The 461,373-nt window shown below is 69.1% G+C and carries 393 protein-coding genes, 2 tRNA genes and 5 pseudogenes (1 of these 400 only partly in view); 218 read left to right on the top strand and 182 right to left on the bottom strand.

Features of this window, described 5'->3' with window-relative positions; all coding sequences use genetic code 11:
- The first annotated feature begins 166 nt into the window (after positions 1-166).
- The 3 genes from NQK81_RS05905 to surE are packed head-to-tail and all read left to right on the top strand — an operon-like array spanning position 167 to position 1,997.
- Entirely contained in the window at positions 167-337 is a 171-nt protein-coding gene (locus NQK81_RS05905) for a hypothetical protein (RefSeq protein ID WP_257487391.1), read from the top strand.
- Positions 334-1,257, top strand: coding sequence for a 1-phosphofructokinase family hexose kinase (locus tag NQK81_RS05900; protein WP_257487390.1), 924 nt, complete (start codon positions 334-336; stop codon positions 1,255-1,257). The genes NQK81_RS05905 and NQK81_RS05900 overlap by 4 nt, the downstream gene beginning before the upstream one ends.
- Complete coding sequence (gene surE, locus NQK81_RS05895) at positions 1,242-1,997, top strand: 5'/3'-nucleotidase SurE (protein ID WP_257487389.1); 756 nt, start codon at positions 1,242-1,244, stop codon at positions 1,995-1,997. Before NQK81_RS05900 ends, surE begins: the two co-directional genes overlap by 16 nt.
- A gap of 194 nt (positions 1,998-2,191) precedes the next feature.
- On the opposite strand, the gene NQK81_RS05890 is transcribed toward surE, so the two are convergent.
- Together NQK81_RS05890 and NQK81_RS05885 are read right to left on the bottom strand one after the other, a co-directional pair.
- On the bottom strand, positions 2,192-3,196 hold the full coding sequence (locus NQK81_RS05890) for a ferritin-like domain-containing protein (protein ID WP_257487388.1): 1,005 nt from the start codon (positions 3,194-3,196) through the stop codon (positions 2,192-2,194).
- Positions 3,197-3,379: 183 nt separating this feature from the next.
- Positions 3,380-3,877: a CPBP family intramembrane glutamic endopeptidase gene (locus NQK81_RS05885; protein ID WP_257487387.1), complete on the bottom strand. Its 498-nt coding sequence runs from the start codon at positions 3,875-3,877 to the stop codon at positions 3,380-3,382.
- Positions 3,878-3,909: 32 nt separating this feature from the next.
- On the opposite strand from NQK81_RS05885, the gene NQK81_RS05880 reads away from it, so the two are divergent.
- The 4 genes from NQK81_RS05880 (at position 3,910) to NQK81_RS05865 (ending at position 9,123) form a co-directional block, all read left to right on the top strand.
- On the top strand, positions 3,910-4,233 hold the full coding sequence (locus NQK81_RS05880; protein WP_257487386.1) for a hypothetical protein: 324 nt from the start codon (positions 3,910-3,912) through the stop codon (positions 4,231-4,233).
- Positions 4,234-5,003: 770 nt separating this feature from the next.
- The gene (locus tag NQK81_RS05875; RefSeq protein ID WP_257487385.1) at positions 5,004-5,555 is read left to right on the top strand and encodes a hypothetical protein; all 552 of its coding nucleotides are present in this window, start codon (positions 5,004-5,006) and stop codon (positions 5,553-5,555) included.
- A gap of 125 nt (positions 5,556-5,680) precedes the next feature.
- Positions 5,681-8,338 (top strand): hypothetical protein, encoded by a 2,658-nt coding sequence (locus tag NQK81_RS05870; protein WP_257487384.1) that lies wholly within the window; start codon positions 5,681-5,683, stop codon positions 8,336-8,338.
- Positions 8,335-9,123 (top strand): hypothetical protein, encoded by a 789-nt coding sequence (locus NQK81_RS05865; protein ID WP_257487383.1) that lies wholly within the window; start codon positions 8,335-8,337, stop codon positions 9,121-9,123. Before NQK81_RS05870 ends, NQK81_RS05865 begins: the two co-directional genes overlap by 4 nt.
- Positions 9,124-9,639: 516 nt before the next feature.
- Here NQK81_RS05865 and NQK81_RS05860 read toward each other — a convergent pair.
- A complete protein-coding gene (locus tag NQK81_RS05860) occupies positions 9,640-13,353 on the bottom strand; it encodes a YobI family P-loop NTPase (protein ID WP_257487382.1) in 3,714 nt (1,237 codons plus the stop codon).
- 1,050 nt (positions 13,354-14,403) lie between these two features.
- Between NQK81_RS05860 and NQK81_RS05855 the strand changes: the two genes are divergently transcribed.
- Together NQK81_RS05855 and NQK81_RS05850 are read left to right on the top strand one after the other, a co-directional pair.
- Positions 14,404-17,853 carry an NB-ARC domain-containing protein gene (locus NQK81_RS05855; RefSeq protein WP_257487381.1) on the top strand — a complete coding sequence of 1,150 codons (3,450 nt, stop codon included), beginning with the start codon at positions 14,404-14,406 and terminating at the stop codon, positions 17,851-17,853.
- Positions 17,854-18,589: 736 nt separating this feature from the next.
- On the top strand, positions 18,590-19,354 hold the full coding sequence (locus NQK81_RS05850; RefSeq protein ID WP_257487380.1) for a DUF5131 family protein: 765 nt from the start codon (positions 18,590-18,592) through the stop codon (positions 19,352-19,354).
- 104 nt (positions 19,355-19,458) lie between these two features.
- Here NQK81_RS05850 and tcmP read toward each other — a convergent pair whose 3' ends face one another.
- From tcmP to NQK81_RS45340, 3 genes are all read right to left on the bottom strand, one after another.
- A complete protein-coding gene (tcmP, locus tag NQK81_RS05845) occupies positions 19,459-20,580 on the bottom strand; it encodes a three-Cys-motif partner protein TcmP (RefSeq protein WP_257487379.1) in 1,122 nt (373 codons plus the stop codon).
- Between the two features lie 562 nt (positions 20,581-21,142).
- Positions 21,143-21,319 carry a YaaC family protein gene (locus tag NQK81_RS45345; protein ID WP_371878886.1) on the bottom strand — a complete coding sequence of 59 codons (177 nt, stop codon included), beginning with the start codon at positions 21,317-21,319 and terminating at the stop codon, positions 21,143-21,145.
- 254 nt (positions 21,320-21,573) lie between these two features.
- The gene (locus tag NQK81_RS45340) at positions 21,574-22,206 is read right to left on the bottom strand and encodes a YaaC family protein (protein WP_371878852.1); all 633 of its coding nucleotides are present in this window, start codon (positions 22,204-22,206) and stop codon (positions 21,574-21,576) included.
- A gap of 284 nt (positions 22,207-22,490) precedes the next feature.
- Between NQK81_RS45340 and NQK81_RS05840 the strand changes: the two genes are divergently transcribed.
- Positions 22,491-23,039: an NUDIX hydrolase gene (locus NQK81_RS05840; RefSeq protein WP_257487378.1), complete on the top strand. Its 549-nt coding sequence runs from the start codon at positions 22,491-22,493 to the stop codon at positions 23,037-23,039.
- On the opposite strand, the gene NQK81_RS05835 is transcribed toward NQK81_RS05840, so the two are convergent.
- Positions 23,025-23,939 carry a helix-turn-helix domain-containing protein gene (locus tag NQK81_RS05835; RefSeq protein ID WP_257487377.1) on the bottom strand — a complete coding sequence of 305 codons (915 nt, stop codon included), beginning with the start codon at positions 23,937-23,939 and terminating at the stop codon, positions 23,025-23,027. The genes NQK81_RS05840 and NQK81_RS05835 overlap by 15 nt on opposite strands.
- A gap of 197 nt (positions 23,940-24,136) precedes the next feature.
- Positions 24,137-24,406 (bottom strand): MarR family transcriptional regulator, encoded by a 270-nt coding sequence (locus NQK81_RS05830; RefSeq protein WP_257489702.1) that lies wholly within the window; start codon positions 24,404-24,406, stop codon positions 24,137-24,139.
- Between the two features lie 443 nt (positions 24,407-24,849).
- Between NQK81_RS05830 and NQK81_RS05825 the strand changes: the two genes are divergently transcribed.
- Complete coding sequence (locus NQK81_RS05825) at positions 24,850-25,134, top strand: hypothetical protein (protein ID WP_257487376.1); 285 nt, start codon at positions 24,850-24,852, stop codon at positions 25,132-25,134.
- A 189-nt stretch (positions 25,135-25,323) separates the two neighbouring features.
- A complete protein-coding gene (locus tag NQK81_RS05820; RefSeq protein ID WP_257487375.1) occupies positions 25,324-26,796 on the top strand; it encodes a helix-turn-helix domain-containing protein in 1,473 nt (490 codons plus the stop codon).
- Here NQK81_RS05820 and NQK81_RS05815 read toward each other — a convergent pair.
- The 3 genes from NQK81_RS05815 to NQK81_RS05805 all read right to left on the bottom strand — a co-directional run bounded on the left by NQK81_RS05815 (position 26,785) and on the right by NQK81_RS05805 (position 29,213).
- On the bottom strand, positions 26,785-27,135 hold the full coding sequence (locus tag NQK81_RS05815) for a signal peptidase I (RefSeq protein ID WP_257487374.1): 351 nt from the start codon (positions 27,133-27,135) through the stop codon (positions 26,785-26,787). The genes NQK81_RS05820 and NQK81_RS05815 overlap by 12 nt on opposite strands.
- Entirely contained in the window at positions 27,132-28,688 is a 1,557-nt protein-coding gene (locus NQK81_RS05810; RefSeq protein ID WP_257487373.1) for a transcriptional regulator, read from the bottom strand. Before NQK81_RS05810 ends, NQK81_RS05815 begins: the two co-directional genes overlap by 4 nt.
- Positions 28,689-28,832: 144 nt before the next feature.
- Entirely contained in the window at positions 28,833-29,213 is a 381-nt protein-coding gene (locus NQK81_RS05805) for a helix-turn-helix domain-containing protein (RefSeq protein ID WP_257487372.1), read from the bottom strand.
- A 156-nt stretch (positions 29,214-29,369) separates the two neighbouring features.
- Between NQK81_RS05805 and NQK81_RS05800 the strand changes: the two genes are divergently transcribed.
- The 9 genes from NQK81_RS05800 to NQK81_RS05760 all read left to right on the top strand — a co-directional run bounded on the left by NQK81_RS05800 (position 29,370) and on the right by NQK81_RS05760 (position 41,942).
- A complete protein-coding gene (locus tag NQK81_RS05800; protein ID WP_306856032.1) occupies positions 29,370-29,582 on the top strand; it encodes a helix-turn-helix domain-containing protein in 213 nt (70 codons plus the stop codon).
- Entirely contained in the window at positions 29,558-29,893 is a 336-nt protein-coding gene (locus NQK81_RS05795; protein ID WP_257487370.1) for a WhiB family transcriptional regulator, read from the top strand. Before NQK81_RS05800 ends, NQK81_RS05795 begins: the two co-directional genes overlap by 25 nt.
- Positions 29,890-30,219, top strand: coding sequence for a hypothetical protein (locus NQK81_RS05790; protein WP_257487369.1), 330 nt, complete (start codon positions 29,890-29,892; stop codon positions 30,217-30,219). Before NQK81_RS05795 ends, NQK81_RS05790 begins: the two co-directional genes overlap by 4 nt.
- Positions 30,216-30,917 (top strand): hypothetical protein, encoded by a 702-nt coding sequence (locus tag NQK81_RS05785; protein ID WP_257487368.1) that lies wholly within the window; start codon positions 30,216-30,218, stop codon positions 30,915-30,917. Before NQK81_RS05790 ends, NQK81_RS05785 begins: the two co-directional genes overlap by 4 nt.
- Positions 30,910-33,039 carry an FtsK/SpoIIIE domain-containing protein gene (locus NQK81_RS05780; RefSeq protein ID WP_257487367.1) on the top strand — a complete coding sequence of 710 codons (2,130 nt, stop codon included), beginning with the start codon at positions 30,910-30,912 and terminating at the stop codon, positions 33,037-33,039. Before NQK81_RS05785 ends, NQK81_RS05780 begins: the two co-directional genes overlap by 8 nt.
- A gap of 150 nt (positions 33,040-33,189) precedes the next feature.
- On the top strand, positions 33,190-35,145 hold the full coding sequence (locus NQK81_RS05775; protein ID WP_257487366.1) for a recombinase family protein: 1,956 nt from the start codon (positions 33,190-33,192) through the stop codon (positions 35,143-35,145).
- 1,334 nt (positions 35,146-36,479) lie between these two features.
- Entirely contained in the window at positions 36,480-37,253 is a 774-nt protein-coding gene (locus NQK81_RS05770; RefSeq protein ID WP_257489701.1) for a serine/threonine-protein kinase, read from the top strand.
- Positions 37,253-40,654: a serine/threonine-protein kinase gene (locus NQK81_RS05765; RefSeq protein ID WP_257487365.1), complete on the top strand. Its 3,402-nt coding sequence runs from the start codon at positions 37,253-37,255 to the stop codon at positions 40,652-40,654. Before NQK81_RS05770 ends, NQK81_RS05765 begins: the two co-directional genes overlap by 1 nt.
- Positions 40,647-41,942, top strand: coding sequence for a hypothetical protein (locus NQK81_RS05760; protein ID WP_257487364.1), 1,296 nt, complete (start codon positions 40,647-40,649; stop codon positions 41,940-41,942). Before NQK81_RS05765 ends, NQK81_RS05760 begins: the two co-directional genes overlap by 8 nt.
- 320 nt (positions 41,943-42,262) lie before the next feature.
- Here NQK81_RS05760 and NQK81_RS05755 read toward each other — a convergent pair whose 3' ends face one another.
- From NQK81_RS05755 to istA, 4 genes and pseudogenes are all read right to left on the bottom strand, one after another.
- Positions 42,263-43,246, bottom strand: a complete 984-nt coding sequence (locus tag NQK81_RS05755) for a pentapeptide repeat-containing protein (RefSeq protein ID WP_257487363.1) — start codon at positions 43,244-43,246, stop codon at positions 42,263-42,265.
- A 103-nt stretch (positions 43,247-43,349) separates the two neighbouring features.
- Complete coding sequence (locus tag NQK81_RS05750; RefSeq protein ID WP_257485486.1) at positions 43,350-44,069, bottom strand: ankyrin repeat domain-containing protein; 720 nt, start codon at positions 44,067-44,069, stop codon at positions 43,350-43,352.
- A pseudogene (gene istB, locus NQK81_RS05745) lies at positions 44,032-44,849 on the bottom strand (IS21-like element helper ATPase IstB). The gene NQK81_RS05750 and the pseudogene istB overlap by 38 nt, the downstream one beginning before the upstream one ends.
- Positions 44,846-46,474, bottom strand: a complete 1,629-nt coding sequence (istA, locus tag NQK81_RS05740; RefSeq protein ID WP_257485485.1) for an IS21 family transposase — start codon at positions 46,472-46,474, stop codon at positions 44,846-44,848. Before istA ends, istB begins: the two are co-directional and overlap by 4 nt.
- Positions 46,475-47,967: 1,493 nt before the next feature.
- Between istA and NQK81_RS05735 the strand changes: the two genes are divergently transcribed.
- From NQK81_RS05735 to NQK81_RS05725, 3 genes are all read left to right on the top strand, one after another.
- Positions 47,968-48,426 (top strand): hypothetical protein, encoded by a 459-nt coding sequence (locus NQK81_RS05735; protein WP_257487362.1) that lies wholly within the window; start codon positions 47,968-47,970, stop codon positions 48,424-48,426.
- Positions 48,427-48,467: 41 nt separating this feature from the next.
- Positions 48,468-51,368 (top strand): tetratricopeptide repeat protein, encoded by a 2,901-nt coding sequence (locus tag NQK81_RS05730; protein ID WP_257487361.1) that lies wholly within the window; start codon positions 48,468-48,470, stop codon positions 51,366-51,368.
- 348 nt (positions 51,369-51,716) lie between these two features.
- Positions 51,717-53,114: a recombinase family protein gene (locus NQK81_RS05725; RefSeq protein ID WP_257487360.1), complete on the top strand. Its 1,398-nt coding sequence runs from the start codon at positions 51,717-51,719 to the stop codon at positions 53,112-53,114.
- A gap of 27 nt (positions 53,115-53,141) precedes the next feature.
- On the opposite strand, the gene NQK81_RS05720 is transcribed toward NQK81_RS05725, so the two are convergent.
- Positions 53,142-53,225, bottom strand: a tRNA-Leu gene (locus NQK81_RS05720).
- 230 nt (positions 53,226-53,455) lie between these two features.
- Between NQK81_RS05720 and NQK81_RS05715 the strand changes: the two genes are divergently transcribed.
- Both NQK81_RS05715 and NQK81_RS05710 read left to right on the top strand, forming a co-directional pair.
- Positions 53,456-54,478: an LLM class flavin-dependent oxidoreductase gene (locus NQK81_RS05715; protein ID WP_257489700.1), complete on the top strand. Its 1,023-nt coding sequence runs from the start codon at positions 53,456-53,458 to the stop codon at positions 54,476-54,478.
- A gap of 76 nt (positions 54,479-54,554) precedes the next feature.
- A complete protein-coding gene (locus NQK81_RS05710) occupies positions 54,555-55,214 on the top strand; it encodes a S1 family peptidase (RefSeq protein ID WP_257487359.1) in 660 nt (219 codons plus the stop codon).
- Here NQK81_RS05710 and NQK81_RS05705 read toward each other — a convergent pair.
- Positions 55,211-56,584, bottom strand: a complete 1,374-nt coding sequence (locus tag NQK81_RS05705) for an alpha/beta hydrolase family protein (RefSeq protein ID WP_257487358.1) — start codon at positions 56,582-56,584, stop codon at positions 55,211-55,213. The genes NQK81_RS05710 and NQK81_RS05705 overlap by 4 nt on opposite strands.
- Positions 56,585-56,645: 61 nt before the next feature.
- Positions 56,646-56,990, bottom strand: a complete 345-nt coding sequence (locus NQK81_RS05700) for a hypothetical protein (protein ID WP_257487357.1) — start codon at positions 56,988-56,990, stop codon at positions 56,646-56,648.
- 102 nt (positions 56,991-57,092) lie between these two features.
- Between NQK81_RS05700 and NQK81_RS05695 the strand changes: the two genes are divergently transcribed.
- The 5 genes from NQK81_RS05695 to NQK81_RS05675 all read left to right on the top strand — a co-directional run bounded on the left by NQK81_RS05695 (position 57,093) and on the right by NQK81_RS05675 (position 63,715).
- Positions 57,093-58,250, top strand: coding sequence for an acyl-CoA dehydrogenase family protein (locus NQK81_RS05695; RefSeq protein WP_257487356.1), 1,158 nt, complete (start codon positions 57,093-57,095; stop codon positions 58,248-58,250).
- Entirely contained in the window at positions 58,247-59,413 is a 1,167-nt protein-coding gene (locus NQK81_RS05690; RefSeq protein WP_257487355.1) for a CaiB/BaiF CoA transferase family protein, read from the top strand. The genes NQK81_RS05695 and NQK81_RS05690 overlap by 4 nt, the downstream gene beginning before the upstream one ends.
- Before the next feature lie 44 nt (positions 59,414-59,457).
- On the top strand, positions 59,458-60,297 hold the full coding sequence (locus NQK81_RS05685; RefSeq protein ID WP_257487354.1) for an LLM class F420-dependent oxidoreductase: 840 nt from the start codon (positions 59,458-59,460) through the stop codon (positions 60,295-60,297).
- Between the two features lie 201 nt (positions 60,298-60,498).
- Positions 60,499-62,127 (top strand): GMC family oxidoreductase, encoded by a 1,629-nt coding sequence (locus NQK81_RS05680; RefSeq protein ID WP_126731264.1) that lies wholly within the window; start codon positions 60,499-60,501, stop codon positions 62,125-62,127.
- 13 nt (positions 62,128-62,140) lie between these two features.
- Positions 62,141-63,715: a succinic semialdehyde dehydrogenase gene (locus NQK81_RS05675; RefSeq protein WP_257487353.1), complete on the top strand. Its 1,575-nt coding sequence runs from the start codon at positions 62,141-62,143 to the stop codon at positions 63,713-63,715.
- A gap of 105 nt (positions 63,716-63,820) precedes the next feature.
- Here NQK81_RS05675 and NQK81_RS05670 read toward each other — a convergent pair whose 3' ends face one another.
- Entirely contained in the window at positions 63,821-65,110 is a 1,290-nt protein-coding gene (locus NQK81_RS05670) for an MFS transporter (RefSeq protein WP_257487352.1), read from the bottom strand.
- Positions 65,107-66,768 (bottom strand): amidohydrolase, encoded by a 1,662-nt coding sequence (locus NQK81_RS05665; RefSeq protein WP_257487351.1) that lies wholly within the window; start codon positions 66,766-66,768, stop codon positions 65,107-65,109. The genes NQK81_RS05670 and NQK81_RS05665 overlap by 4 nt, the downstream gene beginning before the upstream one ends.
- 209 nt (positions 66,769-66,977) lie before the next feature.
- Between NQK81_RS05665 and NQK81_RS05660 the strand changes: the two genes are divergently transcribed.
- Together NQK81_RS05660 and NQK81_RS05655 are read left to right on the top strand one after the other, a co-directional pair.
- Entirely contained in the window at positions 66,978-67,646 is a 669-nt protein-coding gene (locus tag NQK81_RS05660; protein WP_257487350.1) for an AsnC family transcriptional regulator, read from the top strand.
- The gene (locus NQK81_RS05655; RefSeq protein ID WP_257489997.1) at positions 67,534-67,884 is read left to right on the top strand and encodes an Lrp/AsnC ligand binding domain-containing protein; all 351 of its coding nucleotides are present in this window, start codon (positions 67,534-67,536) and stop codon (positions 67,882-67,884) included. The genes NQK81_RS05660 and NQK81_RS05655 overlap by 113 nt, the downstream gene beginning before the upstream one ends.
- On the opposite strand, the gene NQK81_RS05650 is transcribed toward NQK81_RS05655, so the two are convergent.
- The 3 genes from NQK81_RS05650 to NQK81_RS05640 are packed head-to-tail and all read right to left on the bottom strand — an operon-like array spanning position 67,881 to position 71,385.
- A complete protein-coding gene (locus NQK81_RS05650; RefSeq protein ID WP_257487349.1) occupies positions 67,881-69,410 on the bottom strand; it encodes an AMP-binding protein in 1,530 nt (509 codons plus the stop codon). The genes NQK81_RS05655 and NQK81_RS05650 overlap by 4 nt on opposite strands.
- 17 nt (positions 69,411-69,427) lie before the next feature.
- Entirely contained in the window at positions 69,428-70,555 is a 1,128-nt protein-coding gene (locus NQK81_RS05645; RefSeq protein ID WP_257487348.1) for a DUF5938 domain-containing protein, read from the bottom strand.
- A gap of 26 nt (positions 70,556-70,581) precedes the next feature.
- On the bottom strand, positions 70,582-71,385 hold the full coding sequence (locus tag NQK81_RS05640; protein WP_257487347.1) for an SDR family NAD(P)-dependent oxidoreductase: 804 nt from the start codon (positions 71,383-71,385) through the stop codon (positions 70,582-70,584).
- 164 nt (positions 71,386-71,549) lie between these two features.
- Here NQK81_RS05640 and NQK81_RS05635 point away from each other — a divergent pair, with 164 nt between their 5' ends.
- The gene (locus NQK81_RS05635) at positions 71,550-72,158 is read left to right on the top strand and encodes a TetR/AcrR family transcriptional regulator (RefSeq protein ID WP_257487346.1); all 609 of its coding nucleotides are present in this window, start codon (positions 71,550-71,552) and stop codon (positions 72,156-72,158) included.
- A 46-nt stretch (positions 72,159-72,204) separates the two neighbouring features.
- Here NQK81_RS05635 and NQK81_RS05630 read toward each other — a convergent pair whose 3' ends face one another.
- A complete protein-coding gene (locus NQK81_RS05630) occupies positions 72,205-72,912 on the bottom strand; it encodes a hypothetical protein (protein WP_257487345.1) in 708 nt (235 codons plus the stop codon).
- A gap of 161 nt (positions 72,913-73,073) precedes the next feature.
- Between NQK81_RS05630 and NQK81_RS05625 the strand changes: the two genes are divergently transcribed.
- From NQK81_RS05625 to NQK81_RS05610, 4 genes are all read left to right on the top strand, one after another.
- Positions 73,074-74,327, top strand: coding sequence for an HNH endonuclease signature motif containing protein (locus NQK81_RS05625; protein WP_257487344.1), 1,254 nt, complete (start codon positions 73,074-73,076; stop codon positions 74,325-74,327).
- A 235-nt stretch (positions 74,328-74,562) separates the two neighbouring features.
- Positions 74,563-75,726 (top strand): epoxide hydrolase family protein, encoded by a 1,164-nt coding sequence (locus tag NQK81_RS05620; RefSeq protein WP_257487343.1) that lies wholly within the window; start codon positions 74,563-74,565, stop codon positions 75,724-75,726.
- Positions 75,727-75,810: 84 nt separating this feature from the next.
- Complete coding sequence (locus NQK81_RS05615) at positions 75,811-77,106, top strand: choice-of-anchor B family protein (RefSeq protein WP_257487342.1); 1,296 nt, start codon at positions 75,811-75,813, stop codon at positions 77,104-77,106.
- A gap of 13 nt (positions 77,107-77,119) precedes the next feature.
- Positions 77,120-78,001, top strand: coding sequence for a DUF8832 domain-containing protein (locus tag NQK81_RS05610; protein WP_257487341.1), 882 nt, complete (start codon positions 77,120-77,122; stop codon positions 77,999-78,001).
- 50 nt (positions 78,002-78,051) lie between these two features.
- Here the strand turns inward: NQK81_RS05610 and NQK81_RS05605 are convergent, their stop codons facing one another.
- On the bottom strand, positions 78,052-78,690 hold the full coding sequence (locus NQK81_RS05605) for a GntR family transcriptional regulator (RefSeq protein ID WP_257489699.1): 639 nt from the start codon (positions 78,688-78,690) through the stop codon (positions 78,052-78,054).
- A gap of 76 nt (positions 78,691-78,766) precedes the next feature.
- On the opposite strand from NQK81_RS05605, the gene NQK81_RS45260 reads away from it, so the two are divergent.
- The 5 genes from NQK81_RS45260 to NQK81_RS05575 all read left to right on the top strand — a co-directional run bounded on the left by NQK81_RS45260 (position 78,767) and on the right by NQK81_RS05575 (position 82,937).
- Complete coding sequence (locus tag NQK81_RS45260; protein WP_306856031.1) at positions 78,767-79,765, top strand: YbhB/YbcL family Raf kinase inhibitor-like protein; 999 nt, start codon at positions 78,767-78,769, stop codon at positions 79,763-79,765.
- An 18-nt stretch (positions 79,766-79,783) separates the two neighbouring features.
- Complete coding sequence (locus NQK81_RS05590) at positions 79,784-80,395, top strand: SecDF P1 head subdomain-containing protein (protein WP_257487340.1); 612 nt, start codon at positions 79,784-79,786, stop codon at positions 80,393-80,395.
- 67 nt (positions 80,396-80,462) lie between these two features.
- Positions 80,463-81,518 (top strand): LLM class flavin-dependent oxidoreductase, encoded by a 1,056-nt coding sequence (locus tag NQK81_RS05585; protein WP_257487339.1) that lies wholly within the window; start codon positions 80,463-80,465, stop codon positions 81,516-81,518.
- A 10-nt stretch (positions 81,519-81,528) separates the two neighbouring features.
- A complete protein-coding gene (locus NQK81_RS05580) occupies positions 81,529-82,413 on the top strand; it encodes an AraC family transcriptional regulator (protein ID WP_257487338.1) in 885 nt (294 codons plus the stop codon).
- A gap of 59 nt (positions 82,414-82,472) precedes the next feature.
- Positions 82,473-82,937, top strand: coding sequence for an SRPBCC family protein (locus NQK81_RS05575; protein ID WP_257487337.1), 465 nt, complete (start codon positions 82,473-82,475; stop codon positions 82,935-82,937).
- A 7-nt stretch (positions 82,938-82,944) separates the two neighbouring features.
- On the opposite strand, the gene NQK81_RS05570 is transcribed toward NQK81_RS05575, so the two are convergent.
- The gene (locus tag NQK81_RS05570; protein ID WP_257487336.1) at positions 82,945-83,907 is read right to left on the bottom strand and encodes a M64 family metallopeptidase; all 963 of its coding nucleotides are present in this window, start codon (positions 83,905-83,907) and stop codon (positions 82,945-82,947) included.
- 93 nt (positions 83,908-84,000) lie between these two features.
- On the opposite strand from NQK81_RS05570, the gene NQK81_RS05565 reads away from it, so the two are divergent.
- The 3 genes from NQK81_RS05565 to NQK81_RS05555 all read left to right on the top strand — a co-directional run bounded on the left by NQK81_RS05565 (position 84,001) and on the right by NQK81_RS05555 (position 86,081).
- On the top strand, positions 84,001-84,969 hold the full coding sequence (locus NQK81_RS05565; RefSeq protein WP_257487335.1) for a LysR family transcriptional regulator: 969 nt from the start codon (positions 84,001-84,003) through the stop codon (positions 84,967-84,969).
- Positions 84,970-85,042: 73 nt separating this feature from the next.
- Positions 85,043-85,795 carry a trypsin-like serine protease gene (locus tag NQK81_RS05560; RefSeq protein ID WP_126731294.1) on the top strand — a complete coding sequence of 251 codons (753 nt, stop codon included), beginning with the start codon at positions 85,043-85,045 and terminating at the stop codon, positions 85,793-85,795.
- Positions 85,796-85,850: 55 nt separating this feature from the next.
- Positions 85,851-86,081 carry a hypothetical protein gene (locus NQK81_RS05555; protein ID WP_257487334.1) on the top strand — a complete coding sequence of 77 codons (231 nt, stop codon included), beginning with the start codon at positions 85,851-85,853 and terminating at the stop codon, positions 86,079-86,081.
- Here the strand turns inward: NQK81_RS05555 and NQK81_RS05550 are convergent.
- From NQK81_RS05550 to NQK81_RS05535, 4 genes are all read right to left on the bottom strand, one after another.
- On the bottom strand, positions 86,071-86,202 hold the full coding sequence (locus NQK81_RS05550; protein ID WP_257487333.1) for a hypothetical protein: 132 nt from the start codon (positions 86,200-86,202) through the stop codon (positions 86,071-86,073). The genes NQK81_RS05555 and NQK81_RS05550 overlap by 11 nt on opposite strands.
- A gap of 366 nt (positions 86,203-86,568) precedes the next feature.
- Positions 86,569-87,567: a LuxR C-terminal-related transcriptional regulator gene (locus NQK81_RS05545; protein WP_257487332.1), complete on the bottom strand. Its 999-nt coding sequence runs from the start codon at positions 87,565-87,567 to the stop codon at positions 86,569-86,571.
- A gap of 65 nt (positions 87,568-87,632) precedes the next feature.
- Positions 87,633-88,286, bottom strand: a complete 654-nt coding sequence (locus tag NQK81_RS05540; RefSeq protein WP_257487331.1) for a S1 family peptidase — start codon at positions 88,284-88,286, stop codon at positions 87,633-87,635.
- 314 nt (positions 88,287-88,600) lie between these two features.
- On the bottom strand, positions 88,601-88,933 hold the full coding sequence (locus NQK81_RS05535; RefSeq protein ID WP_257487330.1) for a hypothetical protein: 333 nt from the start codon (positions 88,931-88,933) through the stop codon (positions 88,601-88,603).
- Between the two features lie 269 nt (positions 88,934-89,202).
- Between NQK81_RS05535 and NQK81_RS05530 the strand changes: the two genes are divergently transcribed.
- Positions 89,203-92,901: a CARDB domain-containing protein gene (locus NQK81_RS05530; RefSeq protein ID WP_257487329.1), complete on the top strand. Its 3,699-nt coding sequence runs from the start codon at positions 89,203-89,205 to the stop codon at positions 92,899-92,901.
- Between the two features lie 48 nt (positions 92,902-92,949).
- On the opposite strand, the gene NQK81_RS05525 is transcribed toward NQK81_RS05530, so the two are convergent.
- Positions 92,950-93,504 (bottom strand): TetR/AcrR family transcriptional regulator, encoded by a 555-nt coding sequence (locus NQK81_RS05525; protein WP_257487328.1) that lies wholly within the window; start codon positions 93,502-93,504, stop codon positions 92,950-92,952.
- Positions 93,505-93,601: 97 nt separating this feature from the next.
- Here NQK81_RS05525 and NQK81_RS05520 point away from each other — a divergent pair, with 97 nt between their 5' ends.
- The 4 genes from NQK81_RS05520 to NQK81_RS05505 all read left to right on the top strand — a co-directional run bounded on the left by NQK81_RS05520 (position 93,602) and on the right by NQK81_RS05505 (position 96,653).
- A complete protein-coding gene (locus NQK81_RS05520; RefSeq protein WP_257487327.1) occupies positions 93,602-94,504 on the top strand; it encodes an NmrA family NAD(P)-binding protein in 903 nt (300 codons plus the stop codon).
- 17 nt (positions 94,505-94,521) lie between these two features.
- Positions 94,522-95,271 carry an aminoglycoside adenylyltransferase domain-containing protein gene (locus NQK81_RS05515; RefSeq protein ID WP_257487326.1) on the top strand — a complete coding sequence of 250 codons (750 nt, stop codon included), beginning with the start codon at positions 94,522-94,524 and terminating at the stop codon, positions 95,269-95,271.
- 96 nt (positions 95,272-95,367) lie between these two features.
- Positions 95,368-95,886 (top strand): PadR family transcriptional regulator, encoded by a 519-nt coding sequence (locus NQK81_RS05510; RefSeq protein WP_257487325.1) that lies wholly within the window; start codon positions 95,368-95,370, stop codon positions 95,884-95,886.
- Positions 95,883-96,653 carry an alpha/beta fold hydrolase gene (locus NQK81_RS05505; protein WP_257487324.1) on the top strand — a complete coding sequence of 257 codons (771 nt, stop codon included), beginning with the start codon at positions 95,883-95,885 and terminating at the stop codon, positions 96,651-96,653. The genes NQK81_RS05510 and NQK81_RS05505 overlap by 4 nt, the downstream gene beginning before the upstream one ends.
- On the opposite strand, the gene NQK81_RS05500 is transcribed toward NQK81_RS05505, so the two are convergent.
- The 4 genes from NQK81_RS05500 to NQK81_RS05485 all read right to left on the bottom strand — a co-directional run bounded on the left by NQK81_RS05500 (position 96,595) and on the right by NQK81_RS05485 (position 98,471).
- Positions 96,595-96,894 (bottom strand): S66 peptidase family protein, encoded by a 300-nt coding sequence (locus NQK81_RS05500; protein WP_257489697.1) that lies wholly within the window; start codon positions 96,892-96,894, stop codon positions 96,595-96,597. The two genes, NQK81_RS05505 and NQK81_RS05500, sit on opposite strands and share 59 nt — an antisense overlap.
- 8 nt (positions 96,895-96,902) lie before the next feature.
- Positions 96,903-97,562: a S66 peptidase family protein gene (locus NQK81_RS05495; RefSeq protein ID WP_257487323.1), complete on the bottom strand. Its 660-nt coding sequence runs from the start codon at positions 97,560-97,562 to the stop codon at positions 96,903-96,905.
- 12 nt (positions 97,563-97,574) lie between these two features.
- The gene (locus tag NQK81_RS05490; RefSeq protein WP_126731312.1) at positions 97,575-97,970 is read right to left on the bottom strand and encodes an ATP-binding protein; all 396 of its coding nucleotides are present in this window, start codon (positions 97,968-97,970) and stop codon (positions 97,575-97,577) included.
- Positions 97,971-98,045: 75 nt separating this feature from the next.
- The gene (locus NQK81_RS05485) at positions 98,046-98,471 is read right to left on the bottom strand and encodes a Rid family hydrolase (RefSeq protein WP_257487322.1); all 426 of its coding nucleotides are present in this window, start codon (positions 98,469-98,471) and stop codon (positions 98,046-98,048) included.
- Between the two features lie 92 nt (positions 98,472-98,563).
- Here NQK81_RS05485 and NQK81_RS05480 point away from each other — a divergent pair, with 92 nt between their 5' ends.
- From NQK81_RS05480 to NQK81_RS05470, 3 genes are all read left to right on the top strand, one after another.
- Positions 98,564-99,040, top strand: coding sequence for a MarR family winged helix-turn-helix transcriptional regulator (locus NQK81_RS05480; protein ID WP_257487321.1), 477 nt, complete (start codon positions 98,564-98,566; stop codon positions 99,038-99,040).
- A 103-nt stretch (positions 99,041-99,143) separates the two neighbouring features.
- The gene (locus NQK81_RS05475; RefSeq protein ID WP_257487320.1) at positions 99,144-99,686 is read left to right on the top strand and encodes a hypothetical protein; all 543 of its coding nucleotides are present in this window, start codon (positions 99,144-99,146) and stop codon (positions 99,684-99,686) included.
- 332 nt (positions 99,687-100,018) lie between these two features.
- Positions 100,019-101,893, top strand: a complete 1,875-nt coding sequence (locus NQK81_RS05470; protein WP_257487319.1) for a Calx-beta domain-containing protein — start codon at positions 100,019-100,021, stop codon at positions 101,891-101,893.
- A 52-nt stretch (positions 101,894-101,945) separates the two neighbouring features.
- Here the strand turns inward: NQK81_RS05470 and bla are convergent, their stop codons facing one another.
- The gene (gene bla / locus NQK81_RS05465; RefSeq protein ID WP_257487318.1) at positions 101,946-102,839 is read right to left on the bottom strand and encodes a class A beta-lactamase; all 894 of its coding nucleotides are present in this window, start codon (positions 102,837-102,839) and stop codon (positions 101,946-101,948) included.
- Between the two features lie 75 nt (positions 102,840-102,914).
- Here bla and NQK81_RS05460 point away from each other — a divergent pair, with 75 nt between their 5' ends.
- The 11 genes from NQK81_RS05460 to NQK81_RS05410 all read left to right on the top strand — a co-directional run bounded on the left by NQK81_RS05460 (position 102,915) and on the right by NQK81_RS05410 (position 121,689).
- The gene (locus tag NQK81_RS05460; RefSeq protein WP_257487317.1) at positions 102,915-103,796 is read left to right on the top strand and encodes a LysR family transcriptional regulator; all 882 of its coding nucleotides are present in this window, start codon (positions 102,915-102,917) and stop codon (positions 103,794-103,796) included.
- Entirely contained in the window at positions 103,793-104,695 is a 903-nt protein-coding gene (locus NQK81_RS05455) for a serine hydrolase (protein WP_126731323.1), read from the top strand. The genes NQK81_RS05460 and NQK81_RS05455 overlap by 4 nt, the downstream gene beginning before the upstream one ends.
- 62 nt (positions 104,696-104,757) lie before the next feature.
- The gene (locus tag NQK81_RS05450; protein WP_257487316.1) at positions 104,758-105,213 is read left to right on the top strand and encodes a flavodoxin family protein; all 456 of its coding nucleotides are present in this window, start codon (positions 104,758-104,760) and stop codon (positions 105,211-105,213) included.
- Positions 105,214-105,223: 10 nt separating this feature from the next.
- Positions 105,224-106,219 carry a polyphosphate kinase 2 gene (ppk2, locus tag NQK81_RS05445; protein WP_257487315.1) on the top strand — a complete coding sequence of 332 codons (996 nt, stop codon included), beginning with the start codon at positions 105,224-105,226 and terminating at the stop codon, positions 106,217-106,219.
- A gap of 242 nt (positions 106,220-106,461) precedes the next feature.
- Entirely contained in the window at positions 106,462-108,231 is a 1,770-nt protein-coding gene (locus NQK81_RS05440) for an alpha/beta hydrolase (RefSeq protein ID WP_257487314.1), read from the top strand.
- Between the two features lie 175 nt (positions 108,232-108,406).
- A complete protein-coding gene (locus NQK81_RS05435; RefSeq protein WP_126731328.1) occupies positions 108,407-109,324 on the top strand; it encodes a helix-turn-helix transcriptional regulator in 918 nt (305 codons plus the stop codon).
- A gap of 106 nt (positions 109,325-109,430) precedes the next feature.
- Entirely contained in the window at positions 109,431-110,807 is a 1,377-nt protein-coding gene (locus NQK81_RS05430) for an MFS transporter (protein ID WP_257487313.1), read from the top strand.
- 170 nt (positions 110,808-110,977) lie between these two features.
- Positions 110,978-112,738, top strand: a complete 1,761-nt coding sequence (locus NQK81_RS05425; protein ID WP_257487312.1) for a fatty acyl-AMP ligase — start codon at positions 110,978-110,980, stop codon at positions 112,736-112,738.
- On the top strand, positions 112,735-119,136 hold the full coding sequence (locus tag NQK81_RS05420) for a type I polyketide synthase (RefSeq protein ID WP_257487311.1): 6,402 nt from the start codon (positions 112,735-112,737) through the stop codon (positions 119,134-119,136). Before NQK81_RS05425 ends, NQK81_RS05420 begins: the two co-directional genes overlap by 4 nt.
- The gene (locus tag NQK81_RS05415; RefSeq protein ID WP_257487310.1) at positions 119,133-120,698 is read left to right on the top strand and encodes an acyl-CoA carboxylase subunit beta; all 1,566 of its coding nucleotides are present in this window, start codon (positions 119,133-119,135) and stop codon (positions 120,696-120,698) included. The genes NQK81_RS05420 and NQK81_RS05415 overlap by 4 nt, the downstream gene beginning before the upstream one ends.
- Before the next feature lie 13 nt (positions 120,699-120,711).
- Positions 120,712-121,689, top strand: coding sequence for an alpha/beta hydrolase (locus NQK81_RS05410; protein ID WP_257487309.1), 978 nt, complete (start codon positions 120,712-120,714; stop codon positions 121,687-121,689).
- A gap of 430 nt (positions 121,690-122,119) precedes the next feature.
- Here the strand turns inward: NQK81_RS05410 and NQK81_RS05405 are convergent, their stop codons facing one another.
- Genes NQK81_RS05405 through NQK81_RS05395 form a run of 3 tightly spaced genes read right to left on the bottom strand, consistent with a single transcriptional unit; the run spans position 122,120 to position 124,066 of the window.
- Positions 122,120-123,079: a pyridoxal-phosphate dependent enzyme gene (locus NQK81_RS05405; RefSeq protein ID WP_257487308.1), complete on the bottom strand. Its 960-nt coding sequence runs from the start codon at positions 123,077-123,079 to the stop codon at positions 122,120-122,122.
- Entirely contained in the window at positions 123,076-123,720 is a 645-nt protein-coding gene (locus NQK81_RS05400) for a helix-turn-helix transcriptional regulator (RefSeq protein ID WP_126736995.1), read from the bottom strand. The genes NQK81_RS05405 and NQK81_RS05400 overlap by 4 nt, the downstream gene beginning before the upstream one ends.
- Positions 123,713-124,066: a RidA family protein gene (locus NQK81_RS05395; protein WP_257487307.1), complete on the bottom strand. Its 354-nt coding sequence runs from the start codon at positions 124,064-124,066 to the stop codon at positions 123,713-123,715. The genes NQK81_RS05400 and NQK81_RS05395 overlap by 8 nt, the downstream gene beginning before the upstream one ends.
- Before the next feature lie 245 nt (positions 124,067-124,311).
- Between NQK81_RS05395 and NQK81_RS05390 the strand changes: the two genes are divergently transcribed.
- Positions 124,312-124,515 carry a hypothetical protein gene (locus NQK81_RS05390; RefSeq protein ID WP_257487306.1) on the top strand — a complete coding sequence of 68 codons (204 nt, stop codon included), beginning with the start codon at positions 124,312-124,314 and terminating at the stop codon, positions 124,513-124,515.
- Positions 124,516-124,571: 56 nt separating this feature from the next.
- On the opposite strand, the gene NQK81_RS05385 is transcribed toward NQK81_RS05390, so the two are convergent.
- Together NQK81_RS05385 and NQK81_RS05380 are read right to left on the bottom strand one after the other, a co-directional pair.
- On the bottom strand, positions 124,572-126,140 hold the full coding sequence (locus NQK81_RS05385; RefSeq protein WP_257487305.1) for a multicopper oxidase family protein: 1,569 nt from the start codon (positions 126,138-126,140) through the stop codon (positions 124,572-124,574).
- Complete coding sequence (locus tag NQK81_RS05380; RefSeq protein WP_126736991.1) at positions 126,137-126,544, bottom strand: hypothetical protein; 408 nt, start codon at positions 126,542-126,544, stop codon at positions 126,137-126,139. Before NQK81_RS05380 ends, NQK81_RS05385 begins: the two co-directional genes overlap by 4 nt.
- Before the next feature lie 80 nt (positions 126,545-126,624).
- On the opposite strand from NQK81_RS05380, the gene NQK81_RS05375 reads away from it, so the two are divergent.
- The gene (locus NQK81_RS05375) at positions 126,625-127,521 is read left to right on the top strand and encodes a LysR family transcriptional regulator (RefSeq protein WP_257487304.1); all 897 of its coding nucleotides are present in this window, start codon (positions 126,625-126,627) and stop codon (positions 127,519-127,521) included.
- Between the two features lie 21 nt (positions 127,522-127,542).
- Here the strand turns inward: NQK81_RS05375 and NQK81_RS05370 are convergent, their stop codons facing one another.
- From NQK81_RS05370 to NQK81_RS05360, 3 genes are all read right to left on the bottom strand, one after another.
- Entirely contained in the window at positions 127,543-128,637 is a 1,095-nt protein-coding gene (locus NQK81_RS05370; protein ID WP_257487303.1) for a S1 family peptidase, read from the bottom strand.
- 326 nt (positions 128,638-128,963) lie between these two features.
- Positions 128,964-130,112: an SGNH/GDSL hydrolase family protein gene (locus NQK81_RS05365; RefSeq protein WP_257487302.1), complete on the bottom strand. Its 1,149-nt coding sequence runs from the start codon at positions 130,110-130,112 to the stop codon at positions 128,964-128,966.
- 8 nt (positions 130,113-130,120) lie between these two features.
- On the bottom strand, positions 130,121-130,693 hold the full coding sequence (locus tag NQK81_RS05360) for a TetR/AcrR family transcriptional regulator (protein WP_257487301.1): 573 nt from the start codon (positions 130,691-130,693) through the stop codon (positions 130,121-130,123).
- A gap of 120 nt (positions 130,694-130,813) precedes the next feature.
- On the opposite strand from NQK81_RS05360, the gene NQK81_RS05355 reads away from it, so the two are divergent.
- Together NQK81_RS05355 and NQK81_RS05350 are read left to right on the top strand one after the other, a co-directional pair.
- Entirely contained in the window at positions 130,814-131,662 is an 849-nt protein-coding gene (locus tag NQK81_RS05355) for a hypothetical protein (protein ID WP_257487300.1), read from the top strand.
- Between the two features lie 12 nt (positions 131,663-131,674).
- Positions 131,675-132,670, top strand: a complete 996-nt coding sequence (locus NQK81_RS05350; RefSeq protein ID WP_257487299.1) for a hypothetical protein — start codon at positions 131,675-131,677, stop codon at positions 132,668-132,670.
- On the opposite strand, the gene NQK81_RS05345 is transcribed toward NQK81_RS05350, so the two are convergent.
- Entirely contained in the window at positions 132,650-133,087 is a 438-nt protein-coding gene (locus NQK81_RS05345) for a Dabb family protein (protein ID WP_257487298.1), read from the bottom strand. The genes NQK81_RS05350 and NQK81_RS05345 overlap by 21 nt on opposite strands.
- Positions 133,084-134,256 carry an MFS transporter gene (locus NQK81_RS05340; RefSeq protein ID WP_257487297.1) on the bottom strand — a complete coding sequence of 391 codons (1,173 nt, stop codon included), beginning with the start codon at positions 134,254-134,256 and terminating at the stop codon, positions 133,084-133,086. Before NQK81_RS05340 ends, NQK81_RS05345 begins: the two co-directional genes overlap by 4 nt.
- A gap of 81 nt (positions 134,257-134,337) precedes the next feature.
- Between NQK81_RS05340 and NQK81_RS05335 the strand changes: the two genes are divergently transcribed.
- The 3 genes from NQK81_RS05335 to NQK81_RS05325 all read left to right on the top strand — a co-directional run bounded on the left by NQK81_RS05335 (position 134,338) and on the right by NQK81_RS05325 (position 138,327).
- A complete protein-coding gene (locus NQK81_RS05335; protein WP_257487296.1) occupies positions 134,338-135,681 on the top strand; it encodes an FAD-binding protein in 1,344 nt (447 codons plus the stop codon).
- A gap of 28 nt (positions 135,682-135,709) precedes the next feature.
- A complete protein-coding gene (locus NQK81_RS05330; RefSeq protein WP_257487295.1) occupies positions 135,710-136,456 on the top strand; it encodes an EI24 domain-containing protein in 747 nt (248 codons plus the stop codon).
- Positions 136,457-136,533: 77 nt separating this feature from the next.
- A complete protein-coding gene (locus tag NQK81_RS05325; RefSeq protein ID WP_257487294.1) occupies positions 136,534-138,327 on the top strand; it encodes a carboxypeptidase regulatory-like domain-containing protein in 1,794 nt (597 codons plus the stop codon).
- Between the two features lie 195 nt (positions 138,328-138,522).
- Here NQK81_RS05325 and NQK81_RS05320 read toward each other — a convergent pair whose 3' ends face one another.
- Positions 138,523-141,507 (bottom strand): 3-keto-alpha-glucoside-1,2-lyase-like domain-containing protein, encoded by a 2,985-nt coding sequence (locus tag NQK81_RS05320; protein ID WP_257487293.1) that lies wholly within the window; start codon positions 141,505-141,507, stop codon positions 138,523-138,525.
- 153 nt (positions 141,508-141,660) lie between these two features.
- Between NQK81_RS05320 and NQK81_RS05315 the strand changes: the two genes are divergently transcribed.
- Genes NQK81_RS05315 through NQK81_RS05290 form a run of 6 tightly spaced genes read left to right on the top strand, consistent with a single transcriptional unit; the run spans position 141,661 to position 149,821 of the window.
- Positions 141,661-142,974, top strand: coding sequence for a hypothetical protein (locus NQK81_RS05315; RefSeq protein WP_257487292.1), 1,314 nt, complete (start codon positions 141,661-141,663; stop codon positions 142,972-142,974).
- Positions 142,971-144,026, top strand: coding sequence for a hypothetical protein (locus NQK81_RS05310; protein WP_257487291.1), 1,056 nt, complete (start codon positions 142,971-142,973; stop codon positions 144,024-144,026). Before NQK81_RS05315 ends, NQK81_RS05310 begins: the two co-directional genes overlap by 4 nt.
- Position 144,027: 1 nt before the next feature.
- The gene (locus tag NQK81_RS05305; RefSeq protein ID WP_257487290.1) at positions 144,028-147,045 is read left to right on the top strand and encodes an ATP-binding protein; all 3,018 of its coding nucleotides are present in this window, start codon (positions 144,028-144,030) and stop codon (positions 147,043-147,045) included.
- Positions 147,046-147,103: 58 nt separating this feature from the next.
- Complete coding sequence (locus NQK81_RS05300) at positions 147,104-147,631, top strand: hypothetical protein (RefSeq protein ID WP_126736976.1); 528 nt, start codon at positions 147,104-147,106, stop codon at positions 147,629-147,631.
- Positions 147,632-147,640: 9 nt separating this feature from the next.
- Positions 147,641-148,486: a DUF3592 domain-containing protein gene (locus tag NQK81_RS05295; protein WP_257487289.1), complete on the top strand. Its 846-nt coding sequence runs from the start codon at positions 147,641-147,643 to the stop codon at positions 148,484-148,486.
- A 21-nt stretch (positions 148,487-148,507) separates the two neighbouring features.
- Positions 148,508-149,821 (top strand): MFS transporter, encoded by a 1,314-nt coding sequence (locus NQK81_RS05290; protein WP_126736974.1) that lies wholly within the window; start codon positions 148,508-148,510, stop codon positions 149,819-149,821.
- On the opposite strand, the gene NQK81_RS05285 is transcribed toward NQK81_RS05290, so the two are convergent.
- The gene (locus tag NQK81_RS05285) at positions 149,814-150,629 is read right to left on the bottom strand and encodes an MBL fold metallo-hydrolase (RefSeq protein ID WP_257487288.1); all 816 of its coding nucleotides are present in this window, start codon (positions 150,627-150,629) and stop codon (positions 149,814-149,816) included. The genes NQK81_RS05290 and NQK81_RS05285 overlap by 8 nt on opposite strands.
- An 85-nt stretch (positions 150,630-150,714) precedes the next feature.
- Positions 150,715-151,311 (bottom strand): DUF6801 domain-containing protein, encoded by a 597-nt coding sequence (locus tag NQK81_RS05280; RefSeq protein WP_257487287.1) that lies wholly within the window; start codon positions 151,309-151,311, stop codon positions 150,715-150,717.
- Positions 151,312-151,538: 227 nt separating this feature from the next.
- Between NQK81_RS05280 and NQK81_RS05275 the strand changes: the two genes are divergently transcribed.
- Positions 151,539-152,324 (top strand): adenylate/guanylate cyclase domain-containing protein, encoded by a 786-nt coding sequence (locus NQK81_RS05275; RefSeq protein WP_257487286.1) that lies wholly within the window; start codon positions 151,539-151,541, stop codon positions 152,322-152,324.
- Between the two features lie 98 nt (positions 152,325-152,422).
- Here the strand turns inward: NQK81_RS05275 and NQK81_RS05270 are convergent, their stop codons facing one another.
- On the bottom strand, positions 152,423-153,811 hold the full coding sequence (locus NQK81_RS05270) for a Gfo/Idh/MocA family protein (protein ID WP_257487285.1): 1,389 nt from the start codon (positions 153,809-153,811) through the stop codon (positions 152,423-152,425).
- A 172-nt stretch (positions 153,812-153,983) separates the two neighbouring features.
- Positions 153,984-154,679, bottom strand: coding sequence for a nitroreductase family protein (locus NQK81_RS05265; RefSeq protein WP_126736970.1), 696 nt, complete (start codon positions 154,677-154,679; stop codon positions 153,984-153,986).
- 279 nt (positions 154,680-154,958) lie between these two features.
- Here NQK81_RS05265 and NQK81_RS05260 point away from each other — a divergent pair, with 279 nt between their 5' ends.
- Positions 154,959-155,678 carry a S1 family peptidase gene (locus NQK81_RS05260; RefSeq protein ID WP_257487284.1) on the top strand — a complete coding sequence of 240 codons (720 nt, stop codon included), beginning with the start codon at positions 154,959-154,961 and terminating at the stop codon, positions 155,676-155,678.
- 142 nt (positions 155,679-155,820) lie between these two features.
- Here the strand turns inward: NQK81_RS05260 and NQK81_RS05255 are convergent, their stop codons facing one another.
- Together NQK81_RS05255 and NQK81_RS05250 are read right to left on the bottom strand one after the other, a co-directional pair.
- A complete protein-coding gene (locus tag NQK81_RS05255; RefSeq protein WP_257487283.1) occupies positions 155,821-156,630 on the bottom strand; it encodes a dioxygenase family protein in 810 nt (269 codons plus the stop codon).
- Between the two features lie 152 nt (positions 156,631-156,782).
- Positions 156,783-157,343: a CGNR zinc finger domain-containing protein gene (locus NQK81_RS05250; RefSeq protein ID WP_257487282.1), complete on the bottom strand. Its 561-nt coding sequence runs from the start codon at positions 157,341-157,343 to the stop codon at positions 156,783-156,785.
- Between the two features lie 64 nt (positions 157,344-157,407).
- On the opposite strand from NQK81_RS05250, the gene NQK81_RS05245 reads away from it, so the two are divergent.
- The 6 genes from NQK81_RS05245 (at position 157,408) to NQK81_RS05220 (ending at position 165,255) form a co-directional block, all read left to right on the top strand.
- The gene (locus NQK81_RS05245; protein ID WP_257487281.1) at positions 157,408-158,046 is read left to right on the top strand and encodes a haloacid dehalogenase type II; all 639 of its coding nucleotides are present in this window, start codon (positions 157,408-157,410) and stop codon (positions 158,044-158,046) included.
- Positions 158,047-158,117: 71 nt separating this feature from the next.
- The gene (locus tag NQK81_RS05240; RefSeq protein WP_257487280.1) at positions 158,118-158,615 is read left to right on the top strand and encodes a hypothetical protein; all 498 of its coding nucleotides are present in this window, start codon (positions 158,118-158,120) and stop codon (positions 158,613-158,615) included.
- The gene (locus NQK81_RS05235) at positions 158,615-159,994 is read left to right on the top strand and encodes a hypothetical protein (RefSeq protein WP_257487279.1); all 1,380 of its coding nucleotides are present in this window, start codon (positions 158,615-158,617) and stop codon (positions 159,992-159,994) included. Before NQK81_RS05240 ends, NQK81_RS05235 begins: the two co-directional genes overlap by 1 nt.
- On the top strand, positions 159,991-161,361 hold the full coding sequence (locus tag NQK81_RS05230; protein WP_257487278.1) for a VWA domain-containing protein: 1,371 nt from the start codon (positions 159,991-159,993) through the stop codon (positions 161,359-161,361). Before NQK81_RS05235 ends, NQK81_RS05230 begins: the two co-directional genes overlap by 4 nt.
- Positions 161,362-161,380: 19 nt before the next feature.
- Positions 161,381-162,493, top strand: coding sequence for an ATP-binding protein (locus NQK81_RS05225; protein WP_126736964.1), 1,113 nt, complete (start codon positions 161,381-161,383; stop codon positions 162,491-162,493).
- Complete coding sequence (locus NQK81_RS05220) at positions 162,490-165,255, top strand: DUF5682 family protein (protein ID WP_257487277.1); 2,766 nt, start codon at positions 162,490-162,492, stop codon at positions 165,253-165,255. The genes NQK81_RS05225 and NQK81_RS05220 overlap by 4 nt, the downstream gene beginning before the upstream one ends.
- A gap of 42 nt (positions 165,256-165,297) precedes the next feature.
- Here NQK81_RS05220 and NQK81_RS05215 read toward each other — a convergent pair whose 3' ends face one another.
- Positions 165,298-166,755 (bottom strand): carotenoid oxygenase family protein, encoded by a 1,458-nt coding sequence (locus tag NQK81_RS05215; protein WP_257487276.1) that lies wholly within the window; start codon positions 166,753-166,755, stop codon positions 165,298-165,300.
- 83 nt (positions 166,756-166,838) lie between these two features.
- On the opposite strand from NQK81_RS05215, the gene NQK81_RS05210 reads away from it, so the two are divergent.
- Positions 166,839-167,558: a TetR/AcrR family transcriptional regulator gene (locus NQK81_RS05210; protein WP_257487275.1), complete on the top strand. Its 720-nt coding sequence runs from the start codon at positions 166,839-166,841 to the stop codon at positions 167,556-167,558.
- Here the strand turns inward: NQK81_RS05210 and NQK81_RS05205 are convergent.
- Complete coding sequence (locus tag NQK81_RS05205; RefSeq protein ID WP_257487274.1) at positions 167,542-168,147, bottom strand: TetR/AcrR family transcriptional regulator; 606 nt, start codon at positions 168,145-168,147, stop codon at positions 167,542-167,544. The two genes, NQK81_RS05210 and NQK81_RS05205, sit on opposite strands and share 17 nt — an antisense overlap.
- Positions 168,148-168,236: 89 nt before the next feature.
- Between NQK81_RS05205 and NQK81_RS05200 the strand changes: the two genes are divergently transcribed.
- Positions 168,237-169,112 (top strand): alpha/beta fold hydrolase, encoded by an 876-nt coding sequence (locus NQK81_RS05200; protein WP_257487273.1) that lies wholly within the window; start codon positions 168,237-168,239, stop codon positions 169,110-169,112.
- Here the strand turns inward: NQK81_RS05200 and NQK81_RS05195 are convergent.
- Both NQK81_RS05195 and NQK81_RS05190 read right to left on the bottom strand, forming a co-directional pair.
- Positions 169,063-170,211, bottom strand: coding sequence for a hypothetical protein (locus NQK81_RS05195; protein ID WP_257487272.1), 1,149 nt, complete (start codon positions 170,209-170,211; stop codon positions 169,063-169,065). The genes NQK81_RS05200 and NQK81_RS05195 overlap by 50 nt on opposite strands.
- A gap of 248 nt (positions 170,212-170,459) precedes the next feature.
- Complete coding sequence (locus NQK81_RS05190) at positions 170,460-171,068, bottom strand: TIGR03086 family metal-binding protein (protein WP_257487271.1); 609 nt, start codon at positions 171,066-171,068, stop codon at positions 170,460-170,462.
- Positions 171,069-171,138: 70 nt separating this feature from the next.
- Between NQK81_RS05190 and NQK81_RS05185 the strand changes: the two genes are divergently transcribed.
- Complete coding sequence (locus NQK81_RS05185) at positions 171,139-171,567, top strand: MarR family winged helix-turn-helix transcriptional regulator (protein WP_257487270.1); 429 nt, start codon at positions 171,139-171,141, stop codon at positions 171,565-171,567.
- A gap of 1 nt (position 171,568) precedes the next feature.
- Here the strand turns inward: NQK81_RS05185 and NQK81_RS05180 are convergent, their stop codons facing one another.
- Together NQK81_RS05180 and NQK81_RS05175 are read right to left on the bottom strand one after the other, a co-directional pair.
- A complete protein-coding gene (locus NQK81_RS05180) occupies positions 171,569-172,234 on the bottom strand; it encodes a GIY-YIG domain-containing protein (protein WP_257487269.1) in 666 nt (221 codons plus the stop codon).
- Entirely contained in the window at positions 172,231-172,848 is a 618-nt protein-coding gene (locus tag NQK81_RS05175) for a YaaA family protein (protein WP_257487268.1), read from the bottom strand. Before NQK81_RS05175 ends, NQK81_RS05180 begins: the two co-directional genes overlap by 4 nt.
- A gap of 93 nt (positions 172,849-172,941) precedes the next feature.
- Here NQK81_RS05175 and NQK81_RS05170 point away from each other — a divergent pair, with 93 nt between their 5' ends.
- Both NQK81_RS05170 and NQK81_RS05165 read left to right on the top strand, forming a co-directional pair.
- Positions 172,942-175,938 (top strand): DEAD/DEAH box helicase, encoded by a 2,997-nt coding sequence (locus NQK81_RS05170; protein ID WP_257487267.1) that lies wholly within the window; start codon positions 172,942-172,944, stop codon positions 175,936-175,938.
- Positions 175,931-176,635, top strand: coding sequence for an SWIM zinc finger family protein (locus NQK81_RS05165; RefSeq protein ID WP_257487266.1), 705 nt, complete (start codon positions 175,931-175,933; stop codon positions 176,633-176,635). The genes NQK81_RS05170 and NQK81_RS05165 overlap by 8 nt, the downstream gene beginning before the upstream one ends.
- Here the strand turns inward: NQK81_RS05165 and NQK81_RS05160 are convergent.
- The gene (locus tag NQK81_RS05160) at positions 176,623-177,621 is read right to left on the bottom strand and encodes an enoyl-CoA hydratase/isomerase family protein (protein WP_257487265.1); all 999 of its coding nucleotides are present in this window, start codon (positions 177,619-177,621) and stop codon (positions 176,623-176,625) included. The genes NQK81_RS05165 and NQK81_RS05160 overlap by 13 nt on opposite strands.
- Before the next feature lie 53 nt (positions 177,622-177,674).
- Positions 177,675-181,019 (bottom strand): DUF3376 domain-containing protein, encoded by a 3,345-nt coding sequence (locus NQK81_RS05155; protein ID WP_257487264.1) that lies wholly within the window; start codon positions 181,017-181,019, stop codon positions 177,675-177,677.
- A 153-nt stretch (positions 181,020-181,172) separates the two neighbouring features.
- Here NQK81_RS05155 and NQK81_RS05150 point away from each other — a divergent pair, with 153 nt between their 5' ends.
- Positions 181,173-182,828 (top strand): DUF885 domain-containing protein, encoded by a 1,656-nt coding sequence (locus tag NQK81_RS05150; protein WP_257487263.1) that lies wholly within the window; start codon positions 181,173-181,175, stop codon positions 182,826-182,828.
- Between the two features lie 22 nt (positions 182,829-182,850).
- Here NQK81_RS05150 and NQK81_RS05145 read toward each other — a convergent pair whose 3' ends face one another.
- Together NQK81_RS05145 and NQK81_RS05140 are read right to left on the bottom strand one after the other, a co-directional pair.
- A complete protein-coding gene (locus tag NQK81_RS05145; RefSeq protein ID WP_257487262.1) occupies positions 182,851-185,304 on the bottom strand; it encodes a LamG-like jellyroll fold domain-containing protein in 2,454 nt (817 codons plus the stop codon).
- A 278-nt stretch (positions 185,305-185,582) separates the two neighbouring features.
- Positions 185,583-186,092 carry an HAD domain-containing protein gene (locus NQK81_RS05140; protein WP_257487261.1) on the bottom strand — a complete coding sequence of 170 codons (510 nt, stop codon included), beginning with the start codon at positions 186,090-186,092 and terminating at the stop codon, positions 185,583-185,585.
- A gap of 84 nt (positions 186,093-186,176) precedes the next feature.
- Between NQK81_RS05140 and NQK81_RS05135 the strand changes: the two genes are divergently transcribed.
- Positions 186,177-187,760, top strand: coding sequence for an FAD-binding oxidoreductase (locus NQK81_RS05135; RefSeq protein ID WP_257487260.1), 1,584 nt, complete (start codon positions 186,177-186,179; stop codon positions 187,758-187,760).
- On the opposite strand, the gene NQK81_RS05130 is transcribed toward NQK81_RS05135, so the two are convergent.
- Positions 187,735-188,658, bottom strand: a complete 924-nt coding sequence (locus tag NQK81_RS05130) for a LysR family transcriptional regulator (protein ID WP_257487259.1) — start codon at positions 188,656-188,658, stop codon at positions 187,735-187,737. The genes NQK81_RS05135 and NQK81_RS05130 overlap by 26 nt on opposite strands.
- A 119-nt stretch (positions 188,659-188,777) precedes the next feature.
- Here NQK81_RS05130 and NQK81_RS05125 point away from each other — a divergent pair, with 119 nt between their 5' ends.
- Positions 188,778-190,160: a M20 family metallopeptidase gene (locus tag NQK81_RS05125; protein ID WP_257487258.1), complete on the top strand. Its 1,383-nt coding sequence runs from the start codon at positions 188,778-188,780 to the stop codon at positions 190,158-190,160.
- On the top strand, positions 190,160-191,434 hold the full coding sequence (locus NQK81_RS05120) for an MFS transporter (protein WP_257487257.1): 1,275 nt from the start codon (positions 190,160-190,162) through the stop codon (positions 191,432-191,434). The genes NQK81_RS05125 and NQK81_RS05120 overlap by 1 nt, the downstream gene beginning before the upstream one ends.
- 260 nt (positions 191,435-191,694) lie before the next feature.
- On the opposite strand, the pseudogene NQK81_RS05115 reads toward NQK81_RS05120, so the two are convergent.
- Positions 191,695-192,940 (bottom strand): annotated as a pseudogene (locus NQK81_RS05115) (HNH endonuclease signature motif containing protein).
- Positions 192,941-193,185: 245 nt separating this feature from the next.
- Positions 193,186-193,719, bottom strand: a pseudogene (locus tag NQK81_RS05110) (AMP-binding enzyme); the annotation flags it as partial.
- Between NQK81_RS05110 and NQK81_RS45255 the strand changes: the two are divergent.
- The 3 genes and pseudogenes from NQK81_RS45255 to NQK81_RS05100 all read left to right on the top strand — a co-directional run.
- A pseudogene (locus NQK81_RS45255) lies at positions 193,716-193,961 on the top strand (alpha/beta fold hydrolase); the annotation flags it as partial. The pseudogenes NQK81_RS05110 and NQK81_RS45255 sit on opposite strands and share 4 nt — an antisense overlap.
- Positions 193,962-194,024: 63 nt before the next feature.
- Entirely contained in the window at positions 194,025-194,669 is a 645-nt protein-coding gene (locus NQK81_RS05105) for a flavodoxin family protein (RefSeq protein ID WP_126737763.1), read from the top strand.
- Complete coding sequence (locus tag NQK81_RS05100) at positions 194,670-195,689, top strand: LacI family DNA-binding transcriptional regulator (protein ID WP_257487256.1); 1,020 nt, start codon at positions 194,670-194,672, stop codon at positions 195,687-195,689.
- Here the strand turns inward: NQK81_RS05100 and NQK81_RS05095 are convergent.
- From NQK81_RS05095 to NQK81_RS05055, 9 genes are all read right to left on the bottom strand, one after another.
- The gene (locus tag NQK81_RS05095; RefSeq protein ID WP_257487255.1) at positions 195,686-196,987 is read right to left on the bottom strand and encodes a protein kinase domain-containing protein; all 1,302 of its coding nucleotides are present in this window, start codon (positions 196,985-196,987) and stop codon (positions 195,686-195,688) included. The two genes, NQK81_RS05100 and NQK81_RS05095, sit on opposite strands and share 4 nt — an antisense overlap.
- A gap of 16 nt (positions 196,988-197,003) precedes the next feature.
- Positions 197,004-197,636, bottom strand: coding sequence for an SGNH/GDSL hydrolase family protein (locus tag NQK81_RS05090; RefSeq protein WP_257487254.1), 633 nt, complete (start codon positions 197,634-197,636; stop codon positions 197,004-197,006).
- On the bottom strand, positions 197,633-198,394 hold the full coding sequence (locus NQK81_RS05085; protein WP_257487253.1) for a sugar phosphate isomerase/epimerase family protein: 762 nt from the start codon (positions 198,392-198,394) through the stop codon (positions 197,633-197,635). Before NQK81_RS05085 ends, NQK81_RS05090 begins: the two co-directional genes overlap by 4 nt.
- The gene (locus NQK81_RS05080; RefSeq protein WP_257487252.1) at positions 198,391-199,428 is read right to left on the bottom strand and encodes a LacI family DNA-binding transcriptional regulator; all 1,038 of its coding nucleotides are present in this window, start codon (positions 199,426-199,428) and stop codon (positions 198,391-198,393) included. Before NQK81_RS05080 ends, NQK81_RS05085 begins: the two co-directional genes overlap by 4 nt.
- A 68-nt stretch (positions 199,429-199,496) precedes the next feature.
- Entirely contained in the window at positions 199,497-200,939 is a 1,443-nt protein-coding gene (locus NQK81_RS05075) for a polysaccharide lyase 6 family protein (protein WP_257487251.1), read from the bottom strand.
- 13 nt (positions 200,940-200,952) lie between these two features.
- Positions 200,953-202,254, bottom strand: coding sequence for an alpha-L-fucosidase (locus NQK81_RS05070; protein WP_257487250.1), 1,302 nt, complete (start codon positions 202,252-202,254; stop codon positions 200,953-200,955).
- 31 nt (positions 202,255-202,285) lie between these two features.
- Positions 202,286-203,152: a carbohydrate ABC transporter permease gene (locus NQK81_RS05065; protein ID WP_126737756.1), complete on the bottom strand. Its 867-nt coding sequence runs from the start codon at positions 203,150-203,152 to the stop codon at positions 202,286-202,288.
- Positions 203,149-204,105: a carbohydrate ABC transporter permease gene (locus NQK81_RS05060; protein WP_257487249.1), complete on the bottom strand. Its 957-nt coding sequence runs from the start codon at positions 204,103-204,105 to the stop codon at positions 203,149-203,151. The genes NQK81_RS05065 and NQK81_RS05060 overlap by 4 nt, the downstream gene beginning before the upstream one ends.
- Positions 204,102-205,430, bottom strand: a complete 1,329-nt coding sequence (locus tag NQK81_RS05055) for a sugar ABC transporter substrate-binding protein (protein WP_257487248.1) — start codon at positions 205,428-205,430, stop codon at positions 204,102-204,104. The genes NQK81_RS05060 and NQK81_RS05055 overlap by 4 nt, the downstream gene beginning before the upstream one ends.
- 182 nt (positions 205,431-205,612) lie before the next feature.
- Here NQK81_RS05055 and NQK81_RS05050 point away from each other — a divergent pair, with 182 nt between their 5' ends.
- The 3 genes from NQK81_RS05050 (at position 205,613) to NQK81_RS05040 (ending at position 208,052) form a co-directional block, all read left to right on the top strand.
- Positions 205,613-206,620 carry a hydroxyacid dehydrogenase gene (locus NQK81_RS05050; RefSeq protein ID WP_257487247.1) on the top strand — a complete coding sequence of 336 codons (1,008 nt, stop codon included), beginning with the start codon at positions 205,613-205,615 and terminating at the stop codon, positions 206,618-206,620.
- 245 nt (positions 206,621-206,865) lie between these two features.
- Entirely contained in the window at positions 206,866-207,000 is a 135-nt protein-coding gene (locus tag NQK81_RS05045; protein ID WP_257487246.1) for a hypothetical protein, read from the top strand.
- Between the two features lie 278 nt (positions 207,001-207,278).
- On the top strand, positions 207,279-208,052 hold the full coding sequence (locus NQK81_RS05040) for a hypothetical protein (protein WP_257487245.1): 774 nt from the start codon (positions 207,279-207,281) through the stop codon (positions 208,050-208,052).
- A 454-nt stretch (positions 208,053-208,506) separates the two neighbouring features.
- Here the strand turns inward: NQK81_RS05040 and NQK81_RS05035 are convergent, their stop codons facing one another.
- Together NQK81_RS05035 and NQK81_RS05030 are read right to left on the bottom strand one after the other, a co-directional pair.
- Positions 208,507-209,598, bottom strand: a complete 1,092-nt coding sequence (locus NQK81_RS05035) for an aldo/keto reductase (protein ID WP_257487244.1) — start codon at positions 209,596-209,598, stop codon at positions 208,507-208,509.
- Between the two features lie 11 nt (positions 209,599-209,609).
- Positions 209,610-210,086 carry a DUF6130 family protein gene (locus tag NQK81_RS05030; protein ID WP_257487243.1) on the bottom strand — a complete coding sequence of 159 codons (477 nt, stop codon included), beginning with the start codon at positions 210,084-210,086 and terminating at the stop codon, positions 209,610-209,612.
- 146 nt (positions 210,087-210,232) lie between these two features.
- On the opposite strand from NQK81_RS05030, the gene NQK81_RS05025 reads away from it, so the two are divergent.
- Complete coding sequence (locus tag NQK81_RS05025) at positions 210,233-210,469, top strand: hypothetical protein (RefSeq protein WP_126732254.1); 237 nt, start codon at positions 210,233-210,235, stop codon at positions 210,467-210,469.
- 6 nt (positions 210,470-210,475) lie between these two features.
- On the opposite strand, the gene NQK81_RS05020 is transcribed toward NQK81_RS05025, so the two are convergent.
- From NQK81_RS05020 to NQK81_RS05005, 4 genes are all read right to left on the bottom strand, one after another.
- The gene (locus NQK81_RS05020; RefSeq protein WP_257487242.1) at positions 210,476-211,477 is read right to left on the bottom strand and encodes a LysR family transcriptional regulator; all 1,002 of its coding nucleotides are present in this window, start codon (positions 211,475-211,477) and stop codon (positions 210,476-210,478) included.
- Positions 211,474-212,100, bottom strand: a complete 627-nt coding sequence (locus NQK81_RS05015; protein WP_257487241.1) for a sigma-70 family RNA polymerase sigma factor — start codon at positions 212,098-212,100, stop codon at positions 211,474-211,476. Before NQK81_RS05015 ends, NQK81_RS05020 begins: the two co-directional genes overlap by 4 nt.
- Positions 212,085-213,431, bottom strand: coding sequence for an alpha-lytic protease prodomain-containing protein (locus NQK81_RS05010; RefSeq protein WP_126732252.1), 1,347 nt, complete (start codon positions 213,429-213,431; stop codon positions 212,085-212,087). Before NQK81_RS05010 ends, NQK81_RS05015 begins: the two co-directional genes overlap by 16 nt.
- Before the next feature lie 342 nt (positions 213,432-213,773).
- Complete coding sequence (locus NQK81_RS05005) at positions 213,774-215,348, bottom strand: tannase/feruloyl esterase family alpha/beta hydrolase (RefSeq protein WP_257489696.1); 1,575 nt, start codon at positions 215,346-215,348, stop codon at positions 213,774-213,776.
- Positions 215,349-215,483: 135 nt separating this feature from the next.
- Here NQK81_RS05005 and NQK81_RS05000 point away from each other — a divergent pair, with 135 nt between their 5' ends.
- On the top strand, positions 215,484-218,195 hold the full coding sequence (locus NQK81_RS05000) for a helix-turn-helix transcriptional regulator (protein ID WP_257487240.1): 2,712 nt from the start codon (positions 215,484-215,486) through the stop codon (positions 218,193-218,195).
- A 383-nt stretch (positions 218,196-218,578) separates the two neighbouring features.
- On the opposite strand, the gene NQK81_RS04995 is transcribed toward NQK81_RS05000, so the two are convergent.
- Positions 218,579-219,010 carry an organic hydroperoxide resistance protein gene (locus NQK81_RS04995; protein ID WP_034316469.1) on the bottom strand — a complete coding sequence of 144 codons (432 nt, stop codon included), beginning with the start codon at positions 219,008-219,010 and terminating at the stop codon, positions 218,579-218,581.
- 139 nt (positions 219,011-219,149) lie between these two features.
- Here NQK81_RS04995 and NQK81_RS04990 point away from each other — a divergent pair, with 139 nt between their 5' ends.
- Positions 219,150-220,715, top strand: a complete 1,566-nt coding sequence (locus tag NQK81_RS04990) for a BTAD domain-containing putative transcriptional regulator (protein WP_257487239.1) — start codon at positions 219,150-219,152, stop codon at positions 220,713-220,715.
- On the opposite strand, the gene NQK81_RS04985 is transcribed toward NQK81_RS04990, so the two are convergent.
- The 6 genes from NQK81_RS04985 to NQK81_RS04960 all read right to left on the bottom strand — a co-directional run bounded on the left by NQK81_RS04985 (position 220,716) and on the right by NQK81_RS04960 (position 228,001).
- Positions 220,716-222,314, bottom strand: coding sequence for a glycoside hydrolase family 13 protein (locus NQK81_RS04985; protein WP_257487238.1), 1,599 nt, complete (start codon positions 222,312-222,314; stop codon positions 220,716-220,718).
- 51 nt (positions 222,315-222,365) lie between these two features.
- Positions 222,366-223,235 carry a carbohydrate ABC transporter permease gene (locus tag NQK81_RS04980; protein ID WP_257487237.1) on the bottom strand — a complete coding sequence of 290 codons (870 nt, stop codon included), beginning with the start codon at positions 223,233-223,235 and terminating at the stop codon, positions 222,366-222,368.
- Positions 223,232-224,206 carry a carbohydrate ABC transporter permease gene (locus NQK81_RS04975; protein WP_257487236.1) on the bottom strand — a complete coding sequence of 325 codons (975 nt, stop codon included), beginning with the start codon at positions 224,204-224,206 and terminating at the stop codon, positions 223,232-223,234. Before NQK81_RS04975 ends, NQK81_RS04980 begins: the two co-directional genes overlap by 4 nt.
- Complete coding sequence (locus NQK81_RS04970; protein WP_257487235.1) at positions 224,184-225,557, bottom strand: ABC transporter substrate-binding protein; 1,374 nt, start codon at positions 225,555-225,557, stop codon at positions 224,184-224,186. Before NQK81_RS04970 ends, NQK81_RS04975 begins: the two co-directional genes overlap by 23 nt.
- Before the next feature lie 210 nt (positions 225,558-225,767).
- Positions 225,768-226,772: a LacI family DNA-binding transcriptional regulator gene (locus NQK81_RS04965; RefSeq protein ID WP_257487234.1), complete on the bottom strand. Its 1,005-nt coding sequence runs from the start codon at positions 226,770-226,772 to the stop codon at positions 225,768-225,770.
- Positions 226,773-226,804: 32 nt separating this feature from the next.
- Positions 226,805-228,001, bottom strand: coding sequence for an MFS transporter (locus NQK81_RS04960; RefSeq protein ID WP_257487233.1), 1,197 nt, complete (start codon positions 227,999-228,001; stop codon positions 226,805-226,807).
- Between the two features lie 57 nt (positions 228,002-228,058).
- On the opposite strand from NQK81_RS04960, the gene NQK81_RS04955 reads away from it, so the two are divergent.
- Positions 228,059-228,604 (top strand): hypothetical protein, encoded by a 546-nt coding sequence (locus NQK81_RS04955; protein WP_257487232.1) that lies wholly within the window; start codon positions 228,059-228,061, stop codon positions 228,602-228,604.
- A 113-nt stretch (positions 228,605-228,717) separates the two neighbouring features.
- Positions 228,718-230,103: a PepSY-associated TM helix domain-containing protein gene (locus NQK81_RS04950; protein WP_257487231.1), complete on the top strand. Its 1,386-nt coding sequence runs from the start codon at positions 228,718-228,720 to the stop codon at positions 230,101-230,103.
- A gap of 59 nt (positions 230,104-230,162) precedes the next feature.
- On the opposite strand, the gene NQK81_RS04945 is transcribed toward NQK81_RS04950, so the two are convergent.
- Both NQK81_RS04945 and NQK81_RS04940 read right to left on the bottom strand, forming a co-directional pair.
- Positions 230,163-231,470 (bottom strand): MFS transporter, encoded by a 1,308-nt coding sequence (locus tag NQK81_RS04945; protein ID WP_257489695.1) that lies wholly within the window; start codon positions 231,468-231,470, stop codon positions 230,163-230,165.
- 121 nt (positions 231,471-231,591) lie between these two features.
- On the bottom strand, positions 231,592-232,233 hold the full coding sequence (locus NQK81_RS04940) for a TetR/AcrR family transcriptional regulator (protein ID WP_126732242.1): 642 nt from the start codon (positions 232,231-232,233) through the stop codon (positions 231,592-231,594).
- 111 nt (positions 232,234-232,344) lie between these two features.
- Here NQK81_RS04940 and NQK81_RS04935 point away from each other — a divergent pair, with 111 nt between their 5' ends.
- Both NQK81_RS04935 and NQK81_RS04930 read left to right on the top strand, forming a co-directional pair.
- Positions 232,345-233,193, top strand: coding sequence for a shikimate dehydrogenase (locus tag NQK81_RS04935; protein ID WP_257487230.1), 849 nt, complete (start codon positions 232,345-232,347; stop codon positions 233,191-233,193).
- Positions 233,183-234,946: a bifunctional sugar phosphate isomerase/epimerase/4-hydroxyphenylpyruvate dioxygenase family protein gene (locus NQK81_RS04930; RefSeq protein WP_257487229.1), complete on the top strand. Its 1,764-nt coding sequence runs from the start codon at positions 233,183-233,185 to the stop codon at positions 234,944-234,946. Before NQK81_RS04935 ends, NQK81_RS04930 begins: the two co-directional genes overlap by 11 nt.
- 18 nt (positions 234,947-234,964) lie before the next feature.
- On the opposite strand, the gene NQK81_RS04925 is transcribed toward NQK81_RS04930, so the two are convergent.
- From NQK81_RS04925 to NQK81_RS04910, 4 genes are all read right to left on the bottom strand, one after another.
- Positions 234,965-237,640, bottom strand: a complete 2,676-nt coding sequence (locus NQK81_RS04925; protein ID WP_257487228.1) for an ATP-binding protein — start codon at positions 237,638-237,640, stop codon at positions 234,965-234,967.
- A 193-nt stretch (positions 237,641-237,833) separates the two neighbouring features.
- The gene (locus tag NQK81_RS04920) at positions 237,834-239,009 is read right to left on the bottom strand and encodes a 4-hydroxybenzoate 3-monooxygenase (RefSeq protein ID WP_257487227.1); all 1,176 of its coding nucleotides are present in this window, start codon (positions 239,007-239,009) and stop codon (positions 237,834-237,836) included.
- Between the two features lie 32 nt (positions 239,010-239,041).
- Positions 239,042-239,812: an IclR family transcriptional regulator gene (locus NQK81_RS04915; RefSeq protein WP_257487226.1), complete on the bottom strand. Its 771-nt coding sequence runs from the start codon at positions 239,810-239,812 to the stop codon at positions 239,042-239,044.
- Positions 239,813-239,824: 12 nt separating this feature from the next.
- Positions 239,825-241,063, bottom strand: coding sequence for an ArsB/NhaD family transporter (locus NQK81_RS04910; RefSeq protein ID WP_257487225.1), 1,239 nt, complete (start codon positions 241,061-241,063; stop codon positions 239,825-239,827).
- Between the two features lie 71 nt (positions 241,064-241,134).
- Between NQK81_RS04910 and NQK81_RS04905 the strand changes: the two genes are divergently transcribed.
- Entirely contained in the window at positions 241,135-242,358 is a 1,224-nt protein-coding gene (locus NQK81_RS04905; protein ID WP_257487224.1) for an FAD-binding protein, read from the top strand.
- On the opposite strand, the gene NQK81_RS04900 is transcribed toward NQK81_RS04905, so the two are convergent.
- On the bottom strand, positions 242,355-242,705 hold the full coding sequence (locus NQK81_RS04900; RefSeq protein WP_257487223.1) for a hypothetical protein: 351 nt from the start codon (positions 242,703-242,705) through the stop codon (positions 242,355-242,357). The genes NQK81_RS04905 and NQK81_RS04900 overlap by 4 nt on opposite strands.
- 111 nt (positions 242,706-242,816) lie before the next feature.
- On the opposite strand from NQK81_RS04900, the gene NQK81_RS04895 reads away from it, so the two are divergent.
- Positions 242,817-243,986 (top strand): aminotransferase-like domain-containing protein, encoded by a 1,170-nt coding sequence (locus tag NQK81_RS04895; protein WP_257487222.1) that lies wholly within the window; start codon positions 242,817-242,819, stop codon positions 243,984-243,986.
- A 261-nt stretch (positions 243,987-244,247) separates the two neighbouring features.
- Here the strand turns inward: NQK81_RS04895 and NQK81_RS04890 are convergent, their stop codons facing one another.
- Positions 244,248-245,138 (bottom strand): alpha/beta fold hydrolase, encoded by an 891-nt coding sequence (locus NQK81_RS04890; RefSeq protein WP_257487221.1) that lies wholly within the window; start codon positions 245,136-245,138, stop codon positions 244,248-244,250.
- A gap of 93 nt (positions 245,139-245,231) precedes the next feature.
- On the opposite strand from NQK81_RS04890, the gene NQK81_RS04885 reads away from it, so the two are divergent.
- Positions 245,232-245,840, top strand: coding sequence for a TetR/AcrR family transcriptional regulator (locus NQK81_RS04885; RefSeq protein ID WP_257487220.1), 609 nt, complete (start codon positions 245,232-245,234; stop codon positions 245,838-245,840).
- On the opposite strand, the gene NQK81_RS04880 is transcribed toward NQK81_RS04885, so the two are convergent.
- A complete protein-coding gene (locus NQK81_RS04880; protein WP_257487219.1) occupies positions 245,837-246,541 on the bottom strand; it encodes a FadR/GntR family transcriptional regulator in 705 nt (234 codons plus the stop codon). The two genes, NQK81_RS04885 and NQK81_RS04880, sit on opposite strands and share 4 nt — an antisense overlap.
- Positions 246,542-246,686: 145 nt before the next feature.
- Here NQK81_RS04880 and NQK81_RS04875 point away from each other — a divergent pair, with 145 nt between their 5' ends.
- Genes NQK81_RS04875 through NQK81_RS04860 form a run of 4 tightly spaced genes read left to right on the top strand, consistent with a single transcriptional unit; the run spans position 246,687 to position 251,478 of the window.
- Entirely contained in the window at positions 246,687-247,964 is a 1,278-nt protein-coding gene (locus tag NQK81_RS04875) for an SLC13 family permease (RefSeq protein ID WP_257487218.1), read from the top strand.
- Between the two features lie 11 nt (positions 247,965-247,975).
- Complete coding sequence (locus NQK81_RS04870; protein ID WP_257487217.1) at positions 247,976-249,394, top strand: acyl-CoA synthetase; 1,419 nt, start codon at positions 247,976-247,978, stop codon at positions 249,392-249,394.
- Complete coding sequence (locus NQK81_RS04865) at positions 249,387-250,643, top strand: carboxyl transferase domain-containing protein (RefSeq protein WP_257487216.1); 1,257 nt, start codon at positions 249,387-249,389, stop codon at positions 250,641-250,643. The genes NQK81_RS04870 and NQK81_RS04865 overlap by 8 nt, the downstream gene beginning before the upstream one ends.
- A 22-nt stretch (positions 250,644-250,665) precedes the next feature.
- Positions 250,666-251,478 (top strand): SGNH/GDSL hydrolase family protein, encoded by an 813-nt coding sequence (locus tag NQK81_RS04860; protein ID WP_257487215.1) that lies wholly within the window; start codon positions 250,666-250,668, stop codon positions 251,476-251,478.
- 96 nt (positions 251,479-251,574) lie between these two features.
- On the opposite strand, the gene NQK81_RS04855 is transcribed toward NQK81_RS04860, so the two are convergent.
- Complete coding sequence (locus NQK81_RS04855; protein ID WP_257487214.1) at positions 251,575-252,501, bottom strand: helix-turn-helix domain-containing protein; 927 nt, start codon at positions 252,499-252,501, stop codon at positions 251,575-251,577.
- Positions 252,502-252,600: 99 nt separating this feature from the next.
- Here NQK81_RS04855 and NQK81_RS04850 point away from each other — a divergent pair, with 99 nt between their 5' ends.
- Positions 252,601-253,602, top strand: coding sequence for a saccharopine dehydrogenase family protein (locus NQK81_RS04850; protein WP_257487213.1), 1,002 nt, complete (start codon positions 252,601-252,603; stop codon positions 253,600-253,602).
- Here the strand turns inward: NQK81_RS04850 and NQK81_RS04845 are convergent.
- A complete protein-coding gene (locus tag NQK81_RS04845; protein WP_257489694.1) occupies positions 253,592-254,098 on the bottom strand; it encodes a M15 family metallopeptidase in 507 nt (168 codons plus the stop codon). The genes NQK81_RS04850 and NQK81_RS04845 overlap by 11 nt on opposite strands.
- A 154-nt stretch (positions 254,099-254,252) precedes the next feature.
- On the opposite strand from NQK81_RS04845, the gene NQK81_RS04840 reads away from it, so the two are divergent.
- The 16 genes from NQK81_RS04840 (at position 254,253) to NQK81_RS04765 (ending at position 278,665) form a co-directional block, all read left to right on the top strand.
- Positions 254,253-254,987 carry a response regulator gene (locus NQK81_RS04840; protein WP_306856030.1) on the top strand — a complete coding sequence of 245 codons (735 nt, stop codon included), beginning with the start codon at positions 254,253-254,255 and terminating at the stop codon, positions 254,985-254,987.
- Complete coding sequence (locus NQK81_RS04835; protein WP_257487212.1) at positions 254,984-256,390, top strand: ATP-binding protein; 1,407 nt, start codon at positions 254,984-254,986, stop codon at positions 256,388-256,390. The genes NQK81_RS04840 and NQK81_RS04835 overlap by 4 nt, the downstream gene beginning before the upstream one ends.
- Entirely contained in the window at positions 256,387-256,848 is a 462-nt protein-coding gene (locus NQK81_RS04830) for a GerMN domain-containing protein (protein ID WP_257487211.1), read from the top strand. Before NQK81_RS04835 ends, NQK81_RS04830 begins: the two co-directional genes overlap by 4 nt.
- A 234-nt stretch (positions 256,849-257,082) precedes the next feature.
- Positions 257,083-257,832: a 2,3-dihydro-2,3-dihydroxybenzoate dehydrogenase gene (dhbA, locus tag NQK81_RS04825; protein WP_257487210.1), complete on the top strand. Its 750-nt coding sequence runs from the start codon at positions 257,083-257,085 to the stop codon at positions 257,830-257,832.
- A gap of 136 nt (positions 257,833-257,968) precedes the next feature.
- Entirely contained in the window at positions 257,969-259,165 is a 1,197-nt protein-coding gene (locus NQK81_RS04820; RefSeq protein ID WP_257487209.1) for an isochorismate synthase, read from the top strand.
- Positions 259,162-260,784 carry a (2,3-dihydroxybenzoyl)adenylate synthase gene (locus NQK81_RS04815; RefSeq protein WP_257487208.1) on the top strand — a complete coding sequence of 541 codons (1,623 nt, stop codon included), beginning with the start codon at positions 259,162-259,164 and terminating at the stop codon, positions 260,782-260,784. The genes NQK81_RS04820 and NQK81_RS04815 overlap by 4 nt, the downstream gene beginning before the upstream one ends.
- Positions 260,781-261,452, top strand: a complete 672-nt coding sequence (locus NQK81_RS04810) for an isochorismatase family protein (RefSeq protein WP_257487207.1) — start codon at positions 260,781-260,783, stop codon at positions 261,450-261,452. Before NQK81_RS04815 ends, NQK81_RS04810 begins: the two co-directional genes overlap by 4 nt.
- Positions 261,449-261,682 (top strand): phosphopantetheine-binding protein, encoded by a 234-nt coding sequence (locus NQK81_RS04805; protein ID WP_192744624.1) that lies wholly within the window; start codon positions 261,449-261,451, stop codon positions 261,680-261,682. Before NQK81_RS04810 ends, NQK81_RS04805 begins: the two co-directional genes overlap by 4 nt.
- A complete protein-coding gene (locus tag NQK81_RS04800) occupies positions 261,679-262,533 on the top strand; it encodes a siderophore-interacting protein (protein ID WP_257487206.1) in 855 nt (284 codons plus the stop codon). The genes NQK81_RS04805 and NQK81_RS04800 overlap by 4 nt, the downstream gene beginning before the upstream one ends.
- Before the next feature lie 29 nt (positions 262,534-262,562).
- Entirely contained in the window at positions 262,563-263,564 is a 1,002-nt protein-coding gene (locus NQK81_RS04795; RefSeq protein ID WP_257487205.1) for an ABC transporter substrate-binding protein, read from the top strand.
- On the top strand, positions 263,561-264,544 hold the full coding sequence (locus NQK81_RS04790; RefSeq protein ID WP_257487204.1) for a FecCD family ABC transporter permease: 984 nt from the start codon (positions 263,561-263,563) through the stop codon (positions 264,542-264,544). Before NQK81_RS04795 ends, NQK81_RS04790 begins: the two co-directional genes overlap by 4 nt.
- Complete coding sequence (locus NQK81_RS04785; protein WP_257487203.1) at positions 264,541-265,563, top strand: FecCD family ABC transporter permease; 1,023 nt, start codon at positions 264,541-264,543, stop codon at positions 265,561-265,563. The genes NQK81_RS04790 and NQK81_RS04785 overlap by 4 nt, the downstream gene beginning before the upstream one ends.
- Entirely contained in the window at positions 265,560-266,336 is a 777-nt protein-coding gene (locus NQK81_RS04780; protein WP_192744619.1) for an ABC transporter ATP-binding protein, read from the top strand. Before NQK81_RS04785 ends, NQK81_RS04780 begins: the two co-directional genes overlap by 4 nt.
- Entirely contained in the window at positions 266,330-276,241 is a 9,912-nt protein-coding gene (locus tag NQK81_RS04775; protein WP_257487202.1) for a non-ribosomal peptide synthetase, read from the top strand. The genes NQK81_RS04780 and NQK81_RS04775 overlap by 7 nt, the downstream gene beginning before the upstream one ends.
- Positions 276,238-277,635, top strand: a complete 1,398-nt coding sequence (locus tag NQK81_RS04770; RefSeq protein WP_257487201.1) for a DHA2 family efflux MFS transporter permease subunit — start codon at positions 276,238-276,240, stop codon at positions 277,633-277,635. The genes NQK81_RS04775 and NQK81_RS04770 overlap by 4 nt, the downstream gene beginning before the upstream one ends.
- On the top strand, positions 277,622-278,665 hold the full coding sequence (locus tag NQK81_RS04765; RefSeq protein WP_257487200.1) for a 3-deoxy-7-phosphoheptulonate synthase: 1,044 nt from the start codon (positions 277,622-277,624) through the stop codon (positions 278,663-278,665). The genes NQK81_RS04770 and NQK81_RS04765 overlap by 14 nt, the downstream gene beginning before the upstream one ends.
- A 363-nt stretch (positions 278,666-279,028) precedes the next feature.
- Here the strand turns inward: NQK81_RS04765 and NQK81_RS04760 are convergent, their stop codons facing one another.
- The 5 genes from NQK81_RS04760 to NQK81_RS04740 all read right to left on the bottom strand — a co-directional run bounded on the left by NQK81_RS04760 (position 279,029) and on the right by NQK81_RS04740 (position 283,243).
- The gene (locus tag NQK81_RS04760) at positions 279,029-279,652 is read right to left on the bottom strand and encodes a hypothetical protein (protein ID WP_257487199.1); all 624 of its coding nucleotides are present in this window, start codon (positions 279,650-279,652) and stop codon (positions 279,029-279,031) included.
- Positions 279,653-279,794: 142 nt separating this feature from the next.
- The gene (locus NQK81_RS04755; RefSeq protein ID WP_257487198.1) at positions 279,795-280,340 is read right to left on the bottom strand and encodes a hypothetical protein; all 546 of its coding nucleotides are present in this window, start codon (positions 280,338-280,340) and stop codon (positions 279,795-279,797) included.
- A gap of 100 nt (positions 280,341-280,440) precedes the next feature.
- Positions 280,441-281,097: a response regulator transcription factor gene (locus NQK81_RS04750; RefSeq protein ID WP_126732207.1), complete on the bottom strand. Its 657-nt coding sequence runs from the start codon at positions 281,095-281,097 to the stop codon at positions 280,441-280,443.
- A complete protein-coding gene (locus NQK81_RS04745; protein ID WP_257487197.1) occupies positions 281,076-282,146 on the bottom strand; it encodes a histidine kinase in 1,071 nt (356 codons plus the stop codon). The genes NQK81_RS04750 and NQK81_RS04745 overlap by 22 nt, the downstream gene beginning before the upstream one ends.
- The gene (locus NQK81_RS04740; RefSeq protein WP_257487196.1) at positions 282,143-283,243 is read right to left on the bottom strand and encodes a sensor histidine kinase; all 1,101 of its coding nucleotides are present in this window, start codon (positions 283,241-283,243) and stop codon (positions 282,143-282,145) included. The genes NQK81_RS04745 and NQK81_RS04740 overlap by 4 nt, the downstream gene beginning before the upstream one ends.
- Before the next feature lie 220 nt (positions 283,244-283,463).
- Here NQK81_RS04740 and NQK81_RS04735 point away from each other — a divergent pair, with 220 nt between their 5' ends.
- Positions 283,464-285,074, top strand: a complete 1,611-nt coding sequence (locus NQK81_RS04735; RefSeq protein WP_257487195.1) for a choice-of-anchor A family protein — start codon at positions 283,464-283,466, stop codon at positions 285,072-285,074.
- Here the strand turns inward: NQK81_RS04735 and NQK81_RS04730 are convergent.
- A complete protein-coding gene (locus NQK81_RS04730) occupies positions 285,071-285,949 on the bottom strand; it encodes a DUF2268 domain-containing putative Zn-dependent protease (protein WP_257487194.1) in 879 nt (292 codons plus the stop codon). The two genes, NQK81_RS04735 and NQK81_RS04730, sit on opposite strands and share 4 nt — an antisense overlap.
- A 62-nt stretch (positions 285,950-286,011) precedes the next feature.
- The gene (locus NQK81_RS04725; RefSeq protein WP_257487193.1) at positions 286,012-287,397 is read right to left on the bottom strand and encodes an alpha/beta fold hydrolase; all 1,386 of its coding nucleotides are present in this window, start codon (positions 287,395-287,397) and stop codon (positions 286,012-286,014) included.
- A 132-nt stretch (positions 287,398-287,529) separates the two neighbouring features.
- Here NQK81_RS04725 and NQK81_RS04720 point away from each other — a divergent pair, with 132 nt between their 5' ends.
- A complete protein-coding gene (locus NQK81_RS04720; protein ID WP_257487192.1) occupies positions 287,530-288,423 on the top strand; it encodes a helix-turn-helix domain-containing protein in 894 nt (297 codons plus the stop codon).
- A 164-nt stretch (positions 288,424-288,587) separates the two neighbouring features.
- On the opposite strand, the gene NQK81_RS04715 is transcribed toward NQK81_RS04720, so the two are convergent.
- Positions 288,588-289,259 (bottom strand): GntR family transcriptional regulator, encoded by a 672-nt coding sequence (locus NQK81_RS04715; protein WP_126732276.1) that lies wholly within the window; start codon positions 289,257-289,259, stop codon positions 288,588-288,590.
- Entirely contained in the window at positions 289,256-290,689 is a 1,434-nt protein-coding gene (locus tag NQK81_RS04710) for an aldehyde dehydrogenase family protein (RefSeq protein WP_257487191.1), read from the bottom strand. Before NQK81_RS04710 ends, NQK81_RS04715 begins: the two co-directional genes overlap by 4 nt.
- Before the next feature lie 138 nt (positions 290,690-290,827).
- Here NQK81_RS04710 and NQK81_RS04705 point away from each other — a divergent pair, with 138 nt between their 5' ends.
- On the top strand, positions 290,828-292,273 hold the full coding sequence (locus NQK81_RS04705) for a GMC family oxidoreductase (protein WP_257487190.1): 1,446 nt from the start codon (positions 290,828-290,830) through the stop codon (positions 292,271-292,273).
- Here the strand turns inward: NQK81_RS04705 and NQK81_RS04700 are convergent.
- The 3 genes from NQK81_RS04700 to NQK81_RS04690 form a co-directional block, all read right to left on the bottom strand.
- Positions 292,257-293,180: an alpha/beta hydrolase gene (locus NQK81_RS04700; RefSeq protein WP_257487189.1), complete on the bottom strand. Its 924-nt coding sequence runs from the start codon at positions 293,178-293,180 to the stop codon at positions 292,257-292,259. The genes NQK81_RS04705 and NQK81_RS04700 overlap by 17 nt on opposite strands.
- Positions 293,177-294,133, bottom strand: a complete 957-nt coding sequence (locus tag NQK81_RS04695) for an aldo/keto reductase (RefSeq protein ID WP_257487188.1) — start codon at positions 294,131-294,133, stop codon at positions 293,177-293,179. The genes NQK81_RS04700 and NQK81_RS04695 overlap by 4 nt, the downstream gene beginning before the upstream one ends.
- A 182-nt stretch (positions 294,134-294,315) precedes the next feature.
- Positions 294,316-295,419 carry a zinc-binding dehydrogenase gene (locus NQK81_RS04690; protein ID WP_257487187.1) on the bottom strand — a complete coding sequence of 368 codons (1,104 nt, stop codon included), beginning with the start codon at positions 295,417-295,419 and terminating at the stop codon, positions 294,316-294,318.
- 50 nt (positions 295,420-295,469) lie between these two features.
- On the opposite strand from NQK81_RS04690, the gene NQK81_RS04685 reads away from it, so the two are divergent.
- On the top strand, positions 295,470-296,849 hold the full coding sequence (locus tag NQK81_RS04685; RefSeq protein WP_257487186.1) for an amidohydrolase: 1,380 nt from the start codon (positions 295,470-295,472) through the stop codon (positions 296,847-296,849).
- On the opposite strand, the gene NQK81_RS04680 is transcribed toward NQK81_RS04685, so the two are convergent.
- The gene (locus NQK81_RS04680; RefSeq protein ID WP_257489692.1) at positions 296,766-297,482 is read right to left on the bottom strand and encodes an SDR family NAD(P)-dependent oxidoreductase; all 717 of its coding nucleotides are present in this window, start codon (positions 297,480-297,482) and stop codon (positions 296,766-296,768) included. The two genes, NQK81_RS04685 and NQK81_RS04680, sit on opposite strands and share 84 nt — an antisense overlap.
- Positions 297,483-297,551: 69 nt before the next feature.
- Here NQK81_RS04680 and NQK81_RS04675 point away from each other — a divergent pair, with 69 nt between their 5' ends.
- Entirely contained in the window at positions 297,552-298,493 is a 942-nt protein-coding gene (locus NQK81_RS04675; RefSeq protein ID WP_257487185.1) for an aldo/keto reductase, read from the top strand.
- 88 nt (positions 298,494-298,581) lie between these two features.
- On the opposite strand, the gene NQK81_RS04670 is transcribed toward NQK81_RS04675, so the two are convergent.
- The 5 genes from NQK81_RS04670 to NQK81_RS04650 all read right to left on the bottom strand — a co-directional run bounded on the left by NQK81_RS04670 (position 298,582) and on the right by NQK81_RS04650 (position 304,488).
- Entirely contained in the window at positions 298,582-299,235 is a 654-nt protein-coding gene (locus tag NQK81_RS04670) for an alpha/beta fold hydrolase (RefSeq protein WP_257489691.1), read from the bottom strand.
- 75 nt (positions 299,236-299,310) lie between these two features.
- Positions 299,311-300,231 (bottom strand): ABC transporter permease, encoded by a 921-nt coding sequence (locus NQK81_RS04665; protein ID WP_257487184.1) that lies wholly within the window; start codon positions 300,229-300,231, stop codon positions 299,311-299,313.
- On the bottom strand, positions 300,228-301,172 hold the full coding sequence (locus NQK81_RS04660; RefSeq protein ID WP_257487183.1) for an ABC transporter permease: 945 nt from the start codon (positions 301,170-301,172) through the stop codon (positions 300,228-300,230). The genes NQK81_RS04665 and NQK81_RS04660 overlap by 4 nt, the downstream gene beginning before the upstream one ends.
- The gene (locus tag NQK81_RS04655) at positions 301,169-302,749 is read right to left on the bottom strand and encodes an ABC transporter substrate-binding protein (RefSeq protein ID WP_257487182.1); all 1,581 of its coding nucleotides are present in this window, start codon (positions 302,747-302,749) and stop codon (positions 301,169-301,171) included. Before NQK81_RS04655 ends, NQK81_RS04660 begins: the two co-directional genes overlap by 4 nt.
- A complete protein-coding gene (locus tag NQK81_RS04650; protein WP_257487181.1) occupies positions 302,746-304,488 on the bottom strand; it encodes a dipeptide ABC transporter ATP-binding protein in 1,743 nt (580 codons plus the stop codon). Before NQK81_RS04650 ends, NQK81_RS04655 begins: the two co-directional genes overlap by 4 nt.
- 233 nt (positions 304,489-304,721) lie before the next feature.
- On the opposite strand from NQK81_RS04650, the gene NQK81_RS04645 reads away from it, so the two are divergent.
- Both NQK81_RS04645 and NQK81_RS04640 read left to right on the top strand, forming a co-directional pair.
- Entirely contained in the window at positions 304,722-305,708 is a 987-nt protein-coding gene (locus NQK81_RS04645; RefSeq protein ID WP_257487180.1) for a methyltransferase, read from the top strand.
- Positions 305,705-306,649: an alpha/beta hydrolase gene (locus NQK81_RS04640; RefSeq protein WP_371878851.1), complete on the top strand. Its 945-nt coding sequence runs from the start codon at positions 305,705-305,707 to the stop codon at positions 306,647-306,649. Before NQK81_RS04645 ends, NQK81_RS04640 begins: the two co-directional genes overlap by 4 nt.
- Positions 306,650-306,873: 224 nt before the next feature.
- On the opposite strand, the gene NQK81_RS04635 is transcribed toward NQK81_RS04640, so the two are convergent.
- From NQK81_RS04635 to NQK81_RS04620, 4 genes are read right to left on the bottom strand one after another with little or no spacing between them, the layout of a single operon-like run.
- On the bottom strand, positions 306,874-307,461 hold the full coding sequence (locus NQK81_RS04635) for a TetR/AcrR family transcriptional regulator (RefSeq protein WP_126732189.1): 588 nt from the start codon (positions 307,459-307,461) through the stop codon (positions 306,874-306,876).
- A 41-nt stretch (positions 307,462-307,502) separates the two neighbouring features.
- Positions 307,503-309,137, bottom strand: coding sequence for an amidohydrolase (locus NQK81_RS04630; RefSeq protein ID WP_257487178.1), 1,635 nt, complete (start codon positions 309,135-309,137; stop codon positions 307,503-307,505).
- A 3-nt stretch (positions 309,138-309,140) separates the two neighbouring features.
- Positions 309,141-309,932: a molybdenum cofactor biosynthesis F family protein gene (locus NQK81_RS04625; RefSeq protein ID WP_257487177.1), complete on the bottom strand. Its 792-nt coding sequence runs from the start codon at positions 309,930-309,932 to the stop codon at positions 309,141-309,143.
- A gap of 10 nt (positions 309,933-309,942) precedes the next feature.
- Positions 309,943-311,808 (bottom strand): primary-amine oxidase, encoded by a 1,866-nt coding sequence (locus NQK81_RS04620; RefSeq protein ID WP_257487176.1) that lies wholly within the window; start codon positions 311,806-311,808, stop codon positions 309,943-309,945.
- Between the two features lie 114 nt (positions 311,809-311,922).
- Here NQK81_RS04620 and NQK81_RS04615 point away from each other — a divergent pair, with 114 nt between their 5' ends.
- Both NQK81_RS04615 and NQK81_RS04610 read left to right on the top strand, forming a co-directional pair.
- Positions 311,923-312,642, top strand: coding sequence for an SDR family NAD(P)-dependent oxidoreductase (locus NQK81_RS04615; protein ID WP_257487175.1), 720 nt, complete (start codon positions 311,923-311,925; stop codon positions 312,640-312,642).
- A gap of 14 nt (positions 312,643-312,656) precedes the next feature.
- The gene (locus tag NQK81_RS04610) at positions 312,657-313,454 is read left to right on the top strand and encodes an SDR family NAD(P)-dependent oxidoreductase (RefSeq protein ID WP_257487174.1); all 798 of its coding nucleotides are present in this window, start codon (positions 312,657-312,659) and stop codon (positions 313,452-313,454) included.
- A 61-nt stretch (positions 313,455-313,515) separates the two neighbouring features.
- Here the strand turns inward: NQK81_RS04610 and NQK81_RS04605 are convergent, their stop codons facing one another.
- The 9 genes from NQK81_RS04605 to pdxR all read right to left on the bottom strand — a co-directional run bounded on the left by NQK81_RS04605 (position 313,516) and on the right by pdxR (position 322,327).
- Positions 313,516-314,211 carry an ABC transporter ATP-binding protein gene (locus NQK81_RS04605; RefSeq protein ID WP_257487173.1) on the bottom strand — a complete coding sequence of 232 codons (696 nt, stop codon included), beginning with the start codon at positions 314,209-314,211 and terminating at the stop codon, positions 313,516-313,518.
- Positions 314,208-315,911: a branched-chain amino acid ABC transporter ATP-binding protein/permease gene (locus NQK81_RS04600; protein ID WP_257487172.1), complete on the bottom strand. Its 1,704-nt coding sequence runs from the start codon at positions 315,909-315,911 to the stop codon at positions 314,208-314,210. Before NQK81_RS04600 ends, NQK81_RS04605 begins: the two co-directional genes overlap by 4 nt.
- On the bottom strand, positions 315,898-316,758 hold the full coding sequence (locus NQK81_RS04595) for an ABC transporter permease subunit (RefSeq protein ID WP_192744586.1): 861 nt from the start codon (positions 316,756-316,758) through the stop codon (positions 315,898-315,900). The genes NQK81_RS04600 and NQK81_RS04595 overlap by 14 nt, the downstream gene beginning before the upstream one ends.
- Positions 316,759-316,882: 124 nt before the next feature.
- The gene (locus NQK81_RS04590) at positions 316,883-318,061 is read right to left on the bottom strand and encodes an ABC transporter substrate-binding protein (RefSeq protein ID WP_257487171.1); all 1,179 of its coding nucleotides are present in this window, start codon (positions 318,059-318,061) and stop codon (positions 316,883-316,885) included.
- On the bottom strand, positions 318,058-318,450 hold the full coding sequence (locus tag NQK81_RS04585; protein WP_257487170.1) for a nuclear transport factor 2 family protein: 393 nt from the start codon (positions 318,448-318,450) through the stop codon (positions 318,058-318,060). Before NQK81_RS04585 ends, NQK81_RS04590 begins: the two co-directional genes overlap by 4 nt.
- Before the next feature lie 9 nt (positions 318,451-318,459).
- Positions 318,460-319,227: a MoaF C-terminal domain-containing protein gene (locus NQK81_RS04580; RefSeq protein WP_257487169.1), complete on the bottom strand. Its 768-nt coding sequence runs from the start codon at positions 319,225-319,227 to the stop codon at positions 318,460-318,462.
- Between the two features lie 40 nt (positions 319,228-319,267).
- On the bottom strand, positions 319,268-320,248 hold the full coding sequence (locus NQK81_RS04575) for an AraC-like ligand-binding domain-containing protein (RefSeq protein WP_192744582.1): 981 nt from the start codon (positions 320,246-320,248) through the stop codon (positions 319,268-319,270).
- A gap of 81 nt (positions 320,249-320,329) precedes the next feature.
- A complete protein-coding gene (locus NQK81_RS04570; protein WP_257487168.1) occupies positions 320,330-320,812 on the bottom strand; it encodes a hypothetical protein in 483 nt (160 codons plus the stop codon).
- Positions 320,813-320,944: 132 nt separating this feature from the next.
- Positions 320,945-322,327 carry a MocR-like pyridoxine biosynthesis transcription factor PdxR gene (gene pdxR / locus NQK81_RS04565; RefSeq protein ID WP_257487167.1) on the bottom strand — a complete coding sequence of 461 codons (1,383 nt, stop codon included), beginning with the start codon at positions 322,325-322,327 and terminating at the stop codon, positions 320,945-320,947.
- 91 nt (positions 322,328-322,418) lie between these two features.
- On the opposite strand from pdxR, the gene NQK81_RS04560 reads away from it, so the two are divergent.
- A complete protein-coding gene (locus NQK81_RS04560; RefSeq protein WP_257487166.1) occupies positions 322,419-322,871 on the top strand; it encodes a carboxymuconolactone decarboxylase family protein in 453 nt (150 codons plus the stop codon).
- 72 nt (positions 322,872-322,943) lie between these two features.
- A complete protein-coding gene (locus NQK81_RS04555) occupies positions 322,944-324,116 on the top strand; it encodes an MFS transporter (RefSeq protein ID WP_257487165.1) in 1,173 nt (390 codons plus the stop codon).
- Positions 324,117-324,132: 16 nt separating this feature from the next.
- Here NQK81_RS04555 and NQK81_RS04550 read toward each other — a convergent pair whose 3' ends face one another.
- Complete coding sequence (locus NQK81_RS04550) at positions 324,133-325,458, bottom strand: cytochrome P450 (protein ID WP_257487164.1); 1,326 nt, start codon at positions 325,456-325,458, stop codon at positions 324,133-324,135.
- A gap of 149 nt (positions 325,459-325,607) precedes the next feature.
- Here NQK81_RS04550 and ilvD point away from each other — a divergent pair, with 149 nt between their 5' ends.
- Positions 325,608-327,287 carry a dihydroxy-acid dehydratase gene (gene ilvD, locus NQK81_RS04545; protein ID WP_257487163.1) on the top strand — a complete coding sequence of 560 codons (1,680 nt, stop codon included), beginning with the start codon at positions 325,608-325,610 and terminating at the stop codon, positions 327,285-327,287.
- Between the two features lie 306 nt (positions 327,288-327,593).
- Complete coding sequence (locus NQK81_RS04540) at positions 327,594-328,712, top strand: PucR family transcriptional regulator (RefSeq protein WP_257487162.1); 1,119 nt, start codon at positions 327,594-327,596, stop codon at positions 328,710-328,712.
- A gap of 4 nt (positions 328,713-328,716) precedes the next feature.
- On the opposite strand, the gene NQK81_RS04535 is transcribed toward NQK81_RS04540, so the two are convergent.
- Positions 328,717-331,029, bottom strand: a complete 2,313-nt coding sequence (locus tag NQK81_RS04535) for an ATP-binding protein (RefSeq protein WP_257487161.1) — start codon at positions 331,027-331,029, stop codon at positions 328,717-328,719.
- A gap of 88 nt (positions 331,030-331,117) precedes the next feature.
- A complete protein-coding gene (locus NQK81_RS04530) occupies positions 331,118-331,351 on the bottom strand; it encodes a hypothetical protein (protein WP_192744574.1) in 234 nt (77 codons plus the stop codon).
- A gap of 157 nt (positions 331,352-331,508) precedes the next feature.
- On the opposite strand from NQK81_RS04530, the gene NQK81_RS04525 reads away from it, so the two are divergent.
- From NQK81_RS04525 to NQK81_RS04510, 4 genes are all read left to right on the top strand, one after another.
- Positions 331,509-332,693, top strand: a complete 1,185-nt coding sequence (locus NQK81_RS04525) for a sensor histidine kinase (protein ID WP_257487160.1) — start codon at positions 331,509-331,511, stop codon at positions 332,691-332,693.
- Entirely contained in the window at positions 332,694-333,365 is a 672-nt protein-coding gene (locus NQK81_RS04520; RefSeq protein ID WP_192744572.1) for a response regulator, read from the top strand. It abuts the gene before it with no gap.
- Positions 333,366-333,451: 86 nt separating this feature from the next.
- Positions 333,452-334,027, top strand: a complete 576-nt coding sequence (locus tag NQK81_RS04515) for a dihydrofolate reductase family protein (protein ID WP_257487159.1) — start codon at positions 333,452-333,454, stop codon at positions 334,025-334,027.
- A gap of 39 nt (positions 334,028-334,066) precedes the next feature.
- Positions 334,067-334,900, top strand: a complete 834-nt coding sequence (locus NQK81_RS04510) for an ABC transporter ATP-binding protein (protein WP_257487158.1) — start codon at positions 334,067-334,069, stop codon at positions 334,898-334,900.
- A 16-nt stretch (positions 334,901-334,916) separates the two neighbouring features.
- Here the strand turns inward: NQK81_RS04510 and NQK81_RS04505 are convergent, their stop codons facing one another.
- On the bottom strand, positions 334,917-335,330 hold the full coding sequence (locus tag NQK81_RS04505; protein ID WP_126732166.1) for an ATP-binding protein: 414 nt from the start codon (positions 335,328-335,330) through the stop codon (positions 334,917-334,919).
- 154 nt (positions 335,331-335,484) lie between these two features.
- Here NQK81_RS04505 and NQK81_RS04500 point away from each other — a divergent pair, with 154 nt between their 5' ends.
- Positions 335,485-335,835: an STAS domain-containing protein gene (locus NQK81_RS04500; RefSeq protein WP_126732165.1), complete on the top strand. Its 351-nt coding sequence runs from the start codon at positions 335,485-335,487 to the stop codon at positions 335,833-335,835.
- 12 nt (positions 335,836-335,847) lie between these two features.
- Here the strand turns inward: NQK81_RS04500 and NQK81_RS04495 are convergent, their stop codons facing one another.
- Both NQK81_RS04495 and NQK81_RS04490 read right to left on the bottom strand, forming a co-directional pair.
- A complete protein-coding gene (locus NQK81_RS04495) occupies positions 335,848-336,288 on the bottom strand; it encodes an STAS domain-containing protein (protein WP_257487157.1) in 441 nt (146 codons plus the stop codon).
- Between the two features lie 229 nt (positions 336,289-336,517).
- Complete coding sequence (locus tag NQK81_RS04490; RefSeq protein WP_126732163.1) at positions 336,518-336,856, bottom strand: winged helix-turn-helix transcriptional regulator; 339 nt, start codon at positions 336,854-336,856, stop codon at positions 336,518-336,520.
- 68 nt (positions 336,857-336,924) lie between these two features.
- On the opposite strand from NQK81_RS04490, the gene NQK81_RS04485 reads away from it, so the two are divergent.
- Entirely contained in the window at positions 336,925-337,482 is a 558-nt protein-coding gene (locus tag NQK81_RS04485; RefSeq protein ID WP_257487156.1) for a carboxymuconolactone decarboxylase family protein, read from the top strand.
- Here the strand turns inward: NQK81_RS04485 and NQK81_RS04480 are convergent.
- On the bottom strand, positions 337,479-337,691 hold the full coding sequence (locus tag NQK81_RS04480; RefSeq protein WP_257487155.1) for a hypothetical protein: 213 nt from the start codon (positions 337,689-337,691) through the stop codon (positions 337,479-337,481). The two genes, NQK81_RS04485 and NQK81_RS04480, sit on opposite strands and share 4 nt — an antisense overlap.
- Positions 337,692-337,744: 53 nt before the next feature.
- Entirely contained in the window at positions 337,745-338,725 is a 981-nt protein-coding gene (locus NQK81_RS04475) for a LysR family transcriptional regulator (protein ID WP_126732160.1), read from the bottom strand.
- 90 nt (positions 338,726-338,815) lie between these two features.
- On the opposite strand from NQK81_RS04475, the gene NQK81_RS04470 reads away from it, so the two are divergent.
- On the top strand, positions 338,816-340,231 hold the full coding sequence (locus NQK81_RS04470) for an aminopeptidase P family protein (RefSeq protein ID WP_257487154.1): 1,416 nt from the start codon (positions 338,816-338,818) through the stop codon (positions 340,229-340,231).
- A 454-nt stretch (positions 340,232-340,685) separates the two neighbouring features.
- On the opposite strand, the gene NQK81_RS04465 is transcribed toward NQK81_RS04470, so the two are convergent.
- A complete protein-coding gene (locus tag NQK81_RS04465; protein WP_257487153.1) occupies positions 340,686-341,816 on the bottom strand; it encodes a metalloprotease in 1,131 nt (376 codons plus the stop codon).
- A 226-nt stretch (positions 341,817-342,042) separates the two neighbouring features.
- Here NQK81_RS04465 and NQK81_RS04460 point away from each other — a divergent pair, with 226 nt between their 5' ends.
- From NQK81_RS04460 to NQK81_RS04430, 7 genes are all read left to right on the top strand, one after another.
- A complete protein-coding gene (locus NQK81_RS04460) occupies positions 342,043-342,642 on the top strand; it encodes a helix-turn-helix domain-containing protein (RefSeq protein WP_257487152.1) in 600 nt (199 codons plus the stop codon).
- Positions 342,643-342,720: 78 nt separating this feature from the next.
- Positions 342,721-343,893 (top strand): NAD(P)/FAD-dependent oxidoreductase, encoded by a 1,173-nt coding sequence (locus NQK81_RS04455; RefSeq protein ID WP_257487151.1) that lies wholly within the window; start codon positions 342,721-342,723, stop codon positions 343,891-343,893.
- Positions 343,890-344,198 carry a (2Fe-2S)-binding protein gene (locus NQK81_RS04450; RefSeq protein ID WP_185927040.1) on the top strand — a complete coding sequence of 103 codons (309 nt, stop codon included), beginning with the start codon at positions 343,890-343,892 and terminating at the stop codon, positions 344,196-344,198. The genes NQK81_RS04455 and NQK81_RS04450 overlap by 4 nt, the downstream gene beginning before the upstream one ends.
- Positions 344,195-345,556 carry an FAD/NAD(P)-dependent oxidoreductase gene (locus NQK81_RS04445; RefSeq protein WP_257487150.1) on the top strand — a complete coding sequence of 454 codons (1,362 nt, stop codon included), beginning with the start codon at positions 344,195-344,197 and terminating at the stop codon, positions 345,554-345,556. The genes NQK81_RS04450 and NQK81_RS04445 overlap by 4 nt, the downstream gene beginning before the upstream one ends.
- The gene (locus NQK81_RS04440) at positions 345,553-346,464 is read left to right on the top strand and encodes a dihydrodipicolinate synthase family protein (protein ID WP_257487149.1); all 912 of its coding nucleotides are present in this window, start codon (positions 345,553-345,555) and stop codon (positions 346,462-346,464) included. The genes NQK81_RS04445 and NQK81_RS04440 overlap by 4 nt, the downstream gene beginning before the upstream one ends.
- A complete protein-coding gene (locus NQK81_RS04435) occupies positions 346,465-347,466 on the top strand; it encodes a proline racemase family protein (protein ID WP_257487148.1) in 1,002 nt (333 codons plus the stop codon).
- A 119-nt stretch (positions 347,467-347,585) separates the two neighbouring features.
- The gene (locus NQK81_RS04430; RefSeq protein ID WP_257487147.1) at positions 347,586-348,956 is read left to right on the top strand and encodes an aldehyde dehydrogenase (NADP(+)); all 1,371 of its coding nucleotides are present in this window, start codon (positions 347,586-347,588) and stop codon (positions 348,954-348,956) included.
- A 66-nt stretch (positions 348,957-349,022) separates the two neighbouring features.
- Here the strand turns inward: NQK81_RS04430 and NQK81_RS04425 are convergent, their stop codons facing one another.
- Genes NQK81_RS04425 through NQK81_RS04415 form a run of 3 tightly spaced genes read right to left on the bottom strand, consistent with a single transcriptional unit; the run spans position 349,023 to position 352,062 of the window.
- The gene (locus NQK81_RS04425; protein WP_257487146.1) at positions 349,023-350,237 is read right to left on the bottom strand and encodes a metal-dependent hydrolase family protein; all 1,215 of its coding nucleotides are present in this window, start codon (positions 350,235-350,237) and stop codon (positions 349,023-349,025) included.
- Positions 350,234-350,674, bottom strand: coding sequence for a GAF domain-containing protein (locus NQK81_RS04420; RefSeq protein WP_257487145.1), 441 nt, complete (start codon positions 350,672-350,674; stop codon positions 350,234-350,236). Before NQK81_RS04420 ends, NQK81_RS04425 begins: the two co-directional genes overlap by 4 nt.
- Complete coding sequence (locus tag NQK81_RS04415) at positions 350,671-352,062, bottom strand: MFS transporter (RefSeq protein ID WP_257487144.1); 1,392 nt, start codon at positions 352,060-352,062, stop codon at positions 350,671-350,673. The genes NQK81_RS04420 and NQK81_RS04415 overlap by 4 nt, the downstream gene beginning before the upstream one ends.
- Before the next feature lie 144 nt (positions 352,063-352,206).
- On the opposite strand from NQK81_RS04415, the gene NQK81_RS04410 reads away from it, so the two are divergent.
- From NQK81_RS04410 to NQK81_RS04390, 5 genes are all read left to right on the top strand, one after another.
- Positions 352,207-353,133, top strand: coding sequence for a MurR/RpiR family transcriptional regulator (locus tag NQK81_RS04410; protein ID WP_125678451.1), 927 nt, complete (start codon positions 352,207-352,209; stop codon positions 353,131-353,133).
- Positions 353,134-353,213: 80 nt separating this feature from the next.
- Entirely contained in the window at positions 353,214-353,378 is a 165-nt protein-coding gene (locus NQK81_RS04405; RefSeq protein ID WP_257487143.1) for a hypothetical protein, read from the top strand.
- 95 nt (positions 353,379-353,473) lie between these two features.
- Entirely contained in the window at positions 353,474-353,779 is a 306-nt protein-coding gene (locus tag NQK81_RS04400; protein ID WP_257487142.1) for a hypothetical protein, read from the top strand.
- On the top strand, positions 353,772-354,878 hold the full coding sequence (locus NQK81_RS04395; protein WP_257487141.1) for a VanZ family protein: 1,107 nt from the start codon (positions 353,772-353,774) through the stop codon (positions 354,876-354,878). Before NQK81_RS04400 ends, NQK81_RS04395 begins: the two co-directional genes overlap by 8 nt.
- A 380-nt stretch (positions 354,879-355,258) precedes the next feature.
- Entirely contained in the window at positions 355,259-355,687 is a 429-nt protein-coding gene (locus NQK81_RS04390) for a hypothetical protein (RefSeq protein WP_257487140.1), read from the top strand.
- On the opposite strand, the gene NQK81_RS04385 is transcribed toward NQK81_RS04390, so the two are convergent.
- The 4 genes from NQK81_RS04385 to NQK81_RS04370 all read right to left on the bottom strand — a co-directional run bounded on the left by NQK81_RS04385 (position 355,660) and on the right by NQK81_RS04370 (position 359,421).
- Positions 355,660-356,754 carry a S1 family peptidase gene (locus NQK81_RS04385; protein WP_257487139.1) on the bottom strand — a complete coding sequence of 365 codons (1,095 nt, stop codon included), beginning with the start codon at positions 356,752-356,754 and terminating at the stop codon, positions 355,660-355,662. The two genes, NQK81_RS04390 and NQK81_RS04385, sit on opposite strands and share 28 nt — an antisense overlap.
- Before the next feature lie 318 nt (positions 356,755-357,072).
- On the bottom strand, positions 357,073-357,978 hold the full coding sequence (locus NQK81_RS04380) for a M56 family metallopeptidase (RefSeq protein ID WP_257487138.1): 906 nt from the start codon (positions 357,976-357,978) through the stop codon (positions 357,073-357,075).
- Positions 357,975-358,337 carry a BlaI/MecI/CopY family transcriptional regulator gene (locus NQK81_RS04375; protein ID WP_192744547.1) on the bottom strand — a complete coding sequence of 121 codons (363 nt, stop codon included), beginning with the start codon at positions 358,335-358,337 and terminating at the stop codon, positions 357,975-357,977. Before NQK81_RS04375 ends, NQK81_RS04380 begins: the two co-directional genes overlap by 4 nt.
- A gap of 37 nt (positions 358,338-358,374) precedes the next feature.
- Complete coding sequence (locus NQK81_RS04370; protein WP_306856029.1) at positions 358,375-359,421, bottom strand: C40 family peptidase; 1,047 nt, start codon at positions 359,419-359,421, stop codon at positions 358,375-358,377.
- 528 nt (positions 359,422-359,949) lie between these two features.
- On the opposite strand from NQK81_RS04370, the gene NQK81_RS04365 reads away from it, so the two are divergent.
- Together NQK81_RS04365 and NQK81_RS04360 are read left to right on the top strand one after the other, a co-directional pair.
- Complete coding sequence (locus tag NQK81_RS04365; RefSeq protein ID WP_257487136.1) at positions 359,950-360,999, top strand: PLP-dependent cysteine synthase family protein; 1,050 nt, start codon at positions 359,950-359,952, stop codon at positions 360,997-360,999.
- Positions 360,996-362,228, top strand: coding sequence for an MFS transporter (locus NQK81_RS04360; RefSeq protein WP_257487135.1), 1,233 nt, complete (start codon positions 360,996-360,998; stop codon positions 362,226-362,228). The genes NQK81_RS04365 and NQK81_RS04360 overlap by 4 nt, the downstream gene beginning before the upstream one ends.
- Here the strand turns inward: NQK81_RS04360 and NQK81_RS04355 are convergent.
- From NQK81_RS04355 to NQK81_RS04345, 3 genes are read right to left on the bottom strand one after another with little or no spacing between them, the layout of a single operon-like run.
- Positions 362,207-362,773, bottom strand: a complete 567-nt coding sequence (locus NQK81_RS04355) for a vitamin K epoxide reductase family protein (protein WP_257487134.1) — start codon at positions 362,771-362,773, stop codon at positions 362,207-362,209. The two genes, NQK81_RS04360 and NQK81_RS04355, sit on opposite strands and share 22 nt — an antisense overlap.
- Positions 362,770-363,438 carry a DsbA family protein gene (locus tag NQK81_RS04350; RefSeq protein WP_257487133.1) on the bottom strand — a complete coding sequence of 223 codons (669 nt, stop codon included), beginning with the start codon at positions 363,436-363,438 and terminating at the stop codon, positions 362,770-362,772. Before NQK81_RS04350 ends, NQK81_RS04355 begins: the two co-directional genes overlap by 4 nt.
- A 55-nt stretch (positions 363,439-363,493) precedes the next feature.
- Positions 363,494-363,856, bottom strand: coding sequence for a hypothetical protein (locus NQK81_RS04345; protein ID WP_257487132.1), 363 nt, complete (start codon positions 363,854-363,856; stop codon positions 363,494-363,496).
- Positions 363,857-363,972: 116 nt separating this feature from the next.
- Here NQK81_RS04345 and NQK81_RS04340 point away from each other — a divergent pair, with 116 nt between their 5' ends.
- The 5 genes from NQK81_RS04340 (at position 363,973) to NQK81_RS04320 (ending at position 367,762) form a co-directional block, all read left to right on the top strand.
- A complete protein-coding gene (locus NQK81_RS04340; protein ID WP_257487131.1) occupies positions 363,973-364,326 on the top strand; it encodes a VOC family protein in 354 nt (117 codons plus the stop codon).
- Positions 364,327-364,421: 95 nt separating this feature from the next.
- Complete coding sequence (locus NQK81_RS04335) at positions 364,422-365,225, top strand: endonuclease/exonuclease/phosphatase family protein (protein WP_257487130.1); 804 nt, start codon at positions 364,422-364,424, stop codon at positions 365,223-365,225.
- The gene (locus NQK81_RS04330) at positions 365,222-366,370 is read left to right on the top strand and encodes a family 43 glycosylhydrolase (protein ID WP_257487129.1); all 1,149 of its coding nucleotides are present in this window, start codon (positions 365,222-365,224) and stop codon (positions 366,368-366,370) included. Before NQK81_RS04335 ends, NQK81_RS04330 begins: the two co-directional genes overlap by 4 nt.
- Before the next feature lie 136 nt (positions 366,371-366,506).
- Complete coding sequence (locus NQK81_RS04325) at positions 366,507-366,638, top strand: hypothetical protein (protein ID WP_257487128.1); 132 nt, start codon at positions 366,507-366,509, stop codon at positions 366,636-366,638.
- 302 nt (positions 366,639-366,940) lie between these two features.
- On the top strand, positions 366,941-367,762 hold the full coding sequence (locus NQK81_RS04320; RefSeq protein WP_257487127.1) for a S1 family peptidase: 822 nt from the start codon (positions 366,941-366,943) through the stop codon (positions 367,760-367,762).
- Positions 367,763-367,818: 56 nt separating this feature from the next.
- Here the strand turns inward: NQK81_RS04320 and NQK81_RS04315 are convergent, their stop codons facing one another.
- Complete coding sequence (locus NQK81_RS04315) at positions 367,819-368,796, bottom strand: hypothetical protein (RefSeq protein WP_257487126.1); 978 nt, start codon at positions 368,794-368,796, stop codon at positions 367,819-367,821.
- Positions 368,797-368,913: 117 nt separating this feature from the next.
- Complete coding sequence (locus NQK81_RS04310) at positions 368,914-369,570, bottom strand: DsbA family oxidoreductase (protein ID WP_257487125.1); 657 nt, start codon at positions 369,568-369,570, stop codon at positions 368,914-368,916.
- Between the two features lie 86 nt (positions 369,571-369,656).
- Between NQK81_RS04310 and NQK81_RS04305 the strand changes: the two genes are divergently transcribed.
- A complete protein-coding gene (locus tag NQK81_RS04305) occupies positions 369,657-370,136 on the top strand; it encodes a MarR family winged helix-turn-helix transcriptional regulator (protein WP_257487124.1) in 480 nt (159 codons plus the stop codon).
- Positions 370,137-370,152: 16 nt separating this feature from the next.
- Positions 370,153-370,320, top strand: coding sequence for a hypothetical protein (locus NQK81_RS04300; RefSeq protein WP_257487123.1), 168 nt, complete (start codon positions 370,153-370,155; stop codon positions 370,318-370,320).
- Between the two features lie 36 nt (positions 370,321-370,356).
- On the opposite strand, the pseudogene NQK81_RS04295 reads toward NQK81_RS04300, so the two are convergent.
- Positions 370,357-370,538: pseudogene (locus NQK81_RS04295) on the bottom strand (MFS transporter); the annotation flags it as partial.
- A 393-nt stretch (positions 370,539-370,931) separates the two neighbouring features.
- Here NQK81_RS04295 and NQK81_RS04290 point away from each other — a divergent pair.
- The 3 genes from NQK81_RS04290 to NQK81_RS04280 all read left to right on the top strand — a co-directional run bounded on the left by NQK81_RS04290 (position 370,932) and on the right by NQK81_RS04280 (position 373,099).
- The gene (locus NQK81_RS04290) at positions 370,932-371,357 is read left to right on the top strand and encodes a VOC family protein (RefSeq protein ID WP_257487122.1); all 426 of its coding nucleotides are present in this window, start codon (positions 370,932-370,934) and stop codon (positions 371,355-371,357) included.
- 31 nt (positions 371,358-371,388) lie between these two features.
- A complete protein-coding gene (locus tag NQK81_RS04285; RefSeq protein WP_257487121.1) occupies positions 371,389-372,309 on the top strand; it encodes a methylenetetrahydrofolate reductase in 921 nt (306 codons plus the stop codon).
- Positions 372,310-372,424: 115 nt separating this feature from the next.
- A complete protein-coding gene (locus NQK81_RS04280) occupies positions 372,425-373,099 on the top strand; it encodes a S1 family peptidase (protein ID WP_257487120.1) in 675 nt (224 codons plus the stop codon).
- A gap of 316 nt (positions 373,100-373,415) precedes the next feature.
- Here the strand turns inward: NQK81_RS04280 and NQK81_RS04275 are convergent.
- The 4 genes from NQK81_RS04275 to NQK81_RS04260 all read right to left on the bottom strand — a co-directional run bounded on the left by NQK81_RS04275 (position 373,416) and on the right by NQK81_RS04260 (position 378,247).
- Positions 373,416-373,489, bottom strand: a tRNA-Pro gene (locus NQK81_RS04275).
- Between the two features lie 139 nt (positions 373,490-373,628).
- Positions 373,629-374,798: an alginate lyase family protein gene (locus NQK81_RS04270; protein ID WP_257489690.1), complete on the bottom strand. Its 1,170-nt coding sequence runs from the start codon at positions 374,796-374,798 to the stop codon at positions 373,629-373,631.
- A 133-nt stretch (positions 374,799-374,931) separates the two neighbouring features.
- Positions 374,932-375,957 carry a lactonase family protein gene (locus NQK81_RS04265; protein WP_257487119.1) on the bottom strand — a complete coding sequence of 342 codons (1,026 nt, stop codon included), beginning with the start codon at positions 375,955-375,957 and terminating at the stop codon, positions 374,932-374,934.
- Positions 375,958-376,030: 73 nt separating this feature from the next.
- The gene (locus NQK81_RS04260) at positions 376,031-378,247 is read right to left on the bottom strand and encodes a glycosyl hydrolase family 18 protein (RefSeq protein WP_257487118.1); all 2,217 of its coding nucleotides are present in this window, start codon (positions 378,245-378,247) and stop codon (positions 376,031-376,033) included.
- A 220-nt stretch (positions 378,248-378,467) separates the two neighbouring features.
- On the opposite strand from NQK81_RS04260, the gene NQK81_RS04255 reads away from it, so the two are divergent.
- The gene (locus NQK81_RS04255; protein ID WP_257487117.1) at positions 378,468-379,070 is read left to right on the top strand and encodes an RNA polymerase sigma factor; all 603 of its coding nucleotides are present in this window, start codon (positions 378,468-378,470) and stop codon (positions 379,068-379,070) included.
- Positions 379,063-379,968: a CU044_5270 family protein gene (locus tag NQK81_RS04250; RefSeq protein WP_257487116.1), complete on the top strand. Its 906-nt coding sequence runs from the start codon at positions 379,063-379,065 to the stop codon at positions 379,966-379,968. The genes NQK81_RS04255 and NQK81_RS04250 overlap by 8 nt, the downstream gene beginning before the upstream one ends.
- Positions 379,969-379,972: 4 nt before the next feature.
- Here the strand turns inward: NQK81_RS04250 and NQK81_RS04245 are convergent, their stop codons facing one another.
- Positions 379,973-380,752, bottom strand: a complete 780-nt coding sequence (locus NQK81_RS04245) for an enoyl-CoA hydratase/isomerase family protein (RefSeq protein ID WP_257487115.1) — start codon at positions 380,750-380,752, stop codon at positions 379,973-379,975.
- Between the two features lie 34 nt (positions 380,753-380,786).
- Positions 380,787-381,563 (bottom strand): PaaX family transcriptional regulator, encoded by a 777-nt coding sequence (locus NQK81_RS04240; RefSeq protein WP_257489689.1) that lies wholly within the window; start codon positions 381,561-381,563, stop codon positions 380,787-380,789.
- Positions 381,564-381,823: 260 nt separating this feature from the next.
- Between NQK81_RS04240 and NQK81_RS04235 the strand changes: the two genes are divergently transcribed.
- A complete protein-coding gene (locus tag NQK81_RS04235) occupies positions 381,824-383,461 on the top strand; it encodes an ABC-F family ATP-binding cassette domain-containing protein (protein ID WP_257487114.1) in 1,638 nt (545 codons plus the stop codon).
- Positions 383,462-383,794: 333 nt separating this feature from the next.
- Here the strand turns inward: NQK81_RS04235 and NQK81_RS04230 are convergent, their stop codons facing one another.
- The 6 genes from NQK81_RS04230 to NQK81_RS04205 form a co-directional block, all read right to left on the bottom strand.
- Positions 383,795-384,616 (bottom strand): carbohydrate ABC transporter permease, encoded by an 822-nt coding sequence (locus tag NQK81_RS04230; protein WP_126732117.1) that lies wholly within the window; start codon positions 384,614-384,616, stop codon positions 383,795-383,797.
- Positions 384,613-385,500, bottom strand: coding sequence for a carbohydrate ABC transporter permease (locus NQK81_RS04225; RefSeq protein WP_257487113.1), 888 nt, complete (start codon positions 385,498-385,500; stop codon positions 384,613-384,615). Before NQK81_RS04225 ends, NQK81_RS04230 begins: the two co-directional genes overlap by 4 nt.
- Before the next feature lie 7 nt (positions 385,501-385,507).
- The gene (locus NQK81_RS04220; protein ID WP_257487112.1) at positions 385,508-386,779 is read right to left on the bottom strand and encodes an extracellular solute-binding protein; all 1,272 of its coding nucleotides are present in this window, start codon (positions 386,777-386,779) and stop codon (positions 385,508-385,510) included.
- 126 nt (positions 386,780-386,905) lie between these two features.
- Entirely contained in the window at positions 386,906-389,011 is a 2,106-nt protein-coding gene (locus tag NQK81_RS04215) for an alpha-galactosidase (protein ID WP_257487111.1), read from the bottom strand.
- 231 nt (positions 389,012-389,242) lie between these two features.
- A complete protein-coding gene (locus NQK81_RS04210) occupies positions 389,243-389,680 on the bottom strand; it encodes a PPOX class F420-dependent oxidoreductase (protein WP_257487110.1) in 438 nt (145 codons plus the stop codon).
- Between the two features lie 33 nt (positions 389,681-389,713).
- Entirely contained in the window at positions 389,714-390,661 is a 948-nt protein-coding gene (locus tag NQK81_RS04205) for a methionyl-tRNA formyltransferase (RefSeq protein ID WP_257487109.1), read from the bottom strand.
- Between the two features lie 137 nt (positions 390,662-390,798).
- Here NQK81_RS04205 and NQK81_RS04200 point away from each other — a divergent pair, with 137 nt between their 5' ends.
- The 4 genes from NQK81_RS04200 (at position 390,799) to NQK81_RS04185 (ending at position 415,710) form a co-directional block, all read left to right on the top strand.
- Positions 390,799-392,142 (top strand): lysine N(6)-hydroxylase/L-ornithine N(5)-oxygenase family protein, encoded by a 1,344-nt coding sequence (locus NQK81_RS04200; RefSeq protein ID WP_126732111.1) that lies wholly within the window; start codon positions 390,799-390,801, stop codon positions 392,140-392,142.
- 43 nt (positions 392,143-392,185) lie between these two features.
- Positions 392,186-414,379, top strand: coding sequence for a non-ribosomal peptide synthase/polyketide synthase (locus NQK81_RS04195; RefSeq protein ID WP_257487108.1), 22,194 nt, complete (start codon positions 392,186-392,188; stop codon positions 414,377-414,379).
- On the top strand, positions 414,376-414,585 hold the full coding sequence (locus NQK81_RS04190) for an MbtH family protein (protein ID WP_007029404.1): 210 nt from the start codon (positions 414,376-414,378) through the stop codon (positions 414,583-414,585). The genes NQK81_RS04195 and NQK81_RS04190 overlap by 4 nt, the downstream gene beginning before the upstream one ends.
- A gap of 99 nt (positions 414,586-414,684) precedes the next feature.
- Positions 414,685-415,710, top strand: a complete 1,026-nt coding sequence (locus tag NQK81_RS04185) for a metallophosphoesterase family protein (RefSeq protein ID WP_257487107.1) — start codon at positions 414,685-414,687, stop codon at positions 415,708-415,710.
- A gap of 395 nt (positions 415,711-416,105) precedes the next feature.
- On the opposite strand, the gene NQK81_RS04180 is transcribed toward NQK81_RS04185, so the two are convergent.
- The 3 genes from NQK81_RS04180 to NQK81_RS04170 all read right to left on the bottom strand — a co-directional run bounded on the left by NQK81_RS04180 (position 416,106) and on the right by NQK81_RS04170 (position 420,744).
- Entirely contained in the window at positions 416,106-417,191 is a 1,086-nt protein-coding gene (locus NQK81_RS04180; protein WP_257487106.1) for an iron-siderophore ABC transporter substrate-binding protein, read from the bottom strand.
- A gap of 113 nt (positions 417,192-417,304) precedes the next feature.
- Positions 417,305-419,062, bottom strand: a complete 1,758-nt coding sequence (locus tag NQK81_RS04175) for an ABC transporter ATP-binding protein (RefSeq protein WP_257487105.1) — start codon at positions 419,060-419,062, stop codon at positions 417,305-417,307.
- Positions 419,059-420,744 (bottom strand): ABC transporter ATP-binding protein, encoded by a 1,686-nt coding sequence (locus NQK81_RS04170; RefSeq protein ID WP_257487104.1) that lies wholly within the window; start codon positions 420,742-420,744, stop codon positions 419,059-419,061. The genes NQK81_RS04175 and NQK81_RS04170 overlap by 4 nt, the downstream gene beginning before the upstream one ends.
- A 105-nt stretch (positions 420,745-420,849) precedes the next feature.
- Here NQK81_RS04170 and NQK81_RS04165 point away from each other — a divergent pair, with 105 nt between their 5' ends.
- Entirely contained in the window at positions 420,850-421,893 is a 1,044-nt protein-coding gene (locus NQK81_RS04165; protein WP_257487103.1) for a FecCD family ABC transporter permease, read from the top strand.
- Between the two features lie 23 nt (positions 421,894-421,916).
- Positions 421,917-422,954 (top strand): FecCD family ABC transporter permease, encoded by a 1,038-nt coding sequence (locus NQK81_RS04160; protein ID WP_257487102.1) that lies wholly within the window; start codon positions 421,917-421,919, stop codon positions 422,952-422,954.
- Here NQK81_RS04160 and NQK81_RS04155 read toward each other — a convergent pair.
- Complete coding sequence (locus NQK81_RS04155; protein ID WP_257487101.1) at positions 422,935-423,786, bottom strand: DMT family transporter; 852 nt, start codon at positions 423,784-423,786, stop codon at positions 422,935-422,937. The two genes, NQK81_RS04160 and NQK81_RS04155, sit on opposite strands and share 20 nt — an antisense overlap.
- A 154-nt stretch (positions 423,787-423,940) precedes the next feature.
- Between NQK81_RS04155 and NQK81_RS04150 the strand changes: the two genes are divergently transcribed.
- The 3 genes from NQK81_RS04150 (at position 423,941) to NQK81_RS04140 (ending at position 426,498) form a co-directional block, all read left to right on the top strand.
- Positions 423,941-424,465, top strand: a complete 525-nt coding sequence (locus tag NQK81_RS04150) for a DinB family protein (protein ID WP_257487100.1) — start codon at positions 423,941-423,943, stop codon at positions 424,463-424,465.
- Between the two features lie 17 nt (positions 424,466-424,482).
- On the top strand, positions 424,483-425,193 hold the full coding sequence (locus NQK81_RS04145) for an MBL fold metallo-hydrolase (protein ID WP_257487099.1): 711 nt from the start codon (positions 424,483-424,485) through the stop codon (positions 425,191-425,193).
- Positions 425,194-425,394: 201 nt separating this feature from the next.
- Positions 425,395-426,498 (top strand): LLM class flavin-dependent oxidoreductase, encoded by a 1,104-nt coding sequence (locus NQK81_RS04140; protein ID WP_257487098.1) that lies wholly within the window; start codon positions 425,395-425,397, stop codon positions 426,496-426,498.
- Positions 426,499-426,503: 5 nt separating this feature from the next.
- Here the strand turns inward: NQK81_RS04140 and NQK81_RS04135 are convergent, their stop codons facing one another.
- Complete coding sequence (locus NQK81_RS04135; RefSeq protein ID WP_257487097.1) at positions 426,504-427,271, bottom strand: IclR family transcriptional regulator; 768 nt, start codon at positions 427,269-427,271, stop codon at positions 426,504-426,506.
- A 41-nt stretch (positions 427,272-427,312) separates the two neighbouring features.
- On the opposite strand from NQK81_RS04135, the gene NQK81_RS04130 reads away from it, so the two are divergent.
- Complete coding sequence (locus NQK81_RS04130) at positions 427,313-428,215, top strand: acetaldehyde dehydrogenase (acetylating) (protein ID WP_257487096.1); 903 nt, start codon at positions 427,313-427,315, stop codon at positions 428,213-428,215.
- Complete coding sequence (gene dmpG / locus NQK81_RS04125; protein ID WP_126732099.1) at positions 428,212-429,246, top strand: 4-hydroxy-2-oxovalerate aldolase; 1,035 nt, start codon at positions 428,212-428,214, stop codon at positions 429,244-429,246. The genes NQK81_RS04130 and dmpG overlap by 4 nt, the downstream gene beginning before the upstream one ends.
- Positions 429,247-429,324: 78 nt before the next feature.
- Here the strand turns inward: dmpG and NQK81_RS04120 are convergent, their stop codons facing one another.
- Positions 429,325-429,960 carry a TetR/AcrR family transcriptional regulator gene (locus tag NQK81_RS04120; RefSeq protein WP_257487095.1) on the bottom strand — a complete coding sequence of 212 codons (636 nt, stop codon included), beginning with the start codon at positions 429,958-429,960 and terminating at the stop codon, positions 429,325-429,327.
- A gap of 90 nt (positions 429,961-430,050) precedes the next feature.
- Between NQK81_RS04120 and NQK81_RS04115 the strand changes: the two genes are divergently transcribed.
- The 13 genes from NQK81_RS04115 (at position 430,051) to NQK81_RS04055 (ending at position 442,741) form a co-directional block, all read left to right on the top strand.
- Complete coding sequence (locus NQK81_RS04115) at positions 430,051-430,971, top strand: oxygenase MpaB family protein (protein WP_257487094.1); 921 nt, start codon at positions 430,051-430,053, stop codon at positions 430,969-430,971.
- 12 nt (positions 430,972-430,983) lie between these two features.
- Positions 430,984-432,009 (top strand): LLM class F420-dependent oxidoreductase, encoded by a 1,026-nt coding sequence (locus tag NQK81_RS04110; RefSeq protein WP_257487093.1) that lies wholly within the window; start codon positions 430,984-430,986, stop codon positions 432,007-432,009.
- Between the two features lie 370 nt (positions 432,010-432,379).
- Positions 432,380-434,395, top strand: a complete 2,016-nt coding sequence (locus tag NQK81_RS04105; RefSeq protein WP_257487092.1) for a neutral/alkaline ceramidase — start codon at positions 432,380-432,382, stop codon at positions 434,393-434,395.
- Between the two features lie 16 nt (positions 434,396-434,411).
- Positions 434,412-435,371 (top strand): sphingomyelin phosphodiesterase, encoded by a 960-nt coding sequence (locus NQK81_RS04100; RefSeq protein WP_257487091.1) that lies wholly within the window; start codon positions 434,412-434,414, stop codon positions 435,369-435,371.
- 34 nt (positions 435,372-435,405) lie between these two features.
- Entirely contained in the window at positions 435,406-436,710 is a 1,305-nt protein-coding gene (locus tag NQK81_RS04095; RefSeq protein WP_126732093.1) for an MFS transporter, read from the top strand.
- Complete coding sequence (locus NQK81_RS04090; protein WP_257487090.1) at positions 436,707-438,107, top strand: pyridoxal phosphate-dependent decarboxylase family protein; 1,401 nt, start codon at positions 436,707-436,709, stop codon at positions 438,105-438,107. Before NQK81_RS04095 ends, NQK81_RS04090 begins: the two co-directional genes overlap by 4 nt.
- A 75-nt stretch (positions 438,108-438,182) precedes the next feature.
- Positions 438,183-438,614 carry an SRPBCC domain-containing protein gene (locus tag NQK81_RS04085; RefSeq protein WP_257487089.1) on the top strand — a complete coding sequence of 144 codons (432 nt, stop codon included), beginning with the start codon at positions 438,183-438,185 and terminating at the stop codon, positions 438,612-438,614.
- The gene (locus NQK81_RS04080) at positions 438,604-438,939 is read left to right on the top strand and encodes an ArsR/SmtB family transcription factor (protein WP_034306386.1); all 336 of its coding nucleotides are present in this window, start codon (positions 438,604-438,606) and stop codon (positions 438,937-438,939) included. Before NQK81_RS04085 ends, NQK81_RS04080 begins: the two co-directional genes overlap by 11 nt.
- Positions 438,936-439,385 (top strand): SRPBCC family protein, encoded by a 450-nt coding sequence (locus NQK81_RS04075; RefSeq protein WP_257487088.1) that lies wholly within the window; start codon positions 438,936-438,938, stop codon positions 439,383-439,385. The genes NQK81_RS04080 and NQK81_RS04075 overlap by 4 nt, the downstream gene beginning before the upstream one ends.
- Positions 439,382-440,074: a DUF899 domain-containing protein gene (locus tag NQK81_RS04070; protein WP_257487087.1), complete on the top strand. Its 693-nt coding sequence runs from the start codon at positions 439,382-439,384 to the stop codon at positions 440,072-440,074. The genes NQK81_RS04075 and NQK81_RS04070 overlap by 4 nt, the downstream gene beginning before the upstream one ends.
- A gap of 9 nt (positions 440,075-440,083) precedes the next feature.
- On the top strand, positions 440,084-441,490 hold the full coding sequence (locus NQK81_RS04065; RefSeq protein ID WP_257487086.1) for a class I adenylate-forming enzyme family protein: 1,407 nt from the start codon (positions 440,084-440,086) through the stop codon (positions 441,488-441,490).
- 49 nt (positions 441,491-441,539) lie between these two features.
- Entirely contained in the window at positions 441,540-442,391 is an 852-nt protein-coding gene (locus tag NQK81_RS04060; RefSeq protein ID WP_257487085.1) for an LLM class flavin-dependent oxidoreductase, read from the top strand.
- Between the two features lie 53 nt (positions 442,392-442,444).
- Positions 442,445-442,741: a hypothetical protein gene (locus NQK81_RS04055; RefSeq protein ID WP_125794207.1), complete on the top strand. Its 297-nt coding sequence runs from the start codon at positions 442,445-442,447 to the stop codon at positions 442,739-442,741.
- Between the two features lie 229 nt (positions 442,742-442,970).
- Here the strand turns inward: NQK81_RS04055 and NQK81_RS04050 are convergent, their stop codons facing one another.
- From NQK81_RS04050 to mrf, 4 genes are read right to left on the bottom strand one after another with little or no spacing between them, the layout of a single operon-like run.
- The gene (locus NQK81_RS04050) at positions 442,971-444,044 is read right to left on the bottom strand and encodes a GTP-binding protein (RefSeq protein ID WP_257487084.1); all 1,074 of its coding nucleotides are present in this window, start codon (positions 444,042-444,044) and stop codon (positions 442,971-442,973) included.
- Positions 444,041-444,199 carry a 50S ribosomal protein L32 gene (gene rpmF, locus NQK81_RS04045; protein WP_005149940.1) on the bottom strand — a complete coding sequence of 53 codons (159 nt, stop codon included), beginning with the start codon at positions 444,197-444,199 and terminating at the stop codon, positions 444,041-444,043. Before rpmF ends, NQK81_RS04050 begins: the two co-directional genes overlap by 4 nt.
- A complete protein-coding gene (locus NQK81_RS04040; RefSeq protein WP_034306403.1) occupies positions 444,199-444,456 on the bottom strand; it encodes a type B 50S ribosomal protein L31 in 258 nt (85 codons plus the stop codon). Before NQK81_RS04040 ends, rpmF begins: the two co-directional genes overlap by 1 nt.
- Positions 444,453-445,706, bottom strand: a complete 1,254-nt coding sequence (gene mrf, locus NQK81_RS04035) for a ribosome hibernation factor-recruiting GTPase MRF (protein ID WP_257487083.1) — start codon at positions 445,704-445,706, stop codon at positions 444,453-444,455. The genes NQK81_RS04040 and mrf overlap by 4 nt, the downstream gene beginning before the upstream one ends.
- An 84-nt stretch (positions 445,707-445,790) precedes the next feature.
- Here mrf and rpmB point away from each other — a divergent pair, with 84 nt between their 5' ends.
- The 6 genes from rpmB to cobA all read left to right on the top strand — a co-directional run bounded on the left by rpmB (position 445,791) and on the right by cobA (position 448,488).
- Positions 445,791-446,027, top strand: a complete 237-nt coding sequence (gene rpmB, locus NQK81_RS04030) for a 50S ribosomal protein L28 (RefSeq protein ID WP_005149951.1) — start codon at positions 445,791-445,793, stop codon at positions 446,025-446,027.
- The gene (rpmG, locus tag NQK81_RS04025; protein WP_016334057.1) at positions 446,027-446,194 is read left to right on the top strand and encodes a 50S ribosomal protein L33; all 168 of its coding nucleotides are present in this window, start codon (positions 446,027-446,029) and stop codon (positions 446,192-446,194) included. The genes rpmB and rpmG overlap by 1 nt, the downstream gene beginning before the upstream one ends.
- Positions 446,194-446,499: a 30S ribosomal protein S14 gene (gene rpsN, locus NQK81_RS04020; protein ID WP_034306410.1), complete on the top strand. Its 306-nt coding sequence runs from the start codon at positions 446,194-446,196 to the stop codon at positions 446,497-446,499. Before rpmG ends, rpsN begins: the two co-directional genes overlap by 1 nt.
- On the top strand, positions 446,496-446,744 hold the full coding sequence (gene rpsR / locus NQK81_RS04015) for a 30S ribosomal protein S18 (protein ID WP_126732084.1): 249 nt from the start codon (positions 446,496-446,498) through the stop codon (positions 446,742-446,744). Before rpsN ends, rpsR begins: the two co-directional genes overlap by 4 nt.
- Positions 446,745-446,808: 64 nt before the next feature.
- On the top strand, positions 446,809-447,216 hold the full coding sequence (locus NQK81_RS04010; protein WP_126732083.1) for an ankyrin repeat domain-containing protein: 408 nt from the start codon (positions 446,809-446,811) through the stop codon (positions 447,214-447,216).
- 54 nt (positions 447,217-447,270) lie between these two features.
- Positions 447,271-448,488: a uroporphyrinogen-III C-methyltransferase gene (gene cobA, locus NQK81_RS04005; protein ID WP_257487082.1), complete on the top strand. Its 1,218-nt coding sequence runs from the start codon at positions 447,271-447,273 to the stop codon at positions 448,486-448,488.
- On the opposite strand, the gene NQK81_RS04000 is transcribed toward cobA, so the two are convergent.
- Positions 448,476-449,030: a GNAT family N-acetyltransferase gene (locus tag NQK81_RS04000; protein ID WP_257487081.1), complete on the bottom strand. Its 555-nt coding sequence runs from the start codon at positions 449,028-449,030 to the stop codon at positions 448,476-448,478. The genes cobA and NQK81_RS04000 overlap by 13 nt on opposite strands.
- Positions 449,020-449,907, bottom strand: a complete 888-nt coding sequence (locus tag NQK81_RS03995; RefSeq protein ID WP_034306424.1) for an alpha/beta fold hydrolase — start codon at positions 449,905-449,907, stop codon at positions 449,020-449,022. Before NQK81_RS03995 ends, NQK81_RS04000 begins: the two co-directional genes overlap by 11 nt.
- Positions 449,908-450,036: 129 nt before the next feature.
- Between NQK81_RS03995 and NQK81_RS03990 the strand changes: the two genes are divergently transcribed.
- From NQK81_RS03990 to NQK81_RS03980, 3 genes are all read left to right on the top strand, one after another.
- A complete protein-coding gene (locus tag NQK81_RS03990; RefSeq protein WP_257487080.1) occupies positions 450,037-450,879 on the top strand; it encodes a crotonase/enoyl-CoA hydratase family protein in 843 nt (280 codons plus the stop codon).
- A gap of 40 nt (positions 450,880-450,919) precedes the next feature.
- Complete coding sequence (locus NQK81_RS03985; RefSeq protein ID WP_306856028.1) at positions 450,920-452,623, top strand: AMP-binding protein; 1,704 nt, start codon at positions 450,920-450,922, stop codon at positions 452,621-452,623.
- 273 nt (positions 452,624-452,896) lie between these two features.
- Entirely contained in the window at positions 452,897-453,655 is a 759-nt protein-coding gene (locus tag NQK81_RS03980) for a D-Ala-D-Ala carboxypeptidase family metallohydrolase (protein WP_257487079.1), read from the top strand.
- 1 nt (position 453,656) lies between these two features.
- Here NQK81_RS03980 and NQK81_RS03975 read toward each other — a convergent pair whose 3' ends face one another.
- The 4 genes from NQK81_RS03975 to NQK81_RS03960 are packed head-to-tail and all read right to left on the bottom strand — an operon-like array spanning position 453,657 to position 457,421.
- Positions 453,657-454,289, bottom strand: a complete 633-nt coding sequence (locus NQK81_RS03975; protein WP_192744482.1) for an NUDIX domain-containing protein — start codon at positions 454,287-454,289, stop codon at positions 453,657-453,659.
- Positions 454,286-455,479, bottom strand: a complete 1,194-nt coding sequence (locus NQK81_RS03970) for an adenylosuccinate synthetase (RefSeq protein WP_257487078.1) — start codon at positions 455,477-455,479, stop codon at positions 454,286-454,288. Before NQK81_RS03970 ends, NQK81_RS03975 begins: the two co-directional genes overlap by 4 nt.
- Positions 455,476-456,450: a hypothetical protein gene (locus NQK81_RS03965; protein ID WP_257487077.1), complete on the bottom strand. Its 975-nt coding sequence runs from the start codon at positions 456,448-456,450 to the stop codon at positions 455,476-455,478. The genes NQK81_RS03970 and NQK81_RS03965 overlap by 4 nt, the downstream gene beginning before the upstream one ends.
- A gap of 2 nt (positions 456,451-456,452) precedes the next feature.
- On the bottom strand, positions 456,453-457,421 hold the full coding sequence (locus NQK81_RS03960; protein ID WP_257487076.1) for an adenylate cyclase: 969 nt from the start codon (positions 457,419-457,421) through the stop codon (positions 456,453-456,455).
- A 137-nt stretch (positions 457,422-457,558) separates the two neighbouring features.
- Between NQK81_RS03960 and NQK81_RS03955 the strand changes: the two genes are divergently transcribed.
- On the top strand, positions 457,559-457,966 hold the full coding sequence (locus tag NQK81_RS03955) for a hypothetical protein (RefSeq protein ID WP_257487075.1): 408 nt from the start codon (positions 457,559-457,561) through the stop codon (positions 457,964-457,966).
- Positions 457,967-457,981: 15 nt separating this feature from the next.
- Here NQK81_RS03955 and NQK81_RS03950 read toward each other — a convergent pair whose 3' ends face one another.
- Both NQK81_RS03950 and NQK81_RS03945 read right to left on the bottom strand, forming a co-directional pair.
- Positions 457,982-458,362 carry a hypothetical protein gene (locus NQK81_RS03950; RefSeq protein ID WP_126732073.1) on the bottom strand — a complete coding sequence of 127 codons (381 nt, stop codon included), beginning with the start codon at positions 458,360-458,362 and terminating at the stop codon, positions 457,982-457,984.
- Between the two features lie 32 nt (positions 458,363-458,394).
- Positions 458,395-458,913: a hypothetical protein gene (locus NQK81_RS03945; protein ID WP_257487074.1), complete on the bottom strand. Its 519-nt coding sequence runs from the start codon at positions 458,911-458,913 to the stop codon at positions 458,395-458,397.
- Positions 458,914-459,221: 308 nt separating this feature from the next.
- Between NQK81_RS03945 and NQK81_RS03940 the strand changes: the two genes are divergently transcribed.
- The 5 genes from NQK81_RS03940 to ftsR form a co-directional block, all read left to right on the top strand.
- Positions 459,222-459,455 (top strand): hypothetical protein, encoded by a 234-nt coding sequence (locus tag NQK81_RS03940; RefSeq protein WP_199745527.1) that lies wholly within the window; start codon positions 459,222-459,224, stop codon positions 459,453-459,455.
- A 37-nt stretch (positions 459,456-459,492) separates the two neighbouring features.
- Positions 459,493-460,128, top strand: coding sequence for a cardiolipin synthase ClsA (clsA, locus tag NQK81_RS03935; protein WP_371878850.1), 636 nt, complete (start codon positions 459,493-459,495; stop codon positions 460,126-460,128).
- Between the two features lie 61 nt (positions 460,129-460,189).
- Positions 460,190-460,573 (top strand): glycine cleavage system protein GcvH, encoded by a 384-nt coding sequence (gcvH, locus tag NQK81_RS03930; RefSeq protein ID WP_192744476.1) that lies wholly within the window; start codon positions 460,190-460,192, stop codon positions 460,571-460,573.
- Positions 460,574-460,697: 124 nt separating this feature from the next.
- The gene (gene garA, locus NQK81_RS03925; RefSeq protein WP_005150023.1) at positions 460,698-461,165 is read left to right on the top strand and encodes a glycogen accumulation regulator GarA; all 468 of its coding nucleotides are present in this window, start codon (positions 460,698-460,700) and stop codon (positions 461,163-461,165) included.
- Positions 461,162-461,373, top strand: the start of a protein-coding gene (ftsR, locus tag NQK81_RS03920; protein WP_192744475.1) for a transcriptional regulator FtsR. 559 nt of this gene lie beyond the right edge of the window; the window shows 212 of its 771 coding nt (coding positions 1-212); it begins with the start codon at positions 461,162-461,164; the stop codon falls past the right edge of the window. Before garA ends, ftsR begins: the two co-directional genes overlap by 4 nt.

Here is a 461,373-nt window from a genome sequence, read left to right as displayed (position 1 = left end):
ACGCGTGGTGAGGGCCGGCCACGGCGCCTTCGCCGCGACGCATCCACTGTCCGCGGCGTGATCCGTTGTGGGACAGCGGTGTTCTGCGTGCCGGGTTCAGCACCACCATGATCGCCTTTCCGATGGTGGTGTTGGCGATCACCGGCTCCGGTTCCAATCCGGACTCGTGACCGGCCTGGGCGGCGGGCTGGACGAGTTCCTGCCCGGCTCCGTCGCGGTCGTCACGCTGCTCGCCACCTTCAACCGCACGCTGCGCGGGCTTTCCGACGGGCACCCGCCAGGAGTGCACCGCCCCCACGAGTGGAACCCGGCGAAATGGGTAAAGAGACCGGTATGACGGAAGGTCGAGTGGCGGTGTTCGCGCCGTCTCCGCAGCTGACGGTGACGGTGGAGGAACTGGACGGGGCGCCGGACGTCCACGTGCACGCGGGCGGACAGGGGGTATGGCAATCGCGGATGATCGACGCACTCGGCGGGCAGGCGGTGTTGTGCTGCGCGCTCGGCGGGGAGACGGGACGGGTGTTGCGGCATCTGATCGGCGTGGCCGCCGAGGTTCGTGAAGTCGCGGCGCGCAACGGCGCCTACGTGCACGATCGGCGTGACGGCCGTCGCGACGAGGTGGTGAGGATGCCTGCTGACGCGTTGACCCGGCACGAACTCGACGATCTGTACGAGCTGACCCTGGTTCAGGCATTGCGTGCGGACGTGGCGATCCTCAGCGGGCCGGACGAGGACGACGTGCCCGTGCCGCATTCGGTGTACGAGCGGCTCGCCCGCGATCTGGGCACCCACGGCACTCCGGTCGTGGTGGACCTGTCCGGGGAGCGGCTCGCCCGTGCGCTCGCGGGTGAGCCGGCGGTGATCAAGGTCAGCCACGAGGAGATGGTCGAGGACGGGCTGGCCAAGTCTGATTCGCTGACCGATCTCGCGGACGGTTGCCGAGAGCTGGCGTCGGGCAACGCGCGCGCTGTCGTCGTGTCCCGTGCGGCCGAGGAGACGCTCGCTTACCTCGAAGGACAGCTGGTCCTGGTCGAGTCGCCCGACCTGACCCCGGTCGACACCCGCGGCGGCGGCGACTCGATGACCGCGGGGCTGGCGGTCGGCCTGGCACAAGGCCGGTCACTGGAGGACGCGGTGAAGCTCGGGGCCGCGGCCGGCGCGATCAACGTGACCCGGCACGGTCTCGGTTCGGGGAGCGATGAGGCCGTGCGTGAACTCACCGGACGAGTACGGTTGAAACCGTGGGAGGCGTCCTGATGCGCGCCCTGATCACCAATGACGACGGTATCGACTCGCCGGGCCTGGCGGCGCTGGCCCGCGGTGCGGTGGACCACGGCTGGGACGTGGTGGTGGCCGCGCCCGCGGCGGAGGCCAGCGGAACCAGCGCGGGCCTGACCGGCGCCGGCGGCGAGGGCCGGGTCGCGGTCGAACGGCGGGAATTGCCCGGCCTGCCCGATGTCCCGGTGTTCGCCGTCACCGCGCACCCCGGCCTGATCGCCTTGGCGGCCGCGCAGGGATCGTTCGGTGAGCCGCCGGAGATCGTCCTGTCCGGGGTGAACCACGGGGCGAACGTCGGGCGCGCGATCCTCCATTCGGGCACGGTCGGCGCGGCGCTGACCGCCTCGATCAACGGCGCCAGGGCACTCGCGGTGTCCCTCGACGTGGGACTGGATCCCGGGCCGCGACCACACTGGGACACCGCCGTCTCGGTCGCCGCGACGTTGTTCGACAAGCTCGCGGGACTGCCCGCCGGCACCGTCTTGAACCTCAACGTGCCCGATCGTGCCGAGACGGGACCGGTGAAGCGCACCAGGCTGGCCGAATTCGGTGCGGTGCGCAGTCACGTCCAGAATGGCGAGGACGGCGCGTTCACCCTCACCGCCGTCACGGGCGAGGGCGCGCTGTCGCCGGGCAGCGACGCCCATCTGCTCGGTCAGGGCCACGCGACGGTGACCCCGCTGAAATCGGTCGCCGAAGACAGTGCCCTGGACTGGTGATCGCGCCCGCACGGCCGAGCCGGACACGCCGGTGGGAACAACGGATACCGGGATCGGCATGGCGTGTTTCCACCGCGGATCGCTCCAGTCGTGGCTACCTGGAAGCGTTGGCCAGATGGATTTCCGCCTTCGATCGGCGTCGCCGAGGTGGTGCGGCTCGCGCGCGACCCGCACCACCTCGGGGTCCGGCGGGACTAGCCGTTGGGGTCGCTGGTGTTGACGTCTCCGTTGACGCCCTTGGGGAAGAATCCGCCGGAGGTGACGGCCTTGGGGTTGAGGTAGACGATATTGAGGACCTGGCCAGGCGTGCGACTGTAGGCGATGCCGTTGCCATCGGTGGGCACGATGTTCGCCTGGCCGTTCCTGTCGACGACGCCCTGGTCGAGGTCGGTGGTGCCGTCGAGGCTGTCCCGGGCGTTGGAGAGTTTGACGCTGGCCTCCCGGAGGTCGCGGCCGAGCAGGCCGAGCCCGAGGATGCCGCCGCTGTGCTGGTAGAGCGCGGTGCGGATGTTGGCGGCGTGGTAGGCCTCGACGGCGAGGATGCCGGCCGCGGCTTCGAGGTAGGCCTTGTTGGTGATCAGGGGTGCGGCGCCCTTGTAGGCGGTGACGCCGACGTCTTCGAAGAGGTAGGCGGCGAGGAGGAAGTTCTCCTCGCAGGCGAACGCGTCGAAGCTCTGCCCCTTGCGGACGAGCCCCGCGGCCTGCGCGGCGGCGGTGAAGCTGGCCTGCAGGTCGATTGCCGGGCGGCTGACCGCCGCGGAGCCCAGCGCGGTGCGCAGGAACTCCACGTGCGCTCTCTCGTCGCCGGCGATCTCCTGGGCGTACTGCTTCGCCGCCTTGGTCTTGAACCGGACGGCGCGGCCGCCGGTGACGCCGCCGCGGGTGCCGGTGCCGGTGGTGAGCGAGTCGGCGAGTCCCTTGCCGGTGACGGCGTGGAGGTAGAACTCGGCTTCGAGGTATTCGAGGTTGAGGGCGAAGTTGAGCACCGCGCCGTCACTGACTCCCTCGGCGGCCGCCGCTTCCCCCGCGGCCTGCCGGACGGTCCCGGCCGACGCGGCGGGCCCGGCAAGGCCACCGAGCGCACCCGCTCCGATCACCCCCAGGCCCGTTACCCCGGCCGCGCGCAGAAAACGACGCCGGTCTTGCTGGTTCTCCGCACTCCGGTTGATCATCGACGCGGCATAGCGCTTGCCAAACACGAGTGATCTCCTTCCCACCCGGCCGTCACACGACACACCGGATGTGTCCCGCGCGTCGTCCCGGCACGCGGGCGTGGGTCTACGTTGACCTCCGCTTTCGGGGCCGTCGCGGTATCGGATTGGTCGACATCGCTGGAAGAGGTGAACCGCCCGCAGCAGCCGAGTACTTCGCCTGACAGCCAGTCACCTTGTACTGGCCACCGTGATGACGGCGATGGTCGCGTCGGCACCGATGTGCGCGAGGTAGGGCAACAGGAGCCCGCGACTCCGCACCCGCAAGACGCCGAGAAAGGAGCCCCAGACGCCTGCCATCAGCATTCCGGTCCAGCCGGATGGGAACCCTTGGAAGTGGAAAAACCCGAACGCGACACCCCGCACGATCAGGGCCGCTTGCACCGTCAGATCGCGGCCATCCCGTCGAGCAGCACACCGCGGGAACAGGCTCTCTTCCAGTGCGGCGTTGAAGAGGGAGAAAGCGATGACGGCGAGCGCAACCTGCCAAAGCGGACTGTGCTCGGCCGCGACGATGTAGCCGGGCAGACCGCGCGGCGATCGCCGAAACCGTGCGGCTGTGCGGCGAGCTGCCGCTGGCCATCCGGATCGCCGGAGCCTGGCTGTCCCGGTCCGTGCCGCTGACGGCACTGTGGGCCAGAACCCCAACGGGGGGCAGTACCAGGGCATCGTGATCTGCGAAGGAAGCCATCGGGGAAGGGGTGGATCCCACAGCCGTCGTCGATGCCACGAACCAGGCCCACGCGGAGCGAGTTGCGGCCAAGGCCGAGCTGGACGGCGCGCCGGCGAGCCGGCGAGTCACGGACGGAGAGGTCTACGCCATGATCGATTCGCTCGGTGATGTCGGAGCGATGGTCGCCGACGCAAAGCCAGCCGGGCTGGCCCGGCTCTACCAGCGGTTGAATCTGGAGTTACGCTACGAACCAAAAGAGCTGGCCATCTATCCGATGACCATCCCCGGTGTAGATACTGCGTGTGTCCGAGGGGCGACTTGCTCACTATCCACACGGCTCAGGCTTACGTGACATTCAGTAGCTTGATGCGAGAGCAGCGGGCAGATGAGCGCTCTGTGCAGGGAAGATCGAACTAGCTCCTAGCCAGTCGATTCCTCTGTTTCCGCAGGTCTGTGGCCTCTCGTTCCTCACCGGGGAGGCTTCGAACGCTTTTCGGCGCGTTGCGGTCGCCCGAGTATCACCAGTTGATCTTAGATTGCTGGTTACGAGGAGTGACTTACGAAATGTGGTAGGGCTAGTTCGGGTCTGCCGGCACCCTCGACGCGGCGCGGTAGCCAGAACGTTCACGGGTACGGCGCCAGTGGTTCGGTCAGCTGTCTTGGCGAATTGCGCACTGTCTTGATCGAATATGATCGCTGGCCGTCTCGATCGCTCAGAATATAACTTCTAATGTCATGGTTGCCAGTTCAAAGCGTACTTACCGCTGGGCGTTCTTGTTCAGCGTCACTGACTACAAGGTGTTTTGCTTTGCATTTGAGTAGATCGAGGTCGACTGATCTCTGATGTGATGTATCTGCTCGACGGGTGACGTAAGGTCGCACAGCATGACCGCATGGCGGTTCCCGTGCTGCCGGTGCCGGTTGGCCCTAGAGTGGTCGTGAACCATGACTATGCGCGTGCTGATGCGAGAGAAGATGTGGTAGTAAAAGTGGACCTCGCTCCGCGCTGCTCCGATCGAGTGGACAGTTCGTGTAACGGCTGATGGGTCGAAAAGGTTGTGATCCGATAGCACCTTCAAGACCTCGTCAGGATGCCTTTAATATCGTGGGAGTCGTTGGTTCATGGATCCGTTGTCGTTGACCTCGCTTGGTGCCGTCGGCTTGGGGTATGCCGTGAAGTTCCTGTTCGACCGCGGCAACGCTGCTCTTGATCGCCGAGCTCAGCGGCGCTCTGCTGACGCGTCGGTGTCCACCAGTGGTCCGGTCACTGAGCCAACCAGGAACACCGTGCAGGATTCGGGACAGCGCGACGTGGTGGAGACGGATAACAGAGACAAAGCCGCCGCGGAGGCCGAGGTTGCTGGCGCGATGCGAGTGTTGGAGGTTTACCGCGAGAAGCAACTCGCGCTGAAACCTGAGGACGCCGTGCTGCTGGACACGATCCAGCGGCTTCACGCGGCAATCGAGCGTTTGGAGGGAGCGCCGGTTGACCTCGATCAGGCCGTGCGCTCGTTGATCGAGGTCAACCAGGCTGCCGATCATGTCCGAGGGACGATGACAGGAGCCGACCTGGGTGAACCGACCCCGGGGACAGAGGCGCACATCGTTCAGAAGATCGGCACGCTGCACGAAGGCGGGTCAGTCACCGGATTCCGTTCGGGAGATCGCAGGTGAGCGAGACGGGGGGTAATTGGTTCAACCGCCGCGGCGCACGCGGGGACTCAGGTGCTGCTCAAGGGCCTGGTAGTGCGCCCGAGGAGGGACGCGGGCCTGAACGCGATCCAGGTGCCGGGCAGCGTATGTCCGACCAAGCACAGGTCCTCGAGAAGCTCGTCGCTCCGGTCGAGACGACTGGTGTCGAGGCAGAGAAACCTCCGGCCTCAGACGTGCCCGACGAAAAACTGGCCCTCGAAGCCCAAACTGGCGGGACAGGGCCGGGTGACAAGCCGGAGGCCGGAGCTGACACCCCGCCCACCCTGCCGGTTGAGTCGCTCACCGGCAGAAACCCTGGCGTCCCGCCATTCGACGACGCTCCAGAACCTGTCGGCCTCCACATCGAACAGGCGAGTCCGCCTGGAACGCCCCAGTCCACCGCGTCGATCGGCATCAAGTCGATGTCCGGCGGTTCTGTCGTCGGGGCGGTGTCGGTGACCCAAGGCTTGGTGCCGTTGGACCAATCTCCGGTGCGGGCGGCTCATCTGAGTAGGGTGCTGGACACATACGCAAGGCCAACAGGATTCGATCGTCTTGTGAGCCTGATACGCGAGCAGACGCGGATTGTTGTGTTCGATATCGAGGAGAACTCTGGCCGCACCACTCATGCCGAGGCGCTCGCTGCGCGCCTGGCTGGTTTGTCCGCTGCAGCGGACCGACAGGGGCCGGAAAGGCCGTCCAGTGAGGACACCTCGAGTTGGAACGGCACGCCGACGACCAGTTCCGATCCGTCCGATCACAGGGCGTCCGGAACCGCCGAAATGGCTGTTGACCTGTCATCAGTGCCGGAGGCCCGGCATGCTAGAGCAGTCTCCTTCGACGTTCGGCAAACCCAGGCTGCAGCGGCGTCAGAGAGTGACACGGTGAGCGGGCAGAATGAGTTGTTCGACGTCGCACGGTTGATGTTCGGCGGATCTGAATATTTCCCGGACAAGCGGTTGCCAACGGATCAACTCCGGGTATGGCTCTTGGAACTGCCGGCTGACGACGAAGAGGGCTTCCGTGTCCACGATACTTTCGGTGACTGCTTGCCCGACTTGGACCGGATGCTCGCTTCGCAGAACAGTCGATTGATCGTACTGACTCGGCCCGATCAGTGGCGTCGTATCGGTGCCAAGCCGTCGCCAAGGTGGCCCAGCGCGCGCGAGGTGCTGCCCGACGCGGTCGAGTCGACCGCGTTGGCACGTGCCCAATTGATCGGCCGGAAGCCGGACATCGATGTGAAAGGATGGCTTGAAGATCCCGACATTGCCGGAATGTTCGGGCAAGGCGGCAACGCAAACGCCATGGAGGTGGTCGCCGATATCTTGGCCGCCGAACAGACTCCGGTCGGTTTGTTGCCCGCCGACCCCAAGGCGGGAAGCGCCGAAGGAGCCCTGGACGATCAGGTATTGCTCGCCCGCAGGATCGCGATGGTGGTCGACTCGCGCGGTAAGTGGCGCCGGCAATTACTCGAGTGGCACCGTCAGTCCTCCCGCACCGCCTTCGAACGCGACTTTCAAGTAGCCGCGGCTACCCTGACCGGACTACCAGTGACCCACGTGTATCACGGTGCGAACCAGCTCAACACTAAACTCGGCGGCAAGGGTGTCGTGGACGCGGCAGGGCAGCATGCGCCTGGTGTGATCGCAATGCTCGACGCGATCGGCGGCGAGGTCGTGTCCGGAGACCTTATCCAGTTCCCGCGTCCCGGCTGGGCAGACTCTATCCTCGAATACTTCTGGGCCGACCGGCCTCTGGCGCGTACTACGTTCCTTGAATGGCTCGCCGGCGCCCCTGCTTCCAGTGCCGGAGAGTCGCTGGAATCCGTCAGCAATGAGCAGCGGCGAGCCGCAGCACGACGGATTACACGGTTCGCGCTGGGCTGGGCCGCGCGCCACAACCGCGAAATGCCCTTGGCCAAACTCGCCGAAGCTTGGCATGACACACACCCCGCCTTGTGGCAGGACCTGGTCGAGGTCCTCGAGGCCGTCGCTTGTGCTCCAAGCGCTGACCCCACGGAAGTCGGCGCCGACATCGCACCTCTCGTGGTCCACCAGCGTTATGTGCACCGTCTTCTTCTGGACTGGGCAAAATCTTCCGCGATCGAGCGGGTACACGCTGTGCTACGTGTCTGCGCTGGCCCATTCGCGGTTCGCTACACAGGCAAAGCCTTAGTCCGGCTCAAGTACGCCGGCCGCCATGGTGACGAGAGAGTCAAACCCGCGCTAGGTGACGTCATAGACCGGTTGTGGCAGGAGTCTTCCGCCCGCTCGACCCTCATCGCGGAAATCGCTGATTGGTGTGACAACGCTGCCGTGTCTCGCGTGGCTGGCAGCCACGCCTTCGCTCGTCTCGCAACTGCCACCGTGGAGGGGTCTCCCAACAGCGCGGGTGGTCACGCGGTCGCTCTGCTGCGAGAGTCTGGTGACTACGTCCCCGACTACCGGTTACTGGCCCGATGCTGGCGCGCTCATCTCGCGATCGCACCCCAGGCCGAGAGCGCCGCGCTGGTGGCACTGTGGCTTGGTGCTGCGATCGATCACCCAGTACAACGCCACGCCGTGATCGACATCTTGCGCCTGGCGGTCAGCGGCACCACCGTTGAGGACCGCACCACTCGAGACATCGTTCGTGGCATCGCCCTGACCTGGTCTGCCGACCGCCCTGACCGCAAGGAGCTCTACCACGACCTGACCGGCGCGCTCGACAAGGACATCACGCACACAATGCATGCACTGCTCGCAGACGAGGGCAGGTCGTGAACTGGTGGCGCCGACGTCGGGTACTGCCGCCGCTCGAGCACAGCTGGCATGACCGCTTCACAAGCAGTGACGAACACATCGGATTCACCGCACGTGTACACATCATCGTTCAGACCGGCGATACTTTCGACGCGGGGTGGCGCAATGACGAACCCCTCGAACTGAGGCCCGGGATCGATCAAGCCATCGCTTACGTACGCAGCGAGGTGGAATGCCTGCTCAAGCAATGGGAGGTGATGAAACGTAGCGCGGCTCAGCATGCCGTCAACCACCATCTGTCGTCCAAGCTCCCTCATGAGCTGGACGACGGTGCGCTGACCGTAGCGGCCGTGGCGCTCTCGGTAGCCGACGACGATGCCCACGCGGCCGAGGAAATGCGACAAGCGCGTCACGAGGAACATTTGGATGAACTGGCCCGGCGCCGGGTCGCCGCCAATATGCGTTTCTTGCGTGACGAGTGCTTCGACAACCCTGCATCCGCGCGGTTGTTCCTCATGCTCAACACAGCCACACGGTTGGGTGTATTCCCGGACGCGCAGCAGGCGGATGCCGTCATCGCCGAGGTCAACCAGTGGCATCCCGACAGCCTCTGGGTTCAACTCGCCGGGATCCTGCAGCCCGTAGTGCGATCGCTCTCACCCAGCCAGGCTGACGAACTGGTCAGGATTCTGTCCGCAGCGTTGCGCAGTACCGGGCATCCGGAGGAAGCTGACGCCGTCGTAGATTTGTGGTCAGACGCGAGGCGTGGCCCCGAGGCCGATTCGACAGTGACACCTGAGCGATGATCGCCCCTTTCGGATTCTGGCAGTCGTGCAGGTGGCCGCGGTTGCCGCGCCATCGCCATAGGGAACCGGAATGTTGTCACTGGTCCTACCTGGACAAGGTCCATTCAGCTCGTCCCGGGTCTCGATCGTCAGCTCCGTTGACGTCGAGGTCTGGGTACGACGTTGACAGAGTCGCTGGGTCACGGAAACGTCGAGAGCTCGAGCTCACCGATTACGCCGCGGCCTGAGTGATGCTGATGCCTTCGAAGTCGGCGAGTGCACGAGTTGCCGCAGGCGGGCGAATCTGCTGTCTATAGTCCCCGTAGAACCCTATCGCTACAGTGTCAGCGATGGCCGCGTCGCCGTGGCGGTCGCCTGTGAGGCAGTCCTGAAGTGCAGGAACCCAGGCACTCAGCGGCGATCACTCGCGACGACCTGCTGCCCGATGCCGTGCACACACAATCCGCGCCATCACGCCTCCCCACGTGAGAGTGCACGACGACCCTATCGTGCTCCGGCGCTTTGCTTATCCAGCCATCAGAGAAGTCTCACGGTGATCGGGCGATCAAGCAGTCGAGGACGTGTGACGTCGGCGATCGCCCCAGCTTGCTTGAGATAGGCGAAAATCTTCTTGTGTGGCTGGTCGTTGGGCACACTGAAGCTGTCCGCGGTGTGACTCACGAGATTGCTGTAGGGCTCGCCCAGCTCGCCGAGCACTGCGATGACGTCGGCAGTCGACGGCAGGGACGAAGCTTGGGAGAGCAGTTGCAGCGTGAGGTTCGCTTCGCGGGTGACTCGTGCGATTCTGCGGAGCTGTGGCCAGGGAGGCGTGAAGTTGCGCCTCACGGCAAAGTTGCCGGCCTCAGATAGCGCGCGGGCGTCGTCACCCAGAACGTACTGCTCGAGCTCGGTGATCACAGTGCGTTTGATGGTGCTGGGCACGTCTGGGCTGAGGAGGAGGTCCTCGACGTGGCCGCTGACCAGCGCGGGGGTCATGAATTGCGTGAACTTCGACGACTTCGCGATCGCTGGTTCGAGCGCATCCCAGCCTGCCGACGTGAACCGTGTGAAGGAGGCAAGGGTGTCTGGCACGAGGTCGTGCTCAAGGAGGATGGCGAGGAGTTCGCCAGGTTCCGGCTCGATCTCCTCTGGGTCGACGTGGTCGTCGAGGGCGAGGCTCAGGACCAATTTGACTCTCAGGCCTGGGTTGGGGAGGACGTGCGCCGCGTTGAGGATGGTGACGGCGACCTGCATGCACCGGGCGTCGTTTTCGTCATGGGCGTCGATCGCTTGTGCTTGGTTGAGCAGTTCGGCGAGGGGTTGGTCGACGGGCTTGGTGGTGTCGAGGTAGGTCAGGATGTTAGCCACGGTCGGCCGGAAGAGCCCGTGGGCGGCCAGGAGCGTCCAGTATGGTGTAGGGACGGTGTCCAGTTGTTCGAGTGTGGCCGCGAGCGAGGTGAGCTCGAGGAGTTGCCGGACCTGGTCGCTGTCCCAGGTCTCGTCTACATCGGACAGGACGGTGGTGAGAGTGTCGGTGGACTGGATCGCCTGGGCTGTGGCGCCGGTGTCGTTCTTCGCCGCGGTCAGGTAAGCATTCGGGTTTTCTAGGCAGTGGCGGTATACCGCCGGGCTTTGCCGAACTCGATCGAGACTGATGTCACCTGGGCCGCCGAGGGCGTGCCGGAGGTTGTCGGCCGTTATGGCGTAGAGATGTTGCTGCACGACGCGGTTACGTATCGGCGTGGAGAGTGGGGCGAGGTCGGTCAGGGCAATGCCGGTCGCCTTGATGAGATCGACGACCTTGCGTGTCACACGAGTTGGCTGGTGTTCGGTGAAGACGGTCATGGCCTCGTAGTGAGTCCCGATGAACTGGCCGATCGTCGTGTCTAGGTGATACTTCCCGCCGTCGACAGACGACTTGAGCGCGATGCTGACCAGGTCAATGCGGATGGTTTCCGGGACACTGTCCTCTTGAACCAAGTAGGTGAACAGGAGTGGCCACTGGAGCCGGCTGAGCAAGCCGATGAGTTCCTTTGCGCTCGAACCGGCGTTCAGGTAGGCCCTGAGGAAGATCCGTGCGTCGTCGTTGAAGTTCGCCGTGATGCTCGTCGCGATCGACGTCGCGCGAGGATCGCTTCTTTCCAGGAGATAGTCGACGACCTGGAGGTTGTAGGCGCTCGTCGTCTGCGGGAAGTCCTCAGGTGCCTCGGCCAGCAGGTTGGCGATCGCCTCGGGTCCGCTGAATGAGAAGTCGACGTCCATGACGTTGGGCTGCACGCTCTGCACTATGAAGGTGGCGACGTCGACCCCGGTGAAGTCGCCGTAGAACTGTGCCGCGTACAACGTGAAGTTGCGGTCCAGGAAGCCCTGCTCGACGAGCTTGACGGCCAGCTTCGACTTGAGCGTCGTACCAACGAAATCCGCGAAGATCTTACCGGCCTCTGTAGACGGTGCGGCGCTGCAGTCAGACAGGAGATCGCTGAAGTCGGCACGCCGAAGGAACGTGATCTCGTTGTCCAGATCGAGGATCGCCGCCTGGTGGGCGCGCTCGTCGAGCTCTGCCCACCTCCCGGCGTCCATTGCTTCCGGAAACAGATCCTCGACTCGCTGATGGCTCAGTGATCCGAACTCATGTGTACTCCCGCCTGCCCTGTCCGACGAGGCCATGAGGGCAACAGTGTCGGCCTTGATGGCCTCGCGCCAGAAGTCACACGAGCGAACCTCGTCCTCAGTGCTCCAGGCCATTGCCGTGTTGAGGCGGAAACTGACATAGGGCCACCTCCGGATACCGGGACTGTTCGATGACCCTTCCTTGATCGCGTGGCCGACGGCGACCAGGCGGTCTCCGAGTTTCCTGGCCAACGGTTCCATCATCTCTATCCTGACCGGCTCCTTCAGCAGGTCACGTCTGCGCTGCTCACAGCTGTCAATCGCCGCGCGCACAATCTCCCTGCGCCGCTTGTACAGCAGGTCGAGGTCACTGTCGCGGCGCGCGATGTTCTCGAAGTCCTTCAGATGGAAGTTCTTGTAGGCGACCAGGGCGAAGAGACTGCTCCCGGTCAGTCCCGGCGCGACGTTGTCGCCGGACAGCAGCCGCTCGGCGAACACTGTGTATTCGTTGGCGATGTTCTTCAAGAGGCGCATGTCCGTCGCGTTCTGCGCGACGAGCGCGATCAGTCGCCGGTCGATCCCGGTGACGCCGGCGGTGTCGAGAATCCCCGCGAGAAGTTCGCGGGCGTTGCGATGGGAGACGAACGGGACTACCGGGATGACAATGTCGAAGAACTTCGTGCGGTTGGCGCGGATCGTCTCAGCGTGGGCGGCATCCGGTGCTACCGGCTCGATCTCCTCACCCAGGGTTTCGAAGAGACTGTCCTTGATCGCGTACACGAACCTTAACGGTTTCTTCTTCTTGACGCGCTTCGCCGTGTGGTTCAAAAGACCGTTCAGCTCGCGGAGGGCCTCGAAGATGTGAGGGTCGTCGAAGCGGTCAAGGTCCTCGAAGATCACGATGGCCGGGAACTTCTCGTCGAAGAAGTAGACGATCTCGTCCAGGTATTCGTCGAAGTAGGTGGACGTTCGCTGCGTCAACTTCACTGTGGCGCCCGCGGCTGAGACGTCGGAGACGACGAGCCGTCCGTGGATCACCCGCCGCAATGTCGCGACGACCGCCACGGCCACCACGACAAGGCCCAGCACCGACAATGCGCTGACCCAGCCAGGATTTCCTGGCCCGGTCCCGTTGAGCCGGGGGAACCATCCGAGCAGTGCTAGAGCCCCGGCGATCATTCCTACGGCGACGATCGCCTCGCCGTATGCCCGTTTCCATGACAGTGGCACGATCCGGGTGAACCGGGAGAAGCGCATCGTGCGAGGCGCGGCCCGGTACAGGAGTTGCTTGACGAGCTCCTTCTGGATCCGGTTGCTCAGGCTCTGCCGCTCGGACTCGCCGTCCGGTGTGGCGTCGGGCTGCGGGCCGAGTGTGGAGATCGAGATACGAAGGGTCGTCTTGGCGCCGCACTCGGCCTCGAACTCGTCGAGGATGCTGGACTTGCCTGTGCCATACCGGCCGGTCAGCGCGATGTTCAGGTTCTTCGGTCCCGCGACGGCCTGCTGTAGGTGCCGCAGGTAGGTCTGATGATGCTCTGCGGAGAATCCCGATGCCAGTGTGCTGAGTCCGGTGGCTTCGCCCTTGTCGCGGACCGCCTCTGGAGAGCTGTCGCCGGACGTGCTGTCGGTGCTATCGATCAACTGCGGTCCTCGTGGTGAAATCAGGTATCGGCCAGGGCCGCGACGACGTGGGGACGTGACTACCGGCGAGGTTCGGTCAGTAGCGGCACGACAGGGTCAAGTGTGAGGCGGTGCCGGCGGCCGTCAAACCGACACGCCGAGATGCCTGTGCCGTCGCCGCGGTGCGGCGTCCGGGCGGGCGGCGGACGGACGACCTTAGCACCGGCCAGCCTGCGCGGCGGAGCGTCAGCTCAACCGCTTCGAGTCGCTCAGCCGCCGCCGATACAGCATCGCGAACCGGTCCTCGGCCGTCTTGACGAACTGCGCCACCGACGCCTCGATCGCGTCGGCGGCCTTGGCGACCGACCCCTATGAACGAACATGATCAAAGAGGTACCAGACGACACCGACGAAACCAGCGCCTCAGTCCGTGTCGCCTGACGTAAAGCCTTCATCGCCGCTAGGAGACCGAGCCCGACGAGTTGAACCCCCCGTGTCTGAGGCGTTCCTGTTCGCTAACCACAACGCTTAGGCTGGCCTGATGATGCGCGTTTAGCAGTTCATCAGGGCCGTATTCGTGCTGCTGGCTTTCGCCTTGAGACTTATTCGCTAGTTCCCGGCCGAAGCAGTTCGTACGCGGAGCGGCTGACACCACCGTGGGCTGGCACATCGGTACAACCATCGATGCGGCGAAGTTCCTCGATCTTCTCGCCGCCAGCTACCTATGAACGGCGACAGACGCAGCCTGCTCCAGCCGAACAGCAATTTACCCGCTGTCGGCCGCCTGGCGAACAGGTGGGTGTACGTGCCCGCACCTGCATGACCAGTGCGCAGCTCACGTGGCTTCACGGAAGATCCGCAGCGACATGCCGCTGCGGTTACCGAGTCAAGGACGCACGCGTGTCGATTATGCACTGTGACTGGGGCCGGTTCGCGCACCCATTTTCCCCGAAACGTAGCCTGTTGACCCGATCGAAGGGGGCAGTTCACGTGCGGGGTCGATGGTGGCCGATATGGATAGGAGCAACATTCCTTGTGGGCGCGGTGGCGACCACGGCCCTAGCAGCCGTGGTGAACGTCGCCACGGGGGGAACCAGCCCATGGTTCGAGCCATTCGAGACCCACCCGCTCTGGTGGATGGCCGGTGGGGTTCTCGCCACAGCTGTCGCCGGGGTGCTCCTATGGTGGGTACCGCGGCGCTATGACCGTCGGCTGACCGAGCTCTTGCCGGCCGCACAGCGACCGAAAAGTTGGGTGGTGAATCGGCCAGCTGAGGTGCACCAAGTCGTCTCGGCGTTGCTGCCGCGGGCAACGGTCGGGATCACGACTGCGGTGCACGGAGCGGGCGGATTCGGCAAGACGACCGTTGCGACGCTGGTGCGGGCGAACACGAGAGTTTTGCGGCAGTTTCGTGGCGGCGTCTACTGGGTGACACTAGGCCGCGATGCGCGCTCCAGGGAAGCGATCGTCGAAAAGGTCAACGACCTACTCAAGCAGCTGGCTCCCGAGCGGCCGGTGACGTTCACCGACCAGCTGCAGGCAAGTGACCACCTGGCGGCTGTACTAGCCGCCGGCCCGCCGCGCTTGGTAATACTTGACGACGTTTGGTATCCGGCGCAGGTGGCGGCGTTCCCGGTGGCAGGCCAGTGCGCGCGGTTGATCACCACCCGCACGGAGTTCCTTGTCGACGACGCTGTCCGCGTCCGGGTCGATCAGGTCACCGCGGGGCAGGCCGAAGCACTACTGGTCGCGGGGCTTCCCGCGATGCCGGCCGCACTTCGAGACGAGTTGATTGAGGCGACCGGGTGCTGGCCGCTACTGCTTCGCTTGATCAACAAGGTGCTCGCCGACCAGCTCAAGACGACGCCGGACATCGCCGCCGTAGCTGGCGAACTGCTGCGACGCCTGCGTCGGCGCGGCGCCGCGCACATCGACCAGCTGAGCGGTGCGACTCGCGAGCATCTCGACGTCGATGATCCCGAACAGCGGCGGCACGCGGTCGCAGCCACGATCGAAGCCAGCCGGGGGTTGCTCCGGCCGGCAGAACGAACCCGGTTCCGCGAGCTGGCGATCTTCGCCGAAGATGAGGCGATCCCTATCGCCTTGATCAGCCAATTGTGGAAGGTCACCGGGAAGCTCGATTTGACCGAGACGCGCACGCTTTGCGCGCGGCTCAACGACCTCGCGCTCCTGACCAGCGGCGACGAGACGGTGACCCTTCACGATGTGGTCCGGGATTTCCTGGGCAGGGAACTCGAGGACCACGTCGGAGCCGGAACAACCGAGCTGAACCGGGTCTTGGTCGAAGCCGTCGCCGGGGGATTGCCCACGGCACCAGTCCTGCCTTCGTCAGACGGCTTTGGCGAGGTCGCCGAACGAACCGCGTGGTGGGAATTGGACGGGTCAGCCCGCTACTTGGCGGACCACCTGGTCGAGCACCTTCTCGCTGCGGAGCGGGACAGTGATGCCGAAGCCGTGGTGAGCGATCTCCGTTGGGTGGCTTCTCGACTTCGCCAGGCAGGACCGATCGCTCCTTACGCCGATCTGGCACGGGTGGGGACACCGTTGTGCGGCCGTTTGCAGCAGTTGCTCGGCCAGACCGCTCATCTGCTGGCTCCGACGACCCCCGCGCACTCCCAACTCGATGTGCTGTATAGCAGGGTCGCGCACGATCCCTTTTGGGGCGGCCAAGCCGCTGCGCTTGCCGAGGGTGCTTGCCACCCCCGGTTGGCGAACCGCTGGCCCTTGCCCGACCTGCCCGATCCCCTGCTTCGTCGCATCCTCTCCGGTCATGCCGGAGTGAAAGCGCTGGTGATGGAGCCGGGCGGTACATGGCTTGCCGCCGCCACGTGGGACGGAACCGTGCGGCTATGGGATGTGACGACCGGACAGGAACTGAACCGGCTCGACACCTCGACTGTGGCTACGAACGCCTTGGCTGTGGCGCCGGACGCAACCTGGCTCGCAGGCGCAGGCAGCGACGATCTCGTCCGGATCTGGGAAGTGGCCACGCGGCGAGAACGCGGCGTCCTGGAAGGCCACAGCAGCGAGGTTACTGCCATGGTGGTGGCACCTAACGGAGAATGGCTCGCCAGTGCAGATCGCGATGGGGTCGTGCGCATCTGGGACGTGCGGACGCGGAAAGTACTACGACGGCTAACGGGTCACACCGGCGTAGTGAACGCGCTGGCCGTCGCGCCGGACGGAGCCTGGCTCGCTTCGGCCACGCAGTGTCGCGCTGTACAGGTGTGGGACACGATGACCTGGCAGAGGCGGACCACGTCGCCGGGCGAGACCTGGGATTTCACGACGTTGGCCGTCGCGCCGGACGGAAGTTGGCTCGCCGGAGCCGGTGATCGCGGCGTTGTCCAAATCTGGGATATGCCCGCCATGCGGGAACGAGCGCAGCTGACCGGGCACGCCGGCGTAGTGAAGGCTCTCGCAGCCGCGCCAGACGGAACCTGGCTGGCTAGCGCCGGTGGCGAGGGAACCGTACGAATTTGGGATGTGGCCACACAACGCGAGCGGCTTAGGCTACCGAGCCGTCACAACGGGTGCGTGACCGCGCTCGCGGCCGCCCCGGACGGGACCTCTCTCGCTATTGCGGGTTTAGACGGGCTCATCCGAATCTGGGACGCCAGTTCGGAACGAGGCCGATCCGACGTCCGCAGCCACCACATGGCTAGTGTGACCGCGCTAGCGTCTGGGCAGCCATGGCTGGCGGGCACTGACGGAGAAGGGGCAATCCGGATCTGGGATGGTGAGTCCGGAAAGGAACAGACGCGGATCAGGGAGTCGGCAACCATCATGGCGGCAATCACGCGCACGCCATGGCTTGCCACGGCGATCAGCGGAGGGCGGGTGCGGCTATGGGATACCGAGACCGGCCGGGAACACGCTTTGCTCGGCTACTGCCCAGGCGGTGTATCTGCGATGGCGTTCTCGCCAGGCGGAAACTGGCTTGCCGCAGCATCCGCCGCCGGGATCATTCGCATCTGGGACCCGATCACCTTCGAGGAGCTTCGGCGCATCGAGACGTCGAGGGGCCTCCACACTTTGGCGGTGGCGGCCGATGGGAGCTGGCTCACCACGGGCCATGAGAGCGGAACGGTGCAGCTCTGGGATGTCGCAACAGGGCAAGCGCGCGCCAAACTAACAGGCCACTCGGGGATCGTCTCGGCCTTGGCAGTTGCCCCATCAGGTGAGTGGCTCGCCACCGCTGGCTGGGACGGCACCGCCCGGATCTGGGACACCAGTACGGGTACGGAGCGGGCCGTGCTCACCGGTCACCGGAGAACGGTCTCGGCTATAGTGATCGCACCGTCAGGTGAGTGGCTCGCCACCGCGGGCTGGGACGGTACCGCCCGGATCTGGGACACGTCAACATACCGCCCGATCGCGATGATGAGAGTGTCCCAAGCTGTTCACACCTGTGTCGTGACGTCCGATGGTCACGGTCTCGCCGTCGGCGGCCCGGCGGGGCTATACATGTTCGGCTTCCATCCGGGGCGCCGCAGATGAGCTGATCAGCGGACTCAGTAAAGTCTGTCCAAGCGAACACGCTCAAGGCATACAGAGACCACCAACCGGCCAGCGACGGCAATCACGCCTAAAGCCGATCACCCAGGGATGCGTACTCCTACGCCTTGGAATCGCCAGGGCGTCCGAGGGCGACTTGCGCACTACCCACACGCCTTTTGGCCGACATGAAATTTAGTAGCTGGTGACAGTCGGAACCATCCGCCAACGGGGTCGCCGCCGCAGCATGCCCGGCGAACAGGCTCACCTTCCCCCGAATCTTCTCGATCTCCTTCGGTTCTACGCTGTCCCGGTCGTCGTTAATGATATGCAGCTCGAGGAACTCAGCTAGGGGGCCGGCGTGGCGATCTGCTCGCCGAACTTGGCGTCTACCAGCACACCCGCGACTCTGCCGGACGGCACTGGTGGCGCGCGCCCCAGGACATCCCCCGGCTGCCGGATGTGTAGCCACTGCCCAGCTACTGGGTCGAGTGCGAGGGGAAGGTCCGGTTGATCAAGGAGACATCGGATGCTGGCCTGATCCTGCAGCTCTCGAACGCGCGGCGGAGAACAGGCAGGTTGTCACATCGAGCTTGCTTTGCTCGAACATTAGTTCTAATTTGGGGTAGTTGTCGCTGTTGGAGGCGGTAAGTCGAAGACGGGTGAGCGGGGGTACCCCCGTAGGTGTGGTGCACGGGCCTCTAGTGTTCGAGCCTGATCTGAACGAGGAGTGGCGGATATGGCTGACGGCAGTTCGATCGAGTGGACAGAGGCGACCTGGAACCCGACGACAGGTTGCGATCGAGTGTCGGCCGGATGCGATAACTGCTATGCCCTCACTCTGGCCAAGCGGCTGAAGGCGATGGGAGTGGCGAAGTATCAAACAGACGGTAACCCGAGCACATCGGGGCCTGGGTTTGGTGTCACCGTGCATGAGGATGCGCTGGCGCTGCCGTATCGATGGCGGCAGCCGCGGCTCGTTTTCGTCAACTCCATGTCGGATCTGTTCCACGCGAAGGTGTCGATCGGGTTCATCCGGGACGTACTCGCGGTCATCGCGGACACCCCTCAGCACACGTATCAGATGCTGACGAAGCGGTCGCTGAGGTTGCGGCGGCTGGCGGACCGCCTGGACTGGCCCGCGAACCTGTGGATGGGCGTGTCGGTCGAGGACGAGTCGCAGCTCTATCGCGTTGACCATTTGCGCGAGGTCCCTGCTGCGGTCAGGTTTATATCAGCTGAGCCGCTGCTTGGCCCGCTAGATGGGTTGTCGCTGTCGGGAGTCGGCTGGGTGATCACGGGAGGTGAATCCGGCCCACGGGCGCGGGCGTGTGACGCCGCGTGGGTTCGTGGCATTCGGGACGCGTGTGCAGATGCCGACGTTCCGTTCTTCCATAAGCAGTGGGGCGGTATTCGTCCCAAGTCCTTAGGGCGAGAATTGGACGGCCGCACACACGACGGCATGCCTGTGCAAGCTGCGCAAGCCGTCGTAAACATCAGCTGAGCGATCCGCTAGGCGAACGATGCTGCCACGCGGTACATGCTTTGTCGGTCGCCCTCGCGCCACGCTTCGATCCGTCACTTTTTGTACAGTCGCGTCCCCGCAGGTTAATTCCGCGTGCGCTCAATTTTCTTGTTTAAGATATCACCCATAGAGTTGGTCTGAGTCAAACCTATGGCGTGAAGATTCTTCCAAGCCTTACGCAAGTGCAAGGTTCGCGCCTTTCCTAGCGCTTCGCCGAAGGTGTCTGCATAGTTTTCTCCAACAATAAATGCACCCTTTTCCTGAAGTAATCTTTGCAAATTTTCTTGAATCTCAGAAATCCAAGCCTCCTTCAGCTCGACCTCTGCGGCTTTGAAATCCTCTTCCGAGGAAAAGAGTGTTCCGTCGTTGTCGACCTCATAAAGATGCTTCCGCCACTTGTCCAATGCGATCGACTGAGATTCTCCGTATAATGCTAGGCCATCGAAATGGCGACTTAGGAACACGAGGTAGTAGACTGGCTTATGGTGGCGCTTATTTCGAACCTCCGTAGTCCAGCCGCCTGATCCTGCGGCCTTGGATAAGCGATGCATGTAGCCCTCGACTACGGCTAGTTCTGCCTTCTCCCTGTCTGGAAGGCTGTTCAGCCAGGCCTCTCGCCACCAATTTCCGCCGCAGACATTGTCCATCCTGCAGAGCGTAGCCTCGCTAGGTGTAGCGCTGGTTAAATGTCCGGCGATTCGACGAAGGCCAACGGCGGTAAAGTTGATTAATGCTTCCGATATTGGAGTTCGACCACCGATCTGTCTTTTGAAGAGGCTGACAATGGTCTCAAAGGGTACGGCAAGCCCAAATGGATCCATAAAAGTGAATGTTGGAATATTTGTCGTCAGTGTTAAAAGCTGTGATATATGGTCAGTAATTTCCCCATGAAACGTCCTTACGTCGAGGCCGGTACCTCGGTCATTGACGAGTAAGTTAAGCTTGGCGAGGGTTTGGGGATCGGCTTCTACGAAATAAGCTTTCAGCTTCCTGCGCGGTGCAAGGCTTCGAGCGGTTGACAGTACTAGGGCAGGAGAGCCATCAGATCCGTCCTCGTAGCGTCCTGCGCCTGCGTATCCGTCGATAAAGGCCACTTCGTTGTTAGGTGAGGCCGAACCCGTCTTCATAGCGAATGGGGTTAGATAGCTCCCGAGTAGCGCATGCTTGAAGACAGCAGCAGCCTTTCGTTCGTTGAAGAAATTCATTCACGCACCTCCATCCTCACACTGAATCAGGCGTAGACCTGCTGGTCAATGGTCGATATGATGTTGATACGAGCGATACGGCAAGACGGGCGCGTGGCGTTGAGGTGCTGAATGGCGCGAGAGCTGTCATAACGCCTTCAAGTCGCCCTGTCGGGCAGGGTGCGCAGTCCGAACCGTCGCGCGGCCGCCTTGTTTGACTCTAACTTGAGCGGCCGCGCCGATGTCGCTATGCATGCGCACAGGACGCGGTTGGGCTTGGAGACGCCGCCCAACTCGATCACTGAAGTAGCGAAGCCGGGCCGGACGGGGAACCCTGCTCCACTCCGATCCCACACGTGGTCACCTTCAGTAATATCGATCACCTTGTGTAGGTCGTTTCGGGCACAACGTCGGTTACAGGGTTGACCGTGTCCGGTATGGCCTGGCCTACACGAGCCCCTCAGACTCGACTTAATCGTCGAGGTGGCGACTACCCGTCAGTGCACCCAGATAGCTAGTTTCGAACCAAGAATGACCACAGACCGCCGCCGTCGATGTAATGGCTCGCTGCGTCGGGCAGCGTTCAGCAACCCCTCAAGCTCTCGAGTATTCGGGTCGGGAGCCGATCTTCGGCGATTTCAAGCACTTGTTCGAGTGGGACGGCTAGCTCTGAGGCGTCGAGGTCTATCGCCGCAGACCAGGCCGCTGGCTCGTACCGTGTGAGGCTTGACAGCCCGAGGAGGAGAGCCCACCACAACATGAGGGGATGTGGTGATGGACCGCCAGCGATTTCCGGAAGGGCGAAGCCCACAAGCTGTGGGGGTTCCGTGCGCGGTTGCGCACGATCGGTCTCGACGATGGATGCAAACGCGCGTTGCCGGTCCCATATCTCCGTCATGGTCGTCGTGCTAGGACAAGGCAGGCCGATCGTTGCAAGTGATCTGCCGAAGCGGTCGTCACTGCGCACAACGACGTCGCTGGGCCCAGCTTCTTCCCCTCCCGTCAGTCCTTGCTTTACACCGAATGCCTCTCGAAGCGACGGGTAGCCACAGAGGGCGGTGGTGATCTCGGCTCCGGTGGTTGCCTGGATGTCGACCGCAGTGGAACCGTCCCGTCCGTGGAGACTGCACTCGTTCCGTATCCAGGATCCGAACCTGGCGGAGGCTTCAGAGTTCCCAGCGGGATTGTGATTGCAGGCGGCCATTGCCCTGCTGTGGCTGGAGGAGAGACTTCGAGGAGGTCAGGGTTCGCTGTCCAGAGTGCGCCGAGCGATGTGGGGCCGCTGAGGCCGGGAGACCCAATCGCTGTAGCGGTTCCCTGGTACGAATCCTGCGCACGGGATGCAGGGCTCACGATCGTGTCGAGAATCTGTTCGGCGTCTTCCCGGACGCTCAGTCCATGCCAGCGGAGCCGCCAAGGATCAGATAGGTGCGCTGCGGCGATTGCACGACCCGCTTGGCTCAATGAGTAGAAGAGCGGCAGAGCTTTGGTAGCGTAACTGGCGCTCGACGCAGCCTCGGCGAGCTCTTCAGCCTGCCGCAGTGCCGCTACAAAAGTCTTCTTGCGCTCGGAGTCACGTGCAGCTTCACCAGGTGGAGCTGCACGGAGAGCTCGGATGTCCCGCCAGCCTGTCAACCGCGTCAGCACCGAATCTTTGCATAGTAGGCAAACCGATTTAGATCGCTTGGCTGGAGCAGGGCGGAACGAACGCTGGCCGGCACTGGGATGTGGCGTCACCAGAGAACGAAACCGCGCGGTTGCATTGCGACCCACGCTACAGTACTCGATGCGGCGTTCCAAATTGGCAATACATTCTTGATATCAGCCGTTCATAGGACACGGAAGAGTTAGATTTCCGGGTTCTTTCATGGGGGTGCCGGTAGTTGTGCTTCAGTGGATAGTTGAGCCGCCACCCAGATTAAGCTCCCGGCATGACTGACGATCGTGGGTCGTGGAAGACGTTCGGTGAGAGGCTGGTCTACGACAACCGGTGGGGCCAGGTCGGATTGACCGACGTCGAGGCGCCGAACGGTGAACGTTGGGATCACCACGTGGTGCATCTCGCTCGGATAGCTATCGCGTTGATCGTGAACGACCAGGACGAGGCCCTGATGTTGTGGCGCTACAGGTTCGCGACGAAGCAATGGGGCTACGAACTACTGGGTGGAATGGTCGAGGCTGGCGACGATTCTGTCGGGACGGCCGTGCGGGAAGCTGTTGAGGAGTCCGGCTGGCAGCCGATCGGTGAAGCGGAGCATCTGGTGAGCTTCGAGCCATTGCCGGGCCAGGTCACGGCCCCGGTGGATGTGTACCTTTGGCGCAAGGCCGAGCACATTGGCGAGCCCACTGACGCGGAAGAGGTCGGTCAAGTGGAGTGGGTGCCGTTGTCGCAGGTGAATCAACTCGTGCAGCAGCAGAAGTTGCTCGGATCGGGCACGTTGGTTCCCCTCCTCTATTACCTCAGTTCACGACTGAGGTAGGCGATCTGGATGAGAGATGCTCAGCTGGCGGTGCCGATGATCAAGTTCCAACTCCAGCTCGGCCAGGTGACTCATGAGCCAGCCGCGGGTTTGTTCGCAAGTTAGGGCCTCGCGGGCGATGCGTTCAAGCTGACCTTCATAGAAGTCAACGTCATCATCGTTCTCGAGGAACAGGCTGGTTGTGGGCTGTTGGTGATGAACGAGTGGAAGGTGCTGATCGTGTCGATACAGGGTGAAACCTGTCTGGAGGCTGGCCAGAGCGAGGTGGTCGGGTACGAGGTGGATGTGGTGATGAGGTAGCGACGATGTGATCAGCAGGTGCAGTATCTGCTCGTGTTTGACGACGGGGTCTTCATGGCGTGCGAGCAGCGTGGGTTCGTGCAGGTAGAAGGTGAAGGGCCCAGGTGTCCGGAGAGATGCTGCCTGGCTGGCGAGGCGCGTACGCACTGCCGTATCGAGAGCGGGACCGTCCGCATGCCCATTCCTGGCGAGTGCTTCGCGGATGTATGGCTCGATCTGGAGTTGCCTTGGGATTTCGACAGGGTTGTAGGTCGTGATGGACTGGCTGCCGCTGTCGAGCACCTTGATGAGCGGAAGGTCATCGGGGAAGCCTGCAGGGTGGCTTCTGACCTGGTAGCCGTTGTCGGGGAGGCGGTCTAGGGCCACGAGGTCGTTGAGTTCGTGAGGGGTTGCCTTCGCGCGGGCGAGGTAGATGGCGACGTCGCCGGCTTGGTAGTTGCGGAGGCCACTTTCCAGGCGCGAGATGGTGGAGGCAGGCCAGCCGAGCACGCGACTCATGTCAGTTGCGAGGTAGCCAGCGCGCATGCGGATCCGCCGTAGCTCGACGCCGAGCTCCCTCTGCTTTGCGGTCGACAGCTGCTGTGTCTTCTTCGCTTTCACCGGCTCCTGCTTAAGGTCGTTGCGGGAGGCAGGCCGTCCCACGACTGCTTGGGCCGTCACGGGCGCTGTGACGGCACGAGATAGCGGCCTACCTGCGGAAGCAGCGCGTGTGACGTCTGCGTCGGCTTGCTTCGCGTCGTCACATCTGCCGTGAATCGGCCACGGGAAGGGCGGTAACGAGAGATAACGGTCAGCCGTCACGTCGGCGAACGAGGAACGCCGTGTCGTGCGGTGACGAGTAGCGCGGCTGTGCCGGCGACCTCCTGGAGGGCCGTTACGTGTCCGGTCAGTCGGTCGAGCCCGAGCGGGGTAAGACGCATCTTGGTACGGCGACCAGCGACCCGGATAGACACATAGCCGGCCGCGGCGAGGAGCTCGGCATGGAGAGAGACGGAGTGCGGCTTGATTCGCAGTGTGTTTGCCAGAACCGCGGTCTCGTGCCAGTGCAGGTTCGCGAGAAGGCACATCACGAACAGGCGGACCGGCAAGAGGAGAAGCGGGTCGAGGTCGCGGTGGGAGGACGGAATCGCATGGCGTGTTGGCCGCATCACTGCTCACCACTCGTCAGCTCATGAGAGCCGGGTCGTCGGAGATGAAGGGCTAGGGGCGACCCGGCTGGGCTTTTCTGCAGCTCAAGTGGGTCGGCGCCTAAGGGTTTGCCGCAGTGCGTGGTCGGACTGTGCGGTGCACCGCAGTCCTGAGGGAGGCGACGTGCGGCCTGCTGGGACTCAACCGCGGTTCCGGTCCGTGGAGCGATGATCAGCTGGTCCGTCGCCAGGCGACTCGTCGTTCCTGGTGAACGGAGGGCGCGATGCTGTCCTACGTTCGTCGATGTGGTGGTCCGGCCGTCCCGCTCGGGGGTAGCACGCGCGCGTTGACGTGGGCGCGACTGCGGGACGGCCGGAGTCTGATGGCGGCCGAAGAGGCGGCACCAGCGGTGAGCCTTCCGGTGTCGTCCGGGCTCAGCCGTGGAAGCGGCGGGGCGATTGAGGATCCGGAGCAGCGCCACGCACGCGACGCATGGAGGTCCAGGCGGTACGAGGCACGAGCCGATGAGTACAACATGACCGCAGACCGCCTGGTAACGGCCCTCTTGGAGATCAAGCCCTTGGGCGAACGCCTCATCGGTGACGGCGTGATCGAGGCTGTCACCTGCACAGCGGTACCAACTGACGTAGAGGCGGGATCGCCGTGACCTGCGCGTATCGCTCATCTCATCCGCCCCTGTGTCTGCTCAATGTGTTGAAATCATCAAAGATTGATCAACGCCGAGAGGCCAGGGCGGAAGTGTCAGAGTTTGGTGACAGGCTAGTGACATGTATTGCCTTCACCTGCATATATAGCTGATATGCTCAGGTGCAAGTCAAGTAGTGCGAGGTGATCGATGATCGGCGTCCGACGACGCGAAGGGCTGGTTTCAGCTCGTAAGACTGTGGGGCTGAGTCAGGAGAAGCTCGCCGAGATCATGGACGTCGATCGCCGGACGGTCATTCGCTGGGAGGCAGGCGACTTCGCGCCCCTGCCGTTCCAACGGCCGAAGTTGGCGAGAGTGTTGGGACGCTCCCAAGAAGAGTTGCGCGTGCTGATCGACGGCTCGCCGGCGGCTGATCTGCCGCATGAGCTTGAACCTGCGTTCAGCTGGCTGGATCGTCGTGTGGGTTGGAACCCTGGCACTACGCGCGAACGGGTGGGGGCACGTGTGTCGCCAGACGGGCGTCGCGGACCGCGGGTCGATCGGAGCCAGGCTGCCGACGCGTTGGCCAGCTACTACGGGGAGCCGCCTGTCGACTACACGCTCTACCAGGCGCGTTATGGGAAGCAAGACGTCCGGACCAGCATTCTGAGTCGGTCAGAGTGGCTGGACCTGAGCTGCCAGCTGACGCCGGAGAACGACCAGCTGCTTCTGCGGCCTGGCCTCGAGGGCCACTCTTGCGGCATCAACGAGAAAGCGGCCGTTGGAAGGCTCGCGGAAGTGGCTGAAGGCGGCGTTCGGCTGGCTGACGTGCCGATCTACCGTCTGATGGAGCTCGATGTGGGCGGTGGCGCTCTATCGGGCAGCTTGGACGTCGTGCCCTTCGTCGAGTACGCCTTGACCTTGGATCTGCTTGAGCGCGAGTTGTCCGAGATGCTGGCGGCAGGTAGAGGACTGCGTCCTGGTCACGCGCCCCTGCGGGACAAGTATTTGCCGGACGTCGCGACGGTGCTCGACCTGGCCGACCGGTTGTGCGCGGGCGGCGTGCTCGCCTTGACTGCGATCGCTCGGCCTGCGGACCCGTATCGCGGTGGTCGCGACTACCTGCTGCTCATCCAGGAGCGGTCCAGGAACGTGCTGAACGCAGCCGGCAGCTTGGCCGTGATCCCGAAGGCGTTCCACCGGCCATCGACGGAGCAACGCGCGGATGCTCGGATCGGAGCGACCCTGCGGCGTGCGCTGGAGAACGAGCTGTTCGGACGGGTCGACGTCGACAACACCGCGGGCAGCCAGCGAGCAGCTGATCCGATGCACCCACACAGGCTGTCCGCGCCGATGAGGTGGCTGACCGAGCAACCGGGACGGCTACGGATGGAGTGCACTGGGTTCGGTCTCAACCTCGTTAGTGGGAACTACGAGTTCGCCAGCTTGGTCGTCATCGACGACGAAGAGTTCTGGTCCCGCTTCGGCGGTGAGGTCGAGGCAAATTGGGAGTCGGCTGAGTTGCGCTCGTATTCGACGCTCGATGGCGATTTGCTCGGCGGACTGATTGCCGACGAATCGTGGAGCAACGAAGGTTTGTTCTCGCTGCTCCAGGGGTTGCGTCGGCTCACCGAAATTGGCGGTGATCGGCTGGCAGTTCCGAGTATTGGACTATGTTGCTGAAGGCCAGCGCACAGTCATGACAACCGAGTCCGCAATTGCTTCCCATGAATGGTCGACTCCTGGCCCCCACATGACGTAGTCGCCTTGCCTGGTCATGGTCTTGCCGCCGCCTGTGACGTCGACGCGAAACTCGCCGGAGATGAGCAGCACGAGTGTGGTCCGTTGGTCATCGGACGTCCACTCTGGGCGCTTGTCGCCTGCGGGATGGTTGGCCCACTTGACTTCTACGTCTTTCGACGAACGTACGCCCTGGGACGGGTCGATGAAGTGCCCGACCAACCAGCCGCGGGTGTCAGCTGCGTCTTCGTTGGCATTTCCGGCGGTCCAGCCGTCGCTCACTTGCTGAGCTCCCATTCGATCGGCGGTAACTTCACGCGTTCTCCTCCGATTTCCGCCAGGCGCCGTAATCCCTGCATCATCGCGAAGAGTCCTTCGTTGCTCCACGCTACATCACTCAGTAGCTCGGTGACGAGATCTGAGTCGGTCGTTGAATACTGGCGAAGTGTCGCTGATTCCCAGTTCGCTTCAACCATGCCGCCGTAGCGTTGCCAAAATTCTTCGTTGTCGATGACGATCAGGCTGGCGAACTCGTAGTTTCCGCTGACCAGGTTCAGACCGAAACCTGTCGACTCCATCCGTAGCCGTCCTGGTTGCTCGGTCAGCCAGCGCATCGGTTCGGAGTGGCGTGCCGGGTGCATGGGGTCTGCTGTCAGCATCTCGCCGAGCGTGTTGTCGATGTCCGGGCGTCCGAAAAGCTCCTCTTCCAACTCTCGCCGGAGCGTCGCGCCCACCTGAGCGTCCCGGCGGACGTCGGTCAGTGGCTGGTGAAAGCCCTTCGGGATCACGGCGAGCCGTCGCGCGGCGTTCAGAACGTGGCCTGAACGTTCCTGCACGAGCAGCAGGTAGTCCGCGTCGCCCCGGTACGGATCAGCCGGCCGGGCGATGGCGGTGAGTGCGAGTACGCCTCCCGCGCAGAGCCGGTTGGCGACGTCGAGCACTGATCGAAGGTCAGGTAGGTGTCGGTCGCGAAGTGGCATGGACGGTGAGCCGGCCGCGATGGCATCCATGAGTTCGCCTTCGAGCAGGTCCATCGTCAGCGCGTAATGCGCGAAGTAAGTAATTCCAAACGAGCCGCCGAGCTGGTGTTTGCGGATGTCCGTGTCGAGCAGGCGGTAGATCGGACTGTTCACGAGCCGGGTGTTCATGGCCAGCGTCTCGGCCAGGCGCTGAACGGCGAGACTTGCCGCGCGTTCATCAAGCACGAGGCTCGCGTCCGACCGGGTATTCGTCGCCGTGAACCGCTCTTGATCTGGCCGCAGCTCGCAGGCCACATCCAGCCAATCGAAGCAGGTCAGGACGCTGGTGTTCACGGTGTCAGCGCCGATCCGTCCGCTGTACAGGCCGTGATTCTCGATTTGATGCCCGTAATACTGGCGGAGCGCGTCGACGACCTCGCGCTGGCTCACCCAACTACGCCGGGTTCCGCGGTTGTGGAGGTCTTGGACGCTCACGTCGGCGACGCGCGCAGCGACCGCGCGGCGAGCTGCGCCGGGAGTCCAGCGGGCTGAGCGGTCGAGCCATTCGAGAGCTGCCTCGATGTGCGGATCAGTCGTAAGCCGCTCGTCCTCAGCGATGCTCGATACCGCCTGAGCGGCGGGTGCTTCGCCGACCAGTTCGGCGAAGCGCGCACGCTCCGCTTCCGACGCTTGCTCAAACGCGGTGTCGAGCACCTGTTGCATCTCGGACTGCTGGACCAGGTCCGGCTTCTTGCGCCATGACGCCACGGTGCGAGCGCCGACGCCCAGCTTCTCGGCGAACCGCTCATTGCTTAATCTCAGTGCGGCTTGAAGTGCCGACGCTGATCGACCGGTCCATTCGTTGGTCCGGCTCATCGGCGCGCCGAAAAGTCGATGTGCTGCGGATATGCAGTGGTTGTGCAGTGCCTCCGCACTGGTTGTGCATGGGATCGTGCGCCGATTCGGCCTTGAATTCTAGGTATGGAAATCACCTGGATCACCAGCCCGAATCGCCCACCCTCAACGCTTCGAGCGGACATGCTCGACCACAATCGCGAGATTCGACTGAACGTCTTCGAGGCGCTCGGTGAGCTCAGCCAGCCGCTGTTCGAGCGCGTCCAGTCGGGGCCAGAGATCGTGCCCATCGTCGGTTGGCTCGTCCGGGTGCGGCGGAGTGCGATTTTGCAGAACTGCCAACAGATGCTGCGGGTGCCAGCCCAATGTCGTCGACAGTGCTTCGAGCGTGCGGGCGCTCCGTCGACGCTCCACGGTGTGGTGCTGCAACTCCCGCACGATCGCCTGCGACACATGCGACCGCTCGGCCAGCTCGCGTTGCCGCCAGCCGAGTTCGTTGACGCGCATGCTGATCGCCTTCGCGACTGCCGCCCAGTCTTCCGACACGTATCCCTCCGCGCTCCGCCTCAGCGCTGAGATTAGCGGCTCATCGAGCTTTTATCGCGTCGCCTAGCGCATTAGCGGCGGCGCGTCGGATGAACGCGCCATTCGAAGCGCTGAAATCAACAACATAGTCTTGAAATCATCAGATTGGTCTTTCTTATGAACTCGCAAATGACTTTCCACACCATTCAGCAGGCCGCCTGGATTCTGGGTGTTCCGCGCTCGGCTGTGAGTCGGGCGATCCGTACTGGACAGCTGCGGGCGACTCGCTCGCGGTCCGGTCTGCGGGTGTCGTCGACCGAACTCGCTCGGCTGCTCGGCACCACGAAGCAGGGCGGAGGTGCGGCATGCACGCCGATGACCTCCGGCTGATCGGGATCGCGTGGCGGCTGGACCGCCTGCGGTGGATCCCCTCGGACGTCCTGACCGCCATCGTCACCAGCGAAGGGGTCTGCATGTGGCCTTCGGCGGAGAGCGAACCGCCGCCGGCGCAGACCGATCAGCAGCTCGCCGACCGACTGTGCGGAGGATGTTCGGTCCGGGACGAGTGTCTGGAACTGGAGCTGCGTACTGCCGGGACGGACACGGCCGGTGTCTGGGGCGGGATGACCGACGACGATCGTCGGGAGCTTCATCCGCACTGGCTTCGACGCGGTGAACGGATCGAGCGAGGTGCGCGATGAGCGGCCTCAGCTTGACGCCAACGCAGATACTCGCCGGACTCGGCGCGCTCGTCGTGCTGCTCTGGGTTTGGAGGGCCGGCGCTCGCCGGGCGAAGGCCGCGGTGGAGAAGACGCGCAGTGGAGCACGTCTGGTCTCCTTGGCCGGCCGCGTGGTTTTCAATGCCGGGTTGATCGTGGCTGTTCAGTGGGTCGTCATCTCACATCCGAGCAGCTCCTGGCTGCGCCTCGCGGTACTCGGGCTGCCCGCGCTGTTCGCGTCTCATGCGCTGACTCGTGCTATGACCGTGACGACCGTCGACACCTCGAAGCGGGGTGGTCGCCGATGACGCGGGCGCAACGGCTAGCCCAGGATGCGGCCGAAGCTGCAGAGGTTCGGGCGTACGAGACCGATCCGGACGTCGTTGCGCTCCGGATCGAACGGGTACGTCGGCAGGTCGACTGGATGTGCTGGACCGGGGTTGTCCTCGGACTGGCGTTCACGATGACGAACGTCCAGACCTTCGCATCGACAGGGACCCAGCCGTGGTCGCTGCCGTGGCTGGCTGCGTGGGTCCTGGATCCGACGGTGTCCCTCGTACTGCTAGCGATCCTTCGCGCGGAGCAGGTGACTGCCCGGTACCAGGTTCGCACCGGGGGATGGGTTCGGCGGGCGAAGTGGTTCACGCTCGCCGCTACCTACGTCATGAACACGTGGACGTCCTATGCGAAGGGAGATCCAGCGGCGATCGTCCTGCACTCAGTGCCTCCGCTGGTCGTCTTCGCCGCGGTCGAGGCGATCACTGATCTGCGCGACAAGCTGACCGATGCTGCCATCGTGGCTGCCGGTGAACGGCGAGGTGTTCAGGGCGATTCCATGAACGCCGGGCGCCGGAAGCTGTTCGCCGACTACCTGGCCGACGCTCGGCGACGCTGGAAACCCGATGTCGACGTCACGCCGGCGTGGATTCGGCAGGCGACCGGATGTTCGCGCGGGCTGTCGCCGCGGTTGGCGCGTGCGTTGCGCGCGGAGGTGGCCGATGACTGAGTCGGACGCACTGCCAGTGAAGGCCGATCCAGTGCTGGATGGCGAGCTGATCGATGACACGTTGCCGCAGCCACGTCGGCGCACACGTCGCAACCGGCTGGTGACGTGGTGGCTGCACTCGCAACGCGTGCCGTTGTGGCTCAAGAGCAAACCGCAAGCGGTTCAGGCCGCGAAGGACGCGGTTGTCTGGCTGGTTATGTCGCCGGTGCGCTTCCTCGGGGCGGTTGTCCGTGGGGGAGTGGTCGGTACGCGGTGGTGGCGTGGCTGGGTGACGGTGCGTGACTATCGAGCTGCGGCAGAGGAGTCCGAGAAGCTGGCCGAGAAGTTCACGGAGATTCGCGGGCTCACGCTGTTCCGCTGGAAAGTCACGGGATTGGTGCTCGCCGTCGTTGCTCTGGTGATCGCGATGGTGGATCTCCTGCACGGCGCCGGTCCATTATGGATCGCGGGCGCTGGCGCATCGGTCGCCTTGGCGATTCTTGGTCGACGCAAAGACGGAAGGCCGGGACGGAAACCTGCGCTCGCAGGTCCGCGCACGCTGACATGGACGATGGACCCGCAGGTGCTGGTGGACGCGTTTCGGGATGCGAAGCTCATCGGCAAGGACGAGTCGCTGAGGTTGGTCGAGCGGGCAACTCGGGTCGGTGATGGCTGGGCCGTCACAGTCGACCTTCCCGCCACCCGCAAGGCCGCGGATGTCGTGAAGAACCGGGACGCGCTCGCGTCAGCCTTGGCGGTCGATGAGGTGCAGCTCATCGTGGAACGCGTCCGAGGCAACGGCGGTCACGCTGGCCGGGTCTCGATGTGGGTTGCCGACGAAGACCCGTACGCGTCGCCACCGCTACGGACGCCGCTACTCGGGGCGGTTCAGTGGGATGCGTGGCGTCCGGTTCCTTTCGGTCGAGACGCGCGGGATCGGCGGATCGACCTCCCTCTGGTGTGGACGTCGTTGCTCGTGGGCGCGATTCCTCGGCAAGGCAAGACGTTCGCTGCCAGGCTCGCTGCCTCTGGACTCATCCTGGACGCGTGGGTGCGGCTGTACGTCGCGGACTTCAAGGCGGGCAAGGACTGGGACTCGGCCGGCAAGGTCGCGCATCGGTTCATGGCGGGCGACGAATCCGAGCATGTCCTGGCCCTCATCGGCTGGCTCGCCGAGCTGGTCGCGGAGGTTCAATCGAGGTTTCGGCGGATGCGGGATCTCGATGATCTGACGTGCCCGGAGTCGAAGGTCACGCCGGAGATGTCTCGCGACAAGGCGCTGAACATGCCGATTACGGCGATCTTCATCGATGAGGTCCAAGTCCCGCTTGAGGACCGCACATCTATTGAGGTGCAGGGGAAGAGGCTGACGGCGGGCGAGTACGTCGGCGAGTTGCTGACGTGGTTGGCGAAGAAGGGGCCAGCTGCCGGGATCGTGCTTGTACTGGCGACGCAGCGGCCGGACTCGAAGACGATTCCGTCCGGCTTACGTGCGGTGCTCGGCTCGCGGTTCGCGCTCCGAGTGATGGACTGGCGCGACTCGAACATCGTGCTCGGCGAGCAGATGAACACGCGCGGGTTCGATTCGTCTCGTCTGCTGCCGTCGCACAAGGGCGTGGGCATCCTGCGCCCGGACGGCGACACCGCAGCCGGAGCCGATGTGCTCGCGATGACCGTCCGGACCTATTACATGCCGAACGAGGACTGGCGGACGATCTGCGAGCAGGGCCGGGCGCTGCGGGAAGCGGCCGGGACGTTGACCGGGCACGCGGCAGGCCAGGACCTGACGCCAGTGCTCGACCACGCTGTGGTGGTCAAGGAAATCGATGCAGGTGGCGGCAGTGACGCGGTTGGCGAGTTACCTGAACCGTTCGCGTCGATCGTCGACTACTTCGGCGATGACCTTGGTCCGGAGGGGCGCGAGTTCGTGCCGACTGCGGAGCTTTTGGACGCGCTGAAGATCGACCGGATGACGCTCGCGCAGCAGATGAGCGAGGTGGGATGCCGGCCGACGCGGGATCGGATCACGACTGAAAGCGGCGAGACACGGCAGGTTCGCGGGTATCTAACAGCTGAAATCAAGAGTGCTGTAGCCCGCATGGTCAGCGGTGACGCGTCGGAAGAGCTCGGTGATCAGGCATGAGCGCCGAGTATTCGAAGAATCGGGGCGTTCAAGTTATCCTACCTGCTGGATTGCCTGCTGTGTCGCCTGCGGTCGCACGCGGATTGCTCGCCATCCTGATCGAGCTGACCGAGGTGCCTGTCCTGGACGGACCGGCGGAGGGGGTAAGCAGTGACGGCTGAAATCAGTAATGACCCGTGGTCAACGCTGGACGCCATTCTGGGGCTCCAAGCCGCGGACCCGGTAGAAGAAGGAATCGGAGAGCTTGCGGTCTACGGCCGGTGCTCGACCGAGGACAACCAGGATCCGGAGACCTCGCGAGGCTGGCAGTTCGGGAACGCGCGCAAGTTCGTCGAGCCGCTCGGCGGCCGGATCGTGGCGGAGTACTTCGACATCGGGCAGTCGCGCTCAGTGCCGTGGGAGCGCAGGACCGAGGCATCCCGGTTGCTCGCCGAGCTGAAGAATCCGCGTCGGACGTGGAACGCCCTGGTCGTCGGCGAGGGCACCCGTTGTTGGTTCGGCAACCAGTTCTCGCTGATCGCCCCGCGGTTCGCCGCCTATGGGGTGGAGCTGTGGGTGCCGGAGCTCGGCGGGCGGTTTGATCCGCGGAACCCGTCACACAAGATGCTGATGAGCGTGCTCGGAGGCATGAGCGAGTCGGAGCGGCAGCACGTTCAGGCTCGGGTGAGGGCAGCGATGGACGCGCAGGTCCTCAACGAGGGAAGGCACCAGGGCGGCCGCGCGCCGTACGGCTACGTGGTCGCAGACGGCGGACCTCATCCGAACCCCAGGAAGGCTGCGGAGGGTTTCCGGCTGCGAGTGCTCGCGATCGACGAGCCTGCTGCCGAGGTCGTGCGGCGGATCTTCGCCGAGTACCTCGACGGGAAGGGTGATCGAGCGATCGCCAACGGGCTCAATCTCGATGGGATCCCGTGCCCTTCCGCTCGGCGGCCGGAGCAGAACCGGCATCGGCTCGCCGACGGATGGCAGGGCAGCACGACGCGATCGATTCTGGAGAATCCGCGCTACACCGGGTACGCCATCTTCGGCCGGTGGGCGAAGCACGAGACGCTCCTGAATCCCGACGACGTCGGTGCCGGGCATGTGGTCCGGTTCCGGCGTGCGGCACCTGACCGCATCGTGCGCTCACGGCAGCCGGCGCATCCGAAGATCGTTTCGGTGGAGGACTTCACACAGGCCCAGCTCATGCGCCGGTCGCGGGCTGCTGGTGGCCTGCGCGGTATCGCGAAGCTGGAGCGCGAGCGGCCCGCTGCCAAGCACACGTACCTGCTGAAAGGGCTAGTGCGCTGTGACATCTGCGCTCGGAGGATGCAGGGTGCGGTGATTCGGAAGGGCATCTACTACCGGTGCATCGCGCGGACGATGGCGCCGGGGTCGCCGGTGCTGGCCGATCATCCGAAGACGGTGAACCTTCGCGAGGACGTCGTGATCCCACCGCTCAATGCCTGGCTGTGCCAGGTCTTCGACCCGGACAACCGCGATGAGACCGTGGCCGCGATGGTCGGAGCCCAGCCGGGTGGGTCGGGAACGGGACGCGAGACCGTTGAGAAGCGGTTGAAGGACGCAGAGGCGCGGTTGCGGCGGCATCAGGCGGCGATCGAGGCTGGCGTGGATCCGGCGGCGCTCGTGGATGCGATGAACCTTGCTCAGGCGGAGCGCCAGGCGGCACGAGAGGAGCTGGAGAACCTGCCTGAGTCCGCCACGATCGACGCGGCGGAGGTGTACGCCATGCTGGACTCGCTGGGTGATGTCGAGCGAGCACTGAACTCGCGAAACCCGGACCGCATCACGCAGGTCTACCGGGATCTCGGGCTGCAAGTGCTCTACGACAACAAAAAAGAGGCGGTCGTAGTGACCGCCTCTCCACGTGTGGATAACGTGTGTGTCCGAGGGGGGACGACTACCCCTCCGCGCAGGAAATCTACCGTGATACGGGAGATCATCCGTGAACCGTATCAGAAGGCACGCAGTACCTTGATTCTAGCCGTCCTCGAGTGGCCGTGGTGTCGGCGAAAGCGTCGTGCACCTTCGGTCGGCAACAGTCCTAAGCTGTACCGCCGCGTCGATGATCGGACTGTCCGCAGCAGTGTGCGGCAGCGTGAATAGTCACGCCAGGCGTCGTTCCCTGATCGACCCACTGGTGAACATTCTAAGCGCATCGTCGGCATCCGCGACTCCATCGCTCAACGCAACGCCACCTAACGCGACATCTGTGGTTCTCGAACGCCGAATCTCCCGTCAACTAATCTTGGCCACCCACCAACTCACTTGCGGTTGGTTGGCTCCAGCACGGCTTGTTCGGTCTAGCGTCCGCGAGGGCGCAGGTCGAATAGCCTGGCAGCGGCGTCGACGGCCGGATCGACAGAGATCGTCAGCGCCAGGGCCTCGTTCTTCCTGGCCAGAGGAGAGCTTTGGCAGTCTCGACAGCCGCCCCGCTACTGAACTCGTTCTTGATCGCTTGAGGCTCCAGGCCGCGCGACCGTGCTGCGGTGTTTAGCTTGTCGATGCGTTCCTTCAGCGGGGCTAGGACGCGGTGTCCGGCACCGACCGCAGCTTTGCTGTCCTAATGTCCCTGCCGGCCCAGCATGGGGCGCGGCGGATGCGTTCGTCGCGTGCCGGCGGCTCGGCGAGCCTCCAGCGCTCCTCGTGTTACCGACGCGAGCGCGTGGAGGTGCAGGTATCCCGAGTTCACGGCCAGGGCGTACAGCGAGTGCAGATGGTCGATGGTCGAGCCCAGGGACGTCATTGGATGCTAAACCAGGAAAGGCACGCTGCCTCGGTCGTCACCGGCCATCGCCCTACCCCGTGCCGAACGAACCCGCCGGGAGACCCCAGCCGGTCAGCCCAGACCGCGGCGCGCAAAGCCATCTCGCCAACTGGGCTTTTGTTCGACGCTCTTGCTGTTTCACCGCCACTATATCGACCGGCGTGCTACTGCAAGAGATGGTCACAGCGAGGACGGGCACGGCCCTGTTCAAGACCGGAATTGCCCAGCAGTTCGGGGGACTACTGCGCGGTTCTGATGACGGGCATACCGACGCCCGCCGATCCCCTGCGGGCGGAGTCCATGGTGTGCCGATCGAGTGTGGCCAGCTTCAAAGGGGTTGCCTTGAGACTGAGGTAAGGTTCTAGGCTCATCTGCTCGCCGCGCCCGAGGCGGCATGCGTGCGCAGCAGCACGAAGAGGCGTTCATGCTGCTGCGGACGAGGTGCTGTAGTCGTCTGTTGGCGTCTTGAGCTGTGTCGTCAGATCGGTGGTCCGGGCTGGTCGTGTGTCAGCTTGACGGGGGTTTCGCAGTCGTGAACCGGTGCGCCGCGCCTGCGAGTGCTGGAAGGGCTCGGTTCACCGCGAAATCTTCCGAATCGTCATAATCACTGTGCCGAAGATCGGTAATGTCTCGGACTTCGTGCGCGATGTGCAGGCGCGAGGAGAGAGGCGTGATGAAAGAAGTTCTGGGCGATCACCCGAGGAACAATAAGGCTGACTACCGGTTGGCCGCGCGGCCGTTGGGAGAAGGTGGGCAAGCGCGGGTGTTCCACGCGACGCACAAGGCGACTGGCATTGAGGTAGCCCTAAAACGGCTGACCTCCTGGGGGGTCGATGCGGTGGCGAGGATGAACCGGGAGATTGACTTCGGACTGAAATTCCCCAGCCACGACAACATCATGCCGGTACTTGACTACGGCATGATGCACGACTGGTTCGTTATGCCCTTGGCTCAAGGCAATGCCGAAGATTTCAAGTCCGATGTAGCGACGGATGAGGGGCTCAGTTCGCTGATTACGGCGGTGTGCGCCGCGCTGGAAGCCGCGCACCAGGTGGGCTGGCTGCACCGGGATCTGAAGCCCGCTAACCTATTGTCGGTGGACGGGCGCTGGGTGGTCGCGGATTGGGGCTTGGGCAGGCGTCCGCGCGGCGAGACCACGCACACCGGCCGGACCACGACGGACCAGCCGTTCGGCTCCTTTGGCTTCGCGGCGCCGGAACAGGCGATCGACGCTCACGAGGCTACGGCGAGTGCCGACCTCTACAGCCTGGGCCAGATCATCGGTTGGGCGCGGACCGGCGAGGAAGCGTGGAACCCGGCTTCTTGCGTGCCGGAGGACGAGCCGTGGCGGTCGATCGTCCTTGCCACGACGCAGAAGGATCCAGCCGCGCGGCCGCAGAGCATCCGCGAGTTCCGCGAACTGCTCACCTCGGGAGGCGGCAACTGATGGAGTTGGTGGGAGGGCGTTATGTCCTCGTGCAACAACCGGCTCGGCGCGGCGGGTTCGCCGTCGTCTATAAGGCGATTGACTCACACGACGCGACAACGGTCGCAGTCAAGCTGGTGGAACGGACCGACAATGAGAAGCGCGAACTGGCCATCCGCAGAGAGCTGGAAAGCCTGCGCAAGCTGAGCAACCCCAACATCGTCCGGCTGAAGAACGCCGGGGTCGACCAAGAGCGGAACGCGCACTTTCTGATCCTCGACTGGGTCGAGGACTCGCTATTCAGCATCCTGGAGGACAAAGGTCCCTACGAGTGGGACGAACTCGCGAACGCGATCGCGGTCCCGCTGGCGCAGGCGCTGTCGTACGCCCATCTTAAGGGAGTTGAGCATCGCGACATCAAACCGGAGAATGTCCTGGTCACGGAGTCGGGCACGCCGCTGTTAGCCGACTTCGGCATCGCGAAGGTCGCGCAAGGGACCCCCAGCGAGCACACGCTCATCGCTTCTCATTCCGGCGTCTACACGCCGCCGGAGCAGGACGGAGCCGGCAAGTACGTGCGTGACGTGTACTCGATGGGCGTCCTGCTGATCCGCTCGCTGCATAAAGAGCCTTTGCGGAACTTCTCCGACATCATGCCAGCCCTGCAGGCGATCAACGTGCCGCCGGACGTGCGCAAGCTGCTCGCCCGGTGCGTTGACACTGACAGCGCCCAGCGTCCGGCCTACGGAGCAGTCTTCGCGGACGAGTTGAGCAACGTGCTGCGTGGACGTGCTGCTCTTCCTGTCGAGAACCGGAGCATGCTGTGGCTAGCGCTCACCAACGCCGCGAAGCAGCAGCTCCTGGCTCACCCACACGAGCCAGGTGCCACTGCAGAGGCTGTTGTCCAGCAAGATCTCAGCGACGATGTGCACGCCGAGTATCGGTATGACCCGGCCAAGCGCGCAGCTGACCGATCCACCGTCTCCATCACTGGCAAGCAGTGGAAGCTCACGGTGAAGCTGGACCGGCTACCCGCGTTGGTGGTCACCGGAGCCAGGCTGCTCGAGTATGAGCAGCTCGAACGCTTCCGCAAGCACGCCCTGAACATTGCGGACTTCGCCTCGTGCGTCTTCGCTGAGCCGCGGAACCGTCAACGGTCCGTGACAGGGAGCGACGATCTGCTGCGTGCGCTCGATGATCACGACGAGCAGAAAGACCAGCAGCGGCACGGCGACCTCACGGCTGGATACGACGGTCTGGACATCCTCGAAGAGTGGAACAAGGTCCTTCAGGCTCGCGAAGACCTCGCCCGCGGATCCCAGATGACGATCACTTACACCAATCGTCACCTGCGCGGCCGCGAAGTCGATCTTACCCTCGGCGAACCGGTCGAGGAGGACCTCATCGCCACCGACTGGGAGATCATCAACGAGTCGGGGCGACCGATCGTGTACGGCCAAATCATCAGCCAAGAGGACGCCAGCCTCACGTTGCGCGGCAGCAAATCCATCACAGGCCTTCCTCGCACGGGAGTGGTGCGGCCATACCTGGGACCGGCCACCAAAGCCCTGCAGCGGCAGCGCGACGCCGTCTCCGCCTTCCGGGACGGAACCGCTGCACGGCCGGAGCTGCGTGACAAGATCCGGAATCCGGAACTCGTGGACCCACCTGCTCCGCGCGAGGTCAAGGATTGGAGTAAGGACCTCGACGAAAGCAAACGAGCGGCTGTAGAGTCAGCGCTCGGCGTCGCCGACGTGCTCCTGGTGGAAGGTCCTCCTGGCACCGGCAAGACCGATCTCATCGCCGAGATCGTGATGCAGGCGTTGCGGGATAGGCCGGATGCACGCATCCTCATCGTCAGTCAGACACATGTGGCGGTTGACAACGCGTTGACGCGGTTGGAGCAGGCTGGCGTCTCGGGCATTGTCCGGCTTGGCCATCCCGACGACCCGAGGGTGGATCCCTCTGTCCGGCATCTCCTGCTGGACCAGCGGATGGCGAAGTGGTCGGAAAGAATCCGACGCAGCGCTCAGCGGCACCTGGAGAAGCTCGCCGATCGGGAGGGCGTGGACGTGCGGCACCTGCGTGCCGCGCTGGCATTGCGTCAGCTCTCGGAAGTTGCGACAGAGCGCGCGGCGGTCGAAATCGAGATCGACCGCCGCGCGCAGGGCAAGAGCAGCACCACCGAACTGGCCACGACGCTGGAGATCGTTGAGGACGACAGCCATCTCCAGGAGCGCGTCGACGACCTCACGACGAGGTCCGAACAGCTGTACAACGAGGCTGTCGAACACATCAGGGGTGACCTGACACTGCTTCCAGATTTCTCCGCGAGCACCGCTCTCGAGGCTGCGGAGGCGATACTCGGCGCGTCGACTTCGATTCAACGACTACTCGACCTTGTCGAACTGCAGGCTGAATGGCTTCAGCGGACGAAGTCCGATCACCGGCTCGCCGAGGCCTTCCTCGGCACGGCCAAGGTCGTCGCCGGCACCTGTGTCGGGTTCGTGGGGCAACGCGCCGCTCGCGATTTGGAGATCGATCTCTGCATATTGGACGAAGCATCCAAGGCCACCGCGACGGAGGCCCTGGTGCCGTTGTCGCGGTCACGGAGGGCGATTCTGGTCGGGGACATCAACCAGCTCCCGCCTCAGGAGGAGGAACTCCTGCGATCACGGGAAATCCTCGAAGAGCACGACATCGACCAGGAACTGGTCCAGGAGACGTTGTTCAAGTGGTTCTCCGACCGGTTGCCGGAGCACTCGAAGTTCCGGCTGCGCGACCAGTACCGCATGGTCGCGCCGATTGGGAACTTGGTGTCCACCTGCTTCTACGAGGGAAAGCTCAACTCTCCGCGCACCACCGGGCTGCCTGGTTACGAGCTGCTTGGCAAACCGGTCCGCTGGCTGGACACCTCCCGGCTTGGCGAGGCGCGGAGGGAGACCCCCGGACCAGGCGGGATCAGTTATGCCAACCGGACCGAGGTCAAGATCGTTTTTGATCGGTTGCAGACGTTGGAGAACGCCATCGCCAAGGGCGTGGTCCGCGCGCCTGAGTCCGACGGCAAGCTCGAGGTGCTGCTCATTGCTCCTTACCGGCGGCAAATGGCCGAGATGAAGCGACGGCTGTCGTCCATGAGCTTCGAGCGGTTGCACGTTGACGTCTTGTCCGTGGATGCGGTGCAGGGACGGCAATGCGATGTCGCGATTTTCTCCGTGACGCGCAGCAATTCCAAGCTTAGGACAGGATTTCTCGGATCGGAGCACTGGCGGCGCATCAACGTGGCGGTGTCGCGTGCGCGGTTCGGTCTGACCATCGTGGGCGACGCCGAGTTCTGCCGTTCTGCGGATAGCAAATTGCGGGAAGTCCTGCGATACATCGAGAAGCATCCGGAAGACTGCGAGGTGGTGGACGGTGCCTAACCCGGAGGAGCTGCTCACGAAACGGTTCAGCGGTGACCGTCCAGGGCTGGCCCTGCTCGGCATCGAGAAGGCGGCTGTCCCGGTCACCGTCATCTCGACCGATGTGCTGGCGCAAGAGGTCAAGCAACTTCCTCTCCTGGACGAGTTCGTGCTGCGACTGCTCAACGTCGGGGTGGGGGACTCGGAGGAAATGGCTGCGTTCCTCGGTCTTGATCATGATCTGGTCGAGGCGGCGGTCGCCGACCAGTACCGGGAGGGCGCGGTGGCTTTCGGAGACCATCCAGGTGAGCTGGCGCTGACCGTTCGCGGGAAGCAGCTTGCTGTCGAGCACGAGTCGGTTCGGCCGATCCGGAAGACCTTCAAAGTCGTCTTCGACCGTCTCACCTGGTCGGTCGCGACATACGAGAACCGAGAGCTGATCAACAAGGCGGTCGCGGTGGCGGAAGGCCGCATTTTGTTGCCCGGTCAGCACACAACGCGTATCAAGAGAGAGGACGTTAGCCCGGCGGCGGTGAACTCGATCCTTCGTTCGCCTGGCCGAGGTGCGTCGATTGACGTGCTGGACGTCATCGACGTCACTCCGTCGACCTACAAGTACATGCCGGTCGACGTGCTGGTCTACGGAGATCCGGAAAGCGGAGACGTCGAGACCGCAGTTGTCGTAGACGGCGATCAGAGTGACAAGCACGAATCGGTGTTGAACAAGCTGGGCGGGATGGAAAAAATCGGCTTCAGCGTGGAGCGCTCGGAGCCGCGTCCAGGCCTGCCTCGGCACCTGGAAATGCAACGTGTGTATCCGGCTCAGGGCGGGCCACTGGAAGAGAATTCGCCACGCGTGTGCGGGATCGGTCTCCTCGACCATCCGCTCGTGCTGACGGCAGCATTGCAGACCGCTGGCTCTCGCCTTCTGATCGCGACTGGCCGCGCAGTCTGCTCGGTGGTGGACGCAACCTTCCTCAGCAGGCTCGAACAGCGGTTGCGGTCGCATGTCGAGGTCACGCTTGTGGTACCTGAGTGCGACGAGGTGACCGATGCGGCACTTAACCGGCTGGCGCAGCGGGGCAGGAACAGGCTGACGTTGTACCGGCCGGAGGAGAATCCGCGGAACCTGCTGGTGTACGACAGCTACTGGGTCGAGTCCGACTTTCCCTGGCTGTCATACCGAGGTGCCGGTCGGCCGTTCCGCGACTATGAGGGAAGCGTTGTGGCGGTGCCTGACGAGGTGGATCAGGTGTACGAGAGCTTCCTGTCCCAGATTGTGGGTGAGGGTTCCGCGCGGCGCCGCTAATTCCACTGGCTGGGGTCGGAGGGCGCGGTACAGATCTGGTGGCGTCATGTACCGCGCTAGGCCTTGCCAGCTTGCGGTTCGGCGTGAAATTCCATTTGAGGTGACCATATAGCAATTCACTCTCATGCCGCTTACCGGGAGTTTGCTGAATGCGCTCAAATGCCGCAGGTCGAGCGCTTGAGAGAGCGGGCGCGCGCCGAGACGAGCATCTTCAACTGGGCTTCGGTGAACTCGAAGTGGTTACAGGGGACGCTGCGGGGCGACTGCTTCCCTGGAGCCGGCCTCGTTTGCTCATCGACGATGCGGCGTCTCATTCACCGTCATGCGCTGGAGGGCTTCGGCTCAAGCGTCGCCGCGCGAACGATGCTCGATCCCTGGAGTTGCCAGCCAGACGGCAACGTCACCGGTGTACCGAGCGATGACACATCCGCCACGGCGCCGGTGAGATCGATCTCGGGCGATTCCCAGCCGCGCTCTCGCATCCCTTCAGCCGCGTAGCGGTCCATGTCGAGCACACAGTCCTCGAACTCGATGCCTGACTTAAACGTCACCTGTGACATGTCCGCCTTTCCTGCAAATTTCGACTGAATGAAGGACGCACCGCCCGCGAAGGCGGCGTCCTGGAGGCATAGTTTATAGAACGCGCAGCGGGTGAAGATGGCCCGATCGAGGAAGGTCGCACCTTCCAGCCGCGCAACGGTATCGAACGACGTGTCGAAAACCCAAACCTCGTCATGGAATGTCGCGCCCATGAACTTCGGAGTGGAGATGAACTGGGCGTCGTGAAAGAGTGCCTTGCCGATCGCGCATTCCCTGAGGTCGAACTCAATGAGGGTCGCTCCACGGAGGTCCAGGTCGTACGGTTGATCCCGAAGCAGGTTTCCGAGAAGGTGCTGGACGGTGATCCGGACTTGCCACTCCTCATGCTGTCGCAGATCGGAAGCAGCAGGAAGCCGGTATCGCCCGTTCTTGAGTTGCTCCGGGACGAGATACGGCATCCGCAGGTAGGAACAGAGCACGTTGATCACAACCGCGCGGCGATCGACGTCATCCCACGCTAGCCGTTCGAGTGCGTAGAGCCCGCCGAGTCGGACCGCTGCCTTGTCAGAGCCGATCTGTTCCACCGCTTGGACGTAGAGGTCCGTCAGCCGTCGCTCACGCGAGTCGAGTTCAGCGGCGTCCGCAGCTCTAGCACTCTCGTGCAGCTGAACCTCTGTGGACCGCTGCCTGCGGGCGGCCATCCACAGAGCGAACGCCCCACCGGTTCCCACGCCGACAGTCAGCGCGGTACGGATCGCCTCCATGGCTATGACTGTTTGAGTTGACCGCAGATGTTCGTGGGTTGTGACCGCACTTGCGGGTCGAGTTCATGATCAATGTTGGTGGGAATTGACCGCGCTGGTGAGGCTAGGGCGGCTGGTGTCCTCGGTTGATCCAGCTGTGCATGATTTCGGCGGCGAGCCAATGCCCGCGGCTTTCTGCCTCCTCGACGACCGGGATGCCGTTGCAGCGCCGGAGTGGGTCGGCCCCGCGAGCGAGCAGGAACGCGGTAGCGTCGGCGTGTAGCGGCTCGCCGGTCTGGATGTGACCGTCGTGTTCGACGTCGATGGCGTGGCGGAGAAGGGTCCAGCCGTCGCCGTTGTCGTCCTCGATGTCGTGACCGGCATCGAGGAGGTCTCGTAGCCGGGGTAGGTCTTCGAGTTCGATGGCTTGGTGAGCTGGTGACCAGGACATGGCGTGCCTCTGCAAGATCGATGCTGGTTCTGTCGCACGATATCCGGCCGAGGCAGATGAGAAGTCGCTGGGTTGCGGCGATCTCGACCTGTGCTCGTGAGGCCAGCGGCTGTCCGCGATCGGTGTCCCGGGGTCGAAACGGAGCTGCGCGTCATCGGGGCTGGTGCCGAGGGCGTGGCCAATCTCGTGCCAGGCGCTGCCGCTGGCTCGTGCGTCGTGCACTAGCTGCGGCAGAAATCGTTCGGCCTGTTCGATCAGGCTAACGACCAGGGCGATCGTGGCGAGGTCGTCGCCGAGCCAGCAGCGGCGGCGTTCAGCGAGGGTGGCCAAGGCCTCATCGATCAGGTCGAAGGTGTCATCGCCGCTTCGCGGGCTTGGAGCGTTGCTGGTCATGGTCCTCTGCCTGGGCTCGGCTGTGGGCGAGGCGATAGGAGTCGGTGCCGGTTTCGATGATGTTGCCGCCGAAAGTGAGGCGGTCGACGATGGCGGCGCAGAGCCGTGGGTCGGTGAAGGTTTTGGTCCAGCCGCCGAAGCTTTCGTTGGAGGCGATCGCGACGGACGCCTTCTCTTCGCGTTCGGTGAGAACCTGGAAGAGCAGTTCGGCGCCGCGGCGGTCGAGTTCCATGTAGCCGAGCTCGTCGATGCAGAGCAGGTCGACGCGGCCGTAGCGGGCGATGGTCTTGGCGAGCACCATGTCGTCGGCGGCCTCGACCAGCTCGTTGACCAGCTTGGTGGCCAGGGTGTAGCGGACCCGGAACCCGGCCATCGCGGCTCGGTGCCCAGTGCGATGAGCAGGTGGGACTTGCCGGTGCCGGAGTCGCCGATCAGGCAGAGCGGCAGGCCTTTCTTGACCCATTCGCAAGTGGCGAGAGTGTGGATGACGGCCGGGTCGACGCTGGGGTTTGCTTCGAAGTCGAAGGCGCGCAACGACTTCTCCCGCGGGAACGCGGCTGCTTTGATGCGGCGCTCGGAGCGGCGACGGGCTCGGTCGTCGCATTCGGCCATGAGCAACTCGGCGAGGAACCCGCGGTAGGACATCTGCTCCCGGGTCGCCGCCTCGGCGATGTCGGGGAACTGGGTGCGGATGGTGGGCAGGCGCAGCAGGCGGCAGGCCTGATCGACTGCGGCGTCGGCAGCTTGCTCGGTCAGGCCGCGATGGCGTTGAGCGGTCATGTGTTTGTCCCTTCTCTGGGAGTTCGGTGGCTGGGCAGCAGCTGGTCGTAGATCGCCACCGACGGCAGCGGCCGGGTGTCGGGCGGCAGCTGGGTCAGCCGCCGTTCGGTCAGCGAGGCCACCGCCGCGGCCGGGACGACCCGGTCGGAGGCCGACGGTGGTGTGATGTCGGTGTCGGCGGCCTTACGGGCTTCGAGCGCGACCGCGTCCGCGGTCAAAGCGCCGGCGCGCAGCGCCGCGGCCAGACCGGCGACGACGTGTTCGTGGGTCATGTGCCGGTGCAGCAGCAGGACCTGGATCAGCGCGCGGGTGCCGTCGCGGTCGCCGTGGGTCTTGCGGGCAGCGGCCCACCAGGCGTCGTGCACCGGCGTGAACTTGCCCGCCGCGCGAGCCTGCTCGAGGGCGGTCGCCCCGGGCAATGCGCCGGGCTTGCGGACCAGCGCTTCGAGGTAGTGGTCCAGCTCGAGACGGCTGCCGGCCTTGGCCAGCAGCCGTTCGTGCCGGGCGACCTCGGTGCGGCCGTCGAACACGATCAGCTCGGAGGCATGCAGCAGCACCCGGACCCGGCGCCCGATCACCCGAACCGGCACCGAGTAGCGGTTGGTGCGGATGCTGATCTGGCTGAACCGGTCGACCCGCGGGGTGAACCAGCGGCCGATCTCGAACGGCTCGTCCGGCAACGGCCGCAGCAGCGGCGCCTCGATCGAGAACATCTCGCCGACCGTGCGTGGCCGCGCCCCGATCCGGCGGGTCTCATCGGCGACGTCCCAAGCGTCAACGCAGGCGTTGAGCTCGGCCAGCGAGCCAACCTCGGGAACCGGGACGAGGTGAGTGCGGCGGAACCATCCGATCTGGCCCTCGACCCCGCCCTTCTCGTGCGCGCCCTGCGAACCGGGCTGGCAGTAGAAGGGCTCGATAGCCCAATGCGACCGGAACGCGGTCCACCGCTCGGTTTCCACCCGCTGCCGCGAGAACCCCAGCACCTGGGCGACGACCGCGGCCTTGAGATTGTCATAGCGGATCTGGCCAAGCGGGACACCACCGAGCACCCGGAACGCATGCTCGTGCCCCTCGAAGAACGCCTCCTGTCCACCCGACAGGGAAATCTTGTGGACGGCCTTGCCGGAAAAGGACAGCCGCAGCGAGAACAGGAAACACGTCACGAGCGTGCCGCGCCGCCGCACGGCCACCTCACCGAAGTCGACCTCCGCCTCCTGCCCCGGCCGATGCGACTGCGGTATGAACACCTCGGCAGGGCCGCGGCCGACCTCGGTCCGGATCTCAGGCTTGCGGATCGCGACGTAGGCGCGGACGACCTGATACGACACGTCGGCCATGGCGTGTTCGTCGATCAACCGGTCGAAGATCCGCTTCACCGTGTGCCGCTGTTTCCGCGGCGCATCCAGATCAGCGCGCAGGATTTCGTCGATCACCGACTTGAACGAGTCCAGCTTTGACGGGCGAGGCGGTGGCTTCTTCCTCGGCTCCGGCCACGCCGACGTCAACGCCTTGACCACCGTACGTCGGCCGACGTTGTACTTCCGCTCCAAAGCACGCCCGGACATACCAGCCCGGGCGTCCCGGCGGATCGCCGCGTAGAGCTCTACCTTCGACAGTGGGGACATACGTGCTCCGCCATGCACACGTAGCCGCCCACTGCAAGGGTTCACCCGCGGTCAAATCTCACGAACACCAACTTCGCAACCGCACCGGCCGCGGTCGCAACAGACGAACATTCGCGGTCACATCACGCAGACAAAACCACCTCCAGCTGGGCTTTTGCCTCCTCAGTGCTCGCTTGCCTGCCCAACACGACCAGCAACAACCAGATCGCCCCGCCCGTCAGGAGAATTGCGGTGGCAGCAGCAGCCGCTACCCACCACCACTTGAGGACAGGAAGCCGATGCCGCGCTCGTTCCACCCCATCGGTCACGTCTCAGTATCGCCCATCGGGCACGCCGTAACAGCTCCCGCCCCTGGCAATTCCGTGCCCTGGACCAACGAGCGCTGCGGCTCCTCGCCAAACGCCCTGTCATGCCGCGATGTGGCTGAGAGGCGCGGCCCTGCTGGGTTCAGGCTTGGCTCTCTGAGGCTAGGTCGTCGATGATCCATCGCAGGGCGCTTACTGGGTTCGAGTACCGCAGGTATCTCGGGTTCTGGTTTGTCTTGGGTTCACAGTGCTCCCGCATTCGCCGGAGTTCGTCGATCATCGCCTGTAGCCGGTCCGTGTCCGTCATGCCAGCAAGCCTGTCCGGTCGGCGGGCACAGGCACAACGCCGTGGTTCATCTGGTTTGGTGTTCGGCGCGTTCGTGCTCAGCCTGGATGGTCATGGAGCCTTCAGACCTCAATGACACGGTGTTACGACTGGCGGCCCTTGCCTACCTCTCTCCTGGGACTTGCTTCAGCAGAGCGTCCGTATTCGGTACACACGGGGTTCGGACCTCATTGTCGATGTCTACCGCGAACAGGCGACCCTACTTACGGTCGACGACCGTAAGGCCGGACCTGTCGTCGCGTTGGAGTATCACGCGGAAGGCTGCCGTGGCCTGGCACTCGTGCGGACTCATCCGACGCTTGCCTTGACGGACACTTTCCTGCGGACGCGACTGTCCGCTCATGCCGATGAGCGGGCATTCGGCACCAAGGTAGGCCGTTCCGTAACGATCGTATGGAGGCAGCTCCAGGTCGTTCGTGCCCTGACGAGGTTCGCGCAGATGATCTGAGTCCTGGGGTGGTCGGGCCCTAGCACCCGCTCGTTGTCGGCAAGAGTGACCTCGGATAGAGAGGTCGCCCGCGCAAGGTCACCCGCAAACTCGCATACGTGGGCCAGGTTGTTGTGCAAGTTCAGCCTGTCGTGGTTGGTGGGCCTGCGAGTCGTTGGTAACTGTCGCAGGCAAGGGTGTAGTAGCCAATGGCGGTGTCTATGTCGGCCTGCCCTATGAGGTTATGGCCCAGCTCATTGAGCAGGTGTCCTCAGCATGGTGGTGGCTTGCCGAGTGTGCGGGCCCCATGGTGGCCGGGCTCGTAACAGTGGGTTACCGGCTAGCGATCCTAGGCGTAGGTTTCGGCACTCGTCGAGCTTTGAGTCGTCAGGGAGGTTTCGTGTTGGAGGAAGCGTTGGTCGCGTTGGCGGCCGCGGGTGGCACGGCGCTGGTGGAGGCCGCGGCCACGGATGCGTGGACGAAGACAAAGGAGAGGTTCGCTCGATTCCTGGGCCGTGGCGACCAGCAGCAGGCAGTGGTGGTGGAAGGGCGTCTGGAACGTACTCACACGGAGTTGCTGCCCTTGACGGGTACGGAGTTGCAGCAGGCGCGGGAGGTACGCGCGACGGAGTGGGCAACACGATTGCGCGACGTACTGGAAGACCACCCCGAGTCCGCCGACGAGCTGCGCGATGTAGTGGAGCAGTCGAAGGCGGACGGGGTGTCGGTCACGGCGGTCACCGGTGACCACAGTGTCGTCGTCGGTCGTGATTCCACGACATCGGCGACCTCGGGCGGTGTCGCGGCGCAGGTGATCCACGGAAACGTGTCGACGTCGGGAAACCCTCCCCAGCCCGGGACGGATCAGGACTGACTGTTCCCGGGGGGACAACCCTTCACGCCAAGACCATCTACATGGCCGGTTCGGGCGGTGTCGCAGCAGGCGCCATCGGTGACTTCGGGACGAGTCCCGCAGTGCCATTCTCGGTGGAGCGGGCGGCTTTCGCCCAGTCGGTGGCCGTGCCACCGGACATCATCGGGGGCGAGTACCTGCGTGGCCGGGGCCGGGTCGTTCAGGAACTGCTCGACAGTTTCGAGGGTGCCGGCGACGGCGGGCGTTCCCTTCTGCTGCACGGGTTGGGAGGCAGCGGGAAGACCTCGATCGCCGCGGCGGTAGGACGAAAACTGTCGGCCAAAGGAGTGGACGTCTGGTGGGTGTCCGCGGTCGACCATGCGCGGCTGGTGGCGGGCATACACGCCGTCGGGCGTTTGATCGGGGCCAGCACAGAGGAACTCCAGGCCGACGATGCAGCAGAAGCGGTGTGGCGCCGGTTGAATGCACAAACTCAGCCGTGGCTATTGGTCGTCGACAACGCCGACGACCCCGAGGGGTTCGACGTTACCGCGGACGGGGCGGGTTGGGCAGACGGGTGGATCCGCCCCGTCCTTAACCAGACTGGTCTGGTCTTGGTGACCAGCAGGCGCGGCGGTGGCCGGACACATGCGGGCCCGCGGCTGCGGCAGATACCAGTGGACATGCTCAATCCCGCAGACGGTGCCCAAGTGCTGCTCGACCTCACACACGGCCGCGGCGGGGACCACAAGGCGGCGTGCGCTCTGTCCGAACGGCTGGGCGGGTTGCCGTTGGCGTTGACAGTGGCCGGTCTCTATCTTGCTCGGTCAGTGGATGACCTCTCGGTCGATGACGGTGCCGTGATCACGTTCCAGGACTTCCATGCCGCCCTCGACCGGGGCCGGGCGGACCTCATGGACACTGCTCCGCAGGATCCGGCCGGCGGCACCGCTCTGGTGGTCGACGAAGTCTGGCGGATGGCGGTCCGCTTGTTGGAGAGGCGAGGCCTCTCACTGGCGGCCCGGTTCATGCGGTTGCTCGCCCACTTCGCTGCCGCCCCACTGCCTTACCGCGATATCCTGCGGCAACGTGCCCTGTTCGACTCGCCGGTGTTCGCCGAGCTGGACCGTGAGCAGGCCGGAACGTTGCTACACGAATCGGCGAACCTTGGCCTTCTCACTCTGACCGCCGCCGCCCTGGACCCTGACGACACTGCTGTGCCGGTGCTGCGGTTGCACCCACTGATGCGCGACGCCAGCCACCGCTACCACGATCCTGTCCACGGTGACGACGCCTATTTGACCACTGCCGCGCGATTGCTGGTCGACTCGGCCGCGGGCGAGCCCGACTGGTCACCGAAGGACCACACCAGATGGAACTTCTGGACCCTGCTCGCTCCGCACGCTTTTCATCTACTCCCCGCCCTCGCACGAACCGAGATCGACCCGACGCTGGTCGACCGCGTAGCGCACACGGTCGACCTGGCCGCCCGGCACTTGTACGTCCGCGGTATGCGCGCACAAGCCGAAGCCGAGTACCAGTCCATGCTGCGGACCTGCCGCCACACCCTCGGCAGCGAACACGAACGCACGCTCGCGGCACGCCATGGCATAGCCCTTGTCTTTGAGGGCAAGGGAGATCTCGCGGGAGCGGAGGCTGAGTTTCAGGCTGTCCTCGGTCTCCGCCGGAGGGTGCTGGGCGAGGAACACCCCGACACTCTCACCACCCGGCACAATCTCGCCGGAGTACTGCAGGATCGGGGCGATCTCGCGGGAGCGGAGGCTGAGTTTCAGGCTGTCCTCGGCATCGAGCGGAGGGTGCTGGGCGAGGAGCACCCCGACACTCTCGTCACCCGAAACAATCTCGCCGGAGTACTACGGGACCGGGGCGATCTCGCGGGAGCGGAGGCTGAGTTGCAGGCCGTTCTCGGCATCGAGCGGAGGGTGCTGGGCGAGGAACACCCCGACACTCTCACCACCCGAAACAATCTCGCCGGAGTACTACGGAACCGGGGCGATCTCGCGGGAGCGGAGGCTGAGTTGCAGGCCGTCCTCGGTCTCCGCCGGAGGGTGCTGGGCGAGGAACACCCCAGCACTCTCACCACCCGAAACAATCTCGCCGGAGCACTACGGGACCGGGGCGATCTCGCGGGAGCGGAGGCTGAGTTGCAGGCCGTTCTCGGCATCGAGCGGAGGGTGCTGGGCGAGGAACACCGCGACACTCTCGTCACCCGAAACAATCTCGCCGGAGTACTACGGAACCGGGGCGATCTCGCGGGAGCGGAGGCTGAGTTGCAGGCCGTCCTCGGTCTCCGCCGGAGGGTGCTGGGCGAGGAACACCCCAGCACTCTCACCACCCGAAACAATCTCGCCGGAGCACTGCAGGATCGGGGCGATCTCGCGGGAGCGGAGGCTGAGTTGCAGGCCGTTCTCGGCATCGAGCGGAGGGTGCTGGGCGAGGAACACCCCGACACTCTCACCACCCGAAACAATCTCGCCGGAGTACTACGGAACCGGGGCGATCTCGCGGGAGCGGAGGCTGAGTTGCAGGCCGTTCTCGGCATCGAGCGGAGGCTGTTGGGCGAGGAGCACCCCGACACTCTCGTCACCCGAAACAATCTCGCCGGAGCACTGCAGGATCGGGGCGATCTCGCGGGAGCGGAGGCTGAGTTGCAGGCCGTTCTCGACATCGCGCGGAGGGTGCTGGGCGAGGAACACCCCAGCACTCTCACCACCCAACACAACCTGGCAATAGTCTGCGCAATCGCAGGTCGGTACCGAGAATCCGACACTACAATGCGAGCTGTCCTCGCTGCACGTCAACGGGTCTTGGGTGAGAACCATCCCACCACCCAGGCCACTAAGGAGGCCCTCAGGAATATCAGACACAATGCTGCCAAAGCCAAGCAGCCGATCCTGTGGCATGGCCCAGGAAAGCGCAGAAAGAAGGGAAAGAAGCGGTAGTCGACTAGTCTCTTGAGAGGTTACGGCCTCCGCGCGTTCCGCAGAACACCAAGCCACAACAACATATGTGAGTCGGTCACTTTAATGTAAAGTGATTCTAGAGTCAGCGAACATCCGCTCATGCCGCTGGTCGCGCGTTCGCGAGAACGTCCAGTTGCGGCCGTAGTCCGTATGTCTTGGGCTGGCTTATCCGGCACGTTGCTGGAGAGATTCTGGGGATGCGGTGCTCGGAGGGTTGTTCGGCGGTGCTCGGCTGGTTGGGCTGTTTGAGCGAATCCGTCCTTGAGGGTTGTCATACCTGGCTGTGTGCTGCGTCCGGTCTGCACATGGGTAGAGATGGACGGAGTCATGATGGCATCGGTGGCCTTGACAGATGATGGGGATGGCTTGGAGCTGTGGGTCGCGGGAAAGAGGCGGCTTACTGACCGGACCGGGGGATCGTCGACCTCGACGGGGTTGCGGTTTGCGTTTTACGGGAGGACGTCGACGGTCCGGCATCAGGACCGGACGACGTCGCAGGGCTGGCAGCGGGAAGCCGCCGAGCTGTTGGTCGCCGGGCGGGGGACCATCGTCGGTTCGTTCTTCGATGCGGGCTGCTCGCGTCGTGTGCAGTGGAAGGGGCGTAGGCAGGCCGCCCGATTGCTGGATCTGGTTGCGGACGGTGGTGTCGATGCGATCGTTGTCGGTGAGTATGAGCGTGCGTTTTCCGGTACCCAGTTTCAGTCGATGTATGGCTGGTTCGCGAGGCATGGTGTGCAGGTCTGGCTTCCGGAAACCGATGGCCCAGTGGACTTGGGCGATCCGGATCACCGGGCGTTGTTGTCGTTGCTGGGTGCGCAGTCGCAGCGGGAGGTGCTGCGTGCTCGGCATCGAGTGCTCGCGGCGATGCACAATCAGGCGGCGCAGCAGGGGCGGTATCTCGGTGGTCGGCCGCCGTATGGCTACCGGCTCGTCGACGCCGGTCGGCATCCGAACCAGGACCAGGCGCACTGGGGCCGGCGGCTGCAGCAGCTCGCACCCGACCCGGTGACGGCACCGCATGTGGTGTGGATGTTTGCTGAGCGTCTCGCGGGCCGGAGCCGATCTCGGATTGCCCGGGAGCTCAACGCCAGGGGTGTGCCGTGCCCGTCGAAGGTAGATCCGGGCCGTAACCGGCACCGGACAGGAGGTGCGTGGACGTTGCGGACCGTCGCCGTGATTCTGGCCAACCCCCGCTACACCGGCCGGCAGGTGTGGGGACGACGTCCCACCACTCCAGACTCATCCCGTAGCCCCGCGGTGTCCCGAGATCTCGCCCATCCTGCGTTGGTCAGTGAGGAGGATTTCCTTGCGGCCCAGCAGGTTCGCTCCGCACGTACCGCCCAAGACGGCGCGATCCGGAGATACGCTCTCGCCGGATTGGTGCGGTGTGGCGTATGTGCGCGGCGGATGGACTCGCACTGGGTGCACGACCGGCCCGGCTACCGCTGCCGCCACGGCCACTCCAGCGCCCGCCAACCCGCCACCGGACGTCCCAAGACGATATACCTTCGTGAAGACCATCTAATCGACCGCATCGCCGCGCACTTCGGCGACCTGGACGATCACGATGCCCGGGATCACGCACGCGCCCGTGTTGTCGCCGCGGAACTCCGGGCTACCGGGGCGATAGTGGTCTGCGACAGCGAGGGAGTGACCCGCGTGAGTGAGTGTGGCTTCTCGTCGTATGGTGGACGAGCACCAAAGACAAACGCCTCGCTCAAGTGATCTTGAGCGAGGCGTGGGGTAGTGATGTGTCCGAGGGGGGACTTGAACCCCCACGTCCGTTAAGGACACTAGCACCTCAAGCTAGCGCGTCTGCCATTCCGCCACTCGGACTTGCTGATGTGAGAAGAGTATACGTCGCCCTGGAGGCCTCAATCAGGGGGGTCCGTATCGTCACGCAGACCTACATTGAGACGATGATCGGTTACCCTCTGACAACCTCCGCGCGCCCAGATGGTCACATATCCCCAGGTCGGAAGCATAAAGTGCGAAGCGTGACGGCTTGTCGCAGTAAGTAGCAGGCCATGGGGAATCAAACCCGGGCACCGGGCGCTTACAACGGCGTGAAGAAGATTGGTTTCCTGTCCTTCGGCCACTGGTCGCCGAGCGCGCACTCCGAGACGCGGTCCGCCGCCGACTTCCTGCATCAGTCGATCGACCTGGCCGTCGCGGCCGAGGAGCTCGGCGTGGACGGCGCGTACTTCCGGGTGCACCACTTCGCGCGGCAGGCGGGCAGCCCGTTCCCGTTGCTCTCGGCGATCGGGGCAAGGACGTCGAGGATCGAGATCGGCACCGGCGTGATCGACATGCGCTACGAGAACCCGATGTACATGGCCGAGGAGGCGGGCGCCGCCGACCTCATTTCGAGGGGCAGGCTTCAGCTCGGGGTCAGCCGGGGATCCCCGGAGCAGGTGATCGACGGCTGGCGGTACTTCGGTTACGGGCCGGAGGAGGGGCAGACCGTCGCGGACATGGCCCGGCAGCGCACCGAGGTCTTCCTCAAGCTGCTCGAGGGCGAGGGGTTCGCGCAGCCGAATCCGCGGCCGATGTTCGCCAACCCGCCGGGGCTGTTGCGGCTGGAGCCGTACTCCGAGGGGCTGCGCGAGCGGATCTGGTGGGGTTCCAGCTCGAACGCGACCGCGGTCTGGGCGGCGGAGCAGGGCATGAACCTGCAGAGTTCCACGCTCAAGGACGACGAGACGGGCGAGCCGCTGCACGTTCAGCAGCGCAAGCAGATCGAGGCCTACCGCGAAGCCTGGAAGGAGGCCGGCCACCAGCGCGAGCCGCGGGTGTCGGTCAGCCGCAGCATCTTCGCGTTGACCAACGACCTGGACCGCGCGTATTTCGGCCGCGATCGGAACTCTCGGGACCAGGTCGGCATGATCGACGAGACGACCAGGGCGATCTTCGGGCGGTCGTACGCCGCCGAGCCGGACGAGCTGGTGCGGGCGCTCAAGGAAGACGAGGCGATCGAGGCCGCGGACACCCTGTTGCTGACCATCCCGAACCAGCTCGGCGTCGACTACAACGCGCACGTCCTGGAGAGCATCCTCACGCACGTGGCACCGGAGCTCGGCTGGCGCTGAGAATGCGCGGTTCGGCGGTGGGTAGAGGCCGTCCCGCTCGTTACGATCGGGGCATCCCCGGCCATCGGAGGGTCCCGTGAGACTGCCCCGATCCCTGTCCTGCCTGGTCCTGGCGTTCGGCCTGGCGCTCCCGGCGACCGCGCACGCGAGCGCTCAAGCCCCGCTCGGCGGCGGGAGTGTGTTGCAGAGCAGCGCCGCGACGCGGTGCACAGCCGGGTTCGCCGCCGTCTCGGGCAAGACCGGCTACCTGATCGCGAGTTCCGCCTGCGGCAGGCCCGGCGACACCATCCGCAGCGCGGGCCGGGTGGTCGGGGTGGTCGTCGGCACTCAGGTCCCGCCGACCGGCGCGATCGTCATCCGCGTGACCAATACGACCGACTGGCGGCTGGTGGGCTCGATCCCGCCCGTCGACAGCCGGGTGACGATCACCGGGTCGGTCGAGGCCCCGGTCGGATCGTCGGTGTGCCGGTACGGCGCGACCACCGGCTGGCACTGCGGGATCATCCAGGCGAAGAACGTGTCGATCACTTTCCCCGAAGGAACGCTGACCGGCTTGACCCGCACGTCCGTCTGCGCCGAGCCGGGTGACCACGGCGGGCCGTTCGTCAGCGGGACGCAGGCGCAGGGAGTGCTGGTCGGCGGCAGCGGGAACTGCTCCAGCGGCGGCACGACCTACTTCTACCCGGTCAACCGCGTCCTGTCGGCTTACGGGCTGACGCTCGTCACCGGCACCTAGAACGGCAGGACCCTCGGATACGGGGGAGGGGAATGCCGGGCGAACGCCGGGGTGGTCGTCACCCGGGCTTCCCCGACGGCGTCGAAGATCGTCTGGTGTTCCGGCGCGAGCTTGCCGGCCTCGGAGTTCAGCGCGGCGGGCGCGTCCGACGGCCAGTGTCCGGCGTCCAGCCGCCGCTCCAGTGTGCGCAGGGCGGTGATCTCCTCGGACGCGGTGAACACACAATGCCCGGCGCGGTTCACGAACAGCTGACGGAGATCGCCGTCCGGCCCGGCTCGTTCGGCGTAGGTGCGTTCGTGCGCCGCCGGCGCGGCGCCGTCCGCGACGGTGTGCATGGTCAGCACCGGGACCGGCGTGCGTCCCAGCGGTAGCCCGAAGCGCGCCAGATACCCGACCGCGGCCGGATCGGGCGCGACCCGCGGCGCCTTCGCCAGCCTGTCGAGGTCGGCGTCGAGGTCGAGTCCAGCCTCCGCGTAGGCCCGTTCCACGAGTGGCCGCTCGCCGGCCTTCGCGAGGATCCGCCGGTAGTCGACGCCCACGTTCCAGCTCGGGTTGCCGCCCGCGCGCTGCTCCAGCGCGACCCTGTCCACGCCGAAAGCGCTGACGCGGTAGAAGCGATCCCATACGCCCTGCCAGAAAACCTGATCGGCGACCGCCTGCGGCCGGGGCCGGGTGGCGTCGAACCAGCCGGGGATTCCGGCCAGCGCGTTCGCCAGCGCGAGCCGGGCCTGGCCATGCGGGTTCGCGGTGGCGGCCCGCACCACGTCGGTGAACCGGCCAGCGTTCGCCGCGGGATCCGCGATCCGCACCAGGTCCAGCCTCGCGTCGAGCAGCGTGTTCAGCGCGAACCCGAGATCGAGACCGGAGTTCCAGTGCGCGGCCCCGCCGGCGAGGTTGCCGCAGAAGGTCATCAAACCGGCGAACCGCCGCGGGTTCCGCTCGGCGAGCAGGGTCGCGGTGATCGCTCCCACCGATTCGCCCGTCGCGATGGTCCGCCGCGGCTTGCCGACCGTGCGGGAAAACCAGTCGTGCAACCGGATCTGGTCGCTCAGCGCCTCCTCGATCGACCAGCCGCGCACGGTCCGGTACTGGGACGCGGCCAGCGCGTACCCCTGCTCCAGCAGATACGACTCCGTCGTGGGCTGTGAGGTCAGCGCGATCCGCTCCGGCTCCGGATACGCCAGGGAGTACATCCCGTGACTCCACAGCATGAGCGTGCCGTTCCAGTTTTCCGGAACCAGCACCAGATAGCGCGCGCCTTCGAGTTCGCCCTCGTACCTGGCGACCGGCTCGGCGGCCGCGGCGCGGGGAACCAGCAGCCCCAGGAAGATCGTGAACAGGGCCAGGAGAACGAGACCACGTCGGGCCATGACGACCACCCCCGCGGCTCATCTTTCGCCGCGCCGGGTGAAGTGTCGAGGTCCGGTCGGCCTAACTGAAGAGAACCGAGCGCAGGAGAAGCCGGTCCGAACCGCGACCGCCGTAAGGGCGGAGCGAAAAGTAGGAGTCGCTCTTGCAGTCGTCGTCCAGGAACACCACCGCGGTCGAGTCGGTGTTGTTGCGCGGACGGAACGCGTCGACGTCCCAGTCGGCGATTTCGGGGATTTCGATGCATTCGCCGCTGGGCGGGTCCACCAGGACGCCGATCTGGAGCTCTTCGTCTTCGTCGTAGTAGCGGTAGGTGAATTCGCCCTCGGCCGCGGAAGCCACCGCGGGGATCGTGAAGCACAGGGCGACGGCGCTGGCGACGGCGAGGAAAGCGGTACGTGTACGCATGGTTCGACGTTAGGACGGTGATCAACATCTCCGGTAGGTCTCGCGGCCGGATCCACTCTTGGAGGTGGACCGAAGTCCGGTCGGTGATCGATAGTGAGCGGCATGTACACCGGCAACCCCGACGTCCCCGACGACGTTTTCGCGGACGTCCTCGCCCAGATCGACGACTTCGTCCGCACCCGCGTGATGCCTCGCGAGCTGGAGATCATGAGCACGGACGCCATCCCGGCCGACCTGCGGGCGCAGGCCGCGGAGATGGGGTTGTTCGGGTACGCGATCCCGCAGGAGTGGGGCGGGCTCGGCCTCGATCTGGTGCAGGACGTCGAGGTGGCGATGACGCTGGGTTACACGTCGTTGGCGTTGCGATCGATGTTCGGGACGAACAACGGGATCGCCGGGCAGGTACTGGTCGGGTTCGGCACGGACGAACAGCGGGCGCGGTGGCTGCCGGGTATCGCGTCGGGTGAGATCGTCGCGTCGTTCGCGCTCACCGAGCCGGGTGCCGGATCCAACCCGGCCGGTCTGCGGACCAGCGCGAAGCCGGACGGCGACGGCTGGGTGATCGACGGCGGCAAGCAGTTCATCACCAACGCCACCGAGGCCGGGCTGTTCGTGGTTTTCGCGCGTATCGACACCGGCATCGCGGTGTTCCTGGTGCCCGCGGACGCGCCTGGCATCACGGTCGGGGCGAAGGACGCCAAGATGGGGCAGGAGGGTTCGCGTACCGCGGACGTGACGTTCTCGCAGGTCCGCGTCGGGCCGGAGGCGCTGGTCGGCGGGGACGGGGAGGTCGGGTACAAGGCGGCGATGACGTCGCTGGCGCGCGGCCGGATCCATATGGCGGGCCTGGCGGTCGGGACGGCGCAGCGGGCGCTCGACGAGTCGGTCGCCTACGCCGCCACCGCGACCCAGGGCGGTACGCCGATCGGGGATTTCCAGCTGGTGCAGGCGATGCTCGCGGATCAGCAGACCGGTGTGCTCGCCGGCCGGGCGCTCGCCCGTGAGGCGGCTCGGGCGTACGTGACAGGGGAGGACCGGCGGATCGCGCCGTCGGCGGCGAAGCTGTTCTGCACCGAAATGGCGGGCAAGGCCGCCGATCTGGCGGTGCAGGTGCACGGCGGCAGTGGCTACATGCGCGAGGTCGCGGTCGAACGCATCTACCGCGACGTCCGGTTGATGCGGCTGTACGAGGGCACCAGTGAGATCCAGCGGCTGATCATCGGCGGTGGCCTGGTGCGGGCCGCGAAGAAGAAAGCATGACCCGGCCACTCGAAGGGGTCACGGTCGTCGCCATCGAGCAGGCCGTCGCCGCTCCGCTGGCCACCCGCAACCTCGCCGATCTCGGCGCGCGCGTGATCAAGGTCGAACGCGTCGACGGCGGGGATTTCGCGCGTGCCTACGACCACGCCGTGCACGGAAGCGGCGCGCATTTCGTCTGGCTCAACCGCGGCAAGGAGTCGCTCGCCGTCGACCTCAAGACCGCCGAAGGCCGCGACGTCGTCCGGCGGCTGGTCGCGAAGGCCGACGTGTTCGTGCAGAACCTCGCCCCAGGCGCGGCGGAGCGGCTCGGCTTCGGTGATCCGCGGGCGGATCACCCGGAGCTGGTCGTGGTGAACCTGTCCGGCTTCGGCTCGGGCGGGCCGATGGAGCAGCGCAAGGCCTACGACATGCTGATCCAGGCCGAGGCCGGGCTCATCGCGATCACCGGCACCCCGGAAGCCCCGGCGAAGACCGGCATCCCGACCGCCGACATCGCCTCGGGCATGTACTGCGCGCAAGCCGTGCTGGCGGCGTTGCTGCGCCGCTGGCGCACCGGCGAGGGCGCGACGATCGAGGTCTCCATGCTGGAGGCCACCGTCGAATGGATGGGATACGCGCTCAACACCCGGATGTACGCCGGGACCGAGCCGGAGCGGATGGGGCTGAGCCACAGTTCGATCGCGCCGTACGACGCCTTTCCCACGCGCGACGGCCAGATGCTGATCGGCGTCCAGAACGACACCGGCTGGCGCACCCTCGTCACCGACGTCCTCGACGCGCCCGAGCTCGCCGACGACCCGCGCTTCACCACGAACGTGCGGCGCGTGGCCCACCGCGCGGAATGCGACGCCGCCGTCGCGGCCCGGACCTCCCTGTGGTCCAACAGCGAACTCGACGAAAAGCTCGCCGCGGCAGGGGTTCCCGCCGCCCAGCTCAAGGACGTCGGCCAGGTCGCCGATCATCCCCAGCTGCGGGCGCGCGACCGGTGGCGCAAGGTCGGCACCGGATCCGCCCGGATCGACGCTTTGCTGCCACCGGTGACCTTCGACGATTTCGAGGCGTGCATGGGCGACGTCCCGGCGCTGGGCGAACACACGCGAGCGTTGCTCGTCGAGTCCGGAGTGGACGCCGACGACTACCTTCGCCGGGGCATCGCCCGCTGAATTCCGGGAGCGACTGGAGGAACTCCAGGTTTACGCTCGAGATCATGCGATTCGCCATCAAGACTTCGCCGCAGGACACCGTCTGGTCCGACATGCTCGCCGTCTGGCAGGCCGCCGACGAGATCGAGCTCTTCGAATCCGGCTGGACCTTCGATCACTTCTATCCCATTTTCTCGGATTCGACCGGTCCGTGCCTGGAAGGGTGGGTGACGCTCACCGCGCTCGCGCAGGCCACGAAACGGCTCCGGCTGGGCACGCTGGTCAGCGGGATCCACTATCGCCACCCCGCGCTTCTCGCGAACATGGCCGCGACACTGGACATCGTTTCCGGCGGACGGCTGGAGATCGGTGTCGGCGCCGGCTGGAACGAGGAGGAATCCGGCGCGTACGGCATGGAACTGGGCACCATCAAGGAACGCAGTGACCGGTTCGAGGAGGCGTGCGAGGTGCTCGTCGGCCTGCTGACCCAGGAGACCACCACGTTCCAGGGTCAGCACTATCAGCTGACCGACGCCCGTTGTGAACCGAAGGGCGTGCAGAAACCGCATCCGCCGATCTGCATCGGAGGCAGCGGCGAGAAGCGGACCCTGCGCACGGCCGCGAAGTACGCCCAGCACTGGAACTTCGTCGGCGGCACGCCGGAGGAGTTCGCGCACAAGCGCGAGGTGCTGCACCGGCACTGCGCGGACATCGGCCGGGATCCGAAGGAGATCACCTTGTCCTCGCACGTCCGCCTCGGCACGGACGGGGATTACGCCAAGGTCGCCGCGGACGCCGAAGCCCTCGGTGAGGCGGGCCTCGACCTGGCGATCATCTACCTGCCGCCGCCGCACACCCCCGCCGTGCTGGAGCCGCTGGCGAAGGTGCTCGAACCGCTGCGCTGAGAGCCTGTTGGCGGAGCTGGGGCCGGGCGTGAGAGATATGACCAGGTCGCGCCCTGCCGACGCGGGTTCACCAACAGACACCGAGGTCTCGAAGACCGGCCGGGGAGCGACCGCCCGTTGCGGAACCGGCCGGTCTCGCTATACGGTGACAGAACTAGAACAGGTTACAGTTCTGCACGGTGGGCGGACCGAGGAGCGGACATGGCGAACAGGGCTGCGCGCGGCGACGAGGCCGACTACGTGGTCGTCGGATCGGGCAGCTCGGGCGCCGCGATCGCGGGGCGGCTGGCGGAGTCCGGTGCCAGCGTGATCGTGCTCGAGGCGGGGAAGAGCGACGACAAGCTGCTCGTCAGGAAGCCGGGGCTGGTCGGCCCGATGCACGCGGTGCCCCAGCTCAAGAAACCGTTCGACTGGGGCTACTATTCGGTGCCGCAGAAACACGTTCTCGATCGCCGCATGCCAGTGCCGCGCGGCAAGGTGGTCGGCGGCTCCAGCTCCATCAACGGCATGGTCTACGTCCGCGGCAACCGCGCCAACTTCGACTCCTGGGCCGCCGAGGGCAACAAGGGCTGGGACGCCGACAGCGTCAACGCCGCGTACAAGCGGATGGAGGACTTCGAGGACGGCGAGAGCGAGTTCCGCGGCGCGGGCGGCCCGATCCGGGTCACCCGCAACAAGACACCGCAGGAGGGCACGCTCCAGTTCCTCCAGGCGACCGCCGAAGCGATCGGCTGCGAGATCCTCGACGACTACAACGCCGGGTCGCAAGAGGGCGTCAGCCGGATGCAGCAGAACGCCGCCGACGGCCTGCGCTACAGCGCCTCGCGCGGTTACATCCACCATCTCGCGCCGGCCACGCTGGAGGTCCAGTCCGGGGTGCTGGCGAAGAAGGTGGTCATCGAGAACGGCCGCGCCGTCGGCGTCGAGGTCGTCGACGCGAACGGGGGACAGCGGATCCTCCGCGCGGGCAAGGAGGTCATCCTCTCGGCGGGTTTCGTCGGGTCCGCGCAGCTGCTGATGCTGTCCGGGATCGGCCACGCCGAGCACCTCAAGGAACACGGCATCGACGTCGTCGCGGACCTGCCGGTGGGCGACAACCTGCACGACCACATGTTCCACGCGCTGACCTTCCGCGCGTCGTCGAGCAAGAACCGGGGCACGCCGCCGTACTTCGCGCGTGGCCTCGTCAGCGAACTGATGCGGCCCGGGACGACGTTCCTGGCGAACTCGGTCTTCGAGGCGGTCGCCTTCCTCAAGACCTCCCAGGCCGCCGAGGTGCCCGACCTCCAGCTCCACCTCCTGCCGTGGGCGTACGTGACGCCCAACCAGGACGCGCCGATCCGGCACGACGTCGACAAACGGCCCGCGCTCACCGTGCTGACCACGCTGATCTACCCGAAGAGCCGCGGCACGCTGCGCCTCGCTTCGGCCGATCCCACGGCCCCGCCGTTGATCGACCCGCAGTATCTGTCCGACCCGGCGGATCTCGAACTGCTCGGCGAGGGCTCGGAGATGGTGCGCGAGATCTTCGCGTCGAGGGCCTTCAACGGCTCGATCAAGGAAGAACTCCACCCGGGCAAGTCGCTGCAGGGACAAGAACTGCGTGACGCGATCCTGAACCGCGCGACGTCGGTCTACCACGGGGTCGGCACCTGCCGGATGGGCGTCGACGAGCTCGCCGTCGTGAGTCCCGACCTCAAGGTCCGCGGCGTCGACGGCCTGCGGGTCTGCGACGCCTCGATCATGCCGTCGATCACCGGCGGCAACACCAACGCGCCCGCCATCATGATCGGCGAGATGGGCGCGCAGCTCGTTCTTCAGGACAACTGACGGAAAGAGGGCCATGACCGTCACACCGCTCGCGCTCACCCGACCGGCGTCGGTGACCGACGCGTTCCTCCAACGGCTCGTCGCCCGGGTGCCGGGCTCGTCCGGCGCGACCTGGAAACTCACCGAGGTCTACACCGGTGACGTGCTCGTCGAGCTGCCCCAGTCGACCCCCGCCGACATCGAGCAGGCGTTCACCACCGCGCGCTCCGCGCAGGAGAAATGGGCCGCCACACCGCTCAAGCAGCGGCTGGAGGTGTTCAAACGGGCGCACACGCTCTTCGTCGACAACGCGACGGCCGTCACCGACCTCATTCAGGTCGAGAGCGGCAAGAACCGGCGGATGGCGATCGAGGAGACCTGCGATCCGGCGATGGTGATGAGCCATTACCTCACGCGGGCCGCCAAACTGCTGGCGCCGACCAAACGGGGCGGGCCGGTCCCGTTCCTGACGACGTCCACCGAGATCCGGCAGCCCAAGGGCGTGGTCGGGATCATCGCGCCGTGGAACTTCCCGTTCGCCACCGGCATTTCCGACGCCGTCCCGGCGCTGATGGCCGGCAACGCGGTGGTGCTGAAACCCGACAACAAGACCGCGCTCTCCCCGCTCTACGGCGTCGAGCTGCTGGAGAAGGCGGGACTGCCGAAGGGGTTGTTCCAGGTCGTGTGCGGCGAGGGCCCGGACGTCGGCCCGACGCTCATCGACCAGGCGAACTACGTGATGTTCACCGGTTCCACCGCCACCGGCCGGGTGATCGGCGAACGGGCGGGCCGCAACCTCATCGGCTGCTGTCTCGAACTCGGCGGCAAGAACCCGATGATCGTGCTCGAAGACGCCGACCTCGCCGAGACCGTGCAGGGCGCGATCTTCGGCGCTTTCGGCAACACCGGGCAGATCTGCATGCACATCGAGCGGATCTACCTGCCGGAATCCCGTTACGACGAGTTCAAGAACGCGTACGTGGCCAAGACCAGGGCACTCGACGTCCGCGCCGCCTACGACTTCGGGCCGGACATGGGCTCGCTCGTCTCCGTCGACCACATGAGCCGGGTCAAGTCCCATGTGGACGACGCCGTGACCAAGGGTGCGACCGTCCTTTGTGGAGGAAAGCCGCGGCCCGACCTCGGCCCGGCGTTCTTCGAACCGACGATCCTCGAAGGCGTCACGAAGGACATGCTCTGCGGTGTCACCGAAACGTTCGGACCCGTTGTCGCACTGCACAAGTACCGCACGGTCGACGAGGCCGTCGCACTCGCCAACGACACCGAGTACGGCCTCAACGCCTCGGTCTGGGGCACCGACGTCGGCGCCGCGCGGGCCGTGGCCGCGCGGATCGAGTCCGGCAACGTCAACATCAACGACATCCTGGCCACCGCGTACGCCTCGAAGGGGACGCCGTCCGGCGGGGTCAAGAACTCGGGCGTCGGCGCCCGCCACGGGGACCAGGGCCTGCTCAAGTACACCGACGTGAAGAACGTGGCAGTGCTCAAGAAGCAGGTCATGGGTCCCCGCGGCGGCCAGACCTACGAGAAGTACGTCGAGGGGATGCTGTCCGGGCTGAAACTCATGCGGCGGTTGCGCATCCGCTGAACGTCGTCGGTGTGCCTGCGGTCCCGTGTCGCGAAAGCCACTTTCGGGACACCAGAAGTCCCGAAAGTGGCTTTCGCGACATGCCGGATGCACTCGTCCGCCGCGCTAGACCGTGTCCACGGAGTCGGTGTGCTGCGGCGCGGCCAGCACGCAGACGATGCTCAGCACGCACATGCCGACCAGCAGGCCGATCGCCGGCCAGATACTGCCGGTCGCCTGGAACAGCAGCGTCGACACCAGCGGCGAGAGCCCGCCGAAGAGCGCGCCCGCCAGCTGGTACGACAGCGAGATGCTGGTGTACCGTGCCCGCGGCCGGAACATCTGCGACAGCACGGCGGCGATCGGGCTGTAGGTCGCCGTCATCGCCAGGCGCATCGCCACGAACGCCGCGATGATCAGCGCCGCGTTCTTGGTCGAGAGCACCAGGAACTGCGGAGCGGCGAGCACGGCGACACCGGCCAGGCCGATCACGACCACCCGCACCCGGCCGAAGCGATCACCGAGCCAGGCCGCGCCGAAGCTGACGACCAGTTCGACGAACGCGGCGATGGTGAGCGCGTTGAGCACCAGCGATTCGGAGATGCCGACGGCCGGATCGGTCGCATACGCCGTCGCGAAGGTGGTGACCAGGTAATAGCCGCCGACCGCGACGGGCAGCACACAGATGCCCAGCAGGATCGGCTTCCAGTTCGTCCGGACGGCGTACAGGATCGGCACGCCGGTTTCTTCGACGGTCTCCTCGAAGACCGGGGACTCTTCGACCTTCAGCCGCACGATGAGGCCGACGCCGATGAGGAGCACCGACGCGAAGAACGGGATCCGCCAGCCCCACGTGGTGAGCCATTCGGTGCCGCCGGTGCTCAGGAGACTGAACAGACCGGTGGCCAGCAGAGCGCCCGCCGGGTTCCCCGCCTGCGCGAAGGCGCCGTAGAAGGTCTTCTTGTCCGGCGGCGCGTGTTCGACGGCCATGAGCACGGCGCCGCCCCATTCGCCGCCGACAGCGAGCCCCTGGACGAACCTGAGCACCACGAGCAGGATGGGCGCCCACGTGCCGATCTGCGCGTAGCCGGGCAGACAGCCGACGAGGAAGGTCGCCGCGCCCATCATGGTCAGGGTCACCACGAGCGCGGTCTTGCGGCCGACCCGGTCACCGACGTGCCCGAACACGATGCCGCCGAGCGGCCGCGCGAAGAAGCCGACGGCGTACGTCGCGAAGGCCGCCGCGACGCCGGTCAGCCGGTCGCCGGTTTCGGGGAAGAACACGGTGCCGAAGACCAGGCTCGCCGCCGTGGCGTAGATGTAGAAGTCGTACCACTCGATCGTGGTGCCGACGAAGGCCGCGAGCCCGGCCCGGCGGGCGCGGCGGAGCGAGTGGGTGCCGGTCTGGACGGTCATCGGGCCACCTCGCCGTCGATCCAGGTTTCGAGCACGCGGATACCGGCGATCCGGTCCGGCTCGCAGGTGAGGGGATTCTCGCCGAGCAGCACGAAATCGGCGCGTTTGCCGGGGGTGATCGAGCCGAGGTCGCGTTCACGGCCGAGCACCCTGGCGCCGGCGATCGTGTGGGCGGCGACGGCCGACCGGACGTCGATCAGCAGGTCGTCGCCGCCGAGCCGGTGACCGCGGCGGGTCGTCCTGGTCACCGCGGTCTGGATGGCTTCGAGCGGGTTCGGCTCCGCGACCGGGGCGTCCGAGCTCAGCGTGACCGGGACGCCCGCCGCCTGGAATTCGCCGAGGGGGTTGAACCGCTCGCCGGGGGTGCCGACGGCGTCGGTGACGCCTTCGCCCCAGTTGTAGTAGTGCTGCGGCTGGTTGACCGGGTGGACGCCGAGCGCGGCCATCCGCTCGATCTGCTCCGGGGACGGCAGCCCGCAATGCTCGATGCGGTGCCGGGCGTCGGGCCGGGGATTCCGTTGCTGCGCGTCCTCGATGGCGTCGAGCACCATGGCGATCGCGTCGGGGGACTGGGCGTGGGTCGCGGTCTGGAGCCCGGCCTCGTGCGCCTTGCCGATCAGCGCCGAGTAGTCCTTCGGGTCGTGGTAGAGCTGCCCGGTACGGCAAGGATCGCCGACGTAGCCGTCCGGGAAGTACGCGGTCCAGCCGCCGAGCGTGCCGTCGGCGTAGAACTTGATCCCCGCGAACGCGAGGCGCGTGGTGCCGAAAGCGCCGTGCAGCCCCATTTCCAAGGCCTGGTCGAGCAGATGTGACAGCAGGTACATGTGGACGCGTGTCTTGAGCTGCCCGGCTTCGTCCAGCCTCAGGTACATGTCGAACTCGCGGCGCGTCACCTGGGCGTCGCCGATCGCGGTCACCCCCGCGGCGAGGAACTTCTCCTGCGCGGCGGCCAGCTGCCGCGCGTGCTCCTCCGGCTCGTCCTCGAGGTGGAAGTTCGGCCCGTGCCGCCCGACCTTCACCCCCGTGACGCCGGTGAGGATGTTGCACGCCGCGTCCGACAGCTCCCCGGTGAGCTCGCCTTGCTCGTCACGGAAGAACACCCCGCCGTCGGGATCCGGGGTGTCGCGGGTGACGCCGTTGCGCCGCAACGTGAAGCTGTTGACCACGCCGCCGTGGCCGCTCGCGTTCATGAGGTAGACCTCGCGGTCTTCAGCGACCGCGTCGAGTTCTTCCTTGCGCGGATGGCGTTTCTCGGCGAGGTTGCGGTGCTCGTAACCGTAACCGCGGACGGGCCTGCCCGCCGGGGTGTTCTCGGCCGCCTCACGCAGCAGCGCGACGATCTCGGGAATGGTCGACGCGCGCTCGGGACCGCAGTCGACCCAGGTCATCATCTGCCCGTACATCAAGGGATGCGCGTGCGGATCGACGAAGCCCGGCAGGAGCGTGCCCGGCAGCCGTCGCACCTCCGGCTCGGGGTGGCCGAGACCCGCCGCGCGGGCGCGGCACTCGTCCACGGAGCCGACCGCGGCGATCTCCTCGCCGAACACGAGCACCGCTTCGGCGCCTTCCGTGGCGTCGTCGACGGTCACCAGTTCGTCGGGATGCAGGATCGTCGCTCTCGCGTCGAGGACTGAACGATCGAGGGGCAGCAGACGCATCGCGCGGACTCCAGGGGTTCGACGGTGAAGTGGGGCGAAGGTAAGCGACGAAAACCCTGAGCGCAATCAGATCGGTCGTGCACGGACGGTGTTCACGATTGATTTGACGGCGATCATGAACATAACGCGCTATCTCTGCGGTTCGAGAGGGGTTCTTGTCGGTGATATGGTGCGGCACGCCGTCGGAAATTCAGCAGAGGAGAACCGCCGTGGACGACGCCTTGGTCGCGGCTTTGCGCGCGGACGGCCGGATGAGCGTGGCCGACCTGGCTCACCGCATCGGGGCGTCACGGTCGGCCGTATCGGCGCGGCTGGAGCAGCTGAAGGCCGACGGCTCGCTGAACGTGGTCGCGGCTGTCCATCCCGAGTTCCTCGGCCTGACCGCGTACGCGCATCTCGCGATCCGCACCTCGGGCCGCTCGCAGGCGACGACGGACGCCATCGCGGCGCTGCCGGCCGCGGCCTTCGTCTCGGCGGTGAGCGGGGAGTACCAGACCGTCGCCGAGCTGCGCCTGCCCGATTCCCCGGAGCTGTACCGCACGGTGGCGGACATCCGCGGCCTGTCGGAAGTGGAGCAGGTCAACACGCTCGTCTACGTGGACGTGGTCAAGGGCCTGTTCATGCCCGGCCGTCCGCTGCCGCCCTGGCTGCGGCTCGACGACCGCGACCTCGCGATCATGCTGCGGTTGCAGGCCGACGGCAGGGAAAGTTACGCGAGCATCGCCGGGCACGTCGGGCTTTCACCGTCGGCCACCCCGCACCCGCGTGCGCTTCCTCCTGGAACACGACGTCATCCGGATCGCGCCGGTGCTCAGCCGCGCCCGCCCGGACGCCGGTCTGGTCTGCGGGATCGGCCTCAACGTGCGGGGCGCCGGTGACTCGGTGACCGCGGCGCTCGCCGCGCGCGACGACACCGAGTTCCTGGCCAGGACCATCGGCCGGTTCGACGTCGTCGCCACCATCGCGGCGCAGTCCGCCCGCGACCTCGACCGGGCGCTCGAAGAGATCAGCGGCAGGCCTGACGTCGTGACCGCGGAGACGTGGGTCCACCTCCGCATCGCCAAGGAACGCTACGAGTGGCCGCTGCCGACCGCGGAAGAACTTGCGCGCCGCTAGTCGTTTCCCAGCAAGGATTTCCGGATCTCGGTCTTGAGCACCTTGCCGATCTTGGACCGGGGGAGATCCGGCCAGATCAGGATCTCCTTGGGGGTCTTGATACCGCCCAGCCGTTCCTTGACGGCGGCGCGGACTTCTCGCGCCGCGACGGTCTTCCCGGCGTGGAGCTGGACGACGGCGGTGATCTGCTCGCCCCATTTCTCGTGCGGCAGCCCGATGACGGCGCAGTCCCGCACCGCTTCATGGGCCATGAGCGCCTGCTCGACCTCGGCCGAATAGACGTTGAAGCCGCCGGTGATGATCATGTCCTTGGCGCGGTCGACGATGTAGAGGTAGTGGTCTTCGTCGAGATACCCGATGTCGCCGGTGTGATGCCAGCCGTGCGCGCTCGCTTCCGCCGTGGCGTCCGGATCCTTGTAGTAGCCGAGCATCACGAGAGAACCGCGGACGACGATCTCGCCGCGTTCGCCGGGTGGGAGCAGCTCGCCCGTCCCGGACATGATCGCGACCTGGGTGAGCGGGGTGGGCCTGCCCGCCGAGGTGAACCGTTCGAGGGCGAGCGAGCCGTCGGGATGGACGTGGTCGGCGGGGGCGAGCGTGGAGATCATCATTGGCGCTTCGCTCTGGCCGAACAACTGCCCGAAGACGGGACCGATCCGGGTGATCGCTTCGGCGAGTTTGGTGGCCGACATCGGCGCCGCGCCGTACCAAAGGCATTGCAGCGACGAAAGATCGGCGCCGTCCAGCGCCGGATTGTCGAGCAGGAGATAGATCAGCGTCGGCGGCAGGAAGGTGTGCGTGATCCGGCGGCTTTCGACCAGCGCGAGGAATTCGCCGAGGTCCGGCGACGGCATCACGACGATCTCGCCGCCGAGCGTCAGGACCGGGAAACAGAGCACGCCGGCCGCGTGCGTCAGCGGGGCGAGCGCCAGGTAACGCGGCCGCCCGGTGAACGGATAGCTCAGCAGAGTGAGCGCCGACATCGTCTCGACGTTGGTGCCGCTGAGCATCACCGCCTTGGGCCGTCCGGTGGTGCCGCCGGTGCCGACGAGCAGGACCAGGTCGTCCGGCGCGCTCTCCTCCCAGGGCTCGGCGTCGTCGAGCCAATCGGAAAACGTTACCGCGCCGGGCATCGAACCGTCGAGACAGACCACTGTGGACAGTTTCGGCAGATCGGGGAGCATCCGGGAGACGAGCGGTGCGAAGGACTCCTGCACCAGAAGGCAGGTGCAGTCGAACAGGTCGAGCAGCTCCCTGTTCTCGGCGGCCTCGTTGCGCGGGTTGACCGGGCACCACACTGCGCCTGCCCGGCTGATGCCGAAGACGCAGGCGAACGACAGGGGATCGTTCCCGGACAGGATCGCCACCTTGTCGCCGGGCTTGACACCGGAGCGGGCCAGTGCCCGCCCCACCCGCCAGGACAGTTCCCGCACGTCGGCGTAGCTGAGGGACGTGTCGCCCATCGTGAGGCAGGGCGCCGCCGGATCGAGTGAAGCGCCCTTGTCGAGGTAGTCGGTCAGTCGCACGCGCTCGTCCTCCCGGGTCAGTCGTGGACGGTCAAGACCGGCTTCGAAACCAGCCCGAAGCTTCGTAGCACGCCGAGCAGTTCGCGGTGACCGAAAGCCTGGCACCCGGACGCGAACCCGACCCGTTTCGGCGGCTGTCGCAGCAGCGAGTAAGCGCCGTAAGCCTGCATCAGCCCGGTCTGCTTGTAATTGCACGTGCCGTGGATGACGCAGTGCGCGCGGCCCAGCGGTCCCGACGCGTGCACCGAGTCGAGCGACGTGTTGAGCCGCTGGTTCTCCCGCGGCGGCATCTCGTCGCGCACCGCCGCGGCCTGCTCGGCCAGCACGCGCATCTTTTCCTCCAGTGGCAGGTCTTTCACCTGTTCCAGCACGGCAGCGACGATCTGCGGCACACCCTGCATGAGCGCGCGGTCGAAGACGCCGCCGACGGCCTTGACGTTGGCCACGCGGGCGTCGTTCTTGAACCAGACCGGATGCGACGTACCGCCCCAAGGCAGGGCCAGCCCGGTTTCGTGGTGGCCGGGCACGGTGACGTCCTGCAGGCCGCCGTCCGCGGGCCAGGGCAGGTACTCGTTCTGTTCGAGGTAGTACGCGGCCGAGAGCGCGGCGTTGACCAGGATGGTCTTCGTGGAAGCGACCGTGGGATAACCCTTCCAGAACACCAGGATGTCCAAAGTGTCCAGTCCCGGGGTCTCCAGGCAGAGGTTCGCCGCGATCTCGCCGGTGGTGTACATCTGCGCGATACCGGGGGAGAGCAGGAGGCCCTGCTCCGCCATCCGCGCGCCGTAGCGCTCCTCGGCGGAGATCAGCCAGTCCTGTTCGCCGGTGGTGTCGAGGTAATGCGTTCCGGTGCGCAGGCACGCTTCGACGACCTCGTGGCCGTACTCGCTGAACGGGCCGACGGTGTTGCAGACGACCTTGGCGTCGCGGAACAGTTCGGTGAGCGCTTCGACGTCGTGCGAGACCTCGACGACCTCGTGGTCGATGGTGTCGAGGCCGGGGACGTGGTCGATCGCCTCCTGGATGCGGGCCTTGTCCCGGCCGGCGGCGATGAACGGGACGTTGTACTCGCGCAGGTACTCGCAGATCAGCCGACCGGTGTAGCCGGATGCGCCGTAGACCACGACGGGTTTGGGGCTGCTCATGGTGATTCCTTTCGGGTCGGTGCTGGTCACATGCCCATTCCGCCGTCGACCGGGAGCCCGGCGCCGGTGATGAAGCGGGCGGCGTCGGAAGCGAGGAACACGACGGCGTCGGCCATGTCCGCGACCTCGCCGAGCCGCCCGGCCGGGGTCTGCCCGATGACGGCGCCGATGGCCTCTTCGACGCTGGGGAACAGGCCGACCTCGACGACGTCCTGCGCGAGCTGGTTGCCCATCTGGGTGGGGACGAGGCCGGGGTAGACGCAGTTGACGCGGACGCCGTAGCCGAGCTTCCCGGCCTCCATCGCGGCGACCCTGGTCAGCCGGTCGACCGCCGATTTCGTCGCCGAATAGCCTGCGATCCCGGGGAAGGCGATGGTCGCGGCGACCGAGGCGATGTTCACGACGGCGCCACCGGTGCCCGCGGGGCCACCGGGACGCATCGCGCGGAAGGCGTGCTTCACGCCGAGCGCGGTGCCGAGCACGTTGACGTCGAGCATCTTGCGCACGTCGGCGGGGTCCAGTTCGGCGACGAGGCCGGTGATCTCGACGCCGGCGTTGTTCACCACGATGTCCAGCCCGCCGAGTTCGCCGATGACCGCGGCGACCGCCTGCTCCCAGCTCTGTTCGTCGGTGACGTCGAGCCGGACGAAGCCCGCGTTGGCGCCCTTCTGCTTGATCTGATCGGCGGTGGCGCGCCCGAGGTCCTCCTGGACGTCGCCGATGACCACCGAGGCGCCCGCCAGGGCCAGCGCTTCGGCCATTCCGGCTCCCAGGCCCTGCGCTCCACCCGTGACCAGGGCTTTCCGGCCCGAAAGGTCGTACGAACCCATGGACTTCTCCTCCTTGAGACGGTCCGCGGTTGCGGCGTGCGTCACATCCTGAGCCAGTTTTGGACAGTCGTCAAGATTTCCTTGGACAGTCGTCAAGAATTCGGCGACGCTAGACTGTGGGACCCGCGGCAGGCGCGGGCTCCCGGACCGGACAGGAACTCGTGGTGACCGAGACGAGCGAGCGGATCGCACGCCGGAGCGTCGACAAGTTCGCCCAGCGGCGAGCGGAACTGGCGGAGTCCGCGCTGCAGGCGTTGTCCGAGCTGGGGTACGCGAGGACGAGCCTGCGGGAGATCGCGCAGAAGTCGAACTTCTCGCACGGCGTGCTGCACTACTACTTCACCGACAAGGTGGAGCTGCTGACCTACGCGGTCCGGAAGTTCGAAGAAGTGTGCGTGACCCGCTACGACGAGGCCGTGGCCATGGCGAAGTCGGCCGAGGAGCTCGAGCGGGGCTTCGGCGTCGCGATGGCGGACACGCTGCGGGCGGACGCCGAAATGCACCGGCTGTGGTACGACCTGCGGAATCAGAGTCTTTTCGAGGCTGCGTTCCGCACCGACGTGCTGGAGATCGACACCCAGCGGCAGGCGATGATCTGGCGCGTCGTGGAGCGCTATGCCGAACTCGCCGACGCGGCGCCTGTCGTGACAAGGCAGGTGGCTTACGCCGCCTTCGACGGCCTGTTCCAGCAGGCGCTGCTCCACCATCTCGCCGGCGAGGAGAACGGACTCGCCGAGGACGCCGGGTCGTTGCTAAGGCGGCTGGTCTCGTAATCCGTTCGATGGGCTCCTGGGTGTGGAGCCCATCGAACGGATTCGCCTAATCGGTGCCGTCGATCGCCGCGCCGTCGTAAAGCAGCGCTCCGGTGCCGTCGTAGACCCGGACCTTGAGCTTGGTCATTTCCGTTCGCGAGTCCGCCATCAGGCGCTCGAACTCCGCGCGCCCTTCGTCGGAGCCGGGTTCGTGGCTTTCCAGCCTCCCCTTCGCGTCGCGGAGGCTGACCATGTCCACGGCTATTTCCGCCGCGAAGGTGCCGTCGACGATGTCGGCTTCGGCCACCGTGCCGTCGTTGCCGACCAGTTCCAATCGGGCCGCTTCACGGGTGAGCGCGCCCAGCAGCCAGGCGGGGCGGCCGTTGTAGGCGGGCATCCAGTGCCATACCGAATACGGGCGACCGGCGAAATCCCGGGCCTGGCCCTCGGATTGCAGGTTCAGCCACCTGCCCCTGCCGTTCTCGAGAACGCAGATGCCGGCGGATCCGTCGTCGTTGTAGGCGATGAGCGCCCCTTGTTCGGCAGTGGCCCCGATCCTGGCGCCGGGATGCCATCCCTGAGGGGGTGGTAGGACGTCTGTCGAGCCGCGTGCCGTCTTCTCTGTGATGGTGGCGGCCAGTGCTGATTCGAGCTGTGCTGCCGGTGAGGTCACTGCGTGCTGTTCTCCTTCTTGTCGGGTCATGTCCTGGTTCACTGTCGCTTCGGTTCTTGCCCGGCGCATCGGGGAGATTCCCTGAGTTCCGGTGATCGACATCGCTTCAGAGTAAGCGCTTACTCGGCTGCTTGGATAGTGGTTTGTGATCGTCCGGCCATGGGGTCACGACTAGTTGTCACTCTTCAGTGGGAAATCGGCCCTTTTCATTGTTGCTTAAAATTACGAACGCCTGTTCGATATGTTTCCGGTATTATGGAGGCGTGTCCGAGACCTTCCTTCCCGAGTTGCCGCAGGAACTGTGGCGTGCCGGCAAGCTGGAGCTTGCCCATGGCGTGCTGCAGTCGTTGCGGGTGATTCGGATGGCCACCGCGGGTTTGGGGCGGTTTCTGGCGGAGGTCGAGTCTCGGGGCGCGAAAGATTTGTTCGGGCATGGGACTACGGCGAGTTGGTTCGCGGAGATGGCGGGGTTGTCGCGGGCTGAGGCGGGTGCGGTGGTGAAGCGGGCGGTCGCTTTGAATCCCACCCGGGCTTTGGATGGCACGGAGGTTCGTCCGGTCGCGCCTGCGACCGCCGCAGTCGCCGCCGAGGGATTGGTCGGAGACGAACGGATCGACCAGATTCTGGAGATCTTGAAGAGACTCCCTGCCGACACCTCCGCCGAGGATCGGGCGGTCGCGGAGAAGATCCTCGCCGAGTTGGCCCCGACCGCCGGTCCGCAGCAGCTCGCCAAGGCTGAGGCGAACCTGCTGGGCTGGCTGGATCCCGACGGCAACGAACCCCAAGACCCCGAACCCAAACAACCACGCCGGGAAATCACCCTGGAACGCCGCAGGGACGGCTTCTGGAAACTCACCGGCCTCCTCGATGACGAGACCGGTGCCCGCACCGCCGCCGCCCTGGAGGCCTACGCCCAACCACGGCCAGTCGACGAGTTCGGCCAGGCCGACCTGCGGATGAAGTGTGAACGCCTGGGAGACGCGTGGGCCGAACTCCTGGACCTGGCGATCGCGTGCCCGGACCAGCCGGGAACCAGCGGCTATCGCACCCTCGTGCATGTCACCATCGGACTCGATGAGTTGAAGTCCGGTCTCGGGACCGCCTGTTTGGACTTTGTCGGGTCGATGACGGCGCGGGAAGCGCGGTTGGCGGCCTGCGACTGTCTGATGTTGCCGGTCGTGATGAGCACCGCCGGAGAACCCCTGGACGTGGGACGACTCAGACGCTTCGTCACCCCAGGCCAGAGACGGGCACTCAACATCCGCGACGGTGGCTGCGCCTTCCCCGGATGCCATCGGAAACCCAAGAACTGTCACGCCCACCATATTGAGCACTGGGCAGACGGCGGCCCCACCGATCTCCGAAATCTCGCGCTGCTGTGCGGGTTCCACCACCGGCTCATCCACCACGGTGACTGGGAAGTCCGGATGGCGGCCGACGGGTTACCGGAATTCATCCCACCCCAATACCGAGATCCGCTCCGACAACCCCGACGCAACACCTTGCATCACCGCTGAACCCGAGGAGCCTGTCGGTCACACCGGCGACGGGCCCTTCGGCATGCCTTCAGCCGGCAGCGGCCCGGTCGCGTGGGGCGGGTTCACGAGACTGGATGGACGGCATACGTACGGAGATGGACGACACGCGTGACTGGATGGACGACTCTTGCCGTGCCAAACTGCGCAATCCTCGACCGGCCAACGTCAATTCCGAGCATGGGAAACCTCGTGACCCGCCCGTAGTTTCGGCGCTGTGCCCGATATTCAACCCTTCACCATCCGCGTTCCCGATCGCGAGCTGGCCGATCTCCACGCTCGCCTGGCCCGGGTACGCCTTCCCGAAGCGGAGACGGTTCCCGACGCCACCCAGGGGATCGAGCTGGCCCGGCTGACGGCGTTGCTCCGGGAATGGCGAGGACACGACTGGCGGGCGAGGGAGATCCGGTGGAACACCATTCCCCACTACCGGACCCGGATCGACGGGCTGGACATCGGGTTCTGGCACGTCCGCTCGCCCGAGCGCACGGCGCTCCCGCTGATCCTGACCCACGGCTGGCCGGGTTCGATCCTCGAATTCGAGAAGGTGATCAGGCCGCTCAGCGATCCGGTGGCCCACGGCGGTTCCGCGAGCGACGCCTTCGACGTGGTCGTGCCTTCGTTGCCTGGCTTCGGTTTCAGCGAGCGGCCCAGCGAGCGCGGCTGGCATCCGGGCCGGACCGCCAAGGCGTGGGCGGGCCTGATGACCGCGCTCGGCCACCGGCGGTTCGCGGCCCACGGCGGGGATTGGGGCGCCGTCGTCAGCACGGAACTGGCGTGCCAGGTTCCCGAGCGAGTCGTGGGCCTGCACCTGACGATGCCTTCCGCGTCGCCGCTCCCGGAGGACCTGGCGGCGCCGAGCGAGCCCGAACGCCGCATGCTGGACCGGCGTGATCTTCACCTGTCCGACGGATACGGCTTCGGAATGCTCATGGGCACGCGCCCGCAGACGCTCGGCTACTCCCTGCTCGATTCGCCGTCAGGGCTCGCCGCCTGGCTCGGTGAGAAGTTCGCCGCCTACGCCGACGACCGGCCGGAGTGCGGCGGCGGGGTGAGTTTGGCGGAGCAGGTCGACAACATCGCGCTGTACTGGCTCACCGGAACCGGTGCTTCGAGCGCTCGTTGGTACTGGGAGGCGATGCGGTGGGTGCCGCGCAGCGCGGAGGAGGAGAACGCGCGGCCGGTGACCGTGCCCACCGCCGTCTCGATCTTCCCCGCCGACCCGTGGTCGACCGCGCGACGCTGGGCGGAGCGCCGCTACCGGAACCTGCACCGGTGGACCGAACTCGACCGCGGCGGGCACTTCCCGGGACTGGAGCAGCCGGAGCTGCTGGTGTCCGAGATCAGGGAAGCATTTCGGGATCTGCCGGTAAACGGTTAAAAACCCCCGACGTTCGGGGGGATACACCGGGAGCGGGTGCTCTTAACGTCGGAGGCCGACCGAAACCCGGTGAGGAGCACCTCCATGAAACTCGTGCGCATGATGGGGTTGGCCGTCCTGACGGCCTCCGCGTTGGTGTTTTCGATGACGGCGGCGTCCGCGCACGATCCCGAGACGGCGGAGGGACAGGCGGCGGCCCGGACCTTCCTCGCCGACCACGTCCCGGCGGAACGGCACGCCGTCACCGGCACGGCGGCGGGTGTGCCGTGCGTCAACGGCATGGCCGACAAGTACCCGTGCAAGAACGTCGACCTGCTCAGCGTGCTTCCGTTGTCCGGCCTCGGCGGCGGGAACGGCAACGACATCTGGGGCTGGACCGACCCGTCGTCCGGCAAGGAATACGCGATCGTCGGACGGACCAACGGCACCGCGTTCGTCGACCTGAGCGTCCCGACCTCGCCCAGGTTCCTCGGCAACCTGCCCTCCAACGGCGGCAGCAGCTCGTGGCGGGACATGAAGGTGTACAAGAACCACGCGTTCATCGTGGCCGACTTCATCACCGGGCACGGGATGCAGGTGTTCGACCTGACCAGGCTGCGCACCGTCACCACACCACAGACCTTCACCGCCGACGCGCTGTACCGGGAATTCGGTCCCGCGCACAACATCGCCATCAACGAGGAGACTGGATTCGCCTACGCGATCGGCTCCAACACGTGCAGCGGCGGACCGCATATCGTCAACATCCAGAACCCGAAGGCGCCGGCCAAGGCGGGCTGCGTGTCCCAGGACGGCTACACCCACGACACGCAGTGCGTCGTCTACCGCGGGCCGGACACGGCGTACAGCGGCCGGGAGATCTGCTTCAACGCCAACGAGGACACGCTCACCATCGTCGACGTCACCGACAAGGCCAGGCCGGTCCAGATCTCGCGCAAGGGTTACTCGGGCGCGCAGTACTCGCACCAGGGCTGGCTGACCGGCGACCAGCGCTACTTCCTGCTCGACGACGAACTGGACGAGTCGCGCGGCACCGACAAGCGCACCAAGACCTACATCTGGGACCTGGCGAAGCTGTCCGCCCCCGTGCACACCGGCGTCTACAGTTCGCCCGCCACCGCGATCGACCACAACCAGTACATCAAGGGCCAGTACTCCTACCAGGCGAACTATCAGGCCGGTCTGCGCATCCTGGACGTCGGCGGCGTCGCTTCGGCGCGGTTGTCCGAGGTCGGCTACTTCGACATCTACCCGGCGGGCAACGCGGCGAACTTCAACGGCGCGTGGAGCAACTACCCGTACTTCTCCAGCGGCATCGTCATCGTCAACGGCATCGAACAGGGCCTGGTCGTGGTGAAGCCGAACCTCGGCGGCAAGTGACCGGCGGGCAGGCGTGCGCAAGCCCCGGTTCACGGATTGGTTGTTCCTCGCGCTGGCACTGGTGATCGGCGCGGCCGCGGTGTTCGTCGCGCTCCGGCCGGCTCCCGGCTCCGCGCACTCTGCCCACCGACAGCCCGTCGTGACGGCGGATCTGCTTCCCGCCGCGCACAGCGACGGGCTGTCCGAGGCGGAAAGCGGGTACCGGTTCGAGCGGGCGACCACGCCGGCCGTCCGGGGGCCGGAGGTGCCGGTCGCGTTCCGGATCCTCGGGCCCGACGGGCGTCCGGTCACCCGCTTCCTGGACAACCAGACCAAACAGCTGCACTTCTTCGCCGTACGCGACGACATGAACGTCTTCCAGCACGTGCATCCGACACTGGACGGCGACACCTGGCACACGAGCCTCGCACTGACCGACGGCGGCGCCTACCGGATGTTCGCCGAGTTCGTGCCGCTCGACACCAAGGATCCGAAGCATCCGGTGGTGCTCGGTGTTCCGTTCACCGTGCCGGGTGACACCACCTTCGTGCCGGTGCCCGCTCCGGCGGGCGACACCGTGACGTCCACGGGGTACCGCGTGACGCGGGTGGACGGGGAGACCCGGATCCCGGCGATGCGGGCGCAGGTCCTCCGCTTCGCCATCCGCGGCCCCGATGGCGCGCCCGTCACCGCGGTCGACCCGCACCTGGGTGCCAACGGCCATATGACCGGATTCCACACCATGCTGTTGTCGGCCACGCATCTGCATCCGGTGCAGCCGCCCGGCGCGGCGCTCGCCGACGGCGAGCTGACCTTCCACTCGCTGTTTTCGGAACGCGGGGAGTATCGGCTGTTCCTCGAGTTCTCCCATGGCGGGCGGGTGCACACGGCGGCCATCACGGTCGCGGTGGGCTGACGTCGTTCGACGACGTTCTGTGCGCAAGGAACACCCGATGCCGGTCCGGCTTACGACTCCTCGGTCAGCGCGGCCGCGGTCAGGGTCAGATGCCGGGTCAGCGCCTCGGCCGCCGCGTCGGCGTCGCGGGCCAGCGCCGTTTCCTCCAGCAGGCGGTGTTCGGCGAGATGATCGCGGCCGGGGGAGCGGTGCGCCGCCCAACGGCGAGCCAGTTCGCTCGCGGTCCACATCCGGTCGAAGGTCTCCAGCAGGACCGGGTTTCCGCACCCCTCCAGCAAGGTCCGGTGGAAGACGCGATGGGCTTCCGACCAGGCGCCGCTGATGTATTCGCCTTCTTCGGACACGAACGGCGGCGTGCGGCTCAGCCGGTGGTGCGCGGCGCGAACCCGGGCCTCCCAGTCGAGGTCGCCGCGCTCGATGGAGAGGCGCAGCACGAGCGGTTCGATGGTCCGGCGGGCCTCCGTGATCTCCTGCCAGCGGCGGTCGGAGAAGGCTGGGACGGCGAAACCGCGGTTGGGGAGCCGGTCGGCGAGGCCGTCACCGACCACGCGAACGAGAGCCTCGCGGACGACCGCCAGGCTCACGCCGTGCTCCTTGGCCAGGTCCTGCGGTTTGAGCGGGGCGCCGGGGGCGTGGTCGCCGCGCATGATCGCCTCCCGCAGGCGCGTGTACACCTGCTCGGAGAGCATCTGCTTGTCCGGTGAAGCCATCCATGGAGCATAGACGAACCACTAGATAATCGATTATCTGTGTTATGGTCGATTCATGACCAACGATCCCTTCGCCCGGCTGCCCGAGGTGGCCTCCTTCGCCGTCACCAGTACTTCCGTTGCCGACGGCGCCGCCTGGGCGCCTGAACAATGGACCGGAAAGGACGTCTCGCCCCAGCTGAGCTGGAGCGGCGCGCCGCGCGGCACCAAGAGCTACGCCGTCACCGTCTACGATCCCGACGCCCCGACCGGTTCCGGTTTCTGGCATTGGGCGGTCGCCGACATCCCCGCCGCCGTCACGGAATTGCCCGAAGGTGCCGGCGACGACACCGGCTCCGGGCTTCCCGAAGGTGCTTTCCAGGTGCCGAACGACGCCCGTCTGGCCCGTTTCCTCGGTGCCGCGCCGCCTGCCGGGCACGGCGTGCACCGCTACTTCGTCGTGGTGCACGCCCTCGACGTCGAGTCGCTCGGCGTCCCGGCCGACTGCACGCCTGCGTTCCTCGGCTTCACCATCGCCCAGCACGTACTCGGTCGCGCGGTCCTGATCGCCACGGCGGAAACCCCCGGTCCCGAACGGATCGAGGTCTCCCGGCTCATCCCGGCTCCCGCCGAGGACGTCTTCGCGGTCTTGAGCGACCCGAAGGGCCACGTCGACATCGACGCGTCGGGAATGCTCCTCGACGCGGAAGGGGATCCGGTCGAGCGCGCGGGCGACCGGTTCGTGGTGCACATGGACCGGGAGGCGCTCGGTGACGTGCCCTTGGGCAAGTACGACGTCGAGGTCGTCATCACCGCCCTCGTCCCGGACGAGGAGATCGCCTGGACCGTCGAGGGCCGGGTCCGCCCGCATGCCCGGCACATCTACGGCTACCGGCTGGAGCCCGCCGAGGGCGGCACGCTCGTGACTTCCTATTACGACTGGTCGGAGGTCGGCGAGGAATGGAAGGAGCGCATCACCTTCCCCGTGGTCCCCGAGTCCGCGCTCAAGGCCACGCTCGGGATTCTCGAGCGGACCGTGCGGCGTCGAGCCGTTTCGCCCACGCGCGGGCACTGAACACGGCAGAATGCCTCCGTGCGGAACATCCTCGTAGCGGTCACCCTCGTCCTGCTCGGTGTCACCGGATGCCAGGGCGGGGTTTCCGGTCAAGCCGAGCCCGAAGGCGACAGTTTCGCGATCAAGGACGGGTCGCGGCTGCGGTTCCGCCCGGTCCTGACGGAGTTCCCGCCGGGTCCGGCGACCGGCGCGGCGACCGACCGGCAGAGCACCGATCCCGCGCAGCAGCAGGCCGCCGCGGCGGCACTGGACTGCTCGGCGGGACCCGACCCGCTGGACGGCCGTGACGATCCGGCGCTTCCGCTGGTCAGCTGTGACCGGGTGCAGGGCACCAAGTACCTGCTGGGGCCGGCCTTCCTCACCGGGGCCGACCTCAGCCGCGCGAACGCCCGGCTCGATTCGCAGTCGGGTGGTCCGCTCGTCGGGCTCAGCTTCACCGACGCGGGCGCGCGGACATGGGCCGATTGGACCGCGGGCAACGTCGGCAAGCAGGTCGCGATGGTGCTGAAGAGCCGGGTGCTGACCGCGCCGATGATCCAGTCCGCCATCACCGGCGGGGAAACCCAGATCACCGGAAAGTTCACCATGGACGACGCCCGCCGGCTGGCGCGGGACATCGCCGGCGCCTGACCCGCCCACCCCGGAATACGATCACCGGACCCGACGTTTGAGCGTTCAACTACTTGAGGAGTTGGACATGGGTTACGAGATCCTGGGCACCCCGCAGCGGCCGACCTTCGGCCTGGACACGTTCGGCGACGTCGAGAACGGCGCGGACGGCCAGCCGGTGAGCCAGGCCGAGGCCATCCGCCAGGTCGTGGCCGAGGGCGTCCTCGCCGACCAGGTGGGCGTGGACTACTTCGGCGTCGGCGAGCACCACCGCGCCGAGATGGCGGTGTCCTCGCCGGACGTCGTGCTGGCCGCGATCGCGGGCCGGACCGACCGGATCCGGCTGGGCACGGCGGTCACGGTGCTCAGCTCGGACGACCCGGTGCGCGTGTACGAGCGGTTCGCCACGCTGGACGCCGTTTCCCGGGGGCGCGCCGAGGTCACGCTCGGCCGGGGCTCGTTCACCGAGTCGTTCCCGCTTTTCGGCTACTCGCTTGAGGATTACGAAGCGCTCTTCGCCGAGAAGCTCGACCTGTTCACGCATCTGCAAGGGGAGAAGCCGGTCGACTGGTCCGGGACCGTCCGCCCGGCGCTGGAGGGCGCGCAGGCGTTCCCGGTCACCGAATCGGGCAGTCTGCCCGCTTGGGTCGGCGTCGGCGGCACCCCGCAGTCGGTCGTCCGCGCCGCCGCGTACGGCCTGCCGCTGGTGATGGCCGTGATCGGCGGGTCTCCGGAGCGGTTCGCCCCGCTCGCGGACCTGTACCGGCGCGCGGTCAAGGAGGCGGGCCACCAGGAGCTGCCGATCTCGATGCACAGCCCCGGCCACGTCGCCGAGACCGACGAACTCGCCGTCACCCAGCACTTCTCCCATCACCAGGCCGCGTTCGCCAAGATCGGCGCCGAACGAGGCTGGGGCCCGATGTCCAGGGCCGACTACGACGCCATGGCCGGGCCGCGCGGCGCGTTGTTCGTCGGCTCCCCGGAAACCGTCGCGCAGAAGATCGCGTGGGCCGTGCGATCACTCGGCCTGTCGCGATTCCAGCTCAAATACAGCGTCGGCGCGCTTCCGCACGAGCAGCGCCTCGACTCGATCCGGCTTTACGGCGAGCAGGTCGTCCCGCGCGTGAAGGAGCTGCTCGGCTAGCCTCGAAGGCGTGGTGTTCGATTCCGAGCGATTCGACCTTCAGCCGTACACCGGTTTCGACATGTCCCGTTATGTCCGGCGGACGTATTGCAGCTGGGAGGACTCCGGCTGGGAGTCGTTGCTCGTCCAGCGATTCGACCACGTTCCCGTCGCCGAGGACATGCGGCTGCCCGGCGTCGCGGATCTGCATCTGGTCCTGCCGCTTTCGGGGCGGGCGGTGATGGAGACCCGCGGCGCGGGCCGGTGGGACCGCCACCCCTGGGGGAGGCTCGAACTCGCGGTTCCCGGCATGCCGCTGCAGCGCCGTTACCGTGGTGACGAAGCGATGCGAAGCCTGCAGGTGCACATCCCGGGCACCACGGTGGAGTCGGTGGCCGCGCGGCTGGGTGGCCGGGCGGTGGATCACGAGGCGATGGTCGCGTCCGTCGCCGGGGGAGACCCGCTGCTCGACGAGCTGGTCCGTGCGGTCGGGAACGCGAGGGAGGAGGACGACCTCTACGCCGAATCCGCGGCCGCCTTCCTCGCCGTGCACCTGCTCACCCGCCACGCGCGGAAGCCGGAGCCGCCGGACGGGGGACGCGAAGATCACCGGGTCCGCGCCGCGGCGGCGATGATGCGTGAGCGGCTGGCCGAACCGCTCACCGTCGCCGAAATCGCCGGGGAAGTGCATTTGAGCGTCTACCACTTCATCCGGGTCTTCAAGGAGAAGACCGGCCAGACCCCGCACCGTTTTCTCGGCGGGCTGCGGATCGAGGAAGCGCGAAGGCTGCTGCGCGACACCGATCTCCCGATCGCCCGTATCGCGGGAAGATGCGGGTTCGCCACTCCGGGCGCCTTGTCGGCCGCTTTCCTGAAACACACCGGATCGCGTCCGTCGGAGTACCGCAATTCCTGATCGCCGCCCCGCAATCCGGCGCATGGTGGGCCCGTCCGCCCTTTCCTAGGGTGAGACGTGTGAGTAGTTCTGGAACGCAGTCGTACGACGTCACCGCCGAATCGCCGGCGCCGCCCGCAGCGGTGTGGGCACTGTTGCTCGACGCCCGCAGCTGGCCGGTCTGGTCACGGGTGGGTTCGCTGGAAGTCGCCGCGTCGCAAGGACTTTCCGCCGACGGACGCGACGGCGTCGGCGCGGTGCGGGCCTTCCGGACCGGCAAGACGGTCACCAAGGAGCGGATCACCGCGCTCGACCCCGAACGACGGTTCTCCTACGAAGGGGTGGATGTGCCGGTGATGGTCGACTACCAGGCCTCGGTCGATCTGTGCGAAACACCCGGCGGCGGGACCCGGATCCGCTGGCACGGAACGTATCGCGTCGGCAAGGGCAACGCGTGGATCTTCCGCTGGTACCTCCGCCGCTTCATGCGCGACATGGCGACCGGGCTCGCAGCCCACGCCGGGAGCCCGGTCCAGAGGCCATGACGGGGGATCAGTGCCGATGGGCGGCTTCGCGGTGGAAGCCCGCGATCATCGCTTCGGTGCTCGGCGGGTTGAAGGGCTGCCCGAGGGTGCGCATCAGCGAGTTCACGCTGGGGCGGTACATCCCGGTCTTGCAGTAGCGGGATCCCTCGAAGACGCCGACCGTGCCGCCGTCCGGGGAGGGCTTGCCGAGCCAGGCATACCACTTGGCGCGGCGGTCCTTCATCTGCTGGGCCGTGAGCGCGGAAGCGTTGGGCTCGCGGGGTTCGCGGGCGTCGCAGGTGCCGTAGTCGTATTCGTCGGCGAGCCCGCCGATGGAGTGCCCGAGTTCGTGGGCGACGATCTGGCTGGCCTGGATGTTGCCGCCCGAAGAGGTCGCGACGCCGCCACCGGCCCCGCCGTACTTCGTGGTGTTCGCCAGCATGATGACCTGATCGACGTCCGGCGCGGCCGCGGCGTACTGGTTCGCCTTGGTTTCGTTGACGCACAACAGCCGTTCGATGCCGCCGCACCAGAAGTACGAGCCCAGCGCGGTGTTGCGCCGGATGCCCTGGGTCGGGTCGTTGGTGATACCGGACTGCGGTGACACCACGTCGACCTGCCAGAGGTTGAACTGCTTGCGGTGGCTCTTGTACGGCTCGATGGCGAACAGCGCCGCGATGCTGTTGCGGACGTGCTGCGAGTACGTGCCCAGCTGCGTCGACGTGTAGCCGTCACCGACGAAGACCAGGTCGAACGTGGTCTCGCTCGGGCCGTTGGTTTCGATCGGGGTCACCGCGGCGGCGCTCGCGACCTGCCGCGGCGCCGCGGTCCGGTCCGAAGCGGGCCGGGTGACGTTCACCCGGGTGATCGTCCCTCCTGGTTCGAAGGCCTCCATCGACGTCGTGAATCCGGGCGCCGCGGACGCCGTCGCGGGAACGAACCCGGCGACGAGAGCGGCGGTCAGCGCGACCATCAGGCAGGCGCGTCGCATGCGTACTCCTTGCGGGGAGGAAGGGGAGTACGAAAAACGATCCCGACCTTCGACGGCTTCCGGCACATCCCAAGTGGCCATAAGGTCCGCGTGATGGACGTCGAGTTACGTCACCTGCGAGTGGTGTGCGCCGTCGCCGACGCGGGCAGCATCACGCGTGCGGCGATCGGGCTCGGGAGCACTCAGCCCGCGTTGACCGCCGCCCTGCAACGGATCGAGCGCGCGTTCGGGGGAGCCTTGTTCGTCCGCGGGCGGGACGGGGTCTTCCCGACGGCGTTCGGTGAATGCGTACTCGTCCGTGCCCGCGCCGTCCTCGCCGCGGCGGACACGATGCACCGGGACGCGGCGTGTTTCCTGGCGGACGGCGAAAAACGTCCTGTCGCGCTGGGTGGGATCGGCGGTTCGATGGTCGTCGAGCTGGCGGACCGGCTCGGTGATTCGGGCCGGGGACAAGCGGTTTCGGTGACCACCGAGTTCTCGCCCCTGCGGTTGCTGGATCTCGTGGCCGGTGGGCAACTCGACGCCGCCGTGGTCGCCGACTACCCCGGGCACGTCCTGCCGCCTGCCCCTGGCGTGGCGTGGCGGCCGTTGGCCACGCAACCGGTGTTCGTGGCGATCGCCGCGGACCATCCGGCCGCGCACCGTGCCGAGATCGACCTCGCGGACCTGGCCGGGGAGCGGTGGGTGCTCGGGCCGTCCGACGGTGCCGGCTGGCCGGAGTGCTTCGAGGAAGCCTGTGCCCAAGCGGGATTCCGGCCGCAGGTGGCGCACCGGAGCACCGAGTTGCGGCCCCTGCAACGCCTGATCGCCGCGGGCCGGGCGATTTCCCCGTGCCAGGTCACCTTTCCCACCTCACCCGGGATCGCGATCCGGCCACTCTCGGGGGATCCGCTGTGGATGCGATATCTGATCGCCTGGAGCACGGAAGGTGCCTTTGGCGCGGACAGCGATGTCCTGATCGCCGCGGCCGAAGCGGCCTACCGGTCCGACACCGAAAGCAGCCACCCCTACCGGCGCTGGCTCGAACGTCGCGAACAACCGGCCCGGCGTGCCATCGGGTGACACCTGGTCGGGGAATTCCCCTTGTCGCGCAGGGGTCCTAGCCTCGGACACCTCATCGACGAAGGGTAAGAAATTGCGTCTGCGCGCCCTGCTGGCCGCTGCTGTCCTGACCATCACCACCGCTCCGGCGGCGCTCGCCACGCCGGACGTAGCCCACGGCACCGATGTCCCACCAGGGCAGTTCGGGTTCGTCGCGAAGATCGCGATGACGAAGATCCCGCGCCCGGACGGCTCGACCTACAGCAGCTACTGCACGGGTGCGCTGGTCGCGCCCGGCTGGGTCGTCACCACCGGGCACTGCTTCCACGACGCGAACCGCAAACGCGTCGCGGGCAAGGTGCCGTATCCGACCTTGGTGACGTTGGGCCTCGTCGACGAGGCGATCGAGTCAGGCGTGGCCCGCAAGGCGACCGAAGTGCTGCAGGCGAAGGAAAACGACGTCGCGCTCATCAAACTGGACACCCCGGTGACGACGGTGACCCCGCTGACGGTGAACCGCGTTCTCCCGAAGATCGGCCAGCAGTTGACGCTGGCGGGCTGGGGCAGCCTGACCGCCAAGAACCCCGCTCCGGCCACCCGGATGCAGCAGGGCACGGTCCAGGTGGCGACGGTGGCCCCGACGACGATCGGCGTCCGCGGCGCGGCGCCCTCGATCACGACCAGTGCCTGCACGTACGACTCGGGCGCGCCGTACTTCGTCCCGGGAGGCAAGAGCGGCACCTTGGTGTCGATCGAGGCCACCGGACCGGACTGCCCGCACGCCGGAATCGAGACGACCTCGCGCGCCGATGTCATCGCGGACTGGATCGCCACCCGAACGGGCTAACCGGCCGTTTCGTCCGGCGGCGGACCGGGTAGTGGCGTGGGCAGGAGGTAGTGCGATGACGAGTATTCGAATGACCGCGCCTCCGGCGCCGCCCAACCCCATGCCGCCGGACCCCGGCGTTCCCGACCCCGGCGTTCCCGAACCGGTGCCGGACCCGGGCAAGCCGGAGCCGGTTCCGGATCCCGGAGTGCCCGAACGGGTCCCCGATCCGGGGCCGGACCGCCCGATCCCGGAGCCCGAGGGCCCGCCGGAAGCCCAGCCGGGACCGGCGGGACTCAGAGGGTGAACGCGAGCCAGAGCGCGAGCCAGGCACAGGCCGCGACCGCGACGACGACCGCGACCACCCGCAGGCCGGCGGTGGCGATCCGGAGCGACGCGGTGCCGGTGTGGTGTCGGTGATTCCCCATGATTCCGCCCTCCTTCCCAGCCCACCATCCGCTGTCGGCGCCTTCGCCGCTACCCGGGTGACCCCGTCCGGGTGAGCCCGCGTTTCGTCCTCTGGATGCTGTCGTTCGACCGCATTCAAAGGACGACATGCGGGGAGCTCAGAACCAGTCGTTGTGCGCGACCACCCGCACCGACCCCGGCCGCTGGCGCCCGTGTCGCGAAAGCCACTTTCGGGACATCAGACGTCGCGAAAGTGGCTTTCGCGACACGTTCGACTGGCGGAAGCCCGTGAAGGCCGGCAGAGCGCGATGGGTCCGCGTTTCGTCCTCTGGATGCGGTCGTTCGCATCGCCAGCGACCGCATTCAGAGGACGAAATACGGGGAGCTCAGAACCAGTCGTTGTGCGCGGCGAAGACTCCCAGCTGGAACCGGCTCGACACGCCCGCGCGATCCATCAGGTTTTCCAGATACCGGAACAGGGTGCGCCTGCTGACGCCGAGTTCGGCGGCGATCTCGTCGTCCTTGCGCCCGGCGGCGAGCAGGAGCAGCAGTTCCCGTTCGACCGGCCGGATCGGCTGCTCCGACGCCCGTGCCTGCCGGTCGAGCGGAAGCGCCGCCGCCCAGGAGGTTTCGAACAGTCCCTCCAGTGCCGAGAAAAGGCTGCAGGGACGCACGATGACGATGGACTGGTTGCGATCCGCCTCGCGGATGGTCAGCGCGATGGTCGCCGCACGGTCGTCGAACAACGTCAGTTTCACCGGGAGCTCGGGCAGCAGGCGGGCCTGTTCGCCGGCCCGCAGGCACGGCAGGATGTTCGCGGCGAGGTAGCCGGGATCGCCGAGCGACGCTCCACTGTAGACACACCGGTAGGTGATCCCGCGCCGTAGTTGCTCCTCCTCCAGGAGATTCCGGCGTCCGCCGGTGAAGTAGGGCGGGGAGTCGAGACGGCGCACCTGATGCCGCACCGTGGTCGCGAGATGCTGGAGCCGGGGGATGATGGCGTCGCCGGTGACCACTTCGAGCAGGTCCTGCGCGTCCGGCATCCCCGAATGCGCGCGCCGGAAGGCGCGGTACGCGGTCTGGACCGCGAGCCGCGCGTCGTGCAGTTCGGCCTGCCGTCGCGTGGTCAGCGCGGTGAGCGCTTCGCTGGGGTTCGCGGGGAGGTATTCGGACCCGTCCACTCCGGACGGCACCGCGAGCCCCGCGTCCGCCAGCTCCTTCAGTGCCAGCTGGACGGTCTCCGCGTCGCCCTCCCGCCAGGCGAGCTCCGCGGCGGTGACGGGCGCGTTTTCGAGCATCCGCCGGTAGATCCGGGCGGCGGTCTCGCCGATGCCCAGCCTGGTCAGCTGCGCGCCGAGCCCGTCCGGGGAAGCCGTCGGTGTCACTTTCCACCTGCCTCTCAGCGGACCGGGAGCAGTGGGGCCGCCGCTCCCGGACCGATCGGCCGAACCTAGATGCCCGAGGTGTCGCGGATCCAGGTGCGGTTCGCCGAGATGCTGGTGTGCGTCGAAGTGTCCACCTTGTTGCCGGCGATGTGCACGCCGACCTGCTTGCCACCGACGAAGACCGGACCGCCGGAGTCACCGCCGTTGGTCAGCCCGTCGCCCCGCCGGGCCTTGATCAGTCCATTCGCGACACTGCTCACCGTCATCCTGGCGACCTTGAGATAACGCTGCAGGTCGCCGTCTTCGTTGTAGCCCCAGCCGTAAACGTGTTCCGTGTCGCCGACGGCGACGGAAGTCCCGAGGGACGCGTACGTCGTGCTCACCGAACGGTCGAGCCTCAGCAGCGCGATGTCGGCGCCGCTGGAGGGGGTGTGGATGGCGGTCACCACGGCGTACGTCCCGGCCCGGTGATCGACGTCGCCCACCCGGACGGAGTAGTCGGCGCCGGGTTCGTCGACGCAGTGCTCGGCCGTGAGCACCCAGCGGGCGCTGATGATCGAACCGGAGCACCACTGCTGCCCGTTCTGCTCGATCATGGCCGCCCACGGGCCGGACCGGGCGTATTCGCCGTCGATGATGGGGGCCGCGGTGGCGGCGGGGGCGACCGTCGTGAGGCCGGCGGCGCACAGCAGAGCGGTGAGAAGACCTCGGATGCGCATGGATGCCTTCCAATGCAGGGGAATCGGGGAAAGGAATGGGGAATCGGCAGGTTCACCCGTTCACGGCCGCGGCGGATCACCGGGGATCGCCCGGCCGGATCCGATCTCGGTTTTCCCATGCTAGGCAGGCGGATACGGCGGTTGATAGCGACTAAAGACGGGAACCGGACCAGCGCTTCCGGCACGTGAGTGCCGATGGCACCGATGGGTCACGGGGGCTTCGTGGCCTGCTGATCCTTGAAGTACGTGAAGGCCCCCTTCACTGCGCTAGACGCAATGAAGGGGGCCTTCACGTACCACGAGCTACTTCGCGGTCATCGGTGACGTAGCAGTTCCTCGGCGAGCAGGATCGTCCGCTCCGACAGCGTGACGGACAAGCGCTCGACCGATTCGCCGATCCGGCCCGCCTCCCGGCGCACTCCTTCGCCCGCGGGCACGCTGTGGCGCTCGGCGAGGCCTGCGAGCCTGCCGCCGGAGACCAGCACCAGATCGGCGAGCCGCTCGCCCAGTTCGGTCAGCCGGTTCGCCGTCCGGCCCGCGCGGCGCGCCACGAGGTCTTCGGTCTCGCGTCGCAGCTCCCGGACCGCGCACCTGGACTCGTTCGCCGTCCCGGTGAGCGCGGACCTCAGGGTTTTCGTCACGTCCATCAGGGATCGACCTCCACGCGGCTAGCCTGCGCTCAGTGTACAGCTGTACACCGGATCTTCGGAATACGTGATCTGCCAGGGAACAAAAGAAGCCAAGTCTTGGAGAACGCGCGTAAGCGGTGTGCTCGATCAGTGGTCGCGTGAGAGCTGCCCGGGTGGACAGTCGCAAAATTTCTGAATCATGTCTACTTCTTGCATTTTGTCTCCGAGTTGTTGCATGCTCGTACGGCTCTGGCTCCTCCCCGCCGTCTCAAAGAAGAGAAGACGCCATGACACGTATGCGCCTGTCCCGGCTCATCGCCGGTCTCCTGGTCACGGGGCTTTCCGTCGCCGGGCTCTCCCTCGCCTCCGCCGCGAGCGGGCCACCACCCGATCCCGTCGTCGCCACCCCCGTTCCGGCCGCGCTCGCCGAAGTGCCGTTGACGCGCACGGTGTCGGCGAGCAGCGCGCTGCCCGGTTATCCCGTCGCGAACGCCGTCGACGGAAACCAGGAGAGCTACTGGGAATCCGCCAACAACGCGTTCCCGCAGTGGATCCAGGCCGACCTCGGCGTGGCGAAAACCCTCTCGCGGATCGTGCTGAAACTGCCCGCGGGCTGGGAATCCCGCACCCAGACGCTGGCGGTGCGCGGAAGCACCGACGGCACGGCGTTCACCGACCTCGCCGCGCCGGCCGGCTACGCGTTCGCTCCCGGCACCAACACCGTCACCATCCCGATGACGTCGTCGGCCCGGTACGTGCGGCTGCAGGTCACCGCGAACTCGCGGTGGCCCGCTGCGCAGCTCTCGGAATTCGAGCTGTACGGGCCGGACACCGGCGACACGCAGGCGCCGAGCGCGCCGTCGAATCTCGCGCTGACCGAGCCCGCCGCCGGTCAGATCCGGCTGACCTGGTCGCCCTCGGCGGACAACGTCGGCGTCTCCGGCTACACCGTCTATCGCGACGGGACGCCGGTCACCACGATCACCGGCACCACGTTCACCGAAGCCAGGCCCACGGGGGCACGGGTCGAGTACTTCGTGCGCGCCAAGGACGCGGCGGGCAACGAATCCGGCGACAGCAACCACGTCGTGCGCTCCGGCACGAGCGCGGGCGCGAACCTGGCGGCGGGCAAACCGATCGAGGCGACGTCGACCGTCCATTCGTTCGTCGCGGCGAACGCCAACGACAACAACACCGCCACGTACTGGGAATCCGCCGCGGGATACCCGAACGCGCTGACGGTGAAGCTCGGCGTCGACGCGGACGTCGACTCGGTCGTGGTGAAGCTCAACCCGGACTCGATCTGGGGCCCGCGGACACAGAACTTCGAGGTCCTCGGTCGTCCGCAGGGTTCCACCGCGTTCACCGCGCTGTCGGCGCGAGCCGACCACCGCTTCGACCCGGCCGGCAACCAGAACTCGGTCGTCATCCCGGTCAGCGGCCGCGCGTCGGAGGTGCGCCTGCAGTTCTTCGCCAACTCCGGTGCCCCCGGTGGCCAGGTCGCGGAATTCCAGGTGATCGGCACGCCCGCGCCGAACCCGGACCTCGTCGTCACCGGCACCACCTGGACGCCGTCGAACCCGACGGAGACCAGCAGGCTCGCCGTGTCGGCGACGGTGAAGAACGGCGGGACCGCGAACGCGGCCGCCTCCACCGTGAACGTCAGCCTCGGCGGCACCGTCGTCGGTGACGCGGCGGTCCGGGCGCTCGCCGCCGGCGAGTCCGCCACGGTGACCGTCGACGCGGGAACGCGTCCACAGGGGACCTACACCGTGGCCGCCACCGCCGACCCGGCGGGCACGGTGGCCGAACAGGACGAAACCAACAACACCTACACCTCGCCGACATCGCTGGTCGTCGCGCAGGCGCCGGGACCCGACCTCGAGGTCACCGGCATCACCTCGAACCCGCCCAATCCGGCCGCCGGTTCGGCGGTGTCCTTCACCGTCGCGGTGCGCAACCGGGGCACGAGCGCCGCGGGCACTTCGGTGACGCGGCTGGCCGTCGGCGGCACCACGCTGACCGGCACCACCGGTGCGATCGAACCGGGCGCGACCGCGAACGTCGCGATCTCGGGCACGTGGACCGCCGCCGACGGTGGCGCGACCTTGACCGCGACGGCCGACGCGGACGGCGCGGTCACGGAGACCAACGAGTCCAACAACAGCCTCTCGCGGGCGATAGTCGTGGGCCGCGGCGCGGCGGTCCCGTACGTCGAATACGAGGCGGAAGCCGCGCAGTACCAAGGACAACTGCTGGAAACGGACCCGCTTCGCACCTTCGGCCACACGAACTTCGCGACCGAATCCTCGGGCCGCAAATCCGTGCGGCTGGCGAATCAGGGGCAGTACGTGGAGTTCACGTCGGCGAACCAGGCGAACTCGATCGTCGTGCGCAACTCCATCCCCGACGCCCCCGGCGGTGGCGGTCAGGACGCGACGCTCAGCCTGTACGTCAACGGGACCTTCGCGCAGAAGCTGACATTGTCGTCCAAGCACAGCTGGCTCTACGGCAGCACCGACGATCCCGAAGGCCTGACCAACACCCCGCAGGCCAACGCGCGACGGCTGTTCGACGAGTCGCACGCGCTGCTGTCCCGGTCGTACCCGCCGGGCACGAAGTTCAAGCTGCAGCGGGACAGCGGTGACAACGCGGCGTTCTACATCGTCGACCTCATCGATCTGGAGGAGGTCGCCCCGGCGTCGGCGAAGCCCGCGAACTGCGTGTCGATCACGGAGTACGGCGCCGTGCCGAACGACGGGAACGACGATTCGGCGGCGATCCAGCGCGCGGTCACCGACGACCAGAACGGCGTGATCCCCTGTGTCTGGATCCCGGCGGGGCAGTGGCGGCAGGAGAAGAAGATCCTGACCGACGACCCGAACGTGCCCAACGGCGGCGGCCAGTACAACCAGGTCGGCATCTCCAACGTGACGATCCGCGGCGCCGGTATGTGGCATTCGCAGCTGTACTCGCAGATCGAGCCGCAGAACGCGGGCGGCATCAACCACCCGCACGAGGGAAACTTCGGGTTCGACATCGACAAGAACACGCAGATCTCCGACATCGCCATCTTCGGCTCCGGCCGGATCCGCGGCGGTGACGGCGGCGCGGAAGGCGGCGTCGGCCTCAACGGCCGCTTCGGCACCGGCACGAAGATCACCAACGTGTGGATCGAGCACGCCAACGTCGGCGCGTGGGTCGGCCGGGACTACAGCAACGTCCCGGCGCTCTGGGGCCCGGGTGACGGCCTGGAGTTCAGCGGGATGCGGATCCGGAACACCTACGCCGACGGCATCAACTTCACCAACGGCACCCGGAACTCGAAGGTGTTCAACTCGTCGTTCCGCACCACCGGTGACGATTCGCTCGCGGTGTGGGCGAACCAGTACGTGAAGGATCCGTCGCAGGACATCGCGCACGACAACGTGTTCGCCAACAACACGATCCAGCTCCCGTGGCGGGCCAACGGGATCGCGATCTACGGCGGCTACGGAAACAAGATCGAGAACAACATCGTCCACGACACGATGAACTACCCGGGCATCATGCTGGCGACGGATCACGATCCGCTGCCGTTCTCCGGGGAGACGCTCATCGCGAACAACGCCCTGTACCGCTGCGGCGGCGTGTTCTGGGGCGAGCAGCAGGAGTTCGGCGCGATCACGTTCTTCGCGCAGGGCAAGGACATCCCCGGGGTCGTGCTGCGGGACACGGAGATCCACGATTCGACCTACGACGGTGTCCAGTTCAAGACGGGCGGCGGCGTCGTGACCGTGGCCCTCACGAACGTCAAGATCGACAAGTCGAACAACGGTGCGGGCATCCTCGCGATGAGCGGCGCCCGTGGCAGCGCGACCTTGACGAACGTGACGATCACGAACTCCGCGAACGGTGACGTCGTCCGTGAGCCGGGGTCGCAGTTCGTGATCAACGGCGGTCCCGTGCCGGCGGTGGTCTCGTCGGGCCGTCGCGGTACGCGGTAGTCCGAAAGGTGTTGCGGGGGCCGGAGCGGGAGACCGTTCCGGCCCCTTTCACGTCCGGGCGGCCACTCCCGCCACGGCCAGCCGGAACAGGCGGCCGGCCTGTGCGGCGGGATCCGGGTGCTGCTCGGTGGCCAGGACGATGCCGACGATCAGCGTGATGAGATCGGCGACGGTGACCTCCGGCGCCACCACACCGTCCCGCGCGGCCTGCCGCAGGAGCGGATCCCCGGCTTCCTCGATGGCGGCGGAGCACGAGTTCTCGTGCGTGGGGCCGTCGTAGGCGAGCGCGGCGGCCAGGCCGCGGGCGGAGACGCAGTAGGTGACGACCTCGTCGAGCCACGTCAGGAGCGCCGTCCGGCTGTCGTCCTCGCCGGTCAGCTCGGCGGCGCGGGCGCACAACGCCGCGATCCGGCTCGCGGAGACCGCCTCCAGCAGCGCCCGGCGGGTGGGGAAGTGGCGCCGGACGGTCGCCGAGCCGACGTTGGCGGTCCGCGCGATCTGCTCCAGGGAGGCGCCGGAGCCGTGGGCGGCGACCTCCTCCTCGGCGACCGCGAGGATGCGCGCGTAATTGCGCCGTGCGTCGGCGCGCCGGCCGTCGGACATGTCTTCACCTCGGAGTTTGCGTAAGTGGCGGGCCCCGCCATATCGTAGCGGACGATAAGTGGCGGGCCCCGCCACTTAGTTGACCGAAGGAGTCCCCATGTCCCCAGCACCCGTTTTGGTCACCGGCGCCACCGGCAGGCAGGGCGGTGCGACCGCCAGGGCCCTGCTCGCGGCCGGTGTTCCCGTCCGCGCGCTGGTGCGCGACCCGGCCAGGGCGAAAGCCGTCGAAGCGCTCGGCGCCGAACTCGTCGTCGGCGATCTCCACGACGTCGATTCCGTGATCCGCGCGGCCAAGGGGGCGCGCGCCGTCTTCTCGGTACAGATGCCGGGCATCAGTGCCGAAGGTTTCGACTTCGACGGCGAGGTGACCCAAGGCGTCAACCTCATCGAGGGCGCGAAGGCGGCCGGGGTGCCACAGTTCGTGCACACCTCCGTTTCGGGTGCCGGTCAGCACGTCGAGGCGGACGGCTGGGCCGAAGGTCGCTGGACGTCGATGGAGCCCACGCTGGGTGCCAAGGCCGCGATCCAGGACCGTCTTCGCGAAGCCGGCTTTCCCCAGTGGACACTGCTCAAGCCGGGCTTCTTCATGGAGAACTTCCTGCCCGACATGAAGTTCCTGTTCCCGCGCGGGGTGGACGGCGGTCTGGTGAGCGTCATCAAGCCGTCGACGTCGCTGTCGCTGGCGGCCGTCGACGACATCGGCACCGCGGCCGCCGCGGCCATCGCCGAACCGGAGCGGTTCGCCGGGATCGAACTGGAGCTGGCGAGCGACTTCCTGACCATGGCGGAGATCGCCGAAGTCCTGTCCGGTGTGCTGGGCACCCCGCTGACGGCGCCGGAGATGACCGTCGAGCAGGCGGTCGCCGCCGGGATGCCGCCGATGGGTGCCTCGCACGAGTGGCTGAACGTGGTCGGCCAGCCGGGGCGTCCGGAATTCGCCCGCGAACTGGGTCTCCCGCTCACCGGATTCGCCGAGTGGGCGCGAAAATCCCTTGCGTAGTACGTGATCGTCGAGGCATGCGCATCGAGCCTCTGCTGGACCATCTCGACCGCGAGGATCCGGGCGGTGTCCTCGGGTTGTATCTCTACGGCTCCGCCGTGGCGGGCGGACTCAAACCGGACAGCGACGTCGATCTGCTGCTGGTCACCCGCCGCTCGCTCGGCGAATCGGAACGCGCCGCGCTGGTGTCCCTGCTGTTGCGGGTTTCGGGATGGCGTGGCCACGCCGCCCGATTCCCCGGCGCGGCGGGCCGCCGTCCGATCGAGTTGACCGGCGTCGTGGCCGGGGACAGGCCGTCGCGCCGGGATTTCCAGTACGGGGAATGGCTGCGGGAAGACTTCGTCCAAGGTGGACTTCCCCGGCCCGCGGAGGATCTCGACGTCGTGATCCTCGCGGCCACCGCCCATGCGGCGCATCGCGTCCTGCGCGGCCCCGCGCTCACCGATCTCCTCGATCCGGTGCCGCGGGGCTTGCTCCGCGACGCGGCGCTCGGCGTCGTCCCCGGTCTGCTCTCCGAGATCGAAGGCGACGAACGCAATGTCCTGCTCACCCTCGCGCGCATCGTCGTGACGGTCGAGACGGGCGCGATCGTCTCGAAGGACGTCGCGGCGGCGGCCGTGGCGCCGACGCTCGACGGTGACGGACGTGCGCTGCTCGACCGTGCGCGAGCGGGCTACCTCGGTACGGCTTCCGACGACTGGGCCGGACTTTCGGCCGAGGTGGCCTCGCTCGCGGGCGCTCTCGCGGACCGGGCGAGGGGTGATTGACAAGGCGCTGGCGGCCGGGTCCGATCCGGTCGGGCAGGTCCAGGTGAAGTAGCTCCCTAGTTGACAAGTCCTATAGGTGACTAGTCTACTAGTGGCATGGTTCTCTCCCGCCTCATCCTGGGGTTGCTCGCCCTCGCGCCCATGACCGGCTACGACCTCAAACGCCATTTCGAGTCGACCGTCGGGCATTTCTGGGCGGCGGACAAGGCGCAGATCTATCGCACCCTCGCCCGGCTCGTCGCGGACGGGCTCGCGGAGGTCGAGAAGGTGGCCGGCTCCGGGGCGCCGGACCGGCAGGAGCACCGCATCACCGCCGCGGGGCGGGCGGCGCTCGCCGAGTGGCTGGCGAGCGAGCCCGAGCGGCATGTCGAACGCGACCCGTTCCTCGCGCGGGTGTTCTTCGGCGCGGATCTCGACGACGACGCCTTCCGCTCCCTCCTGGCGGCCCGTCGCGACGCGACCCGGGCGCGGCTGGAGCGGTTCGAACGGACGCGGGCGGAGGCCGGCGCGCCCGACCGGGCGGCCAGGCTGCGACTGTCCACACTGGACTACGGAATCGCGAACCTGCGCGTCGAACTGGACTGGCTCGACGCGGTCGAGAAGGAGCTCGCGTGAACACGTTCCCCGAAGTGCATTCCGCCGGGACGGCCACGACGGAGCGGCCGGTGGTACTGCTGCACGGCGGCAACGTCGCGAACTGGATGTGGGAGCCGCAACTGTCCGCGTTCGACGATCGGACGGTGCTCACGCCGGATCTGCCGGGATTCGGCGAACGGGTCGGCGAGGACTGGCCGGGGCTGGACGCGGTGGCGGACGACGTCGTCGCGAGAGTGACCGGACACGGTGTCGACGGTCCGTTCGACCTCGTCGGGCTTTCCCTTGGAGCGCTCACGGCGCTGCGCGTGCTGGCGCGGCACCCGGACCGGGTGAGTTCGGCTTTCCTGACCAGCGCGCCGCTCACGCCCGCCGGTGCCGGGATGCGCTTGTACTGCGCGCTGCAAGCGGCGTTCTCGCGAGCCCGCTGGTACTGGCGCGCCCAGGCGGCTGTCTTCGGGCTCCCCGGGGACAGCCGTGCCCGGTATATCGAGCACGGTCTCTCGGTGCGCCGCGAAACCGCGGCCGCGATGGCCGCCGATGTATGCGCGGGCGGGGTGCCCGCGGACTTGCGTCGCTATACCGGGCCGCTGCTCGCGATAGCGGGGGAGAAGGATTCCTCGGCGGTGCGACGCTCGCTCTCGGAAATCGCGCGGGCCGCGCCGCAGACGCGGTCACGGTTCGCGCTGGGGATGCACCACATCTGGAACGTGGAGGACCCGGAACTGTTCAACGGCGTTCTTCGCGCTTGGCTCGGGGGAACCGTGGATCCGCGTCTCGTGAGCTGACCGCCGGTTCGACGCTGAGCGTGCCCGCGGCCGTGTCCAGTACGGCGAGCGGTCCCAGTGGAAGGGAAAGCGGGTCCGCGCCGTGCCCGACGTCGATGCCGCCGAGTACCGGAACGCCCAGTGAGCCCAGGCGGTCCTTGAAGACGTCGACGAGGGTCCAGCCGCGATCGGTGTAGTCCTCGAAACCGGGGAACCGGCCGAGCGCGACCCCTCGTACGCCGTCGAGCGCGCCGGATCGGATCAGCTGGGTCAGCTGGCGGTCGATCTGCCCAGGCCGATCGTCCGTTCGGCTTCGAGGAAAAGGATGGTGCCCGCCAGCGACGGCAGGCCCGCGCCGATCGCGTGGGCGACGGTGCCCAGGTTGCCGCCGACGAGGTGGCCGGTGGCGGTGCCGGGCACTTCGGCCTCGACGGTCATGGCCCGCGGGTCGCGGTGGAGGACGGCGGGTTCGCCGTCCATCAGCAGCCGCCGGGTAGCGGCCGCGGAACGGGGACCCGCCAGGAAACCGTGGATCCCCGCCAGCCCGCAGTGCCGCCAGAGCGCGAGATGGAGGGCGGTGATGTCGCTGAAGCCGACCATCGGTTTGGGATCGGCGCGGATCGCGGCGAAATCGAGGTCGTCGGCGATGCGGTACGCGCCCGCGCCGCCGCGGGTGGCGATCACGGCGCGGATGGCCGGGTCGCGGAACGCGTCGTCGAGATCGGCCAGCCGGTCTTCGTCGCTGCCCGCCATGTAGCCCCAGCGATCGAGCGCGTGCGTGCCGATTTCGACGACCAGTCCCCAGCTTTCCAGGACCGCCGCGGTCTCGGCGACCAGCTCGCGGCTGGGAAAGCTGGCGGGGGAGACGAGGCGGACGTGATCACCCGGTCTTGGGGCCGGCGCGACCACGGTGCCGCGTGAGGCTGTCACCGGATGATCGTGTCAGAGCACCGGGATCTCCGCCCACACCGTTTTGCGTCCCGCGCGGGCGATCACACCCCATCGGGCGCTGATCGCGTCGACCAGTGCCATCCCTCGCCCGCGGGGGCTCGTCGGATCCGCTTTCGTCACGCGGTACGGCCGCAGGCGCGGCCGATGGTCGTCGACTTCGACCCGGACGACGTCCCGGCCCGAGGGTACGGAGACCCTGAGCTCGGCGACGCCGTCCGCGTGTTCGTGCGCGTTGGTGACCAGTTCCGTGGTCAGCAGCTCGGTGTCCGCGATGGTGGTGCGGCCGACCTCGCTCAGCCGCTCTCGCAGCCAGGCACGGATCTCCCCCAATGGCGGGGCGATGCCGGCGGGGAATTCGTAAGCCTGTCGTGTTCTCGTGATACCCACGCGTTCTCCTTAGCGGGTTTCCCAGCTTGGCCAAGAGCATGGGCGCGGTAAGGGAGTACCCAGGGAACGCGGGATTCACACGCGGGAGCTGCCGGCGATCGCGGTGACCCTGATCTCGACCCGCATCTTCGGCGCGCCGAGGGCAGGCACGCCGGTCTCGGTCCAGATCGGTGCGCGGTCGCCCATGTGCTCGCGGAACTGCTCGACCATCACGCGGTTGTGGGTCTCGCCGATGAAACCTGGAGTCTCCGGCACGTGGTACGAGTTCACGGCGATGACGTCGCGCCAGGTGGCGCCCGCCGTGGCGAGGGTCCGCTCGACGTTCTCGAAGGCCTTGACGATCTCGTCCTCGAGCGATTCGGGGAAGTTCAAGTCGTCGTCCCAGCCGCCCTGCCCGGAGATCTCGACGCGATCGCCGACGCGCACCGCCTGGCTGTAGCGCATCACCTTCAGCTGCCGGTCGCCGTATCCGGGCGTGGCGAAGAACTCCGGCTCGGTCATGGTGGATCCTCTCGTTGACTTCATGCTTGAAGTCAAGCTACCACGATTTGACTTCACGTGTGAAGTCGCCGGGTTCTGGGTAAGGTTCCGCCATGGCCGCCCCGGACCCCGACGAAGCGCTCTGGCTGAACCCTGCCGAAAAGGAGGCCTGGACCGGGCTGGTCTCCCTCGTCCTCCTGCTGCCGGGGCGGCTCGAGTCGCCGCTGCAGCACGACGCCGGGCTGACGCTGTTCGAGTACCTGACCCTCAGTCATATTTCGGAGGCCCCGGAACGGCGGCTGCGGATGAGCGAGCTGGCCTACCTCGCCAACGGCTCGCTCTCCCGTCTGTCCAATGTGGTCAAACGCTTCGAGCAGCGGGGCTGGGTAAAGCGGATGCCGGATCCCGCCGACGGCCGGTACACACTCGCCATGCTCACCGACGACGGTTACGACGTGGTCGCCGCGGCGGCGCCCACGCACGTCCGTTCGGTGCGGGAGCTCGTCCTCGACCCGCTGACCGCGGAGGATCAGCGGGCGCTGGCCCGGATCGCCGCCAAACTGCGGACGCGGCCCGCCGACCTCGCCTAGGTACTTCGAGGCGGTCGATCGTGTGCGCGAAGGTACCTTGTGCCCGCGTTCCGGACTCTGGTCCTCTGACGGGGTTCAGTCCACGCGAAGAGGGGGAACTCTCGTGTTCAAGAAACTATCCGCCGTCCTGTCGGTGTTTTCGATCGCGCTCCTGGGGCTCGCGGGAACGGCGCAGGCCGGGATCGTGCAATGGTCCGACGGTTACGAATCGAATCCCCATGGCGTATGGGAGCGGGGGATCCAAGGCGGTGACGGGCATTCCTGGTTCGACATCGGTATGGGAGTGGCGCGGACCGGCAACAACAACGGCTGGCTCTTCGCCGACAACGGATGGTCGGCGATGAGGACCGCGAAATCGCTCGCCGGTTTCCCGGCGAATCGATCGAATTGCGCCGCCGCGATTTACGCCGACCCGGTCGGCGGCGGGGCGAACATCGGCCTCGAGATCTGGGACCCCAACGGCTGGCGGAAAATCTCCCACACGGTGAAGTGGATCGACGACTGGGCGGGTTATCAGCTCATCACACTGACCAATCTCAATCTGAACGGCGTGGGTACCGTCTATCTCCAGCCGATCTACGGCAACAACGGCGGACCGGCGAAGTACATCCGCTCGGACGACGCGATCATCCAATGCGTCTACTGACCGAGGTCTCGCCGAGGTATCGACCGTTGCGACATTCGGTGATCATCCGCCGTTGAATTCCGGTTTCCGTCCGCCGAGGTGTTCACGGAAACGCCTGAATCTTCGGCACCCTTCACGCTGAAGAGTGAAAGGTGTCGAAGTCCCTTCGGCTGGACGGCGCAATGCGGACCTTGTCCGCGTAGCCCGGATTCGCGGTAACAGCCCGTTGGGCGCCTTAGCTCAGGGCACCCGGGTGAAGCCCGGCACCCGCGCTAACGAAAAACGAAATATTCCGTCTTCTTCACCGAGCCCACAGGAATTCCGGCTCCGGCCGGGTCTCGAAAGGGAAGTCCATGTCACGAAGACCATCGCTCGTCGTCCTGGCCGCCGTTTCGGCGATGCTCGCGTCCACCGCGGTCGCCGCCGCGGCTCCGCCGGGAGTGGATCCGGCCGCGCTCGATCTCACCCTGAACGCGGGGCAGAGCACGACCGTGACCAAGAACGTGACGACCTCTGCCGTACCGCCGAATCCCGATCTCGTCCTGCTCGCGGACACCACCGGCAGCATGGGCGGGCCGATCGGCAACGTGCGGACGAACGCCGGCGCCATCACCGGTGACGTCCTCGCCGCGCAGCCGACCGCCCAGTTCGGTGTCGCCGAGTACAAGGACTTCACCGACTCGGTGCCGTTCAAGGTCAATCAGGGCATCACGGGGGACACGACCGCCGTGCAGGCGGGGATCGACCAGTGGGTGGCCACGGGCGGCGGGGACACGCCGGAGGCGAACCTGAACGCGCTCTACCAGCTGGCCACCGGCGCGGTGGCCTTCCGGCCGGACGGCACCCGCATCATCGCGTGGTTCGGCGACGCGCCGTCGCACGACCCGAGCGGCGGGCACACCCTGGCCCAGACCATCGCGGCGCTGCAGGCGGCGAAGATCCGCGTGGTCGCCGTCAACGTCGGTGCCCTCGACGCCACGGGCCAGGCCTCCGCCATCACCTCGGCCACGGGCGGGGTGCTGCTGAACAACGTCCCGGCCGGTCAGGTCTCCCAGGCCATCCTGGACGGCATCAAGGCCATCGAGGTCACGGTGACCCCGAAGGTGACCAGCTGCGATCCGCAGCTCACCGTCACCAACGCCCCGGCCAGTGTCACGGTGGCCAGCGGCGGGGTCGCCACGTTCACCGAGACGATCTCGGCCGCCGCCGGTGCCGCTCCCGGCACCTACCAGTGCGTCGTCGACTACCAGGTCGACGGGGCTTCGCGGGGATACATCGAGACCACGACCGTGCGCGTGCTCGGCCTGAGCATCGACGACGTGACCGTCGGCGAGGGATCCGGCGGCGCGCAGGTGCCAGCGACGTTCACGGTGTCGCTGCTCGGCGGCCCCAGCCCGAATCCGGTGACCGTCCAGTACGCGACCGCCAACGGCACCGCGTCCGCGCCCGCCGACTACACGGCGACGAGCGGGACGGTCACGTTCGCCCCGGGCCAGACGACCAGGCCGGTGACCGTCCTGGTCAACCCGGACACCGTCGACGAGCCGAACGAGACGTTCACGGTGAACCTCTCGGCCCCGTCGGGCGCCGGTCTCATCGACGCGACCGGGGTCGGCACGATCGTCGACGACGACCGTGACGGCGTCTTCTCCTGCACCGGCACCGCGGCGAACGTCCTCGGGGTGACCGCGGCGCGGGCGAACCCGGCCAACCTGCCTTGTGCCGACGACAGCAGCACCGTCGCCGCCGCGACGCTCAACGCCGGCCTGATCAAGGTCGACACCAAGGTGCTGACCGCGTCGACCGATCTCACGCCGGACGACCAGTCGGCGGCCCCGGCCGCGGGCGATCGCGCGCTGGCGTCGGCCAAGATCGACAAGACGGTGATCAGCACGCTCGGGCTGACCGTCGAACTCGGTGTGATCCAGTCGCAGGCGACCGCGACCTGTCAGCCGTCTCCGGGCGGGCTCGCCCCGGTGCTGGCGGGCAGTTCGAACGTCGCCTCGTTGAAGATCAACGGTGAGTCGATCACCGTGGGCTCGACGCCGCTGACCATCCCGCTGGTCATCGGTTCGCTGAAGCTCAACGGCCAGACCGTGGCGAACGGCGTGGTGAAGCAGCAGGCCGTCGCGCTGGACACCGCGCTCGCGAAGATCGTGCTCGCGGAGTCCCAGGCCGACGTGCACGGAACCTCGGCGCATCCGGCGGGCAACCCCTGCCGTCGCTGAGCCGGTGAATCCCGCCGGGACGGACGGAACCTCGTCCGTCCCGGCGGGCTGCTCAGGGAAGGGCCTTCACCGCGGCCGCGGTGGCGTCCGCCAGGAGCTTGTTGTCGATCTTGGCGTCCTTCTCGGACCGGTCGGTCAGCACCGAGATGACGATCGGCGCCCGGTTCGGCGGCCACACGACCCCGATGTCGTTGCGCGTGCCGTAGGCCGCCGTCCCGGTCTTGTCGGCGACCGGCCAGCCGGGCACCCCGGCGCGGATGTTCTGGTCGCCGGTGGTGCTGGCCCGCATCATGTCGACCAGGATCTTGCGTTTGTCCTCGGGGAGGGCGTCGCCGAGCGCGAAGGCGCGCAGGCCCACGGCGAGCGCACGGGGTGTGCTGGTGTCCCGGGCGTCCCCGGGGAAGGTGTCGTTGAGTTCGGGTTCGATCCGGTCGGCGTGGCTAGTGGTGTCGCCGATCCCGCGGAACACCGCATTGAGCCCTTCGGGGCCGCCGAGTTCGCGGAAGAGCAGGTTCCCGCCGGTGTTGTCGCTGTACCGGAGGGTCGCGTCCATGACGGCGCGCAGCGGCATCCCCGTCGCCACGTGTTTCTCCGTGACCGGTGAGTTCACCACCAGGTCCTTACGCTCGTAGGTCACCGTGCGGTCCAGCTCGGCGACCGGTGTCCGCCGCAGGACACCGCCGGCGCTGAACACCTTGTGCGTCGAGGCGTAGGCGAAACGCTCGTCGGCGCGGAAGGCGACCTCGCGACCGGTCGCGGTGTCCACCGCGTACACCCCGAGCCGGGCGCGATAGGTGCGTTCGAGCTGTTCGAAGTCGGCGCGCCCGGTCGCCGCGACCGGAGTAGCGGCGGCCGGCGGGGGCGCTGGGGCGGGTGTGGAACACGCGGCGAGTGACGCGACCGAGAGCGCCAGCAGGGCGGCCCAGCGGCGAGAAGTGACGGACATGCACGCAGTCTGTCCGGCACCGTTCATGCTGTCCAAGACACGAACGGCCCCTTTCATGCACTATCGGCATAGTATGTGGTCGTGGACCTGATCGAGAGCTGCCGGGCGTTCGTGAGCGTGAGCGAAGCCGGGACCTTCACCGCGGGAGCCGCGATCGCGCGTATCCCGCAGCCGGTGGCGAGCCGCCGGATCGCCGCGCTGGAACGGCATTTCGGTGAGCGGCTGTTCGACCGCTCCACCCGCCGCGCCGTGCTCACCCCGTTCGGCCGCGACATGCTGCCGTCGGCGAAACGGCTGGTGGCGCTGGCCGACGCCATGGAGCACGACGCGCAGCGCGCCAGACTGCGGCCGATGCGGCTGGCGATGCCGGACACCTGCACCGTCCGGGAGCTCGCCGAACTCGACGCCGCGGCGCGAGCGCTGGACGTCTTCCTGGAGTTCCGGCAGGCGCCGCCGGGAGAGCGGGCGGAACTCGTGCGCACACAGGAGGTCCGCGCGGCGCTCGCCGCCGTTCCCGCCGAAGAGGGCACCTGGACGGTGCCGCTCGGGCTGGCGGGCGGCGGCAGGCCGCGGGCGGGCGCCCTCCACCTGGAAACGCTGCGCGTCGGCCGGTCCGGCCGGTCGCCCCGCCGGGTCTGGATCCAGCCGGAGGACGACGTCCCGCATATCCGGGATCGCCTCTTCCGCGTCCGTGACTCGGTGGGCCTGCGGCCCGCGCAGGTGTCCGTCGCCGGCGCGCTCACCGCGGCCGCCGCGGCGGTGTTCGGTTCGGACGATCTGCTGCTCTGCTCGGCGGCCCAGGCCACCGACCTCGGACTGAACTGGCGGCCGATCGGGGAAACCCGGCTCGCGCGCGGGTTCGAGATCACGGCGGGGCCCGGCGAGGACGCGCAGCGGCTCCGGGCACGATTGTGGCCGGACATCGCCCGGTGTCTCGGCGCGGAGGAGACGACATGAACACGGAGACCCTGCTCCTCGGGCTGCGCGCCGAACTCGACGACGGCGGCCTGCGCGGTTCGTTCCTCGTGCGCGATCTGCGGACCGGACACGAGATCGGCATCGACCCGGACCTGGAGTTCCCGAGTGCCTCGCTGGTGAAGATCCCGCTCGCCGCGGCGACCCTGGAGCGGATCCGCCGGGGTGAACTGGACGGCTCCGCGCCGATCGACGTCGAGCCGGGACGGGCCACCGCCCCCGGACCGACCGGGCTGACGCGGTTCCGGCATCCGGCCAGGGTGGCGATCGACGACCTGCTCTACCTGACGATGGCCATCAGCGACGAGACCGCCGCGGACGCGCTCTTCGCGCTGACCCCGCCCGCCGAGGTCACCAGGATGACGCGCGAATGGGGCGTTTCCGGGATCACCGCGCGGCATCCGGCCGCGGACCTCAGCGACACACCCGCCGAACGGTTCGCCCCGGCCGACGTCCACCTCGCGCACGCGCTCGCGATCAGCGCGGGTACCGCCGGGCGGGGCCATCCCGTTCCGCAGCTCGACGTCACCCGGGCGAGTTCCGGTTCGGCGCGCGCGTTCGTGAACCTCCTCGAAGCACTGTGGAAACCGTCCAAAGTGGACGAAGGGGTCGCGGCGCGGGTGCGTGAACTCATGGGACTGAACCTGCTGCGTCAGCGACTCAGCCCCGATTTCGTCTCGGACGCCACGAAATGGTCGTCGAAGACCGGCACGGTGCTGAATCTGCGGCACGAGGTCGGGGTGGTCGAACACGCCGACGGCGGGCTGTACGCGATCGCCGCGCTGACCGGATCCCGGGTGCCCGCCGCGATCCAGCCGGAGGCCGAAGTGCTGATGGCCCGAGTGGCGCGGGCGTTGCGGGATCATCTGCGCGAAGGGTGACGTCACGTTTTCCGCCGCCGCCCGGTTCTCAAGGGGGAGAACCGGCGAAGTGGAGGATCGGCATGAAGGTCGTCATCGTGTGCGTTTCGGTGTCCCACGGCAATACGGCGAGGGTCGCCGAAGTACTTGCGGGGGCTCTCGGCGCCCGCGTCGTCAGCCCCGAGGAGATCGACCCCGCCGAGCTCGATTCCTGTGACCTCGTGGGGTTCGGCTCGGGGATCTTCGGCATGGACTTCCATCCGCGCCTGCGGCGTCTCGTCGAAGAGATGCCGCCGAAGCAGCGGAGGAAGGCGTTCGTGTTCAGCACCAGCGGGTTGCCGGAACCGCGATTCCGGCGGTACACCCGTCGTCTGGCACGGTCGCTCCGCCGCAAGGGCTTCGACGTGGTGGACACGTTCTCGTGCCGGGGTTTCGACACCTGGCTCCCGTTCCGGCTCGTCGGGGGTATCGCCAAGAACCGGCCTGGTACGGCCGATCTCGAAGCGGCGCGACGGTTCGCCGCCGGGCTCGGTGGGTGACGCACCGTGTTTGCGCTCCGTCCGGCGTGGGTATCAGCGGCGCGTGCTCGATCATTCGTACTTCCCGGAACTGAGGGACCAGCGTCTCGTCGTCGACTACGACGACGCCGACGACCCGGTCCTGCTCCGCCCCGACGGATCGCCGATCGACACGTGGCGGGAGAACTACCCGTACACGACGCGGATGTCGCGCGAGGAATACGACGTCGTGAAACGGTCGCTGCAGATCGAACTGCTGAAACTGCAGTACTGGATCAAGGACACCGGCGGGCGCATGGTGATCCTGTTCGAGGGGCGCGACGCGGCGGGCAAGGGCGGCACGATCAAACGGTTCACCGAACACCTCAACCCACGCGGCGCGCGAGTGGTGGCGCTGAGCAAGCCCACCGAACGCGAGCAGGGGGAGTGGTACTTCCAGCGCTACGTGAACCACCTGCCCACCGAGGGCGAGATCGTGCTGTTCGACCGGTCCTGGTACAACCGCGCCGGCGTCGAACGGGTGATGGGGTACTGCACGGACGAACAGTACGAGCGCTTCATGCGACAGGCGCCGACGTTCGAGGAGATGCTCGTCGACGACGGGATCATCCTCGTCAAACTCTGGTTCTCGGTGTCGAGGTCCGAGCAGCGGACCCGGTTCCTCATCCGGCAGGTCGACCCGGTGCGGCAATGGAAACTGAGCCCCAACGACATCAAGTCGCTCGACCGCTGGGACGCCTACACCGAGGCGAAGGTCGCGATGTTCCGGTCCACCGACACGGAGATCGCGCCGTGGACGGTGGTCAAGAGCAACGACAAGAAACGCGCGCGCGTCGAGGCGATGCGCAGCGTCCTCGCCCGCGTGGACTACGCCGACAAGGACGAGGACGCCGTCGGCGACCCGGATCTGAAAGTGGTCGGCGCCGCGGCGACCCTGCTGGAGGAGGGGGAGGACGAGGCGTCGCTCAGCCCGACCCCGATCGCGCCGTCGCCGGACCCCGACCACGGACCGGGCCTGCACCCGTAACTCACGTGATCAGAGGCGTAACTCGCGTGCTTGAAGGCGTAACTCGCGAGTTACGCCTCTGATCACGCGAGTTACGTGTCCGATCACGCGAGTGTCGAGATCCTGCCATGTCGGGTATCCGCCACCTTCCGGCCGTGTGGGAAAGCTGATCACCCGTCTTTACTTCACGTACGGACGTCGGGGGGCTCCTGTCGAAAGGGATCATGGTGATCAGTAGTACGAGAAAGACGCGGAGGGGCACGGTGGCCGTGGTCGCCGGTGCGTTCCTGGCCTCCGGCCTGGTGCCGGCCCCGGCCGCGGGTGCGGCACCCGCGGTCAAGGCCGATCCGGACACCGCGGCGCTCGCCGGCGCGCTGACCAATCAGACCGTGGCCTGGGGCGAGTGCTCGTTCCCGTCGGTCGCGCCGGCGACGGAAGCCGAACTGAAGAAGGTCAAGGGCCTCGCCTGCGCCACCGTCCAGGTGCCGCGCGACTGGCACAACCCGCAGGACGGCAACACCATCGGCGTCCGCGTGTCCAAGACCGCGACCGCCTACCCCGGCACCGGCAGGCAGGGCATCGCGCTGGTCAACCCCGGCGGGCCCGGCGGCGAAGGTCTCCCGTGGGGCGCCGCGATGGCGATGCGCAGCCCCGTGCTGGCCTCGCAGTACGACTTCGTCGGTTTCGACCCCCGCGGCGTCGGCCAGAGCACCCCGCTGACCTGCAGCTACACCGTCCCGGACAGCACGGATCAGAACGTGATCAGCCGGGCGAAGGTCGAGGGCTGCCTGAAGAACCCGCTGACGAAGTTCATCACCACCGAGCAGACCGCCTACGACATGGACTTCATCCGGGTGCTGCTCGGGGAGAAGAAGACCAGCTACATCGGCTACTCGTACGGCACCTGGCTCGGCACCTGGTACGCCACCACGTTCCCGTCCAAGGCGCACCGGTTCCTGCTCGACTCGTCGACCGACGCGAGCCGCTCGACGCTGGAGAAGACCTGGGACCTCCAGCCGCGCAGCCGTGACCGCCAGTTCCAGGAGGCGCTGCTGCCCTACGTCGCGCGCAACGACGCCAAGTACAAGGCGGGCACCGATCCGCTCGAGATCCGCCGCAACTGGGAGAAGGCGGGCGGCACCCGGGAATTCGCGGGCATGCTCTACGCGGCGTGGTTCATCATCCCGGCGATGTACGACACCAGCCAGTACCCGTCGGCGGCTTCCATGGTCGCCGCGCTCGCGAAGGGACCGGCGCCCACCGGAACCGACGCGGAGAAGCTGGAGCAGGTCGTCGCGAAGGCGCTCGCCACCCCCGGGCTGACCGACGCGAACAAGGCGTTCCTGAACAAGGCCAAGGGCAACGCGCTGGAGGCCATCGCGAAGAAGGACTCGGTCGAGCGCAAGGCCTCCTACCAGGGTGGCGCCGAGGTCGAGACCTGGGACGCCGCGTTCGAGGCGATCCGCTGCCAGGACGGCCAGTGGAACCAGAACCTGCACTACTGGAATTTCTGGCAGGCCGATCTGACCGTGAACGCGCCGTTCATCGCGCCGATCATGGCCCTGTCGGGTGCGCCGCTGTGCGCGTTCTGGCCGACCCCCAACGCCAAGCCGGCGCCGGACGCCAAGACGTTCCCGAAGGTGCTGATCGCGCAGACCGAACTCGACGCGGCGACGCCGTACGAGGGCGCGCTGGCCACCGCGAACGGACTGCCGGGCGCCAAGATGATCAGTGTCGACAACGAAGGCAGCCACGGGATCTTCCCGTACAACACCGACTGCGTCGACGACCCGATCGTCGCCTACTTCCAGACCGGGCTCACGCCGAAGAAGAAGTTCACCGGCTGCCAGGGTCTCCCGCTGCCGGGTGAGGACAAGACGGTCGAGGTCGGCGGTCACCTCGGGCACGACGGGAAGATCAAGATCAAGATGATCACGCCCCAGGTGCGCAAGGCGAACGAGATCGTCCGTGAGCTGCTGGAAGGCACCGCGACGCCGGAAGCGGACGAGAAGGGCATGCCCGCCAACGCCTAGTCTCGGATGGTGTCGACGAGAGGCTCCCGCGGTTCGCGGGAGCCTCTCCGTCATGATCTGTGACGGTTTCGTTATCGGTCCAGGCGCACGATCCGGCCGTTTTCCCGCTCAAGAACCATGAGCCGTGACATCGATGTCACGTCGATCGATCCTGGGGTGGGGGAGGAGAAGCGTCATGCTCGCCGAGTCGCGGGGCCTGTCGATGGAGGCCGAGCAGCTGTACCGGGCCCTGCTGGACGGGCGTCCGATCACGCCCGGCGCCGAGCTGGCGGAGCTGGAGCGGTTCGGCCTGATCCGGGCCGGCGCGTCCGGGGTCGAGGTGTGCCCGCCGCGTGCGGCGCTGTCGGCGTTCGCGGCGCAGCACGAGGCCGCGGCGATCCGCGCGCGGGAAGCGGCCGAGGTGCTCGGCGCCGCCTATTCGCTGCGCACGGGCCGGGACGCGGACTTCGTCGAGGTGCTGCGCAGCCGCGACGAGGTGATCGCCACCTTCGAAGCCATGCAGACCCAGGCTGGTGCCGATATCGTCGCGCTGGACCCGGGGTCGTACATGAGCCCGAAGGCCGAAGTGAGCACGGTGCAGCCCGGTTCGATGGCGCGCGGCATCGCGTACCGCGTCGTCTACGACTCGTCCGTGCTGCAGCACGACGACGGATTCGCCCAGGTGCAGTCGAGTATCGCGCTCGGCGAGCAGGCCAGGGTGTTCCCCGGGCTGCCGCTGAAGCTGGTGATCGCCGACAGCAACCGGGCGCTGATCGCGGTCCCGAATTCCGACGCCGGTGACGTCCTCGCCCTGCTGATCCATCCGTCGATGCTGCTGAGCGCGCTGATCGAGTTGTTCGAATCCTTCTGGCGGATGGCCGTGCCCGTGCGGGCGGGCGGCCCGGACGACGCCGAAGCGGCGCAGGAACCGACCGTCGCCACACGCCGCCTGCTCGCGCTGCTGAGCGGAGGCCTGACCGACGAGGCGATCGCGCGCGAGCTCGGCATCAGCGAGCGCACGGTGCTGCGGCGGATCAGCCGGTTGCAGGAACTGCTCGGCGCGCGGACCCGCTTCCAGCTCGGAGCGCAGGCTTCGCGCCAGGGCTGGTTATAGCGCGAGTGTGAAGAGGGCGGGCGGGAATTGTCACGTGGGTGGGGGGTCGCGTCTCGTGAGTGGTAAGGACGGTTAGAACCGTCTTTGCCACTCACGAGGATGGACAATGAGAGCGACGCTGCTCATGATCGGGCTCGGGGCCTTCGTCACCACCCTCGACAACACGATCGTCGCGGCGGGCGCGCCTTCGCTCGCCCGCGAACTCGGGCTCGATCTCCCCACGCTGCAATGGGTGAGCATCGGCTACATGCTTCCGTTCGCCGGGTTGCTGCCGGTCGCGGGAACGCTGGTGGACCGCTGGGGCCAGGCCGCGACCCTGCGGGCGGGGCTGCTCGCGTTCGGCGCCGGCGCGGCCGCCGGAGGGTTCGCCACGACGGCGTGGCTCGTGATCTCCGCGCGGGTGCTGCAGGGTGCCGCCGCGGCGTTCCTGGTCCCGGCCCTGCTCAGCCTGCTCCGCACCGATCTCGACGCGCGAAGACGGGCTTTCGGAGCGACGGTCTGGACAGCCTGCCTGGCGGCCGCCCTCGCGCTCGGCCCGACACTCGGCGGGGCGCTGAGCGAATATCTGGGCTGGGGCTGGATCTTCTTCGTCAATCTCCCCTTCGTGGCGGCGATGCTGGCGCTGGTACGGAAGGTCGCCCTCGCGAAGCGTGACCCGGCGGCCGGACGACCTGCAGTGCGCTCCATGCTGGTCGTGACGACCGCGATGGTCCTGATCACCGCCGCCGTGGTCGAACCGAGCGCGGTGCTCGGTGCGGTGGGGGCGGCCTTCGCGATCTGGTTCCTGTTCAGGGAAAGACGCGCGCGCGTGCGACTGATGCCGAAGGAGCTGACCAGAACGCGGGTCTTCACCGGCGCGCTCACCGTGCAGCTGCTGTGGGGACTGGGGGTTTCGGGGGTCTTCTTCTTCACACCGTTGCTGCATCAGGAATCCCTCGGCCTCGGGCCGACGCTCGCCGGGCTACCGCTGGTCGTGGTGGCCGTCGCGGTCGTCGCCGCCACGCCGCTCGTGCCCTGGGCCGTACCGCGATGGGGTCCACATCGGACAGTCGCGGCCGGGCTGGCCACGGTGGCCGCCGGACTGCTGGCGATCGCCGCGGTCAACCACCTGCCGGAAGTGCCGCCGAGGATTCCCGGGCTGGTGCTGATCGGCGCCGGATCGGCCCTGACCACGCCGCTGACCTCGTACGCGCTGGAAATCGTCGCGGAACGGCACGCGGGCACCGCCTCCGGCCTGCTCACCGCGTCCCGTGAACTGTCGAGCGCGCTGGGGGTCGCGCTGATCGGGACCGTGCTGTCGGTGGTCCGCACGGCCCGGCTCGACGAGGGCGCCCCGGCCGCGCTGGCCGACGGCTACACGGCGGGGCTGCTGACCGCGGCGGCGCTGCAACTCGCCGGAGCGCTCCTCGCGCTCCGGCTCCTGAACCCCCGAAGTTCGTGCCGAAGTGACAAGGGGAGTGCCCCCTTTCTCACGTCCCCGTGAGCACGTCCGCGCTTCCGGCGGCGTTCCATCATCCTTTCATTGACACTCTTCCCGCGACGTCCATACAGTTCCGGTCAGATAAAGAACGGTCTCCGGAATGGAATCCGCTTTCGGCAACGGCGCCGTTCCGAATTCACCCGCTCCTGTACGAATCGTCACAACGAGGGGCCATGGAAACCATTTCGGAATCGGTCGTCGCCGTCCACGGGCCGGACGACGCACGCGGCGGGGAGTCGTTCGCGACGCTGCTGAGGTACTGGGCGTGGCGGCTCGGCGACGACGTCGCGGTCACCTACCTCGACCATCGAGCCGGGGCCGACGGCCGGGCGATCACCCTGTCCTGGCGCGAACTCGACGACCGGGTCGACGCGCTCGCCACCCGGCTGACCGGGTTCACCGGCCCGGGTGACCGGGCCGCGATCCTGGCCCGGCAGTCCGTCGATTACGTCGTCGCCTTCCTCGGCGCGATCCGCGCCGGGCTGATCGCGGTCCCGCTGTTCTCCCCGAGCCTCCCCGGGCACGCGGGAAGGCTGGCCGCCGTGCTCGCCGACTGCGCGCCGAGGGTCGTGCTCACGACCACCGACGGACTCGACGACGCCGCCGGTTTCCTCGCCTCGACGGATTTCGAGCGCCCCGCCGTGCTCGCCGTCGACACCACAGCTCCGGTCTCGGCCGGTGATCGCTCCTGGCCGCGACCGGAACCGGACGAAGTGGCGTACCTGCAGTACACGTCCGGTTCCACGCGAACGCCGGCGGGCGTGATGCTGACCCACCGCAACGCGCTCACCAACGCCCGTCAAGCGTGTGACGCCTACGCGGTCGAGACCGCGACGACCTCCACTGTCAGCTGGCTGCCGCTCTTCCACGACATGGGCCTGATCCTCGGGATCGGCGCACCGCTGGCGGCGGGTGCGGCGTCGGTCCTGATGGATCCCCACGCCTTCCTGGAACGTCCGTCGCGGTGGTTGCGCGCGCTCTCGGCCAGCCCGGGCGCGATCAGCGCGGCACCCAATTTCGCCTACGCCTACGCCGCTTCCCGGGTCACCGAGGCCGAGAAGAGCTATCTCGAACTGAGCCGGGTCGTCTCGCTGATCAACGGCAGCGAACCGGTTCTTCCGTCGACCATCGCGAAGTTCCACGGCGCCTTCGAGGAATGCGGGCTGCGCCCGGAGGTGCACCGGTCCTCGTACGGGTTGGCCGAGGCCACGGTGCTCGTCTCCGTCACCGAGGCGGGCAAGGCACCACGGCAGGTCGCCTTCGACCGCGACCGGCTCGCCGCCGGACTCGCGACGCCCGCATTGCCCGGCGCGGCGTCCACCACGCTCGTCTCCTGCGGATTCCCGGCGGGGCAACGGATCCGCATCGCCGATCCGGCCACCGGCGCGCTGGTCGAACCGGGCCGGGTGGGGGAGATCCAGGTCAACGGCCCGAACGTCGGCGTTGGCTACTGGGGGCGGCCCGCCGCTTCCGAGGGCGTCTTCGGCCTGCCCCCGATCGATCCGGACTCCGGTGCGGGCTGGCTCGCGACCGGGGACCTCGGCGTGCGGTACGAGGGCGAACTGTTCATGACCGGCAGGCTCAAGGACCTCGTCATCGTCGACGGCCGCAACCACTACCCGCAGGACATCGAACAGACCGTGGAGACGCATCCCGCGGTCCGGCCGCATTCCGCCGCGGCTTTCGCGATCGAGCGCGAAGACGGTGAAGCGGCGGTCGTGCTGGTGGAGCGGGCAAAGGGCGCCGAGGCCGACCTCGCCGTCGCGACCGCGGAGATCCGGAGGGCGGTCTCGGCCGCGCACGGTCTGCGGCCGCACGACGTCGTGTTCGTCGCCCCGGGTGAGGTGCCGCGCACCTCCAGCGGCAAGATCAGCCGTGCGTTGTGCCGGAAGTCCTATTCGGACGGTTCGCTGACCGCGCGGCGGCTCGGGTGACCGCGGAGATCCGTGCCTGGCTCATCGCGCGGGTGGCGGAGGTGACCGGCTCGCCCGCGGACCACGTCGATCCGGACCGGCCGCTGCACGAAAGCGGGCTTTCCTCGCGGGAGTCGATGGAACTGGCGGCGGAGCTGGGCCGGTACGCCGGCCGTCCGTTGCCGCCGACCCTGGTGTGGCAGTACCCGACGATCACCGCCCTCGCCGCCCGTCTGTCCACAGTGGAGGAATCCACGGTCGTGAGCGGCGAAGGCCGCGAGGAGGAACCGATCGCGATCGTCGGCGTCGGGTGTCGCCTGCCCGGCGGCGCGGACTCCCCGGAGGGCTACTGGCGGCTCCTGGACGCCGGACGCGACGGTATCCGCGTGGTTCCGGAGGATCGCTGGGAGATCCCCGCGCGTGGCGGATTCCTCAGCGACGTCGCCGGTTTCGACGCCGAGTTCTTCGGCATCACACCGGGCGAGGCCGAAGCGATGGATCCCCAGCAGCGGATGCTGCTCGAAGTGACCTGGGCGGCGCTGGAGCACGCCGGGATCCCGCCGTCCACGCTGCGGGGAAGCCGGACCGGGGTGTTCGTCGGGCTTTCGGCCGGCGAGTACGGCCACCTGACGATGGCCGACCCCGCCACCGTCGACGTCTGGTCCGCCACCGGTGCCGCCACGAGTATCGCCGCCAACCGGCTGTCGTACCTGTTCGACCTGCGCGGGCCCAGCCTCACCGTCGACACCGCGTGCTCGTCCTCGCTGGTCGCGGTGCATCAAGCGGTGCAGAGCCTGCGCAGCGGCGAATGCGGGACGGCGCTCGCCGCCGGGGTGAACCTGCTGCTCTCACCAGCGGTCACGGCCTCCTTCCAGCGGGCCGGGGTGCTGGCCCCGGACGGGTACTGCAAACCGTTCGACGCCGCCGCCGACGGCATCGCCCGCGGCGAGGGCTGCGGCGTGATCGTGCTCAGACCGCTGAAGGCCGCCCGCCGTGCGGGGGACCGGGTGCTCGCGGTGATCCGTGGCAGCGCGGTCAATTCCGACGGCCGGTCCAACGGTCTCGTCGCGCCAAATCCCGGCGCGCAGGCGGACCTGTTGCGGGACGCGTACGCGGCGGCGGGCGTCGATCCGTCCACTGTGGATTACGTGGAGGCGCACGGGACCGGGACGGCGGTGGGGGATCCGATCGAGGCGGGCGCGCTCGGCGAGGTGCTCGGGGCCGCACGGGAACCCGCCCGCCCGCTCCTGATCGGCTCGGTGAAGGGGAACCTCGGCCATCTGGAGGGCGCGGCCGGGATGGCCGGGCTGATCAAGGTCGTCCTCGCGATGGTCCACCGGCGGCTGCCGCCGACCCCGCATCATCACGAAGCCAGCCCGCACGTCGATTTCGCCGGTCTCGGCCTCCGGGTCGTGAACACCGGGACGGACTGGCCGCGGTACTCCGACGTCGTGCGCGCCGGGGTCTCCGCGTTCGGCTTCGGTGGCACCAACGCCCACGTGGTCCTCGAAGAATGGCCCGCAGCGTCGTTCGCCGCTCGCGGGACGGAGACCGGGCGGCCGCGGATCTTCGCGCTGTCCGCGCGGTCGGCCGAGGTACTCCGGGCGCGGGCCGCCGATCTGGCGGACTGGCTCGAAGACCCCGCCCACCGGACGGTCCCGCTGGACGCGGTCGCCGCGACACTGGCCAGGAGCCGCGACCACTTGCCCGTCCGTGGCGCGGTCGTCGCGGAGGAACGCGACCGGGTGGCCGCCGCGTTGCGGGAACTCGCCGCCGGACGTGCTGGTGGTGCCGCCGTCCTCGGCGAGGCCAGACCTGTCTCCGATGTCGTGTTCGTCTTCTCCGGCTACGGCTCCCAGTGGCCCGGGATGGGACGCGTCCTGTTGCGCACCGAGCCCGCGTTCCGTGCCGAGGTCGAAGCACTCGATCCGGTGTTCCGCGCCGAAGCGGGCTTCACGCTGAGCGAGGTGTTCTCCGGCACGCGCGATCTTCCGGATCTCGCGGCGACACAGCTCGCGTTGTTCGGCATGCAGCTGGCTCTCGCCGGGCTCTGGCGCGCGCACGGCGTCGTCCCGGCCGCGGTGCTCGGGCATTCGATGGGTGAGGTCGCGGCCGCCGTCGTCGCGGGGGCGCTGGACGTCGCCGACGGCCTTCGCGTGATGGCCACCCGCGCCCGGCTGCTGGCCGAGGTCGACGCTTCCGGCGACGGCGCGATGGCCGTGGTCGAGCTGTCCCCGGTCGAACTCGCCGACCTGGAAGCGGACTTCCCCGGAATCACCGTCGCGGTCTACGCCTCGCCGGTCCAGTGCACTGTCAGCGGCGGCGCCGAACAGGTCGAGGCGCTCGTGTCGCACGTCGAGAGCATGGGCAGGCTGGCGAAGCGGCTGCCGGTCGGGGGCGCGGGTCATTCGGAAGCCGTCGACGCCGTTCTCGGCCGGTTCCGCGCCGAGCTCGGCGGCCTTTCCCCGCGACCGGTGGAGATTCCCTGCTACAGCAGCGTTCTCGACGATCCACAGAGGTCGGTGGTGTTCGACGTCGAGTACTGGGCGGCGAATCTGCGCCGTCCCGTGCGCTTCAGCCAGGCACTGGCGGCGGCGACCGCCGACGGATACGGCGTGTTCGTCGAGATCTCGCCGCATCCGGTGGCACTGGCCGCGATCGAGCAGAGCACCGGCGCGCTCGCGCTTCCGACGACGAGCCGCAAGAGCGACGAGGCGGTGGCGTTCCTGACCACGCTCGCCCGGCTCCACACCCTCGGGCTGCCCGTCCTGCTCGACGACGGCGGTCCCCGTCCGCTTCCGGTCGACCTGCCCGGCCCGCGCTGGCGGCACCGGCGGTTCTGGCCGCGGCGCCCGGCGGCCCGGACGGCCGGCGAACATCCGTTGCTGGGTGTCCACATCGAACAGCCGACCGGCGGCGGGCACCTGTGGCACGCGGACGTCGGGACCGAGGTACTGCCGTGGCTGGCCGACCACGCGGCGATGGGTGTCCCGTTGTTCCCCGCCGCCGGGTTCCTGGAACTGGCGCTTTCGGCGGCGAAAACGGTGCTGCGTCCCGGACTGCTGCGCATCGGCGGTCTCGAACTGCACCGGGTCCTCCCGCTCGCCGCGCACACCGAGGTGACGACCAGCCTGAGCGCTGGAAGCGTGGACGTGTACGCGCGGTCCGCGGACGGCGGCTGGGTAAGGCACGCCACCGCCCGTGTCCGCGAGGGGAACACCGCGGTGGTGCCGTTCGGCCCGGTCGGGGACGACGCCCGGCCGGTCGACCTCTACCAGGTGCTGGCCGGCGCGGGGCAGAGCTACGGTCCCGCTTTCCGTGGGCTGCGCGACGTCTTGGCCGCGCCGGGCCGGGCTTCGGCGTCGATCGCCCTGCCCGCCGACGATCCGGCCTACGTCCTGCACCCGGTGATCGCCGACGCCTGCCTGCACGCGCTCGCCGCCGCGGCCGGGGACGCGCTCCGCGAAGCCGACGGCGTGTTCCTGCCGCTGACCTTGGGCGAAGTCGTCCTCGCCGGTGATCCGCGCCGGGGTGTCCGGGTCGACGCGGTCCTCGATTCGGTTGATCCGGCCGGCGATGGCCTGGTCGGTGGTGTCCAGTTGGTCGACGCGGACGGCGTCGTCCTGGTCGAGTTCCGTGAGGTCTACTGCCGCCGGTTCCAGCGTTCGTCGCTGCCGGTGCCCATGGCGGATCTGCTGTTCGAAACGGTCTGGCGGGAGGCCGGGCTGCCCGCCCCGGCGGCGGGCTCACGCTGCTGGGTCGTCCTGCACGACGACGTGCCGTGGCTGACGGCGTTGCGTGACCGGCTCGCCGAGGCCGGGGACGAGCTGGTGACGGTCCGGCCCGGGGACCGGAAGGCCCTCGCGGGCGCTCTGAGTTCCCGCGAGGTGGCGGGAGTCCTCGTATGGTCCGGCACTTCGGGGCCGGATCCGATGAGCGCGGCGCGGCGGGTCACCGAGTTGTCCGGTGTCCTCGCCGAACTGGTCGAGACCGCGCCGCGGTTGTGGCTCGTCAGCGTGGATGCCTGGGCCGCCGAACCCGGTGAGCGCGGCGATCCGGGCCAGGCCTGGCTGCGTGGCCTGGTCCGCGTCCTCGCTTTCGAACACCCCGAACTGCGGGCGAGCCAGGTGGACTTCGACGCGGAACCGGACCCCGTCAGACTGGTGGCGGAGATCCGCGCGGACGCGCCCGACGACGAGATCGCGTGGCGCGAGGGAGTCCGGTACACGCGGCTGCTGGCCCGGCCGAAGCTCAGCGAACCTCGCCACGAAACCGTGGTGCGCGACGGCGCATACGTGATCACGGGTGGTCTCGGCGGCCTCGGCCTGGTCGCGGCGGACTGGCTGGCGGCGCGCGGCGCGACCAGGCTCGTCCTTTCCGGACGGCGCGGTGCGAGCCCTGCCGTCGAGCCGCTTCTGGCGGATCTGCGTGAGCAGGGCGCCGACGTCCGCGTGGTGACGGGGGACATCGCCGAGCCGGGGACGGCCGAAGCGCTGGTCGCTGCGGCGACCGAAGGCGGCCTGCCGTTGCGCGGGGTGCTGCACGCGGCCGGCGTGCTGTCCGACGGGGCCGCCGTCAGCCTCGACACCGACGCCGTCGAGGCGGCCTGGCGCGCGAAAGCCCTGGGGGCGTGGCGAGTGCACGAGGCGACGGCCGGACACGAACTCGACTGGTGGCTGACGTATTCGTCGGCGGCGGCGTTGTTCGGATCGCCGGGCCAGACCGCCTACGCCACCGCGAACGCGTGGGTGGACGCCCTCGTCGCGTGGCGCCGCGCCGCGGGATTGCCTGCGGCGACCATCGGCTGGGGAGCCTGGGGCGAAGCGGGCGCGGCCGTCGGCAGCCGCAACCCCGTCCTCGAACCACTCGGCACGGAGGAGGCGCTGGCGGCGATGGACGCCGTGCTGCGCCGTGACCGCGTGTCGACCGGGATCGCCAGGGTCGACGCCGGGACCGTCCTCGCCCTCTTCCCCCGGCTGGCCGGACGGCCGTTCTTCGAAATCCTGGTACCGGGGGACGAGCAGCCCGCCGGACCGTCCACTTGGGACGGATTGGACGCGCTCCGGGCGGTCCTCCCGGAGGCCGCCCGGGAGATGCTGGCCGACTACCTCGCCGGGCTCGTCGCCGGGATGCTCGGCCTCGCCGCGGACGAGATCGACCGGCGGACCCCGCTCACCCGGCTCGGGCTGGATTCGCTCGCCGCCCTGCGTGCCAAGGGAGTCGTGGAACGGGACTTCGGCCTGGAACTGCCCATCCCGCTGTTGTTGCGGGGCGCGGGCCTGGCCGAAATCGCGGACCATCTCGCCGATCAGGCGGGGTTCGGTGCGGGAGACGCCCGGCCCACCGCACCGGTGACGGCCGTCGGCCCACGCGATCCGGCCGAACGCTGGATCGCCCGGCACTGGCAGGCGGAACTAGGCGGTGCGGAACCCGGCGTCCACGAAGACTTCTTCGCCGCCGGTGGCGACGCCAAAGCGGCCGATCGGCTGCGGGCCGTGTTCACCGGGCAGCTGGGAGCCGTTCCCGAACGGCTCTTCGCCACACCGACGATCGCCGCGATGGCCGACCTTCTGCGCGACGACATCGAAGGACGCGGAGGCTGCCCTGTCCGGCAGTTGCGCGAAGGCGGCACGGACCCGGTGTTCCTGTTCCACCCGGCGGGTGGTCCGACGAGTGTCTACGAGGGACTCGTCCGCCTGCTGCCCGAGGGCAGAGCCGTCTACGGGCTCGAACGGATCGACGAAGAGGACACCGTCGAGGCCAAGGCCGAGTGCTATCTCGAGCTGATCCGGGAAATCCAGCCGCGGGGCCCGTACCGGCTGGGCGGTTGGTCGTTCGGGGGCTGCCTCGCCTACGAGACCGCGCGGCGGCTGACGGCGGCCGGGGAGCGCGTCGCTCTCGTGTTCCTGATCGACAGCATCCTGCCGCTGCCCGCGCCGGGGAAACCGGCCCAGGAGATCCTGCTGGACCGGTTCGAGCGGTTCGCGGAGCACATCGAGCGCACCTACGGTGTCACGCTCGACATCCCGCGTGAAGAGCTCGCCCGGCTCGGCGACGAGGAACAGATCCGGCTGGTGATCGCCCACCTGGCCGCGCGGGTTCCCGAGCTGGGGCACGGCGTGCTGCGGCACCAGTACGAGTCCTATGTGGACGCCCGGGTCGCCGAACGGTACGAGCCGGAACCCTATACCGGGCCGGTATTGCTGCTGCGCGCGCAGGAGCCGCATCCGCTGACCACCTCCCTCGATCCGCGTTACCTGCGCACCGACGACGCTCTCGGCTGGGACGCCTTCTGCCCGGATCTGGAGGTCGTGCGGGTGCCGGGCGATCACCTGTCGATGATCGACCCGCCGCATGTCGAGAGGGTCGCCGCGGCCCTCGCGGCCCGGCTCGGGGCGCCCAAGGCGGCGCGGCCGTGACCGACACGACGGCGTTCCGGATCGCCGACCTCGCCGCCCGCAGAGAGGATCTGCGGACGGCGGAGAAGCGGGCCGTCGACCGGCAGCACGCCAAGGGGAAACTGACCGCGCGCGAACGCGTCGAGTTGTTGCTGGACCAGGGTTCCTTCGTCGAACTCGACCAGTTCGCCCGGCACCGGTGCACCGAATTCGGGATGGACGCCAACCGGCCCTACGGCGATGGCGTGGTGACCGGGCACGGCACCGTCGACGGCAGGCAGGTCTGCGTGTTCTCCCAGGACTTCACCGTGTTCGGCGGCAGTATGGGCGAGGTCTTCGGCGAGAAGGTCCTCAAGGTGATGGACCTGGCGATGACGCTGGGCTGCCCCGTGGTCGGGATCAACGACTCCGGCGGCGCGCGCATCCAGGAAGGCGTCGTCTCGCTCGCCTACTACGCCGAACTCGGCAGGCGCAACACGCTGGCGTCCGGTGTCATCCCGCAGATCTCGCTGATCATGGGCCCCTGCGCGGGCGGGGCGGTCTACTCGCCGGCGATCACCGACTTCACCGTGATGGTGGACGAGACCGCGCACATGTTCGTCACCGGGCCGGACGTCGTGCACGCCGTCAGCGGCGAACGGGTCACCGCCCAGCGGCTCGGCGGCGCCGCGGTGAACAGCGAGGTCTCCGGGAACGCCCACCATCGGGCCACCGACGAACACGACGCCATCGACTGGGTGCGGACCCTGCTCGGTTACCTGCCGTCCAACAACCTCGACACCGTCCCGGAATACGCCGACGAGACCGCGCCCGAACCCACCGCCGCCGACCTCGAACTCGACCGGCTGGTGCCCGACGCGCTGAACCAGGCGTACGACATGGCCGAGGTGGTCGTCCGTCTCGTCGACGACGGCGACTTCATGGAGGTGCACAGCGGCTTCGCGCCGAACATGATCTGCGCGTTCGGCCGGATCCGGGGCCGCACGATCGGGGTCGTGGCGAACCAGCCGCGCCATCAGGCGGGCGTGATCGACATCGACGCCTCGGAGAAGGCCGCGCGGTTCGTGCGGTTCTGCGACGCCTTCGGCATCCCGATCCTCACCCTCGCCGACGTCCCCGGGTATCTGCCCGGCGAGACACAGGAACGGCACGGGATCATCCGGCGCGGCGCCAAACTGATCTACGCCTACGCCGAAGCGACGGTGCCGAAGGTGACCGTGGTGATCCGCAAGGCCTACGGCGGCGGCTATGCGGTGATGGGGTCGAAACATCTCGGCGCGGACGTCAACCTGGCCTGGCCCACCGCGGAGATCGCGGTGATGGGCGCCGAGGGCGCGGTGCGGGTGCTGCACCGGCACGAACTGGCCGCCCTGCCCCCGGAACAGCGGTCGGCCGAACAGCGACGGCTCACCGACGCGTACCGCGAACGGCATTCGAATCCCTACCTCGCGGCCGAACGCGGCTACGTCGACCAGGTCATCGCGCCGTCACAAACCCGACTTCAGGTGGCACGGGCGTTGCACGCGCTGCGGACCAAGCGGCAGACCCTCCCGGCCAAGAAGCACGGAAACATCCCGTTGTGAGCAAGGAGAAACGATGAAGCGAACCCGGCGGTGGGGTCTGCTGGCGCTGGCCATGGTGACCCTGCTCGGAAGCCCGGTCCCCGCGAGCGCGGCGCCCGCGCCGGTCACCGCCGACAACGGCGCGAAGGTCGTCGAGGAGACCTGGCTGGACGCGCGCACCGTCGACCTCAAGATCAGCTCGCCCGCGCTCGGCACCACCGGCATGGTCCGCCTGCTGGTCCCGGCGGGCTGGGCCGCGCAGCCCACGCGGACCTGGCCGACGTTGTTCCTGCTGCACGGCTGCTGCGAACCGGTCGACTACCGGTCGTGGGACCAGTTCACCGACGTGAAGGCGTTCACCGCGGACAAGGACGCCCTCGTCGTCATGCCGACCGGCGGGCCCGCCGGGATGTACACCAAGTGGTGGAACTTCGGGCTCCGGAGTACTCCCGACTGGGACACCTTCCACACCCTGGAGGTGCGGCAGATCGTCGAACGCGGGTACCGGGCGGGGACGCGCCGGGCGGTCGCTGGCCTGTCGATCGGCGGCTACGGCGCGCTCGCGTACTCGTACAAGCACAAGGGGATGTTCGCCGCGGCGGCGTCCTACAGCGGGGTGCCGAACACCCTCAACCAGGGGGCTCCGCTGTTCATCCAGGGGATCCTGGCCCGCGCCGGGATCTTCAACTACCTCGAACTCTGGGGCGACAGCTGGGGGATGCGGCCGATCTGGACGGCGAACAACCCGTACGACAACGTCGACGGCCTTCGCGGCACGGCGCTGTACATCTCCTGCGGGAACGGGAAGACCGGTCCGCTCGACCCGCCGGGGCAGTCCGATATCTTCGAGCCCCAGGCGCTGGCCTCCTCGGTGAGTTTCACGGATCGGTTGAAGGCCAAGGGGATTCCGGCGACCGTCGACTACTACGGCGACGGGACGCACAGCTGGCCCTACTGGCAACGGGCGCTGCGGAACTCCTGGCCGGTCCTGGCGGGCGGGCTCGGCCTGTGAGGTGACCGAACGTCGCACTCGCGTGATCAGAGGCGTAACTCACGTGATCGAAGGCGTAACTCGCGTGATCGAAGGCGTAACTCGCGTGCTTGGGGGCGTAACTCGCGTGATTGAAGGCCGCACATCGAGTTACGCCTTCAATCACGCGAGTTACGTCTCCAAACACGCGAGTGCGGCGTCTGATCACGCGAGTCACGCGCCAGACCCTCGCAAGGCGTTGCGAAAGCCACTTTCGCAACCTTCAACGTTGCGAAAGTGGCTTTCGCAACGTCGGCCGGCGGGCGCGGTGGCGAAACGAGATGCCAGCGCTTGCCGGGTGTCGCGAAAGCCACTTTCGGGACATCAGACGTCCCGAAAGTGGCTTTCGCGACGCCAGTGCACCGCAGGTCGTCCACGGGGCACCGCATCGAGAGGGCTAAATGCGGTGAGGTCAGCCGGCGATCAGTTCGGCGAAGCGTTCCGGGCTCACGTTCCCGCCGCTGATGATCACCCCGACCCGTCCCGAAGCGGGCACCCGGCCGCTGAGCAGTGCCGCGAGCCCGGTCGCCCCGCTCGGCTCGATGACGAGCTTCAGCCGTTCGAACGCGAACCGCATGGCGTCGCGGACCTGGTCGTCGGTGACCAGCGCGATGTCGTCGACGAGCCGCCGGTTGATCGAGAAGGTCAGTTCGCCGGGGATGGAGGCGGCCTGGCCGTCGGCGATGGTCCGCGGCACCGGGATCGACACGCGTTCCCCGGCGTCCAGCGAGCGTTTGGTGTCGTCGCCCTCGGCGGGTTCGACGCCGATCACGCGGATGCCGGGCCGCACGGCCTTCGCGGCGGTCGAGCTGCCCGCGATCAGGCCACCGCCGCCGACCGGGACGACGAGGGTGTCCAGGGATTCGGTGTCCTCCAGCAGTTCCAGCGCCGCGGTGCCCTGTCCGGCGATCACGTGCGGGTGCTCGTACGGCGGGATCAGCGCGAGACCGCGGTCGGCCGCCAGCGCCTCGCCGATCGCGACGCGGTCGCCGGTGTACCGGTCGTAGGTGACGATCTCGGCGCCGTAGCCCGCGGTGGCGTCCTTTTTGGACTGCGGGGTGTCCTCGGGGATCAGGATGACCGCGCTGCTCCCGAGTTCCCGCGCGGCGAGCGCGACGGCTTGGGCGTGGTTCCCCGACGAGTAGGCGGCGATGCCCTTTGCCAGCTGTTCCGGCGAGAGACGCGAAGCGGCGTTGTACGCGCCACGGAACTTGAAAGCCCCGACGCGCTGGAGGTTCTCACACTTGACGAAGACCTCGGCGCCGACGAGCTCGTCGAGGGTACGGGAACGCACGACCGGGGTCCGGTGGGCGACCCCGGCCAGGCGGGCGGCCGCGTCGCGGATGTCGTCGATGGTCACGGGGGCGGTCATGATGCTCCTTGATCACGGATTTCGGCGAGATAGTTGTAAGCGGAGGCGCGGGAGATCCCGATCCGCGCCGCGACCTGCGGCACGGCCCGCCGCACGGCGAAGACGCCGCGCGCGTGCAGGCTGCGGAACAGGTCGAGCCGTTCGTCGCGGCTGAGCGCGGTCCACGGTTTGTTCAGCCGGAGCTGATGCTCGTCGACGATCGCGTCCACCACCGCGTCGACGTCGTCGCCGAAGGTGGTGGTCGGCGTTTCGGCGGCGGTGCCGACGTCGGCGAGTTCGCCGACCAGGGTCCGCAGCTGACCCAGCGCGGTGACGTCGAGGTTCACGCACAAGGCGCCGAACACCGAGCCGCCGCTGTCGCGCAGCAGCATGGTCGACGACTTCACGAGTTTCCCCGACGCCGTCCTGGTCACGTAGTTCAGCTGGTCTTCGGCGTCGTCGCCGCGGGCGAGCAGGCCCATGCCGATCTCGCTCATCGATCCGCCCACGGTGCGGTCGGTGACCGAGCCGGCGATCGCGACCACCGACCGCTCCGGACGGCGGAAGTCGTGCACCACGACCTCGCAGAACGAGCCGAGCGTCGCCGCGATCCCGTCGGCGACCGGGGCGAGCGCGTCGAGGATGGCGTCCTGCTCAGACATCGCGTACTCGGGCGAGGGCCTCGACCTCGACCACGCCGCCGTAGGGCAGCGACGCGACCCCGACACAGGTCCGGGCGGGCCGGGGCTCGGCGAAGAACTCTTCGTAGACCCGGTTGAGGCCGTCGCGGTCGGCGATGTCGGTCAGGTAGACGACGACCTTCACCACGTCGACCCTCGTCGCACCCACCGAACGCAGCGCGGCGTCGAGATTGGCGAAGGCCTGCGGGCATTCGGCGTCGAAGCCGCCGGGCACCAGCGCGCCGGTCTCGGTCACGCCGAGCCGCCCGGACACGGAAACCAGGTCGCCGCTGCGGAAGGCGGGCGGGTACGGATGCTCGTTGGTCACGAGACTGACTGTATAAGTCCTGGACGGAAAGTCCAACGAGATATCAAGTGACCTGCCGCTCACCTGGTGAACGGGGTGTTACTCGCGGGTAGTCGCTCGGGTTAACGGGCTTCACTCGGACGAGCGACCGCTGTTTCATGATCGTCAAATGGCGGTGAACCGCCTTGTCCGGCCTTCGGTGATCAAGGCAGCCTCCTCGGCGTGCGGTCCCTGTCCGCACATCCACAGCCGAGAGGATGTACACCATGCGCGACACCCAGAGCACCACCCGCCGCTGGACGAAGCGGGGCCTGGCGGCCGGCCTGCTGGCGGTGCCGATGCTCGCCGTCTTCGGCGGCTCGGCGTCGGCGGCGGAACTCACGCCGATCGCCGAGTATCTCGACAGCACCATCGCCGGCCTGTCCGCGTCGTTGGTCCAGGCACTCGCGGCCCTGCTCGGCGTGAGCTGAGCCGGTCCCGACGGATCGGGAAAGGGCCGTTCCGGACGGCCCTTTCCCGGCCTCGGTCAGATGACCTCGAAGTTCGCCATCATCGCCATGTCCTCGTGCTCGGCGTTGTGGCAATGGAAGACGTAGCGGCCGCGATAGCCGTCGAACCGCGCGATGACCTCGACCGACTCGCCGGGGGCCAGGTCCACGGTGTCCTTGATGCCCCCGTCGAACGGCCCAGGTGGACGCCCTCCGCGCGAGAGGATCCGGAAACCCACCAGGTGCAGGTGCACGGGATGGTGGATGTCGGCGACGAACCGCCAGATCTCCGTGTCGCCGAGGCGCGTGCTCGCCGACATCACGTCCGGCGAGAACGGCTCCCCGCCGATCACCCAGCCCGCGCGGCCGTGGACGGTACCCGCCCGGAACGAGAACTCCCGCGTGGTCGTGGCCTGTTCGCGAGTGAGCGGCGCGATTTCGCTGAGTTTCGCCGGAACCCGGCTGTCGTCCGCCGCGCGGCGCGCGACGACGAACCGCATGACCTGAGCGGTCGACCCGGTCCCGAGCCGGTTCACGAGGGTGACCTCGGTGCCGACCGGATACCGGCCGAAGTCGACGACGAGGTCGTACCGTTCCGCCGGCGCGATGGGGAGATGGTCGTGTTCGCGCGGCGCGTCCAGCAGGCCTTGGTCGGCGCCGATCTGCACGAAACCGCCGCCGCCGGGCGGTGGCGGGTCGAGCGCCAGGTCGTAGCGCCGGGCGTTGGAGCCGTTGAGCACCCGGAGGCGGTACTTGACGGCCGCCACCTCGTGCACCGGCCACGGCGCGCCGTTGACCAGCACGACGTCGCCGAAAACGCCTTCGACGTAAGCACTTTCCACTCCCGGCGTGGTCCGCAGGGTCCGGTCTAGTGAGGGATAGGCGAAGGCGCCGTGCTCGTCGAAGGACCGGTCGGCGATCATCAGCGGCAGTTCGCGCTCCCCGGACGGGAGCCCGAGCGAGTCCTCCTCGTCGTCGCGGATCAGGTGGAACCCGGCCAGTCCCCGGTACACGGCCGGACCGGTGAAATCCATGCGGTGGTCGTGGTACCAGAGGGTCGCGGCCCGTTGCCGCAGAGGGAAGACGTAGTCGCGTTCCCCGTTCGAGATCCGCGCCCGGGAATCGGCCATGCCGTGCCCGGTGTGCGCGGTGGTCCAGCCGGACCGCGGCAGGACGAGGTCGGTCGGATAGCCGTCGGAGTCGGCGGGGGTGTGCCCGCCGTGCAGATGGACCACGGTCGGCACGGGAAGTTCGTTGCGGTGGTGCGCCACGACCGTCCGGTCCCGCCGCGACTCGATCGTCGGACCGGGGAAGATCCCTTCGTAGCCCCAGATCGGTGTCCGGACGCCGGGCAGGATCTCGGCCGTCGCCGCTCGCTGGGTGATGGTGTAGTGATCGGCGTCGGCGGTCCTTTGTGGACGCAGGACCGGCGGGATCGGCAGCGGTACGCGAAAGGGCTCCGGCAACGGGAGTGCGCTGCGCAGCAACTCGCCGGTCCCCGGAGCGCCCTGCGCGAGCAGGCGGGGCGCCGCGATCCCCGCGGCGACGAGGACACCGGCACCGCCGGCGAGCCCGAGGAAGGTCCGGCGGGGCAGTCGCCCGCTCATCGGTCGACCCGCCAGGTCTGGGGCCGCCAGACCGCGATGGTCGTCAGCACCGTCGCGGTGACCAGCGCGACGCCGAGCGGGATATGCAGGTCGAGCGCGCCCGTCATCCCGGCGAGGTACTGCCCGGTCTCGCCCAGCGCGAGCAGCAGGCTGATCCAGAACAGCCAGCGCGGTCCGCGGACCAGCCACAGGACCAGCGCCGCCAGGATCTGCGCGTACGCCAGGTACGACACGGCGTCGGCGCCCCAGCGGTGCAGCCAGAGCATGTCGTAATCGCCGCCGAGATAGCCGCCGGCGAACACCGGCTGGCCGATGATCGCGACGGCGTGGGCGCTCACCAGCACCCGGTTCACCACCAGTGTCCCGTTCGCCTTCCGGCTCGGGCTGGTCAGGGTTTCACTCACGTGATCGAACGTAGGAGCCGACGCCTTATGCTGTCCAAGACAAGATCGGTTATCTGTTCATTACAGGTGGGGTATCAGCAGTGGATCTTCTGGCGCTCCGGTACTTCCAGACGGTCGCCCGGCTCGAACACGTCGGCCGCGCCGCGGAAAAGCTGCGTGTCGCGCAGCCGTCGCTCAGCCGGACGTTGGCCAGGCTGGAGAACGAGCTCGGCGTCCCGCTGTTCGACCGGCACGGCCGCCGGATCCGGCTCAACCGGTTCGGCACCGCGTTCCTCCGCCGCGTCGACCGCGCGCTGGCCGAACTCGACGACGCCCGTCAGGAACTGGACGACGCCGCCGGGCTCGAACGCGGCACCGTCGCCGTCGCGGCCGAAAGCCTGCTCGTCCTCACCGAACCGCTTCGCACCTTCGTCCCCGGCCACCCGCTGGTGGACGTGCGGCTTTCCCAGGCGTCGGGGGAGGGGATGGCGGAGAAGCTCCGAGCCGGCGACGTCGACCTGTGCGTCACCTCGCAGCCCTTGACGGGCAACGACATCCGCAGCCGCGTGCTTCTCGACGAAGCGGTGATGCTCTGCGTGCCCGCCGGCCACCGGCTCGCCGACCGTGGCCGCGTCGGCCTGGCGGATCTCGAGGGCGAGCCGTTCCTCACCACGCGACCCGGCTATTGGCAGCGTGCGCTCGTCGATCGTCTTTTCGCGAAGGCCGGGCTCGAACTGCACGTCGTCTGCGAGGGAGACGAAGCCGCAGTGCTCTTCCAGCTCATCGACGCGGGGCTCGGCATCGCGCTGGTGCCTTCGCTGGGGCTGCGCGCCGTCACCGGTTCGGCGGTGGTCTGGCTGGACGTCGACGATCCCGACTGCCGCCGCGTGCTCAGCGTCGCGTGGCGCGAAGACACGTACCTTTCCGTTGCCGCCCAACGGTTCCGCGATCACCTGGTCGGCCACTTCCTCGCGCGGGCCGAGCCCCGGTCGAGGTGACCGGGGCCCGGTGGGGCGCGCTTACGGGTTGAGCGTGACGCTGTAGGCGCTCAGTGCCTCGCCGATCGGCTGGTAGTACGAGGTACCACTGCCCTTGCCGGAGGTGATGCCGAGGCCGACGCTGCCGGAGAAGAGGCAGCCGCCCGAGTCGCCGGGGTTGGCCAGCGCGTTGGTCTGGATCAGCTGGTACACCGAGCCTTCGGCGTAGTTCACCGTGACGTTCAGCCGCTGCACCGAACCCGAGGTGAGGCGGGTGGTGCTGCCGCTCTTGCTGATCCGCTGCCCGACGGTGGCGGTACCGGCGGAGGCGATCCGCTGGGTGGAGCCGTTCCACAGGGTGACGGCGCCGGGGGCGCTGCCGGTGGTGTTGCGGATCAGGCCGTAGTCGTTGGTCGGGAAGCTGGCTCCCTGCGACGGTCCGACGTTCCACTGCGAGACCGCGCGGGTGCAGTGGCCGGCGTCGAGGATGTAGTTCTGGCCGCCGCGGTTGGTGTTGAACCCGACCGAGCACCGGGTGCCGCCGCCGGTGATGGCCTCACCGTTGTAGATCGCGGTGTGCATCTCGCCGGTGGTCCGCTCCACGCGCACGCGGTCGCCGAGTGCTTCGGCGGCCTTCACGAGGGCTTCGGTGCCTTTCGCCGCGTCGGAGATGGTCAAGACCACCTGGTTGGCCTTCGGGTCGAGGCCGATCGACGTGTGCGCGACCGACGGCAGCGCCTGGAGGGCGTTCTGCGCCCCCGCCAGCGCGGCACTGGAGTGTTTGACGATCCGGGCCTGCGCCCCGGTCGCGGTGACCTGGTCCGCGGCGGCCTGGTCGAGGACGTTCACCACCGGCTTGGCGGCGTCGTCGAGATACCCGTCCGCGGCACGGGAGCCGAGCGAAGCGGTGACCTGCTGCAGCTTCTCGACGCTCGCCGTCTGCGTCCGGAGGAACTCGACGGCGGCGGCCTGGCTGATCCCGGCTTCGGCGGCGAGGGACGTCACCGCCTCGTGCTGCACCGTGGGGGAGTAGCCCGCGATGGTGGTGGCGGTGGCCGTGGACGGGGCGAGGAAGCCGACGACCGCGGCCGCGGCCACCAGTGTCGTGGCGGTACGGGCTAAGGGGTTTGTGCGCATACCGGTGTCTCACTTTCGCGAGGGGACATCCAGCGCGAGGGGTGGCCGCGCTGGACACGGTGGGGTAGCCGGGCACGGCCAAGGCGACCCGGCGCCGGTGATCCGGTGCCGATCATGGTGATCCGCCGCCCCGGTGGCGGATACCGACTTTCGTTGGACAGGAAGAAAAATAGGTACCCGCCGTTCGGGCTACCGACGGATACGCGCACAGCAAACGCGCGACTCGCGTGCTCAGACGCGTCATTCGCGTGATCAGGGGCGTAACTCACGTGATCGGCCGCGGAACTCGGGTGTGCGGCCTCTGATCACGCGAGTTACGTCTTTGATCACGTGAGTGCGGTGTCGAAGGCCAGCCGGGCGAAGCGTTCCCCGATGAGCCGGTGCGTGGCCGCGTCCGGGTGGAGGGCGTCGGGCAGCGGCAGCTCGGCGTGGTCCGCCTCGCCGTACAGTTCGAGGCCGTCGAGGTAGCGCAGGTTCGGGTCGGCCGCGCTCCGTTCCTTGACGATGCGGGCGAGTTCGTCGCGGATCACCGTGAGCGTCAGCTTTCCCGAGGCGGTCTCCGCCGGATCGCCGGTGGCCCTGAACCGCACTTTCCCCTCGCGCAGGGCGTCCGGATCGAATTCGCCCGGCCCCGGCGTGTGTTCGTGGATGGGGCAGTGGATCGGCGAGACGACCAGCAACGGCGTGGCGGGGTGGCCTTCCCTGATGGTGTCGAGAAAACCGTGCACCGCCGGGCCGAACGCGCGCAGCCGCATCAGGTCGGCGTTGACGACGTTGATGCCGATCTTGACGCTGATGACGTCGGCCGGTGTGTCCCGCATCGCGCGGGCGGTGAACGGATCGAGCAGCGCGCTGCCGCTGAAGCCCAGGTTGACCAGGTCCACCCCGGCGAGGGCCGCGGCCGTGGCCGGCCACGTCCCGGTCGGGGTCGCCGCGTTGGAACCGTGACTGATGGAGCTGCCGTGGTGCAACCAGGTCTTCCGGCCGTTCGACCGTGCACTGTGGACGGACGCGTCGGTGCGCAGCGCGACCAGGCGGGTCGTCTCGTTGTGCGGCAGCCAGATTTCGACGGTCTTCTCGTGACCGGGCAGGCCGTCGAATCGCAGGGTGCGCACGGGGCCGGGTTCGTGCCGGGCGGCACCGGTGGCCAGGTCGACGCTGATCGTGTCGCCGTCGGCCACGCTCGCCTGCCCCGAGAGCCTGCCGTCGACGAGCAGTTCGTAGACGCCGTCGGGCCGGGGCGGGGTGCCGGCGAAGACCCGTTTGGTGGCAAGCACGTCGAGCTCGACGAGGGAGGCGGTGGTGCGGAAGACCAGCCGCACGCCCGAAGGTTGTGACTCCGCCATGGTCAGCTGGCCGTCGGGGATCTGCCGCCTGGCCCGCGCGGGCAGCCGGTGGGGGAGCACGCCGCGTCCGGTGGATTCGAGGTCGAGCGCGCCGCGGACGAGGTCGGCGGTGATCGGGGTGGTGAGCATTCTTCCGTTCATTTCGTTCGGGGCCAGGCGCGCAGCAGGACGTCGAGCGCGTCGAGGATCTCGGTCCAGCTCTCCTGCGAGCCGGGGGTGCTGTGGCTGAAACCGCCGGCCGCTTCCAAGCCGACGAAGCCGCTGAACACGCTGCCCAGCAGCCTGACCGCGTGCGTCTGATGCGGTTCGGCGAGGTCGTAGCCGCGCAGGATCGCCCGCGTCATTTCGGCGTGGCGGACGCCGGCGCTGGTGGCCGCCTTGTCCGGTGCGAGCCGGAACCTCGCGGCGGTGAACCGGCCGGGGTGTTCGAGGGCGTAGTCGCGGTGGACGTTCGCCAAGGCGATCAGCGCGTCCTTGCCCGCCAGGCCCGCCACCGCGGTGGCGGCGAGCTCGGCGAGCTCGGCTAGGGCCAGCAGGGCGATCTCGGTCTTCAGTTCGTGGGCGTTCTTCACGTGCGAATACAGGCTGGCCGTCTTGACGCCGCATCGTTTCGCGAGCTCGGTCGGGGTCACGTGCTCGAAGCCGATTTCGTCGGCAAGCTCCGCGCCCGCCCGGATCACCCGTTCCGTCGTCAGTCCCGCTCGCGCCATGGTCACCACCTTACCATAGTCCATTTGGGAATTGCCTAACGCAATTAGGAAGCCGAAACGTGGGTTCGGTAGCGCCGGGGTCGAAGGAGGCTGGGGCCGGGACGAACGGAGGTGGACGTGATGAACACGGTGGACCCGGCCAAGGCCCGGGATGACCGGCTCGAACGGTGGCGGGGAGATCGCCGCCTGCTCGTGGGCGCGATCCTTGCCTCGGTGGTCACCCTGGCCTGCGGGTTCCTGGCAGGCCACGGGTTCGGCGCGCTCTTCGAGCAGTTCCGCACGATGGCGATCGACAGTGTTTTCGACGACCGCGGTGACGGCGAGCCGCCGTATGGCCCCATCTGGGGGACCTTCGGCCTGCTCGGTTGTCTCGCGGCGGGCAACCTCGCAAGTGCCGCGATGCGGCGTTACCACGGGCGGCGGTCGGGGCCTGCCTTCCCGGCCGTGCTGGCTTTCGCGGCCGGCACGCTCGGCTTCTGGGAATCGTCACGAGGGTGGCTTCCGCCGCTCGCCGTCGGCACGGCGGTCGACCCCGTGTTCCACGAAGACGAAAAGTGGGGGATCTGGGCGTGGTTCCTGTACTACGCCGACAGCTGGGCGCCCGCCGTCCTGCTCGTCCTGACATCGCTGGTCCTGTGGTACGCCATCCGGCTTTCGCGGCACCAAGCCGAACTGGCGCGTACCAGGGAAAGGCTGTTGAGGTACGGCCGCCGGGTGCCCGCCGCGATCGTCGAAGTGAAGGTGCGCAGGGGAGGCGACGAGTCGGGCAGCCGGGTCGTCGGCGCGGACGTGACGGTGTCGTTCACCGACCTCGAGGGCGTCCGGCACTGGGTGACCCGCCGCACCGGCGATACCGCGATCTCCGGCGCGGAAGTGCTGTTCGACCCCGCCGCACCCGGCGATGACAAGAAGATCTTCGTTGCGTTGCGCCGCCACCCCGCCCTCAGCGACTGGCTGCCCGCGAACTGAACTGGAGTGTTCATGCCGCTCACCCTTGTCCGCGGATTCCTGACCGGGATCATCAGCGGGACGACCTTGTGCGCGTTCATCGCCGGCATCGTCATCGAGTACGATCCGCTGATCGTCACGGGCGTCGGACTCCCGATCGTCTACGGGATCCTGCTCCACCTCGCCGGGGCCCCGCGACGTGCTCGCGAGGCGAAGATCGTTCCGGTGGTCGCACTCGCCAAGATCGAAAGCCTCCGTGCTGGGGGCACCGAGACCGGGGACATCCCGGTCGACTTCGTCTTCACCGTCGCCCCCGAAGGCATGGCCACCTTCCGGCTGAAGGTCGCCCACCACATCAACCTGGTCGACATCCCCAACTACCGGCCGGGCGACGTCCTCGTCGTCCGGTACCCGCCGGACCGGCCGTGGAAGGCGGAGGTCGTGGAACGGCCGTCACCGTCGTGGGAACGGCGCGCGGCCGAAGCCACGATCGAATCCGCTCCGGAGTCCAGCCTGGTGCAGGAACCGCCGGAGGGCTGCGGGTTCGCCGCGCTCGCCATCCTCGGGTTCCTGTTCGGCGCGGCGCTGGTGCTGTTCCTGTTCCGTGTGGAGCTGTTCGCGCCGGAAGAGCCTGCCCGGGCGGAAGAAACCCAGTCCGGCGTGACCACCTCCTCGTCGGGATCCGCGACCGTCGACGTCGGCCGATCCCTGCTGGGCGAAGGGGAATTGAGCCGGGTGATCGACTCGCTGGCGCAGGCCGCGGACGTATCACAGGTGATCACCGCGGTCGTCGAGGACCGGCGGCTGACCGTGGTCTTCGCGCCGACGGGCGCCCAGGTGCCGCGGTTCGACCTCCGCGCGCTGAAGGCCGACCGCGTCCCCGCACTGGTGCGCCGGGCGAACGAGACCATCGACGTCGGGGAACCGCGGACGTGGCAGGTCACGATCGTCCCGTTCGGCACCGCGGTGAGCACCCGGGTGATCGTGACCGGCCCCGACGGCAGTGGCTCACTCGCGGACGGTGGCTGAAGCCTTTCCGTGCTTTCCCGGCGCCGCGCTGCCCGAGTACTCGCCGAGATCGGAGATCAGCGAGGTGAGCTCGGCGTCGTTGTCGTAGCGGCGCTGGTGCAGTTCGGCGATCTTCGCGCCCATCTCGGGATCCGGGTCGTCGGTGACGTCGAAGGAAGCGAACCGGTCGACCAGCGGCAGCCCGACCCGGTCGGTGTTCCGGTGCGCCGGGTGCATGAGGTATTCCCAGTACCCGTCGAGGTCTTCGATCGCGAAGACGGCGCCCCATTCGTAGTCGCCGCCGAAATCGCGGCCGACGACGAAGGACTTCACCGAGGGGATGACCCGGCCCTGGTTGCGGAGGCTTTCCAGGGCTTCTTCGACCTGCTCCGGGGAAGCGCCGGGGCGCAGGGTGAAACGGTTTCCGTGGTAGATCATCGTGTTTCCTTTCCGTTGTTCCGGTTCGGGAGGAGAGCGGCGAGTGCCGCTCCGGCGCCCAGGACGGCACCGGTCCAGGTGAACGCGCCGGCGATGCCGATGCCCTGGACGAGTGGCTGGACGACGAGAGGGGACAGGAACTGCCCGAGGAAGATCCCGGCGACCAGGCCGCTGAGCACGCGGCCGCGGTGCGCGGGATGGGCGAGGTCGGCCAGGCGCAGGTTGAGGTTCGGGACGACGAGGCCGACCCCGAAGCCTCCGACGAGGAGCCCGGCCACGACCTGGCCGACGGTGCCCGCCGTGCCGATCACCAGCCAGCCCGCGCCCATGAGTGCGACGCTCGCCGTGGTGATCGCCGTGGGGCTGAAGCGCTCACGCAGGCGAGGGAACACCAGGGCACCGGCGACGCTGGTCAGCGTGCTCCCGGCGACCACGGCTCCGACGACCGCGGGACCGCTGCCGAACGCCTCCAGCAGGAAGGGCAACTGCGTCGGCGCCATGTAGAAGGCGAGCGTCACCACCAACGCGAGGACGTAGACGCCGACGACGCGAGCGGGCAGCCGGGTCCGCTCGCGCTCACCGACCGCTGGAGCGCTCCGGACCGGCTCGCGCAGGAACGTGATCGCGAAGATCGCCACGATCACCGAGACCGAATAGATCCAGAACGGCGCCTGCCAGCTCACGGTGGCCAGCACTCCCGCCAAGGGGAGGAAGACGACCCCGCCGAGACTCGCGAAAGCCTGCTGCAACCCGAGGAACGAGGCGCGGCGGTCGCCGGAGAACCAGTCGGTGATCAGGGTGCTGACCGCCGTCATGATCCCGCCGACGGCGAAGCCGAGCCCCACCCGGGTGATCAGCAGCAGAAAGAGGTCGTCCACGAAGAATCCGGCCGTACCTGAGATCGCGTAGAGGCCGAGGCCCGTCAAGAGCAGGGGGCGGCGTCCGGCGCGGTCGGCGACGATCCCGGACAGCGGCGCGCTGATCGCGATCGCGAGGGAGGTCACGGTCAGCGTCAGCCGCACGAGAAGATCGGAGCCGGGCGTACCGGAGAAGACCTCCCGCATCGCGGGCAGGCTGGGCGCGATGATCGCCGCGGCCATGATGGTCAGCGGTGCCGCGGCCAGCACGGTGCCGCGGGCTCGCCGCGTCGGCGCCAAGGTGTTCGTCACGCCATCAATCTCGCAGCGGGACACCGGGGCTCGCGTCGGTGAAAATCGCCTATGTCCGCCCGCCCTCGGTAGCGTGCGGGCATGACCGACGAGATCCTGCCCGCCATCGCCGGAGAGATCCTCACCGGCGAAGCCGACTTGTCCGTCGCGGGAAAGGACTGGGGGAACCTGATCCACACCAGGCCGGGGCTGGTCGTGAGGCCGGCCTCGGCGACTGACGTCGCTTTCGTGCTCAGGTTCGCCGCCGCGCGAGGACTGCCGGTCGCCGCCCGCGGAGCCGGGCATTCGCCGTACGGGCAGGGACAGGTCGAGGGCGGGATCCTGCTGGACATGACTTCGCTGCCGCCGCACCGGGTGGTCACCGGCGAACTGGTGTCGGTGGACGCGGGCGCCCGCTGGCGGGAAGTGCTCGAGACGACGTTGCCGTATGGGCTGGCACCTCCGGTGCTCACCGACTACCTCGAACTGACGGTCGCCGGCACGCTGGTGGTCGGCGGGATCGGCGGCGCCACCCACCACCACGGCACCCAGACCGACGGCGTGGAGGCGCTGGAGGTCGTCACCGGTACCGGAGAGGTGATCACCTGCTCACGCGAGAGCGACGAGGATCTGTTCGACGCGGTCCTCGGCGGCCTGGGGCAATGCGGGGTGATCACCCGCGCGACCCTGCGGCTGACCCCGGCCCCGGCGCGGGCCCGGCGGTGGAAGCTCTACTACGACTCGCTTCCGGCGTTCTTGGCGGACCAGCGCGCCGTCGTCCGTGACGGCCGTTTCGACTACGTGGAGGGCCAGCTGATCCCCGTCGGCGACGGGTGGCGGTACATGCTGGAGGCGGTCGCCTACTACTCGCCGCCCGCCGGGCCGGACGAGGCCGCGTTGCTGGACTCGCTCGGTTTCGGCGAATCCGAAGCCGAGGACACGGGGTATTTCGACTTCCTGAACCGGATGGCCGACGGGGAGGCGGCCTTGCGTGCGGAAGGAAGCTGGTTCCATCCGCATCCGTGGCTGAACGTGTTCCTCACCGACGACACGGTCGAGCGGTTCGTCGCCGAAACCCTCGCCGCCACCGGTGAACGCGAACTCGGTGCCACGGGGCTGGTCCTGCTCTACCCGGTGCGGAACGACCGGTTGAAGACTCCGCTGTTCGCCGTGCCGCCGGGGGAAATCTCCTGGCTGTTCTCGCCGCTGCGCGTCGGTTCGCCCCGCGATCCGCTGCACAACGCACGCCTGCTGGAGCTCAATGTGGACCTCTACCGGAAGGCACGCGACCTCGGCGGGAAGGTCTACCCGTCGAACGCGCTGCCGATGTCCACAGAGGACTGGCGCGCGCACTTCGGCGAGGCTTGGCCGAAACTCGCCGGTGCCAAGGCCCGGTACGCGCCGGGGAACCTGCTCAACCCCGGCCAGTGCCTGCGGGTGCCCTGAGGTCCGCGGCCACTGGTAGAAATGTCCGATGCGGGATTTCTTCAGGGGTTTCCGGATGTTCGGGCAAGGCCTGGGCATCCTTCTGCGGTCGCCGAGACTGCTGCTGATCGGCGCGCTGCCCGCGTTGCTGACCACGCTGCTGCTCATCGGCGGCATCGTCGCGCTGGCGTTCTGGATCGATGATCTCTCGCTCCTGATCACCCCGTTCGCCGACGACTGGTCGCCGGGCTGGCAGACGACGATCCGGGTGGCGGTCGGCGTCGCGGTGTTCGGGGCGGTGCTGGCCATCGCCATGATCGGGTTCACGGCGATCACCCTCGCCGTCGGCGGTCCGTTCTACGAGCACATCGCGGAGAAGGTCGAGGACGACCTCGGCGGCGTGCCCGGCGCGGTGGACCTGTCGTGGTGGCGGTTGCTGGTGCTAGGCCTGAAGGACGGCCTCGCGCTCGTGCTCCGCTCGCTGCTGTTCACGATCCCGCTGCTGATCGCGGGCTTCATCCCCGTGGTGGGGCAAACGGTCGTGCCGGTCCTGCTGGCCTTGGTGACGGCGTGGTTCCTCGCGCTGGAGCTGATCGCCGTGCCGTTCTACCGGCGTGGGATGGGCTTGAAGCAGCGGCGGCCGCTGCTGCGACGGCACCGCGCGCTCGCCCTCGGGCTGGGGCTTCCGGTGTCGCTGCTGTGCCTGATCCCGTTCGCCGCGCTGATCGTGATGCCGGTGGGCTTCGTCGGTGGCGTGCTCGTCGCCCGTGAGGTCCTCGCGGCGGAGGCGGACTGAGCTTCGTCTGTGTCAGATGACGCAGACACCGCGGCTCCCCGGCGCCATCGTTTGGCGGACACTGAGGGGAGCTTCCGATGAAGAGAGCACTGTTCCTGGCCGCCGCCATACCGATCGCGGCCCTGCTGACGACCGGTCCGGCCGTCGCCGTCGAAGGAGTCGTGTCCGGGGTGGTCAAAGCCGCGGACTCCGGAGAGCCGATCGCCGGAGCCTGCGTGACGCTGTTCGATCTCGACCTGAAGGAGACGGGCTCGGGATGCGCGGGCACGGACGGCCGCTACGAGATCCCCGGCGTCGTTCCCGGCAAGTACAAGGCACGCGCGACCGCCGCCGGATACGCCGAACTTTGGGCCTACAACAAGGGAAGCGCGCTCGCCGCGGAGGTGCTGGACCTGCCGCACGGACTGGACTTCGGGTTGCGGAAGGGCACGGCCACCGTTCGCGGGCAGATCACCGACCAGGGAAAGCCCGCCGCGGGCGCGTCGGTGAGCCTCACCGACCAGAACCAGCGGTGGTGGTCGACGGTCCTCACCGCGGCGGACGGCACGTACTCCTTCAGCGGCGTGAAGGCGGACACCTACACCATGGCGATCACCTACGGCGATCGCACGCAATGGATCCGGCAGAAGGCGAGCTTCCCGGAGGCGGAGACCTTCACCGTCGCCGATGACCAGGTCGCCGTCGTCGACGAGGCCATCGCACCGTACGGAAAGCTCCGGGTCGTCGCGACGGACGAGAAGACCGGTGCGCCCGTCGCGGGTGCGTGCTCGCAGGTCGAACAAGGGCACCCGCCGCAGCTGCGGAAATGCGCCGGCGCGGACGGTGTCATGCTCTACGAGGACATGCCGCCGTTCGGCTACTACACGCTGAGCGTCTGGGGGCCGGACGGTTCCTACCAGCCGGTGAACGGGGAGCGGGTCGATCTGGCCCCGGGGGAGACGACCGAATTCCGGGCGTCGATGAAACCCGCCGCTTCGATCGTGACCACCGTGCGGGACGCAAAGACCAAGGCACCGCTGGCGCGGGTCTGCGTCGACACCTACGCCCTTCCGGTCGTCGGTGTCCTCGACGCCGACTACCTGTACCACTGCAGCGACGAGAACGGGAAGCTGGTGATCGGGCCGATCGAGCCCGGCGCGTACAAGCTGCTGGTCAAGTCGCTGGACGAGCGGTACGGCATGCAGTGGGCCGGGACGGACGGCGGCACCGGCGACATCGGGCAGGCCCGCACGGTCACCGCCGAACTCGGCAAGGTGGTCACGACGCCGGACATCAGGATGGATCCCGCCGGGACGATCACCGGCAAGGTCACCGATCGCGCCACGGCGGCTCCGGTGGGCGGCGTCTGCGTCTATCCGTACGCGGTCGACCCCCGGATCGGCTTCCGCTTCGACGTCAACTGCAGCCGGAGCGACGGGACCTACACGATCAAGGGTCTCGGACCGTACAAGTGGCCGCTCGAGTTCGCGTCGTCCCGAGGCGACTACGCGTGGCAGTGGTCGGGAGGCGCCGCGGACCGGTTCGCCGCCACTCCGGTGCGGGTGCGGCCCGGCACGACGGTGACCGAGAACGCCGCGCTCGTGCCGAACGGCTCGGTCACCGGGCGGATCCTCGGCGCGGACGGCAAGCCCACCTTCGGGTACGTGTACACCTACAACGCGCGCACGGGGGACATCGTCGACTGGACCACGCCGGACTCGAACGGGCAGTACACCGTCAACGGCCTCACCACGGAGAAGGTCAAGATCAGGTACTACACCGACCGTGAATGCTGGCACCGCGACGCGGCCGATTTCGCTTCCGCCACACCGATTCCGGTCGTCGCCGGGCAGACCACCGGCGGAGTGGACCTCGGCCCCTGCCGCCGCTGAGGCAGGTTGGTCGTGAGTGATCCGGGTCGTTCCAGCGACCCGGATCACTCACGAGGTCCAGCGGGTGTTGTCCCGTGACTGGATGGACGACACGCGTGATCCGGTCAGTCACGCGATAGCGCCATCCGCGCCGTCGTGAAGGCCTCCTTCCCTACCCTCACGGTAGGGAAGGAGGCCTTCACGGATCAGGACGTCCTAGCCGATGGGCTCGATCCAGATGTTGCGGAACCGCGGGTTCTCGCCGGGATCCCCGTGGTCCTGCAGCCGGATGGCGCCTGGTGCCGCGCTCTCCGGGATGCTGTCGCCCGTCCCGCCGTCGATCGCCACGTCGTTGTGGACGACGACGCCGTTCCAGACCACGGTCACCCTGGCGTTGTCGGTCTTGTTCCCGGCACCGTCGAACCGTGCGGCCCGGAAGGTGACGTCGTAGGTCTGCCAGGTTCCGGGAGCCGTCGCCATGTTCCGGTCAGGTGCCTTCTTCGAGTAGATCGCGCCCGCTTCGTTGTTGGCGAGCGTGGTGTCCCCGAAGGATTCGAGCACCTGTAGCTCGTAGCGTTCCTGGAGGTAGACGCCGCTGTTGCCCCTGGCCTGTCCGGTGACCTCGGGCGGATAGTTCGGTTCGTTCCACTCGACGTGCAGCCGGAAATCACCGAACTGCTGTTTCGTGCGGATGTCCCCGCCGTACGACTCCATCGCACCGCCGGTCACCGGCCAGGTCGCGGCGCCGCCCGCGCGTTTCTCCCACGCGTTCAGATCGGTGCCCTTGAACAACTGGATCCGCTTGGACTCGGTCACGGTGAGACTGTCGAGATTGACGTTGCCCGCGTCGCCCGTGTCGTAGCGGTAGGAGATCGTGTTCGGCCCGGCTTTCAGGTTCAGCGTCTCGGGTTGCGTGTTCCAGGTGTCCCAGTTGCCGGTACTGGCGAGCCGGACCTGTTTCACCTTCGTCCCGTTGACGTAGACGGTCACCGATTTGGTCCCCGGCGCCGGATCCGGGCCGTTCGAGTAGCGCAGGGCCGCGTCGAAGGCTCCGGACTTCGGCGCGTTCACGGTGAACGTCGTCGCGGCGCCCTGGTTCCAGTAGCCGTCGACGAACCCGGTGCCCGTGTAGCCGGCGTGGTTCGTGTTCGTCCCGGCGCCACCGCTCAGCGCGGCCCGCTCGGCCTCGTAGGTGGTGCTCGCCGCCGGTCCACCGACCAGCGAGTTCAACGTGTACCAGGCTTCGGTGCTCCACAGCGCCGCACCGGATTCCGCCGCGAACGGGCGCGGCGACCGCACGTGGACCACGTGCCCTGCCTTCAATCCCGACATCTGCAGCGTGACCTTCTTGCGGTCGGCCGAGAGGCTCGCGGACGTGACGGACAGGGTCTGCTCGTCGATCTTCGGTCCGCCGTACGCGGAGGTCGGCTGGTAGCGCCATTGCTGGGCCTGGTACTTCGCCGCGAGGTTCTGCGCGGTCTCGGCCGACAGCGGCTGGGTGTACTCCAGCTCGAACCCGCCCGCGACGGCCCGCATGGCGCGGATGTCGAAGGCGTTCGTGCCGTTGGGGGTCACCTTCTGGAGGCCGTAGGCGAGTTTGCCGGGCTGGCCCCAGTTGCCGCCGCCGTCGATCCCGCCGGTGTAGATCGTGCCGTCGGGGCCGAGGCTGATCCGGCTGACACCGGACTCGAGTCCTTGCGTGAGGCGGAAAACGGCGCCCTGATACTCGCCGTTGACCTTCTCCAGGAACGCTCGCTGAAGCCCGCCGTAGGTCACGTCGCCGTACACCATCTGCCCGGCGAACGGACCCTGCGACAACATGACCATATTGCTCGGTGAGTTCGCGATCTCGTTGTGCGGCAACCACAACACCGGCGCGGTGACCGGCTTCGAGTCGAACGGGCCAGGGGGATTGGTGTAGTGGTTGAAGAACCGGTCCTGCTTGACCCGCACCAGCTTGTTCGCCGGCAGCCAGCCGCCCTGGTTGTCCGTGACGAAGACGTCGCCTTCCGGTCCCCAGCCGATGCCGTGCGGCGTACGCAGCCCGCCGGCGATGTAGGAAACCTTGCCGGTGGCCTTTTCGACCTTGATCGTCGTGCCGCGGTTCGGCGCGGGCTGCGGGTCGGTGGTGGCGCCGCCGTAGTTGATGGACACGGAAAGGTTGGCGTAGAAGAAGCCGTCCTTGTACAGCAGGCCGAACGCGAACTCGTGGAAGTTGCCGCCGAACGGCCAGGTGGCCACGGTGCGGTAGTCGTCGGTCACCCCGTCGCCGTTGGTGTCGTTCAGCTCGACGAGCCGCGTCTTCTCCGACACGTACAGCTTGCCGTCGACGTACTTGACGCCCATGGGTTCCTTCAGCCCGCTGGCGACGCGCTGGGTGCGGACCTTGCTCGGGTCGGTGTTCCCGCTGACGTTGCTCAGCAGGTGGACCTCACCGAGGACCTTGTCGGAGCCGCCCCACGTCGCGATGGCGAGCCGCCCGTCCGGCAGCCAGTCCATGCCGGTGACCTGCGGCTGGAATCCCTCGGGACGCAGATTCGTCAGCGTGAAACCGGGGTGGACGCCGTTCAGCGGCAGGCCGTCGCCGGGCGAATCCGTGGCCCCCTCGCATTCCTTGCGCCCCGGCGAGGTCACCCGGACGACGTCGGCGTCGGTGCTGAGCACCGAATTCGGCACCAGCGCGAAGTCCGCCGCGCCCGGTGGCCGCCATTCGAGGGTGACCTGCTGGTCGTGGAGGTTGTCGAAATGGTCGATCCGCAGCGCGTGATACCCGGTGCCCAGCTGGACCGAACCGGTCGCGGGGGTCGCGCCGTGCAGGCCGTCGTGGTTGATCACCGTCTGGCCGTCGATCCGGAGCCGGGAGCCGTCGTCGCTGGTGAGCCGGAATTCGTACTGCCCGGCGGTGGCGATGTTGATGTTGCCGATGACCTCGGAGACGAACTGCTCGTTGAGCCCGAAGTCGGCGGTGGCGGTCCAGTTGATCGTCGGCATCAGCTTGTCGACGTTGGGTGTCTGGCCGGATTTGATCGCGCAGAGCTTGGTGAGCTCGCGCTGGAGGTCGTACGTGCGGAGCGTGACACCGGGTTGCTGGGGTGGGATGGCCGCTTGTGCCGGGGCTGTCACCAGCCCGGACACTGCCGTGACCAGCGCCAGTGAGGCGACGATGGACCGGCTGAAGCGCTTGCGGACGGACGGAAGCATCGTTGCTCCTCGGGTCGGCGGCGGAGCACTCTGTGACGACGCTGAACCTAAGAGGACTTTCGGTTGAAGTCAACGAAAGTGTGTACAGAACGGACGAAAGTTAGTCCGAACGGTCCCTCGGCTAGAGTTGCGGCCGGAGCGTGGGGAGGGCGAGTGACCAGGGGATCTGACGAGTCCCGGCTGCGTTCGGCCGTTCTCGCGCAGGCTTGGGAACGCATCGACGGTGTGGAGGTCCTGTCGTCGGCCGACGGCGGTCCGCTGACCCGGACGATCAAGAAGATCATCGACCCGCTGGTGATCCGCACCGCAGCGCGGCCCCGGCTCGGCCGCCCGGTGCTGGATCCGGCCACGGCGGCCGAGCTGACGGAAATGCTGCTGGCCGACGCGGACAGGCTGCGCGCGACGGCCGCGTGGTTCACCCACCTCAAACGGCAGCGCCGCGCTCTGCGCATCACGGCGGGCAACGTCCAGGACGTGTGTTTCCCGCTGGCGTACGAATTGGCGACAGGGTTCGGGTCGCCGGGACCGGACGCGGCGGAGACGGCCGCGGCGGCGTTGCGGGACCTGCACGGTGAGGGCGGCGCGGTAGGCGTCGATCAGCTCACCGCGTACCTCGCCGATCCGCGGCACTCGGCTGGGTTGACCGCCGAACTGCGGCGCCGCTGGCACGCCGAACCCGCCGTACCACAGGACATCACCGCGCTCCGGGCGTTCGTCGACGGGCTTTCCGACTCCACCTGGCGTGCTCTCGCCGATTCGGCCGCCGGGCACGCTCTCGGATTGATGTTGCGGGAGCCGGGCGGAGCCCGCGCCTTGAGCGAAGTCGTCCAAGGGATTTCCGGGCTGCGCACACCGGATCTCGGCCTGCAGCGCGGGGATCGCACCGCCGTCCCGCCGCTGAACCGCAGCGGCGAAACGGGCACCGAACTCCTGGAGCGCAGTGTCGAACGGCGGGTACGCGCGACCCTGCGCCGTCTTCCGCCGGACGAGCGGGTTTCCGTCGAAGACCTCGTCGACGACGAACTCACCAGGGTCGCCGCCGGATTCGGGCTCGGTTTACCCGCGCTGGCCGCGTGTTTCGCGCTCGGTGTCGTCCTCGCTCCCGCGTTGCGACCGCTCGACGGCGCGGCTCCCGCCGGGGTTCCCGAATTCGCGCGGCAGCTCAATGCGCAGGTCGCCCGCGAGGGGTACGTCCTGCACGCACGCCGAGCCCTGGCCGGTGCCACACCGCTCACTCCGCGGCCCGACGCCGAACTCCTGCGCGATCTTCGCGAGTTCGCCAAGCACTTCCTCGGCAGGCTGTGGGTCCGGCTGCACGGTTTCGACGTCCGCGGCGATCTGCCCGGCGATGCCGCCGATGTGCGCGACCTCGTCACCGGGGTGGTCCGCTCGACCTCGCTGGACTTGCGGACGAAGGTGCGGCGCGCGCTCATGGCCCGGCTGCCGGATCTGGAGGCCGTGTCGTGACGCATCCGGTGCACACACCAGTCATCGCGGCCGACGGCGCGCTCATCCGCTTCGCCTTGGCCGACCTCCTCGCCGGCCGGACCGCCACGATGCACGTCGAACTCACCGACGCGGGGGCCGCCGAACCTTGGCTGACGCGGCTCGTCGGCGCGGAAGCCACGTTCGTCGCACTCGGTCGAGGCCAAGCGGAAGTCGCCGCCCGGCCGGAACTCGGCAGGCTCGCCTTGCTGCTGTGGCTCCGTCGCTGGTGGCCCGCCGGCCCGTCGCTCGGGATTCCTTCGCTGGACCCGGCGTTGCTGGACCTCGAAACGGCGGTCGCGACGGCCGACGTCGAGGACCTGGCCGAAGGTCTTCTCGACGGGTTCGAAGCTTCCCCGGCCGAGTTGTTCGACGCGGCGATCGCGGAGGACGCCCTCTTGGCGGCGGCCCCGCCGGTCGCGGAGGAAGTCCGGGGACTGTGCGCCCGTCTCGCCGCCTGGTTCGACGGCGAGGACGACGTCGTGCGCGCCGAGGCCGCGGCGGAAATGTCGGCCCGGCTGGAAAAGGCGACACCCGGCCAACGCGCGTACGCGCTGGCCGCGGGTCTCGATCCGCTCGCACCCGGCGAAGGAGTACTGGCGGCCGGACACGCGAGCATCGACTGGGCGCGGGTCCCACCCGGGATCCTGGACGCCGGCGAGGACACGGTGACCTGGCGGATCGTCGCCGCCGCGGCCGCCGCCAGGCTCGAAGTCGTCGTCGCGGGCGCGTTCGCCGACGCGGCCATCACCGCGTTCGCGAGGCACGCGGGCGAGCTGTTCGCCGAGGTGCCGCTGGAGCTGGGCCCGGGGCGTTTCTCCGGCACGGCGGAGCTGGACGAAACCGCGACACGGCTGGCCGCCGGAGTCCATAGTGGACAGATCACGGTCGCCGTCGGCGTCGCGGACGAGGGCGTCGCCGGGACCACGGTGGAAGACCGGGCCGAAGTGGTCGCGCTCGTCCGGGCGCGTCCTCCGGCGGCCAGGACGCTCGCCGAACGGGCGGCGGCCGCTTCCGCCGACGAGGAGTTCTGACGTGCTCGTCGGCATGCCACCGCCCCGGAACCGGCCGGACCGGCCGCTCCCGCCCGAGCTGGGTCCGGCGACCTCGCACGGCTACAACTGTCGCTGTGTCGCGCGGTATTTCGGGCTCGACCCGGCACCGTACGGCGAGCTGCCCGCGTGCTCGCTGTCCGAACGCCAGTACCGGAAGCTGCTCGTCGACGCGGTCAAGCTCCAGGACAAGGCCAAACGGCTCGCCGTCACCCGGGACGTCGCCGGCGCGCACCGGGCGTACGGCAAGATGCGGGAGATCGCGCAGCGGCTCGACCGGACGGATCTGGACCTCGCCGCCGTCAGCGACCTGGCCACCGTCTGCTATTCGGCGGGTGACCTCCGCAACGCGAGACAGTGCGCCGAGGCCGTCCTCCAGGCCTTCAAGGTGAGCACCACCGCCATTGTCCACTATGGACAGTACGTCGAACTCCGGATGATCGAAGGCTCCCGGGAGGTCGCCGAGCGCGTGCTCATCTCCTTGTGCACGGAGGAAGGTGACGTCGCCAAGGCGCGTGAGCTGATCGCCGGGCAACGCCACCGGGCGGCGCTGCGCAAGGCCGAGGGGCCGGACCAGTACCCGCCCGAGCTGCTCGACGTGCACGGCGCGGACGAACTGGAGCTGCGGATCTTCGACGTGCGCGTCCAGATCGCCGCCGGGGACATGGCGGGCGCGCGGGCCGCGATCGAGGAGATCCTGACGGCGCTGGACGCCATCGCGGAGATCGACGAGGTCCGCGGGCAAGTGGCGGCGCTGCAGGCGATGGCACGAGCCGAGCGGGCCCGTGTCCGGCAAGCGGGTGGCGAAGACGCCGACGCGCGCGCGGATCTTCTGCGGCTGAGCGCGCAGCACGAAGGCCGTCCCTTGGCCGCAAGGGCGAGTATCGAATTGGCGGCCGACCGGGCCTTCGGAGGTGACTTCCCCGGAGCGGTCGCCGCGATCGTCGCCGCCCGCGACGAACTCGCGGACGCGGGCCTGAACGGAGATGTCGCGGAGGCGAGCCACGCGCTGGGCACCCTGCTCCTGATGGCGGGTGACGTCGCGCAGGCCAGAGCGCAGTTCGAGCACGCGGGAAAGATCTGGACGGCCAACGCCGACGTTCCGGGCCTGCGGCGTCTCGACGTGGCGCTGGCCCGCTGCGCGATGGCCGAAGGCGACTGGGCGAGGGCGAACGACCATGTGACCCGGGCCCGGGAGTCGACGCGCACGTCGGGGGACTGGCCGGACCGCCTGCACACGGATTTCGTGGCGGCCACGATCGGCTTCGCCCACGGCGAAGACCTCCCGGCCGTGCTGGATCTGCTGCTCCCGCTGGCGCTCGCGGCGGCGGAGTACCGGTTCGAGTTCACCTCGCCGCAGGCACGCACGGCCTGGGCTCGCGACGTCGCCGGGCCGGCGACCGAAATGCTGATGGCGCTGCTGGCCCGGCTCCAGGAACCGAGGCTGGCGGCCGAGCTGATCGAGCGCACCTGCGCCGTCGGGGCGTACACGGGCGTGGAGGGTCGTTCGCTCGATCTCACCGGCGGACTGCCGGCTCTCGAAGTGGGTCCGGTCGCCGAAGGACTTCCGTTGGCGGCACTGGGTTCCGTGACGTCGTCGCTTCCGCTGCGGCTCGCCCCGCCACCCGCGCTGCGCTGGTCACCTTCGTCGCCCATGGAGCTGGACCCGTGGCTCCGGCTCGCCGCCGAGCGGTATCGGCTGCCGCGCGCGGTCGCCGAAACCGTCGAGACCTGGCCGTCCGCGAAGCCCGGACGCGAGACGTTCCTCCTGCGCTACGCCGACGCCGGCCACACCTTCCTCACCTGGCGGACCACCGAGGACCTCGACACCGTCCACACCCATCCGATCGAATTCGCCCTGGTCGCGACCGCTCGCCAGTGCCTGGACGCCGCGTCCCCCACACCGCGGGAAGGCGAGAGCGTGGCCGACGCCGTCCGCCGCTCACTGAGCGAAGACGCCTTCGGCAGCTTCGCCGGTGAGCAACGCCTGGCGCGTGTCCTCGCCCTCAACCTTCTGCCCGCGGACCTGGTCGAGAGGCTTCGGCGCGCCGAAACCCGCCCGCTCCTGCGGATCCAGCCGTCTCCGAGCCTGGCCGGTGTCCCGTGGGGACTGCTGGCCCTGCCCGACCGGCGGGCCGGCCACGTTCTGGAGATCGACGAGATCGGCCTCTGTTTCGATGGTGACGAGCGCGTTCTCGACGTCGCCGACGTCTCGCTGCTCGCCCCGGCCGCGATCCCGCGCCGTCCGCCCGCCGCCGACGGCCCGCCGATCTACCTGCTCGACCCGCGGATCCCGGGCCAGAGTGCGTTCGGCGAGCTGGGTTCCGTGCTCGGCAAGCAGGAGCCGGCGTCGCCACTGATCCGCCACCTCGACGCGCGGCTCGCGGAAGGCCCCGTCCTGCCCGCCGCCGGACGCGGGCTCGATCTGGTCCGCCGCACCGACACCGACCGCCGTCTGCTCGCCGAACTCCTCGCCGGCCCCTGTTCGCGGCTGGTGTTCGTCGGGCACGTCAGCCGGGTCCGCGACGAGTACGGCGCGCAGACCGCGCTGCATCTGTCCTGTTCCGCCGATCTTCCCGGCACCGCCGCGCCGATCGGAACGCACCGGCCGTTCACCGCCGCCGATCTCGCACTGTCCGAAATGGACACCATGCCCGCACGGGTGGCGCTGATCGGCTGCGCCAGCGCGAGCGATTTCGGCCTGGCCGAACCGTTCGGAGTACTGCTCGCCGCCGTCGCCGCCGGAGCGGGACTGGTCGCCGCCACGGTCTGGGCGCTGCCGACCTCCGCCGCCGTGCCCGGTTCGGACCCGATGTCCGAACTCGTCATCGCCGTCGACACCGCGCTCGCCGGCGAGGATCCGGTCACCGAACTGTGCGCCTGGCAGCGGTCCCGGCTCGCCCGCTGGCGCGAGAAGCCCGAACCCGCGGCCTCGCCGGTCTTCTGGGCGGCGCTGACCTGCCTCGACGCGACCGACGACGGGAAAACCTGGGTTCGGTAGCGGACCGGTCCGCCGAAGCTGTGTCCAGCACGAACGACACGGCGAGAGGCGGCACCCGATGTTCAAGAAGATCCGCGACAAGATCAACGACGCGACGCAGCAGGGCATGGCGCGGGGCGCGCAGGACTTCCAGCGCCACGCGGAGCAGTTCCGGCAGGCGGCCGCCGCGCAGGGCCACGACATCACCCCGCAGCTGCCGACCCCGCAGCTGGCCGCGCAGGCCTTCCGGAGCCTGAACGCCGACCCGGACATGGCGGCGTTCCTTGCCCTGCCGATGGACGAGCAACTGCGTCAGCAGCAGGAACTCCAGGCCTACGGCACCGAATTGCGGCGGCTCTACGACACCTGCGAGCCCGCCACCCTGGTGATCCGCGAGCTGGAGCCGACCGGCCGGAAGATCGCCGGGCAGGCGCAGTACACCGCGACACTCGAGGTCACCCGCGCCGACGGCACCACGTACCGGACCGTGACGCAGCTGATCACGCCGCTGGCGACGATCCAGCAGTACGCGCCGGGCACCCGCCACGAAGCCCGCGTCGACCCCGCCGACCCGGCGAAGGTCGCCGTGTTCGGCCCGATCGCGTAGGTGACCGCGATGTTCGGGACCTTCGAGTTCGGCCTGCCGGGAGACCCCCGGCAGAACCGCCGTCCCGGCCTGCGCCTGTGGCTGCTCGGCGTGCCGACGACGCTCGCCTGGGCGGCGGTCGGCTGGTCGGGCGCACTCGGGCTGCTGGACGGCTTCCGGCTGATGTCGCTGAACCGCGTCGACGCGTGGGGGCCCGACGCGGGCCCGGCGGTTTCGCTCGTCCTGTTCTTCAGCGTCTCGATCACGGTCGCTTCGTCGCTCGGGTTCGCGATGCTGTGGGGCGGCGGGATGTCGTTGCGGGGGATGGGTGTCGGCTTCCGGGCGAGCAGCCTCGCCGCGTCCCTCGGCATCGCGCTGGGCAGCGGCGTCGCGATCCCGTCCTGGACGCCACCCGAGGCGGTGGGGAAGCGGCTGCCGTCCGAACCATGGACCGAAGTGGACTGGATCGTCTACTACGAGCCGTATCTGGTCCCGGCGGTGGCCGGGGTGACCGCGCTGGTCATGATCATGGTGCTGGGGCGGGCGTTCGTCACCAAGGCGGAGGCGGACGACCGCGCGCAGGCACTCGCTCAGACCGGCAGGCAGGTGCTCGGAGAGGTGCTCGGCGTCGAGTTCACGAACGTCTGGGTGATGGGGAATCCGCGGTTCACCGTGCGGGTCCGGTTCCCCACGGACGGCGGCGAGCGGACCGTCGTGACCACGATGATCACCCCGCCGCTGCAGGCCCCCGCCCGCGGCTCGACGGTGAAGGTCACCTACGACCCGCGGAATCCCGACACGGTCCAGGTGGATCCGGATCCGGCCGATCGGGCCGCCGGAGGAAACTTCGGTGCGTTCCTGCCTCCGCTGTTCTGATCGCCCTCTACACTCCCGCGGATGGACGAACAGACGGCAGAGGTGTCCACCGCCCCGGCGGTGCGCAAGGCGATGATCCGGCTGGTCCCGTTACTCGGGCTGCTCTATCTGCTCAACTATCTGGACCGGGTCAACGTCGGGTTCGCGGCGCTCACCATGAACGCCGACCTCGGCATCAGCTCGGCCGCCTACGGGCTCGGCGCGGGCCTGTTCTTCGTCGGGTACTTCTTCTTCGAAGTGCCCAGCAACGTGATCCTGCACAAGGTCGGCGCCCGGATCTGGATCGCGCGGATCATGGTCACCTGGGGCATAGTCGCCTCGGCCACCGCGTTCATCCAGGGCGAGGTCAGCTTCTACATCGTCCGGGTGCTGCTCGGGATCGCCGAGGCCGGCTTCTTCCCCGGCATCATCCTGTACCTGACCTACTGGTTCCCGCGTAAGCAGCGAGCCAAGATCGTCGCGCTGTTCTTCCTCGCGGTGCCGCTCTCGTCGGTCATCGGCAGCCCGGTCTCCTCCCTGCTGATCAAGCACGGCGACGGTGTCCTCGGCTTCGACGCCGGCTGGCGCTTCATGTTCTTCGCCGAAGGGGTGCCTTCGATCCTGCTCGGCGTGGCGGTGTTCTTCCTGCTGCCGAGCAAGCCGAAGGACGCGAAGTGGCTGACCCCGGGGGAGCGCACGGCCTTGCAGTCGGCCATCGACGCGGAAGACGTCCGTGAGGTCGGCAAGGAGGTGAGCACCCGATCGGCGCTGACCGACCCGCGCGTGCTCGCGCTGAGCGCCGTCTACTTCGGGATCATCTTCGGTCTCTACGTGCTCGCGTTCTTCCTCCCGCAGGTGATCAAGGGCTTCCAGGAACAGTTCCAGACCAACTACAGCATCGTGGAGATCGGGCTCATCACGGCGATCCCGTACGCCGTGGCCGCCGTCGCCATGGTGTTGTGGGCCCGCCATTCCGACCGCACCGGCGAACGGGCCGGGCATGTCGCCATCGCCGCGTTCGTCGGCGCGGTCGCGATCGCCGGCGCGCTGTATCTCGGCTCGCCGCTGTGGGTGATGATCGCGGTGACCCTCTGCGCGGTCGGCGTGTTCACCGCGATCCCGGTGTTCTGGCAGCTGCCCAACGCCTTCCTGACCGGAGTCGGCGCCGCCGCCGGGATCGGCCTGATCAACTCCTTCGGCAACCTGTCGGGCTTCGTCGGCCCCTACCTCACCGGCTGGTTGCAGGGGTTGACCGGGAGTTTCCGCGCCGGGATGTGGGCCGTGGCGTTCTTCATGGCGATGGCGGGTGTCATCGCGCTGACCTTCCGCGGGAAGGACAAACGCGCGATCAAGTGAGGTGGTCGAAGTCGCCGTTCACCCACCGGATATGGGTTTCGGCGCTTCGGCGCACCACCGCGCGGGCGTCCCGGTCGATGGTGTCACCGCCGAGGGTGTAGAGGCGGTCGTAGGCGAATTCGTCGAGCCGGTCGACGATCCGTCGCACCACGGCCCCCGAAAGCGGGATGTGCTTGGGGAAGTTGCGCTGGAACGACACCCAGTCCGGCGCGAGCCCGCCCGAGATCGTGTCCCCGGCCAGGATGCTGCCGTCCGGCGTCCTGGCCACGGCGCTGCCGCGCATATGCCCGCCGAGCCGGATCAGTTCGAGGCCGGGCAAGGGTTCCACGTGCTCGTCCCAGAACTCGAACGCCGGATCGGGGGCGGGCAGCCATTCGCGGTTGCGTTCGTTGACCAGCACCGGGACCCCGCCCAGCGCGCGGCTCCAGCCGAGCTGGGCGCCGAACATGTGCGGGTGGCTGGTGGCGATCACGGCGACGTCGCCGAGCCCGCGCACGACGTCGAGCACCTCAGTGTCCAACCAGGACGGCGGATCCCACAGCAGGGTGCCCGCCGGGGTCACCGCGATGAACGACCAGTGCCCGATCGCGAAGTGGGGCTCCCGTTTGATGCTGTGCAAGCCGCGTCCGTGATCGCGGTGCACGGTCTTGTGCGGCGCGGAGATCAGTTCCTCGTGCGTCCACCAGCGGCCGGTGTGCGCGCCTAGGTCGCCGGCTTCCTCGATGCCGACCTCGCCGCGGTCGAGAACGCACCGGGGAGGCTCGGGGGTGGCGGGATGTTCGATACCGCACCTGTCGCAAATCCACATGATCGACAGCTTGCGACCTCCAGTGCGCTGGAGGTCAAGACGCGTCTTTCCCCCGGCTCGCCGAGCCGGGGGAAAGACGCGGGGATCAGCTGATGGTCGTCTTGCCGAGCACGGCGTCCTGGTCGGGCGGGTCGAGCGCGAGCTGGACGTCGAACTCGCCGAGCGAGCTGTCGGTGACGATATGCGAGGTCGCCGCGGCGTCCACGCTGCTGGTCGCCTCACCGGCGGGGGTGCCCGCGGGGACGGTGAAGTCGACCTTGCCCTGGGCGGTGAACTTCAGCGGTCCTTCGGCGGGTACCTCGGTGTCCGGGATCGGCAGCTCGATCGGGATCGAGATCTTCTGCTCGCCGAGCGCGATGTTCACCTTCGAGCTGATCGTGCCGGAGAGTTTCTTGGCACCGACGAGCCGGAGCCCGTCGCCCGCGGCCTGACCGGCGTCGACGTCGAGGGTGAACGGCACCGAAACCGGCTCCCCGGCTTTCGCGGCCGCCGGGATTTCCGCCTTCACGACCACCGCCACCTTCTGGTCGCCGATGATGGGGAAGCCGCCCTTGTACGTGAGATTCTTTTCGACGGCGGCAGCGGTTCCCGCCGCGGCGAGCATGACCGTCCCGGCGACCGCGGCCGCGATCCCGGCCGCGCAGAACCGCCGAACACCCTTCCGTACGAGGGTTTTCGTCATGTCTGGTCCTTTCGTCGTTGAATGGGCTCGAAACCGAATGTAGGTGGAAAGTCACCAACGAGGAAAGGAAAAGATCTCTCGCGTTTTCTTTACGCTTCGATCTTGTCATGTATAGGCGGAATGGCTAGTTCGGTAATTGTCACGTGGAGGCGGAAAGGGAAATTCCGGCGGCATTCTTGTCACCTCGGTGACAGGTGCGACGGCCGCGAGGCGAGCGGGCTAGTGTCTTGATCGTGACCGAACGACCCGAGCCGTGGCACCGCCGGACCCGCAGGTTCCTGCGCGCGACGGATCAGCGCGGCGAACTGGTGCGCGGGGCGCGGTTCCTCCGCGGGCTGGTCCCGGGTGACCCGCTGGCGCCGTCGACGGGCCGCTCGTCCGACCGGCTCGCCCGGCTGCTCGCCGAGGCGGGCGCGGACCGGCCCAGTGCCACCCGCGAGCTGGGCCTGGCCGCAGTGCAGGCCTGGCAGGCCGTCCGCCGGTCCGGCGCGCCGCCGGTGTCCGCGGACGGGATCACGGTGCTGTTCACCGATCTGGTCGGCTTCTCGACCTGGGCGTTGCAGGCGGGGGACGAGCGCGTGCTGGAGCTGCTGCGTTCGGTCGCCGAGGTGACCGAATCGGTCGTCACCGGGCATCGCGGCAGCATCGTGAAGGGACTCGGCGACGGCGTGATGGCCGTGTTCGCCGACCCGGGCGAGGCGGTGAACGCCGCCTACGAGACGTGCTCCGCCGTCAGTGTGATCAAGGCCGAGGGCTATCTCCCTCACCTGCGCGCGGGGCTTCATCGGGGGAATCCGCGGCGGGTCGGCGACGACTACCTCGGCGTCGACGTGAACATCGCCGCCCGCATCATGGCCGCCGCCGACGGCGACGAGGTGCTGGCCAGCGGAAGCGTCGTCGACGAGCTGGACCCCGGCGCGGTCATCGTGCGACCGCGCCGGAGTTTCCGCGCCAAGGGGACCCCGAAAGACCTCCGTGTCTACCGGGTCGTGCCTCGTTACTCCTCGTTCTAGCCGGGCAGGTCAGAGGTGTCGCGAAAGCCACTTTCGGGACGTCAGACGTCCCGAAAGTGGCTTTCGCGACATGAGCGTCCGCTCCCGGGCCGCGAGTCCTAGCCGGGCATCTCCGAAGGTTGTGAGTCCAGCCCCGGCCGGGGCTTCGTCCAGCCACCGCGCGTGAAGTCCGGCACCGCGACCGGCTTCCCGCCGCGAGCGAGGGAGACCACGCTCAACGGCACGGGGGAGCACCAGGCCGCCGAGTCGTAGACGTCGATGTCCGGTACCAGTCCGGCGCGCATCTGCTGCACGATCCGCCACTGCAGCACGTAGTCCATGCCGCCGTGCCCGCCGAGGTTCGGGTCGTCCTTGAGCTTCTTCCACAGCCAGTGGTCGTGGCGTTCGCGATACGGGCCGAAGTCCTTCCACGCGTGGCCGCTGTGGTCGGGCTCGACGTAGATGCGGGCGGGGTAGTCCTCCACGATGCCGCGGCTGCCGGCGAGGCTGTTGATGCGGCTGTACGGACGCGGCGAGCTGACGTCGTGCTCGGCCCGGATGATCCTCCCCTGCTCGGTCTCGATCAGACAGGTCACCAGGTCGCCGTTGACGTAGGTCTCCTTCCACGACGGATGACCCGGCGGCATGTGGCGTTTCCGGTAGTCGGCGAGCCCCTTTGGCTCGGTGGCCGTGGCGCGCAGCGTGGCGAACCGGTCGCCGCGGTTGACGTCCATGCAGGCCGCGATCGGCGCGAGACCGTGCATCGGGTAGAAACTCGCGGTGCTGCGGGTGTGCCACTTCCGGCGCCACGCGTCGGTGTAGTACGTGTCGGAGAACAGCAGTTCGCGCAGGTCGTGCAGATAACCGCCGTGTCCGTTGGTGACCTCGCCGAAGACACCCGCGTGCGCCATCTTGAGGATCGCCAGCTCGTTGCGGCCGTAACTGCAGTTCTCGGCGAGGAACAGGTGTTTGCGGGTCTGCTCACTGGTGTTGACGAGATCCCACAGCTGGTCGAGCTCGGTGGCGATGGGCAGTTCGACGCCGACATGCTTGCCCGCCAGGAGTGCGGCCTTGCCCTGCGGGTAGTGGAACTCCCACGGGGTGGCGATGTAGACGAGGTCGATGTCGTCGCGGGAGAGCATCTTCTGGTAGGCGTCGGCGGATCCGCCGTACTCGGCCGGGCGCGGGCGCCCGACGGCGGCGAGTTTGTCCGCGGCGGCCTTCGCGCGCTCGGCGCGGATGTCGCAGACCGCGGTGACCACGGCGCCCGGTACGGCGCTCCACCCGCCGATCATGGACATGCCGCGGTTGCCGAGACCGATGAGCGCGATCCGGACGGTCTGGTGCCGTTCGAACGGGACCCCGATCATGCTGCGCTGGCCGGGACGGCGGGGCGCGCTTTCCGCCTCTTCCGCGGCGGTCGCGCTCGTGGGGATCGCGGCGAGCGCCCCGGCGGCGAGCGCGCCACCGAACAGTGTCCGCCGGGAGACTGAGGGCAGGTCGGCCATGAAGAACACTCCTTCGTGTCGCCTTCGGTGCCCAGACCTTGTCCAATCGCCGCCGGATATGTCAAGAGATGCGCCAAAGTGCGCAGTAAACTGCACTAATGAGCAGTTTGAGTGCGTGTTCCTGGGTGTTTCGCGCAGCCCGGGTGCGCGTACACCCGGGCCGCGCCGACGGTCACCGGCGGATCAGCACCTGGTCGATCGACTTGCGGACCAGGTTCGGCACCACGCAGTCGTCCGCCGGATAACCGACGGGGATGACAGCGAACGCCTTCTCGTTCTGCGGCCGCCCGAGCAGCTCGCCGAGGAACCGCATCGGCGACGGCGTATGCGTCAACGCGGCCAGCCCGGACAGGTGCAGCGCCGTGAGCAGCATGCCGACCGCGATGCCCACCGACTCGTCGACGTAGTAGTGCTTGTGCTTGGTGCCGTCCTCGTCGAGGAAGTAACGCTGCTGGAAGACCACGATGAGGTACGGGGCGTCGGTGAGATGGGTCTTGACGGCGTCGGTTCCGAGCGGGCGCAAGGCGGACAACCACTCCTCGCCGAGCCTGCCCTCGTACGAAACGCGTTCTTCCTCCTCGGCGGCCTCCCGGATCCGCTGTTTGGTCTCGGCATCGCTGATGAGCACGAACGTCCACGGCTGCTGATGCGCGCCGCTGGGTGCCGTCGCCGCCACCGCGATGGCGTCCACCACCACCTGCTCGGGCACGGGGTCCGTCGAGAACATCCGCACGGTGCGGCGGGTGTCCATGCGGCGGCGCAACTCGGCGGCGGTGGCCAGCGATTCTTCCGCGGACACGCGCGCCGGACGGTAGGGCACCGGCTCGAAGGGGTCGCCGTAGGTCGGGGTCCACTGTGCTGTGGTCATGCTGCGATTCTGGCGGCGGACCCGGGTTTCGGAAAGCCCCGGAGCCGGGTTATGTCCCTGGGGTTATGCCGCCGTCTGTCTCAAGTGGACGGACACCGGTCGTCGTAACCGGCGGGCGTTTCCGGTACCCAGAGCGCCACTTAGTGGTCGTCGCGGCGTGGAGATAGGTATCCACTGCACGACTTTCGTCGGTGTCAGGTTCCTCTTGCGGCGCCTCAGAATCAGCACACCCGTCCCCATCGCGCGGCCGAACCCGGGCCGCAGAAATGAGTCGGAACCATGCGACTGCGCTCCTTCGCCCTGATCGCCGGCACCGCCTTCGCGGCGCTGCTCGGCGTCACCGCCCCCGTGGCGTCCGCCGCGGAACCGTCCTCCGACGTCCAGCCGATGATCATCGGCGGCCAGAACGCGACGAGCGGGCCGTGGGCGGCCAGGCTCTTCGCCAACGGCAGGCAGACCTGTACTTCGACGATCATCGCGCCGCAGTACATCCTGACCGCGAAGCACTGCGTGGCCAGCAGTGGCACGTTCACCTTCCGGATCGGCAGCCTCGACCAGCAGAGCGGCGGCACCATGGCCACCGGCTCCACCGTCACCCGGCACCCGAGCGCCGATCTCGCGATCGTGCGGCTAACCGCTCCGGTGAACGCCACGTACTCGCCGCTGGGCACCACCTCCAACGTCTCCGTCGGGCAGACCGTCCAGGTCTACGGCTGGGGCGCGACCAGCCAGTGCGGCTCGGAGATCAACTGCCAGTCCCGCTACCTGAAGGTCGCCAACGTGTCGGTCACGTCGGTCTCCTGCCGTGACTACAACGGCGGCATCGCCGTGTGCGCGCGCCGCGGCGACGGCATCACCGCCGGCGGGGACTCGGGCGGCCCGATGTTCGCCTCCGGCCGTCAGGTCGGCGTCGCGTCGACGAGCGACCGGCAGACGACGACCGCGTACACGAACATCACGCGGTACCGGCCCTGGATCCAGCAGATCGCCGGGGTCTGAGGCAGAAGGTGCCGCGAAAGCCACTTTCGGGACACCAGACGTCCCGAAAGTGGCTTTCGCGACACGCCGGGTTTGCTTTGTCGTAGAAAACGCCAAAGGGTCCTCCCCGGCGGTTGCCGGGGAGGACCCTTTGGGGGTTTCCCTAGTCGGGACGACCGACCTGGGTGTTCGACAGGTCGAGACCGATCGCGAAGTCGGCCGTGTAGCCGCTTCCGGTCTGCTGGGGACGCAGCAGCATCTGTGCCCCGCCGTTGCGGTAGATGGCGTCCCGGCTGTTGGTCGTGTCGGCCGGGCCTTTCCGCCGGTACGGGTCGGTCCGCAGATAGGCCGCGCCGAATTCGGGCGTGAAGTAGAGCTGTGAGGTGAACTCGTACGGCCTGCCGTTCGTGCCGACGGTGCGGATCTTGACGTGGATATGCAGCGTGCGTCCCGTGTACCACCCCGGAAGAATGGTGGTGAACCGGGCCGCTCCCGATTGGTCGGTGTTCTGATAACCGCGCAGGAAACGGCGGCCACGACTTCCCTGGGACGGAATGTCGGAATACAGACCGAACGCGTCGCACTGCCAGAGGTCGACCATGGCTCCCGGTAGAGGCGTGCACTGCTGCTGACGGATCTGCTGAACGGTGAAATTGATCGCCAGCGCGGTGCCGGGAACCAGTTGCCCGGTGGACGGCTCACTGCGGATATCGGAGCGGTTGAGCCGTTCGTCGACGAAGTACGGGCCCTCCATTTGTTCCGGCTTGACCACGCAGTCCAGCGTGCAGATATCGGGTGCGCCCGGGCTGGAGGTGGTGGCACTCGCGGTGGCGGATCCGGCGGCGGCGAGTGTCGCGCCGGCGGCGCCGAGGAGGATCAACGCCTGTCGCCTGCCGAGTACCCGGCCTACTGGCTCATCATCGTCATGCATGGGGTTCCTTTTCGCCAAATGATGGGAGTAAGGGAACTGCACGCGGCAAGAGTTGGCTGCAGGGTGTCGCGCGCATACGATTTTCCGACATGGACCGGCCGCTGTCGAGAAAGTTCACTCTCGTGCATCATACTTCGCAGCGGACACCATTCGCTGATGGGCCGAATTCGCGAACCGGTGCTACGGCATTTCGCCTACGACGTCTCGAAACCCTCTTGGGAAAGCTTGCGTGCCCGGTGGTTCGCCACATTGACGCGGTTTCCGCATAACCCCGGCATGCAATAGCGACGCCGTCCTGGGCGCGTCGTGTCGATGAACGCGCCCCGGCAGGTAGGCGCGCCACAGGCGCGGAACCGTTCCACGCCGAGAGACTGGACGACGCCGAGTATTCCGACGCCGCAAACCAGGGCCAGGGAATCCGCGACTTTCGCGCCAGGCCGGACCGAAACGGCCCACCGTGCGCTGCCGGTCAGAAGGGTGACGTCGCCGACCGAAGAGGTGAGCGCGGTGGCTCCGGCGACGAGGCGCGCCTGGTCCGGCTGGTCGACCAGATCGCGCACCGTGACGCGTAGCCGGTGAACGGCGCGAAGATCCCCGGGCCGGGTGGGCTCGGGCAATGAGCGAAGCTCGGCGAAGGCGGCGAGAGACGCCAGGTCGGACAGCTTGTCTTCGCCGCGCCAGACCTCTGGGGCGGTGTTGACCAGGTCGGTAGCGACACCCGCCGCCCAGACGTAATCGTCCAAAGCTACTTGCATCCCTTACCGACCTCTCGTACGTTCGCGGTCAACCGTCACTTTAACCCTTACCGGGAGGTTGTCCGTGGAGATCGACGCCCTGGTGTTCGACATACTCGGCACGCTCGTCGACGAACCGGCCGGGATTCGCGACGCGGTCCGGCGAGCCGCGCCGGATGCCGATGCGGATGAGCTGGCCGGCCGGTGGCTGGGCCACGTCGAGACCGAGCAGCGGCGCATCGTCGCGGGGGAGCGGCCGTACGCCCCGAGTGACGTCCTCGACCGCGAAGCGGCTCAGCTCACCACTAACACGGACGTGGTGCCGAAGCTCGAGCCCTGGCCAGACGTTGCCGAAGGACTGGCGAGGCTTGCCGAGCAGTACCCGATCATCGGGCTGTCCAACGCCGGCCGGTCGAGCCTGCTCCGGATCAACGCCCATGCCGGTCTCCGCTGGCATCAGGCACTCTCCGCCGAGGAGACGCGGACCTACAAGCCCGACCCGGCTGTTTACGAGCTGGCCGTCAAGGCCTCAGGTGCACCGCCGGAGCGGCTGTTGATGGTCGCCGCCCACGCGTGGGACCTGAGGGGAGCGCGGAGCGTCGGCCTTCGGACCGCGTACGTCGCCCGGCCCGTCGGAGACCCGCCCTCGGCGACGGACCGGTTCGATCTCCAGGCCGACGGCCTCGCCGATCTGGCCGTTCAGCTCGCAAAACCGCGGATGTGAGCAAAACTGTCGGTGCCTCCCGCTAGGTTCATCCCAGTCCCCACCGAGGCACCCCGCAAGGAGAAGATGCGTTGTCAGACTGGGAAAAAGCAAGCACGGCCAGGGTGTTGCCACCCGCTCGCCCGCGCAAGCTCGCGAAGGTTCCGTTCGTCGAACTGGCCGACGGACGGGTGCAGGGCGTGGTGTCCAGCGGGTCGGACATAGGCCGGGTGTACGTCTCCTCGGTCGCGGCGAGCACGTACGAATTCTCCTGCAGTACCAACAACAACCGGCCTTGTGGCGGGGCGCGGGGCATGTTCTGCAACCATATTCTCGCCCTGATCAACGAATCCACCCTTCAGTACGGTGCCGAGCGGGTAGCGCGGTACTTGCGCGTCGAGGTGGCGGAGCCGACCGCGCAGGCCATTTCCCAGACCATGAGCGCGACGCGTCCGTCTCAAGGCGACAGCGCAGCCGCCGCCTCCGTGTTCAGCCAGTTCTTGCGGCACTTGGCCTATCTCGAATTCGAGCCGTCGACGGCACCGGTGCCTGAGCTGCAGTGGTTCCCGCCGACGAGGGCGGTGGTCTGATGCGCGTCGATCTGCTCACCGATCCCATCGCCGGTCTCGACGAGGCGCTGGCGGTCGTCGACGCCTTCGACGACGTGCTCGTCACCGGCCTGCTCCGTCCACAGAGGATCGCCGGCCTGACCGAGCTGGCCGACGCCGTCGCCGGGTCACCGCTGGCGGCGCGGGTCGCGGAGGCAGCGGAGAAGACCGCTGCCGGTGCCGCGGGCGAGGAGCACTTCGTTTCCCTTGCGGCGGCGAGGATAGCGGTGTTCGGCTCCGTACACGACGCGGTTCTCACGCGGCTCGTCGAAGCGACCGGTCGTCCGCTGGGCGAAGACTCCGCCGGGCAGACCGCCGAGGCGGAATCGCCCAATCTTCTGGTCGCCGCACGGTCCTGGCTGGCCGATCTGGCCCGCGCGGGCTGGCAGGGTATCGACCACGACTTGATCTCGGCTTCGGCGCAGGTGATCTCCGCGCTGCTAGCGGAACCGAGTCTGCGCAGGTTGGCTGTCCTGCTCGACGGCTTCGCCGCGGAACTCGCGGCGTCCTGTCCCGGCGCGGCGCTGGAGCGGATCCCCGTCCGGCGCTGGGGCGACCTGTGGTCGCGCGGAATGCTGCTGACCCTGCCCGGGGCGGCGGCGACGCCGGCGATCGGCACGGTCACCGGCCGCCTGCTGCCCATCGGCGTCGACCTCCTGGAACATGCGACGGCCGCGCAGGCCCAGGTCCACGCCGTATTCGAGCCCGATGACGGCACCACCCCGCGGCTCGTGCGCGCGAACGTGACCGTGCCGAAGCCGGACACGATCATCGGCGCCGGGATCTGGCAGTTGCTGCGCCCGCACCTTTCGCTGCTCACGGCGATCGGTGAGGGCCGTTCGATGGACCTCGCCGACATGCCGGTCACCGCGGAGGGCGACCTGCTCTGGCGAGACGAACACGCTCGTCCGGGAGAGCCCGCGGACGCGTTCTCCACGGCGCGTGTCGCTCTGCCGAAGGCCGTCACGCCGACGGTCGCACCGCTGGATCGGCACCCGGCGCGGCTCGCCGTTCCTGTTTTCCTTGAGGGCTATGACATCGAAGGCGAAGAGGACACGCTCACGTTCACCTTCGCCGGAAATCGGCTTTCCGTCGAGACCGATCGCATCCCGGCCGCCGGCCCGCTGACACCGAAGGCGGTCGCGGGTTCGAGCGCGTGCATCGGCCTGATCCGGTGGGACGGCGGATTCCGCCTCCAGCCGCTCGCCGTCGAGACCACCGTGCGCAAGAAGACCACCGCCGTGCACGCCGGAGCCTGGGCAGGCGGCACCACGGACAAGGCCGGGGTGAAAGCCGAGAAGGCCGCCACCGACGCCGCGGCCGTGCTGCGCGAGCGCGCCGGAAGGCTGTTGCGGAAATGACCGAACCCGAGGACAACCGCCGCCAGGTCCTGTACTGGCGGCTGCTCGCCCGGCTCTTCGACGCCGAGGAACAGGCCACGCTCGAATCGGCGAGTGTCGCCGTGGTCGAGGACATCGGGCTGCCCTCCGCGGTGCTGGATCCGAACGTCGCGGTCGATTCGGTCGTCCAGCGTCATCCGGAGCTGGCCGCCGAGTTCGACGGGCTGATGGTCCCCGAAGCCGAGGACGGCCGGGACAAGGCCGCGGAAGTGCGGCGCGCGGCGCTCGTGTCGAAGGTGCTGCTGAACGTCTTCGCTCCGGCGCCGCCCACGGTGACGGCGGGGCAGCTGTCCCGCTGGCAGGCCGACGCGGGCTGGCTCGAGCGCGCGCTGGGGTGCCGCCCGGGCGAGCTGCGCGGAGGTCGTCCCGGCGGCGCCCCGACCGGCCTCGGCGGCACCGGCGGTGGCGCCGCGCCGGACTTGAGCACCCTGCTCCCGGCGATCGGTCCGGAGCTCGGCGGCATCGAGGCGGACCTCGTCAAACGGATGCATCTGCGTGAGGTCCTCGCCGACCCGGCGCTCGCGGCGAAGCTGACCCCGAGCATGTCGCTCATCGAACAGCTGTTGCGGGACAAGGACAACCTGTCGGGAGTGGCGCTGGCCAACGCAAAATCGCTCATCCGCCGCTACGTCGACGAGATCGCGGAGGTCCTGCGGACCCAGGTCGAGAAGGCCTCGACCGGCAAGGTGGACCGTTCGGTCCCGCCGAAGCGCGTGTTCCGCAATCTCGACCTCGATCGCACCATCTGGAAGAACCTCACCAACTGGAGCCCCGACGAGGAACGGCTCTACGTCGATCGCCTCTACTACAAGCAGACCGCGAAGAAGACCACGCCGCAGCGGCTCATCGCGGTGGTCGACCAGTCGGGCTCCATGGTGGACTCGATGGTCAACTGCGCGGTGCTGGCCTCGATCTTCGCCGGACTGCCCAAAGTGGACGTTCACCTGATCGCCTACGACACGCAGGCGCTCGACCTCACACCGTGGGTGCACGATCCGTTCGAAACACTGCTGCGCACCAACCTGGGCGGCGGCAACGACGGCATGGTCGCGATGGCGCTGACCCAGCCGAAGATCGCCGAACCCGCGAACACCGTCGTGGTGTGGATCTCCGACTTCTACGAGACCCGCGTCGAGCAGCTCTTCGAGAGCATGGCCGCGATCCACCGGTCCGGGGCGAAGTTCATCCCGGTCGGCTCGGTCACCAGTGCCGGCCGGGGCAGCGTGAACCCGTGGTTCCGCGAACGCTTCAAGGATCTCGGCACGCCGGTGATCTCCGGCCACATCACCAAGCTCGTGCACGAACTCAAGACTTTCCTCACCTCCTGAACCTCCCGAAAGGCAAGACATGTCCGACCTGTTGCGCGCCCCCGCCGAGATCAAGTACGCCGAAGAGCTGGACTGGCTGGAGTCGGTCGACGACAACCCCAAGCCGTTCGCCTGGCGCCTGTCCCCGAAGATGCTGCGCCTGTTCATCCTCGGTTCCGAGCGCGCCGACGGCCTCGACCGCGAGATCTCGCAGAAATGGTTCGGCGACCGGAACATCGTCGAGCGGGCAATCGTCACGCTCGCCTCGGACCGCGGCCTTCTGCTGATCGGCGACCCCGGCACCGGCAAGAGCTGGCTCGCCGAACTGCTGGCCGCGGCCATCTCCCGTAACTCCACGCTGGTCGTGCAGGGCACCGCCGGCACCACCGAGGACCACATCAAGTACTCGTGGAACGTCTCCATGGTGATCGCCAAGGGCCAGTCCCGCGAGTCGATGATCCCGTCGCCGATCATGACCGCGATGGAGGCGGGCTCGATCGGCCGTTTCGAGGAGCTGACCCGTTCCACCAGCGACGTGCAGGACGCGCTGATCTCGATCCTGTCGGAGAAGTACATCTCGGTACCGGAGCTGGACAGCGACGGCATCGTCTTCGCCAAACCCGGGTTCTCCGTGATCGCCACCGCCAACAGCCGTGACCGCGGCGTCAACGATCTGTCGTCCGCGCTCAAGCGCCGCTTCAACTTCGTCCGCATCCCGGTGGTGACCAACAAGAAGAGCGAGGCGGAGATCGTCCGCTTCCGCACCGAGGAACTCCTGCGCCGCCATCAGATCGAGCTGGACGTGCCGCCCACGCTGCTCGACGTGCTGTTGCGCAGCTTCGGCGACCTGCGTGCCGCGGCGGCGTCGGCGGGCAGCGACGACGAGAAGCTGGAGTCCGCGTTGTCCACCGCCGAGCAGATCGGCGTACTCGAAGACGCGGTGCTGCACAGCAACTTCTTCGGCGAACGCGAGCTGACCGCCCGCACGCTGGCGTCCTCGCTGGTCGGTTCGCTCGCCCGTCGCGAGCCGGAGGATCTGGCGATCCTCAACAAGTACCTGCACGGCGTCGTCGAGCCGCGCAGCAAGGACGAGGGCGGTGACTGGCCCGGGTTCCTCGACGGCGGCCGCGACGCGATCGCCTCCCTCTCGTGAGCGGCGCCTTCGAGGCGTTGCGCGGCCAGTTGCAGGAGGCCGCGGCCGCCTTCGCCGACGGGCCCGGTGCGCTGGAGGGCATCCTCCTCGGGCTCGTCGACGACGTCGATCGCGCGGTGCGCGAGCCGTTGGAGATCTTCCCGGTCTGCCACCATTCCCCGGCGTCGGCCGTGGCGATGGCACGGCGGCTGCGGGAGAAGCAGCCGAAGGTCGTCTACCTGGAACTGTGCGAAGACATGGCGCCGTTGCTGACCGAGCTGCGCAACTGCCGTCTCCCCGTGGCGGTCCAGGCCTTCGCGACGGACGTGAAGGGATTCCCCGCGGAGTGGGCGCCCTTGGCCGTGGTCGCGCCGATCACCGAAGCGTCGGCGGAGTACCAGGCGATCGCGTACGCCCTCGACACCCCGGGTGTCGAGCTCGTCCTCGTCGACCGGTCGGCGGATCATGTGTTCCAGTGGGACGAGCGTGAGCCGCCCTCCGATCCGGACGCGCCGCCCGCCGAGGAAGAGGCCGCGCTGCACGGTGACGCGGTCGGCGTCGAGATCGGCGATCTCCGGCCCCGGTTCGCCGAACTCGAGGAACACCTGCTGCGGCACGGGCGGGTGCGGCACTGGTCGGAGTGGTGGCACCAGTACGTCGAGCTGCCGCTCGGCGACAGCGACCACGACACCTACCGCCAGGTCATGTTCCTGATCGGCAGCCTGTTCCGCCGTCTCGCGCCGGGCGACACCCGGCGCGTCCGGGTCGACGAAGACCGCGAGCGCTACATGTGGACCCGGATGCGCGAGCACCTCGCCGCCTCGGGCGCGGATCCCGCGGACTGTCTCTACATCTGCGGCGCGTTCCACGCGGCCAGCCGGGTCGCGGAGTTCGGTGTCGACGGCACGGACGGCTTCGTGATCAGCCCGCGCAGCGAGAGCACGTGGCAGTACGGGCTCATCCCGTCGAGCCACGCCTCGATCGAGGCACAGTTCGGGCTCGCCGGGGGATCGGTGTCGATCGCCGCGACCGAGTGGGCGAAGAACCTCAAGCGCACCAAGGTGAAGCAGTTCCAGCTCGAAGGTCAGGTAGGCGGGCCGAAGCGGAAGAAGGCCGCGGCGCCGCCCGCGCCGGCGCCGGATCCGGTGGCAGTGGATCCATCGGACCAGCTTTCCGGCTTCCTGCAACGACCTCCGGTGCTCGACCGGCTGGACGAGGCGGAGCTGCTGGGCTGGTCGGTCGAGATCGTCCGGGCGGCGCGCCGCAACGGGTACCTTGCCTCGACGGCCGACGCCATCGCGGTGTTCGAGACCTCGATCCTGCTGGCGGGCCTGCGCGACCGGGCCAAGCCGACGCCGTACGACTTCCAGGACGCGGCGGTCACCTGTATCGAAAAGGACGTCGTGCCCGGCAGGCGCGACGTGCGCCGTCTCGTCGAGATCATGATGGGCGGCGACCGGATCGGCCAGGTCGGCTACGACGCGTTGCCGCCGTTGGCGCGCGACGTGCACGACAAGCTGGAGCCGCTGAACCTCAAGCTGCAGCAACGAGGTGTGCAGCGGGCGCTGCTCGACATCGCGTCGAGACCGGAGCTGGAGCCCTGCTCCGATCTCCTGTGGATGCTGCGCTACCTGATGCCGCGCGGCGCGGCGCGGCCGATCATGGGGGAGCGGCGGCTCGGCGAACGGCCGATCCAGGAGTCGTGGGATCTAGCGCTCGGCACTCACCAGCGGGCCCTCATCGAGCTGGGTTACGAGGGCGTCAGCGTCGAACAGGTGCTGGAGCAACGGCTTCGGCGAGCGGCCTACCATCCGCAGGCCACCGCCGCGAAGGTGCTCGGCGCGGTCGAGGACGCGACGCTCTACCTTCGCAGCGCCCGGCTGGCGGGGGAGCTGGGCACACGTGCCCTGGAGGTTCTGGCCACCGAACGCACCGTCGACGGCGCCCCGGAAGTGCTGCGACGGGTGCGGAGGCTGCTGGCGCATTACCGGACCAGCGAGCCGGTGCTGCCGCGGTGGATCGAGGACTTCGTGAAGACGGGGTACGCGCACTACTGCACGCTGCTCCCGGCCGCCTTCGCCGACGAGGAGGCCGGCGTCGAGCAGGTCGCCGCGATGCTGGGCTTCCTGTTCAGCATGGAGTCGCTCGCCCTGTCGCTGGGGTGCGACCGTACGCAGCTGGAGCTGGCGATCGCCGGATCGCATCCGGAGGAGCCGTCGAAGGTGGCGCTGTTGTGGGCGGCGCAGGTCCAGCTCGGCCGCCTCACGCGTGCCGAACTGCGTGAGCGGTGCGCCGGACTGCTGGCGAACCCGATGGTGCTGCCCGCCTATCCGCGTTACCTGAGCGGTTTCGTCCACGCGCTGGAACCGGCGCCCGGATTGGCCGACTTCGTCGTCGAGGCGGTGTCGAACGCTTTCGCCGAGCTACCGGACAAGTTGCTGCTGCCGTGGTTGCCGACGTTGATCACCACGTTGCGGTCCCGCGGCGCGGAGCTGGTGCCGCTGCTCGTGCGTGAGGCGGGCCGGATCTTCCCCGGGAGGCTCGCGGCGCTCGACGAATGGGTCCCGCCGTGGAAGGACCAGCCGGAACCCCGTGCGGTGACGAGGAAGACCGGGGGCGGCGGCCTCGCTTTGCTCGCAGCGCATCCGGCTTCCTGCGACGCCGTGGCGGGCTTGCTGGGCTGCGAGGAGCCGTGGGGGAGCGCAGCGCCCGCCGGCTTGGCGCTGCTCCAGCGGTATCCGGAGTCCGCCGCCGCGCTGGAGGAGGTGCTCACCGGAGTGTGAACCCGAGGGCGGTCGCCGGATGTCCGGCGACCGCCCGATCCGTCAGTCGGCGACCCAGCTGCCGTGGAAGCCCAGTGGCACCGGCCTCGGCAGGTGGATGCGGGCGAGTGGCTTGGCGGTGAAGTCCTGTGCCGCGAGGATCACCAGGTCCGAGGCGTTGCGGTCGGGATCGTTCACGTAGGCGAGGGCGTAACCGTCGTCCTCGGACTTGCTGCGGGACGACGGCACGAACACCGCTTCGCTCGCGTCGGCGCCCCGGCCGAAGCGGTGCACCTCTGACCGCCCGTTCCGCAGGTCGTGCTTGATCAGCGCGTTGCCGAAGGAACCGGAGGGCTTGTCCAGGTAGACGTCGAACAGTTCGCCGGGCGAGGCCGAGTATCCGTACCTGTGCCGCCGCGACACCAGGCTTTCGTTGACCCGCGGGAATTCCTGCGGCCGGTCGTCGAGGACACGGCGCCGGACCCGTCCCCGCGCGAGATCGATCGTCCAGCGCTCCAGCACCGGCGGGCCCGACGCCGACGGGCCGCCGAAGCCCTGCTTGCCCGCCACCTCGAACGGGGGAGGCATCGTGGTCAGGTCGATCACCACCGTCGAGCCCTGTTCGTAGGCGTTGAGCGTGTGCGAGTAGAAGACCGGATCCACCCCGAACCAGCGGACCGGGCCGCCGTCGCGGTTCATCACCCCGACCCTGGCCGGATGGTCCGGGTTCCACTTGTACGGCACCACCTTTCCCGGCCGCGGATCGAAGGTGACCGGCACGTCGAAGACGACCACGTAGTTCTCGGTGAGCCCGAAGTCGTGCATCATCGGGCTGTCGCTGACCGGGATCCGGGTGGTGCGAACGACTCGGCCGGTCCGGTCGACCATCAGATGCCGTACGTGATCCCACGTCGGGTGATAGGTCACCGCGTGCAGCTCGTCGGCGCGGGCGTCGAACTTGGTGTGCGCGGTGTAGGAACCCTGCAGCGAACCGCCGAAGTCGAACGGCCCCAACGTGTTCAGTTCGCCGTCGAGCTCGTACGGCGGTGCGCCGGACTCCTGAAGGGTGAGGATGCGGCCATGGTGGCCGATCACGTGCGTGTTCGGCGCGAAGTCCTCGGCGGGCACCGGCCACGGGTACCGCTCACCCAGTTTCGCCGCGACGCCGGACGAACGCACCCAGCGGTTGCGGTACCACTCGGCCTTCCCGTCGCGCAGCCGGACGCCGTGCACCATCCCCTCGCCCAGCATCCAGTGGTGGGCGCGCGGGTCTTCGAGCCCGAGCACGTTCGGCCCGGTGCGCAGATATCGCCCGCAAAGATCCTGGGGAATCCGGCCGGTGACCGGCAGGCCGAACGCGGTCACCTCCTCTTTCACCGGCTCGAAGGCGCCTTCGACGAACGGGTAGCGCGGATTCGGCGCGGCGAAGGCGGATTCGCTGCTCGCGAAGGTCGCGGCGGCTCCACCGATGGCAAGCGCGGCCGCCCCGCGGAGCACGTTCCGCCTGGTCGGTTCGGTCATGGTCGATCCCCCAGTTCGTCAAGTAACTGTGTATGCCATGAACAGTGTATGCCTTTACCTGTTTCGGGTGCAACAATGCGGACATGGACGACGTCGAGATCGAGCTGCTGCCGCCGGGCACCGCGCTGGCGTGGGGGCACACCCCGGCGCCCCGGCGCGGGCCGAAACCGGGATACAGCCTCGAACAGATCGTCGACGCGGCCATCGCGCAGGCGGACGCGGAGGGCTACGCGGCGCTGTCCATGCCGTCGATCGCCAAGCGGCTCGGTATCACCGCGAACGCGCTCTACCGGTACCTGAACTCCAAAGAGGAGTTACTCGTCCTGGTGGCCGAGGCGGCGTGGGGTCCGCCGCCGGAGCCGGCCTCCGGCGATTGGCGCGCGGCGGTCACCGCCTGGGCACGCGCACTCCTCGAACGCTGCCGTCGCCATCCGTGGCTGATCGACCTGCCGGTCCGGAGTGTGCCGAGTACGCCGAATCTGCTGGGGTGGCTGGAGAACTTCCTGGAGGGGATGGCGGGCTCGGGTCTGGGTGTCCAGGACGTGACCGGCTGCGCCGTCCTGGTCGACGGCTGGGTGCGCAGTACCGCTTCCTTGCTCCGGGACGTGAACGCGAGCCCGCCTGATCAGGTCCGCGCGCTGAGCGCTTTTCTCGGACCGCGCCTCGAAGAGCGGGGCTATGCGCGCGTCGCCGCCGTGGTTTCCGGCGAGGCGTACGGCGAAGAGGGCATGGAGGAGGCTGACGTCGAATTCGGCCTCGGCCGCATCCTGGACGGTATCGAGGCGCTCATCGAACGCCGGTGAACAACCCGTCGAGGCGGTAGTCGACGATCTCCGCCGCGCGCTCGGCCGTGTAGGTGTCGACCATGATCCCCGTGACGAGGCCGGCGGACATCGTCGCGAGCGCGTCCGCCTCGAGCCCGGCGTCGAGGTGGGCGGGGACGTCACCTTTCTCCTGGGCGGCCTGGAGCAGGCCGGCGATCGCGTGGACCAGGTGGGGCAGCAGTGGTTCCTGATCCGGATCCTGGCTCCCGCGCGTGACGTCGACGGCGAAGTACGCGATCTGGACCGCGGCCAGCATGCGGCGGCGCTCACCGTCCGGCAGGACGGCGGTCAGGTAGGCGCGCACGATGGCGCGTTCGTCCCCGGTCTTCATCGCCTCGCCGATGCTCTTCCCGGCGATCTCGGCGGTCAGTTCGACGACCCGCTGCCAGGCGAACCGCAGCATCTCCTCCTTGGTCGGGAAGTAGTACTGGACCAGGTTCATCGAGATGCCCGCCTCCGCGGCCACCGCACGCAGGGTGACCGCCTGCAGGCCTTGGGCGGCGGCGATCCGGAACAGGGCCTCCGCGATCTCGCGCCTGCGCTCTTGGTGGTCGACACGTTTCGGCACGCGATCACTCTGCCATGTCGGCGAGGGGTGGCCGGAACGACCACCCGCTGTTATGGTGCAAGTGCACCATAAAACTTCGAGGAGGTCCGATGCTGGGGGAATTCGTCGACAAGAAAGCCGAAGAGCGGTTCTTCGCGACCTATGACGCGATCCTGCGGAAGTGGCCGCTCCCCGCCGAGGAACTGGACATCGCGACGAGATTCGGCCCGACCCGGGTCCGCAGTTGCGGGCCGGACGACGGTCCGCCGATCGTGCTGCTTTCCGGGGGAATGGGCACGTCGCTGTCCTGGTACCCGCATATCGCCGAACTGGCCGCCCGGCACCGGATCCACGCCGTCGACTCGATCGGCGAGCCGGGGCGGTCGATCCAGACCGCGCCCATCGAGTCCACAGAGGACTGCGCGGACTGGCTCACCGAGATCGTCGACGGGGTGCTCGCGGGAACCGGCCACGAAAAGGTCCACCTCGCCGGCGTTTCGCGAGGCGGCTGGCTCGCCCTGAACCTCGCCACCCGGACGACCGACCGGATCGCCGGTGTGGTCGCTATCGAAGCCGCCGGATTCGGCGTGATCGACCGGAGCTTCATCTGGTGGAGCTTCCGGGAGATCTTCCTCTGGTTCCTGCCCAAGTGGGTCCTGCGGCTGGTGGCGTCCGGCGATCCGGACGTGCGGCACACCGTGCGGCCCTTGTTGTTCGCCGCGCTCAAGTACAAGCAGCATCTTCCTGAGATGCACCTGTTCGGCGACGACGAGTTGTCCAGGATCGACGTGCCCACCCGGATCATCGTCGCCGAACGCAGCGTCATCCTCCGCGCCCGCGAGGTGGCGGCACGGCTCGGCTCACTGAACCCGCACATCGAGGTCGAAGTCGTGCCCAAGACCACTCATGGGCTGTCCCTGGAGAAACCGGAGCTGGTCACCGCCCGGATCCTCGAGGCCGCGCATCACGCCGACGCGGCATCGTGACTCTCGGCTGGTGATCTGCCGGCTGGCGGGGGATTTCGCCGCGATGCGGCAAGGGATCCTCGGCGATCGCGTACCAGGCGCGGAGGTTGGCCGGTTTCCGCCAGTGCTCGGCGGTCTCGGCGACCTGATCGTGGACGTAGAGGGCGTGACTGACCGTCTCATGCCAGGAACTGACGAGTTGGTCGGGCGTTCGCAGGCCGCGGAAGATCTCCGCGTAGAGCCTGAGCAGGCAAGAGAGTGAATGCCGGGATGCCGCGAGCCATGGTTGTCCGGCCGCGTCGAGTCGGGCCGGGGTGGCGCCTTCGCAGACGGTGCACTCGCAGGACCAGAAATGGTGGATGTCCGGTGTGCCGGCGAAGATACGTTCACAGGTCTCGAGCCGGTGGTAGCTGAGTAGTCGAGTCACGAAGGCCGATACGCCAGGCGGTCGTGGGGAGCGGCGGGCCGTTGCCGGGTAGAGATGGCGAAGTGAACTACTCGTGCCCACGGCAGCGGTGTGTACGCCATGGCAGAGTGCGCCGATGGCGGAAACGTCGCACCGCAACAGGAAAACGGGAACACTCGCAGTGGCCAATACCTGGAGGAATCCCGTCAGAAGGTACTGGACCCCGAAGGGATCTTTGTCGTGTTCGAAGACGAACGCGACCGGCACTCCGTATTTGTTGATCTCCCTTGTGATCGCCACGTGAACCGGTGGACTGGAGAACCATTTCGTGGCGAGGGGAAGTACGGCGACGACCGGCGCGGTTTCCCTTGCTGCAGCCTTGAGGATCGTTCTCAATCCAGGCCAATCACGTGGTGCGAGGTATCCGGAGTCGGTGAGCGGCATCAATCCGAGGTCTCGCTGACGGCGGATCCAGGCAGGATGGGTTCCACGCCGTGCTGTGACCCTTCGTTTGCCGGAGTATCGATCCGCGTCGCACAGAATCGGGCCGCGGAATCCTTGATCACGGAGGCGCAGGACGGTGGACTCGGGAGAGGTGCCGGTGAGGACGATGCCCGCGTGTGCCTTGTCGGCGATATCGAGAATCGAATCCACCTTGGTCGACCTGCATTGGATCAACAGGCGCCCGCGGAGCGCGTCCAGCGAATGATCCATCCTTTCACGGTGAGGTACCTCGGCCAACGTGTCACCGGTCATCACACCGATGCCGGTCCCTGTCGCACTGAAAGAGCAAGAACCACTCACCCTTGGCGAGAAATGAGGCTCCTGTGAGTGGATCGGCGGGGCGGGCGCGGAGGCCCGTCACCGGCGGCGTCCGGCCGGGCGAAGGCTTTTCCGGTGCCGATGAGTATTGGGGCCTGAGGTGCGACGACCGGTGTTCGGCCGTCGCACCCGGGATGTGTTCAGGCCGCGGCCACCTGATCGGGCCATGACGGCGAACGGCCGAGCAGTGCGACGATCGTGTCCAAATCGGACTGTCCGGTCGCGTCGACGGCCGGGCCGAAGGCGGCGCCCGGAGCCGTCCGGTTCTTCCCGTCCGGGATCGCCTTGGCGAAACCCAGTCCGGCGTCGAGTACCTCTCGCTGGAACTCGAGTGGCAGGCCGAGGGTTTTGGCCACGTCCCAGGAGTGCACCAGGTAGTCGACGAAATGGAAGCCCAGCGCCTGCTCCGCGGTGAAAGTGACTTCGGTGGAGAACTCGGGAAGGGCGAACCTCCGATCGGCGAGGTCGTGGGGGACGAAGGAGTTCAGGACCCGGTTCACCGAGGCGCGGTAGGTGGCGACGGGGTCGTCGCCCAGCGGGAGCAGGCGCCAATTGTCGAGGTGGCTCTCGCCCTCGGCCGCGGCGGCGAAGCCGTGGTGCTGAGTGGTCATATGCGCCAGCAGGCCGTGCAGGGTCCAAGCGCTGCATGGGGTCGGCTTGACCAGATCCGCAGGGGTGATCTTGCTGACGAGGTCGAGGCTGGTCCGGGTCACCAGGGCGTCGAGGATGCGAAGTTCATCGATAGGCATGCGCATATCATCTACATGTGCGTACGAGTTCGTCAACCGGTTTCGCGAACGTGGTCGGTATGGTCTGCGCATGGCGGAGCAGGGGAGGCCGGATCTCGCGGCGATGCTCGGCGGGCTGATGCGACGGCTGATGAACGCCGAGACGCCGGTGCTGGCCGGGCACGGGTTGTCCATGTGGGGTTACGTGGTGCTGAGCGCGCTCGACGACGGACCCGTTCGCACGCAGGCCGCCCTCGCGAAGGCGATCGGGGCGGACAAGACCCGGATCATCGGCACCCTCGACAAACTCCAAGAGGACGGGCTGATCACCCGCGAGCCGGACCCGAAGGATCGCCGGGTTCGGCTGCTGGGGATCACCGAAGCCGGCCGTGCCGCGCGAAGGTCGGCCCAGTCGAACATCCAGGAGCAGGAGGAGCGGCTGCTCGGACAGCTTCCCGCCGCCGATCGCGAAGCCTTCCTTCGCGCCGCGCGTGTGCTGTCCGAAGCCGAGTGGCCGTGAGTCAGCGGCTTGTCAACGCCCGGAACGACGCCAGGAACTCCGGTTCGTAGTCCTCGTCGACGTGGTTGATGTTCCACAGTCCAGACGCGCGGACTTTCTCGCTTGTCGCGTACTGGCCGAGCCATCCTGCGCTGGGGCGATCGGTTGGGTCACGCCGGTTCGAGAGCAAAGAGATGCTGTTCCGTTCGATGTCGCCGCGCAGGCTGCTGCCGTCAGCTTCGGTGGGTACTGCCAGGCAGACGAACCGCATTCGACCGACGTACTCGCTCACCTGCCGCTCGATCTCGGTTTCGGCCGCGGCCCACTCGGGCAGACGGCGCTTGCCGGTCCACGCGGTGAGCAGATCGCCGGACCCCTGGTCGCGCTTGATCAACGCCGTTCCGACGTGACGGCGGAAGATCGACGCGCGATGGTTTCCGCTGCCTTTGAGCGTGCCGCGATGCTGGGCCAGACGTTGCCACAGCTTCGTCCGGCTACCGCTGCCCAGGCCGTGCGTGCCTACGCGCACCACCCGCGGAGACCCGTCGGTACGCAGCTCGCCGTCCTCGAAGAAGAAGTAGACGCCGTGACTCGGCCAGCCGTCTTTGGCGGTCGCCCCGTGCAGCCGTCGTGGAGTGCCCAACCTGCCGAGCAAGGCGTAGAACTCGGCGAGATCCGCGTCCCTCATCCCAGTTCCTCGACGACCATTCCGGCCGGATAGTCCGACGGTGACTGGCGCCACCACGCGCTGAAAGCCTGTGCCAGCCGTCGCGGCACCTCGACTTGTGCGCCACCGCCGTGGAAGTCGATCGTCACGAGCACGGCATCGATTTCCGAGGCGGCCCAAGGGATTCGCCGGATCAGTTTCGCGTAGTCGGCGCTGGCGGACACGAACGTGACCACCTTCGTCGCACCGATCCGGCGAGCCTCCTCGATGACTGCGTCTTCGAGCACACCGGACGGCCAGTCGGTGAGCTTCAGCTTCCGGTCATAGTAAGAGATCGGCTCGTCGGCACGCAGGATCCCGTAGCCGCCGCTGAGGATCAGCGTTCGCCCGTTTTCGACCGCCTCGCCCAGTGCGCTGCCGACATTCCGATAGAAGTTCCCGCTGTACCGGAGCCACGCGGGCCGCAAGCCACCGCTGTCGACCTTCGACTTCACCAGGACATCGGCCCGGGCGCGAAGCAGCGGTTCCGGCCAGGCGGTCCCGGTTCCAGCGGCCTCCCCACCTCGGTTCTTACCCTTCGAACAGCCGAGGATCGTCAGTGCTTCACGCGGATCGATCGCGTTCAGAACGGTCACCGGAGAACTCTAAAGTGTCGGCCCAACCCCTCGCTGACCGGACGCTGATCGGTCCCGGGCATGCTGGAGGGACCAGACCGCGGAAGGAGGACCATGTCGCCACTCGTCGTGCACGGCCTGTGGTCCCGTGGCCGCGGGATCGTGCTCTGGGGCGAGCACGGCGACCGTCCGGCGACGACGTCGATGCGGCCGTCGAGCGCGGCCCGGCCGCATCCGTTCGCCGCGTCGGTCGCGGATCTGACCGCGTTGCACCCCGGCAAACCGGCGTCGGCCGTCCTGCTGCTTCCGTCGCGGCGCGGCGGCCCCGTCGCCTCGCCCGAATTGGGCGTCCGCGGTCGTCCGCAACAGGAGCTGACGCTGGAACCCTGGTCGGTGCCCGCGCTCCTGGTCGACCCGTCGGAGCTGGAGGACCTGGCCGAGACGGTCGGCTACGGCACCTCGGTCCGCCATCTGCGCGCCGTCGTCCGGCTGGCGGACGATCTGGTGCGCCGCGGCCGGGTGCTGCCCACGCTCGTGCGTGACGAGATCGTGGCGCGGGCGCGCTGGCGGCCTGTCGCCAGGGGCGGTGACGCGGTCGCGGTCCGGGCGCTGATCGCGGCCACGCCGCCGGTCGGCCGGGCCGAACATCCCGGGCCGGATCCGGCGGCGCTCGTCAGCGACGCGCTCCACACCCTGGTCGACGCCGCGGTCCGCGATCGCCTCGCCGCCGCCGGGCACGTCACGGAAAGCGACGGCCGCGAGGGCCCGTTCGGGTCGTGGCTCCACGCGCTGAAGAGCGCGGACGACCGGATCGGCCAGGCGCCGGGGCGCATGAGCATCGTCGCCGAGGGCATCACCGCCTGGGACGCCGTCGGCGACACCGATCTGACCGAGGGCACCGTCTGCTTCCGGCTCGACGAGGTTCCCACGCTGCACGGCCCGGCCGACGACCCCGACGACCAAACCGGCGACGGGACCAAGTGGCAGCTGCGGTTCCTCCTGCGCTCCACCGCCGACCCGAGCCTCCTGCTCCCGGCGGAAGACGTCTGGTCCGGCAAGGCCGGTGCCAAGTTCACCGATCCCGAGGGCCTGTTCAGCGCCGAGCTGGAGCGCGCCGCCGGCGTGCTGCCGCTGCTCGGCCCCGCGGTCGAGGTGGAGAAGCCGGGCAGCTACGACCTCACCGTCGCCGAAACCGTGGAGTTCCTCGACGGCGGCGCGGACCGGCTGGTGGCGGCCGGATTCGACGTCCAGCTTCCGGCGAGCTGGGGCGGCAGGCGCAAGCTCGCGCTCAAGCTCTCGGTCCGCGGCGCGCCGGTCGACCAGGCCGCCGTGCACCGCCTCGGGCGTCACCAGCTCGCCTCCTACCGCTGGGCGCTCGCGGTCGGGGAGGACGCGCTGACCGACGAAGAACTCGCCGGGCTCGCGGCCGCGAAGTCGTCACTGGTCCGGTTGCGCGGCCGCTGGGTGAGCGTGGACCCCGAACTGCTGCGCGCCGGCCTCGAATACCTCCGCCGCGACCCGGATCGCGAGAAGCCGCCGCTGCCCACCCCGGCGGACCTGCTGGCGTTGCTCCGCGGCGGCTTCGAAACACCGCTGCCGGTCACCGAGGTCACCACCGACGGCTGGATCGACGACTTCCTCGCCGGCCGAGTTCAGCGCACGATCGAGCCGGTCGAGCCGCCGCCGACATTCCTGGCGACCCTGCGGCCGTACCAGAGCCGCGGTGTCGCATGGCTTTCGTTCATGACGTCGATCGGGCTCGGGGCCTGCCTCGCCGACGACATGGGGCTGGGCAAGACCGTCCAGCTGCTCGCACTCGAAGCGATCGAGCGGGCACTGGGCGACCGGCGGCCGACCCTCCTGGTCTGCCCGATGTCGCTGCTCGGGACGTGGCAACGGGAAGCGGCCAAATTCGCGCCGGAACTACGCGTGCACATCCACCACGGCGCGGATCGCGGACGCGTGCGGACCGAGGGCGCGGACCTGGTCGTCACCACCTACTCGACCGCCGCCCGCGACGCCGACGAACTCGCGGCCATCCGATGGCACCGGCTCGTGCTCGACGAGGCGCAGGCGGTCAAGAACCAGAACACCGGGCCCGCGCAGGCCCTGCGCCGGATCCCCGCCGGGCACCGGATCGCGCTGACCGGGACCCCGGTGGAGAACCGGCTCGCTGATCTGTGGTCGCTTTCGGATCTGCTCAACCCCGGTGTGCTCGGGGGCAGGCAGGAGTTCCGCGAGCGGTTCGAGGTGCCCATCGAGCGCCGGGGCGATCTCGCCGCGGCCACCGAATTGCGCCGGCTGACCCGGCCGTTCCTGTTGCGGCGCCTCAAAACCGATCCCACCGTGCTCGCCGATCTTCCCGAGAAGATCGAGATACTCCAGGAGTACCGACTCACCCGCGAGCAGGTGACGCTGTACCGCGCCACCGTGGACGAGATGATGACCAAGATCGCCGACAGCGCCGGGGTCAAACGGCGCGGCAACATCCTGGCGGCGATCACCAAGCTCAAGCAGATCTGCAACCACCCCGCGCATCTGCTGCACGACGGCTCGCCGATCGGGCACCGCTCCGGCAAGGTCAACCGGCTCGAAGAGCTGCTGGCGGAGATCCTGGACGCCGGTGATCGCGCGTTGTGCTTCACTCAGTTCGCGGAATTCGGGCACCTGCTCGTACCGCATCTTTCGCATCGGCTGAACGCGAAGATCGCCTTCCTGCACGGCGGCCTTTCGCAGCGGCGCCGCGACTCCATCGTCGAGCACTTCCAGTCGGGCGAGGGCCCGTCGATCCTGCTCGCGTCACTGAAGACCGGGGGAGCGGGGCTGACGCTCACCGCGGCCACCCACGTCCTGCATCTCGACCGGTGGTGGAATCCGGCGGTCGAGGAGCAGGCCACCGACCGCGCCTTCCGGATCGGCCAGCGGCACAGCGTCCAGGTGCGGAAGTTCGTCTGCCCCGGCACCATCGAGGAACGGATCGACGCCGTCATCACGAAGAAGGAGGCGCTGGCAGGCCTCGTCGTCACCGACGGGGAGGACTGGCTCACGGAGCTGTCCACCGATTCGCTGCGCGAGGTCTTCGCGCTCGGGCGGGAGGCGGTCGATGACTGACGGATTCCGCCGGGCGCTCGGCGAACTGGGTGTCCACAAAGGACTTGTGCCGCCCTGCCGGGTCGACACGCTCACGATCGGTCCCGGCGCCGCGGTCGCGGTCGTCCGGGTGACCCGGCAACGGTTCTACGACGTCCGCATCGGGCTGCCGACGTTCGGCAAGCAGGTGTGGACGGCGGTCGCCGCCGCCATCGTCGCGGACGAGGCCGCGAAGACGGCCTTGCTCGACGGCCGGGTCCCGGACGATATCGATCGCTTCTTCGCCGCCGAGCAGGTGCCGCTGTTCCCCGAGGCGGCGTGGGAGCTGTCGCTGGACTGCACCTGCCCCGGCACCCGCGTTCCCTGCGATCACCTCGTCGCCGGGCTGATCGCGCTCGAGGAGGAGGCGGACCCGTTCGCGATCTTCGCGCTCCGCGGACGCGACCGCACGGCCTTGCTCGAAGAGATCGGGCGGCAGGCGGGCGCCCGGGTGACCGCCCCGCCGGCGGAGACCGAGACCCCAGCGCTCGACGAGGTGATGGACGACTTCTTCGGCTGGGGCCCGGCCGGCGACGTCACGAACATGCGACGCCCGCGGGCCGGGGATCCCTTGGGACTGCTCGATGAGGTCCCGCCACTGAAGGCCGCAGTGGACGGAACCTCGGTCACCGCCCTGCTGCGGCCGCTCTACCGGGCGATCACCGGTCAGGCGAAGTAGGCGCCGACGAGCTCGTCGTCCACTTCGGACAGCGTGGCGGGGGACCATTTCGGGGAGCGGTCCTTGTCGATGATCTGCGCTCGGATCCCCTCGGCGAACTCGGCGGTCGAGAGCGCGTGGGTCGAGATCCGGAGTTCCTGCGCCAGCGCGGTTTCCAGATCGGGCATCGCGGCGGCCGACCGCAGTGCCCGCAGGGTCACCTTCAGCGCGGTCGGCGACTTCGCCTCGATCTCCTTGGCCGCGGTGGCCGCGGCGTCACCTTCGGCGTGGAGCCTGGCCAGGATCTCCTCGACGGTGTCCGCCGCGTAGCACCGATCGATCCAGCCGGCGTCCATGGCCAGCGTGCTCGGCGGCGCGGGTTCGGCGACCAGCTCCAGCGCGTCGTCCGGTGTGCGGGCCGCCAGCGCGTCGAGCAGGTCCGGGATCCGTTCGCTGGGCACGAAATGGTCGGCCAGTCCACAGTGGATCGCGTCGGGCCCCGAGATCGCGCCGGCGGTGAGCGCCATATGCGTCCCGAGTTCGCCGGGCGTGCGGGACAACAGGTACGTGCCGCCGACGTCCGGGACGAAGCCGATCCCGGTCTCGGGCATGCCGACCCGGGAGCGTTCGGTGACGATCCGATGGCTGCCGTGCGCGGAGACGCCGACCCCGCCGCCCATGACGAGCCCGTCCATCAGCGCGAGGTAGGGCTTCGGATAGCGCGAGATCACGGTGTTGAGGCGATATTCGTCGGCCCAGAACCGCAGGGACGCGGTGCCTCCACCTCGGGCATCCTCGTAGATGGCGCGGATGTCGCCGCCCGCGCAGAGCCCGCGATCACCGGCGCCGTCGATCAGCACGGCGCGGACACCCGGGTCGGTGCGCCACGCTTCGAGGTGGTCGAGCATGGCGAGGACCATGCCGTGGTTCAGCGAGTTCAGCGCACGCGGCCGGTTCAGCGTGATCCGGCCGATTCCGCTCTCGACGAGGAATTGGACGTCGTTCACGAAGCCACCCTAAAAGTCGGAAGTCCGACCATGTGGAGCTTGTGGCGCACGCCTCAGCGTTCGCGCCGGGCCTCGGACGACTGCGCGGACGGCGGATCAGGGAAGAACCTGGTCAGCATGATCGTCTCCCACGCGATCGTGGCGTAGAGGATCCCCGCCGCCGCCCAGCCGGTCAGCGGATCTCCGGGCCAGAACTGCACGGACGCCAGCGCGGTCAAGGTCGAGGCGAGGAGCGCCGGGATGAGCACGGTGAGCCCGACGAAGGTGAGCCGCCGTCCGCGTCCGCTCCGGATGCTGATGGCGGTGACACCCCACAAGGAGACCAGGACGCTCGAAGCGCTCAGCACGCCGACCCAGACGGCCCGTGCCCAGGGCCCGAATTCCCACGGCAGATCGGCGCCCCGCAGGAGCAGGCCGAGGCCGAGCAGGTACAGGAGCGAGCCCAGCGCGAACGTGGCCACTCTGCGGAACGGGGTCGCGCCGCCTTTGTCGGTCAGGTAGTGCCAGCAGCAGTACCCGCCCGCGAAGCCGATCCCGATCGCCAGGAAGAGGTGACCGGGCATGCTGAACCACTCGTCCGTGGCGACGGACACCGCGCCCCAGGCCAGCAGTCCGGCGGCGACGCTCAGCAAGGGAGCGAGAAAGCCGATCAGCAGCGGTGGCACGACCATGGGCTTGGCCAGCGCGAACAGCGTCCGCCCCAGTTTGGCGCCCTTGCTCGTGCCCGCCGGCTGGATCGCGCGCCAGGTGACCAGGCCGAGGCGGAGCCCTGCCCGCCGCAGATGGGGGCGTTTGAAGAGCACGCGCACCGTTTCCGCGCCGACCTTCCCCAGCACCTGTGCCTTGTCCGAGAGCCGGGCGACCGAGGTCCCGGTCGCTTCCTTGAGCTGCTCGGCGGTGGGCGGGACGTCGCCGTTGTTCCGCAGTTCGGCCAGCCCTGTGAGCAGCGGGATCTCCTGCTGCAGGATGTTCCAGTGCAGCCAGGTGGTGAGCAGGATCGGGAGTTTGTGCCGGACGTTCGCCGGGGTCACGCCGAGTGCTTCCCAGGGGCCGATGAGACTCGCCAGTTCGGGGCGCGCGTCGAGATCGTCCGAGGTCTTGCCGAAGACATGGACGTAGTGCTCGGCGTAGAGCTCTCGGAGCCACTCGACGAGTTCGGCTTCCCCTTTCGCCTGCAGGCGCTCGCTCCTGGCGACGACGTCGACCAGCGAGCAGGCCGCGTCGAGACGGCCCCAGGTCCAGTCGTTGAGCCGCCAGCGCGAGGACAGGAAGCTCGCGAAGTTCATCAACTGGTTGCCGCTGAGTTTGCGCTCGACGCGTTGGACGTCGTCGACCGGCTCCTCGGCCAGCAGGATCGGCTCCAACGGGCTCTTGGCGATCGCCGACATGGCGTGCACCCGGATCCGGCTCGGCTCGGAGAGCGGATCGGGGCGGAGCGGGCCGATCAGGATCTCGGCCACGGCGAAGACGTCGAGCGTCCTGGCCAGGTCGATGCACGCCGCCTCGTAGAGCGCGGTGAACCCGGGGACCTTCGCGCGTTCGCCCAGTTCGGCGACCAGGTCACCGGCCAGTTCCCCCACCCGGTTCCAGATCGGGGTGAGGAACGGCTCCGGGAAGTCCGGTTCGACGGGCAGCAGGTCCGCTTGGACGGCGTGTTCGGCGACGTCGGCGATGACGCAGCACCAGTTCTTGCCAGGGAGGAGCCCTCCCGCGGCGGTGATGAAGCCGGAGAGCCGCCGGCAGGCGGCCATGACCCAGGGCAAGACCTCGAAGTCCGGTGAGCCGCCTCGCAGCAGCAGCCGATCCCGGCAGGCGAGGAGGACTTCACAGGCGAAGCGGGTCTCATAGAGTTTGTCGCGGATCGTACTGAGAGCGGTCTCCTGGATCGGGTCCAGGCTTTGCCCTGCTTCGATGGCCTGGACCCAGTCCAGGACCAGCGCGACGGCGCGGGCGGGCGCCAGCAGGGAGCGGAACCACGAGACGGTGAGCCTGTTCGCGCCGGGCACGCAGACGAGGTCGGCGACGGCGGGACCCCGCAGGAGTTCGAGGATCGGAGCCGCGGCCTGGCCGGAGGTGAACGTGCGGCTGTCGGGGATCGGCAGGGGATCGGGGCCGGTCAGGGAGATCGGGTCGTCGACCAGCCTCGCGAGGCGGTCGGCCTCCACGGACGCCACGGCATCGGCATAGCGGGGCATCAGCTTCCGGCGGGCTCTCTTGCCGGGAAGGTTCGCCAGGCCCGGGTCGCCGGGAAGGCCTCCGGCGGTGCCGTGCAGCCGTTGCGCGGACGTCCAGGCGTCGCTCAGTTCGGCCGCGTCGTCCAGCAGGGTCTCGCTGTTCATCTTGGTCCGGATCAAGGCTTTGACCACTCGCGCCAGCCGGGCGAGCGAGCCCTGTTCCTTGCTGTTCGCGGGAAGTTTGGCCGGGGTCGGGGGAACCGGCTGCAGATAGAGCAGCCAGCGGTCGACGGGTGCCTGCGCGGGCGCGCCGGCGACGGCGCGGATGGCCCAGGAGAGCGGGATGTTGTCGAGGACTCCGCCGTCCATCAGCTGCGCCTGCGTACCGCCGGCGTCCGGTACGCCGGTCTCGCTGCAGGTACCGACGGCGTCGAGCCACGGCTTGTCGTCGACGATCTCGGGCCCGGTCACCGTCAGCCTCGCCGGTTCGAAGGCACCGGGGAACGACGACGTCGTCCGCGCGGCATAGGCGAGCCGGTCGAGATGCGCCGTCGAACCGGCGGGGAAATCGCTGAAGATCGGGTGCGCGACACCGCATTCGGTCCGGTAGTGACGGAAGGCGAGGTGGGCCTGCGACCAGCTCGCCAGCAGGGCCTGCCCGACGGAAGGACGCAGGTATTCGTTACGGGGGAACAATCTCGTCGCCGTGAGGATCAGGCGGACGAGACGGGGAGAGTCGTCGGTGCGCAAGCGGCGGCACGTGGAGGTGTCGAGCAATTGTTTCAGTTGTTCCGACAGCCTCGCGTAGAAACCGCCGTCGCCGTCGAGCAGGGACGGCGGTATCCCGTGCCCTGGATGCCGGGTGAGCAACTCGAGATCGCCCAGCTTGAGCCAGATGTCGCGAATTCCGTCGTCGAAACGCATTCCGTAGACGAGATGACTGGCGAGCAGGGCGCCGTTGAGCCCGCCCGCGCTGGTCCCGGCGATGACGTCGACATCGACGTGTTCGTAATCGGCGACCGCGAGGATTTTCCGGTAAATGGCGCGCTGGGTGATATCCCGTGCGGTCACCGCGTCCGGAGCCGCCTGGGAACTGTCGGCGGAGCGGAGTGCCGTTATTTCCCGGCAGGCGCCGCCCATCCATACGGCGAGGCTGACACCGCCACGCATACAGAGGGCCAGGCGGAGATCGCGCGGACGTACGGAAGAATTCGTGGTGGTCATCGGTGCCTCCCTGCGAAGAGGTCGGCGTATCCGGAGAAGGGGTTACCCGCATACGTGACCGATGAGATGTCGTGACGCTCTCGACGCCGATTCGTTTTTGCGAGTGCGAACATCTGCGGGCGGACGCCGCGCTGATTCTGGTAGTCGTCGGATATGAGCGAACAGCCCACAGCGGCGGAGCTTGCCGACGAACTCCTCGACGTCCTCGCGGCCGAGATGCCCTTGATGGCGACCTTCGACAACGTCCCGGGACACGATCACGAGCTGCGGGACGTCTCGGAGGCGGGTGACGACCGGCTGAGGGAGCAAGCCGTCCGCATCGCCGGGCAGGCCGCCCGGTCCGCGGATCCGGACCGGATCACCCTCGCGGTGATCGCCCACCACGCCGAATCGTTGCTGACCAGGCTCGACTCGCGGCTGACCGAGTTCGTCCTCGCCGACCAGATGACCGCGGAAGGGACCGGGGTGCTGTCCTGGCTTCCGCAGCTCGCGCCCTCGGGGGAGCAGGCGGAAGAGGACTACCTGGCCAGGCTGGCGGCGTTCCCGGAGTTCTTCGCGGCATTGGCCGACCGCCACCGCGCCGGGGTCGCGGCGGGCCGGACCCCGGTGGAACGGGCGGTGCGCGGCGCGATCGGCCACGTCGACCGGTTCCTGGCCGCCGAGCCCAACCCGCTGCTCGTCCCGCCGCTGACCGGCGACCGCGCGCAGCGACGAGAGCGGCTGTTCGCAGAGAAGGTGCGGCCGGCGCTCATCGCCTATCGCGAGGTGCTCGCCCGCGAGATCGCCGGACACGGCCGTCCCGACGACCGGCCGGGCCTCTGCTGGCTGGACGGCGGCAAAGAGAGCTACGCGGGCCTGGTCAAGACGCACACCACCACCGGGATCTCGCCGGAGGAACTGCACGAGACCGGTCTCGCGCTCGGCCGGGCGCTGGACGACGAGTACCGGCGGCTCGGTGCGGCCGTGTTCGGCGAGGACGACCCCGTCGCGGTCCGGCGACGGATGCGCACCGATCCTTCGCTGTGCTGGCGGGACGCGGACGAGATGATCACGACCGCGACGGAAGCGGTCGCGCGGGCCACCGCCGTCGCGCCCGGCTGGTTCCGCCGGGTGCCCTCGGCCGAATGCGTCGTGCGGGCCGTGCCGGAAGCCGACGGGCCCTCGGCCGCGCAGGCGTACTACATGCCGCCGTCGGCCGACGGCGCCCGGCCCGGCGTCTACTCCACCAACACCTACCGGGTGACCGAACGGTTCCGGTTCATCGCCGAGTCGGTCGCCTTCCACGAAGCCGTTCCAGGTCACCATTTCCAGGCTTGCGTGTCCTACGAGCTGGAGGACGTGCCCAGGCTGCGCAGACTCGTCCCGCTCTCGGCCTTCGACGAAGGCTGGGCGCTCTACACCGAGCGGCTCGCCGACGAAATGGGTCTCTACTCCGACGACGTCATGCGGCTGGGCATGGTCGCCGAGGACTCCTTGCGCGCGGCGCGGCTCGTGGTGGACACCGGACTGCACGCGCTGGGCTGGACCCGGCAGCAGTGCGTGGACTACCTCGCCGAACACTGTGTGCTCAGCGACGTGGAGGTGCGATCCGAGACCGACCGGTACATCGAATGGCCCGGTCAGGCCCTGTCGTACATGACGGGCAGGCTGGAGATCCAGCGGTTACGCGCCTTCGCCGAGGAGCGGCTGGGCGAGGCCTTCGACATCCGGGATTTCCACGACGTCGTCTTGAGGAACGGGCAGGTGCCGCTTCCCGTGCTCGGCGACATCGTGCGGGAGTGGGTGGACGGCACGCGGCGCCGGGAGTGACCCCGGCGCCGCGTGTCCTGCCTTAGTCGCGCTTCGCGAGCGTCGCGACTTCGGCGTCGGTCAGCGGCCGGTCGTAGAGCCGGACGTCGTCCACCGCGCCGCGCAGGAAGTCGACCTGCTGACCGCCGTACTGGCCGCGGCCGATCACCGTGTGCCCGGTGCTCGGTGCGGCGGAGCAGGCGTTCTGCGCGGCGACCTTCTTGCCGTCGACGTAGAGCGACAACGTGCCCGCCTTGGCGTCGCGGACGCCGGTCAGGTGGTACCAGCGGCCGACCTCCGGCTTCTCCGGGGACAGGGCACGGAGGCCGATGAAGCTCATCGCCCACCGCTGGTCCTGTCCGGAGTACTGCAGGAAGAACGCGCTGTCGCGGCCGGTGTCCTGGCTGACGACGGTCTGGAACGCGCCGCCGGCCTCATCCAGCTTGGCCCACGCCGAAACCGAGTAACTGCCGGCCGTGTTCACGAGGTTCGTCTCGGTGTCGGCCTGCCCGTTGCCCGTGAAGGCCAGCGCGCCACCCTGGACGCCGCCTGCCCACTGCGCGTTGGTCAGCGTGGCGTGCGCGGTGCCGACCGAGTCCTTGGCGCTGGACCCGGTGCCCTCGTCGAACTTGTAGGCGTGCACGCCGTCGATCCCCGGGGTGCCGGGGCCCGGGTCCGGAGCGCCGGAGCCGCTGCCGTCGGCGTTGCGGATGATCGCCTGGTTGACCGCGCGCACCTGCGCGAAGTCCATCTTCTTCACCTGCCTGTCGTAGGTGAAGAAGCCGTTGACCTCGTGCTCGACGTCGGTGATCTGCGTGTAGATCGAGCCGCTGATACCGCAGCTCTGCGCCGACGCGAGCACGTCGCGCTGGTTCTGGACGTAGCGGCTGTTCAAGGTCGCCTGGTCCTTGACCATCTCGTAGGCGTGGCCTTCGCCGAACCACATGTGGTTCTCGACTTCGAGGCCGTAGCCGCCGTGTTCGCCGTCGATCGAAATCCGCTTGGCGTCGGGCATCGGCTTGGCGGGACCGGGGTAGGCGTGCCAGTCGATGACGTCACCCTTGCCGGAGTCGCCGAGCGAGTCACAGCAGTTGACGCCGCTGTGCGCGTTGACCAGCCGCGTCGGATCCTGGGCCTTGACGTCGTCGGCGATCTTGCCGGTGGTCTCGCGCGACCACTCGCCCCAGCCCTCGTTGAACGGCACGTAGCCGACGATCGAGGTCCAGTTCTTCTTCTGCTCCACCAGTTCCTTCAGCTCTACCTGGAACTGCTGCTGGGCGTCGGCGGGCGGCCGTCCGCCGGTGCGCATCGACGGCATGTCCTGCCAGACGAGCAGACCGAGTTTGTCGGCGTGGTGGTACCAGCGGTCGGGCTCGGTCTTGATGTGCTTGCGGACGGTGTTGAAGCCGAGGACCTTGTGCTGTTCGAGGTCGAAGCGGAGCGCCTGATCGGTCGGCGCGGTGTAGATGCCGTCCGGCCAGTAACCCTGGTCCAAAGTGGACTGGAGGAAGAGGATCTTTCCGTTGAGGGTGAACCGGAGCTTGCCGTCGGCGCCCTTGGCGGTGCCGAATTCGCGCATGCCGAAGTAGGACGACACCTTGTCCACGGTGCGGCGGCCGTCCTTCAGTTCGACGTCGAGGTCGTAGAGGAACGGCGAATCCGGTGACCAGAGCTTCGCCTTGGGCACGGGCAGGGAAATCGTCCCGCCAGCGGACGCCTTGGTGCGGCTCACCACCTTCCTGCCGTCGCGCACCACGGCCTCGACAGTGAGCCCGGAGTTCCCACCGGTGTCGACGGTGAGCTTGAGCGTCGAGGATTTGAGATCGGGCACCATGCCGAGCGTGCCGATGTGCTTCGCCGCGACCGGCTCCATCCAGACCGTCTGCCAGATGCCCGAGGCACCCTCGTAGAAGATCCCCCGGTCGGGAACCAGCCGCTGCTTGCCGACGGGCTGCCAGGTCGCGTCGGCGCGATCCTCGACGCCGACGATGATCTCTTGTTCGCCATGGGGTTTCAGCGCCGAGGTCACGTCCGCGGAGAACGCGCCGTAGCCGCCTTGGTGCGCGGCGACCTCCTTGCCGTTGACGTAGACCTTCGCCTTGTAGTCGACGGCGCCGAAGTTGATCCGGAGCGTGTTGTCTCTGCCGACGTTCCAGTGCCGGGGCACGGTGAACGTGCGCCGGTACCACATGAAGTCCTCGTGCCGCTGGATCCCGGAAAGCGCCGATTCGGTGGGGTAGGGGACCAGGATCTTCTCGGCGAGTTTCTCCCCGAAGGGCGGGACCTCGCCGGGCGCGGCACCGGCGAACTCCCAGACCCCGTTGAGGTTCTGCCAGTTCTCGCGCACCAGTTGCGGGCGGGGGTACTCGGGCAACGCGTTGGTGGGCGACACCTGGTTCGTCCACGGGGTGGTCAGGCGTGGCTTGCCCATCTTCCAGCCGCTCTCCGCGGCCGTCGCGGCCCCCGACGTCAACGCCAGGGCGGTTATGGCGACCACTGCGGCGGTCAGGGGCTTCCGGAAGCGTCTCGGCCTCCGGGGACGTTGTGACAACGTTGGCAACATCTGCTCGACACCCTTCTCCGGGGGCGGCCGCCTCGGCGGAGGTGCGCCTCCCACTGGACTTGTGCAGGCGTGAAACCACGACCCCGTGGCCGGGGGGAACCGGTGTGAGCCGGGCCACGGCGGGCCGTCAGGATGTTTTTACATCGTTGATACAACGTTGTAAAGCGTCGAAGGCCTCGAATCGGTCCTGGGCGGGAGAGCTGTCCTGTGTGTCAGGAGTGGCGGGATTCCCGCAGCCACTCGCCGAGTTCGCGGTAGTCGGCGCCGGTCAGGCCGCGCCGGGGATCGACGCGGAGCAGCAGGGCGGGCCCGGCGTGGTGGCAGGCCACCCACTCGCGATCGATCTCGGAGATCTCGTCGTCGACCCAGGCGAACGGACGGCCCCGGGCGTGCTCCAGCAGGGGCCGGATCTTCCAGTGCAGGCCGATGCGGGCGTCGGCCTCATCGGTGTCGGACGGCTCGGGCCAGTCCAGCATCGGCAAGCGCGGCAGGCCGAGTCTCGGGGCGAGGGAGTCGTTGGCGTCGTGCAGCCAGGTCGTGGCCCAGACGAGTTCTCCGGGGAGTGCCTTCAGGTGCGCAACGTGCGAGGGGTCGAGCCTGCCGAGAAGCGGATTCTCGCCATCCCGCGGCGAGGGGTCGAACAACGGGTAGCGGGAAGGTTCCAGCCCGAACGGAATGAGGGGGCCATCGACGTCGAGGTAGATCAGCGGGCTTGGTGCCACGACGGCACACGTTAGCGGTATTCGTTGACACGGTAACTGACCGATAAGTAACTTACTGGGGAGTCAGATCAACCGGAGGCGACGATGCCGACCGAAGAGCGGTCATGGTGGGGCTGGGGCACCCTCGACGGCGCACTGTCCCGCGAGGAGTCCGACGCGCTGGTGGCCCGCACCTCCGGTGTGCTGCCCGGTCACGACTTCACCGACCACGCCCCGCCCGACCCGGCGGACCTCGGCGTCCCGGCATCGCGGATCCGCCCGCCCGCGACGCTCGCCGCGTTGTGCAGCGACGTACCGGCCGACCGGCTGTCCCATGCCCGGGGCAAGGCGTTCCGCGACGTCGTCCGCAATCTGCTGGGGCAGGTCGACCATGTCCCGGATCTGGTCGCGCGTCCGCGTACGGAGCAGGACGTGGTCGACCTCCTCGACTGGTGCACCGCTTCCGGTACGCCGCTGATTCCTTACGGTGGCGGCAGTTCCGTGGTCGGCGGGGTCGAGCCGCGGTTCGACGGCCCGGCGGTCTCGATGGATCTGGCCGGCCTCGGCGACGTACTCGAAGTGGACACGGTCAGCCGCGCGGCGCGGATCCAGGCCGGGATCTTCGGGCCGGCTCTGGAAGACCGCCTCCGTCCGCTGGGGCTGACTCTGCGGCATTTCCCGCAGTCGTTCGCGCATTCGACACTCGGCGGCTGGCTCGCCACCCGCGCGGGCGGGCACTACGCCACCCTCGCGACGCATATCGACGATCTCACCGAATCGCTGCGCGTCGTCACACCCGCCGGGATCAGTGAATCGCGACGCCTGCCGGGCTCGGGTGCCGGACCTTCGCCGGACCGGATGTTCCTCGGTTCCGAGGGCACGCTCGGCGTGATCACCGAAGCCTGGATGCGCCTCCAGGACCGGCCGGTGTGGCAGGTGACCGCGTCCGTCGCCTTCGAACGGCAGGAGGCCGCGGTCGCCGCCACCCGCGCGATCGCGCAGTCCGGGCTCCATCCGTCGAACTGCCGGCTGCTCGACCCGGCGGAGGCGTTCATCAACGCGGGCGCGAGTGTGGGCGGAGGGCTCCTGCTGGTCGCGTTCGAATCCGCCGATCACCCGGTCGACATCTGGCTCGACCGCGCGCTGGAACTGACCGCCGGTCACGGCGGTGTCGTGAAAGCCAGGCGCGGCAAGGAATCCACGGGGAAGGACAGCGCTTCGACGTGGCGGTCGTCGTTCCTGCGGATGCCCTATCAACGTGACGCGCTCGCCCGCCGGTCGCTGATCGTGGAGACCTTCGAAACCGCCTGCACCTGGGACGACTTCCCGGAGTTCCACGACGCGATCATCTCGGCGGCGCGCGCCGCGATCGACGAAGTGTGCGGCGGCGCCGGTGTCGTCACGTGCCGGTTCAGCCACGTGTACCCCGACGGTCCCGCGCCCTACTACGGGATCTACGCCGCCGGGCGCTGGGGGAGCACTGTCGCCCAGTGGGACGAGATCAAGGCCGCGGTCTCCGAGGCGATCGAGGGCCACGGTGGCACGATCACCCATCACCACGCCGTCGGCCGCGATCACCGGCCCTGGTACGACCGGCAGCGTCCGGCACCGTTCGCCGCTGCGCTCGCCGCCGCCAAAGCCGCGCTCGACCCGGCCGGGATCCTCAATCCCGGAGTCCTGATCGGCTGACCGGCGGGCGGACGAACGACGTCAGCAACGCGGTGAACCGCATGGCCGCCAACGACAACGTCCGGCCCGCCATGGTCTGCACCTGGGCTTCGCGTTTGCGGAACACGGCGTTGTCGAGCAGTACGTAGGCGACGCCTTCGGTGGCCGCGTCCTGCTCGATGTCGCCCAGGCCGCCGACGAGCGCGATCCCGCCGCCGCAGCGGACGAATTCGTACTTCGGGCTCAGTTCGTTGCACTCCAGCACCGGCTGGGCGGTGAGATTCTCGATCCGGGCGGCGATGTCGAACAGGTCCCGCAGGCTCTGGCCGGGCGCCGGGAGCGCGAGGGGATGCCGGCACAGTTCGGCGAGCCCGACGGACTCGCGGCCGGTCAGCGGATGATCGAGCGGGACGATCGCGTACACCGGGACGACGACCGCGCTCTCGACCCGCACCCCGTGCTGGGGCCCGGTCGCGAACGTGACGGCGACGTCGGCCGCGCCCTCGAGCACCCGCCGGGTCGCCTCGTCCCTGGTGACGACGTCGATGTGGAACGTGACGTCGTGGTCGCGCCGGAAGGCGGCGACCGCCTGCGGGACCACGCGGCGGGCGAACCCCTCGGAGCAGGCGACCGTCAGGGACCGGGCGTGCAGGCCGCGGCCGGTGCGGAGCTCGTCGACGAGGACGGCCGATTCGGCCTCGCTGCGCCGGACGTGGTCCAGCAGCCGGGTGCCGGCCTCGGTCGGCACCATGCCGCGGGGATGCCGGACGAACAACGGCACCCCGAGACCCGCTTCGAGTTTGGCGATCTGGCGGCTGATCGCCGAAGGCGCCACCGTCAGTTCCGTCGCCGCCTCGGACACCGAGCCGGTGCGCGCGACTTCGAGGAAGTACGTCAACGCGATCGGCAGTAGTCGCATCAGATCTCCGCAGGTTTGCCGCAATGAGAACGCGGAGCACGGTAAACGGCAATGGTCAGGGTGCGCAAACCGACTTACGCTCCATTGGACACCCGTCGAGCGAATCGGGAGACAACGCGGTGATCCCTGCAGAACTGGTCGCGAAAGCCCACGAGCACGTCGATTCCGGAGCGTTCTTCGCCGAACTCGCCGAGCTCGTCCGGTATCCGACCGTGAGTGATCATCCGAGCGGCCGCGTTGCCATCAAGGCATACCTGGATGAGGTGTTGACCCCGGCGCTCACCGCGCTCGGCTGTTCCGTGGAGACGTACCCGAATCCCGACCCGGACGGCGGCCCATTCCTGATCGGTACCCGCGTCGAGTCGCCCGAACTGCCGACACTCCTGTGCTACGGCCACGCCGACGTCGTCGACGGGCACGAGGGCCGGTGGAGCGAAGGCCGGGATCCGTGGACGCTGACCGCCGACGGCGAGCGCTGGTACGGCCGCGGTTCGGCGGACAACAAGGGGCAGCACCTGATCAACCTGACCGCGCTCAGGCTGCTCCTCGCCGAGAAGGGTTCGCTCGGGTTCAACCTCAAGTTCCTGTTCGAGACCGGGGAGGAAATCGGCTCCCCGGGCCTGGACGAGTTCGTTTCGGCGCACCGGGAGGCACTGAACGCCGACGTCCTCATCGCGTCCGACGGCCCACGCCTGGACGCGGTGACGCCGACGCTGTTCCTCGGCGCGCGGGGCAGTGTCCGGATCGCTCTCGACGTCGACCTCCGCCCCGACGCCTACCACTCGGGGAACTGGGGCGGTGTATTGCGCAATCCCGCCACGACCCTCGCCGGGGCGATCGCCTGTCTCGTCGACGGGCACGGCCGCGTCCAGGTGCCGGAACTCCTGCCGCCCGAGCTCCCGGACAGCGTCCGCGCGGCGCTCGCCGAACTCGAGATCGGCGACAAGCCGGGCGACCCGGCGCTCGACGCGAACTGGGGTGATACCGGGCTGACCGCGGCGGAGCGGCTGTACGGCTGGAACACTCTCGAAGTCCTCTCGCTCGGCGCCGCGGACATCGACCGGCCGGTCAACGCCATCCCCGGCCGCGCACGGGCGATACTGCAACTGCGCTACGTCGCGGGCACCGACGTCGACGGGGTGGGCGAGACGATCACGAAACACCTTGCCGCACAAGGTTTTTCCATGGTCGACGTCACCGCAGAGGGCAGTTTCCGCGCCAGCCGCACGCCGGTCGACGACCCGTGGGTCGGCTGGGCGAAGAGCGTCCTCGACGAGGTTTCCGACCGGCGAGTCGCGATCCTGCCGAGCTTCGGCGGAGGACTGCCGAACCACGTGTTCACCGACCTCCTCCGCCTGCCGACGCTGTGGCTGCCGCACTCCTATCCGGGATGCCTGCAGCACGCGCCCGACGAACACCTGCTCGCGCCCATCGCCCGCGAGGGGATCGTCCTGGCCGCGGCACTGTTCCACGCGCTCGGACGGCGCGGCGGGGAGGAATGATGAGCGAGCGGACGGTGGCGAGGCCGCGCACGCCGTCGTCCACTCGGCGCGCGATCGCCGCCGCGACCATCGGCAACGCGCTCGAATGGTTCGACCTCGGCGTGTACGCGCTCATGGCCGCCTACATCGGCAAGACCTTCTTTCCGGGCGGGAACGCCGCCGTCCAGCTCGTGCAGGCGTACGCGGTCTTCGGCATCACGTTCTTGGTGCGTCCGCTCGGCGGTCTCGTGCTCGGCGCCTACGCCGACCGGTTCGGCCGCAAGAAGGCGCTGGTGCTGACCATCTGGCTGATGGTCGCCGGGACGTTCCTGCTCGCGGTGATGCCGAGCTACGCGACGATCGGTTTCCTCGCCCCGGTCGGTGTGATCGTGGCGCGGCTGATCCAGGGCTTCGCCGCGGGCGGCGAATTCGGGGCGGCCACGTCGTTCCTGATCGAACAGGACGATCGCCGAAAAGGGTTCCTCGGCAGCTTTCAGTTCGCCAGCCAGGGTTTCGCGACCCTGATGTCCGCCGGGTTCGCCGCCGGGCTGACCGCCGCGCTCAGCGCGGAGGCGATGACGTCCTGGGGCTGGCGGATCCCGTTCGTCTTCGGGCTGCTCGTCGGCCCGGTCGGCTACTACATCCGGCGCCACGTCGACGAACCCGAGACCACGAAGGAGGAACAGCCGAAGTCCACGCCGGTCCGGTCGCTGTTCCGCTTCCAGTGGGGCGGCCTGCTGATCGCCGGGGGTGCGCTGGTCGTCTCGACCTCGCTGAACTTCATCCTCCAGTCGCTGCCGACGTTCGCGATCAAGAATCTCGGCCTGGACGACTCGCTGTCGTTCGTCGCCCTGATGATCACCGCCGCGATCCTGACCGTCGTGACGCCGATCGTCGGACTGCTCACCGACCGGCACGGCCGCATCAGGATCATGATCGGGGCCGCGGCGGTGATCGGGGCCGGCGTGGTGCCGCTGTACCTGTGGGTCACCACGTCGCCGTCGTTCCTGACCCTCACGATCACGATGACGATCCTGGGGCTGCTGAAGGCGATCTACTTCGGCGCGCTTCCGTCGGTGATGGCCGACGTGTTCCCGGCGCACACCAGGGCGACGGGGCTTTCGTTCGCCTACAACGCCACGGTCGGGATCTTCGGCGGATTCACGCCGACCATCGCGACCGCGATGATCGCGGCAACCGGATCCCCGGTTTCGCCCGGTTACTATCTGTTGGCGACTGCTTCGCTGAGCATCGTCGCGCTGGTGGCGGCGAATCGGCGGCGGGGGATTCGCTGAAGTCGGCGTTGAGTCCAGAGTGGACGGACGGCGGAACCTTGTTCGGGGGTTCGGCGAGGGCGGTGTGCTCCCTCGTGTGGCGAGGCCTGTCGCGAAAGCCACTTTCGCGACGTTAGATGTCCCGAAAGTGGCTTTCGTGGCCTGTCTCGGGATCCAGTCCGGACGGCCCGCGATGAGGTGACAGGCAGTGCCGTCGGTTTCTTGACACGTGGGCATGCCGAAGGGCCCGTCGCCGGTGGTGTGCGGCGGGCTCTTCGGTTTCAGCGGTGGTTGTGGCGGGGTGTTTGTAGGGGGTCGAGGTACTGCGGCGGGATGAATTCGGGTCGTCCGTTGGTGATTTGGACTTTCCAGCCGGATTGTCCGTGGATGACCATGTGGTGGTAGCGGCAGAGTAGGCAGAGGTTGTCGAGGTCGGTGTCGCCGAGTTGGCCCCACGGCAGTATGTGGTGGGCTTCGCAGTGTTTGGGTTTGCGGTGGCAGCCGGGGAAGGCGCAGCCGTGGTCGCGGAGGTTCAGGGCCCGGCGTTGGGCGGGGGTGACGCTGCGGGTGGCGCGGCCGATGTCGAGGGGTTCGCTGTCGGAGCCGAGGACGGCGGGGATGATTTTCGCGTCGCAGGCCAGCATCCGCGCGTGCCGTGCGGTGATCTGGGAGACGCCGTCCACGCAGGCCGCTCCGAGTCCGGAGGTCAGGGTCTCCAAGGGGATGGTGACCACAACCGTCGTCCGGTCCCCGGACAACGTAGGCGCCTTCTCGTTGGTCATGGCGTAGTGGATGGCGTCGAACAAGGCGTCGCCGTGGCGTTCGCCGGGGGTGCGGGGGTCGCGGTTGCCGTCTTCGTCGATGGGTCTTCGTTGTCCCCAGGTGTCGAACAGGGCGTTGACCCGGGCCCCGAATTCGGGGTCCAGCAGGCCGTTGAGCCGCCACCAGCCATCCTCACGTTTGCGCAGATACACCTCACGTGACGGTGGTTTGAGGTCGTCGTCTTTCGGCTCGTTCCCATCGGGATCCAAGTGCGCCAGCAGGTCGGCGCCGACGTTGATGATCTCCTGTGGCCCGGCGTGGCGGGCGAGGGTCACCAGGATCTGTTCCGCGCCGGACCGGTCCTCGGCCGACACCTCGGCGGGGATTTTCTTCAGCACGGCGAGGATCGGGTCGAGTTGCTGGTGCCCGAGGTCGCCTTCCGCGGTGGCGGCCCCGGCGATGGGTGCGAAGGCGGGTGCGGGGGTGCCGTCGAGGTTGCGGCTCTCGTTCAGTGCCAGCGCTCGCGTCACGGTGTCGCTGGCTTCCTTTGGGGCTGATGCGGGCGGTTTCGGCGAACCAGCCCGCCGTCGATCCGTGTCCGAACAGTTCCATCGGGCCACGGGACTCGATCTCGGTCAGGTACTGCCCGGCCTCCGCCAACGCCTGTCGTGCCACCGACAACCGCTCGACCACGCCGTGCGCGAGCTCGCGCGCACCGGCGCGCCACAGCTCCTGTGGCGGTTCGAGGATGCGTTGACTGGACACCCCGCAAGAATACCGTAAACCGAACAGGTGTACGAACACGAAAATTGCTCTGGAATCGCTTTCATCTACCGGGGAAGTGCTTCGGCGGCTATTCACGGGTAAGGAAAACGAAGCGAGTTGCGAAAGCCACTTTCGCAACCTTCAATGTTGCGAAAGCGGCTTTCGCAACATCGGCGAAGGCGGGACGAGCGGACGTTCCTCGCTCCTTGCTGGAGGGGCCTTGTCGGCGCGCGCCGCCGAACTCCTCACAGCTCCCGCAGCAGATACCGCTGCAACTTCCCACTCGCATTGCGCGGCAACGCCTCGATGAACCGCACGCGCCGCGGATACTTGTACGGCGCCGCGGTCGCCTTGGCGTGGTTCTGCAATGCCCGCACCAGATCCGCGTCCGGCTCGATACCGGGCCGGGGGACGACGAACGCCGTCACGACCGAGCCGCGATCGGGATCCGGCGTGCCGATCACGGCGCATTCGTCGACATCCGGATGGGTGAGCAGGACCTCCTCGACCTCGGGGGCGGCGATGTTGTACCCCGACGAGATGATCATGTCGTCGCTGCGCGCGACGAACCGGAAGTAGCCATCGGCGTCGCGGACGTAGGTGTCGCCGGTGAAGTTCCAGCCACCGCGGACGTAATCCTGCTGGCGCGGGTCTTCGAGGTAGCGGCAGCCGGTGGGCCCTCGCGCCGCGAGGAAACCGGGAGTGCCGTCGGGAACGGGCGAACCGTCGACATCGAGAACGGCCGCCTGATAACCGGGCACGACTTTGCCGGTGGCCCCAGCGTCCGGTCACCGAGCGCGCGCTCGGCACGCCGTTCGACGGCGAGCCGGCGTGGAAGACCCTGCCCTCGTGGGCGCTGATCGCCGAGCAGGACCACGCGATCCCCGCCGCGGCGCAGGCGTTCATGGCCGAGCGTGCCGGTTCGGAGATCACCAGGGTCGACGCTTCGCACGCTGTCTCGGTGTCGCGGCCGGACATCGTCGCGGAGGTTCTCCTCGCCGCGGCGGCCAAGGTCGCTTGACAGGTGAAACCCTCCCCGGAGAGACTGCTAAAACGTTTTGGCAGTCTCTCCGGGGAGAATCACGTGAAGGTCTTGGTGCTCGATTCGAGCCCGCGTCGTGAAGGCAACTCCTGGGCGCTCGCGCAGGCTTTGGCCAAGGGGGCGGAGGAAGCGGGCCACACGGTCGGCTTCGTCCGCCTCTCCGATTTCGTCGAGTCGCCGCTCGGGGACTGTCGTGACTGCCGGCTGAGCGACCGGTCCTGCGGCATCGGCGACGGCTACGAGCGCCTGCTGTTCGACCACGTGCTCCCGGCGGACGCGATCGTCTACGCCACACCGCTGCACTGGTACGGCATGACCGGACGGCTGAAGTCCTTCTTCGACCGGCTGTTCTGTTACACCTCCGGCAGTTCCCCGCATACCGCGGAGGTCGTGCCGGGGCTGATGCACAAACGCGCCGCGGTGCTGATCTCGTGCGAGGAGAGCTACCGCGGCGCGACACTCGGTCTTGAGGCCCAGTTCCAGGAACTCACCCGGTACCTGCGTCAGGACCTCGCCGGGATCGTGGTCGGCGTCGGCAACAGCCGGGGCGAGGTGGAACGTGATCCCGCGCGGCCGCTGGAGGCCGCGGCGGACCTCGGCCGTAGGCTGGGCGACGCCCATGTCACCGACTATCGGCTGGACACCGACCGGCCGAACCGCGTTTGGGGACCGCCTGTGGAGGCTTGAGTGTCGCCGACCATCCGTGACGTCGCCGCCGCCGCGGGGGTTTCGATCACCACCGTTTCCCATGTGCTCAGCGGCCAGGGCCGGATCTCGGAGGAGACCCGGCAGCGCGTCGCGAGGGCGGCGGCCGAACTCGGCTACCAGGCCAGCGTGCACGCGCAGCAGCTGGTCACCCGGCGCAGCCGCACGTTGGCGATCCAGCTCGCGAACTCGGTCGACGCGAGCAGCGCCTGCGCGCTCGTGCCCAATTCGGACTACTTCCTCGAAGTCCTCAACGGCGCGGCCGAAGCCGCCTCGAAACGGTCATACGCCCTGCTCCTGACCCCGACGGACGCCGACCTCGACCGGCTGAACGCCTTCGCCGTCGATGGCGCGATTCTGGTGGATCCCCGTGGAGATGAGCCCTTCTTCGCGACCGGCTGGTGCCAGGACCGGCCGCTGGTGACCGTCGGACGCCCCATGGCGGCGCCGTGCCCGGTTCCGGTCGTCGTCGACAACGACCTGGTCGCGGCCGCCGGGCAGATGCTGGATCACCTGGCGGACAACGGTTATGAGCGGCCGTCGATGATCACCACCGACACCGCACGCTCCTACGCGGCCGATCTGGTCGCGGGCTACACCGGCTGGATGGAAGCGCGGGGGCTGGAGCCGGTGGTGGTCGAGATCGACGAGCCGCCGACCACCGAAGGCACGGCGGAAGCGCTGGGCAGACTGCTCGGCCGGCGCGTGTGCCCGGACGCCGTGTTCACGACATCGGAGAACCTCGCCCTCGGTGTCCTCCACGAGGCCCGCCGCCGGCGGCTCGCGGTACCCGGCGAACTTGGGATCTGCAGTGCGGTGGACAGCGGTTCGCTCCAGCTCGTTTCGCCGCGGGTGACCGGGATGTTCGTGCATCCGCGCGAGGTCGGCGGCCGCGCGGCCACGGCGCTGATGGACCTCGTCGAGGGGAAGGCGTCCGGCGGTGAGCCGCGCCGGATCGAAGTCCCCGTGCGGCTGAACGCGCGGGAATCGACCGCTCGCTAAGAACTCCGGCACGCCGCGACCGGCACGGTCCCGCCGTCGTCCTCGGTGGTCGCGATGAACCCGAAGGTGGTCGTCCCGCCGGCGGGCAGCACCGCGTTCCAGTCCAGTTCGGACACTCGTACGTGGTCGCCGTCCTGTGCCAGGGAACCGTTCCACAGGTTGGCGATGCGGGTGCCGGGCGGCAGCGTCCAGCTGACCTCCCAGCCGGTGAGCCGGGTGTCCTGGGCGTTCCGGACGGACACGCGGATCTCGGAGCCGCCGGGCCAGCGGTTGGCGACCTCGTACCGCGCTTCGCACACCGGTTTCGTGGCCGACGGCAGCGGCGCAGGCGCCGGGGCGGCGGCGTCGGGCGGGTCGTCGTCGAACAGCAGGACCCCCGCCAGCACACCGCCCGCCACGACCACCCCGCCCGCGATGGCGAACGGCAACCGCGAACGGCGGGTGGGCGCGGGAAGCCGTTTGGTGCCGGACAGGATCGCCGGGCGGCCGTCGGCGACGGCGGCGAGCATCCGCTCCGCCTCTGCCATGTCCGGCCGTTCCAGTGGATCCCGCCGGAGTAGCCGCAGCAGGACGTCGGTGAGCGGGCCGGTGGACCTCGGCGCCGTGATCTCGCCGCGGGCGACCCGTTTGAGAAGCGCGATCTGGTTGCCGTCGGTGCCGAACGGCGGCGCGCCTTCCAGCACGGTGTAGAGCGTGGCGCCGAGCGAGAACACGTCCGACGGGTAGCCGGGTTCCTCACCGTCGGCGACCTCGGGGGAGAGGTACGCCGGGGTACCCACGACGAGGCCGTCGCCGGTCATCGTCCCTTCGCCCGTGACGTGGGACAGGCCGAAGTCGGCGATTTTCGCCTGGCCGTCTTCGGTGATCAGGATGTTGTTGGGTGTGACGTCCCGGTGCAGGATGCCGTCCTCGTGGGCGGCGGCCAGCGCGGAGGCGATCTGCGCGCCGAGTTCCGCGACGCGGCCCGCGGGGAGCGGGCCGTCGTCGGCGAGAAGCTCCGTCAGCGGCCGCGACGACAGGAACTCCATGATCAGGAACGGGGTTCCGTCCTGCTCCACGACGTCGTAGACGGTGACGGCGTGCGGATGCTTGAGTCGCGCGGCGACCCGGGCCTCCCGCATCGCGCGCACGATCGACCGGAACGGCGCGTCGCCCGGCGACTTGTCCGGCAGCAACTGCTTGACCGCGACCGTGCGGTCGAGCCGCTCGTCCCGCGCCTGCCACACCACGCCCATCGCGCCCCGGCCGACCTTGTGCTCCAGCCGGTAACGACCGGCGATGATGGCGTTCCGGTTCACCGGGCAACTGTATCCGCTAAGGGAGCGTGGCCTCCTCGACCGGCGCCCCGGCGGCCGCGAGCCAGGCTTCGGCGAGCAGCCGGTGCCCCAGTGGGCTGGGGTGGACGCCGTCCGGGGCCAGTGTCGCCGCCCCGTGCTCGGCCGCCGCGCGCGGCATGAACAGGTCCGCGCGCACCAGCCGCGCGCCGAACTCGGTCGCCACGTCGATCGCCGCTTCGACGCGGGGCGCCAGATCACCGAGCCACTCCTGCTGTTCCGGCTCCACCGGCAGCAGGAACGGCGTGATCACGTACAACTCGGCCGGGAGGTGCTCCCGCGCACCGGCCAGCAGCCGGGAGTAGGCGGCCCGGAACTTCCCGATCGGGCTGGACAGGCCGCGATCGAAGGTCCGCCAGGTGTCGTTGATGCCGATCTTCACCGTCAGCACCGTGGGCCGCGCGGCGAGGACGTCGGTGGCCCACCGGGCTTCGAGGTCGTAGATCCGGTTGCCGTTGATCCCCCGGTTGACGACTTCCGGACCGTCGCCGAGGAGGTCCGCGATCTGCCGGACGTAGCCCTTGCCCAGCGACGCGGGGTCGGTGCGGTCACGGCTGGAGTCGGTGATGGAGTCGCCGGCGAACAGCAGCCTGTCGGCTTCGGTGAACCTCACGCGCCCGCCTCGATCAGCTTCCGCAGCGAGTCGGCTTCGCCGGGGAGCAGGTCCGGATCGTTACCAGGGACGAACTCCAGCAACGCGTCGAGCGGCCGCCCGGCCTTCGCGAGGAGGGTGAACACCCGCGTCCACAGTTCCGTCCGGAAGGTCAGCGGATGCCGCTCGTTGCTGGGCCACCACGAGAAGACGTGCACAGCGCGCACCTGGTCGAGCACCAGTTCCAGGCCTGCCAGCGCCTGCTCGTCCGGCAGGTCCTGCGGCGGCTGCCAGTAGGTGCCGAGATTGTCGCGGCCGACCTCTTCGAGCAGCCGGACGGTCGATTCCGCGGTATCGGTCAGCGTCCCGCCGTGGAACTCCAGCGCGACCTCCAGACCGTGTTCGTTCGCGACGTCGGCGGCCTCGCGGAGACCGGCGACGACCTGCTCGCGTTCGTCGGGGTCGACGTCCGCGGAGCCCGCTTTGCCCGCCCACACCCGGATCCGCGAGGCACCGAGCCGGACCGCGGTGGCGGCGATCTCGCCGAACTTCCCGGCCTCGACCGGGGTGGCGCGGAAATAGGAACCGTAGGAGTCGCACGTCAGCCCGTGCCGGGCCATGGCCTCGAACGCGCGCTCGGCCGCCCAGTCGTCACCGGGGCGCACATGGACGTCGGCGCCCCACTCGATCACCTGCAGGCCCGCCTTCTCGGCGCGGCGGGCGACCTCGTCGGCGTCCAGCCGCCGCAGCGTCACCGAACACAGTCCCGGGCGGATCATTTTCCCTCCAACGGTCGGGTACTTTCGCGCAGCACGACCTCTCCGGTGATCGGCTTGACCCGGGGAGCGGCCGCGCGGGCGTCGAGGATGAAGTCGAGGGCCTGTTCGCCCATGCGCTCGATCGGCACGCGCACAGTCGACAGCGAAGGCCTGATGTCCCGCAACGTGATGATGTCGTCGAACCCGGCGATCGCGATCTGCGCGGGGACCTGCAGCCCGTGGTCGCGGCAGGCGGCCATCGCGCCGACGGCCATCACGTCGTTGACCGCGAAAACACAGCCGCGGAAGCCGCTCTCGATCGCCCGCACCATCGCCGCGTAGCCGCCGTCGCGGGTGAATTCCGCGCGCAGCACGTGGTTCTCGGGCAGCGGGAGCCCGTGCCGGGCGAGTCCGTCACGGAAGCCGAGGACGCGATCCCTCGACGTGAGCAGGCCGGGCGGCCCGGCGAGGACGAGGAAGTCGCGATGCCCGAGCGCGGCGAGGTTCTCCGCCAGATCCGCCGCTCCGGCCCGGTTCTCCAGCATGACGGTGTCGAAGGGGAGTTTCCGCTGGCCGATCACCACGACCTGACCGTGGGCGGCCTCGAACGCCTTGAGTTCCTTGGTCAGATTCCGTTGCAGGGCATTGTCTTCGTTCCGCGACCCGGCGAGGATGACCGCTCGCGCCCGTTGCCCGCGCAACGTCGTGACGTACTCGAGTTCCTTCTCCGGATGGTTCTCGGTGCTCGCGATGGTCACCGTCAGCCCGTGCCGCGCCGCCACGCGCATCACGCCCGACGCGATCGAGGAGAAGTACGGGTCCACGATGTCGTGCACCAGCAGTCCGACGACGTTGCCGCGGCCGCGGGCCATCGCCTGCGCGGGCACGTTCGCCGTGTACTGCAGCCGTTCCGCGGCCCGCAGCACCGATTCGCGCAGGGTCACGCTGACCTGTCTGGTCCCGCCGTTGAGCGCCCTCGACGCCGTCGCGAGCGACACTCCGGCCTCGCGGGCGACGTCGGCCAGGGTGGCCGAACCCGCGGCGCGCTGCGCCATGGTTCCTCCTCGGTGGTGCGGTGGGCTCACGCCGGCGGGGGCTGCCGCCGGCGTGAGCCCGGCTTTCACTACGGAGCGCCGGGGCCGACGTCCGCGGTGGTGAGCGGCCGGTTGGCGATGGCGGCCGTCGAATACTCGTCGGCGCCGACGTCACGCAGGCTGCCGCGGGCCTGACCGTCGAGGTCCAGGGTGACCGGTGCGGTCGACAGGGTCGCCGCGTCGATCGCCGGGCTGCCCGCGGCGAGCCGCGAGACCCCGTCGGTGCCCTGCACGAGCTTCGGGTCGACCCGGCGGAAGGTGCCCGCCGGGATGTTGCCGTTCCCGCCCGCACCCCAGAGGATGTTGCCGGACCAGGTGAAGTTGCCCGTGGTGCTCATCGCGACCAGGTCGCCGTTGCCGCCGACGAGGATGTTGTCGGAGATCGTGCAGTCGCGCGGTTCGATCGTCCGTTTGGTCTCACCGGCGAGCGTGCCGCCGTTGTTCAGCAGCGTGTTGTGCGCGATGAGTACGCGGTCCGCCGCGTCGTTGCCGCGCCGTGATTCCTTGGATTCGCCAGGGAAGTGGTCCCGGACGGAGCCGCTGCCGACGACCAGCGCGGTGCCGGACACCCCGGCGACGTAGTTGTTGACGATCTTGTGGTCGTTGCCGTAGATCCGGATGCCCTCCTTGCCGCCGATGATGAAGTTGGATTCGACGACGGACTTGTTCCCGTGGCGCAGCACGATGCCGCCGAGGCTGTTCCGGATGGTGTTGTTGCGGATGAAGTTGCCCGACGACTTGACCGAGATCGCCTCCGGGTCGCCGTTCGCGCGTTCGAAGAGGTTGAACTCGATCTTGGCGCCGGCGGTGGTCAGCGCGCGCGGGCTGACGCCGAGCCGGATCGGCTCGCCACCGTTGTCGCCGGGGAAGGTGTGGTCGGAGAAGTAGTTCCGGAAGACCTCGACGTCCGCCGCCATCTTGTCCTCGTCCGCACCCTCGATGCAGAGCATGACGCCGAGCGTCGTCTTGTGGTGGAAGTGGTTGCGGTCGATCTTGCTGTTGTCGGCGCGCACCATCACCCAGTGCAGGTCGGGGAGGTCGGCGAACTGGAGATCGTTGCGGGTCAGCCGGATCCGCGAGCAGTTCGCCGGGATCTCCAGCGTGGTGCTCTGGCGGAACTTGAACCCGCTGATCGTGACGCCGGTGGAGTCGTCGAAGACGAAGCTCTGCTCGCCGTTCAGTGTCACGCCGCCACGGGACTGCGCGACGATGGTGATCGGCTGGTCCTTCGTGCCGCGCCTGCCCTTGATGCTGATCGGCTTGCCCGTCGGCACGGTGTAGGTGCCGTTGTTCACGGTGATGACGGCACCGGGACCGGCCTGGTTGATCGCGTTCTGCAGTTCGGTCAGCGAACTGACGTTCTGGGCGCACAGCCTCTTCGGTTTGGCCGACGCCGTGCCCGCGGTGACCCAGGGGACGGTGACCAGCGCGGCGCCGAGGGTGGCGCCGCTGAGGAACCTTCTGCGATCCATGATGCCTCCGTGCTCAATCGGTGGGGAGGGTTGCGGCGGCGGGGCTTTCGGTGCTGAGGAACAGCTCGATCACCGGGACCGGGGTGTCCGGTTTCCGGATGGGGAGCTTGAGGGTGAGCGTGCCTTCCGGCTGCCCGCCCATCTGGGTGTTCTGCGCGGTCTGCCCGGGATCCGTGTGCACCTGCCGGATTTCCGAGGCGTCGTCGAGCAGCTGGGCGTAGCGCACCCGCCCGGCGAGACCGGGAAGGTGGACGTGGTTCATCGGCCAGCTGAAGAGATGCAGGTACAGCCGGTCGCCGCGCTGGGTGTAACGGCCGTCGGCGGGCGCGGTGAACTCCGAGGGGCCGCAACCGCGGATCGAACGTTCGTGCCGGTCCATCCAGCGGCCGATCTCGGCGAGCACCTCGAGCGCCCGCGGGTCGATCTCGCCCCGGCCGTTCGGCCCGACGTTGAGCAGCAGGTTGCCGTCCTTGGACACGCCGTCGACCAGCATCCGGATCAGCAGTTCCGGGCTCTTGTAATCGAGGTTGTCGCGGTCGTAACCCCAGCTGCCGTTCAGCGTCTGGCACGCCTCCCACACCACCGGGACGCCGTCGCGGGTCATCGGGCCGGACGGCTGATACTGCTCCGGGGTGATGAAGTCGCCGGGGATCCCGGTGCGGTCGTTGACCAGGATCCCGGGCTGGAGTTCGCGGACCAGCGCGAGCAGGCCGGGGGAGTCCCAGTCGTCCGGCCCCTTGCCGCCCCACCATTCCTTACGGCCCTTGTAGGAGAAGTCGAAGAACAGGTAGTCGATCGTGCCGAAGCGGGTGAGCAGTTCGCGCACCTGACCGTGGAGATAGAGCTGGTACTCGGCGATGTCGGCGTACTGGTGCGCCGCGATGTACTCCGCGTCGTCACGGCGGGGATGGGTGCCGTCGACAGGGAAAGCCGGGTGGTGCCAGTCGATCAGCGAGTGGTAGAAGCCGACCTTCAGACCCTCTTCGCGGCAGGCGTCGACGAACGGTCCGAGCAGATCCTTGCCGTACGGCGTGTTCGTCACCTTGAAATCGGTGAGGTCGCTGTCCCACAGGCAGAAACCGTCGTGGTGCTTGGTGGTCAGCACGACGTAGGTCATCCCCGCGGCCTTCGCGGCGCGGGCCCAGGAACGCGGGTCGTACTTGTCCGGCTCGAAGTGGTCGAAGTACACCCGGTACTGCTCGTCGGTCAGCTTTTCGCGGTTCTGCACCCATTCGTGCCGGGCGGCGAGGGAATACAGTCCCCAGTGGACGAACATCCCGAACCGGTCGTGGGTGAACCAGGCGGTGGAACTCACTGCAGGATCGCTCCTTGCTTTCTTTGGTGACTCAGCCCTTGAGCGCGCCCGAGGCGAGGCCGCGGACGAACGAACGCTGGAAGAACAGGAACGCGGCGACCGACGGGAGCAGCGCCAGCAGCGACGCGGCCATGATCACACCGGGCGTGACGTCCGTGTCGATCCGCAGGGTCCGCAGGGCCAGCGGCAGGGTGTAGGTCGAAGCGTCGGTCGACACCAGCAACGGCAGCAGGTACTGGTCCCAGATCATCGTGAAGCCGAAGACGCCGATCACGCCGAGCGCGGGCTTGCACATCGGGAGGATGATCTGCGCGAAGATCCGCAGGTCGCCGGCCCCGTCGATCCGTGCGGCCTCTTCGAGTTCGCGCGGGACGTCCTTCATGAACTCGGTCATCACCAGGATCGAGAAGGCCCAAGCGCCCAGCGGCACGATCATCCCGGCGAGGCTGCCGATCAGGTTCAGATGCACCACCGGCAGATCCGACAGGATCAGCGAAAGCGGGATCGCGAGGATCTCCTCCGGGAGCATCAGCGTCGCCAGGATCGCGACCAGCACGAAGGTCATGAACCGGAACTTCTTGCGCGCCAGCGCGTATCCGGCCAGCACCGAGACGACGACCTGCAGCAGCAGGCCGAAGCCGACCACCAGGAACGAGTTGAGGAGGTACATCCCCACGCCGAGGTCGAAGGCGATGCCGAAGTTGTCCAGGGTCGGGCTGGACGGGACGACGCTCAGCGCCGTCGGGTCGGAGACGTTGTTGAACGCGCTGACCAGCAGTGCCAGCAGCGGTCCGGCGAACACCAGGAGCAGCAGGGCGTACAGGACGAACTTCAGGATCCGTCCGCCCGGCGATTTGACGGCGTCGAGGCCGAGTGCGGAATCGTTGGCCGCGGTCATGCGTCTCGCCTCCGTCGGAGCACCTGGACGAACAAGGTCAGCACGAGCGTCGCGAGGAACAGCAGGACCGCGCCCGCCGCGCCGACGCCCAGCCGGTTCTGTTCCAGGCCGAGTTTGTAGATCAGGGTCATCGCCACTTCCGTCGAGCCGTTCGGCCCGCCGTTGGTCAGCAGGAACACCTCGGTGAACACCCGCAGGCCGCGGATCGCCGCGAGGACGAACAGGATCGAGAACACCGACCGCAGGCCCGGCAGCGTCACGTGGAGGATCTTGCGCCAGCGCGAGGCACCGTCCACAGTGGCCGCTTCGTAGAGCCCACGGTCGATGCCCGCCAGACCGGCGAGGAAGATCATCATGTCGTACGGGGCACCGCGCCAGATCCCGGTGATGATGACCGAGATCATCGAGCTGCCGGGATCGTTGATGAAGCCGGACGGGCCCAGCCCGACCAGGCCGAGGATGGAGTTCAGCATCCCGTCCTCGGTCGGGTGGTACATGATCCGCCAGAGTTCGGCGACCACCGCGATCGGCACGACCACCGGCAGGAACGCCGCCGACCGCAGGAACTTCAGCCGCTTGCTCTGGCCCTCCATCAGCAGGGCGAGCGCGAGGCCGATGATCATCGATCCCGCGGTCTGCCCGACCGCGATCACGACGGTGTGCCAGATCGCGGAGTGGAACGCCTCGTCACCGAGGACGGTGCTGTAGTTCTGTCCGCCGACCCACGTGTTGCCCAGATACGGCTGGACGTCCTGGAAGGACATCGTCACCGCGGTGAACATCGGGATGAACTTGAAGTACACGAACAGGATCAGGGCGGGCGCCAAGAACAGCCACGGCGTCCACCACTTCCCGTCGCGGTCGCTGCGCCTGCGGGCCTTCGGCGCGGGCGTCCGCTCGACGGCGGGACGGTCCGCGCCGACGACCGCCGGCTTGGCGTGATCTACGGTCATGACGCGCTGATCCCCTGTTGCTGCAACGTCGCGGTGAGCTTGGTGTCGAGTTTGGACAGTTCCGCCTTGAGGTCGAGCTTGCAGTCGGCGACGAGCGCGCTGATCGTGTCGGCGGTGTCCTGGCGGACCGGCGTCCAGTTCGGGATGGACGGCGTGTAGTGGCCGGACTTGGCGTAGATCTCGGCGTAGGTCTTCCAGCGCGGGTCGGGGCGGACCTGGGCGATGTCGACGTTCTTGTTCACCGGGAGCTGCACGATGAAGGCGGTCTCGCCCTCCATGCCGATCTTCTGGCCTTCGGCGGAGATCGCGAAGTCGCCGAAGGCGTCCTGCCCGGCCTGGTTCGGCGAACCGGCCATCAGGTAGATCGACGCGCCCTCGGCGAGGACGTCGGCGTTCTTGGCACCCTTCGGCATCGGGACGACCTCGTACTTGTCCTTGCCGAGCGCCTTGTCGAACCGCGGCAGCAGGTACGGACCGACGACGTACATGCCGGCCTTGCCCGCTTCGAAGGTCTCGTTGGTCGCCGGGGTCGGCATGGTGACCGAACCGGGCTGGATGACGTTCTCCTTGCAGCCGAGGTCGCGGAACCACTGCACCGCGGCCACGGATTCGGGCGTGCTCATCGCGGGCTTGTACTTGCCGCCCCCGGTCTCCGAAATGAAGTCGCCGCCGGCGGCCCAGAGGAAGTTCGAGAAGTACCAGGAGGCGTAACCCCGCTTGGTCGACAGCGTCGCGTTCAGGCCCGCGGTGTCGGCCTTGCCGTTGCCGTCGGGGTCGCCGGTGGTGAAGGCCTTGGCGAGGTCCGCCAGCTCGGCCCAGCTCTGCGGGACGCCCTTGCCGAGCTTCTCCCGCCAGTCCTTGCGGATCAGCAGCGCCGATGCCTGCGCGCTGAAGGGCAGGCTGTACAGCTTGCCGTCCGCGGTCTGACTCGACTTCAGCGCCCGCTCGGTGAGCTCCGAGGCGTGCTTGATCTTGCCCTGCTCGACCTCGCGGAGAAGACCCTGGGTCTTCATCGTGCCCAGCTGTGTGAGGTCGTTCATCACGATGTCCGGCAGGTCGCGCTGGGCGGCGCGCTGGGCCAGCTTCGTCTCGAAGTCGTCGAAGATCGCGGTGACCTGCACCTTGAACCCGGTGGCCTTCTCGAAGGCTTCGGCGAGCCGCTTGGTGGCCTGCTCACCGGCGCCGCCGGGGGTCGTCCGGGTCCACAGTTCCAACGGCGCCTTGGTGTCCTGCGCGACGTTCGTTCCGGCGGGGCCTGCCGAGCAGCCCGAAAGGACCAGCGCTGAGACAGTGAGTCCCACGCCGATCCACCGCGATTTCCGCATCGCTTCTCCTGTTCACTGTGGACCACGCTGTCTACCTCGGAGGGGACGGTAAGCGCTTTCCCGGTCTCCGGTCAATGGTCCGATCATTACGAATTTCAATCTCCCGTGTTTGCCTCTGTGCGGGACTCGCCGTGCGTGGACCGGCTCAGGCATCCGATGTATGGTCGCCGCCGGAGGTAGGAATGACCGAGCTGCAACACCGGCCGACGGCCCTTCTCGTGATGGAGGAGCGCCGCCGCGACGACGTTTACCCCGAGGCGGTGCTGAAGGAGATCGGCACGCTGGCGGACCTGCGTGAGCCGCTCACCCGTGAGCGACTGGCGGAGGACCCGGCGGCGCTGGAAGGCGTCGAAATCCTGCTGTCCGGCTGGGGTGCCCCGGTGCTGGACTCCGTCCTCTTGGGACACGCGCGGGACCTGCGGGCCGTGCTCGTCGCCGCCGGCTCGGTGCGGCCGCTGACCACGCCCGAATTCTGGGCGCGCGAACTGCCGATCGTGTCGGCCGCGGCCGCGAACGCCGTCCCGGTCGCCGAGTTCACCCTCGCCCAGGTCCTCTTAGGACTCAAGCAGGTGCACCGGATCTCCCGGGAGATCCGGGAGCGGCGGGCCTATCCGCCGGACCCCAGGGTCGCCGGCGCTTACCGGTCGCGCGTCGGCCTGCTCGGCCTCGGCGAGATCGGTGCTCTCGTCGCGTCGCATTTGCGCGGTTTCGACGTCGAGGTGCTCGCGAGCGACCCCGTCGTCGACCCGGCGACGGCGGAAAGTCTCGGCGTGCGGTTGGTTGGCCTGGACGAACTGTTCGCCACGTGTCCCGTGGTCAGCCTGCACGCGCCACTGCTCCCGGAGACCGAAGGGCTGGTCGACGGGACGCTGGTGGCCAGGATGGGCATCGGCGCGACCTTGATCAACACCGCTCGCGGCGCCGTCGTCGACGAGCCGTCGGTGGTCCCAGTGCTGCGCGAACGCCCCGATCTCACGGCGATCCTCGACGTCACCTGGCCCGAACCGCCCGAACCGGACTCGCCGCTGTACACGCTGCCGAACGTGGTGCTCACCCCGCACCTGGCGGGCGCGCTGGGCGCCGAACGCGCTCGTATGGGTGAGCTGGTGGCGGCGGAGCTTCGGCGGTTCGTGCTCGGGGAGCCGCTGGAGCATGCTGTCGCGCCGGATCGGGCTCACTTGCGGGCTTGATGCTCGCGGACCGGTGTGCCCGTGGTCCTGCCGCACGCCTTGGGTGCTTGGGGCGTGGGTGATCTGCTGGGGGAGCGGGTGGATCTGGTCGGCCATTCGCTGGGGTGGCCGGGTCGTCGTGCTGCTCGCCCAGCGACTGCGGTGGCTGGTCGACCCGATCATGGCTGAACTGCGGAGGCCCGACCCCGGCTGGCGGGTCCGGCTCGCCGCGACGCCCCTGTTGGTCGGCGGCGGGCCGTCCAGTCATGTCACTCGGGGAGTCGCTGGAGCGGATGCGCGGACTGATCCTGGGCTGCCGCCTGGTGACGATCGAGGACGCGGGGCATCGTGTGGCCGGAGGAGTTCGCGGCGGTGGCGGGGAGTTGCTCGGGCCGGCGTAATCTGAGTGTCCTGACTTGGGGGAGGACCGGTGGCCGTGTTCACCTGTGCGGGGTGTGCCGCTGACCTGACCGTGCCGGTTTCCCGGGTCGCTCTCCCTGTGCATGCTCATAGCCGTTTTGAACACGTCCTGCTTCCGCCGCTCATGCGGGCGGGAACTCATGCCGTCGATCCCGAGCCGTTCGGTCCGCCTTGGCGGCCCTGGGACGAGGCAGAGGGTGAAGCCCGTGGACTGTTCGCTCCTCTCGGCTCGCTTTCGTACGGGCCCTCCGGAACGATCGTGGTCGCGCCGGGTGACACCCGGGGAACCGTGCTGATCCCGGAGCGATGCGACGGCGACTGCTACGGAGTGGACGGTCGCGACGGCTCCAATCTCGCCTGCGCCCGGTGTGGCCTGGAGGTGGGGACCCGGATCGACGACTGCTCGCTCTGGCAGGCAGTGCGGCTCCTCCCGGATGCCGTGCGGCGCGAGGAAACTTCCGGGACTCTCGACGAGACCGTCGAAGGTGTGCCGCCGGTCGGGCCCGAGGGAGCGTGGAGTCTGTATTGGGAGGCGGCGATCGCCGAGGCGCTGGCGCATCTGCTCGCGGTTTCCGGCGGGAGGGCGATCGCCCTCGAGGACGGCCTTGTCGCCGAGGTGTTCCGCCCCGCGCTCGCCTTGCTTCCGCACGGACCACCGCGCCGGAACTTGGCGCTCGCGGGCCCCGGATTGCCGGAAACCGACGACATCGCGCTCGTGCCGCGGGATCCGGTGACCGGACGGTCGTGGCCGCACCCCGGCGCGGCCGACGTGGTGCCGGTCGCCGCCGAGGTGTGGACGTGGCTGGCTTTCGGCCACGACCCGGTGACGGCCCCGGTCTCCGGCGCGATGCCGACGGGTGTCCTGCGCGACGATCCGTTGCCGAAGCGCCCGCGCGACCTTTTCCGCCCCGCGCCGGACGTATTCCTACATACCTTGGCGCGGCTCCCGGCCGTTCGGCAGCCGTGGTTGCGGGCGATCTACGACCGGGTGAGCGCCGCCCCGTGGGACGGTCTCGCGGAGCTGGCCGTATAACGACCTATACCACCTGCCGGTGGTCTTACCGGTATTCGGCGACAAGCCGGTGGAGGTGGTCGCCGAATACCGGCGACGGTTCGGGTGCCGGGAACAGTTTCGGTAACGCCCACGGTCTGCTGCCGCGAAACGGCGACGATCTGAGTGACCCCACCTCGTTGCCGCGAAACGGCGACGGCTCGCGGATGGCGGTGAGATCGGGCGGCCATGCGGCATGGTGACGGATGGCCTGTCGCCGGGAATCGGCGACGCTAAGGTCGGTTCGCAACGCCTACGGCCCGTTGCCGCGAAACGGCGACGGATGGCGGCGGGATCGGTCGGCGACGCGACATGGTCTCTGGTGCCCAGTTGCCGTGAAACGGCGACGCCGATCGGCGGGTGTGAGACCCTCCGCGGCAACGTCCACGGCCCGTCGCCACAAAACGGCAACAGACCGCGACCACCAGCGGAAAAGTCACCAGTTCCGCACCACAGGCGCATACCCCTCCGGCTTGTCCCCGACCTTCACCCCCGGCGAGATCACCCAGTTCTGGTACTCCGGTGTGAACATCCGGTACACCGACTCCGGCGGCACGGCGCTCGCCTCGTCGAGGAGCGCGCGCAGGTCCGGCGGCAGTTCGAAGTCCAGCGCGGCCATGCTCTTGCCCAGCTGGTCCGCGCTGCTCGCCCCGACGATCGCGGCCGCGACGCCCGGCTGGGTCGCGACCCAGTTGATCGCGACCTGCGCCATCGTGACGCCGAGTTCGGTCGCGACCTTCTCCAATGGCTTCAGCAGCGCCCAGTCGCGGTCGGTCCACGACTTCCCGGGGTTGCCCGGATCGCTCAGCCTGCCCTCACCGGACGGCGTCTCGCCGGTCTGGCGGTACTTGCCGGTGAGAAACCCGCCCGCCAGCGGGCTCCACGCGGTGATGCCGAGCCCGAGTTGCCGTCCCATCGGCACGTGTTCGGTCTCGATCGTCCGTTCCACGAGCGAGTAGGGCAGCTGGAGATTGACGGCCGGGGTGAGCGCATTCGCCTCGGCGAAGCTCTGCGCCCGTGCGGCGTACCAGGCGGGTACGTCGGAGAGTCCGGCGTAGCGGATCTTTCCCGCGCGCACCAGGTCGTCGAACGTGCGCATCACCTCTTCCGCCGGGGTCACGCGGTCCCAGGTGTGCAGCAGGAAGAGGTCGACGTGGTCGGTGCCCAGCCGTCGCAGTGACCCTTCCAGCGCCCGGATCAGATGTTTGCGCCCGTTGCCGCCCGCGTTCGGATCGCCGGGGTCGACGCTGTTGGTGTACTTGGTGGTGAGCACGACCCGGTCGCGCACCTTCGCCTCGGCGACGAGGCGGCCGAGGATGGTCTCGCTTTCGCCCGCGGTGTAGAAGTCCGCGGTGTCGATGAAGTTCCCGCCCGCCTCCAGGTACCTGCGGAAGATCGGGCGGACCTCGTCCTCGGATTTCCCGTACGCGGCGTGGAAACCGCCGGTACCGAAGTTCATCGTGCCGAGCGCGATCCGGCTGACGCGCAGGCCGGAGTGGCCGAGCAGGTAGTACTGATCCAGTGTCATGGACGTGCCTTTCAGTGGTGTCCGGCGTTGGCGGGAACGACGAAGTTCACCGTCTTCTGGTCGAGGATCTTGTGCGTCGGGTCGGCGAGACCGATCCACACCTTGTGCGGTCCCGCGGGCAGCGACTGGATGATCAGCGGTTCCCCGCTGCCGTCCGCCCAGTGCCAAGCCGCGTCGTCGACGGTCACGTGGATGTGGCCGATCCGGGGTGAGACGTCCAGGGCGGCCGGGCCGTACACCGGGACGATCCGGAGGTTTTCCGCCCGGTACCGCAACACGACCAGGCCCATCGCGAGCTGCTCGGGCAGCGGCTCGTCCACGATCAGCGACGGCGGCGGCTGGGACGGCAGGGGCACCACGGGAGCGGGCGTCCAGCCGGCGGCGGACGCGGCGGCAGGGGGAGCGGGCGCCGGCGGAGCGGGCGGGGGAGCACTACAGGCGGCGGTGAGCAGAACGGCGGCGAGAGCGGCTTTCCCAAATGCGGGCATGAATGCACGCTAGGACCGCGGAAGGGGCCGCGGCGCCCGTCGGACGACGTCATCGGTGTACGTCACCATGACACTTTCCGGTGATCACCCCCGTGAACCGGCGGGATCCGGGGAACCCGGGGGCATCGACGGAAAGGGAGTGCACGATGAAGACTCGAATCGCCGCAGTGGCGGCCGCGGTCACGTTCTTGGGCGCCGTCACGGCCTCGCCCGCCATGGCGGACCCGGTGCCCGGCAGCCCGAACCAGTTCTACGCGTCCTGCGCGGTCGATCTGCTGGGTGTACCGGTGGGGTGCCTCGAGACCGACGAAGAGCACGCGACGCACATCTGTCAGTACGTGCTCACGGCCTTCGGGCTGGGCCTCGACTGCATCCAGCGCTGAATCCGGTCACGTACCGAGCCAGCCGGGGTTGGCCGCCGCCCACTCGGGAAGCCGATGCCGGATCACGGCCGACTCGGTGATGGAGTGCGTCAGTCCACTTCGGACAGTGGGGACGTCGACGGGCGAACCATCGTGCCACAACAGGAGATGACGCGTCCGAAGCGGCACGCCCCGCAGCGCCACCAGAGTGCCCGGGATCGTGGAACCGGAATCGAGGGAGCGGGCGGGTGCCACCGCGCGGGGTTCGTGCCGGACGGTCCGGCGCAACGCCTTCGGGTCCAGCTTCCGTACGGTGATCGCGCCGAGTCCGGCGCGGGCGCACTGGTCGGTCAGGTGGTCGTGGAACTCGTCGTCCTCGCCCGCCGGCAGCAGCCAGATCGAGCCGTCGAGCTCGGCGAGGGACACCTCGCCGAGTCCGGCGGCGGGATGGTCCGGTGACACGACGACGAAGACCGGCTCCGTGCCGACGGGAAGCAGGTGGACGCCCTCGGGCGGGACGATCTCCTGTCCCGGATGGTCCACGTACAGCGCCAATTCCACGGTGCCGTCAAGCAGCGCCGGGAACAACGCCGCCCGGCTCGTCACCGCCACTTGCTCGACCGGACGGCCGGGGGCCGCCGCGGTGACCACGCCGCTCAGCGGTTCGGCGAAGATGGTCGGAAACGCGCCGATCCGGAGCAGTCCCTCGGAGGGCGCGCCGCGAAATCGGCGGATCGCGCGTTCGAGGTCGTCCGCCGCGACCAGTACCCGGCGCGCGTGGTCGAGCAGCACCTCGCCCAGCTCGGTGGGCCGCACGCCGTGCCGGTCGCGTTCGAACACCGTCCGTTCGAGTGCCCGCTCGACCCGGTGGAGCTGCGCGCTCAACGCGGGCTGGGAGAGCCCGAGCGCGGTCGCGGCGTTCGCGATGCTGCCCGCCGACGCGATCGCGTCGAGCAGGCGCAGATGCCGGACGTCGACTTCCGCCGGCCAGGTGTGGCCGTCCCCGGGACCGATGAGGGGGCTGATCACAGGTCGTCCTCGTTGATGAGCGTGCGGAGTTTGTGCAGGGCGCGGTGCTGGGCGACCCGGACCAGGCCGGGGCTCACCCGCAGGACCGCGCCCGCCTCGGGCGCCGTCATGCCGACCGTGATCCGCAGCCGCAGGATCTCCTGCTGGATATCGGGCAGGCTGCTCATCAGCCGTGTCAACCGGTCGTGACCGTCGGCCGCGAGGGCCTGCCACTCGGGTTCGTTGGGTTCGGGCGTCGCGTGGTCGGGCGGATCGGGCGTGGGCTCCGACCGGTCCCGGGCTCGCCTCCGGAAGGCAGCGGCGACCTTCCGGGCGGCGATCCCCAGGACGGCGGTGAGGAAGGAACCGCCGGTGGCGCGCGCGGCGGGCAGTGCGGTGAGCACGGCGAGACAGGTCTCCTGCGCGACGTCGTCCGCGTCCGTTCCGTCCATCCGGCTCCGGCAGTAGTCCGCGACCACCGGCTGGACGATGTTCATCAGCTCGTTCGTCGCCGCGGGGTCGCCGCCGCGGGCGCGCGGGACGAGGGATTCGAGATCCGCCGTCAGCGCGCCGTCGTCAGGGGGAGGAGCCGCCCCCGGCGAGGTGAGGTCGCCGGGGGCGGTCCAGGTCAGGCGAGTTCCCAAAGCGCGGGCACGTTCGGCGGTTCCCAGCCGGGCATGGAGGTGTGCGGCTGGATGACCCGGTAGTTGCTGCCGCCGTAGCTGGCGGTCGCGCCGGAGCCGTAGTACGTGTACGGCGCCCAGGTGCCGCCCGGCGGGTTCGACGTCGTCGGACTGGTCGGGGTGGTGGGCGTGGTCGGCGTCGTGGTGGTGCTGGACGGCGGGTTGCCGCTGACCGTCAGACGCAGGTTGTAGACGCTCAGGATCTCCGAGACCGGCTGGAAGTAGATGGTGCCGCCGGAGGTGCAGTTGCCGGAGCCACCGGAGGTGACGCCCTGCGCCTGGTCGCCGGTGAGCCACGAACCGCCGGAGTCGCCGGGCTCGGCGCAGGCGTTGGTCCGGGTCAGGCCGGTGATGGTGCCCTCGGGGTAGGTGACCGAGGTGTTCTTCTGCAGGATCGTGCCGCAGCGCCAGCCGGTGGTGGAGCCGGAGCGGCACACCGACGAATTGACCGGGGCCTCGGTCGAACCGGCGACCGGCACGGTGCCGGGGTAGCGGTTCACCAGCGGGCGCGGGGTGTTGCCGGCGTCGGCGCGGACCCAGGCGTAGTCGTTGCCGGGGAAGCTGGAACCGGCGACGGACCCGCTGGGGTTCGAGGTGCGGGTGCCGGTCCGGCCGCAGTGCCCGGCGGTCACGAAGCCGCCGTCGACGGCGAAACCGATGGAGCAGCGGCCCGAGCCGAAGGTGTAGGCGTTGCCTCCGATGATGTCGATCAGCGCGCGCGGCTGTTCGGTGCTGGCCTCGACGCGGACCAGGTCGGACGGCACGCCGGACTCGGCCGCCCACGACTTCGCGGCGCCTTCGCCACCGGCGTTGGCGAGTACGACGATCGAGTTGGTGGTGACGTCGGTGAACCAGCCCGGCACGGTCTTCGGCGCCTTGGCGGACTTGGCGTCGAGCCGCAGCTTCGCCGCGTCGAGATCGGCGGCGCTGCGGGCGACGGTCTTCGGGATGGCGCCCGCGGCACGCACCAGGTCGCCCACGGCGGCGTCGGTGACCGCCACGGTCAGCGTGGTCCCGCTGCCGTCGAGCCACGACCCGGCATACGACGTGCCGAGCTGCTTCTTCAGCGTGTTGTCGGCGACCGCGGCGCGCTGTTCGCTCGCCATCCGGAGTTTGGCCTGCTCCGGGGTGAGCTTCAGGTCGCGGGCCATCGCGGCCAGCATTTCGGACTGGACCTGGTCACCGGCGGTGGCCTGCTGACCGGCGCTCGCGTTGGGGGTGAGGGCGATGGCGGTGACCAGGCCGGCCCCGGTTATCGCCGCGGCTGTGGCGGCTAAGATCTTTCTGTTCATTTCGACGCTTTCCTCGAAACGGGCGGGGGAGGGGGATTCGTCCCCGACCGTACGAGGCGGATCACGCAACTGGTACATACCATTTGGGTCATATCGCCCGGCTGGAACGTGGGGTGATATGGCGGTGGTCCGTGCGGATCCGGCAGGCGTTTTCGTTGCGGTGCAACGGTTCAGTCGCTGTCGGGAGAAAGGTGGCGCCGGCTCGCGATCCGGTGTCCATTGTCGTCAATACCGTACTTTTGAGGGGTCTGGCAAAGAGAACGCCGGAAGTTCTCACACTGTGGGGAAGTGCCCGTCGTGCCGGAGGGGGCGACGGCACGACGGGCACTGGTGTGCGTGGCCTCAGTGGCCGGCGCAGCGATAGCTCGTGGCCACCGCGGGATCACCGTGGCCGCGGTATCGCGACACCTGCGGATACGGGCAGAGATCGCGGGTGACGGTCTTGTCGCCGTTCGCCGCGGGCAGGGTCGACGGTGCCTTGCCGCGTTCGACCCAGTCGACGAGCGCGCCCAGCGCGTTCGTCGGCGCGGCGCCCGCGCCGCCGGAGCAGTGCGCGACACCCGGCGCGAGGAACAGCCGGTAGAAGTCGTTCACCCGCTTCGGGCCGCCCATCTCGCGCTCGACCTCGCGGCGGTACTGCAGCGTGCCGCCCGGCGGGATCAGCTGATCGTCGGAGCCGACGAAGGTGATCAGCTTGCCACCGGCCCGGCGGAACGCCGACAGATCGGGGTCCGAGGTCCCGATGACGTCGTCGTACTCCCGCACCGACTGTCGGAACAGGTCGGCGAACTGGCGATAGGTGATCTTCTCGGTGTCGAATCCGGGCTGCTTCTTCAAGAACGTCTGAACCCAGCCCACGGCCACCGGGAAACCGGGCGCGTTGGTCACCGGGCCGAAGTCCGCGCCCTTGGGGAGACCCGCCCAGAGCCGTCGTCCGTGCTCGTCGGCCGGCCCGGCCCAGATCTTGCGGACGACTTCGGCGTCCGCCGCGGTGACGGTGACCTCCTTGCCACCGCAGAGCACCTTCGTGCCGATCAGCGATCGAGGGTCGTAACCGCATTCGTCGGGCCGGTCCACGATGCCGTTGGTGACCCCGTCCCGGCCGTCGCAGGCCTTGATCGCCGCCTGCTGGAAGGCGGTGAAGACGCAGGTCGCCGGGAAGGTCTTCTCCTGGTTCATCACGACCCGCGGCCACAGGGTCGCGACCGCGAACTCCGCCCAGTGCACGGCGGGAGCGTTCGCCAGTACGCCGTCGAAGTCTCCCGGGTACCGCTGCGCTTCCGAGTATCCCTGACGGCCACCGGTCGAGCAGCCGTTCCAGTACGAGTAGCCGACTTCCCGCTGGTAGAACTTCTGTGTCACGTCCTTGCCGACGAGGGCGGCTTCGTGCACGGAACGGGTCGCGAAGTTCGTCACCAGGGTCTTGTCGATCTCGCCATGGGGAGTGAGCGCCCACGAGGTGTCGAGGAAGGTCAGGGGGACACCGGCGTCGGTCGTCACGCCGCTGTAGCCGTCCTTGACGGCCTGGACCAGCGGGGCACCGAAGTCACCGGCGGTGTAGGCGCTGCCGCCGACCGCCTGGAGCCTGCCGGTCCACCCGGTCCGGGGCAGCGCGACGGCCACCTTGACGTGGTCGCCCGCCGTGCCGTGGGTCAGCGTGACGGTGATTTCGCAGTACGCGGGCACGTCCGTGATCGCGGCGGGGGCCGAGAACGGGGTGGGCGGGAACGTGACGGTCCCGCCGGGTTTCGGCTCGGCCCGGACGGATTCGATCTGCGCGCCTTCGGGCGCCGAGACGGGGACCGCCGCGCACGACGTCGCCGCCTGGGCCGGCGCCGTCTGCGTGACCGAGGTCAGCACCAGCGGCAGCAGGGCGGCCAGCGGTGCCGCCGCGAGGAACAACTTCTTACGTCTGATCACTTCGCCGAAGCTAGGCCGATCGTGTCGACACGCCGTCTACATCCTGTGGACGCCGCCGGGGAGTCCTAATGGGACCGTTTGGGTATCGTCGGACGGGCGGCCGCCCACGGCCGACGGGAGGAATGCCGCACCATGCCCCTTTTCGGACGGGAAACCGAACTGAAGGACCTGGCCGAGCTCGTCGACGGGCCGGCCGCGGGCTGCGGTGGTGTCCTGATCCAGGGCGAACCTGGCATCGGCAAATCCGCCGTCGTGGCGGAGGCGGTGGCCGCGGCGACGGTCGGGGGCCTGCGGGTGTTGCGCACGACCGGCGTCGAGGCCGAACGGAACTTCGCGTACGCCGCCCTGCACCAGTTGCTCCATCCGGTCCGCGCCGGTGCCGACAACCTGCCCGCGCCGCAGCGTTCCGCGCTCTGGGCGGCGCTGGGGCTCGCCGAAGCGGACGAGCCCAACGCGTACCTGGTCGGGCTCGCCGCGCTGACGCTGCTGTCGGACGAAGCGGCGGTCAAGCCGTTGCTCGTCGTCGCCGAGGACGTCCACTGGATGGACCGCGAGAGCGCCGACGCGCTCGCGTTCGTCGCCAGGCGGATCGAGACGGAGCCGATCGTGCTGGTCGCGACCGTCCGGGATGGTGAGCCGTCGCCGCTGCGTGACGCGGGACTGTCCTCAATGGACTTGGAGCGTCTTCCCGGCGACGTGGCGGCCGAATTGCTCGACTCCGTCGCCCCCGGTCTTTCCTCGCCCGTCCGGTCCCGGGTGCTCGCGGAGGCGGCCGGGAACCCGCTGGCCCTGACAGAGCTGCCATCGGCTGTGACCGAGGCGCCCGAACCCGTGCTGCCGCTGACCGAACGGCTCGAGCGAACGTTCGGGGCCCGGTTCACCGCGCTGCCCGAACCGGCCCGCACGACCGTGCTGGTCGCCGCCCTCAACGAAACCGGCTCGCTCGCCGAGACACTCGCGGCGGCGGGCGCGTTGCTGGGCGCGGACGTCGAGCCGTCGGCGCTGGCACCGGCCGCCGAGTCCCGGCTGATCGACCTCGAAGCCAGGGCGGTCTCGTTCCGGCATCCGTTGATGCGCTCGGCGATTCCGGCTTCGGTCCCGTCGGAGGAACGGCGTCGTGCGCACCTGGCCCTCGCCGAGGTTCTCCGCGGGCAGCCGGATCGCAGCGCCTGGCATCGGGCGGCCGCCGCGACCGGCGCCGACGAGGACGTGGCCCGCGAACTGGAGCACGCCGCCGATCGCGCCCGGCAGCGCGGCGGAGCGACGGCGGCCGTCGCCGCACTCGAACAAGCGGCGCTGATGAGCGCCGATCCGGAACGGCGGGCGGACCGATTACTGCGCGCGGCCGAGCTGGCCGTCGAATCCGGCGGCCGCGAGACGGCGGAACGGCTCGTCCGGGACGCACGCGCGGGAGAGCTGACGCCGCGGCAACGAGCGACGGCGAGCTGGTTGCTCAGCGGGTTCGAGGACGGTGTCCGCGAAGACCTGTCGCGGATCGGGGAACTGGCGCGGCTGGCCGAATCGGTCGCGGAGGACGGGCAGCCGGATCCGGCGATGCGCGTCCTGTGGGGCGCCGCCATGCGCTGCTTCTGGGCCGAACCCGGCGAGGACACGCGGCGCACGCTGCTGTCCGTCGCGGACCGCCTCCCGGTCGAGAACTCGGACCCGCGCCTGGTCGCCGTCGCCGCGTATGTGGCGCCGTTCGACCGGGCCGGATCGGTGCTCGGCGAGCTGCGTGAACTGGCTGCCGACGCCGGCGCCGATCCCGAGGCCGACCGGTTCCTCGGCAGCGCGTCGCTGCAGGTCGGCGCGGTCGATCTGGCGGCCCGGTTCTCGGCGGCCGCGGCGCCGGGGCTGCGGGCACAGGGCAGGCTGGGCCTGCTGCCGCGGGCACTGGCGGTCCAGGCGTGGAGCCGGGTGCGGCTCGGTGACCTCGCCGCGGCCGTGCCGGTCGCGGCGGAAGCGGCCAGATTCGCCAAGGAGACCGGGCAGCCGTTCATGTACGGCTTCGCCACCGCGGTCCAGGCCGAGATCGCCGCACTGCGGGGTGAACACAAACAGGCCAAGGCGCTGGCCGACGAGGCCGAGCGGACCGCGCTCGCCGCCGGTGCCCGGCCGGTGCTGGCGACCGTGCAGCTCGCCAGGGGGATCGCCGCGTCGAGCGAGGGCCGTTTCGACGACGCGTTCGCCGATCTGCGGCGACTGTTCGATCCTGCCGATCCCGCCTTCCAGCAGGCGTTGCGCGTGTACTTCGTCGCGGAACTCACCGAGGTCGCGGTCCGGGCGGGCCAGGTCGACGCGCTGCGCGAGATCGTCGCGGAGATGGAACAGCTCGCGCTCAAGACCCCGGCGCCCGCGCTGCACATCGGTTTGCGCTTCGCCCGCGCCGTGCTCGACCCGAGTGACGAACTGTTCGAGACCGCGCTGGGGGCGGAGCTGGACGGCTGGCCCGCCGAACGCGGGCGGCTGCACCTGGCCTACGGCGAATGGCTGCGGCGGCAGCGGCGCGCCGTGGACTCGCGGGCGCATCTGCGCACCGCGCGGGAGACGTTCGACGCGCTCGGTATGACCGCGTGGGCCGAACGCGCGCGCCGGGAATTGCGGAGCGCGGGGGAGTCCAGCCCCCACCGTGGCCCCGACGCGCGGGAGAAGCTGACGCCGCACGAGCTGAGCATCGTGCAGCTGGCCGCGGAGGGCCTGACGAACCGGGAGATCGGGCAGCGGCTCTACCTGTCGCACCGGACGGTCGGCACGCATCTGCACCGGATCTTCCCCAAACTCGGGGTGAGTTCGCGGGCTGAACTCAAGAAAGCCCTGGGCCTCGTGAGTGGTAAGGACGGTTAGGACCATGGGTGTCTCAGGTACCTACTGGCTTCCGGCTGAGGTTTGATTCGGGGCCTTCACGGACAGCTCTGGCCTGGCAGCCTGCAAAGGCCACGGCAGTACATGAAGGTCCCCTTCCTTGCGCCAGGCGCAAGGAAGGGGACCTTCATGTACTCGGCGGGCGGGGGTCTGCCGGGTGGTGGGCCTGGCCGGGGTTGCGAAAGCCACTTTCGCAACCTTCAACGTTGCGAAAGTGGCCTTCGCAACGTCGGCCGTGGCCGGGCCCGGCACCGTCCTGGTGAGCATGTCGCGAAAGCCACTTTCGGGACATCAGACGTCCCGAAAGTGGCTTTCGCGACACCGCCTCCAGACCCCCAGGGCTTACCACTCACGAGAGCGATGGGTCACGCGACCGTCGCGTCCAGGGTGACCTCGACGTTCCCCCGCGTCGCCTTGGAGTACGGGCACACCTGGTGCGCGCCCTGGACCAGCTCGTCGGCGGTGGCCTGGTCGATGCCGGTGGCCTCCAGGTGCAGCGCGGCGCTCAGGTGGAACTCGCCCGCCTCGGTGTCGTGGTGCAGCGTCACCTCGGCGACGACGGCGAGGTCCTCCAGCTTGACCTTCTTGACGCCCGCGACGCGGCGGACGGCGCCGACGAAGCACGACGCCCAGCCCGCGGCGAACAGCTGCTCGGGGTTCGTGCCGTCGCCGGAGCCGCCGAAGGCCTTGGGGACGGCGAGGCCGACGTCGAGCACGCCGTCGTCGGAGGTCGCCCGGCCGCCGTTGCGGCCTTCCGCGGTCGAAGTGGCGACGGCGGTGTACGTGGTTTCAGACATGCCGCAACCGTAGGAATCCCGGCCTGACGGCGGCGACCGTCGGATGACGTCATCCCTGTACGTCATGGCTGGACGACGTACGCCGATGACGTCGTCCGACGCTCGCGGCCGTCCCGCGCGCCCGCCTACTTTCCCGTTCATGTCCAGCCTGCCGCAGGAATTCCGGTATCGCTTCACCGTGCTCGGCCCGCCCGGTTTCACCAGCGGCGGCACCCGGCTCGACCTCGGCTCGCCGCAGCAGCAGGCCGTCTTGATGCTGCTGCTGGCCAACGCGGGCAGTTTCGTCCGGACCGGTGAGCTGATCGACGGCCTCTGGGGCGAGCGGGCCCCAGCCACCGGCGAGGCCGTCATCCGCACCTACATCTCCCGCCTCCGGCGGCTGCTCTCCTTGCAGGGGCTCGGCTCGGCGATCGTCTCGCGGTCCGGCGGCTACCGGCTGGACCCGGATCGGTTCGAGGTGGACGCCGTCGAATTCGCCGGGCTGATCGAGAGTGCGCGGCAGGCGCACAACGTGGACACGGCGGCGAAGCTGCTGGAACGCGCGCTCGGTCTCTGGACCGGAACGGCGCTGGCCGGCGTCCCCGGCGAAGCGGCCGAACAGGAGCGTGCGCGCCTGGAACGACTGAAACTGATCGCCACCCAGGAGCTGCTCCGGCTGCGCCTCGAACTCGGGGAACACGACGAGGTGCTGGCCGAGGTGCCCGTGCTGATCGAGCGGAACCGTCTCGAAGAACCGCTGTACGAGATCTACCTTCTCGCCCTTCATCGAGGCGGGCGCCGGGCCGAGGCACTCGAACTCTACCGCTCGATCCACGACCTGTTCGACGAAGAACTCGGGATCCGGCCGGGGCCGAAACTGCGGGCGCTGCACGAGAAGGTGCTGCGCGCCGAGGACGATCCGGCGCCAAGGCTCCGCGACCCGGCGCCGCTGTTCGTCGGACGCGAGCGCGAACGCGCGGAATTCCGGCGGCTGCTCGCGCGAGACCCGGCCATGGGCGCCGAGATCCTGTTCCTGACCGGACCGCCCGGCATCGGGAAGTCGACCCTGCTGCGGAAATTCGCCGACGACGCGGCGACCATGGGCAAGCCCGTGCGGCTGTACGACGGGCTCGACGATCCGGCGGGTGTCCTGCGCCGCCTGCCCGAAGACGTCACGGTCGTGATCGCGGGCCGGACCGGGCCGGACGCCACACTGCTGGTCGATCCGGCGTGGGCGGGGAGGATCCGGATCCGGAAGCTCGAAGCCTTGAGCGAGAACGAGTCCGTGGCGCTGCTCGAAGCACGCGGTGTCGACCCCTCCCGGCGGAAGTCCATTGTGGACTTCGCGGCGGGCAACCCGTTCGCGCTCTCGCTGGCCGCCGAGATCGGCAGGTCACCGCGGTCCGACGCGGCACGCTACGTGGTGGACACGGTGTACGCGCATCTTGCCGGTGATCCGCCGACGGAGGCACACCGGTGGGCGCTCTATGTGTGCGCGCAGGCGGAGCACACCACCGAAGACCTCCTCCGGTCCGTGCTGCCGGGAGGACGGTCGTCGGAGCTGTTCGACTGGCTCCGCGACCACCCCTGCGTCGAGACCGCCACCCACGGCCTCGTCCTCGGCGGTGTGCTCCGCGAAGCGCTCGACCACCACCTCCGGTGGCGTGACCCGGCGGGCCGCGCGCGGATACGCGGCCGGATCAGCCGGGTCACGGCCGGTCGTTGATCAGGTGCGCAGCCACACCGCCGTGTCCGTCGGGAGTCCGCCCTCGACGGGACCGCTGGCCATGAGCACTTCGCGGTGCGGCGGCAACGCCACCGGCTTGTCCGAGAAGTTCAGCACGAAGGTGAAACCCGGCTCCCGGGTGAACGCCAGCACGCCGTCGCCCAGTGCCAGCCACTCCAGTTCGCCAGGACCGAGCGCGGGAAGTTCACTCCGCAGGCGCAGGCCGTCGCGGTAGAGCCGGAGCATCGACGCCGGATCGGCCGCCTGCGCCTCCGCCGTGCTGGAGCGCCATTCTTCGGGCTGGGGCAGCCACGTCCCACCGGTGCCGAAACCGAACGGCGGCGCGTCACCGGACCAGGGGAGCGGGACCCGGCAGCCGTCCCGGCCGGGATCGGCGCCGTTCGTCCGGGTCCACACCGGATCCTGGCGCAGCCCGTCCGGGATGTCCTCGATCTCCCACAGCCCGAGCTCTTCCCCTTGGTAGACGTACAGACCACCGGGTAGCGCCATGGTCAGCAACGCCGCCGCCCGTGCCCGCCGGGTGCCGAGTTCGCGGTCCACCGGCGTGCCGTGCAGCCGGTCGGCGAACGCGAAGCCGGTGTCGCCTTCGCGGCCGTACCGGGTCACGTGCCGGGTGACGTCGTGGTTCGACAGCACCCAGGCCGCGGGCGCGCCGACCTCGTCGTGCGCCGCCAGCGTCCGCTCGATGACGTCGCGGAACCGCGCGGAATCCCACGGGCACACCAGGAAGTCGAAGTTGAACGCCGCGTGCAGTTCGTCGCGGCGCAGGTATCGAGCGGCCCGCGACATGTCCGGCAGCCACATCTCGCCGACCATCACCCGGTCGCCCGGGTAGCTGTCGGCGATCTTGCGCCACGACCGGTAGATCTCGTGCAGCCCTTCCTGGTCGGAGAACGGCGTCTCGTCGCCGGGATCGACGTCGGGCAGCCGCGGGTCCTTCACCAGCCCGTCGGCGACGTCGATGCGGAAGCCGTCGACCCCGCGGTCGAACCAGAACCGCAGCACGTCCTCGAAATCGGCGCGGATGTCCTGGTTGTCCCAGTTGAAGTCCGGCTGGCGCGAGCTGTACAGGTGCAGGTACCACTCGCCGTCCGGGACCCGCGTCCACGCGGAGCCGCCGAAACGCGACTTCCAGTTGTTCGGTGGCTCGGAGCCGTCCGGCCCGCGCCCCGGCCGGAACCAGAACCGTTGCCGCTCCGGTGATCCCGGCTCGGCGGCGAGTGCGTCCTTGAACCAGCGGTGCTCGTCGGAGCAGTGGTTCGGCACGATGTCGATGATCACGCGGATCCCCTTGGCGTGGGCCGCGGCGATCAGGTCCTCCGCTTCGGCGAGCGTGCCGAAGAGCGGGTCGATCTCCCGGAAGTCGGCGACGTCGTAGCCGCCGTCGTCCATCGGCGACGGATACCACGGGGTGAACCAGATCGCGTCGATCCCCAGTTCGGCCAGGTAGTCCAGCCGCGCGCGGACGCCGGCGAGATCGCCGACACCGTCGCCGTTCCCGTCCGCGAAACTGCGGATGTAGACCTGGTAGATCGCCGCGCTCCGCCACCATCCGGCGGACTGCCCCAATGCGGTCACGGAAGTGCCCTCCTCAGTTGTTCGTGGATACCCCGAAATGCGGCGAAGAATTCAGCCCTTGAGGCTGCCGGCGGTGAGCCCGGCGAGGATGTGCCGCTGGAACGCCAGGAACAGCGCCACCATCGGCAGGCTGGCCAGCACCATGCCGGCGACGAGCACGTTCAGCGGCATGTCGATGGCCACCCGCTGCAGCATCACCGACAGCGTCTGCTTCTCGGTGTCCGGGAACACCAGCAGCGGCCAGATGAAGTCCTTCCACGCGGCCACCACCGCGAGGATCGACACCACCGCCAGGATCGGCCGGGAGATCGGCAGGATGATGCGCCACAGCGTGCGCACCGGTCCCGCGCCGTCGAGCCGCGCGGCCTCGATCAGCTCGTCCGGGATCTGGTCGAAGAACCGTTTCAGCAGGTAGATGTTGAACGCGTTCGCCGCGGCGGGCAGCCAGACCGCCGCCGGCGAGTTGATCAGATTGACGTTCAGCAGCGGCAGGTCGGTGATCGTCACGTAGGTGGGCACCAGCAGCGCCGCCGCCGGGAGCATCAACGTCACGAGCATCAGCCCGAGCACGACGTTGCCGAACTTCGGCCGCAGCTTCGACAACGCGAACGCCGCGGGGACGTCGATGGCCAGCTGGGCCAGCCAGGCGCCGCCCGCGACGACGACGGTGTTGAGGAAGTACTTGCCGAGGCTCAGCTGGTCCCAGGCGTCGGCGAAGGCCCCCGGATGCCATTCGTTCGGGATGAACGTCGCCGGTGTCTGCGCCAGTTCCTGCGGTGACTTCATCGCGCCGGTCACCGCCCAGTACAGCGGGAACAGGAACGCGATGACGAACAGGAGCAGGGTGCAGCCGAAGATCACGGCGTACCCGATCTTGCCGCCGGGGCTGCGGAGCGTGCTGGGGGAGACGAGCGTCCTCATGACTGATCCGCCTTCCGGGTCAGGCGCACGTACAGTGCGGAGAACACCCCGAGCGCGACGAACAGCAGCAGGCTCAACGCGCTGGCCGAGCCGAAGTCGTTGTAGACGAAGGCGTAGCGGTACAGCAGCAGGAGCACGGTGACGGTCGAGTCGTCCGGGCCGCCGCCGGTCATCACGTACGGCTCGGTGAACACCTGCATGGTCGCGACGACCTGCAGCAACAGCAGCACCAGCAACACGAACCGGGTCTGCGGCAGCGTGACGTGGATCAGGCGTTTCCACAGTCCGGCGCCGTCCAGTTCCGCGGCTTCGTAGAGCTCACCGGGGATGGTGCCGAGCGCGGCGAGGTAGATCAGCGTGGTGCTGCCCATGTTCGCCCACGTCGACACGAACACCAGCGACAGCATCGACGTGTCGCTCGAATCGAGCCATTGGCCGCCGGGCAGGCCCACGGCGCCGAGCGCGGAGTTGAACAGACCGGCGCCCGGGTCGTAGAACCACTTCCACATCAAGGCGGTGACCACCGGCGGCAGCATCACCGGCAGATATACCGCGAGCCGGAAGAACGCCTTGGCGTGCCGCAGTTCGTTGAGCAGCACCGCGGTCACGAACGGCACCACGAACCCGAAGACCAGCGCGAGCACGGTGAACAACAGCGTGTTGCGCCAGGCGACGCCGAACAGCGGGTCTTCGAACAGGCGGGTGAAGTTGTCGAACCCGACCCAGGTGGGCGGGTTGACGAAGTCGACCTGCTGGAAGCTCAGCAGCACCCCGCGCACGATCGGGTACCAGGAGAACAGCGCGAACACCACGAGCGCGGCGCACAAGAGGCCGTACGCGGTGAGGTTCTCCTTGAGCTTGCGGCGCAACCGGTTCCGGCGGCGTTCGGCGGCCGAAGCGACCGGGCGACCGGCCCGCGACGACGCTGTCGCGGGCCAGTCGAGGACGCTACTTGACCTGGGCGAGGACACTGTTGACCTTCGACACGGCCGACGACAGCTGCTGATCGATATTCGCGTTCCGATCGGTGAGCACCGCCTGCATCACACTGTCGAGGATGGCGTAGACCTGCTGCGCGTTCGGCGGTTCGATACTGCCCTTGATCCGCGAGCTGGAGTCCACATAGGACTGATAGTTCTCGGCGGGAACGTTGGCGTGCTTGGCCTTGATCGCGAGCTGCTGGTCACGGACGGCCCCCTGCCAGACGTCCGGGGTCGGCTCGGCGGGCAGCCCGACCGGCTGCTTGCCGTCGACGTACTGCTGGACGTGCTTCTCGAAGCGCTCCGGGTTGAGGTACTTCCAGCGGACCCATTCCAGGCCGGCCTTGATCTTCTCCGGCGAGGCCTTGGGGTTGATCATGTAGCCCTCGCCGCCGAGCAGGGTGCCCTGCCCGCCCGGCATCCCGGCGACGCCGTAGTCCTCGTACTTGCCGTTGAACTGCTTGACCAGCACCGGCACGTTGTCCGGGGCGGCCATGTACATGCCGAGCTGGCCCGCGCCCATCATGCGCTGGACGTCTTGGGCTTCGAGCAGCTGCTTGCTGCCCATCGTGTCGTCTTCCCACCGCATGGCGCGCAGCTGGTTCAGCGCGGCCTTGGCCTTGTCGTTGTCGAACGCGGCGACCCATTTGTCGCCGTCCTTGCGGGCGACCTCGCTGCCCATCGAGTAGAGCCACGCGGTCAGGTGCCAGCCGCCCTGGTTGTTCTTGCTGTAGTCGGCGTACCCGACCGTGCCGTTGCCCAGCGCCGCGATCTTCTTCGCGGCCGCACGCACCTCGTCCCAGGTCTGCGGCGGTTTGTTCGGGTCGAGCCCGGCCTTCTGGAACAGCGGGCGGCTGTAGACCAGGCCCATGCTGTAGTTCATCGTCGGCAGGCCGTAGAGCTTGCCGTCGGCGTCCCGGAAGTTGTCCAGTAATTCCGGTTTGATGTCGCCGAAGTTCTTCAGGCCCTTGGCCGCTTCGGTGATGTCGGCGGCCTGGCGGCGCGCGATGATCTGCGCCGGGTCGGTGAAGTAGACGTAGTAGACGTCTTCGAGCTGTCCGCCGGCGAGCTTGGCGGAGAACGTCTTCGGATCCATGAACCCCTCGTGGGGCTCGATGTCGATGTCCGGGTGGGACTCCTCGAACTCCTTGACGTCGGCGTCGAACACGCCGCGCTCGAACGGCTGGCTGGTCGGGGGCTGGCCGGTCACGGTGATCTTGACCTTGCCCCCGGTGCTTTCACCGGAACCGGAACCGCAGGCGGCCACCCCCAGGGTGAGTCCACCCGCGAGGAGCAGGCAGAACATCCGGCGGCGCACGGTGGGGGACCAAGTGCTGCTCATCTTCAAGCCTCATCTCGGGATCGCGACGGCTGTCACGTGATTGCGGTCACTCTAAAGTGAAGCCCCGGATCAACGCAATAACTGGATGAGAACTTGCAACTTTTCGACAGACACTGTCCGGAGGTGCCTCAAGCGCGTGAAGGCCCCCTTCCCTCGGCTCAGCCGAGGGAAGGGGGCCTTCACGCGCTGGGGGATCCCGCAGTTGGCCGGCTAAGTGCGGCGGGCGGTGGAGCCCCGGACGACGAGTTCGGGGGCGAACAGCAGCTCCTCGGCCGCGACCTCACCGCCGTTTATGCGTTTGACCAGCAGTTCGACCACGGCGCGGCCCATCGCCTCGATCGGCTGGCGGGTCGTGGTGAGCGGCGGGTCGGTGCAGTTCATCAGGGCCGAATCGTCGTAGCCCACCACCGAGACGTCTTCGGGCACCGACAAGCCCTGCCGCCGGGCCGCGCGGATCGCGCCCAGGGCCAGGAGGTCGCTCGCGCACAGGACGGCCGTCGCGCCGCGCGGGTACAGCCTGGCCGCGGCCGCGTGCCCGCCTTCGATGGAGAACATGCCGTGTTCGACGAGTTCGTCCAGGACCGGGAGCCCGAGTTTCGCCGCGTAGGCGCGGAACGCCTCGAGTTTGCGCTGCGACGGCACGTGGTCGTTCGGGCCGAGGACGAGACCGATCTTCTCGTGGCCGAGCGAGCTCAGATGCCCGACGACCTGCTCGACGGCGACCGCGTCGTCGCACGAGATCTGCGGCAGCCCGAGATGGTCGACGGCGGCGTTGATCAGCACCGTCGGCAGGCGGCGCTCGGCGAGATGGTGGTAGTGGGAGTGCACCGCGTCGGCCTGCGCGTAGAGCCCGCCGGCGAACACGACGCCGGACACCTGCTGTTGCAGCAGCAGCTCGACGTACTCCGCCTCGGAGACGCCGCCCGCCGTGCGGGTGCACAGCACCGGGGTGAATCCCTGCTGGGCCAGTGCGTTGCCCATGATCTCGGCCAGTGCGGGGAAAATGGGGTTCTGGAGTTCGGGAAGGACCAGTCCGACCAGGCGGGCGCGATCCCCGCGCAGCTGGGTCGGCCGTTCGTAGCCCATCACGTCCAGCGCGGTGAGGACGGCGGCCCGGGTGCCGGCGGAGACCCCGGACCGGCCGTTGAGCACCCGGCTGACCGTGGCTTCACTGACCCCGACCTTGCGGGCGACTTCGGCAAGACGACGCGTCATGGGTGAAACATTACCGCAAGCGAGCGCAAGAACTAGACACTCTTGATCGGTGCGGCGGCCCGGAAATCCCGCGAAGAAGGAACTAGGGCGGCGGCAGCCGGGGCGGCGAAGCAGACGACCGCGCAAGCCGCCAGCACCGGCGTCGCCCCGAACCGGTCGATCGCGGGAGCGATGAGCGCGAGCCCGGCGGGCGCCAGGCCATAGGAGAACAGGAAGTCCAAAGAGGACACCCGCGCGAGCTTCCCCGGCTCGACCTCCCGCTGGGTCGCGGTGAACCACGGGACGTTGAACAGTTCGATGCCCAGCCCCGCGATCGCGTAGGCGGCGACGACGAAGGCCGGATGAACCGGGAACAGCAGGCTCAGTGGCGCGAAGCCGTAGCAGCCGAGCCCGATCAGCGCCGCCCAGCCCTGCCGTTCCGGCCGCCAGCGTGCGATGACGACCGCGCCCGCGAGCGCGCCGAGCGTGTACGCGGTGAGCCCGGCGGCCAGGACGGCTTCGGTGTCGTAGCGGTCGCGGCTGACCAAGGGCAGCACGACGCCGGTGGCGGAATACCCGGTCGCGATCACGGCGGTCAGCGCGCCGAGCCCGGCCAGGAACCACGGGTGGCGGCGGGCTTCGCGGAGGCCGTCGGCGAACTCGCCGAAGAATCGGGTCTTGGTCGTGGCCGGGGTGGGCGCGAACGTTCCCCGCGGCGGGATCAGCGCCGCCCCCAGCCACAGCACCCCGGTCGCGATGACCAGGGCCGACGTCGAAGCGAACTGGGAGAGCAAGGCGGTGAGCCCGGGCGCGACCAGGGTCGTGACCCGGACGGCGAGCGTCATCGCGGCGTTGGCCTGCTGACGCCGGTCCTCGGCGATCACTTCCGCGGTCAGTGCCTGGAACGCCGGGCGGCACGCACCCTGCCCGACGCCGACGACGGCGGCCGCGGCGGCCGTCACCAGGACCGAACGGCCCATCCCGGCCGCGATCAGGGGAGTGGCGGCACCCGCGACGAGACCGGCCCAGAGCACGACCCCGCGCCGTGAGTACCGGTCGGCCAGTACCCCCGCCACCGGGACGGCCACGAGGAATCCCGCGGTCCGCGCGGCGAGCACGATGCCGAGGTCCACGGCCGAAAGCGACCGTTCCAGTACCGCGAGCCCGAGGATGAACGGCAGGGCCCAGGTCGCCAGCCCGGAGGCGGTGTTCCCGGTCCAGAGCCGGAGGAACGACAGGCTGCGGAGCACCGGGGTGACGATAGCAAGGAGAGACAACGGGCCCTGTCGCGCTCTACTCTGCCTCCCGTGCGCACGCCGACCTCGTCCCGGGGCCCGGTCAGGCGCCTCCGCGGCGGGGCCGTGGGGGTCCTGACCGGCACTTTGGCGACCGGTGCCCACGCCGGGACCAGCGGACGCGTCCCCGACCTCGGCGTGGTCGTGCTGCTCGTCGCCCTGCTGAGCTGGGTGGCGTACGCGTTCGCCGGACGCCGTCGCGGTCCGCTGGCCATCCTGTGCCTGGTGGCGAGCGGGCAGCTGGCGATGCACGCCTGCTTGACCTTCCTGACCTGGCAGTCGCACGCCCATCACGCCGAAACCCCGGGCAACGGCCTGGCCATGGCCGCCGGGCACGCCGCCGCGACCCTCGTGGTGGCGATGGTGCTCGCGGGCGCCGAGCACGTCGTGTTCGCGCTCACGGCTCTGATCGCTTCGGTCCTTCCGCGCCGCCTGACCCCGCGGCCGGCGACGGCGCCGCTGCGGATCCACGTCCCGCTCGCGGTGGAGTTCCCCGCGACCGAGGCGCTCCTGCGAAACGTGCTTTCGCGGCGCGGCCCGCCGGTGACGTTCGCCTGACCCCGAAACCCTGCCGAGACCCCCTGTCGCGGCAGGGCTCAGCACGCGTGCCGTGACCACCCCGGCGCGCGGCGCAGGCGCACGCCTCCCCACCGACGCCTCAGGAGTTCCCCATGGCAACGCGAATCGAATCGACCACCAGCCCACCGCGCGCGTCCGGCTGGCGCGGACTCTTCCTCCGTCTCCACTTCTACGCCGGCGTCCTCGTCGGCCCCTTCGTCCTCATCGCCGCGCTCACCGGCGTTCTGTACGCGGCGACGCCGCAGATGGAGTCCTGGATCTACGCCGATCAGCTTCGGGCACCCGTCGGGCTGAACCAGGTCTCCCTCGCCGACCAGGTCAAGGCGGCCCAAGCGGCCAACCCCGGCGGTGACCTGGTCGCCGTCCGGCCCGCCCCCGAACCGGGCGACACGACCCGCGTGCTCTTCGCCGAGGAGGGGCTCGGCGAGTCCGAACGACGCGCGATCTTCGTCGACCCCGCAACCGCGCAGGTGCGCGGGGATCTCGTCGCGTACGGCTCGAGCGGTGCCTTGCCGTTCCGGACCACGCTCGACCACCTGCACCGGAATCTGATGCTCGGCGAACCGGGACGGCTCTACAGCGAGCTGGCCGCGTCCTGGTTGTGGGTGGTCGCGCTGGGCGGTCTGGTGCTGTGGGTGAGCCGCCGCCGCGCCCGCCGGAACGAGAAGGCCGAGTCCGAGCGGGGGAAGTCCGTGCGCCGTCACGGCACCGTCGGGCTATGGGTGCTGCTCGGCGCGCTGTTCCTTTCGGCGACCGGGCTGACGTGGTCGGCGTACGCGGGTGAGAACGTCTCGGCGCTGCGAGAATCCCTCGGCTGGGCCACTCCGGCGTTGAAGGTGACCGGTGCCGACGAGCACGCCGGACACACCGGGCACTCGGGTCACGGTGAAGTTCCCGCCGCGAAGCCCGAGAGCGTGGACGCGATGCTCGCTTCGGCCCGCGCCGCCGGGATCGACGCGTCCTCGGTGGAGATCGGGCTGCCCGCGAAACCCGGCGCTCCCTGGCAGGTCGCGGAGATCGAGCGAGGCTGGCCGACCCAGGTCGACGCCGTCGCGGTCGACGGGACCACCGGGCAGATCCTGGACGAGGTGCGGTTCGACGACTATCCGCTGATGGCCAAGCTCGCGCGCTGGGGGATCGACGCGCATATGGGCGTGCTGTTCGGCTGGCCCAACCAGATCGTGCTGCTCCTGCTCGGCGCCGGTCTGGTCACGCTGGTCGTGCTCGGCTACCGCATGTGGTGGCGGCGCAGGCCGACCCGGGCCACCGGGCTGACCTTCGGGCGGCCCATCCCGCGTGGTCAGTGGCGCAAGGCCCCGCTCGCCCTGGTGGCAGGGCTGCTCGTCGCCGCCGCCGCGATCGGATGGTTCGTGCCGCTGCTCGGGATCAGCCTGCTCGCGTTCCTGGTGATCGACCTGCTGCTGGGCCTGCGGTCCCGTGGCCGGTCCACACCGGATTCGACCGACGTCACCATGTGAGTTCCGCGCTCGCCGCCCATGATCGGGCGGCGAGCGCGGTGCCGGCGAGCAGGGGCGATTCACCCGCCACGCGTAGCGGAAGCGGGCTCTTTCGCCCACCGAACGTGCGTCTCGCCGAGCTCCTCGGTCGGGACGCGGTGCGTTTCGCGCGCGGTGAGCGCGGCCGCGGCGCTGAGCAGGCAGACGGCGGCGGTGAAGACGGCGACGCCGAGCCAATCGTCCTTCCCCGAACCGATCGCGGCGACCACGCTCGGGGCGAACCCGGCGATGGCGAACCCGATCTGCGTGCCGATCGCCATCCCCGAAAGGCGGACCCTGGCGCTGAACATCTCGCCGTAGAACGACGGCCACACCCCGTTGACGGCGCTGTAGGCGACACCGAACAGCAGGATGCCGACGGTGAAGATCAGCGGATACGAACCGTCCGAAATGGACCACAGGTAGGGGAAGATCAGCACCGCGCAGGCGAGACAGCCCGCGATGAACACCGGCTTGCGGCCGATCCGGTCGGAAAGCCCGGCCAGCAAAGGGATCGCGAGCAGCGCGGCGACGTTGGCCAGCACGCCGACCCACAGGATCGGCCCGCGTTCCAGCCCGACCGTGTTGACCGCGTAGCTCAGCGCGTAGACGGTGAAGATCGTGCTGACCGAGGCGATGGTGGCCGCGACGACGACGCGGAGCACGTCCTTCCAGTGCGTCCGGAACAGCACGGCGACGGGCAGTTTGGCGACGTCGGCCCGGTTCTGCTGGAACACCGGGGTCTCGTCGATCTTGCGGCGGATCACGAAGCCGACCACCACCACGACGGCGCTGCACCAGAACGGGATCCGCCAGCCCCAGGTGAGCAGCTGCTCCTGGGGGAGTGCGGCGATCGGCAGGAACACCGCGGTCGCGAGGATCTGGCCTGCCTGGGTGCCGCTGAGGGTGAAGCTCGTGTAGTAGCCGCGCCGGTGGGACGGTGCGTGCTCCAGCGACATCGAGTTGGCGCCCGCCTGCTCCCCGGCGGCCGAAAGCCCTTGCAGGAGGCGAAGTATCACCAACAGGACCGGCGCGAGCACCCCGACTGAGGCGTATGTCGGCAGGCAGCCGACCAGGAACGTCGTGACACCCATCAGCACCAGCGTGAACACCAGGACCTTCTTGCGGCCCAGCCGGTCGCCGACGTGCCCGAGCACGAACGCGCCGACCGGGCGGGCGAGGTAGCCGACGCCGAAGGTGGCCAACGCCAGCAGTGTTCCGGTGGCGGGGGAGGACGCGGGGAAGAAGACCTTGTTGAACACCAGTGCGGCGGCGGTTCCGTAGATGAAGAAGTCGTAATACTCCAAGGCGCTGCCGATCCAGGCGGCCAACGCCGCCTTGCGGGGCATGCCTTGCGTGACAGGGGAGGGAGAGGCCACGTCGACGCTCCAAGGTGCGATCCAGCAATGTACGATCTAGTTAGTTAATACAGCCTGCGAGACGGTGCCCGGGTTGTCAAGAGCCGGGATTTCAGGCCGTCAGGTAGTCGATCACCAGGTCGCCCAGCATCAGGCGATAGTGATCGCGGCGCGCGGGATCGAGCATGTCGCGGCCGAAGATCGCGGAGAAGGTGTGCCGGTTCGCGAGGCGGAACACGCAGAACGAGCTGATCACCATGTGCACGTCGAGCGCGTCGACGTCGTCGCGGAACCGGCCGGCCTCGCGGCCGCGGTCGAGGATGCGGGTGAGCACGTCCAGCGCCGGGTTCGCCATCCCGGACAGGGCTTCCGAGCGGGCGATGTGCTCGCCGTGGTGGATGTTCTCGATGCTCACGAGGCGGATGAAGTCCGGGTTCGCCTCGTGATGGTCGAAGGTGAGCTCGGCGAGCTGGCGGATCGCGTCCTCGGGTTCGAGATGGTCGACGTCGAGATCCTGTTCGAGGGCGCGGATGGTCGCGTACGCCCGTTCGAGCGCGGCGACGTAGAGCTGTTCCTTGCCGCCGAAGTAGTAGTAGATCATCCGCTTGGTGGTGCTCGTGCGGGCGGCGATCTCGTCCACTCTGGCGCCGGCGTAGCCCTTGTCGGCGAATTCCCTGGTGGCCACCGCGAGGATTTCGGCGCGGGTGCGTTCCTTGTCGCGCTGGCGCTCGACCTCGGACGACGGTGCGGCCACCTGACTCCCTCCGAACCGCTGGTGGAGGCCTCACTCTAGCGCAGCCCTTCTCGTGCCGACCGGTCCGCGCTACAGTGAACTCACTAGTTCGTACATTAACGGAGGATCTTGGTGACCAGCTACCTCATCGGCCTGGTCGGTACCGGTATCGGGCCGTCGCTCAGCCCGGCGCTGCACGAACGGGAAGCCGACGAGCTCGGGCTGCGCTATCTCTACCGGCGGCTCGACCTCGACGTGCTGAGGCGGCCGATCGGCGAAGTGCTGGCCGCCGCGCGGACCGCGGGCTTCGACGGTCTCAACGTCACGCATCCGGTGAAACAACAGGTGCTGCCGTATCTCGACGAGGTCGCGCCGGATGCCGCGGCACTCGGCGCGGTCAACACGGTGGTGTTCCGCGAGGGGCTCGCCACCGGGCACAACACGGACGCGACCGGTTTCGCCCGCAACCTCATCCAGGGCCTGCCGGACGCCGAGATGGACACGGTCGTCCTCCTCGGCGCGGGTGGGGCGGGCGCGGCCGTGGCCCATGCCCTGCTTTCGCTGGGGGCCGGGCGGCTGATCGTCCACGACGTCGACTCGGCGCGTGCCGGGACCCTGGTCTCCGCGCTGCTGCGGCGGTTCGGCGACGACCGGGCCCTCACCGGTTCCCTCGATGACATCCGTGTCGCCGACGGCCTCGTCCACGCCACGCCGACCGGGATGGCCGCGTATCCGGGATCGCCCGTTCCCGCCGAGTCGCTGCGCCCAGGGATGTGGGTGGCCGACATCGTCTACCGCCCGTTGGAGACCGCGCTGCTCAAGCAGGCGCGGGAGCGGGGCTGCCGGACGCTGCACGGTGGCGGAATGGTCGTCTTCCAGGCGGCGGACTCGTTCCGCCTGTTCACCGGAGCGGAGCCGGACGCCGACCGGATGCTCCGGCATTTCGAAGCGCTGGAAGGGAAACCCGCCCATGTCCGGTGACACCGCCATCGCGACCGTCTGCCTTTCCGGCACGCTCGAGGACAAGCTCGCCGCGGCCGCCGCGGCCGGCTTCCACGGCGTCGAGATCTTCGAGAACGACCTGATCGCGTCCCGGCGGACGCCGTCGGAGATCCGGCGGCTGTGCGCCGACCTCGGCCTCACGATCGATCTCTACCAGCCGTTCCGCGATTTCGAGGCGGTGCCGCCGGACGTGCTCCGCGCGAATCTCCGCCGGGCACGGCGGAAGTTCGACCTCATGGCCGAACTCGGGGCCGACACCGTCCTGGTGTGTTCGTCGGTCTCGCCCGACGCCGTCGACGACGACGATCTCGCCGCCGAGCAACTGCACGAGCTGGCTTCGCTGGCCGCGTCGCGCGGAATCCGCGTCGCTTACGAAGCGCTCGCGTGGGGCCGGTTCGTGAACACCTACGAGCACGCGTGGCGGATCGTGCGGCGGGCCGACCATCCGGCGTTGGGAGTCTGCCTCGACAGCTTCCACATCCTGTCGCGGCGCAGCGATTCCCGCGCGATCCGGACGATCCCGGGGGAGAAGATCTTCTTCCTGCAACTGGCCGACGCGCCTCTGCTGGACATGGACGTGCTGCACTGGAGCAGGCATCACCGGCTCTTCCCGGGACAAGGCGCGTTCGACTTGGCCACGTTCACCGGGCACGTCCTGGCGGCGGGATATCGAGGACCGCTTTCGCTGGAGGTGTTCAACGACGTCTTCCGGCAGGCGGATCCGCGGCCCGCGGCCGTCGACGCGATGCGATCACTGGTGGCTCTGCGCGAATCCGTTGGTGCCCTTGCGGTTCCCGAGGCGCCCCGGCTGGATGGGCACGCCTTCGCGGAGCTCGCGGTTCCGGGCGCCGTGCTCGCGGAACTCGGTTTCACGCACGTCGGAACGCATCGCTCGAAACCGGTCCACTTGTGGCGACAGGGATCGGCGCGGCTGCTGGTGAACGAAGCCGCCGCGGAGGGCACGATCAGCGCGCTCGGCCTGACCAGCGCCAACCCGGCCGGATCGGCACGGCGCGCGGAAGACCTGCTCGCGCCGGTGCTGCCACGCGAACACGGCCCGGACGAGGCGGACCTGTCCGCCGTCGCCGCCCCGGACGGGACCGAGATCTTCTTCTGTGGCAACGAAGAATGGCTTCGCGACTTCGTTCCCACCGGAGCGGCGCCGTCGGGGACGGGGATCACCGGCATCGACCACGTCGCCCTGACCCAGCCTTTCGACCACTTCGACGAGGCGACGCTGTTCTACCGTTCGGTGCTCGGCCTGGAGCCCGAACCGGTGTCCGAATTCGCGGCGCCGTTCGGGCTCGTGCGCAGCCGGGCGGTCGGGAACCGGGACGTCCGCCTGACCTTGGACAGTGCCCTGGTGCGGCGAGGGGAGTGGGCACCGGGAGTGCCCTCGCCCCAGCACATCGCCCTCGCGTGCGACGACGCGATCGCCGTCGCGAGGGCCATGCGGGAGGCGGGTGCGCCACTGCTTTCGATCCCCGGGAACTACTACGACGACCTCGACGCGCGGTTCGATCTGCCGTTTTCGGCCGCCCTGCGGGAGAATTCGGTGCTGTACGACCGGGACTCGTCCGGCGAGTTCCTGCACTTCTGCACCGAATTGGTCGGCTCGCGGGTGTTCTTCGAGGTCGTGCAACGGATCGGCGGGTATCGCGGATACGGGGTCGTGAACACGCCGGTGTACATGACCGCGCATCGGGAACGGCGGCTCAGCCTGACGCGCTGAACCTCGGCCGGGGCCGCGTCAGCTGACGGACTCGTCGTCGAGTGCGGCGAGCTGCTGCGCGACGCGGTCCGCGTCGGCTGTTCGTTCCTGGGTCCGGTTGAGCCGTAGAGCCTGTTGCCACACCAGGCGAGCCTCGGCTCGGCGCCGAAGCGCTGCCAAGGATTGGCCGAGATGTTCGAGGGTGTCGGCTTCGTAGTACGTCGCCCCCAGGTCCCGGCACAGTTCCAAGGATTCGTGGAAGTGGTCCAGCGCCAGATCGTATTCGCCGCAATGGTGGGCGATGTAGCCGAGTGTGTCCAGGGTGACTGCTTGGCCCTGCCGATTGCTGGCGTCCCGGAACAAGGCCAGTGCCTGCTCACATGAGGAGCGGGCCTCGTCGTACTGACCGAGCCGCGCTTGGTGCCACCCCATTCGATCGAGTGCTTCCGCCTTCCACACGAGGTTGTCCAGGGGCTCGAACAACCGGAACGCCTCTTTCGCGTGGTTGAGCGCGAGCTGGTCGTTGTTCTGCAGCCGCCAGACCATGATCAGGTCGTAGTACGAACGAGCCTCGCCGTGTGTGTCACCGGTCTCCTTGGCCAGTTCGCGCCCCCGGTACAGGTGCTCCAAGGCTTCGGTGAGCCGCTGCGACCGCGCGTATGCCTGACCCAGCAGCCGGTGGGCCAGTCCTTCGATCGTGGCGTCTTCCAGCGCGCGTGCGGCGGCCAGCCCGGCCTCCCAGGTGGTCCGCTGTTCGTGGAGGTGGCCGCGTCGCCACAGATATCCGTGCAGGATCCACGCCAGTTGCCACACCTGCGTCTGCCAGCCAAGTCGTTCGGCGGTCGTTTGAGCGGCGATGAGACACGGGTGTTCCTGGTCGAACCAAGCGAGAATGGAGCTGTCGTCGGTGAAGGATGGCAGCTCGAATCCGACCGGAGCGTCGCCGATCTCGACCTTCTTCCGGTCGGGGTAGAGCATTCGTTCGCCCGCGTAGCCGGCGTGGATGTAGTACGAGATCAGCCTGTGCAGCTTGCCCATTGCCTGGTCGTCCTGCCCAGCCCATTCGGCGGCGTAGAGGCGGACCAGGTCGTGCATGCGGTACCTGGTCGGCAAGTACCGCTGCAACAGGTGCGCTTCCTCCAGCCGCCTCAGCAGGTTGCGTGCCTGGTCGGTCTTCAGATTCGTGAGCACCCCCGCGGCGACCTCGCCGATATCCGGGCCAGGGGCCAGCCCGAGCATCCGGAACACCTCGGCCGTCTGGGCGTCGAGCGTTTGATAGGACCAGGACAAGACGGTGCGCAGGTTCGCGGAGAGCCCACCGCCGTCCAGCGCGTCCAGCCGGGCCGAGGCATCACCCAGGTCCGTGGCGAGCGCCGCGAGCGGGAAGTCCTGGTGGGCGGCCGCATGGGCGGCGACGATACTCAGCGCCAGCGGCAGCCCGGCGCAGTAGCCCACCAGGTCCTTCACCGCGGCGGGCTCGGCCTCGACGCGGTGCGGTCCGAGACGTTTGGTCAGCAGTTCGCGTGCTTCGGCGTCGTTCAGGGTGCCCAGGCTCAGCGGTCGTGCGCCGTGGGCGACGATCAGTTCGGTGGGCTGGTGCCGGGTCGTGATCAGCACGGTGCAGCTGGAACTCTGAGGAAGCAGCGGTACCACCTGAGCGCCACCGCGGGCGTTGTCCAACAGGATCAGCATGCGCCGGTCGGCGACCTTGCGCCGGTACAGCGCGGCCTGCGCGGCGGTACCGACGGGGATGTCCCGTTGTGAGGAGCACAGGGCATCCAGGAAACCGCGGATGGCGACCTCGGCCGCCACCGGCGCACCGGACGGGTCGTAGCCGCGCAGGTTGACGTAGAGCTGCCCGTCCGGAAACCGGTCGATGTTCTCGTGCGCCCATTCCAACGCCAGCCAGGTCTTGCCGATTCCGCCCATGCCGCTGACCACCATGATGGGCGTGGTGCCCTTGAACTCGGCGTCGACGATCGACGAAGCGGTCAGTTCGGCAAGCTCACGAATGCGACCGGTGAACAGTCCCGATCTGGCTGGCAACTGCCTCGGTGCGGAAATCTCCGTCAATTGTTCGGATTCGCGCTGGTACGGATGGTCGGGAAGGCAGATCCAGGCGCGGGTGTTCGTCTCCTTTACCTTCACGGTCACCGGCTGATAGCGGCTGGGATCGTCAATCGAACTGTTCTGGACGACTTCCTCGAAAAACCAGTCGGATACGATGAACGCCAGCACGCCCGGCGACTGCGCGAGCGATGTTTTCAACGCGGGTGCTTCGATCAGCCTGAATGCGCGAATGATCGACGGCCCGGTGACGCCCTGAGGGTCGTGTTTGATCTCGCCCGCGTGCAGAGCCATGCGGAGCCTGATGCGTTCTTCGGGCCGTGCAGCGCTTTCGTTGTATTGCAGTAGAGCCTTGATGAGCATCTGCGGCAGCGATTCGACGAACGGCGCCTTGGGCACCTGGGGTGCCACCAGTACGAGGACACCGTCGCCGCGATCCTCGTGATAACAGTCTTCCCAGGAAATATTCGCCGCGTTGAGTGCCCAGCGCAAAACCTGATACAGTCCGTCGCGAACGGCTTCTTGAACGGGGTTCCGTTGGCGTTCGGCGCTGCCGAATCCCTCCACGTCGAGTACCAGCAGTATCCGGTGGCCGGGCTGTCTGGAATAGACCATGCGATCAACCCCTCGTCGCGGCGTCGGCTCCATGCTACAGGACGATCAAGGTATCGTTGCCTGCCGGAAAGTGTCCGAAGGTCGCGAGACTTTCATCGTCACCGAAAAATGGCGGCCGCGGTCATCCCGCGCGAATTCCGTGGCCAAGGGATCCAGCCGACGTCCGCGGCCCGCTCGGCCGGCGGATCGACGGCCGGCCTCGCATGTCGCCGCGAAACGGCGATCCTCAGAATCCGATGGGCAAACCCGCGTAGTTCTCCGCCAGACCCGCCCGTCCCGCCTCACTCCGCGCCAGCCATCGCAGCTGCGAAAGCTGCAACTGCCGGTCGAACGGGTCGCCGGATTGGTGCAGCATCGTCGTCATCCACCACGAGAAGTGCGTACACCGCCAGACCCGGCGCAGCGCGGTGTCGGAGTAGGCGTCGGCGAGAGCGAAGTCCTTGTTCCGCAGCAAAGCGGCCAGGGCGGGGGCGAGGAGGGCGACGTCGGCGACGGCGAGGTTGAGCCCCTTCGCGCCGGTGGGCGGCACGATATGGGCGGCGTCGCCGGCGAGGAACAGCCGGCCGTGCCGCATGGGCTGCTGCACGAAACTGCGCATGGGCAGCACGCTCTTGTCGGTGATCGGCCCCGGCGTGAGGGTCCAGCCGTGCTGCCCGTGGCCGAGCCGCGCCGCGAGCGCTTCCCAGATCCGGTCGTCGGACCAGTCGCCGATGTCGGTGCCGTTGGGCACCTGGAGATAGAGCCTGCTGACCGTCGCCGAACGCATCGAATGCATGGCGAAACCGTCGGGATGCCACGCGTAGATGAGCTCGTCGGTCGACGGGGCGACGTCGGCGAGCACCCCGAGCCACGAGTACGGGTAGGTGCGTTCCCAAGTCTGCTTGGCGGCGTCGGGGATCGCGGTGCGGCAAGGACCGAAGGAGCCGTCGCAGCCGACGACGACGTCGGCGTCGAGCCGCTGTTGTACGCCGTCCGCGTCGGTGAAAGTGACGTAGGGCCGCTCGGTCTCGATGTCGTGTACGGCGGTGTCGGTGACTTCGTAGTGGATCTGCTGCCCGGCCGCCGCGCGCGCCTTGCCGAGATCCTTCGTCACCTCGGTCTGGCCGTACACGGTGACGCTTCGGCCCACCAGGTCCACGAAGTCGAGGTGGTGCCGTTCTTCGGGCCATTGCAGGTAGATACCGCGGTGCTCGTCGCCTTCGCGGTCGAGCCGCTCGCCGAGTCCGGTCTCGCGAAGGAGGTCCACTGTGGACTGTTCGAGGATGCCCGCACGGATCCGCGCTTCGACGTACTCGCGCGAGCGGGTCTCGACGATGACCGATTCGACCCCTGCCAGGTCGAGCAGATGCGACAGGAGCAGTCCGGCCGGGCCGGCGCCGACGATGGCGACTGGGGTGCGCATGACCGGAGTCTGGTCGCCCGTCGACCGGACCGCTAGCCGTCGCTTCCACTCAGTGAAACTGACAGGCTCCGGCCGATACCGGCGGCCGCGACCTGGAGCGCGGAGATCAGCCGGGCCCGGCCCCGGCTCAGATCGGGGACGACCAGGCCGAGCGCCGCGACGACGTCGCCGCCCGACGGCCGGATCGGGACGGCGACCGAGCAGGCGCCCCGGCTCATCTCCTCGACGGTCTGCGCGTAACCCTCCCGCCGGACGCGGCGCAACTGTTCGCGCAGGCGGCCGGGCTGCGTGATGGTGTACGGCGTCACGCGGGTCAGCGAGGCGAGCACTCGCCGCTGAACGTCTTCCGGTGCCCAGGCCAGCAGGACCTTCCCGATCCCGGTGGCGTGCAGCGGCAGGCGTCCGCCGATCCGGCTGACCACCGGCACGGAGGCGTTCCCGGAGAGCCGGTCGAGGTAGAGCACCTGGTCGCCGTCACGCTCGCCGAGATGCACCGTGGCGCCGGTCGCGCCGTAGAGATCCTGGAGGAAGGGCGCGGCGACCTGCCGCAGTTCGAACTGGACGGGCGCGAGCAGCCCGAGGTCCCACAGCCGTCTGCCGACGGCGTACCGGTCCTCGCGCCGCTCCAGCGCGCCCAGGCCCACGAGTTCGCGGGCGAGCCGGTGCGCGGTGGGCAGTGGCAGGCCGGCCCGCTGCGAGAGTTCGGTCAGCGAAAGCTCACGATGGTCGACGTCGAAGGCGCCGAGCAGCGCGAACGCCCGCGACGTGACGCTGGCGCCGGGTGTCGACAGGTTCCCGGACATCCGCCCATCTTCTCACTGAGTGGAAGTCAGGGCGAGCCCGAGCCACAGCCCGCCGACGGCGAGCACGATGGACGCCGGGACGGTGAGCAGCCCGAGCCGGGTGAACTCGCCCAGCTCCGGCCGGGTGTCGTGGCGGTGCAGGATCCGCCGCCACAACAACGTCGCCAGCGAGCCGACGTAGGTGAGGTTCGGCCCGAGGTTGACCCCGATCAGCACGGCCAGCACCACCGGTGTCCCGCCGGCGGCGGCGAGCGGCAGCAGCACCAGCACGGCGGGCAGGTTGTTGATCAGGTTGGCGAGGACGGCCGCCACCGCGGCGGCGCCGAGCAGGGCGGGGAAGGAGGTGGAGGTCGGCACCAGGTGGCTCAGCGCCTCGTCCAGTCCGTTGTCGACGACCGCGCGGACCACGATCGCCAGCGCGAGCACGAAAGCGACGAAAGGGATGCTCGCCGACCGCACGATCGCGGCGGGAGAGGTCCGCCGCCGCACGAGGGCACGGCAAGCGAGGACCGCGGCGCCCGCGAACGCGGCCCACGCGGGGCTGACGTCCAGCAGCGACGTGAGCACGAATCCCGCCAGCGTCAGGCCGAGGACGACGAGGACGAACGTCGGCACCTTCCCGGCCGGGACCGCTTTCCCGCCCCGCGGCCGGGCCGCGAGGTCGGCGGCGAAGAACCGGCGGAACACCAGGTATTCGGTGAGCACCGCCGCGAGCCAGGGCAACGCCATCAGCGCGGTGAACCGCAGGAACGAGATGCCGGTCGCGGCGACGGCGAGCAGATTGGTCAGATTGGACACCGGCAGCAGCAGCGAGGCCGAGTTCGCCAGATGCGTGCAGGCGTAGGCGTGCGGTTTGGCCCGCGCGCCCATCCGCGCGGCGGTGGCGAACACGACCGGGGTCAGCAGCACGACGGTGGCGTCCAGGCTGAGCACAACGGTGACCGCCGCGGCGACGACGAACACCGCGGGCAGCAGCCGTCGCGGCCGTCCCCGGCTGAACCGCGCCATGAGCGTCCCGGCCGCCTGGAACAGCCCCTCGTCGTCGCACAGTTTGGCCAGGACGAGCACCGCGGCGAGGAAGCCGGCGACCGGGGCGAGCCTGGTCACCTCGTCGAGGGCGTCGGGGAACGAGATCGCTCCGGTCACCAGGACGATCGCCGCGGCGGGGACGGCGGCGACCGCCTCCGGGAGACCGCGTGGCCGGATCACCGCGAAGGCCAGGACGACCAGCAAGAGCGCGATGGACACCATCTCGCCGGGAATGCCTGTCAGGGCGAACCTCCTCCGGATGAAGCCGACGTCGGCAATCTAGGCTGGGCCTGGTGCGAGAGACGAACTGGGCGGGAAATCAGACCTTCTCCGCGGAGCGGATCCTCCGGCCACGCACGATCGGGGAGGTGCAGGAGGCCGTCGCCGGCGCGAGCGCGGTCAAGGCGCTCGGCAGCAGGCACTGTTTCAACGACATCGCGGACAGTCCGGGTGGCGTCCTGCTCGATCTGTCCACGCTCGACGTGGAAGCCGGCCTCGACACGGAGTCGGCGACGGTCACGGTGCCCGCGGCGGCCCGCTACGGCGACATCGCCGTCCAGGTGCACGCCGCCGGGTTCGCGCTGGCCAACCTCGCGTCACTGCCGCACTGCACGGTGGCGGGCACCGTCGCGACGGCGACCCACGGTTCCGGCCGGCGCAACCAGAGCCTGGCGTCGGCGGTGTCCGGTTTGGAGCTGGTGACCGCCGACGGCGAGCTGAAGACGTTCTCCCGGCACGACGGCGTGGTCGTCGGCCTCGGCGCGCTGGGGGTGGTGACCCGGCTGACCCTCGACCTGGTGCCGTCGTTCGACCTCCGGCAGGACGTCTTCGACGGCCTGGCTTGGGAAGCGGTGTACGAGCACTTCGACGAGATCCAGGACGCCGGGTACAGCGTCAGCCTGTTCACGAACTGGGCCCGCGACGAGGTCGACCAGGTCTGGGTCAAAGGACCGGGACAGCCTGGCGAGGATTTCTTCGGCGCGACGGCGGCGGACGGGCCACGGCATCCGGCCCACGCGGCGGGTATCCCGGCGGACAACTGCACGCGGCAGCTCGGAATCACCGGACCGTGGCACGAACGGATCCCGCATTTCCGCCTGGACTTCACGCCCAGCATCGGGAACGAACTCCAGACCGAGTACTTCGTGCCCATCCGGCACGCCGTCGCGGCGATGGAGGCGATGCGCGAACTCGGGCACCGGCTGGCACCCGTCCTGCTCACTTCGGAGATCCGCACGGTCGCGGGGGACGACCTGTGGCTCAGCCCGTTCCACGGGGGCGACCGGCTGGCGCTGCACTTCACCTGGCTGCCGGACGAGAAGGCGGTCCGCGAGCTGCTACCCGTGATGGAGGAACGGCTCGCCCCGTTCGACGTCCGGCCGCACTGGGGGAAGCTCTTCCACCGCGCGGCGGACTACCCGAAGCTGGCCGATTTCCGGGCGCTCGCCGACGAACTGGACCCGGACGGCAAGTTCCGGAACCCGTTCGCCCGGCGGCACGTGTTCGGGGAGAGCTAGTCCGATTGCGACCACGCCGCGACGGGAAGGGAGAGGTACACGCCGACGTCGTCGATCCCGGTCTCGGCCTCGATACTCGTGCGCAGCAGGTCTGCCCGCTCCTGGCGGTTGTCCGCCCGGCTCGGGAACCACTTCGACCGGACCTCGACCAGGAGATCGAGCCCGAAGCGGTCGAACGGTCCCGGTGCGCGGAAACGCAGTTCCACGTCGCCCGGCTGGAGGTCGCCGTCGTACGGCTCCTCAGGGCACTCCACGGCGACGGACACGAGATGCGGGAGAACCGAGCCGAGCTCACGCAGCTTGGCATCGGGAAGATGGGGCGCGTAGGTGATTTCCACGAGAGGCACGGCACAAGCCTAGGGGCGGGCGAAACTGCTATCGTGGCGGCAGTTGCTTGCTCGCGCGGGAAGATCCCCGGCTGCTGCACTGGAGCCGCACGTTTCTCCCGAGGAGCCTTCATGTCTCTTCCCCTCGCCCGTCGTATGGACGGCGTCACCAGTTCTCCCGTGCGCGACCTGCTCGCGCTCACCGCCCGCCCTGGCGTGATCTCGTTCGCCGGTGGCATGCCCGCGCCGGAACTGTTCGATGTGGACGGCCTTCGTGCCGCCTTCGGCCGGGCGCTCGCCGACGAGTCCGCGTTGCAGTATTCGCCCACCGAAGGGAATCCGCGGCTGCGCGAGCTGCTCGCGCGGCGCCTGTCCGGTCGCGGGCTCGCGACCACTGTGGACGATCTGCTGATCACCACGGGTTCACAGCAGGGCCTGCAACTGCTGAGTACCGCGTTGCTCGATCCCGGAGCCACCGTGCTGGTCGAGGAACCGGTGTACCTGTCGGCGCTGCAATGCTTCCAGCTCGCCGGGGCGCGCGTCGTGCCCGTCCCCGGCGACGCGGAGGGGATCGACCCGGTCGCGTTGGACGAGATCGCGGCCAGGGAACGGCCTGCGCTGCTGTACCTCGTCCCGACGTTCTCGAATCCGTCCGGGCGCACGATCGGCCCGGAGCGGCGGCGTGCGCTCGCGGAGGTGATCGCGCGTCACGCGTTCTGGCTCGTCGAGGACGATCCGTACCACGAGCTGCGGTATCGCGGCGAGCGCGAGGAACCGTTGTCGGCCCGTCCGGAACTCGCCGGGCGCACGATCTATCTCGGTAGCTTCTCGAAGGTGATCGCCCCGGGGATGCGGCTAGGCTGGTTCCGCGCGCCGGCGGACCTCCTGCGCCGCGTCACGATCCTCAAACAGGCGACCGATCTGCACAGTTCGACCGTCGATCAGGCGGCCGCGGCCGAATATCTGGCCATCGCGGATCTCGACGCGCACGTGCGGAAGTTGTGCGCGACGTACCGCGTGCGCCGTGACGCGATGCTGGCCGAGCTGCCCGCGATCACCCCGCCCGGGACGACGTGGACCGACCCGGACGGCGGGATGTTCGTCTGGGTCACGCTTCCCGGCGGCGCGGACACGGACCGGTTGCTTCCCGAGGCGCTGCGGCAGGACGTCGCCTTCGTGCCCGGCTCGGCATTCCAGGTGGGGGAGCCGGATCGGTCGGCGTTGCGGCTGTCGTTCGCGACGCACGCGCCGGAGACGATCGCCGAGGGTTTGCGGCGGCTGGGCAAAGCGCTGGCGCAGTGAGGTAAGCGTCGTCCGGGGTCTCGTACCGGCCCGGGCGCGAGAGGCGATGCGGTTTGGAACCGACCGTGTCTCAAGGGACGGCACACGTGTCCAGATGGACGACTCACGTGATCCGACGGACGACACGCGTGTCCAGATGGACGACACGCGGCGGACTGGCCGCGGGCGTGTGCCGTCCCTCTGATCACGTGTGCCGTCCGGCCGGTCACGCGTGTCGTCCGCCTGATCACGCGTGTCGTCCATCCGGTCACGCGAGGCCTCTCAAAGAAGCTGCCGCGCCCATTCGGTGATCACGGCGGCCGTCTTCGCCGGCTGGTCCTCGGCCGTGTACGCGTAACTGTCGGGAATGGTCTTCAAGGGCGCGTCCAGTCGTTCGGCGAACCGTTGGGCGTTGGCGAGCGGGAACACGCGATCCTCGGCGGCCCAGGCCAGCAGGATCGGTTTGCCGAACCCGGCCGCGAGGTGGGCGGCCGCCTCGCGGCTGTACCGCGCCGACACACTGCCGATGGCCTTGCGGCCGTCGTGGCGGATCGCCGGATCGGTCAGCACCGGGCCGATGTAGCTCTCCATGGCCCGTGCGTCGACGGGGTACTTGGCCAGCCACCCATACGTGTTGCGCCAACGCCACGTTCGGCGGATCCGCAACGCCTGATAGAGCGCGCGGTAGGTCGCTTGATGGGCGGCGGTCGCTTTGAGGAGCCCGAAACCGCCGGGTTCGGGCGGCCAAGAGCATTCCGGGGTTTCGCAGCTGTTGAGGACCAGGCGCGCGATGCGGCCGGGATACGTCGTGGCGGCGATCTGGCTGTAGGCGCCGCCGGAGTCGTTGCCGATCAGCGTGACGTCGGTCAGTTCGAGCGCGTCGAGGAACTGCGCGATCACGGCGGCCATCCCGGGCGGGGTCAGGTCGGCGTCGCGGCGCATCGGGGTCAGATGAGCGCCGAGCGGCCAATCCGGTGTGACACAACGGAAAGCGGGGGAGAGCAACGGGACGAGCGCGCGCCAGAGGTTCGCGTTCACCAGGTAGCCGTGGACGAACACGAGTGTCGGCCCGGTCCCGCTCTCGTGGTAGCGCACGGTTCCCGAGGGGAGTTCGGCCTCCTTCGCGGCGCCGAGCCGGGGATCCCGCCAGCCGGTGCCCGCCCAGTTCGTCATGTCCGCCGCCTTTCGCCGGGCGAGTTCTTGTAACCGTTGCAAGAACTGTAGCGTGGTTTTTGCAACGGTTACAAGAACCGCTAGGCTTCCAGCGTGGACCCGCGCAAGGAACGGACGATCGCCGCGCTGCTGCGTGCCGCGGACGAGGTCTTTCGGGAACGTCCGGCCGACGACGTCACGGTCGAGGAGATCGCCGAGCGGGCGAAGGTCTCGGTCGGCTCCCTCTACAACCACTTCGGCTCGAAGGGGGGCCTGCACGCGGCGGTGGTGGAGCGCGCGCTCCAGGCGGATCGCGAGTACATGGACCGCGCCTATGTCCTCGGTCGCAAGCCGATCGAGCAGATCTACGCCGCGGCCGACGAGTACCTGGCGTTCTATCTGGCCAACCCCGACTACTTCCGGATGCTGGCGTTCCCCCGCGAGCCCGGCGGTTACGCGGCGGGGCACGAACTCGCGGAACGGCTCGCCCGGTCGGTCGCCGAGCAGAACGCGCGGCTCGTGCGCGCCGTGCGTGAAGGGGTGGAGGCCGGCGACTTGCGGGACGTCGACCCGGAAGAGACCGCGACCGTGCTGTGGGCGGCGTGGAACGGGATCATCAGCCTCGGCTGGCGGCCGGACGCCTTGCGTCGCGACGAAGCACAGCTGCGTGCCCTGCTCGCCGCGGCGACCGGGATCGCCGCGAACGGCTTGCTGAAGCGCTAGTCGGCCTGCGGGTCCCAGGTCAGCAGCCGGACCTTGCTGACGGTCTGGACGTGCCGTCGCATCGCGTTCGCGGCCGCCTTCGGGTCGCCGTTCCGGATGGCCTCGGCGATGTTGTGATGCTGGCTCAGTGAACGCCACGGCCTGCCGGGCTGCCGCAAGGACTCGTTGCGGCTTTCCGCGATCTGTGTGTCGATCGACCGCATGAACTCGGCGAGGATGGCGTTGTCCGCGGCGGCGGTGATCGCTTCGTGGAACCGGCGATCGCCTTCGGCGCCGTGCCCGCCGTCCTCGATCTCGGTCTTCATGTACTCCAGTGCCGCGTCGATGGCGGCGAGATCCGCGTCGGATCGTCGCGACGCGGCCAGCTCCGCGAGCTTGGTCTCCATCGCCTCGCGGGCTTCGAGTACTTCCGGAAGCCGCTTGCGGCGGGCGACCAGTTCGTCGACCGGTTCGACGTCGAGGTGATCGTTGCGCAAGTAGGTGCCCCCGCCGTGCCGGGACTCGAGCAGGCCCTGCACCTCGAGCACGACGATCGCCTGCTTGATCGACGCGCGGCTGACCCCGAGCCGCTCGGCGAGGTCGCGTTCGCTGGGGAGTTTGTCGCCCGCGTGCAGGCCGGACTCCTCGACGTGCGCCTTGATCCGCTCGACGACCTGCTCGTAGAGCTTCGCCCGGTTCAACCGGCTCAACGCCTCCGGCACTCGGTCCCCTCCCGCGACTGGACAAGTGGCTTAGCCAATTTACCACTCATGGCTTGACAGGTGGTCGCCGTCACAGGGAAAGTGGCTCAGCCACTAGTCCACTCGGCCACTCGCCAGGGGGCTCCCGCCGTCAAGGAGGACGGTCATGTCCGCCCAGCTGATCTCGATCCTCGTTCTCGTGGTGATCTTCGCTCTCGCCACGACCCGTTCGATCAACATGGGGGCGCTCGCCTTCGCCGGTGCGTTCCTCGTCGGCACCCTCGCCGGTGGCCTGGACACCGACGGCATCTTCGCCGGATTCCCCGGCGACATCTTCGTGGTGCTGGTGGGCGTCACCTATCTGTTCGCCATCGCCAGGGCCAACGGCACCACCGACTGGCTGGTCGCCGCGGCCGTGCGCCTGGTCGGCGGCCGGATCGCGCTGATCCCGTGGGTGATGTTCGTGGTCACCGGCGCGCTGACCGCGATCGGCGCGGTGAGCCCGGCGGCCTGCGCGATCGTCGCGCCGATCGCGCTCGGTTTCGCCGCCCGCTACAAGATCAGTCCGCTGCTCATGGGCGCGATGGTGGTGCACGGCGCGCAGGGCGGCGGATTCTCGCCGATCAGCGTCTACGGCTCCATCGTCAACGGCATCGTCGAGCGCAACCACATCGCGGGCAGCCCCGTGGTGCTGTTTCTCGCGAGCCTCGGCATGAACCTCGCCATCGCGGGCGTCCTGTTCGTCGTCCTCGGCGGGACCAAACTGCGTCGCCGCCAGCTCGTGACGGCGGGCGCCGGCGGAGGGGAGACCGAGGAGGAACCGCTGCCGCACGAACAGCGGATTCCCTTGGACGGCCCCAAGATCGTGACGCTGACCGGCCTGGTCGCGCTCGTGGTCGGCACCCTCGTGTTCGACCTCGACCCTGGCCTGACCGCCATCACCGTCGCCGTCCTGCTGAGCGTCGCGTGGCCCAAGACCAGCCGCTCCGCCGTCTCCGAGATCACCTGGCCGACCGTGCTGCTGATCTGCGGCGTGCTGACCTACGTGGCGGTGCTGAAGGAGATCGGCACCATCGACTACGTCGGCAACGCGGTCACCACCGTCGGGATCCCGCTGCTCGCGGCGCTTCTGCTCTGCTACATCGGCGGTGTCGTGTCCGCCTTCGCGTCTTCGGTCGGGCTGATGGGCGCGCTCATCCCGCTCGCCGTGCCGTTCCTGGCGCAGGGCACGATCGGGCCGGTCGGCATGATCGCCGCCCTCGCCGTCTCGGCGACGATGGTGGACGTCAGTCCGTTCTCCACCAACGGCGCGCTCGTCCTCGCCAACGCGAAGGACGTCGACCGCGACAAGTTCTTCAAACAACTTCTGGTCTACGGGGCGCTCGTGGTGGCCGTCGTGCCGCTGGTCGCCTGGCTCGTGTTCGTCGTGCCCAACTGGGGCTGAGGAGGAGATCCATGCTGTCCGGACTGACTGCCGGGAAGAGCGACCGCGTCGCCCTGCGGTTCGGCGACGAATCCCTGACCTACGGCGAACTCGCGTGCGTCGCGGGACCACTCGCCGCCAGGCTGGCCGGACGCCCGCGCGTCGCGGTGTGGGCGACACCGACCCTGCGGACCTGTGTCGCGATCGTCGCCGCGCTGGCCGCCGGCGTCCCCGTGGTGCCGATCAACCCGAAGGCCGGATCACGCGAACTGGCGCATATCGTCGCCGACAGTGTGCCGGATCTGGTGCTGGCCGCGCCGGACGCGGAGCTGCCGCCGGAACTCGATGTGCTGCCACGGGTCCCGGTCGAGCTGGACACCTCGGGCTCACCGTGGCAACGCGGGGAACCGGATCCGGAGAGCCCGGCGTTCGTCATCTACACCTCGGGCACCACCGGACCGCCGAAGGGCGTCCTTCTCCCGCGCCGGGCGGTCGCGTCGAATCTCGACGCGCTCGCGGAGATCTGGGACTGGACCGACGCCGATGTTCTCGTGCACGCCCTTCCGCTCTTCCACGTGCACGGCCTGATCCTGGGCGTGGTCGGCCCGCTGCGACGGGGCGGCTCGCTGCATCACCTCGGCCGGTTCTCGACCGAAGCGGCCGCGAAGGAACTCGCCGGCGCGGGCACGATGCTCTTCGGTGTCCCGACGATGTACCACCGGCTCGCCGCCGACTGCGAAGCCGATCCCGCGCTGGCCGCCGGAGTGGGCGCGGCGCGGCTGCTGGTCTCGGGTTCGGCGGCCCTGCCCGCGACCGACCACGAGCGGATCACCGCCGCGACCGGGCAACGGGTCGTCGAACGCTATGGCATGACCGAAACGCTGATGAACTGCGGTGTCCGCGTCACGGGGGACCGGCGGCCAGGCGCGGTCGGCCCGCCGGTGCCCGGCGTCGAACTGCGGATCGTCGACGACGCCGGAGAACCGCTCTCCGGCGAGTCCGTCGGCGAGATCGAGGTCCGCGGCCCGAACCTGTTCCTCGGCTACCTGAACCGGCCGGACGCCACGGAAGCCGCGTTGCGCGACGGCTGGTTCAAGACCGGTGACATGGCGGTGCGCGATCCGGACGGTTACGTGCGGATCGTGGGCCGCCGCGCCACCGACCTGATCAAGAGCGGCGGCTACAAGATCGGCGCGGGCGAGATCGAGAACGCGCTCCTGGAACATCCGGGGGTCGCGGAGGCTGCGGTCACCGGGGAGCCGGACGAAGACCTCGGCGAGCGCATCGTGGCCTGGATCGTCCCCGCCGGGGACAGGCCATCGCCGGGCGAACTCGCCGACCACGTCGCCGGTCTGCTGTCCCCGCACAAGCGGCCGCGGGTCGTGCACTACCTGGAAGCGTTGCCCCGCAACGAGATGGGCAAGGTCCTCAAGCGGGCTCTCCATGACTGACCCGCTGGGCTGGGACGGTTACGCCGCTTCCCTGGCACGCGCCAGGGAACGCACGGGCGCGGAAGAGTCGTTGGTCTGGGAACGCACGAAGATCGGCGGCCACGAGGTCGTGGTGATCCGCTTCGAGTTCGGCTTCCTCGGCGGTTCGGTCGGGACCGGCACCGGCGCGCTCATCGAGCGGGCGCTCGACGAGGCGCGCTCGCACCGGCTTCCCGTCGTCTCGCTGCTGTCCACGGGCGGGACCCGGATGCAGGAGGGCGTTCCCGCGCTGCGGCAACTACAGCGGATCGCGCGCGGTCTGGCACTGCTGCGCGAAGAGCGGCTGCCGCACATCACCGTCGCGCGGCACCCCACCACCGGCGGGGTGTGGGCGTCCCTCGGCGCCGACGCCGACGTCGTGCTCGCCGTCCCCGGCGCTCAAGTCGGGTTCGCCGGACGCCGGGTGCGGCCGGAGCGGTACGCCGACGATCCCGCGTACACGGCGGAAAACCAGTACGCGGCCGGATATGTCGACGAACTCGTGGCCGAGGACGCGATCGCCGACCGGCTGGAGGTCTGGCTCGGGCTGCTGACCGGTGCTTCGCGGAACCGCCCGGCGGATCTGCCCCGCGCGCTCGGCGCCCTCGACTCCGCGGCCGACGGCTGGCAAGCCGTCCAGCGCGCGCGGTCGGCGGACCGGCCCCGCGCGGACGCCTACCTCGACGACTACTTCGACACCCGTGTCACCCTCCGGGGCGGCGCCGACGACGGAATTCTTTGCGGGTTCGGAAGCAGGGGCGGGCGGCCGATCGCTTTCGCGGCGCAGAACGGGACCGCCACCACGCCCGGCGGTTTCCGGACGGCGACGCGGCTGATCCGCCTCGCCGGCAGGCTGGGGCTGCCGGTGCTGACCCTCGTCGACACCCCGGGCGCGGCCGCCGATCCAGCCGCGGAAACGGCCGGGGCGGGGAACGCCATCGCCGAACTGTTCGGCGCGATCGCGGCGGCGGAGGTGCCGGTCACGACTCTCGTCATCGGGGAAGGAGGCTCGGGCGGCGCGCTCGCCCTCTGCTCGGCGGACCGGATCTGGCTCACCCCGGACGCCTGTTTCTCCGTCATCGCCCCGGAACTGGCGGCCGGGATCCTCAAACGGGATCCCGAAGAGATCCCCGCCCTCGCCGACGCGCTGAAGCCACGTCCCGAAGATCTGCTCGCCCTCGGTGTCATCGACGGCATCGCGGGACCGGAACCGGTCACCTTCCTGAGATAAGTGGTTCGACATGTTCAAGCGGATGTCCGTCGCGGTGCTCGCCGCGGTCACGCTCGGTCTCCTGGTCACGCCGCCCGGCCAAGCCGCCGGGGCCGCCCGCTACGTCGCCATGGGCAGTTCCTTCGCCGCGGGGCCGGGAATCCCGCCGCAGCAGCCCGGAACCCCGGCGGCGTGCGGACGTTCGACGAAGAACTACGCGACTCTCGTGGCCGCGGAACGCGGATTCGCCCTCACCGACGTCACCTGCAGTGGCGCGACCACGGCGAACATCCTCACCTCGGGGCAGGCCGGCCAGCCGCCGCAGATCGAGGCCGTCACCCGGGACACCCGGCTCGTGACGGTCACCATCGGCGGCAACGACGTCGGCTACGTCGGGAGCTTGTTCACCTACGGCTGTCAGAACACCGGCGGCGCGAACTGCGGCCAGGTCGACCAGAACGCCGTCCGCGCGGCGCTGAGCACGGTGCACGAGAAGATCGGCGCCGTCATCGCGGAGGTCCACCGGCGCGCGCCGCGGGCGCGGGTGCTGGTCGTCGACTACCTGACGATCGTGCCGCGCACGGCGCCCGCCTGCGACGGCGTTCCCCTCACCCCGGAGCAGCAGGTCTTCGAACGCGAGGTCGCGGACCGGCTCGCGGCGGCGACCCGGCGGGCGGCCCGCGCCGAACGGGCCACCCTGGTCCCGGCGGCCGCGATCAGCGCGGACCACGACGCCTGTGCCACCGTCCCGTGGATGGAGCGGTACATGGCCGCGCCGGGACGCGTGCCGTACCACCCGAACGAGGCCGGGATGGCGGCCGTCGCGGACCTGGTCACGGCCCGGCTGCACTCCTGAGAGGCGCGGGGCGGTCCGACCGTGTCGCGAAAGCCACTTTCGGGACATCACACGTCGCGAAAGTGGCTTTCGCGACACCCGGCCCGTCGCTTGGCCTTACCGACCGACAGCCGCGCGGAAAGTCCGGCGGTAGCTGTCCGGCGGCACCCCGACCGTGCGGTTGAAGTGCCGCCGCAGCGTGGCGGCGGTGCCCATCCCGGTGGCCTCCGCGATCAGGTCGACGCTGTCGTCGGTCCGCTCCAGCAGTTCCTGAGCGCGGCGGATGCGCTGGGTCAGCAGCCAGCGCAGCGGGGTCGTCCCGGTCGCCGACCGGAAATGCCGCGCCAGATTGCGTGAGCTCATGTTCGCGTGCCGGGCGAGGTCTTCGACGGTCAGTGGCCGGTCGAGCCGCTCGGTGACCCAGGGGAGCAGGCCGCCGAGCGGGTGGTCGTCCTGATCGGGCACCGGGGCGGTGACGAACTGGGCCTGCCCGCCCGCGCGGTGCGGCGAGACGACGAGGCGGCGGGCGATGGTGTTCGCGACCGCCGAACCGTGGTCGGACCGGACCAGATGCAGGCACAGGTCCATCGCGGCGGCCTTGCCCGCGGAGGTGAGCACGCTGCCGTTGTCGACGTAGAGGACGTCCGGATCGACCTCCACCGAGGGAAACCGGGCGGCGAGGACGTCGGTGTGCGCCCAGTGTGTCGTCGCCCGGCGGCCGTCGAGCAGACCGGCGGCCGCCAGCACGAACGCGCCCGTGCACAGGGACGCCACCCGCGCGCCCCCTTCGTGGGCGGCGCGCACGGCCTCGACCAGATCCGGCGGCGGATCGACGTCGATGTCCGCCCAGCCGGGGACGATGACGGTTCCGGCGTGCTTCAGCTCGTCAAGCCCGTGGTCTGGTTCGAGCAGGAATCGCCCGACCTTCACCGCTTTCGAGCCGTAGACGCCGAATTCGTACAGGCCGGTGTCGAAGACCTCGTGGGCGATGGACAGCTCGAACTGCAGCATCCCGTCCGTGGCGGCGAGGGCGACCGTACTCATGTCCGAAAGTGTACGCATGATGGCATTCCGGACACTGTCGATCGGCCGGATCGGCCGACAGGATGGTCCACAGTGGATCGACCGAGGGCAGGAGAAACCATGGGTACGTACGACGTCGCGGTGTTCGGGGCCTACGGGCACACCGGGCGGTTCGTGGTGGCGGAGTTGCGCGAACGCGGATTCGGCGTGCTGGCCGTGGGACGCGACGAGGCGAAACTGCGCGGCCTGCCTTGGCCCGATCTCGGCGTCCGGCAGGCGTCGGTCGACGACCCGGCTTCGCTCGACCGCGCGTTCGCGGGCGCGGACGCGGTGATCAACGCCGCCGGGCCGTTCGCCGACACCGCCGCTCCGGTGATCGAAGCGGCGCTGCGGGCGGGCGTCCCGTACCTCGACGTGGCCGCGGAGCTCGAAGCGAACATCGACACTTTCGCTCAGTTCGGCGAGCGCGCCGCGGGAGCGACGGTGATCCCGGCGATGGCGTTCTTCGGCGGCCTCGGCGATCTGATGGTCACCGCCGCGATGGGGGACTGGACGTCCGCCGACGAAGCGCACGTCGCCTACGGGCTGAGCAGCTGGCACCCGACGGAAGGGACCCGCGCGGCGGGCAAGGTCTCGCGGGAGCGGCGCGACGGAAAGCGGATCCGCTTCGCGCGCGGCCGGATCGAACACCGTGACGACGCGCTGCCGGAGCTGGACTGGGACTTCCCCGCGCCACTCGGGACCCGCGCCGTGCTCGGCGAGTTCACGATGGCCGACGTCGTCACCGTCCCCAGCCACCTCGACATTCCCGAAGTGACCACGTACATGACCGTGAACGCGGCCCGCGAGGTCGTGACACCCGAGACCCCCGCGCCTCCCGCCGACGGCCCGTCGGCACAGGAGTTCGTGGTCGACGTCGTGGTGCGAGCCGGCGGCGAAGAGCGGCGGATCGTCGCGCGAGGGCAGGACATCTACGCGATCACGGCTCCGCTGGTGGTGGAGGCCGTCCAGCGCGTGCTCGACGGCCGGACCAAGGCGACCGGGGTCGTTTCGGCGGGCGAGGTCTTCGACGCGGCCGACTTCCTGGCGGCCCTGGCGCCGCGGATCACCGTCACGGGGTGACACCGGCCCGCCAGCCCGGATGCGGCAGCCGGGCGGGCGGAACCTCCCCGGGCCGGTACTCGAAATGCCACCATTCGTTGTCGTAGATCCGGTAGAGCGCGAAGCGGGCTCCGTGGTCCTCCAGCCACTGCGCTCCTTCGCGCGGCCGGACGTCCAGCGCGGTACCGCCGACGTGCGCGGAATCCTGCGGCGGCAGGACACGCTTGCCGCCGCGGGCGGTCTCGGCGAGGTACAGCCGATGCTGCTCGGCGGCGTCCCGATGCCCCGAGGTGACGCCGAGGAGCGTGCGGTGCCGCCAGAACGCCTCGGTCCTGGCGGCGGTGAACGCGGCGAGCGTCCCGGCGGTGAGCCCGGCGAGGTTTTCGGCGGGGAACCGCAGTGACAGCGCCCAGCCGCAGGCGATCCGCCGGGCCTGGCCGGGGCACCGCAGCCACGCCGGGATCAGCAGCAGTATCGCGAGGACGCGGGTGATCGCCGCGAGCACGAGTTCTTTCATGCCGTCGACCTTCGCCGACGCCTGTGCGAACCCGATCGCGGCGACGTGCGCGGACGCCGACGAAAATGTCACCGTTCCGCACGGAGGACGTCGTGACGCAACGATGACATTCCGTGGACGTTCCGCGGAAACGGGACGGGCACCATGGCGTGTCATGGACGAGCGGATTCCGTCCGGCGCTGCGATAGTCGTCGGCATGCCCAGGGTGCTGCTCATCGAGGACGATCAAGCCGTGCGTGACGGGCTCAGCATGGCGCTGGGCGGCCGTGGCCACGCGGTCGACGCGGTGGCCACCGGCGAGGAAGGCCTCGCCCGGCTCGCGTCCCGGCCGCCGGACATCGTCGTACTGGACCTGATGCTGCCCGGACTGGACGGGTTCGAGGTCTGCCGCCGGATCCGGGCGGCGGGGGATCTGCCGATCATCATGCTCACCGCGCGCAACGAGGACATCGACGTGGTGGCCGGGCTCGCCGCCGGCGCGGACGACTACGTGGTCAAACCCGCCAGGGCCCAGGTGCTGGAGGCACGGATCCGCGCGGTGCTGCGCCGCAGCGGGCAGCCCGCGCCGTCGGTGCCCACGCCTGCCGAGATCGAGCGGCACGGCGACCTCGGCATCGACCGGGCCGGGCTGACCGTGACCAAGGGGGACAAGCCCGTCGCCCTCGCCCCGACCGAACTGAGGCTCCTGCTCGAACTCACCCAGGTACCTGGCCGGGTGCTCAGCCGTCAGTACCTGCTGGAAAGCGTGTGGGAGCACGGCTACTTCGGCGACTCGCGCGTCGTCGACGCCTGTGTGCAGCGGCTGCGCGCGAAGATCGAGGACGACTCGTCCGCGCCGGTGTATGTGCAGACGGTCCGCGGGTTCGGCTACCGCTTCGGGCCACTGTGAAGCTCGGTGGCCTGCGCACCCGGCTGCTCTTGGCGTTCAGCCTGCTGGTCGTGATCACCGCGGCGACGGTCGCCGGCGGCGCCTACGTCCAGTCCCGCACGGTGATCCTCAAGCAGGCGCAGGACGCCACGGCCCGCGTCCTGGTCGACAAGGCCACCGCGCTGTTCCCGCTCGGCCCGCTGCCGCCGGGCGAGGGGACGCTGAGCCGGATCAGCGGCGAGCTGTCCGACCGAGACCTGAGCTCCCTGGTCCTGTACGAGGACAAGGCGAGCGGGAGCGAGCAGATGCGGTCGCTGATCTCGCCCGAGCTTCGCGAGCGGGTCCGGTCGGGAAACGTCGCCTGGCAGCGAGTCGACGCCCGGGGCGCACCGATGCTGGTGGTGGGCACCAGGTTCACCGTCGTGCTTCCCGGTGGGCAGCAACGGGATTCGGGCATCGAGGCCTACGTCGCGCGCAGCATGGCGCCGGAGGCGAAGAGCATCGACGAACTCGCCACCCGGGCCTGGCTGATCGGCGGGGTGGCGCTCGTCTTCGCGATCGGGCTGGCGTTGCTGGCCGCCCGCGGTGTGCTGCGGCCGGTGCGGGAACTCGGCGACGCGGCGCGGCGGCTGGGTGAGGGTGATCTGCGGGCACGGATCAGCGTCCGCGGTTCGGACGAGTTGGCCGGGGTGGCGCGCACCTTCAACGAGACGGCCGAATCGCTCGAGCGGCACGTTGGCGAGCTGGAACGGATGGAATCCGACGCGCGGCGGTTCGTCGCCGACGTCTCCCACGAACTGCGCACCCCGCTCGCCGCGATGACCGCGGTCGCGGACGTGCTGGAGCAGGAGGCGTCGAAGCTGCCGGGGGACGCCGGTCGCGCGGCGAAGATGAGCATCGAGGAGACGCACAACCTGACGCGGCTGGTGAACGACCTCATCGAGGTCTCCCGCTTCGACGCCGGGGCGGCCGCGCTGGCGCGGGAGGAAGTCGATGTCGCCGAGGTGGTCACGGCGAGCCTGCGTATCCGGGGCTGGACGGGCGAGGTGGAGAAGGACCTGCCCGCCGGGATCTTCGCCGAGTGGGATCCGAGGCGGGTGGACGTCATCGTGGCGAATCTGGTCGGGAACGCGTTGCGGCACGGAGAAAAGCCGGTCTCGCTCCGGCTTACCGAAGCGGGGGAGGAGATCACGCTGGTGGTCTCGGATCGCGGACCCGGGCTGGCGCCCGAGGTGCTCCCGCACGTGTTCGACCGGTTCTACAAGGCGGATTCGGCCAGGGCGAGGTCCGGCGGCAGCGGACTCGGGCTGGCGATCGCCTGGGAAAACGCCCGGCTGCACGGCGGAAACTTGAGCGCGGCCAACGGCGTCGACGGCGGCGCGGTGTTCACGCTGCGCCTGCCCCGGCTGGGAGTGACGGCATGAGGAAGAACTGGCTTTCTGCTCTGCTTGTCGTCTTCGTCGTCGCGGGCTGCGGCGTCCGGCCCAGCGCCGTGATCTCCGGGGCGCCCGCGCCGTCGGGGCCCGCCAACGGCGCGGTGCTCTACTTCCTGTCCGGCGGGCAACCGGTCCGCGTGTTGCGCCCGCTGGCGCAGGAACTGCCGCCGGCGAGCCCCGTCGATCTGCTCGCCGCCGGACCGGACGAAAGCGAGCGGGAACGGCAGTACACCACGGAAGTCCCGCCCGGCACCGCGGTCCTGGACCAGACGCCGGCGCCGAACGGGGTCACGGTGACCCTCTCGGTCGGCGTCGCCGGGTTGTCGGCGCGCGCGGTGGACCAGATCGTTTGCACCGCGCGGGATTCGCTCGGCGGGAGCGCGCAGATCACCTTGCGGGGTGAGGGAACCGTGCGTGGTCCGCTGTCGTGTCCCTTGCCCGGCTAGTGGGTCACCGTGGTCGTGAGTGGCGTTTCGGGTTAGAACACGAAACGCCACTCACGACCACGGTGACCCACTCGGTTCTGGGGCAGCACACATGGATGGCACATACCACGGCATTTTTACCCGCACGGTCCGCACCGGAAGTGTCCCGGATCACCGGTGTCGGTCCCTCGCTTTGTCCGGATCCGCCCGCTAGCTTAGGCAAGGCTAAGCAAATGAGACGGGGGTGGTTGTGGCGTGGAAGGGATCGAGGGCAAGGTCGCACTCGTCACCGGAGGCGCGCGCGGGATCGGGGCGGCCGTCGTGGACGGGCTCGCCCGCGCGGGTGCGATCGTGGCGTCGGTGGACCTGGCCGAAAGCGCTTCCAGGGACGGAGTGACCTCGTTCGTCGCGGACGTCGGGGATCCCGTGGCCGTCGCGCGGGTCGTCGACGAGGTCGAACGCGAACTCGGGCCGATCGGGATCGGCGCCTCCGTCGCAGGTGTACTGAAGCCGGGGTCCGTCCGCGACACGAGCGACGAAGACTGGGCGGCGACCTTCGCGGTCAACTCCACCGGTGTCTTCACCGTGCTCCGCGAGATCTCCCGCCGGATGGCGCCCCGCCGGAGCGGTGTGCTGGTGACCGTCGGTTCGAACGCGGCGGGAGTCCCGCGCAGCGGGATGGCCGCGTACGCCGCCTCGAAGGCGGCCGCGACGATGCTGACCCGCTGCCTCGGGCTCGAACTCGCCGGTTCCGGCATCCGCTGCAACATCGTCTCTCCCGGCTCGACCGACACCGACATGCAACGTCTACTGTGGACGGACGAGAACGGCGCGGACCGTGTCATCGCGGGGAATCCGGAGCAATATCGGGTCGGCATACCACTGGGCCGGATAGCCGAACCCGCCGATATCGCCGACGCCGTCCTGTTTTTGGCCTCCGATCGCGCGCGGCATATCACGATGCAGAACCTGTACGTCGACGGCGGAGCCACGCTCCGCGCGTGATCTCGATGACGCAACGAAGACTTTTCGGGTCCATATGATTAGGTTAGGCTAACCGAAAAGTCGTAGTCGGCGCTTGCGTACTGGGGTGTCACCAGCGCCTGTTCGGTCAGTAGTATTCGCGAAAGGGAATCCAGTCGTGTCCTCACCTGCACCGGCTCGGCCAAGGCCGGTCCACCAGGCGGCCGATCTGCTGGCGGCGTACCTGCCGGGATCGTTCTACTACTCGTCCGCTCGCGGATCGCTGCTCGCCGACGGCGTGTATTCCCCGGTCCACGCGGTGCCGGGCAAACGCGCCCGTGCCGCCGCCGAAGTCCTCGACGCCGCCCTCGTGGCGGGAGTGACCGAACCGGTGGTGGCCGGGGCCATCGGCTTCCGGCCTGACGCGCCGAGCAGCCTGGTGGTCCCCGCCGTGGTGCGCCGGGCCGGACCACCGATGGCGAGTGGTCCGGTCGCCCCGCTCGGCGGCGGGGACTGGTCGGTCTCGCCGCAGCCCGCGCCGGAGGTCTACACCACCGCCGTCGCCAAGGCGCTGGACGAGATCCGCGACGGTGACCTGCGCAAGATCGTGCTGGCCCGCTGCCTCGACGTCACCGGTGGAGACCCCATCGCCGTGCCGCGGCTGCTGGCCCGTCTCGTCCACGCGGACCCGGCGGCCCACGCCTTCGCGGTCGACGTCAGCGCGCCGGGGGATCCCGCGCCGCGCACCCTGGTCGGCGCGAGCCCGGAACTGCTGGTCTCCCGCCGCGGCCGGGTGGTGACGGCGAACCCGCTGGCCGGATCGCGGCCGCGGGTGGCCGACGACGCCGAAAACGCCCGCCGCGTCGAGGATCTGCTGGCGTCCGAAAAGGACCGTGCCGAACACGCCCACGTCGCCGCGCAGGTGGCCGAGGTGCTGGGCCGGTTCTGCGACGACCTCGACGTCGCGGGCGAACCGGAGGTGATCGGCACCCCCACGATGTGGCATCTGTCGACCAGGATCAGCGGACGGCTCGCCGACCCGGGCGACGCCGGTTCGTCCGCGCTCGGGCTGGCGGAAGCACTGCATCCGACACCCGCCGTCTGCGGCGTCCCGACCGCGCTCGCCCGCGACACCATCGCCGCGCTCGAACCCGAGGATCGCGGCTACTACGCGGGTCTCGTCGGCTGGACCGACCAGGACGGGGACGGCGAATGGGTCGTCACCATCCGCTGCGCCGAGGTCCGCGACCGCACCGTGCGGCTCTTCGCCGGCGCGGGCGTGGTGGCGGGTTCCGACCCGGCGGCCGAACTCGCCGAGACCGGCGCGAAGTTCGGCACCATGCTGCGGGCGCTCGGCCTGGAGGGGGCGGTATGAATCCCGATCACGTGCCTTGGCCGCCCGAAACCGCCGCGCGCTACCGGGCTTCGGGATACTGGCGCGGCCAGACCTTCGGCAAACTGCTGACCAGCCTCGCCGAGGCGTACGCCGAGCGCCCCGCCGTGATCGGCGAGAACGCTCGCTGGACCTTCGCCGAACTCGACGAGCGGGCGCACCGGCTCGCGGCCGGGTTCGCCGGTGCCGGGATCCGGCCGGGCGACCGGGTCGTCGTGCAGCTGCCGAACGTGCCGGAGTTCGCGTCCGTCGTGTTCGGACTGTGGCGGGCGGGCGCGCTGCCGGTGTTCGCGCTGCCCGCGCACCGCGCCAGCGAGCTGCGGCACTTCGCCGAACAGAGCGAGGCGGCGGCGATCCTGACCGTCGGCGAGCACGAGCGGTTCGGCCACGCGGCCATGGCGCACGCGGTCGCCGCCGAAATCCCTTCGGTGCGCAACGTCTTCGTCGTCGGCACGGAGGAGTTCGCCGTGCTCGAAGCGGCGACACCGCGTGCCCTGCCCGATCCGGATCCCGCCGGGGTCGCGTTCCTCCAGTTGTCCGGCGGCAGCACCGGACTGCCGAAGCTGATCCCGCGCACGCACGACGACTACCTCTACAGCGTCCGGGAGAGCGCGCGGATCTGTGGCCTGCGCCCGGAAAGCGTGTACCTGGCCGCGTTGCCGGTGGCGCACAACTTCCCGCTCAGCTCGCCGGGTCTGCTCGGCGCGCTGCACGCGGGCGCGGCCACGGTGTTCGCGCCGCGTCCCGACGCCGACACCGCGTTCCGGCTGATCGAGGCCGAGGGTGTGACGATCACCGGGCTCGTGCCGCCGCTGGCCGCCGCGTGGGCGCAGGCGGCCGGGCGGACCACCCGTGATCTGTCCTCTTTGGACGTCCTGCTGGTCGGCGGCGCCAAATGCGCGCGCGAGCTTGCCGAGAAGATCGGGCCCGCGCTGGGCTGCCGTCTGCAGCAGGTGTTCGGCATGGCCGAGGGACTGGTCTGCTACACCCGGCTCGACGATCCGGACGAGTACGTCCTCGCGACACAGGGGCGGCCGATCTCGCCGGACGACGAGGTCCGCGTCGTGAACCCGGACGATCCTCTGTCCACTTCGGACGATGTGGTCGCGCCGGGCGAGGTCGGCGCGCTGCTGACCCGTGGCCCGTACACGATCCGCGGCTACTACCGCGCCGCCGAGCACAACAAGACCGCGTTCACCGAGGACGGCTTCTACCGCACCGGGGATCTCGTGCGGCAGCACCCGTCGGGACACCTCGAAGTCGTCGGCCGGGCCAAGGAACAGATCAACCGCGGTGGGGAAAAGGTGGCCGCGGAAGAGGTCGAGAACCACTTGATGGCCCATCCCGGCGTGCTCGACGCCGCGGTCGTCGCGGTGCCGGACCCGTACCTGGGCGAGCGCACCTGCGCCTACGTCGTGCCCGCGGCCGGTGCCGAGCCGGCCGCGGCGGAGCTGCGCCGGTTCGTCCGCGAGCGCGGGGTCGCGGCGTTCAAGGTGCCCGATCTGGTCCAGATCGTGCCGGAGTTCCCGGTGACCGGGGTCGGCAAGACCAGCAAACGCGAGCTGCGGGCGGCACTGGCCGCCCTGGCGAAGGAGAAGTGAACGTGTCACTGCCCAAGATCGAGCCGTACGCCCTGCCGACGGAGGCCGAGCTGCCCGCCGGCCGGGTCGGCTGGAAGCCCGACTCCGCGCGCGCCGCGCTGCTGGTGCACGACGCGCAGCGCTACTTCCTCGCGCCGTACGAGGGATCCCCGGTGCCGGAGATGGTCGCGAACATCGCCGCGCTGGCCGACGCCGCCCGCGCCGCGGGTGTCCCGGTGTTCTACACCGCGCAGCCCGGTCACCAGGCCGTCGAGGACCGCGGCCTGCTCACCGAGTTCTGGGGCGACGGTATCGGCGCGGTCATCGACGAAGACCCCGCCGCCGCGGATGTGGTGCCCGAGCTCGCCCCGAAGCCGGGGGACAAGGTGCTGACGAAGTGGCGCTACAGCGCGTTCCAGCGCAGCACGTTCACCGAGCAGCTCGCCGAAGCGGGCCGGGACCAGCTGCTGATCACCGGCGTCTACGCGCATATCGGCTGCCAGGCCACCGCGGTCGAGGCCTTCATGCGCGACATCCAGCCGTTCCTCGTCGGCGACGCGGTCGCGGACTTCTCCCGCGAGCGCCACGACCAGGCCTGCGAGTACGTCGCCCAGCGTTGCGGCGCGTTGACCACCACGGCCGCCGCGCTCGCCGCGCTGGCCCCGATCCACGCCGGAGCGCGCTCATGAGCCTCACCGTCGAAAAGATCCACGCCGACGTCGCCGAGCTGCTCGGCTGCGATCCGGCCGAGCTGAAGCCGGAGACCGACCTCACCGACCTCGGACTCGACTCGATGCGGATCATGGGCCTCGTCGAGCAGTGGCGCACCGAAGGCGCCGACACCCTGGAGTTCGCCGACCTCGCCGAGCAGCCGACCCTCGGCCACTGGACGCAGGTCCTCACCGGGAGCACCGCGTGAGCCGCGCCGACCATCGCCACCGGCACCTCGAACGCATCGCCGAGGTGCGCGGGGGAGCGCACGCGGAGAAGGTCCCGTACCCGATCCGGGTCCGGCAGGCCGAGGTCGTGCGCACCGAGATGATCGGTTCCGGACTGCTCCGCGTCACCCTCGGCGGGCCGGGAACCGCGGGTTTCGAGGCGCATTCGCCCGATGAGCACGTGAAGGTCCTGTTCCCCGAGCTGGATCCCGAGCCGCGGCTGCCGGTCCAGGACGGCGACATGCTGCGCTGGCCCAAGCCCTCTCCGACGTCGCGCGAGTACACGGTCCGCCGGTACGACCCGGCTTCCGGGGAACTCGACCTCGACGTCGCACTGCACGAAGGCGGCCTCGGTTCCGGCTGGGCCGAGAAGGTCACTCCCGGCACCCCGGTGCACGTCGCCGGTCCGCCCGGTGGGCTGATCGTGCCGCACACCTACGACCGCTACCTGCTCGCCGGTGATCTCACCGCGCTGCCCGCGATCGCGCGCTGGCTCGAAGAGCTGCCGCGCACCGCCGCGGGCTGGGCGTTCATCGAGGTCGCCGACGCGAGCGAGGAGATCGAGCTGTCCGCGCCCGAAGACGTCGAGGTGCATTGGCTGCACCGTGGCGACGTCGCGCCGGGCGCCTCGGACATGCTCGCGCGCGCGGTCATGACGATCGAGGTCCCCGCCGGCGAACGGCTCTACGCCTGGGTCGCCGGTGAAGCCGGGCAGATCAAGCCGTTGCGCCGCTGGCTCAAGAACGACCTCGGGCTCGGCAAGGACGACCACGACGTGACCGGCTACTGGAAACGCGGCGTCGCGGATTTCGACGACGAGCACGACCACTGATCCCCACTCATCGAAGAACGAGGAAATCCATGCGCACCACCAGAACCCGCCGTCTCGCCGGAGCGCTCGCGCTCGCTTTGACGGTCGTGACCGCGGCCACCGCCTGTGGGTCCGGCGACGCCGGGCAGGCGGACGGCGGTCCGACCCGGGTGTTCTCCGCCGACAACGGCCAGATCACCATCCCGGTCTCGCCGAAGCGGGTCATCGCCACCGGTTACGCCGTGCCCGCCCTGCTCGAAGCGGGCGCGCCGCTGGTCGGGGTCTCCAGCTGGAAGCGCGGCATCCCGCTGTTCAACGAGCAGGAGCGCAAGAAGTACGACGAGCTGGCGAAGGTCGCGGGCGAATCGGCGGCGGAGACGAACTACGAGGCGATCGCGCAGGCGGATCCGGACCTGATCGTCATCGGCGTGCCGAAGCCGGTGCTCGCCGACATCGACATCAAGCGGCTCGAAGCGATCGCGCCGGTCGTGGCCATCGGCCCGTCGGTGCCGTCGATGTGGCGTGAGCTGTCCCGCAAGCAGGCCGACGCCGCCGGCGCCACCGCCGGGTTCGACGCGCTCAAGACCGCGTACGACACCAAGGCCAAGGGGCTGGCCGAGAAGTACAAGGCCGTGCTGCCGCAGCTGAAGCTGGGCCACGTCGGTGCCTACGGCGAGGTCGCCAAGGGCAACTTCCAGCGTGAGTTCAACGGTTCCTGGGGCACCAACATCGCGCAGGACGTCGGCGCCACCTACTACGGCCAGGTGAAGGTCAAGGGCGGCGGCTCCAAGGACGTCAGCGAGTACCCGTCGATCGAAGAGCTGCCGACCGCGTTCGCGCAGGCCGACGCGATCACCTACTCGGTCGCCGCCGACGGTTCCGTGCCCGCGCCGGTCAAGTACGTCCTCGACTCGCCGTTGTGGAAGGAACTCCCCGCGGTGAAGGCGGGCAAGGTCTACCCGTTCCGCTACACCGAGGCCGCCACCTACCGGGCCGCGACGTCCACTTTGGACGCCGTCGACCAGGCGTTCGCGCCGCTGCTGAAGAAGTGACCACCACCGGGCGGTCCGCGCTGCTCGGCGCCGCACTGCTCGGGCTCGTCGTGGTCGCCGTGCTGAGCGTCGGCATCGGCGCGCACGCAATCGCCCCCGGCGAGGTCGTGCGCGCCCTGCTGGGCGACGGGAATCCGAGTGACCGGGCCGTGGTCCTGGACATCAGGATGCCGAGGGCGGTGCTGGCGATCGGCGTCGGCGCTGCGCTCGCCGTCGGCGGTGTGCTCGTGCAGGCCTTGTCCCGCAACGCCTTGGCCGAACCCGGCGTGCTCGGCGTGACCGCCGGGGCCGGGTTCGCCATCGCGGTGGGGTCCTCGTTCGGGCTCGCCGCGTCGGCGCCCGTGGAGCTGGGCTTGGCGGTGGTGGGCGCGCTCGGCGCTTCGGCGCTGGTGTACGCGGTCGGCAGCAAGTCGCCGCTGCGGCTGGTGCTGGCCGGTACCGCGTTGAGCGCCGTGCTGCTGGGGCTCACCCTCGGCCTGCGGCTGCTGTTCCCCGACACCTTCGACGTCTACCGGTTCTGGTCGGTGGGTTCCCTGGCGGGCCGTGAACAGGCGCCGACCACGGTTCCGCTGATCATCATCGGCCTGTCCCTGCTGGGCGCGTTCGCGGTGAGCCGCCAGCTGAACGCGATCGCGCTCGGCGAGACGGTCGCGCACACGCTCGGCGCGAACGTCGCCAGGGTACGGACGATCACCCTGCTGCTGATCACGCTGATGGCGGGCGCGGCGACCGCGCTGGCCGGGCCGATCCTGTTCGTCGGGCTGATCGTGCCGCATCTGGCGCGGCGGGTGGCCGGCGCGTCGATCCCGTGGCTGATCGCGTTCGCCGCACTGCTCGGCCCGGTCCTGATGCTGGCCGCGGACGTCGGCTCCCGGGTCCTGCTGCCGACCGGCGAGGTCCCGGTCGCGATCGTGACCGCGTTCCTCGGCGGCCCGGTGCTGATCTGGGCCGTCCGCAAATACGGGGCGGCGCCGCTATGAGCACACTCGTCCTGCGGCGCGGGAGGTTCTCCGCCCGGATCGAACGCCGCACCCTCGTCTTCCTCGTGGCGATGCTCGTGGTCATCGCCGGCCTGACGCTGCTCGGGCTCTGTTACGGCGCGGCGTGGGCGAGTCCCGCCCGCGTGTTCGCCGCGCTCACCGGTTCCGGCGGCGGCCCCGGCGTGGTCATCCGCGAATGGCGGCTCCCACGGGTGATGGCGGGGCTGGTGTTCGGCGCCGCGCTCGGCCTGGCGGGCGCGATCTTCCAGAACATCACCCGAAACCCGCTGGGCAGCCCGGACGTGATCGGCCTCGACGCGGGCGCGTACACCGGCGCGCTGTTCGCGATCACGGTGCTTTCGGGGACGTCCACGCAGCTGACCGTCGGTTCGGTGCTCGGCGGCGTGCTCACGGCGGCGATCGTGTACGCGCTGTCACTCGGCGGCGGGCTGTCCGGGCTGCGGCTGATCGTCATCGGCATCGCGATCAACGCGATGCTCACGGCGATCAACTCGTGGATCGTGCTGCGCGCCGAACTCGAGATCGCGATCGCGGCCGTCGGCTGGAACGCCGGTTCGCTCAACGGGATCGGCTGGGACGACGTCGCGATCCCGTTCGGCGTGCTCGCGGTGCTGTTCGTCGTGCTGTTCACCAGGGCGCCGGCGTTGCACCAGGCCGCGCTCGGCGGCGCGCTGGCGGTCACCACCGGCGTCCGCTGGGACCGGCTGCGGCTGGCGCTCGTGCTGATCGGGGTCGGCTGCACGGCCACGGTCACCGCCGTCGCCGGTCCGATCGCGTTCATCGCGCTGGCGGCCCCGCAGATCGGGCGGCGGCTGGCCCGCACGCCCGGGATTTCCCTGCTGCCCGCCGCCCTCACCGGCGCCGTGCTGCTGACCAGCGCCGACCTGGCCGCCCAGATGCTGCTCGCGCCGGAAGCGCTGCCGGTCGGTGTGATCAGCACCGTGATCGGCGGCGGCTACCTGATCTGGCTGCTCACCAAGGAGGTGCGGCGCACATGAGTGCCCGCTTGACCGCCCGGGATCTGACCCTGCGCTACGGCGACCGGGTCGTGTCGACCCGGCTGAGCCTCGACGTGCCCGACCGCGCGTTCACCGCCGTCGTCGGACCGAACGCGTGTGGCAAGTCGACGTTGCTGCGCGCGTTCGTCCGGCTGCTGCGCCCGTCGGACGGCGAAGTCCTGCTCGACGGTAAGGACGTCGGTTCCTTCCCCGGCAAGGGATTGGCGCGGGAACTCGGGTTCCTGCCGCAGGATCCGGTGGCACCCGAGGACGTCCGCGTCCGGCAGCTGGTCGCGCGCGGCCGGTTCCCGCATCAGTCGCTGTTCGCGTCGTGGTCCGAAGAGGACGAACGCGCGGTGATCGAGGCGATGACCGCGGCCGGGGTGGCGGGGCTGGCCGACCGGCCGGTGCAGGAACTTTCGGGCGGGCAGCGTCAGCGCGTGTGGGTGGCTCTGGTGCTGGCGCAGAAGACGCCGTACCTGCTGCTCGACGAGCCGACGTCGTTCCTCGACATCGCGCACCAGTACCAGCTGCTGAGCCTGCTGGCGCGCCTGCGCGACGAAGGCCGCACGGTGATCGCCGTCCTGCACGACATCAACCAGGCGTGCCGCTACGCCGACCACCTCGTCGCGCTGCGGGACGGCCGGATCGTCGCCGAAGGAGCGCCCGCCGACATCGTCGACGCCGAGCTGATGAAGGAGGTCTTCGATCTCCCCAGCGTCGTCGTGCCCGACCCGGTGACCGGAACCCCGATGGTGGTGCCCACATGCTGAACCTGACTGGTGCCCAGCTGGGCATCTGGACCGCGCAACGCCTCGAACCCGACTCGCCCTACTACGTCGTCGGTGACGTGATCGAGATCGCCGGCGAAAAGCCGGTCGACGTCGCCGCGCTGACCGAGGCGATCCGGGCGACCGCCGAAGAGGCGGACAGCCTGCGGTTGCGGGTCTTCGAGACGCCGGACGGGCCACGTCAGGTGGTGTCGGACGACGAGATGCCGCTGCCGGAGATCGTGGATCTGCGCGGTGAGGCCGATCCGGTGGCCGCCGCGCACACGCGGGTGGACGCCGAACGCCGCCGCGTCGCCGAGGCTTGCCGCGGCATGGTCGAGCGGCCGTTGTTCGCCCACCTCGTGCTGCGGCTGTCCGACTCGCAAGTGTGGTTCACCCAGCTCGGGCACCACCTGGTGTTCGACGGTTACACCGCGGCGATGCTCGCCCGCCGGACCGCCGCCCGCTACACCGCTTCGGTCCAGGGCAAGGAAGTGCCGCCCTCGACGTTCGCCCGGTTCGCCGATCTCGTTGAGGCCGACCAGGCCTACCGCGAGAGCGAGCGGTTCGCCCAGGACCGCGAGTACTGGCGGGAGCGGTTCACGCCCTTGCCGGAGCTCGACGACGCCGGAGGCGCGTCGGGTCCGCCCGAGCACACCGTGACCGCACGCGCGGTCCTGCCCGCTACGGACGTGGCCCGGTTGCGCGAGCTGGGAAAACGTGCCGGGACGACCTGGGGCGACGCGCTGATCGCCTGCTACGCCGCCTTCCTGCACCGCGTGCTCGGCTGGACCGACGTCGTGTTCGCGATGCCGCTGATGTGCCGCGAGGGGGCGGCGCTGCGGACTCCGGCGATGGCGGTCAACGTGCTGCCGCTGCGGGTCGGCGTGCTGCCGCAGGACACCGGAACCGAGCTGACCGCACGGGTCGCGGGCGCGCTGAAGGAGATGCGCACGCATCAGCGATATCGCGGTGAGGACCTGCCCCAGGATCTCGCGGTGCCCGGCGCCGGAGCACTGCTGCACGGGCGGGGTATCAACCTCAAGGCGTTCGACCTGAAGCTCGACTTCGCGGGCTCGCACGGCACGATGCGCAACGTCGCGGGTGGGCCGCCGGAGGACATGGGCCTGTCCGTGCTGCCGACCTCCGACGGTGGGCTGCTGCTCGGTTTCGAGGTCGACGCGCGGACCCACGACCAGGCCGCCGTCGACGCCAAGCTGACCGCGTTGCGCTGCCTGATCACCGCGCTGACCGAACCGGACGGCCCGGCCATCGCCGCCGCCGACCTGGTGCCGCCGGGGGAGCGGGACACGCTCCTCGAAGCGTGGTCGACGCCCGCGCCTGACGCCGAACTCCTTGGCGTACCTGAACTTCTCGACCGCCTGGAATCCGAACAGACCGCCCTGGTCTTCGGTGAAGAACGGCTGACCGCGGGCGAACTCGTCACGCGCGTCCATCGCCTCGCGCGGGCGTTGCGGGCACGCGGTGCCGGGACCGACGACGTCGTCGCGCTGGCCCTGCCGCGGTCCGCGGATCTCGTCGTCGCCCTGCTGGCGGTGCTCGACGCCGGGGCCGCCTTCCTGCCGCTGGACCTCGCCCATCCCGTCGAACGGCTGCGGGAACTCGCCGCCGAAGCCGGCGCGGTGCTCACCGTGACCCACGACCCGGAAATCGTGCCTGGCCCCCAGCTGGTGCTCGACGAGACCGATCTGTCCACACTGGACTCCTCGCCGCTGGACATTCCCCGCCATCCGGAACATCTCGCGTACGTCATCTTCACCTCCGGCTCCACCGGCCGCCCCAAGGGCGTGCTGGGCCGGGTCGGCGGGCTCGCGACGCTGCTGCGCCACCACCGCGCGACCACGGTCGCCGAGACCGAACGCGCCGCGGGTAGGCGGCTGCGCGTCGCGCACACCTACTCGTTCGCCTTCGACTCCGCGCTCGACCAGCTGATGTGGCTGCTGTTCGGGCACGAACTCCACGTCTACGGCACCGACGTCGCCCGGGACGCCGACGAACTCCTCGCCGCGTTCGCCCGCGACCGGATCGACGTCGTCGACACCACGCCGTCGATGGCCGCGCCGCTGGTCGACGCCGGACTGCTCGACGGCCCGCACCCGCCCGTATTGCTCGTCCTCGGCGGCGAGGCGACTCCGCCCGCGCTCTGGCGCAAGGTCGCGGAGTCGGGTGTCCGCGCCCGCAACATGTACGGCCCGACCGAGGCCACTGTGGACGGTGCCGGATCCTGGCTGGACGACGGCGAGCCGACGATCGGCACCGCGGTGCCGGGGACGGCGGTCCGGGTGCTCGACACCGCGCTGCGTCCCGCGCCGGTGGGAACACCGGGTGAGCTGTACCTCGCGGGCCCGCATCTCGCGCGCGGCTATCTCGGGCGCCCCGGCGCGACGGCCGAACGGTTCGTCGCCGACCCGTTCGGCGCGCCCGGCGACCGGATGTACCGCACCGGCGACCTCGCCCGCTGGGTGCCCGGCCGCGGTCTGGAGTATCTGGGCCGCCGCGACGGCCAGGTGAAGGTGCGCGGTCACCGTGTCGAACTCGGCGAGGTCGAGGCCGCGTTGGCCGCGGTTCCCGGCGTGCGTGCGGCAGCCGCCGCGGTGCGCGGGCCACGGCTCGTCGGCTACGTCGTCGGCGAGGTCGTCCCGGACGAGGTCCGTGCGGAGCTCGCCGCGCGCGTGCCGGAGCATCTCGTGCCAGCCGCGGTCGTCGTTCTCGACGCACTTCCGTTGACCTCCAACGGAAAGATCGATCGTCCCGCGCTGCCCGCCCCGCGCGCGGCGGTCGGAAGGACCGCCGCCACCGAACGCGAACGGCTGCTGTGCGCGACCATCGCCGAGGTGATCGGCGTCGAAGAAGTCGCGGTCGACGACGACTTCTTCGCGCTGGGCGGCGACAGCATCACCGCGATCAGCGTCAGCAGCAGGCTGCGCGCGCACGGCCTCGACCTGCGCCCGCGTGACCTGCTCGCCCGCCGCAGCTTCGAGGCACTGGCCGCGGCGAGCGCGGAGATCGGCGCCCCGGCCGCTCCGCCGGACGAGCCGGCCGGCGTGGTTCCCGCGCCGCCGATCGTCCGTGCCCTGCTCGACCCGCACCCGGACGTCGCGACGATCGCCGGGTACACGCAGTGGACCGCGCTCCGGCTCGACGAGGATCTTCCGCCCACCCTGCTGATCGAGGGCGTCCAAACGCTCCTGGACCACCACGACGTCCTCCGTCTGCGTTTAGAGGACGAAATGCGGGTCCGGGAACGCGGCACGGTGAAGGCGTCGGACGTCGTGGTCGAGACGACCGGTCAACCGGCCGAGGTCGCGGCGGAACTCGCGGAGTCCCTGGATCTCCGGGCCGGGGTGCTCAAGGTCGCGTTGCTGCCGGACCACCTCGTCATCGTCGTTCACCACTTGGCGATCGACGGGGTTTCGTGGCGGGTGCTCCTGCCGGATCTGCGCGCCGCGTGCGCCGGTGAGCCGCTCGAACCGGTCGGCACCTCCTGGCGGCGGCACGCGCTTCTCCTTGCCGAGCAAGGCACTTCGGGTGCCAGGCGCGGTGAGCTCGGCCACTGGCGCGCCGCACTCGACGGCCCGCACCTCGGCCACCGTCCGCTCGACCGGACCGCCGACACGGTCGCGACCGCGCGGCGTTCGGTCACCCTCGCCACCCCGGAGCAGACCGACGCGGTGCTCACCGCGTTGCCCGCTGCCTACCGCGCCGGACCGGACGACGTGCTGCTCGCCGCGCTCGTGCTCGCCCTCCGCTCGTGGCGTGGCGCCCCGGTCGAGGCCGAAACCGTGTCCATCGAAGGACACGGCCGGGACCAAGACGGCCTGGACCTCTCGCGCACCGTCGGCTGGTTCACCGCCGAGTATCCGTTGCGCGTTCCCTCTGGCGTAGCGGAGGCCGGAAGGCTGCTGCGAGCCGCCAAGGAGGCCAAACGTGCGGTCCCGGACAACGGCGTCGGCTTCGGCGTCCTGAGGTATCTCGACCCGCTGACCATGGACGAACTCGCCGCCGTCCCGCCGCCGGACGTCGTCCTGAACTACCTCGGTCGCTTCGCGGCACTGCCGGGCACCGGCTGGCGGCTGCCGGAGGAAGACCCGTTCGCGGTCACCGAACCGGACGACAAGTCACTGGAACAAGTGCTGGCGCTGAACTGCTTCGTCCGCGAGGACGGCCGTCCCCGGCTCGCCGTCGAATGGACCGCGGCGGGCAAGGTCCTGACACAGGAAAGCGTCGAGGCGCTCCAGGAAGCGTGGTCACTCGCCCTCGAAGAGTTGGCCGCGCACGCCACCCGGATCGGACCGGACGGCGGCGGGCTCACGCCGTCGGATCTGCCGCTGGTCGGCCTCGACCAGGCCGATATCGACGCGCTCGAAAGCCTCGGCCGCGTCGAGGACGTGCTGCCCGCGACGCCGTTGCAGACAGGGCTCTCGTTCCACACCCTGGCACGCGGCACCGAAGACACCGACGTCTACGTGGTGCAGGCCGTCACGCTGCTCAGCGGCGCGCTCGACGCGGACCGCATGCGCGACGCCGCGGAGGAGGTCCTGCGACGGCATCCCGCGCTGCGTATCCACCTGCACACCACCGATTCGGGCGAGGTCGTCCAGGTGGTCCCCGCCGAAGTCGCGCTGGACTGGCGGTTCGCGCAGGTCTCACCGGAGCAGGTCGAGGCCGAGTGCCGCGCCGAACTGGCCCGGCCCTTCGATCCGGCGACCCCGCCGCTGATCCGGTTCCTGCTGCTGACCCTCGGCCCGGACGAGCACCGCCTGGTACTCACGAATCACCACGCGTTGCTCGACGGCTGGTCGATGCCACTGGTCGGCCGCACCCTGCTGGCGACCTACGCCGAACTCGGCGGCGGCCCGGCGGCCCCGGTCGCGCCCCCGCTTTCGGAGTACCACCGCGTGCTCGGCGAACGCGACCCGGACGCGGCACTGGAGGCGTGGCGCGAGGCGCTGGCCGGGCTCGACGAGGGCACACGGCTCGCCCCGGCGAGTGTCGAGTCCACTGTGGACCGCCCGGAACGCGTCATCGTGGAGCTGGGCGGGGAGTTCAGCGAACGGCTGCGCGCCTTCGCCCGCGAACGCGGGATCACCCCGACGACGGTGTTCCAGACCGCCTGGGGAGTGCTGCTCGCCAGGCTGACCGGCCGGCGTGACGTGGTCTTCGGCTGCCCGGTCTCCGGCCGCCCGGCCGACGTCCCCGGCGTCGAGCGCATGATCGGCCAGCTCGGCAGCACGATTCCGGTGCGCGTGCGCTTCGACGCCGCCGACACAGCAGCCACCGTGCTCGAACGTGTGCACACCGAAAGCGTCCGGCTCACCGATCACCATCACGCCGGGCTGCCGGACATCCAGCGCGCGGCCGGCGTCGGCGACCTGTTCGACACCATGCTGGTGATGGAGAACTTCCCGCTCTCCAGCCGCGCCCGCACCACGCTGGCCCCCGGTCTCGACCTCGTCGGCGTCGACATCACCGACGCCACGCACTACCCGCTCACGGTGATCGTGCTGCCCGGCGACGAGTTCACCGTCGGCCTCGGCTACCAGCCCCAGGCGTTCACCCGCGAGGAGGCCCAGGCCTACGGCCGCTGGCTGCGCGCGGTGCTGCACGAGATCGTCGCCGATCCGGCGCGGCCGGTCTCCCGGCTGCGCGCGCTCGACGCCGAGGAAGAACGCGCGATGCTGCGCCTCGGCGAAGGCCCGGAACCCAACCGCGAACGCGGCGGCATGCTGGAGGAGTTCGGCCGCTGGGTCCGGGAGACCCCGGACGCCGAAGCCGTCGTGTGCCGGGACCGAAGCCTGACCTACGCCGAACTGGACCGCCGCGCCAACCGGCTCGCGAACACCCTGATCGACGCCGGGGTGAAACCGCAGGACCCGGTCGCGGTCCTGCTGCGCCGCGACGTCGACCTCGTGGTCGCGTTGTTCGGTGTCGTCAAGGCGGGCGCCGTGCACGTGCCGATGGACCCGGACTACCCGGCCGACCGGCTCGCGTACATGCTGGACGACATCGCGCCCGCCGCCGTCGTGTCCACTTCGGACGTCAACGGCCTACCGGTGATCGACCCGGCTTCACTGTCCACTGAGGACACCGATCCGGGCGTGTCCTTGTGTGCGGACGCGATCGTGTACGTCCTCTACACCTCCGGCACGACGGGCAAGCCGAAGGGCGTGGCGGTACCGCATCGCGGCGTCCCGAGCCTGATCGCGCTGCAGGAGGACATCGTCGGGATCGGGGCCGCCGAGCGGTACCTGCATTTCGCCTCGACCAGTTTCGACGTCGCGTTCTGGCAGTTCATGCTGCCGCTGCTGTCCGGTGGCACGTCGGTGATCGCGCCGGAGGAGGTGCGGACCTCCGGCGACGACCTGCTGGCCTACGCAGCCGAACACCGGATCACCGGGCTCAACCTGCTGCCCTCGTTCCTCTCCGCGATGCCCGACGACGCGACCGTCGACCCGGACGTGTTCTTCGTCGTCGGCGCCGAACGGCTCGACCCGGAACTGGCGCGGCGCTGGGGGAACCGGCGGGCGCTGTTCAACGCCTACGGCCCGACCGAGGTCACCATCAACTCGGTCACCTGGCACTACGACCCGGCCGACCCCGGGCCGCTCCCGATCGGCCGACCGGACCCGGAGGTCCGCGCGTACGTGCTCGACGGCGGGCTGCTCCCGGTCGGGACGAACGTCACCGGCGAGCTGTACCTGGCCGGGCCGAAGCTCGCACAGGGCTACGTCGGCCGCGCCGCGCTGACCGCGGAGCGGTTCGTCGCCGACCCGTTCGGGCCGCCGGGGGAGCGGATGTACCGCACCGGCGACCTGGTCCGCTGGCGCCCGGACGGGCAGATCGTGTTCCTCGGCCGCGCCGACCACCAGGTCAAACTGCGCGGATTCCGGATCGAGCTCGGCGAGATCGAGACCGCGCTGACCGCGCACGACGACGTGCGCGCCGCCGCGGTGATCGTCCGTGAAGACCGGCTGGTCGCTTATGTCGTCCCCGTGGACGGAGCCGAACCCGATCCGGCTGCGCTGCGCGAGTACCTCGCCGCCGAACTGCCCGCGTACATGGTGCCGACCGCGTTCGTGCCCTTGGACCGGCTTCCGCTCGGACCGAGCGGCAAGCTGGACCGCGCCGCCCTGCCCGCGCCGGAAGCGCGGTCCGACGGCGGACGGGCACCCGCGACCCCGGCGGAAGCGGTGCTGCTTCGGGTGGTCCGCGAGCTGCTCGGTCCCGATATCGGCCTGGACGACGGCTTCTTGGACGCGGGCGGCGACAGCATCGCCTCCCTGCGGGTCGTCTCCCGTGCCCGCCGCGAAGGGCTGCACCTGACCGCGCGCGACGTCCTCGAAGGCGGCACGGTCGCCGGGATCGCCGCGCGCTGCGGTGAGCCTGAACAGGCGGAGGAAGCCCACGCCGTCGGCGACGCCCCGCTCACGCCGATCATGCGTGATCTGCTGCGGCGCGCGGGAAAGGCGGCCGACGGGTTCTGCCAGTGGGTCGAGATCTGCGTGCCGTCGGCGGACGACGTCCCTCGCTGGCGCTCGGTGCTCGACGCCGTTCTCGCCCGCCACGACGTCCTGCGCGCGCATCTGGTCGAGGACGCGCTTCGGGTTCCGGACGTCGGCGCCGTGACCGGTGCCGACGTGCTCACCGCCGTCCGTGTGACCGGTGATCCGCGCGCGGCGCTGGACACCCACGTCGAGCAGATCGTCGCGCGGATGGACCCGCGCACCGGGCCACTGGTGCGGGCGGTGCTGGCCGACGTTGGCGACCGTCCCGGACGCTTGCTGCTGGTGGCGCACCACCTCGTCGCCGATGCGGTGACCTGGCGCGTCCTGCTCGACGACGTCGAACAGGCCTTCCACGGCAAGACCCTGCACCGGCGCGGGCAGTCTTTCCTGGGCTGGGCGCGGTCGCTGCGCGCCGCCGCACCGCATCGAGAGGACGAAACGCGGTATTGGCGCGGGATCGCCACCGCGCCGGAGACCACGCTCGGCCGCACCCGGCTCGATCCGGCGCGCGACACCGTGGCGACCGCCCGGCATCACCGGCTCGACATCGGCGAGGACACCACCCACGCCGTGCTCACCGCGCTGCCCACGGCGTATCGCACCGGCCCGGACACCGTGCTGCTGACCGCGCTCGCCCGCGCCGTCGCCGCCTGGCGCGGGACCGGCGCCGATCTGGTCGTCGCCGTCGAGAGCCACGGACGTCCGGGACACACGCCGGACTTCACGGGCAAGGTCGATCTGGCGCAGACCGCCGGCTGGTTCACCGCCGTGCATCCGGCGCGGATCGCCCCACCGCCGGGGCCGCTGCCGGACGCGCTGCGGGCGGTCCGTGATCACCTGCGCGCGGCAGGTGATGGCCTTGGCCACGGGATTCTCGAGGTCGAAGGCCCGCGGCCCGAGATCGCCTGGAACTATCTCGGCCGGTTTCCCGAGGCCCCGGCCGAGGAGACCCTGTGGCAGCGCCCGCCGGACGCCGAGCCGCTCGGTTCGGGTGGTGGCGCGGAGATGCCACTGCCGTACGCGCTGACGGTGAACGCGATGGTCCCCGACGGCGGCACTCTCGGGGTCCGCTTCACCTGGCCGTCCGCGCTGTTCACCGAAGACGAGATCGTCGTGCTGGGCGAGCACTTCCGGCGTGAGCTGGACGCTCTCGCCGCCGACGCGCCGGGGCCCGGCGAGATCATGCCGCTGACCCCGTTGCAGGAGGTGATCCTGCGCGAGTCCCGCGCGGCGGACGAGGATCCGTATCCGGTGCAGGCCGCGTTCACGCTGTCCGGTGACCTTGACGTCGAGGCCCTGCGGGCCGCGGCGGCGGCGCTGGTGCGACGGCAACCGAACCTGGGCGCGGTGTTCCCGGCGTCGCACGAGGTCCAGGTGATCCCCGCCGAGCCGCGGGCCGGTTTCCGTGTCCGCGAAGTGTCCGATTTGGACATAGCGCTGGACGAGGAACTCGCGGAGCCGTTTGACCTGGCGCACGGTCCTTTGTGGCGGGTCACGGTGCTGCGGCACGGACCAGGCCGTCAGACCCTCGTGCTGACCAGTCACCATCTGCTGTCCGACGGCTGGTCGGCGCCGCGCATCCTCGGCGAGCTGTTCGCGCTGTACGCGGGCAAGCCGTTACCCGAGCCGGTGCCGCCGACCCGGTACACCCGCCTGCTCGCCGCGGCCGATCACTCGGCCGACGTCCGGGCCTGGCGCAGGGAACTCGACGGCCTGCCCGAAGGCGAGCATCTGCCGCGTACCGGTGGGTCCGCCGAACCCGCTCTGTTCACCGTGGACAGTGCACTGGTCGCTGAACTGACCAGGCTGGGTGCCTCACGCGGGCTGACCGTCAACACTCTGTTGCAAGGCGCGTGGGCGGCCGTCCTGGCGACGCACGCCGGACGACGGGACGTCACCTTCGGGGTGATGACCTCGAACCGGACGTCCGATGTGGACGGTGTCGAGGACATCATCGGCCTGCTGGCGAACAGTGTCCCGGTCCGTGCCAGGCTCACCGGAACGGTCGCCGAGGCGCTCGCCGACCTGCAATCGCGGCAGCAGGCGATGACCGCGCACCACCGGATGGGCCTGCCCGAACTCGCTTCGCTGGCCGGGCGCGAGCGCCTGTTCGACAGCCTGCTCGTGTTCGAGAACTACCCGGTGGACCCGGCGAAGTTGCGCGAACCCGCGCCCGGCCTGACGGTCACCGGGACAAGGTTCCGTGAACGCACGCATCACCCGGTGAGCGTCACCGTCGTCCCGGGCGAGCACGGGTGGGATGGCGTTCTGTACGCGAGGGAGGCCGACGCCCGGTCGCTGGCCGAGGGCCTGGCCGGGTATCTCCGGAAGCTGCCGTCCTGGCTCGACGGCGACGCCGCCGGCTTCGTGGGGGAGCGGTGACCGCGCGCCCGATCGACGCCGCCCTGTGGCGCACGGCCGCCGTGCTGGTGCTCGGCACGTTCATGGCGACCCTGGACAGCACGATCGTGTCGGTCGGCGTCGACACCCTCGCCGACGAGTTCGGCGCGCCGGTCACCGGCGTCCAATGGGTGACGACGGCATATCTGCTGGCCGTGGTCACGGCGGTGCCGGCGTCGGGCTGGCTCGCCGACCGCTTCGGCGGACGGCGCGTCTGGCTCACCGCCGTCGTCGTGTTCCTGCTGGCGTCCCTGCTGTGCGCGCTGGCGCCGACGCTGCCCGCGCTCATCGCCTTCCGCGTCCTGCAAGGGCTCGCGGGCGGTCTGCTCCCGCCGACCGGCCAGGCGCTCCTGGCGCGGGCGGCGGGACCGGACCGGATCGGACGCGTGATCAGCGTCGTCGGTCTCGTACCGCTGCTGTCGCCGGTGCTCGGCCCGATGGCGAGCGGCACGATCCTCGCGGTCGCGGACTGGCCGTGGTTGTTCTACGTCAACCTCCCGGTGGGCGTGGTCGCGGTGATCCTGGCCCGGCGCTGGGTTCCGGCGAGCGAACCCGGTGGCAAGGGGGAGCGCTTCGATTTCCGGGGCGCGCTGCTGCTTTCGCCGGGGCTCGCCGTCCTGGTCTTCGGGCTCACCTGGTTCGAGCAGGGAACGCCGATGATCGCCGGGCTCGCCGTCGCGCTCGGCGTCGTGATGCTCGCGGCGTTCGTCCGGCACGGTCTGCGCGCCGAGGCGCCCTTGCTGGATCCACGGCTGTTCACGCGGCCGCCGTTCGGGGTCGCCGCGCTGGCGCTGGTCCTGCTCGGCGCGTCGGTGTTCGGCACGATGTTCCTGCTCCCGCTCTACCTGCAGCGCGGCCCCGGACTGTCCACTTGGGACACCGGGTTGCTGCTGGTGCCCCAAGGGATCGGCGCGGCGGCCGGTTCCGTACTGGTGAACCGCCTTGTCGACCGGATCTCGCCGCGCACCCTGGTGCTGAGCGGGATCGGGCTGGTCGCCCTCGGCACCGCGCCCTTCACTCAGCTCGGCCCGGGTCTTCCGGACTGGGCCATCGCGGTTTCCCTGCTGCTGCGCGGTTTCGGCGCGGCGATGATCGGCGCGCCGGTGATGACGATCGTCTACCGCCGGGTCGAACCCGCCCGGCTGCCCCGCGCCGCCGGGGCGCTGAACCTGCTCAACACGCTCGGCGGCTCGATCGGCACCGCGGTGCTGGCCGTGGTGCTGCAGGCCCGGCTGGCCGTCCGCGGCCCGGACGTCGCCGCGGCCTTCGCCGACGCCTTCTGGTGTGTTCTCGGCCTCGCCGTCGTGGCGGTGGCCGGTGCGACGCGGCTGCCCCGGGCCGCCCCCGACAAGAAGAGAGGTCATGCGAATGCTTGACCAGCTGCCCAGCCCGGCCGAGGTGGCCACGACCGGGTTCGTCCCGGAGGAGATCACCCGGCACCGGGAAACCGTCGCCGACGTCCTCGCCCGCCGGGACTCCCGGCTGCTCGTCGTCGTTGGCCCGTGTTCCGTGCACGACACCGACGGAGCGCTCGAGTACGCGAATCGGCTCGCGGAGGCGTCCCGCCGGTTCGCCGACGACCTCGTCGTGGTCCTGCGCGCCTACCTGGAGAAACCGCGGACGATCGCCGGCTGGACCGGGCTGGTGCCCGACCCCACCCTGGACGGCAAGGGCGATCTCGCGGCCGGTGTCCGCATCGGTCGGCGGTTCCTGGACGACGCCGCCGCGACCGGACTGCCGCTGGCGTACGAGTTCGTCGACCCGTTCCTCGCGCCCTACTTCGCGGACACCATCAGCTGGGGCGCGATCGGCGCGCGGACCGTCGCCAGCCAGCCGCACCGGCAGCTGGCTTCGTGGCTGCCGATGCCGGTGGGCATGAAGAACTGCGTGTCCGGACGGCTGGACACCGCCGTCGCCGCCATCCGGGCGGCCGCGCTGCCGCACGTGTTCCCGGGCGCCGCCGCCGACGGGCGCCCCCGGATCCAGCGCAGCGCCGGGAACCCGGACGCGCACCTCGTCCTGCGCGGTGGGCCGAAACCCAACCATCACGCGCACGCCGTCGCGGACGCCCTCGACGCGCTGACCGCCGCCGGCCTGCCGCACCGGCTCGTCGTCGACGCCTCGCACGGCAACAGCGGCAAGGACCACAAGCGGCAGCCCGTGGTCGTCGCCGACCTGGCGGACCAGATCTCGGCGGGCAACGACGCGCTGGCCGGGGTGATGATCGAGTCGTACCTCTCCGACGGCAGGCAGGACGTCGGTTCCGTGCCGCCCCGGCCCGACCTGAGCATCACCGACGCCTGCCTGGGCTGGGAGCGCACCGTCCCGCTGCTGGAGTCCCTCGCCTGCGCGAACGCCGTGCGGCGGCTGAGCAACCCACGAAAGCGCCCCGTCCCCGAGCGTTGATCCAGACCCCGAGGGCGATCTCACGTGATTGAAGGCGTAACTCGCGTGATCAGACACGTAACTCGCGTGATCAGGCGCCGCACGCCCGAGTTACGCCTCCAAGCACGCGAGTTACGCCTGCAATCACGCGAGTCACGTCTTCAATCACGCGAGTTGCGACTTGGGGCTCGATAGAAGCGCGGCGGGGTAAGTTGCGAAAGCCACTTTCGCAACCTTCAACGTTGCGAAAGTGGCTTTCGCAACGTCCGTGGAGCCACAAGCAGGCCGTCGAAGCTTTCGAGAGTCCCCGGTCGTAGCTGTGCTGCCGCTTTAAGCGCGTGAAGGCCCCCGTCCCGAGGGAAGGGGGCCTTCACGCGCTACTGGCTACTTCTTCCAGATGATCGGGTCGTCCTTGTACCCGTCACCGTCGTTGAACTCCGCGCCGCCGACCTCGCCACCGTCCCTGATGGCCTGCAGCTCACAGGTCTCGTAGGTCGCGCCGGCGGTCTTGAAGTCCTTCTTCGCCGACTCGGACTGGCAGTTCGGGGTCTCGCCGGTGATGATCACGCCGGTGCTCTTGTTGTTCGGCCCGACCGCGCGCATCCGCACCGTGCTGTAGGTGAGGTCCGTGCCGCCGACGTTCTCCACCGTCATCCGGATGTACACCGGAGTCATGCCCTTGGCCTTCTCGCCGTAGGAGGCGAGGTCTTCCTTCGGGCCGAGCTCGATCGCCTTGACGGTGATCGCGATGGTGCCGGACTTGTCGTTGCCGTACTTGAACGGGACGACGGCGCGTTCGCCGACCTTGAGTTCGGTGCCGGGCGCGGTGGCGTCCGCGTTCGAGACCGGGACGGTTCCGCTGGTCGCCGGCGAGGACGCGGGAGCCGACGTCGGTGCGGGCGACGGCGCGGGAGCGGGGCTGCCGCTCTCTTCCTTGCCGCCGCAGGCGGAAAGGAGCAGCACGGCGGCGCAGCCGGTGGCGGACAGGGCGATGCGGTCGAACTTCATGAATCTCCTCGGACTCCCCGCCGAATCCTGCTCCGGCGTTCTCGCCACGCACCGTAGTTGATGATGGAGTACATCGGTGTGGTCCATTCGCACCAGGGGAGGTCACGAATCGGTTACGCTTATCGGCCTAATGGGTGCGAGTTCACTTCTTCCAGGTGATGGGGTCGTCCTGATATTCGCCGTCCCCGAACGTCACGCCGCCGACTTCATCGCCGTCCTTGACGCCTTGGGTCTTGCAGGTCTCGTAGGTCGCGCCCCCGGTAGTGAAGCTCTCCGGCGCGTCCTCGCCTTTGCAGGCCGACGTGGCGTTGGCCATGAGTACCTTGGTGCCCTTGCCGTCCGGGTTCACGGCGCGCACCGACACCGAAGTGTCGGCCAGGTCCGTGCCGCCGACGTTCTCGACGACCATCCTGACGTAGACCGGGAGTATTCCCTCACCCTTGTTCTTGAAGTCGGCGAGATCCTCCTTGGGACCGATCTCGACCGACTTGACGGTGATCGCGATGGTGCCGGACTTGCCCGCGTCGCTGAACGGGACGACGGCGCGTTCGCCGACCTTGAGTTCGCTACCGGGAGCCATGGTGCCGTCGGCCCGGACGGTCTTCCCGCCCGCTTCCTCGCCACAGGCGGAGAGCAGCAGCGCGGCGGCGCAGCCGGTGGCGATCAGGGCGGTACGGGCGGACTTCATGGATCTCCTCGGACTCCCACCGGACGAACTCCGGCGTGCTCGTCACGCAACGTAGTCGAAACTGGAGGGGATCCGAGTGGTCCGTTCGCACCACGACCGATCACAAATCGCTTACGCCGATCAGCCCGTCTTGGATCGCCCGCGCGACGAGCGCGGCCTTGGTCGGCGCGTCCCTGCCCATCTGGGCGTACTTGACCCGGATCCGCTCGAGATGCGAGTTGACCGTGTTCGGCGAGATCCCCAGCCGGTGCGCGACGAAGTCCTTCGACTCGGACTGGAACCACTCGATGAGCACCTCGGTCTCGCGCGCGGAGAGGGCGGGACGCCGCTCGGAGCGGTCCCCGGCCATCGCGCCCGCCAGCGACGGCGGCGTGTACGACCGGTCGGCCGCCGCCGCGCGGACGGCTTCGAGGATGTGCTCCGCGCCTTCGGATTTGGTGATGAAGCTGAGCGCGCCCAGTTCGAGACACTGCAGGACCGTCTCGTCGTCGGCCCGCATCGAGTAGACGACGACGCGGCGGCCTGCCTCGGTGAGCCGTCGCAGATCGCCCATCGCCGGGGTCGTGCTGTTCAGGTGCAGGTCGAGGATGACGACGTCGGCCCCGGCGCCCTCACCGATCCACGCGGCCCGCACGTCCTCGCCCTCGGCCACGACGGTCACCGGCGGTGTGCCCGACGACAGCCAGTGCACGACCCCGGCCCGTACGGCCGGATGGTCGTCGACGACCACCGCGGTCAATTCGGTCGCGAACGCCATTTCGCCTCCATCCACGATCGTTCTCCCAGTGCGTGCCATTCGACGTCGACGGCGCCCGATCCGTTCGCCGTCCGCCCGGGTTCACCGTCCGTGATCGCCGCGACGCGGATCTCGTCGTCCGCGCGCAGGACGCTGACCCTGGCCTGAGTCCGCGCGGCGGCCAGCGCGGTCATCAGCGGACCGGTCAGTTCGCGGCGGACGGAGGTGGGGACGGGCGCCGCCTCGCCGCTGACCGCGAGCGTCACCGTCAAACCCCGCCGCTCGGCGAGATCGACGCAGGCCGAGACCTCGTGCAGCAGCGGGTCGGGGACGTCGTCGTTCTCCGCGAACAGCCGTCGTAGCTGGGTGGCGGCGAGCGCGCAACGCTGCCGGACGGCGTCGTCACGCGGGTCCAGGGTGCGGTCGGCGAGTCCGGCCAGCAGCGGCAGGGTGGCGCCGAGTTGCCCGGCGAACCGGCTCCGCTGGTCGGCCTCCCGCTGCTGGGCGAGCGCTTTGCGGTGCGCCTGCCGGTCGCGTTCGGCCGAGGCCTCGGCGGCTTCGCCCGCCCGCCGGTTGACGACCCTGATCAGCGCCAAGGTCGCGGCCTGGAAGGTGAGCACGCTGAGCCCGGCGATCACCACGCTGCCGATCTCGCCGCGATCGGTGGGCACGGCGCCGAACTGCCGGACGAAGGTGAGCGTCATCTGGAGGACTAGCGCGGCCATCGCGACCGCGGGACGGTCCAGCAGCAGCACCAGCAGATGCCAGCCCGCGAGACCGGACGCCCAGTCCGCGTCGCCGAGGAGCCGGTCCGGGGGCAGGGTCCAGATGGCGACGGCGGACGCGGCGAGGACCACGATCGAGCCCGCGAGCGCGACCGGCCAGGGGACCGGCTTCCAGCGCAGCACCCACCACGCCGCGACGACGAGCACGCCGGCGAGCGCGGCGAACGCGATCTTGCCGGGGGTGTCGTCCAGCCGGGTCAGGCTGAGCCCGAGCTGGATCGCCGCCGTCGCGAGCAGTACCGCGATCCGGCAGCCGCCGAGCACCCGGTCCGAGGTCTCGTTCATGCGGGCCACACCAGTTCCACCGTGGTCCCCGCGCCGGGCGCGGAGGTCACCTCGGCCCTGCCACCCGCCGCGGCCATGCGTTCGACGAGCGAGCCACGGACACCGCGCCGCTGGGCCGGGGTCTTCGCCGGGTCGAAACCGCGGCCTTCGTCCCGGACGGTCACGCGAACGCCGTCTTCCACCGTCAGGCTGGCCTCGCCGACACCGGCGTGGCGATCGACGTTCACCAGCGCCTCACGCACGGCGCGGACCATCGCGAGCGCCGCGGACGCCGGGATCGGCGCGATCGGAGACCAGCGCGCCTCGACCTTCACCGGGCTCTGCGCGAGCACGCCGCGCAACGACGTTTCGAGATCGACCACGCTGCCGGGACCGGATTCGCCGGTGAGGATCGCGAGATCGCGGCGAGCGTATCCGGCGACCTCGGCCGGCTCGGTCGTTTCGCCGCGCTGGGCCACCGTGAGAAACGTGGCCGCGGCCGTGTCGTGCAGGACGGCCAGATACTCGCGTTCCTGCAGCCGTCGTTGCACGGCAAGGGATTCCTCGCGGGTCAGCCGGGCCTGGCGCTCGCGCAGATCGTCGATCCGGCGGGTCGTCCGCGACAGCAGGAGGAAGGCGACCCGCGCGAGGGTGGCCTCGATCAGCACGCGCACCACCACCCACGAACCGTCCTCGAAACCGAGGGGGATCACCTCGATCGCCAGCAGGCAGGCGATGGCGGGCACGGTGATCTTCGGCGGCCATTCCCATTGGAGGGTGATCGCGGTGATGGTGAGGACGTTGAGCGCCCACTGGTTCAGCTCGGCCGGTTCGGGCGCGGTCAGGAACTGGGTGCCGCAGATCGCCGCCGCGCGGACCAGCGTCAGCGCGAACGCCACCGGCCTGCCCCGGCCGGTCTTCCCCACGAGGTGCTCGGCCACGGCGGTGACCAGGGCCAGCGCGAGCAGGCCGAACGCGAGCGGGAGTGCCCCGGACGGCGTGGCGAGCACCCCGAAAACGCTGATCACCAGCAGCCCGGCACCTCTGGCCGGGCCGGCGAACCGGCCGACCACCCGCGAGAACTCCGCTTCGACGGAGGTCTCACGATCGGATGACACGACAGCAGTCAAGCAGATGCCTCAAGCGTGCGCAGGTCCAGTACCCGCCAGGTCAGGGATTCGTCACAGCACCCCATCGGATCCGCGGTCCCACCTGGAATTCACTTGTCCGGGCAACACCGGAATTCCGAAAACGGGGTGGGTCGCCCGCCTCGCCCGGTCGGGGGTAATTCCGGATTCCGATTGTGTTCGCACGGTCGATGGGCACAAGAATCGCCGCATGCGTGCAAGGCGATTCGCCTCTCTTTCCGCCGGTGCCGCCGCCGCGGTGTGCGTGGCGGCGCTCGTGGTCACCGACGGCGCGGTCGCCGCCCCTTTACCGGGCGGACTGGGACCCTGCGTCGGACCGGCCTGTCCGACCGAATACCCGCCCGTGAACAACAAGGATTACGCGGGCCGGGACAACGGCATCAACGTCTATGTCGGCGGCGAATTCCAGGTACGGGAAGCCGCGGCGGAAGCCGAAGGACGGGTGGTCGTCCTCGGTGATTTCGACATGGCGAAACGAGCGGGCGCGTCTTCCGTCTACAACGTCGGCATCGCGGGTGTCGGATCCCGCGTCCCGCCACCGGACGGCGCAGACTTCCTGACCACCGGAGGGAACGTCAGTGTCGCGGCGGACCAACGTCTGCTCGCGGACGGCGGCGTCGTCCGGCACGCGGGAACCGTCACCGGGACGGTGACCGGCAAGCTCGAAAAGGATCCTGACGCGGCGAAACCTTATGTGGGCCTGCGCGAGGATCTCCGGGTGGCCAGCAAGTGCTACGCACGCGAGGGCACCACGCCGCGTCCGGCCACGGGTACGGCGGTCAACCAGGGATATCGCACCCTGTTCACCGGGGACGGGAAATCCGCGCTGCAGGTGTTCACCGTGGACTTCGACCTGACCGGCGCCACCGGGGGCATGCAGGGGATCGAATTCGAGGGCATCCCGGCCGGGGCGACGATCCTGGTCAACATGGTGGGAGCCGCCCGGACGATCAACACCTACACCGGCGACCTCAACGACCAGGATCCGCTGAACAAGCTGCGCGAGCGGCTGCTGTGGAACTTCCCGGACGCCACCAGCGTGAAGATCGCCGGTGGCGCCCAGTTCCAGGGGAGTGTGCTGATCGGCGAGCCGGGAAGCACCGCGACCGTGACCGCCTCCGGGATGAACGGCCGCTTCTTCACCACGGGCTCACTGGTGCACACCTCCGAGGCGACCGGCGGTGGCGGGCAGGAGTTCCACGCCTACCCGTTCAACGGCGACCTGCCCGAATGCGGCAGCACACCGACCACCACGCCGAGCAGCTCCACGTCGTCTTCGTCTTCGTCGAGCTCGGCCACGACGAGCAGTTCGCCGACGAGTAGCAGTTCGACCACCACGAGCAGCAGCACCACGACCAGCAGCAGCTCGACCACGACCAGCGCCACGTCGACCAGCCCGACTTCGGCCACTTCCACGTCGGTCACTTCGACGTCGACGGCGCCCACCTCGGCCACGTCGTCGAGCCAGACGAGCACCAGCTCGGCGTCGTCCAGTTCGTCCAGCAGCGCGACGTCTTCGAGCCCGACGAGCAGCAGCTCCACCTCGTCGTCGAGTTCGAGCAGCACCGCGCCGACCACGACCAGCAGTACGTCGACCACGACCCCGGGGGCTGGGGTCACGGTGACCACCACGACCGGACAGCCGGGCGCTCCCGCGCCGGGCGGCGGGCCGTCCGACAGCGGTCCGCTGGCCTCGACCGGCAGCGAGGTCCGGGGCCTGCTGGTCTCCGGTCTGTTCCTGCTCCTCGCCGGGGGTGCGCTGGTGGCGCTCACGATCCGGTCGAGGCGCCGCGAGTCCTAGCCGAGGGCGGTGTCGATGACGTCGCGGCGGTCCACCAGCAGGGCCTCCGCGGCCGTCCGGCCCGTCGCGGCCAGATAGGCGTCGACGAGCCGGTTGCCCGCCGCGTATCCGGCGCCGGCCGGCAGGCCGACGGGTGTGCCGCCGTAGCGGGCGGCGGTCTCGTCACCGTGCACCCACGCCGTGAAGTTGTGCATGCCGGTGATCTCCAGCCCGGAGACGACCTTCGCGAACACGGCGTCGTCGTGCAGATGAGGCACCCCGATGCGGGCGTAACCGAGTTCGTCGCCGTACAACTGGCGGGCGAACGCGTCGGCCAGACCCTCGGACACGATCTGCTCGCCGACGGTGACCGTCGCCGGATCCCAGATCACCCCGCCGGGGCTGTAGCGCAGGTTGTGGTTCAGCTCGTGGACCGCCGTGGCCTCCAGCCGCGCCAGGTTCTCCGGATACGGCCAGAAGTTGAGGTGGATGTAGCCGGACACGCTGCCGTTCGCCGTCATCCCCAGATTCGGCCCCATGAAGTGCTCGTCACCGGGGTCACCCAGCACGGTGAGGACGGTGATGTCCGGGACCGTCAGCCCGGGCGTCGCGGCGAGCTGGGCAGTGAGGGCGTCGTCGAGCGCCCGCTGGATCCGGTTCCAGGCGTCCGCTTCGTGGAGGGCTTCGAGTGCCTCCAGGCAGCGCTCCTCGTCGCGGTCGAGCGGGAACCCGGAACTCATCGCGTGCATCGCGACCAGGTCCACCTCGCCGGGGAAGTAGCGGTACATCCCGGCGGCGGGTCCGGCCATCGCCTTGAGCATCGCGGCGCGGTCCGCCCGCGGCGCGCGCAGGATGGCTCGCATAGCGGGGTAGGTGTCGAGAACGGTGATCGTCATGGAAGGGACGGTAAAGGCTCCAGTGGGTGGAGACTCAAGTCCGCGTCGGCGGGGCGGTCCGCTCACCTGGCGAGGAACTCCGCCACCGCTTTCCGCCCGGCCTCGCCCGGTTCCCGGTTCTGGATGGAATGCGCCGCGCCTTCGACGATCACGACTTCGCCCCGCGGCGCCGCCTTCGCCTCCTCGTATGCCCACTCCATCGGTGTCGACAGGTCGTGGTCGCCGTTGAGCAGCAACACCGGGACGTCCGGAAGCCGCCCGCCGGGATTCGAGTTCGGCGGGACGACCGGCCACGGGAGGCAGGTCCGGACGAACCCGACCCCGGTCGCGACGGCCGGGCTGAACGGCCACGTGTCCCGGCCGGTCAGTCGCTTCTCGGTCAGGTTCAGCAGCGGTTCGCGGGCGAAATCCGGCGTTCCGGCGTCACCCCAAGGGAAACGCATGTCCGCGCACAGTGTCGCCGCGTGCAGGCCCGAACTGAACGACGTGAGCGGGTCGCCGCCGGACGCCAGATCCCGCAGCAGCGAGTCGAGTTTCGCGGTGTTCCCGCCGCGCGCGGTCCGCAGCGCGGTGATCAGATCCGTGCCGAGCGCCGACGGGTCCCGATAGCTCGGGTCGGCGAATTCGTAGGTGACGATCATGTCGAACAGCGCGACACCGGCCGCGGCGTCCCGGTTCCGGACCAGCCACGCGAGGTCCTCCGCCGGATCGGAAGCACAGGCCGGTGGCTTGGCGCAGGCGTCACGCAGGACGCGCGCGGTCGCCTTCAGCGCTTGGAGGTACAACGACTGTTCGGCCGTCGCGTGGTGGGGGAGCACCGAGTCGAGGATCAGTTTCGAGACGTTGCCGGGATGCGCGATGGCGTACCGCGCCGCGGTGAACGAACCGTAGGAAACCCCGTCCACCACCATCTTCCGCGCGCCCAGCGCCCGGCGGAGCAGATCGAGGTCGGCGACCGTCGCGTCGGTGCCGTAGAACCCGGCCTCGCCGCCGAGGATCGCGGCACAGCGCGTGACCGCTTCGCGGGTGGGCGGCTCGATGTCGGAACTGCCCACCTGGGCCTGCAGATCCGGGCAGTCGAGGGCGTTCGCGCCGGTGCCCCGCTGGTCGATCATCACCAGCCGGTGGTCGGCGAACACCGCCGGCATCCGGTCGAGGAGCTTGGTGCCGAACGGGACCCCGGGCTGCCCCGGGCCGCCCGTGAGGAACAGCAGCACTCCCTTGGCCGCGTTCGCGTTGTTCGCGGTGGCGACCTGGAGGTCGAGCGTGCCCGGTGTCCGGCCGCGATGGTCGAGCGGCACGGTCAACGTCGAACAGGTGAACCGCGCGTCGTGCGCGCAGGGGCGCGCGTTTTCCAGCCGTGGTCCCGCGGTCGAAGCCGAGGCCGGACCGGTGAGCCCGGCCGTGCAGGCGAGGATCGCGGCGAGAGCGAGCGTCTTCGATCGCATGGACCGATTCTGGTCAGGCGGATCCGGCGCCGCGCGGGGTTTCGCCGAAGTTGGTCCGGTCGGCGGACCCTGAGCCCGGACCAGGGAGAATCCCGGATGCCCCGGCGTCCGCCCGCTTCTAGCGTCGTGATCATGATCCGACGGCTACTCCTGACGGTGCTCGCCGGCGCGGCGGTCCTGCTCGTGCCCTGGACCGTCTACCTCGCGCACACCCTGCCCGACCGGTACGACACCGGCCAGTGGCGCGCGGCCTGGGTCGGATTCGACGTCGCACTTCTGCTCTGTTTCGCGGTCGGAGCGTGGCTGGGGATGCGCCGCCGCCGGACGGCCGTGCCGCTCCTGTCGGCGACTTCCGCGATGCTGTGCTGTGACGCGTGGTTCGACGTCGTGCTCGGCTGGACGTCGGCCGAACGGCGGACCAGTGTCGCGCTCGCCGTCTTCGTCGAGATCCCGGTCGCCGTGGTGCTGGCCTTCGCCGCACGGCGGCTGTTGAGCGACGCGCTGCCGCGGCGATCGGTCACCTTGCGGGACATCGAGCTGCGAGACGATCCGCGATACCAGTGGATGACGCGTGAGCTACCCGGCGACACGGAGACGGTCGCGCGCCGGACGGGCCTGGCGCGCACCGAAGTCACCGAATGCCTGAACACTTTGCGCGACAACGGTTTCGTCCGGCGCGATCGGAAGGGGAACTGGATCGCGATCCCGCAAGACCTGCGGGAGCCGCGGCCGGAGGACTACGACGGCGCGGAGCGGGAGCGGGTCGTGGCGTTCCTCGACGAGAAGTACGCGAACGAGGTCGCCCTGCTGTCCTGGGCCGCGACGCACCGTGACGACTTCGGCCCGTGGGCGACGGCCCAGCGCACCTCGACACGTCTGACCGAGACCGAGTTCCGTGAGCTGGACGCGGAGTACCGCGAGCTGATCGCGCGGTACTGCCGGCGCCGTCGTCGTCCGGTGGCGGGCGAGAAGGAGCTTTCCGTGCGCTTCTACGCTTTTCCGCCGCCGGAGACCGTCCTGGCCTGAGGCTTGTGGTCCTGAGTGGCGTTGCGGATCAAGTCGAGGGTGCCCTAGCTCCTCGGCCCGGCCCGGTCTGGGTTCGGGCGGCGGTGTCGCGAAAGCCACTTTCGGGACATCAGACGTCGCGAAAGTGGCTTTCGCGACACGGTCGCCAGGGCCCCGGGCGCGGTCTAAGGATGCCGCCAGGCCAGGAACGTCTCCAAAGTGGTCAGCCGATGCTCCCGCACGGCCAGTTCGATCTCCCCGGCGGGCGCGTTCCGGTCGAACAGGTCGAGGATCTTCTGGTGCTCCCGCACGGATTCGTGCGCGCGGCCGGGGACGAAGCTGAACGTCGACGTGCGCAGTCCGGCCAGCCGGTTCCAGCCGCGGTTGACCAGATCGAGCACCTGCGGATTGGGGCACGTGCCGAACAGGACGCGGTGGAAGTCGCGGTTCAGCGCGGTGAACCGCGACGGCTCGAAGTTGTCGAGACACGCCGTCAGTTCCGCGTTGAGCCCCTTGGCCTCGTCGAGCGCCTCGCCGGGCAAGGACGGCGCCGCCAGCGCGGCGGCGTAGCCCTCGACCAGCGCGAGCGTCTGCATGGTGTGCTGGTAATCGCTCTCGTCCGCCATCGCGACCTGCGCGCCGATGTTGTGCTCGTAGGTCACCAGGCCCTCGGCCTCCAGCCGCCGGACCGCCTCGCGCACGGGTACGGTGCTGACGCCGAGTTCCTGGGCGATCTGCCCGAACACGAGGCGGTAGCCGGGGGAGAAGGTGCCGTCGTCGATGCGCGCCTTGATCCAGTGGTAGGCGATCTGCGACTTGCTCTTCGCGGTCCCGTTCACCGCGTCGCCCGCGGTCACGAGTAGTGCAGCCAAACGGATTTGATCTCGGTGTAGGCGTCGATCGCCCACGGCCCCATCTCCCGGCCCCAGCCGGAAGCCTTGTAGCCGCCCCAAGGCGCGGCCATGTCGGGGATCGGCGGCATGTTGACGAACACCGCGCCCGCCCGGATGCCGTTGGCGAACCGTTGCGCCACACCCAGATCGCGCGTCCACACGGTGGCCGCGAGCCCGTATTCGGTGTCGTTCGCGCGGGCGAGCAGTTCGTCCGGGTCGTCGTAGGCGGTGACGGCGAGGACCGGGCCGAAGATCTCCTCGCGCATGATCGTCATGTCGTCGGCGACACCGGCGAACAGGGTCGGGGAGTAGAAATAGCCCTCGCGATCGACGGGCTTGCCGCCGGTGACCAGTTCCGCGCCCTGCTCGTTGCCTGTCGAGACGAGGAAGTCCACGTGCTCGCGGTGCTTCGCGGACACGAGGGGGCCGAGCTGGGTGGATTCGTCCAGCCCCGGCCCGAGCTTGAGGCCTTCGAGCCCGGCGGCCAGTTTCGCGACGAACTCCTGTTCACGCTTGCGGTCCACGAAGAACCGGGTGTACGCGGCACAGACCTGCCCGCTGTTCAGAGTGGCGCCCGCGAGGTTCCCCGCGACGGCGGCGTCGATGTCCGCGTCGCCGGAAATGATGCTGGGCGCCTTGCCGCCGAGTTCGAGGGTGAGGCGTTTGAGGTTCGACTCCGCGCTGGCGGCCGTGATCAGCTTCCCGACCGCGGTGGACCCGGTGTAGGACAGGTGGTCGACGTCGTCGTGCCTGCTCAGGAGCGCGCCCACGGCGCCGTCGCCGGTGACCAGGTTGACCACGCCCGGCGGGAACCCGGCCTCCTGCACCAGCTCCACCAGGCGGATGCTGGTCAGCGGCGTCACCTCGCTGGGCTTGATCACCACGGTGTTGCCGGTGGCCAGTGCGGGCGCGAGCTTCCACACCAGGATCATCAGCGGGAAGTTCCACGGCGTGATCAGCGCGTTCACCCCGACCGGCTCGCGGCGGGTGTAGTGCAGCGTGTCCGGGAAGGACACCGGGTTGGTGGTGCCCTGGATCTTGGTCACCCAGCCCGCGAAGTACCGGAGGTGCTCGGCCGCGCCGGTGACGCTGACCTGGCGCGAGATGCCGATCGGCTGGCCCTGGTCACGTGTCTCCAGCGCGGCCAGTTCCTCGTGACGCTCGTCGACCAGCGACGCCAGCTTGAACAGCAGCGCGGCCCGCTGGACCGGCAGCAGCCCCGCCCAGGCGGGGTCGTTCAGCGCCTTCCGCGCGGCACCGACGGCGGCGTCGACGTCGGCGGCCGACGCGGTGCCGACCTCCTCGATCACCTGGCCGGTGGCCGGATCGTACGTCGGCAATGCCCCGCCTCCCGCGGCGGTCCACTGTCCGTCGATGAACAGGCGTGTGGCCATGGCTAGCTCCTCCTCGACCGGTGTGTGATCGAGTATCAGGCGCCACGAGGTCCCCGGTCTTGCCCGCCAGGGCACGCCGATTGTCGGCCAGCGAACCGAATCCGCCGGACGCCGCCGCGCCTTGCGAGGGTGGGGGACATGGACGTCATCGTGGTGGGAGCGGGTTCGGCCGGTTCGGTGGTCGCCAGGAGACTGGCCGATTCCGGGGCGTGGGTCACGCTGCTCGAAGCGGGCGGGCCGGACACCAATCCGGTCATTCACGACCCTTCGCGGGCCGGGGAGCTGTGGCACGGCCCGGAGGACTGGGACTACTACACCGTGCCGCAGCCGCACGCGGCGAACCGGCGGCTTCACCTGCCGCGCGGCAAGGTCCTCGGCGGGTCGCATTCCCTCAACGCGATGATCTGGGTGCGCGGCGCGCCTGCCGACTACGACGGCTGGGACCTGCCCGGCTGGCGGTGGGACGACGTGCGCCCGATCTACGAACGGATCGAAAAGGATCTGCTCGACGTCGTGCCGAACGAGCCGCTGCACCCGATCCAACAGTCCATTGTGGACGCCGCTGGGCAGATCGGCCTGCCGTTCAATCCGGACTACAACGGCGGCGAGCTCGACGGTGTGTCGGTGCAGCGCGTCACCACACGCGACGGCAAACGCCTCAACACCTGGCTCGCCTACGGGCAGCCCGTGGCCGAACGGATGACCGTCCACACGGGAGCGCTGGTCCACCGGTTGCTCTTCGAGGGCGACAAGGTGACCGGCGTGCTGGCCGAGATCGACGGCGAACTGCGCAAGGTCTTCGCCGACGAAGTCGTGCTCGCCGCCGGCGCGCTGGCTTCCCCGGCGATCCTGCTGCGCAGCGGGGTCGGCCCGGTCGACGAGCTGGAAGTGCACGGCATCGACGTCGTCGCGGAACTGCCGGGCGTCGGGAAGAACCTGCACGACCATCTGCTGTCGCCGGTCATCTTCGCGACCGATCGCCGCCAGGTCGATCCGCCCGCGCCCGGCCGCTCGGTCACGCAGACCCATCTGTTCTGGCGCAGCCGCCCCGGCCTGGCGGTGCCCGACACCCAGCCGATCCACTTCAGCGTGCCGATGTACGAGTCGTGGATGACCGGTCCGGAGACCGGGTTCTCGCTCATGGCGGGCATGGTCACGCCGCGCAGCCGGGGCAGCCTCCGGCTTTCGGGGCCGAGCCCGCTCGACGAACCGCTGATCGACCTCGCCGCGCTGGAGGATCCGGCCGATTTCGAGAGCCTGGTCGCGTCGGTGGAGCAGTGCCGGGAGATCGGCCGCGCGCCGGCGCTGGCCGGCGACTGGGGTGCCCGTGAGCTGTATCCGGGGCCGGACGCCGACGTCCGCGAGTACGTCCGGCGGACCGCGATCACCTACCACCACCAGGTCGGGACCTGCCGGATGGGCACGGACGCCGACTCCGTGGTCGATCCGGAACTCGCCGTGCACGGGATCAGCGGGCTCCGGATCGCCGACGCGTCGGTGCTGCCGCGGGTGACCACGGGCAACACCAACGCGCCGGCGGTGCTGGTCGGCGAGCAGGCCGCCCGGTTCATGCTCGGCCGATGATGCGGCGCAGCCAGGAGGCGCGGGCGGCGAGCGCGGCCCGGGTCACCTCGCTGTCCGGGGCGATCCGGTCGAAACCGTGGTACGCGCCCGCCCAGACGTGCAGTTCCGTGGGCACGCCGGCCTGCCAGAGCCGCCGCGCGTACTCGACGTCCTCGTCGCGGAAGATCTCGGCCGCGCCGACCTCGATGAAGGCGGGCGGGAGTCCGGCGAGATCGGTCGCGGTCGCCGGAACGGCGTACGGCGAGGTCTGTCCGTTCAGGAGGGAACGCCAGCCGAATTCGTTGGCGGCCCGGCCCCATACCCCGCGCTCGGCGAATTCCACTGTGGACGCGGAGTCGTTGCGGCTGTCGATCATCGGGCACAGCAGGAGCTGACCGGCCAGCGCCGGTCCGCCGCGATCCCTGGCCAGCAAGGCGATCCCCGCGCTGAGCCCGCCTCCCGCGCTGCCGCCGCCCACGATCAACCGGCCAGGGTCGAAGCCGAGTTCGCTCGCGTGCTCGACCATCCAGGTCAAGCCCGCGTAGCAGTCTTCGATCGGCGCCGGATGCGGATGTTCGGGGGCGAGCCGATAGTCCACCGTCACCGCGACGAAGCCGAACTCCTCGACGAGGGTGACCATTCTGGGCAGGTCGGCGAACCGGTCGTCCAGCACCATCCCGCCGCCGTGGATGTTGTAGAACCCCGGTGCGTCCTCGGCGTCCCTCGGCTTGACGACCGTGACGACCACCTCGGTGCCAGGGACTTCGTGATCTTCCCAGACGAGATCCCGGTCGCCGATCGCCTCGGCACAACTCAGGTTCCCGTCGGCCAGCGCCCGCCGGATCTCCGCCAGCGATCCGGCGTCCAGCGGCGGCCCGGAAGGCAGCCCGGCCAGTGCTTCGGCGAGTTCGGGATCGAAGGCCGTCACGGTCCCTCCGGGTCGACGACGCCCCGGTCGGCCCAGTACGGCTCGACGAGCTCGCGGAGCTGTTCCGCGCCCACGCGCTCGACGAGGTCGACGGCGCCCAGATTGTCCTTGAGCTGCCGGGTGCTCGTCGCGCCGAAGAGAGTGGTCGTGTTGGCCGGGTGGGTGAGGGTGAAGGCGAGACACAGCTGCGCCGGTGTCGCGTCCAGCCCGGCCGCGATCTTGGCCAGTTCCGGCGCGGAGGCGGCGATGCGTTCGCGGATGTCGCCGGGGTCGCGGCCGACCTGGCGCGCGCCGCTGTTCTTGCCCAGCAGGATCCCGCCTTCGAAGATGTCCGACGACTGGAGCGTCACCCCGAGCTCGCCGAAGACCTTACCGAAGGGTTCACCGTCCGGAATGGACCGTCGCGCGACGCTGTATTTGAGTTGCGCGATCGCGGGCCCGGGCACGTTCTCGGCGGCGGCGAAATCGTGCAGTGCCCGGATCGTGGTCGCGGACCAGTTGTTGACGCCCCACTGCCGGATGAGCCCGGCTTCGCGGAGTTCGTTCAGATCGAGCACCAGCCGGTGCAGATCGGTGTCGTCGTTCCGGAGATCGCCCAGCACCACCAGGTCGGCGTGGTCGACGCCCGCGCGGAAGAGCGCGTTGTCCAGCTGGCCGCGGAGACCGTGCTCCGGATACCCCTCCAGCCAGAGCTTGGCCGAGAACAGGTAGTCGTCCCTGCGCAGCCCGGCCGCGCGGACCATCGCGGAGAACAACACGTCGGTGAAGACCGGTGCGGCGCCGGGGAAACCGTAGACGCCGACGTCGAAGAGCGTGATACCGGAATCGACCGCCGTGCGGACGAGGTCGACCGCCTCGCGGAAGTCCATCCGGTCGTAGGTGTGCCAGGAGCCGAGCGAGAGCACGCCGGTGAGCGGGCCGTCGCGGCCGATCCGGCGCTGGGGGATGGTCATGGATTCTCCTAGGGCTGAGTGACGGAGCTGGGGTGTGTTCGGGAAACCGGCGTACGCGTGAACCCGCCCCGGCCGAAGGCCCCGCTATCGCGGTGGCAGGGCGCCCCGTTCGGCCAAGGTACGCGTTCGACCACCAGGCGTCCTGCCGACGTCGATCGCGGTCGCGGGTTCACCGGCGGATATCACGGCAGACGGGGATCGATGACGGCTTTGAGTTCGCCGAGCCGGGACATCGACTCGACGCTCCGCGAAGCTCGGGAAAGACCGACGGGCGGGCTGAAGAGTTCGTCCCACGGCAGCCGGTCGGCGAACGTGCGGAAGAAGTCCACCGAGCGGTGGTAGTCGGCGATGTCGCCGTTGAGGGATCCGACGACCGTGAGTTCCTTGCCCATCACGGTGCCCAGTGCCAAGGGGGAAGGCGCGGGACCGGTGGACCCGACGATCGCGATCGTCCCGCGCTGGGCGGCGAAGGCGACGGCCTCCTCGCCGATGGTCGGCCCGCCGGCGAAGTCGAAGACGTGGTCGGCGCCCCGGCCGCCGGTGAGTTCCTTGACCCGCTCGACGCGGTCTTCGACGGTGCCGTCGACCGGGATCGTCGCCGTGGCCCCGAAACGCTCGGCTGTCTTCAGCCGGTCGGCCGGTCCGCCGATGGTGATCACGTCACCCGCGCCGGAGATCCGCGCGACCGCGGTGGCGAACACGCCCAGCGCGCCCGCGCCCTGGATCACGACGGTCGCACCGGGACGGATCCCGCCCGAGCGCGAGACGGCTCGCAGCACGGTTTTGCCCGCACAGCCCGACATGGACGCCCAAGTGTCCTTGACGTCGTCGGGCAGGAGCAGCTTCGCCGCGCCAGGAGTCACGTAGCAGTACCGCACGAGGCCGCCGGTGGCGTACGGGAAGACGTCGGAACGCTGAAGGAAGCCGTATCCACGCTTCTCGCAGGCGACCGGCTCGCGCAGGATCGTGCAGCCGTAACACTTTCCGCAGGTCGACTCGGACCAGCCGATGCGGTCGCCCTCGGCGATCTCGCGGCCGAGCGTGTCGGTGGTGCCCGGACCGGCGGCCACCACCTCGCCGACCATTTCGTGGCCCAGCACCATCGGGAGCATGCCGGGGAAGGTCATCTGGCCGGACCAGAGGTGCACGTCGGTGCCGCACAGGGTGGTGCAGGTGATCCGGACCAGCGCGGCGCCCGGTTCCGGCTCCTCGGGCAGCGGAAGTTCCCGCAAAGTGAGCGCGGAGCCGTGTTCGGTGAGCACCGCCGCTTCGGTTCTGTTGACCATCTTTTTAGTCTACAGTCGTAGGAGAAAAAGTCCAGATCCTGGAGGAAACCATGCCGTCGCACCATATTCGCCCCGCTTCGCTCGTGGTTCGCGGCGGCCCTGTGCTCACCTTCGACCCGGCGGGCACCGTCGTTCGGGCGATGGCCGTGCGTGACGACAGGATCGTGGCTCTCGGCGATGTCGCGCTGGACCACATCGGCTCGGAGACCGAGGTGATCGACCTGGCGGGGAGAACCGTCCTGCCCGGGATCAACGATTCGCATCTCCACGCGACCTGGCTCGGCGCGCGGTGGCCGGACACGCTCATCGGCGGCGCCGGATTCACCGGGGGAGAAGAGAAAACCGTGCGCACCGCGGCCGAACGACGGGCGGCCATCCTGCGTGCGGGCGAGCTGTGCGCGTCACTGGGCATCACGAGTTACACCGAACCTGGTCTGGGTCCTGGCGAGACAGGCTGTTTCAGTGCCGAGGTCCTGGAGGAGTACGCGACGTTGGCTTCGGAAGGCCTTCTGCGAGCAAGGGTGACCGCGTTGCGGCTGTTCGGTCTGCTCGACGGTGCGAGTTCGCTCGAGGACTTCCGGCGTGGGCTCGCGACTCCGGCTCCGGCCGCGAATCCGTTGTGGCTCACCGTGCCCGGTGTGAAGGTCTTCGCCGACGGCATCCCGCCGATGCGGTCCGCGTGGACGCACCATTGCTACGCCGACGGCTCGCACGGTGCGCTGCTCGTCGATGGCGCCGACGATCCGGATCGCGCGGGCAACCTCACCGCGATGATCCGTCTCGCCCACGACGCCGGGATGACGGTGGCCGTGCATGCCACAGGGGATCGCAGCATCGAGGCCGCGCTCGGCTCGCTTCGCCGCGGAGACCACCTGGTGCACGGCGATCTGGTGACGGCGGATCAGCTCGCGCGCATGGCTTCGGCGCGCGTCGGTCTGACCACGCAGCCCGCGATCGCCGTGGCGATGCGGGGAATGCTGGCGGACGCGCTCGGTGCCGAGGTCGGTGCTCGCGCCTGGCCGCTGGCGGAAATGCTGGACTCGGGGGTTCCACTGACCCTGAGCAGTGACGCGCCGGTGGTGACTCCTGATTGGCGGGTGCACATCGCGGCGGCCGCCCGGATGCTGGACGCGTCCGAAGTGGACGCCGAGCTGATGGCCCGGTTCCTGCGCTGCTACACGACCGCGGCCGCGGAGCAGGACGGTGGGGCCGGCTGGAAGGGATCGCTGACCGTGGGCCGCGTGGCGGACTTCTGTGTGCTGGCCGCGAACCCGCTCGAGGTCGCGTTCGCGGACCTGCCGGACGTCGGTGTCGAGCTCACCGTGTCCGGCGGCCGCGTCGTGTACTCAGGTGAGCAACTGCCCGCCGTCGACCTGGAGGCTCACCCCGGTGAGATGGCCGGCGTCGGCGGAGGCGAGGAACAGGACTGACGGCACCACGTCGGCGACGGAAGCGATGGTTCCCAGGGGGATCCTCGCTTCCCAAGCCGCGCGGGCGGCGGTGTCCGAGGCGAAACCGGCGGTCATCGGAGTGAGCACGGGGCCCGGTGCGACGGCGTTGACGCGGATGCCGTGCGGTGCCAGTTCGAGTGCGGCCGAGCGGGTGAGGGCTTCGACGGCCGCCTTGGTGGCTTCGTAGTGGCCGAGCCCCGGTGTCGGCTGGCGGGCGCCGATGGAGGTGATGTTCACGATGGCGCCTCTGGTGCCGGCCGCCAGCATGTGCGCGCCGACCGCGCGGGTCATCAGGAAGGTGCCGCGGAAGTTCACCCGCATGCACAGATCGAAGACGCCGATGTCCAAACCCACCAACGGCCCGCCGCCCCCGGCGAGACCCGCGTTGTTGACCAGGACCTCCACCGGACCGAACCGATCGGTGATCAGCCCCAGCGCCGCGTCGACCGAACCGGGGTCGGAGATGTCGAGTTCGACGTGCTCCGCGCCGAGTTCGCCTGCCAGATCGTGCGCGGCGCGGACATCGACGTCGGCGATGACCACACGATCGCCAGCGGCCTGGAAGGCTTCGGCGACTCCGCGGCCGATGCCACTGGCACCGCCGGTCACCATGACAAGTCTCTTGTTCATTCTACGATCGTAGACTAAAACTGGTTTCCGTTGCCAGCGAAAGGAAATCTCGTGAACGAGAAGCAGAACGGCCTCGGCTTCGCCACCTCGGCGCTGAGCCTGGGATCCTGGAACACCTGGGACCGCATGGACTTCGAGGACGCGGTGCGCCTGCTCCGGTCCGCGATCGATTCCGGGATCACGCTTTTCGACGTCGCCCACTACGACATGGGGCCCCATTCCGAGCAGTCGCGGACGGACCTCCTCTTCGGGGAAGCCGTGCGCGCCGCCGGAATCGAACGCGACGAGTACCAGTTGTGCGGGAAGCTCTGGCTTTGGGACTACCCGAACACCGGGTTCGCCGAGCAGCTCGCGACCTCGTTCGACCGTGTCGGCGTCGACCACGCGGAAGCTGTCGTCGTCGGCGACTACTTCGAGCGCCCGGACATCCCGCGGATCGTCACCGAGGTGGCGGAGCAGATCCGGCTCGGCCGCTTCGACGTCTGGGGCGTGAACAACTGGCAGGCCGCGGACCTCGACCTCGCCCTGGAATTCGCCGCGCGCGAAGGTCTTCCGGCTCCCCGTTTCGCTCAGCTGAAGTACAGCGTCGTTCGCCGTTCGATGGCCGAGGGTTCCTTCTACGGCAGGCATTTCGAGGCCGGGCGGCTGGCCTTGCAGGCGTCGGACGTGTTCGAGGGCGGGGTCCTGCTCGGCAAGACCCCTTCGCGGAAGATCGGTGCGGACCCGGGTGGTATCCGGGAGTCGATCCGCGCCGTCGCCACACGCGTCGCCGCTGTCGCTGGGGACTTCGAGGTGAGTCCATCGCAGTTGGCGCTGGCGTTCTGTCTCGCGTACGAGCCGGTGGCGAACGTGCTGTTCGGCGTGAGCCGTCTCGCGCAGTTGGAAGACAACTTGGGCGCCGTCGCGCTGGCCGCTACCCGGGGTGCGGAGGTGCGGGCGGCGCTGGAGGACCTGTGGCTGGACCGGGAAGTGGCCGCGGACGGAACCTTCTGACCCCCCGGGTGGCGTGTCGCGAAAGCCACTTTCGGGACCTCTGGTGTCCCGAAAGTGGCTTTCGCGACGCCACCGAAGCCGTGGTCACCTAACCGAGGAACTCCAGCACCGCGGCCTTGAACTCCGGGCTCCGCAGTGCCCCGCCGTGGTCCCCGGGCACCCGCACCAGCGAGGCTCCCGGCACCAGCTCCACCAACGTCTCGATGCCCTGGCTCACCGGGTCCTCCACACCCGCCACGAAGCGGGTCGGCACGGAGACGGCACCGGAAACCGGGGCGAAAGGCTCCGCCCGCAGGTCTTCGATGCACCGCGCGAGCGCGGCCGGATTCCGCCCCGGCGCGGTGATCATATGCGCGATCATCCCCGTCAGCGGATCCGACGGCGCCTTGCCACCACCGGCGAAGGCCAGCGCGGCCGCGACGTCGACGGCACCGAACGGCTCGAAGGGGCTCACGCCGGCGAGCACGAGCCGCCGGACCGGCGCCTGCGCGGGCAGTTCCCAAGCCAGCCGGGCTCCCAGGGAATAGCCGACGACGTCTACTCCGGACAGATCCGAGACGAGCCGGCTCAGCTCGGAAGTGATCGCGACGGCACCCAGCGATCCCGACGGGGCCGGGCTGGAGCCGTGCGCGGGAAGGTCCGGTATGAGCACCTCGCGGCCCGCGGCGGTGAGCGCGGCAGGCCACCCCGTGGTGATCCAGTCGGTGTGTCCGTCGGAAGCGAATCCGTGCACCAGCAGCACGGGCGGTCCCGACACGATCTCGGGAGCGAACCGGCGCACGGCCAGGGAAGTAGTGGCAGACAACGGGATCCTTTCTCAGCTGCCGGAGGGGCGTCGGGTGCGCAGGCGCTGCATCTCGCTCAGCGTCCGCGCGCGGACGTCGACGGCGATCCGCAGCGACGATCCGATGAGGTTCAGCAGGAACACGCAGACCATGATCGTCACGCCGGGCGCGATCACCAGCCAGGGCGCCTGCACCAGGTACGACCGGCCTTCGGCGATCATGTTGCCCCAGGTCGGGGTCGGGGGAGCGATACCGAGACCGAGGAAGCTCATCGCCCCGTCCACGAGCATCGCGGCCGCGGACAGGATCACCACCTGCACCAGCGCGAGCGGCAGCACGTTCGGGAACACGTGCACGACGAGGATCTTCCACCGGCTCATCCCCGAGACCCGGGCGGCACCGATGTAGGCGCGACCGGCGATGCCGAGTACCCGGCTGCGGATGACGCGGGCGGTGAACGGCGTGAAGATCACGGTCAGCGCGATCAGCTCGGTCCAGATGCTCGCGCCGAGCGAGATCGCCAGCGCCATCGCGAGGATGATCGCCGGGAACGACATCCAGGCGTCCATCACGCGCATCAGCACCGCGTCGGCGGCGCGGAAGAACCCGCTGATCAGTCCGATCACCAGGCCGGTGAAGGCGGCGCACAGCGTGATCAAGGCGGACAGCCCGAGCGACGCGCGGCCGCCGGAGACCAGCCGGGCGAGCACGTCCCGGCCGAACGAGTCCGTCCCGAGCGGGTGCGCGGCCGACGGCGGCAGCAGCCGGTTCACCGGGTCGGTCGCGCTGACGCTCGGCAGGAAGAACGGCAGCACGATCACGGTCAGCACGATCACCGCCAGTACCGCCGTGGTGATCACCAGCATCCGGTTCCGCCGGAGCACCCGCGCCGCGCGTCCGGCGGGACGCGGTTCGCGCACCGGCGACGTCTTTTCCACGAGAGCCACGCTCACGAGACACGCACCTTCGGGTCGAGCAGCGCGTACGAAAGGTCCACCAGCAGGTTGACCAGCACGAACAGCACCGCGACGAACAACGTCACGCCCTGGATCAGCGGGAAGTCGCGAGTGGACACCGCGCCCATCAGCAGATGGCCGAGCCCCGGCACGACGAAGATGGACTCGATGATCACGATCCCGCCGACCAGCATGGCGAAGTTGCTGCCGAGCTGGGTGATCAGCGGCATCAGCGCGTTCGGCAGGACGTGCTTGGTCATGACCTGCCGTTCCGACAGCCCCTTGACCCGAGCGGTGCGCAGATACGCCAGCGGCAGCTCCCCGAGCAGGCTTTCCCGCAGGGTGAGCACGAACAATGCGGTCTGCCCGATGACCAGCACGGTCAGCGGCAGCACCAGCGCGGGCACCGCCGTCGCCGGATCGGTGAACAGGTTCTCGTAGCCGCTGGAGGGGAACCAGCGCAGCGTCACCGAGAACACGAGCACGAGCATCAGCGAGATCCAGAAGTCCGGCATCGCCATACCGAGCGCGGAGAGCCGGTCCAGCGCCCGCGCCACCGGATTGCGCGGCGACACCGCCTGCCACGAGGTGATCGCGACCGAGAGGAAGAAGCTGATCACCGTCGAGAGCACGGCGAGGGTCAGCGTCGGCAGGATGTGGTCGGCGACCACGCCGAGCACCGGCGCGTGATAAGTGATCGATGTACCGAAGTCGCCTCGCAGCACGTTCCCGGCCCAGCTGAGGTACTGCTCCCAGAGTGTTCCGTTCAGCCCCATGCTCTCCCGCAGCGCGTCCACATCGGACGGTCGCGCGGTCGGGCCGAGGATCGCCTGCGCCGGGTCGCCGGGGATCAGGCGGATGACGAAGAACATCATCGTCCCGACGATCACCAGGATGATCACCAGGTCGCGCAGCCTCCGCAGCAACAGACCGGTCATGACGCCAGCCAGGTGTTCCAGAAGACGCGGTAGAAGTCGCCGTAGCCCTTGAGCTTGGGGGAGTAGGCCGCGTACAGCTTCGACTGGCTCAGCGTGATCACCGACAACTGCTTCCAGGTGAACGCCTGGAGCTTGTCCACCACCGCTTTCGCCTGCTCGGGGGTGGTCGAGGCGTTGAACTCCGCCATGAGCGCGTCCAGTTCGGGCGACGACGAACCGTTCAGCGTGCCCAGGGTGAGCGCGGGCATCTGCGCGGGCGAGGTCAGCGCCGAGTCGAAGAACAGCGTGGTGATGTCCCAGCCGCCCGGTTCCTTGGTCAGTGTCCCGAGCATGGTTGCGAAGTCGAAGGTGTCGATCTTGGTGTTGATGCCGATCTTCGACAGGCTGTCCTGGATCAGCACGGCCCACTTGCCGAACTCCGGGTACGAGTTCGTGGTGACGATGCGGATCGTGGCACCGGCGGTGATCCCGACCTCGGCCAGCAGCCGCCTGGCCTTCTCGGGGTCGTGCGCCTTGTAGACCTCTTCGCCCGCGGTCGAATAGAACTGCTTGTTGTCCGGCGAGGCGAAGGCCCCGGTTTCGAGGGTGAGGTCCTTGCTGCCGCCGGTGGCCGCGTTGATCGCCGGCTTGTCGAGCAGCAGGTTCAGCGCCTCGCGGGCGCGAGGATCGGCGAACTTCGACCCGGTGTTGAAGTTCGGGATCACCACGTTGTCGTTGCCGCCGGGGAGGTTGTGCACGACCACGGCCGGGTTGTTGCGAAGCGGCTCGTACTGGTCGTTCGTGGGCATGATGTGGTCCCACTGGCCGGTTTGGAGGCCGTTGATCAGCGCGTCCTGGTCGGAGACCACCTTGTAGGTCACGGTGTCCAGGTACGCGTGCTTGGCGCCCGCCTGCCCGCCCCAGTCCTCTTCGGACCGGGACTTGTAGCCGTCGTACCGCTCCAGCACCAGTTCACGGCCGATGTCCCAGCTCTTGAGCTTGTACGGCCCGGTCCCGATCGCCTTGTCCTGGGCGAACCCGGTCGGCGCTACGCCGGTAAGGTTCTTCGCCTCGTAGATCTCCGTGCCCGCGCCGGCGAGTTCGTTGATCAGCGGGTAGCGCGGCTTCTTGAGCTTGATGGTCACGGTCGCCGGGTCGGCCGGCGTGATCGCCTCGATGTCGGGGGTGACCAGCTGGCCGGTGCGGTGCACCTGTTGCCATCGCTTCAGACTCGCCACGACATCCTCGGACGTCAGCGGATTGCCGTCGTGGAACGTGACGCCCTGGCGCAGCTTGAAGGTGTAGGTGAGCCGGTCCGGGCTGGTGGTGTAGTCCTCCACCAGCATGGGCCGGGCGGTGAAGCCGCGGTCCACCTCGAACAGCTTCTCGTACATCATGTTGCCGATATGCGCGGTCACCTGGCCGGGGTTGGCGACCATGTCGAGCGACTGCGGATCGGTGGGCACGGCGACCTTCAGGTTGCCGCCCCGGACCGGCGGCCCGTCGGCGGCCCCACCGCCCGCCTGACCTCCCATGCACGAGGTGAGCAGCAGGACGGTCGCCAGGCCGAGCGCGGCCTTGGTCAGGGTTCGTCTCATGGGTTCCGCACTCCAATTTCGGGGTTCGCCGCGAGGAGACGGCGGGTGTACTCGTGCCGGGCGCGGAGCCGGATCTCGTCCGGCTCGCCGATCTCGATCAGTTCGCCCCGGTACATCACGCCGACGCGGTCGGCGACCGAGAGCACCAGGCTGAGGTTGTGCGTGATGAACAGGAAGCTGAGCGCGCGGGTGCGCCGCAGTTCCAGCAGCAGGTTCATCACCTGGCCCTGCACCGAGACGTCGAGCGCGGAGGTGGGCTCGTCGGCGACGATGAGGTCGGGTTCGGCCGCGATCGCGCGCGCGATCGAGACACGCTGCCGTTGCCCGCCGGAGAGCTGCGAGGGCAGCTTCTTCGCGGTGTCGGAGGGGAGGCCGACCTCGTCGATGAGTTCGGTGACACGGCGGTCGAGCTCGGCGCCGCGGAGGCCGGTGAGCTCCCGCAGTGGTTCGGCGATGATCCGGGCGGCGGTGTGGCGTGGATCGAGCGAGCTCTGCGGGTCCTGGAAGATGAGCTGCGCGCGGCGGCGGAACGCGCGCTCGTCGCCGTCGAGCCCGGACGGGGTGCACCGGTGCTCACCGAAGGAGATGGTGCCCGAGGTAAGCGGCTCCAGCGCGCTCACCAGCCGGCCGAGCGTGGACTTGCCCGAACCGGATTCCCCGACCAGGCCGAAGAACTCGCCGGGAGCGATCTCCAGTGAGACGTCCTTGACCGCGTGCACCTCGGGCTCACGGTTCAACGAGAACCGGCCGCGACGTCCGTACACTTTGGACACGGAGTCGATGACGAGCGCGGTGCCCTCGCCGATGTCTCCGGTCTTCGCGCGGCTCAACGACCTGGTCTCGGTGGCGACCGCCGATTCACCGTTCATCGCGGCTTCCAGCAGTGCCTCGGAGATGGTGGGGAAACCGTCGCGCCTGCTGACCCCGAGCTGCGGAACGCAGTCGAGCAGAGCCTTGGTGTAGGGATGCTTCGGCGCGTACAGAATGTCCTCTGTGGACCCGAGCTCGACGAGTTCGCCGCGGTACATCACCGCGATCCGGTCCGCCACCTGCGCGGCCACGCCCATGTCGTGCGTGATGAAGACACACGCGGTGCCGTGGTCGCGGCGGACCCGGTCGAACAGGGTGAGGATCTCCGCCTGCGTGGTGACGTCCAGCGCGGTGGTCGGCTCGTCGGCGATCAGCAGGCTCGGGTCGGCCATCAGTGCCAGCGCGATCATCACGCGCTGCTGCATCCCGCCCGACATCTGGTGCGGGTAAAGGGAAAGCACCCGGTCGGTGTCGGTGAGGCCGACCTCCTTCAGCAGGCCGCGAGCCTTCGCCTCGGCCTCGCGATGCAGTGGCGTGCCCTTGCGCGTGGCCTGGCGTGGCAGGGAACCGGGCTTGCGGTAGGCCTCGATCAGCTGTTTGCCGACCCGCTGGCTCGGGTTCAGGGAATCCAGGGCCTCCTGGAAGATCATGCCGATCCGCGGGCCGCGGTACGCGCGCATCTCGTCGGCGGAAAGCCGCGTGACGTCCACCCCGTCGACGGCGATCCCGCCGCGCGTGAACACGGGCGCGACGAACTCCAGCAACCGGATGATCGACAAGGCCGTCACCGTTTTACCGCTGCCGGATTCGCCGACCACGCAGAGTGTCCGGCCTTGGTCGAGATCGAACGAAAGTTCGCGTACCAGCTCGCGTTCGGTCTCGTCGGCGATGACGCCGACGGTGAGTTCTCGTAATTCGAGCAGGGTCATGAATCCCCTTTCCCGAGCCCGCCCGGAGCGGGCCGCACTGCCGGGGAACGGACCTCCGGCGGGGGTAGTTCTACGCATGTTGACACTGGGGGAGTGCGCTGTCAATGGGTATATTCTACGAATGTAGGAAGTTGATATCCGGCGGGTTTTCCCTGGCAGTGGGCGAAAATTCGCACTGGATTCTTTTGTCTACGTCTGTAGACTCTCGACCGAAACGAGCTGAGGAGGCACCCGTGAGCGGGTCGACCAAGACTGCCGGTCCCGAGCGGATCGTGGACATCGCCGTGGGCTACATGGCGGCCAAACAACTCTTCGCGGCGAGCCGGATCGGTCTGTTCACCGCCCTCGCCGACGGACCGCTGACGGCGGCGGAACTGGCGGGAACCACCGGCAAACCGGAGAAGATCACCCGCATTCTCGGTGACGCCATGTCATCGCTAGGTCTTCTATCCCGTGTGGACGGACGGTACGAGCTGGCCCCGGACGCCGCGGAGTACTTCGGCGGCGGAGACCTCGATCTGACGCCGTTCCTGACGTTCCTCGACACGATCAGCTATCCGCACTGGCTTCAGTTCGGCCACACGGCCGACAGTGGCGAACCGGGCAAGCTGGAGATGGACGACGCGCGCTGGGGCACGTTCATGTCAGGAGTCATGACGTACAACGCCCTGCACGCCAAGATGCTGGCCGGCGCGTTCGACTTCGGCCCCTATCGAAAGCTGCTGGACCTGGGCGGCCTTTCGAGCGCGTTCGCGGTCGAAGCCATGAAGGCCAACGGCGGACTGCGCACCACGTTCGTCTTCGACCCGGGTTTCACCGAGTCGGTCACCACCGCGGCGGCCGAGGCCGGGCTCGCGGACCGGACGACCGTCGTCGGCGCGGAGACGCCCACCGCCCGACCCGACGGCGAGTTCGACCTCGTGATGGTCAACCACGTCGTCCACCGTTTCGACGCGAAGCAGAACGCGGAGATCCTGCGCAACGCCCGCGCCGCCGCCGCGCCCGGGGCGACGTTGCTGCTGCTCGACTTCTTCCTCGACGACGACGCGGTGCAGCGGCCGATCGACGCACTGCACGCGGGGGAGTACCTGGTGATCGACGGGACGGTCGTCTACCCGGAGGCCGAGGTTCGCGAGTGGCTGGGCGGGGCGGGCTGGCGGGTCACCGACCGGCTCGCGCTGCCGGGCAGCCCGCGGGTGCTGGTCGCGGAAGCGGTGTGACCATGACCCTCGATCCCGCGGTCAAGGAACTGCTCGCCCGCAGCGCCCCGTCGGAGGCGCCGGCCGGACCTCTGACCGCTCCCGAGCTGCGCGCCGCTTTCGCCGCTTCCTGGCGACGTCCCGAGTCGGTCGAAGAGGTCGGCTCGGTGTCCGAGCACGTCCTGCCGTCCGGGGTGCGGGTGCGGGTCTATCTGCCCGAGGCCGCGGATCCGGTGCCCGCGTTCGTCTGGATCCACGGGGGCGGGTGGACGATCGGCTCGATCGACGAGAACGAGGTCGCGTCGCGCGCGGTGTGCAACGCGGCGAAGGTCGCCGTCGTCGCGGTCGACTACCGGCTCGCGCCCGAGCATCCGTACCCGGCGGCCCCGGACGACTGCTACGCCGTCGTCGACTGGCTCGCCGCGGGCGGCGCGGGGCCTCCGGTGGACGGGACGCGGATCGCGGTCGGCGGGGAAAGCGCGGGCGGCAACCTGTCGACGGTGGTCTCGATGATGTCCCGTGACCGGGGCGGCCCGCCGATCGCCGCGCAGGTGCTGATCTGCCCGGTCTTCGGTCACCCGGACGACGGCTTCCGGTCCTATGTGGACTTCGCGGAGGGCTTCGGCATGACCGCCGGGGCGATGCGGTTCTTCTTCGAGCAGTACGTGCCGGATCCGGCGCACCTGAACGATCCGTACCTGCTGCCACTGCGCGCCGTCGACCTGACCGGGCTCCCGCCGGCGCTGGTGCTCACGGCCGAGTACGACGTCCTGCGCGATGAGGGGGAGGAGTTCGCGCGGCGGCTGACCGACGCGGGCACCCAGGTCGAGCTGACGCGCTATTCGGGGCAGATCCACGGCTTCTACGGCCTGTACACGGATCTCCCGGCCTCGCCGCGCTCGCACCGGCACGTGGCGAGCTTCCTGACCCGGACCTTCGACCCGCCGCATTTCGTCCTCTGAATGCGGTCAGCGGTGCCCATATGCCGGACTTGCGTGATCGGAGCCGCAACTCGCGAGTTACGCCTCCGATCACGCGAGTTACGCCTCCAAACACGCGAGTGTCGTCCTTGATCACGCGAGTCACGCCCGCGAGGTCGGCGACCCGCCGCGTTTAGTCCTCCGGATGCGGCCGTTCGTACCACGTACTACCGCATTCAGAGGACGAAATGCGGTAGTACGTGGTGTCAGGGGCGGGTGAGGCGCTCGAAGAAGGATTCGAGATGCTGCCGCTGCAGGGCGACCGTCGAGAACTCCCCGGCGACGAGGCTCATCACGTTCGCCCCGGCGTTGATCAGCACGACCTCGTCGACCAGTTGCTCGTCGGGGGTCTCGGTGACGATGTCGCCGTCCTCCCGGCCCTCGGTGAGGTACCGGTGCAGCAGGCCTCGCCAGGAGCGGATGTGCTCCAGGTACTTGTCCTGCAGTTTCGGGTTGGTCAGCGAAAGCTGCCAGAAGGTGAGCAGGACGCGCCCCGCGGCGATGCGGTCCTCGTCGATCGGCATCGACGAGACGCACAGCTCGCGGAGCGCGGTCAGCCCGCGTAGCTCGTCCAGTTCCACGTACTCGCGCATCATGCCGAGCGCGCGTTCGTAGGTGGCCTGGATGATGTCTTCCTTGCTCGGGAAGTACAGCTTGAGCGCGCCGTTGGCGAAGCCGGCGGCCGCCGCGATCTCGCGCATGGTGGCGGCCTCGATCCCGCCCTGGGTGATCAAATCCCAGGTGACGTCGACGATATGGCTACGCCGCTCGTCGTGGTCGATGATCTTCGGCATCGGCAGACCTCCCGCACTGGTTCTTCTACCAGTGTAGGAGATCAGGCGCGGTGATACACGCGGTGCCCGGCGAACCACGTTTGCGTCACCTTTGTCTTGACGAGCGCCGACGGGTCGGTTTCGAACGGATCGCGGTCCAGTACGACGAAATCCGCGGACTTCCCGGGGGCCAGCGAGCCGGTGACGTCGCCCAGGCCCATCGCGCGGGCGGCGGCCAAGGTGAAGACCTCGATGGCCTCGGTCAGGGTGATCGCCTGCTCCGGCCACAGCGCGCCGGGGAACGTACCGGTCGGGTCCTGGCGGGTGACCAGGCCGTGGATGCCTTCCCAAGCGTTCGGGGACTCGCTGACCGGCCAGTCCGAACCACCCGCGACCAGCGCGCCCTCGTCGAGCAGCGACCGATTCGGCTGCATCCGCCCGGCTCGCTCCCCGGGCAGGACCTCGGCGATGGCCGCCGGGATGACGCCGGGGACCCACAGGAACGGCGAGATGTCCGCGGCGACACCCAGCGCGGCGAAGCGCGGGAGGTCGTCGGGATGCACGAACTGGCCGTGCGCGACCTGGAAACGCGCCTCCGTGAAGCCCTCGGCGCGCACCTTCTCGACGGCGTCGAGCGTCGCGCGCACCGACGCATCCCCGGTGCAGTGCACCTTGGCCGAGAGCCCCGCCGCGGCCGCCGTGCGCAACCAGCCCACGAGTTCCTCACCCGGCATGGTGGTGGCGCCGTGGTGACAGGCCCCGTGCGCGGTGTCCGGCAGGTACGGCTCCAGGAAGGCGGCGGTGCGCGTCGGCGGCACCCCGTCGAGGAAGATCTTCACGAAGTCCGGCCGGTGATGCTCGCTCCGGTACTGACCGGCGACCTCCAGCAACGGTGCCCCGATCGGGTCGAAACCGAAGATCGGGTCGTTGATCAGCAGCGACGAAACCACCCAGGCGTGCAGCTCGCCCGCGTCGTCGAGCGCCTTGAGGGCGCCCAGGATGTCCGCGGAGACACCGGCGTCCTGGAACGCGGTGACGCCGTACGAGTGCAGCGTGCCGATTGCGTGCCGCGACGCCGCGACGTGCTGCTCCGCGGTGAGAGTCCGTGTCTCGCTGAGGGCCCGCTCGACGGCGACGCCCGCCGCTTCGAGCAGGACGCCGACCGGCTCCCCGGTCGAGGGGTCGCGGACGATCTCCCCACCGGCCGGATCGGGCGTCGAGGCGGTGACACCCGCCAGTTCCAAGGCCCGGCTGCTCACCCAGCGGTTGTGCCTGCTGTCATCGGAAAGCATGACCGGCCGCCCGCCCGCGGCCTCGTCGAGCGCGTGCCGGGCTGAGGCTCGCGAAAGGGTGGCGACCAAAGTGGACGCCCAAGCGCCGCCCACGACCCATTCGTCCGGTCCCAGCCCCGCGGCCCTCGAGCGGACGGCCGCCAGGATGTCCTCCAGCCCCGCGTCGGCGCCGAAGTTCAGCTCGAACAGGGCCGCGCGTCCGGCCAGGGCGTGGTGGTTGTGCACGTCGACCAGACCGGGCATCACGAACGCGCCTTCGAGGTCGACGACCTCGGTGCTCGGGCCGCGTTCGATGTCCTCCAGCGACAGCACCTTCCCGTCCTTGATCGCCAGCGACGACGCCCAGGGCCGGTGACCGTCCACTGTGTACACCGTGGCGTTGGTGAGGACGATGTCGGCGGTCAAGGCTCAGCTCCCGGCCGGGTCGTAGGCCTCGGGGTGCACGGTGGTACTCAGTAGCCTGCCGTGCGCGCCGAAGGTGAAGTGGGTCGGAGTGCTCCCGGTGGCGTCCAGTCCGAAAAGGACACCGTGCGAGCGCAGCCGTTTCGCGTCACGGTGGTCGGCGACGGTCACCGAAGCGCACGGGATCACCTTTTCCCGCCAGGCGAAGACGTAGATTCCCGGCCGCAGCTCGTAGACCGAGTTCTCGTCGGTGTCCGCGAGTCCTCGCTCCGGGCCCGCGAGGCACTGCCACGTGTACCAGTGCGGGCTGAGGTACACGTGCTCGTAGGCGTGCTCGGTGCTGTACACCCACAGCACCCGGCGACCGACCAGCGACGTGGTCGGGGCGAGCGATTCCCCGGACGGCTCGATACCGCCGATCGTGGCGGCCACGAAGGACTGTGTGACGCGGGGCGACGTGTCGCCGATCTTGCTCAGTACCAGCAGCGCCCGGCCGCGGCGCAGGTCCAGCAGCAGGGTGAACGCCTCGTCCTGCCGGGCCTGCGGGTGGAACTGGACGTAGTACAGATCGTCGTCGACCAGGAACGTCTCGCAGCGGTCGGTGCCCGTGCCGTGGTAGGTCCATTCGATCCGGGTGCCGGAGAAGGCGGCGGTGAACGTGGTGCCGTCTTCGCAGGCGAGTTCGAAGGTGCGGCCGTGCAGGTCGCCGACCGTGGGCGCCTTGTTCGCGTCGAAACCAGGGGCGAGACCGTCCAGCGGCAGCCAGGTGGACGTGTCGGACAGGGTCAGTTCGGGCATCGGTGCGGTCCTAGTGCTCGTGGGCGGAACAGTGATCGGCGGTGGCGCCGGAAGGCAGGTCGAGGGCCGGGTTTCGGTCCAGGAAGCCATAGGGGCGCAGGGAGAAACCGGAGTAGTCGACCGGCATGACCGGCCAGTCCTCCGGACGCGGGACATGGGTCGGGCCGAACACGTGCCACAGCACGAGATCGGTGTCGACGAGGTCGCGGTCGGCGGCGGTCCAGGCGGGGAGACCCGCGCCGCCCGGATGCGCGTTCGGGCGATCGCCCGCCGGGAAACGTTCGCCCGCGCGGTACGGCGTCGCCCACAGGTGACGGGTGGCGAACGTCGCCCGCTGGTGGACGGTCGATTCCGGCTGTGCCATCAGGGTCGCGGACGGCCGGGGCACGAGCTGGTACGCCGTGGGTTTGCCGAGCCGGTTGGTCCGCTCCGCGCTGCGGATCTCCCAGACCCGCGCTTTGGACGGATCCGCGAATCGCCGCGCCTCCTGCTCGGTCCGCAGCGGGGTCTCCTTCCAGGTGAACGCGTTCCCGTACGGGTTCTGCTCGCCCATGGGGATCCGTTCGACGTCGACCTCGACGAGCGAGTTGCGCTCGCCGTCGACGGCCACGTCCAGCCGCGCGCAGAACAGGTGCTGGTGCACCGGCGCGAACAGGCCGGGCGCGATCTCGTTGGCGTGCGGGTGGTCCGTGCCGGGGTGCGCGGCGCCGGCGAACACGACGCCGGTGGCCTTCGCCTCCAGTTCCACGGTGCCGTCGAGGTAGAGGTACCAGAAGAAGCCGTAGTCGTAGTTGCCGATGGTGGAGATCGACGAGATCACCAGCCGGCGCGACCGGCGGACCTCGGCGCGGCCGTCCAGATCCGTGTGCTTCCAGAGGATCCCGTAGTCCTCCTCGTGCATGCAGATCGCGCGCGGGATCTCGACCGGGTGGCCGTGGTCGTCGGCGACGAACGCGGGGAAGTAGTGGATGACGCCGAGGCAGTCGCAACCCAGCCGCAGGTCGTTGCCGTTCTTACCGAGCAGGTATTCGCCCGCGTCGAAGTAGCTGATCCAGAACCGGCCGGGCGCGGTGTCACCATAGGGCACCACCATCTCCGGCACCGAGGCCCGGTGGAGCACCGAGCGGTCTTGGAACGAGATCTGGTGCAGGGTCAAACCCTCGCGGGCGTTGAAGCCGACGCGGAGTTTCCAGCCCTCCCAGGTGACCTCGTTGCCGTCGACGGTGAAGCTCGGGCCCTCCGGCTGGGTGATCTCGATCGGCTTGAGGCTGGTGCGGGCCGGGACACCGTCGTAGCGGCCGTGCTCAGGCGGCACGGGGACGTCGCCCTCGTCCTCGACCCGGATGACGCGCTGCTCGGTCAGGTCGATGTGGACGATCAGACCTTCGACGGGATGCGCCCACGGGCTGTCGGACGCGTCGTCGCGCAGGAACGTCAGCGAGCGGATGACCCGGCCGGTCTCGTCGGCCCTGCCGAAGAAACCAGGGGCCAGGGGAGCGCAGAAGGCGTGCCCGATCCGGTCGCCGAGCCCGCGCCGCTCCATCGCGGCCTGCCATTCGGGGGACGCCTTGGTGATCGACGCGGCGAGGTCGTACTCCTCGAACAGGTACGCGGGCTGACCTGGGCCGCAGTCCTCGCTGGCGACCACTTCGCGCTTCGCCAGCGAGACGACCACGTCGCGCGCGCGGCCGGTCGCGGTGTCGAGCAACGTGTACTGGACACGGCGGTCGGGGGCGGCGTCGCCTTTCTCTGGCTCGATCGGCAGGACGGCCGGGAACCGGGTGGTCGCGGCGAGCAGGCCTTCGGCGGCCAGGAGCTCGCGGCCTGCGGTGAGTTCGTCGGCGGTCAGCGGGTCGAGCGGATGGGGCCTGGTCATGGTTCGCAGTCTTGCCGGTCCGGCCGGGACTGGAAAGGCCGTCGTGCGGCTGCCGACAAGAAGGGTGCACTGACGGCCAACCTCCGTGAAAGGTCCGGACCGGAGGATGACGTCATGGGACTGGAGCTCGCGGGCAAGGCCGTGCTGGTGACCGGCGCGGCGTCCGGTATCGGCCTTGCCTGCGTCCAGGCCTTCCTCGCCGAGGGCGCGCGGGTCGGCGCCCTCGACCGGGCACCCGTACCCACGCTGGCCGACGGCCTGCTGGCGATCCACGCCGACGTGACCGACGAGCCTTCGGTGGCCGCCGCGGTCGGCGCTGTGGCGAGCCGCTTCGGCGGGCTCGACGTCGTGGTCGGCTGCGCGGGGATCTCCGGGCCGGTGGGCACACCGGTCACCGAAACCTCGGCGGCGGATTTCGCCGCGCTCATGGCCGTCAACGTCACCGGCCAGTTCCTGCTGGTCAAACACGCCGCGCCCTGGCTCACCGCGTCGGGTGGCTCGGTCGTCCTGCTGGCCAGCGACTCGGCGTTCACCAGCGCGCCCGGCATGGTCCCGTACTGCGCTTCGAAGGGCGCCGTGGTCGCGATGACCAGGGCGCTCGCCGTCGATCTGCCCGGCGTCCGGGTGAACTGCGTCTGCCCGTCGGTGGTCGACACCCCGATGGCGCGCGGCGATCTCGGCGACGTGCTCGACGATCCGGCCTTCCCGGTGCAGGCTCCCGAAGAGGTCGCCTGGCAGGTGCTCCACCTCGCGTCCGCGCGTTCGCGGGCGGTCAACGGCCAGGCCGTGCTCGCCGACTTCGGCGTCTCGGCCCGCTCCGGTTTTCCCGCTTAGAAAGGACTCCGCAAGTGAAGAAGGTTGTCGCGATCACGGGAGGCGGTACCGGTATCGGCGCCGCGGTCGCCCGCCGGTACGCCGATGAGGGCGCCCAGGTGGTGGTGCTCGGACGGCGGCTCGAACCGCTGGAGAAGGTGGCGGCCGAAACCGGCGCGTACGTCGTCGCCTGCGACGCCAGCGACCGCGAAGCCGCCGAGAACGCCACGGCGGAGATCGTCGGCAAGTTCGGCAGGCTGGACGTCGTGGTGGCCAACGCCGGCGGGCACGGGCTGTCTTCGGTGGTCGACACCGGTGACGAGGAATGGGAACTGGCCCTGCGCTCGAACCTGTCCAGCGCCTTCGTGTTCTGCCGGGCCACGCTGCCCTCGCTGGTCGAGACCGGCGGCCAGGTGGTCATCGTGTCGTCGCTGGCGGGACTGTTCGCCGGGCCGAACGTCGCCGGCTACACCGTCGCGAAGCACGCGCTGATCGGGTTGACGCGCTCGATCGCGCGCGATTACGGGCCGAAGGGTGTGCGCGCGAACGCGGTCTGCCCCGGCTGGGTGCGCACGCCGATGGCGGACGGCGAGATGGACCAGTTCGCCGAGGCGGCGGGCTTCGACGGCGGCCACGACGAGGGTTACCGGCGCGTCACCGCCGAGGTCCCGCTGCGCCGTCCCGCCGAACCGGAGGAGATCGCGTCGATCGTGCGGTTCCTGGGATCTTCGGAGTCTTCGTACATCACAGGTGCGGTGATCGTGGCGGACGGCGGCGCGCACGCGGTCGATCTCCCGACTTTGGCGTTCGAACGGGCGGGGATGGGTTCTTAGTAGGTGCGCGTGAAGGCCCCCTTCCCTCGGCTCAGCCGAGGGAAGGGGGCCTTCACGCGCTTCAGGATTCGCCCAGGTAGGCCGAGTGCAGGGTGCCGGGGGAGTCCAGCAGTCCCTGTGCGGAACCCGCATAGGTGACCCGCCCCGAAGAGACCACCAGCGCGTCGCTCGCCACGCCGAGCGCGAGCTGCGTGAACTGCTCGACCAGCAGGATGGCCGCGCCCTCCTCGGCGAACCGCGTCACCATCGGCAGCAGCCGCGTGAACACCACGGGCGCGAGGCCGAGCGACATCTCGTCGATCAGCAGGAACGACGGCCGCGCGGCGAACGCGCGGGCCAGCACCACCATCTGCTGTTCGCCCCCGCTGAGCAGCGCGGCCGGTGAATCGCGGCGCTTCTCCAGTTCCGGGAACAGCTCGAACAGCTCGTCGGCCCGCGCGCGGGTGCGCGCCGTCAGCATCAGGTTCTCCAGCACGGTCAGGCCGCCGAACACCGCGCGTCCCTGCTCGATATGCGCCAGACCCCGCCGCGCGCGGGCGACCCGCGAGTGCTTCGTGATCTCGTCGGATCCGATGTGGACGGTGCCTGCCGACGCGGGCACCACGCCCGAGACGGCCTCCAGCAGGCTGGTCTTCCCGGCGCCGTTCGGGCCGACGAACGCGGTGATCCGGCCCGGCTCCAGCGTCAGGTCCACGTCCCGGATCACCGGCCCGGCCCCGCGGGTGACCGTCAGCCCCGCTATCCGCAACGCGTTCACAGCATCTCCGTTTCACCCATGTACGCCTTGAGAACGGCGGGATCGGCGAGCACTTCGGCCTGGGGGCCGGACGCCAGCACGCGGCCGAAGTCGAGGACGGTGATCGTGTCGCAGACCGAGCGCACCAGGTCGAGGTCGTGCTCGATGAGCAGCACCGACACCCCGAACCGCGCGGGAACCTGCCGCAGCCGTTCCCCGAACGCGACGTGTTCTTCGTGCGGAAGTCCCGCGGCAGGCTCGTCGAGCAGCAGGACCCGCGGCCGCGCCAGCAGATGTCCGACGACCTCGACCAGCCTGCGCGCGCCGACGTCCACTTGCGACAGTGGGGTGCGGGCGGCGGGGCAGCCGAAGAAGTCCAGGGCGTCGGCGATCTCGTCGGCGGTGAGCCGCCGCCTGGCGAGGAACTTGAGGTACGCCCCGACCGTCAGCCCCGGCGGGACGCGGTCCTGCTGGAACGTCCGGCGCAACCCGGCGCGGGCCCGGTTCGACGGTGACCCGGTGAGCGGGGCGCCGCCGAGTTCGACGGTGCCCTCGGCGTTCGGCAGGAAGCCGCTGATCGCGTCGACCAGCGTCGACTTGCCCGCGCCGTTCGGCCCGATGACCCCGAGCACCCCGTGTTCCGGGACCGATATGTCCACTGAGGACAGCGCGGCCACATGGCCGAAGTTCACGCTCAGCCCGCGGACGGTGAGCACCGGTGGACCGGGCGCCTTGGCCTCGATGACCGCGGTACCGGCCGCGAGATCGAGTTTCGCCGGTTCCTTCTTGGCCCGGCGGTACCACACCTGGCGCACCGTGGTGCCCAGGTTCCCGCCGCCGGCCAGCGCCTGGACGCCGAGCACGCCGAACACCACGAAACCCCAGTCCTGCGGGATTCCCCAGCGTTTGAGCAGTTCCGGAACGCCGACCCACAGCACCGCCCCGAACACGGCCATGTCGATCAGGTGCGCGCCCGACATGATCGCCAGCACGTACAACGCCAGCGACTGGATCGCGGTGAAACTCGCCGGGAAGGCGAGCCCCACCTGCCCGGTGAGCAGGCCGCCGCTGATCCCGCCGAGCGTGGCGCTCACCGCGAACGCGGTCAGCTTCGACATCCGCACGCTCGTGCCCGCGGCCGCCGTGCCGCGTTCGGAGAACGCCACCGCCTGCCAGGCGCTGCCCCAGCGGCCGCGGCGCAGGAAGTACACGGCGAGGCAGCACAGCACCAGCACCACGACGGCGAGCTGGAAATAGGACCGGTCGTCGGAGAAGGCGTCCGGCCGCTCGACCGAGATCCCGCTCGAGACCCCGGGGAACTGGAGCTGGACCAGCGCGAGGTCGGCCGCCGCGGCGAGCCCCAGCGTGACGACGGCGAGATTGATCCCGCGCAGCCGCAGCGCCGGCAGCCCGACGAGCACCCCGACCACCCCGGCGACGAGCCCGCCGAGCACCAGCCAGGTGAGGAACCCGCCGGGTGCCTGTGCCTCGTTCAGCGCCGACACGGTCCAGGCGCCGACGGCGCCGAAAGTCAGCTGGCACAGGGAGATCATGCCCGCGCTGCCGGTGACCACGCCGAGCCCGAGCAGGGAGATCCCGGCGACGACGGCGCTCATGCCGAGGTAGACGAAGTACCCGTCGAGTCCGACGCTCAGGCCGTAGCCCGCGGCGATCGCCACGATGGCGACCGCGAACGGTATCCCGCGTTCAGCGAGCCGCATCCCACACCTCCTTGCGCTGCGACCAGAGCAGCAGCGCGACGATCACTGCGAACGGCAGGAAGTACCGCACCACCGAAAGGCCGTCGACCTGTGCGGCCGCGCCCTGGATCAGGCCGAGGCCCAGCCCGCCCGCGACCGCGAGGTCGAGACGGCGGAACCCGCCGAGCAGGGCGGCCGCGGCCGCGGGGACCACCAGCATCGCCAGGGACGTCGCGTCGTTGGACTGCGACGGCGCCACGATCGAGATCACCAGTGTGCTGACCACCCCGGTGACCGCCCAGACCGCGACGCTGAGCCGTTTCGCCGGGATGCCCAGCAGCTCCGCCGTCGTCGGGCGTTCCGACAGCGCCCTGAGCTGGACGCCCGCCGGGGTCCGGCTCAGCACGATCCGGCTGGCCACCGCCACTAGGACGGCCAGCGCGACCGTGACCACGGTGACCTGGCTGATCACCACGCCGCCGACGGTGACCGCCGGACCGTCCAGGATCGGGTGGAACGGCTGCGGCTTGTTGCCGAACAGGATGAACGACAACGAGATCAGCAGGAGCAGCACCGCCACGGTCACCGCCGAGCGGGTGCCGGTGTCCGCCTCGGCGAGCCAGGTGGACACGATCCAGCCGAGCAGCGCGCTGAGCAGCCCGCCGAGCAGGATTCCCGCCACCGTGGCCAGCCACGTCGGCAGTCCCGCGTGGACGGACAGGAACACCGCCACGTAACAGCCGAACATCCCGGTGGCCGACTGGGCGAAGTTCACCACCCGCACCAGCCGCGACATCAGCGTCAGGCACACCGCCAACACCGCGTACAGTCCGCCGGCGGCCAGGCCTGCCAGCGCTCCCTGCAGCATGTTTCCTCCTGTGTGAAGGGAGGGAGCGGTGCGTGGTGGGGCGCGGTGGTCGTGAGTGGCGTTTCGGGTTAGAACCCGAAACGCCACTCACGACCCACGTGACCCAGCACGCACCCGGCTCCCGTTACTTCTTCGGGATCCGCAGCCAGTCGTTCGCGACGAGCTCCCATTTGTTGGTGCCGGAGGCGAGCTTGATGGGCCAGCCCGCGGTGTTGTCGTGGTGCGTCTGGCCGGGGCCGAAGACGTACGGCGTCCCGACCATCGGATCGGTGATCGGCTTCATCTCGCGCAGTGCCTTGGTCACCGACTCGCGGGTGATGTCACCCTGGATCCCGCGGATGACGTCGATGAAGTACTTCGCCGCCAGATAGCCGCCCTGGCTGAACGAGGTCAGCGGGATGTTGTTCTTGGTCATCAGCTCGCGCCAGTCCTTGTTCTGCGGGCTGGTCGCGTCGGTGAACGGGTAGAACTCGGCGGGCACGTACACCCCGGCGCCGGCGTTGGTGATGGCCTTGGCGTAGTTCTCGCTGTAGACGCTGGTGAGCAGCAGCCACGTGACGTCGTTCCAGCCCTGCGCCGCGGCGGCCTTGAGCTGTCCGATGGAATCCGGCTCGACCGGGTTGACCGTGATCGCCTTGCAGCCCGCGTTGCGCGCCTTGACGATGTAGGAGGTGTAGTCGGAACCGCCGTAGGGCACGGTCGCGTCGAGGTACTTGAGCTTCTTGCCGGTGATGGCCGACCATTCGTCGATCGCCGCCTGGTACGACGGCAGCGTGTTGCCCGCGATCTCCAGCAGCGCGCAGATGTCGTTCAGCTTCAACGTTTCCGAGCCGTAGAGCAGGGTCAGCGTCATGTCGTGGTACGGCCCGACGTTGACCGGGGCGATGTTCGGGCTGGAGAAACAGGCCGGGTCGACGCCGATACCCTGCATGGACAGGATCTTCTGCTGCTCGTAGTACTTGTTGTTGATCTCGCACTCGATGAGGCTGGACGAGCCGACGAGCGCCACCGCCTCGTCACGGCCGACGACCTCGCGGGCCGCGGCGGCCGCGGCCGCCGGGTCACCCTTGTCGTCGAGGGCCTTGTACTGGATCTGCCTGCCGTTCACGCCGCCGCTCGCGTTGGCCGCGTCGAAGACCGCCTTGGCCGCCTGGGAGGCCTCGGGGAACGTCGCCGCGCCGCTCAGCGCGTTGACCGATCCGACCACGATCGGCCCGCTCGAACCGCTATCGGAGCCGGCGCAGCCCGCCGTGGCGAGCAGGACGGCCGAGGCGAGGGCGACGAGACGCCGCGCGGGTTTCACCGGTTCCCCATGGCTTCGGCGACGGGAACGGAGTCGACGATCTGCTCGAACGACGTGACCTCGCCGCCGTCGAACTTCCACACATGCGCGACGCGGGCGGTGAACGAGCGGCCGGTCTCGCGGTGCTTGCCGTGGTAAGTCCCGATGCCGATCACCGTGTCACCGGCGTCGTGAAGGCCGTCGAGGGTGAAGGTGTAGCCGTCCCAGTCCTTCGCGATCGCGCCGAAGACGTTGTCGCGCACCTCTTCCGGGCCGGTGTACGTTCCGGCGTATGGGAAACCGGCCGCCTCCGTCCACGTCGTCGTGGGACCGAGCGGGGCCAGCATGCCCGCCAGATCTCCCCGGTCGCTCGCGGCGTAGTGCGCGGCGATGATGTCTAGATTGGACACTGGGGCTCCTTAGACCGGTTGCGCGTCGGGATAGGCGACGGCGCCGAGTGGGTAGATGTGCCCGCCCGCGCGGGAATGTTCCGACCGGCCGTCGCCGGTCAGGCCGAGGAAGACGCCGGTGGTCTTCAGCGCGTAGCCGAGGTCGTGCAGCCACACACTGGCCACGGCGATGCGGAATTCGCGGAAACAGAACAGGTAGAGCCCGTCCTGGAACTTCCACACCGTCGACAGGTCCATGTCCCCGTGGCCGCGCTGCACGCCTTCGAGGCATTGCCAGGCATAACGTTGCGAGGACACATACACGTGCTCGTAGAGGTGTTCGGGGCTGTAGCGGTAGATGTTGCGCTTGCCGATCAGGTCGCGCGAGGGACCTGGCACCTCGCCGGCCGGCGTGCCCGCGTCGGTCGTGCCGGACCAGAACGTCTGGGAGACACGGGGAACGCCTTCGACGTCTTCGGCGCCGATCACCGAACGCACGGCGAGCGCGCGATGCGTCGTCGTGGAGAAGACGACGGTGAGGGCTTTCCCTTCGACGCTGGTGTGTGGGAGATTGACGAAGAAGACGTCTTCCCGGACGGCGACCGCGTCGTAGGGATCCTTGATGCCGTTGCAGGTGACGGTTTCAGCGTCTTCGAACCGCAGCGCGAGCGTCTTCCCGTCGTCGAGGGTGACGGTGAGCTCGCGTCCCGACAGGTCCGCGTTCGGCAGGCGGTAGGTGGCTATTCCGGCGGCGAACTCGTCATAGGTGCGCCACTGTTCCTCGGGTGCTTCGGGCATGCGGTCATCGTCGGGGCGGCCGCCCGCGAAGGGGAAGCCGTCACGCGCTGGGCGGCAACAACCGGTCGCTCACGGTCAAGCCGCGGCGCAGTTCGCTCGGCGAGCAGCCGAATTCCGTCTTGAACACCCGGCTGAAATGCGGCGCGTCGACGAAACCCCACTTCGCCGCGATGGCCGCGACGGGCCGGGAACTGTGCACGGGGTCGAGCAGTTCGCGGCGGCAGTGTTCGAGCCGCCGGGTGCGGATCCAGCCCGAGACCGTCGTGCCCTGTTCGTGGAAGAGACCGTGCAGATGCCGGGTGGAGATGTAGTGCTCGGCGGCGATCTGCGCCGGGCCGAGATCGGTGGAGGAGAGGTTCGCGTCGATGTAGGCGAGCACGCGGCGCATCAGCTCGTGGTGCGGCCCGGCGGTCGCGCGGGCGAGGTCCAGTTCACTCGCGAAGAGCGTGGCGAGCAGATCGACCGCCGTATGCGCGAGCCGGACGCCCGCCGGCCCGCCGAGCTGGTCGAGGTTGCTGCCGAGCTGCGCGAGGAAGGGCACCACCACGTTGCCCATGCCCCGCTTGCCCGACATCGGCACCGCGGTCAGCTGGCCGACCAGGTCGCGGGGGAGATCGATGAGCCGCTGCGGGAACATCACCACGAGCGTGCGGAAATCCTCTTCGAACGCCAGGGTGTACGGCCGGTGCGTGTCGTACAACGCCACGTCTCCGGGGCGCAGCATCGCCTCGCGGTTGTCCTGCACCAAGAGCCCGGTCCCGGACAGGATCAGGCTCAGCTTGTAGTAGTGCCGGTCCGCCCTGGCGATGAGCTCGGGCGTCCGTTCGACCACGTGCGCCGACGCGGTCACCTCGGTCAGCTGGACGTCGTCCGCGCCGCACGAGCGGATACGGCCGCGGAAGTGGTCCCGGTGCTCGCTCGTCACGTGCAGCGGCACGAAGGATTGCGACACCACCGTGCGGAAATCGGTGAAATCTCGCGCGACCGTGGTGGTGGTCGGGTCGGCGGTGGCGGTGGTCACGGGGGTCACCTCGCAGCATCGGGGGGTGAATTTCATATACGATAAGCGATACGATGCTGGCGGGCAATGATCGTGACGAGGTCAGTCGGCGAGGCGGAACAGGAGGGTCCTCGGGTCCACGTCGACGGGTACCACCGTGCCCGTTTCGTAGCGGCCGACGTCTTCGGTGAGCACGCGCGCGCTGAACGGCGTCACCCCCGGACCGGTGACGACGAGGTCGACGTCGTCCGCGGGAGTGCTCACTTCGCCGACCCAGATCCGTTTGCTGGACACGACTTCGGCGTTGGCGCGGACCCCCGACCGGTCGAGCCCGCGGTGGGCCTCACGGGCCTTGGCGTTCTGCCGCAGATGCGATCCGACGGTGCCCAGCCCGCCGAGCGTGAACACGACGCCCATGGCGATGACGACCAGGCGGTCGTCATCGCCGGGCGCGAAGCGGGTGCTGATCCAGAGCAGGGCCGGGCCGATCAGGACCAGGACGGTCATGAAGAAGCCCAGAAGGCAGCCGATGACGGTGAAGGCGGGCAGCTCCGGGGCTTCCTTGCCTTCGCGATCCGTCGTCACGGCCGTGAGGTTACGGGCCGGTTTCCGCCGCCGGTCCGGTAAAAATGCCCGCTTGCGGCCGCGTCGAGACGGGCCCGTGGTCGGTCGATCACTCGCGAGCTGACGTTGCCGTCCTTTGTGGACGCGCGGCCGTCACCGGTCGGGCAAGGCGAGGCAAAGAGCGTCCAGTGCGGCACCGAAGGCGTGTTCGGAGGGGGTGCCGTACCCGATGACCAAGCCCTCGCGTCGAGGCATCGCACTGTCCGGATGCGGATACGCGGCGAGGCCGTCGAGAGCGAGCCCCTGGCGCCGTGCGGCGCGCAGCGCGGCTTCTTCGGTACCGGCGGGCAGTTCGAGCACGGCGTGCAGCCCCGCGGCGATTCCGCTGACCGTGATGTGCGGGGCGCGTTCGGCGAGTGTGGTTGTGAGCAGGTCGCGTCGGTGCCGGTAGACCTTCCGCATCCGGCGCAGATGCCGGTCGTAGGCGCCGCAGGTGAGGAAGTCGGCGAGGGTGAGCTGATCGACGACGCCCGACCAGATCTCCCGCGGTCCCTTGGCGGCGACGATCTCGTCCGCCAGCCAGCCGGGCACGGCCAGCCAGCCCAGCCGGAGTGCGGGGGAGAGGCTCTTGCTGGCCGAACCGAAATAGACGACGTGATCGGGGTCGAGACCTTGTACGGCGCCGACCGGCTCGCGGTCGTAGCGGAACTCGCCGTCGTAATCGTCCTCGAGGAGCAGGCCGCCGGTCGCGCGTGCCCAGTCGATGACCGCGGCCCGCCGCTCCGGAAGCAGGGCGCCTCCCATCGGGAACTGGTGGGCGGGGGTCAACAGGACGGCGTCCGCGCCGGTGCCGTCGAGCTCCTCGACGCGTGCTCCGTGGGCGTCCACCGTCAACGGCACCGTTTTCAGCCCGGCCTCTTCGAGCAGCGAGCGGTGGAACTCGAGTCCGTACGACTCCACGGCGACCGGGCCGCGCAGGACCCGGCGTACCAGGCTCAGCCCATGCGCGAATCCGGAGCAGACCACGATCCGATCCGGTTCCGTGCGTACGCCCCGGGTCCGCGCCAGATACTCCACCAGAGCCGCCCGCAACTCCGGCCTGCCGCGCGGATCGCCGGCGCCGAAGGCCTCGTTGGGAGCGATCGAGAGCGCCCGCCGGGCCGAAGCCGCCCAGGCCGAGCGCGGAAAGGCGGAGGCGTCCGGAGAACTGGGCATCAGGTCGTGGAGCACGCGGAGTGAAGCCGGGCGCGCCGGACCTCGTGAACGACCGGGTTCCAGCGGGGTGGCGCGATGCGCGACGCGCGTTCCCGACCCTTGGCGGGTGATGAGCCAGCCTTCTTCGGCCAGCTCCGCGTACGCGTCGGCGACGGTGTTGCGAGCGATGCCCAGGTCGGCGGCGAGGGCGCGATAGGGCGGCAGCCGGGTGCCGGGCGCGAGCCGTTCGGACCGGATCGCTTCACGCAAGGCCCGCATCAGCCGGAACCGCAGGCTCCCGCTGCCGGCGAGCTCCAGATGCAGATCGCTGCCCCGGTCCATCACGACCCCTCAGACTGACGGTGATTGACCCATGAAATCTCCACGGGAATGCACCATACCGTGGGCCACTTGCGCTCCTAATGTCCTTGCCATGACCAAAGTTCACATTCCCGAGCGGATGGATTTCTCCCGCGTCGCCCCGCGGGTCTTCAAGGCCGTGCTGGCCCTGGACGCCGCGGCCCGTGCCGGTCTGGATCCGGTCCTTCTCGAACTCGTGCAGATTCGCGCGTCCCAGCTCAACAGGTGCGCGTACTGCATCGACTACCACACCAACGACGCGCGCAAGGCGGGCGAAACCGAAGAGCGCGTCAATCAGCTGATCGCTTGGGAAGAGTCCAGCCTCTACACCGCGAAGGAGCGCGCGGCGCTCGCCCTCACCGAAGCCGTGACCTTGCTGCCACAAGGGGTTTCGGACGAGGTGTACGACCAGGCGGCTCTGCACTTCGAGGACACGGAGCTCGCCCAGCTCATCGCGCTGATCTTCACGGTCAACGCCTGGAACCGGATGAACGTGACCACTCGCAAGACCCCAGGCACCGAATAGCCGCTCCCCGCACACCAACGGCGATGGCCGCTCGCGCGCGGCCATCGCCCCTGCTCTCGAAAGGCTCACCTCGTGACCGCCGCCGAAACCCTGCCCAGGAGCCACTCACCGGTCAAGGGCTGGTTCGCCGTCCTGGCCGTGACACTGGGCATCTTCGCCCTGATGACCTCCGAACTGTTGCCCGTCGGCCTGCTCACACCGATCGGCTCGGCCTTGGACATCTCCCCGGGAACGGCGGGTCTGATGGTCACCGTGCCCGGGCTGGTCGCCGCGATATCGGCACCACTGGTGACCGTGGCCATCGGCAAGACCGACCGGCGGCTGGTGCTGGCGGTGCTGGTCGGTCTCGTGGGCGCGGCCAACCTGGCTTCCGCGTTCGCCACCGGCTTCGCGCTCGTTCTCGTCGCCCGCTTCCTGATCGGGATCAGTGTCGGCGGTTTCTGGGCGCTCGCAGGCGGTATCGCGCTGCGCCTGGTACCGAAACACCACGTCGCCCGCGCCACCGCCGTCATCTTCGGCGGGGTCGAGACGGCCTCGGTGCTGGGCGTGCCCGCCGGTACGCTGCTCGGCGACCTCGGCGGCTGGCGCACGGCCTTCGCGGCCGTGGGCGTCCTCGGCCTGATTTCCTTGGCCTGCATGGTCTTCCTGATGCCGAAGGTGGAGCCGGACCAGACGATCACCTTCGCGGATCTGCCGCGCGTGTTCCGTTCGCACGCCGCAGTCCGCGTGGGTATCGCGATGACCTTCCTGGTCGTCACCGGTCACTTCGTCGCCTACACCTTCGTTCGGCCGATCCTTCAGGAAGACGGCGTCGCCGACGGCATGATCGGTGTGGTGCTGCTGATCTTCGGGGCCGCCGGCATCTGCGGGAACTTCCTCGCGGGCGCACTGATCGACCGGTACCTGCGGCAGACCGTGTGGGGGATCGGCGTGGTCCTCGCGACGGCCATGGCCGTGTTCGCCGTGACCGACAACAGCACTTTCTCGGCCGCCGCGATCCTCGTCCTCTGGGGGCTGGGCTACGGCGCCGTTCCCGTCACCTTCCAGACCTGGATCCTCGCCGCCGCACCGGAAGCGACCGAGGCGGCTTCCTCGCTGTACGTGTCGGCGTTCAATCTGTCCATCGCCCTCGGCGCGCTCTTCGGTGGCTTGGCCGTCGACGCCGTCACCACCGTCAGTGTGCTGTGGATCGGCGGAGCACTGGTGCTGCTGGCGCTTCCGGTGGTGGGGCGGGGGAGAGGGTGAACTCGAAACGATCCCCTTACGCGAGCGCGGCGGGGAGTGTTTCGAAGCCGCGCAGGATCCGGGTCTCGCGCCGGCGTGCCCCGTCGAGCAGCCGCAGGCCGGGGAAGCGTTCGAAGATCGACCGCAGCCCGATCTCGCCTTCCATCCTCGCCAGTGAAGCGCCGAGACAATAGTGCCGACCCGCGCCGAACGAGACGTGATCCCGCGCGTTCGCCCGCTCGACGTCGAAGGTGGCGGGGTCGTCGAAGATCTCCGGGTCCCGGTTGGCGCCCGCGAGCACGGTGGTGACGATCGCGCCGCGCTCGATCCGGGTCCCGCCGATCTCGGTGTCCCGCGCGGAAAGCCTGCCGGTGAGCAGCACCGGCGGGTCGTAGCGCAGGATCTCGTCGACGGCGTTGCTCCACAGGTCCGGATTCGCCCGCAATTTCGCGAGTTCGCCCGGGTGCCGGGTGAGCAGGGCGATGCCGTTGCCGAGGAGGTTGACGGTCGTCTCGAAGCCGGCCGCCAGCACCAGTCCTGCCGTGGCCTTGAGTTCCCGCTCGGTCAGGCCGACGCCGTCCTCGCGGGCGGCGATCAGCTTGCTGAGCAGGTTGTCGCCCGGGTTCTTCCGCAGTTTCTCCAGATGCAGCGTGAGCCACGAGTCGAACTCGGCCAGCGTCGCCTCCACCGTCCGGAAGGTCCGCCACGGCAGGCCGAGGTCGAGGCTCGGGGCCGCGGCGCCGCCCAACGCGAGCACCTTGTCGCGTTCTTCCGGCGGGACGCCGAGGATCTGGCTGATCACGGTGACCGGCAAGAGCCCGCAGTACCGCTCGATGAGGTCGACGGGGTCCGCCGGGTCGAGGCCGTCGAGCAGTTCGTCGGCGATCGCCTGCGTGCGCTCCCGCAGTTGCTCGACGGCGCGGGCGGTGAAGACGCGGGTCACCAGCTTCCGGTAGCGCGTGTGGTCGGGCGGTTCGCTGGCGAGCAGCGACGGCGGCTCGATCGGGTGGATCAGCCCCGACGACGACCACGCGATCAGCCGGTTGAGCAGCGGGTTGTCCGGGACGAACCGCACGGTCTTGAACGCGTCGCTGGTCAGCACCTCTTTGCACGCCGAGTGCCGGGTGCTGACGTGGCCGACCCGGGTGGTGGCGATGGCGCCGTGCGCGCGGATCTCGTCGAACAGTCCGCTCAGATCCGCTCCGCCGCTCGCCTCGACCGAGAGCCTGCCCTGGAGATCGCCCCGGCGCGCCGCGGCCCGCAGGGCGACGCGGGGGATGGCGTGGCCGATGCTCCAGCGGGTGACCGGTTTGGCGATCGCCTCCGCCTTGTGCCGGAAGGGAGCGGTCTTGAGTGCGAACATCAGGACTCCGTCCGTGCGGGTTCCCCATGGAAGGTATCGGAACGACGTGTCAGTAGCCAGCGGCTCCGAGCTCCGCGGAGCGGTGAGTTGCGCAGGGCGCGCCGGGTTGGCAGCGTGCGCGGTGTCCCGCCACGAAGAAAGGTGTTCCGATGCCGCAAGACCAGCCGGATTTGAAACCTCGTTCGCGCGACGTGACCGACGGCCTGGAGCGTGCGGCGGCCCGCGGCATGCTCCGCGCGGTCGGGATGGGCGACGACGACTTCGCCAAACCGCAGATCGGGGTGGCGTCCTCCTGGAACGAGATCACGCCGTGCAACCTGTCGCTCGACCGGCTGGCCAAGGCGGTCAAGAACGGCGTGCACGCCGGCGGCGGCTACCCGCTGGAGTTCGGCACGATCTCGGTGTCCGACGGCATTTCCATGGGCCACGAGGGAATGCACTTCTCGCTGGTGTCCCGCGAGGTGATCGCCGATTCGGTCGAGACGGTGATGATGGCCGAGCGGCTGGACGGCTCCGTGCTGCTGGCGGGCTGCGACAAATCCCTGCCGGGCATGCTGATGGCGGCGGCGCGGCTCGATCTCGCGTCGGTCTTCCTTTACGCGGGCTCGATCATGCCCGGTCAGGTGGACGGCCAGGACGTCACGATCATCGACGCGTTCGAGGCTGTCGGCGCCTGCCTGGCCGGCAAGATCACCCGCGCCGAGGTGGACAAGATCGAGCGCGCGATCTGTCCCGGCGAAGGCGCCTGCGGCGGGATGTACACCGCCAACACGATGGCGTCGGTCGCGGAAGCGCTCGGTATGTCGCTGCCCGGGTCGGCCGCTCCGCCCGCCGTCGACAGGCGCCGTGACGGGTTCGCCCACCGGTCGGGGGAGGCCGTCGTCGGGATGCTCCGCCAGGGCATCACCGCGCGGCAGATCATGACCATGGAGGCCTTCGAGAACGCCATCGCCGTCGTGATGGCGCTGGGCGGTTCGACCAACGCCGTCCTCCACCTGCTCGCGATCGCGCGCGAGGCGGAGGTCGATCTGCGCATCGACGACTTCAACCGGATCGGGGACAAAGTCCCGCACCTCGGCGACCTGAAGCCGTTCGGGAAGTACGTGATGAACGACGTCGACAAGGTCGGCGGTATCCCCGTGGTGATGAAGGCGCTGCTCGACGCGGGGCTCATGCACGGCGACGTGCTCACCGTGACCGGCAAGACCATGGCGGAGAACCTCGAAGGCATCGCCCCGGCCGGGGTCGACGGCGAGATCATCCGCCCGCTCGACCGCCCGATCCACAAGACCGGCGGGCTGACCATCCTCAAGGGATCGCTGGCGCCCGAAGGCGCGGTGGTGAAGTCGGCGGGCTTCGACGAATCGACGTTCACCGGCACCGCGCGGGTGTTCGACGGCGAACGGGCCGCTCTCGACGCGCTCGCCGAGGGCCGGATCGTCGCCGGGGACGTCGTCGTCATCCGCTACGAAGGCCCCAAGGGCGGGCCGGGGATGCGGGAGATGCTCGCCATCACCGGCGCGATCAAGGGCGCCGGACTCGGGAAGGACGTCCTGCTCATCACCGACGGCCGGTTCAGCGGCGGCACGACCGGGCTCTGCGTCGGCCACATCGCCCCCGAGGCCGTCGACGCCGGGCCGATCGCGTTCGTGCGGGACGGCGACCCGATCACCCTCGACGTCGCGAACCGGACACTGGAGGTCGAGATCGACGACATCGAGGCACGCAAGGAGGGCTGGACCCCCAAGCCCCCGGCGTACACGCGCGGAGTGCTCGGCAAGTACGCCAAGGTCGTCCGCAGCGCCGCGCACGGAGCCGTTTGCGAGTAGAGCGGCCGTGTGCCACTCGGCTTGTTCGATGGGCTCATGAGGATTACTGCGGGTGAGGTGTGTGGGAATAGGGATGTTGAACGTCCCTATTCCCACACACCCCGTCGTGACCGGACCAGTCGCGCCCCGAAATCCACACAGCCGACGTTCTGGGACGGACGTGATGCGACACGGTCTCGCGAGTCACCACGAACGGGTGATGCGTACGGCGGAGAGACGCGAGTACGTAATTCACCCGATGTGCCCCGCTACTCCGGAGTAGCAGACTCGGCGGCCCGACGATTCCCGCTGCTCCGGAGGTCGATGATGACCCTGACCGCGTCCCACGCCCCAGCCCGTACCGCCGCCCTCGTGATCGCCCGCGTGGTCGTCGACGGGATCCGGCACTCGCTGCCGGAGCACGCGCCACTGTTCGACGCGCGGGCCACGGAGTTCGTCGCCTCGGTACTGGAGCACGACGGGACGAACCTGGGCATCGCGGCGGGTGCGGACGCCTTCCGCCGGGTCGGCGTCGCCGAATACGCGGCGGGCAAGGAACTGGAACGGCTCACTCGCGCCTACCACTCGGCGGGCCGGGCCGCCCTGCCCGCGTTGGCCTCGCTCTCCCGGCAGCCAGGGGCCGGGTCGGCGCTGATGGACACCGGGGTGGAGGCCCTGCTCCGCTGCGCGGACGTCCTGATCCGGCTGTCCACCGCCGCCTACCGCGCGGCGCACACGCCGTCGGTCGCCGAAGTGCGGCAAGACCTGCTGAGGGAGATCTTGAGCGGCCGCCCGCCGTCGAAGTGGGCGGGGCTCGCGGCGGAGGCGGGCTGGGTGCCGCCCGCCCGGGTGGTGGCCGTCGCCGCGGAGCCCGGGGCGGTCCGCGCCTCGTTCGGCCCGGAGGTGCTGGCCGACCTGACCGGCGAGTACCCGCATCTGCTCGTGCCGGACGACATCGAGATCGGCGGTGTGCTGGCGGGGGCGCGGGCGGCGGCCGGGCCGGCGGTGGCGCCCGCCGAGGCCGCCGTGTCGCTGCGGTGGGCACGCCGGACCCTCGAGCTGGTCCGGCGCGAGGTGATCGAGGACGGCCCGCTCGTGCGCTGGTCGGACCACCTGACCACGCACTGGCTCTTCGCCGACGAGGTGCTGACGACCGCGCTCGTCGAGCGCAGCCTCGCCCCGATCGACGGCCTGCCCGCGAACGAGCGCGCCAAACTCGCCGAAACCCTCGACGCCATGCTCTCCGCCCGCGGCGGGGCACCCGAGATCGCGGACAACCTCGGCGTCCACCCGCAGACGGTGCGCAACCGCCTGCGCCGTCTCCGGGTCCTGTTCGGTGCCCGGCTCGACGACCCGCAGGCGCGGCTGGACCTGAGGATCGCCCTGCGCGCGGAGCTGCTCGCGCCCGAACCGGGACGCCAGGCGACCCCGATGAAGGTGGCGTGAGGCGTCAGGCGGATTCCGCGGCCCGGGTCACCCACGTGGCGACCTGGACGCGGTTGGAGTAGCCGAGTTTGGTGAGGATGTGGTCGATATGGGTGTCCACCGTCCGCCGGGCGATGCCGAGCCGGTCGGCGATCTCCTGGTTCGTCAGCCCCTCGGCGACCACGTGCGCGATCTCGGTCTCGCGTTTCGTGAGCACCTGCGCGGCCGGGTTCCGCGGTTCGGGCGACCGTTCTTCGAGGGCGTACGCGATGGCGTCCCGGGTGGGCATCGCGGCGCCGTCGGTGAACTCCTTGACCGCGACCTCCCAGCCCAGCGCGGCGGTCACGGTCTCGGTGTCGGCGAGCAGCGGTTCGGTGAACGCCTCGTACCGCGTCGGCCAGGCGCCCACCGTGCGCCAGACGTTCATCGAGGCGCCCTGCAGGATCGCGGCCCGGTTGGGCCGTCCGGTGCGGGCGGCGCAGCCCGCCAGCACGGTGAGCGTGAACCCGACGACCACCCGGTCGTCCACCCGGGCGTGCAGGCGGAGGACCTGCTCACAACAGCGGCTCGCCACCGCGATATCACCTTGGAGGTACTCGGCGGCCGCGCGCGACCACAGTGCCCAGCCCCGCCAGAAGACCTCACCCCGCCGCTCACAGCGCTCGACGGCTTCCGCTAGTACCGCCCGGCCGCGGTCGATGTCGCCGTTCAGCCAGATGGCCAGCCCGTGGTTGTAGCTCGCCCAGAGGTCCGCGCCTTCGTCGCCGTGGGTGCGGAACAGGTCGATGGCCGTGCCGAACAGGCGCGACGCCTCGGCCATGTCGTTGCCGATCAGCGCGGCGTAGGCGCGGACGTGGAGCACGTAGGCGGCGGCGAGTTCGTCGCCGCTGGTCTCGGCTTCGGCTGTCGCCTTCTCCAGCATGCACCGGTGGGCGGGCAGGTCTCCTTGAACCAGGGCCAGGAAACCGGAGAGCCACAGCACGTGTGCCCGCTCGGGAACACCCGGCGGCGCGGCCTCGTCGAGACGGCGGACCCACATCCGGCCCTCGGTGTTCAGCCCGCGGAAGATCCAGAACTCCTTGACGTCGCGCAACATCCGCAGCCCGATGATCGCGTCCTCGGGAGCGCCGGTGCAGTAGTCGAGGGCGACCCGGAGGTTCGCGTGTTCGCGGCGCAGCCGTCCGATCCAGCCGAGCTGATCGGTCTCCAGCCATTCGGTGGCGTACCGGCCGGCGAGTTCGGCGAACCAGTCCCGGTGCCGCTTCCGGAACTCCGCCGTCCCGCCCGTCTCGCTGAGCCGGTCGACGCCGTACTCGCGCACCGATTCCAGCATGCGGTACCGCACGCCGCCGGGGTATTCCTCGCGCAGCAGGATGGACTTGTCGAGCAGCCCGTCGACGACTTCGAGTACCCGTTCGCGCGGCAGTTCGCCGCCGGAACAGACCTGTTCGGCGGCGTCGAGGTCGAAGCTGCCCGAGAACACGGACGCGCGTGCCCACAGCAGCCGTTCGGGCCCCGTGCACAGGTCGTGGCTCCAGTCGATGAGGGCCCGCATGGTCTCGTGCCGCTCCGGCCGTCCCCGCCGGTCCTTCGTGAGCACGGAGAACTGCCGGTCGAGGCGGTCGGCCAGCTGGCGCAGGGACAACGCCCGCGCGCGGACGGCAGCCAGCTCGATGGCCAGCGGCAGCCCGTCCAGCCTGCGGCACAGCCGGATCAGCGGTTCGGTGTCGGACTCGGTGAGCCGGAACGACGGCGCGACCGCGGTCGCGCGGTCCACGAACAGCCGCACGGACTCGTCGTTCATCACGCGTTCGAACGAGTCGCCCTGCTCCGGGATCGCCAGCGGCGGCACCGGCAGGACGCGTTCACCCGCCACCCCGAGCGACTGCCTGCTCGTGGCCAGCACGGTCACCTGAGGGCAGGCCCTGACGACGGTGTCGGCGAACCAGGCGCAGCTGTCGACCAGATGTTCACAGTTGTCCAGCACCAGCAGCAACCGGCTCGCCTGAAGCGCCTCGACGACCACCTCGATGGCCGGTTTCGCCGAGCGGTCACCGAAGCCGAGGACGTTCGCCACGGTCGGTACGAGCAACGCCGGTTCCCTCAGCTCGGCCAGCGACACGAACGCGACCTCGTCGCCGGTCGCCTCGTGGTGGGCCGCGGCGACGCGCCACGCCAGCCGCGTCTTGCCCACACCACCCGGCCCGGTCAGCGTGACCAGCGACGACGCGTTCAGCAGGCGCCGCGCTTCACCGGTCTCGGCGTCGCGGCCCACGTAGCTGGTCACTTCGGTGGGATCGGCGGACCACCCCGCAAGCGAGCCAACTCCGTCCGCCATGCGTTCTCCCGCCGTCGACCAGACCCCGCGTTCCGTCCGATGTAGACGGAAAACGCCCGGCTGCGGATACTAGCGGACCGGCGTCCTCCTAGCGGGGCGCTTGCTTACCGCGATCATGAGCCCAGCCCGCCAGTACCGTTCCCGCGGCCACGAGCAGCAGGAACACGAGCAACCTGCCGCCCCAGTCACCGGGTACCCAGTCGAACGCGCCCCACAACTGGGTCGCGGAATGATCGAAAAGGCTGCGGATGGCGGCCTGCGCGAAGACGGCGATGGCCACCATCCCGACGATCTGCAGCCCCAGATAGCCGCCCTTGGTCATGCTTCCTACCTCCTGGTCCTCGGTCGGCTCCCAGCTTCGCCCGCGCGATCGGGGAGCACATCGGCAGCGCGTCGCGCGTGGCCTCCGACCAAAGTCGAGCCCCGGATCGTCCTGTGTCCGGCTGCGCCGCCGCGAGCGGGTCGACCATGATGGGCCGGTGATCACCGACGCCGTCGCGCGGCCGCCCCTCCGGCTGTGGGGAGAGGCCTGGCGCCTGCTCGCCGCGGCCGGCCTCGGCGTGCTGCTCTGGCTCGTCACGGCGTCGCAGCTGCCGGTGGGCGCGTCGGGACCGAGGGTCGACTGGCTGATCACCGGCGATCCGCTGATCGCCCTCGCCTGCCTGGTCGCGCTGCTGTGGCGCCGTCGCTTCCCGGTCGTGATCACGACCGCGGTCGCCCTCGCCTCGATGGCTTCGGTGCTGGCGGCCGGCGCGGCGTTGCTGTCGCTCTGTTCGCTCGCCACCCGTCGGCGGCCCGCCGAAACGGCGTTCGTCGCGGTGTTGTCGGTGGTCACGGCGGTGCTGACCGCCGGCCTCTACCCGCAGCGCGAGGCGCCGGGGCCGTTGTGGCTGGTGATCAGCCTTCCCACCTTGCTGGTGGGCATCGTGGTGGCTGTGGGCGCCGCGATCGGGGCGCGCCGGGAAGAGGTGCGTTCCCTGCGGCAACAGGTCGAAAGCGCCGAACGGGAGCAGGCCGCGAGGGCGGCCGAGGCACGGATCATGGAGCGGCACCGGATCGCCCGCGAGATGCACGACGTCCTCGCGCACCGGGTCTCGCTGGTCGCGATGCAGGCGGGAGTGCTGGGGCACCGTCCGGATCTGCCCGCCGACCAGGTCGCGGAGCTGGCCCGCGGGATCGCCGACGGCTCCCATCAGGCGCTGGAGGAGCTGCGGGACGTCCTCGGCGTGCTGAGAGCGAGCCCCGAAGAGCTGGAGCCACCGCAGCCTTCGCTCGCGGACCTGCCGGCACTGGTCGCGGACGCGCGCGCACTGGGGCTGGACGTCACTTTGACGGCCTCGATCCCGGGTGAGCCACCCGACGCGATCGCGAGAACCGTCTACCGGGTCGTTCAGGAAGGCCTGACGAACGCGGGCAAACACGCGCCGGGGGCGAGAGTGGTCGTCACCGTCGAGGGGGAGGCCGGGGACGGCGTGCGGGCGACGATCCGGGATTCCGGTGCGGCGCGGGCGGTCGCGGGGCCGCCCACCTCGGGTTTCGGACTGCTGGGCCTCTCCGAGCGGGTCGGGCTGGCAGGCGGCGAACTGGACCACCACGCGGAACCAGGTGGCGGATTCGTCCTCACCGCGCGGTTGCCGTGGCCGGTCCGCGAAGGGAGCGAGTGAATGGGCAACGAGCGGGTGCGGGTCGTCCTCGTCGACGACGAGCACCTGGTGCGGATGGCGCTGCGGCTCATCGTCGACGGCGAGCCCGACCTCGTCGTGGTCGGCGAGGCCGCCGACGGCGACGCGGCGGTGACCGTGGTGGGGGAGCAGCGGCCCGACGTCGTCCTGATGGACGTCCGGATGCCCGGGCGCGACGGGCTGAGCGCGACCGAGGAGATCCTCCGGCTGCCGGAACCGCCCCGGATCCTGGTGCTCACGACGTTCGACTCGGACGAGATGGTGCTGGGCGCGCTGCGCGTCGGGGCGCTCGGATTCCTCCTGAAGGACACGCCGCCGCCCCGCATCCTCGCGGCGATCCGGACGGTCGCGACCGGCGAACCCGCGCTTTCGCCCGCCGCGACGTCCCGGCTGATCGCCGCGGCCACCGGGCCGCACTCGTCCGACGCGCGCCGGGCGTCCCGGGAGACCGCCCGCGACCTGCTGGCCACCCTGACCGACCGTGAACGCGAGACCGCGAACGCCATCGCGGAGGGCTTGTCCAACACCGACGTCGCGCGGAGGCTGGACATCACCGTCGCGACGGTGAAGGCGCACACCAGCAGCATGCTCGCGAAACTCGGCGTCGAGAACCGGGTGCAGATCGCCCTGCTCGTCCGCGACGCCGAAGGGTGAAACTTTTTTCCGGCGCGGTGTCGAATCCGTCGTTCCCCGGACGACGCAGTGTCGAAAGCAGTTCGAAAAGACCAAGGAGAAACCAGATGCGCATCCTGATCGCCACCGCGTTCGTCTCGCTCGACGGCGTCGTCGAAGGCCCCGGCGGGGAGCCGGGCTACCGCAACTCCGGCTGGACCTTCGACGGTATCGAGTTCGACGAAGCGGCCTACGAGCTCAAGGGGCGTGAGCAGGGCGAGGCCACCGCGATGATGATGGGCCGGGTCAGCTACCAGGCGTTCTCGCCGGTGTGGCCCGGTATGACCGAGGAGTTCGCCGAGTACAACGCGATGCCGAAGTACGTCGTCTCGACCACGCTGCGGGAGGAGGACCTCGTCGGCAACTGGGGCGAGACCACGATCCTGCGTTCGCTCGACGACGTCGCGAAGCTGAAGGAGACCGAGGGCGGGCCGATCATCATCCACGGCAGCGCGGAACTGAACCGGAACCTCGCCGACGCCGGGCTGATCGACCGCTACCACCTGCTGCTGTTCCCGGTCCTGCTCGGTGCGGGCAAGAAGCTGTTCAGCGACACCGACAAGGACAAGCAGAACCTCAAGCTCGTCGAGAGCGAGGCCTACGGCAACGGGATCCAGAAGCTGGTCTACGACGTCATCCGATGATCGGACCCCGGCCGGGCCCCGGGCCCGCGCCCTGCGATCATGAACCGCGTGACCAAACCCGTCTTCGTGCAGCCGAACCTCGACGGACCGGCGGTGGAACTGTCCGGGGTCGAGGTCCATGTCGGCCGCGTGCCACTGGTGTCGGACGTCGGCTGGCGGGTGGACTACGGCCAGCGCTGGGTGGTCCTCGGCCGCAACGGGGCCGGGAAGTCCACGATCCTTTCGGTGGCCTCGACCCAGCGGTTCCCCAGCGCGGGGACGGCCGTCGTGCTCGGCCACCGGATGGGCGCGGTCGACCTGCGTGACGTGCGGACGCATATCGGCTTCGTCGGGGCGAACCAGCGGCTGCCGGACGCGGAGAACCACGACGCGCACACGGTGGTGATGACCGGGTTCAGCGGAAGCGTGCTGCCGCTGTGGGACCGCTACGACGACACTGTCCGGGACAGGGCGGCGAAACTGCTCGAACTGGTCGGCTGCACCGAACTGCGCGACCGGCCCGTGCGCGTCTGCTCGCAGGGCGAGCGCGCCCGGGTCCGGCTCGCCAGGGCGCTCATGGCCGACCCGCTGCTGCTCCTGCTGGACGAGCCGTTCGCCGGTCTCGACCTGCCCGGCCGCGAGGATCTGCTGATGGCGCTGGAGAACCTGACGCTGGCCCAGCCGGAGCTGGCGACCGTCACCGTGACGCATCATCTGGAGGAGATCCCGGCGACGGCCACGCACGCCCTGATGGTGCGTCGCGGCAGGGTCACCGGCGCGGGCCCGATCGACGAGGTCCTCACCGGGGAGGGGCTTTCCGCCTGTTACGAACGGGATGTCGAGGTCCATCGCATCAACGGGCGGTGGGCCGCGCACGCGGTGCGACGTTCATGAAGACCCGCCGGCCCGGTCAGGCGGAAGGGCAGGGCCAAGCGAGCCGGACGACGGTCCCGGTCGGCGTGCTCGTCACCGTCGCCTCCGGCGCGAAGGCGCGGATGATCGGCAGGCCGCGGCCGCCGTCCGGGCGGCGTCCGTCGCGCCAGCGGCCCTCGTCGGCGACGCTGATCCTGACGTGACCGTCGTCGTGGGCGGCGGTCACCCGCATGACGTTGTCTTCGGTGCCGTCGGGATACGCGTGCTTGACGACGTTCGTCATCGCTTCGTAGGCGGTGAGCTTGAGATCTTCGGCCAGCTCCCGGGGAAGGCCCCGGCCGAGGGCCCATTTCGCCAGGAGGTCCCGTAACGCGGCCGCCTGTGCGGCGACCGCGGCGACCTCGAGGACCAGCTCGTCGGTGCCGTCGCGCACCGGCTCGTCGATCGGCATCACGGAGCTTCTCCTCGTCGTCCGCCGCGGTCCACGACCGCCGGATCCAACGACAAGGCTAAGGCACCGCCGGGCATCGGGACACGAGTGCCGCGCGAGCGGGCGGCTCCATCGGATATGTTCGAGACTGTCGCGTACCGATCGTGAGGGGTGGATGACGGTGACGAGCGGAGACGGCGAAACCCGGGAGGTCCCGTTCTCGGTGACCGTCGCCAGGCCCGATGGCGCCGAGGTCGTCATCGCGGTGGCGGGGGAGATCGACCTGACGACCTCCGAGGATCTCAAGGAGACCTTCGAGGACGCGCTGGAGCCCGCGCCGGGCAAGCTCGTGGTCGACCTCGAAGGCGTGGAGTTCTGCGATTCCACGGGTTTGGCGACCCTGGTCAGGATCAACGACCGGTGCAGCACGCAGGGGGTCGACCTCAGTTTCCTGCCGTCGCCCACGATCCGGCGGCTGGCTTCGAAGACGGGATTGTCCACGCTCCTGCCGCTCGCCGGATCCTGACCGGGCGGCGGCTCAGCGGTTCGGCACTTCGAGGATCGCGTGGTCGAGGTGCCGGTACACGGGGATATGGCTGTCGACGCCGAACAGCTGCAGCAGGCGCAGCACCGGCCGGGCGTCCGTGACCACGCCGGTCGTGCGGTTTTCTGAGCGGGCGCGGGCCGCGGCGGATTCGATGACCCGTAGCCCGGCGACACCGAGGAAGCCGACTTCGCTGAGGTCGAGCACCGTGGCGACGGGCAGGCGGCCCGAAAGGGCGCGTTCCAGCCGTCCCGCGGTGGCGAGGTCGATCTCCCCGGCCGCGGCGACGATGAGCAGGTCTTCGTTCCACCGGATCCGCTGAACCCGCAACAGGTTCTCGGCCGTGGGACGCGGGCGCGGAATGGTCAGGTGGAGGCCGGCGCGCACGGCGGGGCCGTCGCGGCTGCTCCGCGTGTAGGGAATGCGTTCGGTCATGATGCTGGCTCCCGGATAGCCGGGACGAAACGACAACGGGAAAGCCTGCACAACGGCTGCGCAAGTCAACTCGCCGCCGCGTCGCCCTGTGACAAGGTGCTGGGCCGCGGACATGCGGGTCGTTCGCGCGGGCTGGTGGACTCAACCTCACGTACTTCTCACCGTACGCCGCTCCTCGCGGCTGGCAAGACCATATGCGGTGAACGGCGGGATACATCCTCGTGCATGGTCACTCGCGTAACGCCTTTTCCCAGGCGAGGCCCCATTTTTCGAGCGGGTGCAACGCGTCGAGCAGTCGTTCGCCCAATGGTGTCAGGCGGTAACCCTCGCCGCCGGTCTCGACGATGCGGGCTTCGGTGAGCTCGGCGAGGCGGGTGGCGAGCACGCTCGAAGACATGAGTTCGCAGCGGCGCCGCAGTTCGCGGAAGCCGACGTCGCCCTGGCGCAGTTCCCAGATCACCCGCAGGGTCCACCGGCGTCCCAGCAGGTCGAGCGCGGCCATGAGCGGACGGCCGGTTTCGGAGCCGCGGACCGGCCGCCCGGGCCGCGGGATCGGTTCGCCGGGCATGGCACCCCCTTGTGCTTCGACTTTCGAAGCAGCATAGTGGTTCTGAAATCGAAGCACTGGAGGTGGTCATGGCCCGGATCGCGCCACTCGCCCCGCCGTACGAGGCGGACGTCGAACAAGCTCTCCGCAAGTGGATGCCGCCCGGGGTGGCGCGGGAGCCGCTGGCGCTCTTCCGCCTGCTGCAGCTCCATCCCGAGCTGGCGTCGCGGATGCGCGTCCTGGGCGCCGGTCTGCTCGCGCACGGCGGATTACCCGCGCTGGACCGGGAAATCGTCATCGCGCGGGTGACCGCCCGGTCCGGATGCCGCTACGAATGGGGTGTCCACGCCGCGGTTTTCGCGCCGGTGGTCGGTTTGACGCCGGAGCAGCTCGAAGCGACCGTGTCGGGTGACTCCGGGCATCCCGTCTGGTCGGAGCGGCATAGTGCGTTGATCCGCGCCGTCGACGAACTCCACGACACCGCAACGGTTTCCGCCGAGACGTGGGCCGCGCTCGCCGGGCACTTCCCGGCGCCACTGCTCTTGGAACTCCTCGTGCTGGCCGGCTGGTACCGGACGATCGCCAACGTCGCGAACGCGGTCGCGCTCGAAGAGGAGCCGTGGGCCGCCCCTTATCCCGGCCGCTAGGACCGGTGTGAGTCGATTTCCCTGGTGTCGTCCCGTTCCCGGCCCGAGGACTTCCAGGCGGCGAGACCGCAGAGGAGCGCCGCCGCGAAGCCGACCGCGCTGAGTGTCCCGGCCCGGACGGCACCGGTGCTGGCGAGCAGGTAGAGCTGGACCACGGCGGTGCACGCGTAGACGACCGCCAGACCCAGCCACAGCCGTTGCGGCATCATCCCCCGTCTCCGTTCGCTCGGTACGGGGTCAATCGCGGCGAGGCGGGATCGGGTTACAGGCTCCGGAAGAAGTCCGCCAGCCCGTCCCACGACTGTGCGCTCCGCCGCCGCTCCCACCACGTCCGGAACGGGGTCGACGCCATCGCGTGCCGCGTGTACGACGTCATCACCGCGCGGTACACGTTCTCCGCCTGGTCCCACGTCAGCCGTTCCTTGCGCCAGGCCAGCACCAGCCGCATCCGCATGGGGTCGCCCTTCAACGGCCGGACGACCATGCCGGGCAGTTCGGGCGCGGTGGGTTCGACGAGCTGCACCGCCTGCCCGGCGGCGATCAGGTGCCGTCCGCCGCCGTTCGGGCATTCGAACCGGATCCGCGGCGTGAACCCGGCGCGATGTGTCGCCGCGCGCAGCGACGTCAGCGAGCCGTCCTCGGGGCCGGGCGGCCCGATCCATGCTTCGTCGGCAAGGTCCGCCAGGTCGACTTCGAACCCGCCGGCGAGCGGGTGCTTCGCGGGGAGGCCGACGAACACGGGCACCCACGAGAACAGCACCCGGTGCCCGAGATGCTTCGCCAGCGGCACTTCCTGGTCGTCGGACATGGCGATGACGGCGATGTCGAGCGTCGCGCGGGCCAGCGCCTGCGCCAGCACCGTGCTGGAGGGTTCGACGTGGACGGTCACGTCCAGCCCCGGCAGCGCGTCGTCCAGCCGTTCGACGAAGGTGGGCAGACAGTCCATTTGGGACGATCCGAGCCGGACCGGTCCGTCGCCGAGCGCACCGAGGAGGTCGCTTTCGAACCGGTCGAACTCCACGAGCAGGGTCAGCGCCCGGCGCAACGTCTGCTCGCCGACCGGGGTCGGGGTCACGCCGGTATGGCTGCGGACGAACAGCGGCGCGCCGATCTGCCGTTCGAGCCGCTGGAGCAGCGAGGTCAGCGACGGCTGGGACATGCCCAGCGCGGCGGCCGCCTGCGAGAGGCTGCCCGCTTCGGCGATGGCGCAGATCGCCCGCAGGTGCCGGATCTCCAGGGCCATAGGCGGAGTCTATCGCCGCCGGTCATTACGGCCCGGCCGTTCGCGGTGCGAAGGTGCGGCCAGAACCGTGACTACCTGAAAGGGGAGCCGATGACCGGCGACCGAACCCGGCCGGATCTGCGCGCGCTGCTGGCCGCCAAAGGGTTCCGGAACTGGATCAGCGACGGGTGGGAGCCCGCCGACACCGCGGTGGACGTGCCGGCGGGTACCGCGGAGGCGGCCGCCGCCCATCGCGGCAGGCTGTCGGCGGAACTGCCCGGTCAGCGGATCGCGCTCGCGGCGGGCCGGGCCGTGGTGCGGTCCAACGACACCTTCCACGGCTTCCGCGCCGACAGCGACTTCGTCTGGCTCACCGGCTGCCAGCGTGAGGGCGCGATCCTCGTGATGACCCCGGCGGGGGACAGCCACCACGCCACGCTGTACGTCCCGCGGCCCGCCGAGGCGCACGAGCCCGACTTCGTCGGCGACGCCGACACCAGCCCGCTGTGGGTGGGCTCCGCCGCCGGACCGGCCGCGTATGAGAGCGCGCTCGGCATCGAATGCCGTCCGCTGGAGGACCTCCCGCACGGTTTGCGCGGACGGAATCCGAGCTTCCTGGTCGGTGCGGGGGTCGACCCCGCGCTCGACGCGTACCGCTTCGACCACAGCGAACGGCTCCGTACCGTCCTCGCGGAGCTCCGCCGGATCAAGGACGACTGGGAGATCGGCCAGTTGCGCGCCGCCGTCGACGCCACCGCCCTCGGGTTCGCCGACGTGTTGGCCGCGCTCCCGGAGGCGGTCCGCGGTGGCGGGGAACGCTGGCTTCAGGGCACCTTCGACCGCCGTGCCCGCACCGAGGGGACCGGACCGGGCTACACCTCCATCGTGGCGGCCGGACCGCACGCGCCGATCCTGCACTGGACGCGCTGCGACGGGCGGGTGACCGAGGACAGCCTCCTGCTGCTGGACGCCGGCGTCGAGGTGGATTCCTTGTACACGGCCGACATCACCCGCACCTTCCCGGTCGGCGGGGACTTCACGAAGGCGCAGCGCGACGTCTACGACCTCGTGCACAAGGCGCACGTCGCGGCGCTGGGCGAGGTCCGCCCCGGCCAGGACTACGGCGCGTTCCAGGCGACGGCGCTGCGCGTGCTCGCGGAGGGTCTGCACGATTGGGGCCTGCTCCCGGTGTCGGTGGACGAAGCGCTGTCGCCGGACGGGCAGCAGCACCGCCGGTACATCGTCTGCGGTACCGGCCATTTCCTCGGGCTCGACGTCCACGACTGCGCCGCCGCCCATCCGTCGGCGTACCGCGAGGGCACGCTCGCCGAGGGGATGGCGCTCGCGGTGGAACCCGGTCTGTACTTCCACGCCGGCGACCGCACCGTGCCGCCGGAGCTGCGCGGCCTCGGCGTCCGGATCGAGGACGACGTCGTGGTCACTCCAGCGGGGTACGACCTGCTCTCCGGCGGTTTCCCCTCGACCGCCGACGAGATCACCGCCTGGGTCCGGGCAGCCAGGGGGTGAAGGGCGGGCGAGGGGTAAGGCACGCTCTTGACCGTCCACAAGGGAGTTAGGGCCAAGGGTGTCTTTTGCACCTCTATGGGCACGGGTTTGCGTGTTCGGTGCTCACTTGTGCTGGCGGGGGTTGCGAAAGCCACTTTCGCAACCTCGGCGTGGGCGGGCCCGGTGCCACCCTGGCGAGCATGTCGCGAAAGCCACTTTCGAGACGTCTGATGTCCCGAAAGTGGCTTTCGCGACACCCCTCTCCGGGCCTCCACCGACCGGACCCGGGCCCGACAACGGCCTGGACCCAGTAGGTATCCAAGACACCCTTGGCTGGACCCATCGTTACCACTCACGACTCCCCTCGGAAACCGTGCCATTAGGCATTGATCAGGCATTTCACCGCACGAATATGTCCCTTGTGGACACACCCGGAGACCCCGGAGGGCCGCGGTCCGGCCCTCCGGGGTCCCCGTCAGTACCAGATCGTGTGCCCGGCGAGGATCCGCTCGGCGGCACCGGTCGTGGACAGGCCGACGGCCGGCCGGCCCACGGTGAAGTACTCGCGGAAGTCCTGGCTGAAGTGGCGGGTCATCAGCGCGATCGTGCGGTCCCAGTTCCCGCCGTCCGGACCGTCCGGCACCCACAGGTCCAGCAGCGACGAGCCGACCCGGCCCTGCACGGTGTCGCCGTCGTCCCAGCCGGGCGTCGGGCCGTCGTTCTCGAAGCTCACCGATGTCCCGTCATCACGGACGTAGCGGTAGTCGCCGAGCGCGTAGGCGGCGACGGCGTCGGCGAAACCTTCGGTCCACGCGCAGGATTCCGAGCTGTGCTTCTCGACGTAGTGCGGGTTGCAGTTGTCCACCACGGGGAAGTCGCGGCCGTAGAGCTGCCACTGGAGCCAGTGTCCCGCCTCGTGGAGGATGAGGTGCTTCGAGTCGGGCATCGACGCGCCGAGGAAGACGTAGTTCGTGTTCGGGTAGTCCCAGTAGCCGCCGTCGGCGACCTTCGGGTCCCAGACGAACGTGATCCGGTCGCAGCGGCCGTCGGACTGCCGCGCCGTCCAGCACGACGAGACCGGGTTGGCGCGTTTCCAATACAGGACGTTCAGCGTGTCCACGACCTTCCACGCCCGCTGCAGCGTCGAAGGCACCTTCACCGTGCCGAGGTCGACGGGGCCGGAGACGTTCGTGCGGCGCGCCGAGTCGAACGCGTAGTCGGTGGTGTCGTTCGCGGCCTTCACGACCCGCCACATCGAGGTGCTGCTCGACCGGAACCGCGCGTACGCCTCGGCGAGCGACGTGGTGTGGCAGGCGGTGAACCGGCCGTCGGACGCGCCGGTGATGCCGGCGGCGAGCCTGGTCGCCGTGCCGGAACCGGTGCGGCCCCACAGTTCCCAGTTCGCGTTCCGGGCCACCTGCGTGCGCAGCGGCTTGCTCGTCCCGGCTTCGGCGTCGTAGTGGTCGAAGGCGAGTGTGCCGGTGAGACAGGCGTTCGCGGCCGCCGTCGCCGGGGTGGCGGCGGTCGCGGTCAGTCCGAGGGTCGTGATGAGCACCCCGCCGAACGCCCGAAGTCGTCGGCCCGCGGATCTGCGGATCAGCTGCACGGGAATCTCCTCGCTGGAGGGAAACGACGGTGCGCCCGTGACCCTGTGTCGACGGTGACACACCGGTTGGTGATGGAGTTTCATCGCGATCCGCGCGGTCCACCATCGCGCCGCCCCATCGGCCGCGGCTATGCCCCCGGCGTCGGGAGGCGTGTCATGATGTCCGCGAACTCGATCGGCAAAGCGAACGAGGTCGTACGGTTCGACGAACGACAGGGGAGAAGCGGTGCAGGACGAGACGCCCTCGATCCGGGACATGCTGGCGGTCAACCTGCGCGCGGCCAGGGCGGCGCGGGGCATCTCGCTGTCGGAGCTCTCGCGGCGCTCGGGGATCGGCAAGGCGACGCTGTCGCAGCTGGAGTCCGGCGGTGGCAATCCGACCATCGAGACCGTGTTCAGCCTGTCCAGGGTGCTGGAGGTGGCGATCTCCGACCTGCTCGACCACCGGGCGGGCGGTGCGCTCACCGTGGTGCGCGGCGCCGACGTCGAGGTGCTCAGCGGCGAGGGAGTGGATCTCCGGCCGCTGCGGCGCATCGAGGCCGGTGACGGCGTCTTCGAGGTGTACGACCAGGTGGTGCGCGGGGACGCGCCGCAGCGTTCGCAGGGGCATGTCGGAGTCGAGCACACCGTCGTGCAGACCGGATCGCTGCTGGTCGAGGTGGCGGGGAAGACCGTCGAGGTCGGGCCCGGGGATTACGTGGCCTTCGACGCCCGTGAGCCGCATTGCTATACCGCTTCGGACGGCCCGGTGCACTCGGTGCTGCTGCTGCAGTACCGCGCCGACGAACGGCTCGACGGCAGGCCGCATCCGGTGCTGAAGGGCTGACCGCTCGCCGGGTATTGACACCCCTCCAGGACGGAACCTACGCTCCGAGCGTTCGCTTTACCGAACGCTGGAGGGTCGATGAACCGAACGCGCGTGGTCGTCCTCGGCGCGGGTATCGTCGGCGCCGCGTGCGCCCGTGAGCTGAGCCTGGCGGGTTTCGACGTCGTGGTCGTGGATCGCGGCCGTCCCGCCGGGGGAACCACTTCGCACGGCGAGGGCAACATCCTCGTCTCCGACAAGGGACCCGGCGCCGAACTCGAACTCGCCAAGCTGTCGACCGAGTTGTGGCCCCGGGTCGTCGCCGAGATCGCCGACGAGGACGCCCGCGCCGCCGCGGCGATCGAATACGACCCCAAGGGTGGCATCGTCGTCGCCACCACGGACGACGGAGCCCGCGCCCTCACCGCCTTCGCCGCGTCACAGCCCGGTGTTCGCGCGGAACCGTTGTCCCACAAGGAACTCGCCGACGCGGAGCCGGCGCTGACCCGTGAGGTGACCGCCGCGTTCCACTACCCGGAGGACGCGCAGGTCCAGCCCGCGGGCGCGGCGCTGGCCCTGCTGGGCTCCGCACTGCGTCACGGCGCCCGGCTGCGCTCCGGCACCGAAGTCGTCGGCGCGACCGTCCACAACGGACGGATAACCGGCGTCCGGGTGCCCGGTGAACTGATCGAGGCCGACGTCGTCGTGAACGCCGCGGGCCCGTGGGCGGGCCAGGTGTCGGCGCGTCTCGGCGCCGCGATCGCGGTCCGGCCCCGCCGCGGCGAGGTACTGGTGACCACGCCGATGCCCGGTGTCGTCCGGCACAAGGTGTACGACGCCGATTACGTCGGCGCGGTCGGTGCCGATTCGGGTGACCTGCAGACCTCCGCCGTCGTCGAGTCCACCTGGGGCGGCACCGTGCTGATCGGCTCGTCCCGCCGCCGGGTGGGGTTCGACGACGCGATCCGCCCGGACGTGCTGAGCGCCATCGCGGTCAAGGCGCTGCGCCTGTTCCCGGCGCTCGCCGACGTCGCGATCATGCGCGCGTACGGCGGCTTCCGGCCCTATGTCGACGATCACCTCCCGGTGCTCGGCGAGGATCCGCGGCTGGGGAATCTCTGGCACGCCACCGGGCACGAGGGCGCCGGGATCGGGCTGAGCGTCGGCACCGCCCGCCTGCTGCGCGAACTGCTCATCGGTTCGGAGCCGTCGATGCCCGTCGAAGAGTTCACTGTGGACCGTCCGGCCGTACTGGCGGAGGTGGCGGCGTGAGCGCATGGCTGCTGCCGCGCGATCGCGACCCGGTGGGCCGCACCGACCGGCCGATCCGGATCACCGTCGACGGCGAGCCCCTGACCGGGATCGCCGGGCAGAGCGTGGCGGGCGTGTTGCTCGCCGCGGGCCGGACCTCCTGGCGCACCACCCGGTCGGGGGCACCGCGCGGTGTGTTCTGCGGTATCGGCGCGTGCTTCGACTGCCTGCTCACGGTGAACGACGTGCCCGACGTCCGCGCCTGCCGCCGCCCGGCCGCGGACGGGGACGAGATCCGCACCCAGTCCCGGGAGGAGACCGCGTGAACGTGGTGATCGTCGGCGCCGGGCCCGCCGGGCTCGCGGCGGCCGAACACGCGCTGCGGGCCGGTGCCCGGGTCACGGTGCTGGACCAGGCGGACACCCCTGGCGGGCAGTACCACCGGATGCTTCCCGGGGCGTACGCGGCGCGGCGTCCGGAGCGGGTCCAGCACGGGTGGGCGGAGTTCGACCGGCGGCGCCGGGTGCTTTCGCATCCGCGATGCCGGTGGTGGCCCGGCTCCACCGTCTGGGCGTTCGACCGCACGGAGAAGACGGTGCACGTCCTGCGGGGACCGTCCGATGGCTCCGGACGCGAGCGGCTGACCCTCGTCCCGGACGCGCTGATCCTGGCGACCGGCGCGCACGATCGCACCCTGCCGTTCCCCGGCTGGGAACTGCCCGGCGTGTACACCGCGGGCGCGGCGCAGGCGCTGGCGAAGGGGGAGCGGGTCGCGATCGGCGAGCGGGTGCTCGTCGCCGGGGCCGGGCCGTTCCTGCTGCCGGTCGCGGAATCGTTGCTGGGCGTCGGGGCCGAGGTGGTCGCGGTACTGGAGGCGAATCCGGTCGGGACCGTCCGAAAAGGATGGTCGTCCCGCCCGTGGCGCCTCGCCGCCCAGGCGGGGAAGGCGGGTGAACTGGCGCGGTACGCCGCGACGCTGGCCCGGCATCGGGTCCCGTACCGGGTGGGCCGGGTGGTGATCGAGGCGCGCGGCGCGGACCGCGTCCGCGAGGTCGTGACCGCGAAGGTCCGCGCCGACTGGTCGGTCGTTCCGGGCACCGAGCGCACCTACGAGGTCGACGCGGTCTGCGTCGGACACGGCTTCGTCCCGCAGCCGGAATTGGCCGTCGCCGCGGGCTGCGCGCTGCACGAGGGGTTCGTGCGGGTCGACGCCGCGCAACGGACCACAGTGGACGGTGTCTTCGCCGCGGGTGAGATCACCGGGATCGGCGGCGCGGTCACGGCGGCGGCCGAGGGAGCGGTGGCCGGCTGCGTCGCGGCCGGGGCCGAGCCGTCGCCAGGGTTGATCCGCGCCCGCGACCGGGCGCTGGCCTTCGCCGAACGCCTCGCCACGGCCCACCCCATCGGCGCGGCCTGGAAAGGCTGGCTGCGCGAAGACACGATCGTCTGCCGCTGTGAGGAGACGACGTACGGCGAACTGACGCGTGCGGCCGAGGACACGGTCTGTCCCGGCCCGCACGCCCTGAAACTCGGCACCCGGGCCGGCCTCGGCCCGTGCCAGGGCCGCATCTGCGGTCCGACCGTGTCCGAACTCTGTGGTGGTACCGAACGGCACCACCGCCCGATCGTCCAGCCGATCCGGCTGGGCGAACTCGCCGCCCGAACCGAAGGAGAACCTGGATGAGCACCCCCGACCTCGGTGGCGTCGTCGTCGCGACCGCACTCCCGTACCGGGCGGACGCGTCGGCCCCCGCCGGGCTGGCCGTGGACTACGACGCCTACGCCGCGCACTGCCGGTGGCTGGTCGACAACGGCTGCCGGGGCGTCGGCCCGAACGGCTCGCTCGGCGAATACTCGTCGCTGACCGACGAGGAACGCCGTCGCGTCGCCCGCACCGCGATCGAAACCGTCGGTGACGACGGGATCGTCGTCGTCGGCGTGCACGGGCCCGGCTCGCATCAGGCCAGGTACTGGGCCGAGGTAGCGGCCGAGGACGGTGCCGACGGTCTGCTGTGCCTGCCGCCCACGATGTACCGCGCGAACCGCGGCGAGGTGCTCGCGCATTTCGAAGCGGTGGCGTCGGTCGGGCTGCCGGTGATGGTCTACAACAACCCCATCGACACCAAGGTCGACCTCACGCCGGCGCTGCTCGCCGAGATCGCGCGGATCGACAACGTGGTCGCGGTCAAGGAGTTCTCCGGCGACGTTCGGCGGGTGCTGGAGATCCGCGAGCAGGCGCCCGGCCTGGACGTGATCAGCGGCGCGGACGACGTCGTGCTGGAAAGCCTCTTGATGGGGGCGACCGGCTGGTTCGCCGGATTCCCCAACGTGTTCCCCGCCGAGTCGGTGCGCCTGTTCGACCTGGCGCGGGCCGGCAAGCTCGACGAGGCGAGGGCGCTCTACGAACCGCTGGTCGCCGCGTTCCGCTGGGATTCGCGCACCGAGTTCGTCCAGGCGATCAAACTCGGGATGGACCTCGTCGGCCGCTACGGCGGGCCGTGCCGTCCGCCGCGAGGGCCGCTGACCGAGGAACACCGCGAGCAGGTCACCGCCGACATGCGCCGCGCCCTCGCCTCGCTGGGGGTGGAGTAGGTGCGGTCGATCCGGTCGATCACCGCCGTCGACTCCCATACCGAGGGCATGCCGACCCGGGTGGTGACCGGCGGGGTCGGCGTCATCCCCGGCGACACGATGGCCGACCGCCGCCGGTACTTCATGGAGAACCTGGACCACCTGCGGCAGTTCCTGATGAACGAGCCGCGCGGCCATTCGGCGATGAGCGGCGCGATCCTGCAGCCGCCCGCGCGGCCGGACGCCGACTGGGGCGTGGTGTACATCGAGGTGTCCGGCTGCCTGCCGATGTGCGGGCACGGCACGATCGGCGTGGCGACCGTGCTGGTGGAGACCGGCATGGTCGAGGTGACCGAACCGAAGACCGTCGTACGGCTGGACACCCCGGCCGGGCTCGTGCACGCCGAGGTCGAGGTCCGGGACGGCCGCGCGGTCCGCGTCAAGCTCCGCAACGTCGCGTCGTTCCTCGCCGAGCGGGACGCCGTGGTCGAGGTGCCCGGCCTCGGCGAGGTGCGGTACGACCTGGCCTACGGTGGCAACTTCTACGCCATCCTCGAACTGTCCCAAGTGGACATCCCGTTCGACAGAGCGGAGAGGGACCGGATCCTCGCCGCGGGGCTGGACATCATGGCGGCGATCAACGACCAGCGGCAGCCGAAGCATCCCGCCGATCCGCTGATCGGCGGCTGCAAGCACGTCCAGTTCCTCGCGCCGGGTTCGGACGCGCGGTCGTCGCGGAACGCGATGGCGATCCATCCCGGCTGGTTCGACCGGTCGCCGTGCGGCACCGGCACTTCGGCGCGGATGGCCCAGCTCCACGCCCGAGGCGAGCTGCCGCTGCACACGCCGTTCGAGAACAGCTCGTTCATCGGCACCACCTTCACCGGCGAGCTCGTCGCCGAGACCACCGTCGGCGGTGTTCCCGCCGTGGTGCCGGAGTTCTCCGGACGTGCGTGGATCACCGGCAACGCCACTTATCTGCTCGACCCGGACGACCCGTTCCCCGCGGGCTTCGTGCTCTGACGGGTTCTCCGGCGGCGCCTGTGCCGCGAAAGCCCTTTTCGCGACACGGCGTCGCACTGTCCACAAGGGAGCGATCGCGGGCTCGGCTTCGATTCCGGGAACCTGGAGAGGAAGGAAGTATGAAGCAGATCGAGAGGGCGGCGGACATCGCCGCCGAATGGGCCGCCGTTTCGCCGAAGACCCGCACGGCGGTGATCACCGGCGTGGCCGATGCGCTGGACGCGGCCGGGCCGTCCCTGATCGAGATCGCCGACGCCGAGACCCGGCTGGGGACGAAGCGGTTGACCGGCGAGCTGGCCCGCACGACGTTCCAACTGCGGTTGCTCGCGGCCGAAAGCGGCTCGTACTACGACGTCCGGATCGACCGGGCCGATCCGGCGTGGCCGCCCGGCCCCCGGCCGGAGCTGCGCCGGTACCGCACCGCCGTCGGCCCGGTCCTGGTGTTCGCCGCGAGCAACTTCCCGTTCGCGTTCAGCGTGGCGGGCGGGGACACCGCGTCGGCGTGGGTGGCAGGCTGCCCGGTGGTCGTCAAGGCTCACCCCGGCCATCCGGAGCTGTCCCGCAGGACGGCTTCGGTCGTGGTGGAAGCCCTCGGCCGGTGGGGCGCGCTCCTGGGCCTCGTCGAAGGAGAAGCCGCCGGCGTGGAGGCGCTGCGTCATCCGGCGATCGCGGCGGCCGCGTTCACCGGGTCGGTGGCGGGTGGGCTCGCGCTGGCACGGATCGCGGCCGAGCGGCCGGTTCCGATCCCGTTCCACGGTGAGCTCGGCAGCGTCAACCCGGTGATCGTCCTGCCCGGCGCGGCACGGTCGCGGGCGGAGGAGCTCGCGGCGGGGTACGCCGGTTCGCTGACGCTGGGCAACGGCCAGTTCTGCACGAATCCCGGGCTGGTGTTCGTGCCGTCGGACAGCCCGTTCGTGGACCTCGCCGCCGAGCGGTTGCGCGAGGTCCCGGCAGCGCCGTTCTTGAACGACCGCATCGCGTCCGGATTCCAGACCGGCGCGGCACGGTTGGCCGCGATCCCGGGAATGCGCGAAGTCGTCCAGGCTCCCGGTGCGCAGCTGCTCGAAGTCGCTTTGGAGGACTTCGTGCCGGAAGTGGCCGAAGAGTGTTTCGGCCCGCTGGGCGTCGTGGTGCGATACTCGCGCCTCTCCGACGTCCTGCCGGTGCTGGCGGCCTTGCCCGGTCAGCTCACGACGACCGTGCACGCGTCACCCGAAGAGGCGTCCGACGTCGAGGCGCTGCGCCCGGTGCTGGCCTGCCGCAGCGGGCGGATCCTGTGGGGCGGCTGGCCGACGGGGGTCGCGGTGACGGCCGCGATGCAGCACGGCGGACCGTTCCCGGCGACGACGTCACCGGCGTCGACCTCGGTCGGAACCGCGGCGGTGGACCGCTTCCTGCGGCCGGTGTCCTATCAGGACTGGCCGTCGCACCTGCTGCCGGAGCCGCTGCGGGACGACAACCCGTGGGACGTCCCGCAGCGCATCTCCTGACCTGCGTTTCGTCCTCTGAATGCGGTACTTGCACGCGCAAGTACCGCGAGCAGAGGACGAAACGCGTCAGGGGGAGACCACGGTCCCGCCCTGCACGACGTACCGGAACTTCTCCGGCTCGGCCAGGACCCCGATGTCCTCCAGCGGATCCCGGTCGACGACCACCAGGTCCGCGTGCGCGCCCGGCGCCAGCGTGCCGATCTCGCCGGTCAGGTTCAGCAGGTCCGCGGCCACCGACGTCGCGGAGCGGACCACCTCCAGCGCGGACTGGACCTCGCCGCGCAGCCGGAACTCGTGGTTCTGGTGCCGGTGCATCCCGCCGAGCAGATCGCTGCCGTACACGATCTTCACGCCGCCCCTGGCGGCCTTCTCGAGGGCGGCCATGCCCGCGCCGAGCACCTCGTCGACCTTGCGCCAGCTGGATTCCGGCAGCCCGTGCTCACGCCCTTCCTCCTTCAGCGCCCAATACGTGACCAGGGTGGGCACGACGTACGCGTCGTGCCGGAGGAACAGTTCGACGCTGAGGTCGTCGATCAGGTTGCCGTGCTCGATCGACCGCACGCCCAGTTCCAGCGCGCGGTTCACCGCGCGGGCGGTGTAGGCGTGGGCGGCGACGTAACGGTTGGCCGACTCCGCCTCCTCGACGATGGCGCGCAACTCCTCGGCGGAGTACTGCGTCGAGTCGATCCGGTCGGTGGGGGAGGCGACGCCGCCGGAGGCCATCACCTTGATGTGGTGCGCGCCCTTGCGCAGTTCGTCGCGCGCCGCCGCGCGGACCGCGTCGACCCCGTCGGCGACCCGGCCGAGGCCGGCGCAGCACGGGTGATCGTCGCTGACGTTGGCGCCGCGAGTCCGGCTGTCGCCGTGCCCGCCGGTCTGGCTCAGCGCCCGGCCGCAGAACAACAGGCGCGGACCGCGGAACAAGCCCTCGGCTTGGGCGTCGGCGAGGCCGTAGTCGGCGCCGGAGGCGTCACGGACCGTCGTGAAGCCCCGGTCCAGCATCCGGCTCATGGTGCGGGCGCTGTGCGCGGCCACGTAGGACGGTGACGACGCGGGCAGTGACCCGAGATCCGCGGTCGACGCGGTGACATGCACGTGGGCGTCGACGAGCCCCGGCAGCACGAACGCGCCGCGCAGGTCCTCGGTCCGCGCGTCGTCCGCGGTGAGCCCGGCACCGATCTCGACGATCCGGCCGTCGGCGCACCGGAGGTCTCCCTCGGTGTACTCGCCGCTGACGGGGTCGAGCAGGCGGGCGTTACGCAGCAGCAGTGATCCGTTCATCGGGTCTCCTCCAGGAGCTCGCGCAGGGCTGGGACCGCCAACGGTGCCAGGGATCGGGCGGTCGCGACGGACTCGTCGTCGTAGTTGCCCTCCGCGTCGAGGAGGTTGAGGACGCCGAGCGTGCGGCCGTCGTCCACCACCGGCACGTTGATCACCGCGCCGCAGCCGAGGCTGTCGATGAGTTCGTGGTCGGCGAAGATCTCCCGCACCGCCGCGCGGTCCGGGCCGAAGAAGGGCTCCTGGCCGGTGATGCACCGCTCCAGCCAGCCGGCGGCCACCTCGACGGTCTTCTCGCCGCCGATCGGGTATTCGACGGGGTGGCTGCTGTACACGCGCCGCAGCGCCCGCCGTTCGGGCACCCAGGCCAGGACGGTGAACAGCCGTACGCCGATCGTGGCTCGGGTCTTGTCCTCCACAGTGGACAGCGACACGGTCACTTCGTCATCTCCTTCGCGGTTTTCACGGGCGCGCCGTGTTCGGTCAGTTCTTCCAGCGACCGGCCGGCGGTGGATAGGCCGAACACGGCCACGACCACCACCCCGGCCACCAGGACGGCGGTGGTCATGCCGAAGACGCCGGCGAAGCCGAGGCTCGCCGCGGACAGGCCGATGATCGTCGGGGCGAGGATGCTGCCGACCCGGCCGAACGCGCTCGACAGCCCGGTCCCGCTGGCGCGGATCCAGGTCGGGAACACCTCGGGGGTGTAGGAGTACACGCCGGCGTAGGTGCCGTTGAGGAAGAACGACAGCACCGCCCCGGCGAGGGTGATCGACCACGGCGCGTCCATCTGGCTCAGCCAGAACGCGCTCACCGCGGACCCGGCGAGGTACAGCGCGATGGTGTGCTTGCGGTCGAGCCGCTCCGACAGCCACGCGGCGGAGAAGTATCCGGGGATCTGCGCCAGGTAGATGATGATGGAGAACTCGAAGCTCTTGGTCACCGTGATACCGCGGTCGACGAGCAGCGTCGGGATCCAGGAGAAGAAGCCGTAGTAGGAGAACGTGATCACGAACCACACGGTCCAGATCACCGCGGTGCGGCGTGCCATCGCCGGGCTCCACAAGAACTTCAGGGCGCTGAGGAGATTGACCTTCGGGGTCTCCGTCGCGGGCTGGGCGTCGGCCGCCGCGACGGCGGGAAGTGCTTGCCCCGTCGCCTTTTCGACGTCCCGCTCCAGTTTCGTGACGATCTTCTCGGCCTCGGCATGACGTCCGTTCGCGACCAGGAACCTCGGTGATTCGGGCAGCGAGCGGCGCCACCACAGCAGCATGACGATCGGCAGCGCGGTGATCAGCTGCGCGACCCGCCAGCCCTCCGGCACCGTCGGGACGACGAACCGGCCGATCAGCGCGGCCATGACGAACCCGAACGAGAAGAATCCGGCCAGCGCGCCGACGAACCAGCCGCGGCGTTTGGCGGGGACGAACTCCGACAGGAACGGTGCGATGATCGCGCTTTCGGCTCCCGCGCCGGCCCCGGCCAGCACCCTGGCGCCCAGGAAGACCTCATAGTTGGGGGAGAAGGCGGCGACCACCGAGAACACCGCGTAGAAGGCCAGGGCGTACATCATGACCTTCTTGCGGCCGATGCGGTCGCCCAGCAGCCCGGCGGCGATCGCGCCGAAGAGGAAGCCGAACGGCGTCGCCGAACCGATCAGCCCGAGCTGGCCGTTGTCGAGGCCCCAGGCGGCTTTCGCGCTCGGCAGCAGGAACGCGACGACGGCGGAGTCCATCCCGTCGAAGGTGTAACCGAGCCCGCCGATCAGCAGGAGTTTGTAATGGGGACGGCTCAGCGGGAGCCGGTCCAGTCGTGCCAGAAGCGTCATGGGGAACGCCTTCCGTGGTTCGGGCGACGAGGAGTCACGAGAGTGCGGACAACGTATACTGCGTTTCGACAAAACTGCAATGGTTGTTGCAAGTGGTCCGCCGGGCACGATGCGTTACCGTGACGCCGTCGAGGGAGGGTGCGCGTGACAGGGACGGGAACCGACGACGGTTTCGAGGCGTGGCTTCGGGATCGCACACCGGAGCGCGGCCTGCGGCCGAAGGCGGCCGCCGTGCTCGAAGTGCTGGTCTCGCAACCGCGGCGGGCGTCGTTCGGCTCGACGGCCGAGCTCGCCCAGCTCGCCGGGGTCAACGTCGCCACCGTCACCCGGACGGCGCAGGCGCTGGGGTTCGCCGGATGGCCGGCACTGCAACAGGAGTTGCGGGCGCGGTACATGTCGTCGCTGAGCGCGCCACAGGTGGCCGAGGAACACCGGGACGTCGACTCGCCGGGGTCGGCGTCGCTGCGCCGCGACCTCGACAGCCTCGCCCTGCTCAACCGGCGCGTCGCCGAGGACGAGATCCGCAACGTCGCGGAGGCCGTCGCCGGGGCGCGCCGCACGGTCGTGATCGCCGACGGCAGCTACGCCGCGGTCGGGATCGCGTTCGCGCACAACGCCCGGCTCGCCGGATACGACGTCCACGCGATCACGGCCGGTGACGCCGAACTCGCCAACGCCACGGCGAAACTGACGTCCGAAGACGTGCTCATCGCGATCAGCTTCTGGCGGCTGTACGAAAGCACGGTGCTCGCCGCGAACGAGGCCAAGGCCAGGGGAGCGCGGGCCTTCGCGATCACCGACGCGGCCAGTCCCGCGCTGGCGGCCGCGGTCGAACAGGTGCTGATGGTGCCCGCCGAGGGCGTGACCTTCTTCCCGTCGCTGACCGCGGGAATGAGCCTGGTGCAGGCGATCGTCGCGCAGCTCGCCGCCGTCGATCCCGTCCGCACCGGCGAGTCCATCGAGGCGGCCGAGGCCATGTGGTCGCGGTTCGACCTGCTGCACCGCCGCCCGGGATCGGCCGATCGGACAGTGCCGAAAAGGCCGACCGGTCGAGGCGTCTCCGCCGGATGACCGATCCGCCGCCACCGGGCGGAAGGCGATCCTGGTTCCAGGCCGCCGGAGGAGGCGGCAAGGGGACCGAGGAGGCCGAAATGACGATCATCGCGACCGTGGGCGCATACGCCGGGCTCGCCCTGCTGGCGTTGATGGCGGTGACCCCGCTGCTGGTCGAACTCGATCAGCGCTTCCCGGTCACCCGCCGCGCGACGGCGGCCGAACGGGAACGCCGGATGCCCGCCGGGCTCGCTTCGGCGTGACGCAGAGCACAGATTCACGCGAGGCCTACCTCACGTGAGTGATTAGGGCTCCGCCAATTCGTAACTTTGTGTCGCGCTATGGAACGCTCTGTGACGTGACCGTGGATTTCTGCACCAACGCCCAGCCCTCCGACACCTTCGCGGAGTTCCGGAGGAACGTCGACGAACTGACCCAGGCGTTCATCGACGCCTGCCGTCAGGGCCGTACGCCGGGCGACGCTTCTCTCGACCTGCTGCAGCGGGTCCATCGCGAAGACCGCAACTGGGTCGTCGTCCACCTGACCTTCGCCATCGCCGCGCTCGCGCATCAGCGAACGCTCGTCCCGGCCGACTCCGTCACCCGCCCAGGTGGTGTGGCGGGTGCGCCGGAGCGCGCGTTGTTAGCTTCCGCGAGTGACTGATCCGACCATCTCCGCGGTCATCGCGGTGTTCGCGGGCTGCGTGCTCGCGGGTCTCCTGGCCGTCCCGTACATCGCCGCGAGTTACCGGCGCCGCGGGGAGCTCGGGCTCTGGCGGGTCCTGCTGGTGTTCGGGTTCCTGGTCTACGCCATGTCGCTGTGGACGTACACGTTGCTCCCCATCCCGGAGACGACGACGTGCGCCGGGCACGCGGCCGGTCAGCTGCAACTGCGTCCGTTCCAGTTCGTCGCCGACATCCGCCGCGAACAGACTGGCGCGGGCCTGCGGGCGTTCCTGCGCAATCCGGCCGTCCAGCAGGCGGTGTTCAACGTCGCCTTGTTCGTGCCGCTGGGGATGTTCGTGCGGCACCTCTTCCGGCGCGGTTTCGCGGCCACCGTCGCGATCGGCTTCGCCGTCTCGCTGTTCATCGAGTGCACGCAGCTGACCGGGGTCTGGTTCCTGTTCGAGTGCCCGTACCGGCTGGCCGACGTCGACGATCTGCTGACCAACACCCTCGGCGCCGCCGTCGGTTTCGGCCTCGCACCGCTGTTGCGGCTGCTGCCGGGGAACGAGCCTTCCGCGCCGCCGGGGACGCCGCGGCCGGTCACCGCGCGCCGCCGTCTGCTCGGGATGGCCGTCGACGTCGTCTCGGTCGTGCTGCTCGGTACCACCGTCGGGATCGTGACGACCCTGATCGCCGGCGAACCGAACACCGTGGTGACCGCGCTCATCGGTACTTTCCTGCCCGCCCTGCTCCTGTTGTTCGTCGTTCCCGTCGCGGGCAACGGCGCCAGCTTCGGCCAGCGGGTCGTGTTGCTGCGTCCCGCCGGGCCGGACGGCGGAAAGCCCGCCCTGTGGCGGATGGCCGTACGGTTCCTCGCCGGTTCCGGCGGCTATTTCACGCTGCTCACCTTGGCGTCGGTGGCCAACGGCGGGTTCGAGCCGCTGGCGAACCTGCTGTTCTTCGCCAGCGGGATCCTCGCTTTCCGGCCCGAAGGTCACCAGGGACTGTCCGGCCTGATCGCAGGCCTGCGGGTGGCCGACGCGCGGGCCCTCGACGACGAGACCGAGCCGAGCCTCGTGAGTGATAAGGACGGTTAGGGCCACGCTTTGGTACCTACTGTGCCGTGCACGGAAGGGCGCTTTCGCGTGATCAGCTGGACGACTCGCGTGATCCGGCGGACGGCTCGTGGTGTAACCCCTGCCGCGGTCGTGTCGTCCATCCAGTCACGCGTGTCGTCCGCCGGATCACGCGTGTCGTCCGCCCAGTCACGTGACATCGCCGGTACCGCTCCGGCGAGCATGTCGCGAAAGCCACTTTCGAGACGTCTGGTGTCCCGAAAGTGGCTTTCGCGACCCGCCTCCAGAACCCGCGGGCGCTCAGGAGACCCCGGCCTGATAGCGCCACCCGATCGGGTCGACCCTGCGGGTCCCGCGCGTCATTGCGCCTGGCAGGACGCGCGGGCCGGAACACTCGCCCGGTGGACGTGGAGTCGATGGACGAAGTGGCCGACTGCCTGCTGTCGGTGGCCTGGAACATCTTCCCGCTGATGGGGAAACCTCCCGCGAGCCCGGGGGACCGGCCGGGGGAGATCCGGCCCCTCCTCGTCGACGCCTGCCACGACGCCGGGATGCGAGCCCGGGAATGGGCCGCGGAGCACGGGGCTGGAACCGAGGACGACCGCCGCCCCTTCCTGCGGTTGGCGGAGGTCGGAACGGACGCGAACCTGTTGCTGGGCATGGTTTCGGGCACGCTGGTGGCCGATCACGAGCGGATCCGCCGCCGCTGGGCCGAGATCGAGACGCTGGCCGCCGAGGCCGTCGAGCTCGCCCGCCTGATCAAGGGGCGGCCGGTGGGCCGGCCACCCCTCGCCATGGGAGATCAGTCCTTTTCGAGCGTCAGGTCGTAGCGGTCGAGCACCTCCTTGACGGGCTGGAAGAACGTGGTGCCGCCCTCGTCGCAGTCACCGGAACCGCCCGAGGTCATACCCTGCGCCTGCACGAGTTTCGTGCCGGAACCCGACGACGGACGGCTGACGAACGAGCCACCGGAGTCGCCGGGTTCGGCGCACGCGTCGGTCTGGGTGAGGCCCCGCACGATGTTCCCGTTGCCGTAGTTCACCGTCTGGTCCAGCGCTTCGACCCGCCCGCAGTGCCAGTGGGTGGTGATCCCGGACCGGCAGATCCGGCCGCCGACGCCGACCACGTCGGCACCCTCGATCCGCACGTCGGACCCGTCCTCGTACCGGTCGACCCGGGGCGGGGTCGAGACGTCGGAGTGGGTCACCTTGACCGTGCCGTAGTCGTTGCCGGGGAAGGAGGACCTCGCGACCTTGCCGATCGTGCCGCCGGTGCCCCGCACGGTCCCGCCGAGTTCGGTGCAATGGCCCGCGGTGATCACGTAATGATCATCGTCGTCGTAGGCGTTGAACCCGACCGAACAGGCACCGCCGTCGAAGTACAGGCCTTGCCCGCCGACCACGCTCCACAATGGACGCGGCGCGCTCTTCACGTGTTCCACCCGGACCGGGACCCCGGCGGAGGCTGCCCACGCCAGTCCGGCGGGATCGCCGCCCACCACGCTGACCACGACGTCGTTCGACGGCACGTCCACGTACCAGCCGGCCACCGAACCTGGCAGGCCGGCGGTTCTGTTGTCCAATGTGGACTGGATCTGCTTCAGTCCGGCGGCGCTGTGCCGGAGTACCTTCGGGATCGCGCCCGCGGCGCGGATCCGGGAAGACCGGCCCGCGTCGGTGGTGCCGACGATCAGCTCGCCGGTCGTGGTGTCCAGCCAGGAGCCGGCGAACGCGGCGCCGAGCGAGGTGCCGAGTTCCTGCTGGGCGGCGGCCACCGTGGCCGGGCCCGCCGCTTCGGTCAGCACCGATGGCGCAGCCGAAGCCGGTGCCGCGAAGGCGGTGACGGCTGTCGCGGCGCCGATCAGGACGGTCAGGGTGCGCAGAGGACGTCGGATCACGAAAACCTCCATGGGGTGCACGGAATTCGGTGCGAGGTGAGTACGGTGATCGACGTTACGCACACGCGGCCCCGGCCGAATGCCGCCATTTGAGTAGCGCTGGGAATTCGCCTTTCCGGCTCAGCGGAATGGCGGCTCCTCACTCGTGTGAGTGGAGACTGCGCGATTTACCGTCCCCGATTCGCCGACCGGCGAACGACGGTCAGCGACGTGCGTACGCCCGTTCGGGCAATGGCCTTTCCGGACCGGAAAACGATTGTCACCTGATGGTGTCCGAGCTGAACCCGTTCGTCCGCATCGGTGACGAACGCGTTTCCTTCACCAGCAGGAAACGAGCCCGGCCGTGAACATCAGGCCGACGGTGAGCAAGGGCGCGGCGAACAACGCCAGCGCCCCGCCCGCGACGGCACGCACCCGGTCCGGGAAGCGCGCCGGGCCGCCCGCGTGCCGGGTCAGCCAGCGCAACCGGAGCGCGGTGTCGCCGCCGGCCGCGTGGATCGACAACAACGCCGAACGCACGGTCTCCGGCCCGTGCCCCGCCGCGGCAGCCCGGTCGGCGGCCAGTTCGACGAGCAGCCGGACCGCGCCGGGGAGTTCGCGCATCAGCGGGACGAACCGCAGTACGCGGCCGAGTGTTTCGGCGCATCCGGAAAGAAAGTGGTGCCTGCCGCGCAGATGCGCGCGTTCGTGGGCCAGCACCGCGTCGAGTTCGCGGGGCGAAAGCCTGCCTGCCAGGCCGTGGCTCGCGACGATCAGGCCGTCGCGGCCGCCGAGGCTGTAGGCGATCGGGCGGTCGTCGGGCAGCCACAGCGTCGGCCCCGGCCGGGCGCCCGACAACCGGAGCACGTCGAGATGGCGCCGGTGCAGCAGCGTGCTGCGTTTCCGGCGGCGGGCGGTGGACACGGCGAGCCTCGCCGCCCCGATCGCGACGGCGGTGACCGCGAAAGTGCCGGCGAGCGGATCGAGGCCGGGCAGGCCGCTGTGGCCGACGGCCGCCCAGCACTCGTGGAGGATCCGCGTGATGGCCCCGGCGGGCCCGTGGTCGGGCAGGGCGAGGAGCAGGACGGCGACGAGGGTGCCGACGAGGACGCCGAGCGCGGTCAGCAGCCACCACGCGAGCGCCGTGCCGGGGCTGATCCCGCCCGCGGTCAGCCTGCCGAGCAGCCGGGGTGAGCACCAGCCGATCACCACCACGCCGAACAGGAGCACCGCCGCCAGGATCATCGCTTGCCGGGCTTCCGTCGCAAGGCGCGCCGCAGGATGTCCGACTCCTCTTCGGTGACCGAGCGCGCGAAATGCAGCAGCACCGATTCACGGTCGTCGGAGGCGTCGAGGATTTCCCGCAGACTTTGCGCGGTCGCCTCCTCGCGGGTCGCCACGGCGCGGTAGCGGTAGGCGCGATTCTCCATTTCGCGCTCCACCCATTCCTTGCGGTGCAGATTGTCCAGCACCGTCATCACCGTGGTGTAGGCGAGGTCGCGGTCCCGGTTGATCGCCTCGAGGACCTGGCGCACCCGCAGGGGTTCCGCCGCGTCCCAGAGCACGTCCATCACCGACGCTTCGAGCTCGCCCAGCCGTTGCATGACACCTCCGCCGGGAAGGATACTGTGCCGCTCCGGCTCAGCCGACGACGCGCCGCGCGCCCATCAGATGCCCGTCGCCCTTCACCGAACGGACGTCGACCAGCTGGCCTTCGGTGGGCGCGTCGACCATCTTGCCGCCGCCGACGTACATGCCGACGTGGTGGATGGCGCCGGGGTTGCCGGTGCCGTCGTCGTAGAAGACGAGATCACCGGGGACGAGCGCGTCCAGCGGGACGGCCTTGCCCACGGTGTACTGCTGGCGGCTGGTGCGGGGAAGCGAGATCCCAGCCTGCTTGTACGCCCACGACGTCAGGCCCGAGCAGTCGAATTCGCTCGGCCCAGTGGCGCCCCACTCGTATTGCGAGCCCCGTTTGGACAGCGCAGCCTGCAGCGCGTCGTTCGCGGCGCCGGGCGGGCCGAGGTACGAGCCCTTGTCCTGGACCTTGCCGAGTTTCGCCTTGTCGGCCTCGGGCAGCTGCCCGAGCGCCTGCCGCACCTTCGCGATCTGATCGTCAAGGTCCGCCTTGCGGGTGCGGACCTGGTCCAGGGCCACGGTCGCGTCGTTGGCGGCGAGCTGGGCCATTTCCCGGGCGTCCTCCGCGGTCGTGCGCGCGGTCTGTGCCTTCGCGAGCGCGTCGCGCAGGCCGTTCAACGCCTTGGTCTTCTCCTCGGCCAGGACCGACAGCGCGGAGGAGCGGTCGAGGAACTCCTGCCTGCTGCCACTGTCGAGCAGCAGGACGGCGTTGCCGAGCCGCTCGCCGCTCATCGCGGACCGCGCGATCGCCTCGACCTGCGGCCGGAAGCGATCGATCGCCGACCGTGCCTGCGTGAGCTCGCCGTCGGCGCGCCCGACGGCGGCGGTGGCCTGGTCGCGTTCGCCCTCGCGGGTTTTCAACCGGTCCTGGGATTCCCGCAGATCCTCGTCGGCCTTGGCCGCCTGGGCGCCGAGTTCCTGGTAGCGCCGCATCGGATCCTGGCCGTCCGGCGCGGGCTGCGCGTTGGCGGGGAGCGTTCCGAAGCCGAGGATCATGAGGGCGGCAGTGGCGGCGAGGGGGTGCCGCGGTGAGCGCCGGTGTGGGGTCACGGGTGCCGAATCTCCTGTCGCACAGGGTCAACTATCTCGCTTAGTAGTACGGGGCCGGTTGTGAGCGCCCGGTGAAGTCCTACTAAGACGGCTAGTACTACGGATCATGGGAGTCTTTGCTACGGTGAGAACCGTGAGTGTCTTCCTGGCTACTCTTCGTCGACTCGTCGTGGCCTTGGTGTTGCTGGTCGTGGCGGGTTCCGGAGCTGTCGGCTGCCTGGACGACGGCCACGGCGATGCCCTCGCCGTGGCGTCGGCCTCTCATGACTCGTCGTGCCCGCCGCGGGAGGGCCACGTACACGCCCGTCCGCTCGCCGCCGTCGCGGTCCGAAGCGAGGAATCGCCGCCCGTCACAGCTGTCCCGCCTCATTCGGAATCCGGCTTTTCGCCAGTGATGCACGAGAACACCCGGCTGTTCCCGGTCATCCGGAGCGGGCCTCGGATACTCGTCGAGCTGTGCGTTTCGCGGACGTGACCGGCCTCGCGCCGTCCCGTCCTGTCCACACAGCACAGAAAGACGAATCCTCGATGAACGCTGTCCTGCCCCGGCACACGGCGCTTGCCGTCGGCAACACGCCCGTGCTCTGGATCGACGAACGACTCACCGGCTCCGGTAAGGGTTTCTGGGCCAAACTGGAGGGTTTCAACCCCGGCGGCATGAAAGACCGCCCCGCCTTGCACATGGTGGGAGCGGCCAAGGCCCGCGGTGAACTGGCCGACGGTGCGATGATCGTCGAGTCGACCAGCGGGACGCTCGGCCTCGGGCTCGCGCTGGCCGGGATCGTCCACGGTCATCCGGTCACCCTGGTCACCGATCCCGGGATGGAGCCCATCGTCCGGCGGATGCTCACCGCGCACGGCACCCGCGTCGACCTCGTCACCGAGCCGCATCCGGTGGGCGGCTGGCAGCAGGCGCGCCGGGACAGGGTGCAGCGTGTCCTGGCGGAGCAGCCCGGCTCCTGGTGCCCCGACCAGTACCACAACCCGGATAACGTCGCCGCGTACGCGACCTTGGCCGACGAGCTGGCCGCGCAACTGGGCCGGATCGACGTGCTGGTGTGCTCGGTCGGCACCGGCGGGCATTCGGCCGGGACGTTCCGCGCGCTGCGGCGGTACTTCCCACACCTGCGCCTGGTGGGCGTGGACACCGTCGGGTCGACGATCTTCGGGCAGCCCGCCACCTCGCGGCTGATGCGCGGGCTCGGGTCGAGCATCCATCCGCGCAACGTCGACTACGCCGCGTTCGAGGAGGTCCACTGGGTCGCCCCCGCCGAGGCGGTGTGGACCTGCCGCCGTCTCGCCGCCGCCCAGTACGCGACCGGCGGCTGGAGTGTCGGCGCGGTCGCCCTCGTGGCCGCCTGGCTGGCCCGCACGCGCGATCCGGACGTCCGGATCGCGGCGATCTTCCCGGACGGTCCCCAGCGTTACTTCGACACGGTCTACAACGACGAGTACTGCGCGGGACACGGCCTCCTCGACGTCGTCCCGGCACGCGAACCGGATCTCATCGCGCATCCCGGCGAACGCGTGGTGGAACGCTGGACCCGGTGCCGCACGGTCGTGGACCCGGCGCTGTGACCGCGTTCGCCGAGCGGTTCCGCTCCTTCGACCGGCCCAGCAAGGTGTTGATGGTCAACCAGTTCACCATCAACGTCGGCTTCTACATGCTGATGCCTTATCTCGCCGGCTACCTGGCGGGGCCGCTGGGGCTGGCGGGCTGGGCGGTCGGCCTGGTGCTGGGGATCCGCAACTTCTCGCAGCAGGGCATGTTCCTCGTCGGTGGCACGCTGGCCGACCGGTTCGGCTACAAACCGCTCATCGTCGCCGGATGTGTGCTGCGGACCGCGGGATTCGCGCTGTTGAGCGTGACGTCGTCGTTGCCGTCGCTGATCGTCGCGTCCGCGGCCACCGGTTTCGCCGGGGCGCTGTTCAACCCGGCGGTCCGCGCGTACCTGGCGGCGGACGCGGGAGAGCGGCGGCTGGAGGCCTTCTCCGTGTTCAACGTGTTCTACCAGGGCGGGATCCTCGCCGGGCCCGTGGTCGGGCTGGCGCTGACGGCCGTCGACTTCCGGCTGACCTGCCTGGTCGCCGCCGCGGTCTTCGGCGTCTTGACCGTGGTGCAGATACGTGCGCTGCCCGCGCACGAAAGCGAACAGGGCACGTCGTCGATCTGGTCGGACTGGCGGGTCGTCGCGGCGAACCGGTCCTTTCTGCTCTTCGCGCTGGTCATGATCGGCTCGTATGTGCTGTCCTTCCAGACCTACCTCGCCCTTCCGATGGAGGCACGCAGGATCACCGGCTCGGAGACGTCGGCGACCGTGCTCATCGCCGGGCTGTTCGTGGTCTCGGGCGGTCTCGCGATCGCCGGGCAGCTCAAGATCACGGCCTGGTTCAAGGACCGGTGGCCGCCCGGCACGTGCCTCGCCGCGGGGCTGGTGTTCATGGCCGTGGCCTTCGTCGCGCCGCTGGCGGTCGCCCGGGCGGGACCGGCCGCGGCCGGCGCCGGACTGCTGCTGTCCGCCGCGTTGCTGGCCGTCGGCACGGTCGTCGTCTTCCCGTTCGAAATGGACACCGTCGTGCGGCTTTCGGGCGACCGGCTGGTCGCCACGCACTACGGCTTCTACAACACGATCGTCGGCGTGGGCATCCTCCTCGGCAACCTCTTCACCGGCAGCGTCTTCGACCTCGCACGCCGGGCGGGCTTCCCGGAGATCCCGTGGCTGGCGCTGACGGTGATCGGCGTTGTCTGTGCCTGGGGATTACGTGCTCTCGACCGGAGCCGCCTTCAGACGAGCGTCGTCCAGTAACTCCAGAACGCCTGCAGGATCGCGACGGTGATGGCGGCGTACCAGACCACGAGAACCACGCTGTGGTACCGGATCGCCGCCTTCACCTCCGGTCCTTTGTGGAGGTTGTGCAGGGTCGTGTACCAGAAGACGGCGATGGTGACCGCCCAGACGACCATGCAGTACGGGCACAGCGCGCCGATGACGTACAGGCTCTGCAACATCAGCCAGTGCACGAAAACGACACCGAGCGCCGAGCCGATCTGGAGGCCCAGCCAATACCAGCGAGGGAGCCGTGCTCCGCCGAGCAGGGCGGCTCCCGTGGTGACGACCACGCTGAACCCGGCGATCCCCAGCAGCGGATTGGGGAACCCGAACAGCTCGGCCTGCGGCGTCTTCATGATCGACCCGCAGCTGAGCACCGGGTTGACACTGCAGGTGGGGATGTAGGAGAAGTCCTTGAGCAGCGCGATCTTCTCGACCGTGAGCACGAACGAAGCCAGCAGCCCGAGCGCGCCGCCGGCCAGCAGCACCCACGGCGTCGCGCGAACGGCGAACGGCGTCACTTCGCGAGCTCCCGGTCGATGACGGCCTTGAGGCCCTGATAGGACGGTGACCCCGTGAACTTGACGCCGTTGACGAAGAACGTCGGGGTGCCCTCGACGCCGATGTTCGCGCCGTCGGTGCGGTCGGCGAGCACCCGGCCGAGCGTGGCCGGGTCGTCCAGCGCCTTTTCGAAGGCCTGCAGGTCGAGGCCCAGTTCCCGGGCGAATCCGAGGAAGGTCTCGCGATGGGAGACCTGCTGGTCGCCCCACTCCGGCTGCTTCTCGAACATCAAGCGGTACATCGGTTCGAGTTTGCCCTGCTTACCCGCCGCCTCGACGGCCCGCGCGGCGAGCTCGGCGTTCTGATGGCTCGGGATGGGGAAGTAGCGCATCACGAAGGTGACCCGGTCGCCGTACTCGGCGCGGAGGCGCTCGAGGCCGGGAAACGCGGCGCCGCACGCTTCGCATTCGAGGTCGAGGAACTCCACGACGGTCACCTTGCTGCCCGCCGGATCGGAGAGCCGATGGCTGTCCGGGCGGACGAGGATCGACGCGGGCACCACGGGGGGTGCGTCCACCTGCGCCGCCGGGGCGTCCTCACCCAGATTGGTGACGACGAGCAACGCGGCCACGACCGCGACGACGACGGCCACGACCGTCAGGGAAACCTTGGTGTTCTTGGTCATTCTGTTGTGTCCTTGGCTCGGTTCCGGCATCTGAAAGCGGCATGGGCGTGCCGGATCAGGTACGCGAAACGCAGAGCTGGACGAGCGGTGGTGTGGCCGTCGAACGCCTTGCCGGGGAGGACGGCGGTATCCCGGTCCAATCGGGGCGATGATGGCGGACGAGCAGGACGAGCGCGGCCAGCAGTGCCAGGCCGATCCCCGCGACGTCGTCGAGATGGTTGTCCGGAAGGGGCTGGTTCGCCGGGCTCAGCAGGGCCGGCTCGCATTCGCCGGCCGGGAACGTGGTGTGCGCGGCTTCGGCGGCGAACAGGGGAGCGCAGGGCGAGCCGGCCGCCGCCGCTCCGTCGCTGCACAGAGCACCCTGCAGGAGAGCGACGGCGGTGAGCGCGGCCAGCACGGCGAAAAGACGCGCGGTCATCCTCACAGTCCGTCTGCCGGTCACGCGGTGCAGGGTAAAGGTGACCTTGTAAAGCCAGGGCGAACTCGGACGAACCGGCATACAGTGGGCGGCGATCCCGAGTGGAAGGACGACCCTTGCCGAGTTTCAAGGATGTCTACGCGGTCCTGCCGGTCACTGACCATGCCGCCGCCGTCGCCTGGTACGAGCAGTGGATCGGGCGGCGACCGGACACCGAACCGATGGAGGGCGTCGCGGAATGGCGGATCACCGGCAACGCCGGGCTCCAGGTGGCGCACGATCCGGAAACCGCGGGTAAGAGCACGGTGGTCCTCGTCGTCGAGGACATCGACGAGACCGTCGGCGACCTCGCGGAGCGCGGGGTGGAATGCGGCCCGATCCAGGACTTCGGCTTCGTGAAGCTGACGGAGATCGTGGATCCGGCGGGTAACAAGGTCACCTTCGTCTGGGAGAACCCTTCGCCGGAGTAGTTCTTTCCGGGAAATGACGGGATCGCGCGGAGCGTTGCCCGCGGCGGGCCGCCGATGGTCCGATTCCCTCCGTCATCGACACTGGAGGGAATCCCATGAAGCATTCGAGACGCAAGACCCTCGCGCTGGCGCTGCTGGTGCCGTTCGCCACGCTCGTCACGGTGCCCGCCGCCGAGGCGGCGACCGAACGCACGATCAAGGTCGTCACCTACAACGTTGGCGACGCGGGCGGCCTCAAGGCCGACCTCGTCCGTCTCATCGAGACCGAACGCCCCGCCGTCATCGGACTGCAGGAGGTCGCCGACCGCGAGGCCGTGGTGAAGGAAGCCGCGGCCGCGACGGGGTACGTCGCCATCTACGAGTCGGACCGGCGCGCGGTCAAGCACAACGCCATCCTGGTACGCGGCAACATGACCATCACCGGCCACGGTGCCGGCGAGATCTCACCCGCGGCCAAAGTGGACCCGTCCACTCCCGGTACCGGCCCCGCCGAACCAGGTGACTGCGGTTGCTGGGTGCCGCCGAAGTACGTCAACTGGGTGCGGGTGGGCGGCGCGGGCTTCGAGTGGGTCGTGGGCGTCGTGCACCTCACCCCGTCCGCGCAGCGCTTCGACCTCAACCGCGAACTGCACAACCTGCAGGTCCGCAACACCGCGGACTGGTTCTCGTCACGCGCGGCCGAACCGATCGTCATGGGAGACTTCAACGCCGAGCCGGGTTCGGATCTGATGACGGGGCTGCGGCGCGTGGCAGGCTCCTACAGCGCTCCGAGCCACGGAACCAGGTCCATCGACCACGTGTGGGCGAAGAAGGATTCGACAGGGTCCGAGGTCGACGCCCTCGGCGGCTACGGAAGCGACCACCGTCCGGTGCGCGCCCGGGTGACGGTGACCCGATGATGAGGCGCGCCCTGATCGCCTTCGTATGCGGTGTCAGCCTGCTGACGGCCGTCCCGGCCGCGACGGCCGAGACCGGACCGCGCGACGAGTCACTGGACTTCCGGTTCCCGGCGGCGGATCTGATGCGGGTGCCGGAGACGAACACCTACGTCGCGGTCGGGGCGAGCGTCCCCGGCAAGAAGCTGCCGTACACGAAGGTCGAGTTCAGCGGCGGATCGTTCCAGCGCCGAGGCGCCGTCGACGGCGACGCCTGGGACGGCGTCACGTTCCCCGCGGGCTATTGGGCCAGGCCGGACTCCCTACTGTGGACACCTGCCCTGTTCGCACACCAGGAGGACGGCCGCGTCGTCTACTACGTCTTCTACAGCGCGGCGCTTCCCGGCCCCGAGCCAGCCGGTCAGGCGAAGCACTGCATCGGCTACGCCACCTCGCTACGGGCCACGGGAGGTTTCGTCGCCAACGCCGATCCGCTGTTCTGCCCGGATCGCGGGTGGGCGATCGACGCCGACGTGAGCAGGGGACAGGGCGAGGTCTGGCTGACCCTGCGCAACGGCGCGTGGACACAGGACCGCGTCACCGCCCTGGGGGCGGCGAAACTGGAGTTCGATCGGCCACGTCACGTGCGGCGGATAGCCGAAGCCGACGCGAAGAAGCTCATCGACAACACGAATCTCGAGTGGACGCACCACAACAGCCCGTCCGACGACGTCCTCACGATCGAGAATCCCAACGCCGTCCGCATCGATGGCGACTGGTACCTCTTCTACTCGGGGAACAACTGGTACGCGAACCGCTACTCGACCGGCGTCGCCTACTGCGGCACCGGGTTGACCGACAACCGGTGCACCCCGATGGCCGAGCAGCGCGCGTACTTCTCCTACCAGCCGGACCCGGACGGTGAGCCGCGGTTCCGGCCGGGCCTGCCGGACAAGTACCGCAAGAAGAACCTGCCGGGCAACAAGCGGGGACCCGGCGCGTTCAACGCGTTCCAAGCGCCTGATGGTTCGTGGTGGGCTTCGTGGAACTACATCACCGACGCGAGCTTGCTTCCGCATGAGGATCCGTCTCCGGAACGGCGGAGCCGGATCGGGAAACTGACGAAAACGGGGAGCGGGGCGACGGCCGAGTTCAGCGTGAGCTGGTGACCGAGGGGGTCTCCGCGGCCGAGTCGCCGCGGAGACCCGTCCCGAACGCCACCCGAGGATTGATCTCCGGAGCAGCGGGTAATCGCCTCCTGCCGGCTTCCACCGGCCGGCCGTGACCCGAACGGAGTTGAGGACCATGACCTACGCGATCGAAGAACCCCAGTCGTCGACCGAACGGGTGACCGTGCCCGAACCACGCGGCGAGGCCGATGCCCTGGACGACATGGCGATCGAACTCGAGCCGACGATCGTCCTCGGCAGGGAGTGACGGACTGCCGGCTCGGGCGGTGATGGCCGCATGAGTCGGCCTGCTAGTGGCTTCGCCGGGCACGAGCGGTCTCCCGGCGAGTGGCTTTCTCGAGCGCCTTGACCAGTTCGCTCTTCGACATGCGTGAACGCCCGCGGATCCCGCGTTCGCGGGCGTGCCTTTGCGCCTGAGGTAGGGCAAGCCCTACCTCAGGGCGTAGAGCAGCCGTGACGACGAATCAGCAAGCTGCCCCGATGGTCCGGGACCAGGCGGGCCGGGATGCTGGATCCCATCGATCCGAAGTACCCGAACGAAGGAAATGTATGTCGAGAGTGGGTTCCTTGCGCCGCAACCTGGTTCGTGCCGCCGCGGTCGCACTGGCAGGTGCTGCCTGCGCGCTCGCGGTGCCCGGCAGCGCCGGTGCCGTGGTGAACGGGGAGAACTCCACCGAGCGCTATGAATTCATGGCCTCGATCCCGGAGATCGTGCCCGACATGAACAACGCGAAGGGCGTGTGCGGGGCCGTTCTGGTGCATCCGCGGTGGGTGGTGACCGCGGCGCACTGCGTCGACCCGGACAACAACCCGGCGAGGCCGGAGGGGACCGTGCGGATCGGCAGCGACCGGCGGACGACCGGCGGCACCGTCCGCAAGATCGACCACTGGGTTCGCCACCCCGGCTACCAGCCGGGCGCGCCGAACAAGAACGACATCGCGCTGGTGCGCCTGGATCGCCCGGTCTCCGAGCGACCCATCCGCATCGCCGACCGCCCCGGCCGCCCCGGCACGCCGACCCGCCTGATGGGCTTCGGCACCACGGTCGACACCGCCGATATCACCAAAGTGGTGTTCCCCGAACGACTCCAGCAGCTCGACACGCGCCGGGGAGCGGTGTCGGAATGCTCGCCCGGCTACGCGGACTCGACCCGGCTCTGCACGATCAGCGGCAAGCCCGGTGCGATGGCGTGCATGGGGGACTCCGGCGGACCGCAGGTCCAGCGCGGGAAGTGGGGCCGGTGGGAGCTGATCGGCGTCACCTCGGGGCCCGGTGACGACGACGTGCCCTGCGCCAACGGACCCGGTCTCTACACCAGCGTTCCCGCCTACGACGGCTGGATCCAGCGCACCATCCACGGGCACCGCTGACGTCCCTGCGCTCCGGCAAGCGGGCGAGGACTCGTCCTCGCCCGCTTGCCGGTGCCTCACCGAGGCGCCAGTGCCTCCAAAGAGGACAGTGAAGCCTTGTGCAGGTTCGAGATGATGTTCCTCGGCTTGTCGGCGGCCTTGCTGTAGTAGTGCGCGCCGGACTCGTATGCCAGGTAGACGTTGCTGCCGTACACCGTCAGCCCCTCGGACATGCTAGGTGCGCGGAAGCAGTGCTTCTTGGCCGTGTCCAGGTCCTTGTCGCCGGCGCCGCGCCGGACCACGTAGATGTTGCTGCGGTTGTTCCGGCCGTGCGAAGTGCTGTAGATGAACAGGTCCTTGGTGACGATGAGGCCCTGCGTCTTCGTCGGCACCTCCCACGAGCCCGGCCGGTAGCTCAGCTTGCCGTCGGAGCCGACGGTGTACGAGTGCATCAAGCCGCGCTTGGAGTCTTCGAACTTGCCCGCCCACAGCGTGTTGCTCGGGCCGTGGCTGGTCAGGAAGGATGAGGCGTAGACGGTCTGCGCCTTGCCCTCCTGCTCGATGGGCAGCGACTTCTTGATCGCGTTCTTCAGCTTCGCCAGCGAGTACTTGCGGACCGTGTCGCCCTTGCCCGACACGAAGGCCCAGCCCTGTTTCTCGAAGACGGCGATCCCGCCGACGTGCGAGTACGCGAGCAGCGCCTGGCCGACCTGCTTGCCGGTCTTGGCGTCGATCCCGATGATGATCGCGCTGCGGTGGCCGGACTCGTACGAGGTGACCAGGATCAGGTCATTGGACCCGTCCCAGTTCGACCAGGTCGCCGTGCCCTGGGGGATGTTGGTCGCCAGGGCGGGGACAGGGTGACTCTTGCTGAACCGCTTGTCATAGGCGTAGGAGGCCGATTCCCCATGGTAGAAGGGGCCGTCCTTGCCACTGGACTTCGAGTCGCAGGTGATGGCCGCCGCCTCGGCGGAGGCTGTGCCCACCGTGGTGAGGCCGAGCATCACCATGCTCGCCGCGGCAGTGATCGTCGCCTTCTTGAGTAGGGTCTTCATGCATCCCCTTGTAGTGGTTGTGCGTCCAGTTCTCAACTGGGACTCACCGGACGCGCTCGCGGTTCCGCTGCAACGAATCCGCACCAGGGAAGGGATGTTCCGTCGTCATTGCCGGCTCTATTGCGACGAGAGCCCGGATATCGACCGCTCGCGCGCCTGGCGGAGAACGCTGACGAAGACGTCGACCGATTCCGCGCCCGAGACGCCCAATGCCCGGTCGAAGACGAAGAACGGTACGCCCTCGGCACCCAGTCGCCGTGCCTCGCGGGCGTCCTCCCGCACCGCCTCCGCGTAGTCGTCACCGGCCAGTACCCGGCGGGTCTCTTCGGCGGGCAGACCGATCTCGGTGGCGAGGCGGACCAGGGTCTCGGTGTCGTCGAGTACGTCACCCTCGACGAGCAGGGCGCGGAGCAGTCGCTCGTGGGCGCGGCCGCCGAGTCCACGCTGTCCGGCGAACTGGGCGACACGGTGGGCGTCGAAGGTGTTGCACATGAAGGCGCTGTCGAAGTCGTACTTCAGGCCCTCGGCCGCCGCGGGGGCGACGACCCTGCCGACCATGGACCGCACGTCCGAAAGCGAACCGCCGGTCTGCTCCATGAGGGCTTCGTAGAGCGGTTTGGCGGCGCCTCGGGGGTAGTGCGGGGCGAGCTGGAAACTGCGCCACACGACCTCGACCTCGTCGCCGTGCTCGAACCGGCCGATCGCTTTGTCCAGACGGCGTTTGCCCAGATAGCACCAAGGACAGCCGACATCGGACCACACTTCGACGCGCACGCTGGGCCTCCCGGAATCAATCTGCTGAAAAGATTGTCTTGTTTTGAGATTATCTGACGATCCCAGCGAGGCGCTAGGATGGCCGGGTGACAGGTTCGACGACGGGTGCGCTCCCGATGGGGTTGGAGGACAACCTCGGCTGGCTGCTCGCGCAGGTGTGCCGTGCCCACGGATCCGTGCTGGAGCGCGCGGTTTCCGGTATCCCGCACGGGTTGCGGGGCTTTCAGGCGCTGTGCGGCGCGGTGCACGAGAGCGCCAGGAACCAGGCGCAACTGGGCAGGCAGCTGGACATCGACCGCACCGTGATGGTGTACCTGATCGACGACCTGGTGGCGGCCGGGCTGGTGGAACGCGAGGTCGATCCGGCCGACCGGCGGAACAAGCTGATCCGTGGCACCGAGGCCGGCCGTGTCCGGCTGGAGGAGACCCGCGCCGCGATCCAGGCGGCGGAAGCGGCGGTGCTGGCCCCGCTCGCTTCGGCGGAGCAGGAGCGGTTCCGCGAGATGCTGCGCACGGTGGTCGCGCACAACCTGATGGCCGCCGATGCGGCGGAAAACGACGGCTGAGCTACGGGGGCGTCCAGTGCCCGAGTTCGGGCTGCGGTTGCCTGTCCGGCGTGTCGAGGCGCTTCGGCACCAGCACGAGCGCGGTGAGAACGGCCAAGACGACGAAGGCGGTACTACCCAGATAGGCGAGCTGGAAGCCGGCAGCCGCAGCTTCATGCTGCCCCTCACCGGCGTCGACCAGTGAGGTCGTCCGGGATGCGGCGACGGTGAAGACGCACTACCCGATGAGGAAGACGCGTCGCCTGCCGACGAGATCACCCAGCCTGCCCGAGAACAGGAGCAGACCGCCGATGGGTACGAGATAGGCGTTCACGACCCAGGCCAGATGGGGCGTGCGAAGCCGAGATCGGACTGGATGGACGGCAGGGCCACCACCACGATCGTGCCGTCGAGCACCACCATCAGCGATGCCGGACACAGGACGACGAGCGCGAGCTGTCGCGAACGACCGCCCCGCCCGGCATTTTCGAGCGCCACGGAACCTCCACCTCGGGACAAGGGCATCTCTTCCCGGAGACTGCCGAGACCGGTTCGGATCCGTCTTCTGAACATAAGGCGGTTCCGCTGGCCCCCGGTCGAAGGTGTCGCACGGTGAACCTCGTCATTGCGCGGGCGGGCCGTCATGAGCGGAGGCGGGGTCGTTCGTCCGTGGGCGGTAAATATCCTTTGTGGACAAGGACTGGCGTGGACTTCGGCCATGGCGGGCGATCCCTCCGCCCTGGTCGGTGGCGGAGCCGCGCGGGCCGGGGTCGGAATAGGGTGAAACCGGGATACCGGAAGGGAAAGGTGTGGCACATGGCGAGTCGGTTCGAATGGATGACCATCGACAGCGTGGATCCACGGAAACTGGCGGATTTCTGGTGCGGCGTTCTGGATTACGTCGTCTATGCGGACAAGAACGGTGCCGCGGTCGAGATCGGGCCCGATCCGGAGGTGCCGGACGAACAGCGGTTGGCCGCGTTGCGTGACGGGCCCGCCGTGCCGAGTATGGTTTTCGTCCGTGTTCCCGAGGCCAAGACCATCGCCAAGAACCGGCTGCACTTCGAGATCTGTCCGATCGACAGTGACCAGCAGACCGAACTGGTGCGCTTGCTCGCGCTCGGCGCGACCAAGGCGGATGTGGGACAAGGAGAAGGCCGGTCGTGGGTGGTGCTGGCCGACCCGGAAGGAAACGAGTTCTGCCTGACGCGCAGCCTCGCGCCGGGAGAATTCGACCTGTAGACGGGGTTTGTGCTTCGGCTACGGTCCTTGCATGGATCTTGTGCGCCGTATCGACCGGGCCGCCGGCGAGTTCTTGCTGTTCGCACTGACACCACCGCGCCTGGCCACCGCTCACGAACGAGTTCAAGAGATCGCCGAGGCCACGATGGCTCGCTTGCGCCCGTTGAACCTCGACGGCCTGATCCTCTACGACATCGATGACGAAGTCGCTCGGAATCCGGCGCGGCGCCCGTTCCCGTTCTCGCCGACCCTCGACCCCGCGAACTATCTCGCGAACAACTTCTCGAGCTGGCAGACCCCGGTCATCGTCTACCGGGCGGCCGGAAAGTACGCGCCGTCGGAGCTGCGGTCATGGCTGGCGGCCCAAGACCCGGCACGCGTGATGACCGTTCTGGTCGGCGCTGCGTCCAGCAAGGCCGACGCCAGGACATCACTCGCCGATGCTCAAGCGCTGTGGCGTGACGCCAACCCCGGTCTGTCGCTCGGCGGCGTCGCGATTCCAGAACGTCACAGCCGCCGGGACGACGAGCATCTGAGACTGCTGGCAAAGCAGGATGCCGGTTGCCGGTTCTTCGTGACTCAGGTGGTTTACGACGTCCACGCGGCGAAGAACCTCGTCTCCGACTACCACTACGAATGCGTCGCGCGCGGGCGAGCACCCGTTCCGGTCGTCTTCACCTTCTCGGTCTGCGGATCGTTGAAGACACTCGACTTTCTGCGGTGGCTGGGCGTCGACGTACCGCGATGGATCGAGAACGACCTCAGGCACGCGTCCGACACCCTCGAAGCGTCGTATCGGTTCGCCGTCGCGGCGGCTACCGAACTGATGACCTACTGCCGCGGCCTAGGCGTTCCGTTCGGCATCAACGTCGAAAGCGTGTCGATCAGGCGGGAAGAGATCGAGGCGTCCGTGCGACTTGCCGAGCGACTTCGGACGGAGATCAAGGGCTGATCTCGTCGCCGACGGCTCCGGATCACTCGTCAGGCTGACTCCGGTTGTGCCGCGGGCCGCGCGGCACTGGACTGGTCACACATTTCCATTCTCCCGAGGGCGGAAGGACGTGACCATGTTCGGCTGCTCACGCCGTAAGCAGGCCGGGGTGCTGATTTCGGTGGCCGCGGCCATCTTGCTGGCTTGCCCGGTCGCTTCCGCGGCACCGTCCGCGGCCGGTGCGGTCCAGCGATCCGCGGTGAACGGCGGTGATGCGATGTACAGCGTCTCGCCGGGACCCGGTCGTGAACCGTACTATTGTTCAGCGGGGTTCGCGATCCTCGTCGAGGGCGTCCGATACATCCTCACGGCCGGGCACTGCACCACACACGGGCTCGACTGGGAAGGCATCGGCCCTCATGTGGACAGTCACTTCCCGGTGACCGATTACGGCCGTATCCGGGACCTCTCCGGCTCTGGGCCCAGCCAGGTGGATCTTTACGATGGCAGCACCCAGCGGATCCTTCGCGCGGGCATCCCGCAGGTGGGGCAAACCGTGTGCAAGAGCGGCATGACGACGAAGAAGACGTGCGGGAAGGTCCTAGGCCTCAATCAGACCGTGAACTACGGCAAGGACAAGCAGGTCGTCGGGACGATCGCGACCGACATCCCCATCGAGAGCGGTGATAGCGGCGGCCCGTTGTTCTACGGCGGCGTCGGCTACGGAGTGCTGTCCGGCGGGAACAGTCAAGTCAGCTTCTTCCAGCCGCTCCGGTCCGTGCTCGCCGCGTACGGCGCCACTCTCGCCTGAGAGGGAGGAACCCAAGGCACCGGGCGCGACATCATTCCTTTCGGGGAGTTCGATCGCGACTTGGCGTCCGCGCCGTGAACAGGAATTCACGGGTTCACGTCCGTCGGCGGCTCGCCTCATGGTGAGTCGGCGAAGAGGCACTTGATGTGCCGAGGTCGGCAGTCACGCGGAACAGGGGCCCACGCGACCAAGGCTACGAGCCCTCCGATTTCGGGCTGCCGGAATGAAATCCGTCTGTGCCGCGTAGACCAGCCCCTGATCATGAAGAAGGCCCGTGAGCGGCGGTTGTGCTGCTCACGGGCCTTTCGTCTTCCGGTCGGGCTGACAGGATTCGAACCTGCGACCCCTTGACCCCCAGTCAAGTGCGCTACCAAACTGCGCCACAGCCCGGACCCGCGCTCCGTGGAGTGCGATGTGAGTACTTTAGCGGGTCCCGGACGGGGGCTTGCAACCAGGGGTCACTGTGTGTCTGAGCTGGGAAAACGGTCCGTGAGGGCCGCCCTGCCGCATTCGGGCGGCCCCCACAGGGTCACTGGGGATTGCCGGCGTGGGTGAGGGTCTGCCAGGCGACGAACAGGTTGTTGGTGCCCGCCGGGCGCTGGCGCAGGGTGAGGGCCTCGGTGTTGCTCATGGTGTGCCCGAGGCGAGTGTGAAGGTGGTTGTAGCCGACCTCGGTGACCGGGCCGAGCCCGAGTTTCAGGCTGCCGCCGCACAGCCACGACGGGACGGCGGCGCCCATCTGGTACTTCGCGTGGAAGCCGAGGCCTTCGCGGAGCCGGTCGGCGATCTCGGGATAGAGGTCCTGGCCCTGGATGCGGGTGGTCTCGGCGAAGTTCGCGATGGCGGCGAGGCCGTAGCCGGTGTGGGTGAAGTCCCGGCAGGTCTCCTGGGAGAGGCCGTTGACGAACGTCGTCTGGCCTTGCCAGTACTTGACGATCTTGTCGCGGGTGTTCAGGCCGCTGCCGGGCGCGGTCTTCGGGAGCGCGCCGTCGCTGGTCAGGTAGAGGTAGGCGGGGACGCGGGTGCGGAACTTCGCGACGGCCTTGTCGTAGGTCGCCTTGTCGTCGAGGAAGACGGCGATGCCGAGCGCGGCCTCGGTCATGCTGAGTTCCCAGTTGCCGTTGCTGTGGCTGCCGTTGATCACCTCGGGCAGGTACACGTTCCGGAGCATGGTGCCGAAGCGGCCGGAATTCGGCCAGCTCGGGTAGGTGTGCTTGATGATCTCCGCCGCGCGCGGCCACGAGGAGGCCGACCACGCCGACTGCAGGGGAGCGTTGCTGTTCGTGTGATCCTTCAGCACCGCGGACCAGGCGTCCATGATCTCGATCGCCTTGGTCGCGTATTTCGCGTCGCGCGTGATGTACCAGGCCAGGGAAAGCGAATACGCGGCGATCGCGTCTTGCCGCTCATCGGTACAGCCGATGTTCGGATTCGAATAGGAACCGCATTCGACGACGGCGCGGGGTTTCGGTGACCGGGACAGCGAGGCGTACGAACTCGACATCATCGCGTCGTACGCCTGTTTCCACGGTTGCGCGCCGGCCTGCACCTTGGTGCGGACGAAGTCCAGTTGCGGGCGGCTGACCAGCACGCCGGGATGGGTGAAGGCGGCGGGCGCGGCCTGCGCGGGGGCACTGAAAAGGCCTAGTGCCAACGGGACGAGCGTGGTCAGGGTGAGCAGTTTCCTCGGTAGGGACAGGGGACTCCTCGAGTGGGTGTGAACCAGGTCACCGGCGGCGCGCGATTCAGTGTCATGGTCTGAACCAGTTGCGTCAAGAGTCTTTGTTCACCTCGAAAAGAAAGAAGCCCGCCCGTTCAGCGGGCTGAATGGATCAGTGCGGCCAAAGGCCGATGAAGGCCGGGCTTCCGATCGGATAACTGCCGGCCAGGCGCCAGGTCGCGCGTTCGTAGGCCTGGATCTCGTCGGTGTTCTGCGACGCGACATAACAATGCTCTCCGGCGATTGAGAAGTGCCGTGGCCATGCGCCGGTCGGATGGTCGTCGACGGCCTGCGGGAGCACGCCGTCGAACGTGAATTCCGTGATCCTCTCGGGACCCCGGTTCGACAGGAACAGCCGGTCTTCGTGCAGGACGAGCTGCGCCGGGAGGTTCGGGCCACCGGGTTCGCGGGTCGCGGGAACGGAGTTCTCGACGGCGAACGTGCCCGGCGGCTGTTCGCGCACTGTCACCAGCGAGGCGGCCAGTTCGCCGACGACGTACGCGTGGTTCGTGCCGGGACGCCGGACCAGTTGCCGAGGGCCGGTCCCGGCGGGCAGCGCCGACACCGACACGGGGATCAGCTCGCCGTCCTCGCCGAGGCGGTAGCTGCGGATCTCGTCCGTGCCCAGGTCGACCGCGCTGACCAGCGTCCCGCTCTCGTCGACGACGGCCATGTGGACGTGCGCCGACTCCTGTCGTTCGGTGTTCGGGCCGCTGCCTTCGTGCTCGACCAGCGCGGTCCGCACGGTGGGCACTCCGTCGGGGCCGAGCGCGAAGGCGGCCAGGCTGCCGCCGCTGTAGTTGGCGCACAACAGGTACCGGCCGTCGGGAGTGACCGCCAGGTGGCACGGATCCGCGCCGCCGGTCGGCAGCGAGTTCAGCGCCGACAGCGTGCCGTCTTCGGCGACGGCCACCGCGGTGATCGCGCCTTCGGCCGTCTCGTTCACGGCGTAGAGCACGGGGAGCGCGGGATGCGGCGTCAGCCAGCTCGGCGAGTCCAGCGCGAGGGAACCCGCCGGGGTCAGCTCCCCGGTCCGCGCGTCGCGCCAGAACGTGCCGATGCCCTCGCCCTTGCCGCCGCTCACCGCCGTGTAGGAGCCGGTGATGAGCAGAGTCCGGTCGTCGTTCGCAGAAGTCACGGAACACACTGTGCAGCAAGCCGAGGTGGAGGTGAAGCCCTCGCGCGTGGCTCGCCACGCGCGAGGGCGTCCGTCACTTCAACGAGTTGTCCACTGTGGTCATGAGGGCTCCGGTGTCACCGGACATCTCCCAGGCCATGACCCCGAGCAGTCCTCTGGTCTTGAGCCAGGCGACCTTCTGCTGGATGGACCAGGCGTCGTCGAAGGTCCACCATTGCCCTCCGTTGCCGGTGTAGCACGACGTGGCCACGGCCGCGGTGTCGTGCTGGACGGCGCAGTTGGGGACACTGGCCAAGAGATTCGCGTAGCCACGAGTACCTGCTTCCTCGGCGAACTGGCCTGGCGCGGCTCCCGTCGCGCTCTGCCATTCGCCCTTCTTGCCGCCGTCGGCGACCCCTTGCCAGCCTCTCCCGTAGAAGGCGAGCCCGAGGGTGAGCTTCCGTGGATTGGCCCCGGCCTCGGTGTAGGCGTTGATCGCCGATTCGACGCTGAACTTGAAGTTGTACGGATCGTCCGCGTCGGCGTAGAGGTTCCCCTGGTGGCCGGTGCGGTTCGGCTCCCACGAGTTGTCGCTGCCGGAGCCGTGGAAGTCGTAACCCTGCACGTTCGCGACGTCGAGGTAGTCGAAGATCTTCGGGATCTCCCAGCCGCCCTTCACCTTCGCCGGGTCGGCGGGGGTGAAGGCCTGCAGTTCGTACCGTTTGCCGGTGGTCGCGCCGTAGGCGTCCATCTGCGTGCGGAACTCGGCCAGCAGCGCGGTCAGGTTCGTCTTGTCGTTGGCGCTCCAGTGGTTCCCGGGATGCCCGTCGGGGCTGCCCGGCCACTCCCAGTCGATGTCGATACCGTCGAAGATGCCCGCGGCCGTACCCGGCCCGCCGGCGCCGCCGTACGGCTTCACGTTCCCCTTGAGGTACGTGTCGATGCACGACGCGACGAACTTCTGCCGTGACGCGGGCGTGGCCGCGACATCGGAGAAGTACTTCGAGTAGGTCCAGCCGCCCAAGGAGATGAGGATCTTCAGGTTGGGGTACTTGGCCTTGAGCTTCTTCAACTGGTTGAAGTTGCCGCGCAGCGTCTCCCAGCCGGTGTCGCCGACCCCGTCGACCGACTGTGCCGCCGACATCGGCCGCGAGTAGTCGGCTTCCGCGTCGCCCGCGCCGTCACCCTGGTTCGGGTCCTGCGGGTTCGGCGTCGTGCCCTTGGTAACGCCCGAAAGGCAGGTGTGGTTGACCGGGTCGATGTTCCCGAAGGCGTACAGCAGATGGGTCAGCTTGGCGGCGGATCCGTTGGTCACCAGGTTCTTGACGAAGAACTGGCGGCCGTAGATGCCCCACTGGACGAAGTAGCCGACCCGGGCGTATCCGTTCACGATGTCGCCGGTGCGAGCGCTGACGGCGGCGCTCGCCGCGGAGACGTTGTCGTACCCGTCCCTGGCTTTGACCGTGAAAGAGTACGAAGTGGACGGTGAGAGCCCGGTCACCGTCGCGGTGGTCCCGGTCACCGTGGTGGCGAGGGTCGTCCCGCGGTAGACGTCGTAGGAGACGACGCCGGTGTTGTCCGTGGACGCGTTCCACGCCAGGGAGATCGAGCCCGAGGTGACCGCGGTCGAGCGGAGGTTCGACGGCGCGGTCGGCGCCTGGGTGTCGTCGCTCGGGTTGTTGGTGGTCACCGCGAGCGCCGGGGTGGGCGGGGACTTGGCGTCCTTCCGGTCCTTGGCGACGACGGTGAAGCTGTATGCCGTGTTCGGCGTCAGCCCGGTGATCCGCGCTTCGGTGCCGGTGACCGAGGCCGCCAGCGTGGTGCCCTGGTAGACGTCGTAGCCGACGACGGGCAGGGAACCCGGCGCGGCGGCGTTCCAGGCCAGCGCGGCGGTCGTGGTCGTCTTCGCCACGAGTCGCAGGTTGGCCGGGGTCGACGGCGGGGCGTCGCCGGAACCGTCGCAGTTGGCGTCGTCGATCCGGCAGGTGGTCGGGTTGACCGCGGAGCTGAGCCGGAACGACGGGCTGTAGGGATAGGTCGAACGGCCCGGCGCGAGGGACTTGATGTAGTACGCCGGGGTGAGGGTGACCTGGTTGCCGGTCTGGGAAACCGTGCCGTTGGAGCCGCTGGTGGCGGTCACGCCGGCGGGGACGGTGAAGGTGATGGACCAGTCGGCGACGGTTTCGCTGCTGGGGTTCGTGACGGTGTACTCGCCGGTGATCCCGGTCAAGGTGAAGGCGGCGCGGAGGCGGCCCGCCGCCAGCGCCGGAGTGCCCGCGGCTACCAGGAGCCCGGCGGCGAGGAGTGTCACGGTGAGTGCGCTGAGTAGTCTTCTTCTGGTGCGTCTCATGGCGGTTCTCTCCAAAAGAGGCGGCGAGACTGACCTGCTCGAAAAATGGCGCGTGTGGTCTAGACCACACTTGAATGTAGCGCGGAGCGCATAAAAGGTCTAGACCGATTCGTCGGTCGTGAACCCGATAGGCCCCGGATGCGGACAACGGGTGACACCGGCGAACGACGAAGGGCGGTTCATGAGCTCACCTAGGGCGGATCCGGACGATCTCGACGACGCGGAGTTGATCGCGAGATCGGTGACCGGGCCGGAGTGGTTCTCCGCGATCTTCGACCGGCATGCCGCGCATATCCACCGTTACCTGGTCAGGCGCATCGGCCCCACCGCCGCGGAGGACGCGCTGGGGGAGGCGTTCCTGGTGGCCTTCCGCAAACGCGCGGGGTACGACACCGAGCGCCGCGACGCCCGGCCCTGGCTCTACGGGATCGCCACCAACCTCGTGGCGCAGCGGCGTCGTGAGGAGGCCAAGGAGCTGAAGCTGCGGGAAGCCCTCGGCCCGCCGTCTCACGAGGAAGGGCATGCCGAGCGCGTCGCGGAGCAGGTGACCGCCGAGGCGATGGGGAAACTGCTGGACTCCGCGCTGGCGGAACTCGCCGACGGCGACCGGGACGCGCTCACGTTGTTCGCCGGAGAAGGCCTGAGCTACGAGGAGGTGGCTTCGGCGCTGGGCATTCCGCTCGGCACCGTCCGCTCGCGGCTCAATCGCGCTCGCCGGAAGGTCCGAGAGGCGCTGGGGCGCCCGGACACCACGACTTCGAAGGAGATCTCCAACCATGGATGAGCTGCAGTCGATCGCCGAGCGGACCGGCTCGGTCCCGCTCGCGGAATCCGGAGCGCTCGCCAAGGCCCGCGCGAGATTGATGGCCGAGATCGCCGATGCCGAACGGGAAAACGTCGCGCCGCTGAGGAAACGGCGACGCTGGGCGTGGGCAGGGGCGGGGACGCTCGGGCTCGCCGCGGCCATCACCGCCGTCGTCGCGCTGGCACCGGTCGAGCAGGTCGGTCTCCAGCCTCCCGCGGCCGCCGCGGATCCCGTGACGGTGCTCCGGAACGCCGCCGCGGCCGCGCTGAAGTCTCCGGCCACACCGCCGAGGCCCGACCAATTCCTCTATACGAAGACCAAGGATCCCGAGGGTGAGCGGGAATCATGGTTCTCGGCCGACGGCACCCGGGACGGCGTGATCAAGATGGCGGACGGATCGCTCCTGCCGCTCCCGGGCTGCCGGGACGGGAAAGCGCAGGTGTACAAGGGCGGCGAGCCGCTGAAGGGACGCACGGAGCCGTGCGAGCCGACCGTCCGCGATCGCCGCGACCTCCCCACCGGCGCCGACGCGATGTTCGCCTACCTCAACGCCCACCACTCCGGTGAGGACGGCGACTACAACGCGATGGGCAAGGACATCCAGGAGCTGGCGAGTGGGTACTACCTTTCGCCCGCGACTCGCGCCGCCCTGTTCGAAGCCGCGGCGAAGGTGCCCCGGCTCCGGGTCATGGAGCCCGCCCACGACGCCGCGGGAAGGCCCGGAGTCGGGATCACGTGGCCGTTGAAGCCCAGCGACGGTCCGGACGCGGAGCCGATCGTGATCGTCTTCACCGCGGACACGTTCCAGTTCCTGGGCACGAATTCGACCGCGGTGACCGCGTCCGGCGTGGTGGACGCGGTCGGTCAGCGGCCTTGACGGCTCAGCGGCCGGTGAACGTCGCCTTGCCGGGACCGTCGGCGAGGAACGACTTCACCGCGCCGCGCAGGTCCTCGGTGTCGAAGAGTCCGGCGGCGATCGTCGTGATGTGTTCGTTCGCCTCGGCGACGCCGCCGTGCTCGTAGTGTTCGAGGACCTTCTTGGTGGCCGCGTGCGCCTTCGTCGGCCCCTGGGCGAGGTCGGTCGCGAAGGCACGCGCGGCCTCGTCGAAGCCGTCCACGGGGAGCACCCGGTTGACCACGTTCCAGCGTTCGAGGGTCGCGGCGTCGTAGGTCGCGCCCGTCATCACGAACTCCTTGGCGCGGCCGACACCCGCGCGGGCGGCGAGGCGCTGCGTGCCGCCCATGGTCGGGGTCAGGCCGACGACCCGTTCGACCAGGCCGAACTTGGCCTTCTCGCTCGCGAGGATGAGATCGCAGGCGACCGCGACCTCGAACGCCCACGTCAGGCACAGCCCGTGGGCGGCGAACACGGTGGGGAACGGGAGTGCGGCGATCCGGTCGGGGATCGCCAGCATCTCGTCGAAGAGCACCTTCGCCTCGGCCGCGCTCGACTGGGCGTCGAAGAGGGAGACGTCCACGCCGCCGCTGACGATCTTCCCCTCGGCGCGGATCAGCGCCGCGCGCGGCGGCGTGGTCTCCAGTTCGCCGATCGCCTCGCCCAGTTCGGCCTGCAGTTCCGCCGTGTAGAGGTTCAGCGGCGGCGAGGCGATGGTCAGGACGGCGAGGTCGTCTTCACGGTCGAGGCGGATCGAGGCGGCCAAGGCGGTTCCCTCCGATGGGTCGTTTTCCGTGACCCTAGCCCGACGTCGCCACGAGTTCGTCCCATTGCGCCTGTGCTTCTGGTCGCCATTCCACGTGCTTGCGGTGGAACAGGTCCGCCGCGCGCACGCCGCTCCAACCGTCGGGGAGGAGTTTTAGCGGAAGCCGCGGATCGAGGAAGGGAAAGCTGCGCCATTCGTGGACGAGTTCGGTCTGCGCGCGCAGGACGCCGCGTTCGCCGGAAGGACGCAAACCGGTGAAGCGGTCGATGAAGTCCTCGTAGCGGTCCTTGAGCTCACTCAGGTCCCAGGAGCGCGCGACCATCGTCTCCTGATCGCCGACGTCACCGTAGGCGGCGGTGAACGACATCGCCTGCGCGTCGAGGCCGAGTTCCTGCACGATCTGCTGGGCCTCCCGCTGGCGGCTGAGATCCGGGCTGACCCAGACGCCCGCCACCGGCGAACCGAAGCCTGCCCACGTCAGGCGGGTGCGCAGCCGGTGCCGGAGATCCCGTTTGGCTTCGGGGACCGACACGATCAGCATCAGCCAGCGATCGTCCCAGGTCTTCTCTTCGTTGCCGAAGGCGTAGATCCGTTCCGCGCCTTCGGTCAGGAGGCGCCTGCCTGGTGGAGTGAGCGACCAGCGCACTCTTCGTCCGACGCGTTCGGAGACGACCCAGCCCTCGGCGGAGGAACGGGCCAGTGCCTGCCGAGCGGACTTCTCCTCGATGTCGAGCACGCGCAGCGCCTCGACCAGCGTCGAGGTCCAGATCGCTTGGTCACGGGGCAGGACGTACTCGCCGAGGATCGTCATCAGCAGCGACCTCGCGCTGGCATGACCGACTTCCCGCCGCCTGCTCAACGTCGGCCTACGGGTACCGCCTTTCTGCTGGTGGACGACGGGGACCGGGGTGGCGGAGTCCGCCATTTGCTGTCACCGACCTCAATGCTCGGGGGTTCGTTCGGGTCCAGAAGAACAACCAGGTTACCCACGTTCCGTGATCGCTTGGATACTTGCCACTCTTCCGAGGGACCACGAGGTGTTCAATCGGCCCCCGTAGACTTACCGATCTCATGAGCGCCACACTCGTTGCCAAGAATCTCGCCGCCGGCCACGGCGACCGCGTGCTGTTCTCCGGTCTCGACCTGGTCGTCGCGCCCGGCGAAGTGATCGGTCTCGTCGGGGTCAACGGCGCGGGCAAGTCGACCCTGCTGAAGACCCTCGGCGGCCTCGTCCCGCCGGAAGAGGGCAGTGTCCGGCTGGACCCGCCGACGGCCACCGTCGGTCACCTCCCGCAGGAGCCGGAACGCCGTGAGGGTGAGTCCGTCCGCGCGTTCCTCTCGCGGCGCACCGGCGTCACCGCCGCACAGGCCGCGCTCGACGCCGCAACCGAAGCGCTCACCGCGGGCGAACCCGGCGCGGACGACGCGTACGGTCTCGCGCTCGACCGCTGGCTCGCGCTCGGCGGGGCCGACCTGGACGACCGGGCGGGCGAAGTCGTCGCGGATCTCGGGCTCACCGTGAACCTCGACCAGCCGATGCTGTCGTTGTCGGGCGGGCAGGCGGCCCGCGCGGGCATGGCGTCGCTCCTGCTGAGCCGGTACGACATCTTCCTGCTCGACGAGCCGACCAACGACCTCGACCTCGACGGGCTCGAACGGCTCGAACGGTTCGTGACCGGGCTGCGCGCCGGGACCGTGCTGGTCAGCCACGACCGGGAATTCCTCGCCCGCACCGTGGATCGCGTCGTCGAACTCGACTACGCGCAGCAGCAGGTGCGGACCTACGGCGGCGGCTACGAGTCGTACCTGGAGGAGCGTGCCGTCGCGCGGCGGCACGCCCGTGAGGAGTACGAGGAGTTCGCGAACACCAAGGCTTCGCTCGAAGCCCGTGGCGCGATGCAGCGTTCGTGGATGGAGAAGGGCGTCAAGAACGCCCGGCGCAAGGCCACCGACAACGACAAGGTCGGCCGCAAGTTCCGGAGCGAGGCGACGGAGAAGCAGGCGTCGAAGGCCCGGCAGACCGACCGCATGATCGAGCGGCTCGAAGTCGTCGAGGAACCGCGCAAGGAATGGGAGCTGCGGATGGAGATCGCCGCCGCGCCCAGGGCGGGCGCGGTCGTGGCGACGCTGCGCGGCGCGGTGGTGCGACGGGGCGAGTTCACCCTCGGCCCGGTGGATCTGCAGATCGACTGGGCGGACAAGGTCGCGATCACCGGGGCCAACGGCGCCGGGAAGTCGACGCTGCTCGCCGCGCTGCTCGGGCGGGTCCCGGTCGACGAAGGCGCCGCGTCACTGGGTTCCGGTGTCGTGGTCGGTGAGGTCGACCAGGCGCGGAAGCTGTTCCTCGGCGACCTGCCCCTGTTCGAGGCCTTCTCGCGCGAAGTCCCGGAACTGGCCGACGCCGATGTGCGGACGCTGCTGGCGAAGTACGGGCTCAAGGCCGCACACGTCCTCCGGTCCGCGGCCACGTTGTCGCCGGGGGAGCGGACGCGGTCCGCGCTGGCGCTGCTGCAGGCGCGCGGGGTGAATCTGCTCGTGCTCGACGAGCCGACGAACCACCTCGACCTGCCCGCGATCGAGCAGCTGGAGTCGGCGCTGGCGGAGTATCCGGGGACGCTGCTGCTGGTGACGCACGACCGCCGGATGCTGGACGCGGTGGCGACGACGCGGCGGCTGGAAGTCGCCGATGGCAAGGTGACGGAGCTCTGAGCGGTTAGGCCGTGTCCTGCAAGTCATGTTCGCGGTCTCCGCGCCCAGGCGCTCCCTGACGGCACGGGCGGGCTCGGCCGAGTACGACCCGGTACGAGGCCGACCCGCCCGCACCGTCAGGAACCACCTGGATCACGAAGCCCATCGAACAGACTTACAGGACACGGCCTAGTCCTCTGAATGCGCGGCGGGGGCTGCCGGCCGCGCCGACGTCGGGCTGTCGCGAAAGCCACTTTCGCGACGTCTGATGTCCCGAAAGTGGCTTTTCGCGACAGGGGCACCGGGGCGCCGAGTGAACTCGCACCGCAGAGCATTCAGCCGACTGAACGCGGGTCAACCCTTGGTGGCGCCGCCGGTCAGGCCCTTCACGAACTGCTTCTGCAGCGCCAGATAGAAGATCAGCACCGGAAGGGTCGCCAGGAACATCAGCGCGAACACGCTGCCGAGATCCGCCTGGTACTGCCCGATCGAGCGGTAGATCCCGGTGGTGACCGTCGTGCCCTGGCTGGGCCCGAGGATGATCAGCGGATCGATGAAGTCGTTCCAGATCCACACCCCCAGGAAGATCAGCACACTCGCCGTGGCCGGGCGCAGCAACGGGAACACGATCCGCCAGAACACCTGCGTCCGGCTCGCGCCATCGAGCAGCGCGGCCTCCTCGAGTTCCACCGGGACCCCGCGGATGAACCCGGTGAACACGAAGACACCGAACGGCACGTAATAGCCGACGTTGAACAGCACCAGACCCTGGATCGTCGCCATCAGCCCGGTCAGCCGCAGCACCTCGGTGACCGGGATCAGGATCACCTGGGGCGGGATCATCAAGCCCGCCAACAGGATCAGCGCGAGCACCTTGGTCCATCGCCGGCCGGAGCGCGCGAGGTAATGCCCGAGCATGGCCGAGAGCACGGTCAGCACGATGATCGACAGCAGCGTGACGAGCACGCTGTTCGCCAGGCTCACCCAGAACAGGCCGTCGGGCCGCGTGAGTACGGCGTGGATGTTGGACAGCGTCGGTGGCAGCGGGACCGACGCCGGCTCCTGGGCGATCCGATCGCCGGGTTTGAAGACGTTGACGAGCACGTAGTACAGCGGCACGGCGAAGAGCGCGCTCGCCAGGATCGCCGCGGCAGGCCGAAGCCACTTCGCGGTCACAGGTCCACCTCCCGCCGCCGCAGGAACCGCAGCACGATCGTGGTCAGCACCGCCACGATCACCAGCATCACCACGGCCATCGCGGACGCGTAGCCGACGTGGTTCGCGTCGAGTCCGGTGGCGAGGACACCGAACGCGATGGTGGCCGTCGTCCCCGAACCCGGCCCGCCGTTGGTGACCACCTTGACGTGGTCGTAGGTCTTGAACGCCGAGATCAGCAGCACGACGGTGTTGATCGTCAACGACGGCGCGAGCAGCGGCCACGTCACCGCGCGGAACCGGCGCACCGGTCCGGCGCCGTCGATCTCCGCGGCCTCCAGCAATTCGGCCGGGACACCCTGCAGGCCCGCGAGATACACGACCACACAGAACCCCAGCATCTGCCAGCACACGATCGACGCGACCGAGTACAGCGCGAGATCCGGATCCGAAAGCCAGCCCGGCGGATGCTCGACGCCGAGGGCGCGGAGCGCGTCGTTGACCGGGCCCCGGTCGTCGAGCAGTTTCGTCCAGATGATGCTGACCACGACCGAGCTGAGGATCACGGGCGTGAAGAACACGCTCCGCAGAGCGTTGTACAGCCAGCCTTTCCGGTCGAGCAGCAACGCGACGCCGAGCCCGAGCACGTTCGGCACGATCACGACGATCACGGTCAGGATCGTGGTGACCCGGAGCGCGGTCAGGAACTGTTCGTCCTGGAACAGCAGCCGGTAGTTCTCGAGCCCGACGAATTCCGCGGGCGGGTTGAACGGATTGTGGTTCGTCAGGCTGTAGCCGAAGCTGATGAGGATCGGCGCCATGACGAAGCAGAGGTAGATGACGACGCCGGGCGCGCCGAACGAGGCGAAATGCCATACGCGCGGCAGGATCGGTTTCCTCCCCATCGTGGTGTCAGCGCGCCTTCGCCCATTCGGTGTCCAGGAACGCGCACGCGTCGGCCACCGTCTTGCGGCCGGTGATGACGTCCTGCGCGGCCTGGTAGACCTTGTCCTTCATCCCCGGCAGGAGTCCGTCGTCCGCGGTTTCCCAGCTGAATGCGTTCACGACCGCGTTCTTCGCGACGGCTTCCTGGTAAAGGTCGTAGCCCGCCTTGAAAACCGGGCCGACATCGGTGGGCGGCGTGTAGCCCTTGATCGCGGGGAACAGGCCGTCGGCCCGGACCGAGGCGTCGATCTGCTCCTTGTCGAGCTGGAACGCGAGCGCGAACTTCTTTGCCGCGTCGAGGTTCCGCGACTTGGCGTTGACGACGATGCCGCCACCGGTGTACGCGGGAACCACGAGTTTCCCGTCCTCGGAAGGGAAGTTGAAGACGCCGATCTCGAACGGCGGCTTCTTGGCGTCGGCGCTGGCGGCGAACCAGTTGCCCATCGGGTACATCGCGCCCTCGCCGTTGAGAAAGGCCGCCTCGGTCGCCGAGTAGTCCCGTGAGACCTGGGTCTTGTCGAGGTAGCCCTTGGCGACCAGGTCGGCGAACTTGCCGAACGCCTGCTGGAACACCGGATCGGTGAACTTGACCTTGTCTGCCCGCCGCTGGGAAAGCCAGTCCGGTGTCCTGCCGTAGACGTCGACGCTGACCAGGCCGTCCAGCAGCATCGCGGACGGGAACCCTTCCTTGCCGCCGCCGATGGTGAACGGAGTGATGCCCTTCGTCTTCAGTTTCTCCGACGCGGCGAGGAGTTCGTTCCACGTCTTCGGTGCCGACGTGATCCCGGCGTCGGCGAAGAGCTTTTTGTTGTAGTAGATCGGCGGGATGGTCTGGGTGTTGGCGGGCAGCTGGTGGTGGCCGCCCTTGATCGGGTTGGCCGCGGGGAACTGGAAATCCTTGAGCTCCTCGGGCGTCCACGCGTAGAGGTTGCCCGATTCGGCGAACCCGGCGGAGTCGACGGCGATCGCGACGTCGGGGAACTGGCCGGACTGCAATAGCTGCTTGGCGTAGCCCGTCCGGTCGGTCGACGGGGCGACCAGCTTCTTCACGCTCAGGCCGGGATCGCGGTCCGTGACGCGTTTGATTGCGGAGTCCCAATAGGACGGTGGGAGGTTCGGCGTCTCGAACGTCAGGAAGGTGATCTCGTTTCCCGAGGCGTTCGTCCCGCCGCCGACGGTGCATCCGGTGAGGCTCGCGGCGAGGAGTAGCGCGGCTCCCAACGCGAAGGACCTTCTCATGCCCCAGTCACCCTTCTCGCGGTCTCCTGGACGACGGCATTCGATCGGATGTCTAGGGGGATGTCAAGCGGCCTATCGGACTCTGGCCGGGCGAAAACAGGCTATACATCTGATCTATCGGGGTGCTCAGAGCTTCGTCAACCGGATCAAGACGCTGGCGAAATCGCCCTCCGGAAGACCAGGGAACAGGCCGTGTGCCAGGAGCGAGGCCCCGTGCCACACCTTTCCGGTGTCCTCGTCGCGGTAGCGGGCCGAGGGGTCGAGACCGTCGAGCCGGAGCGGTCGTTCGTGAGTGTGGAAATGTGCCGCTTGCCGGAACACGAACACCACCGCGCGTCCGCCGTCGGCCGCCACGTACTGCAGCGCGGAGACGCCGTCGGTGCCAGGCGGCACGAGACGGTGGAGCCTGCCGTGCTGCACGATCGGCCGGATCTCCTTGTACAGCGCGATCTGTTCGCGCGCGTGGTCCAGATCCTGCTCGGACCACCTCACGATGTCGCCGCCGATGCCGAGCACCCCCGCCATCGCGACGTGGAACCGGAAGCGCAGCGGTGTGGACCGCCGGGTGACGAAGTTGGGGTCGTCGGTGACCCACGCCGACATCGCGCGCGCCGGGTACACCTGGCCGTAGCCGTGCTGGATGACGAGCCGGTCGAGCGCGTCGGTGTTGTCGGAAGTCCAGACCTGATCCGTCCTGGCCATGATCCCGAGGTCGATCCGGCCGCCACCGCCGCTGCACGCCTCGATCCGCAGCCCGGGATGGCGGGCACGCAGGCGGTCCATGATCGCGTAGACCGAGTGGGTGTGCTCCACCCACAGCCGGTCCGGATCGCTGTCGGCGGGCCAGCCCCCTTCGCTGAACGGGCGGTTCATGTCCCATTTCAGGAAGTCGATCCCGTTCGTGCCGACGAGGGAGTCGAGTCTGCCGAACGCCCACTCGGCGACGTCCGGGCGCGCGAAGTTGAGCACCAGCTGCCGCCGGAGTTCCGACCGTGTCCGATGTGGATGGTGGAGGACCCAGTCGGGGTGGGCACGGTGGAGATCGCTGTCCGGATTGACCATCTCCGGTTCGACCCAGAGCCCGAACTTCATGCCGAGCTCGTGAACTTCCCGGACGAGGGGTTCGAGACCGCCGGGGAACTTGTCCCGGTTGACCTGCCAGTCGCCCAGGCCGGCGTGGTCGCCGTTCCGGGCGCCGAACCAGCCGTCGTCCACCACGAACAACTCCACGCCGAGCGCCGCGGCCTTGTGCGCCAGCGCGAGTTGCCCGGCCTCGGTGACGTCGAAACCCGTTGCCTCCCAGGAGTTGTAGAGCACCGGCCGGAGTTCGCCGGGATGCGGGAGGACGTGGCCGACCGTGTAGGCGTGCCAGGCGCGGCTCGCGGCGCCGAATCCGCCGTCGGTGTACAACCCGGCGAAAACCGGTGTGGTGAGCGTGTCGCCGGGCGCGAGCCGGGGGACGACGCCGTCTTGGCCGAACCCGCCGGTCACCGTGAGGCGGCCGGCGGACGAGCGGGTGGTGGTGATGCGCCATGAACCGCTCCACGCGAGTACGGCGCTGTAGACCTCGCCGTGCCGCTCGGTCGTCTCGCCGTCGTCGAGCATCACCCACGGATTGGCGTGATGACTCGTGATGCCGCGCCTGCTCACGAACGTCGTTTCGCCGTGGGGGACAGGCTCGCGGAGCAGCTGGCTCTCGGCTGCCCACCGGCCGGTGACGTGGCTGATCCGGTGGTCCGGCCGGTCCGGCACGACCCAGGTCGCCGAGTCGGCCCGGATGATCTCGATCGGGCCGTCCGGGCCGTCGTGACCGAGTTCGGTCCAGCGCTCGATGACGTCGGTGCCTTCCGGGACGCGGTAGCCGAGCGTGATCCGGAGGGGGTAGTGGCGATCGCGGAAGCGGACGCGCAGCTGTCCGCCGTCGATGTCGTGGCCGAGGTAGCGCCATTCGAGGGCCCGGGTCCCGTCGGCGAACCGGACCTGGAGGGCAGGGGTCCAATACCGGGTGCCGCCGTCGGCCGCGAGTTCGTCGAGTCCCTCGTTGGGATCGTTGAAGGCGTCCCAGCGTTCCTTCGTCCGGGGGAGGATGTCGGCGACCTGGCCGGCGGTGAGCGCGGGGCCCCAGTAGACGTGGGAGGGCGTGTCGTCCTCGGTCAGCCTGAGCGCGTAACTCGTGGATGCCGTGCTGATGAGCCAGGAACGGGTGTTCTCGTCGAAAACGATCTCGGCCACGGGGCCATCCTGGCGCCGGACGGTGGCGGCGGCCAGCGGGCTCCCGCTCGGCGGTACATCAGGTCCCGCGAGTGGCGGTTTCGGATCACGAGAGCTCGCCTAGGTACATGAAGGTCCCCTTCCTGTACCTAGGCGCAAGGAAGGGGGCCTTCATGTACTGGGCAAGGTGTGAAGGGAGAGTCCTTCACGCGGACTCTGGCGGGCAAGCGCGGTGTCGAGACCGAAGCGACCTCAGCCGCCGACCTTCGCGATCGCCACGAAACGCTCAGGCCGCACCCGCACGATCACCTTCCCCGGAGAAGTCGCGTAGGCGAGCCAGCCGTCGATGGCCTCCTGCCCCGCTTCGTCGAGGTACCGCCGCGCGATCGACTCCGAACCCGCACGGACGTCGTCCGGATCCGAGACGATCTCCGCGACACCTTCCACACTCACGAACGAGTAGGGCGGAGCCGGGTCGTCGGCGACCACCGAGACGCGCGGATTCTCCTTGAGCGCCTTGCCTTTGACGGAGTCCGCGCCGAGGTTGACCAGGATGTCGTCCCCGTCGAGGGCGAACCAGACCGGGACCGCGTGCGGCCTGCCGTCCGGGCGGACCGTCGCGAAGACGGCGGTGCGGGTGCCTTCGGCGAGGAAGGCGCGGCGTTGCTCGTCGGTCATCTTCTCCGGCATGACGTTCCCTCCAGGTCGAACCGTGGGTACACCCTAGGGCCGCGAGGTGAGATAACCACCCATCGAGCGGAAATAGTCGTTGGCGGCGAGTTCGGTGCCGTCCTCGGTCCGGACCCGCTCGACGACGAGGCCGTGCGACCTTCCCCGGCGCGCCTCCGGCCCGGCGACGATCACGACACCTTCACCCTCACGGATGAAGATCCGGCCGGGGGTGCCGCCGTAGTGACCCACCGAAACCGAAGAACGGATCACGCGCAGCTGCTTCCCTCGGTGGTAGGTGAAGGCGTTGGGGTACGGGTCGGACTGCGCGCGCACCAGCCGCTCGATCTCCTCGGCGGGCCAGGACCAGTCGATGAGGCTGTCCTCAAGGGCGCGCTTGTGGAAGAAGCTGGCCTTCGACCGGTCCTGCTTGACCGGCGTGTAGTCCCCGCTCGCGATCAGCTCGATGGCCTCGGTCGTGATCGGCGCGATGAGGTCGACCGTCCGGTGGAACAGATCGGTCGTCGTGTCCTTCGGACCGACCGGCACGGAGCGCTGGAGCACGATGTCGCCCGCGTCGAGGTCGGCGTCCATCATGTGGGCGGTGAGGCCCACCTCCTTCTCGCCGTTGATGAGCGCCCAGATCAGCGGCGAGAAGCCGGCGTAGGCGGGCAGCAGCGAGTCGTGGACGTTCAGCGTGCCGTACCGCGGCATCTCGAAGATCTCGGGCGGCAGCCAGGTGCGCCAGTTGTTGGCGACGATCAGGTCGAGGTCGGCTTCCTTGAGCTCCGCCAGCAGTTCCGCGTCGTCGGGACGCTGCCGCAGCAGCGCGCGGATCCCGTTGGCCTCGGCGAGGTCCGCGACGGAGTCGGACCAGATCTTCTCGTAGGCGTGGTCACTCTTCGGGTGGGTGACGACGAGGGCGACCTCGTGGCCCGCGTCGATCAACGCCCGCAGGGTGCGGTGTCCCCAGGTCTGGTATCCGAACATGGCGACCCGCATGGGACCGGCCTCCTCCTGGTCGAGGGATGAACATCACCACTGAAAGTACTAGTTGAGCCTCACCTAACTTAGGTTAGGGTTCCCTGGTCTTTGTAACGAAGTACCGAGATGCGGCTGAGCCGCGCTAGGGGTTCAAGATGGCACGAGCAGTGGTCGGTGAACGGGTTCCGGTCTACGACGTGGTCGGGGTCGGGTTCGGTCCCTCGAACCTCGCGCTCGCCATCGCGGTCACCGAGCACAACGCCGCGCCGGGGGCCGGGACCGTCACCGCCCACTTCCTCGAGCGCCAGGCGCGTTTCGGCTGGCACCGCGGGATGTTGATCGACAACGCGACCATGCAGGTCTCCTTCCTCAAGGACCTGGCGACGATGCGGAACCCGACGAGTTCGTTCAGCTTCCTGTCGTATTTGCACAGCAAGGACCGCTTGGTCGACTTCATCAACCACAAGAACCTGTTCCCACTGCGGATCGAGTTCCACGACTACTTCGAATGGGCCGCGGAAAAGGTCGACGACCTGGTTTCCTACGGCACCGAAGTGCTCTCCGTCACGCCGGTGTTCGACGGCGACGAGATCGTGTTCTTCGACGTGCACGCCCGCACCGACGGCGAACTGGTGAACCTGCGCGCCCGCAATCTGGTGATGGGCACCGGGCTGCGGCCGAACCTTCCGGAAGGTGTGACGCCGGGCACGCGGATCTGGCACAACAGCGAACTCCTGCACCGGCTCGAAGGCATGGCCGCCGAGGAGCCGCGCCGGTTCGTCGTCGTCGGCGCCGGCCAGAGCGCGGCCGAGGTGAGCGCGCTGCTGCACGACCGCTTCCCGCGGGCCGAGGTGTGCGCGGTGTTCGCGCGGTACGGCTACAGCCCGGCCGACGACAGCGCGTTCGCCAACCGGATCTTCGACCCCGAGGCGGTCGGGCGGTTCTACGAAGCGCCGGAAGCGGTCAAGGACCGGCTGATGCGCTACCACGGCGCGACCAACTACTCGGCCGTGGACATCGAGCTCATCGACGAGCTGTACCGGCGCGTCTACCGCGAGAAGGTGCAAGGGATCGAGCGGCTGAAGCTGATCAACGTCTCCCGCCCCACCGAGGTCACCGACACCGGCTCCGCGGTGCGGGTCACCGTCGAAGCGCTGGAGACGGGGGAGCGGACCCGGCTCGACGCCGATTTCGTCGTGTACGCCACCGGGTACAGCCCGGCCGACCCGACACCGTTGCTCGGCGAGCTGGCCTCGGCCTGCCTGCGTGACGACGAGGGCAGGCTCCGGGTCGAACGCGACTACCGGATCGTCACCGAGCCGCCGCTGGACGGCGGGATCTACCTCCAGGGCGGCACCGAACACACGCACGGCATCACGTCGTCGCTGCTGTCCAACACCGCCGTCCGGGTCGGCGAGATCCTTCAGTCCATTGTGGACCGCCGCGCCGCGGGCGCGTCCCGGCCCGAGTACGCGGTGAGCGGGACCGGGCCCGCCTGAGGCACGGACGATCCCGAAAGCATTGAACGGTGGAGGCGACCCGATGAACCGCGGCTTTCCCCTGACCCCGGCACAGCAGGGGATCTGGCTCGCGCAGCAGCTCGACCCGGCCGACCCGGTCTACACGATCGGCTGGGTCGTCGAACTGCGCGGCGACGTCGACATCGCCCGCCTGGGTGAAGCCGTCCGGCGGGCGGTCGCGGAGGCGGCGTGTCTCCACGTCACGGTCGAGCTGGACGGCGACACGCCGGTCCAGCGTCCGGTCGCCCCCGGTGAGGTCGCGGTCCTCGACTTCACCGGTGAGCCGGATCCGGAGCGGGCCGCGGACGAGTGGGCGCGGGCCGAGCTCGCCGTGGTGACCGACCCCGCCCGAGGGCCGCTCACCGCGCACACACTGCTCGTCCTGGCCGCCGACCGGGTCCGCTGGTTCCAGCGCTACCACCATCTGGTGATGGACGCGCACGGCCAGGCCGTCCTGACCCGTCGCGCGGCGGCGCACTATTCGGGCACCGCCGAGGAGGTCTCCTGGCCGCTCGCCGGGCTGGCCGAGGTGGACTACGACGCGAAGGCCGACCGCGACCACTGGCTCGGTGAACTCGCGGGCAGGCCCAATCCGGTTCGGCTGCTCGGCCGCGCGTCGTCCGGCCGGGTCCGGCTCCGGCGGCATTCGTGGGAGCTGTCCGCGGCGAACGCCGGTCACCTGCGGAAGTTCGCGCTCGACGCGGGCACGAGGCTGTCCCGGGTGGTGATCGCCGCGGTGGCGGCGTACGCCCATCGGGTGACGGGCGCCGAAGACCTCGTCCTCGGCCTGCCGGTCACCGCTCGGACCACCCGCGCCCTGCGTGAGCGGCCGGGCATGGTCTCCAACGTCCTGCCGTTGCGGCTGACGGTGCGCCCGGAGACGACGCCGGCGCAGCTCGTCGCCCAGGTCGCGGAGAAGGTGTCCGCGCTGCTGGAACACAGCCGGTATCGCGGGGAAGACCTCGCGCGTGAGCTCGGCGCGAGCGGCGGGGTGCACGAACTCGTCGGGCTGAGCGTGAACTACATGGCCGTGGGCGGCGAGCTCGCGTTCGGCGCCGCGAGCGCGACGGTGCACAACCTCGAACTCGGGCCGATCAGCGACGTCGCCATCGCCGTGTACGACGCCGGTGAAGGGCGCGGGCTCCGGTTCGACTTCGACGCGGACGAGGCCGTGTCCTCGGACGAAGAACTCGCCGATCACCGCCGCCGGTTCGCCGCGGTGCTCGACGCCCTGATGGCAGGGCCCGACCTGCCGCTGGCCGCGATCGACCTGCTCTCCGCCGAGGAACGGGCCCGGGTCCTGGCGCTCGGGACGGCGGTCGCGGAGTCGCCGGAGGTGTCCTGGCCCGAGGCGTTCGCCCGGGTCGTCGCGCGGAAGCCGGACGCGGAGGCCGTCGTCTGCGAGGACGTCCGGATGACCTACGCCGAGGTCGACGCCGCCGCCAACCGGCTCGCCCGGCTGTTGCGGCGACGCGGCGTCGGTGACGAGGACGTCGTCGGTGTGGCGATGCCGCGGTCGGCCGATCTCGTCGTCGCGCTGCTCGGCGTGATGAAGGCCGGAGCCGCGTACCTCCCGCTCGACCTCGACCATCCCGAAGATCGCCTCGCGTACATGCTTTCGCACGCGGGTGCGGAGATCGTCGTGTCCACTGTGGAGGAATCCGCGCAGCTGCCGTCCGGTGTGGACGCCGAGCGGATCCTGCTCGACGATCCCGAGACGGCCGCGGAACTCGCGGCGCTCGACTCGTCCACTGTGGACGTGAGCAGGATCGCGCTGAGCCAGGCCGCGTATGTCATCTACACCTCGGGTTCGACGGGAAGGCCGAAGGGCGTGGTCCTGTCCCACGACGGGATCGGCAGCCTGATCAGCACGGCGACCGAACGGATCGGCATCGGCGAGGACAGCCGGGTGGTGCAGTTCGCCTCCACCGGTTTCGACGTGACGGTCTGGGATCTGGTCATGTCGCTGTGCGTCGGCGGGACACTGATCGTGGTCCCGTCGCATCGCCGCGTCGCGGGCGTCGAGCTGACCGGGTACATCGCGGACAACGCGGCGACGCACATGATCCTGCCGCCGTCGCTGGTCGCGGCTTTGCCCTCGGACTGCGAACTGCCGAAGGGCGCGGTGCTGATCGTCGGCACCGAGACCGTGCCGCCGGAACTGATCGCGCGCTGGGCCGAAGACCTGCGGGTCGTCGCCGCGTACGGGCTGACCGAGGCGACGGTGAACTCCACGCTGTGGGCGGCCGAGCCCGGCTGGACCGGGCCGATCCCGATCGGTGTCCCGGACCCGAACACCCGCTGCTACGTCCTCGACACCGCGCTGCGGCCGGTCCCGGTCGGCGTCGAGGGCGAACTGTACGTCGGCGGACGCGGTCTCGCGCGGGGCTACGCGGGCCGTCCGGGGCTGTCGGCGGAACGTTTCGTCGCCGACCCGTTCACCGGCGACGGCGCGCGGATGTACCGCACCGGTGACCGGGTCCGCTGGCGAGCGGACGGGAACCTGGACTTCCTCGGCCGCACCGACCACCAGGTCAAGATCCGCGGGTTCCGGATCGAACCCGGGGAGGTCGAGTCCGCGCTCGCCACGTTCACCGGCGTCGAGCGGATCGCCGTCGTGCCCCGCGAGGTCAAGCCGGGTGACCGGCGGCTGGTGGCGTACGTCGTCCCGGCCCCGGACGGGTCGCCGACGCTGCTCAAGGACCTGCGCGCCCACGCGGAAGCGGCACTGCCGCACTACATGGTGCCGTCGGCGTTCGTGGACCTCGACCGGCTGCCGATCATGCCGAACGGAAAACTCGACCGTACCGCGCTGCCCCTCCCGGACTTCGGCGCGGCCGCCACTGGCCGCGGGCCGCGCACCGAACGCGAGCGGATCCTGTGCGCCGTCGCCGCGCGAGTCCTCGGTCTGACTTCGTTCGGTGCCGACGACGACTTCTTCTCGCTCGGCGGCGACAGCATCCTGTCCATCCGGCTGGTGCTGGGCGCGGCGGAACACGGTCTCGCCATCACCCCGCGTCAGGTGTTCCAGCACCGGACTCCCGAGGCGCTTGCCACCTGTGCGGAGGCCGTCGTCGCCGAGTCCACTGTGGACGAGCGGCCGTTGCTGGAGCTGACCGGCGCCGAGCGGGCGTCGCTCGGCGAGTACGCCGACGTCCTGCCCGTGACGCCGTTGCAGGAAGGGTTCTTCTTCCACGCGGAGTTCGAAGGCGGCCAGGCCGCGGACATCTACACGGTGCAGGAGGTGCTCGACCTCGAAGGTGACGTCGACGCCGGCGCGCTGCGCCGGTCGGCGCAGGCCTTGCTGGACCGGTATTCGTCTTTGCGGTCCGGTTTCCGGCAGCTCGACGGCGGCCAGGTGGTCCAGACGGTGACCCGGCACGCCGAACTTCCCTGGCGCGAGGTGTCCGCCGAAGACGCCGCGGAAGCCTTCGAGGCCGACCGCGCGCGCCGGTTCGACTTCGCCCGGCCGCCGCTGCTACGGGCCACCTTCACCCGGCTCGACGAGCGGCACGCCAAGCTGGCGCTGACGTTCAACCACATCATCGCCGACGGCTGGTCGGTCGTGGTGCTGCTCCGTGAACTGCTGGCAGGTTACGAAGGAGCGGACGCGCTCCCGGAGCAGGACACCCGCGCCGACCACCTGCGGAGGCTCGCGTCCCGTGATCACGAGGCATCGCGCGAGGCCTGGCGCGCGGCACTGTCCGGAGTGGACGAACCCACCCGATTGGTCGATGGCGGGGCCGGAGCGGCGAGACAGCCGTCGCGGCTGCACCTGAACCTCGGCGAGCAGGCGACGAAGGCGTTGTCGGACATGGCTCGCGCGCACGGGCTCACCCTCGGGGCCGTGCTGCACGGCGCGTGGGGTCTCCTGCTCGGCGGGCTCACCGGCCGGGACGACGTGCTGTTCGGCAGCACGGTTTCCGGTCGTGACACCGGCGCCGCCGGTATCGAATCGGCGGTCGGGCTCTACATCAACACGGTGCCGGTGAGGCTGCGCTGGTCGGGAGCCGAGACCGTCGCCGCCGTGCTGCGGCGGCTGCAAGGCGAGCAGGCGGCGTTGCTGGACCACCAGCATCTCGGCCTCGGCGAACTGCAGCGCATCGCCGGTGCCGGGCAGGAAGAACTGTTCGACACCCTCGTGGTCGTCGAGAACTTCCCGCGTGACGACGAACGCGCGTCCGGAACCGTCCGCCTCACCGGCGTCGAGGTCACCGACGCGGTGCACTTCCCGGTCGCGCTGATCGTGACCCCGGGTGAAGACCTGGAGTTCAGCCTCAAGTTCGACGCCGCGCGGATCGACGCGGTCGCGGCAGGTCAGCTCGCCGAGCGGTTCGCGCGCCTGCTGCAGACGCTGACCGCGAACCCCGAACTGCCGGTCGCCGCCCTCGACCTGCTGTCGCCCGCCGAACGCGGCCGTCTGGCCGAGCTCAACGCGACCTCGCATCCGGTGCCCGAGCGGACACTGGCCGAGGCCTTCGCCGAGCAGGTCGCCAAGACGCCGGCCGCGACGGCGGTGATCTTCAGGGACACCGAACTGTCCTATGCGGACCTCGATGCCCGCGCCGAGAACCTGGCTCGCAGGCTGCGTGCCCTGGGCGCCGGTCCCGAAGAGGTCGTCGCCGTCGCTGTGCCGAGGTCGGCCGAGCTGATGGTCGCGCTGCTGGGTGTCCTCAAGGCGGGGGCCGCCTACCTGCCGATCGACCTCGACTACCCGGCCGACCGGCTCGAGTACATGCTCGCCGATTCCGGCGCGCGTTTCGTGCTCTCCGAACCCGGCACGGCCGCGCGGATCCCGGTCGTCGACGGGCTCACGCAGGTCCCCGTCATCGGCGAACCCGTCGACGACGTTCCGGGCTCTGCCGCCGGGCCGGACAACACCGCCTACCTGATCTACACCTCCGGATCGACCGGTCGGCCGAAGGGCGTGGCCGTCACGCATCGCGCGATCGTCAACCGGCTCGCGTGGATGCAGCACGAATACCGGCTCACGGCCGATGACCGAGTGCTGCAGAAGACGCCGTCGAGTTTCGACGTGTCGGTATGGGAGTTCTTCTGGGCGCTGTGCGAAGGCGCCACGGTGGTCCTGGCCGAACCGGACGGTCACCGCGACCCCGCGTATCTCGCGCGGGTGATCCGGGAACGGCGGATCACCACCCTGCATTTCGTCCCGTCCATGCTCGCCGCGTTCCTCGGCAGCGACGAGGTCACCGGCGAACTCGGGTCGTTGCGACGGGTCTTCTCCAGCGGCGAGGCGCTGACCGGCGGGATCGCCGCGCGGTGGCGTTCGCTCACCGGCGTCCCGCTGCACAACCTCTACGGCCCCACCGAGGCGGCCGTCGACGTCACCTTCTTCGCCGGCACAGGTACCGAGGGCGCCACCGTGCCCATCGGCCGCCCCGTGTGGAACACGCGGGTGCACGTCCTCGACGGCTGTCTCCGTCCGGTGCCCGACGGCGTGGCGGGCGAGCTGTATCTCGCCGGCGTCCAGCTGGCCCGCGGCTACCACGGGCGGCCAGGCCTGACCGCCGAACGTTTCGTCGCCGACCCGTTCGGCGAACCCGGGCAGCGGCTGTACCGGACCGGTGACCTGGTGCGGCGCCGCGCCGACGGAGAGGTCGAGTACCTCGGCCGCACCGATCGGCAGGTGAAGATCCGCGGCAACCGGATCGAACTCGGCGAGATCGAAGCGGTCCTCGTCGCGTTGCCGGAGGTCACGGCCGCCACGGTCGTCGCGAAGGACGGCGCGCTCGTCGGTTACGTCGTCGGCGATGCGGACCCGGACCGGCTGCGTGCCGCCGTCAGCGAAGCACTGCCGTCGCCGATGGTCCCGCAGGCCTTCGTCGTGCTCGACGAGTTCCCCTTGACCCCCAGCGGAAAGCTCGACGTCCGCGCTTTGCCCGCGCCCGAGGCCGTCAGGCCCGCGGCCGCGGCCGGGAACGACCGGGAACGGACCCTCGCGCGGATTTTCGCGGACGTCCTCGGCCTGGACTCAGTCGGTGCCGACGGCGACTTCTTCCTGCTGGGCGGCGACAGCATCTCGTCGATCGCCGTGTCGAGCCGCGCCCGGCGGGCCGGGTTCGAGCTGAGCCCCAAGGACGTCTTCGAGCTCCGGACCCCGGCCGCGCTCGCCGCCTCCGCCGCACCTTCCGAGCCGGCCGTCGCCGACGGTGTCGGCGCCCTGCCTCTCCTTCCCGAGGTGCTCAGACTGCGGGAACTCGGCGACGCGATCCAGCCGGAGTCCGTGCTGCTGACCGCGCCCGCCGGGGCCGACGTCGAGACGCTCGCCGCCGCCCTGCAACTCGTGCTCGACCACCACGACGGCCTGCGGCTCGAACTGTCGCGGGTCGCCTCGGTGCTGTGGTCGCTCGAAATCCGTCCACAAGGGACGGTGCAGGCGGCGGAGCTGCTCCGGCACGCGATCGGATCCGTCGAGGACGAGTACCGCGACGCCGTCGACCGGTTGCCGGACACGCTGCTTCAGGCAGTCTGGTTCGACGAGCCGGGCAGGCTGCTCCTGGTCGCGCATCCGGTTTTGCTGGACGCGCGGAGCTGGACGACGCTGGCGGCCGATCTCGCGATCGCCTGGCAGGCCGTGACCGACGGCCGTCCGCCGGTGTTCGCCCCCGTGCGGACGTCGCTGCGGACGTTCGCCCGCCGGATCACCGACGAAGCGCGGGATCCCGCGCTGCTCGGCGAGATCGAGCACTGGGCCGAGACCTTGACGCCCGGCTCCGCCGAGATCCCCGGCGACGTCGTCGAACGTCGCGTCACTCTGTCCATCGAGGACACCCGGACGCTGGTAGGCGCGCTCCCGTCGGCCGTGCACGGCGACGTGACCGCCGTCCTCCTGACGGCGCTGAAAATCGCCGTCGGCGGCGACCTCCTCGTCGATCTTCACAGCAGGGTGGACACCTCGGACACGGTCGGCGCGCTGACGTCGGTCCGCCCGGTGCGGATCACCGCCACCGGCGAACCGCTCGCGCTGCTCAAGGCCGTCAAGGAGACCGTCCGGAAGACACCCGAGGGCTACGGCCCGCTGCGTTACCTCAATGTCCAGACCGGCCCGTTGCTCGCCGGGCTCCCGAAGCCGCGGATCGCGCTGCGCTACGACGGCCGGATCCCGGCCGGGCCGGGGGAATGGCAGGTCGCCGGGCACGCGGCCGTGCCGCCGTCCGGAGACCACGCCCTCCGCATCGGGGTCGCCTGCGAGGAGACCCCGGACGGGCCGCGGCTGACGGCGACGTTCGCGGGCACCGGCGCCGCGCTCGCCGAACGCTGGGCCGCCGCCCTGGTCGATCTCGCGCCGGTGGGCCTCACGCCGTCCGACCTCGAACTCGTGTCGCTGACGCAGGAGGAGATCACCCGCGTGGAGCGGGTCAGCCCGGTGCCGGTCGCCGACGTCTGGCCGTTGTCGCCGTTGCAGGAAGGGCTGTTCTTCCACTCCAGCTACAACTCCGACCGGGTCGACATCTACACGATCCAGGAGGCGATCGACTTCGATCACCGCCTGGACGCCGGCCGGTTGCGGGCGGCGGTCTCCGCGTTGCTCCGGCGGATCCCGAGCCTCGGCGCCGGGTTCACCAGCGACGGCCTGCGCGGACCGGTGCAGTTCGTGGCGGCCGCGGTCGAACCCCCGGTGTCGGAAGTGGACCTTTCTGCCCTTCCCGAAGACGAGCAGCAGGCCAAGCTCGAAGAGCTGATGGCGGAAGACCGCGCGACGCGGTTCGACCTCGGCGCCCCGCCGCTGTTCCGGCTGAAGCTGGTGAGGCTCGGCGACGGACGCGACCGTGTGGTGCTGAACCGGCACCTGCTGCTCTGGGACGGCTGGTCCGCCTGGCTGTTCATCGAGCAGCTGTTCGCGCTGTACGACCTCGGCGGTGACGACCGGGCACTGCCCGCTGCCGGGTCCTATGTGGACTTCCTGCGCTGGCTGGGCCGGCAGGACATCGAGGCGGCCACGAACGCGTGGCGCGAGGCGCTGTCGGGGCTCGCGGAGCCGACGGTCATCGGCCCGGAAGGCCGGGACCTGGTCCCGGCGACCCCGGTCGACCTGGACACCGTGCTCCCGCCCGAACTGGGACGCGCGTTGCGTGAGCAGGCCAGAAGGCACGGCCTGACCGTCAACTCCGTGCTCAACGCCGCCTGGGGCCTGGTCCTGTCGACCATGACCGGGCGCACCGACGTCGTGTTCGGGGCCGCGGTAGCGGGCAGGCCCGCCGCCGTGCCCGAGATCGAGAACACCATCGGCCTGTTCCTCAACACCGTGCCCACCAGGGTGCGGCTCGACGCGGCCGAATCCGTCCTGGACCTGGTGCGACGCTTGCAGTCCGAGCGGATGGACCTGACTCCGTACGAGTTCATGAGCCTCGGTGTCCTGCAACGGGAAGCCGGGCATCGCGTCCTGTTCGACACGCTCTTCGTGCTGCGCAACGCCGACGGCGACGAACGGCGCGACGGTCTGCGTCACCGGCACGGCATCACCGGCCTGCTGAACATCGACGCCACGCACTACCCGCTGACGCTGGTGGTCACGCCGGGCGAGGAGATCCGGATCACGGTGTCCTACCGGGACGACGTGATCGACGCCGCCGAGGCCGCGTCGGTGCTGGACCGGTTCACGTCACTGGTCGCGCAGATGGTCGACGATCCGGCGAAACCGGTCGCCGCGCTGGCGACGGTGTCCGCCGAGGATCGTGCCGCGCTGGAGGCCGGCTGGGCGGAGGCCGAGCATCCCGTCGTCGAGGACACGATCGCGGACCTGCTGGCCGCCCAGGCCGAGCGGACTCCGGACGCGACGGCACTGGTGTTCGGTGCGGAGCAGTTGACCTACGCCGAACTCGACGCGCGCATCAACCGGATGGCCCGCCTGCTGCTGGCGAAGGGCGCCGCACCGGAACAGGTGATCGCGCTCGGGCTGCCGCGGTCGATCGACATGGTGGTCGCGCTGTTCGCCGTGTTGCGGACCGGTGCGGCGTACCTGCCGTTGGAGCTCGACTACCCGGTCGAGCGACTCACGGTGATGCTGGAGGACGCCCGGCCGCTGTGTTTGGTTTCCACCAAGGAGGTCTCGGCGACGATTCCCGGCACCACGCCGCGGATCCTCGTCGACGACCACGAAGACAGGGCGTTCGGCGACGGCCCGATCTCCGACGCCGAACGCCCGCTGTTCGCGCGCGGCCGCGCGGACCGCATGGAGCACCCGGCGTACGTCATCTACACGTCGGGCTCGACCGGCAAGCCCAAGGGCGTGGTCACGCCGTACCGCGGCCTGACGAACATGCAGCTCAACCACCAGGGCGCCATCTTCGCCCCGGCCATCGCGTCGGCGGGCGGGCGGCGGCTGCGGATCGCCCACACCGTGTCGTTCGCCTTCGACATGTCGTGGGAAGAACTGCTGTGGCTCGTGGAAGGGCACGAAGTCCACGTCTGCGACGAGGAACTGCGGCGGGACGCGCGGGCACTCGTGGCGTACTGCGACGAGCACGAGGTCGACGTCGTCAACGTGACGCCGACGTACGCGCATCTGCTGATCGAGGAGGGGCTGCTCGACGGGCACCGGCCCGCGCTGGTACTGCTCGGCGGCGAAGCGGTGTCCGAGTCGGTGTGGAACCGGCTGCGTGACACCGACGGGACCTACGGCTACAACCTGTACGGCCCCACCGAATACACGATCAACACGCTCGGCGGCGGCACGACCGACAGCGACACCCCGACCGTCGGCAAGCCGATCTGGAACACGCGCGCCTACATCGTCGACGCGTGGCTCCGGCCGGTCCGCGACGGTGTCGCGGGTGAGCTCTACATCGCGGGCGAGGGCCTTGCCCGCGGCTACCTCGGCCGTCCCGGCCTGACCGCCGAACGGTTCGTCGCCGACCCGTTCGTGCCCGGTGGCGGGCGGATGTACCGCACCGGTGACCTGGTGCGCCGCCGTCCGGACGGCAATCTCGACTTCCTCGGCCGCACCGACGACCAGGTCAAGATCCGGGGCTACCGCGTCGAACTCGGCGAGATCGAGACCGCGCTCAGCCGGTACCCGGAGGTCGCGCAGGCCGCCGTCATCGCGCGGCCGGACCCGTCGGCGCCCGGACTTCAGCGGCTCATCGGGTACGTCGTCCCGGCCGAGCTGAGCGGGGACGCGCGCGCCGAGGCCGAAGCCGACCAGGTCGGCGAATGGCAGCAGATCTACTCCGACGAGTACACCGAGATCCCGACGGCGTTGTTCACGGAGGACTTCGCGGGCTGGGACTCCAGCTACGACGGCGAGCCGATCCCGCTGGAGCACATGCGGGAATGGCGACGGGCGACCGTCGACCGCATCGCCGAGCTGAAGCCGGAACGGGTGCTGGAGATCGGCGTCGGCACCGGTCTGCTCATGGGGCAGATCGCTCCGCTGGTCCAGGAATACTGGGGCACCGACCTCGCCGCGCCGGTGATCGCGAAGCTGAACCGCGAGCTGGAGCAGGATCCCGCGCTGGCGGCCAAGGTGAATCTGCGCGCCCAGCCGGCGCACGTGTTCGACGGCCTGCCCGCCGGCCGGTTCGACACGATCGTGATCAACTCCGTCATCCAGTACTTCCCGAGCGTCGACTATCTGACCGACGTGATCACGAAGGCGATCGGCCTGCTCGCGCCCGGGGGCGCGCTGTTCGTCGGCGACGTCCGCAACCTGCGGCTCGCCCGCGCCTTCCACTCCGCTATCCAGCTCACCCGCGCCGACGCGACCTCCGACGTCGCCCAGGTGCGGCGCGCGATCGAACGCGGTGCCGCGCTGGAGAAGGAACTGCTGATCGACCCGGACTACTTCACCACGCTCGCGCGGCGGCTTCCGGACGTCGCCGCGCAGGTCCGGATCAAACGGGCCCGGCTGCACAACGAGCTGAGCCGGTACCGCTACGACGCGGTGCTCGTCAAGGAACCCGCCGAGACGGTGTCGGTCGCTCAGGCGCCACGCCTGTCATGGGACGAAGTAGGTTCCCTGGCCGCACTGGAGAAGCGTCTTCCCGGCGTGGAAACGCTTCGGGTGAGTCGGATCCCGGATGCCCGGCAGGCGCCGGAGGTCGAGGCGACGCGTGCGCTGGACGCCGGTGCGCCGCTCGTCGACGTCCTCGCGGTCTTCGGTTCCTCCTGTGGTGTGGAGCCCGAGGACGTGCACGAACTCGGCGACCGGCTCGGGTTCCGGGTGTACTGCACGTGGTCGGCCGAGGGCGCGTTCGAGGCCGTGTTCGTCCACAAGGGACAGACGGAAGCGCTGGTCACCGGGGTGCATCAGCCGGTTTCGTTCGGCACGAACCTGGCCAAGTACGCCACGAGCCCGACGGCGGCCCGCGGCGGCGGCGAACTGGTGCAGCGCCTGCGGGACAGGCTCAAGACGGAACTGCCGGACTACATGGTCCCGGCCGCTTTCGTCACGCTGGGCGCGCTGCCGCTGACCGACAACGGCAAGCTCAACACGCGGGCGCTCCCGGACGCCGAGCAGACGGTGCGGCTCGCCGAAAGCCGTCCGGCCGAGACCGCCGAGGAGGAGACGCTGTGCGCGCTCTTCGGCGAGGTCCTCGGTGTGGAGGGGGTCGGCGTCGAGGACAACTTCTTCGATCTCGGCGGCCATTCCCTGCTCGCCACCCGGCTCATCAGCCGGGCCAGGACCGAACTAGGCGCCGAACTGGCCATCCGCGACCTGTTCGAGGCGCCGACAGTGGCCGAGCTGGCCGCACGCGCGGGCAGTGGCGAACCGGCGCGCCCGGCGGTGGTCCGCGCCGAGCGTCCCGACCGCATCCCGCTTTCGGCGGCCCAGCGCAGCCTTTGGCTCGTGGATCGGATGGAAGCGAACGCGGTCGCGTACAACTTCCCGCTGACCTTCCGCCTGCGCGGTGCCCTGGACCTCGACGCGCTACGTGCGGCGCTCGGCGACGTGCTCGGCAGGCACGAGGTCCTGCGGACCGTGCTCGCCGAGCACGATGGGGAGCCCTACCAGCGCGTTCTCGACGCGCCGGAGATCCCGTTCGCCGTCGAAGAGTGCGACGAGGAGGGCCTGGCCGCGCGGATCGCCGGACTTTCGCGGACCCCGTTCGACCTGGCTGCGGAAATCCCGGTCCGGCTGCGGGTCCTGCGCCTCGGCGAGGGTGACCAGGTGATCTCGCTGGTCCTGCACCACAGCGCGACCGACGAATGGTCGGACCGGCCGTTCCTGGACGACCTGACCTCGGCCTATCGGGCCCGGCTGACCGGCGAAGCTCCCTTGTGGACGGACCTGCCGGTGCAGTACGCAGACTTCGCGTTGTGGCAGAGGGACTTCCTCGACCAGCGCGGAGCCGATCAGGTCGCCTTCTGGGCCGAATCCCTGCGCGGCGCGCCGGAAGAGCTGACCTTGCCGCTGGACCGCCCCCGTCCGCTCCAGCCGACGGGCAAGGGCGGCAAGGTCAAGTCCCCGCTGTCCGAGGAACTGTCGGCCGCTGTGCGCGACTTGGCGGCGAAGGCGGGTGCGAGCCCGTTCATGGTGCTTCAGGCGGCGGTGGCCGCCTTGCTGCACCGGACCGGCGCCGGGGACGACATCCCGCTGGGCGCGCCGATCGCCGGACGCACCGACGCGGCGCTCGACGACCTCGTCGGGTTCTTCGTGAACACGCTGGTGCTGCGGACCGATCTGTCCGGCGAGCCGACGTTCGCCGGTCTGCTCGACCGGGTCCGAGAGGCGGACCTCGCCGCGTTCTCGCACGGCGATCTGCCGTTCGAGCGTGTGGTCGAGGAGCTGCACCCGCCGCGCGTACCGGGGCGCAACCCGCTCTTCCAGGTGATGGTGGGTTACCACCGGCAGAGCGACGCGCGCGACGTACTCGGGCTGCCCGCCGAGTGGTTCGAGATGGACACCGGCATGGCGAAGTTCGACCTGCACTTCACGATGGTCGACGACGGAACCACCGCGACGCTGATGCTGGAGTACGCCGAGGACCTCGCCGACGAGACGACGGCCGAGCGTCTGCTGACCCGGCTGACGTCCCTGCTGGAGCAGGTCACGGCCGAACCGGAGCGGCCCGTCGCGGCGCTCGACGTCCTCGTCGGCGACGAACCCGCGCGGATCACGGAGTGGAACCGCACGGCTCGTGAGGTCCCGGTCGCGACGTTGCCGGAGTTGTTCGAGGCGCAGGTGGCGCGGACACCGGACGCTCCCGCTGTGGTGTTCGAAGGCTCGGAACTGTCCTACGCCGAGTTCGACGCGCGGGCGAATCGGTTGGCGCGGTGGCTGGTCGAGCAGGGTGTCGGCGCGGAGTCGGTGGTGGCGGTGTCGTTGCCGCGGTCGCTCGATCTCGTGGTCGCGCTGTACGCCGTGCACAAGGCCGGTGGCGCCTATCTGCCGGTCGACCGTGACTATCCGGCCGATCGCATCGCGTTCATGCTCGAAGACGCGGCGCCTGCGGTCGTTCTGGACGAGTTGCCTGCGCTGGACGGGTATTCCGGTGAGCGTCTGGGCCGGGTGGTGGATCCGTCGTCTCCGGCGTACGTGATCTACACGTCCGGCTCGACCGGTCGCCCCAAGGGGGTCGTGGTGCCTCACCAGGGCATCGTGAACCGATTGCAGTGGATGCAGGACGAGTACGGCCTGACGGCCGATGACCGGGTGTTGCAGAAGACGCCGTCGAGTTTCGACGTGTCGGTGTGGGAGTTCTTCTGGCCGCTGATCACCGGCGCCACGCTGGTGGTCGCCAAACCCGAGGGGCACAAGGACCCGGCGTACCTCGCCGAGCTGATCCGCACCGCCGGGATCACCACCGTCCACTTCGTCCCGTCGATGCTCGCGCTGTTCCTGGAGACCGCGACGTGTGCGGGCCTGCGGCGCGTGATCTGCAGTGGCGAGGCGCTGCCGTCCGAGCTGGCGGCCCGCGTGGACGTGCCGCTGTACAACCTCTACGGACCGACCGAAGCGTCCGTCGACGTGACCGCTTGGCGAGCCGGTGCCGAGACCACGCCGTCGGTCCCGATCGGGCGTCCGGTGTGGAACACGCGGACGTACGTGCTGGACGCGCGGCTGAACCCGGTCCCGCCAGGGGTCCCCGGTGAGCTCTACCTCGCCGGCGTGCAGCTCGCTCGCGGGTACCTGGCCAGGCCGGGGCTGACCGCCGAGCGGTTCGTCGCCGACCCGTTCGGTGGCCCGGGGGAGCGGATGTACCGCACCGGGGACCTCGCGCGCTGGTCGGACGACGGCGTGCTGGAGTTCCTGGGCCGCGTCGACGACCAGGTCAAGATCCGCGGCTTCCGGGTCGAACTCGGTGAGGTCCAAGCCGCCTTGAGCGCGTTCGTCACACGCGCTGTGGTCGTCGCCCGCGAAGACCGGTTGGTCGCCTACGTCGTCGGGTCCGCCGACGGCCTGCGGGAGTCATTGGCGGCGAAGCTGCCGGAGCACATGGTGCCGTCGGCGTTCGTCGTGCTCGACGAGATCCCGCTGACCCCGAACGGCAAACTCGACCGCAAGGCCCTGCCCGCGCCGGAGTTCGCGACCAGCGAAGGCCGCGAGCCCCGGAACGCGCGGGAAGAGGCCCTGTGTGCGCTGTTCGCCGACGTGCTCGGTGTCGAGCGGGTCGGGATCGACGACGGGTTCTTCACGCTCGGCGGGCATTCGCTGCTGGTGATGCGCCTGGTCAGCCGGATCTCGGCGAGTCTCGGCGCCACGGTCTCGGTCCGCGACGTCTTCGACGCCCCGACCGTCGCCGCGCTGGCCGAACGGCTCGCGGACCCGTCCACGCAGCCGGTCCTGAGGGCCGGGAAGCGGCCGGACGTGCTGCCGCTTTCGCCCGCGCAGCAACGGTTGTGGTTCCTGTACCGGCTCGAAGGGACCACGGCCACCTACAACATCCCGCTCGCCTGGCGCCTGCACGGCGAACTGGACGTGGACGCGCTGCGCGCGGCTATCGGCGACCTCGTCGAGCGGCACGAACCACTCCGGACCGTGTTCGCCGAAGAGAACGGTGTCGCGGCGCAGCGGATCCTGGCCGACGCACGTCCGGAGGTCCGTTTCGAGGAAGCCGGTGACCTTCCGGCGCAGTTGTCCGCCGAGGCCGGTCGAGGGTTCGCGCTCGACGAGGAACTCCCGATCCGGGCCACGGTCTTCGCCGTCTCGCCGCGGGAACACGTCCTGCTGCTGGTGATCCATCACGTGGCGACGGACGAGTGGTCACAAGGGCCGCTCATGGCGGACCTCGCCACGGCGTACAAGGCTCGTGCGGCGGGCATCGCTCCACAGTGGACTGAACTGCCCGTCCAGTACGCGGATTACGCCCTGTGGCAACGGGAACTGCTCGATTCGACAGCGCCTCAGCACCTCGGCTTCTGGCGGGAAGCGCTGGCAGGTCTGCCGGACGAGCTGGCTCTGCCTGTCGACCGTCCCCGTCCGGCGGAGTCGAGCCACCGTGGTGGTCTCGTCACCTTCCCGATCGACGGCGGGCTCACCGAACGCCTGCGCGTGGTCGCCCGGCAGCACGACGTCAGCATGTTCATGCTGGCGCAGGCCGCGGTCGCGGCCTTGTTGCACCGGCTCGGCGCCGGGGACGACATCCCGCTCGGCGCGCCGAGTTCCGGCCGCGTCGACGAACGGCTGGAGCCGCTGATCGGCTTCTTCGTCAACTCGCTGGTGCTGCGCACCGACCTGTCCGGGAACCCGGCGTTCGGTGACCTGCTCTCCCGGGTGCGTGCGACGGACCTCGCCGCCTTCGAACACCAGGACCTGCCGTTCGAGCGCCTGGTCGACGCGGTCAACCCGGAACGTTCGCTGGCCAGGCACCCGCTGTTCCAGGTGATGGTGGTCTACCTACCCGAAGCCGAGGACTCGCTGAAGCTGCCCGGCCTCCGCGCGGAGCAGGAGGAGTTTGCGCAGGGCGTCGCCAAGTTCGACCTCGAGTTCGGGTTCCTGGAGAACGGCAGTGACACTGGCGGGATCTCGGGTGCCGTCGAGTACAGCGCCGATCTGTTCGACCACGCCACGGCCGAATCGTTCGCGCGGCGGCTGGTCGCCGTTCTGGAGCAGGTGGCCGCCGATCCGGTGATCCCAGTCGGCGAGCTCGACGTCCTCGGCGAGGACGAGCGCACCCAGCTCGGGCGCTGGAACGACACCGCGCACGACGTCCCGGCGACCACGCTGCCGGAGTTGTTCGAGGCGCAGGTGGCGCGGACGCCGGACGCTCCCGCTGTGGTGTTCGAGGGCGCCGAGCTGTCTTACGCCGAGTTCGACGCGCGGGCGAATCGGTTGGCGCGGTGGCTGGTCGAGCAGGGTGTGGGTGCCGAGTCGGTGGTGGCGGTGTCGTTGCCGCGGTCGCTCGATCTCGTGGTCGCGCTGTATGCCGTGCACAAGGCCGGTGGCGCCTATCTGCCGGTCGACCGTGACTATCCGGCCGATCGCATCGCGTTCATGCTCGAAGACGCCGTGCCCGCGGTCGTTCTGGACGAGCTGCCTGCTTTGGACGGGTATTCCGGTGAGAGTCTGCGACGGGTGGTGGATCCGGCGTCTCCGGCGTATGTGATCTACACGTCGGGTTCGACCGGCCGCCCCAAGGGTGTGGTGGTGCCGCATTCCGGCATCGTGAACCGTCTGTTGTGGATGCAGGACGAGTACGGCCTGTCGGCCGATGATCGGGTGTTGCAGAAGACGCCGTCGAGTTTCGACGTGTCGGTGTGGGAGTTCTTCTGGCCGCTGACCACCGGCGCGACCCTGGTCGTCGCCAAACCGGACGGCCACCGCGATCCTGCATATCTCGAAGCGCTGATCCGCGACGAGCGGATCACGACGCTGCACTTCGTCCCGTCGATGCTGGAGGCGTTCCTCGCCGAAGAGCCGGAATGGCATGGCGTCCGCCGAGTCCTGTGCAGTGGCGAGGCGCTGCCGCCGGAACTGGCGGCTCGCGTGGACGTCCCGCTGCACAACCTCTACGGGCCGACAGAGGCATCAGTGGACGTGACCTCGTGGGAGGTCGTCGATGACGCTGTCCCCATCGGACGTCCGGTGTGGAACACCCAGGTCCACGTGCTCGACTCCCGGCTACGACCGGTTCCGCCGGGCGTGGCGGGGGAGCTGTACCTGGCGGGCAGCCAACTCGCGCGCGGCTATCTCGGCCGGGCCGGGCTGACCGCCGAGCGGTTCGTGGCGAATCCGTTCGCGGCCGGGGAGCGGATGTACCGCACGGGCGACCTCGCGCGCTGGCGGACCGACGGCGCGCTCGATTATCTCGGCCGGGCCGACGACCAGGTCAAACTGCGCGGCTTCCGGATCGAGCTGGGCGAGATCGAGTCCGTGCTCTCCGCACGCGTGGTCCTGCGCGACGGCAGGCTCATCGCCTACCTGACCGGGGAGGCGGACGTCGAAGAGGTCCGGCGGCTGGCCGAGGCCACACTGCCGGAGTACATGGTGCCGTCGGCGTTCGTGGTGCTGGACGCGTACCCGTTGACGCCCAACGGGAAGCTCGACCGTAAGGCGCTGCCCGCCCCGGACTTCTCCGGCGAGGTCACCGGCGATGCCCCGCGCACCCCACGCGAGGAACTGCTCGCGTCGCTCGTCGCCGGTGTGCTCGGCCTGGACAAGGTGGGTATCCACGACGACTTCTTCCGCCTCGGCGGGGACAGCATCGTCGCGATGCAGCTGGTCGGCCGCGTGCGGAGCGCCGGGCTGCTGCTGAGCCCGCGTGACGTCTTCCGGCACCGGACCGTCGCGGCACTGGCCGAGGTTAGCTCGGTGCGGCTCGACGCGCCGACGACCAGGAAGCCGTTGGTGGAGCTCGACGCGGCCGAACAGGCGGAGATCCTCGACATCGCGCCGGACACGGCCGAGGTATGGCCGCTGACGCCGTTGCAGGCCGGGCTGTTCTTCCACGCGACGATGGACGGCGGCGGACCCGACGTCTACACCGTCCAGGTGTCCTTCGATCTCGACGGGCCGCTCGATCCGGCGCGACTGCGTGACGCCGCGCAGTCGCTCGTGGACCGGCACGCCATCCTGCGCACCGGCTACCGGTACCTCGCGTCCGGCCGCCCTGTCGCGCTGGTGGCGCGTTCGGTCACCGTTCCGTGGCGTTTCTTGGCTTCGGCGGACGACGCCGAGGCGGAGTCGGCGCACGAACGGCGCCGGTTCGACCCGGCCGCCGCGCCACTGCTGCGGTTCCTGCTCCTGGCCTTGCCGGACGGACGGCACCGGCTGGTGTTCACCCACCAGCACGTGCTGCTCGACGGATGGTCGGTGCCGCAGCTGTTCGCCGAGCTGTCCCAGCTGTACGCCGGGGCCGAGCCGGCGCCCGTCCGCCAGTTCCGCGACCATCTCGGCTGGCTCGGGGAACAGGACCGGGAGGCCGCCGAAACCGCGTGGCGGCAGGCACTCGACGGCCTGACCGAGCCGACGCATCTCGTCCCGCACGACCCGCAGCGGGTCCCGGCCCTGCCGGAACGGTTGTCGCTGGAACTGCCGGAGCAGGCGACCGAGGCACTGTCCACAGTGGCCCGCTCGCGGGGTCTGACGCTGAACACGCTCGTCCAGACCGCGTGGAGCATCGTGCTTGGCAGGCTGACCAACCGGTCGGACGTCGTGTTCGGCGCGACGGTCGCCGGGCGCCCGCCCGAGCTGGCCGGGGTCGAGCGGATGATCGGCCTGTTCATCACCACGATCCCGGTGCGGATCGCGCTCGACCCGGCCGAAAAGCTGGGCGACCTGCTCGACCGGGTCCAGGACGAGCAGTCCGCTTTGCTGGCACACCAGCACTTCGGGCTCGCCGACATCCAGCGCGTCGCCGGGCTGGGGGAGCTGTTCGACACGCTGATGGTGTTCGAGAGCTACCCCGGCGCTGACGAGGACGAGACCGGTGCCGGGTTGCGCGGGGAGATCGTGCGCCACGAGGACTCCACGCACTATCCGCTCACCTGGGCGGTGGAACCCGGCACACGGCTGAAGCTCACCGCCGAGTACCGCTCCGACCTGTTCGACGCCGGCCTGCCGGAGCGGCTTCTCCCCGCGATGGAACGCGTGCTCGCCGCGATGGTGTCCGATGTGGACGCACCCGTCGGCAGGGTCGACATCCTGGCCGAGGCCGACCTCGACCTGATCGTGCGGGAATGGAACGACACGGCGCTCGCCGTCGAACCGTCCACTGTGGCCGGTCTGTTCGAGGACCAGGTGCGGCGTTCGCCGGACGCGACGGCGGTGGTGTCGGGCGAGGTCGCCTTGACCTTCGCCGAACTCAACGAGCGCGCCAACCGGCTCGCCAGGGCCTTGGTCGCCCACGGCGTGTGGCCCGAGGATTTCGTCGCCTTGGCGCTGCCGCGTTCGGCGGACGTGCTGCTGGCGATCCTCGCGGTCCACAAGGCAGGGGCGGCGTACCTGCCGCTCGACCCGGACTACCCGGCCGAGCGGCTGGCCGCGATGCTCGCCGACGCGCGGCCCAAGGTGATCCTGACCGAGCCCGAGCTGCTGGAGTCGTTGCCCCGGACCGAGATCGAGACACTGGCGCTGTGCGCGCTCGTCACCGAGGACCGGCAGGCGCACGACCTGACCGACCGTGACCGGATCCGCCCGCTCGACCCGGAACATCCGGCGTACGTGATCTACACGTCCGGCTCCACCGGGACACCCAAGGGGGTCGTCGTCCCGCATCGCGGCGTGGTGAACCTGTTCCACAGTCACCGCGCCACCCTGCACCGGCCCGCGGTCGAGGCCACCGGCAAACCACACCTGCGGGTGGGACACGCGTGGTCGTTCTCCTTCGACGCGTCCTGGCAGCCACAGCTGTGGCTGCTCGACGGGCACGCCGTGCATATCGTGGACGAGGAGACCCGGCGCGACCCCGAACTGCTGGCCGCGATGATCGAGCGGGACGGCTTCGACTTCATCGAGGTCACCCCGTCGTTCTTCGCGCAGATGGCGGACGCGGGGCTGCTCGACGGCGACCGGTGCCCGCTCGCCGTGATCGGTGTCGGCGGTGAGGCGGTGCCCGAGAGTCTGTGGCGTCGCCTGGCCACTTTGGACGGAACCGAGGCCTTCAACCTGTACGGCCCCACCGAGTCCACAGTGGACGCACTGGTCGCGAGGATCGGCGACAGCGAGAAGCCGCTGGTCGGCAGACCGGTCGCGAACACCCGCGCGTACGTGCTGGACGCGGCGCTGCGGCCGGTGCCGCCCGGAGTCACCGGGGAGCTGTACCTCGCCGGTTCCGGGCTCGCCCGGGGATACCTCGGTCGGGCGGCGCTGACGTCCGAGCGGTTCGTGGCGGATCCGTTCGGCCCGGCGGGAGCCCGGATGTACCGCACCGGTGATCTGGCCCGCTGGACCGCGGACGGGCGGCTGGACTTCGGCGGGCGCGCCGACGACCAGGCGAAGATCCGCGGCTTCCGGGTCGAACCCGGCGAGGTCGAGGCCGTGCTCGAACGGCACGAGAACGTCACGCAGGCGGTCGTCCTGGTGCGTGAGGACCGGCCGCGGGTCAAGCAACTGGTGGCGTACGTGGTGTCCACTGTGGATCGGGAGGAGCTGCGGCGGTTCGCGGCCGAGGCGCTGCCGGACTACATGGTGCCGGCGGCGTTCGTCTCGCTCGACGCGCTTCCCGTGCTGTCCAACGGAAAGCTGGACCGCAAGGCGCTGCCCGCGCCGGACTACACGGAACTGGCAGGTGGACGGGCGCCCGAGACCGACCGGGAGAAGGCGCTGTGCGCGCTCTTCGCCGAGGTGCTCGACGTGCCGGAACTCGGCGCCGACGACGACTTCTTCGCCCTCGGCGGGGACAGCATCGTCGCGATGCGGCTGGTCAGCCGGGCGCGCGCGGCCGGACTGAAGATCACGCCGCACGACGTGTTCGCGCGCCGGACGGTCGAGGCGCTGGCCGAGGTCGCCGAGAGCATCGAGGACGACGGCACGGTCGCGCTCACGCCGATCATGCACGCGCTGCGCGAACTCGGCGGCCCGATCGGCGGTTACCACCAGGCGGCGTTGCTGCGGACGCCGTCCGGGATGACCGCTGACCAGCTGAACACCGTGCTCGGCGCGGTCGTCGCGCGGCACGACATGCTGCGAGCGCGGCTCGACCGATCGGTGGACGGCTGGTCACTCCGGGTGGCCGAATCCGTCGATGTCCACATCGAACGCGTGGAGATCGAAGGCGATCTGCCCGCTCTCATCGAGCGGCACGCGGAGCCGGCTCGTGCCCGGCTGGACCCGGACGCGGGCGTGATGCTGAGCGCGACGTGGTTCGACGCCGGATCGGCCGAGCCAGGCCGGTTGCTGCTGATGATCCATCACCTGGCCGTCGACGGTGTGTCGTGGCGGATCCTGTTGCCGGACCTCGCTTCCGCCTGGGATGCGGTCGCGCACGGCGGGGTGCCGGAGCTGTCTTCTGTGGACACCTCGTTCCGGAGATGGTCGCGTGCTCTGTCCGCCCAGGACCGCACCGGCGAGCTGGATCGCTGGAAGTCGGTACTGGGCGGCGGGGATCCGATCCCGCTGGACCGGCCGCTCGACCCCGCGCGGGACGTGGCGGCGACCGTGAAGAAGGTGTCGCTGACGTTGCCCGCCGAGCGGACGGCCCCGCTGCTGTCCCGTGCGACCATCAACGACGTTCTGCTCACCGGTCTCGCCCTCGCCGTCACCCGGTGGCGCCGGGACGGGGGACGGGCGGTGCTGGTCGACGTCGAAGGGCACGGCCGCGAGGAGGAACTCGCTGGTGGCGCGGATCTGTCGCGGACGGTCGGCTGGTTCACCAGCGTCGTCCCGGTGTGTCTGGACCTGGGCGACCTCGACGTCGACGACGCGTTCGCCGGCGGTGCCGCCGCCGGGGAGGCGCTCGAACGGGTCCGGGCGCATCTCGACGGGCTGCCGGACGGCGGTATCGGGCACGGTCTGCTCCGATATCTCGACCCGCGCACCGGCCCTGAGCTCGCGAAGTTCGAGAAGCCGCAGATCGAGTTCAACTACCTGGGCCGGATCGGTATCCCCGAGGCGACCGACTGGTCGTACGCCGCGGAGGCCGAGGCGGCCGAACTCGGCCCTGACGACGGGATGCCGGTCTCGCACGCGCTGACGGTCAACGTCGTCACCGAGGACCGCCCCGGCGGCCCCGAACTGGCCGCACACTGGTCCTGGCCGGAGGCCGTGCTCACCGAAGACTCGGTGCGGGAACTCGCGGAAGGCTGGTTCCTCGCACTGGACGCGCTCATCCGCCGGGCTGATTCACCGGCCACGAAGAAGGAGAACAAGGAATGACGAACCCGTTCGAGAACCCCGACGGCACGTACCTGGTGCTGGTCAACGACGAGGGCCAGCACAGCCTGTGGCCCGAGTTCGTCGAGGTCCCGGCGGGCTGGACGACGAAGTTCGGCCCCGCGTCGCGTCCGGAGTGCCTCGAATACGTCGAGACCAACTGGACGGACCTGCGGCCCGCTTCGCTCGTCAAGGCCATGGAGTCCTGACCCGCTTCAGTCCGTGAAGGCCTCCTTGTCGCTCAAGGGGGTCTTCACGGACTTGCGTTGTTCAGAATCCGGCCATAGAACGTGAGTAGCGTTCGGGTTATGGATCGAAGAGCGTTCATGGTGACCGCCGGTGGTGCGGCGGCAGGGGTAGCGATGCTGCCGGGTGAGGCGGAGGCGCAAGGGAAGTGGGGCCCGCACGGGCCGGTGGTCCGCTTCAACGTCCTCAGCGACATTCAAGGCGACCTCACCGATTTCGGCAAGGCACTCGACGACCTGCACGCGATCAACCCGGGCAGCGCCGGGCTCGGTATCGCGGGCGACCTCACCCCGCGCGGCTACGACTTCGAGTACGCCCAGCTTCGCGCGACCTTCGACAAGCACCCGCATCCGCGCGAGGTCGCGTGGGCGATCGGCAACCACGAGTTCTACGTCCCGAAGTGGCGGGATCCCGACACCCTCGCCCAGGAGACCTGGCCCAACGGGACGACCGAGGACTCCCTCTTCCGCAGCTTCTACCGGTTCGCGGGCCGCAACACCGTCTACTCGGAGTCGTCGTTCGGCGGTGTTCCGGTGCTCTGTCTCGGCACCGAGCGGTACGCGAAGTACCACGACCCCAAGCTGTGGGACGAGGTCTGGATGAGCGATCGCCAGTTCACCTGGCTCGAACAACGCCTCCGGTACTGGTCGAACCGGCGCAGCCCGGTCATGGTGCTGACGCATCATCCGTTGCCCAACACCGTTTCCGGCACGCACAACAAGCTCTACCGGTCCGACTACCTCCAGCCCGACAGGCTGCTCTCGATCCTCGGCCGCCACCGGGACGTGTTCCTGTTCTCCGGGCACACGCACTGGGATCTGAACCTGTCGGACTGGGTGGTCCGCCGGGTGGTCCCCGGCACCGGCAATCTCGAAGGGTTCACCGTCGTCAACACCGCCGCCGTGCAGACCGGCTGGACGGATGACGGCAAGGGCGGAGAAGTTTCCCTCGGGGGCGCGTTCAACCAGGGGCTGCAGGTGGAGGTCTCGCCGTTCTCGGTGGTCATCAAGGCCCGCGACTTCACCACCAAGACGTGGCTGAAGCAGATCACCGTTCCGCTGCACGACTCCTGGGGTTTCCCGCACTGACGGTGCCACCTGGGATTCAGGTTTCCTCGGAGGGGTAAGCCAAACTTCGTGGCGCGAACCGATTGTCCATAAAGGACGCTGTGACCGCTGTGCGCGTCCGATTTGGGCGCTTTGCGCGGGGGTCGTGAGTGGCAATGATCGTTCTAACCCTCTTTGCCACTCACGACCCCCCAGGGCAAGACTGCCCAAAGCGCCCAAATCGGTCGCGGAAGTCCGGTCTTCAGTCCCTTGTGGACGAACGTGGTCATGCAACGGTCACTGCCCCGCCTGCGAGCGAAAGCCACTTCCGCATCACCTCCGGCAGCACCGCACCCAGCAGACCTCGAAGTACGTGAAGGCCCCCTTCCCTCGGCTCAGCCGAGGGAAGGGGGCCTTCACGCGCACTGCAAACGGGCTCAGTTGGCCGGTTTGACCTCGGTCTTCGGGTCACCGTCGACCGCGGCGGCGAGCTGCGGGACGATCCGGTCGATCACGAACGGCAGGCTCAGCACGGTCACGAAGGAGACCGCGCTGCCGTAGGTGCCTTCGTTCTCGATGAAGACCTCGCGCTTCTCCTTCGCCACCTTCAGGCCGCTGTAGAGCGCGTCCTTGCCGAGGATCTCCTGCGCCTTGGCCGGGGTGTCGATGAGCCACACGAGCGCGTCGCGGTCGAGCAGGTCGGTCCGCTCGGCGCTGAGGCTCTTGCCGAACTTGTCACCGATGGCGGCGTCGAGGTCGGCCGGCAGCTTGAAGCCGAGCGATTCGAGGATGTGCGAACGCCCGTCCTGGCTGCCGTAGACGAAGTAACCCTCGTAGGTCGAAGCCATCAGCGCCGACTTGCCCGCGAACTCCGGGTGCTCCTTGCGGGCCTGGGCGAACTTGTCCTCGACACCCTTGACCAGTTCGTTCGCCTTGGTGGAGCGGCCGACGGCCTGGCCGACCTTCTTGGTCGCCTCGTTCCACGGGATGCCGTAGTCGTTGTACTCCTTCGGCTGCGCGACGACCGGGACGCCGATCTGGCTCAGCTTGTCGTACTGCTCCTTGGTGAGCCCGGAGTACAGCGCGATGATCAGATCCGGCTTGAGCGCGGCGATCTTCTCGTACTGCGGCCCGTCGACGTCCTTGAGGACCTCGGGCAGTGCGGCGCCGCCGAGCTTGTCGGTCGCCCACGGGCCGATGGTGCCGGGGAACTTGCCGAGCCACTCGGTGACACCGACCGGGACCACCCCGAGCGCGAGCAGCGCGTCCTGCTCGGTCAGGCCGACCGTGACGACGCGCTTGGGCTCCTGCGTGATGGTGGTGCTGCCGTACTTGTGCTCGATCGTGGTCGGGAACGCGTTCGCGTCGACCGCCGAGCCGGCGGAGTTCTGCGCGGCCGGGGTGGCCGACTCGCCGCCTCCTCCGCACGCGGTGAGCGAGGCGGCCAGCACCAGGGTCGACGCCAGCAGGCCGGCGGTCTTCAGGCGCCCGCGCACGGCGGAGAGGGTGGGGATTCGGGCCATCGTCCGTCCTTCTTGATCGGCTGTCCGGCGGAATGCCGGATTAATCGAGGATCAGGTTTGGCTAACCTAAGACGCGGACCGGTCGATTGCAACCGGTGATACTGCGTCCCGGGTCACGTCCGTGAACGGTTGTCCGACCAGGCCGCCCAAAGCGTTGCGTATTGACCGCGGGAGGCCACGAGTTCGTCGTGCGTCCCGCTTTCGACGATCACGCCCGCGTCGAGCACGACGACGCGATCCGACGCCGCCGCCTGCGTCAGCCGGTGCGCGACGACCAGGCCGGTCCGGCCCTCGAGCGCAGCGGCCGCGGCGGCTTCGAGGGTCTTCGCGCCCGCGCTCCCGGCTTCGGCGGTCGCCTCGTCGAGGATCGCGATCGGCGGATCGGCGAGCACCAGCCTCGCGAGCGCCAGCTGCTGGGACTGGGTGACGGTCAGCCGATGCCCGCCCTCGCCGACCACGGTCGCGAGCCCTTCGCTCAGCGCCTCCGCCCAGCCACGCGCGCCGACTTTTTCCAGTGCCGCCAACAGTTCCGCGTCGGAAGCCCCGGGACGGGCGAGGCGGAGGTCGTCCGCCAGCGAACCGGCGAAGACGTGCACCTCCTGGCTGATCAGCGCGACCGCCTGCCGCGTGGCGGACGGCCCGAGCTCGTCGAGCGGTACTCCGCCGACGGAGATCGTCCCCGCACCCGGGGTGTGGATCCCGGCGATCAGCTTGGCCAACGTCGTCTTGCCCGCCCCGCTCGCGCCGACCAGCGCGACCCGTTCGCCGGGGGAGAGGCTGAGGTCGACGTCCCGCAGCACCGGGTGACCGTCCACATAGGAATGAGAGATGCCCGCCGCCTTCACCGAGGCGTCGACGGGTTTCGCGGGCCGTTCGGGTTCGCGCGGCGCAGGCAGATCGGCGACACCGATCAACCGGGCGAGGCTCGCGGCCGCCGCCTGCGCGTCGTCCACCAGAGCCAGCGCGCTGTTGATCGGACCGAAGAGGCTGTGGAAGTACAACGCCGCCGCGGTCGCCGCGCCGACGGTCACGGCGTCGGCGCCCACCAGCAGGAACCCCGCCGCGAGCACCGCCGAGAGACCGACGAACTCGGCGAGGTTGAGCCGGGCGAAGAACCTCGTCATCAGCCGCACACCGCGCAGCATCAGGTCCATCGCGCCCTCGGACCGCTGCCGGACGCGCTCCACGTGGGCGTCGGCGAGCCGGAACGCGCGGACGGTCTTCGCGCCGCCGATCGTGTCGAGCAGTTGCTGTTGCTGCGAACCCGTCGCGATCCGCTGCTTCGCGTACAACGGCACGGCGTTGCGGACGTACCAGCGCACGGTGTGCAGCTGGATCGGCGTCGCGAGCAGCGCGGCCAGGAGGAAACGCCAGTCGAGGACGGCGAGCGCGCCGAGGGTCAGGACGATCGTCAGCACCGAGCGGCCCAGTTCGGGCAGGGCTTCGCGGACCGCCCTCGCGACCACCGTCACGTCGTTGGTGACGCGGGCGGTCAGGTCTCCGGAGCCCGCGCGTTCGACCTGTTCCAGCGGGAGACCCAGCGCCCGGTCGACGAACCGTTCGCGGAGTTCCGCGAGCAGTGTTTCGCCGAGCTTGGCGGTGAGTGAGACACCCAACGCCGTCGCGATCGCCTGCGCCACGGCGACCAGGACCAGTGCCACCACTGGCGTGGTCAGCTCGGTCGCGGGCCGCTTCTCGATGACCAGGTCGACGATGTGGCCGAGCAGCCGGGCGGTGAGCAGCCCGATCGCGGTCGCGCCGACGAGCATCGCCAGCGCGCCAGCGGCGCGGGCCTTCGAAGTACGGAGCAGTTCGCCGAGGACGGCACGGATCCGCTTGCCGTCGGCGGTGGGGAGGAGTTCGCGGGTCATGACAGCACCGCCGCGCGGTAGTCGGCGCGGTCGCGGGCGAGTTCGGCATGGCCGCCCTCGCCGGTGATCCGCCCGCCGTCGAGGACGACGACGCGATCGGCCGCGGCGAGCAGGGCGGGGCTCGTGGTCACCAGGATCGTGGTCCGTCCTCTGCGTAGCCGGGCGAGCCCGGTGGCGATCTTCGCCTCGGTCACCGTGTCGACCGCCGTCGTCGGGTCGTGGACGACGAGCACCGGCGCGTCCGCGGCGAGCGCGCGGGCTAGCGCGACCCGCTGCCGCTGGCCGCCGGAGAGGGAGCGGCCGCGTTCGGTGACCGCGGTCGCGGTGCCGTCCGGCAAGGCCGCCGCGACCTCGTCCGCCGCCGACGCGGCCAGCGCCTCGTCGGCGGACAGGCCGTCCGCGTGGACGTTCTCCGCCAGCGTTCCTTCGAACAGATCCGCGTCGTGCGCGGCGACCAGGACGACCTCCCGAACCCGTTCCGGGTCCACAGTGGACAGATCGACGCCGTCGACGTGGACCTTGCCCTCCGCCGGATCTCCCGCGCGGCCGAGGCAGTCGAGCAGATCGGTCGCGGCGGCGGGGTCGGCGGCGACGACGCCGATCAGCTGCCCGGCCGGGATGTCGAGGTCGACGCCGCGGAGGGCGCCGTACGAGACATCGGTGAACCGGACGTTCCCGGTGGCGGGCGACGGAAGTTCACCGTCGCCCGAGTCCACCGCGACCGGCGTGGTCAGCAGATCGGCGACCCGGGCCGCCGACGCGCGGCCCTGCGCCAGTTCGCCGTTGACCCACGAGAAGATCAGGAACGGCGTGAGCAGGAACTGGGCCAGCCCCACCGCGGCGACGAGATCGCCGACGCTGATCGCTCCCGAGGAAGCGAGATGCCCGCCGACGAGGGCGACGACCGCGATGAAGCCGCCCGTCAGCGCGAGCACCGCACCGTCGTGCCAGGCCTTGGCCCGCGCGGCGCGCAAGGTCGCCTTGAGCGAACTCTGGCTCGTGTCGCGATAGCGGGCGACCGCGGCGGGTTCGGCGCCGATGCCCTTCAGCACCCGCAGGCCGGACACCAGGTCCGTGGCGACGCCCGAGGCGTGCGCGGACCGTTCCTGTTCGGCTTCGCTGCGGCGCTCCAGCGGCTTGCCGATGAGATGCGCGAGATACAGCAGCGGCGGCGTGCCCAGGAGCACGAGGAGCCCCAGCGGAAGTGAGATCCGCAGGAGCGCGACGGCGCTGACCAGGACCCCGGCGAGGGCGGCGATCCCGAACGGCAGCGCCGCGTTCACCACTCCGACGCGTTGCGCGTCGCTGGTGCCGATGTTGACCAGTTCACCCGCCAGCTTGCCCTTGTCGGCGCCGCCACCGGGATGCAGGACCCGGCGGCTGATCGCGATGCGGAGGTCGTGCGCCGCGCGCAGGGACGCGCCTTCGGCGGCGCGCGCGGCGAACCGGTAGCTGTAGGACAGTCCGGCGAAGATCACGCCGAGTACGGCGATCCAGAACACGAGCGTGCCGACCGTGCCGCCGTCGACCGCCTGATCGATCACCACCCCGATGATCACCGGGACGAGCGCTTCACCGCCCTGGTGCCCGGCGGCGAGCACGGAGGCGAGCGTGACCCGCCGTCGTTGCCCGGAAATCGCCTGCCGCAGGACACTCCGGCTGGTGGTGGCCGTTGCGGTCACCGGCGCCTCCGTTCGTGGTGGGGAAGGTAAGGCTAGTCTAAGTAGGTAGCTCGTTGAGGTGAACTCCGGCGTTCGGTTAGCCTCGCCTCACTCGAAGGAGGTTCCGTGGTCGTCACCGAACGCCCGCCCGCTGCGGCGTCCCCGCCCAGCACGGCGGCACGGACGTTCCGCGCCGGCGGACTGCTGGTGGGGATCGCCCTGCTGGCGCTGGTGTTCCTGCTCAGCATCTGGGTGGGGTCGAAGAGCATCCCGTTCAGCTCCACCTGGTCGGTGCTGTGGCACAACGACGGCTCGACCGAGGCCGTGATCATCCACGACCTCCGCATCCCGCGGACCCTGCTTGGCGTCGTCGTCGGAGTCGCGCTCGGCCTGGCCGGCGCGGTGATGCAGGCGCTCACCCGGAACCCGCTCGCCGACCCCGGCCTGCTCGGGGTCAACACCGGCGCCTCGGCCGCGGTCGTCTCGGGGATCGCGTTCGTCGGGGTCACCAGCGTGCTCGGTTACATCTGGTTCGCCTTCGCCGGGGCGGCGATCGCCTCGGTCGTGGTGTACCTGCTCGGCTCCGCGGGACGCAGCGCCACGCCGGACCGGCTCGTGCTCGCCGGCTCGGCCGTCATGGCCGTGCTCCAGGCCTACATCGTCGGGATCCTGCTGCTGATGCCCGAGACGTTCAACCAGTTCCGGTTCTGGAACGTCGGTTCGCTCAGCGGCCGCAAATGGGACGTGTTCTGGCAGATCTCGCCGTTCGTGGCGGTCGGCGCGATCATCGCGCTGCTGCTGGCCCGCCCGCTCAACGTCCTCGCGCTCGGCGACCAGACCGGCAAGGCCCTCGGCGCCCACGTCGGCCGCACCCGGGTGCTGGGGGCGATCGTGGTGACCCTGCTCTGCGGCGCGGGTACGGCGGCGATCGGACCGGTCGTGTTCCTCGGGCTCGCCGTGCCGCACGCAGCACGCCTGCTGGTCGGCCCGGATCAGCGCTGGGTCCTGCCGTATTCGATGCTGCTCGCGCCGATCGCGCTGATCGGCGCCGACGTCGTCGGCCGCGTGCTGAACCCGCCGGAGGAACTGCAGGCGGGCATCGTCGTCGCGTTCCTCGGCGCGCCGGTGTTCATCGCGCTCTGCCGCCGCAGGAAGCTGGCCAGGCTGTGACCGCGATCAAGGAGCACCCACGGATGAGCACCCGCGTCCTGCGCACCCCGGGCGGCGGACTTTCCCTTCGCGTCACCCCGCGGGCCGCGATCGTCGTCGCGCTGCTGGCCATCGCCGTGTTCTTCCTCGGCGCCGTCAGCATGACCACCGGCGACTACCCGCTGTCCGTCGGCGAGGTCATCCAGACGCTGTTCGGCTTCGGCGACCGGAGCACCGAGTTCATCGTGACCACCCTGCGCCTGCCCCGGTTGCTGACCGCGCTGCTGGTCGGCGGCGCGCTCGCGGTCAGCGGCGCGATCCTGCAGAGCCTGTCCGGGAATCCCTTGGGCAGCCCCGACTTCATCGGCTTCACCGAGGGCGCGGCCGCCGGGGCGCTGCTGACGATCATCGTGGTGCACGGCGGCATGCTGCAGGTTTCGCTGGGTGCGCTGGTCGGCGGCGTCGCGACCGCGGGCCTGATCGCGTTGCTCGCGCTGAAGGGCGGCGTGCACACCTTCCGGCTGATCCTCGTCGGCATCGGCGTGAACGCGATGCTGCTCGCGTTCAACTCCTACCTGATCACGAGGGCCTCCTGGCAGGACGGCCTGGCGGCGCAGGCGTGGCTGGTCGGCGGGCTCAACGGGCGCGGCTGGGAGCACGTCGTCCCGGTCGCGATCGCCATCGCCGTCCTGCTGCCGCCCGCCCTCGTCTACGGCAGAAGGCTTTCCCTGCTGGAGATGGGGGACGACTCGGCCAAGGGGCTCGGCGTGCCGGTGCAGCGGAGCCGGGTCGTGCTCCTCGGGGTCAGCGTCGGGCTGTGTTCGATCGCGACCGCGGCCGCCGGCCCGATCGCGTTCCTGGCGCTCGCCGCGCCCCAGCTGGCGAAGCGGCTAACGCGGTCTTCGGGCCCGGGGCTCGCCGCGGCCGCGCTGATGGGCATGCTCCTGCTGGTGACCAGCGATCTGATCACCCAGCAGTTCCTGGCCGGCCTGCCCGTCGGTCTCGTGACCGGGGCGATCGGCGGGTTGTACCTGGCGTGGCTGCTGGTGTCCCGGCGCGGGGTCAGCCGAGCGGCGCGCTGACCGGCTCGATCGGCGCGGGCTCGCCGAAGCGGGCCAGCGCCAGCGCCGCCGAAACCGCGAGCACGAACCCGACCACCGCCACGGCCGCGAACCCTGGCCGCGTGGTGTCGCCCAGCACGAGCACCCCGATCAGGGATGGGAACACGGTCTCGCCGATCACCATCATCGCGGTCGAGGTCGTGACACTGCCGCGCTGCAACGCGGTGGCGTAGAACAACATCGCCAGCGCACCCGCCACGCAGAGCGTGTAGGTCGCCGGGTCGGTCAGCAGATCGAGCGGGGCCAGGCTGGTGAGCGCGCGCCCGGAGAGGGCGACCACGCCGAAGCACAGTCCGGCGATCAGGCCCAGCGCCGGCGTCCGGATCCGGCGCGACGCGCGTCCGGCGAACATCCCGGCCGTGCCGAGCGCCACGACCGCGCCGATCAGCACGAGCCGGAAACCCAGCCCGGTCGAGGCGGAGCCTTCGCTCTCCGCCGACATCCCGAGCAACGCGAGCCCGGCGCAGACGACCGCGACCGCCGTCCACTCGCGACGGCCGAGCCGGACCCCGAGCGTCCGCGCGGCCACCGCCGTCACGGCGAGGCTTCCCGCCAGCGCCGCCTGGACCACAAAGAGCGGCAGCACCCGGAGCGCGGCGACCTGCGCGACGAACCCGACGACGTCGAGCGCGAGACCCGCGACGAACTTCCACTGCCGCAGCACCCGCACGAGCAGGCGGGGATCGACGCGGTCTTCCGCGCCCGACGTCGCTTTCGCGGCGATCGCCTGCATCACCGAAGCGACGCCGTACGCACAGGCCGCGAAGAACGCGCAAGCCAAACCCCACCACATGAATCACGAGCCTAGCCCTGCGGTGTCCACACGTAACTCACGTGATCAGGCACGTAACTCGCGTGCTTGGGCGCGTAACTCACGAGTTACGCCTCCAATCACGCGAGTTACGCCTTCGATCACGCGAGTTCGCCGTATGTGTAGGGTGAGCGACATGTCGAACACGAGTTCGAGCGCGGCCGAGCCGGTGGACCGTGCCTGGCCGGCGGGGATGGCCGAGGACGAAGCCGGGATCCAATGGGACTTCCTGCGTTTCCTCCGCGCGACGGCGGTGAACAAGGTCGCCGGGCTGACCAGGGAACAGGCGGCCGCGACACCGCTGCCGTCGTCCCCGCGGATGAGCGCGCTGGGGCTGCTCAAACATCTGACCGCGGTGGAGCGCTGGTGGCTCTCGATCGAGGCCGGTGGCGCGGATCTGCCTCCGCTGTGGGAAGGCTCACCGGATCCGAGCTGGGACCTGACCGAGGACGACGACCCGCGTTCGGTCGTCGAGGCGTACCGCGCCGAGTGGGCCCTGGCGGAGTCGTCGCTGGCCGGGATCTCGCCGGACGATCGCGCGCGCAAGTCGGGGAAGTTCACCGTCCGCTGGGTGCTCGCGCACGTCGTCCAGGAGACCGCCCGGCACGTCGGGCATCTGGACATCCTGCGTGAGCTGGCCGACGGAACCACGGGGGAGTAGCGCCGTAAGGTGTCCGCATGGCTGACAGGCTGTACTTCCGGCAATTGCTCGCGGGCCGTGACTTCGCGGTGGGGGATCCCGTCGCGACGCAGATGGTCAACTTCGCCTATCTGATCGGCGATCGGGAGACGAACGAGGCCGTCATCGTCGACCCGGCCTACGCCGTCGGCGATCTGCTGGACCTGCTGGAGACCGACGGCATGCGGCTGACCGGTGTCCTCGCCACGCATCACCACCCCGACCACGTCGGCGGCGAGATGATGGGCTTCTCGCTGCCGGGGATCGCGGAACTGCTGGAACGTGTCCAGGTGCCGATCCATGTCAACGGCGCGGAGGCCGAGTGGGTCCGCCGGATCACCGGCGTCTCCGGGACCGATCTGCGGTCGCACGAACACGACGACGTCGTCGAGGTCGGCGCGGTGCCGATCCGGCTGCTGCACACGCCGGGGCACACTCCGGGCAGCCAGTGCTTCCTGGTCGACGGGAAGCTCGTCTCCGGCGACACGCTGTTCCTCGAAGGCTGCGGCCGGACCGATTTCCCCGGCGGCGACGCGGAAGCGATCTACCGGAGCCTGCAGTGGCTGGCCGGGCTGGACGGCGACCCGGTCGTCTATCCGGGGCACCAGTACTCGGCGGAGCCGTCGGCGAACCTGTCGCGGGTGAAGGACACGAACTTCGTGTTCCGGCCGAAGTCGCTGGACGAATGGCGGCTGATGTTCGGCGGCTGACGGCGTTTAGTCCTCTGAATGCGGTCCGGGCTGGCGTGACACGAAAGCCACTTTGAGGGCATCAGATGTCCCGAAAGTGGCTTTCGCGTCGCGTCTTCCACCGCGCCCGTCTCCGCATTCAGAGGACTAAACGCGTCCAGATCGCGGGACGCGAGGCTCGCTGATTGACCAGCCCGGTGCGGGGAGCCGAAGCTCGGAACCGTGACGCTGAAGCTGCATTGGTTCCTGCCCACCACCGGTGACGGCCGGACGATCGTGGAGCACTTCCACGCCAGCCGCGCCGCCGGGGCGTCCGCCGCCCGCGAGCCGAGCCTCGACTACCTCGCGCAGGTCGCCCGCGCCGCCGAGGCCAACGGCTTCGAAGGCGTGCTGACCCCGACAGGCACCTGGTGCGAGGACGCCTGGCTGACGACGGCCGCCCTGATCCGCGAGACGAGAACCCTCAAGTTCCTGGTCGCGTTCCGGCCCGGCACGGTCTCGCCGACGCTGGCCGCGCAGATGGCAGGCACGTTCCAGCGGATCTCGCAGGGGCGCGTGCTGCTCAACGTCGTCACCGGCGGCGACACGGTGGAGCAGCGCCGTTTCGGCGACTGGCACGACCACGACCAGCGTTACGCCCGCACCGGCGAGTTCCTCGAGATCGTGCGCGGGGTGTGGAGTGGCAAGCCGTTCGACTTCGACGGCGAGCACCTCAAAGTCGAGGGCGCGACCACGCGCGCGGCGCCCGACCCGGTTCCGCCGATCTATTTCGGCGGTTCGTCCGCGGCGGCGCTGCCGGTCGCGGCAAGGCACGCCGACGTCTACCTCACGTGGGGCGAGCCGCCCGCGCAGGTCGCCGAGAAGATCGCCAAGGTCCGCGAGCTCGCCGAGGAACAGGGACGGAAGCTCCGGTTCGGCATCCGGCTGCACACCCTCTCGCGTGACACGTCGGCGGAAGCCTGGGCGGAGGCGGGAAAACTGCTGGACGCGATCGACCCGGAGCGGATCGCCCACACCCAGAAACAGTTGTCCGCCAGCGAATCCGTGGGCCAGCAGCGGATGGCCGCGCTGCACGGCGGGAAGACCGACGGTGGCGTCCGCGGGCTGGAGGTGTACCCGAATCTCTGGGCCGGGATCGGCCTCGTGCGCGGTGGCGCGGGCACCGCCCTCGTCGGCAGTCACGGCGAAGTCGCCGACCTCATCGAGGAGTACCACGCGCACGGCATCGAGGAGTTCGTCCTCTCCGGCTATCCGCATCTGGAGGAGGCGTACTGGTTCGGCGAGGGCGTGCGCCCGGAACTGGTCCGGCGCGGGCTCGTCGCCTAAAAGCCTTACAGAGTCCGGGAAAGAGCCAAAGCGGCGGTTCGAACCGCGGGTGCGACCCGGTTGGTGTGCATGCGATTCGCCCAGCCGGAGATCGACAACGCCGCGACCGCCACCCCTTGCGCGTCGAGCAGCGGGCTCGCCGCGCAGACGACGCCGACGCCGGATTCCTCTCGTTCGAACGCGATCCCCTCGCCGTGGATCTTGGCCAGTTGACGGCGCAGCAGTCCCGCGGCGGTGATCGTCCGCACGCTCACACGGGGCAAACCGGCGTCGACCACTTGGGACACCACGGATTCCGGCGAGAAAGCGAGGATCGCCTTGCCGACGCCGGTGGCGTGCGCGGGGAACCGGCCGCCGATCCGGGACGGCAACGACGGCGCGTCGGGTCCCCGCAGGATGTCGAGGTAGACGACCTCGGTGCCTTCCAGGACCGCCAGGTGCACGGTGTTCCGGGTCGCTTCGCGGAGATCGGCGAGGTACGGCCGCGCCGCCTCGACGAGTCCGCGGCGCCGTACCGCCAGCTGGCCTATCTCGAACAGTTTGAGCCCGAGCCGCAGTGTCGCGTCCTGACGTTCGAGCAGGCCGGTCGCGACCAGGTGCCCGGTGAGCCGGTGGACGGTCGACTTCGCCAGACCGGTCCGCCGCGCCAGTTCCGAAACGCCGAGCGCGTCGTCGCCGGGACGGAACGCCGAGAGCAGCGCGGAGATCCGGGCGGCGACGAGGCCGTCCGCTCCGGTTCGTTCCGGGTCGTCGTTCCGCCCAGCGGCACGCATGGGTTGAGTGTGCCCTATCCGAGCGGGGAGCGTCACCTGGCATGGCGCAACGGAAAGCGGTGGCCGCGATCGTCGGTCCCGGGAACATCGGCACCGACCTGCTCGCGAAGCTGAGGCGCAGCGAGCACGTCGAGGTGCGGTACATGGTCGGCGTGGACCCGGAATCGGACGGGCTGGCCAAGGCCGCGGAACTGGGACTGGAAACCTCCGCCGGCGGCGTCGACTGGCTGCTGTCGCGCGACGAGCTGCCGGACCTGGTCTTCGAAGCGACCTCGGCGAAGGCGCATCTGGCGAACGCGCCGCGGTACGCGACCGCCGGGATCCGCGCGATCGACCTGACCCCGGCCGCGGTCGGCCCGTTCACCTGCCCCGCCGTGGGCCTGCCCGAACGGCTCGACGTGCCGAACGTCAACCTGATCACCTGCGGCGGCCAGGCCACCATCCCGATCGTGCACGCGGTGTCGCGGGTGACGCCGGTGCCCTACGCGGAGATCGTCGCGTCCGTCTCGTCGCGCTCGGCGGGCCCGGGCACCCGGGCGAACATCGACGAGTTCACCGCGACGACGGCGCGCGGGATCGAACTCGTCGGGGGAGCGAGCCGCGGCAAGGCGATCATCATCATCAATCCGGTCGAACCGCCGATGATCATGCGAGACACGGTGTTCTGCGCGATCGACCCGGACGCGGACTTCGACGCGGTGAGCGAATCCATCCACCGGATGGTCGAGACGGTCCAGGGTTACGTGCCGGGTTACACGCTCAAGGCGGACCCCCAATACGACCCACCGCGGCCAGGCTGGAGCGGGCAAGCACGGGTCGCGGTGTTCCTGGAGGTCGCCGGGAACGGTGACTTCCTGCCGAAATACGCCGGGAACCTCGACATCATGACGGCCGTGGCCGCCCGCGTCGGCGACCTGCTGGCCACTCAGGAGGTGGCGGCATGAGCTGGGACGACGTGAGCCGGCAGGTCCGGATCGTCGACACGAGCCTGCGCGACGGCAGCCACGCGATGGCGCATCAGTTCACCGAGAAGAACGTGCGCGACACCGTCCGGGCGCTGGACGACGCCGGGGTCTCACTGATCGAGGTCAGTCACGGCGACGGTCTCGGCGGCTCGACGTTCAACTACGGCTTTTCCCTTGTGGACGAACGGAAGCTGATCGAGGCGGCGGTCGACGAGGCGCGGCACGCGAAGATCGCGGTACTGCTGCTGCCGGGCCTCGGCACGGTCGGCGACCTGCGCGTGGCGGCCGGCCTCGGCGCGGGCGCGGTCCGGATCGCGACCCATTGCACCGAGGCCGACGTCTCCGTCCAGCATTTCGGCGCGGCGAGGGAACTCGGGCTGGAGACGGTCGGTTTCCTGATGCTGTCCCATATGTCCACGCCCGAGGCGCTGGCGAAGCAGGGCCGGATCATGGTCGACGCCGGCTGCCAATGCGTGTACGTCGTCGATTCCGCCGGTGCGCTGATCCTGGAGGACGCTAGTGAACGCGTCGCCGCGCTGGTGGCGGAATTCGGCGACGAGGCGCAGGTCGGTTACCACGGACACCAGAACCTGAGCTTCGGCGTCGCGAACTCGGTACTCGCCTACCGGGCGGGCGCGCGGCAGATCGACGGTTCGCTCGTGGCGCTCGGCGCGGGCGCGGGCAACTCGCCGACCGAGGTCCTCGCGGCGACGTTCGAGCGGCTCGGGATCCGCACGGGCGTCGACAAGGACGTGCTGATGGACGCAGCCGAGAACGTCGTGAAGCCCTACATCACGCGGCTGCCGGTGATGGACCGGTCGTCGATCGTGCAGGGGTTCGCCGGGGTGTACTCGAGTTTCCTCCTGCACGCCGAGCGCGCCGCCGAGCGATACGACGTCCCGGCGCACGAAATCCTGTATCGCGTCGGCGCCGCGAAATACGTGGGCGGGCAGGAGGACATGATCATCGACATCGCCCTGCAGCTGGTCGCCGAACGCGGTCAGGGCTGAGTGCCGGAAGGTGAACCCGTGACCGCGACCGACGTCGGCAGGGCGCCGATCGATGGCACAAGGTCACGCCGGGCGGGCTCACGCGTTGGGCCGCTTTCGTGGAGGCGAGTCACCTCCGACGGCAGGTTCGCGGTCGGCGCCGAGTACGAGGCGGACGCAATGCTCGATCAGGCGCTCGCGGCTCACCTTGAGCGAGCCGTCGAGGTAGGCGATGAACACGTTGCTCAGCGCGCCGACCAGCCCGATCGAGGTCATCTGCCGTTCGGCCGCGTCACCGTGGGACAGCTGCCCGCTGACCAGCTCGGCGAAGGAGGGGAGGAGCGCGATCCCGCGCGTGGTCAGCGCGGGATCGGTGATCGGCGCGAGCAGGAGCACGCGGCCTTTTCGCGGATCGTCGAGCATCAATTCGACGAAGGCGCGGACCGCGGCCTTCGCCCGTTCGGCGGGCTCGGCCGTGTCGCTGACCGCGTCGACCAGAGCCTGCCGCGCCTGCTCGCCGATGTGCTCGTAGACCGCGACGACGAGTTCCTCGCGGTCGGCGAAGCTCTCGTAGAAATACCGCTCCGTGAGCTTGGCGTGACGGCACACCGCGCGGACGCTCACCCCCGCGCTGCCCTGGGTTCCGAGCAGGTCGAGGCCCGCGTCGACGAGCTGCCCCCGCCGTGCGGCCTTGCGGTCGTCCAGGGTCGTGCCTGCCCAGCTGCGGCCGGCCATGATCGGCTCCTCTTGTTGACTACGACCGTTGTCAACTTTAACCTGACAACAGTTGTGGTCAATTTAACCAGCTCATTGAGGAGACCGGGGATGACACAGCCGCGGCCGCTGGGACCGGATTCGCTGACCTGGAAGTACTTCGGCGACTGGCGCGGATTGCTCATCGCGCTGTGGGCCGGATCCATGCAGAACATGCACCCCGAGCTGGGCGCGGGCGTCGAAGAGCACTCGCGATTCTTCGAGGAGCGCTGGCAGCGGCTGTTCCGCTCGCTGTACCCGATCGGGGGAGTGATCTACGACGGCCCGCGCGCCCGGCAGACCGCGTTGGAGGTGCGCGGCTACCACGATCGGATCAAGGGCATCGACAAGCACGGGCGGCGCTATCACGCGCTCAACCCGGACACGTTCTACTGGGCGCATTCGACGTTCTTCGTCAGCGCGATCCTCATCGCCGACAACTTCTGCGGCGGCATCGGCGAGGCCGAGAAGCGGAAGCTGTTCGACGAGCACGTCCAGTGGTACGAGATGTACGGCATGAGCATGCGCCCGGTGCCGGAATCGTGGGAGGACTTCCAGCTCTACTGGAAGCGGATGTGCGAAGACGTCCTGGAGGACAACAAGGCGACCCGCGACGTCCTCGAAATCCACGACATCGCCAAACCGCATTTCCTGCCCTGGCTGCCGGATTTCGCGTGGAATCTGGTCCGCGGGCAGGTGGCGCGGAACTTCGTCTGGCTGACGGTCGGCCTGTACGACCCGCCGATCCGCGAGCGGCTCGGCTACACCTGGACCGAACGCGACGAGCGACGCCATCGCCGGGTGGGGAAGCTGATCAACGCGGCGTTCAAGCTGGTGCCGCGAGACCGCCGCTACCACCCGCGGGCCAGGGCGGGCTGGCGCCGTGAGCGTGGCGAACTGGCCCAGGACGCGCCGTTGGTCGAGACTCCCGCGAGGAACCTTCCGCCGCTTTCGGAGCGGGGCAAACCCGAGCACTACTCACCGAACGTCTGACTAGGAGCCTCGATGAAGCTGGGTTACCACCTCGGTTACTGGTCGTCCGGCCCGCCGGAGGGCGCGCTGGACGCGGTTCTGCGGGCCGAAGAACTCGGCTTCGACTCCGTGTGGACCGCCGAGGGCTACGGCTCGGACGCGTTCACCCCGCTCGCCTGGTGGGGCGCGTCGACCAGCCGGATCAAGCTCGGCACCAACATCGTCCAGATGTCGGCGCGCACCCCGACCGCGACGGCCATGCACGCACTGACGCTGGATCACCTGTCCGGTGGGCGGTTCGTGCTCGGGCTCGGCGCGTCCGGGCCGCAGGTGGTCGAAGGCTGGTACGGGCAGCCGTATCCGAAGCCGCTCGCCCGCACGCGCGAGTACGTCGACATCGTGCGGAAGGTCGTCGCTCGCGAGGCGCCGGTGACCCACGACGGGCAGCATTTCCAGCTGCCGCTGCAGGGTGGAACGGGGCTCGGCAAACCGCTCAAGTCCACAGTGCACCCGTTCCGCGAGGAGATCCCGATCTTCCTCGCCGCGGAAGGGCCGAAGAACGTGGCGCTGTCGGCGGAGATCTGCGACGGTTGGCTCCCGTTGTTCTTCTCGCCCAAGAGCGACGCCTTCTACCGGACGGCGCTGCAGGAGGGTTTCTCGCGTCCCGGCGCGCGGCACGGTTTCGACGATTTCGAGGTAGCCGCGTCCGTGCCGGTGCTCGTCCACGACGACGTCGAGGAGGCGGCGAGCTGGATCAAACCGTCGCTCGCGCTGTACATCGGCGGCATGGGCGCGAAATCGGTCAACTTCCACCACGACGTCTTCGCCCGGATGGGGTACGAGGACGTCGCCGACAAGGTGCAGGAGCTGTACCTGGCCGGCCGCAAGGAGGAGGCGACCGCCGCGATCCCGACGTCACTGGTCGAGGACACGTCGCTGATCGGCCCGGCGGAGAAGATCCGTGACGAACTCGCGGCGTGGGAGGAGACCGTGGTGACCACGCTGCTTTTGCGGGGAGATGCCGCGACGCTCACGAAGGTCGCGGAAACACTCGCGTAGCCGCGTCGGTCTCGTGAGTGGTAAGGACGGTTAGAACCGTCCTTACCACTCACGAGGAATCCGGTCGGAAGTGATGTCCGCGAAAGCCACTTTCGCGACGTCTGGTGTCCCGAAAGTGGCTTTCGCGTCACTTGGTGGTGGCCGGCGGAGCGGCGGTCGTGGCCGGGTCCCTATCGCCGCCGGGCGAGTTCTGCCGAAGGGCGCTTTCCCCGCATCACATGCGGTGAAAGCGCCCTTCGCCGCATCAGACGCGGCGAAAGGCCCCGTCGGCCCCCACGCCTTTCGTGGGTTGCGGCAGTGAGGCCCATCACGTAGCGTCCCCGCCACGAACATGAAGTCGGTTCATGTTCGTGGCCGGGAGGTGCGACTCATGACGGTGAGCCGGAGGCGGGTTCTCGCGGGTGCGGCGGCGCTGCCCGTCGCGGCGGGCGTGCTCGGCGCCCAGCAGGCGCAAGCGGCGCCATCACGGGGCTTTCGCGTCGGCGCCGGGATCTCCGACGTCACCGGCCCGGCCGCCGAGAACGGCATGATGGGCTACTCGATGCCGCAGCAGCGGACCGCCGGCATCCACCTCCGCACCCGGGCGCGCGCCTTCGTGGTCGACGACGGCACCAAGCGGATCGCCTTCGTCACCGCGGATCTCGGCGCGCTGTTCCAGTCCGTCCACCAGGGCGTGCTGCGCAAGCTCCAGGCCGCGTACGGCGACCTGTACACCGAGCAGAACGTGCTCCTCAACGCCACGCACACCCACTCCGCGTGCGGCGGGGATTCCCATTACGCCGCCTACGATCTGGCGATCCTGGGCTTCCAGCAGCAGGTGTACGACGCGCACGTCGACGGGATCTTCGAGGCGATCGCCCGGGCGCACGCGAACCTCGCGCCGGGGTCGATCCGGCTCGGCCGCGCCGAACTGACCAAGGCCAGCGTCAACCGCTCACGCAAGGCCTTCGACCTCAACCCGCAGGCGGACAAGGACCACTTCCCGCAGGCGATCGACCCGGCCGTCACGGTCCTGCGGTTCAGCCAGAACGGCGTCGACGTCGGCGCGATCAGCTGGTTCGCCACGCACGGGACGTCGATGAGCAACGGCAACCACCTGATCAGCGGCGACAACAAGGGCTACGCCGCCTACGAATGGGAACACGACCACGCCGGCGTGCGGTACCTCGACGGGAATCCGCGGTTCGTCGCCGCGTTCCCACAGACCAACACCGGCGACATGAGCCCGAACCTGAACCTCGAACCCGGCACCCCCGAGACCGAGTTCGAGAACACCCGCACCATCGGCGATCTCCAGTTCCGTGCGGCGAAGAGCGCTTTCGACGCGGCCGCCGAGGCCGTGACGGGCGGCGTCGACCACCGGATGTGCTACGTGGACATGTCCGACGTGGCCGTCGACGCCAAGTACACCCCGAACGGGCGACCGCAGCGCACCTGCACGGCCGCGATCGGGGTGTCGATGCTGGCGGGCAGTCGCGAGGACGGCCCCGGCCTGCCGCTCCCCGAAGGCGTGAAGAACCCGTTCATCGACTGGCTCGGCGGCATCGACGCGCCGATCCCGCAGGCGCTCGCCGACGCGCACGCGCCGAAGGTGATCGCGGTGCCGTTCGGCGCGATGAAGCCGTATCCGTGGACGCCGGAGGTCCTGCCGCTGCAGCTCGTCCGGATCGGGCAGCTGCACCTCGTGGCCGTGCCCGCCGAGCTGACCATCGTCGCCGGACTGCGCCTGCGCCGGACCGTCGCCGCGGAACTCGGTGTCCCGCTGGAGAACGTGCTCATCCAGGGGTACGCCAACGCGTACAGCCAGTACGTCACCACGCCCGAGGAGTACGACTCGCAGCAGTACGAAGGCGCGTCGACGCTGTACGGCCGGTACACGCTTCCGGCCTACCAGCAGGAATTCGCCAAACTCGCGGCCGCGATGAAGGCGGGGACGGCGGTGCCGCACGGGCCGACGCCGCGGGATCTGCGCGGCAAGCTGATCAACTTCCAGCCCGGGGTCGTCTTCGACAGTCCGCCCGCGTTCAAGAACTTCGGTGACGTCCTGGTCGACGCGAAGAGCACCTACGCGCGCGGCGAACAGGTCGCGGTCGAGTTCGTCACCGGGCATCCGAAGAACGACCTGCGGCGCGGCGGCACGTTCCTGGAGATCCAGCGGCTGGTCGACGGCAGGTGGGTCCGCCACGCCGACGACGGCGACTGGGATACGAAGTACCACTGGGCGCGGACGTTCGTCGCCGAATCGAAAGCCGTCGTCCACTGGAAGATCCCCGCGAACGCCCCGATCGGCAAATATCGCGTGATCCACTTCGGCGACTGGAAGAACGGCTGGAACGGGGCGATCTCCGCGTTCAGCGGTACTTCGCGGACGTTCGTCGTCTCCTGACCCGGAAGGATCTTTCGTGCGGAAGCTCGCCGTACTCGCCATCGCCGCCGCGATGTTCGCCGGAACCGCCGTGCCCGCCCAGGCGGCGGTCTCGGTGAAGGTCATGGCCTTCAACATCTGGCAGCTGCCCTGGATCGCCAGCCCGAACACGTCGGACAAACAGGCAAGGGCCCGCGCGGCGGAGGACGTCATCCGCGCGAACGACGCCGACGTCGTCGTCCTGGACGAGGCGTTCAGCGCCCAGGCGGAGGAACTTCGGAACCGGCTGAAGGACGTCTGGCCGCACCAGACCCCGCTCGTCGGGCAGCACTGCGGTACCTCGCCCGGCTGGACCACGGTGAACGGGAACTGCTCGAATTCCCCCGTCGTGGTCAACGGCGGCGTCACCGTGCTCAGCAAGGCGCCGGTGACCGAGCAGCACCAGCTGGTCTTCCGCAATTCCTACTCCGGCACTGCGGACTACCTGTCCAACAAGGGGGCCGCGCTCGCCCGCCTGGTCGTCAACGGGAAGCCGTTGTGGGTGGCGGGTACCCACATGCAGGCGGACGAGGGGCCGGAGACGCTGCCGAAGGCGCACGAGATCCGGATGGCGCAGCTCGGCGAGATCCGGGACCTGGTCACGAAATACGCTCCCGCGAGCGAACCGGTGGTCATCGCGGGCGACCTGAACATCGAGTACTGGGCCGGGCAAACGCGCAAGGACTCCCTCGGCCGGACCCAGGTCCAGCAGGGCGAAGCCTTCCTCGGCGGCGTCCTGCGCACGACGGGCGAAGGCGCGTACACCTTCGACGCGGTCACGAACCCGAACGCGGCGAAGTCCGTTCCGGCGACCTACCGTGACTCGCTGGACTACGTCGGCGCCGTGCGCGCGGGCGGCCGCCCACTCGCCGCTGTCGGCCCGGTACAGCTCGTGCATTACGACGGTGGCACGATTCCCTCCGACCACTACCCGGTGGTGGCCAAGATCCAATACTGAGGCCTTCATCGGGAGAACCGCCTCGAGGAGGATCATGGCATCGCTGCCAGCACGGACGAGGTACCGCTACTCGCTCGGCTCGTTCGTCACCGGCGCCTTCGGCACGGTTCCCGGCCTGCTCCTCCTGAAGTACCTCACCGACACGATGGGCGTCGCCGCGGGCGTGGCCGGCCTGATCGTCTTCGTTCCCAAAGCGTGGGACGTACTCTTCAACCCGATCGCGGGAAGGTTGTCGGACGCGGACATGGTCCGCACCGGCAGCCGCCGCCGGTTCCTGCTCTACGGTGGAATCGGCGTTTCGGTCCTTTTCGCGGCCCTGTTCGCGCATCCCGGGTTCGGCGGCCCGGTACCCGACGCGATCTACGTCGTCGTCGTGTTCCTGTTGTGCGCCACCGCGTACGCCTTCTTCCAGGTGCCGTTCAACGCGCTGCCCGCCGAGCTGACAGACTCGGCCGAAGAGCGGACGAAGCTGACCAGCGTCCGGATCGGTTTCCTCGCGGTCGCCATCCTGGTCTCCGGCGGTGGCGCGCCCGCGATCACCGACCTCATCGGCGGTGTCGCCGGCTACCGGGTCATGGGCCTGTTCATCGCGCTGGTCATCCTGCTCGCGACGCTCGGCGTGTACTTCGGGCTGAAGGACGCTCCCGTCGGCGCGCTGCGGCCGAACACGGTCAGCCCGCGCGAACTGCTCCGGACACTCGCGCAGTGGCGGCCGTTCCGCTGGCTGCTCGGCGTCTACTTCATCCAGGCGCTCGGCATCGGCACGGTGCTGGCCGCGATCCCGTTCTTCGCCGAGCGGATCCTCGGCAGCTCCGGCTACTCGACGGTCCTGTTCGTCGGTTTCGTCGGCCCGGCGCTGCTGACCATGCCGCTGTGGCCACGACTCGGAGCGAGCGTCGGGAAGCTGGCCGGGTTCCGGATCGCGACCGCCGCGTTCGGCGTCGGCCTGCTGGGGCTTCTCGGCGCCGAGGTGTTCCCGTTCGCCGTCACGATGGTGTTCGTGGCCTTCTGCGGTGTCGGCTACGCGGGTATCTCGGTCTTCCCGCTGGCGATCCTGCCGGATCTGATCAGCGACGAGGAGGAGCGGACCGGCGAGACGAGGGCCGGGGTCGCGGCCGGCGTCTGGACGGCGTCGGAGACGCTGGGGCTCGCGCTCGGACCGGGGCTGTGGGGACTGGTGCTGCAGTTCGGCGGTTACCAGTCCAGCCTCGACGCCAAGGTCGCGCAGCCGGACAGCGCGCTCACGGCGATCCTGCTCGGCGCGTCGATCCTCCCGGCCGTGCTGATCGTGCTGGGCATCCCGCTGCTGCGGAAATCGGTGCTGGAGCGCCGGTCGTGACCGCCGAGGACGTCCTGCAGGAACTCCGGGAGCTTCGCGCGGGGGATTTGCCGACGCACGGAGGCCGGACCCTCGCGTACGTCTACGACAGCGGTCTGTCCGAAGTGGACGAACTCGGCGCGGCGGCGCACGCGCTGGCGTCGTCGGCCAACGGCCTCGACCCGACGGCGTTCCCCAGTCTGCTGCGGATGGAGAACGACCTCGTCGGTACCGCCGCGCGTCTGCTGGGCGGTACGGCCGAGACGGTCGGCTCGGTGACCTCGGGTGGCACGGAGTCGTGCATGCTCGCCGTCCTGGCGGCCCGCGACGCGCGTCCCGACGTGGCCACGCCGAATATCGTGCTGCCCACGACCGCGCACGCGGCGTTCCACAAGGCGGCGCATTTCTTCGGCGTCCGCGTGGTTTCGGTGCCCGTCGATCCGGTGACCTTCCGCGCAGTCCCCGAGGCGATGGCCGCGGCGGTCGACGGCAGCACGGTGCTCGTCGTCGCGAGCGCGCCGTCGTACGCCCACGGCGTCCTCGACCCGATACCCGAGATCGCCGCGCTGCTGGACGGCGTCCGGTTCCACGTCGACGCCTGCATCGGCGGCTGGGTGCTGCCGTACCTGGGGCTCGGCCCCTTCGGCTTGGACGTCCCCGGCGTCACCAGTGTCTCGGTCGACCTGCACAAGTACGCCTACTGCCCGAAAGGCGTGTCTGTTCTCTTGCACGCCAACGCCGAACTTCGCCGTCCGCAGTACTTCGCCAGCGCGGACTGGCCCGGCTACACGATGCTGAACACCACGCTGCAGAGCACGCGGTCCGGTGGCCCGCTCGCCGCGGCGTGGGCCGTTGTGCGTCATGTCGGCGACGAGGGGTACGCGAGGCTGGCTTCGGCGGCGCGCGACGCTGCCGTGGAGATCCGCGCCGGAACCGAGGCGCTGGACGGCTTGCGCGTCCTCGGTGATCCGGTCTCGACCCTGCTCGCGTTCACCGTGGCGGACGGCGCCGGATTCGACCTGTTCACCGTCGCGGACGAGATGCGCGAGCGTGGCTGGTACGTCCAGCCGCAGTTCGCCCACGAATCGTCGCCCGCGAACCTGCACCTGACGGTGACGGCGGCGAACCGGGGGAGCGAGAAAGAGTTCCTGGCCGACCTCGCCGCGTCGGTCGTCGCCGCTCGTGAAGCGGGGCCGGTCGTCGTCGACCCGCAGGTCGCCGAGTTCGTCGCGGCGCTGGACCCGGCGACGTTGACGCCGGAGCAGTTCGCCGGGCTGCTGGCGGCGGCGGGCCTCGGCGGCGACACGGGATTGCCCACCCGGATGGCGGACATCAACGCGTTGCTGGCCACGGCGCCCGGTCCGTTGCGGGAGCGGCTGCTGCTGGAGTTCCTCGGCGCGCTGTACACGGCTTCCTGATCCACCCTTGACGCAATCAGTCGGTTGCTATACAAAGTTATAGCAACCGATTGATTGCTACTTGAGGAGGCTGTCGTGGGATTCCCCGACCGGATCGAACGCACCGTCGAAATCGCCCACCCGCCCGCGAAGGTCTGGGCCGCGCTCACCACGGCCGAGGGGCTCGGCACCTGGTTCGGGAACCAGGCGAGCATCGACCTGCGGCCCGGTGGTGCGGCTGAGATGAAATGGGACGAGGGACACAAGGCGAACATGCGCGTCGAGCGCGTCGAAGAGCCGGAGGTCTTCGGCTTCACCTGGAACATCTACGGCCTCCCCGACGAAGACCCCCGCCGCACTTACGTCGAGTTCACCCTGGTCCCGAACGATGGCGGCACGCGGCTCACCGTCGTCGAGTCCGGTTTCTCCCAGCTGCCGGACGACGCGCACCAGGTCGCCTTCGAGGGGAACACGAAGGGGTGGGCGGCCGAGCTGGGCGAACTGATCGAATACCTCGATGCCGCCTGACAACGAAACGATCGCCGAACAGGTCTTCGTCGCCTTGGCCGACCCGAGCAGGCGGAGCATTCTCGCCGTCCTCGCCTCGGGCGGCCCGGCCACGGCGACCGACCTGGCCGACCGGCTGCCGATCACGCGGCAGGCCATCGCCAAGCACCTCGCCCTGCTCACCGACGCGGGCCTGGTGATCCCGGAGCAGGGGGAGCGGCGCCGCGTCCGCTACCGGCTGCACTCGGCCCCGATGCAGGTCGCCCAGCAATTCCTCGCCGCGCTCGCCCGTGACTGGGACGGGCCGCTGGCGGCTCTGAAAGACCATCTGGAGGGTTCATCATGAGCTTCACGACGAGTTTCACCGTGGATCAGACACCGCGGCAGGTCTTCGACGCCTTCACCGACGTCCGCCGGTGGTGGTCGGAAGAGATCGAGTTCACCGGGGACGAATTCGAGTACCACTACGAAGAGGTGCACCGCTGCCGGATCCGGATCACCGAGTCTGTGCCCGGCCGCAAGGTCTCCTGGCTGGTGCTGGAAAACCACTTCGACTTCACCCGCGACGATACCGAATGGGTCGACACCACGATCACGTTCGAAATCACCGAGAAGGACGGCAAGACCGAAGCGCGCTTCACCCATCACGGGCTGGTCCCGGAGTACGAATGCTTCGACGTCTGCCACAAGGCGTGGAGCTTCTACGTCGGCACCAGCCTGCGCGATTTGATCACCACCGGGGAGGGGCGGCCGAACCGGCAAAGCGTCCTGCCCGCGGAGCTGGCGCGATGAACACGGTGACCGCGGCCGAATGGGAAGAAGCACGCCTTCGGTTGCTGGTGAAGGAAAAGGAGCTGACCCGAGCCCGAGACGCGCTCGCCGCCGAGCGGCGCCGGATGCCGTGGCTCCCCGTCGAGAAGGCGTACGAGTTCGAGGGGCCGTCCGGCCCGGTGAACCTGCTCGACCTGTTCGAGGGACGCCGTCAGCTGATCGTCTACCGGGCCTTCTTCGATCCCGGCGTGGAAGGGTTCCCCGACCACGCCTGCAAAGGATGCTCGCTGGTGGCCGACCAGGTCGCGCACGTCGCGCATCTGAACGCCCGCGACACCACCCTGGCCTTCGTATCCCGGGGCGGACAGGCGGATCTCGCGCGGATGAAGGCGCGGATGGGCTGGACGATGCCGTGGTACACGATCGCCGGCGACTTCGACGTCGACTTCGGCGTGGACGAGTGGCACGGCACCAACGCCTTCATCCGCGAGGGTGACCAGGTGTTCCGGACCTACTTCGTCAACAATCGCGGCGACGAGGCGATGGGGAGCACGTGGAGCTACCTCGACATCACCGCGCTGGGACGGCAGGAGGAGTGGGAGGACTCGCCGGAGGGCTATCCGCAGACGCCGCCGTACGAGTGGTGGGACTGGCACGACGCCTACGCGGGCGCCGCTTCGTCCGGAGGCGGGTGTTGCTCGGTGGGTTAGGGTCCGCCGGTGGAGAGTCTGTTCTTGACCCGGGTGCTGGACGCGCTGCGCTCGGGAGGCGACGAGGTGCTGTTCGTCCAGGACGGTGTGGAGACCGGCTACGCGCAGGCGTTCGACCTGGTGCGCCGGATGTACGCGGGACTGCCCGAGGGCGGGGTGGTCGCCATCGACGCCGGCAACCGGCCCGAAACCGTTCTCCTGCAGATCGCCGCACAGCTGCGCGGCGCGACGGTGCTGCTCGTCGCCGCGTCGGCGAGTTCGCCGGATCGCGTCGCCGCGGTCGAGGCGGCCGGGGTCACGACCCTGGTGACCGAGCGGCCGTCGGACTGGCCCGCACGCGTGATCACGCTCGACGAACTGACGGACCGCGACGGGACCGACCCGGCCGGACTGCCGGAGTCGGTCACCGTGGTCTTCCCCACCGGAGGCACGACCGGAACGCCGAAACTCATCCGGCACAGCGGGATCTACGACGGGATGGCGTATATCTTCGCGCCGGATCCGGCGGGTCCGGGCCGCACGCTGCTGATCGCGCCGATGACGCATATGACCGGCAACGCCACCGTGCTGGGAGCGATCCTGCGACGGGAGAGTGTCGTGCTGCTGCGGGGCTTCGACGCGGGCACCGTGCTGGACGCGATCGCGGAACACCGGATCACCGCGTTGTCCCTCACGCCCGCGCGCCTGGCCGAAGTGCTCGACCACCCGGCCATGGTGTCGACCGACGTCGGCAGTGTGCGGCAGCTTTCGCTGGGTGCCGCCCCGCTACCGCCGAGGCGGCTGGCTCAGGCGCTCGAGGTGTTCGGGCCCGTGGTCGGGCAGGGCTACGGGCTCACCGAGGCGCCGATGATCGCGAGCATCTCCGCGGCGGAACTCGACGGCAGGCCGGAGCGGCTCGAGTCCGTTGGCCGGATCGTGCCGGGGATGGAGGCCAGGATCGACGACGGGGAGGTCCTGGTGCGCGGACTGTCCATGATGGTCGGGTACCACGGGTCGGCGCCGATCGGGGACGGCTGGCTGCGGACCGGTGATCTCGGGCGGTTCGACGACGAGGGGTACCTCTACCTGCTGGACCGGGCGAACGACGTCATCATCACCGGCGAGCACGGCACCAAGGTGTACTCGACCGTGGTCGAGAACGCGCTCGCGCGGCATCCGCTGATCCGTGCCGCGGCCGTGTTCGGTGTGCCGGGCGACGGCGGCGAGGGCGAGCGGGTCCACGCCGTGGTGGTCGCCTCGGGAGCGCTGTCGGCCGAAGAAGTCCGGGCACATGCCAGGGAGTTCTTCGGCCGGGAGCATTTCGTACCGTCCGATGTGGACTTCGCCGAGGCGCTGCCGCTGACGGCGATCGGCAAGGTGGACAAGCGGGCGCTCCGGGAGCCGTTCTGGGCCGGGCACCGCCGCCGCATCGCCTGACCGATCCGCGCCTTGACCTCCAGCCGAGTGGAGGTCGCACGATGGGCTCATGAAACTGGGTGTCATCCTCCCGGCAGGCGACCTCCGCGTCTCCGCCCGGCAGGCCGAGGACGCGGGCCTCGACAGTGTGTTCCTCGGCGATCACCTGATGACCGGTCGTCCGTCGCTGGACAGCACGGTCGGGCTGGGGGTCGCCGCCGCGGTCACGACCCGGATCCGGATCGGGCTGAGCGTGTTCGTCCCGGCGATGCGGCCCTTGGCGTGGGCGGCCAAGCAGATCGCCACGCTGCAGGAGGTGTCGGGCGAACGGCTGATCCTCGGCATCGGCTCGGGCGGGGGAGAAGCCCAGTTCGCCGCGGCAGGGGTGCCGTATGGCGAACGTGGCCCGCGCACCGACCAGGCGCTCCGTTTGCTGCCGGATCTGCTGGCGGGCAATGAGGTGCGGATCGGCGACGCCGTCGTCGAATTGGCGCCGGCGGTGGCGGTCCCGCCGATCTGGGTCGGCAATCGGGGCAGGCTCGTGCTCCAGCGCGTCGCGGAGCACGGCACCGGGTGGTTCCCGTCGCTCCTGCCGCCGGACGCCGTCGCCGACGGACGGCGACGGCTGACGGATCTCGGCGTCGCGAACCCGGTGATCGCGGTCGGCGCCACCGGCGCACTGGGCGAAGGCGCGGATCTGCCGACAGCGGCGGATCTGGCGACAGGGATCAACGAGGCCTACGGGATGTCGCTCGACCAGGCGCTCTCCTTGCCCCTGACCGGTTCCGCCGAGACCGTCGCCGAGCGGCTGGCGGCGTACCGGGAGGCAGGAGCGGCCCACATCGTCGTCGGGCTGGCAGGCCCGCGCTGGGCCGAACAGGTGCGTGCACTCGGTCGGGTGAGAGCGCTGCTGGGCCCGTAAACCGGTGCTACGGTCCGCCTGATCAGGCATTTCCGCTGAGGAAGGACCCGGTCATGACCGCCGCGCACACCGAACACGCCGGCCACACGCACGCTCACGGCGAAGGATGCGGCCACGTCGCCGTACCCCACGGAGACCACGTCGACTACGTGCACGACGGGCACCTGCACCGTGCTCACGACGGGCATTTCGACGAGTGTGAGACCGGCGACCACATCCCGCACCAGGGGCACGACCACGCGCACGGCGAGGGCTGCGGTCATGTCGCGGTGCCGCACGGTGACCACGTCGACTACCTGCACGACGGCCACCGCCACGCCGCGCACGGGGACCACTACGACGACCACTGACCCTCGTCCTCGTGAGTGGTGAGGACGGTTAGAACCGTCCTCACCACTCACGAGACTCGACCCCTCCGGTACCGGTGTTCCCTGTCCGAGCACATGAAGGGCGCCGGGCCTGGCCACGGCCCTGGTGCGCATGTCGCGAAAGCCACTTTCGAGACGTCTGGTGTCCCGAAAGTGGCTTTCGCGACACCGACGGGTTAGAACCGGCCTTACCACTCACGGGGCGTACTGCTCAGTGGACGTGCACCGCTTCCCACTCCGGGAACGGATCCGCCCCGGCCGGACCGGCGGCCAGGCACGACCGCAGCGAGTCCAGCAGAGCGTCCTTCTCCAGCCCCACGCCGATGAACACCAGTTCCTGCCGCGGCGCCTCCTCGACACCCTGCGGTTCGAACCGGGCGACCGAACCCGCCTGAGACCACAGCCCGGTCACCCCGGGCCGCGACGCCAGCGAGAAGAACCCCTTCGACCGCAGGACCGTCCCGAACTCCCCGGTGTCGAGCCGCCCGACGAAGTCCCATAGCCGCTCCGGGTCGAAAGCGAGTGAGGCTCGGAAGACCACGCTGGAGATCCCGTACTCCTCGGTCTCCGGAACATGGTCGCCGTTGAGCTCCGCCACCCAGCCAGGTGCCTCCTGCGCCCGCTCGATGTCGTAGCGCCCGGTGCCGAGTACCCGGTCGAGCGGGACCCGGCCGTGCGTCGAGACGACGACGTCGGCGGCCGGGTTGAGCCGCCGCAGCACCGCCGTCAGCCGGTCGAGGGAGACGGCCGGGACCAGGTCCGCCTTGTTCAGCAGGAGGACGTCCGCGAATTCGATCTGGTCCATCAGCAGGTCGCTGACCGTCCGCTCGTCCCCGTCGTACTGGTCGAGCCCGCGTTCGGTCAGCGCGTCCCCGGCCGCCAGTTCCCGCTCGAAGTTCACCGCGTCGACCACGGTCACCATGGTGTCGAGCCGTGCGGCGTCGAGGAACGAGAACGTCGCCGCCACGGGCATCGGCTCGGAAATCCCGCTCGATTCGATGAGCAGGTAGTCGAACCGGCCGTCCTCGCACAGCCGCGAGACCTCTTCCAACAGGTCGTCGCGCAAGGTGCAGCAGATACAGCCGTTGGTCATCTCGACGAGTCGTTCCTCGGTACGGGACAGGCTGTTCCCGTCCCGCACCAGCGCGGCGTCGATGTTGACCTCGCTCATGTCGTTCACGATCACCGCCACCCGCAGCCCGTCGCGGTTGGCGAGGACGTGGTTGAGCACGGTCGTCTTACCCGCCCCGAGGAATCCGGACAGCACCGTGACCGGCGTCGTCATTCCCCACCCTGGTGAAAATGCTTCATCAGCTTGCGCGGCACGAGTTTCGTCTCGCCGTTCACCTTGATCGGCACCAGATCCGGTACGGCCGCCTTCCACTGCGAACGCCGGGACCGGGTGTTGCTGCGCGACATCTTCCGCTTCGGGACGGCCATTACTTCGACCCTCCGCGGCGTCCGTAGCGGCGGTGGAACTTCTCGACCTGGCCCGCGCTGTCCATGATCCGCTGGTTGCCGGTCCAGAACGGGTGCGACCACGAGCTGATCTCGACGTTCACCAGCGGATAGGTGTTGCCGTCGCTCCATTCGATGGTCTGCTCCGAGGTGGCGGTGGAGCGTGTCAGGAAGGCGTCCCCGGTGGAGAGGTCCTTGAACACCACCGGGTGGTAGTCGGGGTGGATTCCCGGTTTCACTGCGTTTCGTCCTTTCGGTTCGACGCGTTCACGTCGTGCTTCTCGGGGTCGGTTTCCGTGTCCTCGCACGGTTCTTCGTGCCACTCGCCGAACGGATCCGGGTAACGGAGCCATTCCTGCTCGCCGGCGGCGAGTTCCTCCTCGGTCAGCAGCGCCCCGTTCAATGCGGCTTCGATCTCGTCCGGGGTGGCCTGATCCGTGACGACGACCAGTTCCTGCGCGCGGTCGCCGAACAGCGGGTCCCAGCGCAGGGAGGCGAGGGTGCGGCGTTCGGGGGAGACGTCGGCCCAGTCCGGGCCGTCCGGGGCGGCGAGCCACGGCCCGGCGTGCCCGACGCCGAGACCGCCGCCCGCGGACTCGATCCACAGCGCCATGTCGGGCTGGCTCGCCACCCAGAGCCGCCCCCGGGTGCGGACGACGCCGTCGAGCAGGACGTCGATCGCGTCGTGGAGGCGTTCCGGGTGGAACGGGCGCTGCGAGGTGAAGGTGAGCAGCCCGATGCCGCAGTCGGTGTGCAACGGCGGCTGGCCCCGCAGCAGCGGCCCGTGCATGTCGGTGACCTCGCCGCGCCGGGCGTCGGACGGGACGGCGTCGAGCACGGTCTCCCCGTCCACAGTGGACAGCTCGACGCGCGGGATCGACGGTGCGACGCGGTCGAGCACGGCCGAAGCCTTCGCCGCGGACCACGCGTCGGTCGCCGCGCCGGCGAGGACGAGCAGGTCGGCGAATTCGACCTGGGACAGCGCGACCTGGGCGACGGTGCGCTCGTCCTCGGGGCTGGCGCGCAGGTTCCGCTCGGCCAGGGTGTCGTCACCGGTGCTGTCGGCCAGCCAGCCCGCGCAGTCGACGACCGTCAGCACGGCCCGCAGGTCGACGTCCTCGATCACCGGCCGCTCGCCGACGAGGACGTTGTGCAGCGCCCAGCTCACCGGCTCGGGCTCCATCGCCTCGTCGAGCCGCACCACGATGCGCCGCACCTGCGGCATCTGAGAGAGCTTGCGCAGCAGCGGCAGCAGGTCCTCGCGCAACGTGCACGAGACGCAGCCGTGCGCCAGTTCGAGGACGGTCAGCTGGTCGCGGTCGCCGAGCCGGATCCGCCGCCTGACCACTCCGGAGTGGATCTGCCTCAGGTCGTGATGCACGACGGCGGTACCCGGCTCGGCGAGGCGCAGCCGCTCGGCGAGGTCGGCGTTCGGTCCCGGTGCGAGGCCACTGATCAGGACGAGGGGCACGCGGGGGTTGTCGGTCACTGAAGCTCCGGGGCGTCGAGGGCGTTCTGGTTCGGCTGTGTAGAGTAAATGAAAACGACAACCGATATCAACTTGGGAGGGTGTATGTCCGCCGTGTGCCAGGTCACCGGCCGCAAACCGGGTTACGGGAAGCAGGTGTCGCATTCGCATCGGCGCACGTCCCGGCGCTGGGAGCCGAACCTGCAGGCCAAGCGGTACTTCGTGCCGAGCGAAGGGCGCTGGGTCCGCCTGCGGGTCTCGGTGAAGGGCATGAAGACCATCGACAAGCGGGGGATCGAGGCAGTCGTGGCCGAGCTCCGGGCGAAAGGGGTGAAGCTCTGATGGCCAAGAGCACCGACATCCGGCCGATCATCAAGCTCCGCTCGACCGCGGGCACCGGCTACACCTACGTCACCAAGAAGAACCGCCGGAACGACCCGGACCGCATGGTGCTGCGCAAGTACGACCCGATCGCGCGCAAGCACGTCGAGTTCAAGGAGGAGCGCTGATGGCCAAGAAGTCGAAGATCGCCAAGAACGAGCAGCGCAAGGTGATCGCCGCCCGCTACGTCGAACGACGGCGTGAGCTGAAGGCCACCATCGCCTCGCCCTCCGCGTCGCCCGAGGAGAAGGCCGCGGCCGTGTCGGCCCTGCAGGCGATGCCGCGCGATGCCAGCGCGACCCGGATCCGCAATCGCGACACCGCCGACGGCCGCCCGCGTGGCTACCTGCGGAAGTTCGGGCTGTCGCGCGTCCGGATGCGGCAGATGGCGCACAACGGCGAACTGCCCGGCGTCACGAAGTCGAGCTGGTGAGCGCGATGGGCAAGGCAGGCCGCGACCGTCCCTTCAAGCGCAAGACGAACATCTTGCACGCCAACAAGATCACCGAGGTCGACTGGAAGGACGTCGACCTGCTGCGGAAGTTCATCTCCGACCGCGGCAAGATCCGTGCCCGCCGGGTCACCGGGCTGACGCCCCAGCAGCAGAAACAGGTCGCCACGGCGATCAAGAACGCCCGCGAGATGGCGTTGCTGCCCTACCCCAACGCGGGGCGCTGACGCCACCGGTCCGGGCGGTGCGACGCGCCGCCCGGACCGCGGCCCCTGTGGAAGAATCGAGTCCATGACGGAGAACCCCGGACAGGCCGAGGAATTCGATCCCGAACTGCTGGAGTTGTGGGCCAAGGTGTTCGGCTTCGCCCGCTCGGGCGCCACGGCCGAGATCGCCGCGTACGTCGACGCCGGCATTTCGGCGAACCTGACCAACGACCGGGGCGACACGCTGGTCATGCTCGCCGCCTACCACGGACACGCCGAGACCGTCGCCGCGCTGATCGAACGCGGCGCCGATCCGAACCGCCAGAACGACCGGGGACAGAGCCCACTGGCCGGCGCGGTGTTCAAGAACGAGCCCGAGGTCGTGAAGGCGCTCCTGAAGGGCGGCGCGGACGCGACGGCGGGGGAGCCGTCGGCGATCGACGCGGCCAGGATGTTCGGCAACACCGAACTGCTGGCACTGCTGGAGAGCTGAGGCGGTTCTCACTCGGATCGCGGTCCGGGGCGCTGAATCCTTACACTGCCCCGCATGGATGACCCGCATTACCTCTCCGGCCTCGACCTGGCAGGCCGTCGTGTCGTGATGATCGGTGGCGGGACGGTCGCCCAGCGCCGCCTGCCGCGGTTGATCGGTGCCGGCGCGCGGGTCGAACTGGTCTCGCCGCACACCACGCCGTCGGTGAGCGCCATGGCCGACGCGGGCGAGATCGTCTGGCACGAGCGCCGCTACACCGAGGGCGACCTCGCCGACGCCTGGTACGCGCTGGCGTGCACGAACGATCCCGAGGTCAACGCCGCGGTCTGCGCCGAAGCCGAGCGCGCGCGGGTGTTCTGCGTCCGCGCCGACGACGGGGATCTCGGCAGCGCGGTCACCCCGGCCTCGGGCAGGCACGGAGGGCTGCTGGTCGGCGTGCTCTCCGGCGGCGAGCCGCTGCGGTCGGCCACCGTCCGGGACAGCATCCTCGACGGACTCCGCGCCGGTACCGTCGCCGACGGCCGCGTCCCGGACGTCCACGGCGACCTCCCGGGGGTCGCCCTCGTGGGCGGTGGCCCCGGGGATCCGGAACTGATCACCGTGCGCGGGCGCCGTCTCCTCGCCAGGGCCGACGTCGTCGTCGCCGACCGGCTGGCCCCGCGCGAACTGCTCGACGAACTCGCGCCCCACGTCGAGATCGTCGACGCCGCGAAGATCCCGTACGGCCGCGCCGCCAGCCAGGACGTGATCAACTCCACCCTGATCGAGCGGGCCAAGGCCGGCAAGTTCGTCGTGCGGCTCAAGGGCGGCGACCCGTACCTCTTCGGCCGCGGCTTCGAAGAAGTCCTCGCCTGCGCCGAAGCGGGCATCCCGGTGACGATGGTCCCCGGCATCACGAGCGCGTTCTCCGTCCCCGCCGCGGCGGACGTCCCGGTGACCCACCGCGGCGTCGCCCACGAGGTCGTGGTGGTGTCCGGCCACGTCGCACCGGACGACGAGAAGTCGCTGGTGGACTGGGATCTGCTGGCGAAGATGCGCGGCACGATCGTGTTGATGATGGGTGTCGAGCGACTCCCGCTATTCGCCAAGGCGCTCCAGGCGGGGCGGCCCGGCGACACGCCGGTGGCGATCGTCGAGGACGGCACCATGCGCACGCAGCGGGTACTCCGCTCCACTTTGGACAAGGTGGTCGAGGACGCGGCGGCGGCCGGGGTGCGGCCGCCCGCGGTGATCGTCTTCGGCCCGGTGGCGGGGCTGGCTCAGCCCTCGTAACCGGGGTCCGAGACGTAGAACCAGTCGGTCCCGTCGTCGCCGGGGGTGTCGAGGTGCCCGGCGCGGACCAGCCCGGCCCGCAGCGCCACCCGCTGTGACGCGACGTTCTCCGGCCGGACGCGCGCGATCACGAGGTCATCCGGCCGGTGGACGCGGGCCCAGTCCACCGCCGCGGTGGCGGCCTCGCTGGCGTATCCGGCACCCCAGGACGAGGGAAAGAAGCGATAGAAGAGGTTCAGCACCGGGCGCCGCCGGAAGCCGACGATCTTCACCCCGCAGAAGCCCAGCGGTTCCGCCGAGTCGTGCCGCCGGACCGTCCAGTACCCGAAGCCGTACCGGTTCCACTGGTGTGACCAGCGGAGCAGGAGCAACTCCGCCTCTTTCCGCGTCTCCACCAGGTCCGAGGGGTTGTGCGCGCAGGCCGCGGGATCGGTGTGGAGCGCGAAGATCGCGTCGAGGTCTGCGGGACCCGGGCGGCGCAGGAGCAGCCGCCCGGTCCGCAGTTCCTCCGCGTCGCGGACCGGCGCCGGGTCAGCGGTCATGACAGCGAGCGGAGAAGTCCGCGATGGCTTCGGTCAGTCGGGTCGGGTCGAAGCGCAACTCGACCGGGCTGCGGGCCTGGACGAACTCGGCCGCCGGCATGTCCGCGGCCAGCGTGTCGGCGTCGCCGAAGGGGTGGATCGGGTCGCGCTCGTGCCCGATGACCAGCGCCGGTGTCTCGATCTTGCGCCGGATCGACTTGGGCGGCGCGATCCGGCCGAACAGCACCCCGTGCAGGAGTGCGGCCATCGGCGCGGGCTCCTGGGACAGCGTGTCGGTGACGACGTCGACCCACTGGTTGCCGTGCGGCACGAGCTTCGCCGCCAGCGCCACGCCCTGCACGGTCACCGGCAGGAACCGGGCGGCCATGAGCAGCGGCGCGAACGTGATCAGCCCCGCGACGATGGCGTTGTCCAACACGGGCATCTCGACGACCAGGCCCAGAGCGCGCTCGGGGGCGGCGACGCCCACCTCGAGCGCGACGTTGGCACCGAGAGACGTCCCGCCGACGACGGCCGCGTCGATCTCCAAGTGGTCGAGCAGCGCGACGGTCTGCTCGGCGAACGCGGGCATCGAGTACAGCCAGGATTCGGTGGGCCGGTCCGAATCGCCGTGCCCGAGCAGGTCGAGGGTCACCACGCGGAAACCGGCGCGCGCCAGCCTGCGGGCGAGCGGGGCGTGCATCCGCCTCGTCAGCATGATGCCGTGGGTGAGGACGACCACCCGGTCGCCGGAGCCGAACTCGGTGTAGGCGAGCCGGTGACCCTCATGGGTGAAGGATCCCGACAGTTCGATCGGCCGGGAAGATCGTTCGCGCCCACGCGCGGTGCTCGGAGCGGGCAGGTCGGCGACCGCGGTGGCGCTGCTGGCCGGGCTCATGTCCCACCGTCCCTTCGTCGATCGTCGGTACTCACCGGTAGTACTCGTCGGTATTAGGAAAGCATCTCCGGGGCGGCCAGGCACAGTGGCCGTTGGCAGCCTGTCAATCACATGAGTCAAGATGACCTCATGACCGCTACAGCTGACAGTCTTCCCGATCTCGTTTCGCTCAAGGTGGAGATCGACGGGCACGTCGCCGAAGTGACGCTGCTCGGTCCGTCCAAGGGCAACGCGATGGGCCCCGATTTCTGGCGTGAGCTGCCGATCGTCTTCCGGGCGCTCGACGCGGACCCGCAGGTCAGGGCGGTCGTGCTGACCGGGAGCGGCAAGCACTTCTCCTACGGGCTCGATCTGCCGGCCATGATGCCCAGCTGGGGCGAAATGCTCGGCGGCGACGCCCTCGCGGGTCCGCGGACCAAGTTCCTCGACGAGGTCAAGACCCTTCAGGCGAGCGTCTCCTCGATCGCGGAATGCCGCAAACCGGTCATCGCGGCCATTTCCGGCTGGTGCATCGGTGGTGGCGTCGACGTGATCGCGGCCGCGGACATCCGCCTGGCGAGCGCCGACGCGAAGTTCAGCGTGCGCGAGGTCAAGGTCGCGATCGTGGCCGACCTCGGCAGCCTGCAGCGGCTCGCGCCGATCATCGGCGAGGGGCACCTGCGCGAGCTGGCCCTCACCGGCAAGGACATCGACGCCGCCCGCGCGGAGAAGATCGGCCTGGTCAACGACGTCCACCCGGATCAGGACACCCTGCTGACCGAAGCCCGCAAACTGGCGGCGGAGATCGCCACGAACCCGCCCCTGGTCGTGCAGGGGACCAAGAACGTGCTCTCGGCCAACACCGAACGCCAGGTCGCGGACGGCCTGCGTTACGTGTCGGCGTGGAACGCGGCGTTCCTGCCCAGCAAGGACCTCGGCGAGGCCGTGCAGGCGTTCCTCGAGCGGCGCGCGCCCGAGTTCAAGGGAGAGTAGAAAGAACCGGCGGCCCTACCAGCGGACCAGGAGGACGATCGTGAGCGCTTCGGAGGCATACCGCACGTTCCGCGAGGCACGGGACTACCTGCTAGCCCATCGCGAGGACTACGACACCGCCTATCGCGACTTCACCTGGCCCCGGCCCGCCGAGTTCAACTGGGCGCTGGACTGGTTCGACGTCGTCGCGGCCGACCCGGCCAACCAGGACCGGTACGCGCTGTGGATCGTCGAAGAGGACGGCATCGAGAACCGCTGGACCTATCCGGAGATGGCGCGGCGGTCCAACCAGGTCGCGAACTGGCTGCGCTCGCTCGGCGTGGCCAGGGGCGACCGGCTGATCCTGATGCTCGGCAACCAGGGCGAGCTGTGGCAGACGATCCTCGCCGCGATCAAACTGGGCGCCGTCATCATCCCGGCCTCGACCCTGCTCGGCCCGGCGGATCTCACCGACCGGGTCGAGCGGGGTGCGGCGAAACACGTGGTGATCCGGTCCGTCGACGCGCACAAGTTCGAGAACGTCGAGGGCGACTACACGCGCATCGCCGTCGGGGAGCCGGTCGAGGGCTGGCGGTCCTTTGTGGACGCCTACGAGGAACCGGAAACCTTCACGCCCGACGGCCCGACGGCCGCGGAGGACCCGCTCCTGCTGTACTTCACCTCGGGGACCACCGCGAAGCCGAAATTGGTGCAGCACACGCAGGTCTCGTACCCGGTCGGTCATCTGTCCACAATGTACTGGATCGGCCTCGAACCGGGCGACGTCCATCTCAACATCTCCTCGCCCGGTTGGGCGAAACACGCCTGGAGCAACGTCTTCGCGCCATGGAACGCCGAGGCGACGGTGTTCCTGTACAACTACGCGCGGTTCGACGCGGTCTCCTTGATGGCGCAGATGGACCGGTGCGGTATCACCAGCTTCTGCGCCCCGCCGACGGTGTGGCGGATGCTCATCCAAGCGGATCTGACCGTGCTGAAGACGCCGCCGCGCAAGGTGGTCGGCGCGGGAGAGCCGCTCAACCCCGAAGTGATCGACCAGGTCGAAAAGGCTTGGGGCGTCACGATTCGCGACGGTTTCGGGCAGACGGAGAGCAGTGTCCAGATCGCCAACACGCCCGGGCAGGACGTCGTGCCGGGTTCGATGGGCCGCCCGCTGCCCGGTTTCACCGTGGCGCTCGTGGACCCCGTCACCGGCGAACGGGCGCAGGAGGGCGAGATCTGTCTCGATCTCGAAAAGCGACCCGTCGGGCTGATGGCCGGGTACGCCGACGACGAGGAACGTTCCGCCGCGGCCTTCGCGAACGGCTTCTACCACACCGGTGACGTCGGCTCGATCGACGAACGCGGCTACATCACCTACGTGGGCCGCACGGACGACGTCTTCAAGGCCTCCGACTACCGGATCTCGCCGTTCGAACTGGAAAGTGTCTTGCTCGAACACGAAGCGGTCGCCGAAGCGGCCGTCGTCCCCGCGCCCGACCCGATCCGGCTCGCGGTACCGAAGGCGTATGTCGTCCTGACGAACGGACACGAACCGACAGCCGACACCGCGGTGTCCATCCTGGCCTTCTGCCGTGAACATTTGGCCCCGTACAAGCGAATTCGCCGGCTGGAGTTCACCGAACTGCCGAAGACGATCTCCGGCAAGATCCGGCGCGTCGAACTTCGCGGCCGCGAGAACGAGGCCGACGGCCGTCCGGCGGGGGAGTTCCGCGAGGAGGACTTCCCGCAGCTGAAGGGCTGACCGGCCCGAACTCCGTAACTCGCGTGCTTGAACACGTAACTCGCGTGTTTGAAGGCGTAACTCGCCCAGCCGGTGAGTTACGCCTCCAAGCACGCGAGTTACGTCTCCAGACACGCGAGTTACGTCTCCAGACACGCTTGACGGACGGGGCCGTGTGGGTCGAACGACCCACAGCGCGGTAACCGGAACCGCGTTAGCATCCTCGGCAGTGAATCGTTGACAACCCGTGGGGGTCACGGGTCTCACCTTCCCTGCTTGAAAGGTGTTCCTGTCATGCGCATTCGTTTCCTCCTGCCGATGCTCGCCCTCGTGGCCGGGCTTGGTACCGCGGTGGCCGCTCCGGCCGCCGCCGATCCTGGCCCGGTGACGACGGGCGAAGTGTCCGTCGCCGACGCCTGTTACTCCTGGGGACGCACGTTGTCCCAGGGCGCGTCCGGTGAGGACGTCCGGCAACTGCAGATCCGCGTCGCCGGCTACCCCGGTTACGGGGGTGTGCTCGCCATCGACGGCCAGTTCGGCGCGGGCACCAAGGCCGCGGTCACCCGCTTCCAGCAGGCCTACGGGCTGGCCGCGGACGGCATCGCCGGATCGGCCACGTTCAGCAAGCTCTACGCGTTGCAGGACGACGACTGCACGCCGGTCAACTTCACCTACGCGGAGCTGAACCGGTGCAACTCCGACTGGTCCGGCGGCAACGTCTCAGCGGCGACGGCGAAGGCCAACGCACTGGTCTCGATGTGGAAGCTGCAGGCGATGCGGCACGCCATGGGCGACCGGCCGATCGACGTCAACGGCGGTTTCCGCAGCGTCGCCTGCAACAACGCCGTCGGCGGGGCGACCAACAGCCGTCACCTCTACGGCGACGCGGTCGACCTCGGGGCGGGCTCGCAGGGCTTCTGCGGGCTGGCCAGGCAGGCCCGCAACCACGGGTTCAGTGAGATCCTCGGCCCGGGCTACCCCGGCCACAACGATCACACCCACGTGGCACACCGGTCGACGCGGTTCTGGTCGGCGTCCTCCTGCGGGATCTGAGTCACTCCCAGCGCCACAACGACGGCGGCCGTCCTCCCTTGGGGAGGGCGGCCGCGTGTTCGGTGGTGCGCCGCAGACCGGGGACCCGCTCCATGGTCCGGCCGAGGTTGGCCGGATAGGGGCGGTCCCCGGTCAGCGCTTCGGTGACGTCCAGCGCCTGCGCCGTCGTGAAGATCCGCCCCAGCAGCCCGGCGGTGAAGGCGACGTCCCGCCACAGCCGTTCGGCCAGCATCGGACGGCAGTCCGCCACGATCCGGTCGTGGTCGAACGCCAGCGGCGGGACCTCGTCCAGCGGAGCCCACACCACGTTCCCCGGCTCGTCGAGCGCGGGATCCACCGTGGCCCACAAGGCGATGGAGAGCGTGGGGCCGCGGGGATCACGGTTCGGCTCGTCGAAGGTGGCGAGCTGTCCCGTGGCCGAGACGGCGTCGGGCGAGAGGCCGAGCTTCCCGACCACCGCCCGGTGCGCCGCCTCCCTCAGCCGCTCCCCGAGCCCGAGCAACACCCCTGGCAAGGCGAGTTCACCGGCGAACGGCTCGGCGGCTCGCGGCGCGATTCCCAGCAGTACTTTCCTGGTGCCGGGCGCGAACCGCACCACGAGCACGTCAACGGACACCGGCGTCGACTCGATCACGCGTTGATTGTCGACCTTGCCTCCGTGACCCGGTAACCGGCCCTGTCCGGACCGTACCCGGCGACGGGCACCGGCAGCCGCTCGCCGAACCACGCCAGCGGATCCGGCAGGTCGACGGCGGGGGAGCCGTCCCCGGGCACGACCTTCAGCCCGGTTGCGTCGAGGTGCGTCACCGCGAGCGCGTCCACGCCGTCGCAGGCCGCGATCGCGTAGTCGAGCAGGGCCGCGTCGAGATGACCGGCCCGCCACGCGCCCTGGAACTCGCCGGTTTCGTTGTGCGCCTCAGGAAAGCGGGCGAGCACGGCGGCGGACTCGGTCGGCAGCGGTCCCGCGCCGTGCCGGGTGAGGTACGTCCGCGTGACGCCCAGGACGGCGTGCGGGCGCCCGGCCAGCAGCGCGCGAGCGTTGTGCGGCGTGGTGGTGGACCAGGTCGTATGCGGGTGGAATCCGTGGTACTGGTCGAGGAGAGCCCCCTGCGCTCCCTCGAAGACCAGCCGTCCGGAATCCGCCAGCCGTCCCGTTTCGTCCCCGTCGGTGATCCGCACCGCGTCCGCGAAATCCCGGTACAGCGCCACCAGTTCGTCCACGCCGTGCGGTGGCGTGGCGAGCGGAGCGTAGAACCGGGCGAGCGCGTCCAGCTTGCGCCGCAACACCGACGGGTCGGCGCAGTCGGCGACCGTGGGCGCTTCCCCCGGCGTCCCGATGACCTCCTGGTTTTCCACTACCTCGCCCGGCACGGCCCCCGGCAGCAGCGAATACCAGACGGTCTCCCCGATGCCCTTGCCGCACGAGCCGTGCCGGTTCGCGCCCCGGGCCTCCTCCCTCGCCCGGTTGGCGTGGATGTGGAACGGGGTCGTGAGCAGGGCCCGGCCGTCCACGCTCAGCAGCGAGAGCGGATTCCGGACGCCGACCGCTTCGAGCCGCCGCGCCTCCGCGGCCAGCGCGAACGGCTCGACCAGCACGAACCGTGAGAGGTGGGTGGGCACGCCGGCGAACGTGCCCGCCCCGAACTGGCTGAACGTGTGGTGCCGCCCGTCCACGACGACGTTGTGCGCGGCCTGCGCGCCGCCGTTGAAGCGGACCACGGCGGTGGTGGGCCGGGCGGCGCAGAGCGCGTCGACCACCGCGCCCTTGCCTTCGTCGCCGAAGCCGAGCCCGACCACCACCACGTGTCCGTCCAGGAGACTCATCGCAGCACCACGTCGCTTGGCCCACCCGGCTCCGGCACGGCCGAGGTGACGACCGATTTGGCGCCCAGCTTCGCCAGCGCCTTGCCGACCGCCTTGCTTTCGGCGACCGAGCCGACGTCCGCGAGATCGGCGAGCGCCCGGTCGACGTCGACGACCCGCTCCTCCAGCCCGATGGTGGCCGCGATCAGTTCGCACACCGCGCCGGGATCGTCGAGCTTCAGGAAGTTCTGGCCGAGCAGATCGCTCCAGTGCTCGCCGATCTGCGGGTCGTTGTAGTACGAAGACTGGTTCGGCAGCACGAAGTAGACGTGCCACTTGCGGGCCAGCTCCCGGTACACCGAGGCCGGGTCGATGTCCTCCCGCACGTCGTCCCCGATCACGCGGCGGATGTGGCGCGCCTCCAGCGCCGGCTTGTTCAGCTCGTCGCCGATGATGAACAGGTAGCCCTTGCGGCCGCGGTTCTGCCACGCGTCGGTCACGACGTGCCGGGCCATGAAGTACGCGGCCAGTTCGTAGGACTCGCTCTTCTGCCCGCCGCCACCGCCTTCGAGGAAGATCGTGCGCAGCTGCTCGTCCATCCGGTTGTCCGATTCGAACTGCCCGACCTGCAAGGGAACCCGGTCGCTGTCGGCGTCGCCGATCGCGCCGAACATCACCTGCGGGTCGGCCAGGTACCCCCGGCGCTTCAGCAGGCCGTGCAGCTTGCCGAGCTTGCCCTGCATGACCCGCGGTACCCGGCGCATCGAGCCGGTGACGTCGAACAGCACCGCGATCGGCGTCGAATCGGTGTGGTCGGCCGAATCCCGGCATTCCCGGACGGCGTTCAGCGGGTCGAGCGCCGGTGCGACCTTCCAGTCTTTCGCGGGCTTGGAGCGGAGATCGGCGGTGTAGCCGAAGTCGTCCTCGCCCTTGGCCTTCCGGAAGGTCTTCGCGGCGGCGTAGGCGTTGTCGTCCCAGTGTCCGTGTCCCATGGTCAGGCTCCTGTCTCGGGGATGGTGAAGGGTCGGAAGGTGCGGGGGCCGTAGAGGTCGTCGAGCAGCGCGTCGTACTCGTCGAGCAGATCGGCGGCGTCGGGTCGTTGCGCCGGAGCTTCCTGCGTGCACCAGGTCGCGAACTCGCGTTGGCGGGTTTCGTCCGGTGCAAGGAGTTCCAGCATCATGCGGTGGAGCATGTGAACGTCGGTGGCTGTGGTCACCGGAAGTCCTTTGTGGACTTCCGGTGGGTAGTGGATGGACTTGTCCGCCGCCAGCGGGAGCACACCGTCCTCGACGGCGAAGGACCACCCGACGACGACGATGCCGTGTTGTCCCGGATGGACGAGCACGTTGTCCGCGGTGAGGTGGCCGTGGACGACACCCGCCCGGTGCGCGCCCGCCACGGCACGCAGGAGGCGGCGGTGCATCCACGCGTAGTCGCGGCCGTCGAGCCCGCCGGGAAAGGCCTTCCCGATATCGGCGAGGGTGACGAACCCGTCGACGAGCGGATCGAGGACGCTGAACGCTCGGTCGCCCCTGGCCACCGGACCCGAGGTGTCCAGCAGTCGCGGGTAGTAGGGGCGCAGCCATCGGTGCCGTTCGGTGAAGCCGTCGAGCTTGCGTAGCGCCGTCCACTCGGCGTGGATCAGCGGGTTGAGCGCCGGGTCGCGGACGAGTTTCACCAGATGCGGCCCGGTCGTCCGGTAGGTCGTCGCGACACTGCCCACCGCGTGCGGCGCGGTGAGGGTGTACGCCGACGTCGCCGTGGTGACCGTCTGGCGCCGGGAGCGTTTCCAGTCGTCGTGGAGGCGGTTGAGGGTGGCGGCGGCGCGGTGGGCGCGCTCGTCGCCGGGGTTGCGGTCGGGGTGGAGAACGGCCGCCAGTTCGCGGTAGCGATGGCGCGCGAACAGAGCGGCCGCGTCGACCGTGTTCTCGATCATCGTCACGGCGTCTTCCCTGGTGAGCATAGTTTGAGTCTAGACGACTCTTACCTGGGTTCGCAAGGGGGTGGGTACAAATCCCGTGCCGTGCCGCCACGTCGGCGAATAGCCTGGAACGGCCGAACGAAAGGACTTTCTTGTCAGGTGAACCGCGGAGTTCCAAGATGCCCGCCCGGACGCTGCTGGCCGGGATCCCGCTCGTCTTCCTGTTGTGGGTGACCGGGGAAGCCCTCGCCGACCGTGTCCGCGAACTGGATACCGGGCAGGACGTCACGGTCACCGGCGTCTCCGGATGCGTCGAGGACGGCCCGCCGATGAGCGGCCGGTTTCCCTATTGCACGGCCAAGTGGCGGTTCGACGACGGGCGCACCGGTCACGGGAGGATCGACGGCGAAAGAGTCGAGAAAGGCGACCGGATCTTCGCCGTCGACGGATTCGCCTACTCGTCGAGGTCCAATCGGGTCTTGAGTCTGTGGATGGTCGTGCTGTGCGGCCTGGTCTTGCTGGGCATGCTGATCGGACTCGGTGTCCTGTACCGGATGGACCGGAGTCGGCGGCGTCGCGAGCGGTGACGCCGCCGGGTGTTCTCAGCTCCGGGTGGCTTCGATCTGGCGCTCGTCCTCGGTCGAGCAGCTCGTCACCGGATCGTTCGGCCCGCTCCCGCAGGTCCAGGGGCCGACCACCACGGGGCCGGGCCCCTGCGGTGACGCCGCCTCGGCCGGCGTCAGCTTGGCGAAGTACTCCGTGAGCACCTGCGTCGCTTCGGCGCACTCGGCCTTGCCGCGGACGACGACCTTGTTCTTCGCGCCCTGGAATCCGGTGACCTCGCCACAGGGCGTACCGGCCAGGACCTGATCGGCCGCGGGGGCGGGGGAGGGCGGCGGCGCGGCGGCGGGAGCGGGGTCCGCGCCGCAGCCGCTCAGCAGGACGACGGCGAACGCGGCGGGGAGCACGGCGAGGCTCTTCATGGGCCCTTCTTCTCGAGGATGGTTCATCCGGTTCATTCCACGGGGACGACGGCGGCGAACACGTTCTGATCGCCCTTGCTGCAACTGGTTCCGCCCTGCGCGGCGGGAGCGCCGGAGACGCACAGCCAGCCGTCCACGGTCTCGCTGACCGGTTCGTCCGAGCCCGCGGACTGCCGTCCGGCGATCGTCTTGTGGAACGAACCGACGATCCCGGTCGCGTCCGCGCACGAGACCCCGGGGCCGTTGAGCACCTGCAGGGTCAGCCCGCTGGCCGCGGTGACCGTCCCGCACGAACCCTGAACCGGTTCAGCGGGTTTCGGCTGGGAGGTGGGAACCGGGGCGGCGGACCGGCTCGGCGCGGTCTGCGACGGGATCGGCGGCACCGGCACGCTGGACACCGCGGTGGGAAGCGAGGGCGGCGAGGCCGACATCAAGGTGACAGGCGGTGGCGGATCTTCGCCCGAACAGGCGGCGAGCGTTCCGACGGCGGCACAGACGGCGCAGGCCGCGAACAGGCGCCGCCACGTTCCCATGGTGGTCGAGACGGGCAAGGCGATCCTTTCGTCGGCCGGTCGTGGCCGGCCCATTCTCACCCGGCCGGGCCCGATCCCGTGGCATTGAGCCACGTTCGATTCGCGGGAGGCTATCGCGCCCCCGCCGCCGTGCTTCGTGAGGACCGCCCGGTGACTGTCCATTGTGGACGATTAACATGCCGTTCACAGCGCGACAACATCCTGCTGTCGTTGCGAACCGATCGGACGAATCCGGCGTGGAGCCGTTAACGCGCGGCCCCGTTCTGCCGAAAACAAAGGTAGCGCTCCGGCGTGTCCCAGTCCCCGTCACCGAAACCGTGAGAGCGATGAAGACCGACGAACAGACCGACCCCGCGTCACCCCAGGCCACCGCACCGGCGAGCACGGAACTGCCACCGACGGCACCGTGCACCGTCGTCTGGTGTGGCGGCCGCCCGTACGTCCTCGAAACCTCCGCCGGCCACAACCGCTGGATGGGCACCGATCACCGGGGCAGGCCCGTGGCGCTGACCAGCGCGGACCTGCAACGCCGCGGCTGGACCCACACCCGGGCCAGCTGACGCGGGAGGACCTGCCGCCGCTGGCTAGGCTGAGCGGGTGAGTACGCCCCCCGAACCGAGCGTGACCAGCGAAGAGCCTTCCCTGCTGCGGCAGGCCCTGAATGTTCCCAACATGCTTTCGATCCTCCGGCTCGCCGGGGTGCCGGTCTTCCTGTGGCTGCTCCTCGGCCCGAAGGAGGACGGCTGGGCGCTCGCGCTGCTCGTGTTCAGCGCGCTCACCGACTGGCTCGACGGCAAACTCGCCCGCTGGCTCAACCAGATGTCCCGGCTCGGCCAGCTGCTCGACCCCGCCGCCGACCGGCTCTACATCCTCGCCACCCTCATCGCCTTCCTGATCCGCGACATCATCCCGTGGTGGCTGGTGGTCCCGCTGGTCGTCCGCGAGGCCGTCCTCGGCGTCTGCGTGCTGCTGCTGCGGCACCGCGGGTTCGCCCCGCCGGAGGTCACCTACATCGGCAAGGGCGCCACCTTCGTGCTGATGTACGCCTTCCCGTTCCTGCTGCTCACCCAGGGCGGTTCCGACATCGCCGCGATCGCCCGCCCGATCGGCTACGCCTTCACGGCGTGGGGCGCGGTGCTGTACGTCTATTCGGGCGTGCTGTACGTCGTCCAGACGGCACGGGCGCTGCGAACGGCCGATCCCGCCGAGTTGCGGGAGGCGCCGGGCGCGTGACCCGGCGGGATGCGAAACTGCGCGCGTCGGTTTCGAGCGAGGGCAAGAAAGGGGAGCGGCGTTGTCCACTCCAGAAGAACTGCGGTACACCGAGGAACACGAGTGGGTCTCCGTGCGCGACGGAGGGCTCGTGCGCGTGGGCATCACGGAGTACGCCCAGGACCAGCTCGGTGACGTGGTGTTCGTCGAACTGCCCGAGGTCGGCAAGCAGGTCGGTGCGGGCGACGCGTTCGGCGAGGTCGAGTCGACCAAGAGTGTTTCGGAGCTGTTCGCCCCGCTCGACGGCGAGGTGGTCGCGGTCAACGACGCGGTGACCGAGTCACCCGAGCTGATCAACAGCGACCCCTACGGCGAAGGCTGGCTGATCGAGCTCCGGCTCGACGACGCGAGCTCGGTGGAATCCCTGCTGGAGGCCGAGGCGTACCAGGCGCTGATCAAGGAATAGCCGCAGGCCGCGGCCCTTCGGGAAGAGTAGGGGGAGCCGCGGGCCGGAGATTCGATCAGGCACGGTACGTTTGACTCCACACGTTCTTGAGTAGTGGCAACACACATGCGTTAGGAGAGCTCAGGTGAGCACGAACGACGGGCCCGGCGTTCCCCCGGAGCAGTCTCCGGAGCGGACTTCTGTCTTCCGGGCCGACTTCCTGGCCGACGTCGAAGGCACTGAGGCTCCTCCGGCTGCCGAGGCCCCCGTCCAGGGTGTGGACGCGCTGCCCGCGGGTTCCGCGCTGCTGGTCGTCAAGCGGGGCCCGAACGCGGGTTCGCGCTTCCTGCTGGACCGCGACACCACCAGCGCGGGACGGCACCCGGACAGCGACATCTTCCTCGACGACGTCACGGTCTCCCGGCGCCACGCCGAGTTCCGCCGTGAGGGTGGCGAGTTCGTCGTCATCGACGTCGGCAGCCTCAACGGCACCTACGTCAACCGCGAGCCGGTCGACCAGGCCGTCCTCGCCGGTGGCGACGAGGTGCAGATCGGCAAGTTCCGCCTGGTCTTCCTGACCGGCCCGGGTCACGGGGGCCAGGGGGCACGGTGACGGCGGCCGGGCGGCCTGATCGGGATGCGTCGCAGCGCGATGGGTTGAGCATCGGGGCCGTGCTGGCACAGCTGCGCGGCGACTTCCCCGATGTCACCATCTCCAAGATCCGGTTCCTCGAGGCGGAGGGTCTGGTCCAGCCGGGCCGGACCCCGTCGGGGTACCGGCAGTTCGCTCCGGCGGACGTGGAGCGGTTGCGGTTCGTCCT

This window comes from Amycolatopsis roodepoortensis, from assembly GCF_024628825.1.
GTDB lineage: Bacteria > Actinomycetota > Actinomycetes > Mycobacteriales > Pseudonocardiaceae > Amycolatopsis > Amycolatopsis roodepoortensis.
This window is presented reverse-complemented; position numbering and strand designations above follow the sequence as displayed.

Coding starts and splice junctions, on each gene's coding strand:
- NQK81_RS05900 (WP_257487390.1), top strand. CDS start 334: ATGACGGAAGGTCGAGTGGCGGTGTTCGCGCCGTCTCCGCAGCTGACG.
- NQK81_RS05885 (WP_257487387.1), bottom strand. CDS start 3,877: ATGCCCTGGTACTGCCCCCCGTTGGGGTTCTGGCCCACAGTGCCGTCA.
- NQK81_RS05875 (WP_257487385.1), top strand. CDS start 5,004: ATGGATCCGTTGTCGTTGACCTCGCTTGGTGCCGTCGGCTTGGGGTAT.
- NQK81_RS05870 (WP_257487384.1), top strand. CDS start 5,681: ATGTCCGACCAAGCACAGGTCCTCGAGAAGCTCGTCGCTCCGGTCGAG.
- NQK81_RS05850 (WP_257487380.1), top strand. CDS start 18,590: ATGGCTGACGGCAGTTCGATCGAGTGGACAGAGGCGACCTGGAACCCG.
- tcmP (WP_257487379.1), bottom strand. CDS start 20,580: ATGAATTTCTTCAACGAACGAAAGGCTGCTGCTGTCTTCAAGCATGCG.
- NQK81_RS45345 (WP_371878886.1), bottom strand. CDS start 21,319: ATGTTGTGGTGGGCTCTCCTCCTCGGGCTGTCAAGCCTCACACGGTAC.
- NQK81_RS05840 (WP_257487378.1), top strand. CDS start 22,491: ATGACTGACGATCGTGGGTCGTGGAAGACGTTCGGTGAGAGGCTGGTC.
- NQK81_RS05830 (WP_257489702.1), bottom strand. CDS start 24,406: ATGTGCCTTCTCGCGAACCTGCACTGGCACGAGACCGCGGTTCTGGCA.
- NQK81_RS05825 (WP_257487376.1), top strand. CDS start 24,850: ATGGCGGCCGAAGAGGCGGCACCAGCGGTGAGCCTTCCGGTGTCGTCC.
- NQK81_RS05820 (WP_257487375.1), top strand. CDS start 25,324: ATGATCGGCGTCCGACGACGCGAAGGGCTGGTTTCAGCTCGTAAGACT.
- NQK81_RS05810 (WP_257487373.1), bottom strand. CDS start 28,688: ATGAGCCGGACCAACGAATGGACCGGTCGATCAGCGTCGGCACTTCAA.
- NQK81_RS05800 (WP_306856032.1), top strand. CDS start 29,370: ATGAACTCGCAAATGACTTTCCACACCATTCAGCAGGCCGCCTGGATT.
- NQK81_RS05795 (WP_257487370.1), top strand. CDS start 29,558: ATGCACGCCGATGACCTCCGGCTGATCGGGATCGCGTGGCGGCTGGAC.
- NQK81_RS05790 (WP_257487369.1), top strand. CDS start 29,890: ATGAGCGGCCTCAGCTTGACGCCAACGCAGATACTCGCCGGACTCGGC.
- NQK81_RS05785 (WP_257487368.1), top strand. CDS start 30,216: ATGACGCGGGCGCAACGGCTAGCCCAGGATGCGGCCGAAGCTGCAGAG.
- NQK81_RS05780 (WP_257487367.1), top strand. CDS start 30,910: ATGACTGAGTCGGACGCACTGCCAGTGAAGGCCGATCCAGTGCTGGAT.
- NQK81_RS05770 (WP_257489701.1), top strand. CDS start 36,480: ATGAAAGAAGTTCTGGGCGATCACCCGAGGAACAATAAGGCTGACTAC.
- NQK81_RS05765 (WP_257487365.1), top strand. CDS start 37,253: ATGGAGTTGGTGGGAGGGCGTTATGTCCTCGTGCAACAACCGGCTCGG.
- NQK81_RS05755 (WP_257487363.1), bottom strand. CDS start 43,246: ATGGAGGCGATCCGTACCGCGCTGACTGTCGGCGTGGGAACCGGTGGG.
- NQK81_RS05750 (WP_257485486.1), bottom strand. CDS start 44,069: ATGACCAGCAACGCTCCAAGCCCGCGAAGCGGCGATGACACCTTCGAC.
- istA (WP_257485485.1), bottom strand. CDS start 46,474: ATGTCCCCACTGTCGAAGGTAGAGCTCTACGCGGCGATCCGCCGGGAC.
- NQK81_RS05730 (WP_257487361.1), top strand. CDS start 48,468: ATGGCCGGTTCGGGCGGTGTCGCAGCAGGCGCCATCGGTGACTTCGGG.
- NQK81_RS05725 (WP_257487360.1), top strand. CDS start 51,717: ATGATGGCATCGGTGGCCTTGACAGATGATGGGGATGGCTTGGAGCTG.
- NQK81_RS05705 (WP_257487358.1), bottom strand. CDS start 56,584: ATGGCCCGACGTGGTCTCGTTCTCCTGGCCCTGTTCACGATCTTCCTG.
- NQK81_RS05700 (WP_257487357.1), bottom strand. CDS start 56,990: ATGCGTACACGTACCGCTTTCCTCGCCGTCGCCAGCGCCGTCGCCCTG.
- NQK81_RS05695 (WP_257487356.1), top strand. CDS start 57,093: ATGTACACCGGCAACCCCGACGTCCCCGACGACGTTTTCGCGGACGTC.
- NQK81_RS05690 (WP_257487355.1), top strand. CDS start 58,247: ATGACCCGGCCACTCGAAGGGGTCACGGTCGTCGCCATCGAGCAGGCC.
- NQK81_RS05685 (WP_257487354.1), top strand. CDS start 59,458: ATGCGATTCGCCATCAAGACTTCGCCGCAGGACACCGTCTGGTCCGAC.
- NQK81_RS05680 (WP_126731264.1), top strand. CDS start 60,499: ATGGCGAACAGGGCTGCGCGCGGCGACGAGGCCGACTACGTGGTCGTC.
- NQK81_RS05675 (WP_257487353.1), top strand. CDS start 62,141: ATGACCGTCACACCGCTCGCGCTCACCCGACCGGCGTCGGTGACCGAC.
- NQK81_RS05670 (WP_257487352.1), bottom strand. CDS start 65,110: ATGACCGTCCAGACCGGCACCCACTCGCTCCGCCGCGCCCGCCGGGCC.
- NQK81_RS05665 (WP_257487351.1), bottom strand. CDS start 66,768: ATGCGTCTGCTGCCCCTCGATCGTTCAGTCCTCGACGCGAGAGCGACG.
- NQK81_RS05645 (WP_257487348.1), bottom strand. CDS start 70,555: ATGAGCAGCCCCAAACCCGTCGTGGTCTACGGCGCATCCGGCTACACC.
- NQK81_RS05640 (WP_257487347.1), bottom strand. CDS start 71,385: ATGGGTTCGTACGACCTTTCGGGCCGGAAAGCCCTGGTCACGGGTGGA.
- NQK81_RS05630 (WP_257487345.1), bottom strand. CDS start 72,912: ATGTCGATCACCGGAACTCAGGGAATCTCCCCGATGCGCCGGGCAAGA.
- NQK81_RS05615 (WP_257487342.1), top strand. CDS start 75,811: ATGAAACTCGTGCGCATGATGGGGTTGGCCGTCCTGACGGCCTCCGCG.
- NQK81_RS05605 (WP_257489699.1), bottom strand. CDS start 78,690: ATGCTCTCCGAGCAGGTGTACACGCGCCTGCGGGAGGCGATCATGCGC.
- NQK81_RS45260 (WP_306856031.1), top strand. CDS start 78,767: ATGACCAACGATCCCTTCGCCCGGCTGCCCGAGGTGGCCTCCTTCGCC.
- NQK81_RS05585 (WP_257487339.1), top strand. CDS start 80,463: ATGGGTTACGAGATCCTGGGCACCCCGCAGCGGCCGACCTTCGGCCTG.
- NQK81_RS05570 (WP_257487336.1), bottom strand. CDS start 83,907: ATGCGACGCGCCTGCCTGATGGTCGCGCTGACCGCCGCTCTCGTCGCC.
- NQK81_RS05565 (WP_257487335.1), top strand. CDS start 84,001: ATGGACGTCGAGTTACGTCACCTGCGAGTGGTGTGCGCCGTCGCCGAC.
- NQK81_RS05555 (WP_257487334.1), top strand. CDS start 85,851: ATGACGAGTATTCGAATGACCGCGCCTCCGGCGCCGCCCAACCCCATG.
- NQK81_RS05550 (WP_257487333.1), bottom strand. CDS start 86,202: ATGGGGAATCACCGACACCACACCGGCACCGCGTCGCTCCGGATCGCC.
- NQK81_RS05540 (WP_257487331.1), bottom strand. CDS start 88,286: ATGCGCATCCGAGGTCTTCTCACCGCTCTGCTGTGCGCCGCCGGCCTC.
- NQK81_RS05535 (WP_257487330.1), bottom strand. CDS start 88,933: ATGGACGTGACGAAAACCCTGAGGTCCGCGCTCACCGGGACGGCGAAC.
- NQK81_RS05530 (WP_257487329.1), top strand. CDS start 89,203: ATGACACGTATGCGCCTGTCCCGGCTCATCGCCGGTCTCCTGGTCACG.
- NQK81_RS05525 (WP_257487328.1), bottom strand. CDS start 93,504: ATGTCCGACGGCCGGCGCGCCGACGCACGGCGCAATTACGCGCGCATC.
- NQK81_RS05520 (WP_257487327.1), top strand. CDS start 93,602: ATGTCCCCAGCACCCGTTTTGGTCACCGGCGCCACCGGCAGGCAGGGC.
- NQK81_RS05515 (WP_257487326.1), top strand. CDS start 94,522: ATGCGCATCGAGCCTCTGCTGGACCATCTCGACCGCGAGGATCCGGGC.
- NQK81_RS05510 (WP_257487325.1), top strand. CDS start 95,368: ATGGTTCTCTCCCGCCTCATCCTGGGGTTGCTCGCCCTCGCGCCCATG.
- NQK81_RS05485 (WP_257487322.1), bottom strand. CDS start 98,471: ATGACCGAGCCGGAGTTCTTCGCCACGCCCGGATACGGCGACCGGCAG.
- NQK81_RS05480 (WP_257487321.1), top strand. CDS start 98,564: ATGGCCGCCCCGGACCCCGACGAAGCGCTCTGGCTGAACCCTGCCGAA.
- NQK81_RS05470 (WP_257487319.1), top strand. CDS start 100,019: ATGTCACGAAGACCATCGCTCGTCGTCCTGGCCGCCGTTTCGGCGATG.
- bla (WP_257487318.1), bottom strand. CDS start 102,839: ATGTCCGTCACTTCTCGCCGCTGGGCCGCCCTGCTGGCGCTCTCGGTC.
- NQK81_RS05455 (WP_126731323.1), top strand. CDS start 103,793: ATGAACACGGAGACCCTGCTCCTCGGGCTGCGCGCCGAACTCGACGAC.
- NQK81_RS05450 (WP_257487316.1), top strand. CDS start 104,758: ATGAAGGTCGTCATCGTGTGCGTTTCGGTGTCCCACGGCAATACGGCG.
- NQK81_RS05435 (WP_126731328.1), top strand. CDS start 108,407: ATGCTCGCCGAGTCGCGGGGCCTGTCGATGGAGGCCGAGCAGCTGTAC.
- NQK81_RS05430 (WP_257487313.1), top strand. CDS start 109,431: ATGAGAGCGACGCTGCTCATGATCGGGCTCGGGGCCTTCGTCACCACC.
- NQK81_RS05425 (WP_257487312.1), top strand. CDS start 110,978: ATGGAAACCATTTCGGAATCGGTCGTCGCCGTCCACGGGCCGGACGAC.
- NQK81_RS05410 (WP_257487309.1), top strand. CDS start 120,712: ATGAAGCGAACCCGGCGGTGGGGTCTGCTGGCGCTGGCCATGGTGACC.
- NQK81_RS05405 (WP_257487308.1), bottom strand. CDS start 123,079: ATGACCGCCCCCGTGACCATCGACGACATCCGCGACGCGGCCGCCCGC.
- NQK81_RS05400 (WP_126736995.1), bottom strand. CDS start 123,720: ATGTCTGAGCAGGACGCCATCCTCGACGCGCTCGCCCCGGTCGCCGAC.
- NQK81_RS05390 (WP_257487306.1), top strand. CDS start 124,312: ATGCGCGACACCCAGAGCACCACCCGCCGCTGGACGAAGCGGGGCCTG.
- NQK81_RS05385 (WP_257487305.1), bottom strand. CDS start 126,140: ATGAGCGGGCGACTGCCCCGCCGGACCTTCCTCGGGCTCGCCGGCGGT.
- NQK81_RS05370 (WP_257487303.1), bottom strand. CDS start 128,637: ATGCGCACAAACCCCTTAGCCCGTACCGCCACGACACTGGTGGCCGCG.
- NQK81_RS05365 (WP_257487302.1), bottom strand. CDS start 130,112: ATGCTCACCACCCCGATCACCGCCGACCTCGTCCGCGGCGCGCTCGAC.
- NQK81_RS05360 (WP_257487301.1), bottom strand. CDS start 130,693: ATGGCGCGAGCGGGACTGACGACGGAACGGGTGATCCGGGCGGGCGCG.
- NQK81_RS05355 (WP_257487300.1), top strand. CDS start 130,814: ATGAACACGGTGGACCCGGCCAAGGCCCGGGATGACCGGCTCGAACGG.
- NQK81_RS05350 (WP_257487299.1), top strand. CDS start 131,675: ATGCCGCTCACCCTTGTCCGCGGATTCCTGACCGGGATCATCAGCGGG.
- NQK81_RS05345 (WP_257487298.1), bottom strand. CDS start 133,087: ATGATCTACCACGGAAACCGTTTCACCCTGCGCCCCGGCGCTTCCCCG.
- NQK81_RS05335 (WP_257487296.1), top strand. CDS start 134,338: ATGACCGACGAGATCCTGCCCGCCATCGCCGGAGAGATCCTCACCGGC.
- NQK81_RS05330 (WP_257487295.1), top strand. CDS start 135,710: ATGCGGGATTTCTTCAGGGGTTTCCGGATGTTCGGGCAAGGCCTGGGC.
- NQK81_RS05325 (WP_257487294.1), top strand. CDS start 136,534: ATGAAGAGAGCACTGTTCCTGGCCGCCGCCATACCGATCGCGGCCCTG.
- NQK81_RS05320 (WP_257487293.1), bottom strand. CDS start 141,507: ATGCTTCCGTCCGTCCGCAAGCGCTTCAGCCGGTCCATCGTCGCCTCA.
- NQK81_RS05300 (WP_126736976.1), top strand. CDS start 147,104: ATGTTCAAGAAGATCCGCGACAAGATCAACGACGCGACGCAGCAGGGC.
- NQK81_RS05295 (WP_257487289.1), top strand. CDS start 147,641: ATGTTCGGGACCTTCGAGTTCGGCCTGCCGGGAGACCCCCGGCAGAAC.
- NQK81_RS05290 (WP_126736974.1), top strand. CDS start 148,508: ATGGACGAACAGACGGCAGAGGTGTCCACCGCCCCGGCGGTGCGCAAG.
- NQK81_RS05285 (WP_257487288.1), bottom strand. CDS start 150,629: ATGTGGATTTGCGACAGGTGCGGTATCGAACATCCCGCCACCCCCGAG.
- NQK81_RS05280 (WP_257487287.1), bottom strand. CDS start 151,311: ATGACGAAAACCCTCGTACGGAAGGGTGTTCGGCGGTTCTGCGCGGCC.
- NQK81_RS05270 (WP_257487285.1), bottom strand. CDS start 153,811: ATGGCCGACCTGCCCTCAGTCTCCCGGCGGACACTGTTCGGTGGCGCG.
- NQK81_RS05265 (WP_126736970.1), bottom strand. CDS start 154,679: ATGACCACAGCACAGTGGACCCCGACCTACGGCGACCCCTTCGAGCCG.
- NQK81_RS05260 (WP_257487284.1), top strand. CDS start 154,959: ATGCGACTGCGCTCCTTCGCCCTGATCGCCGGCACCGCCTTCGCGGCG.
- NQK81_RS05250 (WP_257487282.1), bottom strand. CDS start 157,343: ATGCAAGTAGCTTTGGACGATTACGTCTGGGCGGCGGGTGTCGCTACC.
- NQK81_RS05235 (WP_257487279.1), top strand. CDS start 158,615: ATGCGCGTCGATCTGCTCACCGATCCCATCGCCGGTCTCGACGAGGCG.
- NQK81_RS05230 (WP_257487278.1), top strand. CDS start 159,991: ATGACCGAACCCGAGGACAACCGCCGCCAGGTCCTGTACTGGCGGCTG.
- NQK81_RS05225 (WP_126736964.1), top strand. CDS start 161,381: ATGTCCGACCTGTTGCGCGCCCCCGCCGAGATCAAGTACGCCGAAGAG.
- NQK81_RS05215 (WP_257487276.1), bottom strand. CDS start 166,755: ATGACCGAACCGACCAGGCGGAACGTGCTCCGCGGGGCGGCCGCGCTT.
- NQK81_RS05210 (WP_257487275.1), top strand. CDS start 166,839: ATGGACGACGTCGAGATCGAGCTGCTGCCGCCGGGCACCGCGCTGGCG.
- NQK81_RS05200 (WP_257487273.1), top strand. CDS start 168,237: ATGCTGGGGGAATTCGTCGACAAGAAAGCCGAAGAGCGGTTCTTCGCG.
- NQK81_RS05195 (WP_257487272.1), bottom strand. CDS start 170,211: ATGGATCATTCGCTGGACGCGCTCCGCGGGCGCCTGTTGATCCAATGC.
- NQK81_RS05190 (WP_257487271.1), bottom strand. CDS start 171,068: ATGCCTATCGATGAACTTCGCATCCTCGACGCCCTGGTGACCCGGACC.
- NQK81_RS05185 (WP_257487270.1), top strand. CDS start 171,139: ATGGCGGAGCAGGGGAGGCCGGATCTCGCGGCGATGCTCGGCGGGCTG.
- NQK81_RS05180 (WP_257487269.1), bottom strand. CDS start 172,234: ATGAGGGACGCGGATCTCGCCGAGTTCTACGCCTTGCTCGGCAGGTTG.
- NQK81_RS05170 (WP_257487267.1), top strand. CDS start 172,942: ATGTCGCCACTCGTCGTGCACGGCCTGTGGTCCCGTGGCCGCGGGATC.
- NQK81_RS05165 (WP_257487266.1), top strand. CDS start 175,931: ATGACTGACGGATTCCGCCGGGCGCTCGGCGAACTGGGTGTCCACAAA.
- NQK81_RS05155 (WP_257487264.1), bottom strand. CDS start 181,019: ATGACCACCACGAATTCTTCCGTACGTCCGCGCGATCTCCGCCTGGCC.
- NQK81_RS05150 (WP_257487263.1), top strand. CDS start 181,173: ATGAGCGAACAGCCCACAGCGGCGGAGCTTGCCGACGAACTCCTCGAC.
- NQK81_RS05135 (WP_257487260.1), top strand. CDS start 186,177: ATGCCGACCGAAGAGCGGTCATGGTGGGGCTGGGGCACCCTCGACGGC.
- NQK81_RS05130 (WP_257487259.1), bottom strand. CDS start 188,658: ATGCGACTACTGCCGATCGCGTTGACGTACTTCCTCGAAGTCGCGCGC.
- NQK81_RS05120 (WP_257487257.1), top strand. CDS start 190,160: ATGAGCGAGCGGACGGTGGCGAGGCCGCGCACGCCGTCGTCCACTCGG.
- NQK81_RS05085 (WP_257487253.1), bottom strand. CDS start 198,394: ATGATCCGCCCGGGACTGTGTTCGGTGACGCTGCGGCGGCTGGACGCC.
- NQK81_RS05080 (WP_257487252.1), bottom strand. CDS start 199,428: ATGGCGCAGCGCGCCGCGGGTTCGGCCACCCTGGCCGACGTCGCCCGC.
- NQK81_RS05075 (WP_257487251.1), bottom strand. CDS start 200,939: ATGGATCGCAGAAGGTTCCTCAGCGGCGCCACCCTCGGCGCCGCGCTG.
- NQK81_RS05065 (WP_126737756.1), bottom strand. CDS start 203,152: ATGACCGCGGCCAACGATTCCGCACTCGGCCTCGACGCCGTCAAATCG.
- NQK81_RS05060 (WP_257487249.1), bottom strand. CDS start 204,105: ATGACCGTAGATCACGCCAAGCCGGCGGTCGTCGGCGCGGACCGTCCC.
- NQK81_RS05055 (WP_257487248.1), bottom strand. CDS start 205,430: ATGCGGAAATCGCGGTGGATCGGCGTGGGACTCACTGTCTCAGCGCTG.
- NQK81_RS05050 (WP_257487247.1), top strand. CDS start 205,613: ATGACCGAGCTGCAACACCGGCCGACGGCCCTTCTCGTGATGGAGGAG.
- NQK81_RS05045 (WP_257487246.1), top strand. CDS start 206,866: ATGTCACTCGGGGAGTCGCTGGAGCGGATGCGCGGACTGATCCTGGGC.
- NQK81_RS05035 (WP_257487244.1), bottom strand. CDS start 209,598: ATGACACTGGATCAGTACTACCTGCTCGGCCACTCCGGCCTGCGCGTC.
- NQK81_RS05030 (WP_257487243.1), bottom strand. CDS start 210,086: ATGCCCGCATTTGGGAAAGCCGCTCTCGCCGCCGTTCTGCTCACCGCC.
- NQK81_RS05025 (WP_126732254.1), top strand. CDS start 210,233: ATGAAGACTCGAATCGCCGCAGTGGCGGCCGCGGTCACGTTCTTGGGC.
- NQK81_RS05010 (WP_126732252.1), bottom strand. CDS start 213,431: ATGAACAGAAAGATCTTAGCCGCCACAGCCGCGGCGATAACCGGGGCC.
- NQK81_RS05000 (WP_257487240.1), top strand. CDS start 215,484: ATGCCCCTTTTCGGACGGGAAACCGAACTGAAGGACCTGGCCGAGCTC.
- NQK81_RS04995 (WP_034316469.1), bottom strand. CDS start 219,010: ATGTCTGAAACCACGTACACCGCCGTCGCCACTTCGACCGCGGAAGGC.
- NQK81_RS04990 (WP_257487239.1), top strand. CDS start 219,150: ATGTCCAGCCTGCCGCAGGAATTCCGGTATCGCTTCACCGTGCTCGGC.
- NQK81_RS04980 (WP_257487237.1), bottom strand. CDS start 223,235: ATGAGGACGCTCGTCTCCCCCAGCACGCTCCGCAGCCCCGGCGGCAAG.
- NQK81_RS04970 (WP_257487235.1), bottom strand. CDS start 225,557: ATGAGCAGCACTTGGTCCCCCACCGTGCGCCGCCGGATGTTCTGCCTG.
- NQK81_RS04965 (WP_257487234.1), bottom strand. CDS start 226,772: ATGACGCGTCGTCTTGCCGAAGTCGCCCGCAAGGTCGGGGTCAGTGAA.
- NQK81_RS04950 (WP_257487231.1), top strand. CDS start 228,718: ATGGCAACGCGAATCGAATCGACCACCAGCCCACCGCGCGCGTCCGGC.
- NQK81_RS04945 (WP_257489695.1), bottom strand. CDS start 231,470: ATGCCCCGCAAGGCGGCGTTGGCCGCCTGGATCGGCAGCGCCTTGGAG.
- NQK81_RS04930 (WP_257487229.1), top strand. CDS start 233,183: ATGTCCGGTGACACCGCCATCGCGACCGTCTGCCTTTCCGGCACGCTC.
- NQK81_RS04925 (WP_257487228.1), bottom strand. CDS start 237,640: ATGGAGCCGACGCCGCGACGAGGGGTTGATCGCATGGTCTATTCCAGA.
- NQK81_RS04920 (WP_257487227.1), bottom strand. CDS start 239,009: ATGCGCACCCCAGTCGCCATCGTCGGCGCCGGCCCGGCCGGACTGCTC.
- NQK81_RS04915 (WP_257487226.1), bottom strand. CDS start 239,812: ATGTCCGGGAACCTGTCGACACCCGGCGCCAGCGTCACGTCGCGGGCG.
- NQK81_RS04910 (WP_257487225.1), bottom strand. CDS start 241,063: ATGGTGTCCATCGCGCTCTTGCTGGTCGTCCTGGCCTTCGCGGTGATC.
- NQK81_RS04895 (WP_257487222.1), top strand. CDS start 242,817: ATGTCTCTTCCCCTCGCCCGTCGTATGGACGGCGTCACCAGTTCTCCC.
- NQK81_RS04890 (WP_257487221.1), bottom strand. CDS start 245,138: ATGACGAACTGGGCGGGCACCGGCTGGCGGGATCCCCGGCTCGGCGCC.
- NQK81_RS04875 (WP_257487218.1), top strand. CDS start 246,687: ATGTCCGCCCAGCTGATCTCGATCCTCGTTCTCGTGGTGATCTTCGCT.
- NQK81_RS04870 (WP_257487217.1), top strand. CDS start 247,976: ATGCTGTCCGGACTGACTGCCGGGAAGAGCGACCGCGTCGCCCTGCGG.
- NQK81_RS04865 (WP_257487216.1), top strand. CDS start 249,387: ATGACTGACCCGCTGGGCTGGGACGGTTACGCCGCTTCCCTGGCACGC.
- NQK81_RS04860 (WP_257487215.1), top strand. CDS start 250,666: ATGTCCGTCGCGGTGCTCGCCGCGGTCACGCTCGGTCTCCTGGTCACG.
- NQK81_RS04855 (WP_257487214.1), bottom strand. CDS start 252,501: ATGAGTACGGTCGCCCTCGCCGCCACGGACGGGATGCTGCAGTTCGAG.
- NQK81_RS04850 (WP_257487213.1), top strand. CDS start 252,601: ATGGGTACGTACGACGTCGCGGTGTTCGGGGCCTACGGGCACACCGGG.
- NQK81_RS04845 (WP_257489694.1), bottom strand. CDS start 254,098: ATGAAAGAACTCGTGCTCGCGGCGATCACCCGCGTCCTCGCGATACTG.
- NQK81_RS04840 (WP_306856030.1), top strand. CDS start 254,253: ATGGACGAGCGGATTCCGTCCGGCGCTGCGATAGTCGTCGGCATGCCC.
- NQK81_RS04830 (WP_257487211.1), top strand. CDS start 256,387: ATGAGGAAGAACTGGCTTTCTGCTCTGCTTGTCGTCTTCGTCGTCGCG.
- NQK81_RS04815 (WP_257487208.1), top strand. CDS start 259,162: ATGAATCCCGATCACGTGCCTTGGCCGCCCGAAACCGCCGCGCGCTAC.
- NQK81_RS04805 (WP_192744624.1), top strand. CDS start 261,449: ATGAGCCTCACCGTCGAAAAGATCCACGCCGACGTCGCCGAGCTGCTC.
- NQK81_RS04795 (WP_257487205.1), top strand. CDS start 262,563: ATGCGCACCACCAGAACCCGCCGTCTCGCCGGAGCGCTCGCGCTCGCT.
- NQK81_RS04785 (WP_257487203.1), top strand. CDS start 264,541: ATGAGCACACTCGTCCTGCGGCGCGGGAGGTTCTCCGCCCGGATCGAA.
- NQK81_RS04780 (WP_192744619.1), top strand. CDS start 265,560: ATGAGTGCCCGCTTGACCGCCCGGGATCTGACCCTGCGCTACGGCGAC.
- NQK81_RS04775 (WP_257487202.1), top strand. CDS start 266,330: ATGCTGAACCTGACTGGTGCCCAGCTGGGCATCTGGACCGCGCAACGC.
- NQK81_RS04765 (WP_257487200.1), top strand. CDS start 277,622: ATGCGAATGCTTGACCAGCTGCCCAGCCCGGCCGAGGTGGCCACGACC.
- NQK81_RS04760 (WP_257487199.1), bottom strand. CDS start 279,652: ATGAAGTTCGACCGCATCGCCCTGTCCGCCACCGGCTGCGCCGCCGTG.
- NQK81_RS04755 (WP_257487198.1), bottom strand. CDS start 280,340: ATGAAGTCCGCCCGTACCGCCCTGATCGCCACCGGCTGCGCCGCCGCG.
- NQK81_RS04750 (WP_126732207.1), bottom strand. CDS start 281,097: ATGGCGTTCGCGACCGAATTGACCGCGGTGGTCGTCGACGACCATCCG.
- NQK81_RS04745 (WP_257487197.1), bottom strand. CDS start 282,146: ATGAACGAGACCTCGGACCGGGTGCTCGGCGGCTGCCGGATCGCGGTA.
- NQK81_RS04735 (WP_257487195.1), top strand. CDS start 283,464: ATGCGTGCAAGGCGATTCGCCTCTCTTTCCGCCGGTGCCGCCGCCGCG.
- NQK81_RS04730 (WP_257487194.1), bottom strand. CDS start 285,949: ATGACGATCACCGTTCTCGACACCTACCCCGCTATGCGAGCCATCCTG.
- NQK81_RS04725 (WP_257487193.1), bottom strand. CDS start 287,397: ATGCGATCGAAGACGCTCGCTCTCGCCGCGATCCTCGCCTGCACGGCC.
- NQK81_RS04720 (WP_257487192.1), top strand. CDS start 287,530: ATGATCCGACGGCTACTCCTGACGGTGCTCGCCGGCGCGGCGGTCCTG.
- NQK81_RS04710 (WP_257487191.1), bottom strand. CDS start 290,689: ATGGCCACACGCCTGTTCATCGACGGACAGTGGACCGCCGCGGGAGGC.
- NQK81_RS04705 (WP_257487190.1), top strand. CDS start 290,828: ATGGACGTCATCGTGGTGGGAGCGGGTTCGGCCGGTTCGGTGGTCGCC.
- NQK81_RS04695 (WP_257487188.1), bottom strand. CDS start 294,133: ATGACCATCCCCCAGCGCCGGATCGGCCGCGACGGCCCGCTCACCGGC.
- NQK81_RS04690 (WP_257487187.1), bottom strand. CDS start 295,419: ATGGTCAACAGAACCGAAGCGGCGGTGCTCACCGAACACGGCTCCGCG.
- NQK81_RS04685 (WP_257487186.1), top strand. CDS start 295,470: ATGCCGTCGCACCATATTCGCCCCGCTTCGCTCGTGGTTCGCGGCGGC.
- NQK81_RS04680 (WP_257489692.1), bottom strand. CDS start 297,482: ATGGTGACCGGCGGTGCCAGTGGCATCGGCCGCGGAGTCGCCGAAGCC.
- NQK81_RS04660 (WP_257487183.1), bottom strand. CDS start 301,172: ATGACCGGTCTGTTGCTGCGGAGGCTGCGCGACCTGGTGATCATCCTG.
- NQK81_RS04655 (WP_257487182.1), bottom strand. CDS start 302,749: ATGAGACGAACCCTGACCAAGGCCGCGCTCGGCCTGGCGACCGTCCTG.
- NQK81_RS04650 (WP_257487181.1), bottom strand. CDS start 304,488: ATGACCCTGCTCGAATTACGAGAACTCACCGTCGGCGTCATCGCCGAC.
- NQK81_RS04635 (WP_126732189.1), bottom strand. CDS start 307,461: ATGCCGAAGATCATCGACCACGACGAGCGGCGTAGCCATATCGTCGAC.
- NQK81_RS04625 (WP_257487177.1), bottom strand. CDS start 309,932: ATGCCCGAACTGACCCTGTCCGACACGTCCACCTGGCTGCCGCTGGAC.
- NQK81_RS04620 (WP_257487176.1), bottom strand. CDS start 311,808: ATGACCAGGCCCCATCCGCTCGACCCGCTGACCGCCGACGAACTCACC.
- NQK81_RS04615 (WP_257487175.1), top strand. CDS start 311,923: ATGGGACTGGAGCTCGCGGGCAAGGCCGTGCTGGTGACCGGCGCGGCG.
- NQK81_RS04600 (WP_257487172.1), bottom strand. CDS start 315,911: ATGCGGCTCGCTGAACGCGGGATACCGTTCGCGGTCGCCATCGTGGCG.
- NQK81_RS04595 (WP_192744586.1), bottom strand. CDS start 316,758: ATGCTGCAGGGAGCGCTGGCAGGCCTGGCCGCCGGCGGACTGTACGCG.
- NQK81_RS04580 (WP_257487169.1), bottom strand. CDS start 319,227: ATGCCCGAAGCACCCGAGGAACAGTGGCGCACCTATGACGAGTTCGCC.
- pdxR (WP_257487167.1), bottom strand. CDS start 322,327: ATGGACCGGGGCAGCGATCTGCATCTGGAGCTCGCCGGCAGCGGGAGC.
- NQK81_RS04560 (WP_257487166.1), top strand. CDS start 322,419: ATGACCAAAGTTCACATTCCCGAGCGGATGGATTTCTCCCGCGTCGCC.
- NQK81_RS04550 (WP_257487164.1), bottom strand. CDS start 325,458: ATGTTCGCACTCAAGACCGCTCCCTTCCGGCACAAGGCGGAGGCGATC.
- ilvD (WP_257487163.1), top strand. CDS start 325,608: ATGCCGCAAGACCAGCCGGATTTGAAACCTCGTTCGCGCGACGTGACC.
- NQK81_RS04540 (WP_257487162.1), top strand. CDS start 327,594: ATGACCCTGACCGCGTCCCACGCCCCAGCCCGTACCGCCGCCCTCGTG.
- NQK81_RS04535 (WP_257487161.1), bottom strand. CDS start 331,029: ATGGCGGACGGAGTTGGCTCGCTTGCGGGGTGGTCCGCCGATCCCACC.
- NQK81_RS04530 (WP_192744574.1), bottom strand. CDS start 331,351: ATGACCAAGGGCGGCTATCTGGGGCTGCAGATCGTCGGGATGGTGGCC.
- NQK81_RS04520 (WP_192744572.1), top strand. CDS start 332,694: ATGGGCAACGAGCGGGTGCGGGTCGTCCTCGTCGACGACGAGCACCTG.
- NQK81_RS04515 (WP_257487159.1), top strand. CDS start 333,452: ATGCGCATCCTGATCGCCACCGCGTTCGTCTCGCTCGACGGCGTCGTC.
- NQK81_RS04510 (WP_257487158.1), top strand. CDS start 334,067: ATGAACCGCGTGACCAAACCCGTCTTCGTGCAGCCGAACCTCGACGGA.
- NQK81_RS04505 (WP_126732166.1), bottom strand. CDS start 335,330: ATGCCGATCGACGAGCCGGTGCGCGACGGCACCGACGAGCTGGTCCTC.
- NQK81_RS04500 (WP_126732165.1), top strand. CDS start 335,485: ATGACGGTGACGAGCGGAGACGGCGAAACCCGGGAGGTCCCGTTCTCG.
- NQK81_RS04495 (WP_257487157.1), bottom strand. CDS start 336,288: ATGACCGAACGCATTCCCTACACGCGGAGCAGCCGCGACGGCCCCGCC.
- NQK81_RS04490 (WP_126732163.1), bottom strand. CDS start 336,856: ATGCCCGGCGAACCGATCCCGCGGCCCGGGCGGCCGGTCCGCGGCTCC.
- NQK81_RS04485 (WP_257487156.1), top strand. CDS start 336,925: ATGGCCCGGATCGCGCCACTCGCCCCGCCGTACGAGGCGGACGTCGAA.
- NQK81_RS04480 (WP_257487155.1), bottom strand. CDS start 337,691: ATGATGCCGCAACGGCTGTGGCTGGGTCTGGCGGTCGTCTACGCGTGC.
- NQK81_RS04475 (WP_126732160.1), bottom strand. CDS start 338,725: ATGGCCCTGGAGATCCGGCACCTGCGGGCGATCTGCGCCATCGCCGAA.
- NQK81_RS04470 (WP_257487154.1), top strand. CDS start 338,816: ATGACCGGCGACCGAACCCGGCCGGATCTGCGCGCGCTGCTGGCCGCC.
- NQK81_RS04455 (WP_257487151.1), top strand. CDS start 342,721: ATGAACCGAACGCGCGTGGTCGTCCTCGGCGCGGGTATCGTCGGCGCC.
- NQK81_RS04440 (WP_257487149.1), top strand. CDS start 345,553: ATGAGCACCCCCGACCTCGGTGGCGTCGTCGTCGCGACCGCACTCCCG.
- NQK81_RS04430 (WP_257487147.1), top strand. CDS start 347,586: ATGAAGCAGATCGAGAGGGCGGCGGACATCGCCGCCGAATGGGCCGCC.
- NQK81_RS04425 (WP_257487146.1), bottom strand. CDS start 350,237: ATGAACGGATCACTGCTGCTGCGTAACGCCCGCCTGCTCGACCCCGTC.
- NQK81_RS04415 (WP_257487144.1), bottom strand. CDS start 352,062: ATGACGCTTCTGGCACGACTGGACCGGCTCCCGCTGAGCCGTCCCCAT.
- NQK81_RS04405 (WP_257487143.1), top strand. CDS start 353,214: ATGACGATCATCGCGACCGTGGGCGCATACGCCGGGCTCGCCCTGCTG.
- NQK81_RS04380 (WP_257487138.1), bottom strand. CDS start 357,978: ATGATCCTGGCGGCGGTGCTCCTGTTCGGCGTGGTGGTGATCGGCTGG.
- NQK81_RS04375 (WP_192744547.1), bottom strand. CDS start 358,337: ATGCAACGGCTGGGCGAGCTCGAAGCGTCGGTGATGGACGTGCTCTGG.
- NQK81_RS04365 (WP_257487136.1), top strand. CDS start 359,950: ATGAACGCTGTCCTGCCCCGGCACACGGCGCTTGCCGTCGGCAACACG.
- NQK81_RS04350 (WP_257487133.1), bottom strand. CDS start 363,438: ATGACCAAGAACACCAAGGTTTCCCTGACGGTCGTGGCCGTCGTCGTC.
- NQK81_RS04345 (WP_257487132.1), bottom strand. CDS start 363,856: ATGACCGCGCGTCTTTTCGCCGTGCTGGCCGCGCTCACCGCCGTCGCT.
- NQK81_RS04335 (WP_257487130.1), top strand. CDS start 364,422: ATGAAGCATTCGAGACGCAAGACCCTCGCGCTGGCGCTGCTGGTGCCG.
- NQK81_RS04330 (WP_257487129.1), top strand. CDS start 365,222: ATGATGAGGCGCGCCCTGATCGCCTTCGTATGCGGTGTCAGCCTGCTG.
- NQK81_RS04325 (WP_257487128.1), top strand. CDS start 366,507: ATGACCTACGCGATCGAAGAACCCCAGTCGTCGACCGAACGGGTGACC.
- NQK81_RS04320 (WP_257487127.1), top strand. CDS start 366,941: ATGTCGAGAGTGGGTTCCTTGCGCCGCAACCTGGTTCGTGCCGCCGCG.
- NQK81_RS04315 (WP_257487126.1), bottom strand. CDS start 368,796: ATGAAGACCCTACTCAAGAAGGCGACGATCACTGCCGCGGCGAGCATG.
- NQK81_RS04290 (WP_257487122.1), top strand. CDS start 370,932: ATGGCGAGTCGGTTCGAATGGATGACCATCGACAGCGTGGATCCACGG.
- NQK81_RS04285 (WP_257487121.1), top strand. CDS start 371,389: ATGGATCTTGTGCGCCGTATCGACCGGGCCGCCGGCGAGTTCTTGCTG.
- NQK81_RS04280 (WP_257487120.1), top strand. CDS start 372,425: ATGTTCGGCTGCTCACGCCGTAAGCAGGCCGGGGTGCTGATTTCGGTG.
- NQK81_RS04255 (WP_257487117.1), top strand. CDS start 378,468: ATGAGCTCACCTAGGGCGGATCCGGACGATCTCGACGACGCGGAGTTG.
- NQK81_RS04250 (WP_257487116.1), top strand. CDS start 379,063: ATGGATGAGCTGCAGTCGATCGCCGAGCGGACCGGCTCGGTCCCGCTC.
- NQK81_RS04240 (WP_257489689.1), bottom strand. CDS start 381,563: ATGACGATCCTCGGCGAGTACGTCCTGCCCCGTGACCAAGCGATCTGG.
- NQK81_RS04235 (WP_257487114.1), top strand. CDS start 381,824: ATGAGCGCCACACTCGTTGCCAAGAATCTCGCCGCCGGCCACGGCGAC.
- NQK81_RS04225 (WP_257487113.1), bottom strand. CDS start 385,500: ATGGGGAGGAAACCGATCCTGCCGCGCGTATGGCATTTCGCCTCGTTC.
- NQK81_RS04220 (WP_257487112.1), bottom strand. CDS start 386,779: ATGAGAAGGTCCTTCGCGTTGGGAGCCGCGCTACTCCTCGCCGCGAGC.
- NQK81_RS04210 (WP_257487110.1), bottom strand. CDS start 389,680: ATGCCGGAGAAGATGACCGACGAGCAACGCCGCGCCTTCCTCGCCGAA.
- NQK81_RS04205 (WP_257487109.1), bottom strand. CDS start 390,661: ATGCGGGTCGCCATGTTCGGATACCAGACCTGGGGACACCGCACCCTG.
- NQK81_RS04200 (WP_126732111.1), top strand. CDS start 390,799: ATGGCACGAGCAGTGGTCGGTGAACGGGTTCCGGTCTACGACGTGGTC.
- NQK81_RS04195 (WP_257487108.1), top strand. CDS start 392,186: ATGAACCGCGGCTTTCCCCTGACCCCGGCACAGCAGGGGATCTGGCTC.
- NQK81_RS04190 (WP_007029404.1), top strand. CDS start 414,376: ATGACGAACCCGTTCGAGAACCCCGACGGCACGTACCTGGTGCTGGTC.
- NQK81_RS04185 (WP_257487107.1), top strand. CDS start 414,685: ATGGATCGAAGAGCGTTCATGGTGACCGCCGGTGGTGCGGCGGCAGGG.
- NQK81_RS04180 (WP_257487106.1), bottom strand. CDS start 417,191: ATGGCCCGAATCCCCACCCTCTCCGCCGTGCGCGGGCGCCTGAAGACC.
- NQK81_RS04175 (WP_257487105.1), bottom strand. CDS start 419,062: ATGACCCGCGAACTCCTCCCCACCGCCGACGGCAAGCGGATCCGTGCC.
- NQK81_RS04160 (WP_257487102.1), top strand. CDS start 421,917: ATGAGCACCCGCGTCCTGCGCACCCCGGGCGGCGGACTTTCCCTTCGC.
- NQK81_RS04155 (WP_257487101.1), bottom strand. CDS start 423,786: ATGTGGTGGGGTTTGGCTTGCGCGTTCTTCGCGGCCTGTGCGTACGGC.
- NQK81_RS04150 (WP_257487100.1), top strand. CDS start 423,941: ATGTCGAACACGAGTTCGAGCGCGGCCGAGCCGGTGGACCGTGCCTGG.
- NQK81_RS04145 (WP_257487099.1), top strand. CDS start 424,483: ATGGCTGACAGGCTGTACTTCCGGCAATTGCTCGCGGGCCGTGACTTC.
- NQK81_RS04135 (WP_257487097.1), bottom strand. CDS start 427,271: ATGCGTGCCGCTGGGCGGAACGACGACCCGGAACGAACCGGAGCGGAC.
- NQK81_RS04130 (WP_257487096.1), top strand. CDS start 427,313: ATGGCGCAACGGAAAGCGGTGGCCGCGATCGTCGGTCCCGGGAACATC.
- dmpG (WP_126732099.1), top strand. CDS start 428,212: ATGAGCTGGGACGACGTGAGCCGGCAGGTCCGGATCGTCGACACGAGC.
- NQK81_RS04120 (WP_257487095.1), bottom strand. CDS start 429,960: ATGGCCGGCCGCAGCTGGGCAGGCACGACCCTGGACGACCGCAAGGCC.
- NQK81_RS04115 (WP_257487094.1), top strand. CDS start 430,051: ATGACACAGCCGCGGCCGCTGGGACCGGATTCGCTGACCTGGAAGTAC.
- NQK81_RS04110 (WP_257487093.1), top strand. CDS start 430,984: ATGAAGCTGGGTTACCACCTCGGTTACTGGTCGTCCGGCCCGCCGGAG.
- NQK81_RS04105 (WP_257487092.1), top strand. CDS start 432,380: ATGACGGTGAGCCGGAGGCGGGTTCTCGCGGGTGCGGCGGCGCTGCCC.
- NQK81_RS04095 (WP_126732093.1), top strand. CDS start 435,406: ATGGCATCGCTGCCAGCACGGACGAGGTACCGCTACTCGCTCGGCTCG.
- NQK81_RS04080 (WP_034306386.1), top strand. CDS start 438,604: ATGCCGCCTGACAACGAAACGATCGCCGAACAGGTCTTCGTCGCCTTG.
- NQK81_RS04075 (WP_257487088.1), top strand. CDS start 438,936: ATGAGCTTCACGACGAGTTTCACCGTGGATCAGACACCGCGGCAGGTC.
- NQK81_RS04070 (WP_257487087.1), top strand. CDS start 439,382: ATGAACACGGTGACCGCGGCCGAATGGGAAGAAGCACGCCTTCGGTTG.
- NQK81_RS04060 (WP_257487085.1), top strand. CDS start 441,540: ATGAAACTGGGTGTCATCCTCCCGGCAGGCGACCTCCGCGTCTCCGCC.
- NQK81_RS04055 (WP_125794207.1), top strand. CDS start 442,445: ATGACCGCCGCGCACACCGAACACGCCGGCCACACGCACGCTCACGGC.
- NQK81_RS04050 (WP_257487084.1), bottom strand. CDS start 444,044: ATGACGACGCCGGTCACGGTGCTGTCCGGATTCCTCGGGGCGGGTAAG.
- rpmF (WP_005149940.1), bottom strand. CDS start 444,199: ATGGCCGTCCCGAAGCGGAAGATGTCGCGCAGCAACACCCGGTCCCGG.
- rpmB (WP_005149951.1), top strand. CDS start 445,791: ATGTCCGCCGTGTGCCAGGTCACCGGCCGCAAACCGGGTTACGGGAAG.
- rpmG (WP_016334057.1), top strand. CDS start 446,027: ATGGCCAAGAGCACCGACATCCGGCCGATCATCAAGCTCCGCTCGACC.
- rpsN (WP_034306410.1), top strand. CDS start 446,194: ATGGCCAAGAAGTCGAAGATCGCCAAGAACGAGCAGCGCAAGGTGATC.
- NQK81_RS04010 (WP_126732083.1), top strand. CDS start 446,809: ATGACGGAGAACCCCGGACAGGCCGAGGAATTCGATCCCGAACTGCTG.
- cobA (WP_257487082.1), top strand. CDS start 447,271: ATGGATGACCCGCATTACCTCTCCGGCCTCGACCTGGCAGGCCGTCGT.
- NQK81_RS04000 (WP_257487081.1), bottom strand. CDS start 449,030: ATGACCGCTGACCCGGCGCCGGTCCGCGACGCGGAGGAACTGCGGACC.
- NQK81_RS03995 (WP_034306424.1), bottom strand. CDS start 449,907: ATGAGCCCGGCCAGCAGCGCCACCGCGGTCGCCGACCTGCCCGCTCCG.
- NQK81_RS03990 (WP_257487080.1), top strand. CDS start 450,037: ATGACCGCTACAGCTGACAGTCTTCCCGATCTCGTTTCGCTCAAGGTG.
- NQK81_RS03980 (WP_257487079.1), top strand. CDS start 452,897: ATGCGCATTCGTTTCCTCCTGCCGATGCTCGCCCTCGTGGCCGGGCTT.
- NQK81_RS03970 (WP_257487078.1), bottom strand. CDS start 455,479: ATGAGTCTCCTGGACGGACACGTGGTGGTGGTCGGGCTCGGCTTCGGC.
- NQK81_RS03965 (WP_257487077.1), bottom strand. CDS start 456,450: ATGGGACACGGACACTGGGACGACAACGCCTACGCCGCCGCGAAGACC.
- NQK81_RS03960 (WP_257487076.1), bottom strand. CDS start 457,421: ATGCTCACCAGGGAAGACGCCGTGACGATGATCGAGAACACGGTCGAC.
- NQK81_RS03955 (WP_257487075.1), top strand. CDS start 457,559: ATGCCCGCCCGGACGCTGCTGGCCGGGATCCCGCTCGTCTTCCTGTTG.
- NQK81_RS03950 (WP_126732073.1), bottom strand. CDS start 458,362: ATGAAGAGCCTCGCCGTGCTCCCCGCCGCGTTCGCCGTCGTCCTGCTG.
- NQK81_RS03940 (WP_199745527.1), top strand. CDS start 459,222: ATGAAGACCGACGAACAGACCGACCCCGCGTCACCCCAGGCCACCGCA.